General features: G+C 63.5%; 425 protein-coding genes, 8 tRNA genes and 8 pseudogenes (2 of these 441 running past the window's edge). 190 read left to right on the forward strand and 251 right to left on the reverse strand.

Features of this window, described 5'->3' with window-relative positions; genetic code table 11:
• Both U5L98_RS08805 and U5L98_RS08810 read left to right on the forward strand, forming a co-directional pair.
• On the forward strand, positions 1-530 hold the 3' portion of the coding sequence (locus U5L98_RS08805) for a tRNA-(ms[2]io[6]A)-hydroxylase (protein WP_322557950.1). It extends 106 nt beyond the left edge of the window; the window shows 530 of its 636 coding nt (coding positions 107-636); the start codon falls outside the window, past its left edge; its stop codon occupies positions 528-530.
• Positions 531-563: 33 nt separating this feature from the next.
• Positions 564-4,478: an AAA family ATPase gene (locus U5L98_RS08810; RefSeq protein ID WP_322557951.1), complete on the forward strand. Its 3,915-nt coding sequence runs from the start codon at positions 564-566 to the stop codon at positions 4,476-4,478.
• Positions 4,479-4,549: 71 nt separating this feature from the next.
• Here U5L98_RS08810 and U5L98_RS08815 read toward each other — a convergent pair whose 3' ends face one another.
• From U5L98_RS08815 to U5L98_RS08825, 3 genes are all read right to left on the reverse strand, one after another.
• Positions 4,550-4,804: a YkgJ family cysteine cluster protein gene (locus U5L98_RS08815; RefSeq protein ID WP_322558930.1), complete on the reverse strand. Its 255-nt coding sequence runs from the start codon at positions 4,802-4,804 to the stop codon at positions 4,550-4,552.
• 185 nt (positions 4,805-4,989) lie between these two features.
• A complete protein-coding gene (locus U5L98_RS08820; RefSeq protein WP_322557952.1) occupies positions 4,990-5,697 on the reverse strand; it encodes a hypothetical protein in 708 nt (235 codons plus the stop codon).
• 749 nt (positions 5,698-6,446) lie between these two features.
• A complete protein-coding gene (locus U5L98_RS08825) occupies positions 6,447-6,614 on the reverse strand; it encodes a hypothetical protein (RefSeq protein ID WP_322557953.1) in 168 nt (55 codons plus the stop codon).
• 581 nt (positions 6,615-7,195) lie between these two features.
• On the opposite strand from U5L98_RS08825, the gene yegQ reads away from it, so the two are divergent.
• From yegQ to U5L98_RS08840, 3 genes and pseudogenes are all read left to right on the forward strand, one after another.
• A complete protein-coding gene (gene yegQ / locus U5L98_RS08830; protein ID WP_416208230.1) occupies positions 7,196-8,587 on the forward strand; it encodes a tRNA 5-hydroxyuridine modification protein YegQ in 1,392 nt (463 codons plus the stop codon).
• Positions 8,588-8,661: 74 nt separating this feature from the next.
• Entirely contained in the window at positions 8,662-9,072 is a 411-nt protein-coding gene (locus tag U5L98_RS08835) for an SRPBCC family protein (protein ID WP_322557955.1), read from the forward strand.
• Positions 9,073-9,207: 135 nt separating this feature from the next.
• Positions 9,208-9,952, forward strand: a pseudogene (locus tag U5L98_RS08840) (IS5 family transposase); the annotation flags it as partial.
• A gap of 69 nt (positions 9,953-10,021) precedes the next feature.
• Here the strand turns inward: U5L98_RS08840 and U5L98_RS08845 are convergent.
• The 9 genes from U5L98_RS08845 to U5L98_RS08885 all read right to left on the reverse strand — a co-directional run bounded on the left by U5L98_RS08845 (position 10,022) and on the right by U5L98_RS08885 (position 18,931).
• Positions 10,022-10,258, reverse strand: a complete 237-nt coding sequence (locus U5L98_RS08845; RefSeq protein ID WP_322558931.1) for a DUF2789 domain-containing protein — start codon at positions 10,256-10,258, stop codon at positions 10,022-10,024.
• Between the two features lie 92 nt (positions 10,259-10,350).
• Positions 10,351-11,403: an asparaginase gene (locus U5L98_RS08850; RefSeq protein WP_322557956.1), complete on the reverse strand. Its 1,053-nt coding sequence runs from the start codon at positions 11,401-11,403 to the stop codon at positions 10,351-10,353.
• Between the two features lie 109 nt (positions 11,404-11,512).
• Entirely contained in the window at positions 11,513-12,736 is a 1,224-nt protein-coding gene (locus tag U5L98_RS08855; protein WP_322558932.1) for an MFS transporter, read from the reverse strand.
• Positions 12,723-13,274: a hypothetical protein gene (locus U5L98_RS08860; protein WP_322557957.1), complete on the reverse strand. Its 552-nt coding sequence runs from the start codon at positions 13,272-13,274 to the stop codon at positions 12,723-12,725. The genes U5L98_RS08855 and U5L98_RS08860 overlap by 14 nt, the downstream gene beginning before the upstream one ends.
• Before the next feature lie 10 nt (positions 13,275-13,284).
• Positions 13,285-13,785, reverse strand: a complete 501-nt coding sequence (locus U5L98_RS08865) for a hypothetical protein (RefSeq protein ID WP_322557958.1) — start codon at positions 13,783-13,785, stop codon at positions 13,285-13,287.
• Between the two features lie 88 nt (positions 13,786-13,873).
• Complete coding sequence (locus tag U5L98_RS08870) at positions 13,874-15,181, reverse strand: DEAD/DEAH box helicase (RefSeq protein WP_322557959.1); 1,308 nt, start codon at positions 15,179-15,181, stop codon at positions 13,874-13,876.
• 140 nt (positions 15,182-15,321) lie between these two features.
• Entirely contained in the window at positions 15,322-15,909 is a 588-nt protein-coding gene (locus tag U5L98_RS08875; protein WP_322557960.1) for a PqiC family protein, read from the reverse strand.
• 26 nt (positions 15,910-15,935) lie between these two features.
• Positions 15,936-17,621 (reverse strand): intermembrane transport protein PqiB, encoded by a 1,686-nt coding sequence (pqiB, locus tag U5L98_RS08880; RefSeq protein WP_322557961.1) that lies wholly within the window; start codon positions 17,619-17,621, stop codon positions 15,936-15,938.
• Complete coding sequence (locus U5L98_RS08885) at positions 17,618-18,931, reverse strand: paraquat-inducible protein A (RefSeq protein WP_322557962.1); 1,314 nt, start codon at positions 18,929-18,931, stop codon at positions 17,618-17,620. Before U5L98_RS08885 ends, pqiB begins: the two co-directional genes overlap by 4 nt.
• Before the next feature lie 162 nt (positions 18,932-19,093).
• Between U5L98_RS08885 and U5L98_RS08890 the strand changes: the two genes are divergently transcribed.
• From U5L98_RS08890 to U5L98_RS08915, 6 genes are all read left to right on the forward strand, one after another.
• Positions 19,094-20,080: a calcium/sodium antiporter gene (locus U5L98_RS08890; RefSeq protein WP_322557963.1), complete on the forward strand. Its 987-nt coding sequence runs from the start codon at positions 19,094-19,096 to the stop codon at positions 20,078-20,080.
• A 304-nt stretch (positions 20,081-20,384) separates the two neighbouring features.
• Positions 20,385-21,794: a cytochrome ubiquinol oxidase subunit I gene (locus tag U5L98_RS08895; protein ID WP_322557964.1), complete on the forward strand. Its 1,410-nt coding sequence runs from the start codon at positions 20,385-20,387 to the stop codon at positions 21,792-21,794.
• Between the two features lie 3 nt (positions 21,795-21,797).
• Positions 21,798-22,799 carry a cytochrome d ubiquinol oxidase subunit II gene (gene cydB, locus U5L98_RS08900; RefSeq protein ID WP_322557965.1) on the forward strand — a complete coding sequence of 334 codons (1,002 nt, stop codon included), beginning with the start codon at positions 21,798-21,800 and terminating at the stop codon, positions 22,797-22,799.
• Between the two features lie 4 nt (positions 22,800-22,803).
• Complete coding sequence (gene cydD, locus U5L98_RS08905) at positions 22,804-24,504, forward strand: thiol reductant ABC exporter subunit CydD (RefSeq protein WP_322557966.1); 1,701 nt, start codon at positions 22,804-22,806, stop codon at positions 24,502-24,504.
• Positions 24,491-26,224 carry a thiol reductant ABC exporter subunit CydC gene (gene cydC, locus U5L98_RS08910; RefSeq protein WP_322557967.1) on the forward strand — a complete coding sequence of 578 codons (1,734 nt, stop codon included), beginning with the start codon at positions 24,491-24,493 and terminating at the stop codon, positions 26,222-26,224. The genes cydD and cydC overlap by 14 nt, the downstream gene beginning before the upstream one ends.
• A 29-nt stretch (positions 26,225-26,253) precedes the next feature.
• Positions 26,254-27,249 carry an adenosine deaminase gene (locus U5L98_RS08915; RefSeq protein ID WP_322557968.1) on the forward strand — a complete coding sequence of 332 codons (996 nt, stop codon included), beginning with the start codon at positions 26,254-26,256 and terminating at the stop codon, positions 27,247-27,249.
• A gap of 72 nt (positions 27,250-27,321) precedes the next feature.
• On the opposite strand, the gene U5L98_RS08920 is transcribed toward U5L98_RS08915, so the two are convergent.
• The 5 genes from U5L98_RS08920 to xdhA form a co-directional block, all read right to left on the reverse strand.
• Positions 27,322-28,311: a cytochrome-c peroxidase gene (locus tag U5L98_RS08920; protein ID WP_322557969.1), complete on the reverse strand. Its 990-nt coding sequence runs from the start codon at positions 28,309-28,311 to the stop codon at positions 27,322-27,324.
• A gap of 575 nt (positions 28,312-28,886) precedes the next feature.
• A complete protein-coding gene (gene guaD / locus U5L98_RS08925) occupies positions 28,887-30,239 on the reverse strand; it encodes a guanine deaminase (RefSeq protein WP_416208231.1) in 1,353 nt (450 codons plus the stop codon).
• A gap of 83 nt (positions 30,240-30,322) precedes the next feature.
• Entirely contained in the window at positions 30,323-31,201 is an 879-nt protein-coding gene (gene xdhC, locus U5L98_RS08930) for a xanthine dehydrogenase accessory protein XdhC (protein WP_322557970.1), read from the reverse strand.
• Positions 31,198-33,774 carry a xanthine dehydrogenase molybdopterin binding subunit gene (xdhB, locus tag U5L98_RS08935; protein WP_322557971.1) on the reverse strand — a complete coding sequence of 859 codons (2,577 nt, stop codon included), beginning with the start codon at positions 33,772-33,774 and terminating at the stop codon, positions 31,198-31,200. Before xdhB ends, xdhC begins: the two co-directional genes overlap by 4 nt.
• Positions 33,758-35,218, reverse strand: coding sequence for a xanthine dehydrogenase small subunit (gene xdhA, locus U5L98_RS08940; protein ID WP_322557972.1), 1,461 nt, complete (start codon positions 35,216-35,218; stop codon positions 33,758-33,760). Before xdhA ends, xdhB begins: the two co-directional genes overlap by 17 nt.
• 194 nt (positions 35,219-35,412) lie before the next feature.
• Here xdhA and U5L98_RS08945 point away from each other — a divergent pair, with 194 nt between their 5' ends.
• Positions 35,413-36,096 carry a TetR/AcrR family transcriptional regulator gene (locus U5L98_RS08945; RefSeq protein ID WP_322557973.1) on the forward strand — a complete coding sequence of 228 codons (684 nt, stop codon included), beginning with the start codon at positions 35,413-35,415 and terminating at the stop codon, positions 36,094-36,096.
• A 7-nt stretch (positions 36,097-36,103) separates the two neighbouring features.
• Positions 36,104-38,533, forward strand: a complete 2,430-nt coding sequence (hrpB, locus tag U5L98_RS08950; protein WP_322557974.1) for an ATP-dependent helicase HrpB — start codon at positions 36,104-36,106, stop codon at positions 38,531-38,533.
• Between the two features lie 29 nt (positions 38,534-38,562).
• Here the strand turns inward: hrpB and U5L98_RS08955 are convergent, their stop codons facing one another.
• Both U5L98_RS08955 and U5L98_RS08960 read right to left on the reverse strand, forming a co-directional pair.
• Positions 38,563-41,289 (reverse strand): HAD-IC family P-type ATPase, encoded by a 2,727-nt coding sequence (locus U5L98_RS08955; protein WP_322557975.1) that lies wholly within the window; start codon positions 41,287-41,289, stop codon positions 38,563-38,565.
• Between the two features lie 105 nt (positions 41,290-41,394).
• Positions 41,395-44,187, reverse strand: coding sequence for an HAD-IC family P-type ATPase (locus tag U5L98_RS08960; protein ID WP_322557976.1), 2,793 nt, complete (start codon positions 44,185-44,187; stop codon positions 41,395-41,397).
• Between the two features lie 224 nt (positions 44,188-44,411).
• On the opposite strand from U5L98_RS08960, the gene rluF reads away from it, so the two are divergent.
• Both rluF and U5L98_RS08970 read left to right on the forward strand, forming a co-directional pair.
• On the forward strand, positions 44,412-45,434 hold the full coding sequence (gene rluF / locus U5L98_RS08965) for a 23S rRNA pseudouridine(2604) synthase RluF (protein WP_322557977.1): 1,023 nt from the start codon (positions 44,412-44,414) through the stop codon (positions 45,432-45,434).
• A 33-nt stretch (positions 45,435-45,467) separates the two neighbouring features.
• A complete protein-coding gene (locus U5L98_RS08970) occupies positions 45,468-46,073 on the forward strand; it encodes a DUF938 domain-containing protein (protein WP_322557978.1) in 606 nt (201 codons plus the stop codon).
• 21 nt (positions 46,074-46,094) lie between these two features.
• On the opposite strand, the gene U5L98_RS08975 is transcribed toward U5L98_RS08970, so the two are convergent.
• The 8 genes and pseudogenes from U5L98_RS08975 to U5L98_RS09010 form a co-directional block, all read right to left on the reverse strand.
• Positions 46,095-46,286: a hypothetical protein gene (locus U5L98_RS08975; RefSeq protein ID WP_322557979.1), complete on the reverse strand. Its 192-nt coding sequence runs from the start codon at positions 46,284-46,286 to the stop codon at positions 46,095-46,097.
• A gap of 31 nt (positions 46,287-46,317) precedes the next feature.
• Entirely contained in the window at positions 46,318-46,884 is a 567-nt protein-coding gene (locus U5L98_RS08980) for a TRAP transporter large permease subunit (RefSeq protein ID WP_322557980.1), read from the reverse strand.
• Positions 46,793-47,068 carry a TRAP transporter large permease subunit gene (locus tag U5L98_RS08985; protein ID WP_322558934.1) on the reverse strand — a complete coding sequence of 92 codons (276 nt, stop codon included), beginning with the start codon at positions 47,066-47,068 and terminating at the stop codon, positions 46,793-46,795. The genes U5L98_RS08980 and U5L98_RS08985 overlap by 92 nt, the downstream gene beginning before the upstream one ends.
• Positions 47,069-47,116: 48 nt before the next feature.
• Positions 47,117-47,395: pseudogene (locus U5L98_RS08990) on the reverse strand (C4-dicarboxylate ABC transporter substrate-binding protein); the annotation flags it as partial.
• A gap of 76 nt (positions 47,396-47,471) precedes the next feature.
• Positions 47,472-47,672 carry a DUF2188 domain-containing protein gene (locus U5L98_RS08995; RefSeq protein WP_322557981.1) on the reverse strand — a complete coding sequence of 67 codons (201 nt, stop codon included), beginning with the start codon at positions 47,670-47,672 and terminating at the stop codon, positions 47,472-47,474.
• A 159-nt stretch (positions 47,673-47,831) separates the two neighbouring features.
• A complete protein-coding gene (locus tag U5L98_RS09000; RefSeq protein ID WP_322557982.1) occupies positions 47,832-48,080 on the reverse strand; it encodes a hypothetical protein in 249 nt (82 codons plus the stop codon).
• Positions 48,081-48,290: 210 nt separating this feature from the next.
• On the reverse strand, positions 48,291-50,468 hold the full coding sequence (locus U5L98_RS09005; RefSeq protein WP_322557983.1) for a UvrD-helicase domain-containing protein: 2,178 nt from the start codon (positions 50,466-50,468) through the stop codon (positions 48,291-48,293).
• Positions 50,465-57,019 carry a DEAD/DEAH box helicase gene (locus U5L98_RS09010; protein ID WP_322557984.1) on the reverse strand — a complete coding sequence of 2,185 codons (6,555 nt, stop codon included), beginning with the start codon at positions 57,017-57,019 and terminating at the stop codon, positions 50,465-50,467. Before U5L98_RS09010 ends, U5L98_RS09005 begins: the two co-directional genes overlap by 4 nt.
• Before the next feature lie 68 nt (positions 57,020-57,087).
• Between U5L98_RS09010 and mntA (U5L98_RS09015) the strand changes: the two genes are divergently transcribed.
• Genes mntA (U5L98_RS09015) through U5L98_RS09035 form a run of 5 tightly spaced genes read left to right on the forward strand, consistent with a single transcriptional unit; the run spans position 57,088 to position 60,072 of the window.
• The gene (mntA, locus tag U5L98_RS09015) at positions 57,088-57,579 is read left to right on the forward strand and encodes a type VII toxin-antitoxin system MntA family adenylyltransferase antitoxin (RefSeq protein WP_322557985.1); all 492 of its coding nucleotides are present in this window, start codon (positions 57,088-57,090) and stop codon (positions 57,577-57,579) included.
• Positions 57,569-57,979, forward strand: coding sequence for a type VII toxin-antitoxin system HepT family RNase toxin (gene hepT / locus U5L98_RS09020; protein WP_322557986.1), 411 nt, complete (start codon positions 57,569-57,571; stop codon positions 57,977-57,979). Before mntA (U5L98_RS09015) ends, hepT (U5L98_RS09020) begins: the two co-directional genes overlap by 11 nt.
• 39 nt (positions 57,980-58,018) lie before the next feature.
• Positions 58,019-58,720: a plasmid pRiA4b ORF-3 family protein gene (locus tag U5L98_RS09025; RefSeq protein ID WP_322557987.1), complete on the forward strand. Its 702-nt coding sequence runs from the start codon at positions 58,019-58,021 to the stop codon at positions 58,718-58,720.
• 44 nt (positions 58,721-58,764) lie between these two features.
• Positions 58,765-59,025 (forward strand): hypothetical protein, encoded by a 261-nt coding sequence (locus tag U5L98_RS09030; RefSeq protein WP_322557988.1) that lies wholly within the window; start codon positions 58,765-58,767, stop codon positions 59,023-59,025.
• 36 nt (positions 59,026-59,061) lie between these two features.
• On the forward strand, positions 59,062-60,072 hold the full coding sequence (locus tag U5L98_RS09035; RefSeq protein ID WP_322557989.1) for a hypothetical protein: 1,011 nt from the start codon (positions 59,062-59,064) through the stop codon (positions 60,070-60,072).
• 239 nt (positions 60,073-60,311) lie between these two features.
• Here U5L98_RS09035 and U5L98_RS09040 read toward each other — a convergent pair whose 3' ends face one another.
• The 3 genes from U5L98_RS09040 to U5L98_RS09050 all read right to left on the reverse strand — a co-directional run bounded on the left by U5L98_RS09040 (position 60,312) and on the right by U5L98_RS09050 (position 62,917).
• Positions 60,312-60,860: a hypothetical protein gene (locus tag U5L98_RS09040; protein WP_322557990.1), complete on the reverse strand. Its 549-nt coding sequence runs from the start codon at positions 60,858-60,860 to the stop codon at positions 60,312-60,314.
• Complete coding sequence (locus U5L98_RS09045) at positions 60,857-61,168, reverse strand: DUF1778 domain-containing protein (RefSeq protein ID WP_322557991.1); 312 nt, start codon at positions 61,166-61,168, stop codon at positions 60,857-60,859. The genes U5L98_RS09040 and U5L98_RS09045 overlap by 4 nt, the downstream gene beginning before the upstream one ends.
• A 360-nt stretch (positions 61,169-61,528) precedes the next feature.
• Complete coding sequence (locus tag U5L98_RS09050) at positions 61,529-62,917, reverse strand: IS1380 family transposase (RefSeq protein WP_322557992.1); 1,389 nt, start codon at positions 62,915-62,917, stop codon at positions 61,529-61,531.
• A 276-nt stretch (positions 62,918-63,193) separates the two neighbouring features.
• Here U5L98_RS09050 and U5L98_RS09055 point away from each other — a divergent pair, with 276 nt between their 5' ends.
• The 5 genes from U5L98_RS09055 to U5L98_RS09075 all read left to right on the forward strand — a co-directional run bounded on the left by U5L98_RS09055 (position 63,194) and on the right by U5L98_RS09075 (position 68,727).
• On the forward strand, positions 63,194-63,673 hold the full coding sequence (locus tag U5L98_RS09055) for a hypothetical protein (protein ID WP_322557993.1): 480 nt from the start codon (positions 63,194-63,196) through the stop codon (positions 63,671-63,673).
• A gap of 482 nt (positions 63,674-64,155) precedes the next feature.
• Positions 64,156-65,625 carry a DEAD/DEAH box helicase gene (locus tag U5L98_RS09060; RefSeq protein WP_322557994.1) on the forward strand — a complete coding sequence of 490 codons (1,470 nt, stop codon included), beginning with the start codon at positions 64,156-64,158 and terminating at the stop codon, positions 65,623-65,625.
• Positions 65,626-66,754: 1,129 nt separating this feature from the next.
• Positions 66,755-67,102: a hypothetical protein gene (locus U5L98_RS09065; RefSeq protein ID WP_322557995.1), complete on the forward strand. Its 348-nt coding sequence runs from the start codon at positions 66,755-66,757 to the stop codon at positions 67,100-67,102.
• A 16-nt stretch (positions 67,103-67,118) separates the two neighbouring features.
• The gene (locus U5L98_RS09070) at positions 67,119-67,391 is read left to right on the forward strand and encodes a hypothetical protein (RefSeq protein WP_322557996.1); all 273 of its coding nucleotides are present in this window, start codon (positions 67,119-67,121) and stop codon (positions 67,389-67,391) included.
• 1,147 nt (positions 67,392-68,538) lie between these two features.
• On the forward strand, positions 68,539-68,727 hold the full coding sequence (locus U5L98_RS09075) for a hypothetical protein (RefSeq protein ID WP_322557997.1): 189 nt from the start codon (positions 68,539-68,541) through the stop codon (positions 68,725-68,727).
• A 453-nt stretch (positions 68,728-69,180) separates the two neighbouring features.
• Here the strand turns inward: U5L98_RS09075 and U5L98_RS09080 are convergent, their stop codons facing one another.
• Positions 69,181-69,363, reverse strand: coding sequence for an SIMPL domain-containing protein (locus U5L98_RS09080; RefSeq protein ID WP_322557998.1), 183 nt, complete (start codon positions 69,361-69,363; stop codon positions 69,181-69,183).
• 521 nt (positions 69,364-69,884) lie between these two features.
• Here U5L98_RS09080 and U5L98_RS09085 point away from each other — a divergent pair.
• The 4 genes from U5L98_RS09085 (at position 69,885) to U5L98_RS09095 (ending at position 71,172) form a co-directional block, all read left to right on the forward strand.
• Positions 69,885-70,289, forward strand: a complete 405-nt coding sequence (locus tag U5L98_RS09085; protein WP_322557999.1) for a hypothetical protein — start codon at positions 69,885-69,887, stop codon at positions 70,287-70,289.
• A gap of 104 nt (positions 70,290-70,393) precedes the next feature.
• Positions 70,394-70,624 carry an antitoxin Xre-like helix-turn-helix domain-containing protein gene (locus U5L98_RS18975; RefSeq protein WP_416208253.1) on the forward strand — a complete coding sequence of 77 codons (231 nt, stop codon included), beginning with the start codon at positions 70,394-70,396 and terminating at the stop codon, positions 70,622-70,624.
• A complete protein-coding gene (locus tag U5L98_RS18980; protein WP_416208254.1) occupies positions 70,599-70,766 on the forward strand; it encodes an antitoxin Xre/MbcA/ParS toxin-binding domain-containing protein in 168 nt (55 codons plus the stop codon). The genes U5L98_RS18975 and U5L98_RS18980 overlap by 26 nt, the downstream gene beginning before the upstream one ends.
• A 13-nt stretch (positions 70,767-70,779) precedes the next feature.
• Positions 70,780-71,172, forward strand: coding sequence for an RES family NAD+ phosphorylase (locus U5L98_RS09095; RefSeq protein WP_322558001.1), 393 nt, complete (start codon positions 70,780-70,782; stop codon positions 71,170-71,172).
• Between the two features lie 108 nt (positions 71,173-71,280).
• Here U5L98_RS09095 and U5L98_RS09100 read toward each other — a convergent pair.
• A pseudogene (locus U5L98_RS09100) lies at positions 71,281-71,475 on the reverse strand (helix-turn-helix domain-containing protein); the annotation flags it as partial.
• A gap of 105 nt (positions 71,476-71,580) precedes the next feature.
• Here U5L98_RS09100 and U5L98_RS09105 point away from each other — a divergent pair.
• A complete protein-coding gene (locus U5L98_RS09105) occupies positions 71,581-72,969 on the forward strand; it encodes an IS1380 family transposase (protein WP_322557992.1) in 1,389 nt (462 codons plus the stop codon).
• 234 nt (positions 72,970-73,203) lie between these two features.
• On the opposite strand, the gene U5L98_RS09110 is transcribed toward U5L98_RS09105, so the two are convergent.
• From U5L98_RS09110 to U5L98_RS09150, 11 genes and pseudogenes are all read right to left on the reverse strand, one after another.
• A complete protein-coding gene (locus tag U5L98_RS09110) occupies positions 73,204-73,797 on the reverse strand; it encodes a hypothetical protein (RefSeq protein WP_322558002.1) in 594 nt (197 codons plus the stop codon).
• A complete protein-coding gene (locus tag U5L98_RS09115) occupies positions 73,766-75,793 on the reverse strand; it encodes an Eco57I restriction-modification methylase domain-containing protein (protein ID WP_416208255.1) in 2,028 nt (675 codons plus the stop codon). The genes U5L98_RS09110 and U5L98_RS09115 overlap by 32 nt, the downstream gene beginning before the upstream one ends.
• Positions 75,676-77,400 (reverse strand): hypothetical protein, encoded by a 1,725-nt coding sequence (locus tag U5L98_RS18985; protein ID WP_416208232.1) that lies wholly within the window; start codon positions 77,398-77,400, stop codon positions 75,676-75,678. Before U5L98_RS18985 ends, U5L98_RS09115 begins: the two co-directional genes overlap by 118 nt.
• A 12-nt stretch (positions 77,401-77,412) precedes the next feature.
• Positions 77,413-78,096, reverse strand: coding sequence for an Abi family protein (locus U5L98_RS18990; RefSeq protein WP_416208233.1), 684 nt, complete (start codon positions 78,094-78,096; stop codon positions 77,413-77,415).
• Positions 78,056-78,466, reverse strand: a complete 411-nt coding sequence (locus U5L98_RS09120) for a hypothetical protein (RefSeq protein WP_322558004.1) — start codon at positions 78,464-78,466, stop codon at positions 78,056-78,058. The genes U5L98_RS18990 and U5L98_RS09120 overlap by 41 nt, the downstream gene beginning before the upstream one ends.
• Positions 78,467-78,859: 393 nt before the next feature.
• Positions 78,860-79,216, reverse strand: a complete 357-nt coding sequence (locus tag U5L98_RS09125) for a hypothetical protein (RefSeq protein WP_322558005.1) — start codon at positions 79,214-79,216, stop codon at positions 78,860-78,862.
• The gene (locus U5L98_RS09130; protein ID WP_322558006.1) at positions 79,180-80,169 is read right to left on the reverse strand and encodes a hypothetical protein; all 990 of its coding nucleotides are present in this window, start codon (positions 80,167-80,169) and stop codon (positions 79,180-79,182) included. Before U5L98_RS09130 ends, U5L98_RS09125 begins: the two co-directional genes overlap by 37 nt.
• An 85-nt stretch (positions 80,170-80,254) precedes the next feature.
• Positions 80,255-80,731 (reverse strand): annotated as a pseudogene (locus U5L98_RS09135) (C-terminal helicase domain-containing protein); the annotation flags it as partial.
• Positions 80,662-81,201 (reverse strand): hypothetical protein, encoded by a 540-nt coding sequence (locus U5L98_RS09140; RefSeq protein WP_322558007.1) that lies wholly within the window; start codon positions 81,199-81,201, stop codon positions 80,662-80,664. The gene U5L98_RS09140 and the pseudogene U5L98_RS09135, both read right to left, overlap by 70 nt.
• Positions 81,198-81,854 (reverse strand): hypothetical protein, encoded by a 657-nt coding sequence (locus U5L98_RS09145; RefSeq protein WP_322558008.1) that lies wholly within the window; start codon positions 81,852-81,854, stop codon positions 81,198-81,200. The genes U5L98_RS09140 and U5L98_RS09145 overlap by 4 nt, the downstream gene beginning before the upstream one ends.
• A gap of 290 nt (positions 81,855-82,144) precedes the next feature.
• A tRNA-Pro gene (locus tag U5L98_RS09150) sits at positions 82,145-82,221 on the reverse strand.
• Positions 82,222-82,431: 210 nt separating this feature from the next.
• Here U5L98_RS09150 and U5L98_RS09155 point away from each other — a divergent pair.
• Together U5L98_RS09155 and U5L98_RS09160 are read left to right on the forward strand one after the other, a co-directional pair.
• On the forward strand, positions 82,432-82,809 hold the full coding sequence (locus tag U5L98_RS09155) for a CidA/LrgA family protein (RefSeq protein WP_322558009.1): 378 nt from the start codon (positions 82,432-82,434) through the stop codon (positions 82,807-82,809).
• Entirely contained in the window at positions 82,806-83,537 is a 732-nt protein-coding gene (locus U5L98_RS09160) for an LrgB family protein (RefSeq protein ID WP_322558010.1), read from the forward strand. Before U5L98_RS09155 ends, U5L98_RS09160 begins: the two co-directional genes overlap by 4 nt.
• A gap of 136 nt (positions 83,538-83,673) precedes the next feature.
• On the opposite strand, the gene U5L98_RS09165 is transcribed toward U5L98_RS09160, so the two are convergent.
• Positions 83,674-84,030 (reverse strand): hypothetical protein, encoded by a 357-nt coding sequence (locus U5L98_RS09165; RefSeq protein WP_322558011.1) that lies wholly within the window; start codon positions 84,028-84,030, stop codon positions 83,674-83,676.
• A 230-nt stretch (positions 84,031-84,260) separates the two neighbouring features.
• On the opposite strand from U5L98_RS09165, the gene U5L98_RS09170 reads away from it, so the two are divergent.
• The 5 genes from U5L98_RS09170 to U5L98_RS09190 all read left to right on the forward strand — a co-directional run bounded on the left by U5L98_RS09170 (position 84,261) and on the right by U5L98_RS09190 (position 88,846).
• Positions 84,261-84,434, forward strand: a complete 174-nt coding sequence (locus U5L98_RS09170) for a DUF2970 domain-containing protein (RefSeq protein ID WP_322558012.1) — start codon at positions 84,261-84,263, stop codon at positions 84,432-84,434.
• A gap of 121 nt (positions 84,435-84,555) precedes the next feature.
• Entirely contained in the window at positions 84,556-85,680 is a 1,125-nt protein-coding gene (gene coxB / locus U5L98_RS09175; protein WP_322558013.1) for a cytochrome c oxidase subunit II, read from the forward strand.
• Between the two features lie 47 nt (positions 85,681-85,727).
• Positions 85,728-87,359, forward strand: a complete 1,632-nt coding sequence (gene ctaD, locus U5L98_RS09180; protein ID WP_322558014.1) for a cytochrome c oxidase subunit I — start codon at positions 85,728-85,730, stop codon at positions 87,357-87,359.
• A gap of 30 nt (positions 87,360-87,389) precedes the next feature.
• Positions 87,390-87,986, forward strand: a complete 597-nt coding sequence (locus U5L98_RS09185) for a cytochrome c oxidase assembly protein (RefSeq protein ID WP_322558015.1) — start codon at positions 87,390-87,392, stop codon at positions 87,984-87,986.
• A complete protein-coding gene (locus tag U5L98_RS09190; RefSeq protein ID WP_322558016.1) occupies positions 87,983-88,846 on the forward strand; it encodes a cytochrome c oxidase subunit 3 in 864 nt (287 codons plus the stop codon). Before U5L98_RS09185 ends, U5L98_RS09190 begins: the two co-directional genes overlap by 4 nt.
• A 25-nt stretch (positions 88,847-88,871) precedes the next feature.
• Here U5L98_RS09190 and U5L98_RS09195 read toward each other — a convergent pair whose 3' ends face one another.
• Positions 88,872-89,066, reverse strand: coding sequence for a DUF2909 family protein (locus U5L98_RS09195; RefSeq protein ID WP_322558017.1), 195 nt, complete (start codon positions 89,064-89,066; stop codon positions 88,872-88,874).
• Between the two features lie 49 nt (positions 89,067-89,115).
• Between U5L98_RS09195 and U5L98_RS09200 the strand changes: the two genes are divergently transcribed.
• The 13 genes from U5L98_RS09200 to ihfA all read left to right on the forward strand — a co-directional run bounded on the left by U5L98_RS09200 (position 89,116) and on the right by ihfA (position 101,528).
• The gene (locus U5L98_RS09200; protein WP_322558018.1) at positions 89,116-89,811 is read left to right on the forward strand and encodes an SURF1 family protein; all 696 of its coding nucleotides are present in this window, start codon (positions 89,116-89,118) and stop codon (positions 89,809-89,811) included.
• Positions 89,808-90,368, forward strand: a complete 561-nt coding sequence (locus U5L98_RS09205) for a hypothetical protein (RefSeq protein ID WP_322558019.1) — start codon at positions 89,808-89,810, stop codon at positions 90,366-90,368. The genes U5L98_RS09200 and U5L98_RS09205 overlap by 4 nt, the downstream gene beginning before the upstream one ends.
• Positions 90,358-91,440, forward strand: a complete 1,083-nt coding sequence (locus tag U5L98_RS09210; RefSeq protein WP_322558020.1) for a COX15/CtaA family protein — start codon at positions 90,358-90,360, stop codon at positions 91,438-91,440. Before U5L98_RS09205 ends, U5L98_RS09210 begins: the two co-directional genes overlap by 11 nt.
• Entirely contained in the window at positions 91,433-92,353 is a 921-nt protein-coding gene (cyoE, locus tag U5L98_RS09215) for a heme o synthase (RefSeq protein WP_322558021.1), read from the forward strand. Before U5L98_RS09210 ends, cyoE begins: the two co-directional genes overlap by 8 nt.
• A 279-nt stretch (positions 92,354-92,632) precedes the next feature.
• Positions 92,633-93,100 carry a DUF2489 domain-containing protein gene (locus U5L98_RS09220; RefSeq protein ID WP_322558022.1) on the forward strand — a complete coding sequence of 156 codons (468 nt, stop codon included), beginning with the start codon at positions 92,633-92,635 and terminating at the stop codon, positions 93,098-93,100.
• Between the two features lie 303 nt (positions 93,101-93,403).
• A complete protein-coding gene (locus U5L98_RS09225; RefSeq protein WP_322558023.1) occupies positions 93,404-94,210 on the forward strand; it encodes an OmpA family protein in 807 nt (268 codons plus the stop codon).
• 233 nt (positions 94,211-94,443) lie between these two features.
• The gene (gene thrS, locus U5L98_RS09230) at positions 94,444-96,342 is read left to right on the forward strand and encodes a threonine--tRNA ligase (protein ID WP_322558024.1); all 1,899 of its coding nucleotides are present in this window, start codon (positions 94,444-94,446) and stop codon (positions 96,340-96,342) included.
• A 34-nt stretch (positions 96,343-96,376) separates the two neighbouring features.
• On the forward strand, positions 96,377-96,919 hold the full coding sequence (gene infC, locus U5L98_RS09235; RefSeq protein ID WP_322558935.1) for a translation initiation factor IF-3: 543 nt from the start codon (positions 96,377-96,379) through the stop codon (positions 96,917-96,919).
• A 105-nt stretch (positions 96,920-97,024) separates the two neighbouring features.
• Positions 97,025-97,219: a 50S ribosomal protein L35 gene (gene rpmI / locus U5L98_RS09240; protein ID WP_322558025.1), complete on the forward strand. Its 195-nt coding sequence runs from the start codon at positions 97,025-97,027 to the stop codon at positions 97,217-97,219.
• Positions 97,220-97,256: 37 nt separating this feature from the next.
• Positions 97,257-97,610: a 50S ribosomal protein L20 gene (rplT, locus tag U5L98_RS09245; RefSeq protein WP_021817421.1), complete on the forward strand. Its 354-nt coding sequence runs from the start codon at positions 97,257-97,259 to the stop codon at positions 97,608-97,610.
• Between the two features lie 126 nt (positions 97,611-97,736).
• Positions 97,737-98,756, forward strand: coding sequence for a phenylalanine--tRNA ligase subunit alpha (gene pheS / locus U5L98_RS09250; protein WP_322558026.1), 1,020 nt, complete (start codon positions 97,737-97,739; stop codon positions 98,754-98,756).
• 40 nt (positions 98,757-98,796) lie between these two features.
• Complete coding sequence (gene pheT, locus U5L98_RS09255) at positions 98,797-101,175, forward strand: phenylalanine--tRNA ligase subunit beta (RefSeq protein WP_322558027.1); 2,379 nt, start codon at positions 98,797-98,799, stop codon at positions 101,173-101,175.
• A 50-nt stretch (positions 101,176-101,225) separates the two neighbouring features.
• Complete coding sequence (gene ihfA, locus U5L98_RS09260) at positions 101,226-101,528, forward strand: integration host factor subunit alpha (protein ID WP_322558028.1); 303 nt, start codon at positions 101,226-101,228, stop codon at positions 101,526-101,528.
• 89 nt (positions 101,529-101,617) lie between these two features.
• Here the strand turns inward: ihfA and U5L98_RS09265 are convergent, their stop codons facing one another.
• Positions 101,618-101,827, reverse strand: a complete 210-nt coding sequence (locus U5L98_RS09265) for a DUF2788 domain-containing protein (RefSeq protein WP_089709763.1) — start codon at positions 101,825-101,827, stop codon at positions 101,618-101,620.
• Between the two features lie 133 nt (positions 101,828-101,960).
• On the opposite strand from U5L98_RS09265, the gene U5L98_RS09270 reads away from it, so the two are divergent.
• Positions 101,961-102,425 (forward strand): flavodoxin domain-containing protein, encoded by a 465-nt coding sequence (locus U5L98_RS09270; protein ID WP_322558029.1) that lies wholly within the window; start codon positions 101,961-101,963, stop codon positions 102,423-102,425.
• A gap of 1 nt (position 102,426) precedes the next feature.
• Positions 102,427-102,792: a hypothetical protein gene (locus U5L98_RS09275; protein WP_322558030.1), complete on the forward strand. Its 366-nt coding sequence runs from the start codon at positions 102,427-102,429 to the stop codon at positions 102,790-102,792.
• A gap of 124 nt (positions 102,793-102,916) precedes the next feature.
• On the opposite strand, the gene ppnN is transcribed toward U5L98_RS09275, so the two are convergent.
• The 3 genes from ppnN to gcvH form a co-directional block, all read right to left on the reverse strand.
• Positions 102,917-104,278 (reverse strand): nucleotide 5'-monophosphate nucleosidase PpnN, encoded by a 1,362-nt coding sequence (gene ppnN / locus U5L98_RS09280; RefSeq protein ID WP_322558031.1) that lies wholly within the window; start codon positions 104,276-104,278, stop codon positions 102,917-102,919.
• A 153-nt stretch (positions 104,279-104,431) separates the two neighbouring features.
• Entirely contained in the window at positions 104,432-107,332 is a 2,901-nt protein-coding gene (gcvP, locus tag U5L98_RS09285) for an aminomethyl-transferring glycine dehydrogenase (RefSeq protein WP_322558032.1), read from the reverse strand.
• Positions 107,333-107,477: 145 nt separating this feature from the next.
• Positions 107,478-107,870: a glycine cleavage system protein GcvH gene (gene gcvH, locus U5L98_RS09290; RefSeq protein ID WP_322558033.1), complete on the reverse strand. Its 393-nt coding sequence runs from the start codon at positions 107,868-107,870 to the stop codon at positions 107,478-107,480.
• A gap of 436 nt (positions 107,871-108,306) precedes the next feature.
• Between gcvH and U5L98_RS09295 the strand changes: the two genes are divergently transcribed.
• Together U5L98_RS09295 and gcvT are read left to right on the forward strand one after the other, a co-directional pair.
• Complete coding sequence (locus tag U5L98_RS09295) at positions 108,307-109,701, forward strand: alanine/glycine:cation symporter family protein (RefSeq protein ID WP_416208234.1); 1,395 nt, start codon at positions 108,307-108,309, stop codon at positions 109,699-109,701.
• A gap of 75 nt (positions 109,702-109,776) precedes the next feature.
• Entirely contained in the window at positions 109,777-110,886 is a 1,110-nt protein-coding gene (gcvT, locus tag U5L98_RS09300) for a glycine cleavage system aminomethyltransferase GcvT (protein WP_322558035.1), read from the forward strand.
• Between the two features lie 73 nt (positions 110,887-110,959).
• On the opposite strand, the gene U5L98_RS09305 is transcribed toward gcvT, so the two are convergent.
• The 6 genes from U5L98_RS09305 to U5L98_RS09330 form a co-directional block, all read right to left on the reverse strand.
• Positions 110,960-111,580: an alpha-ketoglutarate-dependent dioxygenase AlkB gene (locus tag U5L98_RS09305; protein WP_322558036.1), complete on the reverse strand. Its 621-nt coding sequence runs from the start codon at positions 111,578-111,580 to the stop codon at positions 110,960-110,962.
• 46 nt (positions 111,581-111,626) lie between these two features.
• Positions 111,627-112,169: a phosphatase PAP2 family protein gene (locus tag U5L98_RS09310; RefSeq protein WP_322558037.1), complete on the reverse strand. Its 543-nt coding sequence runs from the start codon at positions 112,167-112,169 to the stop codon at positions 111,627-111,629.
• A complete protein-coding gene (locus U5L98_RS09315) occupies positions 112,141-113,301 on the reverse strand; it encodes a glycosyltransferase family 1 protein (protein WP_322558038.1) in 1,161 nt (386 codons plus the stop codon). Before U5L98_RS09315 ends, U5L98_RS09310 begins: the two co-directional genes overlap by 29 nt.
• A 136-nt stretch (positions 113,302-113,437) precedes the next feature.
• On the reverse strand, positions 113,438-114,388 hold the full coding sequence (locus U5L98_RS09320; protein WP_322558039.1) for a M23 family metallopeptidase: 951 nt from the start codon (positions 114,386-114,388) through the stop codon (positions 113,438-113,440).
• The gene (locus U5L98_RS09325; RefSeq protein ID WP_322558040.1) at positions 114,334-115,206 is read right to left on the reverse strand and encodes an acyltransferase; all 873 of its coding nucleotides are present in this window, start codon (positions 115,204-115,206) and stop codon (positions 114,334-114,336) included. Before U5L98_RS09325 ends, U5L98_RS09320 begins: the two co-directional genes overlap by 55 nt.
• A gap of 70 nt (positions 115,207-115,276) precedes the next feature.
• A complete protein-coding gene (locus U5L98_RS09330; RefSeq protein ID WP_322558041.1) occupies positions 115,277-116,182 on the reverse strand; it encodes a LysR substrate-binding domain-containing protein in 906 nt (301 codons plus the stop codon).
• A 165-nt stretch (positions 116,183-116,347) separates the two neighbouring features.
• Between U5L98_RS09330 and U5L98_RS09335 the strand changes: the two genes are divergently transcribed.
• Positions 116,348-117,049 carry a CoA transferase subunit A gene (locus U5L98_RS09335; RefSeq protein ID WP_322558042.1) on the forward strand — a complete coding sequence of 234 codons (702 nt, stop codon included), beginning with the start codon at positions 116,348-116,350 and terminating at the stop codon, positions 117,047-117,049.
• Positions 117,050-117,121: 72 nt separating this feature from the next.
• Entirely contained in the window at positions 117,122-117,784 is a 663-nt protein-coding gene (locus U5L98_RS09340; RefSeq protein ID WP_322558043.1) for a CoA transferase subunit B, read from the forward strand.
• A gap of 104 nt (positions 117,785-117,888) precedes the next feature.
• Here the strand turns inward: U5L98_RS09340 and U5L98_RS09345 are convergent, their stop codons facing one another.
• The 3 genes from U5L98_RS09345 to U5L98_RS09355 all read right to left on the reverse strand — a co-directional run bounded on the left by U5L98_RS09345 (position 117,889) and on the right by U5L98_RS09355 (position 120,051).
• Positions 117,889-118,656 carry a DUF1338 family protein gene (locus U5L98_RS09345; RefSeq protein ID WP_322558044.1) on the reverse strand — a complete coding sequence of 256 codons (768 nt, stop codon included), beginning with the start codon at positions 118,654-118,656 and terminating at the stop codon, positions 117,889-117,891.
• A 176-nt stretch (positions 118,657-118,832) separates the two neighbouring features.
• Positions 118,833-119,102: a GrxA family glutaredoxin gene (locus tag U5L98_RS09350; RefSeq protein WP_322558045.1), complete on the reverse strand. Its 270-nt coding sequence runs from the start codon at positions 119,100-119,102 to the stop codon at positions 118,833-118,835.
• A 130-nt stretch (positions 119,103-119,232) separates the two neighbouring features.
• Positions 119,233-120,051: an inositol monophosphatase family protein gene (locus tag U5L98_RS09355; protein ID WP_322558046.1), complete on the reverse strand. Its 819-nt coding sequence runs from the start codon at positions 120,049-120,051 to the stop codon at positions 119,233-119,235.
• Positions 120,052-120,163: 112 nt separating this feature from the next.
• On the opposite strand from U5L98_RS09355, the gene hybE reads away from it, so the two are divergent.
• Together hybE and U5L98_RS09365 are read left to right on the forward strand one after the other, a co-directional pair.
• On the forward strand, positions 120,164-120,598 hold the full coding sequence (gene hybE, locus U5L98_RS09360; RefSeq protein ID WP_322558047.1) for a [NiFe]-hydrogenase assembly chaperone HybE: 435 nt from the start codon (positions 120,164-120,166) through the stop codon (positions 120,596-120,598).
• Positions 120,599-120,716: 118 nt separating this feature from the next.
• Positions 120,717-121,487, forward strand: coding sequence for a 3-hydroxybutyrate dehydrogenase (locus tag U5L98_RS09365; RefSeq protein WP_322558048.1), 771 nt, complete (start codon positions 120,717-120,719; stop codon positions 121,485-121,487).
• 123 nt (positions 121,488-121,610) lie between these two features.
• Here the strand turns inward: U5L98_RS09365 and U5L98_RS09370 are convergent, their stop codons facing one another.
• Both U5L98_RS09370 and U5L98_RS09375 read right to left on the reverse strand, forming a co-directional pair.
• The gene (locus U5L98_RS09370) at positions 121,611-122,150 is read right to left on the reverse strand and encodes a response regulator transcription factor (RefSeq protein WP_322558049.1); all 540 of its coding nucleotides are present in this window, start codon (positions 122,148-122,150) and stop codon (positions 121,611-121,613) included.
• Positions 122,151-122,193: 43 nt separating this feature from the next.
• Positions 122,194-123,471, reverse strand: coding sequence for an ATP-binding protein (locus U5L98_RS09375; protein ID WP_322558050.1), 1,278 nt, complete (start codon positions 123,469-123,471; stop codon positions 122,194-122,196).
• Positions 123,472-123,636: 165 nt separating this feature from the next.
• On the opposite strand from U5L98_RS09375, the gene U5L98_RS09380 reads away from it, so the two are divergent.
• Together U5L98_RS09380 and U5L98_RS09385 are read left to right on the forward strand one after the other, a co-directional pair.
• Complete coding sequence (locus tag U5L98_RS09380; protein WP_322558051.1) at positions 123,637-124,875, forward strand: efflux RND transporter periplasmic adaptor subunit; 1,239 nt, start codon at positions 123,637-123,639, stop codon at positions 124,873-124,875.
• Positions 124,872-127,976, forward strand: a complete 3,105-nt coding sequence (locus U5L98_RS09385; RefSeq protein WP_322558052.1) for an efflux RND transporter permease subunit — start codon at positions 124,872-124,874, stop codon at positions 127,974-127,976. The genes U5L98_RS09380 and U5L98_RS09385 overlap by 4 nt, the downstream gene beginning before the upstream one ends.
• A 4-nt stretch (positions 127,977-127,980) precedes the next feature.
• Here the strand turns inward: U5L98_RS09385 and U5L98_RS09390 are convergent, their stop codons facing one another.
• Together U5L98_RS09390 and U5L98_RS09395 are read right to left on the reverse strand one after the other, a co-directional pair.
• On the reverse strand, positions 127,981-128,625 hold the full coding sequence (locus tag U5L98_RS09390; RefSeq protein WP_322558053.1) for a DUF1269 domain-containing protein: 645 nt from the start codon (positions 128,623-128,625) through the stop codon (positions 127,981-127,983).
• Positions 128,626-128,776: 151 nt separating this feature from the next.
• A complete protein-coding gene (locus U5L98_RS09395; RefSeq protein WP_322558054.1) occupies positions 128,777-130,645 on the reverse strand; it encodes a PHA/PHB synthase family protein in 1,869 nt (622 codons plus the stop codon).
• A gap of 203 nt (positions 130,646-130,848) precedes the next feature.
• Here U5L98_RS09395 and dkgB point away from each other — a divergent pair, with 203 nt between their 5' ends.
• From dkgB to U5L98_RS09410, 3 genes are all read left to right on the forward strand, one after another.
• Positions 130,849-131,658, forward strand: a complete 810-nt coding sequence (gene dkgB, locus U5L98_RS09400) for a 2,5-didehydrogluconate reductase DkgB (protein WP_322558055.1) — start codon at positions 130,849-130,851, stop codon at positions 131,656-131,658.
• 163 nt (positions 131,659-131,821) lie between these two features.
• Entirely contained in the window at positions 131,822-133,411 is a 1,590-nt protein-coding gene (locus U5L98_RS09405) for a peptide chain release factor 3 (protein WP_322558056.1), read from the forward strand.
• Between the two features lie 5 nt (positions 133,412-133,416).
• The gene (locus U5L98_RS09410; RefSeq protein WP_322558057.1) at positions 133,417-134,181 is read left to right on the forward strand and encodes a TatD family hydrolase; all 765 of its coding nucleotides are present in this window, start codon (positions 133,417-133,419) and stop codon (positions 134,179-134,181) included.
• Here the strand turns inward: U5L98_RS09410 and U5L98_RS09415 are convergent.
• From U5L98_RS09415 to U5L98_RS09425, 3 genes are read right to left on the reverse strand one after another with little or no spacing between them, the layout of a single operon-like run.
• Complete coding sequence (locus U5L98_RS09415; protein ID WP_322558058.1) at positions 134,170-136,218, reverse strand: WG repeat-containing protein; 2,049 nt, start codon at positions 136,216-136,218, stop codon at positions 134,170-134,172. The genes U5L98_RS09410 and U5L98_RS09415 overlap by 12 nt on opposite strands.
• Before the next feature lie 35 nt (positions 136,219-136,253).
• On the reverse strand, positions 136,254-137,897 hold the full coding sequence (locus U5L98_RS09420; protein ID WP_322558059.1) for a Calx-beta domain-containing protein: 1,644 nt from the start codon (positions 137,895-137,897) through the stop codon (positions 136,254-136,256).
• Positions 137,897-139,210 (reverse strand): vWA domain-containing protein, encoded by a 1,314-nt coding sequence (locus tag U5L98_RS09425; RefSeq protein WP_322558060.1) that lies wholly within the window; start codon positions 139,208-139,210, stop codon positions 137,897-137,899. Before U5L98_RS09425 ends, U5L98_RS09420 begins: the two co-directional genes overlap by 1 nt.
• Positions 139,211-139,315: 105 nt before the next feature.
• Between U5L98_RS09425 and U5L98_RS09430 the strand changes: the two genes are divergently transcribed.
• On the forward strand, positions 139,316-140,287 hold the full coding sequence (locus tag U5L98_RS09430; protein WP_322558061.1) for a helix-turn-helix transcriptional regulator: 972 nt from the start codon (positions 139,316-139,318) through the stop codon (positions 140,285-140,287).
• On the opposite strand, the gene U5L98_RS09435 is transcribed toward U5L98_RS09430, so the two are convergent.
• The gene (locus tag U5L98_RS09435) at positions 140,284-141,321 is read right to left on the reverse strand and encodes a folate-binding protein (protein WP_322558062.1); all 1,038 of its coding nucleotides are present in this window, start codon (positions 141,319-141,321) and stop codon (positions 140,284-140,286) included. The genes U5L98_RS09430 and U5L98_RS09435 overlap by 4 nt on opposite strands.
• Positions 141,322-141,467: 146 nt before the next feature.
• Here U5L98_RS09435 and U5L98_RS09440 point away from each other — a divergent pair, with 146 nt between their 5' ends.
• The 7 genes from U5L98_RS09440 to U5L98_RS09470 all read left to right on the forward strand — a co-directional run bounded on the left by U5L98_RS09440 (position 141,468) and on the right by U5L98_RS09470 (position 149,246).
• Positions 141,468-141,665: a hypothetical protein gene (locus U5L98_RS09440; RefSeq protein ID WP_322558063.1), complete on the forward strand. Its 198-nt coding sequence runs from the start codon at positions 141,468-141,470 to the stop codon at positions 141,663-141,665.
• The gene (locus U5L98_RS09445) at positions 141,665-142,090 is read left to right on the forward strand and encodes an OsmC family protein (protein WP_322558064.1); all 426 of its coding nucleotides are present in this window, start codon (positions 141,665-141,667) and stop codon (positions 142,088-142,090) included. The genes U5L98_RS09440 and U5L98_RS09445 overlap by 1 nt, the downstream gene beginning before the upstream one ends.
• Positions 142,091-142,157: 67 nt before the next feature.
• A complete protein-coding gene (uvrB, locus tag U5L98_RS09450; RefSeq protein ID WP_322558065.1) occupies positions 142,158-144,182 on the forward strand; it encodes an excinuclease ABC subunit UvrB in 2,025 nt (674 codons plus the stop codon).
• Positions 144,183-144,194: 12 nt separating this feature from the next.
• A complete protein-coding gene (gene nei / locus U5L98_RS09455; RefSeq protein ID WP_322558066.1) occupies positions 144,195-145,016 on the forward strand; it encodes an endonuclease VIII in 822 nt (273 codons plus the stop codon).
• Between the two features lie 178 nt (positions 145,017-145,194).
• A complete protein-coding gene (locus tag U5L98_RS09460) occupies positions 145,195-146,700 on the forward strand; it encodes a fumarate hydratase (protein WP_322558067.1) in 1,506 nt (501 codons plus the stop codon).
• Between the two features lie 115 nt (positions 146,701-146,815).
• Entirely contained in the window at positions 146,816-148,234 is a 1,419-nt protein-coding gene (cls, locus tag U5L98_RS09465; RefSeq protein WP_322558068.1) for a cardiolipin synthase, read from the forward strand.
• A gap of 94 nt (positions 148,235-148,328) precedes the next feature.
• Positions 148,329-149,246, forward strand: coding sequence for a LysR substrate-binding domain-containing protein (locus tag U5L98_RS09470; RefSeq protein WP_322558069.1), 918 nt, complete (start codon positions 148,329-148,331; stop codon positions 149,244-149,246).
• Between the two features lie 14 nt (positions 149,247-149,260).
• Here the strand turns inward: U5L98_RS09470 and U5L98_RS09475 are convergent, their stop codons facing one another.
• On the reverse strand, positions 149,261-150,352 hold the full coding sequence (locus U5L98_RS09475) for a bifunctional nicotinamide-nucleotide adenylyltransferase/Nudix hydroxylase (RefSeq protein ID WP_322558070.1): 1,092 nt from the start codon (positions 150,350-150,352) through the stop codon (positions 149,261-149,263).
• 155 nt (positions 150,353-150,507) lie between these two features.
• Between U5L98_RS09475 and U5L98_RS09480 the strand changes: the two genes are divergently transcribed.
• Positions 150,508-151,419, forward strand: coding sequence for a YihY/virulence factor BrkB family protein (locus tag U5L98_RS09480; RefSeq protein WP_322558071.1), 912 nt, complete (start codon positions 150,508-150,510; stop codon positions 151,417-151,419).
• A gap of 72 nt (positions 151,420-151,491) precedes the next feature.
• On the opposite strand, the gene U5L98_RS09485 is transcribed toward U5L98_RS09480, so the two are convergent.
• The gene (locus U5L98_RS09485) at positions 151,492-152,538 is read right to left on the reverse strand and encodes a Glu/Leu/Phe/Val family dehydrogenase (RefSeq protein ID WP_322558072.1); all 1,047 of its coding nucleotides are present in this window, start codon (positions 152,536-152,538) and stop codon (positions 151,492-151,494) included.
• Positions 152,539-152,751: 213 nt separating this feature from the next.
• Here U5L98_RS09485 and U5L98_RS09490 point away from each other — a divergent pair, with 213 nt between their 5' ends.
• On the forward strand, positions 152,752-153,024 hold the full coding sequence (locus tag U5L98_RS09490) for an acylphosphatase (RefSeq protein ID WP_322558073.1): 273 nt from the start codon (positions 152,752-152,754) through the stop codon (positions 153,022-153,024).
• A 60-nt stretch (positions 153,025-153,084) separates the two neighbouring features.
• Here the strand turns inward: U5L98_RS09490 and U5L98_RS09495 are convergent, their stop codons facing one another.
• Genes U5L98_RS09495 through U5L98_RS09505 form a run of 3 tightly spaced genes read right to left on the reverse strand, consistent with a single transcriptional unit; the run spans position 153,085 to position 155,905 of the window.
• Complete coding sequence (locus tag U5L98_RS09495; RefSeq protein ID WP_322558074.1) at positions 153,085-154,026, reverse strand: nucleoside hydrolase; 942 nt, start codon at positions 154,024-154,026, stop codon at positions 153,085-153,087.
• Positions 154,023-154,955, reverse strand: a complete 933-nt coding sequence (locus U5L98_RS09500; protein WP_322558075.1) for a ribokinase — start codon at positions 154,953-154,955, stop codon at positions 154,023-154,025. The genes U5L98_RS09495 and U5L98_RS09500 overlap by 4 nt, the downstream gene beginning before the upstream one ends.
• A 14-nt stretch (positions 154,956-154,969) precedes the next feature.
• A complete protein-coding gene (locus tag U5L98_RS09505) occupies positions 154,970-155,905 on the reverse strand; it encodes a D-2-hydroxyacid dehydrogenase (protein ID WP_322558076.1) in 936 nt (311 codons plus the stop codon).
• A gap of 218 nt (positions 155,906-156,123) precedes the next feature.
• Between U5L98_RS09505 and U5L98_RS09510 the strand changes: the two genes are divergently transcribed.
• The 12 genes from U5L98_RS09510 (at position 156,124) to U5L98_RS09565 (ending at position 166,543) form a co-directional block, all read left to right on the forward strand.
• Positions 156,124-156,381 carry a zinc ribbon domain-containing protein gene (locus U5L98_RS09510; RefSeq protein ID WP_322558077.1) on the forward strand — a complete coding sequence of 86 codons (258 nt, stop codon included), beginning with the start codon at positions 156,124-156,126 and terminating at the stop codon, positions 156,379-156,381.
• A 50-nt stretch (positions 156,382-156,431) separates the two neighbouring features.
• Complete coding sequence (gene aspS, locus U5L98_RS09515; protein WP_322558078.1) at positions 156,432-158,213, forward strand: aspartate--tRNA ligase; 1,782 nt, start codon at positions 156,432-156,434, stop codon at positions 158,211-158,213.
• Between the two features lie 125 nt (positions 158,214-158,338).
• On the forward strand, positions 158,339-158,878 hold the full coding sequence (gene ruvC / locus U5L98_RS09520; protein WP_322558079.1) for a crossover junction endodeoxyribonuclease RuvC: 540 nt from the start codon (positions 158,339-158,341) through the stop codon (positions 158,876-158,878).
• A gap of 154 nt (positions 158,879-159,032) precedes the next feature.
• The gene (gene ruvA, locus U5L98_RS09525; RefSeq protein ID WP_322558080.1) at positions 159,033-159,647 is read left to right on the forward strand and encodes a Holliday junction branch migration protein RuvA; all 615 of its coding nucleotides are present in this window, start codon (positions 159,033-159,035) and stop codon (positions 159,645-159,647) included.
• A gap of 44 nt (positions 159,648-159,691) precedes the next feature.
• Entirely contained in the window at positions 159,692-160,708 is a 1,017-nt protein-coding gene (gene ruvB, locus U5L98_RS09530; protein WP_322558081.1) for a Holliday junction branch migration DNA helicase RuvB, read from the forward strand.
• A gap of 46 nt (positions 160,709-160,754) precedes the next feature.
• A complete protein-coding gene (gene tolQ, locus U5L98_RS09535) occupies positions 160,755-161,444 on the forward strand; it encodes a protein TolQ (protein ID WP_322558082.1) in 690 nt (229 codons plus the stop codon).
• 13 nt (positions 161,445-161,457) lie between these two features.
• Positions 161,458-161,901 (forward strand): protein TolR, encoded by a 444-nt coding sequence (gene tolR / locus U5L98_RS09540; RefSeq protein WP_322558083.1) that lies wholly within the window; start codon positions 161,458-161,460, stop codon positions 161,899-161,901.
• Between the two features lie 9 nt (positions 161,902-161,910).
• Positions 161,911-163,083, forward strand: a complete 1,173-nt coding sequence (gene tolA / locus U5L98_RS09545) for a cell envelope integrity protein TolA (RefSeq protein WP_322558084.1) — start codon at positions 161,911-161,913, stop codon at positions 163,081-163,083.
• Complete coding sequence (gene tolB / locus U5L98_RS09550; protein ID WP_322558085.1) at positions 163,083-164,369, forward strand: Tol-Pal system beta propeller repeat protein TolB; 1,287 nt, start codon at positions 163,083-163,085, stop codon at positions 164,367-164,369. Before tolA ends, tolB begins: the two co-directional genes overlap by 1 nt.
• Positions 164,370-164,406: 37 nt before the next feature.
• Positions 164,407-164,952: a peptidoglycan-associated lipoprotein Pal gene (gene pal, locus U5L98_RS09555; RefSeq protein WP_322558086.1), complete on the forward strand. Its 546-nt coding sequence runs from the start codon at positions 164,407-164,409 to the stop codon at positions 164,950-164,952.
• A gap of 29 nt (positions 164,953-164,981) precedes the next feature.
• The gene (ybgF, locus tag U5L98_RS09560) at positions 164,982-165,761 is read left to right on the forward strand and encodes a tol-pal system protein YbgF (RefSeq protein WP_322558087.1); all 780 of its coding nucleotides are present in this window, start codon (positions 164,982-164,984) and stop codon (positions 165,759-165,761) included.
• A 17-nt stretch (positions 165,762-165,778) separates the two neighbouring features.
• Positions 165,779-166,543, forward strand: coding sequence for a YciK family oxidoreductase (locus U5L98_RS09565; protein WP_322558936.1), 765 nt, complete (start codon positions 165,779-165,781; stop codon positions 166,541-166,543).
• 32 nt (positions 166,544-166,575) lie between these two features.
• Here the strand turns inward: U5L98_RS09565 and U5L98_RS09570 are convergent, their stop codons facing one another.
• Positions 166,576-167,250: an HAD-IA family hydrolase gene (locus U5L98_RS09570; protein WP_322558088.1), complete on the reverse strand. Its 675-nt coding sequence runs from the start codon at positions 167,248-167,250 to the stop codon at positions 166,576-166,578.
• Positions 167,250-167,975, reverse strand: coding sequence for a bifunctional 2-polyprenyl-6-hydroxyphenol methylase/3-demethylubiquinol 3-O-methyltransferase UbiG (gene ubiG, locus U5L98_RS09575; RefSeq protein ID WP_322558089.1), 726 nt, complete (start codon positions 167,973-167,975; stop codon positions 167,250-167,252). The genes U5L98_RS09570 and ubiG overlap by 1 nt, the downstream gene beginning before the upstream one ends.
• Positions 167,976-168,117: 142 nt before the next feature.
• On the opposite strand from ubiG, the gene galU reads away from it, so the two are divergent.
• Positions 168,118-169,008, forward strand: a complete 891-nt coding sequence (gene galU, locus U5L98_RS09580; RefSeq protein WP_322558090.1) for a UTP--glucose-1-phosphate uridylyltransferase GalU — start codon at positions 168,118-168,120, stop codon at positions 169,006-169,008.
• A 5-nt stretch (positions 169,009-169,013) separates the two neighbouring features.
• Positions 169,014-170,312, forward strand: a complete 1,299-nt coding sequence (locus tag U5L98_RS09585) for a UDP binding domain-containing protein (RefSeq protein ID WP_322558091.1) — start codon at positions 169,014-169,016, stop codon at positions 170,310-170,312.
• 127 nt (positions 170,313-170,439) lie between these two features.
• Here U5L98_RS09585 and U5L98_RS09590 read toward each other — a convergent pair whose 3' ends face one another.
• Complete coding sequence (locus U5L98_RS09590; protein WP_322558092.1) at positions 170,440-171,018, reverse strand: superoxide dismutase; 579 nt, start codon at positions 171,016-171,018, stop codon at positions 170,440-170,442.
• 245 nt (positions 171,019-171,263) lie between these two features.
• Between U5L98_RS09590 and U5L98_RS09595 the strand changes: the two genes are divergently transcribed.
• From U5L98_RS09595 to msrA, 4 genes are read left to right on the forward strand one after another with little or no spacing between them, the layout of a single operon-like run.
• Positions 171,264-172,127: a hypothetical protein gene (locus tag U5L98_RS09595; RefSeq protein ID WP_322558093.1), complete on the forward strand. Its 864-nt coding sequence runs from the start codon at positions 171,264-171,266 to the stop codon at positions 172,125-172,127.
• Between the two features lie 28 nt (positions 172,128-172,155).
• Entirely contained in the window at positions 172,156-174,009 is a 1,854-nt protein-coding gene (locus U5L98_RS09600) for an autotransporter assembly complex family protein (RefSeq protein ID WP_322558094.1), read from the forward strand.
• A gap of 11 nt (positions 174,010-174,020) precedes the next feature.
• The gene (locus U5L98_RS09605) at positions 174,021-178,091 is read left to right on the forward strand and encodes a translocation/assembly module TamB domain-containing protein (protein ID WP_322558095.1); all 4,071 of its coding nucleotides are present in this window, start codon (positions 174,021-174,023) and stop codon (positions 178,089-178,091) included.
• Positions 178,092-178,134: 43 nt separating this feature from the next.
• Complete coding sequence (gene msrA, locus U5L98_RS09610) at positions 178,135-178,749, forward strand: peptide-methionine (S)-S-oxide reductase MsrA (protein ID WP_322558096.1); 615 nt, start codon at positions 178,135-178,137, stop codon at positions 178,747-178,749.
• Here msrA and U5L98_RS09615 read toward each other — a convergent pair.
• The 9 genes from U5L98_RS09615 to can all read right to left on the reverse strand — a co-directional run bounded on the left by U5L98_RS09615 (position 178,730) and on the right by can (position 188,658).
• Positions 178,730-179,770: a hydrolase gene (locus U5L98_RS09615; protein WP_322558097.1), complete on the reverse strand. Its 1,041-nt coding sequence runs from the start codon at positions 179,768-179,770 to the stop codon at positions 178,730-178,732. The genes msrA and U5L98_RS09615 overlap by 20 nt on opposite strands.
• Positions 179,771-179,775: 5 nt before the next feature.
• Positions 179,776-181,095, reverse strand: a complete 1,320-nt coding sequence (pepQ, locus tag U5L98_RS09620; protein ID WP_322558098.1) for a Xaa-Pro dipeptidase — start codon at positions 181,093-181,095, stop codon at positions 179,776-179,778.
• Positions 181,092-182,042 carry a LysR family transcriptional regulator gene (locus U5L98_RS09625; RefSeq protein WP_322558099.1) on the reverse strand — a complete coding sequence of 317 codons (951 nt, stop codon included), beginning with the start codon at positions 182,040-182,042 and terminating at the stop codon, positions 181,092-181,094. The genes pepQ and U5L98_RS09625 overlap by 4 nt, the downstream gene beginning before the upstream one ends.
• A 64-nt stretch (positions 182,043-182,106) precedes the next feature.
• Positions 182,107-183,171 (reverse strand): oligopeptide/dipeptide ABC transporter ATP-binding protein, encoded by a 1,065-nt coding sequence (locus tag U5L98_RS09630; protein ID WP_322558100.1) that lies wholly within the window; start codon positions 183,169-183,171, stop codon positions 182,107-182,109.
• Positions 183,171-184,190: an ABC transporter ATP-binding protein gene (locus tag U5L98_RS09635; protein ID WP_322558101.1), complete on the reverse strand. Its 1,020-nt coding sequence runs from the start codon at positions 184,188-184,190 to the stop codon at positions 183,171-183,173. Before U5L98_RS09635 ends, U5L98_RS09630 begins: the two co-directional genes overlap by 1 nt.
• A gap of 3 nt (positions 184,191-184,193) precedes the next feature.
• A complete protein-coding gene (locus U5L98_RS09640; protein ID WP_322558102.1) occupies positions 184,194-185,135 on the reverse strand; it encodes an ABC transporter permease in 942 nt (313 codons plus the stop codon).
• Entirely contained in the window at positions 185,132-186,178 is a 1,047-nt protein-coding gene (locus tag U5L98_RS09645; protein ID WP_322558103.1) for an ABC transporter permease, read from the reverse strand. The genes U5L98_RS09640 and U5L98_RS09645 overlap by 4 nt, the downstream gene beginning before the upstream one ends.
• Before the next feature lie 107 nt (positions 186,179-186,285).
• On the reverse strand, positions 186,286-187,860 hold the full coding sequence (locus tag U5L98_RS09650) for an ABC transporter substrate-binding protein (RefSeq protein WP_322558104.1): 1,575 nt from the start codon (positions 187,858-187,860) through the stop codon (positions 186,286-186,288).
• Between the two features lie 147 nt (positions 187,861-188,007).
• On the reverse strand, positions 188,008-188,658 hold the full coding sequence (gene can, locus U5L98_RS09655; protein ID WP_322558105.1) for a carbonate dehydratase: 651 nt from the start codon (positions 188,656-188,658) through the stop codon (positions 188,008-188,010).
• Between the two features lie 165 nt (positions 188,659-188,823).
• Between can and gorA the strand changes: the two genes are divergently transcribed.
• The 4 genes from gorA (at position 188,824) to U5L98_RS09675 (ending at position 192,891) form a co-directional block, all read left to right on the forward strand.
• On the forward strand, positions 188,824-190,185 hold the full coding sequence (gorA, locus tag U5L98_RS09660; protein ID WP_322558106.1) for a glutathione-disulfide reductase: 1,362 nt from the start codon (positions 188,824-188,826) through the stop codon (positions 190,183-190,185).
• Between the two features lie 236 nt (positions 190,186-190,421).
• A complete protein-coding gene (gene ectA / locus U5L98_RS09665) occupies positions 190,422-191,000 on the forward strand; it encodes a diaminobutyrate acetyltransferase (RefSeq protein WP_322558107.1) in 579 nt (192 codons plus the stop codon).
• Between the two features lie 122 nt (positions 191,001-191,122).
• On the forward strand, positions 191,123-192,388 hold the full coding sequence (ectB, locus tag U5L98_RS09670; protein WP_322558108.1) for a diaminobutyrate--2-oxoglutarate transaminase: 1,266 nt from the start codon (positions 191,123-191,125) through the stop codon (positions 192,386-192,388).
• Between the two features lie 92 nt (positions 192,389-192,480).
• On the forward strand, positions 192,481-192,891 hold the full coding sequence (locus tag U5L98_RS09675; protein ID WP_322558109.1) for an ectoine synthase: 411 nt from the start codon (positions 192,481-192,483) through the stop codon (positions 192,889-192,891).
• A gap of 63 nt (positions 192,892-192,954) precedes the next feature.
• On the opposite strand, the gene U5L98_RS09680 is transcribed toward U5L98_RS09675, so the two are convergent.
• On the reverse strand, positions 192,955-193,518 hold the full coding sequence (locus U5L98_RS09680) for a DUF3833 domain-containing protein (RefSeq protein ID WP_322558110.1): 564 nt from the start codon (positions 193,516-193,518) through the stop codon (positions 192,955-192,957).
• Between the two features lie 295 nt (positions 193,519-193,813).
• Here U5L98_RS09680 and U5L98_RS09685 point away from each other — a divergent pair, with 295 nt between their 5' ends.
• The 6 genes from U5L98_RS09685 to yidD all read left to right on the forward strand — a co-directional run bounded on the left by U5L98_RS09685 (position 193,814) and on the right by yidD (position 198,525).
• The gene (locus U5L98_RS09685) at positions 193,814-194,668 is read left to right on the forward strand and encodes an ATP-dependent zinc protease (RefSeq protein WP_322558111.1); all 855 of its coding nucleotides are present in this window, start codon (positions 193,814-193,816) and stop codon (positions 194,666-194,668) included.
• Positions 194,669-194,710: 42 nt separating this feature from the next.
• Positions 194,711-196,216: a UUP1 family membrane protein gene (locus U5L98_RS09690; RefSeq protein WP_322558112.1), complete on the forward strand. Its 1,506-nt coding sequence runs from the start codon at positions 194,711-194,713 to the stop codon at positions 196,214-196,216.
• Positions 196,217-196,220: 4 nt separating this feature from the next.
• Positions 196,221-197,183 carry an alpha-L-glutamate ligase-like protein gene (locus U5L98_RS09695; RefSeq protein ID WP_322558113.1) on the forward strand — a complete coding sequence of 321 codons (963 nt, stop codon included), beginning with the start codon at positions 196,221-196,223 and terminating at the stop codon, positions 197,181-197,183.
• 74 nt (positions 197,184-197,257) lie between these two features.
• Positions 197,258-197,731: a Fur family transcriptional regulator gene (locus U5L98_RS09700; protein ID WP_322558114.1), complete on the forward strand. Its 474-nt coding sequence runs from the start codon at positions 197,258-197,260 to the stop codon at positions 197,729-197,731.
• Positions 197,728-198,168, forward strand: a complete 441-nt coding sequence (hisI, locus tag U5L98_RS09705) for a phosphoribosyl-AMP cyclohydrolase (protein ID WP_322558115.1) — start codon at positions 197,728-197,730, stop codon at positions 198,166-198,168. The genes U5L98_RS09700 and hisI overlap by 4 nt, the downstream gene beginning before the upstream one ends.
• Positions 198,169-198,180: 12 nt before the next feature.
• Positions 198,181-198,525, forward strand: coding sequence for a membrane protein insertion efficiency factor YidD (yidD, locus tag U5L98_RS09710; RefSeq protein ID WP_322558937.1), 345 nt, complete (start codon positions 198,181-198,183; stop codon positions 198,523-198,525).
• Here the strand turns inward: yidD and U5L98_RS09715 are convergent, their stop codons facing one another.
• A complete protein-coding gene (locus U5L98_RS09715; protein WP_322558116.1) occupies positions 198,526-198,954 on the reverse strand; it encodes a SufE family protein in 429 nt (142 codons plus the stop codon).
• Between the two features lie 27 nt (positions 198,955-198,981).
• Positions 198,982-200,208: a site-specific integrase gene (locus U5L98_RS09720; protein ID WP_322558117.1), complete on the reverse strand. Its 1,227-nt coding sequence runs from the start codon at positions 200,206-200,208 to the stop codon at positions 198,982-198,984.
• A gap of 243 nt (positions 200,209-200,451) precedes the next feature.
• Between U5L98_RS09720 and U5L98_RS09725 the strand changes: the two genes are divergently transcribed.
• Positions 200,452-201,492: a DNA-binding protein gene (locus U5L98_RS09725; protein ID WP_322558118.1), complete on the forward strand. Its 1,041-nt coding sequence runs from the start codon at positions 200,452-200,454 to the stop codon at positions 201,490-201,492.
• Between the two features lie 15 nt (positions 201,493-201,507).
• Here the strand turns inward: U5L98_RS09725 and nfuA are convergent, their stop codons facing one another.
• Positions 201,508-202,098: a Fe-S biogenesis protein NfuA gene (gene nfuA / locus U5L98_RS09730; protein ID WP_322558119.1), complete on the reverse strand. Its 591-nt coding sequence runs from the start codon at positions 202,096-202,098 to the stop codon at positions 201,508-201,510.
• Positions 202,099-202,404: 306 nt separating this feature from the next.
• On the opposite strand from nfuA, the gene metH reads away from it, so the two are divergent.
• From metH to U5L98_RS09745, 3 genes are all read left to right on the forward strand, one after another.
• Positions 202,405-206,124, forward strand: coding sequence for a methionine synthase (gene metH / locus U5L98_RS09735; protein ID WP_322558120.1), 3,720 nt, complete (start codon positions 202,405-202,407; stop codon positions 206,122-206,124).
• Between the two features lie 222 nt (positions 206,125-206,346).
• Complete coding sequence (locus U5L98_RS09740; RefSeq protein ID WP_322558121.1) at positions 206,347-208,002, forward strand: nitrite/sulfite reductase; 1,656 nt, start codon at positions 206,347-206,349, stop codon at positions 208,000-208,002.
• Positions 207,992-208,525: a DUF934 domain-containing protein gene (locus U5L98_RS09745; protein ID WP_322558122.1), complete on the forward strand. Its 534-nt coding sequence runs from the start codon at positions 207,992-207,994 to the stop codon at positions 208,523-208,525. The genes U5L98_RS09740 and U5L98_RS09745 overlap by 11 nt, the downstream gene beginning before the upstream one ends.
• Before the next feature lie 73 nt (positions 208,526-208,598).
• On the opposite strand, the gene smrA is transcribed toward U5L98_RS09745, so the two are convergent.
• Positions 208,599-209,192, reverse strand: coding sequence for a DNA endonuclease SmrA (gene smrA, locus U5L98_RS09750; RefSeq protein ID WP_322558123.1), 594 nt, complete (start codon positions 209,190-209,192; stop codon positions 208,599-208,601).
• Between the two features lie 116 nt (positions 209,193-209,308).
• Between smrA and U5L98_RS09755 the strand changes: the two genes are divergently transcribed.
• The 5 genes from U5L98_RS09755 to pdxH all read left to right on the forward strand — a co-directional run bounded on the left by U5L98_RS09755 (position 209,309) and on the right by pdxH (position 212,207).
• Complete coding sequence (locus tag U5L98_RS09755) at positions 209,309-209,725, forward strand: gamma-glutamylcyclotransferase family protein (protein ID WP_322558124.1); 417 nt, start codon at positions 209,309-209,311, stop codon at positions 209,723-209,725.
• 31 nt (positions 209,726-209,756) lie between these two features.
• On the forward strand, positions 209,757-210,218 hold the full coding sequence (locus U5L98_RS09760) for an MgtC/SapB family protein (protein ID WP_322558125.1): 462 nt from the start codon (positions 209,757-209,759) through the stop codon (positions 210,216-210,218).
• Between the two features lie 185 nt (positions 210,219-210,403).
• Positions 210,404-211,027 carry an NAD(P)H:quinone oxidoreductase gene (gene wrbA / locus U5L98_RS09765; protein WP_322558126.1) on the forward strand — a complete coding sequence of 208 codons (624 nt, stop codon included), beginning with the start codon at positions 210,404-210,406 and terminating at the stop codon, positions 211,025-211,027.
• Positions 211,024-211,416, forward strand: coding sequence for a DUF2069 domain-containing protein (locus tag U5L98_RS09770; RefSeq protein ID WP_322558127.1), 393 nt, complete (start codon positions 211,024-211,026; stop codon positions 211,414-211,416). The genes wrbA and U5L98_RS09770 overlap by 4 nt, the downstream gene beginning before the upstream one ends.
• Before the next feature lie 149 nt (positions 211,417-211,565).
• The gene (gene pdxH / locus U5L98_RS09775) at positions 211,566-212,207 is read left to right on the forward strand and encodes a pyridoxamine 5'-phosphate oxidase (protein ID WP_322558128.1); all 642 of its coding nucleotides are present in this window, start codon (positions 211,566-211,568) and stop codon (positions 212,205-212,207) included.
• A gap of 73 nt (positions 212,208-212,280) precedes the next feature.
• Here pdxH and U5L98_RS09780 read toward each other — a convergent pair whose 3' ends face one another.
• Positions 212,281-215,028 (reverse strand): bifunctional acetate--CoA ligase family protein/GNAT family N-acetyltransferase, encoded by a 2,748-nt coding sequence (locus U5L98_RS09780; RefSeq protein WP_322558129.1) that lies wholly within the window; start codon positions 215,026-215,028, stop codon positions 212,281-212,283.
• A gap of 110 nt (positions 215,029-215,138) precedes the next feature.
• Between U5L98_RS09780 and U5L98_RS09785 the strand changes: the two genes are divergently transcribed.
• Entirely contained in the window at positions 215,139-216,074 is a 936-nt protein-coding gene (locus U5L98_RS09785) for a histone deacetylase family protein (RefSeq protein WP_322558130.1), read from the forward strand.
• Positions 216,075-216,227: 153 nt separating this feature from the next.
• Positions 216,228-216,863 (forward strand): XRE family transcriptional regulator, encoded by a 636-nt coding sequence (locus tag U5L98_RS09790; RefSeq protein ID WP_322558131.1) that lies wholly within the window; start codon positions 216,228-216,230, stop codon positions 216,861-216,863.
• Between the two features lie 3 nt (positions 216,864-216,866).
• Here U5L98_RS09790 and U5L98_RS09795 read toward each other — a convergent pair whose 3' ends face one another.
• The gene (locus tag U5L98_RS09795; protein WP_322558132.1) at positions 216,867-217,712 is read right to left on the reverse strand and encodes a formate dehydrogenase accessory sulfurtransferase FdhD; all 846 of its coding nucleotides are present in this window, start codon (positions 217,710-217,712) and stop codon (positions 216,867-216,869) included.
• Positions 217,713-217,807: 95 nt separating this feature from the next.
• Between U5L98_RS09795 and U5L98_RS09800 the strand changes: the two genes are divergently transcribed.
• The 11 genes from U5L98_RS09800 to glp (U5L98_RS09850) all read left to right on the forward strand — a co-directional run bounded on the left by U5L98_RS09800 (position 217,808) and on the right by glp (U5L98_RS09850) (position 228,299).
• Positions 217,808-218,239: a DUF3305 domain-containing protein gene (locus U5L98_RS09800; protein WP_322558133.1), complete on the forward strand. Its 432-nt coding sequence runs from the start codon at positions 217,808-217,810 to the stop codon at positions 218,237-218,239.
• Positions 218,236-218,838, forward strand: a complete 603-nt coding sequence (locus tag U5L98_RS09805; protein WP_322558134.1) for a DUF3306 domain-containing protein — start codon at positions 218,236-218,238, stop codon at positions 218,836-218,838. Before U5L98_RS09800 ends, U5L98_RS09805 begins: the two co-directional genes overlap by 4 nt.
• A complete protein-coding gene (locus U5L98_RS09810) occupies positions 218,835-220,562 on the forward strand; it encodes a 4Fe-4S dicluster domain-containing protein (protein ID WP_322558135.1) in 1,728 nt (575 codons plus the stop codon). The genes U5L98_RS09805 and U5L98_RS09810 overlap by 4 nt, the downstream gene beginning before the upstream one ends.
• Before the next feature lie 4 nt (positions 220,563-220,566).
• Positions 220,567-221,169 (forward strand): TorD/DmsD family molecular chaperone, encoded by a 603-nt coding sequence (locus U5L98_RS09815; protein WP_322558136.1) that lies wholly within the window; start codon positions 220,567-220,569, stop codon positions 221,167-221,169.
• Between the two features lie 81 nt (positions 221,170-221,250).
• Positions 221,251-221,454: a twin-arginine translocation signal domain-containing protein gene (locus U5L98_RS09820; RefSeq protein ID WP_322558137.1), complete on the forward strand. Its 204-nt coding sequence runs from the start codon at positions 221,251-221,253 to the stop codon at positions 221,452-221,454.
• A gap of 26 nt (positions 221,455-221,480) precedes the next feature.
• The gene (locus tag U5L98_RS09825; protein ID WP_322558138.1) at positions 221,481-224,336 is read left to right on the forward strand and encodes a molybdopterin-dependent oxidoreductase; all 2,856 of its coding nucleotides are present in this window, start codon (positions 221,481-221,483) and stop codon (positions 224,334-224,336) included.
• 10 nt (positions 224,337-224,346) lie between these two features.
• Positions 224,347-225,000 (forward strand): formate dehydrogenase FDH3 subunit beta, encoded by a 654-nt coding sequence (fdh3B, locus tag U5L98_RS09830; protein WP_322558139.1) that lies wholly within the window; start codon positions 224,347-224,349, stop codon positions 224,998-225,000.
• A 12-nt stretch (positions 225,001-225,012) separates the two neighbouring features.
• Positions 225,013-226,074 (forward strand): formate dehydrogenase subunit gamma, encoded by a 1,062-nt coding sequence (locus U5L98_RS09835; RefSeq protein WP_322558140.1) that lies wholly within the window; start codon positions 225,013-225,015, stop codon positions 226,072-226,074.
• 94 nt (positions 226,075-226,168) lie between these two features.
• Positions 226,169-226,492 (forward strand): DUF1244 domain-containing protein, encoded by a 324-nt coding sequence (locus U5L98_RS09840; protein WP_322558141.1) that lies wholly within the window; start codon positions 226,169-226,171, stop codon positions 226,490-226,492.
• Positions 226,489-227,010, forward strand: a complete 522-nt coding sequence (moaB, locus tag U5L98_RS09845; RefSeq protein ID WP_322558142.1) for a molybdenum cofactor biosynthesis protein B — start codon at positions 226,489-226,491, stop codon at positions 227,008-227,010. The genes U5L98_RS09840 and moaB overlap by 4 nt, the downstream gene beginning before the upstream one ends.
• An 80-nt stretch (positions 227,011-227,090) precedes the next feature.
• Positions 227,091-228,299, forward strand: a complete 1,209-nt coding sequence (gene glp, locus U5L98_RS09850) for a gephyrin-like molybdotransferase Glp (RefSeq protein ID WP_322558143.1) — start codon at positions 227,091-227,093, stop codon at positions 228,297-228,299.
• Here glp (U5L98_RS09850) and U5L98_RS09855 read toward each other — a convergent pair.
• The 7 genes from U5L98_RS09855 to U5L98_RS09885 all read right to left on the reverse strand — a co-directional run bounded on the left by U5L98_RS09855 (position 228,286) and on the right by U5L98_RS09885 (position 231,625).
• The gene (locus tag U5L98_RS09855) at positions 228,286-228,873 is read right to left on the reverse strand and encodes an ACP phosphodiesterase (RefSeq protein WP_322558144.1); all 588 of its coding nucleotides are present in this window, start codon (positions 228,871-228,873) and stop codon (positions 228,286-228,288) included. The genes glp (U5L98_RS09850) and U5L98_RS09855 overlap by 14 nt on opposite strands.
• A 10-nt stretch (positions 228,874-228,883) precedes the next feature.
• A complete protein-coding gene (locus tag U5L98_RS09860) occupies positions 228,884-229,237 on the reverse strand; it encodes a TusE/DsrC/DsvC family sulfur relay protein (protein WP_322558145.1) in 354 nt (117 codons plus the stop codon).
• Positions 229,237-229,527, reverse strand: coding sequence for a sulfurtransferase complex subunit TusB (tusB, locus tag U5L98_RS09865; RefSeq protein ID WP_322558146.1), 291 nt, complete (start codon positions 229,525-229,527; stop codon positions 229,237-229,239). Before tusB ends, U5L98_RS09860 begins: the two co-directional genes overlap by 1 nt.
• A 22-nt stretch (positions 229,528-229,549) precedes the next feature.
• Positions 229,550-229,924: a sulfurtransferase complex subunit TusC gene (gene tusC / locus U5L98_RS09870; RefSeq protein ID WP_322558147.1), complete on the reverse strand. Its 375-nt coding sequence runs from the start codon at positions 229,922-229,924 to the stop codon at positions 229,550-229,552.
• A gap of 20 nt (positions 229,925-229,944) precedes the next feature.
• A complete protein-coding gene (tusD, locus tag U5L98_RS09875) occupies positions 229,945-230,337 on the reverse strand; it encodes a sulfurtransferase complex subunit TusD (RefSeq protein WP_322558148.1) in 393 nt (130 codons plus the stop codon).
• A 69-nt stretch (positions 230,338-230,406) separates the two neighbouring features.
• Positions 230,407-231,075, reverse strand: a complete 669-nt coding sequence (locus tag U5L98_RS09880) for a Bax inhibitor-1/YccA family protein (RefSeq protein WP_322558149.1) — start codon at positions 231,073-231,075, stop codon at positions 230,407-230,409.
• A gap of 79 nt (positions 231,076-231,154) precedes the next feature.
• Positions 231,155-231,625 carry an NUDIX hydrolase gene (locus U5L98_RS09885; protein ID WP_322558150.1) on the reverse strand — a complete coding sequence of 157 codons (471 nt, stop codon included), beginning with the start codon at positions 231,623-231,625 and terminating at the stop codon, positions 231,155-231,157.
• Between the two features lie 123 nt (positions 231,626-231,748).
• Here U5L98_RS09885 and U5L98_RS09890 point away from each other — a divergent pair.
• Positions 231,749-231,839: transfer RNA gene (locus U5L98_RS09890), tRNA-Ser, on the forward strand.
• A 382-nt stretch (positions 231,840-232,221) separates the two neighbouring features.
• Here the strand turns inward: U5L98_RS09890 and U5L98_RS09895 are convergent.
• The 11 genes from U5L98_RS09895 to U5L98_RS09945 all read right to left on the reverse strand — a co-directional run bounded on the left by U5L98_RS09895 (position 232,222) and on the right by U5L98_RS09945 (position 241,395).
• Entirely contained in the window at positions 232,222-232,608 is a 387-nt protein-coding gene (locus U5L98_RS09895; protein ID WP_322558151.1) for a hypothetical protein, read from the reverse strand.
• Positions 232,609-232,611: 3 nt separating this feature from the next.
• Positions 232,612-233,166 carry a hypothetical protein gene (locus tag U5L98_RS09900; protein WP_322558152.1) on the reverse strand — a complete coding sequence of 185 codons (555 nt, stop codon included), beginning with the start codon at positions 233,164-233,166 and terminating at the stop codon, positions 232,612-232,614.
• A 10-nt stretch (positions 233,167-233,176) separates the two neighbouring features.
• The gene (locus U5L98_RS09905) at positions 233,177-233,320 is read right to left on the reverse strand and encodes a hypothetical protein (RefSeq protein WP_322558153.1); all 144 of its coding nucleotides are present in this window, start codon (positions 233,318-233,320) and stop codon (positions 233,177-233,179) included.
• Between the two features lie 121 nt (positions 233,321-233,441).
• Positions 233,442-233,735, reverse strand: coding sequence for a hypothetical protein (locus tag U5L98_RS09910; protein ID WP_322558154.1), 294 nt, complete (start codon positions 233,733-233,735; stop codon positions 233,442-233,444).
• A complete protein-coding gene (locus U5L98_RS09915; RefSeq protein ID WP_322558155.1) occupies positions 233,732-234,187 on the reverse strand; it encodes a hypothetical protein in 456 nt (151 codons plus the stop codon). Before U5L98_RS09915 ends, U5L98_RS09910 begins: the two co-directional genes overlap by 4 nt.
• A gap of 467 nt (positions 234,188-234,654) precedes the next feature.
• Positions 234,655-234,990 carry a hypothetical protein gene (locus tag U5L98_RS09920; protein WP_322558156.1) on the reverse strand — a complete coding sequence of 112 codons (336 nt, stop codon included), beginning with the start codon at positions 234,988-234,990 and terminating at the stop codon, positions 234,655-234,657.
• A 112-nt stretch (positions 234,991-235,102) separates the two neighbouring features.
• On the reverse strand, positions 235,103-237,571 hold the full coding sequence (locus U5L98_RS09925; RefSeq protein ID WP_322558157.1) for a phage/plasmid primase, P4 family: 2,469 nt from the start codon (positions 237,569-237,571) through the stop codon (positions 235,103-235,105).
• Positions 237,568-238,455: a hypothetical protein gene (locus tag U5L98_RS09930; protein WP_322558158.1), complete on the reverse strand. Its 888-nt coding sequence runs from the start codon at positions 238,453-238,455 to the stop codon at positions 237,568-237,570. Before U5L98_RS09930 ends, U5L98_RS09925 begins: the two co-directional genes overlap by 4 nt.
• Before the next feature lie 281 nt (positions 238,456-238,736).
• Complete coding sequence (locus tag U5L98_RS09935) at positions 238,737-239,186, reverse strand: hypothetical protein (protein ID WP_322558159.1); 450 nt, start codon at positions 239,184-239,186, stop codon at positions 238,737-238,739.
• Complete coding sequence (locus tag U5L98_RS09940) at positions 239,186-240,472, reverse strand: tyrosine-type recombinase/integrase (RefSeq protein ID WP_322558160.1); 1,287 nt, start codon at positions 240,470-240,472, stop codon at positions 239,186-239,188. Before U5L98_RS09940 ends, U5L98_RS09935 begins: the two co-directional genes overlap by 1 nt.
• A gap of 272 nt (positions 240,473-240,744) precedes the next feature.
• A complete protein-coding gene (locus U5L98_RS09945; RefSeq protein ID WP_322558161.1) occupies positions 240,745-241,395 on the reverse strand; it encodes a metallophosphoesterase in 651 nt (216 codons plus the stop codon).
• An 89-nt stretch (positions 241,396-241,484) separates the two neighbouring features.
• Between U5L98_RS09945 and U5L98_RS09950 the strand changes: the two genes are divergently transcribed.
• Positions 241,485-242,042 carry a YaeQ family protein gene (locus U5L98_RS09950; protein ID WP_322558162.1) on the forward strand — a complete coding sequence of 186 codons (558 nt, stop codon included), beginning with the start codon at positions 241,485-241,487 and terminating at the stop codon, positions 242,040-242,042.
• A 30-nt stretch (positions 242,043-242,072) separates the two neighbouring features.
• Here the strand turns inward: U5L98_RS09950 and U5L98_RS09955 are convergent, their stop codons facing one another.
• Positions 242,073-243,779 (reverse strand): potassium/proton antiporter, encoded by a 1,707-nt coding sequence (locus tag U5L98_RS09955; protein WP_322558163.1) that lies wholly within the window; start codon positions 243,777-243,779, stop codon positions 242,073-242,075.
• 162 nt (positions 243,780-243,941) lie between these two features.
• On the opposite strand from U5L98_RS09955, the gene U5L98_RS09960 reads away from it, so the two are divergent.
• Positions 243,942-245,141, forward strand: a complete 1,200-nt coding sequence (locus U5L98_RS09960) for an ABC transporter substrate-binding protein (RefSeq protein ID WP_322558164.1) — start codon at positions 243,942-243,944, stop codon at positions 245,139-245,141.
• Here the strand turns inward: U5L98_RS09960 and U5L98_RS09965 are convergent.
• The 3 genes from U5L98_RS09965 to U5L98_RS09975 all read right to left on the reverse strand — a co-directional run bounded on the left by U5L98_RS09965 (position 245,138) and on the right by U5L98_RS09975 (position 248,730).
• The gene (locus tag U5L98_RS09965; protein WP_322558165.1) at positions 245,138-245,917 is read right to left on the reverse strand and encodes an alpha/beta fold hydrolase; all 780 of its coding nucleotides are present in this window, start codon (positions 245,915-245,917) and stop codon (positions 245,138-245,140) included. The two genes, U5L98_RS09960 and U5L98_RS09965, sit on opposite strands and share 4 nt — an antisense overlap.
• Before the next feature lie 36 nt (positions 245,918-245,953).
• Entirely contained in the window at positions 245,954-246,637 is a 684-nt protein-coding gene (locus tag U5L98_RS09970) for a 7-cyano-7-deazaguanine/7-aminomethyl-7-deazaguanine transporter (protein WP_322558166.1), read from the reverse strand.
• A 182-nt stretch (positions 246,638-246,819) separates the two neighbouring features.
• On the reverse strand, positions 246,820-248,730 hold the full coding sequence (locus U5L98_RS09975; protein ID WP_322558167.1) for a propionyl-CoA synthetase: 1,911 nt from the start codon (positions 248,728-248,730) through the stop codon (positions 246,820-246,822).
• Positions 248,731-249,060: 330 nt separating this feature from the next.
• Here U5L98_RS09975 and U5L98_RS09980 point away from each other — a divergent pair, with 330 nt between their 5' ends.
• A complete protein-coding gene (locus tag U5L98_RS09980) occupies positions 249,061-249,390 on the forward strand; it encodes a metalloregulator ArsR/SmtB family transcription factor (protein WP_322558168.1) in 330 nt (109 codons plus the stop codon).
• A gap of 12 nt (positions 249,391-249,402) precedes the next feature.
• Here U5L98_RS09980 and sohB read toward each other — a convergent pair whose 3' ends face one another.
• Entirely contained in the window at positions 249,403-250,449 is a 1,047-nt protein-coding gene (gene sohB / locus U5L98_RS09985; RefSeq protein WP_322558169.1) for a protease SohB, read from the reverse strand.
• Positions 250,450-250,581: 132 nt separating this feature from the next.
• Here sohB and U5L98_RS09990 point away from each other — a divergent pair, with 132 nt between their 5' ends.
• Positions 250,582-250,893 carry an SCP2 sterol-binding domain-containing protein gene (locus U5L98_RS09990; RefSeq protein WP_322558170.1) on the forward strand — a complete coding sequence of 104 codons (312 nt, stop codon included), beginning with the start codon at positions 250,582-250,584 and terminating at the stop codon, positions 250,891-250,893.
• A gap of 111 nt (positions 250,894-251,004) precedes the next feature.
• Here the strand turns inward: U5L98_RS09990 and nudC are convergent, their stop codons facing one another.
• Genes nudC through U5L98_RS10010 form a run of 4 tightly spaced genes read right to left on the reverse strand, consistent with a single transcriptional unit; the run spans position 251,005 to position 253,830 of the window.
• Positions 251,005-251,778 carry an NAD(+) diphosphatase gene (gene nudC / locus U5L98_RS09995; protein ID WP_322558171.1) on the reverse strand — a complete coding sequence of 258 codons (774 nt, stop codon included), beginning with the start codon at positions 251,776-251,778 and terminating at the stop codon, positions 251,005-251,007.
• Positions 251,778-252,539: a DNA polymerase III subunit epsilon gene (gene dnaQ / locus U5L98_RS10000; protein ID WP_322558172.1), complete on the reverse strand. Its 762-nt coding sequence runs from the start codon at positions 252,537-252,539 to the stop codon at positions 251,778-251,780. The genes nudC and dnaQ overlap by 1 nt, the downstream gene beginning before the upstream one ends.
• A 36-nt stretch (positions 252,540-252,575) precedes the next feature.
• The gene (gene rnhA, locus U5L98_RS10005; protein ID WP_322558173.1) at positions 252,576-253,064 is read right to left on the reverse strand and encodes a ribonuclease HI; all 489 of its coding nucleotides are present in this window, start codon (positions 253,062-253,064) and stop codon (positions 252,576-252,578) included.
• Positions 253,057-253,830 (reverse strand): class I SAM-dependent methyltransferase, encoded by a 774-nt coding sequence (locus tag U5L98_RS10010; protein ID WP_322558174.1) that lies wholly within the window; start codon positions 253,828-253,830, stop codon positions 253,057-253,059. The genes rnhA and U5L98_RS10010 overlap by 8 nt, the downstream gene beginning before the upstream one ends.
• A 96-nt stretch (positions 253,831-253,926) precedes the next feature.
• On the opposite strand from U5L98_RS10010, the gene gloB reads away from it, so the two are divergent.
• From gloB to U5L98_RS10045, 7 genes are all read left to right on the forward strand, one after another.
• On the forward strand, positions 253,927-254,694 hold the full coding sequence (gloB, locus tag U5L98_RS10015) for a hydroxyacylglutathione hydrolase (RefSeq protein ID WP_322558175.1): 768 nt from the start codon (positions 253,927-253,929) through the stop codon (positions 254,692-254,694).
• Between the two features lie 73 nt (positions 254,695-254,767).
• On the forward strand, positions 254,768-255,955 hold the full coding sequence (locus U5L98_RS10020; protein ID WP_322558176.1) for a transglycosylase SLT domain-containing protein: 1,188 nt from the start codon (positions 254,768-254,770) through the stop codon (positions 255,953-255,955).
• A gap of 42 nt (positions 255,956-255,997) precedes the next feature.
• A complete protein-coding gene (locus U5L98_RS10025; RefSeq protein ID WP_322558177.1) occupies positions 255,998-257,827 on the forward strand; it encodes an extracellular solute-binding protein in 1,830 nt (609 codons plus the stop codon).
• Between the two features lie 59 nt (positions 257,828-257,886).
• Positions 257,887-258,960 carry a microcin C ABC transporter permease YejB gene (locus U5L98_RS10030; RefSeq protein ID WP_322558178.1) on the forward strand — a complete coding sequence of 358 codons (1,074 nt, stop codon included), beginning with the start codon at positions 257,887-257,889 and terminating at the stop codon, positions 258,958-258,960.
• 4 nt (positions 258,961-258,964) lie between these two features.
• The gene (locus U5L98_RS10035) at positions 258,965-260,059 is read left to right on the forward strand and encodes an ABC transporter permease (RefSeq protein WP_322558179.1); all 1,095 of its coding nucleotides are present in this window, start codon (positions 258,965-258,967) and stop codon (positions 260,057-260,059) included.
• Positions 260,052-261,650: a dipeptide ABC transporter ATP-binding protein gene (locus U5L98_RS10040; RefSeq protein ID WP_322558180.1), complete on the forward strand. Its 1,599-nt coding sequence runs from the start codon at positions 260,052-260,054 to the stop codon at positions 261,648-261,650. The genes U5L98_RS10035 and U5L98_RS10040 overlap by 8 nt, the downstream gene beginning before the upstream one ends.
• 212 nt (positions 261,651-261,862) lie before the next feature.
• A complete protein-coding gene (locus U5L98_RS10045; RefSeq protein ID WP_322558181.1) occupies positions 261,863-263,605 on the forward strand; it encodes a diguanylate cyclase in 1,743 nt (580 codons plus the stop codon).
• A gap of 68 nt (positions 263,606-263,673) precedes the next feature.
• On the opposite strand, the gene U5L98_RS10050 is transcribed toward U5L98_RS10045, so the two are convergent.
• On the reverse strand, positions 263,674-264,372 hold the full coding sequence (locus tag U5L98_RS10050) for a pseudouridine synthase (RefSeq protein WP_322558182.1): 699 nt from the start codon (positions 264,370-264,372) through the stop codon (positions 263,674-263,676).
• Positions 264,372-265,187 carry an amidohydrolase gene (locus tag U5L98_RS10055; RefSeq protein WP_322558183.1) on the reverse strand — a complete coding sequence of 272 codons (816 nt, stop codon included), beginning with the start codon at positions 265,185-265,187 and terminating at the stop codon, positions 264,372-264,374. The genes U5L98_RS10050 and U5L98_RS10055 overlap by 1 nt, the downstream gene beginning before the upstream one ends.
• A 221-nt stretch (positions 265,188-265,408) precedes the next feature.
• Here U5L98_RS10055 and rarD point away from each other — a divergent pair, with 221 nt between their 5' ends.
• Entirely contained in the window at positions 265,409-266,338 is a 930-nt protein-coding gene (rarD, locus tag U5L98_RS10060) for an EamA family transporter RarD (RefSeq protein WP_322558184.1), read from the forward strand.
• 36 nt (positions 266,339-266,374) lie between these two features.
• Here the strand turns inward: rarD and U5L98_RS10065 are convergent, their stop codons facing one another.
• Positions 266,375-267,649, reverse strand: a complete 1,275-nt coding sequence (locus tag U5L98_RS10065; RefSeq protein ID WP_322558185.1) for an O-acetylhomoserine aminocarboxypropyltransferase/cysteine synthase family protein — start codon at positions 267,647-267,649, stop codon at positions 266,375-266,377.
• Between the two features lie 146 nt (positions 267,650-267,795).
• Here U5L98_RS10065 and U5L98_RS10070 point away from each other — a divergent pair, with 146 nt between their 5' ends.
• On the forward strand, positions 267,796-269,505 hold the full coding sequence (locus U5L98_RS10070) for a SulP family inorganic anion transporter (protein WP_322558186.1): 1,710 nt from the start codon (positions 267,796-267,798) through the stop codon (positions 269,503-269,505).
• A gap of 22 nt (positions 269,506-269,527) precedes the next feature.
• Here the strand turns inward: U5L98_RS10070 and lhgO are convergent, their stop codons facing one another.
• A complete protein-coding gene (gene lhgO / locus U5L98_RS10075) occupies positions 269,528-270,727 on the reverse strand; it encodes an L-2-hydroxyglutarate oxidase (protein ID WP_322558187.1) in 1,200 nt (399 codons plus the stop codon).
• 143 nt (positions 270,728-270,870) lie between these two features.
• Here lhgO and csiR point away from each other — a divergent pair, with 143 nt between their 5' ends.
• Positions 270,871-271,557 carry a DNA-binding transcriptional regulator CsiR gene (gene csiR / locus U5L98_RS10080; RefSeq protein ID WP_322558188.1) on the forward strand — a complete coding sequence of 229 codons (687 nt, stop codon included), beginning with the start codon at positions 270,871-270,873 and terminating at the stop codon, positions 271,555-271,557.
• A 210-nt stretch (positions 271,558-271,767) separates the two neighbouring features.
• The gene (locus tag U5L98_RS10085) at positions 271,768-271,980 is read left to right on the forward strand and encodes a hypothetical protein (protein ID WP_322558189.1); all 213 of its coding nucleotides are present in this window, start codon (positions 271,768-271,770) and stop codon (positions 271,978-271,980) included.
• A 16-nt stretch (positions 271,981-271,996) separates the two neighbouring features.
• On the opposite strand, the gene U5L98_RS10090 is transcribed toward U5L98_RS10085, so the two are convergent.
• The 3 genes from U5L98_RS10090 to U5L98_RS10100 are packed head-to-tail and all read right to left on the reverse strand — an operon-like array spanning position 271,997 to position 274,406.
• Complete coding sequence (locus U5L98_RS10090) at positions 271,997-272,929, reverse strand: biotin-dependent carboxyltransferase family protein (protein WP_322558190.1); 933 nt, start codon at positions 272,927-272,929, stop codon at positions 271,997-271,999.
• A complete protein-coding gene (gene pxpB, locus U5L98_RS10095) occupies positions 272,926-273,654 on the reverse strand; it encodes a 5-oxoprolinase subunit PxpB (protein WP_322558191.1) in 729 nt (242 codons plus the stop codon). The genes U5L98_RS10090 and pxpB overlap by 4 nt, the downstream gene beginning before the upstream one ends.
• Entirely contained in the window at positions 273,651-274,406 is a 756-nt protein-coding gene (locus U5L98_RS10100) for a 5-oxoprolinase subunit PxpA (RefSeq protein ID WP_322558192.1), read from the reverse strand. Before U5L98_RS10100 ends, pxpB begins: the two co-directional genes overlap by 4 nt.
• A 201-nt stretch (positions 274,407-274,607) precedes the next feature.
• Here U5L98_RS10100 and U5L98_RS10105 point away from each other — a divergent pair, with 201 nt between their 5' ends.
• The 3 genes from U5L98_RS10105 (at position 274,608) to U5L98_RS10115 (ending at position 277,584) form a co-directional block, all read left to right on the forward strand.
• Positions 274,608-275,609, forward strand: coding sequence for a TRAP transporter substrate-binding protein (locus U5L98_RS10105; RefSeq protein ID WP_322558193.1), 1,002 nt, complete (start codon positions 274,608-274,610; stop codon positions 275,607-275,609).
• Between the two features lie 111 nt (positions 275,610-275,720).
• Positions 275,721-276,272, forward strand: coding sequence for a TRAP transporter small permease (locus tag U5L98_RS10110; RefSeq protein WP_322558194.1), 552 nt, complete (start codon positions 275,721-275,723; stop codon positions 276,270-276,272).
• A 16-nt stretch (positions 276,273-276,288) separates the two neighbouring features.
• Complete coding sequence (locus U5L98_RS10115) at positions 276,289-277,584, forward strand: TRAP transporter large permease subunit (protein WP_322558195.1); 1,296 nt, start codon at positions 276,289-276,291, stop codon at positions 277,582-277,584.
• A 25-nt stretch (positions 277,585-277,609) separates the two neighbouring features.
• Here U5L98_RS10115 and U5L98_RS10120 read toward each other — a convergent pair whose 3' ends face one another.
• From U5L98_RS10120 to U5L98_RS10160, 9 genes are all read right to left on the reverse strand, one after another.
• Positions 277,610-279,433 (reverse strand): protein kinase domain-containing protein, encoded by a 1,824-nt coding sequence (locus U5L98_RS10120; protein WP_322558196.1) that lies wholly within the window; start codon positions 279,431-279,433, stop codon positions 277,610-277,612.
• A gap of 1 nt (position 279,434) precedes the next feature.
• Positions 279,435-281,012 carry an AAA family ATPase gene (locus U5L98_RS10125; protein ID WP_322558197.1) on the reverse strand — a complete coding sequence of 526 codons (1,578 nt, stop codon included), beginning with the start codon at positions 281,010-281,012 and terminating at the stop codon, positions 279,435-279,437.
• A 125-nt stretch (positions 281,013-281,137) separates the two neighbouring features.
• A complete protein-coding gene (locus tag U5L98_RS10130) occupies positions 281,138-282,739 on the reverse strand; it encodes a dihydrolipoyllysine-residue acetyltransferase (protein ID WP_322558198.1) in 1,602 nt (533 codons plus the stop codon).
• A 28-nt stretch (positions 282,740-282,767) separates the two neighbouring features.
• On the reverse strand, positions 282,768-283,745 hold the full coding sequence (locus tag U5L98_RS10135; protein ID WP_322558199.1) for an alpha-ketoacid dehydrogenase subunit beta: 978 nt from the start codon (positions 283,743-283,745) through the stop codon (positions 282,768-282,770).
• A gap of 1 nt (position 283,746) precedes the next feature.
• Positions 283,747-284,961 (reverse strand): thiamine pyrophosphate-dependent dehydrogenase E1 component subunit alpha, encoded by a 1,215-nt coding sequence (locus tag U5L98_RS10140; RefSeq protein ID WP_322558200.1) that lies wholly within the window; start codon positions 284,959-284,961, stop codon positions 283,747-283,749.
• Positions 284,962-285,128: 167 nt separating this feature from the next.
• On the reverse strand, positions 285,129-285,857 hold the full coding sequence (locus U5L98_RS10145) for an ABC transporter permease (RefSeq protein WP_322558201.1): 729 nt from the start codon (positions 285,855-285,857) through the stop codon (positions 285,129-285,131).
• Entirely contained in the window at positions 285,850-286,794 is a 945-nt protein-coding gene (locus U5L98_RS10150; RefSeq protein WP_322558202.1) for an ABC transporter ATP-binding protein, read from the reverse strand. Before U5L98_RS10150 ends, U5L98_RS10145 begins: the two co-directional genes overlap by 8 nt.
• Positions 286,791-287,951: an ABC transporter permease gene (locus U5L98_RS10155; protein WP_322558203.1), complete on the reverse strand. Its 1,161-nt coding sequence runs from the start codon at positions 287,949-287,951 to the stop codon at positions 286,791-286,793. The genes U5L98_RS10150 and U5L98_RS10155 overlap by 4 nt, the downstream gene beginning before the upstream one ends.
• 7 nt (positions 287,952-287,958) lie before the next feature.
• Positions 287,959-288,873 carry an ABC transporter substrate-binding protein gene (locus tag U5L98_RS10160; RefSeq protein WP_416208235.1) on the reverse strand — a complete coding sequence of 305 codons (915 nt, stop codon included), beginning with the start codon at positions 288,871-288,873 and terminating at the stop codon, positions 287,959-287,961.
• Between the two features lie 94 nt (positions 288,874-288,967).
• Between U5L98_RS10160 and U5L98_RS10165 the strand changes: the two genes are divergently transcribed.
• The gene (locus U5L98_RS10165; protein ID WP_322558204.1) at positions 288,968-289,945 is read left to right on the forward strand and encodes a DUF1853 family protein; all 978 of its coding nucleotides are present in this window, start codon (positions 288,968-288,970) and stop codon (positions 289,943-289,945) included.
• 39 nt (positions 289,946-289,984) lie between these two features.
• Here U5L98_RS10165 and U5L98_RS10170 read toward each other — a convergent pair whose 3' ends face one another.
• The 6 genes from U5L98_RS10170 to U5L98_RS10195 form a co-directional block, all read right to left on the reverse strand.
• Positions 289,985-291,214, reverse strand: a complete 1,230-nt coding sequence (locus U5L98_RS10170) for a TIGR02679 family protein (RefSeq protein ID WP_322558205.1) — start codon at positions 291,212-291,214, stop codon at positions 289,985-289,987.
• On the reverse strand, positions 291,214-295,338 hold the full coding sequence (locus U5L98_RS10175; protein WP_322558206.1) for a TIGR02680 family protein: 4,125 nt from the start codon (positions 295,336-295,338) through the stop codon (positions 291,214-291,216). The genes U5L98_RS10170 and U5L98_RS10175 overlap by 1 nt, the downstream gene beginning before the upstream one ends.
• Positions 295,331-296,632, reverse strand: coding sequence for a TIGR02678 family protein (locus U5L98_RS10180; protein ID WP_322558207.1), 1,302 nt, complete (start codon positions 296,630-296,632; stop codon positions 295,331-295,333). Before U5L98_RS10180 ends, U5L98_RS10175 begins: the two co-directional genes overlap by 8 nt.
• Positions 296,629-298,215 carry a TIGR02677 family protein gene (locus U5L98_RS10185; RefSeq protein ID WP_322558208.1) on the reverse strand — a complete coding sequence of 529 codons (1,587 nt, stop codon included), beginning with the start codon at positions 298,213-298,215 and terminating at the stop codon, positions 296,629-296,631. The genes U5L98_RS10180 and U5L98_RS10185 overlap by 4 nt, the downstream gene beginning before the upstream one ends.
• A gap of 146 nt (positions 298,216-298,361) precedes the next feature.
• Positions 298,362-299,783, reverse strand: coding sequence for a cysteine--tRNA ligase (gene cysS / locus U5L98_RS10190; protein ID WP_322558209.1), 1,422 nt, complete (start codon positions 299,781-299,783; stop codon positions 298,362-298,364).
• A gap of 1 nt (position 299,784) precedes the next feature.
• Positions 299,785-301,497, reverse strand: a complete 1,713-nt coding sequence (locus tag U5L98_RS10195) for a glutamine--tRNA ligase/YqeY domain fusion protein (protein ID WP_322558210.1) — start codon at positions 301,495-301,497, stop codon at positions 299,785-299,787.
• Between the two features lie 309 nt (positions 301,498-301,806).
• Here U5L98_RS10195 and U5L98_RS10200 point away from each other — a divergent pair, with 309 nt between their 5' ends.
• A complete protein-coding gene (locus tag U5L98_RS10200; protein WP_322558211.1) occupies positions 301,807-302,313 on the forward strand; it encodes a peptidylprolyl isomerase in 507 nt (168 codons plus the stop codon).
• Between the two features lie 85 nt (positions 302,314-302,398).
• Positions 302,399-303,172 carry a UDP-2,3-diacylglucosamine diphosphatase gene (locus U5L98_RS10205; protein WP_322558212.1) on the forward strand — a complete coding sequence of 258 codons (774 nt, stop codon included), beginning with the start codon at positions 302,399-302,401 and terminating at the stop codon, positions 303,170-303,172.
• A gap of 65 nt (positions 303,173-303,237) precedes the next feature.
• Here U5L98_RS10205 and U5L98_RS10210 read toward each other — a convergent pair whose 3' ends face one another.
• The 11 genes from U5L98_RS10210 to U5L98_RS10260 form a co-directional block, all read right to left on the reverse strand.
• Entirely contained in the window at positions 303,238-304,257 is a 1,020-nt protein-coding gene (locus U5L98_RS10210; RefSeq protein WP_322558213.1) for a GTP-binding protein, read from the reverse strand.
• A gap of 151 nt (positions 304,258-304,408) precedes the next feature.
• Positions 304,409-306,226, reverse strand: a complete 1,818-nt coding sequence (locus tag U5L98_RS10215; protein ID WP_322558214.1) for a SurA N-terminal domain-containing protein — start codon at positions 306,224-306,226, stop codon at positions 304,409-304,411.
• Positions 306,227-306,410: 184 nt separating this feature from the next.
• Positions 306,411-306,683: an HU family DNA-binding protein gene (locus U5L98_RS10220; protein ID WP_322558215.1), complete on the reverse strand. Its 273-nt coding sequence runs from the start codon at positions 306,681-306,683 to the stop codon at positions 306,411-306,413.
• A gap of 178 nt (positions 306,684-306,861) precedes the next feature.
• The gene (gene lon / locus U5L98_RS10225) at positions 306,862-309,270 is read right to left on the reverse strand and encodes an endopeptidase La (protein ID WP_322558216.1); all 2,409 of its coding nucleotides are present in this window, start codon (positions 309,268-309,270) and stop codon (positions 306,862-306,864) included.
• A 180-nt stretch (positions 309,271-309,450) separates the two neighbouring features.
• Positions 309,451-310,728 carry an ATP-dependent Clp protease ATP-binding subunit ClpX gene (gene clpX, locus U5L98_RS10230; RefSeq protein WP_322558217.1) on the reverse strand — a complete coding sequence of 426 codons (1,278 nt, stop codon included), beginning with the start codon at positions 310,726-310,728 and terminating at the stop codon, positions 309,451-309,453.
• A gap of 121 nt (positions 310,729-310,849) precedes the next feature.
• The gene (clpP, locus tag U5L98_RS10235; protein WP_322558218.1) at positions 310,850-311,470 is read right to left on the reverse strand and encodes an ATP-dependent Clp endopeptidase proteolytic subunit ClpP; all 621 of its coding nucleotides are present in this window, start codon (positions 311,468-311,470) and stop codon (positions 310,850-310,852) included.
• An 88-nt stretch (positions 311,471-311,558) separates the two neighbouring features.
• Positions 311,559-312,926 carry a trigger factor gene (tig, locus tag U5L98_RS10240; protein WP_322558219.1) on the reverse strand — a complete coding sequence of 456 codons (1,368 nt, stop codon included), beginning with the start codon at positions 312,924-312,926 and terminating at the stop codon, positions 311,559-311,561.
• A 253-nt stretch (positions 312,927-313,179) separates the two neighbouring features.
• Positions 313,180-313,254, reverse strand: a tRNA-His gene (locus U5L98_RS10245).
• A gap of 24 nt (positions 313,255-313,278) precedes the next feature.
• A tRNA-His gene (locus U5L98_RS10250) sits at positions 313,279-313,353 on the reverse strand.
• 72 nt (positions 313,354-313,425) lie between these two features.
• Positions 313,426-313,502, reverse strand: a tRNA-Arg gene (locus U5L98_RS10255).
• Positions 313,503-313,569: 67 nt separating this feature from the next.
• Positions 313,570-313,646: transfer RNA gene (locus U5L98_RS10260), tRNA-Pro, on the reverse strand.
• A gap of 199 nt (positions 313,647-313,845) precedes the next feature.
• On the opposite strand from U5L98_RS10260, the gene folD reads away from it, so the two are divergent.
• Entirely contained in the window at positions 313,846-314,706 is an 861-nt protein-coding gene (folD, locus tag U5L98_RS10265) for a bifunctional methylenetetrahydrofolate dehydrogenase/methenyltetrahydrofolate cyclohydrolase FolD (RefSeq protein ID WP_322558220.1), read from the forward strand.
• A 268-nt stretch (positions 314,707-314,974) separates the two neighbouring features.
• A complete protein-coding gene (locus tag U5L98_RS10270; protein ID WP_322558221.1) occupies positions 314,975-315,265 on the forward strand; it encodes a nucleotidyltransferase family protein in 291 nt (96 codons plus the stop codon).
• 44 nt (positions 315,266-315,309) lie between these two features.
• On the opposite strand, the gene pyrC is transcribed toward U5L98_RS10270, so the two are convergent.
• Positions 315,310-316,347 carry a dihydroorotase gene (gene pyrC, locus U5L98_RS10275; RefSeq protein ID WP_322558222.1) on the reverse strand — a complete coding sequence of 346 codons (1,038 nt, stop codon included), beginning with the start codon at positions 316,345-316,347 and terminating at the stop codon, positions 315,310-315,312.
• A 202-nt stretch (positions 316,348-316,549) separates the two neighbouring features.
• Here pyrC and U5L98_RS10280 point away from each other — a divergent pair, with 202 nt between their 5' ends.
• On the forward strand, positions 316,550-316,975 hold the full coding sequence (locus tag U5L98_RS10280; RefSeq protein WP_322558223.1) for a hypothetical protein: 426 nt from the start codon (positions 316,550-316,552) through the stop codon (positions 316,973-316,975).
• Between the two features lie 58 nt (positions 316,976-317,033).
• Here U5L98_RS10280 and U5L98_RS10285 read toward each other — a convergent pair whose 3' ends face one another.
• The 3 genes from U5L98_RS10285 to cysQ all read right to left on the reverse strand — a co-directional run bounded on the left by U5L98_RS10285 (position 317,034) and on the right by cysQ (position 319,774).
• Complete coding sequence (locus U5L98_RS10285; protein WP_322558224.1) at positions 317,034-318,275, reverse strand: FAD-dependent oxidoreductase; 1,242 nt, start codon at positions 318,273-318,275, stop codon at positions 317,034-317,036.
• Positions 318,276-318,355: 80 nt separating this feature from the next.
• Positions 318,356-318,817 (reverse strand): TerB family tellurite resistance protein, encoded by a 462-nt coding sequence (locus tag U5L98_RS10290; protein WP_322558225.1) that lies wholly within the window; start codon positions 318,815-318,817, stop codon positions 318,356-318,358.
• 93 nt (positions 318,818-318,910) lie between these two features.
• Positions 318,911-319,774 (reverse strand): 3'(2'),5'-bisphosphate nucleotidase CysQ, encoded by an 864-nt coding sequence (cysQ, locus tag U5L98_RS10295; RefSeq protein ID WP_322558226.1) that lies wholly within the window; start codon positions 319,772-319,774, stop codon positions 318,911-318,913.
• Between the two features lie 168 nt (positions 319,775-319,942).
• Here cysQ and U5L98_RS10300 point away from each other — a divergent pair, with 168 nt between their 5' ends.
• A complete protein-coding gene (locus U5L98_RS10300; RefSeq protein ID WP_322558227.1) occupies positions 319,943-320,086 on the forward strand; it encodes a hypothetical protein in 144 nt (47 codons plus the stop codon).
• Between the two features lie 223 nt (positions 320,087-320,309).
• Here U5L98_RS10300 and U5L98_RS10305 read toward each other — a convergent pair whose 3' ends face one another.
• The 3 genes from U5L98_RS10305 to U5L98_RS10315 form a co-directional block, all read right to left on the reverse strand.
• Positions 320,310-320,744 (reverse strand): phasin family protein, encoded by a 435-nt coding sequence (locus U5L98_RS10305; protein ID WP_322558228.1) that lies wholly within the window; start codon positions 320,742-320,744, stop codon positions 320,310-320,312.
• Between the two features lie 244 nt (positions 320,745-320,988).
• Positions 320,989-321,243: a Txe/YoeB family addiction module toxin gene (locus tag U5L98_RS10310; protein WP_322558229.1), complete on the reverse strand. Its 255-nt coding sequence runs from the start codon at positions 321,241-321,243 to the stop codon at positions 320,989-320,991.
• Positions 321,240-321,494 (reverse strand): type II toxin-antitoxin system prevent-host-death family antitoxin, encoded by a 255-nt coding sequence (locus tag U5L98_RS10315; RefSeq protein ID WP_322558230.1) that lies wholly within the window; start codon positions 321,492-321,494, stop codon positions 321,240-321,242. Before U5L98_RS10315 ends, U5L98_RS10310 begins: the two co-directional genes overlap by 4 nt.
• 256 nt (positions 321,495-321,750) lie before the next feature.
• On the opposite strand from U5L98_RS10315, the gene mntA (U5L98_RS10320) reads away from it, so the two are divergent.
• The gene (gene mntA, locus U5L98_RS10320; RefSeq protein ID WP_322558231.1) at positions 321,751-322,152 is read left to right on the forward strand and encodes a type VII toxin-antitoxin system MntA family adenylyltransferase antitoxin; all 402 of its coding nucleotides are present in this window, start codon (positions 321,751-321,753) and stop codon (positions 322,150-322,152) included.
• A gap of 19 nt (positions 322,153-322,171) precedes the next feature.
• Positions 322,172-322,582 (forward strand): type VII toxin-antitoxin system HepT family RNase toxin, encoded by a 411-nt coding sequence (hepT, locus tag U5L98_RS10325; RefSeq protein WP_322558232.1) that lies wholly within the window; start codon positions 322,172-322,174, stop codon positions 322,580-322,582.
• A gap of 265 nt (positions 322,583-322,847) precedes the next feature.
• On the opposite strand, the gene U5L98_RS10330 is transcribed toward hepT (U5L98_RS10325), so the two are convergent.
• Positions 322,848-324,005 carry an RNA-guided endonuclease TnpB family protein gene (locus tag U5L98_RS10330; protein ID WP_322558233.1) on the reverse strand — a complete coding sequence of 386 codons (1,158 nt, stop codon included), beginning with the start codon at positions 324,003-324,005 and terminating at the stop codon, positions 322,848-322,850.
• A gap of 153 nt (positions 324,006-324,158) precedes the next feature.
• Between U5L98_RS10330 and mntA (U5L98_RS10335) the strand changes: the two genes are divergently transcribed.
• Together mntA (U5L98_RS10335) and hepT (U5L98_RS10340) are read left to right on the forward strand one after the other, a co-directional pair.
• Positions 324,159-324,569 carry a type VII toxin-antitoxin system MntA family adenylyltransferase antitoxin gene (gene mntA / locus U5L98_RS10335; protein WP_322558234.1) on the forward strand — a complete coding sequence of 137 codons (411 nt, stop codon included), beginning with the start codon at positions 324,159-324,161 and terminating at the stop codon, positions 324,567-324,569.
• Positions 324,559-324,969 carry a type VII toxin-antitoxin system HepT family RNase toxin gene (gene hepT, locus U5L98_RS10340; protein ID WP_322558235.1) on the forward strand — a complete coding sequence of 137 codons (411 nt, stop codon included), beginning with the start codon at positions 324,559-324,561 and terminating at the stop codon, positions 324,967-324,969. The genes mntA (U5L98_RS10335) and hepT (U5L98_RS10340) overlap by 11 nt, the downstream gene beginning before the upstream one ends.
• Positions 324,970-325,025: 56 nt before the next feature.
• On the opposite strand, the gene U5L98_RS10345 is transcribed toward hepT (U5L98_RS10340), so the two are convergent.
• The 5 genes from U5L98_RS10345 to U5L98_RS10365 form a co-directional block, all read right to left on the reverse strand.
• Positions 325,026-325,289 carry a Txe/YoeB family addiction module toxin gene (locus U5L98_RS10345; RefSeq protein WP_322558236.1) on the reverse strand — a complete coding sequence of 88 codons (264 nt, stop codon included), beginning with the start codon at positions 325,287-325,289 and terminating at the stop codon, positions 325,026-325,028.
• Positions 325,286-325,528: a type II toxin-antitoxin system Phd/YefM family antitoxin gene (locus U5L98_RS10350; protein ID WP_322558237.1), complete on the reverse strand. Its 243-nt coding sequence runs from the start codon at positions 325,526-325,528 to the stop codon at positions 325,286-325,288. The genes U5L98_RS10345 and U5L98_RS10350 overlap by 4 nt, the downstream gene beginning before the upstream one ends.
• A 231-nt stretch (positions 325,529-325,759) precedes the next feature.
• Entirely contained in the window at positions 325,760-326,038 is a 279-nt protein-coding gene (locus tag U5L98_RS10355) for a DUF2442 domain-containing protein (protein ID WP_322558238.1), read from the reverse strand.
• Between the two features lie 375 nt (positions 326,039-326,413).
• The gene (locus tag U5L98_RS10360; RefSeq protein WP_322558980.1) at positions 326,414-326,557 is read right to left on the reverse strand and encodes a hypothetical protein; all 144 of its coding nucleotides are present in this window, start codon (positions 326,555-326,557) and stop codon (positions 326,414-326,416) included.
• Entirely contained in the window at positions 326,541-326,762 is a 222-nt protein-coding gene (locus U5L98_RS10365) for a TraY domain-containing protein (protein ID WP_250059275.1), read from the reverse strand. The genes U5L98_RS10360 and U5L98_RS10365 overlap by 17 nt, the downstream gene beginning before the upstream one ends.
• A gap of 262 nt (positions 326,763-327,024) precedes the next feature.
• On the opposite strand from U5L98_RS10365, the gene U5L98_RS10370 reads away from it, so the two are divergent.
• The gene (locus U5L98_RS10370) at positions 327,025-327,390 is read left to right on the forward strand and encodes a type II toxin-antitoxin system RelE/ParE family toxin (protein ID WP_322558239.1); all 366 of its coding nucleotides are present in this window, start codon (positions 327,025-327,027) and stop codon (positions 327,388-327,390) included.
• The gene (locus U5L98_RS10375) at positions 327,387-327,704 is read left to right on the forward strand and encodes a helix-turn-helix transcriptional regulator (protein WP_322558240.1); all 318 of its coding nucleotides are present in this window, start codon (positions 327,387-327,389) and stop codon (positions 327,702-327,704) included. The genes U5L98_RS10370 and U5L98_RS10375 overlap by 4 nt, the downstream gene beginning before the upstream one ends.
• Before the next feature lie 137 nt (positions 327,705-327,841).
• Here the strand turns inward: U5L98_RS10375 and U5L98_RS10380 are convergent, their stop codons facing one another.
• Positions 327,842-328,285 (reverse strand): phasin family protein, encoded by a 444-nt coding sequence (locus U5L98_RS10380; protein ID WP_322558241.1) that lies wholly within the window; start codon positions 328,283-328,285, stop codon positions 327,842-327,844.
• 690 nt (positions 328,286-328,975) lie between these two features.
• A complete protein-coding gene (locus U5L98_RS10385; RefSeq protein ID WP_416208236.1) occupies positions 328,976-329,182 on the reverse strand; it encodes a prepilin-type N-terminal cleavage/methylation domain-containing protein in 207 nt (68 codons plus the stop codon).
• 418 nt (positions 329,183-329,600) lie between these two features.
• Here U5L98_RS10385 and pilB point away from each other — a divergent pair, with 418 nt between their 5' ends.
• From pilB to U5L98_RS10405, 4 genes are all read left to right on the forward strand, one after another.
• Complete coding sequence (pilB, locus tag U5L98_RS10390; RefSeq protein ID WP_322558242.1) at positions 329,601-331,397, forward strand: type IV-A pilus assembly ATPase PilB; 1,797 nt, start codon at positions 329,601-329,603, stop codon at positions 331,395-331,397.
• Positions 331,398-331,446: 49 nt separating this feature from the next.
• Complete coding sequence (locus tag U5L98_RS10395; RefSeq protein WP_322558939.1) at positions 331,447-332,679, forward strand: type II secretion system F family protein; 1,233 nt, start codon at positions 331,447-331,449, stop codon at positions 332,677-332,679.
• Positions 332,680-332,745: 66 nt separating this feature from the next.
• Positions 332,746-333,000, forward strand: a complete 255-nt coding sequence (locus U5L98_RS10400) for a DUF4258 domain-containing protein (protein ID WP_322558243.1) — start codon at positions 332,746-332,748, stop codon at positions 332,998-333,000.
• Between the two features lie 2 nt (positions 333,001-333,002).
• The gene (locus U5L98_RS10405; protein ID WP_138182481.1) at positions 333,003-333,194 is read left to right on the forward strand and encodes a DUF2283 domain-containing protein; all 192 of its coding nucleotides are present in this window, start codon (positions 333,003-333,005) and stop codon (positions 333,192-333,194) included.
• Positions 333,195-333,209: 15 nt separating this feature from the next.
• Here the strand turns inward: U5L98_RS10405 and U5L98_RS10410 are convergent, their stop codons facing one another.
• Entirely contained in the window at positions 333,210-333,728 is a 519-nt protein-coding gene (locus tag U5L98_RS10410) for a L,D-transpeptidase (protein ID WP_322558244.1), read from the reverse strand.
• Positions 333,728-334,396 (reverse strand): TetR/AcrR family transcriptional regulator, encoded by a 669-nt coding sequence (locus U5L98_RS10415; RefSeq protein ID WP_322558245.1) that lies wholly within the window; start codon positions 334,394-334,396, stop codon positions 333,728-333,730. The genes U5L98_RS10410 and U5L98_RS10415 overlap by 1 nt, the downstream gene beginning before the upstream one ends.
• Positions 334,397-334,742: 346 nt before the next feature.
• On the opposite strand from U5L98_RS10415, the gene lexA reads away from it, so the two are divergent.
• Both lexA and dinB read left to right on the forward strand, forming a co-directional pair.
• Positions 334,743-335,399, forward strand: coding sequence for a transcriptional repressor LexA (gene lexA, locus U5L98_RS10420; protein WP_322558246.1), 657 nt, complete (start codon positions 334,743-334,745; stop codon positions 335,397-335,399).
• 95 nt (positions 335,400-335,494) lie between these two features.
• The gene (dinB, locus tag U5L98_RS10425; protein ID WP_322558940.1) at positions 335,495-336,541 is read left to right on the forward strand and encodes a DNA polymerase IV; all 1,047 of its coding nucleotides are present in this window, start codon (positions 335,495-335,497) and stop codon (positions 336,539-336,541) included.
• 22 nt (positions 336,542-336,563) lie between these two features.
• Here the strand turns inward: dinB and U5L98_RS10430 are convergent, their stop codons facing one another.
• Both U5L98_RS10430 and purU read right to left on the reverse strand, forming a co-directional pair.
• Complete coding sequence (locus U5L98_RS10430; RefSeq protein WP_322558247.1) at positions 336,564-337,235, reverse strand: energy-coupling factor ABC transporter permease; 672 nt, start codon at positions 337,233-337,235, stop codon at positions 336,564-336,566.
• A 1-nt stretch (position 337,236) separates the two neighbouring features.
• A complete protein-coding gene (purU, locus tag U5L98_RS10435) occupies positions 337,237-338,091 on the reverse strand; it encodes a formyltetrahydrofolate deformylase (RefSeq protein WP_322558248.1) in 855 nt (284 codons plus the stop codon).
• A 139-nt stretch (positions 338,092-338,230) separates the two neighbouring features.
• Between purU and U5L98_RS10440 the strand changes: the two genes are divergently transcribed.
• Positions 338,231-338,989, forward strand: coding sequence for a M15 family metallopeptidase (locus U5L98_RS10440; RefSeq protein ID WP_322558249.1), 759 nt, complete (start codon positions 338,231-338,233; stop codon positions 338,987-338,989).
• 53 nt (positions 338,990-339,042) lie between these two features.
• Here the strand turns inward: U5L98_RS10440 and U5L98_RS10445 are convergent, their stop codons facing one another.
• The 3 genes from U5L98_RS10445 to U5L98_RS10455 form a co-directional block, all read right to left on the reverse strand.
• The gene (locus tag U5L98_RS10445) at positions 339,043-343,005 is read right to left on the reverse strand and encodes an EAL domain-containing protein (protein ID WP_322558250.1); all 3,963 of its coding nucleotides are present in this window, start codon (positions 343,003-343,005) and stop codon (positions 339,043-339,045) included.
• A gap of 270 nt (positions 343,006-343,275) precedes the next feature.
• Positions 343,276-344,433 carry an RNA-guided endonuclease TnpB family protein gene (locus tag U5L98_RS10450; RefSeq protein ID WP_322558251.1) on the reverse strand — a complete coding sequence of 386 codons (1,158 nt, stop codon included), beginning with the start codon at positions 344,431-344,433 and terminating at the stop codon, positions 343,276-343,278.
• Between the two features lie 104 nt (positions 344,434-344,537).
• A complete protein-coding gene (locus tag U5L98_RS10455; RefSeq protein WP_322558252.1) occupies positions 344,538-345,209 on the reverse strand; it encodes a lysozyme-like domain containing protein in 672 nt (223 codons plus the stop codon).
• A gap of 274 nt (positions 345,210-345,483) precedes the next feature.
• Between U5L98_RS10455 and U5L98_RS10460 the strand changes: the two genes are divergently transcribed.
• From U5L98_RS10460 to U5L98_RS10470, 3 genes and pseudogenes are all read left to right on the forward strand, one after another.
• Positions 345,484-347,466 carry a diguanylate cyclase gene (locus tag U5L98_RS10460; RefSeq protein WP_322558253.1) on the forward strand — a complete coding sequence of 661 codons (1,983 nt, stop codon included), beginning with the start codon at positions 345,484-345,486 and terminating at the stop codon, positions 347,464-347,466.
• Positions 347,467-347,512: 46 nt separating this feature from the next.
• Positions 347,513-347,608, forward strand: a pseudogene (locus tag U5L98_RS10465) (amino acid ABC transporter permease); the annotation flags it as partial.
• Positions 347,609-347,898: 290 nt separating this feature from the next.
• The gene (locus tag U5L98_RS10470) at positions 347,899-349,506 is read left to right on the forward strand and encodes a ribonuclease J (protein WP_322558941.1); all 1,608 of its coding nucleotides are present in this window, start codon (positions 347,899-347,901) and stop codon (positions 349,504-349,506) included.
• A 223-nt stretch (positions 349,507-349,729) separates the two neighbouring features.
• Here the strand turns inward: U5L98_RS10470 and U5L98_RS10475 are convergent, their stop codons facing one another.
• From U5L98_RS10475 to mobA, 7 genes and pseudogenes are all read right to left on the reverse strand, one after another.
• Complete coding sequence (locus U5L98_RS10475; protein ID WP_322558254.1) at positions 349,730-350,020, reverse strand: hypothetical protein; 291 nt, start codon at positions 350,018-350,020, stop codon at positions 349,730-349,732.
• Positions 350,021-350,279: 259 nt separating this feature from the next.
• Positions 350,280-351,272: a GTP 3',8-cyclase MoaA gene (moaA, locus tag U5L98_RS10480; RefSeq protein ID WP_322558255.1), complete on the reverse strand. Its 993-nt coding sequence runs from the start codon at positions 351,270-351,272 to the stop codon at positions 350,280-350,282.
• Positions 351,269-351,724 carry a molybdopterin synthase catalytic subunit MoaE gene (gene moaE, locus U5L98_RS10485; RefSeq protein WP_322558256.1) on the reverse strand — a complete coding sequence of 152 codons (456 nt, stop codon included), beginning with the start codon at positions 351,722-351,724 and terminating at the stop codon, positions 351,269-351,271. Before moaE ends, moaA begins: the two co-directional genes overlap by 4 nt.
• A gap of 3 nt (positions 351,725-351,727) precedes the next feature.
• A complete protein-coding gene (gene moaC / locus U5L98_RS10490; protein ID WP_322558257.1) occupies positions 351,728-352,573 on the reverse strand; it encodes a cyclic pyranopterin monophosphate synthase MoaC in 846 nt (281 codons plus the stop codon).
• Between the two features lie 13 nt (positions 352,574-352,586).
• Complete coding sequence (gene glp, locus U5L98_RS10495; protein ID WP_322558258.1) at positions 352,587-353,840, reverse strand: gephyrin-like molybdotransferase Glp; 1,254 nt, start codon at positions 353,838-353,840, stop codon at positions 352,587-352,589.
• Positions 353,837-354,424 (reverse strand): molybdopterin-guanine dinucleotide biosynthesis protein B, encoded by a 588-nt coding sequence (gene mobB / locus U5L98_RS10500; protein ID WP_416208256.1) that lies wholly within the window; start codon positions 354,422-354,424, stop codon positions 353,837-353,839. The genes glp (U5L98_RS10495) and mobB overlap by 4 nt, the downstream gene beginning before the upstream one ends.
• A gap of 9 nt (positions 354,425-354,433) precedes the next feature.
• Positions 354,434-355,039: pseudogene (gene mobA, locus U5L98_RS10505) on the reverse strand (molybdenum cofactor guanylyltransferase MobA); the annotation flags it as partial.
• A gap of 203 nt (positions 355,040-355,242) precedes the next feature.
• On the opposite strand from mobA, the gene U5L98_RS10510 reads away from it, so the two are divergent.
• Positions 355,243-355,827, forward strand: a complete 585-nt coding sequence (locus U5L98_RS10510; protein WP_322558943.1) for a cupin domain-containing protein — start codon at positions 355,243-355,245, stop codon at positions 355,825-355,827.
• Here the strand turns inward: U5L98_RS10510 and U5L98_RS10515 are convergent.
• The 14 genes from U5L98_RS10515 to U5L98_RS10580 form a co-directional block, all read right to left on the reverse strand.
• On the reverse strand, positions 355,818-357,074 hold the full coding sequence (locus tag U5L98_RS10515; RefSeq protein ID WP_322558259.1) for a uracil-xanthine permease family protein: 1,257 nt from the start codon (positions 357,072-357,074) through the stop codon (positions 355,818-355,820). The two genes, U5L98_RS10510 and U5L98_RS10515, sit on opposite strands and share 10 nt — an antisense overlap.
• A gap of 103 nt (positions 357,075-357,177) precedes the next feature.
• The gene (locus U5L98_RS10520) at positions 357,178-358,788 is read right to left on the reverse strand and encodes a glycerol-3-phosphate dehydrogenase/oxidase (protein WP_322558260.1); all 1,611 of its coding nucleotides are present in this window, start codon (positions 358,786-358,788) and stop codon (positions 357,178-357,180) included.
• Positions 358,789-358,936: 148 nt separating this feature from the next.
• Positions 358,937-360,679 carry an ABC transporter substrate-binding protein gene (locus U5L98_RS10525; protein ID WP_322558261.1) on the reverse strand — a complete coding sequence of 581 codons (1,743 nt, stop codon included), beginning with the start codon at positions 360,677-360,679 and terminating at the stop codon, positions 358,937-358,939.
• Positions 360,680-360,736: 57 nt separating this feature from the next.
• Positions 360,737-361,009, reverse strand: coding sequence for a DUF2160 domain-containing protein (locus U5L98_RS10530; protein WP_322558262.1), 273 nt, complete (start codon positions 361,007-361,009; stop codon positions 360,737-360,739).
• Between the two features lie 11 nt (positions 361,010-361,020).
• Positions 361,021-361,914 carry a carbohydrate ABC transporter permease gene (locus U5L98_RS10535; RefSeq protein ID WP_322558263.1) on the reverse strand — a complete coding sequence of 298 codons (894 nt, stop codon included), beginning with the start codon at positions 361,912-361,914 and terminating at the stop codon, positions 361,021-361,023.
• Between the two features lies 1 nt (position 361,915).
• Positions 361,916-362,797, reverse strand: a complete 882-nt coding sequence (locus U5L98_RS10540) for a sugar ABC transporter permease (protein WP_322558264.1) — start codon at positions 362,795-362,797, stop codon at positions 361,916-361,918.
• Entirely contained in the window at positions 362,790-363,890 is a 1,101-nt protein-coding gene (locus tag U5L98_RS10545) for an ABC transporter ATP-binding protein (protein WP_322558265.1), read from the reverse strand. Before U5L98_RS10545 ends, U5L98_RS10540 begins: the two co-directional genes overlap by 8 nt.
• A 1-nt stretch (position 363,891) precedes the next feature.
• On the reverse strand, positions 363,892-364,980 hold the full coding sequence (locus tag U5L98_RS10550) for an ABC transporter ATP-binding protein (protein WP_322558266.1): 1,089 nt from the start codon (positions 364,978-364,980) through the stop codon (positions 363,892-363,894).
• 403 nt (positions 364,981-365,383) lie between these two features.
• Entirely contained in the window at positions 365,384-366,013 is a 630-nt protein-coding gene (gene upp, locus U5L98_RS10555) for a uracil phosphoribosyltransferase (RefSeq protein WP_322558267.1), read from the reverse strand.
• Between the two features lie 97 nt (positions 366,014-366,110).
• The gene (gene ung, locus U5L98_RS10560) at positions 366,111-366,794 is read right to left on the reverse strand and encodes a uracil-DNA glycosylase (protein ID WP_322558268.1); all 684 of its coding nucleotides are present in this window, start codon (positions 366,792-366,794) and stop codon (positions 366,111-366,113) included.
• A 3-nt stretch (positions 366,795-366,797) separates the two neighbouring features.
• Positions 366,798-367,277, reverse strand: coding sequence for a xanthine phosphoribosyltransferase (gpt, locus tag U5L98_RS10565; RefSeq protein ID WP_322558269.1), 480 nt, complete (start codon positions 367,275-367,277; stop codon positions 366,798-366,800).
• Positions 367,278-367,282: 5 nt separating this feature from the next.
• Positions 367,283-367,828 (reverse strand): adenine phosphoribosyltransferase, encoded by a 546-nt coding sequence (locus U5L98_RS10570; RefSeq protein ID WP_322558270.1) that lies wholly within the window; start codon positions 367,826-367,828, stop codon positions 367,283-367,285.
• A gap of 42 nt (positions 367,829-367,870) precedes the next feature.
• A complete protein-coding gene (locus tag U5L98_RS10575; protein WP_322558271.1) occupies positions 367,871-369,175 on the reverse strand; it encodes an NCS2 family permease in 1,305 nt (434 codons plus the stop codon).
• A 201-nt stretch (positions 369,176-369,376) separates the two neighbouring features.
• Positions 369,377-370,006, reverse strand: coding sequence for a riboflavin synthase subunit alpha (locus tag U5L98_RS10580; RefSeq protein WP_322558272.1), 630 nt, complete (start codon positions 370,004-370,006; stop codon positions 369,377-369,379).
• A gap of 531 nt (positions 370,007-370,537) precedes the next feature.
• On the opposite strand from U5L98_RS10580, the gene U5L98_RS10585 reads away from it, so the two are divergent.
• The 4 genes from U5L98_RS10585 (at position 370,538) to U5L98_RS10600 (ending at position 373,666) form a co-directional block, all read left to right on the forward strand.
• Positions 370,538-371,596: a methionine ABC transporter ATP-binding protein gene (locus U5L98_RS10585; RefSeq protein WP_322558273.1), complete on the forward strand. Its 1,059-nt coding sequence runs from the start codon at positions 370,538-370,540 to the stop codon at positions 371,594-371,596.
• On the forward strand, positions 371,577-372,230 hold the full coding sequence (locus U5L98_RS10590; RefSeq protein ID WP_322558274.1) for a methionine ABC transporter permease: 654 nt from the start codon (positions 371,577-371,579) through the stop codon (positions 372,228-372,230). Before U5L98_RS10585 ends, U5L98_RS10590 begins: the two co-directional genes overlap by 20 nt.
• Positions 372,231-372,328: 98 nt before the next feature.
• Entirely contained in the window at positions 372,329-373,123 is a 795-nt protein-coding gene (locus U5L98_RS10595) for a MetQ/NlpA family ABC transporter substrate-binding protein (RefSeq protein WP_322558275.1), read from the forward strand.
• Between the two features lie 84 nt (positions 373,124-373,207).
• Positions 373,208-373,666, forward strand: coding sequence for a GAF domain-containing protein (locus tag U5L98_RS10600; RefSeq protein WP_322558276.1), 459 nt, complete (start codon positions 373,208-373,210; stop codon positions 373,664-373,666).
• A gap of 44 nt (positions 373,667-373,710) precedes the next feature.
• Here U5L98_RS10600 and U5L98_RS10605 read toward each other — a convergent pair.
• The 6 genes from U5L98_RS10605 to U5L98_RS10630 all read right to left on the reverse strand — a co-directional run bounded on the left by U5L98_RS10605 (position 373,711) and on the right by U5L98_RS10630 (position 379,364).
• Positions 373,711-373,787: transfer RNA gene (locus U5L98_RS10605), tRNA-Val, on the reverse strand.
• Positions 373,788-373,823: 36 nt separating this feature from the next.
• Positions 373,824-373,900 (reverse strand) — tRNA-Val (locus U5L98_RS10610).
• Positions 373,901-374,104: 204 nt separating this feature from the next.
• On the reverse strand, positions 374,105-375,784 hold the full coding sequence (locus tag U5L98_RS10615; RefSeq protein ID WP_322558277.1) for a glycerol-3-phosphate dehydrogenase/oxidase: 1,680 nt from the start codon (positions 375,782-375,784) through the stop codon (positions 374,105-374,107).
• Positions 375,785-375,900: 116 nt separating this feature from the next.
• Positions 375,901-377,406 (reverse strand): glycerol kinase GlpK, encoded by a 1,506-nt coding sequence (glpK, locus tag U5L98_RS10620; RefSeq protein WP_322558278.1) that lies wholly within the window; start codon positions 377,404-377,406, stop codon positions 375,901-375,903.
• A gap of 73 nt (positions 377,407-377,479) precedes the next feature.
• Entirely contained in the window at positions 377,480-378,355 is an 876-nt protein-coding gene (locus U5L98_RS10625) for an MIP/aquaporin family protein (RefSeq protein ID WP_322558279.1), read from the reverse strand.
• Between the two features lie 427 nt (positions 378,356-378,782).
• Positions 378,783-379,364: a DJ-1/PfpI family protein gene (locus U5L98_RS10630; protein WP_322558280.1), complete on the reverse strand. Its 582-nt coding sequence runs from the start codon at positions 379,362-379,364 to the stop codon at positions 378,783-378,785.
• Positions 379,365-379,693: 329 nt separating this feature from the next.
• Between U5L98_RS10630 and U5L98_RS10635 the strand changes: the two genes are divergently transcribed.
• Together U5L98_RS10635 and U5L98_RS10640 are read left to right on the forward strand one after the other, a co-directional pair.
• Entirely contained in the window at positions 379,694-380,452 is a 759-nt protein-coding gene (locus tag U5L98_RS10635; RefSeq protein ID WP_322558281.1) for a DeoR/GlpR family transcriptional regulator, read from the forward strand.
• An 84-nt stretch (positions 380,453-380,536) separates the two neighbouring features.
• Positions 380,537-380,683 carry a hypothetical protein gene (locus tag U5L98_RS10640; RefSeq protein WP_322558282.1) on the forward strand — a complete coding sequence of 49 codons (147 nt, stop codon included), beginning with the start codon at positions 380,537-380,539 and terminating at the stop codon, positions 380,681-380,683.
• A gap of 48 nt (positions 380,684-380,731) precedes the next feature.
• Here the strand turns inward: U5L98_RS10640 and U5L98_RS10645 are convergent, their stop codons facing one another.
• Positions 380,732-381,319 carry a histidine phosphatase family protein gene (locus tag U5L98_RS10645; protein WP_322558283.1) on the reverse strand — a complete coding sequence of 196 codons (588 nt, stop codon included), beginning with the start codon at positions 381,317-381,319 and terminating at the stop codon, positions 380,732-380,734.
• A 102-nt stretch (positions 381,320-381,421) separates the two neighbouring features.
• Between U5L98_RS10645 and phnD the strand changes: the two genes are divergently transcribed.
• The 4 genes from phnD to phnE (U5L98_RS10665) all read left to right on the forward strand — a co-directional run bounded on the left by phnD (position 381,422) and on the right by phnE (U5L98_RS10665) (position 384,927).
• Positions 381,422-382,429 (forward strand): phosphate/phosphite/phosphonate ABC transporter substrate-binding protein, encoded by a 1,008-nt coding sequence (gene phnD / locus U5L98_RS10650; protein ID WP_322558284.1) that lies wholly within the window; start codon positions 381,422-381,424, stop codon positions 382,427-382,429.
• Positions 382,430-382,512: 83 nt separating this feature from the next.
• Complete coding sequence (gene phnC / locus U5L98_RS10655; protein ID WP_322558285.1) at positions 382,513-383,325, forward strand: phosphonate ABC transporter ATP-binding protein; 813 nt, start codon at positions 382,513-382,515, stop codon at positions 383,323-383,325.
• Positions 383,312-384,124 (forward strand): phosphonate ABC transporter, permease protein PhnE, encoded by an 813-nt coding sequence (phnE, locus tag U5L98_RS10660; protein ID WP_322558286.1) that lies wholly within the window; start codon positions 383,312-383,314, stop codon positions 384,122-384,124. The genes phnC and phnE (U5L98_RS10660) overlap by 14 nt, the downstream gene beginning before the upstream one ends.
• Positions 384,118-384,927 carry a phosphonate ABC transporter, permease protein PhnE gene (gene phnE, locus U5L98_RS10665; protein WP_322558287.1) on the forward strand — a complete coding sequence of 270 codons (810 nt, stop codon included), beginning with the start codon at positions 384,118-384,120 and terminating at the stop codon, positions 384,925-384,927. The genes phnE (U5L98_RS10660) and phnE (U5L98_RS10665) overlap by 7 nt, the downstream gene beginning before the upstream one ends.
• An 83-nt stretch (positions 384,928-385,010) precedes the next feature.
• On the opposite strand, the gene U5L98_RS10670 is transcribed toward phnE (U5L98_RS10665), so the two are convergent.
• On the reverse strand, positions 385,011-386,390 hold the full coding sequence (locus U5L98_RS10670) for a class II fumarate hydratase (protein WP_322558288.1): 1,380 nt from the start codon (positions 386,388-386,390) through the stop codon (positions 385,011-385,013).
• Positions 386,391-386,602: 212 nt separating this feature from the next.
• On the opposite strand from U5L98_RS10670, the gene U5L98_RS10675 reads away from it, so the two are divergent.
• The 3 genes from U5L98_RS10675 to ehuB all read left to right on the forward strand — a co-directional run bounded on the left by U5L98_RS10675 (position 386,603) and on the right by ehuB (position 388,859).
• The gene (locus U5L98_RS10675) at positions 386,603-386,971 is read left to right on the forward strand and encodes a phasin family protein (RefSeq protein WP_322558289.1); all 369 of its coding nucleotides are present in this window, start codon (positions 386,603-386,605) and stop codon (positions 386,969-386,971) included.
• Positions 386,972-387,096: 125 nt separating this feature from the next.
• Positions 387,097-387,669 carry a carboxypeptidase-like regulatory domain-containing protein gene (locus tag U5L98_RS10680; protein ID WP_322558290.1) on the forward strand — a complete coding sequence of 191 codons (573 nt, stop codon included), beginning with the start codon at positions 387,097-387,099 and terminating at the stop codon, positions 387,667-387,669.
• A 311-nt stretch (positions 387,670-387,980) separates the two neighbouring features.
• Entirely contained in the window at positions 387,981-388,859 is an 879-nt protein-coding gene (gene ehuB / locus U5L98_RS10685) for an ectoine/hydroxyectoine ABC transporter substrate-binding protein EhuB (protein WP_322558291.1), read from the forward strand.
• A 21-nt stretch (positions 388,860-388,880) separates the two neighbouring features.
• Here the strand turns inward: ehuB and hda are convergent, their stop codons facing one another.
• Complete coding sequence (gene hda, locus U5L98_RS10690; protein WP_322558292.1) at positions 388,881-389,582, reverse strand: DnaA regulatory inactivator Hda; 702 nt, start codon at positions 389,580-389,582, stop codon at positions 388,881-388,883.
• Positions 389,579-390,658 carry an AI-2E family transporter gene (locus U5L98_RS10695; RefSeq protein ID WP_322558293.1) on the reverse strand — a complete coding sequence of 360 codons (1,080 nt, stop codon included), beginning with the start codon at positions 390,656-390,658 and terminating at the stop codon, positions 389,579-389,581. Before U5L98_RS10695 ends, hda begins: the two co-directional genes overlap by 4 nt.
• Before the next feature lie 122 nt (positions 390,659-390,780).
• On the opposite strand from U5L98_RS10695, the gene purM reads away from it, so the two are divergent.
• Both purM and purN read left to right on the forward strand, forming a co-directional pair.
• On the forward strand, positions 390,781-391,854 hold the full coding sequence (gene purM / locus U5L98_RS10700) for a phosphoribosylformylglycinamidine cyclo-ligase (RefSeq protein WP_322558294.1): 1,074 nt from the start codon (positions 390,781-390,783) through the stop codon (positions 391,852-391,854).
• Positions 391,851-392,582 (forward strand): phosphoribosylglycinamide formyltransferase, encoded by a 732-nt coding sequence (gene purN / locus U5L98_RS10705; RefSeq protein WP_322558295.1) that lies wholly within the window; start codon positions 391,851-391,853, stop codon positions 392,580-392,582. Before purM ends, purN begins: the two co-directional genes overlap by 4 nt.
• 108 nt (positions 392,583-392,690) lie before the next feature.
• On the opposite strand, the gene dcd is transcribed toward purN, so the two are convergent.
• The 6 genes from dcd to U5L98_RS10735 all read right to left on the reverse strand — a co-directional run bounded on the left by dcd (position 392,691) and on the right by U5L98_RS10735 (position 397,620).
• A complete protein-coding gene (gene dcd, locus U5L98_RS10710) occupies positions 392,691-393,260 on the reverse strand; it encodes a dCTP deaminase (RefSeq protein WP_322558296.1) in 570 nt (189 codons plus the stop codon).
• Positions 393,261-393,357: 97 nt separating this feature from the next.
• Positions 393,358-394,158: an iron-sulfur cluster carrier protein ApbC gene (gene apbC / locus U5L98_RS10715; RefSeq protein ID WP_416208257.1), complete on the reverse strand. Its 801-nt coding sequence runs from the start codon at positions 394,156-394,158 to the stop codon at positions 393,358-393,360.
• A 150-nt stretch (positions 394,159-394,308) separates the two neighbouring features.
• Positions 394,309-395,586, reverse strand: coding sequence for a hypothetical protein (locus U5L98_RS10720; RefSeq protein ID WP_322558298.1), 1,278 nt, complete (start codon positions 395,584-395,586; stop codon positions 394,309-394,311).
• 137 nt (positions 395,587-395,723) lie between these two features.
• Complete coding sequence (arfB, locus tag U5L98_RS10725) at positions 395,724-396,137, reverse strand: alternative ribosome rescue aminoacyl-tRNA hydrolase ArfB (RefSeq protein ID WP_322558299.1); 414 nt, start codon at positions 396,135-396,137, stop codon at positions 395,724-395,726.
• A gap of 48 nt (positions 396,138-396,185) precedes the next feature.
• Positions 396,186-396,860 carry a hypothetical protein gene (locus U5L98_RS10730; protein ID WP_322558300.1) on the reverse strand — a complete coding sequence of 225 codons (675 nt, stop codon included), beginning with the start codon at positions 396,858-396,860 and terminating at the stop codon, positions 396,186-396,188.
• Between the two features lie 211 nt (positions 396,861-397,071).
• On the reverse strand, positions 397,072-397,620 hold the full coding sequence (locus U5L98_RS10735; protein ID WP_322558301.1) for a YqhA family protein: 549 nt from the start codon (positions 397,618-397,620) through the stop codon (positions 397,072-397,074).
• A gap of 116 nt (positions 397,621-397,736) precedes the next feature.
• Between U5L98_RS10735 and U5L98_RS10740 the strand changes: the two genes are divergently transcribed.
• Complete coding sequence (locus U5L98_RS10740) at positions 397,737-398,666, forward strand: YihY/virulence factor BrkB family protein (RefSeq protein ID WP_322558302.1); 930 nt, start codon at positions 397,737-397,739, stop codon at positions 398,664-398,666.
• A 20-nt stretch (positions 398,667-398,686) separates the two neighbouring features.
• On the opposite strand, the gene U5L98_RS10745 is transcribed toward U5L98_RS10740, so the two are convergent.
• The 14 genes and pseudogenes from U5L98_RS10745 to U5L98_RS10810 form a co-directional block, all read right to left on the reverse strand.
• Positions 398,687-400,117, reverse strand: coding sequence for a phospholipase D family protein (locus U5L98_RS10745; protein WP_322558303.1), 1,431 nt, complete (start codon positions 400,115-400,117; stop codon positions 398,687-398,689).
• A gap of 428 nt (positions 400,118-400,545) precedes the next feature.
• Entirely contained in the window at positions 400,546-401,193 is a 648-nt protein-coding gene (gene ureG / locus U5L98_RS10750) for an urease accessory protein UreG (protein ID WP_322558304.1), read from the reverse strand.
• Between the two features lie 10 nt (positions 401,194-401,203).
• On the reverse strand, positions 401,204-401,929 hold the full coding sequence (locus U5L98_RS10755; protein ID WP_322558944.1) for an urease accessory protein UreF: 726 nt from the start codon (positions 401,927-401,929) through the stop codon (positions 401,204-401,206).
• Positions 401,919-402,437 (reverse strand): urease accessory protein UreE, encoded by a 519-nt coding sequence (gene ureE / locus U5L98_RS10760; protein ID WP_322558305.1) that lies wholly within the window; start codon positions 402,435-402,437, stop codon positions 401,919-401,921. The genes U5L98_RS10755 and ureE overlap by 11 nt, the downstream gene beginning before the upstream one ends.
• Positions 402,438-402,684: 247 nt before the next feature.
• A complete protein-coding gene (ureC, locus tag U5L98_RS10765) occupies positions 402,685-404,388 on the reverse strand; it encodes an urease subunit alpha (protein ID WP_322558306.1) in 1,704 nt (567 codons plus the stop codon).
• Positions 404,385-404,705 (reverse strand): urease subunit beta, encoded by a 321-nt coding sequence (locus U5L98_RS10770; RefSeq protein WP_322558307.1) that lies wholly within the window; start codon positions 404,703-404,705, stop codon positions 404,385-404,387. Before U5L98_RS10770 ends, ureC begins: the two co-directional genes overlap by 4 nt.
• Before the next feature lie 6 nt (positions 404,706-404,711).
• The gene (gene ureA / locus U5L98_RS10775) at positions 404,712-405,008 is read right to left on the reverse strand and encodes an urease subunit gamma (RefSeq protein ID WP_322558945.1); all 297 of its coding nucleotides are present in this window, start codon (positions 405,006-405,008) and stop codon (positions 404,712-404,714) included.
• 137 nt (positions 405,009-405,145) lie between these two features.
• Positions 405,146-406,021 (reverse strand): annotated as a pseudogene (locus tag U5L98_RS10780) (urease accessory protein UreD); the annotation flags it as partial.
• Complete coding sequence (gene urtE / locus U5L98_RS10785; protein WP_322558308.1) at positions 406,018-406,716, reverse strand: urea ABC transporter ATP-binding subunit UrtE; 699 nt, start codon at positions 406,714-406,716, stop codon at positions 406,018-406,020. The pseudogene U5L98_RS10780 and the gene urtE, both read right to left, overlap by 4 nt.
• Positions 406,716-407,561: an urea ABC transporter ATP-binding protein UrtD gene (gene urtD / locus U5L98_RS10790; protein ID WP_322558309.1), complete on the reverse strand. Its 846-nt coding sequence runs from the start codon at positions 407,559-407,561 to the stop codon at positions 406,716-406,718. The genes urtE and urtD overlap by 1 nt, the downstream gene beginning before the upstream one ends.
• Positions 407,558-408,688 (reverse strand): urea ABC transporter permease subunit UrtC, encoded by a 1,131-nt coding sequence (gene urtC, locus U5L98_RS10795; RefSeq protein ID WP_322558310.1) that lies wholly within the window; start codon positions 408,686-408,688, stop codon positions 407,558-407,560. The genes urtD and urtC overlap by 4 nt, the downstream gene beginning before the upstream one ends.
• A 6-nt stretch (positions 408,689-408,694) precedes the next feature.
• Positions 408,695-410,311, reverse strand: a complete 1,617-nt coding sequence (gene urtB / locus U5L98_RS10800) for an urea ABC transporter permease subunit UrtB (protein WP_322558311.1) — start codon at positions 410,309-410,311, stop codon at positions 408,695-408,697.
• A 90-nt stretch (positions 410,312-410,401) separates the two neighbouring features.
• The gene (gene urtA / locus U5L98_RS10805) at positions 410,402-411,709 is read right to left on the reverse strand and encodes an urea ABC transporter substrate-binding protein (RefSeq protein WP_322558312.1); all 1,308 of its coding nucleotides are present in this window, start codon (positions 411,707-411,709) and stop codon (positions 410,402-410,404) included.
• A 320-nt stretch (positions 411,710-412,029) separates the two neighbouring features.
• Positions 412,030-412,419 (reverse strand): annotated as a pseudogene (locus tag U5L98_RS10810) (tripartite tricarboxylate transporter permease); the annotation flags it as partial.
• Here U5L98_RS10810 and U5L98_RS10815 point away from each other — a divergent pair.
• Positions 412,409-412,633, forward strand: a complete 225-nt coding sequence (locus U5L98_RS10815) for a hypothetical protein (protein WP_322558981.1) — start codon at positions 412,409-412,411, stop codon at positions 412,631-412,633. The pseudogene U5L98_RS10810 and the gene U5L98_RS10815 overlap by 11 nt on opposite strands.
• A gap of 142 nt (positions 412,634-412,775) precedes the next feature.
• Here U5L98_RS10815 and U5L98_RS10820 read toward each other — a convergent pair whose 3' ends face one another.
• The 4 genes from U5L98_RS10820 to U5L98_RS10835 all read right to left on the reverse strand — a co-directional run bounded on the left by U5L98_RS10820 (position 412,776) and on the right by U5L98_RS10835 (position 417,019).
• Complete coding sequence (locus U5L98_RS10820; RefSeq protein ID WP_322558313.1) at positions 412,776-413,162, reverse strand: septal ring lytic transglycosylase RlpA family protein; 387 nt, start codon at positions 413,160-413,162, stop codon at positions 412,776-412,778.
• A 521-nt stretch (positions 413,163-413,683) separates the two neighbouring features.
• Entirely contained in the window at positions 413,684-415,144 is a 1,461-nt protein-coding gene (locus U5L98_RS10825) for a sodium-dependent transporter (protein ID WP_322558314.1), read from the reverse strand.
• Positions 415,145-415,303: 159 nt separating this feature from the next.
• Positions 415,304-416,410: a 4-hydroxyphenylpyruvate dioxygenase gene (gene hppD, locus U5L98_RS10830; RefSeq protein WP_322558315.1), complete on the reverse strand. Its 1,107-nt coding sequence runs from the start codon at positions 416,408-416,410 to the stop codon at positions 415,304-415,306.
• A gap of 303 nt (positions 416,411-416,713) precedes the next feature.
• Positions 416,714-417,019, reverse strand: a complete 306-nt coding sequence (locus U5L98_RS10835; protein ID WP_322558316.1) for an MTH1187 family thiamine-binding protein — start codon at positions 417,017-417,019, stop codon at positions 416,714-416,716.
• Positions 417,020-417,165: 146 nt separating this feature from the next.
• Here U5L98_RS10835 and cfa point away from each other — a divergent pair, with 146 nt between their 5' ends.
• Positions 417,166-418,317 carry a cyclopropane fatty acyl phospholipid synthase gene (cfa, locus tag U5L98_RS10840; RefSeq protein WP_322558317.1) on the forward strand — a complete coding sequence of 384 codons (1,152 nt, stop codon included), beginning with the start codon at positions 417,166-417,168 and terminating at the stop codon, positions 418,315-418,317.
• 43 nt (positions 418,318-418,360) lie between these two features.
• Here the strand turns inward: cfa and U5L98_RS10845 are convergent, their stop codons facing one another.
• A complete protein-coding gene (locus U5L98_RS10845; RefSeq protein ID WP_322558318.1) occupies positions 418,361-419,017 on the reverse strand; it encodes a dienelactone hydrolase family protein in 657 nt (218 codons plus the stop codon).
• 147 nt (positions 419,018-419,164) lie between these two features.
• Here U5L98_RS10845 and U5L98_RS10850 point away from each other — a divergent pair, with 147 nt between their 5' ends.
• Positions 419,165-421,126 (forward strand): RecQ family ATP-dependent DNA helicase, encoded by a 1,962-nt coding sequence (locus U5L98_RS10850; RefSeq protein WP_322558319.1) that lies wholly within the window; start codon positions 419,165-419,167, stop codon positions 421,124-421,126.
• Positions 421,127-421,152: 26 nt separating this feature from the next.
• Here U5L98_RS10850 and U5L98_RS10855 read toward each other — a convergent pair whose 3' ends face one another.
• A complete protein-coding gene (locus U5L98_RS10855) occupies positions 421,153-421,785 on the reverse strand; it encodes a hypothetical protein (RefSeq protein ID WP_322558320.1) in 633 nt (210 codons plus the stop codon).
• Entirely contained in the window at positions 421,785-423,344 is a 1,560-nt protein-coding gene (locus U5L98_RS10860; protein ID WP_322558321.1) for a sigma-54-dependent transcriptional regulator, read from the reverse strand. Before U5L98_RS10860 ends, U5L98_RS10855 begins: the two co-directional genes overlap by 1 nt.
• 224 nt (positions 423,345-423,568) lie before the next feature.
• Here U5L98_RS10860 and U5L98_RS10865 point away from each other — a divergent pair, with 224 nt between their 5' ends.
• A complete protein-coding gene (locus U5L98_RS10865; protein WP_322558322.1) occupies positions 423,569-423,907 on the forward strand; it encodes a 4a-hydroxytetrahydrobiopterin dehydratase in 339 nt (112 codons plus the stop codon).
• Positions 423,908-425,095 (forward strand): amino acid aminotransferase, encoded by a 1,188-nt coding sequence (locus tag U5L98_RS10870; RefSeq protein WP_322558323.1) that lies wholly within the window; start codon positions 423,908-423,910, stop codon positions 425,093-425,095.
• Positions 425,096-425,210: 115 nt separating this feature from the next.
• Here U5L98_RS10870 and U5L98_RS10875 read toward each other — a convergent pair whose 3' ends face one another.
• From U5L98_RS10875 to leuC, 20 genes are all read right to left on the reverse strand, one after another.
• Positions 425,211-426,509: an MATE family efflux transporter gene (locus U5L98_RS10875; protein WP_322558946.1), complete on the reverse strand. Its 1,299-nt coding sequence runs from the start codon at positions 426,507-426,509 to the stop codon at positions 425,211-425,213.
• A gap of 118 nt (positions 426,510-426,627) precedes the next feature.
• The gene (locus tag U5L98_RS10880) at positions 426,628-428,454 is read right to left on the reverse strand and encodes a putative bifunctional diguanylate cyclase/phosphodiesterase (RefSeq protein WP_322558324.1); all 1,827 of its coding nucleotides are present in this window, start codon (positions 428,452-428,454) and stop codon (positions 426,628-426,630) included.
• A gap of 283 nt (positions 428,455-428,737) precedes the next feature.
• Positions 428,738-429,322: a YceI family protein gene (locus U5L98_RS10885; protein ID WP_322558947.1), complete on the reverse strand. Its 585-nt coding sequence runs from the start codon at positions 429,320-429,322 to the stop codon at positions 428,738-428,740.
• Positions 429,323-429,366: 44 nt separating this feature from the next.
• On the reverse strand, positions 429,367-429,921 hold the full coding sequence (locus tag U5L98_RS10890) for a cytochrome b (RefSeq protein WP_322558325.1): 555 nt from the start codon (positions 429,919-429,921) through the stop codon (positions 429,367-429,369).
• Positions 429,922-430,095: 174 nt separating this feature from the next.
• Positions 430,096-430,785: a type 1 glutamine amidotransferase domain-containing protein gene (locus U5L98_RS10895; protein WP_322558326.1), complete on the reverse strand. Its 690-nt coding sequence runs from the start codon at positions 430,783-430,785 to the stop codon at positions 430,096-430,098.
• Positions 430,786-430,909: 124 nt separating this feature from the next.
• A complete protein-coding gene (locus tag U5L98_RS10900) occupies positions 430,910-432,133 on the reverse strand; it encodes an O-succinylhomoserine sulfhydrylase (protein ID WP_322558327.1) in 1,224 nt (407 codons plus the stop codon).
• Entirely contained in the window at positions 432,117-433,640 is a 1,524-nt protein-coding gene (gene purF, locus U5L98_RS10905; RefSeq protein ID WP_322558328.1) for an amidophosphoribosyltransferase, read from the reverse strand. Before purF ends, U5L98_RS10900 begins: the two co-directional genes overlap by 17 nt.
• Before the next feature lie 79 nt (positions 433,641-433,719).
• Positions 433,720-434,313: a CvpA family protein gene (locus tag U5L98_RS10910; protein ID WP_322558329.1), complete on the reverse strand. Its 594-nt coding sequence runs from the start codon at positions 434,311-434,313 to the stop codon at positions 433,720-433,722.
• A 2-nt stretch (positions 434,314-434,315) separates the two neighbouring features.
• Positions 434,316-434,966: an SPOR domain-containing protein gene (locus U5L98_RS10915; RefSeq protein WP_322558330.1), complete on the reverse strand. Its 651-nt coding sequence runs from the start codon at positions 434,964-434,966 to the stop codon at positions 434,316-434,318.
• Positions 434,967-434,974: 8 nt separating this feature from the next.
• Positions 434,975-436,303, reverse strand: coding sequence for a bifunctional tetrahydrofolate synthase/dihydrofolate synthase (folC, locus tag U5L98_RS10920; protein WP_322558331.1), 1,329 nt, complete (start codon positions 436,301-436,303; stop codon positions 434,975-434,977).
• Positions 436,304-436,312: 9 nt separating this feature from the next.
• Positions 436,313-437,332, reverse strand: coding sequence for an acetyl-CoA carboxylase, carboxyltransferase subunit beta (accD, locus tag U5L98_RS10925; protein ID WP_322558332.1), 1,020 nt, complete (start codon positions 437,330-437,332; stop codon positions 436,313-436,315).
• A gap of 78 nt (positions 437,333-437,410) precedes the next feature.
• Entirely contained in the window at positions 437,411-438,214 is an 804-nt protein-coding gene (gene trpA / locus U5L98_RS10930) for a tryptophan synthase subunit alpha (protein WP_322558948.1), read from the reverse strand.
• A gap of 15 nt (positions 438,215-438,229) precedes the next feature.
• Complete coding sequence (gene trpB, locus U5L98_RS10935) at positions 438,230-439,444, reverse strand: tryptophan synthase subunit beta (protein ID WP_322558333.1); 1,215 nt, start codon at positions 439,442-439,444, stop codon at positions 438,230-438,232.
• Between the two features lie 58 nt (positions 439,445-439,502).
• A complete protein-coding gene (locus U5L98_RS10940) occupies positions 439,503-440,141 on the reverse strand; it encodes a phosphoribosylanthranilate isomerase (RefSeq protein WP_322558334.1) in 639 nt (212 codons plus the stop codon).
• A complete protein-coding gene (gene truA / locus U5L98_RS10945; RefSeq protein WP_322558335.1) occupies positions 440,138-441,058 on the reverse strand; it encodes a tRNA pseudouridine(38-40) synthase TruA in 921 nt (306 codons plus the stop codon). Before truA ends, U5L98_RS10940 begins: the two co-directional genes overlap by 4 nt.
• Positions 441,059-441,064: 6 nt before the next feature.
• Complete coding sequence (locus U5L98_RS10950; RefSeq protein WP_322558336.1) at positions 441,065-443,884, reverse strand: FimV/HubP family polar landmark protein; 2,820 nt, start codon at positions 443,882-443,884, stop codon at positions 441,065-441,067.
• A gap of 273 nt (positions 443,885-444,157) precedes the next feature.
• Positions 444,158-445,270 carry an aspartate-semialdehyde dehydrogenase gene (asd, locus tag U5L98_RS10955; RefSeq protein ID WP_322558337.1) on the reverse strand — a complete coding sequence of 371 codons (1,113 nt, stop codon included), beginning with the start codon at positions 445,268-445,270 and terminating at the stop codon, positions 444,158-444,160.
• Positions 445,271-445,360: 90 nt separating this feature from the next.
• On the reverse strand, positions 445,361-446,440 hold the full coding sequence (leuB, locus tag U5L98_RS10960) for a 3-isopropylmalate dehydrogenase (protein WP_322558338.1): 1,080 nt from the start codon (positions 446,438-446,440) through the stop codon (positions 445,361-445,363).
• Positions 446,441-446,616: 176 nt separating this feature from the next.
• Positions 446,617-447,270 (reverse strand): 3-isopropylmalate dehydratase small subunit, encoded by a 654-nt coding sequence (gene leuD, locus U5L98_RS10965; RefSeq protein ID WP_322558339.1) that lies wholly within the window; start codon positions 447,268-447,270, stop codon positions 446,617-446,619.
• A gap of 3 nt (positions 447,271-447,273) precedes the next feature.
• Positions 447,274-448,737: a 3-isopropylmalate dehydratase large subunit gene (gene leuC, locus U5L98_RS10970; RefSeq protein WP_322558340.1), complete on the reverse strand. Its 1,464-nt coding sequence runs from the start codon at positions 448,735-448,737 to the stop codon at positions 447,274-447,276.
• 333 nt (positions 448,738-449,070) lie between these two features.
• Between leuC and U5L98_RS10975 the strand changes: the two genes are divergently transcribed.
• Positions 449,071-449,964: a LysR family transcriptional regulator gene (locus tag U5L98_RS10975; protein WP_322558341.1), complete on the forward strand. Its 894-nt coding sequence runs from the start codon at positions 449,071-449,073 to the stop codon at positions 449,962-449,964.
• Between the two features lie 237 nt (positions 449,965-450,201).
• Positions 450,202-451,437 carry a hypothetical protein gene (locus tag U5L98_RS10980; RefSeq protein WP_322558949.1) on the forward strand — a complete coding sequence of 412 codons (1,236 nt, stop codon included), beginning with the start codon at positions 450,202-450,204 and terminating at the stop codon, positions 451,435-451,437.
• A 104-nt stretch (positions 451,438-451,541) separates the two neighbouring features.
• On the opposite strand, the gene U5L98_RS10985 is transcribed toward U5L98_RS10980, so the two are convergent.
• Entirely contained in the window at positions 451,542-452,060 is a 519-nt protein-coding gene (locus U5L98_RS10985) for a zinc ribbon-containing protein (RefSeq protein WP_322558342.1), read from the reverse strand.
• A gap of 236 nt (positions 452,061-452,296) precedes the next feature.
• On the opposite strand from U5L98_RS10985, the gene leuS reads away from it, so the two are divergent.
• Positions 452,297-454,662, forward strand: partial view of a leucine--tRNA ligase gene (gene leuS, locus U5L98_RS10990; protein WP_322558343.1) — the 5' portion only. It continues 217 nt past the right edge of the window; 2,366 of the gene's 2,583 nt are visible here — the first part of the coding sequence; it begins with the start codon at positions 452,297-452,299; its stop codon lies beyond the right edge, outside the window.

A 454,662-nucleotide genomic window follows, 5' to 3' on the forward strand; every position in this document is an offset into this window, starting at 1 on the left:
CCAACCCCGAGCTGTTGCTGATCGACCATGCCCAGTGCGAGAAGAAGGCAGCCTCCACCGCCATGAGCCTGCTTTATCGCTATGTGGACCAGCCTCTGCTGCTGACCAAGATGTCGCAGCTGGCGCGGGAGGAGCTGCTGCATTTCGAGCAGGTGATCAAGCTGATGGAGGCGCGGGGCATCGTCTATCGCCACATCAGCGCCTCGCGCTACGCCGAGGGGTTGCGTTGCCACGTGCGGGGTCAGGAACCGGAGCGTCTGGTGGATATCCTGATCATCGGGGCGCTGATCGAGGCGCGCAGCTGCGAGCGCTTTGCTCGCCTGATTCCGCATCTGGATGATGAGCTTGCCAAGTTCTATCGCAGTCTGGTTAAGTCGGAAGGTCGCCATTTCGAGGATTACCTGATGCTGGCGCGCCGCCTGGCTCCGGCCCCCATCGATGCGCGTATCGCCTTCTTTTCCGATCGCGAGGCCGAACTGGTCACCATGCCGGATACGGTCTTTCGTTTTCACAGCGGCGTGCCGGCCTGAGGCCATCACTTCCGCCACGCAGGAATGATCACCATGCGGGATGCTGCCGACGACGTACACGACAACGACCGGGACCACCTGGCACTCTTCGGCCACTTTTCATTGAGTCTGGGCGATGATGTCCTGACCCAGTTCAGTTACGACAAGGTCAAGGCGCTGCTGGTCTACTTGCTGCTCCACGACCAGCCCGTCAGCCGCGCTACCTTGGCCGAGTTGCTGTGGCCCGATCAGGGTCTGTCGTCGGGGCGTACCAACCTGCGCCATGCCCTGCACTGCCTGCGTCAGTCCCTGGGTGATGAAGCCGAACGGGTGCTGGCGGTGTCCCGCCAGACCATTGCCTTCCGGTTACCGGAGCGTTGGCACTTCGATATGCATCGTCTACAGGGCCTGCTCGAGAGCCCCGCCGACGTGGCCACGCTCGAGGCAGTGCTGGCCTGCTACCGAGGCGATCTCGCCGAGGAGCTGCATCTTGCCAGCTGTGCCGAGTACCAGCGCTGGCTGGTTCAGGTCCGTAATGAGTGGCGTCAGCGGGTGATCCGCTTCGCCGAGAGTGTGCTAGAGCGTGAGGAGCCGCTGCCCGGGGGAGTGCTGGAGTCACTGGTCAGCCGTTTCTCCGGCTACGGGCCTTTCCATGAGCGTCTAGTGCGCCAGCTGGCCGAACAGGGGCAACTGGCCGCCGCCCACGAGCAGTACAACGCCTACCTGCAGCTGCTGGCACTCTCCGGCCAACAGCCCGAGCCCTCCTTCCTGCAACTGGCCCGCTACTGGTCCGATACCCAGGCCGAGGGCGCGCACCTCGGCCCCAGCGGTGCCTTCTCGCGCACCCTGGCCATGGACAGCGCCCCCCTGCGCGAGGACGAGATCGAGCAGCGCCAGCTTTCGGTGATGGCCATCCGCCTGCGTCTCAAGGCCGATCTGTCGGCCCGCGCCGATGCTCGTGCCTGCCTGGCATTGCAGGTCGAACTGATGCGCTGGCTCGAGCAGCAGTGCCACCACCTCGGGGGCTTCTGGCTTCCCGGGGCGACCGGCGGCCTGGGCCTGGCCTGCTTCGGTACCCATGGCCCAGCACATCAGCTGGCTGAACTGGTGGCGCTCTACGAGCACTGTCGTCGCGTGCTGCCCGATGAGTCCCAGCGTCACTGGAGCGGCGAGGGCGAACCGCCACGCATCGAGCTGGCCGCCGGCCTCGACAGCGGCAGGGTGGTCTATCTCCCCGAGCGCCACCTGGTCGACCCGCTCGGCCAAGTGACCCAGGGCTCCCTCGACCTGATGAGCGCCGCCGAGGGCAGCGAGCTGGTCATCTCCCAGGATGCCAGCCAGCACATGCCGCCGGCGCTGGACCTCCAGCCACGGCTCTCCACGCGACTGGTGGCCAGCGACGGCCGGGTGCGCCTGCGCGCGCTCGTGCTCGGCACCAACGAGGGGGGGCGCGAGGCGCCACCGCCCAGCCTGGTGGGTCGCGAAGGCTCTCTGCGCACCCTGCGCGATGCCCTGGCCCGGGCCGGCATCGGCCTGCGCCAGAGCGTGCTGGTGCGGGGCCCCTCGGGGCTCGGCAAGTCGGCGCTGCTGGTGGGTTTCCGCCAACTCGAGCAGAGCCGCGAGGCGGCGATCTGCTGGCAGCCCACCACGCGGCTCTCCGTCCAGGAGCCCTATGGGGTGGCGCGCCAGCTGCTGCGCTGGCATCTGGGAGGGCGCATCGATGTCGAGACACTCTCGCAGCTGCTGGCCGACGATGACGCTCTGGCCCCCGGTTCCGACCACCGCCTGCTGCTGGAGGAGGCGCTGGGTGTGCGCGAGCCCCGCGAGATGGCGGTGCTGACGCAGAGTGGAGAGGCCGTCGAGCTGGTCGTGGGTCTGGTTCATCGCCTGATCCGCGAACTCTCTAGCGAGCGCACCCTGGTGCTGATGATCGACGACCTGCAGTGGCTCGACGAACCCTCGTTTAAGGTGCTGGCGGGCCTTCAGGCGCGGCTGCCGATCAACAGCCCCTTCCTTTTGGTGGCCAGCCACCACGGTCGCGAGGCGCTGCCGGCCAAGCTTCACTGGGATCAGCAGATATCCCTGGGTCGGCTGGATGCCATGCAGTCCTCGCGCCTCCTCTCCCAGCTGGCGCGTCGTTACCGTATCCACCTCAGCCCGCGGCTGCGCGGTCAGATCATCGAGCGCTGCGATGGCGTTCCTCTTTACCTACAGGAGATCTGTCGCCGAGTGGACATGGACCGGCGTGAAGGGCGCAGCGTGCAGCTCGACGAGCTGCCGCGTGGCCTGCTGGGTCTGTTGGCCAGCCGCATCGACCAGCTCGACGGCGATCGCGAAGTGGCCCATCTGGCGGCGGTGCTTGGTCGCCGCTTCCGTCTCGACTTCCTGGCAGAATGCAGCGGCTGGGAGATGAATCGTCTGGGATCGGCGCTGGAGCAGATGCGTCGACTGGAGATCATCGAGCCGACCGAGGGCGAGGAGGGAGAGCGTGAATACCAGTTTACTCACCAGCTATTGCAGGAAGCTGCCTATCTCTCCTGCCCCCGGGACGTGCGGGTGAGCATCCATCGTCAGGTGGTCAGCCTGATCGAGGAGCACTTCCCGATGTGGATCAGCCGCCACCCCGGTGACTTCGCCACTCATCTGCGGCGCAGCGGGCACTATGCCCGCGGTGCCCGCTACTTCGAGCTGGCCGCCCGGGAGGCCCTCAAGGTCAGTGCCAACCGCACGGCGCTGAAGATGGCCGACTTCGGGCTGGCCAGCCTGCGCCATGTAGAGGGCCAGGCCGAGCGCGAGATCAGCCTATTGACCGTGCGTGGGCAGGCCGCCTTTGCCCTGGAGGGGCATGGCTCGCCCACCGCCCACGAGAGCTTCGTGCGCGCCCGGGAACTCCTCGCCCAGGAAGAGCCAGGGCTGGAGGACGGCGGGGATCTGGAGCAGGCTTTCCTGGTCCAGTGGGGGCTTTGGGTGGGCTGCAGCCAGCGTCACGCCCATGCCGATGCGTTCTCGCTGGCCTCGCGCCTGGCCAGTCTCGCCGACTGCCTCGAGGATCCTCGCTACCGGCGTCTGGCTGACTTCGCCCGGGCCAGCTGCGAGTACTGGGCGGGTCGGATCTCCCAGGCCTATGATCACCTGGAGGAGATCGATCCGCTCAATGCCCCGATGATGATCGAGTGGCTGCCGTTCTCCGACCATCCCCAGGTGGCGGCTGCCTGCTTCCAGGGTTGGGCCCTCTGCCTGCGCGGCGACTACCAGCGAGCCGAGCGTCAGGTGGAGTCGGCCATTCGCTTGGCAGAGCGCATTGGCCATCCCGGCAGCCTGGCCATGGCGCTGATGTATGCCTCGGCCCTCTATCGGCAGCTGGGGCATGTGCATCTGGCCACTACACGGGCCGAGCGGGCCTTCGAGTTGACCGGTACTCCCGATCTGCACCTCTGGCAGGTGGCTTCACGCAGCGTGCTGGGTTGGCAGCGGGCCCTGGCCGGCGACCGCGATGGATTGGCCCAGATCGAGTCGGCCCAGGAAGAACTGGCCGAGGTCACCGGTCGAGATCCTCATCAGCGGCCGGCCCTCTGGTACGTGGATGCCTGTGTGGCCCTGGGGGAGCTCTCTCGAGCAGAGGATTATCTCGACCAGTGTCTGATGATCGCCCGCGAGCGTACCACCCTGTTCGTGCCAGAACTTGCCGTGCATCTGGCGCGCGTTCGGCACTGCCTGGGGCACTCCCACGAGGAAGTCAGAGCCCTGGTGGAGCAGGCCCTCATTCAGTCGCGGGAGGATGGCAATCTCCATCAGCAGCTTGCTGCTCTGGAGCTCTGGCTGACGCTGATCGATCCTGGCGACGAGACGCGTCGGTCCGCGTTCCGCGCCTTGCTGGGCGAGGTGAGCCACAGCGATGCGCCGGCCCTGATGCGCTGGCGCACTCTGCTCGACCGGCGCCTGCCCCACGCCGCGGATCTCTCTTCCTGAGGTGTGACTACGCGGCTCGCAGACGAGAACGGCACCCTCAAGGGTGCCGTTCTCGTTTCGAGGCGAGGACGTCAGGTGGCCAGTTCCAGGGCCTCGATGCGCCTGAGCGCCTCGTCGCGATCCTTGCCGCAAAGCTCCGGGTCGTAGTCGAAGCGCGCGCACACCGTGGGGCGTCGCGGGTCTCCGAATAGCCGGCAGAGGTTGGCCTCATCGAGCTGCGCGCAGCGAACGCCTGCCGGCTTGCCGTCGGGCATGCCGGGGATCGGCGAGCTGATCGACGGCGCGATGCAGCAGGCACCGCATCCGGGGCGGCAGTCGTCGGTGATGGCAGCCCTTGCGGATGCCGGTACTTCCGAGCCTGGACCCGCGATGGCGCTGGCCGCTTCCGCCGGGCGACTGGATCCCGGCCACCGCCAGGTGGCGCAATGCGCTCCTCCGTGGTTGGTGTGGGGCAGCATGCGCAGCGGCTGCGCGGGTGCCGGAGGCAGGAGCGGCCCTGCTCGGCGCTGGATCAGCGGCAGGCCAGCAGGTCGCGAGCGGCGTGTCGCCGGCGACGGCGTCCGCCTCGTCCGGCCTGGTAGCGGTCGAAGCCAGCCGGTCGTGCGCAGCGCCAAGCTGCCGAGGTGCGCACCGGCGTTGTCGCCAGCCGGCAGACCATCCAGGCGCGAACGATGACCATGGGCGATGCGCCGACAGTCTGCCGACATGCTGCTTCAGGCCATGGCTGTAGGTGCAGGCGGCCATCGATGGCCGCCTCGCGCAGCCGGAGGCGGATGGCGGTGACGCCGCGGCGGCCGCGCCGGCGCACCAGCTCGGGCGGCCAGGTGGTCGGCCAGTTGTTCTGGGCGATCCTCGCGCCAGGAGCAGGCTCAGTGCCTGGCGCGGGGCACGCACCTCCAGCGGATAGGGCCGCTGCTGCACGCAGAAGCCCTTCCTCCGCGCAGTCGTGGAGCGTCGCCCCGGTGCTGGATGGGCACCAGCAGGGCGCGGTCCAGGCCGCCATCGAGCCGCGACTCGATCCTGGGCTGCACCTCGCCGAACGCATGCCGTCCTCGCCGAGCTCGCCGTCGAGGTCCACGTCGTCCTGCGAGCTGGCACGGACCAGCGCCCCGCGGGTGGGCACGAGAGCGAGACGTCGAGGTGGGCGCAGGCGGTTGACGCCGAGCTGGCGTCTGTCGATCCCCGTACGAGCCGGTGGGTCGGCAGCGACAGCCGCCACCGGGGCCGGGCCAGGCAGCTAGTCGCATGGTCTCCGGCCGAGGCGTTCGGCGAACGGCGCTCAGCCGGGTGGCCGGGCCTGCCCGGTGGCCATCGGCTGCAGGAAGAAATGGTCGAACGCCAGCTGCGCGATGCGCTCGGGCGGCGCGTCGGCTTGCGGATGGGCCAGCTTCAGCTCGTCGCCTCCGAGCGACGGCGAGGCGATTCTCGCCCTCGGGCTGACGCAGAGCCAGTCGATGACTCGGTCTGGGGCGGGCAGTGGTGCCGTCGGTCTCCACGGCGACCCCGATGCTCGCAGGCGTGCATTCGGCGGATCACCCCTTCGTCGAGCCGCAGCAGCGGCCTCGCCCCCGGTGAAGATCCACATAGGGGCGGCGGTCTTCCCGTCGGGCTGTCCTGGTCGGGCCAGAGCGCGGTCAGATGCTCGGCCAGCGCCTCGGCCGCCAAGCGCACGGCCCGCTCCCGCCATCGCCGATGAAGTCGGTGTCGCAGAAGCGTCAGGCCGCCGTCAGCGCGGTCCTGCTCGCGGCCAGGACCATGACGGTATCGACGCGGTGCTGAAGGCCGGGCGCCAGCCAGCCTTCGGGCCGCGGTCATTCGAAGCGCGGCGCTCGGTAGCGCAGGGTCGAACGGCGGCGACGCCGGAAGGCCGGCGCGCTGTGCCGACGCCTCGCGCGCAACTCCTGCAAGCCCCATGCATCAGCCTCGAACAGGCACAGTACGTGTCGCTGGTCAGCGCCTTTCCGCGCATCAGCGCCAGCACCGCGGCCTTGCTGCGGGGGTCGATAGCGCAGCCGCACCGGTTCGGGTGTCGCCACCCACCCGATCCTTGAGCCGGATAGCGAACGGGTAGCGCGGTGACCACGGCGCGACCGCGCTCCAGAGCAGCCGCCGCGCCGCTTCTCCGCTGCACGGCATCAACGGCTGCTTGTGTCTGTCCAGATCGGCACCGCCATGGCGATTTCCTCCGCGTCAGCGCCCTCACTGGCCTGGTGTCGCGGGGCTTGCGCCGGTTCCTTGGGAATGTCGGCAACCGGCTCCTGCGTTTCCGCAGCGATCAGGACCTTCGGATGCGTGGCTACCTCGCGCTCGCGAGCGCGGCGACTGGCCGCAGTCGAAGGAGCGGGCGTGGACCTCGTTCCCGCGCGGCAGGGCGCGAGTGCAGCAGGTGCCGGTGGGTCCATGGCGCCGGCTGTTGACCAACGGCGCCGGGGTTGGTCGCCGCTGGCCCGGGTCACCCGGGCTGGCGTTCACGAAGCCTCGCCCTTGGGTCGGAGCGTCGTCGGCGGCCTCGCGCGGCCTGGCCGGAAGGTTCGAAGGGGGCAAGCCTACTTGATGCCGCCTGTCGCGAAAACGTTGACAGCTCGGCGCAGCAGCGGCTCGGCGCTGTCTATACTCCTGCCCCTCTACACCCTGCGCCGTCGCGCGCCATCGTCCTGACAACGGTGACCTCAGATGCAAGCTCCGAACTGCTCTCCCCGGCGGGGACGTTCAAGAGCATGCGCTACGCCTTCGCCTACGGTGCGGATGCCGTCTATGCCGGCCAGCCGCGTTATTCGCTGCGCGTGCGCAATAACGACTTCAAGCTCGATAACCTGCACCGTGGCATCGCCTATGCCCACGAGCGGGGCAAGCAGTTCTATGTGGCCTCGAACATCGCGCCGCATAACAGCAAGTTGAAGACCTACCTTCGCGACATGGAGCCGGTGATCGAGGCGGGCCCGGATGCGCTGATCATGTCCGACCCGGGCCTTATCATGATGATCCGCGAGCGCTGGCCGGATCAGGTCATCCATCTCTCGGTGCAGTCCAACGTGGTCAACTGGGCCGCGGCGAAGTTCTGGCAGCAGCAGGGTATCAGCCGCATCATCCTGTCGCGTGAGCTGTCGCTGGCGGAGATCGCCGAGATTCGCGCCGAATGCCCGGACCTGGAGATCGAGACCTTCGTTCACGGCGCACTGTGCATCGCCTACTCCGGGCGCTGCCTGCTCTCAGGCTACTTCAATCACCGCGACCCCAATCAGGGCACCTGCACCAACGCCTGCCGCTGGAAGTACAACACCGTGGCCGCTGCCCAGGACGAAACCGGCGACATCGTCCCCGCTAATTCGGCACGTGCCCATGCGGGGAGCGGGATCTGGACACCAGGTAGCGGGCATCAGCAGGGCGGGCTGATTGCTTCCGGAGGCGGCAGTGCCGAGGTGGCAAGCTCTTCACAAGACACCGCCACCGCGGGCGGCGTGGAGGGCCAGGACGAGCTCTCGGCGCTGATCGAAGACCGCACTCGCCCCGGCGAACTGATGCCGGTGTTCGAGGACGAGCACGGGACCTACATCATGAACTCCAAGGACCTGCGCGCCGTCCAGCACGTGCCTCGGCTCACCGAGATGGGCGTCACTTCGCTGAAGATCGAGGGGCGCACCAAGTCCCACTACTATGTGGCGCGCACCGCGCAGGTCTACCGCCAGGCCATCGACGATGCCGTGGCCGGCCGGCCCTTCGACATGCGCCTCATGGATGAGCTCGACAATCTGGCCAACCGTGGCTACACGGAGGGCTTCTATCGTCGTCACGTCCACGACGAGTACCAGAACTACGAACAGGGCAACTCGGTGGGTGTGCACCAGCAGTTCGTTGGCGAGGTCACCGGCTATGATCCCGATCGAGGCGTGCTCGAGATCGACGTCAAGAACCGCTTCGAGGTGGGCGACGGTATGGAATTGATGCTGCCAGGCGGCAACCGTCGCTTCGTGCTCGAGCATATCGAGAACCGGCGCGGCGAATCCGTGGGCGCGGCCCCGGGCTCGGGCCATGTGGTGCGCATTCCGGTGCCGGGCGAGGCCATCGCGCCGGAGCGGATCGAGTTCGCACTGCTGATGCGTGATCTCTGACCCGGACAGCGGCTGGACATCCGCGGGCGCCGGCGACATTGTGGATACCGATTGATCATCGAACAGGGAGCGGCATGGCCACCATCGAACACAGCGCGATTCTCAAGGCATCCCCCGAGCGGGTCTTCGCCCTGCTAGAGCGGGTCGAGGACTTTGCCGATTACTCGGATCTGATCCAGGCCATCGAGCCATTGGGAAGTGACCGTTATCGCTGGCATGTCCACGCGGTCGGCATGGACTGGACCTTCGATGTGGAGATCACCGAGGCACGAGCCCCGGAAGTGCTGGCCTGGGAATCGCTGAGCGGTGTTCATAACCAGGGCTGCTATCGCCTCAGGAGCGTCCCGGAGGGCACCGAGGTGGCCTTGACGCTGACCTATGTCATCCGCAACAGGCTGCTGGAGAAGGCGGTAAACCGAGCCGCCAAACCCCTGGTCAGCAAGGTCAGCCGGCAGATTCTGGAAAGAGTCGAAGCGCGGTTATGAGACCGCGCTACGTGGCGAAGCGTTTACCATCTCCGAGCTACGAGGGCCTGTTGACGTTTGGGCGAAGAAGATTTGGCAGGATAGGGGCAAGCTCGCAGAATAGAGGTTCCGACACCAACAAACTGCGAGCCTGCCATGCCCCGACAAATGCTCACGGATGAACACTGGTCGAAGCTAAAACCTATCCTGCTTCAACAAGGTATCTATGACAAGGCCGGTCTGCGAAACACTGTGGAAGGCATTCTTTACCGGATGCGCACCGGCTGCCAGTGGAGGGACCTGCCCGAGGCGTTTGGGTTTTGGAATACGGTCTACAAGCGCTTCAACGCCTGGTCAGCGGCTGGAAAACTGATGAGCGGTTTTCAGCACGCTGGTGGAAGATCCTGATGTCGAGTGGCTGTTCATTGATGGCTCTTACGTTAAAGCACACCAGGACAGTACAGGGGCTGCCACAGAGGAGTCAGAAGCCATTGGCAAAAGTCGTGCAGGCAACACCAGCAAAATTCATCTGGCCGTTGACGCTTACGGGCTTCCCAATTCCTTCAGGATAACGGGCGGAGAGGTACACGACAGCACAGAAGCCCAGGCATTGATTAATGACTTGCCGACGGGGGGTGCGCTGGTGGCTGACAAGGGCTATGACAGCGAGCGTATCCGTGAGCAAATTGAGGCGAAAGGCATGGAGGCCGTGATTCCACGCAGGCGTAACTCGAAAAAGGGAAATGCCAGTCTGGACAGAGGGTTATATCGCTATCGGCATCTCGTCGAGAATGCCTTTGCTCGATTGAAGCCGTATCGCGCCATAGCGACGCGATACGATAAACTGAAGCGAAACTACGAAAGCATGGTGGCCTTGGCCTGCGGCTTTTTATGGCTCCCGACGCGCAAACGCTACGACAGGCCGCAGCGGTCTGCCGACTTGGACCGCATGACGCACACCGCCGACGAGTCAGCCCTTGCGCAGCGAGGTGTTGAGGTGGTCGACGACTTCGGCCCAGTCGGCGTCTTCCTCGAGGGCCTCGCGCAGGAACTCCGACTGGCCCTCGTTCCAGCAGGGTGCATCGGGCAGGGCGATGTCCTCGGGAATGGGGGCATGGCGATCGATGAAGCGCTTGATCGCTTCGGGGTCCGAGGCAAGGCCGAGCTGCTCGAAGAGTTCGGTGAAGGGGTGGTCGGGGTGTTCCATGACGTGGCTCCTGCTGTCCTATCGAGATACTCCCCACCATAGCGACTTCCGAGACGATATGCTCGAGACACGTCAACGCTGCAGGCAACGCCTCAACGCTCACCGACGAGTGGCGTGAGAAACCGCCCCCGCCGCTCGCTTTCAGAGATCGACAGGGCCAGCAGGTGTACCAGCTTGGTGAAGGTGGCCTCCGGCGTCATGTCATCGGCCGAGAGGACGCCTGCATCGGTCAGCCCCTGCCCCGCAGCATAGTTGCCGAAGGCCGCCGGGCCGAAGGGGCACTGGCTGAGAGCCGCGAGCAGCTTGCCCTCGCCGCTGGCTCGGGCGAGCGCCCCGACCAGCGCCGGGTCATCCGGCAGGTTACCGCCTCCCCACACCTCCAGCACGGCGCCATTGACCCGGTCATCCCGCAACCAGGTCTCGAGTTGCCAGGCCTGGATGCCCGGCCAGAGTGCTAGGCGAACGACACTTCCGGGCGGCATTGCCGAATAGTCGGGGAGCTCGAAGCGCGGGGCTCCCCGCTGGTGATCCGCCAGCCCCCGTCCCGGGTAAAGGACCACCTCGTTATCGACCCGCTCCCCGAGCAGTGCTTGGTTGGGGCTGGTGAAGGCGTCGGCCGCCTGGGTCTGCCACTTGCGGGAACGGCACCCTCGCAGCAGACGACCGGCGAAGCAGATCGCCACTTCCTGCAGGCGCGGGGTGACCGCGAAGCGCAGGGCATCCTCGACATTGGCTGCGGCATCGCTGCCTTCTGCTTCCAGTGGGCGCATGGCGCCGGTAAGGATCACCGGACGGTCCAGCCCCAGCAGCTGAAAGGCCAGGCTGGATGCCGTCCAGGCCAGGGTGTCGGTGCCATGGAGGATGACGATACCGGCATGCTGCCGATGATGGTGCGCCACCAGGGCGGCGAGTCGCTGCCAGTCCCGGGGTGTGGCACTACTGGAATCAATGGGGCGATCGGTCTCGAGCACCTCGAAGGCCGGTAGACTCGCCCGGCGTGCTGGAGGCAGGTCGGCCATGGCGTGTCGCAGTCGAGTCTCGATGTCACCGCCCGGGATCAGGCCGCGTGGAGAGTCGACCATACCCAGGGTTCCGCCGGTGTAGATCACCAGCACGGAACGTTCTGCGAAAACTGGGACGGGCATTGGGGCTCCAGTCGGTGAAGGATCGGAAACGGGATGGCGCCATGATACTGGCTTGCCAAGAGGCGGCAAGATTGACCGGGTTCGTTGGTGGCCGTAAGACGGTGACTCGCTAACGGGTGACCAGGCGTCCCGTGTCATCGATTTCCAGACGCCGGTTGCGGCCGGCGAACAGGGCGAAGCTCATGCTGACGGCGATGATACCCAGCAGCACCAGGGTCAGGGTGGTCAGCCCTACCTCGAACTGCAGCATCACACCGATTGCCAGTGGTCCCATTGCGGCCAGGGTGTAACCACCTCCCTGAACCAGCCCCGAGAGCTTGCCCGCGAGGCGTGAGGTGGCGGTTCGCAGCACGATCAGGGTGAGGGCGAGGCTGAAGCCGCCGCCTTGACCAAGGCCCAGCAGCACGACGCCGGGCCAGCGCCATACCGCCGGTGCCTGCAGCAGCAGCCAGAACCCGGCGGCAACCAGGCCCAGCACGATAAGCAGGGCAGGCCGCTGGTCGCGACCCAGCCGTGCCAGCCAAGGCGCCGTCAGGGCCGAGATAAGCTGCACCATCACCGAGGCGCCCATCATCCAGCCGGCCTCTGCCTCGCTGAAGCCACGTGCCACCAGCAGGGTAGGCAGCCAGCCGAAGACGATGTAGGCCAGTGACGACTGGCTGCCCATGAACAGCATCACCTGCCAGGCCAGTGGCTGGCTCAGAAGCTCCCGAGTGGATCCGCCACCTCCCGGCAGGCTAGTGGCGGCATCATGGCGGGGCATCAGTAACTGCCAGGCCACCAGGGCTATAAGTGCCAGCAGGGCCCAGCTGGCCAGCCCGGCCGGCCAGCCGCCACCCAGGGCATCGGCCAAGGGAATGCTCAGGCCCGCGCCCAGGGCGCCGCCGAGGCAGAGTGCCATGGTATAGACGCCGGTCATCAGGTCGGCCCCCGCAGGCAGCTCGCGCTTGACCAGCGCCGGCAGCAGGGTGCCGGCCACGCCGATGGCGGCGCCGACCATCAGGGTGCCGGCAAACAGCGTGATCACGGCTGGCACGCCACGCAGCAGCAGGCCTGCCGCTAACAGCAACAGGGCGGCAGCCAGGGTATTCTCGGGGCCGAAGCGCTTGGCCAGCCAGGGCGCCAAGGGGGCAAAGATCCCCAGGCATAGCACCGGCAGGGTAGTCAGACCGCCGATGGCCAGCGGTGAAAGCCCGGTATCCTGCTGGATGCGAGTGAGTACCGGGGCCAGGCTGGAGAGGGCAGGGCGCAGATTGAGCCCTACCAGCACCATCAGACCGATGAACAGTGCCAATTGGCGGGCGGCGGGCCGAGACGCCTCAGTGACGTTCATCATCATCGCGCCGCTCGCGTCGGGGCGTCGGGCGGATGAAGCGACGCTCGTCCCGCTGCTTGCTGATCGAGGGGGGCTCGAGTTCGTCGTCCGCGTAAAAGGTGACCTCGCCAGGCGGCTTCGGGATGTCGCGGTTGACGTGCCCGCGAATGCCGGAGACATCCTCGGTGCTGACCAGGCCCGGCCCGTGGATATTGCCTGCCTGCTGGGCGACCAGTTTGCCCTCGAAGCTCCAGCAGCGCTGGGGCACCTGAGAGACGCGCCAGAGACGGCCCTGCCAATGAGCCTGGCCGTCATCGGTCAGCGTCAGGTCATCCAGCGGCACCAGGGTGGCGAACAGCCTTGCGTTCAGCACCAGGCCGCCGCCGGCCAGGCGTACGCCGCCCTGGAACTGACCCTTCGCCAAGGCCGCGAGCACGTCCTTGCGCTTGTCCCGGCTCTCGAGCGTGCCCTGGCCGCAGAGGTGCAGCAGGCCATCATCGATCTGCTTGATGACCCAGACCTTCACGGGAGACTTGCCGAACAGCTTCTTGAACATGATGGCGTGCTTACTGCATATGGCGACGCAGGTCGCCTCGTACCGTGTCGAGCAGGGTGATGAAGCGGGTGTCATGGTTGCCGTCGATACGATCGACGCGCACCACGCTGCTCATGCCGCGGTCGATGTTCAACTGGTCGAAGATCTCCAGGGTGACTTTCTCCGCCGGTTGGCTGCCGGGCTCAATGCGGCCTTCCTCGAGGGTAAAGGTGGTCAGCAGGGTAGCACGCACGCGTGTCGAACCGCCCTTCGCGAGCACCCGGCGCACGAACAGCCAGCCCTCGCAGGCCAGCGCCGTGTCATCGTGGTCGCGCAGGAAAAGGGTGCGATAGCTGGCTCCCTCGCTGGCGGCCTTGGCGGCCATGCTGCGGTAGGCCTCGGTCATGCGTGTTGACGATACCTTCGATTCCTCGAGCCGCTGGCGAGCGCCGTGATGTTCACGGTCCAGCCGGGCCTGCTGCTGGAAGGTCAGCCAGCGTCGGTAAGAGGTGACAAGATTCTTGTCATCCATGGAAGTGTCCTGCCTTGGATGGTGGAAGGGGTGCGGGAATCAACGGGCGACATTCACATAGTGCGATGCAGCCCGCCAATCGCGCGTATCAGGCCTGACGTGAGCCGGAGCGGCCGTCGCGCCGACGACGCGGTGCACGCGCTTCGTCGCCACCGTTGCGTTGGCCCGCGGCCTGACCCTGACCTCGCTTGCCCTGGCCGCCGCTGCGTCCACCGCCCGAGCGTTTGCCACGGCCGTTCTCGATGGGCTCGGGCTTGGCATTGGGGTCGGGTTCGAAGCCCGGCTCGATGCGCTTCTCCAGGTCGCGCTTGATCAGCCGCTCGATGCCCTTGAGCAGGCCGTGCTCGTCGACGCACACCAGAGAGACCGCCTTGCCCTCGCTGCCGGCCCGGCCGGTGCGGCCGATGCGGTGGACATAGTCCTCGGCAACGTTGGGCAGCTCGAAGTTGACCACATGGGGCAGCTCCTCGATGTCCAGGCCCCTGGCGGCGATATCGGTGGCCACCAGGACCTGCAGGTTGCCATCCTTGAAGGCGGCCAGCGCCTTGGTGCGGGCCGACTGGCTCTTGTTGCCATGGATCGCCATGGAGGGAATGTCCTGCTTGGACAACTGTTCGGCCAGGCGGTTGGCGCCGTGCTTGGTGCGGGTGAAGACCAGCACCTGCTGCCAGTCGTGCTGGGTAATCAGGTGGGCCAGCAGGTCGCGCTTCTTCTCGCGGTCGACGCGGTAGATCGCCTGGTCGACGAGTTCGGCGGTGGTATTGCGGCGGGCGACTTCGATCATCTCCGGCTTGTCGAGCAGCTTGCCGGCGAGTGCCTGGATCTCGTTGGAGAAGGTGGCGGAGAACAGCAGATTCTGGCGCTTCTCGGGTAGCACGCGCAGGATCTTCTTGATGTCATGGATGAAGCCCATGTCGAGCATGCGATCGGCTTCGTCGAGCACCAGGATCTCGACCTTCGAAAGATCCACGTGTTTCTGCTGGTGAAGATCCAGCAGGCGGCCGGGGGTGGCGATCAGTACGTCCAGGCCGGCGCGGATGGCGTCCACCTGAGGCTGCTGGCCGACGCCGCCGAAGATCACGTGGGAGCGCAGGGTCAGATGGCGGCCATAGTCGGCCACGCTTTCGCCGACCTGGGCGGCGAGCTCGCGGGTCGGCGTCAGCACCAGGGCACGAATCTGGCGCTTGGCCGGGCGCGGGCCGTCGGCCAGTCGCTGCAGCATTGGCAGAGTGAAGCCGGCAGTCTTGCCGGTACCGGTCTGGGCGCTGGCCAACAGGTCGCCGCCCTTGAGCACGGCGGGAATCGCCTTGAGCTGGATCGGGGTTGGAGTGGTGTAGCCCTGTGCCTCGACGGCACGCAGCAGTTCGGCACGCAGGCCGAGATCGGAAAAGGTCATGCGGTCTCCGCAGAGACGCCTCGGTCGCGCCGCGTCGAGGTACGACGTGGTCAGTCCCTGGCCAAGGCGTGTAAAAGGATTCTGGCGCGGCAGGAGGGACCAGCGATCGCCGCGTGCGGTATTATGCCATAGTGCGCGGCTCAACGCAGCCGTTTGATTTCCGCGGCGATCTCGCTGGCCACTCGGTCCCAACTCCGGCCCAGAGCGCGTATCAGGGCAGGATAGCCATCGGCCTCGAGTTCGTGCGCCACGGAGAAGTCTTCCAGTGCCAATAGCTCGCCATCACCATCACGCAGCTGCCAGCGACCGGCGGCTAGGGCCAGTCCGTCGGCGCGACCCTGGAAACGGTCGATCTCCACATGTAGCCGATAGGCCGCGGGATCGCGTCGGTCGCTTCCGGCGAGGTCCACCCGGGTATCCGCCAGACGCGCGGCCAGTCGGTCCCGCAGGCCACGCCCGAGCTGGTCACCCAAGGGGTCTGCCCAGCGGTGTTCGCGGGCCTCGATCAGAGTGATGTCGTCGAGCTGATAGACGATGCCCTCCACGTCCAAGAAGCGCGCTAGCTGGGGTGGGCGAATCAGCAGCAGATGCTCGGCATCGATACCTGCGGTGCCGCTCGCCAGGTCTCCTGCCGGCAGTGTGTAGCGGTCGGCGGGAGGGCTGGAGCTGGCGCAGCCGGTCAGCCAAAGGATCGCGGTCAGGGCGGCGATCCAGGATGTCATCCTCATGGCGTCTCCTGTTGGGGTGGTGGCGCTCATCGAGAGGCGCCTGAGTTCTTGCTAGGCGCCTGTGGGATCGGATCTGGGGTGTCAAGGCTGTCGAAGAGCAGCGCCCGGGGATTCTCGTCCAGGGTTCGCGCCACCGGCTGAAGGTCGCGCAACAGTCGTTCCAGCTGCGAGAGGGTGGCGGTCAGATCGCGGTAGGCGCTCGACTCGGGGGACACTCCTTCCAGTGTACCCTGCAGTGATTCAAGGGTCCTGTTCAGGTTGCCGGGGACGGCGCGGGTATCGGGGTCGTCGATCAGGGTGCGCACGCTGGCGGTGAGCTCGCGCACCTCGGCGAGCATAGCCTCGGACGTCGCCAGATTGCGTTCGAGCCCCTCCAGCAGCGGTTCGACTTCCAGACCATTGAGCTTGTCGAGCAGCGCAGTCACCTGGGCCTCGATTTGGGCGAAGCCGCTGGAGGTAGTGGGGAAGACGCGGCGTTCGGCGAAGGTCTCCGCGACATGCTCTCCGGCCAGATCGCGATTGAAATTGAGATCGACGAACATCATGCCGGTGAGCAGGTTGCCGGTCTTGAGGGAGGCACGCAGGCCCAGATTGAATAGGCGATCGAAGCGATCCCGCCATTCGTCGATATTCAGGTCCTGATTGTTGATACCCAGGCGTTGTGGCTCGATGCGCATCAGCACCGGAATGGCGAAACTCGAGCGCGAACCTGGTTGGGGAGCGGTGAAGTTCCAGGGTACCGCCGCCACGGTGCCGATGCGTACGCCGCGGAATTCCACCGGGGCACCGCGGTTCAAGTCGCGCACGGAGTCTTCCACCAGCAACACGTACTCCAGATAGCGGTTGAAGGTACCCTGCTGCGCGCTGTCCTCGTCCGGGTAGAGATCGAAGCTGGTGTCCGGCCCCACCGGCTGACCCCGCATCAGGTCTTCGGGGACACCGAAGGTCGCCCCGCCACCGAGCAGTACCTCCAGGGATTCCAGATTGGCGCGGAAGCCCCCTGAGTCCACCCGCAGATCGAAACCACTTGCGGTCCAGAACCGAGTGTTCTCGGTCACCAGCGTATGGTAGGGGCTCTCGATGAAGATGAGGTGGTCCATTCGGCGCGTCTCCACATCGAAGTTGGCTTCCTCGACACGACCCACGATGAGACCCTGGTATGTGATCGGATCCCCTACGTTCAGGGAGTTTCCCAGCTGGCTGACCAAGTTGATACGCAGCCCCTCGGCCCCTGCCGGGGAGACCGGCGGCTGGTCGCTGACCTTGAATTGGCGGGAGTCGACCTCGCTCTGGCCCGGCTCGAGCTGGATGTAGGCGCCAGAAAGCACCGTGCCAAGCCCGCTGATGCCCTCACGGCCGATGCGTGGCTTGACCACCCAGAAACGGCTGTCCTCGACCAGCATGTCGTCGCTGTCGGGACTCATGCGCGCGGTGATCACCGCGCGAGAAAGATCCTCCGAGAGCTGGACCTGTTCGACCCGTCCAACCTCGACGTTGCGCGTCTTGATCAGTGTGCTGCCGGCCTCGATGCCCTCGGCGTTGTTCATGATCAGGGTGATCTGCGGGCCGCGACTGCGGTAGTTGTCATAGACCAGCCAAGCGCCTATAAGGACTGCCACGAGAGGCACGATCCAGATCGGCGACAGCCGTGCCTGGGGGGTGGTACGGGCGCGGTGGCTGTCCCGTTCGGGGGTCTCGGGTGCATCGGTCATCGCGGGCTTCCTTGTCCTTTTGCGGCGCTAGCGGAGCGGGACTCGCGGGGCAGGGAAGGGTCCCAGAGCAGTCTCGGATCGAAGCTCATGGCGGCGAGCATGGTGCTGATCACCACGGCACCGAAGGCGAGAGCGGCAGGCCCTGGAGTGATTGACATCAGTGCGCCTGCCCGTATCAGGGCCACCAGTATCGCCACCACGAAGACATCGACCATCGACCAGCGGCCGATGAACTCGGTGAGACGGTAGAGGCGGGTGCGGGTCGCGGCGTTGAGTTCATCGCTGTGCTTGACCACCAGGCAGAGCCAGGCCAGCGCCACCAGTTTGCCTACCGGCACGATTACGCTGGCCACGAAGATCACTGCGGCCACCGGCCAGGAGCCCATCTGGGCCAGTTGCACCACACCGCCGATGATGGTAGAGGGGCTGGCATGGCCCAGGCTGGTGGTGGTCATGATCGGGTAGAGGTTGGCCGGCACGTACATGACCGCGGCGGCGGCCAGCAGCGCCCAGGTGCGCTGCAGGCTGTGAGGCAGACGAGCATGCAGGCTTTCGCCGCAGCGTCGGCAGCGACCGTAGCCGCGATGATCCAGGCGGTTGACCAGCCCGCAGGTGGCGCAACCGGCCAGACCCTGCGGGGAAGCGGGCTCGCCGGTGCGGGCCCCCTCCGGCGCGAGAGGTTCCCCGGCCAGTGAGAACCACATCCAGTCGGCGTCCAGTGACTGGGTGGTAAACAGCAGCAGCAGAGCAAAGGCACAGAAGGCCCAGAAGGCAATGCCCAGCTCGATCTCGGCCATGCCGGCGACCTTGATCAGGCTCACCAGGGCGCCGATGATGAAGACATCGGCCATCATCCAGGGGTGTAGGTGGGCCAGCGAGCGGGCGATGCTCCGGCTGGCTGGCAGCGGCGCCTGGCGCATCAGGCCGAACTGTAGCCAGATCACGCCGGAGAGATAGACGGCGGGCAGTACGGCAATGGTCAGCAGCACGGCGATGGCCACCAGTGGCTGGTCGAAACCGATCAGCGTGGTGGCAGTCTGGGAGAGCTCGATGCGATTGCCGACCCCGCTTACGCTGAAGCTGACGAAAGGGAACGAGATCGCCAGCGACAGCGCGACAAGAGCAGCCAGGGCCAGTGCCATGCTTCGCTGCGCCGGACGGAAATGGCGGCTGGCCAGGGTGTGACCGCAACGCGGACAGTCGGCCTTCTCGCCGGGGTGGAGCGGCGGCAGGGCAACTAGCCAGTCGCACTCATGACAGGCCCGCAGTCGCCGCCGTGAGGTGCGCGTCTCCGGTGGTGAGCGATCCACCAGCGGTTCTCTCCGGGGCAGAAGAGCAGGGGCGCGAAAGACAGGCCTGGGCACCGCGATGGGGTCTCCTCGAGAGAAAAATGTTGAATGTTCAGTTTGGCATGTTGACGCAAGCGACACCATAAACAAACATGCGGTCCTGAATGTTCCCGAGGAGACGACATGTTACTTCCCGCCGTGGCGGTCTTGGCAGGCCTGGTCCTGCTGGTGTGGAGCGCCGAGCGCTTCGTCGATGGGGCGGCGGCGACCTCTGCCCGCCTGGGGCTGTCACCGCTGCTGATTGGCATGCTGGTGATCGGCTTCGGTACCTCGGCTCCTGAGCTGGTGGTTTCCGCCCTGGCAGCCAGTCAGGGCAACCCCGGTCTGGCGCTGGGCAACGCCTACGGCTCCAATATCGCCAACATCGGCTTGATCCTGGGCCTGGTGGCGCTGATATCGCCGCTGGCAGTGCATTCCGGCGTAGTGCGTCGGGAACTGCCGGTGCTGGGCGGTGTGACCCTGCTCTCCGCCCTGCTGTTGTGGGGCGGCGTGATCGGTCGCCTCGAGGCGCTCCTGTTGCTTCTGCTGTTGGCAGCCTTCATCGGTGTTTCCATCTACCTGGGGCTCCGCGACAACCGTGATCCGCTCGCCAGCGACACTCAGGAGAGCCTGGCGGTCCACCCTATGTCGCTGAAGGTTGGACTCGTCTGGACCGGAGTCGGCCTGGTGTTGCTGGTGGTCAGCTCGCGCATCCTGGTATGGGGTGCGGTGGCCATCGCCCAAGGGTTCGGCGTCAGCGATCTGGTGATCGGACTGACCGTGGTGGCGGTGGGGACCTCTCTGCCGGAGCTCGCCTCCTCGATCAGTGCCCTGCGTCGTGGCGAGCATGACCTGGTGCTGGGCAACGTGGTGGGCTCCAACCTTTTCAATACCCTGGGCGTGGTGGGTCTAGCCGCGATGATCGCGCCAATCGAGGTCGGTCGCGAGGTGCTGCTGCGTGATTGGAGCCTGATGATGGCCATGACGGTGATGATGGCGGTCTTCGCCATGGGCTGGCGTGGCCGCGAGGGTCGCATCAACCGCACGGAAGGGGCCGCGCTGCTCGCCATGTTCCTCGGCTACACTGCCTACATGATCAGCATGGTCATTCGCGGGGGGGCGGTGGCCTGAGCCCGCTGTAGCGCCTCCTGCCGCGCTGCGACACTGCGACACATCACTCAAGGTGGCAAGGGCGGCACCGTGAGAGCATCATGGGGATGTGCCCAGTAATAAGGTTATTCTCATCGGTGAAATTGCATGCCGCCGGCGCCTGATCACCTGACCGGTGCAGGCTGGGCACGGGTAAGGATGAATGCGACAAGGCACCATGATCGTGGCCGCCTCATGTACAAAAGCACCGACGAGTGCCGGGCGCATCCCTTGATGAGACTCTCCCCGCGGAGCACTGTTCTCCGTAGTGAATCAGGAGTGCGTGATGGAACTGGATCCCCTGCTGCTGTCGCGACTGCAATTTGCCTTCGTGGTCGCCTTTCACGCCATCTTCCCGGTGTTCACCATCGGGCTGGCGTCCTATATTGCGCTGCTCAACGGCCTCTTCTTCAAGTCCGAAAACCCGGCCTGGGACCGCCTGGCCCTGTTCTGGACCAAGGTCTTCGCCGTGGTGTTCGGTATGGGAGTGGTGTCGGGCATCGTCATGTCCTTTCAGTTCGGCACCAACTGGAGCAACTTCTCCCTGGCGTCGTCGAACTTTCTCGGTCCGGTACTCAGCTACGAGGTCGTCACGGCCTTTTTCCTCGAGGCGGCCTTCCTCGGCGTGCTGCTGTTCGGGCGTGGCAAGGTGCCCCAGGGCGTGCACCTGTTCGCTGCCATCATGGTGGCGACGGGTACCTTCATCTCCTCGTTCTGGATCCTCTCGGCCAACAGCTGGATGCAGACCCCGGCCGGCGTCGAGCTGATCGATGGTCGCTTCCATGTGATCTCCTGGAGTGAGGCGATCTTCAACCCCTCCTTCTGGTACCGCTTCTGGCACATGGTGCTGGCGTCCTTCCTGACCGGCGGCTTCGTGGTGGCGGGCGTCAGCGCCTGGTACCTGCTCATCCGGCGCGACGTCGAGGCCAATCGCAAGGCGCTCTCCATGTGCCTGTGGCTGCTGCTGGTGCTGACGCCCGCACAGGCCGTGCTGGGCGACTTCCACGGCCTCAACACCCTGGAGCACCAGCCCACCAAGGTCGCCGCCATGGAGGGCAACTGGGAGCGCAGTGGCAATGTGCCGCTGCTGCTCTTCGCCTGGCCTGATCAGGAGGCCCAGCAGAACCGCTTCGAGATCGGCATTCCGAGCCTCGCCAGCCTTATCCTGACCCACGAGGCAGAGGGCATCGTGCCGGGAATCAGCGAGGTCCCACCCGAAGAGCAGCCGCCGGTATGGCTGGTGTTCTGGTCCTTCCGCATCATGGTCGGCATTGGCCTTGCCATGATTGCCGTTGCCCTGGCGGGACTCTGGCTGCGCCGCGGCGGACGAGTGTACGAGCACCGCGGCTTTCTGCAGCTGTTGCGGGTGATGACGGTGACGCCCTTCATCGCGGTGGTGGCCGGCTGGTTCGTTACCGAGTCGGGCCGGGCGCCATGGCTGGTCTATGGCCTGATGACCCATGCCGAGGGGCTGACGCCCTCGCTCACCGGCGGCATGGCCCTGTTCACGCTGATCGGCTACATGGCGGTCTACGCGGTGGTGTTCTGGGCGGGTATCTACTACCTGACCCGGGTGGTGCGCCAGGGCATGCTGCCCGAAGCGCCCCATGATCATGAGGTGGAGCGGCCCAAGCGTCCGCTGTCGGCCGCCCACGCGACCTTCGACGATGCCTCTCGCCAACCGGGAAGGAGCTGAGCCATGGAAGCCTTCGACCTGACAATGATCTGGGCCCTGATCATCGGCTTCGGGGTGATCATGTACGTGCTGATGGACGGCTTCGACCTGGGCGTGGGGATACTCTTTCCCTTCGCCCCGGACGAGGAGTCCCGCGATGTGATGATGAACTCGGTGGCCCCGGTCTGGGATGGTAACGAAACCTGGCTGGTGCTGGGCGGGGCCGGCCTGCTGGCGGCCTTCCCGCTGGTCTACTCGGTATTCCTGCCGGCGCTCTATATCGGGGTCTTCCTGATGCTGGCCGGCCTGATCTTCCGCGGCATCGCCTTCGAATTTCGCTTCAAGTCGCATCGTAACCGTCGCTGGTGGAACCGCGCCTTCTGCTGGGGCTCTGCCCTGGCCTCCTTTGCCCAGGGCGTGGTCGTGGGTGCCTACATCCAGGGGTTCGCCGTGGAGGACTTCGTCTATGTGGGTGGTGCTCTCGATTGGCTGACGCCCTTCACCGTGCTGACCGGCCTGGGCCTGATGGCGGGGTATGCGCTGCTGGGGGCGACCTGGGTGATCATGAAGACCGAAGGCGCCGTTCAGGCCTGGGCCTACCGCATCACGCCACGCTTGCTGCTGGCGGTGCTGGCCGTGTTCGCGATTATCAGTGTGTGGACGCCGTTCGTCGACCTCAGCGTTCGTGATCGCTGGTTCGGCCATCTGCACCTCATGTGGGTCTTCCCGGTGCTGGCGCTGGCCTGTGCGGCACTGCTCTGGCGTGCGGTCCGGCAGCGTCGCGAGGGACAGCCCTTCATCGCCACCCTGGGCGTGTTTCTCTTCACCTACCTGGGGCTGCTGGCCAGCAAGTGGCCGGTCATTGTGCCGCCCGATTACACTATCTGGGATGCCGCCTCGGACCCGGGATCGCAGCTCTTCCTGCTGATAGGCGTAGTCTTCGTGATTCCCGTCGTACTGGCCTACACCACCTGGACCTACTGGGTATTCCGCGGCAAGGTCCGACCCGGTGAGGGATATCACTGAGCCGATGGACGCGCCCGACGCAGCGACAGGTGAGCTGACCGCGCGCCGCTACCTCAAGGACCTGGCCGCCGGCGAACGCCGGCGGCTGCGTCTCGCCGTCCTGGCAGGGACCTCGGTCGGCCTGCTGACTATCGTGCAGCTGGTGCTGCTCGCCCGTTTCATCAGTCACCTGCTCGTCGAAGAGGCATCGCTGTCTACGCTTACCCCTTTGTTCGTGGGGTTGCTGGTCGTGTTGCCACTGCGCGCCCTGGCGCTCTATCTGCAGGAAACCCTGGCGCAGTCGGCGAGCCTGCGGATTCGTCAGCGCGCTCGGCGGGCACTGCTTGATCACATGGCGCGATTGGGACCGGTGAAGCTGACCTCTCGGCACAGCGCGTCGCTTGCCAGTCAACTGGTGGAGCAGGTTGAAGCACTTGACGGCTACTTCGCTCGGTTCCAGCCGCAGCTCTACCTGGCGGTGCTGGTTCCGCTGCCGATCGTGATGGTGGTGCTGTGGCTGGATTGGCTGGCAGCCATTTTCCTGTTGATCTCGGCACCGTTGATCCCGATGTTCATGGCGCTGGTCGGCATGGGCGCCGAGCGGCTCAATCGAGAGCAGTTTGCGGCCGTTGCGCGGCTTTCCGGGCACTTCATCGATCGCGTGCGTGGCATCACCACGCTGCAGCTGTTCGGACGCACGACCCAGGCCACCCACGAGGTGTATGTTGCCGCCGATGATTATCGGCAGCGCAGCATGCGTACCCTGCGTCTGGCATTTCTTTCCTCGGCGGTGCTTGAGTTCTTCGCCTCGGTAGCGATTGCCGTGGTGGCGATCTATGTGGGCTTCGGGCTGCTCGGCTACATCGAATATGGCCCCGCAGATGAACTCACTCTATTCAGTGGTCTGCTGATACTGCTGCTGGCTCCGGAATTCTTCCAGCCGCTGCGCAGCTTGTCCCAGCACTATCATGACAGGGCGGCGGCGCTGGGGGCCGGCGAGGGGCTGGTGGCCCTGCTCAACGAGCCCCCCGATGCCCGGCGCAGATCGGGCGGAGCGGTCCCGGCTTCCGCGCGCAATGTGCTGGTCGAACTCGAGGCCGCCAGCGTCGAGCATCCCGGGCGGGGCCGGGTGCTGGAGTCCGTCGACCTGACCCTGGCCGCGGGAGACGTGGTAGCCGTCACCGGCCCCTCGGGCGTCGGCAAGTCCACGCTACTCCAGTTGCTGGCCGGGTTCGTCGCGCCGGCCAGCGGCAGCGTGCGTATGGCCGAGGGGCTGGGCCTTGCCTGGATGGACCAGCGTCCGCTGCTGATCCAGGGCAGCCTGGCGGACAACCTGCGGCTGGCGGCGCCCGATACCGGCGAGGGCGAGATGCGCGAGGCACTGGCTCGAGCCGGCCTCGGCGAGCTGCTGGCGGCGCTACCTCACGGGCTAGCGTCACAACTCGGCGAGCGCGGTGTCGGCCTCTCCGGCGGTCAGGCTCAGCGGCTCGCCCTGGCCAGGGTCTTTCTCTCCCGGGCCCAACTGGTGCTGCTCGACGAGCCCACGGCCAGTCTGGACGCCGAGACGGAAGGCGCCTTGGTCGAGGCACTACAGGCGCTGGCCGATGAGGGAAGGGCCCTGGTTATCGCGACCCACCATCCTGCCCTGATGGCAATGGCGAAGTGGCGCCTGTCGCTCGAGAACGAGGCAACGGCGCGGGAGGTGAGCCACGATGCCACCCCATGAAACCTCGCTCTGGAGCAGCCTGCGCCCCTGGCTTGCCCTGCTCGGTCAGCGTCGCGGCCGGCTGATCCTCGGCGCCCTGTTGATGGGGTTGACCCTGGTCTCGGCCATCGGCCTGCTGGCCCTCTCCGGGTGGTTCATCACCGCGACTGGGCTTACGGGCCTTCTACTGGCGGCAGGTATGGCGGCTAGCCTGGACGTCTACGTGCCAGGTGGCGGAATACGCTTCTTTGCGGTGACCCGCACGGTGTCGCGCTATGTAGAGCGCCTGTACAACCACGACACAGTGTTGAGACTGCTCGCCGACCTGCGTTCACGCCTGTTCGCGGTGCTCTCGGGCCTCGATGCCCACGCCCTGTCGCGACGGCGCGCCAGCGACTGGCTCAACCGACTGACGGCAGATATCGACACCCTGGACAGTCTCTATCTGCGTCTTCTGGCGCCGGCGCTTGTGGCCTTGCTGGTGATCCTGGGTCTGGCCGGGTTCCTCGCTCTCTGGGCGCCACGAGTCGGGGTGGCGACCGGAGCCCTGCTGCTGCTGGGCTGGCTCTGGCTGACATTGGGACAAGCTCGTATGGGCTTGGCCGCCAGTCGTCGTCAGGTTGGCGATCTCGAGCAGCTCAGGGGGCGGTTGATCGAGCAGATCCAGGGCCTGGCGGAGCTGGAGGCGTATGGCAGCCTGGCGGATCACCGTGTCCGGTTGGCTGCCATCGAGGCGCGGCTCTATCGGGATCAGCGTCGTCTGGGACAGCGGGTGGCGCTGGGTAATGCGCTGGCATCGCTGGTCGTGGGGCTGGCGATGCTCCTGGCCCTGTGGCTCGCGGCCGAGGCCTGGAGCGCCGGGCTGCTGTCCGGGCCGTTGACGGTAATGATGCCGCTTGCGGTGCTGGCCATCAGCGAAGCGCTGGCCCCCCTGCCGGCGGCCTTCACCTGGCTGGGAGCCACCTGGGGCGCCGCCGAGCGCCTCAATGCGTTGGAAGCGCAGCACGAGGGGGTGGCCACAGCGCACCCCTCTGTGCAGCTGCCAGCAGGAGCGCTCTCGGTGACCCTCGAGAACGTCACCTTGATCCACGAGGATGCCCTGGTGCCGGCCCTGGCCGAGGTCAGTTTTGATGTGGCACCCGGCCAGCGGCTGGCGCTTTGCGGGGCATCCGGAGCGGGCAAGACCAACGTGGCCGGGCTGCTGACGCGACAACTCAGGGCCGGGACAGGTGAGGTGAGGCTTGCTGGTGTGGCGCTGAGTGCCTGGCCCGAATCGGCACTGACCTCTCGTGTGGCCTTGCTGACCCAGCAGACGGACCTGTTCGACGATACCCTGGCCGCCAACCTCCGTCTGGCCGCCCCCGAGGCGAACGAGGCTCGGCTGTGGCGGGTGCTGGCAATGGTGGAACTCGCCGACTGGGCCAGGGCCCTGCCACAGGGGCTCGATACCCGGGTAGGAGAGGGCGGGCGGCGGCTCTCCGGCGGCCAGGCTCGGCGCCTCGCCCTGGGCCGGCTGCTGCTGCGTGAGCCGGATCTGGTGGTGCTGGACGAACCCTTCGCCGGACTCGATGCCGAGACCGCGACCCGACTCTCTGCCCGCCTCGATGAGTGGCTGGCAGGGCGCACTGTCATCTACCTGATACATCAGCTCGGCGATACCGTCGACCCGCCCGGCATCGACCGCTGCCTGACCCTGCTCAACGGTCGGCTTTGCACGAATGGTCAGGATGTTTCAGGATGACACCAACGATTTCCCCGACGAGGTATGCCATGCGTGATTTCCTTAAGCGCCTGCCCAAGGCCGAACTCCATCTGCACATCGAGGGCTCGTTGGAGCCCGAGCTGATGTTTTCCCTGGCCGAGCGCAACGGCGTCAGCCTGCCCTATGCCTCCGTGGAGGAGGTACGCGCGGCTTATGATTTCAACGACCTGCAGTCCTTTCTCGACCTCTACTACCAAGGGATGAGCGTGCTTCGCACCGCCGAGGACTTCCACGATCTGGCGATGGACTACTTCCGCCGCGCCAGTGCCGAGGGGGTGGTGCATGTGGAGATGCATTTCGATCCCCAGGCCCACCTGGTGCGTGGCATCGAGCTGCCGGTGGTGATGGAGGGGCTTTCCCTGGCACGACGCCGGGCGCAGCGCGAGCTGGGCATGTCCACGGCACTGATCATGGCGTTTCTGCGAGACCGATCGGCCGAGGAGGCGATGGCGTTGATGGAGAGCGCGGCGCCCTACTGGGAGATGCTCGATGCCGTGGGGCTGGACAGTGCCGAGAAGGGCAACCCTCCGGCGAAATTCGTCGAGGTGTTCGAGCGGGCGCGACAACTCGGCATCCCCCGGGTGGCCCATGCCGGTGAGGAGGGGCCACCCGCGTACATCCGCGAGGCCCTGGACCTGCTGGATGTCTGTCGCATCGACCATGGCGTGCGCTGCCTGGAAGACTCGGAGCTGATGGACCGGCTGCGGGACGAGGGCGTGGTACTCACCGTCTGTCCGCTTTCCAATGTGCGACTGCGTGTCGTCGAGAGGATGGCGGATCATCCCTTGCCACAGCTGCTCGATGCTGGCCTGCGCCTGACCCTAAATTCCGACGACCCGGCCTACTTCGGTGGCGGCATGCTGGCCAACTTCGAAGCCTGCGCCGATGCCTTCGGCTGGTCGAAGGAGGTCTTCATCCAGCTGGCCGGCACGGCCATCGAAGCGGCCTTCATCAGCGAGACGCGTCGCCTCGAGCTGCATCGCCAACTGGCGGACTGCCTGTAGGGAACAAGTCGCCTGCCAACGACAGAACCCCGGTAGAGACCGGGGTTCGTGTTGTCCAAGCGGTGGCCTGAATCAGGGCAGGGCGGGAACCTCGAACTCCGGCATCTCGCCGGTCAGGGTGTGCAGGAAGGCGGTGATGTTGGCAATTTCCTGCTCTTCGAATTCCTGCCCGAGCATCTCCTGGCCCATGATGGCCACGGACTCCTCGAGGGTCTCGGTAGCGCCGTTGTTCATGTAGGGGTAGGTCACGGCCACGTTGCGCAGGGTCGGGGTGCGGAACTTGTGACGGTCGCTCTCCTCGCCGGTGACCTCGAAGCGGCCCACGTCGGTGGAGCCCGGGACCTGGATGCGGTGGAACTGGCTGTCGGTCAGTGCCGGGCCGCGGTGGCAGGCGATGCAGCCGTTGTCGACGAAGGCCACCATGCCGTCCTTCTCCTGCTGGTCCAGGGCGTTCATGTCACCCCTAAGGTAGCGGTCGAAGGGCGAGTTGGGAGTGTTCAGTGTGCGCTCGAAGCTGGCGATGGCCATGGCCAGATTGTTGGCGTTGATCGGATTCTCTTCATCCGGATAGGCCTCGGCGAACTTGTTCTGGTAGACCTCGAAGCCTTCCAGGCGCTCCAGCGCCTGCTCGAGATCCATGGCCATCTCGACGTCGGCTTCGATGGGGCCGAGCGCCTGGCCTTCCAGGTCCGGTTCGCGGCCGTCCCAGAATTGTGAGCCCAGAAAACCCGAGTTCAGCACGGTGGGCGTGTTGCGCTCGCCGATCTGACCGTCGTGGCCCGTCGCCCGCGGAATGCGATCGCTCCATCCCAGTGCCGGATTGTGGCAGGTAGCACAGCTGATCACGCCGCTGGACGAGATGCGTGGCTCGAAGAACATCATGTTACCCAGCTCAACCTTAGCCGGTGTCAGGGAGTTGTCTGCCGGGATGGGGGGAAGGTGGGGCAGTGGTTCGAAGCGGTCGCGGTAGTCGCCGAGGCCGTCGTCGGCCATGGCGGGTGCGGCGATGGCCATGGCGGAGCCAAGGGCGATGGCCGAAACCAGAAGGCGCTTGTGATGCATGAGAGTTCCCCTCGTTGTACTGGTCCGGGTCAGTGGCGGCCGTAAACCGCACGTAACCTTCTTATGGAAGAGTGTGCTATCGCTTGACGCTTATCAACCTAGTAAAAGAGTCGGAAAACGACCACTCTTGAGCCACGTCAATTTTTATCAATTACATGACGCCCCCTCCGCTGGACGGTGTTCCGCGTGATAGATGCGTTTTTGGGAGGTAAGAGAAATGCGAAATGTCAAGATGCGCTGTATGGCCGCGAGCCTGCTGGTCGTGGGCCTTTCCGGGCCCGTGCTGGCCGAGGACGAGAGAGATGACGAGGCCATGATCGACCTGGCCTGGGATAGTGGCTGCTTTAACTGCCATGACCTGGATAAATCCCTGCGCGGACCCGCATGGCGGGATGTGGCCGAGCGTTATCGCGACGATGACCAAGCTCTGGAGCGCCTTGTGGTCAAGGTGCGCGAAGGTGGTAGCGGCAACTGGGGCGAGGAGCCCATGACGCCCAACCGTCGGGTTCCTGAGGGATTGGAGGCTGGTGAGCTGGCTGCTCACCCTGCCTGCAGCCGAGGAGGATGGCTGACGGTCAACCTGCCTCGGGGGATTGATCGTCGCGCCGGTGCTGCAGACGTCCGCCGGCCCAGGTCTCGGCCACGCAGCGATCATCTCCCAGCATCATCAGCGCGAAGAGGGTCTCGGAAAGCGAACGGCTGCGGGCCGTGCGTCTTGCCAATAGCGGAGTAGCGGCCGGATCGAGGATCACGAAGTCGGCTTCCATCCCCGTGGCAAGCCGACCGATATGGCCCTCCAGCGACAGCGCCGTGGCGTTGCCCAGCGTCAGCCCAAAGAACCCTTGCCAGGCAGTGAGCGGCTGGCCCTTGAGCTGGCCCACCTGGTAGGCGGCCTTCAGCGTGGCCAGACCGGAGAGGTCGGTGCCGCCGCCCACGTCGCTGGCATAGGTGATGCTGAGGTTCATCTCCCGCGCCGCCAGTCGGTCGAACAGCCCGCTGCCGAGGAAGAGGTTGGAGCTTGGGCAGAAGGCGAGGTTCGCCCCCCGTTCGGCCAGCCGGCCGCGCATTGCCTGGTCCAGGTGGATGCCGTGGGCGAAGGTGCTGCGCGGCCCGACCAGGCCCGACTGCTCGTAGACCTCGAGGTAGTCGCGGCTGCCGGGGAAGAGCTCTGCCACCCAGTCCAGTTCTCCGGTGTTCTCGGCCAGATGGGTCTGCAGCCAGAGGCTCGGGTCGTTGCGCATCAGCCCCCCGGTGGCGTCCAGCTGCGTTCGGCTGGAAGTGGGGGCGAAACGTGGCGTCAGGCTGTAGCCCAGACGCCCCTTGCCGTGCCAGTCGCCGACCAGCCGCTCGGTGTCGCGGATGCCACCCAGCGGGTCATCGCAGAGGGCGTCCGGGGCATGGCGATCCATCAGCACCTTGCCTGCTAGCATGCGCAGATCGCGACGTTGACTTGCGGAAAAGAAGGCATCGACCGAGGTCGGATGGCTCGAGCAGAACACCTGGGCGGTGGTGGTGCCGACCCTGAGCATCTCATCGAGGAAGGCTTCCGACAGCGCCTCGGCATGTTCTCGTGCCGCGAAACGACACTCCTCGGGGAAGGTGTAGTCATTGAGCCAGTCGAGCAACTGACGGCCGTAGGAGGCCATGATCTCCAGCTGCACGTAGTGCACATGGCTGTCGATGAAGCCGGGCGTTATCAGCTTGCCGCGATGGTCGATGATCTCGATCCCCTCGGGCAGCTCGGGGGATAGGCGGGAAAAGTCGTCCACGGCGCGGATGCGACCGTTCTCGATCCATAGTGCACCATCTGCGATATGTCGCACGCTGCCCGCGACGGGGGTGTCCTCTTCGCCGGGGTCGGCATCGAAGCTCAGCAGTTCGGCGCGCAGCACGCGTGAGTCGTTGTTGGTCATCTCGTCAGGGCTCATCGAATTATCGTGGGAGTGCACGTTCCGGCGTTCCGGCTTGCAGCGCGATCGGCGCCAGATCTATCGCTTTGCAAGCAAAGCTCCTACCTGGAGTCGTCGGTAAGGAGGTGTCTCAACTCGGCCGGGTCGAGGCCGCGCTGGTCGCCTCGCTCGGGCGACTCGACCAGCGAGAGAAGCTCGGCGATGGCGGATATGGCGATGGCATAGGGGGTCTTGTCGCCTCCCGAGTGGCCGATGGGACAGCGTACCGTCGCCAGGGCCTCGTCCGTATGGCCGGTATCCGTCAGGCGCGTGCGGAAACTGGCCCACTTGCTCTGCGAGCCGATCAGGCCCAGCGAGGCCGTGTCACCGCGGGCGAGCAGGGCATCCACCAGGGCGCGATCCTCGGCGTGGTCGTGAGTCAGCACCAGGGCGTGGACGCCAGGCGGCAGGGCGGCCACGGCGGCGGCCGGGTCGGGCGCATGATGGCATTCGAGTCGCGGCTGGCGACTCGCCCAGTCGGGGAAGGCATCTGTCCGGCTGTCGTGCCACAGCACTCGCCAGGGCAGCGGTGCGGCCAGCCGCACGATCTCGCGGCCCACGTGGCCGGCGCCGAAGATCGCCAGCGTGGTGGTGCTGCCGGGGAAGACCTCGAGCAGCACGTTGACGAAGCCGCCACAGCACTGGCCGCTGCGCCCGCCGAGGCTGAAGGCCTCCAGGCTCATGCCGGCCTCGGCCTTTCCATCGGGGCCCGCCAGGCGCTTGCGGGCCGCCGCGATGGTCTGCCACTCGAAGGTGCCGCCACCCAGGGTGTCATAGACCGCATCGGCGGTGATCACCATCCGCGCCCCGGGTTCCCGGGGCGTGGAGCCGGCGCTGGTGACCTGGGTGGCCAACGCATGGGGCAACCCCTCGCGCTGCAGGCGGTGCAGGGCGGCATGCCAGCTCTCCGGTCGCGTGTTCCGATAATCCGCGGCCGTCATCCGGACTCACCCGCAGAAGGCGGCCAGGGATCGTGACGCGAGCGCAGCGCCTCTGCGGCCATCAGCACCCGTTCCGGGGTGGCCGGGGTATCGAGTCGCGGTGCCTCGCGGTAGTCGGCCAGGCTCGAGAGGGCATCGCGCAGCGCCGCCCACACCGAGATGCCGAGCATGAAGGGCGGCTCACCCACCGCCTTGGAGCGGTAGATGCTGGCCATGGAGTTGGGGTGGCCCTGGAGCAGTTCGACGTTGAAGCGAGGGGGCAGGTCACCGTAGGTGGGAATCTTGTAGGTGGCCGGGCCATCGGAGATCAGTCGCCCGGCGTCGTTCCACTTGAGTTCCTCGCCGGTCAGCCAGCCCATGCCCTGGATGAAGCCGCCCTCCACCTGGCCGATGTCGATGGCCGGGTTCAGGGAGTCGCCCACGTCATGCAGGATGTCGACTCGGTCTACCTGGTACTCACCGGTCAGGGTGTCGACGCTGACCTCGCTGACCGCCGCGCCATGGGCGAAGTAGTAGAAGGGGCGGCCCTGGCCGGTAGTGCGGTCGTAGTGGATCAGCGGAGTGGCGTAGAAGCCCTTCTCGGAGAGTGATACCCGGCCCAGGTAGGCCGTCTGCACCAGCTCGCCCCAGGGAATATGCCGCTCGCTCTCGCCATGGCCGGCCACCAGCTCGCCGGCCTCAAGGCGCATGCCTTCGCGATCGAGGGCGTAGTGCTCGCTGGCGAAGTCGAACAGCCGTGTCTTGAGGCTCAGGCAGGCGTCGCGGGCGGCCATGCCGTTGAGGTCGGCGCCGCTGGAGGCCGCCGTGGGCGAGGTGTTGGGCACCTTGTCGGTGCGGGTGGCGGTGATGCGCACCGTGTCGACGTCGAGGGCGAGCTCGCGGGCCACCACCTGGCAGATCTTGGTGTGCAGGCCCTGGCCCATCTCGGTGCCGCCGTGGTTGATCATCACGCTGCCGTCGGTATAGACCTGCAGCAGGGCACCGGCCTGGTTGAGGTGCTTGGCGGTGAAGGAGATGCCGAACTTCACCGGGGTCAGGGCCAGCCCCTTGCGAATCACGGGGCTCGTGGCATTGAAGGCGCTGATTTCCTGGCGGCGTACCCAGTAATCGCTATCGGCCTCGAGCCGCTCGACGACATGGTGCAGCAGGGCGACCTGTTCCACGGTCTGGCCGTAATGGGTGATATCCCGGCGAATGACGTCCTGCTCCGTCCGGTAGAGGTTGCGCTTGCGGATCGTCAGCGGGTCCTCGCCGAGGCGTCTGGCGATGTCGTCCATCGCCGCCTCGATCACCATCATCCCCTGGGGGCCACCGAAGCCGCGGAAGGCGGTGTTGGAGGCGGTGTGGGTGCGCGCCCGGTGGCCGGTGACCCGCGCCTCGCCCAGGGAGTAGGCGTTGTCGGCGTGGAACATCGCGCGGTCGACGATGGCGTCGGACAGATCCGGGGAGTAGCCGCAGTCGCCGATCAGGGTCAGCTCGCCGCCCTGGATCACGCCTGCCTGGTCCACGCCGAGCCGGTAGCGGTTGTGGAAGGGGTGGCGTTTGCCCGTGACCCGCATGTCCTCGGCGCGTGGCAGGCGCAGGCGTACGGTACGTCCGGTGCGCCGGGCAATCAGCGCCGCGATGCAGGCCCAGGGCGAGGCCTGGGTCTCCTTGCCGCCGAAGCCGCCGCCCATGCGGCGCACCTCGACCGTCACCGCGTGGAAGGGGATGCCCAGCACCTCCGCCACCAGCTTCTGGGTCTCGCTGGGGTGCTGGTTGGAGGTGTGTACGATCACCCCCTCGTCCTCGGTGGGCTGGACCAGGCAGGCCTGTCCCTCCAGGTAGAAATGCTCCTGACCGCCGACGAACTGCTCGCCCTCTATGACATGAGCCGCGCTCGCCAGCGAGCGCTGCCAGTCGCCGCTCTGCTGGACATGGGTCGGGCGCACGAACTCGCTGCGTTCGGCGGCGGCCACCGGATCCAGGCTCGCGGGTTGCTCGTCGATCTCGGCTATCCCTTCAGCCCAGGCGGCGTTCACGGCCTCCCGGGCTGCGCGATGAGTCTCGGCGGCTACGGCAAATAGCACCTGGCCGGCATAGCTGATCTCGTTCTCGATGAAGATCGGGTCGCCGGGGAAGACCGGACCGATATCGGTATGCCCTGGCACGTCATTGAAACCGACCGCGTCGACCACGCCGGGCATGGCCCGCACCTTGTCGAGGTCGAGGCGGGAAAGGCGGCCGTGGGCTACCGGCGAAAGCGCCAGTGCCAGGTGGAGACAGTCCGCCGGCGCCTTGAGATCGTCGATATAGGCGGCGCGGCCGGTGACGTGCTTGACTGCACTCTCGTGGGCGCTGGCGCTACCGGCACTGCCGCGCGTCGTGGTGGCCTCGCTATCGCGAGCCAAGGGGCCATCGCCCTTGATGCGGCCCTGCTGGTCCTGGCGCGCCCTGGCGGACTCGGCGGAGACATCCGGCTCGGAGCCCGGTGGCGTGTCTCGCGCAGCGTCGGGCGCGGTAGATTGCGCAGCGTCGGGCGCGGCAGATTGCGCATCGTCGGGCGCGGTGGAAAGCCTAGTGAGCGTACGCATGGAGCATCACCTCCCGGTCAGTGTGGTCGCCCGGCTGCGCCTGGTTTTCACCAAGCAGGACCAGACGCAGCCGCTCGAGCAGGTTGGCGGCGGAGAGCTGGCGATAATGGGCGCTGCCGCGCACATCGCTCATCGGCTGGAAGTCCTCTGCCAGCGCCAGCCTCGCGGCCTGGAAGGCGGCGGGGGACGGTGCCTTTCCCTCGAGGGCGGCCTCGGCCGCGGCGGCCCGCTTGGGGGTTGCCGCCATGCCCCCGAAGGCCAGACGCACATCGCGCAGCACGCCATCCTCCAAGCGCCAGACGAAGGCGCCGAGGACGGCGGAAATATCGTCTTCGCGACGCTTGGACAGCTTCCAGACCTTGAGGTGTCGGCCGGTCTCGGCACGGGGCAGGAAGATCGCCCGGATCACCTCGCCCTCGCGCAGGGCGGTCTGCTTGTAGTCGAGGAAGAAGTCGTCGAGGGGCAGTTCCCGCTCGCCCTCTGGCCCGGCCAGCCACAGGCGCGAGCCCAGTGCCAGCAGCACCGGCGGGGTATCGCCGATGGGCGAGGCGTTGGCGATGTTGCCGCCCAGGGTGCCGCGGTTGCGGATCTGGGCCGAGCCCAGGCGGTGCAGCAGATGAGCGAAGGCCTCATGGTGCTCATCGAGCAGCGGCTCCAGCCGCGCGTAGGTGACCGCGCCGCCTATCCACCAACCCGCGCGGCCGTCATCCAGGGTCGTTTCCTCGATGGCATTGAGCTCGGAGACCCGCGTGACATCGACCAGCCGCGGAAAGCGCGTCAGGCGCTGGGTCACCTCGAGCCAGAGGTCGGTGGCGCCGGCGACGATGGGAGCCTCGGAGTGAAGGGAACGCTCCTCTACCAGCTCGGCGAGAGTCGTCGGCTGGATGAACGATGTCCGGGTGGCGGCCTGCTCCTCGGGGGCGGTGGCATCCAGCCACTGCGGGCGCTGTGCTGGATGATCGTCCATGGAGAGAGCGGCGTCCCGGATCGGCCGATAGCCGGTGCAGCGGCAGAGGTTGCCGCCCAGCGCCGCTTCGAGGCGCTGTTGTGTCAGCGGCGCCGGCGCTCGTTGCTGCTCCTCGTGGAGAGTGAAGAGCGACATGACGATACCCGGGGTACAGAAGCCGCACTGGCTGCCGTGGCACTCGACCATGGCGGCCTGGGCGGGGTGCAGGGCGTCGCCCTGGGCCAGGCCTTCCACGGTGACCAGCGCTCGCCCCTGGAGCTGATGGGCCGGGGTGATGCAGGCGTTGGCGCTATGGTAGTGAATGCTGCCGTCGGGGTTGGCCTCACCGATGGCTACCGTGCAGGCGCCGCAGTCACCGGAGGCGCAGCCCTCCTTGGTGCCGGTCTGGCCGAGCGACTCGCGCAGCAGCTCGAGCACGCTGGTGTCGGGCGAGACCGCGCAATGGCGGGGTTGCCCGTTGAGCAGGAAGTCGATCATCGCCTTGTCTCTGTTGTTGGCGTGGAAAGGTTGGTGTTTAAGCGCAGGGGGTCCAGGGGGTTAAATGCTGACCGTTCGGTCAGGATGTTTTCAGCTTGGTTCAGTTTCATGCACTTTGCAAGCCCGTTTGCACCTCGCACGGGGGTGGGGCACTATCCTTGGCTTTTGATCCGCCATGGGCAGTGAGGTGGCCGATGACACAGGGGAGCGCGCCCACCGAGCGCGGGGCGAGAGAGCAAGGCGAAGCCAACGGGGTGACCCGCCGGCGCAACGAGCGCGAGATCCTGGCCGCGGCCGAACGGGTCTTCGCCCGGCACGGCTATCGGGGGGCGAGTCTCCAGGCGATTGCCGAGCAGGCCGGCCTGCCCAAGTCCAACGTTCTCTACTACATGGGCAGCAAGCGTGGCCTCTACGTGCGCCTGCTGGAGCGGATGATGGAGCGCTGGAACGCGCTGCTCGATGATATCTCGGTGGAGGATGACCCCGCCGAGGTGCTGGAGGCCTTCATCCGCAGCAAGATGCAGCTGTCGCGGCGTCACCCGGAGGGCTCGCGCCTGTTCGCCGCCGAGATCCTCGGCGGTGCTCCCTTCCTGCAGGAGTACCTGCGCGGCGAACTGCGCGACTGGGTCGAGGCCCGGGCGCGGATCCTCGAGCAGTGGGCCGAACGAGGGCTGATGGATCCCGTCGATCCGGTGTGGCTGATCTTCCTTATCTGGTCGGCCACCCAGCACTACGCCGACTTCGAGGCCCAGGTGCTGGGTATCACCGGCCGTAACGAGTTGAGCGATAAAGATGTCGAGGAGATCACCACCTTCCTCACCCGGGTGATCCTCAAGGGGTGTGGCGTGCGCTCTCGGGCCGACACGCCGGCCGGTTGAGTCTTCCATGACGCTGCCCATCGAATCCCGCCTCGACGCCATCCGGTCGGCCCTGGCCGATCACTCTCGCGCCTTGCTGGTCGCCGAACCCGGAGCGGGCAAGACCACTCGAGTGCCACTGGCGCTGCTTGAGGCTCCATGGACTCGGGGCGGCAAACTGTTGCTGCTTGAACCGCGTCGGGTGGCGGCCCGCCTGGCCGCCGGCTTCATGGCCGAGCGCCTGAATGAGACGGTGGGCGAGACCGTCGGCTACCGGATGCGCGGCGAGAGCCGTGTCGGGCCTTCGACCCGGCTCGAGGTGGTCACCCAGGGCGTGCTGACCCGCATGCTCCAGGATGACCCCATGCTCGAGGGCGTGGCCGGGGTGATCTTCGACGAGTTCCACGAGCGCAGCCTGGAGGCCGACCTGGGCCTGGCACTGGCGCTCGATGCCCAGCAGGGCCTGCGTGAGGACCTGCGCCTGCTGGTGATGTCGGCGACCCTGGATATCGACGCCCTGCTCGGCGTGCTGGGCGACGAGACCCCGGTCATCGATTGCCCGGGTCGCGCCTATCCCGTCGAGACCCGCTATCTGGCGCTCAATAGCCGTGAAGAGGTTGCGGCTCAACAGGCCAAGGCGTTGCTCGAGGCGTTGCAACAGCAGGCCGGCGATGCCCTGGTGATCCTGCCCGGCGTGGCGGAGATCCGCCGGCTGGCCCGGGAGCTTGACGGGCGAGCGCCGGACCTGGTCGTCATGGAGCTGCACGGTCGCCTGCCGCTCGAGGCCCAGCGGCGCGCCCTGCGCCCCGATCCCGCCGGGCACTCTCGGGTAGTGCTGGCCACCGCCATCGCCGAGTCCAGCGTGACAGTGGACGGCGTGCGGCTGGTGGTGGATGCCGGTCAGGAGCGGGTGCCGGTGTTCCAGCCGCGCACCGGGCTGACTCGCCTGGAGACGCGCCGGGTCAACCGCGCCAGCGCCGACCAGCGTCGCGGCCGCGCCGGTCGCCAGGGGCCTGGCCTGTGCGTGCGGCTCTGGGCGGAGGAGCAGCCGCTCATTCCCCATGGCGAGCCCGAGATTCGACAGGCTGACCTGGCTCCACTGGCCTTCGAGCTGGCGCGCTGGGGCATCGCCGATGCCGATCAGCTGCCTTGGGTGACTCCGCCGCCATCGGCGGCGCTTTCTGCTGGGCGCGATCTGCTGTTTCGCCTCGGCCTGCTGGACGAGGCGTTTCTACTGACGGGGCTGGGCCGTGCCGCCGTGCGTTGGCCGACGCACCCGCGTCTGGCGGTGATGCTGGAGCGGTCCGTCGAGCTGGAAGCCTGTCCCCTGGCCTGTGCCTTGGTGGCGCTGCTTGAGGGGCGTGCCTTGGACGAGGAGCGCGATCTGGAGCGGACGCTCGATGTGCGGCTTAAGGCTCCCCGGGCGCACCGCCAGTGGCAGCGCGATGCCGAGCGCCTCGCACGACTCGCCGGCGCGGCACTCAAGGTGGCGAGCCTGGCCCCGCTGGGCGAGCTGCTGGCGCTGGCCTATCCGGAGCGCATTGCGCAGCAGCTGGCGCCGGGGCGCTTCCGCCTGGCCAGCGGAGGCCTGGCGATCCTGCCCGAGAGCCACCCTCTGGCCCATGCCGAACTGCTGGTGGCCGCCGAGCTCGACGGCCAGGCCAGCGGTGCGCGCATCTTCCGCGCCGTGGCGCTCGAGCGTGAACGCCTGGAGTCCCTGTATCCCGAGTGCACCGAGTGGCGAGCGAGCCTGGAATGGTCCGACGACCAGGGCCGGCTGGTGGGCGAGCAGGTGCGTGGTTTGGGCTCCGTGGTATTGGCGAGAAAGCCCCTCGCCAAGCTGCCACCGGAGGCGGTCAGGGTAGCGCTGCTCGAGGCACTGCGCCGTCGCGGCCTGCCGCCGGATGACGATCTGCTGCAGCTGCGCGGTCGGGTGGCGTTGCTGCGCCGCGAGCTCGGTCGCGAATGGCCCGATTGGTCCGAGGCAACGCTGCTCGACACCCTGGATGACTGGCTGGGCCCCCATCTCGGTGATATCTCCCGGCTGGAGGCGGTCGAGCGCCTGCCGTTTTCACGCATCCTGCTGGCTACCTTGGACTGGTCGCTGCGCTCGCGCCTCGATGTCCTGGCGCCGTTGCGCCTGGCGGTACCCAGCGGCTCGACCCACCGGCTGGATTACACGCCCTGTCTCGACGACAAGCCGCCGGTGCTGGCGGTGAAGCTGCAGGAGTGCTTCGGCTGGCAGGCCTCACCGCGCGTCGTCGACGGACGGGTGACGGTGTTGTTGCATCTGCTCTCGCCGGCGCGCCGCCCCCTCCAGGTCACCACCGACCTGGCGAGCTTCTGGGACAATGGTTACCCAGAGGTGCGCCGCGAGATGCGTGGCCGCTACCCGAAGCATCCCTGGCCGGAGGATCCGGTGATTGCCGAGGCCACCGCCCGCACCAAACGCAGGTAGCGCTTCAGGACGTCTTCAGTCCCTCGCGGTCATGGTCGTCGTGGCTGCCCTCGGAAACCACGGGCGCGCAGCACGCGCTTCTCGATCTCGACGATCAGATAGATGGCCAGACTGCCGGCCAGTATCACCCCCCAGTGGCCGAGTCCCAGTCCCTCGCTGCCGAAGATCACCTGCATGAAGGGCAGGTAGGTCCAGCCCAACTGCAGCATCACGATGATGCCGATGGAGGCCCATACCGGGCGGCTGCCGAAGATGCCTGCCATGGAGAGGGTGCTGCGCAGCAGGTAGCGGCTGTTGATCAGGTAGGCGGCGCTGCCCATGACCAGCATGTTGACTGCGCCGGTGCGGGCCAGCATCTCGCTGCCGCCATGCTCGAGGATCCAGCTGAACATGCCGAAGACACCGACCAGCAGCAGCAGGGAGACGAACACCACCCGCCACAGCAGGAAGAGATCCAGCAGTGAGGCGTCGGGGTTCCGAGGCTGGCGGGTCATGATGTCCTGCTCGGCGTCCTCGAAGGCCAATGCCAGGCCGAGGGTGACCGCCACCACCATGTTGACCCACAGTGCCTGCAGCGGTGTCACCGGCAGGGTGGTGCCGGCCAATACCGCCAGCATGATCGCCAAGCCCTGGCCGCCGTTAGTCGGCAGCAGGAAGGTGATGGTCTTGCGGATGTTGTCGTAGACCTTCCGGCCTTCGCGGATGGCGCCGACGATGGTGGCGAAGTTGTCGTCGGCGAGCACCATCTCGGCGGCCTCCTTGGCGGCCTCGGTGCCCTGGATGCCCATGGCGACGCCGACGTCGGCGCGCTTGAGCGCCGGGCCGTCGTTGACCCCGTCGCCGGTCATGGCGCAGATGCCGCCCTTGGCCTGCATGGCTTGAACCAGGCGCAGCTTGTGCTCCGGCGCGGCGCGGGCAAAAACGTCCACCTCCAGGATGATGGCCTCGAGGTCCGCATCGCTCATCGCTTCGATCTCGCGGCCGCTGATGGCACGTTCGGTGTGGGCGAAACCCAGCTGCCTGGCGATGGCCAGGGCCGTGACCGCATGATCGCCGGTGATCATCACCGGGCGGATACCGGCGGCCAGGCAGTCCTTCACCGCCTCGATCGCTTCGTCCCGGGGCGGGTCGAGCAGCCCGACCAGCCCCAGCAGCACCAGTTCCTCCTCGGCGTGTTCGTCGGCCAGCTCATGGACGTCGCTCACCCGCTTCTCGGCCAGCGCCAGCACCCGCAAACCACGCTCAGAGAGCGCATGCATGCGCGCCTCCCACTCCTCTGGATCGAGTTCGACCTCGCCGGACTCGGTATGCACCCGATGGCACATCTCCAGCAGCCGATCCGGGGCTCCCTTGACCATCAGCAGCTGCTCGCCGTCCACCTCGTGGAGGGTGGCCATGTACTTGCGCTCGGATTCGAAGGGGATGGCGTCACTGCGAGAGTGGTCGCCGCGCAGCTTCACGGTAGTCAGTCCTGCCTTGGCCGCGGCCACCACCAGGGCGCCCTCCGTGGGATCGCCGTGAATCTTCCAGCGGCCGTCATCTTCCGCGAGCTCGGCGTCGTTGCACAGCACCCCCACCTTGAGAAAGTGGCGCAGGGCGTGGTCCTCGTCCAGGTCGAGTGCCGCCTCCTCTGGCTCGCCCTCGCTGACGCGGTGAAAACTGCCCTCCGGGGCGAAGCCGATGCCCTCGATATGCACCTCGCCTTGCGGCAGCCAGATTGCCTGGGCGGTCATCTCGTTGCGGGTCAGGGTGCCGGTCTTGTCGGAGAAGATGGTGGAAATGGAGCCCAGGGTCTCCACCGCAGGCAGGCGGCGGATGATGGCATTGCGCCTGGCCATGGCCTGCACGCCCAGCGCCAGGCCGATGGTGACGATGGCCGGCAGGCCCTCGGGGATGGCGGCCACCGCCAGGCCGACTGCGGCCATGAACATCTCGACCAGCGGCTGGCCGTGAACCAGTACCCCGAAGGCGCCGGTGAGGGCGGCGGCCACCAAAATGAAGAAAGCCAGCACCTGGCCGGCGCGGTCGATCTGGCGCAGCAGCGGCGTCTTGAGCTGCTCGACGCCGCGCAGCATCTCCGAGATGCGTCCGATCTGGGTATGGGCGCCGGTCTCCACCACCAGGCCTCGGGCATTGCCTTGAACCACGATGGTGCTGGCGTAGGCCATACCGCTGCGGTCGCCAAGGTCGGACTCCGCCTCCACGGCTGCCGTGTCCTTGTCCACCGGGGTCGATTCGCCGGTCAGCGAGGCCTCCTCGGTGCGAAAGCGTCGGGCTTCCAGGAGTCGCAGATCGGCCGGTACGCGGTCACCGCTTTCCACCAGCACGATATCGCCCGGCACCAGCTCCTCGGCGGGGATGGTTTCGCGTCGACCGTCGCGCAGCACATTGGCCCGGGGCGAGAGCATCTGGCGAATACTCTCCAGCGCCTGCTCGGCCTTGCCCTCCTGGATGAAGCCGATCAGCGCGATGATGAGTACCACGCCGAAGATTGCCGCGGCGTCCAGGGTATGGCCGAGTCCCAGGCTGGCGATGGCCGCCACGATCAGCACCAGCATCAGGATGTTGTTGAACTGTTCCAGCAGGCGTTTCCACCAGGGCCGGGACTCTGCCTGCTTGAGCTGGTTGGGGCCATGCTCGGCAAGACGGCGCTCGGCCTCCGGCCTCTCCAGACCTTCAGTGCGGCTCTCGAGGCGGGCCAGGGCTTCTTCGGTGGAAAGGGCGTGCCAGTCGGTGGGCTGAGCGGGGTCGGGCATGATGTTTCTCCGGCGGGGAGCCATACGACAAGCTCTATCACATGGCATGTTGCGCTGCAATATTAAAGCGCGAGGTCATCCTATCAAGCCGCCTGGAGGCAGGCGTCACGACTCCTGGCGTGATGCACGATCGCGGCCTGGAGCCTGTTCCCCTGAAATCAGGTTGAAGTGACGCAGCACCCACTTTTCCAGCTCCACCACCAGAAAGAGAGCAAGGCCGGTAGCCAGGATGAGACCCCAGTGAAGAAGGCTCAGGCCTTCGCCTTCGAACAGCAGCTGCATGAAGGGCAGGTAGGTCCAGCCAAGCTGGATCAGGATGACAAGACCGATGGCAATCAAAACGGGACGGCTACCGAAGATTCCTTGGAGGCTCAGGGAGCGGCCCACCAGAAAGCGGCTATTGAGCAGGTAGACGATTTCGCCCATCACCAACATGTTTACTGCGCCGGAGCGGGCCAGCTCGAGACTGCCGCCCTGGTCGAGGATCCAGAAGAAGAGACCGGTTACCGACGCCACCAGCAGTACCGAAACGAATACTACCCGCCAGAGCATGAAGAGAGACAGAAGAGGAGCGTCGGGATCCCGCGGCTGGCGGCGCATTATATCGGCCTCGGGCGACTCGAACACCAGCGCCATCCCCAGAGTTACGGCCGTGACCATGTTGACCCAGAGAATCTGCAGCCCGGTGATGGGCAGTGTCATGCCGCCGAGCATGGCGAGGAGCACGGCCAGGCTCTCCGCGCCGTTGGTTGGCAGAAGGAAGGTAATGGTCTTGCGTATGTTGTCGTAGACCTTGCGCCCTTCCTCGATGGCCTTCTCGATGGTGGCGAAGTTGTCGTCGGCAAGCACCATTTCCGAGGCCTCCTTGGCAGCCTCGGTGCCCTGAAGACCCATGGCGACGCCTACGTCGGCGCGCTTGAGGGCAGGGCCATCGTTGACCCCGTCACCGGTCATGGCGCAGATGCCGCCCTGGGCCTGCATGGCCTTGACCAGACGCAGTTTGTGCTCGGGGGCAGCCCGGGCAAAGACATCCACTTTTCGAACGCAGTCCTGAAGCTCTTCGTCCGACATCTCTTCGATGTCGCGGCCGGCAACGGCTCTTTCGGTTTGGGAGAAACCCAGCTTTTCGGCGATGGCCCGGGCCGTCTGGGGATGGTCGCCGGTGATCATCACCGGGCGGATGCCGGCTTCCAGGCACTGCGCGACGGCTTCGATAGCCGCTTCCCGGGGCGGGTCGAGAAGCCCTGTCATGCCCAGCAATACAAGGCCCTGCACGACGTCGTCGCGCTCCAGCTCCTCGCAGTCGTCGGCGCGCTTCTCGGCAATGGCCAGCACTCGCAGACCCCGTGACGAGAGCTCCTCGATGTGGTCTTCCCACGCATCGGTATCGAGTTCCACCTCCTCACCGTCGCAACGCACCCGGTCACACATTTCCAGCAGCTGGTCCGGGGCGCCCTTGACCAGAATACGCTTCTCGCCATCGATCTCGTTGAGGGTGGCCATGTAGCGGTATTCCGATTCGAAGGGCAGGGTGTCAAGGCGGGGATGCTCCTCGCGCAGTTTCGAGGCATCGAGATCGGCCTTGGCTGCCGCCACCACCAAAGCACCTTCTGTGGGGTCGCCCTCTATGAGCCAGCGGTCGTCCTCGTGCTTGAGCTCTGCCTCGTTGCACAGCACCCCGGCAAGCAGCAGGTGCTCGAGGTCGGGATGGTCTGAAAGCGCGAGAGTCTCGCCTTTCTCTTCTCCGGCGTCGTCTTCCGGCTCGCCCTCGGCCTGTTCTGATACTTCGTGGAGACTGCCTTCCGGAGAGAAGCCCACTCCGGAGAGGCGCACTTCCTTGCCCTCGAGGCGGATGGCCCGGGCGGTCATCTCGTTGCGGGTCAGGGTGCCGGTCTTGTCGGTGAAAATGGTGGAAATCGAGCCCAGGGTTTCGACGGCCGGCAGACGACGTATGATGGCGTTGCGCCGGGCCATGGCCTGAACACCGATGGCCAAACCGATGGTGACGATGGCCGGCAGGCCTTGCGGAATGGCGGCCACCGCCAAGGCGACGGCCGCCATGAACATCTCGGTGGCGGCCTTGCCATGCACGAAGATACCGATGGCCGCGGAGAAGGCAGCGCCACCGACGATGAAGATGGCGAGCATGTTGCCGGCGCGGTCCAATTGGGCGAGAAGCGGGGTCTTCAACTTCTCCACGCCCTGCAGCATCTCGGAGATGCGGCCGATCTGAGTATGACTGCCGGTCTCCACCACCAGGCCTCGGGCGTTGCCCTGTACTACCAGCGTGCCGGCATGGGCCATGGGATTGCGCTCAGCCAGCGGGGCGTTTTCGTCGACGGCTTCGTTTGATTTATCGACGGGCTCGGATTCGCCGGTGAGAGGCGCTTCCTGAGTGCGCAGGCGCTGGCTCTTGATCAGGCGCAGGTCGGCGGGTACCCGATCACCGCTTTCGATCAGCACGATGTCGCCGGGAACCAGCTCCGTGGCATCCAAGGTGGATCGCCTGCCGTCGCGCAGGACCTTGGCCTGTGGCGAGAGCATGTTGCGGATGCTGTCCAGCGCCCGCTCGGCCTTGCCCTCCTGGAAGAAGCCGATCAACGCGATGATCACCACCACCGCGATAATGACGGCAGCATCCAGACTGTGACCAAGAAGCTGGCTCGCTACCGCGGCAACGATGAGGATCAACATCAGGATGTTGTTGAACTGATCAATCAGGCGTTTCCACCAGGGCCGCGATTCTGCCTGCTTGAGCTTGTTGGGGCCATGCTCGGCCAGCCGATCTTCGGCCTCCGCGCTGTCCAGTCCTTCGGCGCTGCTGTCGAGACGCTCGAGAGCCTCCTCGGTCGAAAGGGCGTGCCATTCGGCATGCCCGTTCTGGGGGCGATCCGTCATGCTGTTTCTCCGGCCGGGAGCAAGAATCAAAGGTTACTGCACAGCATGTTGCACCGCAGTGATCCAGCGCAAGGATTGTCCGACAAACCCCTATTGGTCGGTAAAAGCGGTTGGTGGAAATGCCGTAACGGGACCGCTGGTCGTCGGGCGGATCACACCTTACACTGCCCGGCACAGTGCCTTGCTAACACGGCTTTCTCTCTTTTTCGTTCCGGACGCGTTCCATGGCCCAGACCCTCTCGAAACGGATCAACAAGTACATCAGCGAGAGCGGCATGTGCTCGCGGCGAGAAGCTGACCGCTACATCGAGCAGGGCAATGTCCATATCGATGGAAGGCGCGCCACCCCCGGTGACCAGGTCTTCCCGGGCAGCGTGGTCAAGGTCAACGGCCAGGTTGTCGAGCCGCTGGAACTGGAAGACGAGGATCTGGTGTTCATCGCCCTCAACAAGCCGGTGGGCATCGTCAGCACCACGGATCCCGGCGAGAAGGCCAATATCGTCGATTTCGTCAAGCATGGCGCCCGCATCTTTCCCATCGGCCGGCTGGACAAGGATTCCCAGGGGCTGATCTTCCTGACCAACAAGGGCGACCTGGTCAATCGCATCCTGCGGGCAAGCAACCAGCACGAGAAGGAGTACCGGGTCACCGTCGACAAGCCGATCACCGATGACTTCATCGCCGGCATGGGCGGTGGCGTGCCGATCCTCGGTGAGGTCACCCGCAAGTGCCGAGTGGTCAAGGAGTCGCGCTTCGTCTTCAATATCACCCTGGTCCAGGGACTCAACCGCCAGATCCGCCGCATGTGCGAGGTATTCGGCTTTGAGGTGGTGAAGCTCGAGCGAATCCGCATCATGAACGTATCCCTCAAGGGTCTGGCCCCCGGGGAGTGGCGGGACCTGACGTCCTCCGAGGTAGCGACGATTCTCTCCCTGACCGAGCACTCTTCCTCTGAGGCTCAGGGCCTCCAGTCGACCAAGAACAAGGGCCGTCAGTCGAACCGGAACAAGGGCCGCAAGGTCGCTACCGGCAAGCGAGGTGGGCAGAAGCGCGATACCTCTCGGCAGGGTGATGGCGGCAAGCCGGCGACACGCAAGACGGCCAGCAAGTCTCATGCCGCCAAGTCTCAAGCTGGAAAGCCACCGCCGGGAAAAACGTCTGGCTCTCGAAAGCCTGGGAGCAAGCCGGCAAAACGTACGCACCCCAAGGGCGGTGTCCCGTCACGCAAGTCCAGGGGCAGGAAGTAGCCGTCTCCCGAGGAATCGGCCATAAGGAGCACCATGAAGGACCCACGCCTGAAGAGTCCCGCCGTGGCGCGCAATCGCCAGCCGATCCTCGAGGTGTTGCAGGATCTGCTGCCCGAGAGGGCGCGTGTGCTGGAGGTGGCCAGCGGTAGCGGTGAGCATGCCGTGTACCTTGCCGGGGCAAGGCCTGGCTGGCGGTGGCAGCCCAGCGATCCCAACCCCCATGCACTTGCCTCCATCGACGCATGGTGCGAAGGGGCTGGGTTACGCAACCTGGCCGCCCCGATTCGGCTCGACGTATCCGATCCCGATGACTGGCCCGACGGCCCCTTCGAGGCGATCGTGGTCATCAACCTGTTGCATATCTCGCCCTGGACGGTCACCGAGGCGCTGATGGCGGGCGCTGGCACTTCTCTGGCGCGTGCTGGGGTGCTCTACCTCTATGGGCCGTTCAGGCGGGAGGGACGCCATACGGCCCCATCCAATGCGGCCTTCGATACGGACCTCCAGGCCCGCGACCCGTGTTGGGGCATCCGTGACCTGGACGCAGTGACGTCCGAAGCCGAGCGATGTGGCCTCGACCTCGAGCGCGTGGTGGCCATGCCGGCCAATAACCTCAGCGTGGTGTTTCGCAGGCCATAGGACCGCAACAGGGCGCTGTCGTCACTCGGGGAACTCGCCGGGTTGGCGGTACTCGACGCCCTCGGCTTGGCGCTCCTCACGGGTCTTGGTCTCGTCCTCGGCGGGCACGCCCCACACGGTTTCCCGGCGGCCATCCTCCCAGGTGTAGGTGGTGCAACCGGCGAGCAAGGCCAGGGCGAGCAGGCCGGCGGCAGGCGTTATCGATCGATGCATCGGGCATTCTCCTTCTTCAATGACCGGGCTCCTAGCCGGAAAGGCCAAGCAGTATCGGGACATAGACCACCAGCAGCAGCACGCTGATCAGTCCTAGCAGGTAAGGGATGATAGCGCGGGTGATACGCTCCAGCGGCAGTTGGGTGACCGAGGAGGCCACATAGAGGTTGATCGCCACTGGCGGTGTGATCATGCCGATGGCCAGCCCCACCACGATGATCAGGCCGAAGTGGATCGGGTCGATACCCAGCTGAGTCACCAGCGGCAGCAGCACCGGGGTCAGGATGATCAAGGCACTGGCCGTCTCGATGAATACTCCGGTGAGCAGTATCACCGCCACCACCAGCAGCATGATCACGAACGGGTTGGTGGACAGCGTCCAGCTGAGTACCGCCGAGGTGGCGATCACCAGCATGATCACCGCATAGATGATCATGGGCACTGAGGGTGGAATCACCACGCCGATGGTGCCGCTGGCAGCGATAAGACTGGCTGCTGAGGCCGGCTCATAGCCCTTCTTGCGTAGTTCCGGCACCAGGCTCGAGCCTACCGCGGCGGTGGTCGCGGCCCCGGAGCCGGAGATGGCGGCGAAGAACATGCCGGCCCCCCACCGAGACGATGGAGAGCCCGCCCTTGAGGAAACCGAAAAGCGAATCGGCGAAATCCACCAGTTTCTCGCTCACCTTGCCCTGGGCCATCAGGTCGCCCGCCAGGATGAACATGGGCACCGCCACTAGGGCAAAGGAGTTGATGCCCTGAAACATCTGCTGGGTGACCACCATCAACGGGACACCCTGAGCATGGAGAGCCACCAGGACGGCCAGAAACCCCAGCGCCTCCTGGATGCGCGGCAGGTAGTCGCCGAATTGCTCACCATATTTCTCGTAGACCGGGGCCACGGCGTCCTGGAAGGCGGCAATATCGGGTTCTTCGACGATCTGCATTCCGGCCTCGCGCAGCTCCGCCAGCTGCTCTGCTTGCATGTCGGCGTTGACCTGACTCTCATGCTCGGCGGCTTCCTGAGCGGCCGCCTTCATTACCTGTTGAGCGGCTTCGGGCAGATCATTCCAGACCGGCATGCCCATCACGAAGATCTCCGGTGCAGTTGTACTGCATGGCGATGAAACCCAGCTCCCGGGCCAATCTCAGGGAATGCTGGCACATAGCGGTAGTAGGTAACCGCGGCTAGTCCTGGACGTTGCTGGGAGGAGAACTCCCGTCCTCACGGTGAATCACGAGCACGGTCTTCTGGGTGAAGCTGACCTGCCGGCCATAGGCCTCGGCGGCCTTCTTGGTGGCAAAATGCCGGCAGTTTCGGGAGTCGCCTCTGCGTACGTTCCAGCCTCCCTTGGCATTCGGCACTACGTGATGCGTCGTCCGGTTCATGGTGTCGTCCCTCCTCTGCGGTGGGCGCTGCCGAGATGGCATTCATTGAATTATAGCGTTCTCGCCGAGGGGGGCAGATGATTTCACCGCCATTGCATGACTCAGGTCATGCAATGGCGGCGACCAGGAAAACCGGGTCAAGCGGGGTACGGAAATTTCTCACACGAAGTCAGGATCTTCCGTCCTGACGGTAATCGGCTCTTCCTCTCCGGGTACCATCACGGCGAATTCACCACCCCCGAGGTGGGTGACCGAGTGGCCCTCCCGGGTCCGAAAGGAGGAGGGGCCGTCGCTGATGGCCCCGGTATGTTGCAGGTCGCTGAGATCCCTGACACTGACAAACATGTCGATAAAGTACTCGTTGCCGGCCGGGTCGAAGGCCATGATGGTTCTTTCGTTGCGGGACATGGGGGACACCTTGGATAGGGAAGCCTGCTCATCATTCTAGCCGTCGCCGTCGCGAGTCTTCCAACGCATCCGGCCATAGCACGGTGAAATGCCGGGCCGCGGTGGTTCTACGAATCTCGGCCTCCAGGTCGTGCGAAGGCTTCATTGTCTTTCGTGAATTGCTTGGCCATTGCGTCAAATCGACGCATACAGCGAGAGCGTTAAGCCATCTCACTCTCCCAGGAAGGCACTGGGCTGGCCGTGGCTTGAGACATACAACCGCTCGATGGCACGAGTGGCCGCCACATGCAGCAGGGCGCGTTCGTTGATTTCACGGTTGCGCTTTTCCACCGGGTCGTCGGTGTGTGAGGCGGACTTGGCCGGTATCACGCCATCGTTAACGCAGACGATGTGCATCTCGCGGAACTCCAACCCCTTGACGCGATGCAGGGTCGCCAGCCTGATGCCGGGTTGTTGCGTATCGTCGGCGGCGTCTCGGGAGACCCGAAGCGTCATTACGCCGCGATCTTTCAGCGCCCCTTCGATCTGGTTCAGCAGGTGCTGAGTGCGGGCGGCCACGCAGCAATCGGCGCCGATGCTTTCCAGGGTTTCCTCGTCGTGGTCGGCCAGGTGGGTCTTGAGTCGCTGGGCCAGGGCATCCATCTCGGCGTCGAAATCCGGATAATGCGTGACCTCCGGTGCCTGGCCCTGAAGCAAGGAGCTGTAATCGTCCTGACTATCGCTTCCCTCGTCGAGATCGTCGATATCCTGGCCCTCGAGCAGTGCCACGGCGAAGCGTCGAGTCTGCTCGGTGGTGCGGTAGTTGATGCGCAGCTTCTTGCCGCGTCCGCGGATGTTGATGCCACAGCGTGACAGCGCCGCCCGCCTGCCGTAGATACGCTGATGGCCATCGCCGACGATGAACAGATCGTTCTCGCCTTCGGGGACCAGCTGTCGCAATAGCGTCAGGGTCTCGGCGCCGAAGTCCTGGGCTTCATCGACGATGATATGGGCGAAGCGTGATGCCAGCTCGCCGCGTTCGGCCATGGCGATCGCCTCGAATACCCCGTCCTCGAAGGGCCGCAGTCGGGCGTGGCTCAGCTGGCTGCGCATCTCCTCGAACACCGGCCACAGGGCGGCACGCTGACGGCGGTTGAGTGCCACGCCGCGGCCGGTACGCGAAGCCCGGAAATAGTCCTGTCGCGTCAACACATGCTGAGGCAGAACCACCTGTTTCCACTCTTCCCAGTAGAAGGACTCCGGCAGATCGGGGTCGCTGGGGCGCACCTGGAGGGCCAGGTTCCAGGTGTCGCGATAGTCCTTCTGGCTGTCATAAACCAGGCGCGGTGCCCCGGGCTGGCGGATCAGTCGCGATACCAGCCGGTCGATATTGATTACCTCGATGCGGGCCAGTTCATCGGGCTCACATAGCTGTTGCAGATGCTTTTCAATGTCCGTGGCCAGGTTGCGTGTGAAGGTGGTGAGCAGTACCCGGCTGCCGTCCTGGCGATCCAGCCGTTCGATCAGCCGCCGAGCCAGCCAGCGGGCACGATGCATGGCCACCACCGTCTTGCCGGTGCCGGCACCGCCGAGCACGCGCACGGCACCGTTCCAGTTCCGCTCCACCAGCCTACGCTGGGAAGGGTGCAGGAAGACGCGCCAGTGGGCCAAGGGCGCCTGGAGCATGCGTTCGAGCTCGCGTTCCTCTTCGACGACCCGAAAGCGACGCTGGCTGTCGGGCCGCTTGAGGGCGGCGGCGAAGTCCTCGCGATCGATCGGCTGTGGCTGGTCGGGCACCCCGTAGATTTCCAGCACCTCGTCCATCGGCTCGCCCTGGGCCAGGAAGGTGAGAGCTTCCAATGCTTCCTCTGGCAAGCGCGAGGCCAGGTCGCCGAGTTCGGTTTCGCGGGTCAGTGCCTTGACCGGCGCTAGCATCGATTCAGGCACGCCCAGGCGCAGCAGCTCCCTGTCGCGTATCGCGAACAGCGGTTCGCCTTCTGCCGCGGTGAGGTCTTCCGAGGCCGGTGGCGATTCGTTTGCCGCTTTGGCGGTGGCGTCCGGTGACGGCTGGGTGCTGGAGGCGAGGATCTGCAGGCTGCCGGTCTGGGGATGGATGTCGATGCGATGACGACTGGCCCAGGCGTAGGCATCGTCGTGCTTGTCGACCCACATCAGCACGTAGACGTTGCCAGACTCGGGTTTGAGCACGATGGCGCGGTATTCATCATCCACACGGATCGAGCGCAGGTTCGGGTCGGGCGTGGCCAGGGTTTCGTAGTTGAGCCCCGGCGAGCGAGGGTTTTCCCGGAACTTGGTGACCATGGCCATGACCTTGCCCTGCTTGCGCCGCGGAATGCGCGCATAGGCCTCCAGAAACTCCTGTGACAGCGCGACGGTGATCTCGCTCATGGGTCACTCCTCTTGTCGATGCTCAGCCAGTCCGCCAGGCGCTCGATGGCGTTGTCATCTTCCGGTGTCACGACGCGCCAGTCGGAGAGTGCCTGCTGCCAGCCGGCAGGCTGGTCGTTTGCGATAACCACGGCGACGCGCTCCTTCTCCCAGGCTAGTTCCAGAGTAATGCTGGCTTCCCCGTTAGCGTCCAGGATGTCCAGTCCCGGCGTGGGCACTGGCAGGCCACGCTCGCCAATCGCCAGGACCCACTCGGGTGGCAGCAGGGTGAGCTCGTCGTCGACCAAGGCCTGCCAGCCTCGTGCGATGGTGTCTTCTGTTGCCGGAGAAGGCTCGCCACGGGAAAGTTGGAGCGGGCATTCGGCCACGACATCCGTCACCAGTTGATTGGCCACCCCGCGCATGGAACACAGCGAGAAGCGCGGCAGGAACTGTAGCAGGTTGGCGGCATGCCAGAAGGTGCGCCAGCGTGCCTCGCCCTCGGGGCTCTGTGGCAGATGACGATCATCCAGGCTCAGGTGAAGGTGCAATTCGTGCCCCAGCCGACGGGCATCCTTCAGCGCCTCTGCCGCGATGCCGACCGCCACCTCGGCGCCAGGCAGGTCTCCTTCGTCGGTGCCGTTGCCCAGCGCCTCCAGGGCGCCGCCGAGCAGTTGGCGGGTGCTTTTCTCGCCGGTTGGGTCGGTGAGCAGGGCATGACGAATGCTTGGCGGTGCCCGTTCCGCCAGCTCCTGCTCCATGGCCTGGCGCAACGCCGGTTCTTTCAGGGTGCGCTGATCCAGCCAGTGGAAGGCCTGGCCCATGCCCGCCTCGGCGAGTCGCCGAGCGGTCTCCCGGGGTGCGCGCAGGTATTCGAGCAGCCAGGCTAGCGAGCTCTCATGGAGATCCTTCAGGCCATCGTGGCGACTGGCCAGGCTCAGCTTGTCGGCCAGGCCGGCGTAGGACTGCCCCAGGTGGCCCGGGGCATGACGGGACCAGAGAGCCCCCGTAACCGGCTCATCGTTGAGGTCGCGCCAGCCCAGGGTCCAGACATGAAAGCGGTTTGATGCCAGCACGGCCTGGCGCTTGGCGGTGTCATCATCGAGTCGATCATGATGGTACTGGAAGCCGTCCAGGTAGAGAGCGACGGGGCGTGCGCAGCGGTTGTCCTCGGCGGCGGGCCACAGCACGAAATCCGGCCGGGTGGCTCTTTCGACGTTGTCCGTGGGGCCCAGGTTGCGTTGCGGCTCGATGCGCCAGCTGGTCAGCCGGTTTTCGCCGATCCGCAGGGTCAATCTCCACCCCGGGTTGTTGTCGATCAGCTCGGGTACCAGGCGAATGCCAGGTGCCAGGGTCGGCAGGCGGTCGATGAATCGTTGCTCCAGCTCGCTTTCCACCAGGGCATTGAGGTCGACCTGCTCGAGCCCTTCAACCGCTATCAAGGAATCGCGGCGCTCGAGGATGCGCCCCAGCAGGTCGCGAGCCAGGCGCCGCGAGATCTTGGCCATGTGCCGGCTCTCGCGATAGGCCAGCAGGCAGCGATAGCAGCCGTCCAGCTCGGGGATCTCCTGGCAGCCGCAGGCATCCAGGGTGCGGAAGGCCTTCTCCAGCATGCCGAGCAGGGTCTCGGGCGACTGCATCAGCTCCTTCAGGTAGCCGGTGCCACCGGGCACGCTGTCGTAGATCACCAGGTAGTGGCGCGAGGGGCCGCTCATGTCGCCGGGAGTCTGCTGTTCGGTGATACGCAGATGATCGACGCTACCGCGGAAGTGCGCCTTGAGGCCCAGGTGCAGCGCGGCAATCAGGGAATGGCGCGCTGTGTCGGAAATCGCCACATCCGAGAGCGGTAGCAACAGGCGCAGGGCTTCGGAAGCCAGCTCGCGATAGAGGAAGAGACTATCGAAGAAGTCGCTTTCTTGTTCCACCGCATCACGACCGGCCAGCTTGCAGTAGCGCTGATGGCGCTCGAAGGCCTTCATCTGGGCGCGCTGTACCTTGCCGCAATGCTTGCAGACCCGGAAGCCGCTGCGAGGGCGCTCGTCGCCGGCCACGGCCAGCGACGGTGCCTGGTCGTCATGGCGGCCAAAATTGATCTCCAGGAAGTGCGCCCGGGGTACATACTCGAAGCCGAACGGACATTCCGGGTCATCGATGCGGTAAGCGAAACGTGCGCTACCCGGGGCGATGTCGGTCAGCATCTGGCGGGTATAGAAGGACGGCTCGCGCTGTTCGCTGTCATCGCCGATGCGGCTGTCACGGTCACGCACATTCGCGGTGACCTCGCGCAGGCGCAGCAGCGAGCGCTTCTGGGCACCGTCGGCCCACTGGGGGCTGCCGCAGCGTGGGCAGGCGCCATGGATATCGCCCTTGGCGAGGTTCTCGCTGAAATGACAGTGGTTGCATAGCCGCCACTGTTCGACATCGCTCAGCCGCAGGTTGACCTGGTCGATCTTCAGGGCGCGGCCCACTGCATAGAAGGTATTCTCCGGTGCCAGCTCGACCAGCGCGCTCTGTGCCGGGCGCTGGAAGTCGTAGCTGACGATCTCATAGGGCTTGCCGGCGGTTTTCTCGTTGTCCGCTGCGCCGGTTTTTGCACGTTGTGCCTTGCTTACCGAGCGCACCACCACGCCGTTCAGGGTTACGCCTTCCTCCGGGAATGCGTAGTTGGGCAAAAGTCCCTCATCGGTGAAGAAGTTCAGGGTGTGCTGTTGCCCCAGGCGCTTGGACAGTTGCATCAATGCCTGGCGTTCGGTGGTGATGGCGGCGATGGCCTCGCGGTTGGCCTCGTCGTCGGGCGCCTTGCGGCGACGCTCCAGCTGGTTCTTGTAATCGCGGATGGTGGCTTGCCAGCTCTCGCGCTGCTTGGCCTTGTGCAACAGACGGTCGGTGATGCGGTATTCGAGGCTGCGGCTGTCCTCGGCGTTGCCTTGCAGATAGACCCTGAGATGCTCGATGGCGTCCTCGCCGAGCGCGGGAAACAGCGCGCAGAAGCCCTCGAACAGGGGCCGTTGTCGCTCACGAATGAAGGCCAGCAAGGGATAAGGGAAGCCGTTTCGGGCATCGCGCAGGACATTGTCGAGGACCTGTGAAAGGCGGCTCGGCAGCATGGTGTCGTCCAGGGTGCCGGCAGCCGCCGCCTCGCTGACCCAGTGGTCGAAGGCGTAGGCCAGCAGCTGGCGCTCGAGCACGGCGGTGGCCTGCAGGAAGACACCGGGTGTCTGCACGCTGCCCGCCATCATTTCTGAGGGCTCGGCATAGAAATAGAGATCGTGGGGCGCCGCGTTGGCGATGGTCACATTGAGGGCGTTGCCGTCACGGCGCCCAGCGCGGCCGATGCGCTGCAGGTAATTGGCCTGGGCTGGCGGGGTGGAGCAGAGCAGCACCGAGGAGAGATCGCCGATATCGATGCCCATCTCCAGGGTCGGGGTGGCCGAGAGCAGGTTGATGTCCCAGGGGCGGTCGCCGTTGATGAAGGAGTGCTCGACCCGTGCCCGGGTATCGGCATCGAGTAGCCCGGTATGCTCGTGACTGACCACCCGGGTGGGGGTGCTGCGCGAGGGCGCGATCTCCCAGCGCGGGGATTCGGCCACCGCCAGCCGGCCCCGGCAATAGGGTTGCAAACAAGGCAACTGCTGCCAGAGCATCACCTGAGCGGCGGGCACCTGGTGGCGCTGGCCGCAGCCCGAGCAGCGCAGGGCCAGCAACTGGGTCTCGGCCCGCCAGTGTGCGCGAGTCAGGCCCCACACCCTGTGCTGGCGGAACTGGGCGATCGGGCGAACCAGTCCTTCTCGTTCCAGCGCCCGCAACGCCAGCTGATAGGCCTGGGCGATATCTCCGGCCAGGGCCTGGTCGGCCTCCAGCAGCTTGAGGAACCAGGCGGCGTACCAGTTCTGCTTCGAGCCCGTCACGCTGTCGAAGGTCCTCGTGGCCGGCTCCAGGGTCAGGAAGGCCGGCGGTGCCGAGCGCGGACCATAGTTGGGCAGGAAGGGCCGGCTGCGGAAGAACCAGGTCTGACCGCCTTCCTTGACGTAGTCCGTGATCGCCGGGTGATCGAAGGCACCGCGAATGCGCATTCGGTGGAGCATGCCCAGCAGGAAGCGTCTTGCCTGGAGGCTGTCGACCGTGCCCATTCCCGGCAGCTCTTCCGACCAGTCTCCGGCCAGGCGCTCGGCGGCGGCCTCGAGCAGCGCCGGATCGAGCGCCAGGCTGGCCCGGCCCTGGCGTTCCAGGGTGCGACCGATCTGGCTGCGCAGGCCAAGCTCGGTATGCACCTCCCAGTCCAGCCGCTTGCCGACCAGCTCGGGCAGATCGCTACCCGCCGGCAGGCTTCCCTCGGCTTGGAGGGTATCGGCATCCTGCAGCCAGGCCATGTTGGGGGCCAGCCAGCGGCCGACGAAATCCGCATCGCTGCCGGCCTGGCGGTGCATGGCCGCGGCGAATGCATCGCCCAGTTGATCCAGCGACAGCCCCTGGCCATCTGCGGACAGCCAGCCATCCAGCGCCTGGCGCAGGGCCTGGCGCCAGGTGCGCGCCTCGAAAAAACCCGCCCGGTGGGCGGCATCCTGCACGCTGTCCGAAAAGGCGATGGCCTTGCGGTCATCATTGTAGGGGGACTGATAGAGCCGGCCCAGAAGCGTGCTGGAGAGCGACGCCGCGCGAAAACCGAGGATCGAGAGCCCGCCCCGAGAGCGGCACCAGGGGCAGTGATCGGTGCTGGCGACCAGTCTTTCCTTGCGGCGCTCCTGCAGGCCGGGCTGCCAGACCCTCAACAAGTCCGTCGATTCGCAGCCGGCACATCGGCGGCGAGCCTCGCCGTTGTGCAGCGACCCGCAGCGGCTGCATAGCTGCTTGATCTGCCCCACGCGATCCTCGGGCGGCTGGATGTCATCCGCCAGCGGGTAGAGCAGGCAGAGATCCGGTCCCTGCTGGAAGTAGACCCGATAGAAGGCCGCCAGATCACGCGAGACATGGCGGTCATCCTCCTGTTTCAGGGTGCCCCAGGCCGCCGCATGGCAGTCGCGGCAATGCACCAGCGGCAGGCGCAGGGGAGCGTCATCGGTTGTTTGGCCTGCGGGGAACCCGACGGCCGGCTTGCCCTGAGGATCGTCGTCGGCATGGGTGAGTTCGGGTGTCTCCGCTACACTGGCCACCATCCGGCTCAGCTCGCGAAGCCAGAGCTGCAGGCGCACCGTCAGCAGCGGCACCCGTATTGGCGAGCCATCCTCGCCTTCCATCGCCTCGCGAGCGGCCGAGACCAACGCCAGCAGGCTGTGAAGCAGCACTTCGGGCTCCTCGGTCAGGCGTCGTTCGCGTTTCCATCTGGCCAGCAAGCCGCGCAGGTCGGTGACGCCCTGGCTGTCGCGCAACAGGCGATGAAAGGCATCGTGGCGCTTGAGATCGATACCCAGGGCCACGCGCGCCTCGTCATGGCGGGGGTGAGAGGCATTGCCTAGCGCCGCCGGATCGGTGCAGGGTTCGGCATCACCGGCGGGGAACCACTGCCGGAAGGCGGATGCCAGGTAGGCTTCGGGCCGATCATAGCGTTGAGGGTCGAGCTGGCGTCGCTCGGCCAGGCTCTCGGGCCAGGTGTGAAAGACCGGCTCGCCGACCTTGCCTGCCGCCTCGGCCAGGTATTCCTCCGCCGAGAGGCGATCCTCCAGGATCAGGCTGTCGGTGTCGAAGAGGGTGGCGAAGATCTCGCCGGCGTAGTCACGCAACTGCTGGGAGGCGTCGGTATCGCCGATGGTGGCCGAGGTGCCCACGCAGGCCAGCTCGTCTTCGGCCTGTAGGCGTTCGCGCAGGCGACGGATCAGGCAGGCCAGGTCGGTGCCCTGGGCGCCATCGAAGGTGTGCAGCTCGTCCACCACCAGGTAGCGCAGGGTACCGGGCGCATTGTAGCGCCACAGCGGCTGGTCCTTCGGCCGCATTAGCAGGAAGTCCAGCATCTTGTAGTTGGTCAGCAGGATGTCCGGTGGGTGCTCGCGCAGGGTCTCCTTATCGGTGATCACGCCTTCCGGGCTCATGGTCTTCGCCGGCTGCGCCTGGTCGTCGCCAGTGAACAGCCCCACGGTCAGCTTGCCGTCCAGCTTGTGGATCTCCCGGGCGAAGCGCCGCGCCTGGTCACTGGCCAGGGCATTCATGGGGTAGATGATCAGCGCCTTGATGCCACGTTTCTCGGTGACGGCCGGGTCATGGCGCAGCGCCGCACAGTGGTCGAGAATCGGCAACAGGAAGCATTCCGTCTTGCCCGAACCGGTCCCGGTGGCCACCAGGGTCGAGAGCTTCTCGGTGCCGCACAGGCGCTGGAAGGCGCGCTGCTGGTGGCAGTAGGGCGGGAAGCCTGGATTCACATGGCGAAAAGGAGGTGGCCGATCATCACGGCGGAACGGCAGGCCCAGCGACAGATAGGGTCCCTTGAGCAGCTTGCCCGGTGTGGTCAAGAAACGCTCGATCAGCGCCGTCTCGCCCTGCTCCCCGGTACCACGGAAGAGTGCCGTGGAAATCGGAAAAGCCGCCCGAAGGTAATCATGCAGGCTCAGTTGCAGTTCATGGGCGACGACACTCGGCAGCATGCAGGCTCCTTGGGCATTCCCTTGCGTAGGCGCAAGCCTGAAGCAAAGTTAACAAAAACGGAAAGGTCGTGCCCGCCTTGCAAAAGCAATCACGTGGTACGCTTGCGACACTACTCGCCGAACCGGTCATTCGTATGCTGGAGTCCACCACGAGCCTGGCAACATCTGAACGGGAACACTGCGTCACTTTACTAACCGATGCCTTGCCGGGCTTGCAGGCTGTCTATCTGTTTGGCAGCCAGGTGACAGGCGATGCTTCTCCTCAAAGCGATGTCGACCTGGCCGTCCTGCTGCCGAGTCCCCTCTCGGCAGAGCAGCGTTGGGATCTGATGGCGACGCTGGCCAATCGGCTGGATCGCGATGTCGACCTGGTGGACCTGCGTCGAGCCACGACGGTCATGCAGTACCAGGTGATCAGCGAGGGGTTGCGGTTGTGGAGCCAGGGAAGCGGCGCCGACGAATTCGAGCTTGCCGTGTTGAGCGAATACTGGGATCTGCAGATCCAGCGGCGTGGACTGATTGACGATATCAAGCAGCGAGGCACCGTTCATGGCCGATGAGGTCCTGCTCAACAAGGCGGCCACCATAGAACGCTGCGTGGCGCGCGTACGCGAAGAGTACGATAAGGACCCCGCCACCTTCGAGATCGACCAGACGCGCCAGGATGCCGCCATCCTGAACCTGCAGCGTGCCTGTGAAGCCGCCATCGATGCTGGCAACCGCCTGATCCGGCTCCGGCAACTGGGGTTGCCGCAAAGCTCACGGAATGTCTTCGAGATGCTCGCCCAGGCGCAACTGATCACCCCTGAGCTGGCCAGGGTCATGCAGCAGATGACGGGATTTCGCAACATCGCCGTGCATGACTATCAGGCGGTACAGATACCCATCGTTATCGCCATCATCCAGAAACATACCGATGACCTGCTCGACTTCGCTCGCCAGGTGATTAAGCTGGCGTGATCCTTTTCGTCACCACTGTCAGCCGAAGCCGAAAATGCCATGCCCGACATTCGCCTGCGTATCGAATTGCTCGACACCGATCCCCTGGTCTGGCGCTCCTTGTTGGTGCCGGAGCAGATCAACCTTCACCGCCTGCACGAGGTCATCCAGGTTGTTATGGGCTGGGAAGATTCCCACCTCTTCGAGTTTGAGTGCGGCGGCCGCTACTATGGCGAGCCGGACGACTGGAGCGACCGGCCCATCGCGTTGGCGCGTAACGCCAAACTCAAAGCCATCGCCTCGCGACTGCAGGACAACACCTTCCACTACCTCTACGATTTCGGCGACGACTGGCTGCATCGCATCGTGGTGGAGGAAACCGGCCTCGCCGAGACCAACCCCTGCCCACGGCTGATCGATGGCGCCATGGCCTGCCCGCCTGAGGATATTGGCGGCACCATAGGGTTCGCCGCGCTCAAGGACGCCGCCGCCGGGCGCGGCGACGAGAACGGCGAGATGCTACTGGACGCCATGGGCGGCCACTTCGATCCGGAAAGGCTGGACGAGGAGGAGATCGAGTTCATGCTCGAGCCGATCCAGGCCGGGTTTCGCCGGGGCGGCCGTAAGGCCTCCGAACGGGGTATGCCACCGGGTATTGCTGCCAAGCGGGATATGGAATCCTCGCACTACGAGGAGAACCTTCGCAGCATCGAGCAACTGATGCAGGCGCTGCAGGCCGAGAGAGACAGGAATCGGAAATAATGGCGGACCGTCAACACTCTTGCAGGTACATGCCGGCAGAAGGCGTGTACATCCACCTGGCCGAGAATTTTCTCGAAGAGGATAAGTACTGGCGCTGGTGTCTGTACTTCGAGCGCAATGCGAGGGAAGAAGATCTGGAGTTGTACCATATGCTGGAGCAGGAGGGTGATGCTCTCTGGTGTGCGGCCATCGGTATCAGCCATTGCCCTTTCTGCGGTGAGGCTCTGCCTGGCGATCCGCTCAAGGAAGGTCGTACCGCCGAGATGGTCATGACCGACTACCGCTTCGACTGGTTGGGTAGATAATTCCAAGTTCGTTGTCAGGAGCCGTAATAACGAACCATGAGTGAATACCAGTACTACGAATTCCTAGCTGTGGACCGGCCCTTGAGCGTGGAGGACCAGCGGGCGCTGCGCACAATTTCCAGCCGGGCACGCATTACGGCAACCAGCTTCACCAACCACTATGAGTGGGGCAACCTGAAGGCCGACCCCACCCGGCTGCTGCTGCGCTTCTTCGACCTGCATGTCTATGTGGCGATGTGGGGAACGAAGCGCCTGCTGATTCGGCTTCCCGGGACGGCCCTTTCTCTGGCGGATCTGGACGTCTTCCAGCTGGATGAGTGTGATCTGCTGGAGGTCCGTCAGACCCCCGATGGTTGGCTGATCGACATAGATGTAGAAGGTGATGAAGAGGCCGCCTGGGACGAATTCGACGATGGTAGCGGCTGGATGGGGACGCTGGCGGGGTTGCGCCAAGAGCTGCTCTCCGGTGACCTGCGGCTGTTCTATCTGTGTTGGCTGTGGTCCGTGCAGGCCGGCCATATCCGCGAAGAAGTCCTGGAGCCACTGCCAGGTATTGGCCCCCTGACCTCCAGTCAGCATGCGCTGGCCGAGTTCATGGCGCTCGATCCCATGCTGGTGGAGGCGGCTGCTGAGTCCGGCGAGAGGGCACCTACCGGCAGTGAGGTCGAGGGCTTTGTCGTAACCCTCCCTCTGCATGAAAAGAATGCGCTGTTACGGCGCCTGCTGGAAGGTGACGGCAGCGTGACAGCCGAACTGCAGCGACGCCTTCGCCAGTATGGTCAGGCGGATCAGCCGCCTCGGCGCAGCGTGGCCGAGCTGAAGATACAGGCCGGACGCCTCTCACGAGCGACATCGCCAGGCCTATTTGAAGGAAAAGGCACGCCGGCAAGCGGAGCAGGCGGCGGCAGAAGAGAAGCAGCGCCGGGAGCGAATGGCCCAGGTGGCCAGGTTGGGCGAGCAAGCTTGGGAGGAAGTGCTGAGCCAGATTGGCCGTCGGCAGCCCAAGGGCTACGAGTCGGCCGCCAGTCTGCTGGCAGACCTGCGTGAGCTGGCCACTGAGCGCGGTAGTCAGGCCGCCTTCGAGGAGCGCCTGGCCAGAATCGTGGCCGAGCATCGGCGCAAGGGGCGCTTCCTCGAACAGTTGCAACGACTTGGGCTCTTGCCATGATGTCTGAGAAGCCTCGCACTTTTCTGGCAGATGCCGGGACGCCACATTCACAACCACTGCGCTGAAGCTGACCACCGATCCAGAGGCTGTCGTCATACCGGGCTTTGGTATCCAGTCTTCAGCCCCCAACCAGTTGGCGAATCGTTGCCAAGGGCATGAACATCCTGAGTGGGTTGGAAGGCAGCGGTTGGAAGCCGTAGCTTTGATAGAGCATCTGACGGCGCTGGACCTGTCGGGGGTCGCCACAGTCGAGGACATCCAGCATCGCAACAGCGATGCCCAGATCTTCAGCCACATGAGCGATCCTCGCCAGGCAATCGGCCAGCAGGACCCCCCCATGGCCGCTCCCCTGGCACTTCCGATCCACGCCGATCATCGAAATGTAGGCAGCCGGGATACTGCCGTGCCCGGGGCGATGTCGTGCAAATCGGTTAGGCAGATCCGTATAGTCGACGGCATGAGCATTCAATGAATAGAACCCCATGACGTCGCCGCCAGAGCTTACCAGCACGAAGGTGCGCAAGTTGTTGGCTTTGGCGAGCCGGTTGGCCGTCTGGCGGAAGAAATTATCGACTTTCGAAACACCACATGAAAAAGCCGTTCGATCATGTTTCTCAGGATCAAGCGGCTCGATGATATTGCGCCCTTCCGGGTTGACCTCTTTCACCGCGACTCCGAGGTCCTGTCGCGTTGCAAAAAGGCCTCGCGGAGTTTCTCGGTCGGCGCGGGAGCATTGTCCAGTGCGGAGAAGAAGGCCTCATGGTCCACTGCCTCAAGCGTGGTGCGCTGGTGGGCGGCGAGGGTTTGCATAGCCGAGTGGTAGGCGGCGCTCATGGCGAAAGTGGACGCATCGACCCCCGACAACGCCGCTGCCTGCTGGATCGTGGCCTTGATGCTCGGCTTGGCCCGAAAGTACATCCGCGTGGTGGCCTTCTCATTCACGGTGTCGGGCATATCCTCTTGGACAGTTGACATGGCAGCCTCCTGATTCATGGAACCCTGTACTCATACTGTACGCCTGAAGGGCGTACAGTATCAAGAAGCGTCTGACGCTGGTCGAGGCCTATGAGGCCAGACACTTCCCCGTCGATCTGCCGGAGCCCATTCGACCCGCCTATTTCATCACGGCCTTCGGCGAGCGGCATTTCAGGGCTTCCCGACGGGGCTGACTGAGCGACCGCCGGATCCCGCCTCTGAGCGGCGCGGCATTGATAGCTTTATGTTCTCATTTTTGTCGATTTTATTGCTATCAGCTATTGATAGCTGTCGATTGGCCACGGGGAATCCTCGGCGAGATGCCGATCTCGGTGGCTATCCGTGCTGTCTTGGGGAGGGCTACGACAAGGCGCCCAATCGCGGTAGCGCCTTCAGCGCCGAGGGCCACCATCGGTCCGCGGCGGCGCCTAGCCGCAGCGTGATCTGCCGGGCGTGCACCGTGATCGTTGCCGCGACCTTGAGCAGCTGCTCCCGCAGCCGTATCAGGCTCCAGCCCTGCTGTGTCTGCCCCTCGACCAGGCAGCGCAGCCCATGCAGCACCTGATAGGCGCAGAGACTCAACAACAGGTTGGCCTGGTTGCGTGCCATCACGTCCTGCACCGTGGAGGCGCCACGGTCCGTCGACGAGAGATGAACGTTGAGCGCCGACTTCAGCTCGCCCATGTGGGCCTCGGCCTTGCCGCGCTTGCGGTAGAGTGCCAGCACCTTCTCCGGTGGGTAGTCGAGCTTGTTGAGGTTGGTGACCAGGAAGAACGCATGAAACAGCAGGTCGTCGGGATTCTCCTGAACCACCAGCACCACGCGCCGCGGGGACTCCCAACTTTCCGCCTGGTATTCCAGGTCATGGCACCACTCGCGGGGTGTCTCGGGCGGTCTGCCGGGCGGCCGGGTGAGGTAAGGCTCAGCCTTGGCCTGCAATATCGAGTTGCTCTTCAATCTCCCCAGATAGGCGATGTCCCGGGTATCCATGGCCGTTAGCGTCTCGCCATCGGTGAAGCCGGCATCCAGGCGCACCTGTATCTGGGCCACGTCCAGGTTCAGGCCTTCCGCCATGCGCTGGACCAGATGCGGAATCCAGGTATCGGCATCCTCGGCCGGCCCGACATTGCCCGCACGCAACAGGCCGCCGACCATATCACCGGTCTCGGCAATGGAGGCGATCAGCGGCGAATAGATGCGGGCACCGGCGTAGCCGTTGAAGGCGGAGCCGCCCTGGTGGCCGAAGACCTCGATCGGCAGGCCGTCGATATCCAGGGTCAAGTGCTTGGTGCGGTGGCCCCCGTGTAGCGAGCGCAGCCGCCAGATGGCCAGGCGCAGCAAGCCCTCGTGAAGCGTATCGATGTTGTCATCCATCCCCAGACAGCCGAGTAGCCGCGACAGAGTCGCTTGGGAAGGACGTGCCTGGCCCAAGGGAGTCAGCCCGCGGGCATCGCTACATGCCAAGTGCCAGAGCGGGTCCTGCTGGAGGGTGCCGGTATCGCTCAGGTCATACCAGCCCATGGCGCGTTGGAGCACCACGGTGCGGATCTGACTGGCCAGCGAATGACGGACTCGCAACGGGTCCCGCGGGTCGACGAGGTGGTCTTCCATGGCCTCGACGGCACCGCTGCGATCGAGGGCTTCACGGAGCAACAAGGTGCCGGCATCACTGGTGGTCGCGTCGCCGCTGAGCTGGACGTTGAGGGAGCCGTTGCAGGAGGGCGACCAGGTCGTTAGGGTTTCACCCATGGCGGTTGGTCCTCTGGAATCAGGTTCTTGGTCGAACTTTCTGATTTATCAAGAGGATACCAGCCGCCATCTTCATTTTCAGGCCTGCCCGGTGAATATCCCAGGATGAAGAATTAATAAACTTTACAGCACTGACAACATCAATCCCCATTGACGTCTATATAAAGTCAACTGGAAAAGCGAATTTTCTTTCAGACACTGCCAGAGATACTTCCTGTTATTAAAGATCTGGATTCTCGGTCTCATGCTAGATTATTAGCTCTTACTTCTCTAACGATGTTATATTCTGAATTATGGCAATCCTGCTGGCAGGACGACTTCAAGCAAACCCGCTGGGCCAGCCAGAGCCCGCTGCTCGATCACGACTTCTTCGCCAAGCTCACCCCGGAGTGGCAACGCCACTGCGCCCTGCGCAATGACTACGCCCGCCGCCAGGCCTTGGTCGAGATCGATGTGCTGGTCGCCCAGGCGCTGGGCATGACCCTGGAAGAGCTCAAGACCATCTACCGCGTGCAGTTTTCGGTGATGCGCCAGTACGAGGCCGACACCTGGTACGACGCCTCCGGCCGCATCGTCTTCACCCCCAGCAAGGGCCTCGTCGGCGTCGGCCTGCCCCGCCGAGCCAACAGCCAAGGACCTGGACAACGACATCCACTACTCCATCGAAACCGCCGAGCGCACCGAGTACGGAATAGCCCTCGGCTGGGAAGATATCCAGAACATGACCCAGGGCATCGTCCGCAAGACCTATCTTGACGACACCCTCCCCGACGGGCCCCTACAAAAGACCGTCAAATCCCGCGCCCCCTTCACCCGCCCTGATCGGGAGAAGGATTATGAAGAAGCCTGGGCGTTTTTTGCGGAGTACCCGGGGCGTGAAGATGGATCACTATTCCGTAACAATCATCAATGTTGCGTGGTTTTAATGGGCAATGGCCTCTTCACAAAACAGCATAGCCGATAAATTTTTATAGGTGATTTATGGAATGGCCGTCACCAGAATTGTTAAGCCAGGTGGTAAAGTCAGGCTAAAGGCAAATCCTTCCAGAGTAGGCGTTGTCGGGAGAGATCTGGATGGTCAGGGTGGAGGGCGACAGGGTCTTAGTCACCTTTATGGATGGCGCTGAAGACTTTATCATTTTTTCAGCTCTTGAACCCGTTGACTCTAAACCTTTAAAGCCCTATGACTTATTTAGACAGGGGAGACTTGGAACTCAGCGACCAATATAAGGCGCTCAATGACCTACCACCGGACTAAGTGGAAGGCTAAGCAAACCAACCTCATCTGCCTAGCACCTGACTTTACGACTAATACTCAGTTTCTGGCATATCAGTTTAAACCAGTTGTCAATTTCCTCGACTCGCCTAGCAATGGCATCCTTATCGCAGATGAAGTGGGTTTGGGAAAAACGATCGAGGCTGGGTTGATATGGACTGAACTGAAGGCAAGAGTTGATGCCAAACGACTTTTAGTGTTGCTGCCCAGCAGTCTCCGACTGAGAAAATGGAAGTTTGAACTTATTGAAAGATTTGGGGTTAAAGCTGACATCGTCAACGCTGACTCATTGCTAAAAAATTTACAATCATCTGTTAGAAACCCTTATGACGAATTTGCTGTTATAGGCAGCATTCAGGGCTTACGCCCTCCGAAGGACTATGAAAGCTCCGGCAACATCTCAGCCTCAGGAAAATTAGCACGTTTTATAGAAAACTCGGCTAGCGACACTCCTCTCCTAGACCTCGTGATAATCGATGAAGCTCACTACCTGAGGAACGAAGGGACGCAGACTCATAAGCTAGGCCGACTAATCAGGCCAATTACCGAAAGCCTTGTCATGTTATCTGCAACACCCATTCAGCTGCATAGCCGTGATTTATTCAACCTGTTAAACTTACTAGACGAAGGTTCATTTCCATATGAAACATCATTTGATGAAGTTATTGAAGCCAACAAGCCACTTATAAAACTTCGAAGTCTTGTGCTTTCTGGAAAAGCTACACCTGAAAGCTATCATGAATTAATTCGAGAGGCGATAGACTCTCCTATATTTAGAAACAGCAAACAATTAGAGCACCTTTCATCCCGATCTCTTGGCGAAAAAGACTTTCAATCACCAGCCTTCAAATCTCAAATTGCTTATGATCTTGAAAAGGTAAACCCCCTCAGCAGAATCCTGACCCGCACACTAAAAAGAGATGTACAGACAGACAGAACGCGTCGCCATCCAACTGCTATAAAAGTTAACATGACGCCAACAGAAGAACAGTTCTACAATATTGTTACGGAAGAAGTTAGAGATTACTGCATCGACCATGGGCTTTCAACAGGTTTTATTCTAACTACACCACAACGGCAAATGTCCAGTTGCATGGCAGCCGCATGTCAGAGATGGTATGAAGTAGGACATGGTGTGGAAAGTCTGGTTGAAAACGTAGATGATACAACTTCAGACACTACCAGCGAAGTCCACAAGGATGGAAGCAGCAGTGAAGTCGCCGCTGTTGGAAATCTTGTAAAACGACTGGTAGAGATATCTAAAGACGTGGGTGACTATCACTCACTAAAGCAACAAGACTCAAAATTCCTATCGCTCCATGATAACTTGGAACAGTACTGGAAGACAATCCAGACAACAAAGTATTACTATTTGCTTTTTTCAGAGGCACTCTCGCCTATCTCCACGACAGGCTTAAAGAAAAAGGTATAAGGTCACTTGTCCTCCACGGCGGTATGAATAAATACGAAGCGATAACAAGATTCAAAGAAGATCATGAAATCGAGGATTCTTCTTTCTTCAGAGGCAGCCTCAGAGGACGTACCGATCCGCAGTCTCCGTACAAGCCCTACTTATTGATACTGTACTGACGCCTTCCTTGGAATCCAATGCGAATTGAGCAAAGGATTGGCCGGATCGATCGTATTGGTCAGACCAAGGAAAGAATCTTGATATGGAATTTTGTATACTGCAGACACGATTGATGAACGCATATATGACAGGCTTCTAGCTAGGCTGAACGTCTTCGAAGGGTCTCTGGGGGAGCTTGAAGCTGACTCTAGGCGAAGCAACCAACAAAATCACAAAGGAGATTTTTACGCATAAATTAAGCAAATTAGAGGAAGAAAAGAGAAGATCGAGCTTGCACGAGTGGCTATCGAAAGGAATCAAAAAGATCAAGAGCTTCTCGAAAAGAGGCCAACCACCTTATTGCACATGGAGACTTCATACAGAGCAGACGTGCAAATCTGCCAAGGATGCAGGCAGATTCATAAGCGGAGATGACCTTTTTTCTTTATGTTAAAGATTATCTTACGTCACACTGATGAAGGTTCACGGCTTGTGGCTCTCAGAACTCTCAACGAAACACTCAGACAAAATGCTACTGCGATCTATCAGTAGATGCCAAAGCTAGTTTCGAGGAATTATGTTAAGCAAAATCACCTCCCTAGGAAAAACTTCGAGTACTAGCAAATTTACCCCCTCCCTTAATATTTGATAATCAACATAGGGATAACTCGCCTCGTTTCGAACGCATCACTCAGGAGCACCCCCTCGTCAGATTTATCACATTTAATCTTTCTAAGCTTGATGCTAAACAAAGGCCCTATACAGTAAACTCAATAAAAGTAAGTTCAAACAAATCTCCTGATATCAACAAAGGCATTTACGTATTTTCAATACATATGTGCTCAGTATCTGGTGCCTTGGATATAGAAAAGATGGAGTATGCAGTGGCTGAAATTGGTGCCGACCATGTATTGAGCTCTGATGAATCAGAATTGATAATTAATAAAGCGGCAATGAATGGTAATGACTGGCTATCGGCACGAAACGGGGATTGACCCTGTCGACTGCTGCTTCTACTTTCGAGCTTTGCAGGGAAGCCGCAGAAGACAGGCTTAACGCTTATCAATATAGCATGCAGAGACAAAATGAGGACAGGATAAACCTTATGGCGAGCTCTATTGAAAGAAGAAAATCGATTGAAAGAGAGAGAATAGTGAAAGCCATAGAAACCCTGTCGGCTTCATCTGACAGTAAAAAGCACCGAATGATACCGGCCAACAAGGCCAGGCTTGAAAAACTCAATAATTCTTTTGACAAGAAGATTGCAGAGGTGAATCTGAAATCCAAGATTGAGCCAAGAACGCTTTTTGTTTCTAGTGGTGTGATCAAGGTCTCTTGATATCAGAGGGCTAGGCATGAAAAACAAGGCAATGGAATTAGCGCTGTTAAAGGCGGGAAGCAAAAAAGCCCTGAAAATCACAATAAACCAATGGAAAGAACTGAAAATACTTCTAGCAACAAGAGAACAAAACAGAAAAAAAATGCGGGCCTATTTGGCCGTGGTAATAAAAAAGATAAGCGAAGGGAGGCCAATGCTGGCAAACAGCACGGTACGTGCTATTCGTGGCTCACAAAAAAGTGAAAATAAAAAATTTGGTTACAGAGCCAGTGGGGCACCCCAGTTCTAAAAATGTAGACTACGGGATAAAAAGAGTTGATATTAGCATTTATGATGGGGTGGCGGCGAAAATAAAAAAAGCCCACAAAAAACTCACAAATAGAAAACCACCCTAAATTAACACCCACAGGCGATATTTCTTCCATTGCCACTCAAGACGAATTTGCACAACTATGAACTGATCAATCTACCTCAGCAACGGTAAGTAATTCCGGCCTGAAGGCTCAATCAATAGTGATAGTGATCATGAATTAATTATTGGACTGGACTTTGGTACTTCATATGTGAAAGCCGTTGTTGGTGACAGGATATTAGACAAGGCATTTGCAGTCCCGTTTCTATCTTCAACGGATATAAATGCATATCTTCTTCCGAGCAATTTATATAAGACTCCAAGTGGAGAATACTCTCTATCTCCGGACGTCTCTTCGAACGTGGTCAAAATAAACGACATAAAATTAAAAATTATTGAAAGTAAATCTTTCGATGATAATGAAGTAATCGAACATGCTGTGGCCTTCATTTCACTTGTTCTTACGAAGGATTCGTGCATGGTTCCTGGAACATAACAACGACATCTATTCTGGAGTACTCTTCTTATTATGGCGCCTTGCTGCTAGGAATTCCTTCTGCGCATAAAGATGAAGGAAGCGTGGCTATCTATGGGTTATTATCAACTGCTGCTTGGCTTCTCTTCAACCTCAGATGAGGAAACAATTGCGCTTCACAGAAACGTTTCATCCAGACTATTTCTGTACGAAGCTCAGACAAATTAAAGAATAAATGGAGCGGGCAGAGAGGGAACATGAAGAATATTTGAAGTTCTAGCTATTCCAGAAATTGCTGCTCAGATACATGGCTACGTGGTTTCAGATAGCTTTGATCCAAAAGCAGATAATATCTACTTAATGGCAGACATAGGTGCAGGAACAGTAGATTCTTCTCTATTCAGAGTAGAAGTAAAGAATGGAAGAGATAACTTTTCTTTTTTCACAACATCGGTTGAAGATAATGGCGTCTATAACCTTCACTTTGAGCGCCTTTCTTAGTGGCTGCATTCGCTGAGTCAAGTTTTGCCGAAAAATAGCCACATCCTTAGTTCTTTACAAGAACACCTAGACCAAAGGTTAGTTTTAGAAAAGACGCCAGAATCATTCATGGATTATGTCAGCGGTGTTAAAATTTCTTTTCTTTCAAAGGTAGATGATCCAGATATTGCTTTTTATAAAAAACGTCTTCTTTCTCAAATTCGTGGTCGGACATTCTATGATGCTAAACAACGTTACAATATTCCTGAGCATCAATTGGCAGGTGTTCCATTCTTTCTATGCGGGGGAGGAAGTTAAATGCGATATTACAGAAAACTTAAAAATGATTTGAAAATCTTTCCTGGATTTACATGGCTAAAAGCATCGCCAAGAAGACTTAATATTCCCAATAATCTGGTTGCGCCAGGAGTCTCAAAGAATAACTACGACCGTCTCTCTGTCGCTTATGGACTTAGCTTGATTGAACCAGGAAGGGTCTCATGTTATCCCGGAGCCAACTGCAAATGTTTCAGCAATATCAACGATAGCTGGAAAGACAGGTATATCGAAGAATGAATTTTGGATTCCATTCAATAATTTGAATAATCAATTATTGGTTATTTTTTATCAAAATTAATACAGTATTCGACTCTGATTTTCCAAACAACATCAACACTAGCGCTTACATTTACTCGATTTATCCGGATTTATGGGGACCCTCCTCAGGCTCTTCGGAAACACTTCTATGCATCGCCATGGACGACAAGGGCCTCATCTTTGGATCTGGATTCGATTGAAATCAGGTTGGAGATTGACACGGGCAACATCCTCAACGACCTCCACCAAGCTTACCAACGATACATCAAGCGCCTCTGCCATACCTTGAGCCTTTGTTTTAGCATTACTAGTCGCTTTTTTCACTGCTTCAGCCTGGAGTTCCTCGGGGGTTTTCAAGCTTATAGTGAACACCTTTGAATGATATTCACACCTTGGGCTGTCAAGGCATTTAATGCCGATGAAAACAATTGTCAACATCATGAATTACCGAACTCACGGTTCGGGACTCTCGGGTTAAGTAGAAATCATTATCTTTTTTTTGACTAATACCTGAATCTGCTTTCACTCGTTCAATTTTAAAGGCTCCCGTCTTCAACACTCCTTTTCCTATCCCGACTTCTTCTAGATATCCGGCTAGATTCGAGATCCTGTCCTCTAGAGTCTTTTTCGAACTCTGAAGATCTTTTGGCTTCGGACTTTCGTTAAATTTACCTTTTCCACTTGAAACTGACTCCCAGAATGCTGCACTCCTATTCTGCGGCCCTATCTGGCTTTGGATCAAGACGTGCGGTTCCAGTAACCCGAATAACGCCTGCTTCATTTTCGCCCGCCATGAGACAGCTCCTCAGAAATCATTTCAAAGCCTGAATAGACAGCCTAGTATAAGGACCATGAAATTTCTTGGATGATTTCTTCTGATGCGTATCGCTGAGCCTTCGCTTCTCATTCGTATATCTCGCAGCTGGCATGAGGGCATCTCCACACAAGCGCTCTTCGAGGCCACCCGTGGCGTCTGGAAAATCGGCGAGCGCCGTGAACAGGTCGAACTGGTCTTTGCTGTGGCGTCTGGCATCGTTCGTGAGGTCTATCGCGTGCATGCCTGGCATCCAGCCGGCACCACGCTCTATCACACACGAGTGCCGGTGGAGGTCGCTATCCAGGGCCGGTGGGAATTTACCGGTGAACTGGCTGATGAGCTGCTGCGCTCACGCTACCTGGGCACCGATGTGTCCGATTTCTTTTCGCCTGGCAGCAGCAACCCGATCACAGTATGTCAATGTCCCGATCAACCATTGATCGAACCCCTATCCTGCGGCCTGTGAAGGAATGGCAATATGCCTTACATTACACGGCATCTTGCCTAAATCTGGAGAATGAGGCCGTGGAAGCGCTCGATATCGATGTGGAAAACGCCGTCACCCGGCTCATGGGTGGGCATCATGGCGCCGGGGCCGATGAGTTGATCCGCCAGGGCGTGCCATTGGCGGCGCTCGATAGGCTGGCGGAGCATGGGGTTGATGTCTCTCGCCTGGGCATCATCAAGCCCCGGACCTTGAGCCATCGCCGCTCGCGAGGCGAGCCGCTCTCGGCTGAAGAAGGCGATCGCCGGCACTCGCGCCAGCAAGCTCATCCTGCTCGCCGAGGAGGTCTTCGGTAGCCGTGAGAAGGCCAACCAATGGCTACAGAAGCCAAGGAAGGCGCTGGGCGGCATCAGCGCCTTGGAGGCCAGCGCCACGACCCCCGGTTTCGTGGCGGCCGAGGAGCTTCTGGAACAGCTTCGCTTCGGGTTCACTGCGTGACGGGGCGAGTCCTGTGGCGCATCTCGAACTTCAAGGATCTCTCGGGTATCGGTGGCACCCGAGTGTCCGGGCGCTGGCACCAGCCGGGCGCCCGGTGGTTTATCTGGCCGACTGCCCGGCCACCGCGCTGCTGGAGGTGCTGGTGCATTTCGAACTGGGCCTGGATGAGTTGCCGGAGGCGTTCACCCTGCTGCGCGTCGAGCTACCCGACGATGTCGACGTGCGCGATACCTGCGACGACCTGCCGCCAGAGTGGAGCGATGACCTCACGACCACGCGACGTATCGGGGATACCTGGCTGAATGAAACCGAGACGCTGTTGCTGCGGGTACCGACCGTGATCGTGCCCCATAACTGCAACTACCTCTTCAACCCCTTCACCCCGATGCCGCCCGAGCCAAGCTGACCCACTTCGCGTTTCCGCTCGATCCCCGGCTGTTTCCGGTAGAGGAGTGAATCCCCATTGGCGGCGACTATTCCTTGCGTTTTTTTTCCTCTCAGCCTGCAGTGTCTATCAGGCATGACGAGGGGGCTTGATCAGGCTTTCGGCCGGAATACCGAACATCTCGTGAAGTTTCCAGACCATGGCGAGGGTCAGGTTCCGTTTGCCGTTCAGGATTTCATAGACGCGATTGCGCCGGCCAATGTCAGGTTCGAGATCCTTGGGGGTGAGGCCCTGCTGCTCCATACGAAACTTGATGGCCTCAATCCTGGGATATTCACCGGGCAGGCCTGAAAATGAAGATGGCGGCTGGTATCCTCTTGATAAATCAGAAAGTTCGACCAAGAACCTGATTCCAGAGGACCAACCGCCATGGGTGAAACCCTAACGACCTGGTCGCCCTCCTGCAACGGCTCCCTCAACGTCCAGCTCAGCGGCGACGCGACCACCAGTGATGCCGGCACCTTGTTGCTCCGTGAAGCCCTCGATCGCAGCGGTGCCGTCGAGGCCATGGAAGACCACCTCGTCGACCCGCGGGACCCGTTGCGAGTCCGTCATTCGCTGGCCAGTCAGATCCGCACCGTGGTGCTCCAACGCGCCATGGGCTGGTATGACCTGAGCGATACCGGCACCCTCCAGCAGGACCCGCTCTGGCACTTGGCATGTAGCGATGCCCGCGGGCTGACTCCCTTGGGCCAGGCACGTCCTTCCCAAGCGACTCTGTCGCGGCTACTCGGCTGTCTGGGGATGGATGACAACATCGATACGCTTCACGAGGGCTTGCTGCGCCTGGCCATCTGGCGGCTGCGCTCGCTACACGGGGGCCACCGCACCAAGCACTTGACCCTGGATATCGACGGCCTGCCGATCGAGGTCTTCGGCCACCAGGGCGGCTCCGCCTTCAACGGCTACGCCGGTGCCCGCATCTATTCGCCGCTGATCGCCTCCATTGCCGAGACCGGTGATATGGTCGGCGGCCTGTTGCGTGCGGGCAATGTCGGGCCGGCCGAGGATGCCGATACCTGGATTCCGCATCTGGTCCAGCGCATGGCGGAAGGCCTGAACCTGGACGTGGCCCAGATACAGGTGCGCCTGGATGCCGGCTTCACCGATGGCGAGACGCTAACGGCCATGGATACCCGGGACATCGCCTATCTGGGGAGATTGAAGAGCAACTCGATATTGCAGGCCAAGGCTGAGCCTTACCTCACCCGGCCGCCCGGCAGACCGCCCGAGACACCCCGCGAGTGGTGCCATGACCTGGAATACCAGGCGGAAAGTTGGGAGTCCCCGCGGCGCGTGGTGCTGGTGGTTCAGGAGAATCCCGACGACCTGCTGTTTCATGCGTTCTTCCTGGTCACCAACCTCAACAAGCTCGACTATCCACCGGAGAAGGTGCTGGCACTCTACCGCAAGCGCGGCAAGGCCGAGGCCCACATGGGCGAGCTGAAGTCGGCGCTCAACGTTCATCTCTCGTCGACGGACCGTGGCGCCTCCACGGTGCAGGACGTGATGGCACGCAACCAGGCCAACCTGTTGTTGAGTCTCTGCGCCTATCAGGTGCTGCATGGGCTGCGCTGCCTGGTCGAGGGGCAGACACAGCAGGGCTGGAGCCTGATACGGCTGCGGGAGCAGCTGCTCAAGGTCGCGGCAACGATCACGGTGCACGCCCGGCAGATCACGCTGCGGCTAGGCGCCGCCGCGGACCGATGGTGGCCCTCGGCGCTGAAGGCGCTACCGCGATTGGGCGCCTTGTCGTAGCCCTCCCCAAGACAGCACGGATAGCCACCGAGATCGGCATCTCGCCGAGGATTCCCCGTGGCCAATCGACAGCTATCAATAGCTGATAGCAATAAAATCGACAAAAATGAGAACATAAAGCTATCAATGCCGCGCCGCTCAGAGGCGGGATCCGGCGGTCGCTCAGTCAGCCCCGTCGGGAAGCCCTGAAATGCCGCTCGCCGAAGGCCGTATTTAAGACGAAGTCAGGCGGGTCTATGTTTTAAATGCGACTGCGAAGCAGCCGTGCATATGTGCTGCATTCTTACATAAAATGCTCGCTGTTAATGTCCTCTCAGCTCGAGGGTCAATCATCTTTCTATATATCGACCGATAATAATCGGTTACTTTTTTAGAGTTTTGAGCATCTTCTGCTGCCCAGTCTACTCGGGGCGTACGAGCAGTATATGTGTCGGGATCGCAAGCAGGTGCGTAGTTGGTGCGCGGCAGGTAATCGTCGGGTAGGGTTTGCAGGTCTAGAACGTCATAATGACTATTGCCGGTACAGACGGCACGTGGTGTCTTGTAAAAGGTCGATCCGACGAAGAAATGCGGGCCGCTGAGAATCCATTCGCTGGCGTCACTGGGAAATTGGGTCTCGCGCTTGATGATACCGTCGCGCTGGGCATAGGTCTCGTCAAACATGACTGTAGATGTATATTCGCCTTGCAGGTCGCCCAAGCGCGTGGGTTGGGCAGAGAAACGCTCCAGAACAGCAAGTAATTGACGAGCATGCAGGGCTGGCAGGCGCGCCTGTAAAGGCGGCGTACCAGGTTCGTCATAGAGCGAAGCGAAAAGTCCCCAGAACACTTGTGTCGACTTGTATCAGTCGATCATGGTCGCCTTCTGTGTTCCAAGTGATACTGGTACGTCCGTTCTCCTCGATTTCGTCCTTGATACCGGGTACCTGACCTTCGCCGTTACTGATAAAGCAGGCATCAATGGTACTTGGGGCGAAAAGATTGGCTATATTTTGAAATCGAATAGGCTGCTGAGGACCATAGATATTTATACTGTATTTAGGATTGTGATGTACCTCAGCAAAGAGAAGCAGCTGGTTTTCAAACTGAAAATGCGCTCGTAGCCGGGGATAGACCGCCTCGCGGAATGCCCCTCCCTTGGGATCGTCGTAGATGCCCTCCGGGTGCAGGAAGCCGGCCACGCCCTGTTCGCTGCCCAGCCTCCAGGCGGTGGGGAGGAAGCACTTGTAGAGGTTGGTCTGCACGCCCTTGAGCAGCGGGTAGTTGCCGGCGGCATTGAGAAACGCCTGGGTGGCTTCGCTCTCTTCGTACTCCTCGCGCCAGGCGGTGAGCAGGGCGGGGTGGTCGTGAAAGGCCTGCTCGCGCAATTCGGCGAGCTTGCTGGCGGAGATGTTGCGCAGGGCGAAGAGCGGCTGGTGGTCGCCCATGATGCCGCCTTCCTGCCATTCCACCTTGAGCCAGGGCGGGTTACCCAGCACCAGGTCGAAACCGCGGCGGCCACTGACGTTGCCGGCGAAGATATCGGCGAACTCCAGCTCCCAATGGAAGAAGCGGCGCTGCTCGGCCAGCTGGTCGGCGAGCTGGAGGCGCGGGCAGGCGCGGAACAGGGTCTCCAGCTTGACCACGCCGAAGCGGTCAACGAAGCGCTGGCCCTCCTCGACACGATCCGGTTCGAGCTGGAAGAGATCCGGGGTGTCGTTGCTGGGGCCGGCGCCGATGGTGTCACCGAGCAGCAGGGTCTCCAGGTCCCACAGCCACTCCTCGCGGCTGGGCAGCTCCTCGGCCCGGTCGATGGGCCAAAACCAGAGCGCGCACCAGTAGTCCATGGCCAGCTTGAGGCGGCGGTAGGCCGGGGCGCTCTGCTGGTAGCGCTCGGTGAGCGAGGCCTCCAGGGCATCCTTGAAGGCCAGGCTGGTGGCCTCGCCGCGGGCCTCGTGGCCGTAGATGGGATAGGGGTCGCTGGTGCGATCGCGGATGCGCGAGAGTTCCCGGGCGTGCTCGGTCCACAGCGCCTCGACCTGGATACTGAGCTTCTGGAGCCGCTTGAGCTCGCCCGCGTCGAAGGGCTTGGTGAAGGGCTTCTTCCAGGCCTTGATGGCGGCCAGCTCGTCCTTGAAGAGCTGCTTGGCGACCTTGTCGGAATAGTCCGCCATTCCTGGGTAGGGCAGCAGGAAATGCCAGATTCGCTCGCCCAGCGGTGTGTCTTCGTTCTCGTCGTCGGTGGCAAGCGGCACGGCATCGCCGGCGCGGTTGAGCCAGGCCGCCGGGTCCCTGGGTTTGAGCTCTAGGGCGCTGGCCGGGTAGGCCTCACGGCGGGCGCCGATCAGCGAGTTGCCGGTGCGCAGCTGGAAGCCGAACCAGGGCACGAAGCGGTCGGCGGAGAGCGCGCCGAGCCACAGCGAGACCTCGGCCAGTTCTACGGCCACGGGGTTCAGGTCGACGCCGAAGACGCAGTGGTCGGCCAGGTACATCTTCACCCGCTGCTTCTCGAAGGCGTAGTCGGCCTGGGGAATCCGGTCGGCGGCGGGATCTTCCTGCTGGCGGGCGCTCTGGGCCAGGGCCAGGTACTTGTCGGCGAGCTGGTCGATGGCCTCGTTGAGGAAGGCCGCGCTGCCCATGGCCGGCTCGCAGAGGGTCAGGCCGAGCAGGCGCTCGGCGCGGGCGGCATCATCGGGCAGCGGGTCGAGCTGTTCGGCGTAGAGCTCCTTCAAGGCGTACTTGACCAGCGAGCGGGTGAGCACCTCCGGCGTGTAGTAGGAGGCGGACTTCTCGCGGTCGCGCCCGGCCAGGCGGTAGAGGAAGCTGCCGCGCGGGTGGCGGCGCAGCACCCGGTGGCCGGCGTCGTCGCGGTCGAAGACCTTCTCGTCCTCGCGGAAGTGTTCCAGCTGCTCGGCGGTGACGAAGTAGCCGGTATCCAGCGGGTCTGGGTTGGCCTCGCCGGCCTTCTTGACCTCGAAGAGTTCCTGCTCGGCGAAGAAGCCGCGGTAGCTGAGCAGCGCCTCATAGACGGCGCCGAGCTGGTTGATGCCCAGCTGGGCGCATAGCTGATGCGCCCGCGGCGGCGGTTGCCCCGGCCCCCGCTGGGGCGCGAGAGCGACATCTTGTGGATCACCTGCTGCCAGACGGCGTTGGGGAAGACCACGTCGTTGAGCAGGCGGGTGCGCTCGGGGTCGAAGAGATGGCTCTTCAGCGCCGGCAGGGTGAAGGCGCTGCGGCCGGCCTGGCGAGCGGCGGCTCCCTCGGCCTTCAGGCCGTCGAAGTCGAGGCTGTCGGTCTGCGGCGCCTCCACGCCTTCGTGCACCAGGCGGAAGAGCCGGGTGATGGAGTGGTGGAGGAAGCTGCCCTGGCGCTCGCGCTCGCTGGTCAGGGGCGTCATCTCCAGCTGGCGCAGGCCTTCCAGGGAGTAGCCGCTGAGGTAGACGGGGCTGTCCACCGGGGCGTAGCCGAGCTCCGGGCGGGCCTCGATGTAGAACAGGAACAGCAGCCGGTACATGGTACGCAGGCATTCGCGGGAGAGGCGGTCCGGGTCGAGCTGGCCGGAGTAGATGCCCTCCTTGCGGGCGCGGGCGCGCTCGATCAACTGGCGGGCGGCCTCGTTGCCGAGCAGCTCGATGCACTCGCGCAAGGCATACTTGAGATCCTCGCTGACCGCGTAGGCGTGCTTGTGGGCGTTCTCGTCGAGGCTGTCGAGCAGGCTCTGGCCGTTGGCCTCGAGCAGCGATTCGCGCCCCAGCAAGACGCTGGCCGCCTTCAGCGCCTCCGTCTCGCGGCGGGCGAGCAGCTCCACCCAGTCGAAGCGCAGCAGCTGGCCGCGGGCGAAGCGGGTGCGGTCGACCAGTACCCACTGGTGCGGCGCCACCAGCAGCACCCAACGCGGCGGACGCTCGCGGGCGAAGACCTCGCGGGAGAGCAGGCTCTGCCAGCTGGGCGGATTATCCGAAGCGAGTTCGCGCTGCAGGGTCGTGGGCAGCGGGGTCTCGTCAAGCGACAGGTACTGTTCCTTCAGCGGGCTGGCGGCCAGGGGGTCGCCCTCGGGCTCCTCGAAGGGCAGCGCCTCGATCACCCACAGCAGGGGTGCGCCGTCGGTGGCGGAAAGCTCCGCCAGCAGCGGAATCTCGCAATCGTCACTCAGCTGGCGGCGCTCGGGCTTGGCGGTATACCCCAGCGCCTCGAGCAGCGGGCGGGCCAGCGCCCGGGCATCCGCCACCGCCTCGCGGGCGTGGCCGCGACGACACAGGGCATGCACCGCCTCGATCTCGCGCAGCCGCTCGAAGGCACCGCGGCGCAGCAGCGCCCAGGGCGTCTCGTCGCCGGTATCGGTGGCGCGCTGCTGCCAGGCCTCGAGCACGCCACGGATATCGCCTTCGAAGATATCGGCGAGGTAGTGCTCGCTGTAAAACTCGTTGTCGTTGACGATGCCTGCGTATGCCATGGGTGCTTTGCCTTAACGCGTCTGCGTGCCGTCGACCGCGGCCGATGGTTGCGGGTGTAGCGATGCGAGTCGTTGCTGCCAGTCGTCCGGGAAGCCCATGGGCTGGCGCGGGATATTGCGCATCCTCGAGCAGGACCTGGAGGCGACCGGGCCAGCGGGTGTCCGGGCTGTCCGGGTGGTGAGATAGGTCAGCATGGCCAGAACGGTGAAGAGGCGGCGGGGAACGGCCTTTCCCGTGGGTGCCCGGGAGAGGAGGTGCTTTGGCCAACTGGGCGGAATCGAGAGCTCACGGTTCCAGAGACGGAAGTGATGCGCACAGACATTCCGAATGAATGTCAGCGTATGCAGCCAACTTGCGAGCACATGGTGCGGCACGGCGAAGCGGCGAGCGATGGTCTTGCGGTCACGGTCTTGGTCGAGCCCATCGAATCGATGCGATAGCGACCCCAGGCTCCAGCTCCTCGCACCATGGCCCACGAGGGCAAGTGCGATGGCTGATCGACCAGGTGAGCGCGTTGGTGGCGCGGGCGAGTCGTACCCGCTTGCGGCTCTCTTTGTCGTGCCTGCTTGATGTGGTCGGGTACTTTCGCCCTCTGGATGCCGTTCCACTTCTTTATGAGACTGGCGGGTTTCCTTGGCGAGTCTTTCGCTCAGCTCATTGGGCCGACAACCTTCGAATGCGATGGAAGTGCGCATCTGGATCGGGCAGGCCAGCCAAGTACCAATGTGTGCCGTATTGGCAGGACATATGGTTGCTGATATGCCCGCTTGGTCTGACGGCGATCTGGGCCCGTTCGATCGGCACCAGCCAGTGCGCCGGGCTGACGAAGGTCCTGTCGAAGCTGCGCATACTGTGCATGATCTCCGACAACTGAGCGCCCGGCTTGAAGCGGTGCTGCGGGTCATCGGGATATTGGAAAGGGCGCATGTAGGGGCTGAGTCTGAAGGATGTTGTGACTTCAAGCAGCCGAAGAGCGCGTTCACGGTCGTTGACGCACAAGCGGCGTTCGATGAGCAGATCGAGCTGCTCTTGTGCCGTCAGAGCGGGCTTGTCGAAGCGTTTCATCGCACCACCTCCGGAGCGAGATGGTGTTGGTCTGGCGTAGGGGCAATAAAAAACCCGCGCAATTTGAGCGTGAGGACCGAAGTCCACATAGGCGTGGCGGGCGTACCGGACGGCGACGTGAGTCGCGGCGTGGGTATGACGCAAGGGGCCAGGACGTGTGTGTGCAAAAGAAAACCCGCGCGATTTAAGCGTAACTGCCGGAGCAGCCAGCAGGCTTGGCGGTGCTATGCTGCCAAGGACTATAGGCACTCCGATATCGGGATGCAAGGCATCGGCATAAGCATGTGTGGGGTGGCTGGCAGCCGAGCTCTGCGGAGCCTTTGGGGTCTGACCCTCTACATATAACATTCTGAAATACCGGGGTGATTTTCGGTGGCCTCGTGAGGTTTAGGGTCAGACCCCAAAGGCGCTGCCTCGGGGCTCTCTGCGGCGATCTTGCTTGCCAACGTCTTGCACATCGTGCTGGCAGGTCATTGGAATCGGGCGCTTGGGCGGATGCGCGGCCGGTGATCGCGCCTCCTGGAGCACGACCGGTCGCCGGAGATCGCCGGTGAAGACGGCGGCGACCTGGAGCCAGGGCTGGCGTTCGATCTGCTGGGTGGCTTCGAGCCAGTCCAGGTAGTCGTCGAAGACGCGCTCGAGCTGGGCCGTGCGCTCTTCGCGGCGGCGCTGCTTGCGGCCTTCCTGTTCGCGGCTGGCGGCGAGATCGAGCTCTATCTGCTGGCGGTGGCGGGCCTTGAGGGCGTCCATGGCCTGCATCTGCACGGGCGTTCGTTGAGCTCGGCCTCGCGAACCTGGCGGGTGGCATCCAGGTAGTGCTCGGCGGCGGCCACGGCGCCGGGCAGGGCGGCCTGCAGAGCGCTGGTGTCGCCGGGGATGCCGGGGTTGGGCAGCGCCGTGGGATCGAGAGCCAGCTCGGCCAGGACGTCCTCCAGGGCCATGGGGTCACCCACCTGGCCGATGTGGGTGTTCACCGGCACGGCGCACCAGGCTTGGATCAGCGACTGGCCGCGGCGGTTGGGATAACCGCCCTGGAGCAGGAAGCGGGCCTGGCCGGCGGGCAGGTGGCCGGGCACACGTATCACCGGGGCGGTGTGGCGGCCGAAGGCGTTGAGGATGCGGTCGCGCAGCCACTCCAGTACCGGATGCAGCGGCCAGAGGTATTGCACGGCGGGCCAGGGGTCGTCCTCCTGGCGGGCCTGATCGAGGGCCTGCTGCATGCGCTCAACATCTGCCGTCAGGATGAAGCGGTCGTGCTCGGGGCGGATCTCGCGAGGCAGGTAGGCGAGCCGCTGGCGCAGGTCCGCCGGTGCGACGAGTTCCAGGCGCTGGGCGTTCTCGTCGACGCTGGCCTGCAGTTCCTGGCCCTGCTCGCGCATGGCCTGGCGCAGCCAGTCGATGGCGGCGCGGCTCCAGGCCAGGGTGCTGGGATAGAGCCGGGGCGGCTGTGCGGTCAGCTCGGCCAGATCCCTTGCCGGTGGCCCCTCGGGGATGAAGGCATCGAGTGGCGACTCGCTCTGTTCGAGCTGGTCGTCGAGCAGGCCGGCGAAGATATCGGAGAGGTCGTTAGGGTCGTCATCGCGTTCCAGCACCTCGGCTACCTGGGCTTCCTGCTCCTCCTGGGTGCGGCCGGCGCTGAACTCGGAGGGGTCGCCGATGTTGCGGCTGGCCTGGTCGTCCTTGTCGATCAATACCTCGAGCACGCGCTGGTCGCCGCGCACCTTGGGATGCTGCGACTCGGTGAGCAGGTAGCGGATCTGCGGGGCCTGGTGTCTGGCCGTAGCGGTCGATGCGGCCGTTGCGCTGCTGGAAGACCATCAGCGACCAGGGGATGTCGAAGTGCACCAGCCGGTGGGCGCGGTGGTGCAGGTTGATGCCCTCGGCGGCCACGTCGGAGCAGAGCAGCAGGCGCAGCGGGCTGTCGCCACGGTTGAAGGCCTCCACCGTGGCCATGAGATCCCGGTCGCGGTCGGTACCCCGCAGCACCGCCACCTGGTTGGCCTTGAGGCCAGCGTCGGCCGGCAGGTGAGCTTCGAGGAAGGCCAGCGTGACCAGGCTCTCGGTAAACACCACCAGGCGGTCGTCGGCGTCGCGGCTCCAGTCCAGTTCGCCCTGGCCGGCCCGGCGGCCCAGCAGCTCGAGCAGCGCCTGATACTTGCCGAAGCGTTCGGGCGTTACGGCACGAATCGCCAGGGCTAGGCCTTCGAGGCTCGAGATATCGGCATCGCGCTCGGGGCTTCGCTCCTGCTTCTGCAGCCTGGCCAGGCGGTTCTCGACGGTGGAGAGGCAGGCGCGGGGCTGGAGAACGGCGTCTTCTCCAGGCGGGTGCGGAATAGGCCGCTGCCTGCGGTGCGCTTGCCATCCAGGGTGTGGAAGGTGACGTTCCATCGGGCTCGCCGAAGGCGTGCTCTTCGCTCGCGGCTGGCCGGGGCGTGGTGGCGGGCGATCTCGCGGTCCGGGAAGTCGCCGAGCTGGTCGCGCACGTCCTTCTTGAAGCGGCGAATCACCAGGCCCTTGTCGCGGAAGTCCTCGTGGGCATAGTCGCTGGGGTTGGCGATGGCCGTGGGGTCCAGCATGTTCATCAGGCTGGCGAAGCTCTCCGGCTTGCCGTCGTGGGGCGTGGCCGAGAGCATGATCAGAGGTGTCGCGAGCGGCGTGGCCAGCAGGCGGGCCAGCGCGGGCGCGCTGGGAAGCGCCGTGAGCGCCGGCGCGCTCGGCCACGTTGTGGGCCTCATCGATGATGATGATGTCCCAGTGGGCCTGCTCCAGGTAATGGCGATACTCGATATCCTGCTTGAGGGTATCGATGGAGATGATCGCCCGGTCGAAGTAGTGGAAGGGGTTGTGGTTGGCCGGGATGCGGCCGCGTACCCTCGCCAGCCCCTGGGAGTCGAGCCGCGTGAGCGGAATGGTGAAGCGGTTCCAGAACTCCTGCTGGAACTGGCCGAGCATGGACTTCACCGCCAGTACACAGAATGCGCTTGCCGCGGCCGCGGTGGACCAGCTCGCTGGTCATGATGCCGGCTTCCAGGGTCTTGCCCAGGCCCACGGCGTCGGCAACGAGGATGCGTGCCCGCGGCTGGCTCAGCGCCTGGCGAGTGGGCTCGAGCTGGAAGGGCAGGGCGTCCATGGCGGCGTGGTGGCCGAGATGGATGCGCTCATCGGTGGGGGCGGTGTCGCGCAGCTGGGTGGCCAGGTTGAGCAGCCCGGCCCGGTAGCCCTGGGAGAGGTCGTCGACCAGTTCGGTGGTGGCCGGGTCGAGGATGCGGATGTCGTCCTCGAGTTTGCTCAGGAACTGGGCCTCGCGGCCGCGCACCAGCTCGGAGAGCCCGGAGCAACCGAGTCGGTAGCCGCCGTCGCCCAATGATCTAGACGCGTGAGGCGCCATTCGGCGTCGCGGATCTCCAGGCGCATACCTGGTGCGAATTGCTGGTGCTGACCCATTCTTCCCCCTGCTTCCTGCATCGGGGACGCGGTTCCCTGGCATCCTATCGGCGCGCGTCCCTGCGGCTCTGTGGCACTTTCCTACTAAGTGCTCTAATGAACCTTAGCGTAACAAAGTGTGCAGGGGCTGTCTGTTCGCAGTTTGGGTGAGCTGCTTTATGTCACCTAGAACGGGATGCAACGAAAAACGGCCACCTGCTCCGTGAGCTAAGTGGCCGTTTTTACTGTATTTTCTGGTCGGAGCGACAGGATTCGAACCTGCGACCTTTGCAACCCCATTGCAACGCGCTACCAAGCTGCGCCACGCTCCGATTCGGCTTTCGGGATGCCTGGCCTGTGGGCCCTGGCTCCCGAGAACGAGGCGTATACTAGCGCGTCGCGGGGAAAATGAAAAGTCTCTTTTGCGCTTCCGTTTCATATGCTTGAGGGGCCGTCTCGGCGAGGCACCGGATCTGCCGCTTCTGTCATACTGATGGCGTCGAGAACCTGCTTGCCGAGGAGCTGCCGAGGGGAGGGCGGATATGCCATTGATCATGGGAATGAGCGTGCTGCTGGCCTGCCAGTTTGCCGGAGAGCTGGTGGCAAGGGGGCTTACGCTACCGATTCCGGGTCCGGTGATCGGTATGGTGATTCTTTTGGCGGCGTTGATGATCCGCGGCAGGGTGCCTTCGAGCCTGCGCCTGACGGGGGAGGGGCTGTTGCGCTACCTGACGCTGCTGTTCGTGCCAGCCGGCGTTGGACTGATGGTCCATTTCGAGTTGATCGGTGCCGATCTCTGGCCAATCGCGGTGACTCTGGTGGCGTCCACGGCGTTGACTCTGGGGGTGACGGCCTGGGTGCTGCAACGCCTGCAACATGGCCGTGCCCGAGGTAATGATCGGACGGGGGACAAGGCATGAATGTCGCCTCCCTCGATCAACTGTGGGTCTATCTCTCGGGCAATCCCCTGCTCTGGCTGTTGGTGACCCTGCTGGTCTTTACGTTGGCTGTGCGGATCAATCGCCTCGTGGGTGGCACCCCCTTGCTGCACCCGGTAACGCTCTCCATCACCATTTTGATAATTCTGCTGCTGCTGGCGGATGTGAAGTATCGCACCTACTTCGAAGGGGCCCAGTTTATTCACTTTCTGCTGGGACCGGCCACGGTGGCTCTGGCGATACCCCTGTATGATCATCGCGAGCGAGTACGTCGGCTGTGGTGGCCGCTGCTGCTGGCATGCGGCGTGGGGATTGTGACGGCGGTAGCTTCCACCCTGGGATTGGCCATGCTGCTTGGTGCGCGCACCGAAACACTGCTTTCCCTGGCGCCGAGATCGGTTACCTCGCCGATCGCAATGGGCATCGCCGAGCAGATAGGTGGCATACCTTCGCTGGCCGCCGGCTTGGTGTTGCTGACTGGCTCGATCGGCTGCGCTCTGAGCCCCTGGATCTTCCGTCTGCTGCGGATCAAGGATCTGGAGGTACAGGGTTTCACCCTGGGGTTGGCGGCCCACGGCTTCGGCACTGCTCACGCCTTTGCTCGCTTGGGGGTCGTGGCCGGTGCCTTTTCCGGCCTGGCCATGGGGCTCACGGGCTTGCTGACCGCCTTCTTGTTGCCGCTTATAACCCGGCTCTTCGGGTTCGGCTGAGCTTTACCGCCAAGATTTCTGCGGGATGGCTCGGGACATGCGCTACACGGCCTGACTGAACGGGACGGCAGGTGCGAACCTGCCGTCCCGTGCTTATTCCGGATTCACTTGGGGTTCTGTTTTCCCCGAGGCCGTATCAGACCTCTTCCCAGACGCGGCGCCGGAAATCATTGGAGAGCTCAGTGGCTTTCTTCATGCGCTCCATCTGGGCTTCCGTGAGATCGGAGATAAGCTGCTGGTAACGTTCCTGCATCTCGGCCGGTGTCTGCGGTGTGTCGCCACTCATGGACTCGGCCATCTTTTGGCCGCTCTCCGCCAGGGCCCGAAGGAACTGTGCCTCGAACTGCATGGTGTCTGCCATGCTTTGCATCCAGGCCAGTTGCATGCGGGTCATCGGGGTGGTCCCCTGAGTGAACTGACTCTGCCACCATTCCATCATCGGTTCGGCCGCAGTCAGGGCGGGGTTGGCCGTAGTGTCTTTTTGCTTGGTCATGGTCGGTCTCCTTCGAGGTCTCATCCGGGGTTCCAGGCGGGATGCTGGAACCTCTTCGGCTGTCACTTTGAGTATAGAAGATTAATGCGGTGTAATGCGTTGCAGCGGAAGTGGTATGCACTTATGTGGTAAGCGTGGAATGCCTCTACGTGCTGACCCAGGTGGCATGGTTTAGAGTCAACGGTCCAGGATCGAAAGTAGCCCACGGCAATGGAAGGAGGTGAGCAGGGATGTGGCAAGCAATAAAATCGGTGCTGGCGGCCTTTCTGGGCGTGCAGAAGGATTCGCGGCGTCGCGAGGACTTTGCCTCAAATCGCCCCGGTACCTTCATCGCGGCGGGACTGCTCGTGGGGCTGGTATTCGTGGTGTTGGTCGCCCTCGTGGCGGTGCTTGCCGCTCGTTGAGCGAAGAACGTTGATTTCCCCGTTTACCTGCCAGTAGGTTACGGGGGTGACGAACCGTCGCTCTTCTCTATAATTTTCCGCTAAGAACTCGCTAATACAACAATGACCCGAGGAGGCGCCGATGCGCACGTTGCTCGTGTGGATGGCGGGGGGGCTGGCCAGCGCCGCCTTGACCCCGGTTGCGCTGGCTAATGGCTGGAACATGCCCGTCGGTGTCACGGAGATCAGTCGTGACATCTACTCTCTGCACATGATCATCTTCTGGATCTGCGTGATCATCGGGGTCATTGTCTTCGGGGCGATGTTCTATTCGCTCTTTCGCTATCGTCATTCCCGTGGTGCCAAGGCCGCCACTTTCCACGAACATACCAGCGTGGAGGTGATCTGGACGGCTATCCCGTTGCTGATCCTGGTAGGGATGGCGGTTCCTGCCACCGCCACCCTCAAGAACATGTACGACACCTCAGAGGCCGATCTCGACGTCATGGTCACCGGCCAGCAGTGGCGCTGGCGCTACGAATATCTCGGGGAGGATGTTGCCTTCACCTCCAACCTTGGCACACCTCGGGAGCAGATCAATGGCACTGGCGAAAAAGGGGAGTTCTACCTGCTTGAGGTGGACGAGCCGCTGGTGCTGCCGGTGGGGCAAAAGGTCCGTTTGCTACTGACCTCCGATGATGTCATCCATTCCTGGTGGGTTCCCGATCTGGCCGTCAAGCAGGACGCCATCCCTGGCTTCGTCAACGAGAACTGGGTACGCATCGAGGAGCCCGGTATCTACCGCGGTCAGTGCGCCGAGCTTTGCGGCAAGGACCACGCCTTCATGCCGGTGGTGGTTGAGGCCGTGGAGCAGGAACGTTTCGACGAGTGGCTGGCCCAGCGCAAGGAGGCCGCCGCTCAGGAGGCGTCCAGTGCCAACCGGGAGTGGGCAATGGACGAGCTGATGGAACGAGGTGAGCAGGTCTATGGGGCCGTTTGCGCTGCCTGCCACCAGCCAAGTGGCGAAGGCGTTGGCGGTTTCCCGGCTCTGGCCGGCAACGAGGCCATGCTCGAGGATATCGACTGGCATATTGACCGAGTCGTCAACGGCGTCTCGGGAACTGCCATGGCATCCTTCCGCAACACCCTCAGCGCGGTGGAGATCGCCGCCGTGGTCACCTACGAACGCAATGCCTGGGGCAACGATTCCGGCGATAGCGTGCAACCGTCGGAAATCGCCGAGCAACTCGCCGAGCAGGGTGAGTGACCGGTCTTTCCGTTTCTCTTTCGTGATGCCCAACAGGGAGATTTCCGATGGCTTCCCACCTGCCACCCAAGCCGACACCGCAGCACAGCACGGCCACAGCTGGCGGCATGGCCGAGGCCGGACATGCTCGGCCCCGCGGGCTGATGCGCTGGCTGCTGACCACCAACCACAAGGAGATCGGTAGCCTCTACCTGATCTTCTCGCTGACCATGTTCTTTATCGGGGGAATCTTCGCCCTGGTGGTGCGCGCCGAGTTGTTCCAGCCCGGCTTGCAACTGGTGCGACCCGAGTTCTTCAACCAGATGACCACCATGCATGGCCTGATCATGGTGTTCGGGGCGATCATGCCCGCCTTCGTGGGGTTGGCCAACTGGATGGTGCCGCTGCAGATCGGTGCTCCGGACATGGCCTTGCCGCGCTTGAATAACTTCAGTTTCTGGCTGTTGCCGGTGGCCTTTGGCTTGCTGCTCAGTACACTGCTGATGCCGGGTGGTGGGCCGAACTTTGGTTGGACCTTCTATGCGCCGCTCTCGACCACCTATGCACCGCCGTCGACCACCTTCTTTATCCTGTCGCTGCACATCGCGGGTATCAGCTCGATTCTCGGCGCCATCAACATCATTGCCACCATCCTCAACTTGCGGGCACCGGGCATGCGCATGATGGACATGCCGCTGTTCGTTTGGACCTGGTTGATCACCGCCTTCCTGCTGATCGCGGTGATGCCGGTACTGGCCGGTGTGATCACCATGATGCTGATGGATATCAATTTCGGCACCAGTTTCTTCAATGCGGCCGGTGGCGGCGATCCGGTGCTTTTCCAGCACCTGTTCTGGTTCTTCGGGCATCCCGAGGTCTACATCATGATCCTGCCGGCCTTCGGCATCGTTTCCGCGATCATCCCGACCTTCTCCCGCAAGCGCCTGTTCGGTTACGCCTCCATGGTCTATGCCACGGCAGCCATTGCCCTCCTGTCGTTCCTGGTCTGGGCGCACCACATGTTCGTTGTGGGTATGCCGCTGGTGGCCGAGCTGTTCTTCATGTACACCACCATGCTGATCGCGGTGCCCACCGGGGTGAAGATCTTCAACTGGGTGGCGACGATGTTCCGCGGCTCGATCAGCTTCGAACCGCCGATGCTGTTCGCATTGGCCTTTGTGGTGCAGTTCACGGTCGGTGGTTTCTCGGGGCTGATGCTGGCCATCTCGCCGGCCGACTTCCAGTATCACGACACCTACTTCGTGGTGGCGCACTTCCATTATGTGCTGGTGCCTGGTGCGCTCTTCGCGATCCTCGCAGGGGCCTACTACTGGCTGCCCAAGTGGACCGGCCACTACCCGCATCTTCGGCTTTCCCAGTGGCACTTCTGGCTGTCGGTGATCGGCGTGAACCTGACTTTCTTCCCGATGCATTTCTCGGGGCTCGCCGGCATGCCGCGACGCATTCCCGACTATGCCTTGCAGTTCGCCGACTTCAACATGGCCGCGAGCATGGGCGCCTTCCTGTTTGGCGCCTCCCAGCTGCTCTTCGTGCTGGTGATCATCAAGTGTGTTCGCGGTGGCGAGAAGGCACCGGCCAAGGCGTGGGAAGGGGCCGAGGATCTGGAGTGGAGCGTGCCCAGCCCGGCACCACTACACACCTTCGAGACGCCTCCTGAGTTTCATTCCGATCGGCATTGAATCGCGTCGGCAGTGACGCGGGAGGGCGACATGTCCAGCCAAGATGAGCAGACAACGAACAGGGAAGGGGTACGACGGACCGTGACCCGAACCCTGGTGGTGCTGGCCGGCATGTTCGTTTTCGCCTTTGCACTGGTGCCGCTCTATGACGTCTTCTGCGAGGTCACCGGCCTCAATGGCAAGACCAGCAACCGTGCCCAGGCGCTGGTTCACGAGGAAGTCGACACCTCGCGGATGGTGACGGTGCAGTTCATTACCCGAGCCAGCGCCGGCCTGCCCTGGGAACTCGATGTGGAGACACGCCAGGTCCGGGTACATCCGGGGCAGAGCAACGAGGTGTTCTTCACCTTCCGTAACCGGGGTGGAGATGCCAGTCGGGCCAAGGCGGTGCCCAGCGTCTCACCCTCGGAAGCCTCGGTGCACCTCCGCAAGCTCAGTTGCTTTTGCTTCCAGGAGCAGCGTCTAGCGGGCGGCGAGCGCCTGGAGGCACCGCTGGTCTTTCAATTGACCCGGGATCTGCCGACCCACATCAAGACGGTTACCCTGGTCTACACCCTTTACCCCGTGCAGCCGGCGCAGGCAGCAGTGTCGCCCAGCGGGCCGACCGAAGAAGGAGACAGCGCATGAGCGGTGGCAGCTACTATGTTCCCGAATCCAGCAAGTGGCCCATCCTGGCGTCGTTGGCGCTGGGAGCGATGATGATCGGCACCGGCACGGTGCTGGTGCACGGCATGGCCGGCATGCCGGTCATGGCGCTTGGCCTGGTCGGCGTGCTGGCGGTGATGGCGCTATGGTTCCGTGATGTGGTGCTCGAGTCACGGGGTGGTCTCTACGATACCCAGATGGATCGCTCCTTCCGCTGGGGGATGGCCTGGTTCATCTTCTCGGAAGTAATGTTCTTCGCTGCGTTCTTCGGGGCGCTCTTCTACGTGCGGACCTTTGCGCTGCCCTGGCTAGACGGGGAGGGCGCCAAGGGGGTGGCGGCCCTGCTGTGGCCGGACTTTACCGCCAGCTGGCCGCTGCTCAACCCCCCGGATCCCTCCATCGAGGGGCCGAAGGAGACCTTCAGCCCCTGGCATCTGCCGCTGGTCAATACCCTGATCCTTGTCTCCTCCAGCATCACGCTGACTATTGCCCACGAGGGCCTCAAGGAAGGCTTCCGCGACAGTGCTCGCTTCTGGCTCACGGTGACCGTGCTGCTGGGGCTCTGCTTCATCACCATTCAGGGGGTGGAGTACTATGAGGCCTACGCCCATTACGGTATCACCCTGCAGGCGGGTATCTATGGTGCCACCTTCTTCCTGCTGACCGGTTTCCATGGGCTGCACGTGGTCATCGGCACCATTATCTTGGCGGTCATGCTGTGGCGGGTATTCCGCGGGCACTTCACGGCCGACGATCACTTCGGCTTCGAAGCAGCGGCTTGGTACTGGCACTTCGTCGACGTGGTATGGATCGGGCTGTTCATCTTCGTCTATGTATTCTGATCGAAGGAACAGGAGCAACTCCCGATCAGCCGCCGAGATTGCCAAGGGTGAAACCGTAACCAAGCAGGAGCAGCAGCAGGACGGCCAGGGCCACGCGGACCTTGAGGGAGACAAGTACTCGCCGTGAGCGGCTGCCGTCCCGCACCAGGAAGCCGGCACCCAGGGCCAGGCTCGTGACCATGGCCAGAAAGACAAGGGCAATTAATATCTTGAGTAACATTCACGGCTCCAAGAAAGGGTCGGTTTCCGGCGAGCATCCTGGCCCTTCAGTGACACGTCGCATCGGCTGGTGGGGGTTCTGGTCCTGCCTGGTAGTGCTGGGCCTCGCATTGGGACTATGGCAGTGGGAACGGGCCGCAGACAAGCGCGAGTATCTTGCTCGCCTGGCGGCCGCTCCGCGGATCGAAGCGCCGGTGACGGCGCCGCCGGTGGGCTCGCGGCTGGTTCTGCAGGGCGAGTACCTTGCCGATCAGACCCTGTTCCTCGACAACCGCACTCATGAGGGTCGCCTGGGGGTGGCGCCCCTGACCCCGTTTCGTGACGTCAATGGACGTATCTGGCTGGTCCAGCGCGGCTTCTTGCCGACCGGCCCCAGTCGAGCAACCCCAACGGTCGAGACGCCCCTGGATATGGTGACCCTTGAAGGTCGCTGGCAGCTGGCTGGCGAGTCAGCGCCATTGTTCGGCCCCAACCAGGAGGGCAAGCGCCTGCAGCGTATCGACCTTTCGGCCTGGGAACTGGAACAGGCATTTGCACATCCTGGCTGGTTGCATCTCGAGCAGGGGCCTGGCCATCTCGAGTCCTGGTGGCAGCCAAGCGTGGTGCCGCCGGAGCGCCATCTGGGCTATGCCTTCCAATGGTGGGGGTTGGCTCTGGCCGCCTTGGTGATCATGCTGGTGGGCGCGCGGCGCCAGTCGCAACGCTCCAATCCGATATCCGTTCCGAGCAAGGAGACTCCTCGATGACTCATGCCGCACGCCAGCGCCTCAAGTTGTTGGCCTTCTTCGCGATCTTCGCGCTGCCGGTGGCTGTTGCCTGGGGCATGGTGGAGTGGCGCATCGGGATTCCCGAGGGACGTACCGCCCATGGCGAGCTCGAGCCCTCGCTTCCCGTTCTCTCGCAGTGGCCGTTGACAGCCGCGGAGAAGCAAGGCGAGAGCGATTGGTGGCTGGTCTTCGACTGCCCAGAGGCATGTGACGCCAATGCCGATCGCTGGTGGCGCCTGCATCGCGCCCTGGGCCGTGAGGCCGACCGGGTCAGTCGTCTACGCATTGGTGGTGGCGGCGAACCGCTTCCCGGTGCGTCTCTGGCGGAGTGGACGGGTGAGGCCGATTGGCGCTCGCCTCATCGTCTCTGGATCCTCGATCCTGAGGGTCGCCCGGTGCTCGGCTATTCCCCGGAGGTCGCGACGTCAGACGTGCTCGATGATCTGCGCCGCCTTCTGCGCATGAATCCCGAGCCCCCTACGTCACGCTACGACCAGGCCTCGACCGTAGTGGGGGGCGGTGCCGATGGCGATTAGCGCATCGACAGCAGGAGACGACAGCCGCCGTAGATGGCTGGTGACGCTGAGTCTGGCAGGAGTCGTCTTCACTGCCTTGGTGGTGTTGGTGGGGGCCTGGACACGCCTGGTGGATGCGGGCCTGGGATGTCCCGACTGGCCGGGGTGTTACGGCGCTCTGGTGGTACCGGATGCCGAGCGCGCTCTGGCCCATTCCCCCGGTGTGCCGCTGGAGTCCGCCAAGGCCTGGGTAGAGATGGTGCACCGCTATCTGGCTTCGGCCCTGGGTTTGCTGGTTATCGCCCTGGTGGTACTGGGCGCGCGTTGGCGCCGTGAAGCAGGGTATCCTTGGGCCACAAGCCTGGCACTGCTGGTGGTGATCCTGCTGCAGGGCGCGTTCGGGGCCTTCACGGTGACCCTCAAGCTTTGGCCCCAGGTGGTGACCCTGCACCTGCTGGGTGGCCTGACGGTGTTGGTGCTGTTTCTGTGGCTGCATCTGCGCCTGCGCCGGTTTTCGTCCGATGAGAGCGGGGCAGCCCCGCGCCGGCGACTGACCCCGCTATGGGGATTGGCCATGCTGTTGCTGGTTGGGCAGCTCGCACTGGGTGGCTGGGCCTCGAGCAACTATGCAGGTATCGCTTGCCAGGGATTTCCTACCTGCAATGGCCAGTGGTGGCCGGTGATGGACTGGAGTGAGGGTTTTCACCTGACCCAGACGGTGGGTCCCAACTACCTACACGGCCAGCTGCATGCCGAGGCGCGCACTGCCATCCAGGTCGGCCATCGGCTCGGCGCCCTGGTCCTGGGCCTGAGTTTGCTGGTGCTCGGCATGCGTCATTGGCAGATGGCTGGCATGCGTCCCTGGCTGGCACTGCTGGTCGGTGCTTACGCCGTTCAGGTGGTGATCGGCATCGCCAACGTACTGGCCTGGCTGCCGCTGTGGCTGGCCCTGCTGCATACTGCGGGTGCGGTGCTGCTGGTCGTGTCCATGACGCTGGCTCTGTGGCACTGGCGCTGGTCGAAGGCCTCGGCAGCTGATGAGCTGTCGGGCCCGGGTAAAACTGCAACGAAGGAGGAGTTGGCGCATGTCTGAGGTCGTGATGGAGCGTGGGGCGGTTGGCCATCTCGCCGGCTGGGGCTGGCGAGACCTCTATACGCTGTGCAAGCCCCGGGTTGTGGTAGTGATGCTGGTCTGCACCCTGGTCGGCATGCTGCTGGCGGCGCCTTTGCCGGACCCCGGTGCCGTGGTGTTCGGCCTGATCGGCATCGGCCTGGCTGCGGGAGGCGCCGCTGCCTTCAATCATGTGGTTGACCGTCGCCTGGATGCCTTGATGCTCCGCACTGCCCGTCGGCCGCTGGCCACTCAGCGCATGCCCACGCCGCTGGCGCTGGCCTGGGCGACACTGCTGTCGGCCTGCGGTATCGGAGTGTTGGCCTGGCAGGTCAATCTGCTGACGGCCTGGCTGACTTTAGGGTCGTTGATCGGTTATGCGCTGATTTATACCGCCTTCCTCAAGCATGCCACGCCGCAGAACATCGTTATCGGTGGGGTGGCGGGAGCTGCGCCACCGCTGCTGGGCTGGACGGCGGTCACCGGCCAGCTGGGCCCCGAACCCTTGTTGCTGATGCTGATCATCTTTGCCTGGACGCCGCCGCACTTCTGGGCGCTGGCGATTCACAAGCGGGACGAATATGCTCGTGCCGGGGTACCGATGCTGCCGGTTACCCATGGCGAAGCCTTCACGCGACTGCAGGTCTGGCTATATGGCTGGCTGACGGTGGCGGTGACGCTATTGCCTTTCACCATCGGCATGAGCGGCGAGCTTTACCTGGTGGGAGTGACGGCGCTCAACCTGCGCTTCATGGTGTGGAACTGGCGGGTCTGGCGCGGCCATGATCCAAATGCCCCCCTGGCGGCCTTCTGGTTCTCCATCCGCTACATTCTAGGTGTCTTCGGCGTATTGCTGCTGGACCATTACGGCACCGCCTGGATGTTGGCCGCCTGATGCATTGCTGAAGGCGCTTTACCGTTTTTCTTTCCAGGCAAGGAGCCCGGCCAGGTGGCCGGGCTCCTTGCTTTCTAGCCGTTGTCGACTGATCACCAGCCAGTGTCTTCAGCACTACCATGCCGACCATCGTCAGACGATCACCAGCATCATGATGGTTTCAGCTGTATTGGCACCCCACATGCTGAGCAAGCCCGTGCCGGTTGTTCCGTTATTTTGTAAAGGCACCTTTTCCGTGTATAATGTTTGTACATGTAAATAATCGACTGGAACATGCCAATGAGCACTACGCTGGCACTATCACTACTCGGCCTGGCGCTGGTCATCATCGCCGGCCTCGGGGCCTATGCTTATACCCTCTGGAAGGAGGTGCAGCGGCGCAAGGCCTTCCGCAAGGAGGAATTGCAGCGCGCTCATCGCAACTGTCTGGAAAATCTTGAGATGGTCGCTTCGGCACTGGTGCAGGAGCAGGTCGATATCACTGAAGGAAGTTGGCGCTGCAAGGTACTGCTGGAGATTCTCGACGAGACATTGACCGAGCGACCCGACTTTCAGGCCTTCGACGATGTGCATCGTCGCACTCGCCACCTGCATACCCATTCCGCCCGTCAGGCGCTCAGCCCACGCGATCGCATACGCGAGGATCGTGAGCGCCTGGCAGTGGAGGAGGAGTTCCGCGAGCCGGTACTCAAAGCAGCAGCGGCGGTGGTGGAATTTCGCCGTGGTTGGCCGAACAACCTGCACTGAGAGATACGTTGCCATGTCCTTTGATGCGTTTCATCGCGATGTTTATTGCGGTCATGCATCACTCTTTGATTGCAACCTCTCGTTCTGTGCGGCAAGCTTGTACAATCTTGTAGATGGCTTATATTCCGTCGGAGTCCTTGGCCATCGAAGGACGGCACTGGCCGAGAGAGCTTTTTCGTGCTTTCTTGGTAGGGGCAGGAAGTGGATTGGGGATCCGCTTCCCTCGGGTCATTCCTCGGAACCCCGGATGGTGAAGGCGTTGAACTGTCACACCGGGATGTAGTCAATAAGAAGGAGTTTTACATGAAAAAATCCACGACTGGCTTGTTGCTCGGTTCTGCACTGGTGGTCGGCCTCTCAGGCTGCGCCAGTTCTGCTTCTCAATCTAGTAATGGTTCCATGTCCGGTGCGACGTCCGGCAGTTCCATGCATCCGTTTGTTTGCGGTCTGGCCGGCGGGCTAATCGGTGGCGGCCTCGGCTATGCTGCTGGCAGCGATTCCGATGAGGACACTGGTGCTGCCCTCGGCACCACGGCGGGTGCTACCATCGGCGCGATGCTGTGTGCCGACACTTCGCCGGCTCCTGCTCCGCTCGATACCGATGGTGATGGTGTCATCGATGCCAATGACCAGTGCCCGGGAACCCCGGCCGGTGTGGCCGTGGATGCCGTGGGCTGCCCGCTGGATTCCGATAACGACGGTGTTCCGGACTTCCAGGACCAGTGCCCGGGTACTCCGGCCGGTGCCGAGGTCAACGCTCTGGGTTGCGTTGACGACCTGGTGCTGCGTGACGTCAACTTCGAATTCGACTCCGCGACCTTGACCATGGGTGCCGAGCAGATCCTTACCGGCGTGGCCCAGAAGCTGCGTTCCAACCCGAACGTCCGTGTCCGCATCGAAGGTCACACCGACTCCATGGGTAGCGATTCCTACAACCAGGATCTGTCCCAGGCACGTGCGGATTCCGTGGCGGATTACCTGATGCGTCAGGGTGTCGACGCCGAGCGTATGCGTACCATCGGTTACGGTGAGTCGCAGCCGGTGGCCAGCAACGATACCGATGCGGGTCGTGCTATGAACCGTCGCGTGGAACTGGGCGAGTGGCAATAATCCCGACTTGATCCGACCCACGGCCTCGGGAGGGTTCCGGGGCTGACGCAAGATCGAGCATCGCAAGATGAGAAAAGGCGCCTTCGGGCGCCTTTTCTCTTGCCGGATGCCATGGCCCACCGTGGCGCCACAGGGTGCCTTTCTGCTAGGCTAAGCCTCGTTTTTTCCTCGACCATTCTTCTGGCGACACGTGATCCCTGGTATGGATCACCACTGCGCACAAGGAACCCTTCATGCCCATCGTGACCCTGCCCGACGGCAGTCAGAGATCCTTCGAGGCCTCCCTCACCGTGATGCAACTGGCCGAGAGCATCGGCCCCGGTCTTGCCAAGGCTTGCGTGGCCGGCAAGATCGACGGCCTTCAGGTGGACGCCGCCGATGTCATTGACCGTGACGCCGACGTGGCGATTCTCACCGCCCGCGACCCGGAAGGCCTCGAGGTTATTCGCCACTCCTGTGCCCACCTCATCGGCCATGCGGTCAAGCAGCTCTATCCCGAAGCCAAGATGGCCATCGGGCCGGTGATCGAGGACGGGTTCTATTACGACATCGACTTCGGACGTTCGGTCACCCCCGAGGACCTCGAAGTGATCGAGGCGCGCATGAAGGCGCTCATCGACCATGAGTACGACGTGGTGCGGGAGTACGTCGATCGGGATCAGGCCATGCTGACCTTCCTGCATCGCGAAGAACCCTACAAGCAGGAGATCGTGCGCGATATTCCCGAGGGAGAGACGATTCGTCTCTATCATCACGAGGAGTACGTGGACATGTGCCGCGGGCCGCACGTGCCCAATACTCGGCACCTCAAGGCGTTCAAGCTGACCAAGCTGTCCGGTGCCTATTGGCGCGGCAATGCCGAGAACCCGATGCTGACACGCATCTACGGCACGGCCTGGCCCGACAAGAAGCAGCTCAAGGCTTACCTGAAGCGGCTCGAGGAAGCCGAGAAGCGTGACCATCGCAAGCTGGCCAAGAAGATGGATCTCTTCCATCTGCAGGAGGAGGCGCCGGGCATGGTCTTCTGGCACCCTAATGGCTGGACGATTTACCAGGCCCTGGAGCAGTACATGCGCCGCGTGCAGGTCGAGAGCGGCTATCAGGAGATCAAGACGCCCCAGGTGGTCGATCTCTCGCTGTGGAAGGCGTCCGGCCACTGGGGTCACTACAGCGACCTGATGTTCACCACCGAGTCGGAGAAGCGCGAGTACGCCATCAAGCCGATGAACTGCCCCTGCCACGTGCAGGTGTTCAACCAAGGCCTGAAGAGCTATCGGGACCTGCCGTTGCGCCTGGCCGAGTTCGGCAGCTGCCATCGCAACGAGCCCTCCGGCTCCCTGCATGGCCTGATGCGGGTGCGCGGGTTCACTCAGGACGATGCCCATATCTTCTGCACCGAAGGGCAGATCCAGTCCGAGGCCGAGGCCTTCATTGAACTGACCCTTCAGGTCTACCGGGAGCTCGGCTTCGACGACGTCGAGCTCAAGCTCTCCACGCGCCCCGAGGGATTCATGGGCGAGCCGGAACTCTGGGACCGTGCCGAGGCAGGCCTTGAGGCCGCGCTCAACGCTACCGGCCTCGATTGGGAACTGCAGCCCGGCGAGGGGGCCTTCTACGGTCCCAAGATCGAGTTTTCGCTGCGCGACTGCCTCAATCGGGTCTGGCAGTGCGGTACCCTGCAACTCGACTTCAATCTGCCGGGGCGGTTGGGGGCCCAGTTCGTCGACGAGGACGGTGTCCGCAAGACCCCGGTGATGCTGCACCGGGCGATCCTCGGCTCCTTCGAGCGCTTCCTCGGCATCCTCATCGAGCACTATGCGGGGGCCATGCCGCTCTGGCTGGCACCCCAGCAGGCAGTGGTCATGACCATCACCGATGCGCAGCGCGATCATGCGTCATCGGTGGTGGCGCGTTTGCAGAAAATCGGTCTGCGCGTCAAGTCGGACTTGAGGAACGAGAAGATCGGCTTTAAAATCCGCGAGCATACGTTGCAGAAGGTCCCCTATCTCCTGGTGGTGGGAGATAAGGAAGTCGAGTCCGACTCGGTGGCCGTGCGTACGCGTAGCGGCGAGAATCTTGGTACAATGACGGCGGATGCCTTCATCGATCGTGTTCGGGCCGAGCGGCAATAGCGACATCTTCCCAAGCTGAAGTGGAGACTGAACCATCAAGCGAAGCAACCCAAGAGGACGTGTTCAAGACAAGCGTCCCCCCATGAACGAGCGGATTACCGAAGATCAGGTTCGCCTGATCGACAGCGACGGCGAGCAGATGGGCATCGTGCCCACCAGCGAAGCGCTGGAGCGAGCCGAAGCGGCCGGTATGGACCTCGTGCAGATTTCCAATGCCGATCCGATAGTCTGCAAGATCATGGATTACGGTAAATTCGTCTTTGAGCAGAAGAAGCAGAAGGCTGCTCAGAAGAAGAAGACGAAGCAGATTCAGGTCAAGGAAGTGAAATTCCGGCCTGGTACCGACGAGGGCGACTATCAGGTCAAGATGAAGAACCTGATCCGTTTTCTCGAAGGTGGCGACAAGGGCAAGGTCACGTTGCGTTTCCGCGGTCGTGAAATGGCACACCAGGACATCGGGCGCAAGCTGATGGAACGGATTGCCGCCGATCTCGAGGAGATCGGGACCGTGGAGTCCTTCCCCAAGATGGAAGGGCGTCAGATGACCATGATCATTGCCCCCAAGAAGAAGCAGTAGCAGTAATAGAAGAAGTCATCCGATGGCCAGTCCAACGGGCGGAAGACTGCAAGACCTTCCGTCGGCCACGGGTTTTCTGAAAAAACCTCGAGCGGAGTTGATCTCATGCCGAAAATCAAGAGCAACAGTGGCGCCGCCAAGCGCTTCAAGAAGACGGCCAACGGCTTCAAGCACAAGCAGTCGTTTCGCAGTCACATCCTGACCAAGAAGTCCACCAAGCGGAAGCGTCATCTGCGCGGTATGAAGCAGATCCATGACGCCGACAAGCCGCTCATCCAGCGGATGTTGCCGAACCTGTAACCCCTTGGGTGAACATATTTTTCGTCAGGAGTAAGTCATGACTCGTGTCAAGCGTGGTGTTGTCGCCCGTCGTCGTCACAAGAAGATTCTCAAGCAGGCCAAGGGCTACTACGGTGCCCGCAGTCGCGTTTTCCGCGTAGCCAAGCAGGCCGTCATCAAGGCCGGTCAGTACGCCTATCGCGACCGTCGCCAGCGCAAGCGCCAGTTCCGCGCTCTGTGGATTCAGCGCATCAATGCCGGTGCCCGTCAGCACGGCCTGTCCTACAGCCGTTTCGTGGGCGGTCTGAAGAAGGCCGGAATCGAGATCGACCGCAAGGTGCTGGCCGATCTGGCCGTTCACGAGAAGGCTGCGTTTGCCGCCATCGTCGAGAAGGCCAAGGCTGCCCAGTAAGGGACGTCGACCCTTGTTCGGCCGCGGTATACGTCGCCGGACCATGATCGTCGCAGGGGAAGAGCAGCCGCTCTTCCCCTGTTTTTTTGAACGAGTGCTTTTTTGAAAGACTTCGGAGTTCAACGGATGGACCACCTTCCCACTCTGGTTGCCGAGGCCCGCAACGCCATCCACGCCGCCGACAGCCTGGCCGCACTGGACGACCTGCGCGTCCGCTATCTCGGCAAGAAGGGCGAGATCACCGCACTGCTCAAGGGGCTCGGCAAGTTGCCTGCCGAGGAGCGCCCGGCTGCGGGCGAGCAGATCAACCAGGCTAAACAAGCTCTGGGCCAGGAACTGGACGAGCGGCGTCAAGCGCTGGAAAAGGCGGCCCTCGAGTCGCGCCTGGCGGCCGAGCGCCTCGACGTGACCCTGCCGGGACGCGGCCAGCCCAGCGGTGGCCTGCACCCGGTGACGCTGACGCTGGAGCGCATCGAGGGACTCTTCACCCGCATTGGCTATGATGTGGCGGTCGGTCCCGAGATCGAGGACGACTACCACAACTTCGAGGCCCTCAATATTCCTGCCCACCATCCGGCGCGGGGCATGGCCGATACCTTCTACTTCGATGCCACCCGGCTGCTGAGGACCCATACCTCGCCGGTGCAAGTGCGGACCATGAAGGAGGCCGAGCCACCGATCCGTATCGTCTGTCCTGGGCGCGTCTATCGCAGCGATTCCGACCTGACCCATACCCCCATGTTCCACCAGGTGGAAGGATTGCTGGTCGACGAGGACGTCAGCTTCGCCGACCTCAAGGGCACTATCCAGGATTTCCTTCACGCCTTCTTCGAGCGTGATGACCTCTCGGTGCGCTTCCGGCCTTCCTACTTCCCCTTCACCGAGCCCTCGGCCGAGGTCGACATCCAGTGCGTGATGTGTAGTGGCGAAGGTTGCCGGGTCTGCTCCCACAGCGGCTGGCTGGAAGTCATGGGCTGCGGGATGGTGCATCCCGAGGTGTTCCGGCACTCCGGGATCGATGCCGAGCGCTACACGGGCTTCGCCTTCGGCATGGGCGCCGAGCGCCTTGCCATGTTGCGTTATGGCGTCAACGACCTGCGGTTGTTCTTCGACAACGACCTGCGCTTTCTCAGGCAGTTCGCCTGATCGACCCCCGGATGAGCAGAACACACCGATAGGATCTGACATGAAATTTTCCGAACAGTGGCTGCGTGACTGGGTCTCGCCGGCGCTCTCCACCCAAGCGCTGGCCGACCAGATCACCATGGCCGGCCTGGAAGTCGATGCCGTTGACCCGGTGGCCGCCGCCTTCAGCGAGGTCGTGGTAGCGGAGGTGGTCGGTAAGGAGCCGCACCCCGATGCCGACAAGCTCAACGTCTGCCGGGTCGAAGACGGTAGTGGCGAGCCCGCCCAGGTGGTCTGCGGGGCGCCCAATGTGGCCGTGGGGCAGAAGGTTCCCTTTGCCCGGGTTGGTGCGGTGCTACCTGGTGATTTCACGATCAAGCAGGCTCGACTGCGTGGCGTCGAGTCCCGCGGCATGATCTGCTCGGCGTCCGAGCTGGGCCTAGAGGAGGAGACCTCCACGGGAATCCTGGTGCTGCCGGCCAGCGCACCGGTGGGCGAGGGGTTCCGTGACTTCATGGGCCTCGACGACCACACCATCGAGGTGGACCTGACGCCGAACCGCGGAGACTGCTTGAGCGTCAAGGGGCTGGCACGCGAGGTCGGCGTGCTCAACCGTCTGGCCGTCGAGGGACCCGATCTGGCTCCCGTGAGCCCCACTCACGACGAGGCCTTCCCGGTACGCGTCGAGGACGCGGAGCGCTGTCCGCGCTACATCGGTCGCTTGATCAAGGACGTCGATGTCACCGCCGAGACCCCGCTGTGGATGGTCGAACGGCTGCGGCGCAGTGGTATCCGCTCGATCGACCCGGTGGTGGATGTCACCAACTACGTGATGCTCGAGCTCGGCCAGCCACTGCATGCCTTCGATCGCGCCAACCTGCACGACAGCGTGGTCGTGCGGCTGGCACGGGAAGGTGAGCGCCTGGTGCTGCTGGACGGTCAGGAGATTACCCTGAACGGCACTACTCTGGTGATCGCCGACGAACGTGGTCCGCTGGCCATCGCCGGGGTCATGGGCGGTGAGCACTCGGGTGTAAGCCCCGAGACTCGCGATGTCTTCCTCGAGTCGGCCTTCTTCTCACCGCTGGCGGTCGCCGCTCAGGCGCGCTCCTATGGCCTGCATACCGATGCCTCGCACCGCTTCGAGCGCGGTGTCGACCCCTGCCTGGCCCGCGAGGCTGCCGAGCGGGCCACCGTTCTGCTGCTGGCGATCACCGGTGGCGAGCCCGGGCCGCTGGTCGAGGTCGCAAGTGAGCCACACCTGCCGGACGGCCGCCGGGCGAGTCTGCGGGCGTCGCGCCTGGAGCAGGCGCTGGGCAAGTCGCTGCCCCATGAAGAGGTCACCGAGATTCTCGAGCGCCTGGGTCTGGTGGTCGAGTCCACCGATCAGGCCTGGACCGTACAGGTCCCCAGCTGGCGCTTCGACATCGCCATCGAGGAGGATCTGATCGAGGAGGTGGCGCGCATTCACGGCTACAATCGTTTGCCAGTGCGCCGTCCCCTGGTTCGCCTGGCCTTGCGTCCGGCCCGAGAAGCACATACCTCCTTGGCACGGTTGCGCCGCCAGATGGTCGCGCGCGGCTACCAGGAGGCCGTGACCTATAGCTTCGTCGCCCCCGAGCTGCAGCAGGCGCTGCATCCCGAGGCGGTGTCGCCGACGCTGGCCAACCCCATCTCCAGCGATCTGTCGGTAATGCGCGCGAGCCTCTTTCCGGGACTGGTGCGGGCCCTGCAGCATAACCTCAATCGCCAGCAGAGCCGGGTGCGATTGTTCGAGACGGGCCTTACCTTCCGCGGTGAGCTCGACCACTTGCACCAGACCCCGATGCTCGGGGCGCTGGTCTGCGGGTCTCGCGAGCCGGAGGGTTGGAGCGGTGGCAGGGAGCCGGTCGACTTCTTCGACCTCAAGGGCGATCTGGAGAGCCTGCTGGCCCTCGGCGAGCCCGAGGCGTGGCGTTTCGAGCCCGGCGAGCATCCGGCCCTGCATCCCGGCCAGTGCGCCCGCATCCTGCATCGCGGCGAGGAGGCCGGCTGGATCGGCACCCTTCATCCGGCAGTGCGCGCGAAACTTGGCCTCAAGGTCGATGCGCTGCTCTTCGAGGTGCGGCTCGATGCTTTGACCCAGGGCCGGGTTCCGGCCTTCACGCCTCTTTCGCGCCATCCCGAGGTGCGTCGCGACCTGGCCTTCCTGATTGATGAGGGGCTGCCGGTGCAGTCGCTGCTTGATACCATCCGCGCCCAGGCCGGCGAGTGGCTCGTGGAGTCTCACCTGTTCGATGTCTATCAAGGCAAGGGAGTGCCGGAAGGCCTCAAGAGCGTGGCTCTGGGCTTGACCTGGCAGCATCCATCGCGCACGCTCAATGACGAGGAAATCAATCAGTTGGTTGATGTCATCGTCGTGGAATCGCGTCAGCATCTGGGAGCGGAGTTGCGTGCCTGAGCTTCGTGCATCTCGTCGATAGGCAGGACCAGCGCCATGAGGACGACAACATGGGTGCGTTGACCAAGGCGGAACTGGCCGAACATCTGCACGCCGAACTTGGCCTCTCCAAGCGTGAGGCCAAGTCCATGGTGGAGGCCTTCTTCGAGGAAATACGCGGCTGCCTCCGTGAGAACGAGCAGGTCAAGCTTTCGGGCTTCGGCAACTTCGACCTGCGCGACAAGCGCGAACGACCCGGTCGTAATCCAAAGACCGGCGAAGAGATCCCGATCTCGGCACGGCGTGTGGTCACTTTCCGCCCCGGCCAGAAGCTCAAGAGCCAGGTCGAGGAGTATCTTGGCGAGGCCCACTGATCTTCTTTTTGACCACGAATGACGCCACTCCTTGGAGTGGCGTCATCTATCGGTTCCTGGACGCTTGATGACCGGACGTCGCCGCATCTTCAGACGCCGTTGCCGCTCTCTAGTATCCAGGTAATGACCACCTTCAGGATATAGCCCAGCATCCCGGCGCCCAGCACCACGAACAGCATGATGGTGCCGAAGCGGCCGGCCTGGGATTTCTTCGCCAGGTCCCAGATGATGAAGCCCATGAAGAGGATCAGGCCACCGATCATGATCGGGGTGATCCAGGTCTCGAAGGTCTGTTGCATGATGCCTCCGTGCACGTCCGGGGAAAGCTGACCATTGTACTCGGGCTTTGACGACACTGCAGGCGCCAAGGCGTGGCCCCATGCCACACCCCCATGCTAGTATCCGATCGAAATTCTCAGGTAATTCCATGACATGCCCATGCTCAAGATCTTTGTAGGTACCATGTATGGCGGTGCCCTGGATGTCGCCGAGCAGGTCAAGCCGCTGTTCGAGGAGGCCGGCTACGAGGTGGCCATCTTCGATCAACCTGTCCTCGACGACCTTGTCGGCTCGCCCACCGATCTGGCGCTGTTCTGCGTCTCGACCACCGGCAGCGGCGACCTGCCCGGCAATATCGTGCCCTTCGCCCGCGACCTCGAGGAGCAGAGTCCCGGCCTCAATGGGCTGCGCTATGGTCTCATCGCCCTGGGTGACAGTTCCTACGGCGAGACCTTCTGTGGCGCCGGGCGGCACCTTGATGCGCTGCTCGAGGGGCAGGGCGCCCTGCGGCTCGGTGAACGCCTCGAGGTGGATGCCATGGAGACCTTCATGGCGGACGACGAGGCCTTGCCCTGGGTCGAGGAGTGGATCGACGCTCAGCAGCTGAAGGTGGCCTGACGTGGGGGCCACGCCGACCCCGGAGCGCCTCAGCCTGCTGCTGGGGCTCGGGATTCTGATGCTGGCGACTCTGCCACGCTACCTGGCGGGAGGCCACGAGACACGCCTTTCGGTGATGCTCATGGCGCTGGCGGTGGTGGCTTTGGTGATCCTTCTGCAGTGGCGGTTGCTCTCCGCCGAGGCGCGGTCGCGCCTTCCCGCGCTGCTGCGTCGTCTGGGGCTTAGCCTGGTCGCGGGAACGATCGTTATGGCGCTCTGGCACACCCTGACCAGCGACTTCTTCGGCTGGGAACTGCTGGTATCCCACGGCGCTACCCTGGGACTGCTGCTGCACGCCCTGTCGCTCTGGGTGAAGGCGCCGCGGTAAGCCAGCCACAAGCCACAAGGAGCAAGCCACAAGGACCCCCTTGGCTTGCTCTTTTCGTTTCTGGACACTGCTGACTTGCAGCTTGCAGCTTGCAGCTTGCAGCTTGCAGCTTGCAGCTTGCCCCTCAGCCCAGCGTATAGCAGGGCACGTAATCACCGGCGAGCTTCATGCGGCCCTGGACGACGAAGGAGGCCAGCAGCTCGTCGAGGCGGGCCATCAGCTCCGGCTCGGCGTGCAGGCGGAAGGGACCATGGGCCTCTATCGCGCGGATGCCCTGCTCCTTGACGTTGCCGGCAACGATGCCAGAGAAGGCCCGGCGCAGATTGGCGGCCAGTTCGTGTACCGGCTGGTCCCGGTGTAGCGCCAGGCCGGCCATGGCCTCGTGGGTGGGCTCGAAGGGCTCCTGGAAGTTCCTGGCCACGGTCAGGCGCCAGTTGTAGTAGAAGGCGTCCTGGCGGTTGCGGCGATACTCGGCCACCGTATCGATGTTCTTGCGCATGGTGCGGGCCACCTCGACGGCGTCGTCGACGATGATGCGGTAGAGCCGGCGCACTTCCTCGCCCAGGGTGTAGACAAGGAACTCGTCAATGCGCTTGAAGTAGTCGGCAGAGCCGGCAGGCCCAGTCAATATCAGCGGCAGCTCCATGTCGGCATTGTCGGGATGCAGCAGAATTCCCAGCAGGTACAGGATTTCCTCGGCGGTGCCCACGCCGCCCGGGAACACCAGGATGCCATGCCCTAGACGCACGAATGCTTCGAGGCGCTTTTCGATGTCGGGCATCACCACCAGCTCGTTGACGATGGGGTTGGGTGCCTCGGCCGCGATGATTCCGGGCTCCGAGACCCCCAGGTAGCGCCCCTGGGTGCGACGCTGCTTGGCATGAGCCACGTTGGCGCCTTTCATCGGCCCCTTCATGGCGCCGGGCCCGCAGCCGGTGCAGATGTCCAGCTCGCGAAGCCCCAGATGATAGCCGACGGACTTGGTGTAGTCGTACTCCTCACGGGAGATCGAATGGCCGCCCCAGCAGACGACCAGGCTGGGGTCGCGTCCCGGCTTGAGGGTTCCGGCCTTGCGCAGGATGTGAAAGACCGCGTTGGTGGTACCCTCGGCGGTCTCCAGGTCGAAACGATGGCGGGTCTGGATCTCGTTGTAGACATAGACGATGTCGCGCAGTACCGCTGAGAGGTGCTCGCGAATGCCGCGAATCATCTTGCCGTCGACGAAGGCCTCGGCGGGGGCATTGGTAATCTTGAGGCGTACGCCGCGGTCCTGTTGCAGCACCTCGATGTCGAAGTCCCGGTAGGTCTCGAGCAGGGCAAGGCCATCATCGGTCAGATTGCCGCAATTGAGTACCGCCAGCGAGCAGTTGCGCAGCAGATCGTGCAGGCCGCTCTTCGAGGTATCGTGGAGGCGTTCGACCTCCTGCTGCGAGAGGATCTCGAGGCTGCCTTCCGGCGAGATGGTGGTGGAAATGGTGTCGGGCATCCTTGGGGTTTTCCTTTCGTCATGGCGGCGTGGCGCTTTTTCTTTTTCGCGATGGTATCACGCCGCGCTGACGGCAACAGGCCCCGCCACAGCGGGGCCTGTTGCTCTCTCTCGACGAGCGCTCTCGACGCACGCTGCTGTTTTGGCGTGTCGTCAGTCACGATACTCGTCGATGCTGGGGCAGGAGCAGATCAGCTGCCGGTCGCCGAACACGTTGTCGACGCGGTTCACCGCCGGCCAGACCTTGGCTGCCTTGACCGCCTCGCTGGGGAAGGCGGCGAGCTCGCGGGAGTAGGGCCGAGCCCAGCCGTCGTCCATCAGGTCGGCCATGGTGTGCGGAGCATTGACCAGCGGATTGTCGTCCGCCGGCCAGTCGCCGGCCTCGACCCGACGGATCTCCTCGCGGATGGCGATCATGGCGTCGCAGAAGCGGTCGATCTCGTAGCGCGACTCTGACTCGGTAGGCTCGATCATTAGCGTGCCGGGCACCGGGAAGGACATGGTCGGGGCATGGAAGCCGAAGTCCATCAGGCGCTTGGCGATGTCCTCCTCGTTGATGCCGGACTCGGTCTTGAGCGGGCGGATGTCGATGATGCATTCGTGGGCCACGGTACCGTTTCTGCCCTTGTAGAGCACCGGGTAGTGCTCCTCGAGCCGCCGGGCGATGTAGTTGGCGTTGAGTATCGCCAGCTCGGTGGCCTCGCGCAGGCCGCGTGCCCCCATCATCTTGATGTAGGCCCAGGAGATCGGCAGGATGCTGGCGCAGCCCCAGGGCGCCGCGGAAACCGGCCCGCTGTTGCCTGCTCGCCGTCCAGCCGGTGTCACCAGCGGGTGGTTGGCGACGAAGGGTGCCAGGTGGGCCTTTACGCCGATCGGCCCCATGCCCGGACCGCCGCCGCCGTGGGGAATGCAGAAGGTCTTGTGCAGGTTGAGGTGAGATACATCGCCGCCGAAATCCCCGGGGCGCGTCAGACCTACCTGGGCATTCATGTTGGCGCCGTCGATGTACACCTGGCCACCGTGCTTGTGCACGATCTCGCAAACCTCGCTCACGCTCTCCTCGAATACGCCGTGGGTGGAGGGGTAGGTGATCATGATCGCAGAGAGGGCGTCGCGGTGCTTTTCGGCCTTGACGCGCAGGTCGTCGAGATCGATGTTGCCGTCGCTGTCGCACTCCACCACGACCACCTTCATCCGCGCCATGGCGGCGGAGGCCGGATTGGTGCCGTGGGCCGAACTGGGGATCAGGCATACATCGCGGTGGCCCTCGCCCTCGGCGGCCTGGTAGCGACGGATGGCTACCAGGCCGGCGTATTCGCCCTGGGCGCCTGAATTGGGCTGCATGGAGATGTGGTCGTAGCCAGTGATTTCCACCAGGAAGGCGGCCAGTTCATTGATCATCTGCCGGTAGCCAGCCACCTGGTTGCGGGGCGCGAAGGGGTGGATTCGCGCGAATTCCGGCCAGGTGATAGGGACCATCTCGCTGGTGGCATTGAGCTTCATCGTGCACGAGCCCAGCGGGATCATTGCGTGGGCCAGCGACAGGTCCTTGTTTTCCAGGCGCTTGAGGTAGCGCAGCATCTCCGTTTCGCTGTGGTAGCGGTGAAAGGTCGGGTGTGTCAGGAAGTCCTCACGCTCGCACGGCGCCGCCGGAATGCCGCGTGGTGCGTCGCCGCGACGCACGCGCGTCGAGCTCGCGCACGCAGAGGCCGTGTTCCTCGCCGAGCGAGCACGTTCAGACAGATGCGCGACATCGTGGGCGGTGGTGGTCTCATCAAGGCTCAGGCCCACGTCGCCATTGTCGAAGTAGCGCAGGTTGAGGTCGTGGGTCATGGACCGGCCATGGAGCTTGCCGGCATCCAGGCCGGTCAGGCGCAGGGTGTCGAACCAGCTGTCGTGGGCCAGAGTGACGCCCTTGGCCTTGATTCCCTCGGCGAGGATCGTCGTCAGGCGGTGGATACGCGAGGCGATGGTGCGCAACCCTTCGGCGCCATGGTAGACGGCGTAGAAGCCGGCGATGTTGGCCAGCAGCGCCTGGGCGGTGCAGATGTTTGAAGTGGCCTTCTCGCGGCGGATGTGCTGCTCGCGGGTTTGCATGGCCATGCGCAGCGCCGTGTTGCCGCGGCTGTCCTTCGAGACGCCGATAATGCGCCCCGGGATCGAGCGCTTCAGCTTGTCCGTGGTGGCGAAGAAAGCAGCATGCGGCCCGCCATAGCCCATCGGCACACCGAAGCGTTGCGAGGACCCCACCACCATGTCGGCGCCAAGGGCTCCCGGCTCCTTGAGCAGCACCAGACCCATGATGTCGGCAACCACACAGGTCATCACGTCGCGTTCGCGGGCCGAGGCGAGCAGTGGCGAAAGGTCGCTGACATGGCCGCTATCGCCCGGATACTGGAGCAGGGCACCGAAAACCTCATGCTCGGCGAGTTCCTCGGCGGGGGCCACCACCAGCTCGAAGCCGAACCAGGCGGCGCGAGTACGCACCACGTCGAGGGTCTGGGGGAAGACGTCTTCGGCGACGAAGAAGGTGTCGCTCCTGGCCTTCTTGTTGGCTCGTTTGCACAGCGCCATGGCCTCGGCGGCTGCGGTCGCCTCGTCGAGCAGCGACGCGTTGGCCAGTTCCATACCGGTGAGGTCCATGACCATCTGCTGGAAATTGAGCAGGCCCTCCAGGCGGCCCTGGGAGATCTCCGGCTGGTAGGGGGTGTAGGCGGTGTACCAGCCGGGATTCTCCAGCACGTTACGCTGAATCACGGTCGGCAGGTGAGTATCGTAATAGCCCTGGCCTATATAGCTCTTGACGACCCGATTCTGGTGGGCCAGGCGCTGCAGGTAGTCCAAGGCCTCGGCCTCGCTCTTGGGCGGGTCCAGGTCCAGCTCACGCTCCAGCCGGATGCCCGCGGGGACGGTGGCCTCGAGCAGCGCAGGCAGGCTCTCCATGCCCAGGGTGGCGAGCATGCCGTCGACGTCGGAGGCGGCGGGTCCGTTGTGGCGTTGAAGGAAGGCATCGTGAGCGGCCAGTTCGGCCAGGCGGCGGTTGTCGAAAGCCATGGAACACCCTGTGTGCATGACGGGGTCTTGCCCCGGGAGAACGTCGAAAGGAGCCGGCCCCGTCATGGGCGAGGCCGGGCTTGGCGCCTCGTCGCATCAGTGCTGGACACGACGCTAGGCCTGAGCAGGGCGCCGGGGGTGATGATCACTCCTCTGCGGCGGCCACTGCCTGATAGGCGTCGGCATCGAGCAGGTCATCGAGCATGCTGGCATCGTCCAGGCGAACCTTCATGAGCCAGCCATCCTCGTAGGGGGACTCGTTGACGGTTTCGGGTGCGTCTTCAAGCGCCTCGTTGATTTCGAGAATCTCGCCGGCTATCGGTGCGTAGAGGTCGGAAGCGGCCTTGACCGACTCGATGACGCCAAACTCGTCACCCACGGCCAGGGTACGACCCACATCGGGAAGCTCGACGAAGACCACGTCACCCAGCGCTTCCTGGGCGTGGTCGGTGATGCCGATGGTCACGGTGCCGTCGCCGTTGTCGAGGACCCATTCATGGCTTTCGGCATAGCGCAGGTTGGCGGGGATAGAGCTCATCGTGATTTCCTATACGAAAAAGGTTTTCGGATTCGCGAATGCTAACGCCATTGTCGGCGTTTGGCGAGTCCTCCAGAAAGGCCGACTCGGCGCACCACGCTCTTTCGACCCGTTCAAAGGGTGGTCCGCTGAGAACGGTCCGTCCAGTGCCGGTCCTGCCGAGTGTTTCCTCCTGTTGCTCCATCGCGTTGCCGACAGTAGGCTTCCACGTTTCCGATAGGAAACAGATGGCGTCACCGTCCACGTGCCGCTGCGGTGCTTCGGGCTGGTGCACTAGTGGTAGGATCCGCTATCGTGAAGGTGTCTGTCCTGTCGATCTTTCGTCGAAGCTTGGCTTGCCCATGCCATTTCCTCTTTTCCGTAGAAGGAAAGTTCGGGCGTGCGTGGCGGGTCACAACAACAAGCGTGAACAAGGGAGGCTCCCGTGGAAGCATTAATGGCATTCTTGAGTTCGGTGGAAGGCATCGTATGGGGCATTCCCATGCTGATCCTCCTGCTGGGTGTCGGCATTTACCTTCAGGCCGGTCTGAAGCTGATACCGATTCGCAAACTTGGCACCGGCTTCAAGCTGATGTGGCAGGGGCGTGATCGCAAGCTGGCGCCGGGCGAAAAGAAGACAAAGCAGGAAGAGGGTGAGATCTCGCCCTTCAATGCCCTGATGACGGCGCTGTCCGCTACCATCGGTACCGGTAACATCGCCGGTGTGGCGACCGCCATCTTTCTGGGTGGTCCGGGGGCGGTGTTCTGGATGTGGATCACGGCGCTGGTTGGCATGGCGACGAAGTTCGCAGAAGCCGTGCTGGCGGTGCGCTATCGTGAGACCGACAGCACCGGTTACCACGTCGGTGGACCGATGTTCTACATCAAGAACGGCCTGGGCAAGAAGTGGCTGTGGCTGGGCGGTGCTTTCGCCTTTTTCGGTGCCGTGGCCGCTTTCGGCATCGGCAACACAGTGCAGTCCAACTCGGTAGCCGAGGGGCTTAGCGAGTCGCTGGGTATGCCTCACTGGCTGACGGGCCTGATCCTGATGGTACTGGCGGGAGCCGTTATTCTTGGCGGCATCAAGCGTATCGCCAGAGTGGCGGGCAAGCTGGTGCCGATCATGGGGATCGCCTATGTGCTGGCAGGTATCCTGGTGCTGATTCTCAACGCCGGCCAGATCGGCGAGGCGTTCAGCATGATCTTCTACCATGCCTTCAATCCCATCGCCGCGGCAGGGGGCTTTGCCGGTGCCGGCGTGGCCATGGCGATTCAGTTTGGCGTGGCGCGAGGCATCTTTTCCAATGAGGCCGGCCTGGGCAGCGCGCCCATCGCCCATGCGGCGGCACAGACCAAGAACCCGATCAGACAGGGCCTGATCGCCATGCTGGGCACCTTCATCGATACCATCATTGTCTGCTCCATTACCGCCCTGGTCATTCTCACCAGCATTGAGTGGAGCGGAGGTGAGACTGGTGCACGCTTGACGGCGGTTTCCTTCGATCTGGCGCTGCCGGGTATCGGTGAGTACATAGTGACCTTCGCCCTTGCGGTCTTTGCCTTTACCACCATCCTGGGCTGGTCCTTCTATGGAGAGAAATGCTTCCAGTTCCTGTTCGGCACCCGTTCGATCATGCTCTACCGCGTGCTGTTCATCATTGCGATCCCGATCGGGGCAATGGCTAATCTGGATCTGGTGTGGGTGCTGGCGAGCGTTTTCAATGCCATGATGGCCATCCCCAACCTGATCGCCCTGGCGCTGCTGTCGCCGGTGGTCTTCAAGCTGGCCCGTGACTACTTCGACGGTAAGGAAATCCTGCCGGGCGAGGAGCTGGACCACGATAAATCCTGAAAGCGAGTCACGCTGGAGAGGTGTCCCGAGGGGCACCTCTCTTGCGTTGATTCCTAATTCACGAGTGATGACGCAATGAGTAATCTCAAGCACACCCCCCTGCACGCCTTGCACGTGGAACTGGGGGCCAAGATGGTGCCCTTCGCCGGCTATGACATGCCGGTGCAGTATCCGCTGGGGGTCAAGCGCGAGCACGAGCATACCCGTCGTGCCTGCGGCCTCTTCGATGTCTCCCATATGGGGCAGATCCTCGTGCGCGGCCCACGGCCGGCCGAGGCATTGGAGACCCTGGTGCCGGCGGACATCATCGGCCTTCCCGAGGGCATGCAGCGTTATGCGCTGTTCACCAGCGAGGAGGGTGGCATCCTGGACGACCTGATGGTGGTCAATGCTGGAGATCACCTCTATCTGGTGGTCAACGCCGCCTGTCGTGAACAGGATTTTGCCCACCTGCATCGTGGCCTGCTTGGCCATGAGATCGAGATGGTCGATCGCGGCCTGCTAGCGCTGCAGGGGCCGGCGGCGGCCGAGGTGATGCAGCGGCTCTGCCCCGAGGCCTGCGAAATGGTCTTCATGCAGCATGGCCACTTCACCATCGAGGGCATCGATGTCTGGGCCAGCCGCAGCGGCTATACCGGCGAGGACGGTTTCGAGCTCTCGGTGGCTGCCGACGACAGCGAAGCGTTGACGCGACGCCTGCTGGCGGAGGAAGAGGTCGAGGCGATCGGTCTGGGTGCCCGTGATTCGTTGCGCCTCGAGGCAGGGCTTTGCCTCTATGGTCACGATATCGATACAGAGACAACGCCGGTGGAAGCAGGGCTGATCTGGGCCATCGGCAAGCCACGACGTCGCGGCGGAGAACGTGCTGGTGGTTTCCCCGGCGCCGACCTGATCCTGCATCAGGTAGCCGAGAAGGACCATCGCCGCAAGCGGGTGGGACTGCTCGGCGAGGGCCGCGCCCCGGTGCGCGAGGGAGCCGACCTCTATGATGGCGAGGATTACCATGTGGGGCGCGTGACTTCGGGCGGTTTCGGCCCCAGCGTCGGTCAGCCGGTGGCGATGGGCTATGTGGCCATCGAGACCAGCGAGATCGGCACCACGGTGTATGCTGAGGTCCGCGGCAAGCGTCTGCCGATGACGGTGAGCAAGATGCCCTTCGTCACCCCCGGCTATCACCGAGGCTAGAGCTCGACGCCCTTTTTTATACCGTTATCTGTTTGCAAATTCATCTAACGGACATCCCGATCCAATTGCGAGGTCACGACCTCGGTTTGACCAGGCGGAAGGTCAGGCTGATGCGCAAGCCGGGAAGTTGGCGTGGGAGCAGGGCATGCTGCAGCCTGCTCTGCACGCCGGCTCCCATCACTAGCAGGCTGTCGTGGGGTAACCAGACATTGAAGGGTTCATGCGAACGATCCTTCCAGCGGAAGCGCAACGGGCGCTCGGCCCCCAGGCTCATCGCGGCGATCAGCGGGTCGGGGCCGAGTTCGGGTTCATCGTCGCTATGCCAGCCCATCCGCTCCTCGCCGCCGGCATAGCGATTTAGCAGCACGCTGTTGAAGCGGGCCGGGGTGTCGGCCTCTGCCAGGGCGCTGACCACTCGGTCTCGCAGCGCCGCCACCGCAGGATGCCAGGGCTCGGGCAGGAAGTCCCGCCCCGAGTAGCGGTAGCGGGTGTCGGGGTCGCCCATCCACAATTGTCGCCGCGGGATCGCATGCTCGCGTCCGTAAAGGTGCAGGGTCGGTCGTTGCCATGCCAGCGCCTGGTCGAGTTGTGCTAGAAGCCGGGTCGCGGGGAGGTCGCCGAGCAGCCCGGTGAACAGTGTCAGGGAAGGCGATTCGAGCAGGGGTTCGCCCTTCTGGGCGTATCCAGAGCGCATGAGGTCAGGATGCCAGCCCGACTGGGTAGCGGCCAGTGATATTCGTTCAGGCGGTCAGCTGCAGGCTGCCCAGGGCAAAGACCAGGCCGAGCAGTCCGCCGGCCGCAACATCGCTGATGTAGTGCAGCCCCAGCCCCACCCGCGATACGGCAATCAGCAACGCGACAGGAATTAGCCAGGGCAGCAACCAGGGGGCATGGGCGGCGGTCAGCACACAGAACAGCACGGCATGCATGGTATGGCCGCTGGGAAAGCTGTAGCGGTCCCGAGCGGGCTCGTTGCAGTGAATGATGCCGCGGAAGGTGATGAAGGGGCGCTCGCGACACAGGCGGGTCTTGAGGAGCCGGTAAATGCCTATAGCCACCAGAGCCGTGGCGCTGTACTGGGCCATCTTCTGACCGCTACCGGCAGGTTGAATCAGCGGCTGGGCGAGGATCAGTGCGACCCATAGAGGCCAGTCCCCCAGCCTGCTGGAAAGCCGCAGCAGGGCCAGCCAGGGCGGGTGGACGTTGAAGCCGGCCAGGCGCCGGCAGAGCTGCCACTCGATGAGGTCGAGACGTTCAAACACGGCAGACGGATGTGGCTTCATCGTGATGCTCCCGGGGTTGAGTCAGGGTGGCGAGGAAAGTATCGGCAATCGCCGACCAATGGTACGTCAAGGCACGTTCCCTGGCGGCGCGACCCAGACGGGCATAGCGGGCAGGCTGCTGGCACAGTGTGGCGGCGGCTTCCTGGAACTCGGCCTCGTCGCCCACCGGCAGGCTGACACCGTTGAGATCGTCGTCGATCAGCTCGGCGCCGGCGGCATGGCGGAAGGCCACCACGGCCAGGCCACTGGCCATGGCCTCGAGGACCACGTTGCCCCAGGTCTCGGAGATCGAAGGGAAGACGAAGAGGTCGGCACTGGCGTAGTGGCGTACCAGTTCCTCCCGGTCGACGAAACCGGCAATGTGGGCGTCGGGCAGAGCCCGCTCCAGTGCGGCTCGCCCCGGGCCGTCACCGACCACCACTAGGGTGATATCCGGACGGGCGGCGAGCATCGCCGTGAAGGTGTCGCGCAGTAGGTTGAGGTTCTTCTCGGCGGCGAGGCGTCCGACATGAAGCGCTACTGGACGATGGGCATCGCTGCCCCAGGCGGCGCGCAGGACCGGGTCACGATGGGCCGGCGAAAACCGCTCGCCATCGATGCCGCGGGCCATGATCCGCAGGTTGACGAAGCCGCAGCCGGCCAGCGCCCTTGCCTGGTCGCGGGTCGGCACCAGGGTCGCGGCCGTGCGATTGTGGAAGTGGCGCAGGCGGCGCAGCACCAGCGGCGCCAGCCAAGGCAGGCCATAGTCGCGGCAGTAGTGGTCGAAGTTGGTGTGCCAGCCGCTGACCACCGGGATGCTCAGCCGCTTGGCGGCATTCAAAGCCGACCAGCTCAGCGGTCCCTGGGTGGCCAGGTAGACGGCCGTCGGGCGCTGCTGGCGCCACAGGCGCTGGATGGCCGCCGTGGCCGGCAGACCGATTCGTACCTGGCGATAGCCCGGCAGGCCAAGCCCCGGCACCCGGAGCTCCGCTTCCATTCCCTCGGCCCGTGGCGTAGCCGCGTCCGCCGGTCGGGGGCGGATCAGCTGAAGGGCCACGCCTCGCTGGCGTGGCTCAGCACTGAGCTGGCCGAGGGTATGAGCGACCCCATTGATGTCGGGGGACCAGGTTTCACTGACCAGGCAGATGCGCATGTAACTCCTCTCGCGATGGCAGGCCCTGAAGGGCTGACACCGCCGAGGATGCCGGATGGCCATGACAACAGTGCGACACGGTGATGAAGGACGCGTGACGACGGGCCGGCGCGACAGCACGGGCACCGCCGGCCCGTCAGCGCAGCACTCGTGCAGGGTCGATGGGCTTGCCGCCATGGCGCATGTCGAAGAGCAGCCTTGGGCTGCCATCCTGCTGGCCGACTTCGCAGACCGGGGCTCCACGCTTGACCGAGTCGCCGCTGGCTACCAGGGGCTTCGCGCAGAGGGCATAGACGCTCTGCAGGTTGTCAGCATGGTGAACGATGACCACCTGGCCAAGTTGTCGCATGCTGTTGGCGAAACGCACCTCGCCGTCGGCCACGGCACGGGCCCGGCTTCCCCGGTTGGTGGCCAGCAGCATGGGCTGAAGCGTGCCGCGCGCGTCTGGGCCGAAGGGACGCTCGATGCGATAGTCCTCCAGCGGCCAGGGCCAGCGGCGGGCGGCAGAGGGCAGGTCTCCCGGGTCCGGCAGGCGTCTGCTTGCCGGTCGGGAAGCCTGGCGTGTACTGGAGGCCTCGCTTGTGGTATCGCCCCCGCTGGTGTCCCTGGAGGCCGCCTGCCGGCTGCCTAGTGGCACCTGGATCAGCTGGCCGACCCTCAGGCTGGTGGGGGCAATGCCGGGGTTCGCCGCCTGGATCCGATCGGCGCGGCCGCCGAAGCGCCGGCCGATGGCACTGTAGGTGTCTCCTGGCCGCACTCGGTAGCGGTAGGGCCCGCCGGAGGGGGCCCGCTCCTCGCGGCCAGGTACCAGAAGGCGCTGGCCCACGACCAGTCGCCGAGCATCGACGCCGGGGTTGAAGCGCTCCAGGCGCACCAGGGGGACGTCGGCGCGGCGGGCGATCTCGCCCAGGGTGTCGCCGCGCTGGATGGTGATCCACTGACCGGCGGTATCCCCATCCGAGCGGCCACCACCGTCATCACCGCGTCCGGCGCAGCCGGTCAGCAACAGCGCTAGGCTGACCAGCAACAGGGTCAGCGCGATGAATCGAGCCGGCGATCCTTGTCCTGCCACAGGGCATTGAGCCATGACTGGAAGCGTTCCTTGTAGTCCGTGTCGTCGTGATAGTCACCCTCGAGCATCCAGGTGGGGACTTCCAGTCGCCTGGCTTCCAGTCGCACCGGACCCTCACAGCCGCAAAGGAAGCCCCAGAAGCTGGGGTCAGGATTCTCGTAGTGCAGGGTGACATCCAGAATACCGCCCAGGTGATCGCCGAGCAGGCTCATGACCTGGGCGATGCCACCGGCGCGGGGCTTCAACAGATGGCGATAAGGGGCCCCCTGAGCGGCCTGCTTGGCGGGGGAGAAGCGAGTGCCTTCGACGAAGTTGTAGATGGCAATGGGGCGCTCACGAGCGTGGCGGCACATGCGCTCGGTGGCCTCGCGGTCGCGACGCGCCAACTGCGGATTGCGTTCGCGCTGCTCGCGGGTCAGGCGACGCAGCATGGGGAATTCCATGGCCCAGAAGGCCAGTCCGACGATGGGGATCCAGATCAGCTGGCGCTTGACGAAGAAGTGGGGCATGGGAATGCGCCGATGCAGGGCGAAGAACAGAAGGAAGATATCGGTCCAGCTGCGATGGTTCGAGAGCACCAGCCACCACTGCTCGCGTGAAAGTCCGTCCGGCAGTACTACCTCCAGCCGTGGCCTCAGCCAGCGACGCATCCACCAGAGGTTGCTGCCCACCCAGTTGAGGGCCACCCAGTTGAGCGCCGTCAGCACCCGGCGACGCAGCTGACGTCCAGGGGTCACCAGCTTGACCAGCGTGAGCAGGATCAGCGGGATGCCCCAGGCGAGGGTAGTGAGAGTCAGCATCAGGATGCTGACGAGCCCCCTGAGGGTCGGCATGCCTGTCTCCTCGGCCGGATTGACGAGCTCTCATGCTAATGGATCGATCGCGGGCTGCCCAGCTGCCGGGTCAATGTGCAGCTGCCAGACCCGGCGTGCGAATGGTTTCGGCGAGGACCTCCTGCAATGCCAGGGCGGCCACCGAGAGCTCATGGTTGTTCCAGGTCAAAACGCCGACGTCGCGTTCTATCACCGGATCATCGAGGGGCACGCAGATAGCGCCGAGCTGCTGCATCTGCGCGATGCATAGCGACGGGACCGCGCTGACCCCCAGGCCGCTGGCGACCATGCGCCCCACGGTAGCCAACTGGTGGCATTCGAAGGCAGCAGGCAGGATGAAACCACGACTTTCCAACTGCTGTTCCAGCAGCCGGCGCACCATTGAGGGGCGCTGCAGGGCAATGAAGTCACGGGTTATTAGCGTCTGCCAGCCGAGTCGTTGGCGCTGGGCCAGGCGTGAGTCGGCCGGCACCACGGCCACGAAGCGATCTCGAAACAGGGGGGTGAAAGAGAGGCTGCCGGTGGCCTCAGGCTCGAATACCAGCCCCAGCTCGACCTGGCGAGCACGAACCATCTCGATCACCTGCTCGTTGATCACGTCATGAACCGTGACATTGACCCGTGGATGTCGCTGGCGGAAGACGCGCAATGCGGGAGGCAGCAGGTTGCTGGCAAACGAGGGCATGGTGGCCACCGCCAGCCGGCCGAGCTGGAGAGTGAAGCGTTGACGCAGCAGCTCCTCGGTATTGTCCCACTCGGCGATCAGGCGCTTGGCCAGGGGCACGAGCGTCTCACCCTCCGGGGTAAGCCTTACGCTGCGGGTGCTGCGTATCAGCAGGCGACCGCCCAGGCTTTCCTCGAGGCCCTTGATCGCCAGGCTCAGTGCCGGCTGGGAGAGATGCAGGTGTTCACAGGCCTGGGTGAAGCTCAGGGTCCGGGCCACAGTGAGGAAGGCGCGCAGTTGCTTGACGGTCATGGCATGCTACCAAGGTCAAATTTATTGAGGAAATGAATTAATCAATAAATAAAACAAACTTAACAAATATATTGGCAACAGCAACACTGGGCTGACATTCTGCTCATTCGCTTCACCACTTTTCTCTGCACCACAATTCATTCGACAACAACGCGAGGCGCCACTATGGCCGGATTCGACAAGCGTGTGTATTCCTACGAAGAGGCAATGGACGGTATCGAGAGTGACATGACCGTCATTGCCGGCGGCTTCGGTCTCTGCGGCATCCCCGAGAACCTGATCGCCGAGATCAAGCGTCGCGGTGTCAAGGGCTTGACGGTATGGTCCAACAACTGCGGCGTGGACGGCTTCGGCTTGGGTCTGCTGCTCGAGGACAAGCAGATCAAGAAGTTCTATGCCTCCTACGTCGGCGAAAACGCGCTCTTCGAACAGCAGATGCTCAACGAGGAGATCGAGGTGGTCCTCACCCCTCAAGGCACGCTGGCAGAGAAGATGCGCGCCGGTGGCGCCGGTATCCCGGCCTTCTATACCGCCACCGGCTATGGCACGCCGATCGGCGAGGGCAAGGAGGTGCGAGTGTTCAATGACCGCCACTACATCCTCGAAGAGTCCGTGGTCGGCGACTTCGCCATCGTCAAGGGCTGGAAGGCGGATCGCTATGGCAACGTCATGTACCGCAGCACCGCCCAGAACTTCAACCCGATGGCCGCCACCGCCGGGAAGATCACCGTGGTCGAGGTCGAGGAGATCGTCGAGCCGGGCGAACTTGCGCCCGACCAGATCCACACGCCGGGTATCTATGTCGACCGCATCATCCAGGGCACCTTCGAGAAGCGTATCGAGAAGCGCACCATTCATCAGGGCTGAAGGCGGCACGCGACCCCGATAGCCGGCCCTCACGGGGCCGGGGCTTCTCCACCGAACACAAGAGGCAAGAAGATGGCACTGACTCGCGAACAGATGGCAATGCGCGTGGCGCGCGAACTAGAAGACGGTTTCTACGTGAACCTGGGCATCGGTATTCCGACGCTGGTGGCCAACTACATTCCCGACGGCATCGATGTCATGCTGCAGTCCGAGAACGGCCTGCTCGGAATGGGGCGCTTTCCCACCGAGGAGGAAGTCGACCCGGACATGATCAATGCCGGCAAGCAGACTGTCACGGCACGCCCGGGGGCGGCAATCTTCTCCTCGGCAGAATCCTTCGCCATGATCCGTGGCGGTCACGTGGATCTGACCGTGCTGGGCGCCTTCGAAGTCGACCAGAACGGCAACATTGCCTCCTGGATGGTGCCGGGCAAGCTGATCAAGGGCATGGGCGGTGCCATGGACCTGGTGGCCGGTGCCGAGAACATCATCTGCACCATGACCCACGCCTCCAAGCATGGCGAGTCCAAGCTGCTCGAGGCCTGCAACCTTCCGCTGACTGGCGCGGGCTGCATCAACCGGGTGCTGACCGATCTCGCCTACCTGGAGATCAAGGACGGTGCCTTCCACCTCAAGGAGCGGGCGCCGGGCGTCTCCGTGGAAGAGATCAAGGCGCTGACCGCCGGCAAGCTGGTGGTGCCTGACCACGTTCCGGAGATGACCTTCGAGGCCTGATCTCCATGACGGTGACAAGGCATGCGGCCCGGACTCGTGTCCGGGCCGCTCTTTCGCGCGGATGATGCACAGCGTTATCCACAGATTCTGTGGATGGTCAGAGATCAGGAGATCTCGCAGCGGGTATGGTGCGGCAACAGGAGCTCGGCCGCACGCTCCTGATTGGCGCTGACCTGTTTCTGAACGAGAGAGAGTCCGCCGAGGCTGACACGGTGCTCATCGCCCTCGGCGAAGGCCAGGCGCCGCGAGCTGGTGGCATAGAAGCGGTAGTCGAGCAGTGGCGAGACGGGAAAGAGACCGTGATAGTGGTCGCTGCTGCCGGTGAGGCCGGTTTGCTGCAGCTGAACGTTGAGCTCGGTTATGTCGTGTCCCAGGCGCTGGCAGTCGAATCCGGCGTGATGCATCCTTGGCCCCATCACCGCAAGCCAGCCGGCTAATGGGTGGGCCTGGTGGAGGGCCCGGTAAGTGCTCCAGTCGGGCATCGGCCAGGGACGGCCATGGCAGAGCAGGGCCTGACTGCGAGCTTCCCGGGGGTCGGCGCTGCCGACCAACTGCTGAAGGTGCTCACGGGGTCGTCGTGACAGGGTGCCTAGCTGGAGCTCTGCGAGCAGTACCCAGGCCCCATCGTCCGGTGCAGTGAGCAAGGTGACAAGCAGACCACGATCGGCCATGGCGTAGCGCTGGTGAGGGCGATACCCGAATCGAGCCAGGGTCGGTAGAAGGGCATTCATGGCCCAGGGGCCATGGTTCAGTGTCAGGATCGCCAGGTATTCTGCCGGCGCCTCTACGGGCCATAGTCGCAGACTGCCTACGTCCGGATGCTGGTGGATATAGTCCAGCCAAAGCTGCTGGACGAACTCTTCCCGTTGCATCGTGCCTTGTCCCTCTGTCGTGATGCCCTGTGCTCGCCTGCACGCCGCCAGTATAGGCAGCGGGTCGTGAGCGGCATTCAACGCGGGGAAGACGTTCGTCGTGACGGGTTTACCCGGAGAACAGGCAAGCTGATCAAGTTCCGTGGTCGGGGCAGGACGGACAACGGCCGGTCGGTTCAGCTGGCGATAGTCAGCAGTGCCTGATCATGCACATATCGGTCGAACTCGGTAAAGCCGCCGACATGGGTCTGGTCGACGAAGATCTGCGGTACGGTATGCACCGGTTTGCCGATGGTCTTCTCCAGGTCGGCCTTGGTGATGCCTTCGACATGGATATCGATGTAGCGGTAACCCTCGATGGCACCGGCACTCTCGAGCCGGGCGGCGAGCGCCTTGGCACGGTCGCAGAAGGGGCAGGCGGGGCGACCGAAGATAACGACGAACATTCAGCGACTCCTTGCACGGCGGGGTGCGTGAAGTGGGATTGTGGAAATAGCTTGGCATTGTGACGGAGCAGGTGGCGTTTCGCCAATAGCCGCCTCCTTGCAGGGTAATGACAACCCGCTATCTCGCCGTTCAGAGGTCGATTTCCCCGGCATCGGCCTGGCGCAGCAGGTCACCGAGCTCGGCATGCAGGTTGGGGCTGGTCACCAGCAGGTTTTCGCCGTAGAGGTCTTCGGGAATTCCCGCCGGACCGGGGTAGAGGTGCCCGGTACGGGCGCCTGCTTCACGGGCGATCAGCCAGCCGGCGGCACAATCCCAGGGAGAGACGCTCTCGTAGTAGGCATCCAGCCGACCACAGGCCACATCGCACAGATCCAGAGCCGCCGAGCCGTTGCGGCGCACGTCCTGACAGTGGGTCAGTACGGCAGTGAGGCGTCGCATCAGCGGCTTGCGACTGTCACGGCGATAGGGGAAGCCTGTGCCAACCAGGGCATGGATCAGGTTCCCGGTGCGGCTGGTATGGATCGTCTGGCCATTGCACCAGGCCCCTTGACCGTCAAGCGCAGTGAAGGTCTCGTCCAGGAAGGGGGCATGCACCACCCCCAGTCGGGTGCGGCCCTTGCTTGCCCAGCCAATGGAGACTGCCACATGGCGCAGGCCATGAGCGAAGTTGACCGTGCCGTCGATGGGGTCCACCACCCACAGGGCTTGCGGACTGTCCAGAACCTGGCGATCCGGGGCCAGCTCCTCGCTGAGGCGTGCCTCTCCTGGGAAGTGCTGTTCGAGTCGCTCGCTGATGTGCGTATCCACCTCGACGTCGGTGTCCGTAACCAGCTCCTGGCCATGCTTGTAGCGTTGGCCGAAGACCTGATGTTCACGGGCCTCGACGATCATCCGGCCGGCCTCGTGGGCGATTTCGACGGCGATCTCCAGTCGCTGGGTGGGTGTCATACAGACTCCTCGGCAGGGGGAAAGCGCTCCTTCATGCTAGCATTTCGCCTAGCCCCTGCCGAATGTTCGAAACGGCGGCTATAATGGCGCGGCTATCGCTCCGGAGGATTTCATGCAGGCACTGACTGGCGAACAGTATGCGCGGCTGCGCCAGCTGCCCGAGGCTTGGAGCCGCTGCCATCTGAAGGACGCCAAGCGTGATCCTCGCTTCAACCCTCGGCTAGGGGTGGATGCCATCTGCTTCCAGCTCCACAGGCTCGAGGATGGCCGCAGAGGGCTGCTTGGTGCCCTGGTCACGCCCGTCTCGCTCTCGCTGGCCTTGGTCATCGACGAACCAAGCGCGCCACGGCCGACGACAGGAGATCTATTGCTGGCACTACCCTCCGGGCATTACCCCTTCGTGTTCGAATCTCTGGGGGAAGCCGACGGGTGGTGGCGTTGCGAGCTTCTCGATGACCTTTCCGATGTCGGCTCGCTGCAGGAGGGCAGTCGTCTCGCCCAGCAGCTGATGGAACGTGTCATGGCATCGGCTGCGTCGATTCCCTGAGCGGATGACGCGCTGCGTCATCCGCCTTATGCTGGTGGCCGACATCGACAACACCAACCCTGGCCCTAGAGGGGCCCGCTCGGGCTTCGGCCCGATGCACAGGACAGAGGAGTCACGCATGACCGCCAACGCTTCCACCCCCCGCGTTGCACTGATTACCGGCACCAGCAGCGGCATCGGCGAGGCCGTGGTCCGCCATTTTTGCGAACAAGGTCACCAGGTCCTAGCCGTGGACTTCAATCCGGCTGGCAAGGAGATCGCCGAGCAGGCGGGTGCTGCCTTCTTCCAGGCAGACCTGACCGATGGTGAGGCCTGCAAGGCTGCGGTGGCCGATGCGATCAAGCGCTTCGGACGCGTCGACATCCTGGTCAACAACGCCGGTATTCAACACGTGTCGCCTATCGAGGAGTTCCCGGAAACGAAGTGGCGCCAGATCATCGACTTGATGCTTACCGCTCCTTTCCTGCTCACCCAGGCCGCCTGGCCCTCCATGCGCGAGAATGGCTGGGGGCGCATCATCAACATTGCCTCGGTCCATGCTCAGGTGGCCTCGCCGGGCAAATCGGCCTACATAAGCGCCAAGCATGGCATGATCGGTCTGACCAAGACCGCGGCGCTGGAGGGCGGTAGCCAGGGCATTACGGCAAACGCCATCTGTCCTGCCTATGTCAAGACACCGCTGGTCGACAACCAGATCGCCGACCAGGCGAAGATGCATGGTATGGAGGAGCAGGAGGTTATCGAGAACATCATGCTCAAGAATGCGGCGGTGAAGCGCCTCATCGAGCCCGTCGAGGTGGCCGAGCTGGTCGGCTACCTGGCCTCTGACCTTGCCGGTGCCGTCACTGGGTCCAGCTGGAACATCGACCTGGGCTGGACGGCGCAATAAGCGCCGAGCTACAAGCGCCGAGCTACAAGCGCCGAGCTACAAGCAAACCCCGAGGCCGTGGCCTCGGGGTTTGCGTCTGCTCGTCAGCATCACATCCTGGCAGCTGCTTGGCCGCTTGCAGTGTTAGCGCCTCACCGGCCGCTTCTGCAGCTTGCGCTGCAGGGTGCGGCGATGCATGCCCAGCGCCCGGGCAGTCGCCGAAATGTTGCCGTCGTGTTCCTGCAGCACCTTCTGGATATGCTCCCAGGTGATGCGGTTGATCGACGGTGGGTTGTCGGCGACCTCGGCCTCGGGGTCGCCCTCCGCCCGCGACAGGGCCAACAGGACGTCGTCGGCATCCGCGGGCTTGCACAGGTAGTTTACTGCGCCCAGCTTGATCGCCTCGACCGCAGTAGCGATGCTCGAGTAGCCGGTGAGCACCACCACCCGGCAGTTCGGCACGATCTCGATCAATTCCGGTAGTAGTTTCAGCCCCGATTCCTGCTCGAGTTTGAGATCCAGCGTGGCCAGTTGGGGCTGGTGGCGGCGTGCCAGGAAGAGGGCCTGGGTAGCGTCATGGGCGACCAGCACCTCAAAGCCGCGGCGACTTAGGGCGCGGTCGAGCACGTGGCAGAACATCTCGTCGTCATCGATGATCAGCAGGCGTTCGGCGGTCTCTTGCATCTTGTCCTCGCAGACGGGCACGGGATCGCGCAGTCGTCGGATGTCAGGGTCGGGGCTGGCTGCGGGGCAGTGTCACCTCGGTCAGGGTGCCGCCCTCGGGGTGATTGTACAGGCTTACGCCGCCCTCGAAGCGGTTGATGGTGGCGTGGGTCAGGAAGAGGCCGATGCCAAGCCCCTTGCTCTTGGTGGAGATAAAGGTCTCACCCAGCTGGTCGGCGATGGACATCGCCACGCCGGGGCCATGATCGCGGATGTCGATGATCACCTCGTCGTCGTTCCAGTCGAGCCGGATGGAAATGTCGTCCGGATTGGCATCGGCAGCGTTGTTGAGCAGGTTGGTCAATGCCTGGTCGAGGGTGGCATCCACCGCCAACCAGGGGTGTCCACGTCGCTCGGTGACTTTTAGATGGTGGCTGACATCGGGACGCAGCACCAGCCAGCGCTGTATTACCCCGGCCAACCATATCCGGGCATCGTGGACCTCGGGCTCGGCCATGCGACGACGGTCGGCGCTCTCCACCAGGTGGCGCAACCGTGACTTGCAGGTGTCGACCTGTTGGCGTAGTAGCTCGATGTCCCGGGTCAGTGCCGGCTGGTCCCTGGCCTCCTCGCGCATCTCGCCGAGCAGTACCGCCATGGTGGAGAGCGGGGTACCCAGTTCGTGGGCGGTACCTGCCGCCTGGGTGGCCACGGCCAGAACCTGCTCGTTGCGTAGGGCGGCCTCACGGGTGCGCGAGAGCGCCTGATCGCGACTGCGCAGGGCGCGGGCCATCTTATAGATAAAGTAGGTGACCAGGCCCGCCGAAAGACCGAAGTTGAGCCACATGCCCAGCACGTGAAGGCTGAGAGTCGCCCCGTCTTGGCCCTGGGCGAATTGAGGTACCGGTTGATAGGCCATCATCAGGAAGCTGTAGGCGGCCATGGAGGCGGCGGCCACCACCCAGGCATGTCGCCAGGGAAGCGTCGCCGCGGCGATGGTGACCGGCACCAGGTAATAGTTGATAAAGGGGTTGTGGGAGCCGCCGGTGAAGTAGAACAGCAGCGTCAGGCCCGAGACGTCGAGCAGCAGGTGGAGCAGGTACTCGCCATGGGTCACCGCCCGCGGGCGCCCCATGCGCCACCAGGTGGCGATGTTGATCGCCCCCATTGCGATGATTACCGCAATCACCGCGGGCACCTCCAGGGAAAAGCCCAACAATTCGATGCCGATGATGGTCGCGGCCAGGAAACCGGTCCAGGTGATGCCACGTACGATAGTCAGTCGCACCAGGTTGCGGTTCGGCGTGGAGAGCGGCAGTGGAAGGGGCAGGGTGGCTGGCATGGCGACTCCATGAGATGGTCAGGCCGAATGATACCCGATCCGGGTGACACTGTGCCGTTGCGAGCCCCTGAGGCACAGTGTCGCCCGGTGGACACAGGCGCCGACAATCCTCTGCCGAAGGGGTATATTTGAGGCCTATCGATATTACCAGTGGAACTTAGCCCGATGCTCAGACGCCTGCTCCCCCTGCTGATTCTGGCCCTTGGCGTGGCGGTCTTCCTGTGGCTGCGGGCCACCCGGCCTGAAAGCGCCAGCGTCACCCCGGAAGAGCGGGCTTGGCGGGTCGAGACCCTGAAGGCCGTTCCCGAACGTCATGCTCCGGCTCTGCCGCTCTATGGCGAGGTAACGGCCCCCGAGACGCTCAGGGTCACTGCCCCACTGGCCGGTCGTATCGCCGAGCGACCGGTTCGTGAAGGCCAGCGAGTCGCCCGTGGCGAGTTGCTGGTGGCCCTGGACGAGGCCGATATCCGCCCGCCTGTGGATCAAGCCGAGGCCGAGGTGGCCGATCGTGAGGCACAGTTGGAGAACGAGCGGGTGCGCCATGAAAGTGATCGCGACACCCTGGTACGCGAACGTGAACTTATGGAGAACGCCAGCCGCCAGCTGGAACGTACCCGCTCTCTGGTGGAGCGCAACCTGGCCTCCCAGTCCGACCTGGATACGGCACGCAACGAGTTGGCACGGGCCCGGGTGACGGTGGCGGCTCGGGAGCGGGCCATCGCCGAGCATCCCGCTCGTCTCCAGTCCCTCCAGGCGGGTCTGGCTCGTGCTCGGGCCGTCCTGGCCGCCGCGCGTCGTGATGCAGCGCGCAGCCGCGTCGACGCTCCCTTCGATGGCATCGTCACGCGCATCCGAGTGGCCCCGGGCGATCAGGTGGCTGCCCGCAGTGAGCTGCTCAGCGTCTATCCTGAAGAGGGCCTCGAGCTGCGGGCGCGCATCCCTAGGCGTTACCAGACCGAGTTGCGCCACGCCCTGGCCGAGGACATGCGGATCGAGGCCACCGGTGATGAGGGTGCCCGCTTCGTGCTGGTCGGGCTGGCCGGTGAGAGCGACCCCGCCGGCACCGAGGCAATCTTTCGCCTCGAGGCAGGTGGGTCAGGGCTCCGTCCCGGCAGCCTGCTGGCCCTGTCACTGGCGCGTCCAGCGATCCCTGATAGCTTCCCGGTTCCCGATAGCGCCCTCTATGGCAACGATATCCTCTACCTGATGAACGACGAAGGCCGGATGCAGCGTCTGGTGGTGACCCGTCATGGCGAGGTGATCCGCAACGACGGCGAGCGCTGGGCCCTGGTCAGCGGCGAGTCGCTCGACGAGGGCGATCGGGTGATCACCACCCATCTACCCAACGCCATCCAGGGGTTGAAAGTCGAGACGACTGAACCCGGTGAGGAGACGCAGCCATGAGCCGACGGCGCGGTGTGATCGGCTTCTTCGTTCACCACCGGGTCGCTGCCAACCTGATCATGCTGATGATGTTGCTCGGCGGCGCTCTGGGTCTGTCACGCATGAACATTCAGTTCTTCCCCTCCTTCGCTCTGGATGTGGTCAGCGTGCGTACGGTCTGGAGTGGCGCCTCGGCGGAGGACGTCGAGCAGGGCATCACCGTGCCTCTCGAACAGCGCCTGCGCAGCATCGATGGCCTGTCCCGGATGACATCCACCTCGGCCCTGGGGGTTTCTAACATCACCCTGGAGTTCAACGAGGGTAGCGACCCGATTCTGACCCTGGATGACGCTCGTCAGCGGGTCGATGAGTTCACCAGTCTGCCCGCCGACGCCGAGGAGCCAAGGGTCACCCGGACCGCCCGCTATGAGCCGGTGGCCCGGCTACTGGTGCATGGCGAGGTGACCCACGAGGAGCTGCGTCACTTGGCTAATCGCTACGAGGATGAACTGCTGCAGCGGGGCATCGATCGGGTGGAAATCAGCGGTCTGCCCGAACAGCAGATCAGCATCGAAGTGCCCGCGGAGCGTCTGCACGGACTGCAATTGACTCTCGCGGAGATCGCCGAGCGAGTCGAGGGCATGTCCCGGGACCTGCCGGCAGGATTGCTCGGCCAGCAGGACAGCACTCGCGAACTGCGCGCTGTGGAGCAGCGCCGGGACGAGCAAGCCTTCGCCGACCTGCCGGTGCTCAGTGGCGAGCGGGTGCAATTGCGACTGGGCGATATTGCCACCATCCGACAGGAGTCCCGCGAGCAGCAGGTGACCTTGAGCCGTGGGGATCATCCCGCGGTGGAACTGATGCTGCAGCGAAGCGAGGACGGCAACTCCCTGGCCGCCGCCGATGTGCTGGAGAGCTGGCTGGCAGAGACTCGTCCCCAGCTGCCACCCAGCGTAGCGCTCGAGGTTCACGACCAGACCTGGCAGCTGATTGCCGAGCGTATCTGGCTGCTGATCAGCAACGGTCTGGGTGGCCTGGTGCTGGTCCTGTTGCTGCTCTATTTCTTCCTGCCTGCGAGGGTCGCGATGTGGGTGGCCATCGGCATTCCCACGGCCTTCATGGCGGCCATGGCGGTATTCTGGGGCATCGGCGGATCGATCAACATGATATCCCTCTTTGCGCTGATCATGGCCTTGGGCGTGATCGTCGATGACGCCATCGTGGTGGGCGAGGACGCCGACGCCCACTTCCGCATGGGCGAGCCTGCCCGTCATGCCTCAGAGGGGGCGGCCCGGCGCATGATCTGGCCGGTGCTGGCCTCGTCGCTGACCACGGTGGCCGCCTTCATGCCGCTACTGCTGGTGGGCGGCGTGATCGGCAACATCCTCGGCGATATCCCGGTGATCATGATCTGCGTGCTGGTCGCCTCCCTGCTGGAGTGCTTCGTGGTGCTGCCGGCCCATCTGCGCAATGCTTTCCTGCCGAGCCGCACAACCCGGCGCCACCCGCTGTCGCGACCGCGCGAGCGCTTCGAGGCGGCTTTCGATCGCTTCCGCGAGGGTCCCTTCCGGCGCTTCTCGGCGCTGACCCTGCGCCATCGCGCCGCCACCCTGGCCTCGGCCGTCGCAGTGGTGCTCTTCACTCTGGGCCTGCTGGTTGGCGGACGCCTGGAATTCAACTTCTTCCCCACGCCCGAGCCCAACGTCCTCTATGCCAACGCCAGCTTCGTGGCAGGCACCGACAGCGAGCGCGTCGATGATTTATTGGCGCACATGCAGGCGGCGCTGAACGATACCGAGCAGGCTTTGGGTGGGAACCTGGTCCAGCACGCCGTGACGCGTCACGGGGCGACGCTCGCCAGCGGCATGCAGGCACGCAGCGGCGACAACGTCGGCTCGATCATGGTGGAGCTCACTCCCTCGGACGACCGCGACGTTCGCAATGCAGCGTTCATCCGCGCCTGGCGATCACGTCTGATCGAGCCGGCGGGACTGGAGAACCTGACCATCAACGAGCGCAGCGCGGGCCCGCCGGGCAAGGACGTCAACATTCGCCTGACCGGTGAGGAGGCCGGCGCTCTCAAGGCCGCCGCCGAATCGCTCTCCCGTTCGTTGCGCGAACTGCCCGGCGTACTCGACACCGAGGACGATATGCCCTGGGGACGTGAGCAGCTGATCTACCGGGTCAACGCCCAGGGTGAGGCCCTGGGGCTGACCACCGCCGATCTCGGCCGCCAGCTCAGGGATGCCTTCGACGGCCGCTTGGTACAGATCTACCAGGATGGCGCCGACGAAATCGAGGTGCGTGTCATGCTGCCACGGGCACAGCGCGAGCGGCTCTCCACCCTGTCGCGTCTCTCCGTACGCGTCCCCGACGGGCGCTTCGTGCCCCTCGACCAGGTCATGGCCCTGGACCATCGCCAGGGCTTCGAGGCCTTGCGCCATGCCGATGGCCGACTGGCGGTGGAGGTTACCGCCGAGCTCGATACCGAGACGACCTCCGCAGAACGCGTCCTCGATGCCGTCTCCGCGGAAGTCTTGCCGACCCTTGCCAGCACGCATCGCCTGCGCTACAGCTTCGAGGGCCGGGCCGCCGACCAGCGCGAGACCTTCTCCGACATGCGTACCGGGCTGATGATCGGCCTGGGGTTGATGTACGTGGTGCTGGCCTGGGTGTTCGCCTCTTGGAGCTTGCCATTGATCGTCATGGCGATTATTCCGCTGGCGCTGGTCGGGGCCCTGCTGGGGCACTGGATGCTGGGTCTCAATTTGACCATGCTCTCGCTGTTCGGGCTCTTCGGCCTCTCGGGTATCGTGGTCAACAACGCCATCATCCTGGTGGCTTTCTACCGCCACCAGCGGCATCAGGGGCTGCTCATCGAGGCGGCGCTCAACGAGGCGGTGGTGCAGCGCGTGCGTGCGGTGCTGTTGACCTCGCTGACCACCATCGGCGGGCTCATGCCGCTGCTCTTCGAGACCTCGTTGCAGGCGCAGTTCCTGATCCCCATGGCGGTTTCCATCGCTTTCGGCCTGGCCTTCTCGACCCTGCTGGTGCTCGCGGTGATTCCTGTACTGCTCAGCTACCTGGAACGGTTGCATGAGCGCTGGGCCTTGCCTGGTTGACCCATCAATGTCCCACGCCGGCGTGGTGCTTCTTTTCCTCCTGGGTGATCTTGTCGATGATCACGTCGGGGTGATGCCGGTGGATTGCCGAATTTATTTCCGTCTCCCGGCCGTTGGGGACATCCACCATCATCAAAAAGGCGCCCTTCTCGAGGTCATCCTTGTACTTCTCTACCTTCACGTCGGGCACCGAGACGCCGATCATGGTGCTGCTCCAGATACCGAAGAGGCCACCGAATATCGTCATTCCGATGGCCATCATCATAAAGCTCATGTCGCCGATCATGTTCTCGAGCACATAGTAGGTGACAACCCCCAGGACCAGGCCCAGCGGCAGACCGAAGATCAGGCCCCTTTTCGCCGCGTTGACGACATCGCTGGTCTCGCGCAGCGTGGCGCTGTGAAGTCCCTTCTCTTCCAGTTGTTTCCAGTTCTTGGCTGTCACGTGGACCTGATCTTTGCTCAATCCGAGTTCGTTGAGCTCACCGGCGATGTTAACGGTTACAGGCAGGTCAGGTGTCAAGAAATACAAGCGGCTCATGGAAGGCTCCAGTTTCGTTGCGGGAATTCCTACAGGGTTGTCCATCCTGTCTGGAACAGCAAAGAAGGCGTTTACTTGCCAGTCAACGCAGCCGGCACCTTCCCACACCACGGTCCTTTTTGACTCAGGAAAGCCAAGCCACGGCTATGTCAACTCGACGGTGGGGTTCCCCCTGCCCGTTATCGCCGGGTTCGCTTCGCCGCCACGCGCCAATCTAGCCGACAGCGAGCGCGCCGGCCGAAGGGGCGTACGGGATGGCCTACTGCTGGAGAACGTAGTGGCCGGGGGCGTCCTCCAGTGGAACATAGCCGTTGTCTGGAGCGCCCATCGTCGGCGGAGGCGTTTCGCCGCTGGATTGTTCGAGAAGCCAGCGATGCCATTCCGGCCACCAAGAACCCTGCCGTTCGGGCACATTCTCATGCCAGGTCTCGGGCGCCACATAGGAGGCGTCGGCAGGCTTGTCGGCGATCTGATAGACATGCTTGCTCTTGCCGGGCTCGCTGATGACGCCGGCATTGTGTCCGCCCGAGGTCAATGTGAAGGTGACATCCGTATCGGTCAGCAGCGTGATCTTGTAGACGGACTTCCAGGGGGCGATATGATCGCTGCGGGTGCCGACGGTGAAGATGGGGACCCGGATATCGCGCAGCGTCACTGCGTATTCGTCCACGCAGTAGTTCCCCTCGGCAAGGGAGTTCTCGAGGTAGAGGCGCTCGAGATACTCTGAATGCATGTGGAACGTCATGCGCGTGGCATCGGTGCTCCAGGCCATCAGATCGAACATCGGCAGGGTCTCACCCATCAGGTATGACTTGACGAAGGCCGACCAGACGAGATCGTTGGAGCGCAGGAAGACGAAGGTACCGCGCATCTGCCATTTGTCCAGATACCCCTGGTGCCACATCAGATCCTGGAGAAAGCTCACCTGGCTCTCGTCGATGAACAGCTCGAGCTCTCCGGCCTCTTCGAAATCCGTCTCCGAGGCGAGCAGAGTCAGCGAGGCCAGCCGTTCGTCGCCATCGCGGGCCATCGCCGCTGCCGCGATCGACAGCAGCGTGCCGCCCAGACAGTAGCCGACACCGTGGATCTTGCGGTCCGGCACCACGGCATTGACCACGTCGAGCGCTTCCATGATCCCGAGCTTGCGATAATCCTCCATGCCCAGGTCGCGGTCCTCTGCGTCGGGGTTCTTCCACGACACCATGAAGACGGTATAGCCCTGTTCCACCAACCAGCTCACCAGCGAGTTGTGCGGCGAGAGATCGAGGATGTAGTACTTCATGATCCAGGCCGGAATGATCAGCAGCGGCTCGTTCTTTACCTTGTCCGTGGTCGGTGAATACTGAATGAGCTCCATCAGCCGGTTGCGATAGATGACCTTGCCGGGCGTCACGGCGACGCTCTCCCCGGGGCGAAACTTTTCGGCCCCTACCGGCGGCTCATGCGTCATCATGCGCCGCGCGTCTTCGAGGAAATGCTGGTAGCCGTCGACGAAATTCTTGCCGCCGGTCTCGAGCGTGCGCTGCACGACAAAGGGATTGGTCAGCGGCGAATTGGTCGGTGCGACGGCATCGAGCATCTGTCGCACGGTGAAGGCCACCACGTCCTCGTGGTGCGGATCCACGCCGTCCACGTCCTCGGTAGCCTTGCTCCACCAGCGCTGGGTGAGCAGGAAGGACTGGGCGAAGACGTTGTAGGGCCATTTCTGCCATGCCTCTCCCTCGAAGCGGTCGTCGTCGGGAAGCGGTTCGATGCACGGCGGGCAGTTTGCGTCGTCCGTCGAGCGCGGCAGGAAGCCCCATAGATGGCCTATCTCGCGTCCCATCTCTTCGACGAGTTGCGCCTGCTTGCCCGGTGAGATGCCAAGGTGCAAGGCCCAGTCGCTGAAGGCCTGCATGATGGCGATCGGCGATACGCCACCGGTGAGCTTGCCAAGGCTGGCATGCGCCATGCGGTCGGTGGTGGCGAAGAGGTCGGCCATGCCTTCGGCCTCTTTCTCGCCGCCGCTCAAGGCGTGGCGATGCCGACACCGAGGAGTGCCCGACTTGTCGGGCTGGGGCGCCAGGGGACGCTCGGGGGGAGATGATTCTTTGCGTGGGGTGTCATCGCTTCGGTCGATGTCCTGCATGCTGTCTTTCCTCCTCGATCGAGTAGTATCGGCAAAGGTACTTTTGGCTGGATATCCCGTGATGGCTCTCAGTGTAGGTCACGCCCGACAGGCATGGCCCCTAGACATGCTGGCCCTTGAAGTCGGGGCTCGCCCGCCGCAACTAGGAAAGTGTCATCATAGAAGGGTGTCACACCGACCCCATGGCACGACAAGGAGACCTTATGAGCACTTCGACATTGCCCAATCCCGGCCTCGGTACCTTTCGCCTCAAGGGTGAAACCTTGAAGCGGGTGATCCACGATGCCCTGGAACTGGGATTTCGCCACATCGATACTGCCCAGATGTACGATAACGAGCTGGACGTCGGCACGGTCATTGGCGAGAGTGAGGTGCCGCGCGAGGAGATCTTTGTCACCACCAAGGTGTGGCATGATCGACTGGAGCCCGCATCCCTCAAGGCCAGCGTCGAGGAGAGCCTGAACAAGCTCGGCACCGATTACGTCGACCTGCTGTTGATCCACTGGCCCTCGCCGAACGATGCCGTGGCCATGGCCGATTATCTCACGGCCCTGCGCGAGGTGCAGCAAGCGGGTCAGGCACGCCATATCGGGGTCTCCAACTTCACCATTGCTCAGGTCGACCGGGCCCTGGAAATTCTCGGTCCGGATACGTTGCTGACCAATCAGGTGGAGGTACACCCCTTCCTGCAGAATCGTGCCGTGGTCGAGCACTGCCAGGCACGAGGCCTGATCGTGACCGGCTACATGCCATTGGCCGTGGGCAAGGTGCTGGAGGACGAGACGCTGAAGGCTATCGCCGAGGCCCATGATGTCACCCCCGCCCAGGTCGTTCTGGCCTGGACCCGGTCGCGTGGCGTGGTGACCATTCCGTCCTCCACCCGGCGAGAGCACCTGGCGGCCAACCTTGCGGCCAATGAACTCACCCTCAGCGATGACGAGCTCGAGGCGATCACCAGGCTGGATCGCGACGAGCGCATCGCCGATCCGGACTTTGCCCCCGATTGGGATTGAGCATTGCCAATTGCCGGAAGAAATCGGCCACGCTGCTACGGGAGGGCGTGTGGTGGTTTGCCGAGGTTGTGCGGGGTCTTGGACAGGGTGCAGAGCCACGGCCTGTCGCGGTATCATGCGCCCTTTCGAAATCCCATTCGCGTCCTGACCAGGCACTGCATTGATGTCAAATCCCAACCTGGCCCGTGAAGTCGGGCTGCGCAGAACCTTCGCGATCATTTCGCACCCTGACGCCGGCAAGACCACCATCACCGAGAAGATGCTGCTGTTCGGCAACGCCATTCAGATGGCTGGCTCCGTGAAGAGCAAGCGCAACGACCGCCATGCCACCTCCGACTGGATGAAGATGGAGCAGGAGCGCGGTATCTCGGTGACCACCTCGGTGATGCAGTTCCCCTATGGGGGGCGCATCGTCAACCTGCTCGACACGCCCGGTCACGAGGACTTCTCCGAGGATACCTACCGCACGCTGACTGCGGTGGATTCGGCGCTGATGGTGATCGACGGCGCCAAGGGCGTCGAGGCGCGCACCATCAAGCTGATGGAGGTGTGCCGGCTGCGCACCACCCCGATCCTTACCTTCATCAACAAGATGGATCGTGACGTGCGTGATCCCGTCGAGGTAATGGACGAGGTCGAGGAGGTGCTCAACATCCAGTGTGCCCCGATGACCTGGCCGATCGGCATGGGCCGTCACTTCAAGGGCGTTTATCACCTCTATAACGACGTGATCCATCTCTACACCCAGGGGCAGGGCAGTCGCATTCCCGAGGATCGTCGTATCGATGGGCTTGATAGCCCGGAGGTGGACGAGGTGCTCGGCGAGGAGCAGGCCGAGGAGCTCCGCATGGAGGTCGAGCTGGTGCGTGGCGCTTCCCACGAATTCGACCATGAGGCCTACCTGCGGGGTGAGCTGTCGCCGGTTTATTTCGGTACCGCCATGGGTAACTTCGGGGTGCGCGAGATGATGGACGGCTTCGTTGAGTACGCGCCGCCGCCCCAGCCGCGCGAGACCGATATCCGCACCGTCCAGCCGGATGACGAGCGCCTCACCGGTTTCGTATTCAAGATCCAGGCCAACATGGATCCCAACCACCGCGACCGCATCGCCTTCCTGCGCGTCTGCTCGGGCAAGTACGAGAAGAACATGAAGATGCGCCATGTGCGCATCGGCAAGGACGTCAAGATCGCCGATGCGCTGACCTTCATGGCGTCGGATCGCTCCCAGGTGGAGGAGGCCTGGCCCGGCGACATCATCGGCCTGCATAACCACGGTACCATCCAGATCGGCGACACCTTCACCCAGGGTGAGGATATGCGCTTCACCGGCATCCCGCACTTCGCTCCGGAGCTCTTCAAGCGTGTGCGCCTCAAGGATCCGTTGAAGATGAAGGCGCTGCAGAAGGGCCTGCAGCAGCTCTCCGAGGAGGGCGCCACCCAGGTGTTCATGCCGTTGGACAACAACGATCTGATCCTCGGTGCCGTGGGGACCCTGCAGTTCGACGTGGTGGCCCACCGTCTCAAGGAGGAGTACAAGGTGGAAGCCGTCTACGAGGGGGTGAACGTCAACACCGCACGCTGGATCTACTGCGAAGATGCCAGGAAGCTCGAGGAGTTCAAGCGCAAGGCGAGCACCAACCTGGCGATCGACGGCGGTGGCTATCTGACCTACATCGCCCCCACGCGGGTGAACCTGCAGATGACCCAGGAGCGCTGGCCGGAGATCCGCTTCCAGCATACGCGAGAGCACTGAGCCCCATGCTGATCGATGCCCACTGCCATCTGGACTTCCCCGATTTCGACGCCGACCGCGAGGCGGTGATCGAACGGTCGAGGGCAGCGGGTGTGTGTCATTTCGTGGTGCCGGGTACCTCGTACAAACGCTGGCCCAACGTGCTGGCGCTGGGTGAGCGCGACGACATCAGCGTCTGCCTCGGGCTGCACCCCTACTTCATTGATGAGCATTGCGACACGGATGTCGAGGCTCTGGAGGAAGGGCTAGACGCCAATCCAGGAGTCGTTGCGGTGGGTGAATGCGGTATCGATGCGCGTTTCGAGGAGAGCTGGGACGCCCAATGGCATTACTTCGACGCCCAGCTCAAGGTGGCCAAGTCGCGCGAGCTGCCGGTGGTGATTCACTGTGTCCATGCCAACGACAAGGTAGCCAAGCGACTTCGACAACTGGCACTGCCCGCCGGTGGGCTGATCCACGCCTTCGCCGGCTCCCCCGAGCAGGCTCGGAAGTTCCTCGATCTCGGCTTCGTCGTCGGCCTGGGTGGCGCCGTCACCCATGAACGGGCGAAACGCCTGCAGCGGGCGGTGAAGAGCCTACCCGATGACGGCTACGTGCTGGAGACCGACAGCCCCGACATGCCGCTGGCCGGCCACCGGGACGAGCGCAACGAGCCAGCCCGGGTCGCCGAGGTGTGCCGGGTGGTGGCTAGGCTTCGAGGTCAGGCCTCGGCAGAGGTCGCCGCGCGCAGCTATGCCACGTCACGGCGACTGTTCCAGTTAGCCATCTGACGATGCTTCGAATGGCACATGGGCGAAACGAAGTGTCATGCTCGAATTGCCGTCGAATCGCGGATGAGCCTGAATTTCGACGGAAATCTCGCCGGCGAGATCACCGTCAGCCCGCGAGAGGCTACCCTCTGCGCTGACCGGCACCTCCGAGAGGCTGGCCGAAACCGCCTCATCGGGCCCGGCCTTGAAAGAGCCCGAATGTCCGGCGGGGAAGACCAGTTCGAGGTTGGGGCCACGAGGGCCGAACACCACGGAAAGCCGCTCGTCCGCCTCTTTCACCTCGATGGGTTGGAAGAAGTTGACCAGGGGGTCATCCGGCATCTCTTCCTGCATCGTGGCCAGGGCGCCGGTGAGCTCGGTCATCTCGATTTCCGGGGCAAACGCATAGGGGATCTCGCGGAACCCGACGGAAACGGTGATTGTCCGCTCCGGTGCGTCTCGCGACGCCAGCTCGAGCTCCATGCGCCCGGTGGCAGATTCTCGATCGAATTTCTCGAGCGTAAGTGTCCCACCCTGAGTGCTGTAAGTATCGGGCCGCTCCAAATCCGGTGCGCGACGATCGCGAAGGAAGAGCCAGAGCAAACCGTTCACCGCCGCGTTGTCATCGAACTTACCCACTTCATGCGTGCCGGTGGCTAGCCCTTCAGGCAAGTTGAGACTAAGACTTGTGTTGACCGGATGGTCCTGCCAATCCGCCTCGCCCCTGAAACTGAGCCGCCACGGGCCACCTTGGTTCGTCCCTTGGCTGTCGTCTAGCGTGTATTGCGACTCGTTGCAGGGCGCATCGGCACGAGCCGGGCCGTAACTGCCTTGGGCCGTGCCAGATAGCTCCATCCGGTAGGCGCCCGCAGCGAGAACGCCTGCGGAGGATTCCACGGGCAGGGGTTCCATGCCCGCGGGGCGGCGGCAGTCGGTGGCGTCAATGGCTTCTCGTCCGTCGCGGTCTAGCCAGACCAGTTTGTCGCGCGCCCAGGGCAATGCCCAGAGCATTTGTTCCGGCCCGCTGCGAGAGTCCCCCGGCCCTTCATAGGCAATATCGGGCGGGTTGCCGCAAATGTTGGTGCCATCGCCCACCACAAGCGGCAGAAGGCCGCCGTGATAGCGTGGCATCCGGTTTTCATTGCAAATCGTGTGGCCCGTTACAGTCTTAGGGATGACCACGGCACGGCCCTGGGTATTGATCCAGACGGGGCCGGGCTTGACCCCGGCGCGCCCTTCATGAAATGGCGACCCGGCACGAATCGTTCTGCTGCTTCCGTCGGGGAAGGTGATCTCACGGATCGCCCAGTCTTCCTCGTCCATGTAGCCGCGCTCGCCATTGAGTGTTACCGGGTGCAACCCTTCCGCGTAAACATCCGCTTCGGCAAGGATGAATTTCCGCGGGAAGACCAACTCGCCGTCCGTGTCGATATAACCCCAGTTGGTGTCGGACCTGGCAGCAGGCGCACGTCCCTCGGAGAAGTCGCCGCCGGCGTGGAAACTCGGTTCGATAGCCCATTCGCCCTCCGTGTCGATCCAGCCCACGGTGCTGCCGTCCTGATCGGCGACCAGCACACGGGCCAGCCCTTCGGAAAAACTGCCAAGGTCGAGGACCTCGTGGTCGGTGAAGCCGGATGGGTCCCAACGAGTGCCGTCTCGGGTGATGTAATGGGCTTGGCCGTCTTCGGGCGTTACCGCACTGCAGCCTTCCGAGAAAGGCTTGTAGGGCGACAGGTGGTGGGCCTTTCCCTCGATGACTACGGCATCGGCGTCGCGCGCACCGAGGGCCACCACATAGTCGCCGCTGGAGTCGATAACGCCCCAGCCGTCCTCGGTCTCAACGGCGGCAAGCCCCTCCGAGAAGGGGCGAACCTGCCGCCATTCGGGAGCGAGTCCCCATTCACCATCCTTGCCGACATAACCCCAGGCATCGCCCACGGGAAGAGGGAAGAGATCAGACGCTTGAGAATCGGACAAGTTGCCACAGGGCCCGGCGTGGGCAGTGGCGGCAAAAAGACAGGTAGTGGCGACAATCAGGCTTGAACCTAAGCGGGACACGATGAACCTCCTCATCGATAACGGGTGTCGTTCGGTCATTCGTCCGGGGCGGAAATATCGGGGGAAAGCCCCTCTTGTGAGCGCCCCACCGCCTCATCGAGGGCGTTGGACGCGCTATCGAAGCCCTCCATGTAGGCACGCTCATAGCGACCGGTCTCCACGTCCTGGGTCTTGGCCTGGACGATGAAGCGGTCCTCGAAGGCATGAATGGTGTAGATCACCCGCGTGACTGCCGGTGGCATCTCGCCATACCCCGGATCACAGGGGTCCAGATCGGCTCGACCCGGCTGTACGGGCTGACCATCGGGGCCGAGCCATAGATGTACCTCGACGGGGCTGGAACCGGTACCCCGCGACAGCGAGGTCGACAGATAGGGGGCGATCGCTTCCGGCGAGACGCCCATATCGGCGGCGATGGCACGCGCAACGGAATCGCGGGCGGCACCCGGGTCGACGACCGGCTCGGTATCCGGGCCCAGCTGGGGAACCTCCGCTTTTTCCGGTTCTTCCGGCTCGCTCGGCGTGACGACATAAGCGATGAACTGCTCGTGGTAGGAGGTGGCGTCCACATGATACTTGGAGGTGACATAGCCAACGAGTTTCTCCGCCGGATCACCCGACACAACATAGGTGTTGGGTACGTCCTCCACCGTCAAGGAGGCGCGCCAGAGGTCTTCGCCCGCGGCGCGCATGTCGTCGCCCGACAGGCTCGGTATCGACCCCAGTGCTTGAGCAGCGTCGATATCATCGCGACAGACGCGCTCGAAGGTCAGTGACGACCGCTGTTGACGAAGGGTAAAGCGTGACCCACCCACATGTTCCTTCATCTCGATGCTGAAGGACTCCTGCGGAATCTCAACTTTCTGCATCAGGTTGCCTTCGTAGTAGAAGGCGCCAGTGCCGGGGCCGTACTCCAGGGTCGCGGGCACAAATTCGGGTTCGTCGTTGCGGATCGTCACCGAGATCGTCTTGGGCTCGGGATAGACGGTGCCGCTGGCGGTTCCACCCACCTCGAAGGTCACGGTGCGGTCCTCCTTCGCCATGCCCTCGAAGGTCTCGAACTGCACCGTCGTCGTTGTCTCACCAGGATGGATGAACTGAGTCCGGCGTGTCGGGGCGATGTCGACGCCCGGCCGTGCGGAGCCACCGGTGATATGTGCAAAGGGGCCCAGGACGTCGGACGAGTCGTAGCGCTGTTCGAACTGCACGGTGATCGGCGTGCCTGCGTCCACACTGGAAGCACTGGCAGAGAGAGTGTGATCGTTGTCTTCGATCGTGAAGCTCAGCAGCGGTGTCGCCACGATGACGTTGGTAATCGAGCTGCCGCCCAGCGCCAACGCATTGCCGATGTCCAGCTGGAACATCTCTTCACGCGGCTCGTCCTCCTCGTCGTCGCGGATGGAGACCTCCACCTGCTGGTACACGCTTCCGGGCATGAAGGTCACCGGCACAAACACGGGCTGGTAGTCGGTTGCCGCGGTTGCTGTCACGTCCCGGGTTTCGAGCATCACCATGAACGGATCTTTGGCCGGTGCGCTGAGAAAGAAATGGACAATGGTAGTGGTTGGACCCGTCTCGCTGAGACGAGTCAGGGGCGACATGGCGGTGAGGGTCTGGGCGATGGCCGTTGCGGGAGCAAAAACGAGGACGATCGCCGATATCACGGGGACGGGTCGCATCACTTCACCTCGCGGATTTCGACGCGGCTGAACTCTGCGATGGTCTGTTCCGACCCCAAGGTACCGGCAAAGATGGTGGGATCGCCCTTAGTTCTCAACACCTGAAGGGGATCGGTCTCGATGACGTCGGGACCGTCCTCCTGCATCGACCAGCCGTTCATCTCCAGACGGCCCACATAGTCGCGTCCACGCTTCGACAAGGTCAGCCGCGCGCCCTTTTGCTCGAAATCGCTGAGGATCTGCGCCAGGTCGTAGCCGCGGAGATCGCCGGCGATCTCCACATCGGAGACGGTCGCGTTACCGCCGGAAACGGCGCGGAGCCTGAGCCACATGTCGTCATTGGAATTGCCCTGGCGAACCACATGGGCAGATATATGATTATCCACATCCGCGTAGCGGCCGACTTGAATGATGGCGCGTCGCCCACCCAAGGATTTAACCTCGCCCATGCGTGCAGTGAAATCGGCGCTCAGGTCCCAGTCGTCTTCCGGAAATTCCGCGCCCGTCCAGCGAAAGAGGTTTGGCAAGTCTTCAGCATCACCCATAGCCCCTGGCTGAACCGTCATGGTGACTAGCTTGCCGTCGTCCATGATGAAACCAGAAGGCTCGGGATGATCGAGAGTCCAGTCATCACCCAAGTCGGAACGTTCAAACTCGTCAACAAAGAGGGGGCCGGCCGGCTCGGGCTCCGGCTCGCTCACCGTCCTAAGGGCGCCGGCCAGCTCCGCGGCATCTCCCGCGGCCAGGTAGCGTCCGCCTGTCGACTCCGCGAGGCAGGCGAGCTGCCCCTCGTCGTCGGCGATATCGAAGCCGATGACATGGGCGGTGAAGGCCATGCCCGAGGCTTCGAGGCGTGCCCCCAGTTCACAGAGATCGGCGCCGCAGTTCTCCAGCCCGTCGGTCACGACGATCACCGATGCCGCCTGATCGCCATGGGAGAGCGCCTCGGCGGCCTGCTCGACAGAGTGACCGATAGGCGTCTTGCCGCGCGGGGTGACGCCCTCCATGGCCTCGCGGAAGGCGCTACGATCCAGCGGCCCCGGCTCGATCAGGGTCTCGATATCGCCACATTCGCCTTCCTGGCGATGCCCATAGGCCATGAGGCCGATGGGCGTGTCCATCGGCCAGTCGCCCAACATGGTGTCGATCGCCTCCCGGGCGATGGTGATCTTGGCGGTGCCGTCGATCTGGCCCCACATGCTGCCCGAGCCGTCGAGCACGAGCATCGACGTCGCTCCTTGCTGCTGGGCCTGGATAGGAAAGGCGGTCGCCATCGCGGCGACGGCCAGAACTGACGAGATCGGCTGTTTCATGGTGAGCTCCCAAGGGCAACGAAGTTATTATTTAGCCTAGACAGCCGAGAGCGATCCTCGCATGGTGCAGTTGCACCATGCCTGTCGATCAGCAAGGCTGGGGTAATGGAACTATCGAACCATGAACTCGAGCAGGTCACGCGCCTTCAGGAGGCGCTTCTCAACATCCGTCTCGATCGGACGCGGATCCGAGAGCTTCTCGCGGAGATCGCCGAGCTAGTGGGCGCCAAGGCGGCGATGGGGGCCTGGCTGGACGGCGGCATGCCGATCCTGGTCACCCATCGAGCCGGCCCGGAAATCGAGCGCTATTTCGCCAGCGTCTTCGCGGGAGTCGACGCCGAGGGCAATATCAGGGCCAAGGATCCCTTGCTCGACGAGATCAACCTTACTCGGCGCCGGATGGGGTCCGGGGTCTACCACGAAAACGCCCTGGCCGACCGCGAAACGATCACCCGTGCCACTTTCTTCCAGGAGGCCTTCGCCCCGGCCGGCATGCATCATGTCATCGGCATGACCACACGGCTGGCAGTAGGCGAGGCGCTCTTCACCTTCGGCTTCGAGGGAGATGACGACCCTGGCTTCGTGAGTGGCCGGACGGAAAACCTGCTGAGGCTGTTGTTACCGACGTTCGGCTTCGGTTTCGGCGCCATCGATCGTGCCCATCGACATCAGGAGCGGTTGGACAAGGCGATCGCCGAGGCCAGGGTTGCTGCCACCGTGAAAAAGCTTGGGGTCGATGGTCATCAACCTCATCGAGACATGGCTGGCAAATCCCTGATTCGACTGCCATTACCCGAACTTTTAGGTGAGGAGGGTGGCCAGTTGCAGGTCTCGCTGAACGCCCTGCGGATTGAGGATCTGGCAGCCGCGTTGGCGATACGCTTTGCCTTGAGCCCCAGGCAACGAGAGACGGCAGAATTGATGCTGCGAGGCTTTACCTCTCGCGAAATCGCCGATGAGCTCGGCATCCGCATCAACACCGCGCGTCGACATTGTGAAGCGGTGCTGCAAAGGGTGGGCGTGGGGCGTCGTGATCAACTGGCCATATGCTCGCTGAGCGAGTTGGTGGATGGCTAATCGCGGGTCCCCATGGTTTCCGGGTCTACACGCTCGAGGAGGTAGGGGAGCTTGAGCAGTTTGAGGTGCTGGTCCTCGAGGCTCAGTGGCGCAGTCGGTTCTTTCGTGCTCATCACCGCGAGTATCTCGACCTGGCCGTAGGCATCGAGCTCGGCACTCATTACCTCGCCAAGGCGCTTGTTTTCGGCATCTACGATGGCACTGCCCTGCTCTGGCAGTTTGTCACCCTCGAGCTGGGCACGCATCAGCCGCTTCTTGACCTGGCCGCGGAAATGCGCGCGGGCGACCACTTCCTGGCCCGTATAGCAGCCCTTCTTGAAGCTTATACCGCCAAGCGCTTCCCAATTGATCATCTGCGGCAGGTAGGTATCTCGCTGGTCGGCATTGAGCCATGCTAGCCCGGCCTGGATGTCATGGAGCCGCCATACGCCGTTGTCGACCGGCGTGGCGTGCGCTTTCAGCCACTTCCAGGCCTCCTCGACCCGATCAGCCGGCAGGCAGACCAGCAGGCGGGGACGTGGACCGGGGTGGGCCAATACCTGGTGCGCTTCATTGCCGGCCTGGTGCCAGGGTCGAGGTGGCAGAACGTCGAAACGCACTTCGGTAAGAGCGGGGGCCTCGTGGCCGATAAGCCCTAAGAGTGCCAGATCGTCGCGCTCATGCAGTTCGACCTTGTAGAAGGGGGCGAATTTCTTCAGGTGCTCGGCCAGCGGAGTCACCAGGCTGTTGTGCATCAGCAGGCGGAAGTGCGCCGGGCCGATGCGCAGCAGCTGGGCGTTGGCCAGCATGCGCCCTTTGGGCGTGCAGAAGCAGGTCAGCGGGGCGAGCTCGCCGTCGGCCAGTGATACCTGGGCGCTGGTCTGGCCCTGCAGGAAGCTCTCGGCATCGGGGCCCTCTACGTCGAGCACCCCGAGATGGGCGAGGGGCGTCATTACGGTAGTATCCAGAGCCAGTCGCGGCGCATCGGGCGTGTCGAACGTCACCCGATAGCCGTCCTCCTGCCGTGCGCCTGTGGCAGTGATCCAATCCTTCATCTCAGGGCTCCTCGTGGTTCGGCTTCGAGCATGAACATACGCTATAGATGCGGGCGGAAGGGCGGTATTGCAAGCGCTGCCCGGTGCCTGGGCGCCGTGCTAGACTCGTGCCTTTCATCTTGTTCGTGCCGCATCAGGAGCCGCCCATGACCTATCAGTCACTGAGCTTTCAGGGTGTCGAGAACGCCGATCAGGTCAACCGTATCACGACCGCCCTGATGATGCTGGACGGCGTCGACAGCGTCGAGGTCGGCCGTCACGGGGCCGAAGTGGAAGGTCGCATCAGGCGTGAGTCGCTGATCAAGGCGGTGCAGTCTCTCAATCTGGGTATCGAGGTTAAGTGATGAAGAAGACCATTGAAGTCGTCAGTGAACGTAACCATATCTATCGGCAGCGGGTCGAGCTAGACGGCTTTGACGACCTATTCGTCGACGTGCCCGAGGCCTACGGCGGCGAGGGAACCGCTCCAGATCCCCATGACTACTTCGACCTCTCGCTGGGCGCCTGCAAGGCGATCACCTCCATGATGTACGCCCGGCGCAAGAAGTGGCCGCTGACGGGCATCAGCGTCACGGTCAACCGGGACGACAGCCAGGAGCGTCACGGGACCTATCGCCTGGACGTGGCGATGACCTTCCATGGCATCGAGGACCCCGAGCAGCGGGATCGCCTGGAGGAAATCAGCCACAAGTGCCCGATCCACCGACTGATGACCACGTCCACGGTGGAGGTGACTACCCGCACCGTCGACAGCAACGCAGAGGCCTGATTTCGGGCCGGGCAATGCGTTACCCCTGGGGCGCCGCACAGGCGCCCATGCCCTTATCGGAGCCGCCATGAGCAAGACCTTCCGTCTGCAGTCCAGATTTCAGCCTGCCGGTGACCAGCCTGCCGCCATCCGGGACCTGGTCAGCGGTCTGGAGTCAGGGCTGGCGCATCAGACGCTGCTCGGCGTCACCGGCTCCGGCAAGACCTTCACCATGGCCAACGTGGTCGAGACCCAGCAGCGTCCAACCATCGTCATGGCGCCCAACAAGACCCTGGCGGCGCAGCTCTACGGCGAGTTCAAGGCGTTCTTTCCCGACAATGCGGTGGAGTACTTCGTTTCCTACTACGACTACTACCAGCCCGAGGCCTATGTGCCTTCGTCGGACACCTTCATCGAGAAGGATGCCTCGATCAACGATCATATCGAGCAAATGCGGCTCTCGGCGACCAAGGCCCTGCTGGAGCGCCGCGACGCGATCATCGTGGTCTCAGTGTCGGCGATCTACGGCCTCGGCGATCCCGACCAGTACCTCAAGATGCGCCTGCACTTCACCCGCGGCGAGCTGATCGACCAGCGCAACTTCCTGCGCCGCCTGGCGGAGCTGCAGTACACGCGCAACGACATGGACTTCAAGCGCGGCACCTATCGGGTGCGCGGTGACGTCATCGACATCTTCCCGGCCGACGCCGAGGACGAGGCGGTACGCGTCGAGCTTTTCGACGAGGAGATCGACACCATCAGCCTCTTCGACCCGCTCACCGGCGAGGTGCGGGGCCGGGTGCCGCGCATGACCATCTACCCCAAGTCCCACTATGTCACGCCTCGCGAGACCATCCTCGGCGCCATCGACGACATCAAGGCGGAGCTGGTCGAGCGGCTGGACTGGCTGCGCAGGCACGACAGGCTGGTGGAGGCACAGCGACTGGAACAGCGCACCCTCTACGACATCGAGATGATGCTCGAGCTCGGCTACTGCAACGGCATCGAGAACTACTCGCGCTACCTTTCCGGGCGCAATCCGGGCGAGCCGCCGCCGACCTTCTTCGACTACCTGCCCAGTGATGCCCTGCTGTTCATCGACGAGAGCCACGTCAGCGTTCCCCAGGTGGGCGGCATGTACAAGGGCGACCGCTCGCGCAAGGAGACCCTGGTGGAGTACGGCTTCCGGCTGCCCTCGGCGCTGGATAATCGGCCGATGACCTTCCAGGAGTGGGAGCGCATCTGTCCGCAGACGATCTTCGTCTCGGCCACTCCGGGGCCCTACGAGGCCGAGCATGCCGGGCAGGTAGTCGAGCAGGTGGTGCGCCCCACCGGTTTGCTGGACCCCGAGATCGAGGTGCGTCCGGCCTCCACCCAGGTGGACGACCTGCTCTCGGAGATCCGCCTGCGCAGCGAGGTGGAGGAGCGGGTGCTGGTGACTACCCTGACCAAGCGCATGGCCGAGGACCTCACCGAGTACCTGGATGAGCACGACGTTCGGGTACGTTACCTGCATTCCGATATCGACACCGTGGAGCGGGTGGAGATCATCCGCGACCTGCGCCTGGGCAAGTTCGATGTGCTGGTGGGGATCAATTTGCTGCGGGAGGGGCTCGACATTCCCGAGGTGTCATTGGTGGCGATTCTCGATGCCGACAAGGAGGGCTTCCTGCGCAACGAGCGTTCCTTGATCCAGACCATGGGCCGTGCGGCGCGCAACGCCAACGGCAAGGCGATCCTCTACGGCGACCGGATCACCGATTCCATGCGCCGCGCCATGGATGAGACACAGCGCCGTCGCGACAAGCAAATTGCCCATAACGCGACCCAGGGCATCACGCCGACCACGGTGACGCGTTCGGTGGCCGACATCATGGAGGCCGCCCAGACGCCCGGTAAGAAGAAGGGGCGCAAGGGCGAGCGCAAGGTGGCCGAGCGTGAGGCGCTCTACGATCCCGCCGAGCTGTCACCGAGCGAGCTGCTGAAGGAGATCTCTCGGACCGAGGATGGTATGCACGAGGCGGCCCAGAACCTGGAGTTCGAGGAAGCCGCCCGACTGCGCGACCGCCTGCACGAGCTCAAGGAGCGTCAGCTGCTCCTGGGCTCCGCCTGACGGGCGCCCGACATGCCCGAGGGCCCCGAGATCCGTCGTGCCGCCGACCGGGTGCATCGTCAGCTTGCCGGTCGGCGTCTCGACGACGCCTGGTTTGCCTTTCCCGATCTGGCCGGACAGGCCGCCTCATTGATCGGTCGCGAAGTCACGGCCGTGGATAGCTGGGGCAAGGCATTGCTGACTCGTTTCGACGACGGCCGCGTGCTCTATTCGCATAACCAGCTCTACGGTGTGTGGAAGCTACACGAAGCCGACCGCGAGCCCGACACCGGGCGTTCGCTGCGCGTGCGGCTGGTGGCGCAGGGCAGGGCGGCCAGCCTTTACAGCGCGTCGGACGTCTCGCTGTGGGACACGAGTTCGCTCGACGAACACCCCTTCCTGTCGCGTCTCGGCCCCGATCTGCTGACCCACGGCATCACCATCGAGCAGGGGGTGGCGCGGCTTATCGAGCCGCGCTTCTGCCGGCGAGGCCTCGGCGGGCTGCTACTCGATCAAGCGCTGTTTGCCGGCATCGGCAACTACCTGCGTTCCGAAATCCTGTTCTTCGCAGGGCTGCACTACTCGGCCAGGCCGGGAAACATGGAGGAGGGCACCTTGGCACACCTGGCGACGTGTATCCTCTCGGTGACGCGTCAGGCCTATGACCAGGCGGGAGTGACCAACCGCAGCGACTGGATCGCCGTCGATCGTGCCCGGGGCGCCTCTCGGCGGCGCTGGCGCTTTGCCGTGTTTGAACGCGACGGCCTGCCATGCCCAGCATGTGGCACGACTATAAGGCGGGTGACCGTAACCTCTCGGCGGCTCTATTTCTGTCCTAGCTGCCAGCCTTCTTGACCGCCCCTGATTTTATACCGTTATCTATTAATGACAACTAAACGAAAAATTAGACCTTGGGCGACACGAATGTCGACAACCCCATAGCAAGGGTATAATGCCCCCGTTCGAGCTCACCGACGAGCCCTTTCAGCGCCTCGCTGCGAGTATGCCGACAATGCCAAGGAGTCCCTTGCCCATGACCGTGATTCGCCAGGATGACCTGATCCAGAGCGTCGCCGACGCCCTGCAGTACATCTCCTATTACCATCCCAAGGACTTTATCGACGCCATGGCGGAGGCTTACGAGCGCGAGGAGAATCCGGCAGCCAAGGACGCCATCGCCCAGATCTTGATCAACTCGCGGATGTGCGCCTTCGGCAAGCGTCCGATCTGCCAGGATACCGGCATCGTTACCGTCTTCGTGCATATCGGCATGAATGTCCGTTTTGAGGCCGATATGAGCCTCGATGACATGATCAACGAAGGTGTGCGCCGTGCTTACAAGCTGCCCGACAACGTACTGCGGGCCTCGGTGCTGGCCGACCCGGACGGTGCTCGCAAGAATACCGGCGACAACACACCGGCCGTTATCCACCATAAGCTGGTGCCCGGCGACACCGTCGAGGTGCATGTCGCTGCCAAGGGTGGCGGCAGTGAAGCGAAGTCGAAGTTCGCCATGCTCAACCCCTCCGACAACGTGGTCGATTGGGTGATGGAACAGCTGCCCAAGATGGGCGCCGGCTGGTGCCCGCCAGGGATGCTTGGCATCGGCATCGGTGGCACCGCGGAGAAGGCCATGGAAATTGCCAAGGAGGCGCTGCTCGATCCCATCGATATCCAGGAGCTCCAGGCTCGCGGTCCTGCCAACCGCGCCGAGGAGCTTCGCCTGGAACTGTTCGACAAGGTCAACAGTAGCGGGATCGGTGCCCAGGGTCTGGGCGGCCTGACTACGGTGCTCGATATCAAGGTCAAGGATTTTCCGACCCATGCCGCCAACAAGCCGGTGGCGATCATTCCCAACTGTGCGGCCACTCGTCATGCCCACTTCACTCTCGACGGTTCCGGTCCTGCATCGTTGCCGGCACCGAAGCTCGAGGACTGGCCTGAGATCACTCGAGAAGCCGGCGACAACGTCAAGCGCGTCGACCTCGATAGTGTTACGCCCGACGAAGTACGCACCTGGCAACCCGGCGATACCCTGCTGCTCAACGGCAAGCTGCTCACCGGCCGCGACGCTGCGCACAAACGCATGGTCGACATGATCGCCAAGGGCGAGCCGTTGCCCGTGGACATGAAGGGGCGCTTCATCTATTACGTGGGTCCGGTGGATCCGGTGCGTGATGAGGTGGTGGGACCCGCCGGCCCCACCACGGCGACCCGCATGGACAAGTTCACACGCACCATGCTCGAGGAGACCGGCCTGCTGGGCATGGTCGGCAAGGCAGAGAGGGGCGAGGCGGCCATCGAGGCGATCCGGGACAACCAGGCGGTCTACCTGATGGCCGTGGGTGGGTCGGCCTACCTGGTCGCCCAGGCGATCAAGAAAGCACGCGTGGTGGGCTTTGAGGACCTGGGCATGGAAGCCATCTACGAGTTCGAGGTCGAGGACATGCCGGTGACCGTGGCCGTGGACAGCCAGGGCACCTCGGTGCACCAGACTGGTCCCGCCAAGTGGAAGGAGATCATCGCCGAGCGCGTCTGATCGTCCTCTCCTGACGTCGGCCCCGCCATCTGGTGGGGCCGACGTCGTTGGGAGTATGCTGCAGGCAACTGTGTTCTGACGGCGGTGTCGTCCTCCTACGGAAGGGGAACCGACCATGACCTCCTGGCTGTTCGGCCTGGCGATCTTCCTGACCTACCTGCTGGGCTTTGTCTCGGCGGTGCTGGCTCTGATGTCCAGCCGTACTTCCCAGGGGGCCATCGCCTGGATCATCTCGCTGATTGCCATGCCCTACGTGGCGGTACCGGCCTACTGGATCTTCGGCCGACCACGCTTCTACGGCTATGTCTCGGCCCGGGGGGAGCGTGATACCGTCCTGCGTCGACTGCTGGCGCGTTATCGCGACCGCTTCGATCCCTACTTGCCCGACACTATCGACGCGGACATCCGCGCGGTGGAACAGCTGGCGATGATGCCGTTGACCTGCGGCAATCGAGCTGAGCTGCTGATCGATGGCGAGGCCACCTTTGACAGTCTTTTCGCCGGAATCGAGCAGGCAGAAGAATATGTGTTGATTCAGTTCTTTATTGTTCGTGACGATGCCCTGGGCATCGAGCTCAAGCATAGGCTGCAACGGGCCGCCGAACGTGATGTGCGCATCTACTTCCTGTATGACGAGATCGGTAGTCGCGGTCTCGGCGACCGCTTCCTCCGCGACCTCGCCGAGACCGGTGTGGAGGTCAGCGCCTTTCGCTCCTCCCGGGGGTTCAAGCATCGCTTCCAGCTCAACTTCCGTAACCATCGCAAGGTGCTGGTGGTCGACGGCAGGGAAGGGTGGCTGGGCGGGTTCAACGTCGGCACCGAATACCTAGGGCAGCACACCCGGCATGGCCACTGGCGGGATACCCATCTCAAGCTTAGCGGGCCTAGCGTGCTGGGCCTGCAGGAAGCTTTCTGGGAGGACTGGCACTGGGCTACCGGCGAGATGATCTCGCTGACCTGGACACCCCGACCGAGTGAGCTCGCCGACCAGAACGTAGTGATCGTGCCCTCCGGGCCGGCGGATCGACAGGAGACGGCGAGCCTACTGGTGCAGCTTGCGGTCCACAGTGCCAAGGAGCGTTTCTGGGTCACCAGCCCCTATTTCGTGCCCGACCAGGGGGTGCAGGATGCCTTGCGCCTGGCCGCGATGCGCGGGGTGGACGTGCGCATCATGATGCCCGAACGTCCCGATCACCTGCTGGTCTTTCTTTCGGCTTTTTCCTTCCTGCCGGATATGTTGCGCGCCGGGGTCCGGGTCTACCGTTACCAGCCGGGGTTCCTGCATCAGAAGGTGATGCTGGTCGACGATACCGCTGCCAGTGTCGGTACGGTCAATCTGGACAACCGCTCCTTCAGGCTCAACTTCGAGATCACCGCCGTCGTACCCGACCGTCAGTTCGCCGCCGAGGTGCGATTGATGCTCGAGCATGACTTCACCGACTGCCGTCGCGTGGCCCTGGAGGAGCTGACTCGTCGCCCCCTGTGGCGCAAGCTGCTGTCGCGGGCAGCCTACCTGCTTTCGCCGATCCAGTGAGGCGGCTTGGGTCCTGCCCGTCACTGGGGTACATTAGCGGGCTTCGAAGACTCCCCGGCAGGAGTCGTCTAGGCAGATATCCTGGGGAGAGCTGGTGAACCTCGAGACCAAGTGGCTGGAAGACTTCGTCGCCCTGGCCAGTACGCGCAGCTTTTCCGCCTCGGCCCGTCAGCGGCATGTCACCCAGCCGGCGTTCAGCCGTCGCATCCGCTCCCTCGAGCAGGCCGTCGGCGTGACCCTTGTCGACCGCTCGACCACGCCGGTGGATCTGACACCGGAAGGACAGTTGTTCCTGGTAACCGCCCGTAATATCGTCGAGCAGCTCAACGAGAGTCTCGGCCACCTGCGTGGCCTGGCCATGGCCAACGAGGCGCTGGATATCGTTGCCGCCCATTCCCTGGCGCTGAGCTTCTATCCCCCGTGGATTTCCCGGCTTCAGCAGGGCCTGGGCGAGCTACCTACGCGACTGGTAGCCATGAATGTGGGGGATGCGATCCATGTGTTGCGCGAGGGCAAATGTGACCTGATGCTCGCCTACTACGATCCCTATGCCAGCATGCAGCTCGATGCCGAGGTCTTTCCCTCCTTCTCCATCGGCCAGGTCAAGATGCTGCCGGTCAGCCTGCCCGACGAGCAGGGCAGACCACGCTTCCCGCTGGAGGGGCATGAGTCGATTCCCTACCTGGCCTATACCCAGGGGGCCTTCCTGGGACGCAGTGTGCGTATGCTGCTGAAGAACGACCCCTTGCGCATGCGCCTGAGAACCGTCTACGAGACGGCCATGGCCGAAGGGCTCAAAGGCATGGTGATGCAGGGCATGGGAACTGCCTGGATTCCCGACTTCTGCATTCGCCAGGAGCTCAGGGAGGGGCGTGTGGTGCGGGCCGGTGGCGAACAGTGGGACGTACCGCTGGATATCCGTCTATACCGCTGTTCGCTGGTGCACAAGCCGGGGGTCGAGAAGCTGTGGCGGCAGATGATGAAGTTGCCTCGCGACTTCCTGCAAGCTTAACCCTCGAGGCGGACTCACGAGCCGCCAAAGTCGGCAGGCAACCCCAGGAAGTCCTGGATGATGAAAAAGTGATCCTCGAACAGGCTTTCGGGATCGAGGTCGGCCAGGGCAACCCAGCGAGCATGATCGCCGCCCTTGACCGGCTTGAGCTGGGGCAACTGTTGTTCGGGGCGCAGGGCAAAGTAGAAGGCCTCGGCCAGGGTGCGCCCCCGCCAGCTGCGGTGGGGTTCGTCGAACAGCCGCTGGCCGCGTAGCGAGCCCTTGAGGACGGCCTCTGGCACCTTGAGGCGAACGCGCTCGCGCAGCTCCCTCAGGCAGGCGTCCATCAGCCGTTCATGGGGGCTGATGAAGCCGCCGGGCAGGGCATAGAGTCCCTTGCCGGGCGCGGCCGTGCGCCTGACCAGCAGCACATGCCCGGACTGCACCACCACGGCATTCACGGTGACAAAGATCGGCGGGTAGGGGGCCTGGGACCAGGCCTGGCGGTACTGGTCCAGAAGGTGCTGCTCCTCGACCAGCTGTTCGTAGGGCGCCTCCGCCAGAAAGTCGCATATCCGTGCCACCACCCCGGGGGGCAGGTCATGGGCGGCGTGGGTGCTCAGGTAGTCCTCCGCCGAAGAGGCGGAGCGGAACAGTCGATCGCGGATCCGGCTGGCCGAGATGCCCTCGACCAGTGGCACGCTGACTGATTCCCACTGCGGGAAGAGCGCCAGGTAGTAGCTGGACTGGCCGCGACTGGCACCGATCAGGCCGATGCGCGGCAGCCTGGCGTGCTCCGGACTGGCGATATCGCGTACCTTGCGTTGCACGTCACGCACCCAGACGTCGTTGTTGTAGAGAGCATCGAGCAGCGGCACTATCTCCAGCCGAGTGTTCTCCTCCTCCTCGAAGGCACTGCGCAGCATGCGCAGGCGTTCCTCATAGCGCCAGGGGTTGCGCAGCGAGCGGGCCTGCCAGGCGGAACCCACCAGAACGATGACCTGTCGTGCGTGGCGCAGCGCCTCGCGGATCACCGCCAGGTGTCCCAGATGGGGAGGCTGGAATCGACCGATGAACACCAGACAATCGAAGTCGGCAGGGCTCTCGGTGCCTGGTCGTGAGGTCATGGGTCCTCCTGGAAAGAGAGGGAGAAACGAGCGGAGCCCATTATGGTCAGGCCAGAGGTCCGCTGCAATTGGAGGCGGTCTCGGCTGATCGGCTACATTCGGGTATTCTGTAAGGAAATGACAGGGACGCGGGGAACGGGATGATCAAGGCGAGCATGACCAGCATCAGGAACACGGCGCTGTTCTGGGGGAAGGTCGTCCATGGGGCAGCCAAGCTCTGGCTGGAGCGCAATGCCTTCAGCTATGCCGGCTCGCTGGCCTTCTATACGCTCTTCTCCCTGGCGCCCACCATGATCATCGCCGTTACGGTGATCGGCGTAGTGCTCGGCGAGGAGGCCGCCCATGGACAGATCGTCGCCCAGCTACAGGGCACCATGGGCCACGACGCCGCCGCGGCCATCGAGCAGGCGGTCGCCCAGTCGCGCATCGAGGAGTCTGGTCTGCTGCCGACCATGCTCGGGGTGGGGGCCCTGCTGGTCGGTGCCACCACCGTCTTTGCCCAGATGCAGTTCTCGCTGAATACCCTCTGGGGCGTGACGGCCAGGCCCAGCAGCAACAGTGCCCTCAAGTTCCTCAAGAACCGATTGCTGTCGCTGACCGTGGTGCTATCCATCGGCTTTATCCTGCTGGTATCGCTGGTGCTCGGAGTGGTGATACGGGCCATGCTGCAGGCGGCCGACGATCTGCTGCCCTTCGTCGGTTTCCTGACGACGGGTGCCGAATTCCTGATCTCGCTGGCGGTGATCGCCGCGCTCTTCGCCACCATCTTCAAGGTGCTGCCGGACGTGGTGCTGCGCTGGCAGGACGTGCTGGTCGGCGCGGTGGTCACCGCCGTGCTGTTCGCGCTGGGCCGTTCCGGTATCGCCATCTATCTGGCCTACACGGCCACGGCCTCGACCTACGGCGCCGCCGGGTCGGTCGTGATGATCCTCCTCTGGGTCTATTATTCGTCTCTTATCCTGCTGTTCGGGGCGGCCTTCACCAAGTGCCACCTGCTGGCGGCGGGCAAGACGGTGGTACCGCGCAATTCTGCGGTGCTGGTCCGCCACGAGCTGCTGGGGGAGTAAGCGAAACACCCAGAGGCCATCACGCCCGAAGGCCGGGCCTTCGGGCGTGGTATCACGATTCGCTAGTGCGCCTCAGCCGACGGCGTGGAAACGCTCCCGGGCCAGGTCATCGGCCACGCTGGCAGGACTGACCCCTTCGCGCTCGGCGCGAGTGAATATCTCGTCCAGCGTAACCCCGATTCCCTCGATGTGCTCCATCACGGCATCGTGACCGTAGTCGTCACGACGTTGCCAGGCGATCTCGATGACCCCGCCGGCGTTGGCCACGTAGTCCGGGGTATAGAGGATGCCGCGGGCCATCAGCCGCTCGGCGATTGCCGGCTCCGCCAACTGGTTGTTGGCGGCGCCGCAGACCACCCTGGCTTTCAAGCGGTCGACCACCGTTTCCGAGAGGGCGGCACCCAGCGCACAGGGAGCGAAGACATCGACCTCGGCATCGGCGATCGCCGCCGGCGCCACCGCCTCGGCATCGAGCTCCTCGGTGAATCGGGCAAGGGCGGTGGCATCGACATCCGTCAATACCAGTCGGGCACCGGCGGCATGAAGGTGTCGTGCCAGGTGAGCGCCGACGTTGCCGACGCCTTGTATCGCCACCCGCACTCCCGTGAGGTCGTCGCGACCCAGGCCATGGCGAACGGCGCTCTTCAGTGCGCAGAACACTCCCCAGGCCGTGAAGGGCGATGGATCACCCGAGTTGCCGCCGTGGCGTGGCAGGCCGCCGACATGCTCGGTCGCCTCGGCGATGAGCCGCATGTCAGCCTCGCTGGTGCCGGAGTCCTCGGCGGTGATATAGGCGCCGCCCAGGCCATCGACCAGTCGGCCCATGGCGCGAAGCAGTTCGGGCGTCTTGTCGCGGCGCGGGTCGGCGATGATCACCGCCTTGCCGCCACCTAGTGGCAGGTCAGCGAGGGCCGACTTGTAGGTCATGCCGCGGGAGAGGCGCAGCACGTCGGTAAGCGCTTCGGTATCACTGGCATAAGGAAAGATGCGCAGGCCGCCCAGGGCCGGGCCGCGGGTGGTATCGTGGATGGCGATGATGGCGCGCAGGCCGCTCGCCTGGTCACTGCCGAATACGATCTGCTGATGATGGTCGAACTCGGGGTGGTCGAAGACTGACATGATAGAGCTCCCTCGTGAGGATGATCATTGTGGTTGTGTCGTCCCGGGTAGGGCGATCCTCGGCCGCGAAGGGCTTGTGGCCGTGTGGCGTCCGTGGATAGTGACAAGACTAGGGCATTGGTCCTCGAACGGGAAGGCCAGAAGGCTGGCTGAGCTCGGGCCCGGCTGGTAGAAAGGACCACGCCACCGATCGCAACGACAGAGGAGATGGCCATGGACAAGTGCTGCGCGAAAGCGCTGGTGACGGGCAAGGTGCAGGGTGTCTGGTACCGTGGGGCGACCCGGGAGAGGGCCCTCAAGGCCGGGATCACCGGCCATGCGATCAACCTGCCGGACGGGCGGGTCGAAGTGCTGATGTGCGGCGAGCGCGAGGCGGTCAAGCGACTCGCCGAGTGGCTGTGGGAGGGGCCAGAAAATGCCCGAGTCACCCATGTGGAGTTCGAGGTGATTGATACCCACGAGCCGGATGACTTCCGCACCGGCTAACGCCAGCAGGAACCGGTGCGGTGCTTATGGCGCGTGCCGCACCGGTTCGATTTCCGGCCATCAGGCCAGGGTATCGGCGATCCAGTCGCTGACGGCGTCGCCATCTACGCTCAGACAGACCTCCACCAGTGGGGTGTGTGTCCATCGGGTCTCGATGAACCCACGTCCCTCTGGGGCGAAGATCGTCTGGCCCTCGGCATCGCCGGACGTCGTCACGCTGAGATGACCGCAATCCGTGGTGAAGAGCTCGGGGCGCAGCAGCCAGGCCAGGGCACAGCTGTCGTGAGGGCAGCAACCGTCGATGCCCAGGAATTCGCGGTAGAAGTCCCGATAGAAGGCATAGCTGCCTGCCAGCACCTTGCCGAGCGCACCCTGGCCTGGCGCGATGCGTGCCATGTGGGCCTCGGTGAGTACGCAGCGATGGGTGACGTCCAGCCCCACCAGGGTCAGTGGCCAGCCGGCGGTGAGCACTCGCGCGGCGGCATCGGGGTCGTTGAACATGTTGGCTTCGGCCACCGGCGTGACGTTGCCGCCCTCGCGGATCGAGCCCCCCATGATGACCACGCGCTTGACCTTCCGGGTGATGGTCGGGTCGAGCTGAAGTGCGGCGGCCAGGTTGCCCACCGGGCCCACTGCCACCAGGGTGACCTCGCCGGGCCGGGCGTTCAGGGTGTCGATGATGAACTGCGCTGCGCTGCGGGGGTCTGCCTGGCCCTTGACCGACGGTAGTTCGATATCGCCCAGTCCGTTGATGCCGTGGATGTGAGCGGGCGGTGGGTGGCGCGCCTTGACCAGCGGTGCCGCCGCACCTTGGGCGACGGGAATCTGGCGCCCGGCGAGTTCGGAGAGCAGCAATGCATTGTGAGTGGCGGTTTCCACGTCCACGTTGCCGTAGGTAGTGGTCAGTCCCAGCAGCTCGAGCTCGTGATGGTGCAGGGCGATGGCAATGGCCTGGGCGTCGTCGATGCCTGGATCGGTGTCGAAGATGATCGGATGACTCACTGTGTCTCCTCGCCGCTGCGGTGGAGCGTAGGGATGCCGTCGCGCAGGGCGCGTTCGACTGCCGCCGCCTCGGGGATGCTTTCGGCGGCACCGGCAACCTGTACACCCAGGGCGGCAGCGGTGGCAGCCCATGTCAGGCAGTCGGTCACCGCTCGTCCCTGTTGCAGAGCGGCCAGGTAGTAACCGATGAAGGTGTCACCGGCCGCCGTGGTATCTCGCGGCGTGACCGGCAGAGCCGGCTGGAAGTGGCGTTCGTCGCCGAACTGGTACCAGGCGCCGTCGCCGCCCAGTGTCAGCACTGTACCGCAGCCGGGCAGGCGTCTGGCGAGGCCGTCCAGTAGTTCCTCGGGTAGGGATGACTCGTCCAGGCCGGCCAGCCAGGCGGCCTCGCCGCGATTGACGAACAGTAGCCGACACTGCTCAAGGGGTAGCTCCAGTACCGCATCGCTCATGGGGGCCGGGTTGAAGGCGATGTTCAGGCCGGCCTCGATGGCGCGTTCGAGCAAGCGAGGCAGGGCATTGCATTCGTTCTGGGCCAGCAACCACTCCCCGGGTGAGGCCGCGGCAAAATGCTCGTCGAGAGCCTGTTCCGTGGTGCCGTGGTTGGCGCCCGGAAAGAGGATGATGGCGTTCTCGCCACAATCGTCCACTTGGATGATGGCGTGACCGCTGGCCTCGTCGACCAGGGCAATCGCCTCTACCTCCACCCCGGCGTGTTCCAGGATGTCCCGGGCCCATGAGTCCTGGCGCCCCAGGCGCCCCCAGTGGCGGATCCGCCCGCCGGCGCGTGCCATGGCCAGCGACTGATTGGCCCCCTTTCCTCCCAGGCCCACGCGGTAATCGCGGCTGGCTAGAGTCTCCCCGGGACGCACCAGGTGGGGGACGCGATAGAAATGATCGAGATTGATGGAGCCGAAGTTGTGCAGCATGCGGGCCTCGGTGCTCAGCTTTCCTGCCAGTCGCGCAGGTTGTCGGCGGTGAGGGCCACGATACGCTGGCGGGCCTCGGGGGTGATCCAGGCGTTATGCGGCGTGACGATCAGGTTGAGTGGCTCGTTCAGGGCGTCGAGCAGCGGGTGCCCGTCGCGGGGCGGCTCCACCGGCAGCACATCGACGCCAAGCCCTCCCAGATGTCCCTGACGAAGCGCTTCGAGTGCTGCCTTCTCGTCGATGATCCCGCCCCGGGCGCAGTTGACCAGCAGGACGCCGGGCTTGAGGGTGGCCAGCAGGGCGGTGTCGACCAGATGGCGGGTTGCCTCGGTGAGGGGGCAGTGCAGGCTGATCACGTCTGCCTCGGGCGCCAGGTCACGTAGCCCCGGGCGGCTGTCATGGGCCTCATTGCCGGGGCGGGCGGCGAAATCGACATGCATGCCGAAGGCTTGCGCCAGACGCGCTACCTTCGAGCCCAGTTCGCCCTGGCCGACGATCACCAGTCGCTTGTCCTCCAGCTGCAGGGTCGTGTGATCCATCAAGCAAAAGAAAGGGCTTTCATTCCAGCGCTTCTCCGCTACATCGCGCTGGTAAAGGGGCAGCCGGGTGGCGAGGGCCAGCATCAGCATCAGCGTGTGCTGAGCCACGCTGGCCGTGCCGTAGGCCGTGACGTTCTTCACGGTGATGCCCAGGCGTTCGGCCGCGGCCATGTCGATATTGTTGGTGCCGGTGGCCAGCACGCAGATCAGCTTGAGTGAGGGCAGGGCGTCGAGGATGTCGGCATCGAGCACCACCTTGTTGACGATGGCCACCTCGGCACCGGCAAGCCGCTCGGCGGCCTGGCCGCGAGTACTCTGTTCATGCACGTCCAGAGTGTCGAGGTGCTGGCGGATCGGGGCCAGGTCGACATCGGGCCCCAGGCTGGCGGCGTCGAGAATGACGGCTTTCATGCGAAGTTCCTTGTCGATGCAGGTGAGTCGGGCAACAGGCCGCGGCAGGGGTGGGCCTTGCCCGGCGCGACAGGCTATAATAGCCCGCCTCGAGGCAGGCTTGGATTATCGGCGGGCCGGCCTTATATCATCATCGCACAACGCTAGCGCGAGGCGGTGAGAGCCCCTGCCCGTGCTTGACCCATGGGTAATGTCATTACATCGGGAGTGATCAAACCATGCCCATCTACGAATACGAGTGCAAGGCCTGCGGCCACCGCCTGGAGAAGCTTCAGAAGATCAGCGCCGAGCCGCTGAGAGACTGCCCGGTCTGCAAGGCGGCCGAGCTCAACCGCCTGATCTCCGCTGCCGGGTTCCGACTGGCCGGTGGCGGCTGGTACGAGACCGATTTCAAGACCGGCAGCAAGAAGAACCTGGCTGGCGACAAGGGCGGCCAGGCCGACAAGACGCCGAGCAAGGACGGGGCGGCGGCCTGAGCCGCCTGACGCCGCCTTACACTATTTCACGCAACAGAACAGGATTAGACATGCGCAGCCATTATTGCGGCCAGCTGAACGAGACCCTTGTGGATCAGACGGTCACCCTGTGCGGCTGGGTCCATCGCCGCCGTGACCACGGGGGCGTGATCTTCCTCGACATGCGCGACCGTGATGGCATCGCTCAGGTCGTGGTCGACCCCGATACCGCCGAGGCCTTTGCCAACGCGGACAGTGCCCGCAACGAGTACGTGCTGCGCATCGTCGGCCTCGTCAGGCTGCGTCCGGAAGGCACCCAGAATGCCAAGATGCCCACCGGCCTGATCGAGGTGCTGGCCAGCCAAGTCGAGGTACTCAACACCGCCGCCACACCGCCCTTCCAGCTCGACGAGCACGGCAAGGTGGGTGAAGAGGTGCGCCTCAAGCATCGCTACATCGACCTGCGTCGCCCCGAGATGGTCGAGAAGCTGCGGCTGCGTTCGCGCATCACCCACAGCGTGCGCGCCTTTCTCGAAGGGCAGGGCTTTCTCGATATCGAGACCCCAGTGCTTACGCGAGCCACGCCGGAAGGGGCGCGTGACTACCTCGTGCCCAGTCGTACCCACCCCGGGAGCTTCTTCGCGCTTCCCCAGTCGCCGCAGCTGTTCAAGCAGCTGCTGATGGTGTCGGGCTTCGACCGCTATTATCAGATTGCCAAGTGCTTCCGAGACGAGGACCTGCGCGCCGACCGCCAGCCCGAATTCACCCAGATCGACCTCGAGGCATCCTTCGTCACCGAGGACGACATCATGGCGATCACCGAGGCGATGGTCCGTCAGCTGTTTCAGGAGGTGCTCGACGTCGAGCTGCCGGTCTTCCCGCGCATGGGCTGGGACGAGGCGATGAACCGCTACGGTTCCGACAAGCCGGACCTGCGCATTCCGCTGATGCTGACCGATGTCGATGATCTGATGAAGCAGGTCGACTTCAAGGTGTTCTCCGGTCCCGCCAATGCCGCCGATGGCCGTGTGGCCGCGCTCAAGGTGCCGAATGGCGCCGGTCTGTCGCGCAAGGAGATCGACGAGTACACCAAGTTCGTCGGTATCTACGGCGCCAAGGGCCTGGCCTGGATCAAGGTCAACGACCGCAGCAAGGGCCTCGAGGGACTGCAGTCGCCCATCGTCAAGTTCATGGAGAATGTGGTCGAGGAGCTGCTCGACCGTGTTGGCGCCGAGGATGGTGACCTCGTCTTCTTCGGTGCCGACAAGACACGCATCGTCAACGAGTCACTCGGTGCCTTGCGCGTCAAGCTCGGCGAGGACCTCGACCTTTACACGCGGGACTGGGCGCCGCTGTGGGTGGTCGACTTCCCGATGTTCGAGGACGACGGCAGCACCCGCATGCAGGCGCTGCATCATCCCTTCACCGCCCCCGCCTGCGACGTGGAAACACTGAAGGCCGATCCTGCGGCGGCGCTGTCCCGAGCCTATGATATGGTCCTCAACGGGACCGAGTTGGGCGGCGGCTCGATCCGTATCCATGATCGCGCCATGCAGAGTACGGTGCTCGAGGTGCTCGGCATCGGCGAGGAAGAGGCGCGTGACAAGTTCGGCTTCCTGCTCGACGCACTGCAATACGGCGCACCGCCCCACGGCGGGCTCGCCTTCGGCCTTGACCGCCTGGTGATGCTGATGACCGGGGCGCGCAGCATCCGCGAGGTGATCGCCTTCCCGAAGACCCAGAGTGCCGCCTGCCTGATGACCGACGCGCCCAGCGAAGTCGATGCCGAGCAGCTCAAGGATCTCAATATTCGGTTGCGGCAGAAGGCCAAGGCGGAGACCTCCAGCGAGTGACGGCGACTCCGCCGAAACGATGTCATTTCACCGGCGCCTCAGGGCGCCGGTATCATGTCCAGAACCTCACCACCAACGCGGAGTTCGCCGACGATGTCCTCGACCAGCTCGACTGAGCCCTGCGGATGCTGATCCTCGGCATCGACCCCGGTTCGCGGATCACCGGCTACGGGGTGCTGGACGTCACCATGCCCACGCCACGCTACGTCGCCAGCGGTTGCATCCGCATCCAGGCCGACGACTTGGCACAGCGCCTGGCCCAGGTCTATGCCGGCGTCGGCGAGCTTATCGCGGTGCACGGCCCGGGGGAATTCGCCATCGAGCATGTGTTCATGTCGAAGAATGCCGATTCCGCCCTCAAGCTCGGCCAGGCCCGCGGCACGGCCATCGTCTGCGCGGCCAACCATGGTCTGCCGGTCAGCGAATACGGCCCTCGACAGATCAAGCAGGCCGTGACGGGCAGCGGTAGCGCCGACAAGAGCAAGGTGCAGCACATGGTGACGGCCATCCTCGGCCTCTCGTCCACTCCACAGGCGGATGCCGCCGATGCCCTGGCCGTCGCGCTCACCCATGCCCATGCGCGCATGGGACTGGTTCGCGAGGGGAGCTTCGGAGGACATCCCAGCCGACGTAAAGGCGTATCATGGCGCGACTTCCGGCCATGAGGCCCATCCTCGTGTGATGTCGCTGCCAGATTGTCGAACGCTGTTCCCATGGGCTGGCATGCGCCACTGGCGAACAGTATAGTGGCCCGATGACGGCCCCCAGGCCGCGAAAGATTCAACTCCCTAACCCACCCCCTAAGGGACAGCGAATTTCATGATAGGACGCCTGCGCGGCACCCTGCTCGAGAAACAGCCCCCTTGGATAGTCGTGGACGTGGCCGGTGTCGGCTATGAACTGGAAGCCTCCATGACCACCCTGGTGGCCATGCCCGGCACCGGTGAGCCGGTATCTCTCTATACCCATCTGACCATCCGGGATGATGCCCATCTGCTCTACGGCTTCGCCCGGGAGCAGGAGCGAGCGCTTTTCCGTGCACTGATCAAGGTCAATGGCATCGGGCCCAAGCTGGCCTTGGGCATCCTCTCCGGCATGGATGAGGACGCCTTCGTGCGTTGCGTGATGGACGACGATATCAAGTCACTGACACGACTGCCCGGGGTGGGCAAGAAGACCGCCGAACGACTGCTCATCGAGATGCGTGATCGCTTTCCCCACTGGGAGCAGCCGGGTGAACTGGCCGTCGGCACCAACGTTGCCGCGGGTAGCGTATCATCCGATACGGCGGATCCCGTCGCCGATGCCGAGGCGGCCCTGGTCAGCCTGGGTTACAAGCCCGCCGAGGCGGCGCGAATGCTGGTCGGCCTCGAGGCCTCCGGCTCCACCGAGGCGATGATCAAGGCGGCGTTGACCCGTCGTCTGGCGGGGTGAATCAATGTCACATCCATGCTTGCACCTGATGCGGTACGGCCACCATGCTCGAGTCTGATCGCCTGATCGCCGCCGACCCCCGCGACGGGGAGGGTGGAGTCGACCATGCCATTCGTCCCAAGCGGCTGGTGGACTACATCGGCCAGCCCCGGGTGCGCGAGCAGCTTGATATCTTCATCAGTGCCGCCCGTGGCCGTGAGGAGAGCCTCGATCACACCCTGGTGTTCGGCCCGCCGGGACTCGGCAAGACGACGCTCGCCAACATCGTTGCCGCCGAGATGGGAGTGGGGCTCAAGTCCACCTCTGGGCCGGTGCTCGAGCGGGCCGGTGACCTTGCCGCCATGCTCACCAATCTGCAGCCCGGGGACGTCCTCTTCATCGATGAGATCCATCGCCTGTCGGCGGTGGTGGAGGAGATCCTCTATCCCGCCATGGAAGATTTCCAGCTCGACATCGTCATCGGCGAGGGGCCGGCGGCGCGTTCGATCAAGCTTGATCTTCCCCCCTTCACGCTGGTCGGCGCCACCACACGGGCGGGTCTCTTGACCTCGCCGCTGCGCGACCGCTTCGGCATCGTCCAGCGACTGGAGTTCTACAGCGTCGACGAGCTCACCGAGATCGTCGTGCGATCTGCACGGCTGCTGGGGGTGGTGAGCGACCGGGAGGGCGCCCGTGAAGTCGCGCGCCGCTCCCGGGGTACCCCGCGGATTGCCAACCGGCTGCTGCGCCGGGTGCGCGACTTCGCGGAGGTGCGCGCCCAGGGTCGCGTGGATGCCGAGATCGCCGACCTGGCCTTGAACATGCTCCATGTGGACCACCACGGTCTCGATCATATGGATCGACGCCTGTTGCTGGCGATGATCGAGAAGTTCGACGGCGGCCCGGTGGGCATCGATTCCCTGGCCGCGGCGATCGGCGAGGAGCGCGACACCATCGAGGACGTCATCGAACCCTACCTGATTCAGCAGGGTCTGATGATGCGCACCGCTCGTGGCCGGGTGGTGACCCGTCAAGCCTGGGAACACTTCGACCTGGCGCCTCATGAGCGCGCCTCAGACTAGTGGCCCCCATTTCCGTGACGACTTACAAAGACCGACGAGGATGCCCGTGAACGACTCGATGTCCATACCCCACCTGATCATGAACGCCAGTGGCGTGGTGCAGATAGTGATGCTGATCCTCGTGATTGGCTCAATTCTCTCCTGGGTGGTGATCTTCCAGCGCACCTTCGTGTTGCGCCGGGCGCGCAAGGCACACCGTGCCTTCGAGGACCGCTTCTGGTCCGGCGTCGACCTCAACGACCTCTATCGCGATACCCCCGCCGAGCAGGACACCCAGGGTGCCGAGCACGTCTTCCGTGCCGGCTTCCGCGAATTCAATCGCCTGCTGGCCAAGACCCGCAGCCCTCAGGCGATCCTCGAGGGCGTCCAGCGCAGCATGCGCGTGGCCTGGTCCCGCGAGGAAGAGCGCCTCAGCCTGCATCTTGTATTCCTGGCCACGGTCGCCTCGGCCAGCCCCTACATCGGTCTGTTCGGGACCGTCTGGGGCATCATGGGTTCCTTCCAGTCTCTCTCCATGGCCCAGCAGGCCACCCTGTCCACCGTGGCTCCCTGGATCGCCGAGGCGCTGATTGCCACCGCCATGGGCTTGTTCGCAGCGATTCCCGCGGTGATCTTCTACAACCGTCTTTCCGCCGAATCTGGGCGCCTGCTGGGCAAGTACGAGGACTTCGCCGAGGAGTTCCATTCCATCCTGCACCGCAACCTGCAGGGTCGAACCGACCCCGGCAGCGAGTGAGGGAGAGGCCTTCATGCTAGGACCCTTCAATCGTGGCGGGCGTCACAAGCCCATGGGCGAAATCAACGTCGTGCCCTTCATCGACGTCATGCTGGTGCTGCTGGTGATCTTCATGATCACCGCACCCATGCTCACTCAGGGCGTTCAAGTCGACCTGCCCCAGGTGGCCTCGGAACCCATCGATCCATCCGAGGACAGCGACCCGATCAACGTTGCGGTTGAGAGCGACGGTCGGTATTCAATCTGGGTGGGCGGCGACGAACCACGTGAGGTTGGCATTGATGAAATAGCCGAGCGGGTGATCATCCTGCTGGAGCGTCAGCCCGGTACACCGGTGATGGTGCACGGCGATCGCAATGTTCCCTATGGCCTAGTGGTGACGCTGATGAGTACGCTGCAGACCGCCGGGGTGAGCAATGTCGGGCTGATCTCGGAACCGCCTCCCGGCGACAGTTGAGGAGCCCAGATGGCCAGACATGACCGACGCGTAGGCTATGGTCTGCCCTTGGTGCTCGCCGTCGCCCTGCATCTGGCGATCCTGATGGCCAGCGTGCTGCGCTTCCCGGAGCGTGACATCGAGCCACCGAGCTCCAGCATCGTTCAGGCGACGCTCGTCAGCACCGAGACCACCACCGATCAGGCCCAACGTTCCGAGCAGGCGCGTGCCCAGGCGGCTGCCCGGCAGGAAGAGGAGGCCGAGGCGCTCGCCGCGGAAGAAGACGCTCGCCAGGCGCAAGCCGAGGTGAGCGAGGCCGCCGAGGAAGCCGCGCGCCAGGCCGAGGTGGAGGCAGAACGCCAGCGCCAGGAAGAGGCCCAGGCCCGCGAGGAAGCTCGTCGTGCCGCTGAGGAGGAAGCCGCCCGTCGCGCCGAACAGGCCGAGCAGCAGGCCCGTGAACGTGAGGAACAAGCCGAGCGGCGTCGCCAGGAAGAAGTCGAACGCCAGCGTCAAGCCGAGGCGGAAGCCGAACGCCAGCGCCAGGCCGAGGCAGAGGCAGAGGCAGAGGCAGAGGCAGAGGCAGAGGCAGAGGCAGAGGCAGAGGCAGAGGCCGAACGTCAGCGCCAGGCCGAGGCAGAGGCCGAGCGTCAGCGTCAAGCCGAGGCAGAAGCCGAACGCCAGCGCCAGGCCGAGGCAGAAGCCGAGCGTCAGCGTCAAGCCGAGGCGGAAGCCAAGCGTCAGCGTCAAGCCGAGGCGGAAGCCAAGCGTCAGCGTCAAGCCGAGGCAGAAGCCGAACGCCAGCGCCAGGCGGAGGAGGCAGCACGTCGTGAGCGAGAACAGCAAGAAGCCGAAATGCAGCGGGTTATACGGGAATCCGAAGAGCGTGCGGCCAATGCGCAACAAGCGCAGCAGGCGGCGAATCAATTCGTGAATCTTGTAAGGACGGCCATCGAGCAGGCCTGGAGAATTCCTCCCAATACGCCCGCTAACCCCGTGGCTATAATAGAGATCCGACTCGGGCCCTCAGGGGAGCTGTTTACCGCTACAGTGGCACGTAGCAGTGGCGACAGTGCCTACGACCGTTCCGCCATTCAGGCCGTGGAGGCCGCTGCTCCGTTCGTCGAACTGCGACAGTTGCCAGCCGGCGTGCAACGGCAATACCGTCAGTTCAATCTGCAGTTCTCACCGGGAGACGTACGCTGATGAAACATCTGATGACCGCCTGGCTGCTCGGCTGCCTGCTGCTGGCAAGCCAGCTCGCCCAGGCCAACCTGACCATCGAGATCACCCGCGGCAGCGACCGTGCCACCCCCATCGCCATCGTGCCCTTTGCCGACGGCGACGACCTGCCCCAGGACATCGCCCAGATCGTCTCCGATGACCTGCAGCGCAGTGGCTACTTCGAGCCGCTGGAGCGTCGCGCCATGTTCGAGCGCCCCTCTTCGAGCGAGGAGGTCCGCTACGGCGACTGGAGTGCCCTGGACGTTCGCTACCTGGTGGCGGGACGAATCAGCCGTGAGGGGGATAACTACAACATCCGTTACGAGCTGATGAATATCAGCGGCGAGCGTCGTATGCTCGGCGAGACCGTGACATCCGGTGGCCAGGGGCTGCGTGATGCCGCGCACTACATCAGCGATCAGGTCTTCGAGGCGATCACCGACATCCGGGGGGCTTTTTCGACCCGCATCGCCTACGTGACTTCCAGTGGTATCGGTCCTGATACCCAGTACGCTCTTCATGTCTCCGATGCCGACGGTCGCAACAGCCAGCAGATCCTCTCGTCCGACGAGCCGATCATGTCGCCGGCCTGGTCGCCGGATGGCGGCAAGCTGGCCTACGTCTCCTTCGAGACCGAGCGCCCGGCGATCTATATCCAGGATCTTTCCTCCGGCCGGCGCGTGCGTGCTACCTCCTTCGAAGGGCTCAACAGTGCTCCGGCCTGGTCCCCGGATGGTCGCCGTCTGGCGATGGCGCTCTCCAAGGATGGCCAGCCCGAGATCTACGTGATGGACATCGCCGCGCGTGACGTCCGCCGCGTTACCAACGATGCCAGCATCGACACCGAACCCGCCTGGTCGCCGGATGGCCGCAGCCTGCTGTTTACCTCGGATCGTAGCGGCGGCCCGCAGATCTACCGTCTCGAGCTTGGCAGCGGCGAGGAAGAGCGCCTGACCTTCACCGGCAACTACAATGCCCGGGCGCGCTTCGCGCCGGACGGTGAGGGGATCTTTCTGATCCATCGTGGCAATAGCGGCTATCAGGTCGCCCACCAGGACCTGGATAGTGGCCGCCTGGTAGCTCTGACCGATATCGGGCATGCCGAATCTCCCAGTGTCGCGCCCAATGGCACCATGGTAATCTTCGCCACCCAGCAGGGCGGCAACGGTGTGCTGGGTGGCATCTCCGCCGATGGACGCGCTTCCTTCCGGCTGCCGGCGGCACGGGGCGATGTCCGCGAACCTGCGTGGTCTCCGTTTCTGAACTGATGTAGCCAGCACGATATATCCAACGAGGAGTTTCACGATGCAGCTCAAGCCCTATGCCAGAACCTTGGCCATCGCCCTCTCCCTGGCCTTCGTGGCCGGCTGTTCCAGCACGGGAGGCGGTCAGGACGGCGATCTGACCCGAGGCGCCGGCGGCACCGATCGCGGTGGAGTCTCTACCGGCACTGCCGACGGCCGTGGCATCGACGGTGTCCGTGATGGACGCGACGGACAGCGAGCCGCTGCCGACGATCGCATTCCGCAGACCCGTACCATCTACTTCGAGTACGACAGCGATGCGATTCGCAACGAGTTCGAGCCGGTACTGACCGCTCATGCCCGTTTCCTGCGCGCCAACCCCAGTGCCAGTGTTGTCCTGCAGGGTCATACCGATGAGCGCGGTACGCGTGAGTACAACCTGGCCCTTGGCGAACGTCGCGCCGACGCCGTCGAGAGTTATCTCAATGTCCAGGGTGTCTCGCCCTCCCAGGTCGAGGTGGTGAGCTATGGCGAGGAGCGTCCTGCGGCACGCGGTCAGAACGAGCAAGCCTACGCCCAGAACCGTCGAGTGGTCTTCGCCTACTGAGCCGGGCCTATACCACGAGGGAGAGAGCGATGAGACACGGTCTGAAGAGACTGTGCGGTGCGGGAGTTCTGTTACTCCCGCTGACCGTGGCGGCGCCGCTTCTGGCGCAGCAGCCGGTGGTGGAAGACCTCACCGGACGATCCGGATCCGGTAGTTTCTATGACCAGGCGGCTACCCGTGAGGAGGCCGGTGGCAGTCTGGTGCTCTTCAATCAGGTGCAGAAGCATCAGGAAGAGCTCCGCCAGCTGCGCGGGCAGGTGGAGGAACTGCGCCACCAGTTGGAGCAGCTGCGCCGTGAAACCCGCCAGCAATATCTGGACATCGAGGATCGCCTGATGGCGGCGAGCGGTGGGGTTGACCAGGCCGTTCCGCCCGTGGACGAGGAAAGCGCCCGTCAGGTCGCCGAGACCCCCTCGCCGAGCGCTGACGATCCCGGCGCACAGGCGGCCTACCAGTCGGCCTTCTCGCACGTTCAGGCGCGCGAGTTTGCCCAGGCCATCAGTGCCTTCGAATCCTTCGTCAGCGAGCATCCCGACAATCGCCTGACCGCCAACGCCCACTACTGGCTCGGCGAGCTTCATTCTGCCGAGGGCGAACTGGATGCCGCCGATGCCGCGTTCCGGCGGGTCCTTCAGGACTTCCCCGAAAGCAGCAAGGTGCCCGATGCCCTCTACAAACTAGGGCTGCTCGAGGCTCGCCAGGGACGCCCGGAAGAGAGCCGGGCGCTGCTCGACCGCGTACGCGAAGAGCATCCCGACAGCAGTGCTGCCGGCCTGGCCGACGACTTCCTGCGCCAGGCAGGCAACTGAGGGGTAGAGGAATCATGATGACCTGCAAGATCGACTACCAGCCAGCATCCGACTTGCTCGATGGTCGCATCATCCTGGTGACCGGTGCCGGGGATGGTATCGGTCGGGCGGCGGCGCTGGCCTTCGCCGGCCATGGGGCCACCGTGATCCTGCTCGGTCGCACCATCACCAAGCTTGAGAAGGTCTACGACGAGATCGAGGCCGCCGGTGGGCCCCAGCCGGCGATCTTCCCGCTGAATTTCGAGGGAGCTACGCTCAAGGATTACCATGACATGGCCGAGACCCTCGACAAGGAGTTCGGCCGCCTCGACGGTATCCTGCACAACGCCGGCATTCTGGGTCGCATCACGCCCTTCGAGCAGTACAATCCCGAACTCTGGGAGCAGGTGATGCAGGTCAACATCAATGGGCCGATCTGGATGACTCAGGCCCTGCTGCCCTTGCTCAAGAACTCGACGGCTGCCTCGGTGATATTTACCTCCTCAAGCGTGGGGCGCCGTGGTCGGGCCTATTGGGGGGCCTATGCGGTGTCCAAGTTCGCTACCGAAGGCTTCGTCGAGGTGCTGGCCGACGAAGTCGAGCACCTGGGCTCGGTGCGTGTCAACAGCCTGAATCCAGGAGGGACACGAACCGCCATGCGCAAGGCCGCCTATCCCGGGGAGAACGAGATGACGCTGCGCGCCCCCGAGGAGATCATGCCCACCTACCTGTGGCTGATGGGCCCTGACAGCCGCGGCCACAACGGCGAGACGTTCGACGCCCAGCCACCGAAACGTGATTGAAAACGGCGCCATGGGGTCAACCGGGGCGCCATTTATGCGTTCCGCCTGGCGCCTCGCAGTGCCGCCACAAGCGCCTCGGCCGTATCGAACCAGAGGTCGGCCGGCCATCCTCGGTAATCGTCCCCCTCCTCGATATAGCCATAGCCCACCGCCACTGCGGCCATGCCAGCCGCGCGTGCCGCCTGCATGTCGCGGCGGTGATCACCGATATACCAGCAGTCGCCAGGTGCCGCCTGAAGGTGACGCGCGGCCTCTCTCAGGGGCTCGGGATCGGGCTTCTTGACCGGCAGGTCGTCGGCGCAGAGCAGGGCGCCAGGGTTAAGTCTCAGCGCCTCGAGTAGTGGCGCGGCATAAGCCCGGGGCTTGTTGGTAACGATCCCCCAGGGGCGGGAGCTTGCCTCCCATTCGGTGAGCAGTCGTTCCAGCGGGGGAAAGACGCGGCTCTCCTCGGCTATTGCTCGACCATAGGCCTCGAGCAAGAAGGTACGCGCCTCGCCATGGCCTTCGGCGTCCTTGTCGAGACCCAGTGCCAGGGTCACCAGGGCACTGCCGCCGTTGGAAACCTGGGCGCGGATTACCGCATAGGGCAGAGCGGGCAGCCCATGATGGCGACGCAGGACGTTGGTGGCCCGCGCCAGATCCGGTGCGGTGTCCACCAAAGTACCATCCAGGTCGAATAGCAGGGCCTCAGGAAGGTGCCCGGTCATCAGCTCGCTTCCCGGCGACAGTGCATCAGGTAGTTGACCGAGACATCGCGCGCCGAAAGGGCATAGCGACGGGTCAGCGGATTGAAGACCATGCCGTTCTGTTCGCGTACATCCAGGCCTGCCTCGCGGCACCAGCCGGCCAGTTCGGAGGGGCGGATGAAGCGCCGGTAGTCATGGGTACCACGAGGCAACATGCGCAACACGTACTCGGCGCCGAGTACCGCCAGCACATAGGCCTTGGGATTACGGTTCAGCGTCGAGAAGAACACCTGGCCACCAGGCTTGACGAGGGTAGCGCAGGCGTTAACCACCGAGCCGGGATTCGGCACGTGTTCGAGCATTTCAAGGCAGGTCACTACGTCGAACTCGCCGGGCTGAGTGGCAGCCATCTCCTCGACGCTGACATGGCGATAGCCGATGGTTACTCCGCTCTCCTTGGCGTGTTGCCTGGCCACGGCCAACGGTGCCTCGCCAAGATCGATGCCGGTGACCTCGGCGCCTCGATGCGCCATGGCCTCGGCAAGGATGCCACCACCACAGCCCACGTCGAGCACTCGTCGCCCGGCCAACCCCGCCCGGGCATCGATGAAGTCGAGCCGCAGCGGGTTGATGTCGTGGAGCGGCTTGAAATCGCCTTGCGGATCCCACCAGCGATCAGCCAGGGCCTCGAACTTGGCGATCTCCGCCTGGTCGACGTTATCCGCTTCCGGGTGGCTTGCACTCATCTGCTGTCTCCATGAAGTCGCTGACCTGACACGCTGGCAGGCCAGGCTCGGTCCGGTATCATGAGGTATTGTACCTGCTCCCGGGAGGGCATTCCCACGCTTTCCCGATGGCCATATCTTCAACAGTGACAGGGACCGCACCATGATCAACAAGGCCGTTCTTCCCGTTGCCGGGTTTGGCACGCGCTGCCTCCCCGCTTCCAAGGCCATTCCCAAGGAGATGATTACCATCGTCGACCGGCCGGTGATCCAGTACGTGGTCCAGGAGGCCGTTGCCGCCGGTATTCGCGACATCGTGCTGGTGACCCATGGCACCAAGAGCGCCATCGAGAATCACTTCGACAAGCACTTCGAGCTCGAGGCGAGCCTCGAGGCCAAGGGCAAGACGGAGCTGCTGCAGGAACTGCGCTCAATCGTACCCGCCGACGTCAACATCATCAGCGTACGCCAGCCCGAACCATTGGGCCTGGGCCATGCCGTGCTCTGCGCCCGACCGGTGGTGGGTGACGATGAGCCTTTCGCAGTGCTGCTGCCGGATGTGCTGGTCGATGATGAGGGCATCGCGCCCAACGATCTGGCCGGCATGATCGCCTCCTTCGACGCCAGCCACCACAGCCAGTTGATGGTCGAGGAGGTTCCCCGTGACATGGTCCACAAGTACGGCATCGTCGACACCGGTGGCGAGTTCCCCGGCCCCGGCGAATCGCGGCCCATCGCCGGTGTGGTGGAGAAGCCACCCGTGGAAGAGGCGCCCTCGAACCTGGCGGTGATCGGCCGCTATGTGCTGCCGGGGCGTATCTTCTCGCTGCTTGCCGACACTCCGCCAGGCGCCGGCAACGAGATCCAGCTCACCGATGCCATCGAGACCCTGCGCCGCGAGGAGGGGGTGGACGCCTGGCGGATGCGCGGCAAGACCTACGACTGTGGGCACCAGCTGGGCTACCTGGAAGCCATTCTCGCCTACGGACGTCGTCACGCCCGCTACGGTCAAGGATTCCGAGAGTTGCTCACGCGCTACGCCGGAGAGGAGTGATCTCCATGCGGGTACTCATCCACGGCAGCGAACTGGCCGCCGCCACCGCCGCGGCAGCGCTCTCCTGGGTCGGCCACCGGGTCACCTGGCTGCCCCACGCTTCGACAGACTGGCCGGCACTCTCCACCAGCGGCTGGCTGACCAGCGAACCTGAGCTGATGCGCCGGCTCGAGGAGGGGATTAATCAGGGTAGCCTGCACCTGGTCGTCAGCGAACAGGAGGCCGTCGGCCGCGCGCCCTTCGACGTCTTCTGGCTCGCTGTCTCCGCGGACCAGCGCCAGGAGGCGAATGACAGCGTCGCGCGCCTGATGACCGGCCTCTGCCCGGGGGCGGTGCTGGTCAACAATTCCACCTTCCCGGTGGGGGAGACTGAGCTCTTGGAATCGCGCCTCGACGGCTGTCGGGCGGTGGCCCTCGCCGACCTCCTCGAGGAGGGGCGCGCCTGGGAAACCTTCACGCGGCCTTCCCGTTGGTTGCTGGGTTGTGACGATGACCGGGCTGAGCATCAGGTGCGCGAACTGCTGCGCGCCTTCAACCGACGACGCGAGGTGTTTCAGCGCATGCCCCGGCGCGCCGCGGAGCTCACCAAGCTGGCTATCAACGGCATGCTCGCCACGCGCATCAGCTACATGAACGATATCGCCGGGCTGGCCGACAGCCTGGGGGTGGACGTTGAATACGTCCGCCAGGGCATGGGCGCCGATTCCCGTATCGGCTACGAGTACCTCTATCCCGGCTGCGGCTTCGGCGGCCCTAACTTCTCCCGCGACCTGATGCGCCTGGCCGACGTCCAGTCGGCGAGCGGACGCCACTCGGCGCTGCTCGACCAGGTGCTCGATATCAATGAGCACAAGAAAGAAACGCTGTTCCGCAAGCTCTGGGCGCACTTCCACGGCCGCCTGGAGGCCCGCTGCGTGGCGATCTGGGGCGCGGCCTTCAAGCCCGGCACGGCCCGCATCGACCAGGCGCCGGTACTCACCTTGCTGCGCGCGCTATGGGCCCAGGGCGTCAGGGTTCGCCTGCATGATCCGGCGGCGATTCCCGCGGTGCTGGCCGAGGTCGGCGAGCACCCATTGCTCGAGGTATTCCGGGGAGATCCCCTGGAGGCCTGCGAGGGGGCCGATGCGCTGATGCTGGTCACCGAGTGGAAGACCTACTGGAATCCCGATTGGCCGCGGCTGGCCGAGCGGCTTGGCGAAAAGTTGCTGCTCGATGGGCGAAACATCTACGACCCTGCCCATGTGGCCGCCTGTGGCATGCACTATCGAGGCATCGGTCGCCGCGCCGATCCCACAAGGGAGTGATTGGCCCAGCCTCGACATCCGGGCTAGCGTAGTTCGATGGGTCGCTGCCAACTCGCGCAATGCAAGCGGCCCCGCCAACTGGCGGGGCCGCTTGCATCAATCGCCTCGGCGCCGGAGCGCCAGGCGATCAGCTGAAGTTCTGGGCGACGAAGTCCCAGTTCAGAACGTTCCAGACGTTCTCGAGGTACTTGGGACGCGCATTGCGGTAATCGATATAGTAGGCGTGCTCCCAGACATCGATGGTCAGCAGCGGTGTCTGGCCATGGGCGATGGGCGTGTCGGCATTGCTGGTGTTGACGATGTCGACACCGCCGTCGTCGGTCTTGATCAGCCAGGTCCAGCCGGAGCCGAAGTTGCCTGCGGCCTGGACGTTGAAGGTTTCCTTGAACTTGTCGAAGGATCCGAACTTGGCCTCGATGGCCTCGGCCAGTGCGCCGCTCGGCTCACCACCACCGTTGGGCGCCAGACAGTGCCAATAGAAGGTGTGGTTCCAGACCTGGGCCGCCTGGTTGAACAGGCCGCCGGAAGAGGACTTGATGATCTCCTCCAGTGACTTGTTGGCGTCGTCAGTACCGTCGGTCAGCTCGTTGAGCTTGTTGACGTAGGTCTGGTGGTGCTTGCCGTAGTGATACTCGAGGGTCTCAGCGGAGATGTGCGGTTCCAGCGCATTCTTCTCGTAAGGCAGTGCGGGCAGTTCGAATGCCATCGAATCTCTCCTTGTCAGCAGCGGTCTTGGTACAGCACACCATGTCGCGCCATCGAATATTGAAGTTCAAGGCCCGGCAAGCTGGCGTTGATGTACTCCGTGCGTTCCGATGGCGAAAAACCTTACACTATCAAGTCGATGTGTCAGTGCTGTCGCGGCATCATAGCACCCGGCTCCGGAGGCGCCAATCAAACGGCGTCCGCCGGCGACCCCGGCCACCCTGTTTCCCAGAGAAGGAGTTCGCCATGGCAGAGCGCCCGGATGCCTCCCGGTACAGCCGGCCGATCGTGCCGGACCCGGATGCCAGTCTGTCGGCGCCACGTTGGCGTCAGCCCCCGCCTCCGCGAGTATGGCCCTTGTGGCTGCTGGTGGTGTTGCTTATCGCCGCCGGTGCCGCCCTTTCCTGGGTCGGCTGGCAGGAGCGCACTCGCCTGCAGGCCGAGCTCGCCCGGGTCAGCGGCGAGCTCTCCAACGTGCATGCTCGCTTCGATGCGGAAGAAGGGCGCGGAGCGGCCTTCGCCACGTTGCAGGATCGCATGGACGAGCTGGCCAACCTGGAAGCCGAACTCGATGCCGTCATCGACGAACGCCTGGCCACGCTCGAGACACAGCAGGAACAGCGTCTGACGCCTCTCGAGGAAGCGGTGACGTCGCTGCAAGAGTCTACGATGTCTCTCGATGGCCGACTCGTCGCACTGAGCGACGAGAACGATACGCTGGCCGCCATCCTGGCAGCGACCCGTACCTCCCTGGATGCCCTGGAACGGGCGGGAGAGGAGGGGCGAGCCGCGCTGCAGGAGCGGCTCGCCGCCCTCGACGATGCCCGGGAGGCGGAGGCCGCGCGTCGCGAGACACTGGCCGCCGCGCTGGATGAGCTGGAAGGGCGCCTCAGCAATCAGCGTGATGCTCAACAGTCGCGTCTGGCTTCCCTGGAAGAGGCGTTGTCAAGCCTCGAGGCCGACGTTGAAGCAATGGCGGTATCACGCGATGATGCGCAGGACCAAATTGAAATGCTGGGCAACCAGCTTCGAGACTTCGAGTCCGAGCTGCGTGAGCTGCGCCAGGCGCAGCTCGTCATGAGCGCCCAGCTCGAGGCCTTGCGCCAGTGACTTGTCGCCAGTTCAGGAAGCGGTAGCAATGGATAATTGCGTTTACACACGGCTGGGAATGGCGGCATTTTGCCTGGGCCTCGCGCCTGGCGTCCTGGCCCTCGAGGCAACCATCGAGGGCATCGAGGATCCATTGGCGGAGAATGTCCGCCTCTACCTCGATGGGCTGGAAGCTGAGCTGTACAGTCCCGCTCGCCTGGAAAGCGAAGTATTGCGGCGCAGCAGCGAGGCGCTGCGGGTATACGGTTACTACTCGCCCCGGATCGAGCCGCGTTTCGACGATCCCGAGTCACCGACTCGGGTGACCCTGGCCATCAGTCCGGGAGAACCGGTGCTGATCGAGGTCCTCGAGCTTTCCGTGACCGGCGATGCCGCCGAGGATTCCCCCTTCACCGAGGCCATCGACGCCTTTCCCCTGGAGGAAGGGGATCGCCTGCGCCATGCGCCCTTCGACAGCCTGCGCAACCGGCTGGCCAACCTCGCCCTCGAACGCGGATACTTCGACTGGCGCTTTGCCGATCGCCGGATGGAGGTCAGGCCCTACGCCAACAGTGCCCGGCTCTATCTGGCGCTGGATAGCGGCCAACGCCATCGCTTCGGCGATGTGACCTTCCAGGGCCATCACATCGAGACCGCCCGGCTGGAAAACCTGGCCCCCTTCGCCAGCGGGGAGCCCTATCTGGCGAGCAGGGTTGCCAGGTTCAACCAGCGCCTGGGCCAGACCGAATGGTTTGCCTCGGTTAATGTGCGTCCGCGCCTCCAACGTGAGCTGGGTCGCCTGGCGCTGGCGGAGGCAGAACCGACCTGGTGGCACTCGCTGGATGTCGCAGGAGTGGAGCCCGTCGCTCCGGAGCCACGCATCACCGCCGAGTCGTTGTTGGCGGCCGCCAGCCTACAGCGCCCGGCCGTTCCCGAAGTACCGATCGACGTGGTGGTAACCCCCGCGGACCGCCACCAGTTCGAGGTGGGGGTGGGCTATGCCACCGACATCGGCCCCCGCTTGCGATTTGCCTGGGACCAGCCCTGGATCAACCGCTATGGCCACGGTCTGGACCACGACCTCTACATTTCGATGCCGGATCAGCGCTTCACCGGCGTCTACACTCTGCCGCTGGCGGACCCGTTGCGTGACAGCTATCGCTTCCAGTACGGCCTGCGCCACAAGGACAACGAGGATACCCGGACCCTGGAGGGTACCCTGGAGGCGGCCCGTCGCTGGAAATTCGACAACGACTGGGAGCAGTCCCTCTATCTGCGCGGTACCTTCGAGGATTTCACCCAGGCCGGCGTTTCCAACCAGGTGTTGCTGCTCTATCCCGGCATCAGCTGGTCGCGCACCCGCACACGCAATCCCACCTTTCCCACCTGGGGAGATCGCCAGCGCCTGGCCGTGGAGTATTCCAGCGACTGGTGGGGCTCGGCCGCCGAGTTCCTGCGACTGACGGGCAACAGCGAATGGATCCGCACGGTCGGTGACGACAACCGTTTCGTGGGCCGAGTCGGCCTCGGCAGCATCACCACCGATGACTTCGCGGACATACCCCCCTCGCTGCGCTTCTTCACCGGTGGCGATCGCAGCGTGCGTGGCTACGCCTACGAGAGCCTCGCTCCCGAGAACGACGAGGGCCGCCTGACGGGTGGCGAGCAACTGTTGACTGCCAGCCTCGAGGCCCAGCGTCGCATCACCGGCAAGTGGTGGGCCGCGACCTTCATCGATACTGGCGATGCCTTCAGTGACTGGGGCCCAAATGACCTGAAGACCGGCGCCGGCCTTGGGGTGCGCTGGATCTCGCCGGTGGGCCCGATTCGCCTCGATGTTGCCCATCCCTTCGATGCCGATGATGCCTTCCGTATCCACTTCGCCATCGGTCCGGAATTCTGAGAGCCCGCATCTTGAGAACCCGTGCATTGACTTGGGCCCTGGCCCGACTGCTGATCGTTCTGCCCGTCTGGTTGCTTGGCCTTGTGCTGCTGCTGCTTGGCCTGGCGCTCTCGCCATGGGGCACCGGTGTACTGCTCGAGCAGGGTGCCAAGCGCGGACTATATGAGTTGGGGGCCGTGGAGGGCGCCCCGCTGGATCGCCTGGTGCTGCATGACTTTCGCATGAAGGCTGGGCCGGCCAACATCGCCCTGGAACGCTTCGAACTGTCCTGGTCTGAGGAGTGCGTCCTGCAGGGTCGGCTTTGTCTCGACCGCTTGGCCGTGGAAGGCACCAATATTCGGCTGGCTGAAGCGGACACAGAGACGGATGTTGCACCAGAGGAAGCCTCTGGCGCGCCTCTGGAGGAGATCCGCCTGCCATTCCCGATGGAGCTGCGCGAGCTGACACTGGTTGATGTCGACGTGCAGCTCGCTGACGGTACGCAATTGACCTGGGACTCCTTCACCACCGGTATCCGGGCCGAGCAGAGCACCCTGACCCTGCTGCCCACCCGGCTGGTTGGCACGCGCCTGAAGCTGCCGCTCTCCGCGGGCACGCGTCTGGCCCTGAGTGAGGCCGAGTACGAGGGCACCCGGCCTTCGGCGGTAGCCATCGATGCGGCCATCGCCGTGCGCTCTCCACTACCCGCCCAGGCCGCCGCCGAACTGGAAGGCCTCGCCGATCTGCCCCTCGACGAGCAGCCGCGCCGCGTTCTCCCCGAGGTGACCCTGCCCATGGCGGTGGAGGTGCCCGAGCTCAGCATCGAGGACTTCGCCATCGCCGGGTCGGTCGAGTATGGCGTGGAGGAACTCCTGCTGCGCCTCACTGCTCGCGGCCAGGACGTCGAGATCGACACCCTGGCCGTCGCCACGGCCGATGCGGATGCCGAGCTGATGGCCCGCCTGGCACTGCGTGGCGACTATCCCCTTGAGGCCCGCCTGGCCGCCGATCTCTACCTGCCGGAACGTATGCCGGCGCTGGAGGGCGAGCGCATCGAGCTCGCACTCGCCGGTAGCCTGGCTGACTTGGAGGTCGACCTGGTCACCCAGGGGCCAGTCGAGGCCCACCTGGTGGCCCGCCTGGACGTCCTTGATCCGACTCTGCCGTTCACTGCCTCACTGGAGAGCGACGCCCTCCAGTGGCCATTGCCGGGGGCCGATGTCACGACGGCCAGCGAAGCGGAAGAAGTGTCGGTACAGTCGGAAGAGGAACCCGTCGAGAAGTCGGAAGCGTCGGGCGAAGCGACCGTCGAACCCTGGCGGGTCGAGGATCTTGCGGTGCAGCTGGAGGGCAGTCTGGTCGACTATCGTACCCGGGTATCGCTCAATGTCCGGGGGCCGAAACTGCCACCTACCGACCTGCTGGTCAGTGGCAGCGGTGACCTCGGCCACTTCCGCTGGACACCTCTGACGGTCAATCATCAGGGGGCCGTGCTGGTCAGTCGCGGTCAGGCCACCTGGCGCGACGGCCTCGATGTCGAGGCCAGTCTGTCACTGGACAATCTGGACCCTGGCCACTTCGTCGAGGGACTCGATGGACGTCTGGGCGGCGGTGCCGAGCTGGCGTTCGTCCAGGACGACGCGGGCTGGCGACTCGAGGTGCCGGGGCTGGATCTCCAGGGGGTGCTGGATGAGCGGCCATTGAGCCTCGAGGCAGCCCTCTCCGGCGACAGTGAAATGCGCTGGGATATCCAGGCCCTTGACTTCCGCCAGGGTGCCAACCGGGTCAGCGTCGCCGGCAGGGTGACCCCGCAAGCGCTGGATCTGGCCGGGGAGCTGGACATGCCCGCACTGGAGAGCCTCTATCCCGGCCTCGGCGGCACCCTGGCCGGGCGCTTCACCACGGCGGGCAGCCTGGAAGCACCAGAGCTCGACCTCGCGCTGACCGGCCGATCTCTGGCCTTTACTGATAACACTGTGGCGTCGCTCGACCTGACGGCGCGAGTTGCCGGCCTGGAAGACCCCGACCTGGCGCTGGCCCTTGAGGTCAACCGCGTCGAGGCCGGCGGGCAGCGTCTCGACAGCCTCACGCTGGATCTCGACGGTCGCCTCTCGGAGCACAGACTGCGGCTGGCCGCCCATGGCGGTGACGACTTGCGGTTATCGCGGCTGGTCCTGGCCCTGGAGGGCGGGCTCGACGGCGCCCGCGAACGCTATCGCGGGGTTCTGTCACCGCTGGAGCTCGACAGCGAATTCGGCGACATCCGCCTCGCCGAGGCGCTGGCCTTCGAGGCCAACCTGCCGGCGGGGTCGGCGCGTGTATCACCGTTCTGCCTGACTCGCCGCCAGGGGGGCGAGGTATGCCTCGGCCAGCCGCTGGAGGCTTCGGCCCAGGCCGGCCGGGCGTCGCTCGTCATCCGCGACTTGCCGATGGACCTGGCCGATGCCGCCATGCCGCCAGGGTGGCGTATCAGCGGTGAGAACAACGGATCCATAGAGGCTGGATGGTCGGCCGGTGGAGCGCGCTGGCAACTCGCCGCCGACCTTGAGAGCCGTGCCGAAGTCACCGGCGAGGACGCCTATGGCCGACCCTGGTCGGTTCCCGGCACCACGCTGGGACTGCAGCTGGAGGCCAGCGAGGCGCAAGCAGATCTCGATCTGGTGCTGGGGCTGGCCGAAAGCGGCGAGGTACGTTTGGCCCTGGCCATCGACGAGCCGTTGACCGTGGGCGCCCTCGACGGTCAGTTGCGCATCGATGATTTGCGCCTGGGCCCGTATCGTCCTCTGGCCGCCGGCCTGGAGGTGCTGCAGGGGGGGCTGGATGGCGATATTCGCATCACCGGCAACCGCGAGACGCCTCGGCTGGAAGGCCGGCTCGTCCTGTCGGGGCTGAGGGCCGGTGGACTTGACTTGCCCCTGGAGGTACACGATGGAGAACTCGTCGTGGAACTGGCCGGTGATCGGGCTGATATCGACGGCTTCCTGGCCGCCGACGAGGGGCGCATGCAGATTGCCGGCAATGCCCGCTGGTCCAACGGCGGCAGTTGGCAGGCCGCCGTCGACCTGCAGGCCGTCGATGACCCCCTGCTGGCAATCCTGCCCGAATTCGGGCGTCTGCGTCTGGCCCCGGATCTGAGGATTCGCGCCACCCCTGAACGGCTCAGGGTCCGCGGCACGGTCGAGATTCCCTGGGCGCGCCTCGAGGTGGGAGACGTGCCCGAATCGGCCATGGCTCCGAGCTCGGACGAGGTGATCATCACCGAGGAACAGGACCGCAGGGCCGCACAAGCCGCGGCAGAAGAAGCCAAGGCCGAGGCCAAGAGCGGAAGCCAGCCCGGCGAGTCCACCGCCGAGGCCATGGCCCAAGCCGGCATGGCCATCGATATCCTGATCACCCTGAGCCTGGGGCCGGACATGCTGCTGGAGGCCTATGGCCTGGAGTCGGGACTATCCGGCAACCTGGAGATTCGCCAGCAGGACGGACCGGTCCAGCTGTTCGGCGACGTCAGCCTGGTCGATGGCCGCTTCAAGGCCTTCGGCCAGGATTTGCTGATTCGCGAGGGGATCATCTTCTTCAGTGGTCCTCCCGGGCAGCCGCTACTCGACTTCGAGGCGATCCGTAACCCCGCAGCCACCCAGGACGACGTGATTGCCGGTCTACGCGTCAGTGGCTCGGCAGGCTCCCCGTCCCTGGATATCTTCTCCGAGCCTGCCATGGACGAGGCCAGTGCGCTTTCCTACCTGCTGCGCGGGCGTGCCCCGGACAGCAGCGGTAGCGCCGATGGGGCTCTGACCTCTGCGTTGATAGGCCTCACACTGGGGCAGTCCGGCGGCGCCGTGGGTGCCCTCGGCGAGGCCTTCGGCATTGACGATCTTAGCCTCGACACCGCCGGGGCAGGGGAGGAGAGCCAGGTAGTGGTCACTGGCAATCTCACTGACCGCCTGAGCATCGGCTACGGGGTGGGCGTCTTTTCGCCGATCGCCGAGATCACCTTGCGCTACCAACTGTGGCGCAACCTCTATCTCGAGGCTGTCTCTGGGGCTTCCCAGGCGGTCGACCTGGTCTACAGTTTCAGCCTGCCGGGCGATCCGCCGACCCCGTGAGGCTTGCCAGACGGACATTTCACCAGACGATGGAGCCATCGCTATGCCACTGCACCCCGACCATGCTCTCGAAGGGCGCGATACGCCGATCCCGATCAGCGGGACCCACCTGGTCAACGGCCACGCCATGCAGCCCCCCTGGCCGGAGGGCATGCAAGAGATCGTACTCGGGCTGGGGTGTTTCTGGGGAGCCGAGCGGCTCTTCTGGGAGCTGCCGGGCGTGCATGTCACCGCCGTGGGCTATGCCGGCGGGGTGACGCCCAATCCCACCTACGAGGAGACCTGCAGCGGCCGCACCGGCCACGCCGAGGTGGTGAGGGTGGTATTCGACCCCCGTGAGATCGACCTGGAGACTCTGCTTCGCGTGTTCTGGGAGGCCCATGATCCGACTCAGGGCTACCGCCAGGGCAATGACATCGGCAGCCAGTATCGCTCGATCATCCTCACCACCACGCCAGCACAGCGCGAGACAGCCGAGCACAGCCGCGAGGCCTACGGCGAGGCCCTGTCGCGTAGTGGAAAAGGTGAGGTCACCACCGAGATCGAGCCCCTCGAGGCCTTCTACTACGCCGAGGAGTACCACCAGCAATACCTGGCGAAGAATCCGCGTGGCTATTGTGGCCTGAAAGGAACCGGCGTCAGTTGCCCGATCGGTTGACCGTCCTCCTGGCAGACCAGTCTGCCAGACCTCCGGGACATCCCCATGCCTCGAGCTGCTCGCCCACTCGTCGGGCAAGCCAGGACTGCAGACACCCCTCGCGCCACTCCACGAAGCCCACATGCCCGCCATGGCGGGCGATCTCCACCCGCACGGAAGGGGAAGGAGCCGGGAAGCACGTGAAGAGGGCGGGTGGCATGAAGGGGTCATCGTCGGCATGCAGAATCAGCATCGGCAGCGCGATGTCGCCCAGCAGGGGGCCGGCTGAGGCGCGGCGGTAATAGTCCTCGGCCCCGTCGAAGCCGTGCAGGGGCGCGGTCACGGCTTCGTCGTAATCGCGCAGGCTGTCCAGGGCCTGGAGCTCTCGCGGGGTCAGCGACAGTGGCAGCTCGCCACGTGCCAGGCGAGGGACCATCTTGCGCTTCAGGGAGCCGAGCAGGTGGCGCTCGTAGACCCGGGCGAAGCCTCGGTGCAGGGTATCGGCGCAGGCAGCAAGATCCAGCGGTGCGCTGACCACGATAGCGCCGGCCAGGTCCAGCCCGTCGCCGCCCTGTTCTGCAACCAGCTTGACCAGCATGTTGCCGCCCAGGGAGATGCCGGCGGCGACCTTGAGGGCGTGCGGATAGCGATGGGCCAGCTCGCCAATCAGCCAATAGGCATCCCCGGTATCGCCGCTGTGGTAGGCCCGGGGCAGGCGATTGGGCGAGGCCCCGCAGCCACGAAAGTGCATGAGCAGCGCGCGCCAGCCGAGACTGGCGGCGGTGTGCAGCAGCTGTCTGGCATAGGGCGAGTACAGCGACCCCTCGAGCCCGTGGAAGAGCACCAGGATGGGGGCGTCGGCCCGGTCGGGTAGCGGTCGCGCCCAGGCCAGCTCGACGAAGTCACCGTCCGGCAGTTCGAGGATCTCGGTGTCTGCCTCTACCGCCGGCGTCGGCAGGCAGCGGGGCAGCAGCGTCTGGACGTGCCGGTTGCCGAGGCCGGGCGGCGGGCGGAACTCGGCAGCGTGCCAGGTCGCGTCCATCGTTGTCACACCGGCGGGGTGAGGGTGTCGTGGCCGCTGGGCGTGATCACCAGGTTGTCCTCGATGCGGATGCCACCGTGGTCGGCCAGGCCCTCGACGAGCCGCCAGTCGATGTCGCCACCTGCCGCGCCCTCCTTCAGCGGTGCCAGCAGCATGAAGATCACATAGAGCCCGGGTTCCATGGTGACCACCATGCCGGCCTCCAGTTTTCGGGTCAGGCGCAAGGCAGGATCCCGGTCGGGCGGTGGCAGCGGCCGACCCGCGCCGTCGACACGGCCGGCCACGTCGTGAACCTGCAGGCCCAACGAGTGGCCCAGGCCATGGGGGCAAAAGGCTCGGGTAATGCCCTGGTCGACGGCCGCCTCGGGCGTACAGTGGACCAGGCCCTGATCAGCCAGCAGCGCCCCCAGGGCCTGGTGCATCCGCTGGTGCAGGTCGACATAGTCGACACCCGGTGCCAGGGCGTCGATCAGCCGTTGCTGCAGCGCCGTGACGCCCTCGATCAACGGGGCGAAGGCGGGGTCGGCATCGGGCCCGGCCCAGGTGCGGGTGATGTCGGCGCAATAGCCTCGCTGGCGGTGGCCGGCGTCGAGCAGCAGGCTGCGCCGCCTGGCGGGGGCAACGTTGTCGTAATGCTGGTAGTGAAGCACACCGGCGTGGGCATTGAGCCCGACGATGCTGGCATAGGGCAGTGCCGTCTCGCGCTGGCGGGAGGCGCTCAGGTAGGCGAACTGAACATCGAGTTCGGCACCGCCCTCAAGAAAGGCGCGTCGAGCAGCACGGTGGCCGGCCATCGCCTGCTGGTTGGCGTCACGCAGGCAGGCGATCTCATAGTCACTCTTGCGCACCCGGCCCTCGTCCAGTGCGCCCAATAGATCTGTCGGATTGCAGGCGGCGCCGAGCGAATCGGCGAGCGCCGCGGACACGTCACCGAGCACCGCGAAACGTCCGGTAGGCAGGGCAGGCGGGGCATCGTCGCGGCTCATCTCGATCTCGAAGGTCGCCACCCAAGGCTCGTCGGGCAGGCGGGCAGGCAGGTGCCAGAAGTCGTCCGGGGCATGGACCTTTAACCTCGGTCGCTGCCCCGGGCAGATCAGAAGCCAACTACGTGCCAGATCGGCCTGGCCGATCCAGTGCATGAAATGGCCAAAGGCGGCGAAGCTCGCCTCCTGATCGTCGGCGAAGTGGCGGCGGGGGTGGCCGCTGTAGAGCAGCACTCCATCCAGCCCCAGGCGCGTCAGAATTTCGTTGTAGGTCTGTTGCAGGGCCGCCAGGTGATCACGTTGGAGGGTGGCGATGGACGAGGACGTGTCAACTCCGGTCATGAGGGCTCCGTTGAAGAGATTGACGTGGGGTAACGGTGGGTCGCGCCGCTGGATAGTGCCTCCCAGAGGGCCTCGAGGGCGGGCTGAGCGTGACCGCGACGGCGGTAGAGGCGGATATCCAACGGGACTTCCCAGCGCGCATCGCCGGCCCTCACTAGACGACCGACGGCCAGGTCGTCGCGCACGGTGCGTTCGGGTAGCCAGCCCAGGCCGTAGTCCAGGCTGGCCAGCTCGCGGATGTTGCCGCTCTGGATACTTTCGTGGAGCACCTGGAAGTGGGGTGCCGCGGGCAGGTGTTCCAGGTGGCTGCGCAGGGCCAGATCGATCAGCCCGCGAGGGTGGTAGGCAATCAGCGGTAAAGTGTCGCTTACCCCGGCTTCCAGACTGAAGCGTGGGCGGCCATCTGCCTCTGGTAGCGAGATCGGGATCATCCGCTCGGTGCCCAGGCAGCGGTGTTCTAGCCCCTCGGTCTCGGGCATGAGGGAACAGGCTCCCTGCGGCCAGTAACAGAGCACCAGATCGCATTCATCGCGGGCCAGGGCCTCGAAGAAGTCGCTGGCCAGCCAGTTGGTGGCGCGCAGGCAGGGCGTCAACGGAGGGGGTGGGGCCCTGTCGGCCAGCCACTCGGGGAGGAAGTGCGCCAGCAGGCTCTGCGGAGCCGCCAGCCGCAACTGCCCGGCCTGATCCTCGGCCAGGTTGGCCAGCCGCTGCCGAGTGGCAGCGACCCGGCGTGTCACCTCCTGGCAGAGGCAGAGGAACTCCTCCCCCGCCAGGGTCAGCGACAACGGCAGGGTCTGGCGGTTGATCAGGGTAGTGCCCATCTCTTCCTCGAGCAGCTTGATGCGCCGCGAGAAGGTCGGCTGGGTGACGTTCTGCTCATCCGCCGCTCGGGAGAAATGCTGGGTCCGAGCCAGGGCAATGAAGTCTTCCAGCCAGCGCAGTTCCATGTCGCTCCTCGTGGATACCGGAGCCGTGTTTCGGCCCCGGCATTGTGCCATACCGCGATGGGCATCAGTCGATGCGCCCCTCTTCCACTGCGTGACAGGCCACCTGGCCCCCATCGTCGGTGACGATCAGCTGCGGGATCTCCTGACGGCAGCGATCAAAGGCATGCGGGCAGCGGCCATGGAAGACACACCCTGATGGCAGGTTGACCGGGGTGGGCACCTCGCCTTCCAGACGAATGTGCTGAGGCCGGTCATCCTCGAGACGCGGGATCGCCGACATCAGGGCCTGAGTATAGGGGTGTCGCGGCCGGGCGAAGAGCGTCGCCGTTGGTGCCACTTCGCAGACCCGCCCGAGATACATCACTGCTACCCGGGTGCCGAAGTGCTCGACCACCGCCAGATCGTGGGTGATGAACAGGTAGGTCAGGTTGCGCTGCTGCTGGGCCTCCATCAGCAGGTTCAGCACCTGGGCCTGGATCGACACATCCAGCGCCGAGATCGGCTCATCGGCGACGATGAACTCCGGATCCACCGCAAGGGCGCGGGCGATGGCGATTCGCTGACGCTGTCCGCCGGAGAACTCGTGACCATAGCGCCCGCCCCAGTCGGCCGCGATGCCCACCGAGGCCATCACTTCGGCGACCTGCTGCTTGATGCGCTTAGGTGACCAGTCCGGATGGTGCAGGCGGATCGGCTCCTCCAGGGTCTGCTGGATGGTCATCCGCGGATTGAGTGAGGCATAGGGGTTCTGGAAGATCATCTGCATGCGACGGCGGTAGGGCATCAGCGCCTTGTGGGAAAGGTCGTCGATGCGCTGGCCGTCATAGCGGACCTCACCGGCACTGGGGTGGATCAGGCCCATCACGGTACGCGCCACCGTGGACTTGCCGCAGCCGGATTCACCGACCACGCAGAGCGCTTCGCCGCGCTGGATATCCAGATCGACACCGTTGATGGCATGCACGAACTGCTGTTCGCGAACGATCCTGCCACGCTTGAACTTTAGCTGCTCGAGGAAATCCCCGGAGAGCGAAAAACGCTTCTCCACACCGCGGATCTCCAGCAGAGGCTTGGCCGCACCGGGCGCCTGATCAGGGGTCTGGGCCTTGGCTTGGGCGGTCGCATTCATCAGCGAATCTCCTCGGCCGAGATGCGTTCACGTTCGAGCATCTCGGCGACCATGTGGCAGGCAACGCGGCAGTTGCCGGAGGTAACGAAGCCGGGAACCTCGTCGATGCAAGCGCGGCGGGTGGTGCCGTCGGCGCGATCGATGAAGCCGCAGCGCGGATGGAAGGCGCAGCCAGTCGGCAGGTTGTCAAGCGAAGGCATGCTGCCGGGGATCTGATTCAGTCGACTGCCCGGCGTAGCCATCTGGGGCAGGGCGTTGATCAACCCCTGGGTATAGGGATGCTGGGGGTCGTTGATGATCTCCCGGGTCGGCCCCTGTTCGATCACCCGGCCGGCGTACATCACCAGCATGCGCTGGGTGACCTGGCTGACCACGCCCAGGTCGTGGGTGATCAGGATCAGGCCGACGTTGTGCTGCTCGCAGAGCTCCAGCAGCAACGCCATGATCTCGGCCTGGATGGTCACATCCAGCGCGGTGGTGGGCTCGTCGGCGATGATGATGTCGGGATCGAGCAGCAGCGCGATAGCGATGATCACCCGCTGACGCATCCCGCCGGAGAGCTCATGGGGGTACTGGTCGAGGCGTGCCGAAGGCGAGGGTATCTGCACCTGCTCGAGCTTGCGCAGGGCGATGGCCCGGGCCTCACGGGTAGAGATGCGACGGTGGGCCTTGAGGCATTCGACCATCTGCTCGCCGATGGAGAGCACCGGGTTCAGGGTCATCATCGGATCCTGGAAGATCATCGACATGCGGTGGCCGCGAACATGACGCAGCGCCCGGTCACTCATGTCGGTCAGTTCGCGGCCGTCAAACTGGATGCTGCCACCGGCGATATAGCCCGGTTTGGCGATCAGGTTGAGCAGGCTGAAGGCCGCCACCGACTTGCCGGCGCCGGACTCGCCCACGATCCCCAGGCGCTCGCCGCGCTCCAGGCTGAAGCTGATATCGCGCAGCGCCTGAACATCGCCGCGGCGAAGGGCGAAGCGCACATCGAGATGATTAACGTCGAGGAGTGCCATGGATCAGCCCTTGTAGAGTCGCGGATTGAGGACGTCACGTAGCCAGTCACCCAGCAGGTTGATCACCAGTACCAGGACCACCAGCACCAGGCCGGGGATCAAGGTGATCCACCAGGAGCCCGACTGCAGGTAGTCGAAGCCGGACTTGATCAGCGAGCCCAGCGACGGCTGCGTCTCGGGCATGCCCAGGCCCAGGAAGGAGAGGGCGGCTTCGGAAATGATGGCATTGGCCACCTGGACCGTGGAGATGACGAAGATCGGCGAGAGGGTATTGGGCAGAATGTGGCGGAACATGATCCGCCGGCTGGTGAAGCCCATCACCCGAGCCGCATCGACGTACTCCTTGTGGCGCTCGGCCAGCACCGACGCCCGCACCGTGCGCGCATACTGGGGCCATTCGGCAAGGCCGATGATCAACACCAGCAGCGGTACGGCGTAGGCGCTGAAGGTGGCGCCACCGAAGATCGCCTTGACCAGGGCACCCACCACGATGGCCACCATCAGGGTGGAGAATGACAGCTGGATATCGGCCAGGCGCATCAGGAAGGCATCCACGCGTCCCCCCAGATAGCCGGCGAGCAGCCCGAAACTGACGCCCAGCATGGCCTGGAGGGCCACCGCGCCGAAGCCGATGATCAGCGACACCCGGGCGCCATAGAGGATCGTGGATAGCATGTCTCGGCCTTGGGCGTCGGTGCCTACCGGGTAGGCCGGATCGCTGCCTTCGATCCAGAAGGGCGGCAGCTCCGAGGACATGATGTCGATTTGCGCCAGGTCATAAGGATTCATCGGGGCCAGCCACGGGGCCAGAACGGCCACGGCGACCAGGGCGATGAAGACCAGAAGACTCAGCTGGGCGACGAGGTCACGCTTGAAACTGTAGAGCAGGTAGGAGCCACGAAAGCGCGACCAGCGGCTTGCTACCTGGGGTGTCGTGGTTGTCATGCGGGTTTCCCTGTCAGCTTGACGGTGGGATTGACCAGGCCATAGATGAGGTCGACCAGCGTATTGGTGATCACGAAGATCAGCCCCACGATCATCAGGTAGGTGATGATCAGTGGCACATCGGAGCGCTGGATGGCGTTGAGGAACATCAGCCCCATGCCCGGCCACTGGAAGACCGTCTCGGTGAGGATGGTGTAGGCCACCAGGGTGCCGATCTGCACCCCGCCCATGGTGATCACCGGCAGCATGGTGTTCTTCAGGGCGTGCAGGAAGTAGATGCGGCGCAGCGAGATACCCTTGGCGCGGGCGAACTTCACATACTCCGACTGCAGGACTTCGAGCATTTCGGCGCGGATCAGGCGGATGAACAGCGGCAGCATGATCGAGGCCAACGAAACCGTCGGCAGCACCAGATAGGTGAGGCCCTCGAGGGAGGCGAAGTTGGTGGCCCAGGTACCAAAGACGGGTACTGGATCACCACGCCCGTAGGCCGGCATGCCGCCATCGGTGCTGATCAGGTCGTTGAGCCACGCCCCCCAGCCAGTATCAGCGGGAAAGGGGGACCAGCTCACCCCGATGGCGAACAGCTGAATCAGCATGATGGCGGTGAGGAAGACCGGTATGGAAATGCCGATGATCGACACGCCCATGAAGAAGCGCGATAGCCAGGCGCGGGGCCTGATCGCGCTGTAGACGCCGATTGGCACCGAGAGCAGCACGATCAGCAGGGTCGTGGCGAACACCAGTTCCAGGGTCGCCGGCAGGTGGCGCAGGATTACCTCGGTGGTCGGCTGATTGAAGATATAGGAGTAGCCGAAATCCAGCTGCAGGGCATTGCCCGCAAAGCGCAGATATTGGACCAGGAAGGGGTCGTTGAGGCCCAGCTGCTCGCGCAGGACCTCGCGTTCGCTCTCCGGCACCGACTGGCCGACCATCTGCTGGATGGGGTCACCCAGGTTGTCCTGGATAGCGAAGGCAATGACGCTGATGACGAACATCACCAGCAGGGCATGAAAGAGGCGCTTGATCAGAAAGGCGATCATGGCTTGCGTCCGGTGTGCAACACGCGACGACGCACTCGTTGGACGAGCGCGTCGCAGGGGTCAGGGTTTGGGATGGCCGGCCCACGTGGGGCCGGCGCGGGGCAGCCTTACTCTTCCTCGATGACCAGGTCCCCGAGATAGGGGAAGTTCATCACGTTGAGGATTGGCTCGATATTGACGTTGTCTGCCGAGGCCCAGGCCAGGTCCTGCCAATGTAGGGGTACGATGGCCGCCTCTTCATGCAGGGTCTGCTCGACCTGCTGCAGCATCTCGGCTCGCTTCTCGAGGTCGACTTCCAGGTTGGCCTCGGCCACCAGCTTGTCGAGTTCCGGATTGCAGTAGTTGCCGGCGTTGTACTGGCCGGCGCCGGTATCGGCATCCGGGCAGGCCGTCAGATACTCGTGGAAGTTGGCGCTGTCCTCGGTGTCCGAGTGCCAGCCGATCATCATCATGTCCGCAGCACGGTCGTCGTACTCGCCCCAGTACTGAGCCTTGGGCAGGGTCTTGAGGTCTACCGTGACGTTGATGCGCGCCAGCATGGCGGCCACCGCTTGAGCGATCTTGGCATCGTTCACGTAGCGGTTGTTGGGCGCCATCATGGAGATCTCGAAGCCGTCTCCATAGCCGGCATCGGCCATCAGCTGCTGGGCCTTTTCGAGGTCGTAGCGCAGCTCGAGGTCTGCTACATGGCCGGCGTAGCCTTGCGGGGAGAACTGCGACGCCGGGGTGGCAAAGCCCTTCATCAGGCGGTCAGCGATGGCCTCCTGATTGACGGCATAGGCGAAGGCCTTACGCACGCGCGGATCCTGGAAGGCGTCGACGCGTTCCTGGTTCATGTGGAAGAAGATGATTCGCGTGCCGGACATGGTGACCAGTTGGACATCCTCGTCCTCGCGGACCCGGTCCAGGTCGTTGGGTGGCACCGGGGCGATGAAGTCCACATCGCCGGAGAGCAGAGCGGCCACGCGGGTGGCGTTCTCGCTGATCGGCGTGTGCACGATGCGCTCCACGTTGCCGGGCGATTGCTCGTCCCAGTAGCCATCGAAGCGCTCGAACTCCATGCGGTTACCCTTCTGGTGCTCGACCACCGTGAAGGGGCCGGTACCGGAGAGGTTGGCCGAGGCGAAGGAGTTACCGTTCTTGACGATCTCGTCCTTGGGGTCGCCATCCTCGGCGGTGCCGCTGTAGAACTCGCTATCCATGGGGAAGATGTAGGTGGCGAGATTGAGCAGCAGCGGGTAGGGATCGGCGGTCTTGAATTCCACAGTGGTATCGTCGATCGCCGTGATGCTCACTATGGGCTCGAAGATCGCCTTGAAGTCCGGGCTACGCTTGAGGCGCTCGACGGTCCACACGACGTCGTCGGCAGTGAAGGTATTGCCTGTGTGAAATTCGACGTCGTCACGCAGGCTCATGCGCATGGTGGTGTCGTCGACCTGCTCCCAGGCGGTGGCCAGGCGCGGCTCGAAGTCGAGTTCACTGGTCCAGCGCACCAAGGGGTCATGCGTCATGTGGGAGAGCTGCAGGATGCCGCCGGAAAGCTGCTCGTGAATGTCCAGCGATACCGGGTCGGCATCATAGGCCATGCGCAGGGTGGTCTCGGCGCTGGCTATGGTGGGCATTACGGCGGTGGTCATGGCGGCGCCGATCACGCTCGCCAGCAGGGTCTTCTTGAGAGTCATGTGTCATTCCATGCCGGTTGACTTGTTATTGGTGTGAGACCGCGAAGGTCCAATCAATAACATAGTGAGTCCGGCCACGCTGGCACAATCGAAATTGTGACAGCGGTCATGCGCACGGTGAATGAGCTCCGTGGTCAGGGGCCTGACTCAATTCCCTGTGGGCGCGACACGATCGATGCGATACAGGGTGGCGACCTGGTCGAGGCCATGGATACTGCAATCGAGATCGGAAATCCGGCCGTCGCTCAGCCCATAGACCCAGCCGTGCACGGAGAGCGCCTGGCCGCGCTGCCAGGCACGCTGGACGATCTTGGTCCGGCAGAGATTGTTGACCTGGGCCTCGACGTTGAGCTCGCACATGCGGTCAACCTGCTCATCGAGCGGAAGCGATTCCAGAACATCACGGTGAAGACTGTACAGCTCGCGGACAGAATGAAGCCAGTAGTCGACCATGCCGCACTCGCCGCCGACGACGGCCGCCCGCACGCCGCCGCAGCCATAGTGGCCGACCACCATGATGTGACGCACCTTGAGCACGTCCACGGCGAACTGAACCACCGAAAGGGCATTCATGTCGTTGTGGTGGAGCAGGTTGGCGACGTTGCGATGCACGAAGACCTCGCCCGGTGGCAGGTCGATGATCTGGTTGGCCGGTACCCGAGAGTCGGAGCAGCCGATCCACAGGTACTCGGGGCTCTGCTGGCGGGCCAGACGCGCGAAGTAGTCAGGATCGTCGCGGCGCATCTTCTCGGCCCAGCTGCGGTTGTTGGCCAGCAGTGTCTCGATTTCGCGCTTCATGGGAATCCTCCGGACGATTCGACTGGGAACGTAGCTGTGGCCCCTTTTAACCTCGCCTGCCGGGGCGGTCAACTGCTCTCCCGGGGCGTCGCCTCGGCTGGTATGATCCATCTCGAGATTCACAGGCGGGCCGAGCGAGGCTCGATTCTTCGACAGGAGACTTGCGTGTCAGACTTCGACTATGACCTGTTCGTGATCGGGGCGGGCTCCGGCGGCGTACGCGCCGCCCGCACCGCGGCCAGCACCGGCGCGCGGGTCGCCGTGGCGGAGGAGCGCTACCTGGGTGGCACCTGCGTCAATGTGGGCTGCGTACCCAAGAAGCTTTACTCCTATGCCGCCCACTTCCATGAGGCCTTCGAGGATAGCGCCGGTTTTGGCTGGCATCTGCCCGAAGCCCCGCGGTTCGAGTGGACCACGCTGCGCGACAACAAGATAAGCGAGATCAAGCGGCTGAATGACATCTACGGGCGCCTGCTCGATACGTCCGGAGTGCGTCTGATCAACGGCCGCGCCCGAGTGCAGGATGCACACCATGTCACGGTCAACGGCGAGACGATCAGCGCCGAGAAGATCCTGGTTGCGGTGGGGGGATGGCCCTGGGTGCCGGACTTCCCCGGCAAGCAGCATGTGGTCGATTCCAATCGCGTTTTTGACCTCGAGCGCTTTCCCGAGCGTTTCCTGGTGCTTGGCGGTGGCTATATCGCCGTGGAGTTTGCCAGCATCTTCAATGGCCTGGGCAGCGATGCCCACCTGGTCTACCGGGGCGAGCTGTTCCTGCGCGGCTTCGATCAGCAGGTGCGCGAGTTCACCCGCGACGAGATGGCCAAGAAGGGCGTCCAGCTGCACTTCGACGCCAACATCACCTCGATCGAGAAGGTCGAAGGGGGCCTGCGGGTCAGACTCACCAATGGCGAGCAGCTCGAGGTGGATGCCGTACTAACGGCGACCGGTCGTCGTCCCCACCTCGAGGCCCTGGGCCTGGACCGACTCGACATCGCGTTGACCGACAGCGGCCATCTGAAGGTCAACGAGCGTTTCGAGACCTCCATGCCCTCGATTCTCGCCCTGGGCGACGTGACGGGTGGCCCCGAACTGACCCCGGTGGCACTCGCCGAAGCCATGCAGATGGTCAGGCACCATTTCGAGGATACCGAGCCGGCGCCTCTGGACTACCGCAACATCCCCACGGCGGTGTTCTGTCATCCCAACATCGGCACCGTGGGGCTTTCCGAGGAACAGGCCCGCGAAGCGTGTGGCGAAATCCGCGTCTATGTCGCCGACTTCCGACCCATGAAGCACACCCTGTCCGGCAGCAGCGAGCGTTGTTTGATGAAGCTGATCGTCGATGATGCGAGTGATGTGGTAGTGGGGGCACACATGGTGGGTGAAGAAGCCGGCGAAGTGATCCAGGGCATCGCCGTGGCAGTGCGCGCAGGACTCACCAAGGCCGACTTCGACGCCACCGTAGGCATCCATCCCACCGGTGCCGAGGAGTTCGTCACCATGCGCGCGCCAACGCGTTCCTGACGTTATCGCCGGGGCAACGCCAGAGCGGGCCAGCCACCGGGATGGTCCGCTGCACTTTAATAACCTGACATCATCCCAGTGGGCTATTATTGAAAGGAGGCGGCACGACTGGCGGAAGCGGATTGCACAGCATAATTTTCCATTATGGATCCGCGACGTCAGGATAATCATGTTTTTGAATTGCCGGTATGCCGCTGGTATAATCTTTTCTAAATTCGCAACAGCGAACCATGATAATGAACACGACTACCGAGCCCTTCACGCCCTCCGCCGATCTTGCCCGTCCTACCGTGGCTGATGCCGTCGTCGGTCATGAAACGTATCCGCTGTTCATCCGCAAGCCCAATCCCGATGACGGCTGGGGAATCTACGAACTGGTCAAGTCCTGCCCCCCATTGGACGTCAATTCCGCCTATGCCTACCTGCTGCTAGCGACCCAGTTCCGCGACAGCTGTGCCGTGGCCACCAACGAGGAAGGCGAGATCGTCGGCTTCGTCTCCGGCTATGTGAAGAGCAATGCCCCCGATACCTATTTTCTGTGGCAGGTGGCGGTTGGTGAGAAGGCGCGCGGCACGGGCCTGGCGCGTCGCCTGGCGGAAGCCGTGATGACACGTCCGGAAATGGCGGGAGTCCACCACCTCGAGACCACCATTACTCCTGACAACCAGGCGTCGTGGGGTCTGTTCCGCCGGCTTGCCGAGCGCTGGCAGGCACCGCTCAACAGCCGCGAGTATTTTTCCACCGACCAGCTCGGTGGTGAGCACGATCCGGAAAATCTCGTGCGCATCGGCCCCTTCCAGACCGATCGCATCTGAACGCTGCGCTTCTTTTTTTTGGACCCACCTATCTTACTCAAGTGGCAGCTATCCCTTCACCCCTTAAGTCGCGTGTTCGCCGCGTCTTGATTCCTTTCTATTGCTGAAACAGGAGGTCGCACATGCAGACCCAGATTCTCGAACGCATGGAATCCGAAGTCCGTACCTATTCCCGCTCTTTTCCTGTGGTTTTCACCAAGGCCCGGAATGCCCGTCTGACCGATGAGGACGGCCGTGAGTATATCGACTTCCTGGCCGGTGCCGGCACCCTGAACTATGGCCATAACAATCCGAAGATCAAGCAGGCGCTGCTTGACTACCTGGCCGAGGACAACATCATTCATGGCCTGGATTTCTGGACGGCCGCCAAGCGCCGCTACCTGGAAGCCCTCGATGAGATGATCCTGAAACCGCGTGGCCTGGACTACAAGGTGCAGTTTCCGGGACCGACCGGCACCAACGCCGTCGAGGCAGCCATTCGCCTGGCCCGCAACGCCAAGGGCCGTCACAATATCGTGACCTTCACCAACGGTTTCCACGGCGTGACAATGGGAGCCCTGGCCACTACCGGTAACCGCAAGTTCCGCGAGGCTACCGGCGGGGTGCCGACGGTCGGCGGCAGCTTCCTGCCCTTTGACGGCTACCTCGGCGACGGTACCGACACCCTGGACTACTTCGAGAAGCTGCTTGGTGACAAGTCCGGCGGCCTGGACATCCCGGCTGGTGTCATCGTCGAGACCGTGCAGGGCGAGGGCGGCATCAACGTCGCCGGTCTCGAATGGCTAAAGCGCCTCGAGGGCATCTGTCGTGCCCATGACATCCTGCTGATCGTCGACGACATCCAGGCCGGTTGCGGCCGCACTGGAAAGTTCTTTAGCTTCGAGCACGCCGACGTGGTGCCTGATATCGTCACCAATTCCAAGTCGCTTTCCGGCCTGGGGCTGCCGTTCTCTCAAGTGCTGATGCGCCCCGAGCTCGATATCTGGAAACCGGGCCAGTATAACGGCACCTTCCGCGGTTTCGCGTTGGCCTTCACTACTGCTGCCGCTGCTATGGAAAATTACTGGCACGACGACAGCTTCGCCCAGGACGTCCAGCGCAAGGGTGAGATCGTTTCCCGGCGCTTCGCCAAGATTGCCGGCATGATCAGCGAGTTAGGTATCGAGGCCTCGGAGCGGGGCCGTGGCTTGATGCGCGGCATCGATGTGGGCAGCGGCGACATCGCCGACAAGATCACCCACAAGGCCTTCGAGAATGGCCTGGTCATCGAGACCAGCGGTCAGGACGGGGAGGTGGTCAAGTGCCTATGCCCGCTCACCATCACCGATGAAGACCTCAACGAGGGCCTAGATATCCTCGAGACCAGTACCAAGCAGGCGCTAAGCTGATAGTCTAAGGGTGTCGCCACTTGGGCGGCCCGGTCACCGACCGGTCGGCAGGGGCCGACTCGGTCCGATACTGACAACACTGGAGAAGATTCATGATCGTTCGCAACCTCGAAGTCGCCCGTCAGACCGAACGCCTGGTCAAGGCCGAGAACGGCAACTGGGACAGCACCCGCCTGTCACTGGCCGATGATGGTGGCAAGTGCTCCTTTCATATCACGCGCATCTACGAGGGCACAGAGACCCATATCCATTACAAGAACCATTTCGAGGCCGTGTTCTGCATGGAGGGGGAAGGTGAGGTCGAGACACTGGCCGACGGCAAGATCTGGCCGATCAAGCCGGGCGACATCTACATCCTCGACCAGCATGACGAGCACCTCCTGCGTGCCCACAAGACCATGCACTTGGCCTGCGTGTTCACCCCGGGGTTGAGCGGCCGGGAAGTGCACCGCGAGGATGGCTCCTATGCCGCCGCCGAAGCCGATGACAAGAAGCCGCTGTAAGATCGGCCTCATCCGCCGGCACGACGCCCCCGATCCGGGGGCGTCGTCGTTGAGCCCTGGGTTTTAGCCCTGGGTTTCCCGTTCCTGGATCTGCCTATCGAAAACGATGGTGATCTCGGCCAGGGTGACACCGAATTTCTTCATGGCCGTGCGATTGATCAGCCGCCCGTCCGGTTGCAGGTACATCCAGTCGTCCAGGGTGAAGGTAATCTCGCGGCCCGAGACCTCAACAGGCAGCCGGTAACGCATGTTGAAGACATGACCAGCCTGACGCGCCTCCACGGGGTCCTCGACGTCGTTGGCACTTGCCATCCAAAGCCCTTCATCTTGACGCTCGAAGGTCCAGACCCGGCGGTCGGTCTCGCCGTCGTCATAGACGAAGCGCTCGTCTAGCACCAGGGTATCGCCGTCCAGGCGACCCTCGATGTCCACGGTGAAGCGTCGCTGCACTTCACCGCTGTAGTCCTGCACCATTCCCCAGGCGCGCGTTTGTCCGTCGAAGTAGTCGCCGATGTCGAGGCGCGGTGTGGTGCCCGCATAGCGTTCGATATCGACGCTGCTGCAGCCGGCCAGGAGCCCCAGGGGGAGCAGTAGCACGATCAGGCGGAGGAGCCATTTCCTGTACATTCATATTTCCTTTATAGGGTCTGTATAGGAAATGTTAATCGATTCACCATCTCGGCGCTATCCCGGCCTGAGTCGAGCTTTGATGACAAGGCGCCTTGAGCGGTATCAAAAGAGCTGAAATGGCTCACCAGCAAAATGGCTTACCCCCTTAAGTTCGTATAATGTATATTATGTTAAATTGCGCATGATATTTTCATGGGTAGCACTGGCCATGCGCATGCCGTCGCGATTCACCGACGTTGGACAAGGTTGGCGGCGACTCCTTATGATCACGAACCGTTTCGATGCCTGAGCGATGTCTATGCGCCACTGCCTGCCGTCCGTCGGCACTCCGATCGTTGCCACCCTGCTGTTGAGCGGCTGCACTATGCTGCCCGATCGTGAGGCAATGCCGCCGGTCGTTACCAGCGCAGAGTTTCAGGCGCGCATCGACCGACTGGAAGGCGCTGTCACCTCCCGCTGCATGACCGATCATCAGGCCAGTCTCGATCAGCAACTGCATCAGCAGCAGGTGCTGACTGCTGACCTGCGTGAGGTCGGCAGCCAGCTGCGACAACTGCGTGGTGAATTGGCAGGTCGCGACAGCGAGGACGACACCCCTGAAGCGACACGCCAGTGCCGCGACAGCCAGGCGCGCCTGGACAACAAGGAGATCCTCGGGCGCAGCGAATGGATCGGGCTACCCGGTGTCGGCACCTACCTCAAGGCGCGCATCGTCTCCGGTGCTACGACTTCATCGCTGTCGGCTACCGAGCTCATCCGTTTTGAGCGTGACGGCGAGAACTGGGTTCGCTTCAAGCTGGGCCTCAACGAGAACGATAGCGTGGTCGACAGCGTGCGCGATGAGTGGATCGAGGCGTCGGTGGAGCGCCGGGTGCGCATCATCCAGGCTTCAGGCGAGGACTCCCGGCCGGTCATCAGTCTCTTGATGACGCTCGGGCCGTTGCGCGAGACGGTGCAGTTCACCCTCAATGATCGCACCCACCTGGATCATCCGGTGTTGCTGGGTCGCCGTTTCCTGATGGATATCGCCGTCATCGACGTGGCCGAGCAGTACCTTCACGAACGCCCCGAATTTTCCGGTGGGCGTCCGGCAGAGGAAGCCGGCGCCGACGAAGCGGCAGATCGCGCTGAAAAAGCCGAAGAGTGACGTTGTCATTTCGCCTGACTAAAGCCCCATCAAGGAAGACCCATGTCACGACTGCCCTTCTACCTGATCGTCGCCTTCCTGCTGGTGTCCGGTGTCGTTATGAGTATCCACCGCCACGTGCAGTTCGAGGTGCCCTGGACACCGGGTGAACAACGCCAGGTCTGGGAGATCGAGGCCCAGGTCAACTTCATGGCCGATGGTGGACCGGCAAAGGTCAACATGGCGCTGCCCTCGAGCCAGCAAGGCTTTCGCATTCTCACGGAGCATACAGCCTCGCCCGGCTACGGCCTGGCCTTCCTCGAGGAGGACGGGGGCCGCCGCGCCGAATGGACCACCCGCCAGGCCACCGGCGACCAGCAGCTCTATTACAGCGTCCAGGCGTTAGTGGCTCCGGCATCGCGCAACCCACAGATCGAATCCCCTCCCCTGCGCCGTGACATCGTCTGGGAAACGCCTTATAACACCGCGGCCAGCCAGGTGATCGAACGGGCTTGGGCGCGCAGCGCCGACCCCTTCACCTTCGCCCGTGAGTTGATCACTGACCTGACAGAAGACCGACAGGGGGAGAATGCTCGCCTCCTGCTGACCCAGTTCGACCGCACTCCGCTGCTGGTGCGCCTGCTCAACCAGGCCCGCGTACCGGCCCGAGAGGTCAACGGCCTGCTGCTTGAGCACGGCCGCCGGCGACAGAGCCTGACTTCCTGGATCCAGGTCTTCGACGACAAAGAGTGGGCACTGTTCGACCCCCGTACCGGTGCCAGAGGGCGCCCGGACAACCTGCTCCTCTGGGAGTCCGCCGGAGAGGCGGTGCTAGAGGTCCAGGGCGGCAGCAACTCGCGGATCGGCTTCTCGATGCTCTCCCGCAACCAGCCGGCGGCGGCAGCAGTGCGCAGCCAGCTGGCCGATGACACCCTGTTGAATTTCTCGATCCATAGCCTGCCCCTGGAGGACCAGGCGCTGTTCCAGACCATCCTGCTGATCCCCATCGGCGCGCTGATGGTGGTGATCCTTCGGGTGCTGGTGGGTATCAAGACTTCGGGCACCTTCATGCCCGTCCTGATCGCGCTGGCCTTCATCCAGACCACACTGATCACCGGGCTGGTTGGCTTTCTGCTGGTGGTGGCCGTGGGGCTGGTGATACGCAACTATCTTTCCTACCTGAATCTGCTACTGGTGGCGCGAGTGACGGCGGTGATCATCACGGTCATCGCCATCATCTCGGTATTCTCTGTGCTCTCCTACCGCTTCGGGCTCAACGCCGGCCTGACCATCACGTTCTTCCCGATGATCATTCTGTCCTGGACCATCGAGCGAATGTCGATCCTGTGGGAAGAGGAAGGCCCCAAGCAGGTGCTGATCCAGGGAGGCGGTAGTCTGGTCACCGCGGTACTGGCCTATCTGGCGATGAACAATCCCTGGATTCGCCACATCACCTTCAACTTCCTTGGCGTCCAACTGATCCTGATGGCGTTGATCCTGCTGCTCGGCAACTACACCGGCTATCGCCTGCTCGAGCTGCGCCGCTTCCAGCCGGTCACGGAGGACTGATCCCATGTGGACGACCCCTGCCCGCCTGCGTGCCAAGGGAATTGTCGGCATGAACCGGCGCAACATCCGCTATATCGGCCGTTACAACAAGCGCCGGCTCTATCCGCTGGTGGACGACAAACTCAAGACAAAGCTGCTGGCCCAGGAACACGGGATCACCACGCCGGCACTGATCGGTACCGTGACTACCCAGTTCGGTATCAAGCAACTGCGTGCCATGCTGACCGGCCAAAGTGGGTTCGTGATCAAGCCTGCCAAAGGGAGTGGCGGCAAGGGTATCCTGGTTATCGAGCGGATCGAGGGCGGTCTTTACATCAAGCCCAGCGGCACCCAGCTAACCCTCGCCGACGTGGAGCGACATGTTTCCAATATCCTCTCCGGGCTCTACTCTCTGGGTGGCTCTCCAGACGTGGCCTTGATCGAGGCGCTGATCAACTTCGACGAATCCTTTTCCGAGTACACCTATGAGGGGGTGCCGGACATCCGGGTCATCATCTTCCAAGGCTATCCGGTCATGGCCATGATGCGCCTGTCCACTGCCGCCTCGGACGGCAAGGCCAACCTGCACCAGGGGGCCGTGGGTATGGGTATCGACATTGCCAGTGGTACCGCGGTCCGCGGGGTGCAATTCGATCGCACGCGCCATGACCATCCCGATACCGGACATGAGCTTGCCAGCCTCCGCATCAGCGATTGGGGCACGCTGCTGCGGCTGGCCGCCGGCTGTTTTGAGATGACCGGCCTGGGCTACCTGGGAACCGACATGGTGCTCGATCGGGACCATGGTCCCATGCTGCTGGAGCTCAACGCCCGTCCGGGGCTGGCCATCCAGATGGCCAACGGTGAGGGATTGCGTTCCCGGCTCGATCTGATCGAACGCCAGCCCGAGGGGGTCGCTGTCGAGGACAGGGTTGCCTTCTCGCAGCATCACTTCGCCCGCTCCAGCGAGCTGTCCGAAACGGCCTGAGGGCGGCCACGGCTGGCCCCTCGCCGGCCCGGCGCGTAGAATGATGCTTCTTCCCAGCCATCGCCCCGGGTGCCATGACCGATCCCCGCGACATGATTCGACAGGCCGAACGGCAGTGCCAGCAGCGCGGTGCGCGCTTCACGCCGATCCGTCGACGAGTGCTGGAGATGATCGCCGACGCCCCCGGCAGTCTGAAGGCCTACGACCTGCTGGACCGCCTAGCGGCGGAGCACGCCGCGGCACGTCCTCCTACCGTCTATCGCGCACTGGATTTTCTCATCGACCAGGGGCTGGTGCATCGTATCGAGTCGCTCAATGCCTATGTGGCCTGTCCCTGTCCCGAGCATGCCCACGGCTTCCAGCTGCTGATCTGTCGTCTCTGTGGCCGGGTCGAGGAGCTGCATCTGGACGAGATCAATGACCACCTGGCACGACACGCCAGGGAGCTGGGCTTCGAGGTCCAGCGGCAGACCATCGAGTTGCTGGGCCAGTGTGACACCTGCCGACAGAATCCCGAGCCCCCTGCCGCTCCCGCGGAGTTTCCATGAGCGACACCTTCAAGAGCCTAGAACGAGCCCCCGGCGACAGCCGCTTCTCCCTGACAGGGATCCTCGACGCCATCCGCGTCAACGCCGACGGCCTGATTCCGGCCATCGCCCAGCAGCATGACAGCGGCGAGGTGCTGATGATGGCCTGGATGAACCGCGAGGCCCTGGAAGAGACCCTGAAGACCGGTCGCGTCTGCTACTGGTCACGCTCGCGGGGCAAGCTGTGGCGCAAGGGAGAAAGCTCCGGACAGCAGCAGCACCTCAAGGGCGCAGCGCTCGATTGTGACGGTGACACCCTGCTGCTGAAGGTGGACCAGACAGGGCCCGCCTGCCACAGCGGCAGGCGTAGCTGTTTCTACGTGGCCCTGGAGGGCGACGAGGCACGCATCGTCAGCGACCCGCTGATCGACCCCGATACGCTCTACGGCAAGGGCTGAAGCGTGTCCTGCCTGACCGCGGGGGTCTACAGGTTGTTGCGCCTGCTAGGTGTGGTCTTCGGCTGGCTGTTGATCGCTTTGGTGAGGCTGTACCAGATAACGTTGAGTCCGCTGCTGGGGCCGCGCTGCCGCTACTGGCCAAGCTGCTCGAGTTATACCCTGGAGGCGCTGCAAGTACATGGCCCGCTCAAGGGCGGCATTCTGGCATTGCGGCGGATTTCCCGTTGCCACCCAGGCTGCGAAGGGGGCATCGACCCGGTCCCCGACGGACCCAGCGAGCGGCTTTGCCGGGAAGATCCGGAACTGGATGAGCAGTTCCGCTGCCGGACAGACGAGCAGCAGCCGGGCAACCGCTGATCAGGCGGCTACCTCTGCCTCGGCCACGCGGTAGATCCGCTCCAGCATGGCGTTGAGGCCGTTGCTGCGGGTCGGGGAAAGGTGCTTGTCGAGCCCCAGGTCCTTCATGAAGTGCGGGCTAGTGGCGCGAATGTCCGCCGGGTGGCGGTCGTTGTAGATGCGCATCAGCACGGCGATCAGCCCGGAGACGATGGCGGCATCGGAGACCGCATCGAAGTGCAGGTTTTCGCCCTCGCGGCGATGGTGCATCCAGACATTGGACTGGCAGCCCTGAATCTTCAGCTCATCGACTTTCCAATCCTCGGGAAAGGCCGGCAGCTGCTTTCCCATGTCGATGATGTACTGGTAACGATCCATCCAGTTGTCGAACATCTCGAACTCGTCGAGAAGCTCCTGCTGGGCCTGTTCGGCGGTAGTTTCGGCAGTCATGGTCTCTCCTGGAAGTGGTTGATGCCATTATAACGGCTCACTTTCGTCATCTCGATCATCGACATACTCCTCCTTCGCCCCACCGATGCCCAGGCCATGGCGCGCCTGCTGGCGATGCCACTCCTCGTCCTCGGCATGCAGGTAGCGCGCCGTGGTGTCGAGACGCGAATGGCGGGCCGTGGCGGCCAGATAGCGCAGTTCCACTCCGGCCTGTGCCTGATGGGTCAAGGCGGTATGACGCAGCCAGTGCGGTGTCGCCTGACGCAGGCGCAGTACCTCGCCCTGGGCGTCGTTGCCTGCCTCTCGCTCGAGCGCCTCAGCTGCTTCACGGAAGCCATCGCAGACCAGCCGATAGAGGCGATTGTCGCCCAGCCCCCGGCGGCCATCCAGGGCACGCAGCAAGGGTGAGGCATCATCCGGCTGCGGATCCGTCGACAGGTCCAGTGTTCTGCGCCATTCGCCCACAAGGTCCATCATGTCCGGCGGCACCGGGATGCGCGCCACCTTGTCGCCCTTCCCTACCACGTTCCACCACCAGCGCCCTTCACGACGCTGGAAGTCGTTCATGCGCGCCGCGCTCATCTCGCTTATCCGTGGGGCCAGCAGGTAGGCGAAACCGAACAACAGGCGCCGTCGAGTCAGTTCGTAACGGCGTCGGGGCGAGTCGTCCTGCTTCGCAGGTCGATTCAGCCACCCCCACAGCCAGTCCCAGAGAGGACGTTCAAGGTAGCGCTCGATGCTCCCCTGGCGATTGTCCAGGCGTCGGCGCTTGTCGCGCATCAGCCGGAAGGGATTGTGGCCGATCCAGCCCGCCTCCACCAGCCAGGCGAACATGCCCTGCAGGATGACCAGGCTCTGCCGTCGGCTGGCGGGCGAAAGTGGCCCGCGGAAGGGGCGCCATCGTGGGTCTCGACGCGAGCGCACCGGCCCGATCCAGCGCTCGGCGGGGCGCGGATCGGCCAGGAAGGACTCGAAGAGGTCCAGATCTTCCCGGCGCAGCGCATCGAGCCCCCTGCCCTGCTCCGCCAGCCACAGCAACAGGCGCTGCGCTTCGCGGCGATAGGCGCGCTGGGTCCGGGGGCTTGACCGGTATTCGTCCAGCCACTGCGCCACCGCCTCGACATCGCTGCCAGCGGTGATGTGCAAACCTGTTCGATGGCCCGCCTCGACAGTTGGCTGCACTGGCCTCTCGAGTGCCTTCGATATTTCGCTCAACGCCTCACCGGCCGCTGCCTGACTCGTACTGTTGTCCATATCCGCTCCTTGCTCCTTGCTCCTTGCTCCTTGCTCCTTGCTCCTTGCTCCTTGACCTTCAGTATCCGGCCTTCCCTGCAAGAAAATCAAGATAAGCCGCGTAATCTTGCTTTTATTCTTCATATCGTAAATATATTTACGTTATACGTATTATGTAATTATCTTCAATGTCGGGTTGCCGCCGGGTATAATCCGCTCGACCTTCGAGAGTTTGACCCGACAGACCATCACGAGGACAAGGCCATGGCGCGCAGCGGCGTGCGTTACGAGGATGTTCAGCGGGCCATTGATGCCTTGCTGGAGAAGGGCGAGGCGCCCAGCGTGCACAAGGTGCGCGAGGTGCTCGGGACCGGCAGTTTCACGACCATCAGTGAACACCTCAGGGAGTGGCGGACACGGCGGGAGGAGAACCGCGACCTGCCTCCACCGCGTGGCATGCCCGTGGCCTTGCAGGAGCTCGCCGAGTCGCTTTGGGAGAAGGCCCAGGCATCCGCCAATGAGGCCCTCGCCCACTATCGACAGGAGGCAGAGGGCCGCGTGGAGACAGCGCGAGAGGAAGCCGGCGAGGCATCGCGTCGGGCCGAGGACGCCGAGCAGCGTGAGTCGGCGCTGGCGGCTCACCTGGCGCGTACAGAGCAGCGCCTGGAGGAGCAGAGCGGCGACCTGGCGCGTCGAGAGGCCGAGCGCGACGCGCTGGCGGAGCGGGAGACGAAGCTCGCTACCCGACAGACAAGGCTCGAGACTCAGTTGGCGAGCCTGCAGCAGGAACACGAGCGCCAGGCACGCGAACAGCAGCAGGCTCTGACCGAGCAGGCCACTCGCCATCAGGAACGTCTGGCCCGGGAGGAAAAACGTCACGAGAGCAGCGAGGCGCGCCTGATGGGGCTGCTTGACGAGGCGCGCCAGGAACGACAGGCCGCCGAGAAGCGCCACACCCAGAAGCTTCAGCAGCTCGAGACGAGACTGGAGCGGGCTCAGCAGCTGGTGCAGGAGGCGCGCGGTGCCCTGGCCGAAGAGGAGAAGCGTCATCGCGAGACCGAGTGGTCGCGGCACCAGGCCGAGGAGCGAAGCCGGACGCTGCAGCATGAGCAGGTGCTGATGCAGGCGCGCATTGACGAGCAGAAGCAGCTGCTGGAGGAGCAAGTACGCCGCTTGCGTGACCTGGAGAACCAGCTTCATCGCTGCCTCTGGCAGGCACCGGTAGCTGACCGGACTCACGAGGAGGTGCTCGAAGACGATGAAGGCTCCGCCGTGGCGGAGCCTTCTTCAGATCACCGAGAGTGAGTTAACCAATCACGACTATCTGTAGTAGGCGTTGGTGGTGTCCGTATGGTCGGTCACGTCGCGTATCCCGGCAAGCTCGGGGATGCGCTCCAGCAGGGTCCTCTCCACGCCGTCCTTGAGGGTGAGGTCCACCGCGGCACAGCCCTGGCAGCCGCCGCCGAACGCCAGGACCGCCACCTGGTCGTCGGTCAGCTCGACCAGCTTGATCTCGCCGCCGTGGGAGGCCAGGCCCGGGTTGATCTCGCTGTAGAGGATATAGTTGACGCGATCCTCTAGCGGGCTGTCGGCATTGACCTTGGGCATCTTGGCGTTGGGCGCCTTGATGGTCAGCTGTCCGCCCATGCGGTCGGCGTTGAAGTCGACCACGGCCTCCTCGAGAAAGGGCAAGCTGTTCTTATCCAGGTAGACACGAATCTTCTCGAGTTCCAGCAGCTCGTCGCTGGGCTCTTCTTCGCCGGGCCGGCAGTAGGCCAGGCAGGTCTCGGCGTAGGGAGTGCCTGGCTGGGTAATGAAGATGCGGACCGCTATTCCCTCGACGTTCTGCTTCTCGAGCAGTTCGGCAAGATAGTCCTGGGCGCTGTCGGTGATCTGGATGCTGTCGCTCATGGTGCTCTCGCTATCGCGACATGCCGCGGCGGGGTGGGGCCGCGACATGTACAGAAAGTGTGATGACCTCAATGGTAAGCGACCTATGCGGCCGACACAATCCCGACTGAATTGCTGGGTTTTATTCGGCCCCCTGCCGCGGCGCCGTGGCTTTTGCTAAGATGAGAGCCTTTCCCGACGGCTTGCCGATGTAGTGAACCCCGGCAGGACCGCCCCTCGCCCGCAGCGTATAGCCTCGACAAGACACCCCGGGTGCCCCGCTGCAGGCACGATTCTGATGCCTCACGCTGGAGATTGATTCGACCCATGGCCGCCGCTCCCACCGCCCTGACCGCCACGCTGATCAACCGCCTCAACGAACACATCCTGATGCTGGACGGCGGGATGGGCACCATGCTGCAGAATGCCGGACTTTCCGAGCAGGAGTTTCGCGGCGAGCGCTTCAGTGACTGGCCTAGTGATCTCAAGGGCAACAATGACCTGCTGGCCCTGACCTGCGCGGACCTGGTGACGCGCATTCATCGCCAGTACCTGGAGGCCGGGGCCGATATCGTCGAGACCAACACCTTCAACAGCACGCGCCTCTCCCAGTCCGACTACGGCATGGAGGCGCTGGTGCCCGAGCTCAACCGGGAGTCGGCGCGCCTGGCTCGAGCAGTCTGTGACGCCGTGGCCGAAGAGACCGGCGTGCCGCGCTATGTGGCCGGCGTGCTGGGCCCCACTTCGCGCACCGCGTCGCTGTCGCCGGACGTGAATGATCCGTCCATACGCAATGTCACCTTCGACGCCCTGCGCGAGAACTATTACGAAGCCGCCGAGGCGCTGATCGAAGGCGGCGCCGATCTCATCTTGATCGAGACCATCTTCGACACCCTCAACGCCAAGGCGGCGATCTATGCCCTTGAAGAGGTCTTCGCGGCACAGGGCGAACGGTTGCCGGTGATGATCTCCGGCACCATCACCGACGCCTCGGGACGCACACTGTCGGGCCAGACCACCGAAGCGTTCTGGAACTCGGTGCGCCATGCTCGGCCGCTCTCCATCGGACTCAACTGCGCCCTGGGCGCCGAGGAGCTGCGGCCCTATGTCGAGGAGCTTGCCACCAAGGCCGACACTTTCGTCTCGGCCCACCCCAACGCCGGCCTGCCCAACGAGTTCGGCGAGTACGACCAGACACCGGAGGAGATGGCGGCGATCGTCGCCGAGTTCGCCGAGAGCGGCCTTGTCAACATCATCGGCGGCTGTTGTGGCTCCACTCCCGAGCACATCGCGGCGATCCACGCCGCCATCCAGGGGCTGGCGCCGCGTCGGGTGCCCGAGCGTTCGCGAGCATGCCGCCTTTCCGGACTCGAGCCCTTCAACATCGATGCTGATTCTCTGTTCGTCAACGTTGGCGAGCGTACCAATGTCACCGGCTCGGCGCGCTTCAAGCGGTTGATCGTCGAGGAGGATTACACCACCGCGCTGGAAGTGGCCCTGGAGCAGGTCGAGAACGGCGCCCAGATCATCGATATCAACATGGATGAGGGCATGCTCGAGTCCGAGGAAGCCATGGTGCACTTCCTCAACCTGATCGCCGGCGAACCCGATATCGCCCGGGTGCCGATCATGATCGACTCCTCGAAGTGGGAGATCATCGAGGCAGGGCTCAAGTGCGTGCAGGGCAAGGCGGTGGTCAACTCCATCTCCATGAAGGAGGGTGAGGACGCCTTCCGCGAGCAGGCGACCCGCTGCCGGCGCTACGGCGCTGCCATCATCATCATGGCCTTCGACGAGCAGGGCCAGGCAGACACCTTCGCGCGCAAGACCGAGATCTCCCGGCGGGCTTACCGGATCCTGGTCGACGAGCTCGACTTTCCGCCGGAAGACATCATCTTCGACCCCAATATCTTCGCCATCGCCACCGGCATCGAGGAGCACGACAATTACGCCGTGGACTTCATCGAGGCCACCCGCTGGATCCGCGAGCACCTGCCACACGCCCTGGTCTCGGGCGGTGTTTCCAACGTCTCTTTCTCCTTCCGAGGCAACAACCCGGTTCGCGAGGCGATCCACTCGGTATTCCTCTACCACGCCATCCGCGCCGGGCTGACCATGGGCATCGTCAATGCCGGCCAGCTGGCCGTCTACGACGACCTGCCAAGCGAGCTGCGCGAAGCGGTCGAGGATGTGGTGCTCAACCGGCGCAGTGACAGCACCGAGCGACTGCTGGACCTGGCCGACAAGTACAAGGGTGACGGCAGCGGCCCGGCCAAGAAGGAAGACCTGGAGTGGCGTAGCTGGGCGGTCGAGAAACGCATCGAGCACGCGTTGATCAAGGGCGTCACCGCCTACATCGAGGAAGATACCGAACTCGCCCGTCAGCGGGCCGAGCGGCCCATCGAAGTGATCGAGGGCCCACTGATGGACGGCATGAACGTGGTCGGCGACCTCTTCGGCGCCGGCAAGATGTTCCTGCCCCAGGTGGTCAAGTCGGCCCGGGTCATGAAGCAGGCGGTGGCCTACTTGATCCCCTACATCGAGGCCGAGAAGAGCGCCGATAGCCAGGCCAAGGGCAAGATTGTCATGGCCACGGTCAAGGGGGATGTCCACGACATCGGCAAGAACATCGTCGGCGTTGTGCTCCAGTGCAACAACTATGAAGTCATCGACCTCGGGGTAATGGTGTCCGCCGAGAAGATCCTGCAGACCGCCTGCGCCGAGAATGCCGATATCATCGGCCTCTCCGGCCTGATCACCCCGTCGCTGGACGAGATGGTTCACGTGGCCAAGGAGATGCAGCGCCAGGGTTTCGCCCTGCCGCTGCTGATCGGCGGCGCTACCACCTCCAAGGCCCATACCGCGGTGAAGATCGAGCCCGGTTACGAGCATCCGGTGATCTACGTCACCGATGCCTCGCGGGCCGTGGGGGTGGCCGGAAAGCTGCTCTCCCCGACCCTGAAGCCGGCCTACATCGACGAGATTCGCGCCGAGTACGAAACGGTGCGCGAACGCAACGCCAAGCGTCGCCCCAAGGCAGCCGACCTCTCCTACGCCGAGGCCCGCCAGCGCAAGCCGGCCATGGACTGGGACGGCTACACGCCGCCGCGGCCAGCCATCACCGGCCTCGAGGTGTTCGACGACTATGACATCGAGGAACTGGTCCAACGCCTCGACTGGACGCCCTTCTTCATGAGCTGGCAGCTGGCCGGCAAGTACCCGAAGATCCTCGACGACGCCAAGGTCGGCGAGGCGGCTCGCAGCCTCTTCGACGATGCCCAGGCGATGCTGCGCAAGCTGATCGACGAGAAGCGCATTCAGGCCCGGGGCGTGATCGGCCTGTGGCCGGCCAACACCGTCGACGACGACGTCATCGAGGTCTATGCCGATGAGTCGCGCGGCGAGGTGGTCGAGCGGCTGCATCACATCCGGCAGCAGACCACCAAGAACCGCGACGGCGTCTGCCACAGCCTGGCCGATTTTATCGCCCCCCGTTACGACGTGAGCGGAGAGCCGAGCGGCAAGCCCGACTGGATCGGCGGCTTCGCCGTCACTACCGGGCATGGCGTGGAGGCACTGGCCGAGCAGTACAAGGCCGCCGGCGACGACTACAACGCCATCCTGATCCAGTCGCTCACCGACCGCCTGGCCGAGGCCTTCGCCGAGCGCCTGCACGAGCGGGTGCGCAAGGAGTTCTGGGGCTATGTGCCGAATGAGACCCTGGACAATGATGCGATTATCGCCGAGAAGTATCAGGGCATCCGCCCGGCACCCGGCTACCCGGCCTGCCCCGATCACACCGAGAAAGCGACCCTGTTCCGCCTGCTGCAGGCCACCGAGAACGCCGGCCTCGAACTCACCGAGAACTTCGCCATGTGGCCCGCGGCCGCAGTGGCGGGCTGGTACTTCTCCCACCCGCGGTCGAAGTATTTCTCCACCGGCAAGATCACCCGGGACCAGGTCGAGGCGCTGGCCGAACGCAAGGGCATGACCGTGGAGGAACTCGAGCGCTGGCTCGCGCCGGTGCTCTCCTACGACCCCGCCTGACCCTCGCGGCCCGCCGCAGCGGGCCGCTCGCCCTCACCCGCCCGGAGGACGGAGGCTGCTCAAGCCCATCCGCTGCGGAAGATGCCATGCCTTTTCCTGCCGATTGATAACCTTTTAATTAAATTCTATGATCATTTATTCTTTCATAGAATAAAGGAAGAGGAGTATGTTGCCCTTCTCGGCATTCTCCTTCACCCGCTTCGACCTGCAGGAAACGCCTGAATGTATCGGTACGACACCTACGACCAGACTCTCGTGGATGAGCGCGTCGCTCAATTCCGCGACCAGATGGATCGCCACCTGGCCGGCCGCCTCGGGGAAGACGAGTTCCGTCCGCTGCGACTGCAGAACGGCCTCTATATCCAGAAGCATGCGCCCATGCTGCGCATTGCCGTCCCCTACGGCATGCTCGGCAGCCATCAGCTCAGGCGCCTGGCGAAGATCACGCGTCGCTATGACCGCGGTTACGGGCACTTTTCCACGCGCCAGAACCTGCAGCTGAACTGGCCGGCCCTGGAAGACGTGCCGGCTATTCTCGCCGAACTGGCCGAGGTCCAGATGCATGCCATCCAGACCAGTGGCAACTGCATCCGCAACACCACCAGTGACCAGTTCGCGGGTATTGCCGCCGACGAGGTGGAGGACCCGCGCCCCTGGTGCGAGCTGATACGCCAATGGTCGACCCTGCATCCGGAGTTCGCCTTCCTGCCGCGCAAGTTCAAGATCGCGGTCACCGGTGCCGCGGAGGACCGTGCCGCCATCCAGGTCCACGACATCGGCCTGCGCCTGTGGCGCGATGAGCAGGACGAACTCAAGATCAGGGTTCTGGCCGGCGGAGGCCTGGGGCGCACGCCGATGATCGGCGATGTGGTTCGTGATGATCTGCCCTGGCAGCACCTGCTCACCTACCTCGAGGCGTGCGTGCGGGTCTACAACCAGTTCGGTCGCCGCGACAACAAGTTCAAGGCGCGCATCAAGATCCTGGTCAAGGCATTGGGCATTGAAGAGTTCCGGCGCCGTGTCGAGGCCGAGTGGGCCCACCTCAAGGATGGCCCCCAGACGCTGACGCCCGCCGCCGTGGAGGCCGCTCTTGGCCACTTTCCCGAGCCCGAGCGGCGCCCGGTCGACGACAGTGCGATCGCCGACTTCGAGCGGCTGCGCGCCGAAAATCGTGCCTTTGCACGCTTCGTCACCAACAATGTCACTGACCACAGGGTGTCAGGCTACAAGGCCGTCACCCTGTCGCTCAAACGCCGAGAGCACGCGCCTGGTGACGTCACCGCCGACCAGATGGAGGCGGTGGCCGATCTCGCTGATCGCTTCAGTTTCGGTGAGATTCGCGTCACCCATGAACAGAACCTGGTGCTCTCGGACGTGCCGGTAGACGACCTCGAGACGCTGTGGAAGGAACTGGACGCCCTGGGCATGGCCAATCCCACCGTGGGCACCCTCAACGACATCATCTGCTGCCCGGGCGGTGATTTCTGCAGCCTGGCCAACGCGGTGTCGATCCCCATTGCTCAGGCACTCCAGGAGCGCTTCGAGAACCTCGACTTCCTCTACGACCTCGGGCCGCTCGACCTGAATATCTCCGGCTGCATGAACGCCTGTGGTCACCACCACGTCGGCCACATCGGCATCCTGGGCGTCGACAAGAAGGGCGAGGAGTACTACCAGGTCTCGCTTGGCGGCAACTCGACCGATGACGCCTCGCTTGGCAAGATCCTCGGCCCCTCCTTCTTTCGTGAGGATGTTCCCGGCGTGATCGACAAGGTGCTGGAAGTCTATGTGGAGCAGCGACACGAGGAAGAGCGCTTCCTCGACACCTATCGCCGCATCGGTCTCAAGCCGTTCAAGGAGCGGGTCTATGCCAAATGACAATGCGCCAGATCAACAGCTCGAACACGTCCGCACCCTGATCAAGATGGGGCAACCGGAACAGGACGAATGGGCGCTGTCACGCGATGGACAGGCAATGCCCTCTCGCCGCCCGGTGATCGTGCCACTCGCCCTCTGGCAAGAGTTCGCGGGTGAGGAGGGGCTAGCCCCCTGGCTATCCAGTGATACCGAGCTGGACGATACCCTGGCCGCAAAGCTAGGCGCCGCGCCACTGGTTGCCATCGACTTTCCTGCCTTCACCGACGGCCGGGGCTACACCCTGGCCCGCCTGCTCCGGGAGCGCTACGGCTATGGGGGCGAGGTGCGCGCCATCGGTGACGTCCTGGTCGACCAACTGTTCTACATGACCCGCTGCGGCTTCGATGCCCTGGCCCTGCGCGAGGATCAGCATCTCGAAGACGCCCTGCGCGCTTTGGGAGCCTTCAGCGTCAGCTACCAGCCGGCAGTGGACGTGGGCGAGGCGATCTTCGAGCGCCGCCTGCGCGAGAATGGTCACGCCTGAAGTCCGGCACGCGACGTTGAGGACGAACGGCCCGGCATCCTCTGCTGGGCCGTTCGTCTTTATCGGGATCGCATCAACCGCGACGCTTCTGCTGACGCTCTCGATTGGCCGATCTCGCCCGCTCGCTCTTGCGTAGCATCACCCAGGTGGCCCCCAGGCCACCATCTGCTTGACCCGCCGAGACGAAGGCCTGGACCTCGTCGAACGCCCCGAGCCACTTCGCCAGGTAGGATCGCAACACATTGGGTGGACTATCGATCTCGCGCCCTCGTCCATGGACGATCAGCACCGAGCGCAAGTCGTGGGCATAGGCCTCGCGAATGAAAGGAGGCAGCAGGCGGCGACACTCCTCCAGCGGCCGTCGCAACAGGTGCAGACTGGCCTGCACCGGGTAACCGCCGTGGCGCAGGCGGTCCACCACCGCCTGCTGGATACCGTCACGGTGGAAGGTCAAGGGGTCGAAGGGCGGCACCAGGTCGACAAAGTCGTCGGAGAGGAAGTCGCGACCCGACCCCTCTGCCGCGGCACTCTCGCGCCTGGCCAGCTGGGCCTCGTTGGGTTCGCCGCGTGTCCGCCCGGGGTCGGCCCGGTTGCTCGCGCGGCTCAAGGGGCGCACATCCTCCATCAGTGCCCGGAAATCCACGTCGTTTCGATTTGCCTGACTCATGGGGGCACCTCCTGGACGTGATGGGGAAAGCATATCCTAGCAGAGCCACCTCGGCGGCTTAAGCCGCCGGCTCGATCATGGCAAGATGACAACCCTTCCCACGAAAAGGATGCCTCATGCGAACATTCAAGTGGCTGGGCGCCCTCACCTTTGGCGCCCTGCTGGTTCTGACCGGCTGGCTGTGGCTGTCCATGCTCAGTCCCTGGACCTATGATCGCCCCGACCACCTGAACCCCGTCCAGGAAGGCCCCCACCGGGTCTTCGTCTATGGCACTCTCACGCATGCGCCGATCCGCTGGCTGGTCTATGGCCGCGCAGGCGAGCCCGAGCCCGCCGCGCTGGAGGACTTCGAGCGCACAGGCCTCGATTTGTCGCCGGCACCTGGGGCCCGAGTCGAAGGACTATTGCTGCGTGTGAAGGCCGAAGAGCTCGAGCGACTGGATCGCTACGAGAGGCTAGGCATTCGCTATGAACGCGTTCGCATGACGCTGTCGGATGGACGGCGTGTGTGGGTATATCAACGACTTGATTAAGCAAGGCAAACGTTCGAATCAAGGAGATGCCATGGAATCCGAGATCTCGCTGTTCGATATGTTTTCACGCCTGGGCATGGCCGCGGGCCTTGCGCTGGTGCTGGGCCTAGAGCGCGAGTTACGCGGCAAGTCCGCGGGGTTACGCTCGCACATGCTCGTTGCCTTGGGGGCCGCGGCCTTTCTGATCGTGGGCCTGGAGATCCTGTTCGCCACCGCCGAGGGTGACCCCTCCGCACGCATCGACCCCACTCGTATTGTCGAAGGGGTGATCGGAGGCATCGGCTTCCTCGGTGCCGGTAGCATCATCCGCAGCGGTGCCAGCGTCCACGGCATCACCACTGGGGCCTCGATCTGGTTAGCTGGTGCAATCGGCGTCGCGGCCGGGGTCGACAATTTCGCTCTGGCTTCCATGTTGACCATCATGGCGCTGGTGATCATGTCGGTACTGGGAGCCATCGAGCGCACTTTCCCCAATCACCGGAGCGGAGACTGACCTGCTCGGTTGTGGCGGGATTCGGCCGCGGCCTACAATGCCTCTCTTTGATCAAGTGAGAAGGACGGGTAAGGGCTCCCTCTTTCTTCTTCATGCCACGCCAGGCTTATCCCGATCACGACGGGCATAACCCTTCTCGGTTGATTTCCCGTGCGCCCCTCTTTCTCAGTCCATCAGGAACCCTCATGACCGAACACCGCCCTTACGTGCTGATCCTCTTCTACTCGCGCCATGGCGCCACCCGCGCCATGGCTGAACGCCTCGTCGCCGGCGTCGAGTCCTGCCCGGGCATCGAGGCGCGCCTGCGCACCGTACCGCCGGTCTCGGCCACCTGCGAAGCCGTCGACCCCGAGATTCCCGACGAGGGGGCCGTCTATGCCAACCTGGACGACCTGCGCCACTGCGCGGGAATGGCCATCGGTAGCCCGACCCGCTTCGGCAACATGGCCGCTCCCCTCAAGTACTTCATCGATGGCACTAGCGAGCTATGGCTCGGGGGCGCGCTGGTCGACAAGCCTGCTACCGCCTTCACCTCGACCTCCAGCCTGCATGGTGGCCAGGAGACCACGCTGATCTCGATGCTGTTGCCACTGTTGCACCACGGCATGGTCTATGCCGGTCTGCCCTACAGCGAGATCGAATTGATGGAGACGAATGCGGGTGGCACGCCCTACGGCGCGAGCCACCTCGCCGGCAAGCGTAGCGACCGGCCGCTGGATGAGCACGAACGTCATCTGGCTTTCGCCCAGGGCAAGCGGCTGGCCAGGCTGGCCCTGGCTCTCGAGGCCTCACGCCGGGAGGCCTCATGAGAAAGTGGCTGGAGGGACTGGAAGCCCGCAAGGGGCTCGACCGGCTGACCGAAGGGTCGCGCCGGCTGGTACTGGGCAGTTACGGCCTGCTGCTGGTACTGATGGTCTATCGTGGGATGATCGTCACCACCGATGGCAATGCCCTGGTGCCGCTACTGATCTTCGTGATGCCACTGGTGCTCTTCCTGCCCTCGATCCTCACGAGGCGCCCCAGGGGCCATGCCTGGCTAGCCTTCGTCAGCCTGCTCTACTTCACTCAGGGGGTCATGGTCGCCACCCTACCTGGCCAGGGACTGCGCGGCAGTGCCGAGGCCTTGGTCGCCCTGGCGCTGTTCGTCGGCTGCACCGCGTATGCCCGCTTCCGCAGCCGACAGCTGCGAGCTGGCTAGCTGGCTAGCTGGCTAGCTGGCTAGCTGGCGATGGTGCGACTGGAGAGAGACCCTAAGCTTAGTGGAAAATATCTACTACCTGGCCGCGTGTGGGTATTGAGCTCGACCCGGCAAGCGGCGAACATGGCACATATTTCGAGGAGATGGTCATGACACGCAAGATTGCCGACATCCGGCGCGACTACGAAGGCGGCCAGCTCGAAGAGTCTTCCACCCCCGACTCACCCATGACGATGTTCGAGGAGTGGCTGACCCTGGCGCTGGATGCCGAAGGTGACGACGGAAATGCCATGACCCTGGCCACTGCCGACAGTCAGGGACGGCCCCACGCCCGTCTGGTGCTGCTCAAAGGAGTCGATGATCAGGGGCTGACCTTCTACACCAATTACCACAGTCACAAGGGCAGTGAGCTGACCAATGTGCCTCATGCGGCCCTGGTCTTCTGGTGGCCGTCTCTCTCCCGCCAGGTGCGCGTCGAAGGGCGTGTGGAACAGGTGCCCCCAAAAGAGTCGGATGACTATTTTGCTACCCGCCCGCGTGGTAGCCAGCTGGGCGCCTGGGTGGCCACCCAGAGCGTGGTGATCCCGAATCGCACCTGGCTCGAAGAGCGCGAACAGCGCTTCGAGCGCGCCTACGAAGGGCAGACAATTCCCCGACCCATCCACTGGGGTGGGTACCGAGTGATTCCTGACATGATCGAGTTCTGGCAGGGTCAGCCGAGCCGCCTTCACGATCGCCTCCGCTTCGAGCGACGTGACGGCAGCTGGCACCGCTTCCGCCTGGCGCCCTAAGCGCAAGGTCTTGTTGGCTTCAACGAACGGCCCCACCACTCGGTACGGGCCGTTCTCCTTACCGGCAGCCGTCTCAGTCCGGCAGACTCTCCAGGCGGTGTCTCTGCCATTCGCTCTCTGGCTCGTTGAGCCGCAATACCGCATCCACCACCTGCTCTTCCATGTTGTAGCGCTGCTTGAAGCCCAGATGCTTCATCAGCGCACGCATCGGGTGGTTGTCGATCATGATCTTGCCGATCATCTCCAGGGTGCCCACGCTCTTGCAGTAGCTGATCATCTTCTTCATCAGCAGACTACCGATGCCCAGCCCCTGAAGGTCATCACGAATGATGACCGAAAATTCGGTACGGATATTATCCGGATCGTTCCACACGCGGACCACCCCGAGCATCTCCTTTCTGCCGTCGTCAAGGAGGTGCTCGGCGATGAAGGCCATCTGCCGGTCGTAGTTGATGTGTGACAGAGCTGACAGGTCCCGCTTGGTCAGGTCGGCCTTGTTGTGGAAGTAACGGAAGCGGATGCTCTCCTCGGAGAGCTGTTCGTGGAAACGGTTGATCAGCGGTGCGTCCTCGGCGCGGATCGGGCGAACCTCGACCTGCCAGCCGTTCTTGAGCGTCACCCACTCCCGAAGCTCCTCGGGATAGGGCATGATCGCAAAACGTGCGGAAGGGCCGAGGTCCATGGCGAAATCTACCGCCACCACCCCATCACGGTTGAGTATCAGCGGATTGAGCTCGAGGCCGCGCAGCTGCGTCAGGTCGCTGGCCATCTGTGACAACTTGACCAGCAGCTCGCAGAGCCGCTCCAGGTCGCGTTCAGGATGGCTGGAGTGTTCGCGGATCAGCAGGGCGGCGTGGGTGCGCCCCACCACGTCTGCCGCCAGGCTCATGTTAAGCGGCGGCAATGCCACCTGACGGTCGGCCAGGATGTTGACCTTGTAGCCGCCTATACCGAACACGATCACCGGCCCGAAGATCGGGTCGCGGGTGATGCCGGCACACAGCTGCATGGAGTGCTTGCCGCGCTGCATGACCTGTAGACAGTACTCGCGGACCGCGAAGTCCGGAAACTTTTCTTCCATCTTGTTACCCAGACGATCCACGGCCTCGGCGACTTGCGCCGGGTTCGCCAGGTCCTGAATCAGCCCGGCGGAGATCTTGTGGGGATGCTGGCGATATCGGAAGGGGTGGCAGTTACCCTCGTGGACGACCTTGAGGGCCATGGGGCCGTCGAAGGCGGCGGCCGCCTCGGCGGCTTCCTCGGCGGTCTGCGGATAGCGACTGGATGCTACCGGGAGCCCGTAGGCTTCCAGCACCTGGGCCGTCTCGGAGTGCGACAGGCACTCGCGCCCCGCCTCGCGGGCCTCCTCGATCAGCGACCAGCAGCGCCGGCGGATCTCCGGTGTGGTGGTGAAAGGCAAGCTCGGCGGAATCTCCTGGAGCAGTGCCTGTACCCGCTGATAGTTGACCATGTGCATGAAGGCCTTCACCGCCTTCTCCGGGGAGATGTAGGTGGGAATGCCAGCCAGGTTGCACTCGTGGCGCGCCGACACCGCCTCCTCCAGTCCCATCCAACTGGTCAGCAGGTTGCGCCGGAAGCGCTTGCGGGCCGCAATGATTGCCTGGGCCGTGGTCTTGGATGGGGCCAGACGGGTCGGGGCATGGACGACCAACACCGCATCCACGCCCGAGTCCGCCGCCACGATCTCCAGGGCCTCCACGAGTCGCTCCGGGGTGGCATTGCCGCCGAGGTCCACCGGGTTCTCGCCGGGCTTGCTCATGTCGAAGTCGTCGCGACGCAAGGCGTCTCGAGTCGTCTCACTGAATTGTGCCAGCTTGCCCCCGGCGTTGATCAGCTTGTCGATAGCCAGCATCGCCGGTCCCAGGCCATTGGACACCACGGCCAGGCGGTCCCCTTTCAGGGGTTTCATCCGCGACAGCGTCTCCAGGGCATCGAACAGCTCGTCGGAGTCGTCGACCCTCACGACCCCAGCTCGCGCGAAGGCCGCATCGAAGATCTGGTCACGATTGGCGATACCGGGCGTCGGCGGCAGGCCGGAAATGTCGGACTCTGCGGTGCGTCCGCTCTTGATGGCCAGCACCAGGCGGTTGCGCGAGGCATCACGCAGCGCAGTCATGAAGTGCTGAGCATCCATGATGCGCTCCAGATGGAGCAGAATCGCCTGGGCCGGAGAAAACTGACTGATGTAGTCCATCAGGTCGGGTAGCAGGACGTCGACGCTGTCCCCCACCGTGAGCAGATGAGAGAAGCCGATGCCGCGGCCGGCGGCCCAGTCGATCATGGCATTGCCGAGCATTCCCGACTGGCCGAGATATGCCACGCGACCGGACTTCACCGGCTTGCTCGCATAGGAAGCGTTGAGCTTGCGACCCGGGACGATCAGCCCCATGCATTCGGGCCCGAGAACGCGGATGCCCGATGACCGAGCGGCGCTGAGCATTCGGCTACGCAGCGACTCCTTGTTGTCATGCTCATCGTCGAGATGGGCACCACCGGACAGCACCAGTGCCGCCTTGACGCCGAAGCGCCCCAGCCTTTCGATCAGGTCAGGAACCGCCTCCACCGGTGAGCAGATCACCGCCAGGTCCGGCACCTCCGGCAGTTGCGACACGCGGCTGAAACAAGGCATTGCGAAGACGTCGTCATAGCCCTTGGGATTGACCGCCCAGATACTGCCGGCGAAGCCACCCTCCTGAAGGTTGCGAATCACCAGGCCGCCCATGGAATAGGGTTTTTCGGATGCTCCGATCACCGCGATGGTGCTGGGCTCAAAAAAGTGGCGCAGAAAGCGGGTGCTCATGCAAGATCCTCCCTGAAGAGACGTTGCCCTTCATTGTCTAAGACTTATTGACACTGTCCTGCAAGCGGGCGTCACGATTAAAGTGACATCAGTCATTTCGGAGCCAGTGCATGATTACCGCATACATTACTCACCCCAACTGCCACTTGCATCACATGGGCCCCGAACATCCTGAAAGTCCATTGCGGCTGGATGCCATCCGGGCAAGGCTGATGCTTTCTGGCGTGCTGCAGCAGACCATGCAGTCAGATGCCGTGGAGGCGACCGAGGAGCAGCTGGCACGGGTCCACCCTCTTCGCCATCTGCGCGCACTGGACAAGTGCGTGCCGGAATACGGCATTGTCACACTCGACAGTGACACCATGATGAATCCGGACAGCCTGAAGGCGGCAAAAGTGGCGGCGGGCGCCGTGGTTCGAGGGGTCGACCAGGTGTTTCGGCACCAGGCCGACAACGTCTTCTGTGCGGTGCGCCCCCCGGGGCATCATGCCGAAGCCACCGACGCCATGGGTTTCTGCTTCTACAATAACGTGGCGGTGGGCGCGGCCCATGCCAAGGCCAAGTACGGGGTTCGCAAGGTTGCCATCCTGGACTTCGACGTGCACCAGTGCAACGGGACCATCGACATCTTCAAGGATGACCCCGAGGTGCTAGTCTGCACCAGCTTCCAGTACCCTTTCTATCCCTGGCGCTACCTGCGCAGCGAATGGAACAACGTGGTCAACACGCCCTTGCACGCCGGCACCGACAGTGCCGCCTTCCGCAAGGCGATCGAGGACGACTGGCTACCTGCACTGCATGCCTTCAAGCCGGAGATCGTGCTGGTTTCGTCGGGCTTCGATGCCCACCGCGAAGACCCCATGGCGGAGCTCAGTCTGGAAGACGAGGACTACCACTGGATAACCCATATGGCACTGGAGATCGCCGCACTCTATGCCGACGGTCGGCTCGTGTCGGTGCTGGAAGGCGGCTACGACCTCGATTCCCTGGGGCGTAGTGCCGAGGCACATCTCAAGGCACTGCTCGGGCTGCCCTTCGGCGAGTGATCCGGATGTTTCCCGGCACCGGGAAATATGCCTCTTGCCCGCCTCTGACTGAAAAGCATGTCGCCACCAGGCATGGCGAGGTCGCCGACGTGGAGCAATGATCGGCGATTGTGGTAGTCTTGCGGAAACCTTGTTTCCGATAGTGAACAGCGCATGACCGCCACCACTGATCAGGACGCCGCCCTGCGCATCGCCGCAGGCCGCAAACCTTTCGTCGAACCTCTGCGCCTAGGCGAGCGCCTCAAGGAGATTCGTCTAGCCCACCAGTGGACGCTGGAGGACGTCAGCCAGCGCACCGGCCTGGCACGCTCCACCCTCTCCAAGATCGAGAACAGTCAGATTTCCCCGACTTTCACGGCGGTGCAGAAGCTGATCAATGGCCTGGGTATCGATCTGCCCCAGCTGCTTTCGCCACCCAGGGTCCAGCCTCACACCATGGGGCGGCGCGATCTCACTCGCCGAGGCGAGGGGCAGCGCCACCCCACTCCCACCTACGAGCATGAGCTGCTCAGTTGCGAGCTCGCCCAGAAGCGCATGATTCCCTTCAAGACCATCGTTCGGGCACGTGCCTTTGAGGAGTTCAGCGAATGGGTGCGTCACGACGGCGAAGAATTCCTGATGGTGCTCGACGGCGAGATACGGCTCTACACCCAGTATTACGAACCCTTGGCCCTGGCCAGCGGCGACAGCATCTATTTCGACAGCGCCATGGGCCATGCCCTTGTCTCCGTCAGTGAGGCCGATGCCATGGTGCTGTCGGTCTGCACGCGAGGCGATAGCAGCGCCTGAGGCTCACATCCTTGCTCGATCACCCGGCCGACGCGGCGGCATGGCATCGAGTTCCAGCCGACCATCGCCATGAATCACCTGGAAACGGCGTCCCTTGGCCCGGGCAATCAGCAGCACGCCGAAGCGCTCGGCCAGTTCCACCCCCTTCTGGGTCACTCCCGAACGTGATACCAGCACGCCGATCCCCATCTGCGCCACCTTGAGCACCATCTCCGAGGTCAACCGTCCAGTGGTGTAGAAGATGTCGGCATCGGTGCTTTCCGCCGCCGCCAGCCACTGGCGACCGGCCAGGGTGTCCACGGCATTGTGCCGCCCCACGTCCTCGACGAAGTCCAGCACCTCTTCCTGGCGGCACAGCGCGCAGCCATGCACGGCACCGGCACTGCGGTAGGTTTCGTTGTAGGCGCCCAGGTTGTCGAGCAGCCGGTAGAGCACCGACTGGCGCATCACGGTGGCTGGCAACGGATGCAGCGAGGTCGCGTCAAGCAATCGACCGAAGACCGTTCCCTGTCCGCAGCCGGTGGTTACCGTGCGTTGCCCCAGGCGCTCCTCCAGATCCTCCGGCAGATGGCGGGTGACCACAGCGGCGGCCTCCACCTCCCAATCCACATGCACCGCCTGGAGATCTTGCTGGTCGGCGAGCAGTCCCTGGTTGCGCAGGTAGCCGACCACCAGGGCCTCGGGATCGGCCCCGAGGGTCATCAGGGTGACGATTTCCCGCTTGTTGAGGTAGAGGGTCAGGGCCCGTTCCGCGGCGATGGCCTGTTGTTTGACCGCCCCGAATTCGTCGAGTACTTCGATCTCCAGGGTGGCGGGAAGGCGCGCCCGACTCAGGCTGATGTCACGCATTCACGGCTCCTCGACAGAACGTTGATTGGCGATGATGGCATTGTCTTCCTCTAGTGTCTTTACTATCAGGTACACAAGGTCGGAGACCTACTCCCATGGCATCGATCACCAGCATGCGTTCTCTCAGCTTCGATGTCGTCGGCGAACCGCTCTCCATCAAGGGCTTCACCACGACCCGCTGGGGGATCATCGAGCTCGTACCCGGGCAGGCCGGCCCCTGGACACTGGACCTGCAACTCTACATGACCGAGCGCGCTGCTTACCGCTTCAATCTGACCAGTGGCACCCCCCGCCTGTTCGTGCAGGCCGGGGAAGCGGGTGCCAAGCCAGTGCCTGCGGCCATTACCGCCAGCCAGGACGTGGCCGCGAGTTGGCTCGATGGCGAGCATCGCGTCCTCGAGGTCGACATGCCGCTGGCGATACAGGCCTGGATGGAGGCCTACCTCGCCCATCATGGCGAGGCCCCGGAGGAGGGGCGCAAGAAGAAGCGCAAGGGTGCCGGGCGTGCCCGGGAGGCCGAAGCATGAGCCGGTTCGAGAGATGGTCCCGCCTCAAGCGGGGCGAGATCCCGGGCTCCCCGCAGACCACCGAGCCGCCGCGCGAGGGCGATGAGTCTGACCGGAAGACGCAGGAAATCGATCTCGACCATGGAACGGAGCCCCCCGGTCCGCCAGCACCCGGCAGCCTCGATCATACCCTGCCCGACCCGGACACCCTGCCCGCAGGCGGCGATATCAAGGCCTACCTGGCCTCCGGGGTCAGCGCCGGATTGCGCAAGCGTGCCCTGCGACGCCTCTTCGCCGCAGACCATTACGGTATTCGCGACGGTCTCGATGACTACGACGATGATTATCGGCAGAAGCTTCAGCCCCTGGCCAACGAGGTGGCCGAACGTCTACGCAACTGGACGCGCCGTCAGCTGGAAGAAGACGAGGCCCCGGCCGAACAGGACGCCGAAGCTAGCGAGGCCTCAGCCCCCGGGGGAGAGCCGGCGACTACCAAACAGGGAGCATCCGATGGCGATGCGGCCACTGTACGCGGCGCTGATTCGGCTAACACTAATAAAAATCAGCACTCAACTATAAAAACAACTCAATCGACCCCACTCGACCGTGAGACGTCATGAACCAGCCAATCAATATCACGCCGGTGGATGATGACCGTAACCGGCAGGCCCTAGAGGCGGCACACCGCCGTGTCTCCTGGCCGGTCAATCTCACCCCGGCAACTGTCGGCTACCACAGCCAGGGTCATGCCCTGGTGCTCGGCAACGAGCGCGACGTGCGGCGTGCCGCCCGAGCCCTGCACGACCTTGGCCTTCCACCGCCGACCCTTCTCTTCACCGACCCAATGACCGCCGATTCCGCCGACGACGAAGACGAAGACGAAGACGATGAGACCTTGCTGGCCGACACCGCCAGCCTGACGTCTCAGCAACTCTCCCGCTCCCAGGCCCGTTCATTCAGCATCGAAGGTTACCTGGGGCACTTCTCGGCCAGCGTGGCGGGCGAGGACGGCGCCATCGACCTGGCACGGGCGCTGACCGACCGCGAGCACTTCGATCTGGTTCTCGACCTTGGTGAGGCGCCGGCGCTCACCCTCGAACTGCCCCCGCCCGGCTATGTGGCCCTCTCCTGGTATGACCCGCAGCGCGACGAGCAGCTTGAAGCCCTCGCCAGCCTGGTGGGCGAGTTCGACAAACCGCGCTACTTCCAGATCGACAATGACCTCTGCGCCCACTCCGCCAGCGGCTATACGGGCTGCACCCGCTGCCTGGACGTCTGCCCGGCCGATGCCGTCCGCAGCCACCAGGGCCGCATCGAGGCATGGATCGAGATCGATCCCTTTCGCTGTCACGGCGTCGGCAGCTGCAGCAGTGCCTGCCCCACCGGAGCGATTCAGTTCCGTCTTCCCGAGAGCGCACGTCAGCAGGAGACCTTACTGGCTTGGCTCGACGCCTATCGCGACGCCGGTGGCACGGCGCCGGTGGTGCGCTTTGCCGAGGCCGGTGATCTAGCCGGCGAAGAGGCTGCCGCAGGCCATATTCTCGATATTCCCCTCGAAGAGCTGGGGGCCGCCGGTCACGATCAGTGGCTGACCGCATTGGCCGGAGGTGCCGCAGAAGTCCGCATCCAATGCCGTACGGTCATGCCGGAGCGACTCACGGCCTTCATCAACGACCAGCTTGCACAGGCTCACGCCCTGCTCAATGCCCTTGGCCACTCGCCGTCGCGTATCACCCGAGTGATGGCCGGCGATCAAGCCGCTCGTGACGCCCTGCCGCAGGAAGCGCCGCTGGACGGTGACCCCCTGGTGTTCACCGATAGTGACAAGCGCACGCGACTCGATAGCGTGCTGGCCCACCTTGAGCTTCTTGGTGACACCGATGGACAGCGTCATGCCATGCCGGCCGGTGCCGCCTACGGTGGCCTGTCCGTCGATGGTGAGGCCTGCACGCTATGCTTCTCCTGCGTATCCAACTGCCCTACCCCGGCACTGGCTACCGGCAACGATCAGCCGATGCTGAGCTTCCGTGAGGCGGATTGCGTCCAGTGTGGGCTATGTGCCGAAGCCTGTCCGGAGGATGCCATCACCCTGGCACCCGGCTTTCTGGCCGACGCGACCCGACGCGAGCGGCAGATTCAGCACCAGGAGGAAGCCTTTCCCTGCATTCACTGCGGCAAGCCCTTCGCCACCGCAAGCACCGTGGCGACCCTCAAGGCCAAGCTTGCCGATCATCCCTACTTTGCCGGCGATGCCCTGGCTCGGCTGGAGATGTGCGAGGACTGCCGGGTCAAGGATGTCTGGCAGGCCATGGCCCGCGACCCTGAAGCGCAGCTGAAGGTATGAGCCCATGAGCGAGTTGAATGAACATGATGCCCTACGAGCCGATGTCTATCGGCTGCTGGCCAGGCTGCTGCGCGAGGCGCCCGACGCCTCGTTGCTCGACTGGCTGGCCGGACTGGAGATCGAGCGGGACGGCACCCTGCTCGCCGAGCGCTGGGCGTCACTTGTCGCCGCCGCAGGCTCGGCCCGGGCCGATGTCCTCGAGCGAGCCCACTTTCGCCACCTGGTCGGGGTGGTGCAGGGAGACATCACTCCCTACGCCTCCTGGTACTGCAACGGCGAGCTGATGGATGCGGCGCTTATCGCCCTGCGCCGCGATCTCAAGGCGCTTGGCTTCCAGCGTGCCGAGCACAGTCGGGACCCGGAAGATCACCTTGCCGCCCTGTGTGAGGTGATGGCGATGCTTATCGAAGCACGCTCCACGGATGAAGCGCGCTTCTTCATGACACATCTGGCCCCATGGGCTTCCCAATGCCTGGCGGATCTTGGCCAGGTCGACACCCCCTTCCATGCGCACCTGGGCCGTCTCGGCCAGACCTTCATGGAAGTGGAGTCCCGGCGACTCGAGGCCGAGTCGCTCGAAGATCCCGTAAGGATCGTCGAACCCTGACCCCTCACATCGGACCGTGATGCCACAACCATAACAGGGCCCGGCAAGGGCCTCAGACAGCATGAGTAGAGGAGACACCCCATGCCCAATACACGTAACCCGGAGCGCCGGCGCTTTCTCAAGACGCTCGGTGTCGGTACCGCCGCCGCCGGTGCTGCAGCAGCGGTCGGCCATGTGACTCTGGCCCAGGCCGACGCCAAACCGACAGCGAAGGAGACCAGTCCCTCCCGCGAGTACCGGGAAACCCCTCACATTCGTGCCTTCTACGCCACCCTGCGTGACTGACGGCCCCGAGCCAGGAGAGAGATGCCATGCGTCTGACACCTAGATCCGATACCCCGAGGGTTGGTGGACTGGGGATTTCCCGCCGCCAGTTCCTCAAGCGCAGCGGGGCCACCACCGGGGGGCTAGCCGCCGCTGGCTTCATGGGAGCGCCCATGATGCAGCGCGCGGAGGCTGCGAAGGAGACTGCCTTGTCCGAAGCCCCCGTCGAGACCAAGCGAACCGTCTGTTCGCACTGCTCCGTGGGCTGCGGCGTCTATGCCGAAGTCCAGGAGGGAGTGTGGACCAAGCAGGAACCCGCCTTCGATCACCCCATCAACCGTGGTGCCCACTGTGCCAAGGGCGCCTCATTGCGTGCGCACGGCAATGGTAATCGCCGTCTGAAGTACCCCATGAAGCTGGTGGGCGGCGAATGGCAGCGGCTGAGCTGGGACGAGGCCATCGAACAAATCGGCAACAAGGTTCTGGAACTCACCGAAGCACACGGTCCGGACAGCATCTACTGGCTGGGCTCGGCCAAGTTCAGCAACGAACAGGCCTACCTGATGCGCAAGTTCGCGGCCCTGGCGGGGACCAACAACACCGACCACCAGGCGCGTATCTGCCACTCAACCACCGTAGCCGGGGTGGCCAACACCTGGGGCTATGGAGCGATGACCAACTCGCTCAACGACATCCAGCACAGCAAGTCGATCATATTCATCGGCTCCAATCCCTCCGAGGCGCACCCGGTGGCCATGCAGCATATCCTGCTGGCCAAGGAAAAGAGCCAGGCGCAGATCATCGTCGTCGATCCGCGCTTCACCCGCACGGCGGCCAAGGCCGACAGCTTCGTGCGGATTCGTCCCGGGTCCGACGTTGCCTTCATCTGGGGCCTGCTGTGGCACATCTTCGAGAACGGTTGGGAAGATCGGGCCTACATTGACCAGCGCGTCTACGCCATGGACGAGGTGCGCAGCGAAGTGGCCCAATTCCCACCCAGCGAGGTGGAACGTATCACCGGCGTTCCCGAAGAAGCGATGCGTGACACCGCTCGGCGTATTTCCGAGAATCGCCCGGGCTGCGTGGTGTGGTGCATGGGCGGTACTCAGCACACCACCGGCAACAACAATACCCGAGCCTACTGCATCCTCGAGCTGGCGCTGGGCAATATCGGCAAGTCTGGTGGCGGGGCAAACATCTTCCGCGGCCACGACAACGTTCAGGGCGCCACCGACCTGGGCCTGATGTCCCACTCCCTGCCAGGTTACTATGGCCTGTCCGAGGGCGCCTGGAAGCACTGGGGCCGTGTCTGGGATCTGGACTACGAGTGGTTGAAGAGCCGCTTCGACCAGGCCGAGTACACCGACGGCAAACCGATGTACTCCAGTGGTATCACCGTCTCACGCTGGATCGATGGCGTACTCGAGCAGGAAGAGGACATCTCCCAGCGTACCCGGCTCAAGGCGATGTTCTACTGGGGGCACGCGGTCAACTCTCAGACCCGCGGTCCCGAGATGCAGCAGGCCATGAAGCAGCTGGAGATGATGGTCATCGTCGATCCCTACCCCACCGTGGCGGGGGTCATGCACGACCGTCAGGACGGTGTCTTCCTGCTGCCGGCCTGCACTCAGTTCGAGACCACCGGCAGCGTCACGGCTACCAACCGTTCCATTCAGTGGCGCGACAAGGTGATCGAGCCGCTGTTCGAGGCCAAACCGGATCACGAGATCATGTACCTGCTGGCCAAGAAGCTGGGCTTCGGTGATGAGCTGGTCAAGAACTACCAGATGAACGGCGACGAGCCGCTGATCGAGGACATCACCCGGGAGTTCAACGCGGGCATGTGGACGGTGGGCTATACCGGCCAGAGCCCGGAGCGCCTCAAGGCCCACCAGCAGAACTGGCACACCTTCAGCTTCAGCGACCTGCGCGCCCAAGGCGGCCCGGCCGACGGTGACTACTATGGCCTGCCCTGGCCCTGCTGGGGCACCGCCGAGATGGGCCATCCCGGCACGCCGATCCTCTATGACACCAGCAAGAAGGTGTCCGAGGGCGGCTTGACCTTCCGCGCGCGCTTCGGCATAGAGCGTGACGGCGAGAACATCCTCGCCGATGGTTCGTTCAGCAAAGACTCCGATCTGGAAGATGGCTACCCCGAGTTCACCGATACCATGCTCAAGGACCTCGGTTGGTGGGACGATCTGACCGACGAGGAGAAGGCCGAGGCGGAGGGCAAGAACTGGAAGACCGACCTCTCAGGCGGTATCCAGCGCGTGGCGATCGCCCACGAATGCTCTCCCTTTGGTAACGCCAAGGCGCGCTGCAATGTCTGGACCTTCCCCGACCCCATTCCCAAGCACCGCGAGCCGCTCTATACCAGTCGCCGCGACCTGGTGGCCGACTATCCGACCTGGGACGACGTGGCCTCCCACTACCGCCTGCCGACGCTCTACAAGACGATCCAGGACAAGGATGTTACCGGGAAATACCCGATCATCCTGACCTCTGGGCGTCTTGTCGAGTACGAGGGCGGCGGCGAAGAGAGCCGTTCCGTGTCCTGGCTCGCCGAACTGCAGCAGGAAATGTTCGTCGAGATCAATCCCGCTCTGGCCAATGATCTAGCCATCGCCGAAGGCGACATGGTGTGGGTCGAGGGTGCCGAAGGAGGCCGCGTGAAGGTCAAGGCTATGGTCACTCCGCGCGTTGCCCGCGAGGTAGTGTTCATGCCCTTCCACTTCGGCGGGATGTTCCAGGGCGAGAGCCTGCATGATCGTTATCCGGAAGGCACGGCACCCTATGTGCTCGGCGAGGCGGCCAACACCGCCACCACCTACGGCTACGACTCGGTGACCCAGATGCAGGAAACCAAGTGCACCCTGTGTCGCATCGAGAAGGCAAGCTGAGGAGAATACCATGGCCACTATGAAGTTCATGTGCGACGCGGAACGCTGCATCGAGTGCAATGGCTGCGTCACTGCCTGCAAGAATGCCAACGAGGTGGAATGGGGGATCCAGCGCCGTCGCGTAGTCACCCTCAACGATGGCGAACCCAGCGAGGTTTCGATCTCGGTTGCCTGCATGCACTGCGATGATGCGCCTTGCATCGCCGTCTGCCCCACCGAAACCCTGTTCCAGCGCGATGACGGCATCGTGCTGCATGACAAGGACCTGTGCATCGGCTGTGGCTACTGCCTCTACGCCTGTCCCTTCGGGGCTCCGCAGTTTCCGAAGGAAAATGCCTTTGGTGAGCGCGGCAAGATGGACAAGTGCACATTCTGCGCCGGCGGACCGGCGGAGACTGCTGAGGAGGAGTACCAGAAGTACGGCGCCAACCGTATCGCTGAGGGCAAGCTGCCGCTGTGCGCCGAGATGTGCTCGACCAAGGCCCTGCTGGCCGGAGATGCCCAGGAGGTTGCCGACATCTTCCGTCAGCGCGTGGTCCAGCGGGGACACAAGGATGGCGGCTGGTCCGGTAATCAGCGCCGCGAACAGAATCGCGCTCGCACCGGTCGGTCGGATCTCTCGGCGGCGGATACGCTCGCCTATGATGCTACCCAGCAGGGGTAAGGAGGTCATGTCATGAACATAACTACACCCTGGCGGGCGCTGTGGCGACTACCCCTGCTGGTGCTGGCCCTGGTGGCCAGCCTGGGGCTTGCCCATTTTGCCCTGGCCCAGGCTGACCCAGAAAGGGAGGCGGCTACGGCCGTCCCCGCCGTTGATGCCGATGTCTGGCGGCAGATCAAGAGCGGCGAGACCGGTCCCAATTATCGGGACAGTCGCTTTGCCTCCGACTACAATCTGATCAACACCGGTGGCGAAACCTGGCGGCAGATCCGAGAGCGGTGGGTTTCACCCTTCGGTGTGATCGCCGTGGTGGGCATCATCGTGGTGATCGCCCTCTTCTACCTTGTGATTGGTCGCAAGAAGCTCGATGAGCCGCGAACGGGCCGTAAGCTACTGCGCTGGCCTCTGATGGTCAGATCCCTGCACTGGACGGTGGCAACCCTGTTCATCCTGCTTGCCCTCACCGGTCTCAACCTCGCCTATGGCAAGGCCGTGTTCCGGCCGATTTTCGGCGATGGATTCTGGGCGGCAATGATGTCCGGTACCAAGCTGATCCACAACTACCTGGGCCCCCTATTCGGCATCCTGCTTGTGATCTTGCTGCTGCGCCTGTTGGCCGACAACATCCCGAAGAAGCACGACCTGGCGTGGTTCGCCAAGGGTGGCGGTCTGGTCGGAAAGGGTGTCCACCCGGATGCCGGTTTCGCCAACGGCGGCGAGAAGCTGTGGTACTGGCTGCTGGCCACCGCCGGCATCGCGGTGATCATCAGTGGCCTGGTGATGGATTTCCCCAACTTCGGCCAGGACCGCGATACCATGATGTGGGCGAACATCATCCACGCCGTGGGGGCCTTCGGCCTGACGGCCGTGGCAATAGGCCATATCTACATCGGCACGCTCGGCACCGAGGGTTCCTTCGAGGGCATGGCCAGCGGCTATGTCGACGAGACCTGGGCCAAGGAGCATCACAACCTCTGGTACGAGGAGGTCAAGGATCAGGCGGTTCCCGAGGAGCAGCTGGAAGCTACCAGGAGACCCCCACAAGGCGATGAGCCGGCGCCTCACTCCAGCTGAACGTTGGCAGGGAGCCGTGCATTGACACCGCCTTCGGGCGGTGTCTTTTGTTAAGCTGGTGGCTTGTTGCAAACGCCACCCCGAGGAGCCCTTCATGCAGCATCTCGACGACGCCACACGCACCGAGCTCGAGGCGGCCGCCTTTCGCCGCCTACTCCGCCATCTGGACGAGCACAAGGAGGTGCAGAACATCGACCTCATGATCCTTGCCGATTTCTGCCGAAACTGCCTCTCCAAGTGGCTGGTGGCTGCCGCCGACGAACACGGCGCGGACCTCGACTACGAAGCCGCCCGTGACTACGTCTACGGCATGCCGTATTCAGAGTGGAAAGCAAGGTATCAGCAGGAGGCCACTCCCCAGCAGATAGCCGCCTTCGAAGCTCGCCAGGCCGCCAAGCAGGAGCAGAAAAAAGAATGAGCGAGCCGATGATTCCCCTCTCCATCGCGGTGCTGACCATCTCCGATACCCGTGACGAGCAGACCGACCGCAGCGGCCAGGCCCTGGTCGAACGCCTCACGTCGGCCGGCCATGCGCTACATGACAAGCGTATCGTGCCCGATGACGTCTACCGTATCCGGGCCGTGGTGGCCGGCTGGATCGCCGATCCCGACGTCCAGATAATACTGACCACGGGTGGCACCGGCTTCACCGGCCGCGATTCCACGCCCGAGGCGGTCTCGGTGTTACTGGACAAGCAGATCGAGGGATTCGGCGAGCTTTTCCGGCACCTCTCCTGGCAGGAGATCGGCAGCTCTACCGTGCAGAGCCGCTGCCTTGGTGGTCTGGCCAACGCCACCGTAGTGTTCTGCCTGCCCGGTTCCACTGGCGCCTGCCGCACCGCCTGGGACGGCATTCTGGCCGCGCAGCTCGACAGTCGGCACAAGCCATGTAACTTCGCTAATCTTGTCATCCCCGAACGAGGCCAGCATGTCTGACAGGAGCACCCATCGTCGACACAAGCCATGTAACTCTCTACACGTTCAGGCTAATCTCGTGATACCCGAGCGAGGCCAGCATGGCTGAGCTGCAAACGGTCGAGGCGGCACTGGCGGCCCTGCTTGATGGCGTGACCCCAACGCCTCCGGAATCCCGTCCCTGTGAGCAGGCTGCAGGCCGCGTACTCGCCGAGGCCATCGAGGCCCGGCTCGACGTGCCGGCCTTCGATAATAGCGCCATGGACGGCTATGCTCTCCATCATCGGGATGCTGGCAAGCGACTGACCATTTCGCAGCGCATCGCCGCGGGCTCTCCGGCTACGCCCCTGACCCCCGGCACCTGCGCGCGCATTTTCACCGGGGGCGAGATTCCCCCGGGTGCCGACTGCGTGGTGATGCAGGAACGCGTCGAGGTGGCGGCCGACCTGGCTGCGATACCACCCGAAATCCCAGCCGGCGATAATGTCCGCCTGCGCGGTCGTGACGTCGCTTCGGGCGATTCCCTGTTGCCTGCCGGCGAGCGGCTGGAGGCCGCAGCGCTGGGCCACCTGGCCGGCCAGGGCATCACAGAGGTAATGGTCCGCCGTCGGCCCAGGGTGGCACTCCTGTCCACCGGCGACGAGATAATCGATCCAGGGAGGCCCCTTGCCCCGGGTCAGATCTACAACTCCAATCGCCCCATGCTCAGGCGTCTGCTCGAATGCTTCGGCGCGGAGCTGACGCTGGTAACCTCGATTCCCGATGATCCCGCGGGAACCCGCGAGACATTGAGCGCCGCCGCCCTGGAGGCCGACCTGGTGATCAGCACTGGCGGCGTCAGCGTCGGCGAGGAGGACCACGTCAAGGATGCCCTGGCATCACTGGGCCAGCTGGACCTCTGGCGACTCGCGATCCGCCCCGGTAAGCCACTCGCCCTGGGGCGTCTGCCGGGACGGAAGGGACGCGAAATTCGTTTTGTCGGCCTGCCCGGCAATCCGGTCTCCAGCTTCGTCGGCGCCTGGCTGTTTCTGCGTCCGCTGCTCGGCGCCCTGCAGGGGTGCCCCGCGCTCGCGAGCCTGCCCTGCATCCCGGCTCGGGCGGATTTCACCACCCATACCGGCCCTCGCCGCCACTACATGCGGGTGTTACTCGAGTTCGGCAGGGAGGGGATCATCGCTCGGGCCTTTCGGGACCAGAATTCCGGCGTGCTCTCTTCCTGCATCAGTGCCGATGCGCTGGCGGTGATTCCCGCCGAGAGCCGGATCGATCCGGGCGATCCTGTCGACTGTCTGTGGCTCAGGGTCCAGTGACTGGCCCTTTGGGCGGGGCAACCTCCAGGGCATCATTGACCGCCGGCCAGAGCCATTCGAACTCACGGGCGAGTCGTTCGTAGTCTTCCTCCAGCCAAGGCACCAGTTCGGCCAGGCGGTTGGGACCCGATAGCCGACGCCCGATACCCGCGATGGCCCGGCAAGTGAACCCGAAGTCGGCATAGCGATTGAGCCAGTCCTGCTCAACCAGGATCGGCATCATCGTTGCCAGTCGAGCCGGGGCGGGTCGTCCCGCCAGTATCCGGTAACAACGATCGGTCAATCTGCACCGCTCGTCACTCGCCAGCGTCCGAGCCGTGAAATGGTCCCATACCAGATCGAGGGCGATGCCCGCATAGCGGCGCTGCCTGCGAGGTGCCCGGGCGAGCACCCCCGTGACCACGGGATGACTATCGACAAAGGCGTCCACCCGCCGATGATGCCGAATGCCGGCGGTTTGCTCGGCATTCCAGGCCGACAGGTCAGCGCCTTTGACACCGTCGGCGATCAGGTTGCCGTAAAGGAAATCATCACTGCCGCCCCGGGCGAGCCAGCCGTGGGCAAGGAAATTCACGAGAGGCGGCTCACAGGCAGTGGGTGGGTTTGGGTAGTCCGGCCAGGCGAGCCGCCACCTTGGCGGGGCTGCCCGGGAAGAGGCGCATCAGATGGATGGAACGCCCCTTCTCAGGACCCAGGGTTTGCCTCACCGACTTGACCAGAGGGCGCATGGCAGGTGCCATTTCGTAGCGGGCATAAAAATTGCGTAGCACCTCGAGGATTTCCCAGTGCTCTGATGTCAGCGTGATGCCTTCTTCATTAGCCAGAGCTTCAGCCACCTCGGGTGACCAGTCTTTCATGTTGACTAGGTATCCTTCTGGATCTAGTTCGTATGAATGATGATTAACATGAAGATAACGGTATATTTCTGTAGTTGCCATCAATACCAGCTCACCGTGCGCTCGGCTTCCTCGGTCAGGCCAACAAAGCCATCCACGTCGACCACCTGCACACTGGCGTCACAGTGGCCTAACAATCCGCGGGACGCCAAGTCCTCCTTGAGGGCGAAGAGACGCCCCTCCAGCCCAGTGTAATAACGCACCAGTTGAGGGAGCGCCCCCTGAACCCCATCTTCGATCAACAGCAGGCGATCTTCCGGCGACATGCCGTCCAGGGCCTGCTGATAGACTCGGCTCGTCGCCGGTGATCGGTTCACGACATGCAGCAGCATTGGCGCACTCCTTGCGACAGGGCTAGAAGGTCAACACCAGACGATGTCCGGACAGGACACGCGCCAGTGCCGCGGACGACAAACACTTCACCTCGAGCATCAACTCTTCACTCGACAGGCCAAGACGCGACAACCCCTGCGCGTCCACCAGCAGGGTCTCGATATCATACATCTCCAGCATCTCCAGCGTCGCGGCGGTGCCCTTCTGCCCCAGGGGACCCACCTGCTGATTCGGGATCAGTGCCGTCACACCCTCCCCCATGAACAGCACGGAGACACGGCGTCCGAAAGCCGCGGCAACCAGAGCGGCATCCAGGCCTTCCTTCAGCCAGCTGCTGCCGTGGGGACCATGGCGCAGGATAACCAGCAGGTCGCTGTCGTCGTTTTGTTCTTGCATTGCGACTCCGTCGAACCGATTCAGGGGCCGAAGGTGACCAGTCGATCGCAGCGCGTGCCCAGGTCAATCAATTGGCCGAGCCCGGTCAGCTCGAAGGGGGCCTGCACGCTGACGCCATCCTTGCCATGCCGAGCCGCTTCCCGCTCGTCCAGCAGCCCACGGCGCAGCGCAGCGGCAATGCAGACCTGCAACGCTACGCAGTGCTCATTGGCGAGCGAGACCCAGGCTTCACCGAGATGCGGTTCATCCTGGGGAGGCGCGGCTAACCGTGCGGCATTGTGCACACCATCATGGTAGAAGAATACTGCCTCCAGGCGGTGACCACGTTCCAGCACGGCATGGGCGAAGCGCAGCGCGGAGTGGCTCGCCTGGTCACTGTAGGGAGCGCCCATCAACAGAATGGCATAGCGCATGGGATCCTCCTGAAACAGCCTGGCCCCGCCGCAAGGCGAGGCCAGGCTTGCGAGACGTGACGCTCGCCGTCAGTCCGAACTCATGATCCCCAGGATAGAGAGGAGGCTGACGAACAGGTTGTAGATCGAGACATAGAGAGTAATCGTGGCGAGAATATAGTTGGTTTCGCCGGCCCGATGCACAATCTCGCTGGTCTGGTAGAGGATGGCGGCCGAAGCAAACAGAACGAAGCCGGCTGACACCATCAGCGACAGCGCCGGGATCTGCAGGAAGATGGCCGCCACCATGGCAAGGATCAGCACGATGGCACCGGCCATCAGAAAGTTCGCCAGGAAGCTGAAGTCCTTGCGAGTGATCAACGCCACGGCCGAGAGGCCGACGAAGGTCGCGCCGGTCATGCCAAGTGCGGTCATGATCAGCTGGGCACCATTAGGCATCGTGAGGTAGGCGCTGAGGATCGGCCCCAGGGTAAAGCCCATGAAGCCGGTGAAGGCAAAAGTAGAAAGCAGGCCAAGCGCCGAATTGGCGGTCTTGTGTACCAGGAACATCAGGCCATAAGCACCGATGAAGAACACCAGGATGTTCATCCGCTCGATGCCCATCGCCATGGCGGCACCGGCCGTCGCAGCAGAGAACAACAGGGTCAATGCCAATAGGCCATAGGTATTGCGCAGGACCTTGCTGGTACCAACGGCTTGGGTCTGCTGCCGTGTCATCTGCATGTCTTGGTAAGCCATGGATCTGAAGCTCCCTATGTGGTTGATCTAGGCACTAGACCTAGGATGCCGCCAGAAGGTTCCCGACGCAAGAGATTGGCTAGTCCGGCTTCAACGCGTTTTCTGCGGTCATTGCCTCGGCCAGTACCCTGCGCGCCACATGAAGAGCCGAGTCACAGACCTCCCCATCACCCTGCTCGAGAGCCTCGAGGTCCATCCAGCGCAACTCGGTGGCATCATCGGCTGCCGCCTCCACTCCACCCTGCCACTCCATTTGAACCACCACGATGACGAAATGCATCCTCAACAGGCCCGCTTCATCGTGGTCGAACAGGTCGATGGCTGTGAGGATACGCCGGGGCGCAGCGATCACACCGGTCTCTTCCGGCAGCTCTCTTGTCGCCGCCTGTTGAAGGCTCTCACCCGCCTCCACCTTGCCACCAGGCAAGGCCAGCATGCCTTTATTTGGCGGATTGCGTCGTCGCACCATGAGGATTCGGTCTCCCCTGATCACCGCGGCCGACACCGCGGGGACCGGAAGCACCCCGCTGCGCACTATGGGGTCAAGCATGATGCTCTCCTGGCGTCACCGACCACTCCATTGTGCCTCACCTGACACGAGAGGCCTAACATCTTGATCCCTAGGCGCTCTTGACCCGACAAGGAAAACTGGTAGGATACCAACCCGTGAGCCGGAGGGATGGCAGAGCGGTTGAATGCACCGGTCTTGAAAACCGGCAAGGGTTAATAGCCCTTCCAGGGTTCGAATCCCTGTCCCTCCGCCAGTTTTACTTATAAAGCCCTGTTTTTACAGGGCTTTTTTATTGCCAGGGTAGCGGAACCAACCAAAATACCAACTACAGAAAAATGATACCGCCGGCCTCTCTCCTGCTCTGTGCATTGCCCAGCCCTTCGCCACTCAATCCCAGCCATGACGAGGCGGCCAAGTGACAAGGCTAGGTGATGGCGAGCCCCACGGCGGCGCCCTCCTCCTTGATTGGCCTACCCTCTCGGCACTCATCGCCAGCAGCGACGCGGCTTCCAGGCGACCAGGCAGCAAAATACGCTCCAGCGCGGGGCGGAAATCATAACGACTAGGTGTAATTACGTATTACGTAACGATACGTTACGCCGGCGCGGAAGCGTGTTTGCCATGGCGACGCCGGTTCAGCCCCGTATAGACCACGCCTCCGGCTTCCCTCGACGCTTGGCGGGCGGTTTGCATCCGGTAAAAGACTCGCGGATCTCCTCGACGGGCCTATTCATGCCGGATTGCCGAAACTTCAGCCCGGTATTCAAGGCGCGGATCATCGCGCTGCGGACACGCTCAAAATCAGCGTCACACTGTGCGCACAAATGGCGGAGTAGCGGTGCACCGGGCGAAGTCAGATCTTCCAGGCTCTCGGAATCGGCGCCTTTGATACCGCGCAGGACGGCATCGGCATCATTCAAGTAAAGCCCTAGGGCAGATGCCCATAAATCGCTACAGGCGCGGGCTACCTCGTGGATCTCTGCTCTACCGTCTGGAACCTCGAGCACCTCCACAGCGCCCATGGTTCACTCCTCGTCGAGTTGCGCAGTCCTGCGAAGGCCCGCCTCGGCAGCATGGCCTGTCGGCATACCACCACCGTCGATTGCACCAAGCGCCACGATTCGATCCACCAGGGGCTTGGGTGCGCCGACCTTGCTGTGATGCCCAGCGGCCTTCTTCATCGCTTTAATTTCAGACGTGCGGGCGTGAACCTGAGCCATGGCCTCCCGTTCGCGTCGCTGGGCTTCCTCCAGGGTATCTAGCGCCTTGTCGAGCGCAGAAACGGCAGCCGGGCTATTGGTGACAGCCTCTCGTGCCTCGGCCTGCTCAATCGCCGGAATCAGCGCCCTGAAAAGCGATTCGTGGATATCGAAGGCGGCGGCTCTGTCCCGTTCTTGCTGCTCCAGTTGCTCACGTTCAGCGAAGGATTTAGCAGCGCGGATGCCGACCGGATGTTGCAGTTGGCGCATTGCATCGGAGACAGCCTGCTTCACCTCGATCAAGTCGGCGGAACTTGCACCAGGATCGGCCAATAATTCATTGGCGCGTTCGATAGCGGCTGTGTCTTGGCGAGTAGTCATGGGTAGAACCTCAATGCAGGCGTTGGTGTTGCTGGCGAGTGGTGTTGCTGGCGAGTAGCTGGGCTACCTGGGCGCGGAACTGCTCCGTTGCCTCGGCAAGCTGGGCATCGAATACCGCTTGAAGCTGTTTGTGATGCGTATCCAGCAGCGCCATGATTTCCGTGTCAGTCGCACAGCCGCACGACTTCACCTTGGGCGGTTCCGGTGGCGTTGCGTCTGGATCTTCCCAAGGTGCAGGAAGGCGCTCGTCAGCGGGTAGGACGCCAGGGAATCCGTCACGCATAATCGTCACCAGTCGGCAGCTCAGAGCCACCACCAGCGGGCTCGCCGGCGGCATTAAGGTCGTAACCTTCCCACACGTCCTTGACGGGCATCTTCCTGCCATTCGAGCCGTTGGTCGCCGGTTGGGCCTTGGCCAGCTCTTCCTTAACCAGCTCGGAAACGGCCGGTAAAATTACTTCGAGCAGCGCCTCGGCAAGCTCCTCGGGCGTCGTGTCGAGCTGATTGCCGGTGAGGCGAGTGTTAAGCGCACCTTTCACGGCCGTGGTGATTTGACGTTGGTTAGTCATTGCGTAGTGCCCTCCAGGGCGAGTCGGGTGATTTTTCGAAGTTGCTTGTCGGTCAGGTTCAGGCTGTTGAGCCATTCGCCGGCCGATTGATCGGGTGAAACGGGATATGGTGCATCGAATCCCGCTTTCCAAAGCTCTAGCCAGACATCGCGGGCTTTCCTATCCAGCCCCAAGGTCTTGAACAGGCCGATCATGGTATTGATCTTTTGAACCATGCCGCCGGCATCCACCTCCTCGCCTCGAGCCAGTGCCGCCTCCTGCATCTCGATTTGCGCCTCGAGCCAGACAGCTCGCTTGCACAGACTTTTGCGCTGGTAACTGAGGTCGCCACCTAGGTCGGCCGTTAAGGCGTCATACCGTGAACGAACGGCACGGGCAAGCGTAGTACGGCCGTCCAGCTTCTCGAGCCAATCGTGTGAATACTGCGGTGGCAATTCAGTATGTCCGGCCATGAAGGCGCCCTATTGGGTGTGTATATACTTTCCATTATGTTGGTATTTTGGTTGGTATGCAAGCATCAGTGCCACGTGTAGCCCATGCGCCATGCGGGTTAGGCGGAATATACATCCGCCATCATCGGTTTGCAGGGTACTGGTATTCGTTAGGGCGCTATTTGATGCCGTTTATGGAAAGCATTTCCACTATTTTATCGGGCCAGCCTTTTAAGCCGTTGGGTACGGGATATCAGCAGCCGTCGCTGACGCATGTGACGGTAGTGACGCTTGATCCGACATTACCTCTACTCCACAAAAACAATATTCACTTCTCTGTGACGGTTATTCTGTGTCACTTATCCCTTTTTTTGCATTGTGGAATGTCGAAACGTCCGTCACTTGCGTCACTGTCCGTCACTCTCCAGGGCCAGAAACGAGAAGCCCCGCTCGATGACGGGGCTCGGTGATCGGTTTGTTTCAGGCGGTCAGAGGGATGAGTCCAGCGTTACCCACTCGGAATCATCCATAATATACTGCACATCAACGCGGTAAGTGCTGCGGATCATCGCGCCAAAGCCATTTTCAGAATCAACATGGGCTGTAATCGTGTAGGTGCAGTCATCTTCGGAGAAGATAAGGGCGTCCTTGCGATCCTGCCACTCGGCAGTAGCGGGTGACTTGAGGTGTAATTCGACGTATTCGGTTGCATGCTCATACGCCTGAGCCTCGCTGCGGCAAGCCCTTTCCTGTGGGCTCTCCATTCCCTGCGCAACCACTGCTACCGCTGCAATCCCGCCCATCAGCCAAAGAAACCCCTTCATGTCTGCCTCCTGTGTCCGTTGGAGACAGTCTAGCCCTTACCGTCCTTGACGGCCTCATCTGAAAAAAACCCCGCTCGATGACGGGGCTTCGGGTTGGTGGAAGATCCGTAGGTCATACCCTCTCGAACGCGCTGTAGATACGCTCGCACTTGAGCCCACAGATATAGCGTGATGCGCCTGTCCGTTGACGTTCGTATCCCAGCGCCACCAGACGGTCGAGAAACGAACGCTGCGTCAGTTTCTTTTGGATGCCGTTCTCGTCTGCCCAATCACGGTAGGCGTTGAACAGGCGAAGCGGCGGTATCCGTTCGCCCTGGGTTGCCTCGCACTCGGCTTCAACGAACTGCGCCACTTGATCCGCCTCCAGACGCCAACGCTCGCGGGCCTCTTGGCAGCTTGCCGGCATGGTAAAGCCAGACAGTAGTGCTTCAGCGTAGGTCTTCAACGCCAGGTTCAAGATGCCGGGCAGCTCGTCGAGCAACTTGTCCTTCAACTGCGGGTCACAGTTGCCCATCTCCGGCTTGAACTTGTTGTTGAACTCCACCACCAGGGCGCGTCGAAACAAGGCATCGGAGAAGTCCCGCGTGTGTGGCATGTGATTCGTACCGAACCAGCAAGTCGAGAACGGGCGCATATCGAACGGATTTTTGAACTTGTGTTCTACCGTTGTTGGCTCGCCTGAGACAATGCCCTTTAGACTCGCATCGTCGATCATCTCGCCTTGTTTGATCTCCGTCACGATATTGGCCAACTTGCCGTGTAGATGCGCTCGCTGAAACGAACGGTCGAACTGTGACGGTTGAACGCCGGCCACGTTACCCGAGCCTAGCAGTCCTTCCAGAACTGACAGCAGAACGCTTTTCCCGTTGGCACCACTGCCCACCAGAATGATGAACTTCTCATGCCGGCAATGCGCCATTAGCGAATAGCCGATCATCTCGAGAAGCGCCTGTTTCTTCTCTTTGGTATCTGCATCGCCATTAAAGACATCAGCCAGGAACTTCTCGAACTTTGGCGCGGTAGCATCTGGGTCATACTCGACGGGAACCTGAGTTGTCCGGTAATGCTCTCGGTCATGCGGGTGAAGCTGCCAGTTACCCTCGACTAGCGCCAGCTCGCCGTTTAGTGTGTTGACGCATTCCGGAGGGCCAATGTCGAATTGTTGATCCGGTTTGAAGACTTCCGTCTTGAACAAGTCCGTCACGCTCTCGACATTGCTTTTCTTGACGCTCTCGACTTTTGCGCTCATATACCGCTGCGCCCATTGCTTGACACTCCGATCTTCCTGCTTCTGCCAGACGCCGGTATCAATCCAGCGCCAGACGAACGCTTGGGCGGCTATCACGTTGTCTCGGCCTATCTCATTGGCCAGTCCCTGAGCAAGCGCCAGGTCATCGTCGTCATCTTCGTCAACTTTCGATCTCTCTGCCGCTTCCATCGCGCTGAATGGAAGTCCGGTCTGCTTCTTGATGACTTCATGGACGCGGCGCTTCTGGATCGGCTTCAACTCGACGACTTTCTCGACAAGCGCCTCGATGATTGCCGGGTCTGAGTCTCGGGTTAGCGCCTGGGCTTCGGCCATGACGTCAGCATAGGATGCCGGAGCGAATCCCTTTTGGCGGGCGCTCTTAATAGCCTCGTCCAGCTCTTTGCCCAGCATCAGGTCTGCCCTCTCCGGGCCTCGCTTGGCGCTCACACGATCCGCCAGGCCCAAGAACAGCATCCTGATATGCTTGTCATCGAAGTCCTTGGCAACGCAATGCGCGACGATGCGAACCAGCGCCGGGTGAATCGCCTCGCAACTTACAACGTCCTCCACCCAATCCTCGAACTCGGATTCATCGAACAGGTTGTCGCGCCCTGGGCCTGTTGAGTCCTTCGCCTTCGCGCCCTTGCCCTTCACTGGCATCCGCAAATGGTCGATGCCGTCCATCATCTCGAGTCCGTCCAGGGTGGCGCCCTGCTCAGGATCTCCGAACGTGTTTATGACGGTATACACGGCGCCGGCCGGAACGCCGATGTAATAGCTCTGGGATAGCGTGGCGCTCTCTTTCGCCAGGACACCGCCGAGAATCCCGTTCAGCGCCTCCAGGTACTTGAGACGCTCACTAGGTGACACTGCGCCAACCAACGGCGTCAGCACGCGCCAGCGTGGCTTCTCGGGCGTGCTAGTGAAGGTAGGCGCAACGGCGGCGCGTAGTCCGGCCTTCTCCATCAGCGCAATGGCCTGCTCTGGCGCCATCTCCTCGTCATCGTAATCGCCTTCGATGCCGGTGATCTCGATGACGTTGGCGTCATGCCGGAGAGCGCCATTCTCTGTTCGCTCGTCTCCGAAACGCGCGAACTTGATAAGTTGGCAGTCATCTTTGACGGCTACCGGCGGCAAGTCGGATAGCCAGTTGCAGATCTCAGGCCAGGTCTTGTTAAGCTCGCTGCGCTGCGTGCCTGACTTGTTGCGCCAAACGGTCAAGGCGATAGTGTGGCTCTGGGCGGCTGTGCTATGCTGATATTCGCTAAATTGATTATCTTGACCCTCGACGCCGGCGCCCACCGGAGCGAGGGTTTTCTTGTGCTCGCTCATGCGCCATCTCCGTATTTTGAGGCTTGCCCTGAAATAATCTCCTGAATCCTCGAGGTGATGGCCTGCATCGACTCGACTTCAGCCGCTTCGACTTTAACGGCTCGGTTCCATAGATCAAGATCCAGGTGTCCGACGATGAACTCCTCGACTCGCTGCCGGAGAATGTTAGGGGACATGGCATCCAACTCCCAGCACTTCGAGCCGTATTTCTCGACAAACCACTTATGCCGACTGTCGCCCTTTTTAGTGTTGGCATCGAAGTAGGGCAAGCCGGTTCGGGTGTCGCTCTCAACAATAGCGATGCGCTCGAAATGTGCTCTGCCGCCATAACGTTCCAGCCGCGTCGGGATGTCGATCTCTGACATGGCCATGCCACTCGGATCCCAGTCACCCACATAGCAGATGTGAATGGGCTTCTCGCTGTTCGCCGAACTCGAGGCAAAGCTCTGGATGGTCGTAGCGCTTGTGTAGCCGTGCATGACGCGGAAGGTCACGCCATACTTTCGAAGCACTGGCCACAATGTGCCTCGAACGGTTCCCTTTTCGCTCCAGACTTCTAACTCGACTGCCTGATCCTGCCAATAGTCTCGGCGGTACTGAGAGACAGCGGCCTCGATAAGCTCTTGTGGATTGTTCCAGCTTGCTTGCCGCTCTCCTTCGCGGGACTCGTCTACAATCCAGCTCCAGGGAATGATGCCTTCCTCTCGAGCCCAGACTAGGTGACGCGACACCTTGTTGGTTTCATTGCGGCCCATGTTCTTGATATAGCCGTTGATGAAAAGCTGGTAGCAGCAGGACCGCACCGTTGCCGGAGCGTTAATCTCAAGGAAGTCGCGTGCTGCCTCGACAAGCTCCATCGTTGCCTTCGCTTTACCGCGTCCCATGAGTCACCTCCTGACCAGCGGTGGCTTCCCACTGTTCAACATCGGATGACTTCCAGCGAGTGCAGCCGGGTGACAGTTTAACGGGTTTGGGGAGTCGGCCGGCCTGTACCCAACGCCAAAATGGTGGCGCGGGATACGCCATAGCGGTCAGCTATACGCTTGTCTGATAGATAGAGTTCGTTCGTCATTCTGTGCACCTGCGCTTAATTGATTGCGACAAGTGCAGATTGACGGACTAGCGAAAGGGTGGCACCGAGCGGTTTTTCGGAAACCCTGCGGCGTCACTTCTTACTGATATACTCCTCTACTCTGCGATGGCTTATACCGTAGTAGACTGCCGCTAAATCTTTGGCGTAGTCTCTGCCCGAACGTTTATCAGACCGTATGGAGTGAACCTCTGTTTCTATCTCTTCAATAATCTCGGCATCCCAGCCGTGGTCATGTAAATCATAATCAGGGTCTTCGAAGATTGCTTGATAGTTATCGACCATCTGCCTGAGTAACTCGCGGGCAACGGGTGATTCGCTCAAATGCTTTTCCATTCCCTGACGACCAGGGCCTGTCTTGAACTTAGTGTTCCCTTCGATGATGTCGGCAATAACACTATTGCACTCCGGCGGGACTGGTTCGCCAGCCCTTAGCAAGTCGATGATCTCTTGCTTGCGGACAAGCCCTCTCCGGTGGCGCTGAATGAGGCTATACCATTGGTTTGATAGGTTGCTTAGATCCATTACTTCGCCTCCTTGCGAATCGGAGTCACAGCGCCGGCCTGGGGCTCTGCATCATTCAGGAAGTCTGCCCAATCGCTCATCAGCCGGTGGCGCTTGTCGAGCATATCGCCGCGACGATAGGCGGCCTCGGCTTGATTCTTGATCGTATGCGCCAGGGCCATCTCCACCACTTCGTTTGCGTATCCGGTATGCTCGGCAGCCCAATCGCGGAACGTCGAGCGGAAGCCATGCTGCGTGATAGCGCGGTGATCTTGTTTCGGATCGACGTATGCCTCGCCTTCCGGTTTGCCGGAGTTGATGCGCTTGATGACGGCGGCCAGGGTGGCATCTGACATTTGACCACCACGCGGCGCCGGGAAGATCAATTCGCTGTCGTCGATGCGCGGCAGCGATTGCAGCAGATCGACGGCGGCGTCGGACAGCGGGACGCGGTGCTCGCGCTTGGCCTTCATCCGACCAGCCGGGACAATCCACACCTTCTCCGCCAGGTCTATCTCGTCCCAGCGAGCGCCCCTGATTTCCCCCGAACGCGCGGCGGTCAGGACAGCGAACTCGAGCGCCTTGGCGGCCATGCCATCGCGTGTGCGCAGATCGGACATGAACTCCCCGACGCGGGTATAGGGCAATGCCGCGTGATTTTGTTTTTTGCCGACCTTGGCCGGAGCGGGTAGCACCGCATCGAGGTTGCCCTTCCACCTTGCCGGATTGTCGCCGGAGCGATGACCGTTCACGGTGGCCCATGCCAGTACCGCCTCCACACGCTGGCGAACGCGCGTCATCGTTTCGGTCTTCTTCTCCCATTCCGGCTCGAGCATTTTGATAACGTGGCTGATCTCAATATCCTTGACGGCCATCTTCCCGAGCACCGGATAGGCATACGTCTTCAAGGTGCTTGCCCACTGGGCAGCGTGTTTCGGGTTGCTCGCCTCTGCCTGTTTTTTGGCGATGACCTTGGCGGCGGCCTGCTCGAAGGTGATCTCTTTCACCTGTTGCGCCAGTAGCTCGGATCTCATGGCCTTGCGCTCGGCTACTGGATCGACGCCGGCCTTGATCCTAGCCTTCGCCTCTCTGGCATATTCGCGGGCCATCGCCAGGGAGACATCGGGATAGCCTCCGAGACCAATGTCACGGCGCAGCGACCCGACGCGGGCGCGTAAAATCCACGACCTCGCCTCGGGCGTCTTGACCGTGAGGTGAAGACCAGCGACACCACCAACGGCGTGGAAACCCGGTTCGGTCAGGCGCTTGACCTCGATGGCGGTAAGCTCTTTTGCTCTCTTTGGCATGGCTCTGTACTCCCAACAACTATCCCAACCAAAAGAATACCATTGATTGCCATGGATTGCGACAAGTTAGGACATGAGAAAAGCCAGCATCGAGGTAAGGTGCTGATATTGAAAGGCTATGTTATGCGGATTGCGTCTGGATGCGACACGACTGAGGCGGTCTGTCCCTCCGCCACTTCTTATTTAGAATCAAGCGCCTACGGGCGCTTTTTTCATGAGCTCGACATACTACCGCCTTTTCCGGGCAACACGTGCCAATATCGACGTCCGCCTCACGTCAGCAATTCACGTGCATCAAACAACGTCAGCCGTCCGGTGCTGAAGGCACCGGTATCGATATAGTGAACGTTACCCAGGCTCAGCGGCCGTTCCACGATGGTGTGGCCAACGACGACGGCGTCGATCCCGACCACCGGCGTCTCGTCGCCCTGCTGGATACGGGAGCGCCCCCAGATCAGGGCATCTCGGTCGGCCTTCTCGATACTTGACCAGTCAGCCGGCGGGTCGGCATGCACCATGCCGACACGCTTGCCATCTATCGCCACCTCGCGCGCCAGGGGCAGGTCTCGAAGCGCCGCTTGCAGCACCCTGCGCGTCTCGCTCACGCCGGTCTCGATGATCCAACCCCCCCCATTGATCATCCACAGCTCCCAGGCGTGGCTGTCCTCTCCGTCGCGCAACGCGTTCCAGGCCAGATCCTCGTGATTGCCACACACGGCGTGAAACCAAGGCATGACGGCAAGCCTGAGACAGTCGAGTGAATCGGCACCTCGATCGATGAGATCGCCGACGCAGAACAGGCGATCCTCCGACGTGCTGAAGGCGACACCCTTCAAGGCTTCCTGCAACAAGCGGTACTGGCCGTGAATGTCACCCACGAAGAAATCGCGGCCCCTGGTATTTGCTTGGTGCTGAGTCAGCATGATGCGATCTCCTCATATACACTCCCTGCCCCGTCGACTATGTCATGATGGCAGACACTTTTTCCAAGATGGGCGAGTGACCTATCCAGATGGCACTAAAGTCGATGATCCACAAGGTCCAGTTCCAGATCGCCGACATGGACCGGCATTATTATGCAGAGCACTCGCTGACCGTGGCACGTCATCCGTCAGAAACCGATGCTCGCATGATGGTCAGGTTGCTGGCCTTCGCCCTGAACGCCGATGAATCGCTCGCTTTCGGGCGTGGCGTGAGCACCGAGAACGAACCCGACCTTTGGCACAAGAACCTGACCGGCGACATCGAGGTATGGATCCAACTGGGCCAACCCGATGAGAAGACCATTCGCCGTGCCTGTGCTCGAGCCGACTATGTAGTCCTCTACACCTACAGCGGCCAGGGCGCCGCGATCTGGTGGGAGCAGATCGCCGGCAAGCTCGCCACCCTCGACAATCTCCGGGTGGTCGACATCTCTCCGGCATCGGTCGCGGCGCTGGGCGACCTGGTGGCCAAGAGCATGACGCTGAACTGCATGATCGAGGATGGCGGGGTCTGGGTGACCGATCCAGACCGGGGAGCTGTCGAGGTGGAAACCAAGGTACTGAAGGATACGCGTGCCGCCGGTTGACCCCCGGCGATGTGCCACTGTTACGAAGTCTCAATAAAGCCTGAGCCCCACTCGGGTGACCTTGTTGCCGTCCATCTCGCTGACCACCCAGTGGATGCCGTGCCAGTCGACATCGTCGCCCACCACCGGATGCCCACCGACCCGCAACGAGATGAATTCGGCGAGCGTCATGTCCTTCTCGCCCGCGCTCAAGGTCAGACCATAGGCATCGGCGATGTCACCCATGCGCGCCTCCCCGTCGAAGGTGAAGGTTCCGAAGAAGGCACGTTCGCGCTTGAGCTTGGCATCCCCGTTGAAGAGACGGTTGAGCGCCGGCAGATCTTCCGTACGACCGATAACGCAGATCACATCGCCCAGTAGCAGCCGGGTGCTGCCCTTGGGGTGCAGCATGGCATGCTCGCGAAACAGCGCCGAGATCAGGGCCCCGGAGGGAAAGCGCAGCAGTCGGATCGGCACGTCCTCGAGATCGGTATTCTCGACCTCGTAGACGAACATCTCGTAGTCGTTCTCGGGCAGGATGCCCAGTGGCCCACGCCGGTTCGGGGTGACGGTGGGGGGCAGCTCGACCTTCATGCGACGCGCCACCCACGGCAGGCTGCCACCCTGGATCAGCAGCGACAGCAGCACCACCGCGAAGGCGACGTTGAAGTAGAGCGAGGCATTCTCCACCCCACCGATGACCGGGAAGATCGCCAGCACGATGGGCACCGCCCCGCGCAGCCCCACCCAGGCGATGAAGCCGATCTCCCGCCAGCGGAACTTGAAGAAAGGCTTGACGGCGACCAGCACCGCCAGCGGCCTGGCGATGAAGATCAGCGCCAGGGCCACCAGCAGCGCCGGCAGCGCGTAATCCAGCATCTCGCTGGGAGTGACCAGCAGGCCCAGCACCAGGAAGAGGCCGATCTGGGAGAGCCAGGCCAGCCCGTCATGTACCGGCAGGATGAAGTTGAGGTGCCGCCCCGGCTGGTTGCCGATCATAAGGCCGGCCAGATAGATGGCCAGGAAGCCGCTTCCGCCCAGGGCGCTGGTCAGGCCGAAAATCAGGAAGCCCAGGCCGAGGGCCAGCAGCGAATAGAGCCCCGGTGCCAGATCCAGCCAGCTCAGCAAGCGCGCGCTCAGCCAGCCGATGCCCACGCCGATGACGATGCCCAGGCCGAACTGCTGAACCAGGAAAAACAGGGTCTCCCCCACGCCACCGATCTCGCCGACCAGCACCTCTACCAGCATCAGCGTAAGGAAGATCGCCATGGGATCGTTGGTCCCTGACTCGATCTCCAGCGTCGCCCCGACCCGCTCGTTGAGGTTGACCCCTCGGCCACTGAGCATGGAGAACACCGCCGCGGCATCCGTGGAGCCCACGATCGCGCCGACCAGCAGCCCTTGCACCAGGCTCAGGTCGAACAGCCACATGGCAAACACGCCCACCAGCGAGCTGGTGATGAAAACCCCAAGGGTGGCCAGGGAAAGTGCCGGACGGAAGCCGACACGAAAGGTCTTGAGGCGGGTTCTCAGGCCGCCGTCGAGCAGAATCATGGCGAGCGCCAGGTGGCCGATCAAAAACGCCAGTGAATAGTCGTCGAACTGAATACCGAGCAGCCCCTCCTCGCCGGCCAGCATGCCCAGTCCCAGGAAGATCAGCAGCAGGGGCACCCCGGCCATCGAGGAGAGACGGCTGGCGAGAATGCTCAAGGCCAGCAGGAAACCACTGAGCAGAAAGAGGGTGTTGATCGAATCCATGAACGTCCTGTCCCGTCTGCGAGAGGATGAATTATCGCATGCCGGGCCAGGCGCGGCGATTTTCGTTTGTCGTCACGGCTGGCCGCTGCCCATGGGCAGCGGTTAAGCTTGCTCGACGCCAACCAAAGCCCGTACAGCACGCATGGCAGGAGCCTGGATTCGATGATCTCATCCGTTTTTCGGCGGCTTCTCCGCTATAGCCTGCTACTGCCGGCCACCGTCGTGCTGTCGACGAATCTCGCCGCACAAGACTCGACGGACGCCACCGCGCCATCTCAGGAGGACTACCCGCCGCTGGGCACCGAAGTCATGGTGCCGGACATCGAGGGCCTTGCCGAGGAGGCGGCAAGGGCACAGAGCCGTCGACGCTACCGACAGGCAGCGAGCGGCCCCAGCGTCGATACGCCCTCGCGACCCAGCATTCCGGCCATCGCCCTGCGCCCGGCGGAACCGATCGAGCCACCGCCAGTCATTTCGCTGCGGATCATGCTGGACGGCTATCCCAGCCCTCGCCACGCTGCTCTTTTCGTCGCCAGGGAGAGAGGACTGTTCGCCAGCCGCGGCATGGAGGTGATCCTCGCGACACCGGCCGACCCGGATGTGCCCAGCAAGCTGCTGGCGGCGTCACGGGTCGACCTGGCGGTCTCCCGCCAGCCACTGCTGCATCTCCAGGTCGATCACGGCCTGCCGCTGGTCCGCGTCGCCAGCCTGATCGCCACGCCCTTGAGCGCCCTGGTGGTGCGAAAGGACGGCGCGATCGAGACACCCGCCCGACTGGCCGGCTCGCGCATCGGCCATGCCGACATCGACAGCCGTGACGTGCTGCTGGCCGCCTTGCTACGCGGCGCATCGATCCGCGACGATGAGATCGAGACGGAGGCGCTCCATTTCCGGCTCGACGATGCAATGCTTGAGGGACGCGTGGATGGCGTGATTGGCGCCATGCGCCACCTGCTGCCCCGACAGCTCGCCGACGAGGGGCTAGCCACCCGGGTACTGCATATAGAGGAGCTGGGCATCCCGCTCCATGATGGTCTGATACTGCTCGCCAATCGCGATCACCTGGGAGCGAAGCGTGATGCCATCCGCCGCCTGGTGACCGCCATCGAGGAGGCCACGGCCTGGATCGCCAACCACCCGGAGGATGCCTGGCGCCTGCTAGCGAATGCAGAGCCGGCCCTGGATACCCCGGTCAACCGCGAGGCCTGGGAAATGGTCCGCATGCGCCTGAACCTCAGCCCGGCGGCCTTGGATCAGGGCCGCTACCGTCGCTTCGAGGACTACATGTTCGAGGCCGGCCTGAGTCAGGAACGCCATCCGGTATCACGCCTGGCCATCGACCCCGGAGCGCTATCCCGCTAGCCCGCTACGCGCTCGAGGAAGGCGTTGACCGACTCCTGGAAGGCCTTGGGCTGTTCGGCGTGGAGCCAGTGCCCTGCCTGCAGCGTCTCGATCTCGGCTTGTGGCAGTACGTCGCGCAGCGCCGGCAACATGTCGTCGGTCACATAGTGAGAATGCGCACCGCGCAACACCAGCGTCGGTCCGTCAAAGACTCCCGTTCCCGCCGGCTCCCTCATGAGCGTCTCGTAATCATCCTGGATCGCATCGAGGCCGATACGCAGCCGCAGGATGCCTTGGTCGTCACGCTCGAGGTTGGTCGCCAGGAAAAGGCGCACGGCAGACTCATCGACATGTTCGGCGAGCAGCGCGTCGGCCTCGCGACGATTGGTGGGTTCTCCGGCCTCTACGCGGCGCAACGCGGCGAAGACACTATCGTGATCATGACCATAGGCGATCGGTGCGATATCGGCGACGATCAACGAAGCCACGCGGGACGGGGCCAGCCGGGCCAGACTCATCGCTACCTTGCCGCCCATGGAGTGCCCCAGCAGGTGAGCCCTCTCTACCCCGAGCCGATCCATCAAGGCGAGAAGGTCCTCGGCCATGGCCTCGTAGCCCATCCCCGCAACATGCGGTGAACGACCATGGTTGCGCAAATCAACGGCAATCACCCGATGCCGGCGCTGCCACTGCTTGAGATGGGAGCGCCAGTTGTCGGCACTGCCGAGCAGGCCATGCACGACCACCAGCGGCGTCTCGTCGCCTCCGGTGTCGATATGGTGGAGTTCGATGGGCATGTCATTCTCCTCGGCTGGAATTCGGCTGAAATAACATCAGGTTCGGGCCTGTGCCTCGCCGGGCGTCAGGTCCGTGCTACCCGTCACGGCCACCAGGTGGCGGCTGAGCCAGGCCAGCAACACGCCATAGAGGGGCAGGAAGAACGCCAGGCTAATGCCAAGCTTGATCACATAGTCGACCCAGGCAATCTCCGGCCAGTTGGCGGCCATGAAGGGGTCGGGGCTCTCGTGGAAGGCGATGGAGAAAAAGGCAAATGTATCGGCCAGGTTGCCGAGCACCGTGGAAACCGCCGGCGCCACCCACCAAGCCTTCAGGGTACGCAGTCGGTCAAAGACCTGCACGTCCAGTAACTGGCCCAGCACGTAGGCCATGAAGCTGGCCAGCGCGATCCGCGCAACGAAGAGATTCCACTCGCCCAGACCTTCGAGACCGGCAAAGCCACCCCGCGGGAAGACGACCGAGACGACATAGGAGATCACCAGCGCCGGCAACATGACCCTGAGCACGATGGCCCGCGCCGGCTCCTTGCCGAACAGACGCACGGTGAGGTCGGTGGCAAGGAAAATGAAGGGGAAACTGAAGGCGCCCCAGGTGGTATGAAACCCGAACAGGGTGAAAGGCAGCTGGACCAGGTAGTTACTGGCGGCGATGACCAGGATATGGAAGGCGACCAGCAGCGTCAGGCAGCGTCGGTACTGGGCATCGGAAAGCACGAACATCATGGCATCCTTTTTTGGGGAGGGGTGAGGGAACCCTCGTGACACGGGAACCGCCCGGGGCGGACGAGGCGCGCATTATACGGCCTGACCCGGCGCCTGGCCATGGCCCGACCTGCCCCACAAACGACACCGCCGCCCTCGCGGGGCGGCGGTGTCGTGGTCAGGCTCGAATTCCGTCGAGGTCAGACCTGGCGGGCATCGTGGGCAGTACCCACCGAGCGATCCTTCATGGCCTCGTGCACGTCCTGCAGGCTCGCCGGATCGTCGATGGTCGAGGGAACGCCGAACTCCTTGCCGTCGGCGATGTTGCGCAGCAGCTTGCGCAGGATCTTGCCGGAACGAGTCTTGGGCAGACGGTCAACCACCAGAACCTGCTTGAAGCAGGCTATGGGCCCGATCTTGTCGCGCACCAGGGCGATCAGTTCCTGCTCGAGGTCTGCCTCGCGGCCCTCGAAGCCGTCCTTGGGGATCACCAGACCCACCGGCAGTTGTCCCTTCATGGCGTCGTGAATGCCGATGACTGCACATTCGGCCACGGCGGGGTGGGCGCCGACGACCTCCTCCATCTCGCCGGTGGATAGGCGATGGCCGGCGATATTGATGACATCGTCCGTGCGCCCCATGATGAACAGGTAGCCATCATCGTCGAAGTAGCCGCCATCACCGGTCAGATAGTAGCCAGGGAAGGCCGCCATGTAGGCACTGTGAAAACGCTTCGGATCTCCCCATATGCCGGTCAGGCACCCAGGCGGCATCGGCTGCTTGATCACCACGCTGCCCTGCTCCATAGGGCCGACCTGCTCACCCTCTCGATCCAGGATCTGGACGTTGAAACCGGGCACCGGCACCGTCGCGCTGCCCGCCTTGGTGGGCAGCGGCTCCAGGCCTTGAAGATTGGCGGCAATCGGCCAGCCGGTCTCGGTCTGCCACCAATGGTCGATTACCGGCACGTCCATCAGATCATCCAGCCAATGGAAGGTCGGGGGATCCAGGCGTTCACCGGCCAGGAACAACGCCTTGAGACAGGAAATGTCGTACTGGGCCATAAGCTTGGCGTCGGGGTCTTCCTTCTTCATGGCGCGGAAGGCCGTGGGAGCAGTGAAGAAGCTCTTGACCCGGTACTCGCTGATCAGTCGCCAGAAGGCGCCGGCATCCGGCGTCTTCACCGGCTTGCCCTCATAGACCACAGTGGTGCAGCCGCGTAGCAAGGGGGCATAGACGATGTAGGAGTGGCCGACCACCCAGCCCACGTCGGATGCCGAGAAGAAGACATCGCCGGGATCCACGTCGTAGATGGTGTCCATGGAATAGGCCAGCGCCACGGCGTAGCCACCAGTATCCCGCACGACCCCCTTGGGCTTGCCGGTGGTCCCGGAGGTGTAGAGGACATAGAGCGGGTCGCTACCCTTGACCGCAACGCAGTCGGCCGGCTCGGCCTTATCGACCAGAGTCGCCCAATCGTGGTCCCGCGGGCCCAATTCCGCGTGATGCTGGTCGCGCTGGAACAGCACGCAGGCGTCGGGCTTGTGGGTGCTCTGCTGGATGGCCTCGTCGATGATCGGCTTGTAGGGCAATACCTTGCTGCCCTCGATCCCGCAGGAGGCGGCGATGACGACCTTCGGCGCAGCATCCTCGATGCGCACGGCAAGCTCGTGGGGGGCAAAGCCGCCGAACACCACCGAGTGCACGGCGCCCAGGCGCGCGCAGGCATACATCGCCATCAGCGCCTCGGGCACCATGGGCATGTAGATCACGACCCGGTCGCCCTTCTCGACCCCCAGCGACTTCAGGGCCCCGGCGAAACGGGCCACCTGGTCGCGCATCTCGTTGAAGGTAAGGGTCCGCTTGCTGTCGGTGACCGGGGAGTCCCAGAAGATGGCCGGCTGATCGCCACGCCCCTGCTCGACGTGATGGTCGAGAGCGGCATGGCAGATGTTGAGCTCGCCATCCACGAACCAGCGCGCATGGCCCGCCTCGTCATACTCGAGAATGGTCGTGGGCGGCGTGAACCAGGGAATGCGTCTGGCCTGCTCGGCCCAGAAGGCCTCCGGGTGATCAATCGAACGGCGGAACTCGTCTTGGTACATGCTCATCTGCATCCTGTCAGCAATCGAAGGGGCGTTGATTGTTGACACTCTAGAGCAACTTCACGCCCATAACCTCATACCATCGGCTAACCTTCGACAAAAGTGCAAGACAACTCGGTTCCTATTGTCGACAACAAGCCGCGCAATGCCCCGGATTCGGCATTGATCCGGCGTTGACTCGGCGACAGGCGCCAAGCTGAACTATTATTGAGGATAAGCTGAATCAGGATGTGGATGATCAAGAGACGCCAGCCGCAAACAGCGGGATCGGAAGGCAATCATCAGTGCAGGTAATCGGCCATCGGGATGCCGGACCTGCCCGAAAGGGGACAGATCATGGGTAATACCAACGGTGCTGCAGCACGTCTCCTAGAAGGCGGCTCAGCGGTCATCGACGAGGCCAGCGCCCTGCTCAAGGCGATGGCCAACGACAATCGGTTGCGGATTCTATGCCTGCTCGACGGCAACGAGCTTTCGGTGACGGAACTCAACCAGCGACTCTCCCTGAGCCAGTCGGCGCTCTCTCAACACCTGGCGATCCTGCGTCGCGAGAACCTGGTCAGCACCCGTCGCGAGTCCCAGACCATCTACTACTCCCTGCATGGCAAGCGGGCGAGGACTCTTATCGAGGCACTGGGCAGCCTGGAACTGCAGGGAAGAGCATAGAGACCGGCTCGATCAACGCTTCTGCCAGCGTCCGGCATCGAGCATCTCCAGCCCCCGCTCGACGCCATGCTCCACGCTCCGCGAGACCGCCATGCCAAGGCGGTCGCCGAGCTTTTGCTTGTGCTCCAGCTTCAGGCTGATGACCCGGGCCTGTTGCATGCGCTCGACCAGGTAGGCCTCGCTGGTTCCCAGGGCATCCACCAGGCCTCGCCCCAGGGCATCACTGCCGTACCAGATCTCGCCGGTGGCCACCGACTCGATGTCGAGAGCCGGGCGCCGCTCGGCCACATGGCGCTTGAAGAGCTCATGAGTGGTTTCGAGGTCTTCGCGGAACTTCTCTCGCCCCTCCTCGGTGTTCTCGCCGAAGACCGTGAGAGTGCGCTTGTAGCGCCCCGCAGTAAGCATCTCCATGTCGATGTCGTGACGCTTGAGCAGGCGATGCAGGTTGGGCAGCTGAGCGATCACCCCGATGGAGCCGATCACCGCAAAGGGTGCCGCCCGCAGCTGATCCGCCGCGCAGGCCATCAGGTAGCCACCGCTGGCAGCCACCTTGTCGACACATATCGTGGTGGAGAGGCCTGCATGGCGCAGACGATCCAGCTCGGCCGCCGCCAGGCCATAGCCATGCACGAGACCGCCGGCCGATTCCAGACGGATCACCACCTCGTCACCCTCGCCGGCTACGGCTAGTACTGCCGAGACTTCTTCGGCGAGTTGCCCGGTACCACTGGCCTTGATGTCACCATGGAAATCGAGCACCCAGACCGTCGAGTAGGCCTCACCCTCCCCCTTCCCCTTGCGGCCGCGACGATCATGTTCCTTGTCATCGCGGCGGAAGGCCTTGGCCAGGCGCTTGCGTGCTCCCGGCTGGCTGGCCGCCAGCTGCATCCGCCGGCGGCGGTTCCGACGTGTGCCGTTGAGCTCATCGAGCCTTAGTCGGGTGCGTTCTCCCGTTTCCCCTCTGGCGCGCAGGATCACCGCCACCGCAAGACCGACGATCACCACCAGGGTCACCAACTGCGCCACGAACATCCCGAATTCCGTCAGCCATTCGCTCACTATCCTATCCTCTCATCTCGCTGTCCTGACATCCTGCCCGGGCCCTTCCAGCCGGCACAAGGGCGCTTGATTCAAACGAACGTTTCAAATACGTTCTATAACGGACACTTCACAAAGCGACCCAAGATACCCATGTCAGACGCCACCATCGACAAGCTGCAGCGTCGCTTCGACGCCGAAGCTGCCAGCGGCATGCACGAAATCTTCCAGTTCCACTTCACTGATACCGGTGACCATTATCTGGTCGTGGATGACGGCACACTGGAAGTCCACGAGGGCGAGCATGACGATCCCTCGGTCAGCCTGAGCATGAGCAGCGAGACCCTCAAGGGGATAATGAAAGGCGAGATCAACGGCATGACCGGCTTCATGACCGGCAAGCTTAAGGCTACCGGCAATGTCATGCTGGCCACGCAGCTCACCCGCTTGTTTCCTGGCCACTGAGTCCACCTTGAGGTTACCTCACTCTGGAGCACCTGGGGTCAGACCCTTAAGCGCCCTTAGGATTGAAAATCCTAAGGGCGCTTAAGGGTCTGACCCCGTATATCGTATACGCTACCCCCGCACCCCGACTTCCCGAAGGTGGGTCTCGATCAGCGCCCGCGAAATCGAGTAGAGCGGCGGCAGCTGGGGCAGGCGCCGCGGGCTGAACCAGGCGGCATCGGCGATCTCGATACCGTCGATGCGAATGCGTCGACTGGCCGCCTCGGCAAAGAAACCCAGCATCAGCGAATGGGGAAAGGGCCAGGCCTGGCTCTTGTAATAACTGACGCGTCCCACGCTGAGCCCCACTTCCTCGAAGATTTCACGACGTACCGCCTCCTCGGCCGATTCACCGGGCTCGATGAACCCTGCCAGGGTCGAGTAACGCCCCGGTGGAAAGCGCGGGCTGCGGGCCAGCAGCAGCGACTCGCCATGGGTCACCAGAGTGATGATGCAGGGCGAGATGCGCGGGTAATTGCGATGGCCACACTGGCCGCAATGCATGGCGAACTCGGCATCGAGACGCGTCGTCAGCGCACCGCAGCGACCGCAGAAACGGTGGTTGTCGAGCCAGGCCGCCACCTGGAGAGACGTGGAAACCAGCGGGTACCAGGATTCCGGCAGGCGGGCCAGCCAGGTTCGGGCATCGAGCCAGTCATCCCCCGGCTGCGACTCAACCGACAGCGCCACCGGCTCCTCCTGCCACCAGCACAGCGGCTGCATCTGTTCATCCCAGGGCTGGAAGGGCTGCAGGAGGCCTTCATCGACCCCGGGCGCGATGCGCCCCGCAGCCAGGCGAATTACGCGACCGGCCGTCTCTTCGCTGGGAAGCTCCCGCCGCAGCATCAGCGTAATGCCTCCTCGCCCGACAGGACAGGATGGGCATCCCAACGGCACTCGCCGGACGCGTCGCGGATTCGCTCCAGCTTGGCCCGATGAGCCGCCAGCTCTGCCTCGTCGGGCGGCACGACACGAAGCTGACCCGGGGAGAGTGACAACCGGCGGATGGCCAGCCCTGTCTGCTGACCGTCGCGGCCTTCCGAGGACGCTGAAGCATCCAGAGAGAGCCTGGTCTGCCCGCCGGTCATGGCCAGATAGACGTCGGCGAGGATTTCGGCATCGAGCAGCGCGCCGTGCAGAACACGACGTCCGTTGTCGATCTCGTAACGCTTGCAGAGCGCGTCCAGGCTATTCCGCTGGCCGGGGTGCTTGTCGCGCGCCAGGGTCAGGGTGTCGAGAACTCGACAGTGCTCCGCCACCGGACCAAGACGTGGCTCACTGCGCCTTGCATTGAGCATGCCGAGTTCGTGGTCAATGAAGCCCACATCGAAGGGGGCATTGTGGATCACCAGCTCGGCCCCTTCGATAAAGGCCCAGAAGGCATCGGCGATCTCGGCGAAGACCGGCTCCTCAGCCACCCGTTCGTTAGTGATACCGTGCACGCTTACGGCTTCGGCCTCGATATCGCGCTCGGGATTGATGTACTGGTGATAGCGGTTGCCGGTGAGGCGGCGATTGACCATCTCGACGGCCCCGATCTCGATCAGGCGGTGGCCGTCACGGGGATCGATGCCGGTGGTCTCGGTGTCCAGGATGATCTGACGCATGGCTGTCTCTACTCGGCTCGCAGGGGAAGGGAGTGCTCAGGCGCGGGCTCGGTGCTCGTCGATGGACTGATTAGCCAGCTCATCGGCTCGCTCGTTACCGGGATGACCACTGTGCCCCTTGACCCAGTGCCACTCGATCGCGTGGCGATGAGTCTCCTCGTGGAGTTCGCGCCACAGCTCGGCATTCTTGACCGGCTGGCGGGAGGCGGTCTTCCAGCCACGCTTGATCCAGTTGTGAATCCACTCAGTGATACCCTTGCGCAGGTACTCGGAGTCGGTCCACAGCGCCACCCGGCAGGGGCGCTTGAGCTCGCGCAGTGCCATGATCGCCGCCATCAGTTCCATGCGGTTGTTGGTGGTCACCGCCTCGAAGCCCTTGAGCGATTTCTCGTGATCGCCGCTGACCAGCAGCGCTCCCCATCCACCGGGGCCAGGATTGCCGCGGCAGGCCCCGTCGGTGTAGATCGTCACTGCCTGCTGTAAAGGCTCGGTCTGCGGGGGCTCGGCGTGGCGTATGTCAGTCACCCTTGCGGTTCCTTTGCGGTTGTGGCCCTGCCCGCGAAGCGCTGCCCAAAGCTGGTCCAGCCAGGGGGCGCGACAGTTCGAAACGCGACGGCTGCGACTGGGCGAGCTGCGCCCGGCGCCGGGCATGAATCATATAGCTATCACCCAGCGGCAGGTTGTGGCGCCGCCCGAGGGTCTCCAGCATGGTATTGCACGGCAGGCTGCCGGGCAGGTGGAAGCCACAATAGTCTACCCGCTCGATCTCGAAGTCGACAAACGCCAGCCAGTCGCCGAGTCGACCGGGGGTCCGCCAGTGACCTCGCCAGGGCATGCGACGTCGCCTGCCCGGCCAGACACGCGATATTCCCCCTGCACTCAGCGGGCACCAGCCGAAGATGATCAGTCGCCCACTGTCGGCGGTCACCCGCGCCGCCTCCTGCAGCATGCGATGCGGCTCGCCCACCACCTCCAGCAGGTGATGAATCAACACCAGGCTCAGACTGTCATCGGGGAGGGGCAAGGCATCCGGCGAGCACACCAGAGTCGACTCATGATCGACCATCTCAACGTTAGGTGCCCAGCTCATGGCATGGCGGATCGGGCAGATATCGCTGAGCACAGGGGCCATGCCCAGCTCCAGACTGTGCTGCCCGACGAGGTCTTCGCAGACCGGCCCCAGGCAGGCGCGCTCGGCACGCCATAGCGCCTGACCCGCCGGCGACGCCCAGTAACGCCGCCCCTCCCGGACCAGTCGCGCCAGGGCGTGAGGATCCCGCGAATTTGACATAGTGCCGTTTTCCCTCCACAGTACCTGGTTTTGTAAACCATATCGCAACGAATCGCGGCAGCGTCTGGCAACGCATCCGTCAAGGACTCCGAGCCCATGTTGAGCGTGACACCGATACCCGCCTTTAGCGACAACTATATCTGGCTGCTTCGCCAGGACACGAACCAGGCAGTCTGCGTGGTGGACCCCGGCGATGCAACGCCTGTAATAGAGTGGCTGGAGCGAGAGGGGCTGGAGCTTGGCACCGTGCTGATTACCCACCACCATCACGATCACACAGGCGGCCTGGCGGAACTGATCAAACGCTATACGCCGCGAGTGATCGGCCCGGACAATCCCGAGATAGAAGGCGTCGACGAGCGGGTCGGCGACGGCGACGAGGTACGCGTAATGGGCAGGCTATTTGAAGTGCTCGCCCTGCCAGGCCACACCCTGGACCATATCGCCTTCTTCACGCCTGGCATACCGCCCCTGCTGTTCAGCGGCGACGTGCTGTTCAGCGGCGGCTGCGGAAGGCTCTTCGAGGGTACCCCGGCACAGATGCACGAGTCGCTGTCGCGCCTCGACTCCCTGCCGGAGGACACTCTGGTGTTCGCCGCCCACGAGTACACCCTGGCCAATCTGACGTTCGCCAAGTCCGCCGACCCCGACAACCCTGATGTCGAGACCGCCGAAGCGGAGTGCCAGCGAGCCCGGGAGCTCGACCGCCCCACCTTGCCCACCACGCTAGGCCGCGAGCGAAGCATCAATCCCTTCCTGCGTTGCGAATCGGCCGGCGTACGCCAGGCCGCGTCGGCGCATGGCAACACCGACGGCAGTCTGGCTACCTTCACCACGCTGCGTGCGTGGAAGGATGACTTCTGAACGCGCCGCTGCCGAACGACACCCAGCCTGCCCGAAGCGGCAGGTCTTTGTATGACCAGGAGAAAACCTCTCGATGACCTACCACACGACACGTCGACGGATCCTGGGCTTCACCAGCTGTCTCGCGCTGATGGGTTCGCTGTTAGCCGCCACCGGCAACAGCCAGGCTTCACAGATGCCCCAGCGCGCCTTCAAGGACGATTCGGCCAGCCACAATGCCCACACAACACAGCTTTCCTCGAACCGGACCTTCTGGGATGCCCTGGCCCTCGAGCCCAGGGACGCCTGGTCGCGCCTCGCCGAGGCCTTCGAGTGGCAGGAGGATGTCGATCAGGCGCGGGTCCAGCATTGGATCGACCACTACCGCCAGAGCCCCCACAACATCACCGAGATCACCGAGCGCGCTCGGCCCTGGCTCTCCTGGATTACCGAGCGAGTAGAGGAACGCGGCCTGCCCGGCGAGATCGCCCTGATCCCCTTCATCGAGAGCTCCTTCGACCCCACCGCCCGCAGCCACCGCGGTGCGGCTGGCCTCTGGCAATTCATGCCCGGCACCGGCCACGCCCTGGGGCTGCGCCGCGGCGGCGGCTACGATGGCCGCCTGGATGTGGCACGCTCTACCCATGCCGCTCTTGACTATATCGAAATGCAGGCCGAGCAGTGGTACGAGGGTGACATCGAGCTCTCCCTGGCGGCCTACAATGCCGGCGCCGGCACCGTGAACAATGCCCGAAGCGCCGCACTCTCCCGAGGACAGACCGGCAGCTACTGGGACCTCAAGCTACCGAGTGAGACCATGGCCTATGTCCCCAAGCTGATTGCCATCTCGGCGATCGTCGCCGAACCGGAACGCTACGACGTCGACCTCCCCAAAATCGAGGCAGCGCCGGCTGTCGCCGAAGTTCCAGTGACCCGACCACTGGACCTTGGCGAAGCGGCCCGCCTGGCGGGTGTCTCGCGCACCGCGCTGGCCAACCTCAATCCGGGCCTGCTCGGCAACCGCGCCGACCCGCGCCACGTCAAGCGGCTACTGGTACCCGCCGACAGTGCCGAACGGCTTGTTGCCCGGCTCACTGACGGCGCAAGCCAGCGAAGGGTCGTCGCCGACGGCGATGACGTCTACGTGGTGCGCCGCGGGGACAGCCTCTCTGCCATCGCCTCCCGCCATGCCGTGACGCTGGCCGACCTGGCCCGCTGGAACGGCATCGAGCGGCCCGACGCTTTACAACCGGGGCAACAGCTGACACTTTCCGGTAGTTGATGTCCGGGGCCCTGGCCCCGCCTGCTACAAGGAATCTGATCGATGCGACACGCTCCCCCTGGCCTGGGCCTGCTGCTAGGCGCGCTGCTCGGTGGACCGGCCCTGGCGGCCGACCCCGCCGACGTGGCCACCGTCCATGGCCTGGCCCTCTATGGCGACCCGGCGTTGCCGGAGGACTTCACGCGCTTCCCCCATGCCAACCCCGAGGCCCCCAGGGGAGGCAGCCTAGTGCGCTCGGCCATCGGCAGCTTCAACTCCACCAACCCCTTCATCATCCGGGGCACCCCAGCCACCGGCCTGACCGAGATCTACGATACGCTGCTGACCCAGAACCCCGACGAGCCCTTCTCGATGTATGGCTTGCTCGCCGAGGGCGTGCGGCTGGATCCCGAGCGGCAGTGGATCGAATTCGACCTGCACCCCGAGGCGCGCTTCCATGACGGCGAGCCCGTCACCGCCGAGGACGTAGTGTTCAGCTTCGAGACCCTGACGGAGAAGGGCCAGCCCTTCTACAGGGCCTATTATGCCGACGTCATCGACGTGACGGCGCTCGACGAGAGCACCGTCCACTTCGACCTCGCCAACAGCGAGTCGCGGGAGCTGCCGTTGATCATCGGCCAGCTGCCGATCCTGCCGGCCCACTACTGGCAGGACCGGGACTTCGAGGCCACCACCCGCGACGCCCTGCTCGGCTCCGGCCCCTACCGCATCGGCGTGGTGGAACCGGCACGGCGCATCGTCTACGAGCGCGTCGACGACTACTGGGGGCAGGAATTGCCGGTGAATCGGGGCCGCCACAACGTCGATCGACTGATCTACGACTACTACCGCGACCAGACGGTAGCCCTCGAGGCCTTCAAGGCCGGCAATCTCGACATGCGCATCGAGACCAGCGCCCGCAACTGGGCCACTGCCTACGACTTCCCGGCCCTGGAAGAGGGGTTCGTCGAACGACTCGAGGTGCCAGACGGCCAGCCCGCCGGCATGCAGGCCTACGTGATGAACCTGCGGCGCGACAAATTCCAGGACGTGCGCGTCCGCGAGGCCCTCAACCTGGCCTTCGACTTCGAGTGGCTCAATCGCAACCTCTTCTATGGCGCCTACCAGCGCACCGAGAGCTACTTCGCCAACTCCGAGATGGCCGCCGAGGGGCTGCCGAGCGAAGCCGAGCTGGCCCTGCTCGAGCCGCATCGCGAGAGTCTGCCCGAGCGCGTCTTCGAGGAGCCCCTGCCCATCGAGCACCCCGAGGAGATGCGCCCCCGGCTGGCAAGGGCCCTGGAGCTGCTCAACGAGGCCGGCTATGTCGTGCGCAATGGCGTCATGACCCACCCTGATTCCGGCGAACCGCTGAGCCTGGAGGTCCTGCTCTTCGACACCCAGTTTGAGCGGGTCGTGCAGCCGCTGCTTCAGAACCTGGCGAAAATCGGCATCAAGGGTGATATTCGCATCGTCGACGTCAACCAGTACCTCAATCGGCTGCGCCAATTCGACTTCGATATCATCGTCGGCAGCTTCCCCCAGTCGGCGAACCCCGGCAACGAGCAGCGTGACTTCTGGACCAGCGAGTACGCCGACGTTCCCCAGAGCCGTAACCTGATCGGGCTCAGCGACCCGGTGGTCGACGACCTGGTCGACACCCTGATCGCCGCCGACTCTCGGGAAGCGCTGGACACGGCCGCCAGGGCACTGGACCGGGTGCTGCGCTGGGGCTTCTACGTCATTCCCCAGTGGCATCTCGGGAAGACGCGTATTGCCCTGTGGGACAAGTTCGGCTGGCAGGAACCCTTCCCCGAGTACAACCTGGACCTGGCCGCCTGGTGGGTGGACCCCGAACGCGGCGCCGAGATCGAAGCCCGCCAGCGCAACCGCTGAAGGTGCATGACCGGCGACCGGTCCGCCGGCCGCCATCATCCGTGGAGTAAGGATACGCCGTGGCCCGTTATGTACTGCGCCGCCTGCTGCTGATGATCCCCACCCTGCTGGGGATCATGCTGCTCAACTTCATCATCGTCCAGGCCGCGCCGGGCGGCCCCATCGACCAGATGCTGGCCCGCTTCGAGGGCCTCTCCAGCCAGGCCAGCACCCGCATGGAAGGGGGTGGCGGGGACGTAGCGGGAAGCAGCGAGTCGCGAGGCGCCCGGGGCATTCCTCCCGCCTTCATCGAGAAGCTCGAGGCACAGTTCGGATTCGACCAGCCCGCCCACGAGCGTTTCCTCGGCATGATCGTCGACTACGCCACCTTCGACTTCGGAGAGAGTTTCTTCCGCGACGAGCAGGTCACCACCCTGATGCTCGAGCGGCTGCCTGTCTCCATCTCGCTGGGGCTCTGGACCACGCTCGTGGTCTATCTGGTCTCGATCCCGCTGGGTATCCGCAAGGCCCTGCACCACGGCTCACGCTTCGATGTCTGGAGCTCGGGACTGGTGATCGTGGGCTACGCCATTCCCGGTTTCCTGTTTGCCATCCTGCTGATCGTGCTGTTCGCCGGCGGCAGCTACTGGGACCTGTTCCCGCTGCGCGGCCTGACCTCGCCGGACTTCGACGAACTCTCCGCCTGGGGCAAGGTCAAGGACTATCTCTGGCATATCACCTTGCCGGTGATCGCCTCGGCGATCGGCAGTTTCGCCACCCTGACCATGCTGACCAAGAACAGCTTCCTCGACGAGGTGCACAAGCAGTATGTGCTCACCGCCCGTGCCAAGGGGGCCAGCGACCGACGGGTGCTCTACGGCCACGTCTTCCGCAACGCCATGCTGATCATCATCGCCGGGCTGCCGGCCGCCCTGATCGGCATCTTCTTCACCGGCTCGCTACTGATCGAGGTGATCTTCTCGCTCAACGGTCTGGGCCTGCTGGGCTTCGAGGCGGTAATGCAGCGCGACTACCCGGTGATCTTCGGCACCCTCTACCTCTACACCCTGATCGGACTGGTCCTGAAGCTGATTTCGGACCTGACCTATGTGTGGGTGGACCCTCGTATCGACTTCGAGACACGGGAGTCCTGAACCGATGTCATTGCTCTCGCGCGACCTCTCCCCCATCACGCGTCGCCGCCTGGCGGTCTTTCGCGACAATCGCCGCGCCCGGCTCTCGCTGTGGATCTTCGCGATCCTCTTCGTGGTGAGCCTGGTGGCCGAGGTGATCGCCAATGATCGGCCCATCGTCTTGCAGTACCAGGGAGAGTGGTACGTACCGGTACTGGTGGACTACCCGGACACCGAATTCGGGGGCTTCCTGCCCAGCCCCGCCGACTACCGCGACCCCTTCGTGCGCGACGAGATCATGGCCAACGGCTGGATGCTCTGGCCACCGATCCCCTTCTCCTACGAGACGCTGGATATGGCACTCGACCACCCGGCTCCGTCGCCGCCTACCGCTCGCCACTGGCTGGGTACCGATGACCAGGGCCGCGACGTCCTGGCCAGGGTGATCTACGGTTTTCGGCTCTCGGTCATCTTCGCCCTGGTGCTCACCGCGGGGTCGCTGGTACTGGGGGTCCTGGCCGGCGGTATCCAGGGCTACTTCGGCGGCAAGGTGGATCTTATCGGCCAGCGCATCACCGAGATCTGGTCGGGCCTGCCGATGCTATTCCTGCTGATCATCCTGGCGAGCCTGGTTGAACCCAACCTCTGGTGGCTGCTGGGCATCATGCTGCTGTTCTCCTGGCTGGGGCTGGTCGACGTGGTGCGCGCCGAATTCCTGCGCGCCCGGAACCTGGAATACGTACGTGCCGCCAAGGCCATGGGCCTGCCCTCACGGCTGATCATGTGGCGCCACGTGCTGCCCAATGCCATGGTCGCGACCCTGACCTTCATTCCCTTCCTCTTCACCGGGGCCATCACCACCCTCACCGCCCTGGACTTCCTGGGTTTCGGCCTGCCACCGGGCTCGCCGTCCCTGGGCGAACTGGTTGCCCAGGGCAAGAACAACCTGCAGGCCCCGTGGCTAGGCATCACTGCCTTCGTCACCCTCTCGGTGATGCTCTCGCTGCTGGTGTTCATCGGCGAAGGGCTGCGCGATGCCTTCGATCCACGCCATATCCAGCATGCCGCCGGCCCATCGCCGGCCGCGAGCAAATCCCCGAGGAGTGGGCCCGATGCGTGAGCCTGGCACTACCCCCCTGCTGCAGCTGCGTGACCTGACCATCGCCTTCGACGCAGTCACCGTGGTCGATCGGCTGTCGCTCACGGTCAATCGCGGCGAAACCCTCGCGCTGGTCGGCGAATCCGGCTCCGGGAAATCGGTCTCGGCACTCGGTGCCATGAATCTGCTGCCATCCAATGCCCGGGTGGAAGGCTGGCGGCGGCTGGGCGATACCGACCTCGCTACCCTCTCCGACCGGGGCTGGCGAGGCCTGCGCGGCGGCCGAGTCGGCTTCGTCTTCCAGGAACCCATGACCTCACTCAATCCGCTCCATCCCATCGGCAAGCAGATCGGCGAGACCCTGCGCCTGCATCAGGGGCTCACCGGCAAGGCAGCTCGGGCGCGCACCCGGGAGCTGCTGGAACAGGTCAGCCTGCCGAGAGCCGGCGAACTGCTGGATGCCTGGCCGCATCAGATCTCGGGCGGCCAGCGCCAGCGAGTCATGATCGCCATGGCCATCGCCAACGAACCGGAGCTGCTGATCGCCGACGAGCCCACCACCGCGCTGGACGTCACCGTTCAGCAGGAGATCCTCGCCCTGCTTGCCGAGCTGCGGGATGCCCACGGCATGGGCATGCTCTTCATCACCCACGACCTGAACCTGGTGCGCCGTCATGCCGACCGCATCTGCGTACTGCATGCCGGCCGAGAACAGGAAACCGGCCCGGTGGAGTCGGTCTTCACCCGCCCCCGCAGCGATTACACCCGGCTGCTGCTGGAAGCCGAGCCAGAGGGCCGCCCCACCCCCATCGGCCGGATTGCTCCCCTGCTTCGTGCCCGAGGAGTCGGGGTCCGCTTTCCACGCCCGACGCGGCTGTTCGCCCGACGTCCGCCACCGTTCGAGGCCGTCAAGCCGCTGGACCTCCATGTGGCGCCCGGCGAGACCCTGGGCATCGTCGGCGAATCCGGTTCGGGCAAGACCACCCTGGCCCTCGCGCTGCTGCGCCTGGGCCAGGGCAGCGGCGAGATCGACTTCGACGGCATCCGTCTCGACCAGTTGACCGGCAACGCCCTGCGTCGCCAGCGCCGCAGCCTGCAGGTGGTGTTCCAGGACCCCTACGGCTCGCTCTCGCCGCGCCTGCCAGTCTTCGATATCGTCAGCGAGGGGCTGCGCTTCCATCATCCGGAGCTCGCCACCGCCGAGGTCGACCGCCGCGTGCGTGACACCCTGCGTGAGGTGGGGCTACCCGAAGACTGCGCCTCCCGTTATCCCCATGAGTTCTCCGGTGGCCAGCGCCAGCGCATCGCGGTGGCCCGCGCCATCATTCTCGAGCCGCGACTGGTGGTCCTCGACGAGCCCACGTCGGCGCTGGACCGCAGCGTCCAGAAGCAGCTCGTCGAGCTGTTGCGCGACCTGCAGGCCCGGCGGCAGCTCAGCTATCTGTTCATCAGCCATGACCTGGCGGTAGTACGAGCGATGGCCCATCGGGTGCTGGTGCTCAAGGACGGTGAGGTAATGGAACAAGGCGAGTGTCTGCAGGTTCTCGAGAATCCCGCCAGTGACTATACTCGCGCCCTGGTAGCGGCCGCGGGGCTTGCCCCACGCGAGTGAGCCGATCATCGTCTGGCATTGTTCCCACCTTGATCAATTCAGTTTCTGAGGCCCGTCAGATAATTTGATGTTGTATGAGCAAGATAACGGTATAAATTTGCCCCCACGTCCGAAGCTGCCAGAAGATTCACGGAGGGGCGTTGACAAGGAAGGCATCCGCCGCAGGTTACGCTGGGTTACACTGTCGACCTGATTCGAGGCCTCGGGATGCCATGCGCACACTCCTCTCATCCCTGTTCGGGACCCTGCTCCTGGCATTGCTGCTGGCCGCCCCTGCCTGCGCCGGCCCCGCTTCGCTCGCACTCGACGAGGGCTGGGAGTATCGCTGGGGAGATTCTCCCTTCCGGGCCGACGGCACCCCGGCCTGGGTCGACGACCCGGCATCCTCGAGCGAGTGGCAGCCGATCGCCTTCCCCTCCAACCCGCCCGGACGAGAGGGCAGCAAGCACGCCTGGTTCCGCATCACCCTGCCCGAAGGTGAATGGCGAGACCCAGTGCTCTACATCTACAGCGTCGACCTGATCACCCAGGCCTGGCTGGAGGACGAGCTGATCTACCAGTACGGGCACTTCGATGCCCGCGGGGAGGGACGGTTCGCGGGCTGGCCCTGGCACATGATTAGCCTGCCTGAGAGCTTCGCGGGCAAGACACTCTACTTCCGCGTCTTCTCCGACTACACCGACATCGGCCTGTGGGGCGAGGTCAAGCTGATGGACCGTCTCGACCTGATGGAGTACATCTTCGAGCGTTCGGCCGGGGATCTGATCATCGGTGCCCTCCTGCTGCTGATGGCCTTGCTCGCCTTCATCTTCGCCTTCGTGCAGGGCAACCGACGCAGCTTCATCGGTATCGGGCTGTTCGCGCTGTCCGCGGGGATCATGCTGCTTGCCGAGACGCAGGCCAGCCAGCTGCTCCTGGACAACCCCCTACTGTGGGACTATCTGGCGGCAGTCGGCTATTACACCCTACCGGTGGCCATGGGATTGATGCTGGAACACTGGTTCGCCGCACAACGGCCAATGCTGCTGCGGCGCATCTGGCAGCTCCATCTGGGTTACCTGGTGATGGCGCCGGGACTAGCGCTGGCCGGCGTCATCGACCTCTCCAGCACCTTCCCACCCTTCGATGCTCTGTTGCTGGTCACGTTGCTGGTGATGTTCTCCACCATCATCGTGTACCTGGGCACCCTCAACATCGAGCAGAAGCTGATCATCACCAGCTATGGGCTCTTTGCCTTCCTGTTGGTGATTGACATGGCCGTGGCCCACGGGCTGCTGTCCTGGCGCCGCGTTCCCGTGAGTGGCGGCGCGCTGGCTTTCGTTCTGGCCATGGTGATGATCTCGCTATGGCACTACCGGTACACCCATCGCGAACTGCAGCGACTCAATCTCTCCCTCGAGAACCAGGTCGCAGAGCGAACAAAGGAACTAGAACAGATGGTCGAGACGTTACAGGCTTACTCCTACCAGGATGCCCTCACCGGGTTGCACAACCGCCGCTACTTCGACGACTTGCTCGGGCATCAGGCAGCGATCGCGCGTCGTCAGGGTACACCGTTGACCCTGGCGATGATCGATATCGACCACTTCAAGCAGTTCAACGACCGCGAGGGGCACGAGGCAGGCGATACGGTACTGGTCGGCGTGGGGCGTGTGCTCAGCCATCACTTTCGCGACGCCGACGTGGTCTGCCGGATGGGCGGTGAGGAGTTCGTCGTCATCATGCCGGGAGCGACGTCAACCAGCGCCGAAGCACGCCTCGCCGAATTGCTGGAGGTCCTGAGTCGTACGCATTTCCGTCACCGTGACCGGGTGCTCGGGCCTCTCTCGGTTTCCTGCGGCATCGCCACCTACCCAGAGCATGCCGGCGATCCGTTGACGCTGATCGGACTCGCCGACAAGGCGCTATACTCGGCCAAACACCGCGGACGGGCGAGAATCGAGATCTATGCATGACGGCCCCAGGCAGGACGCGCAGGGATCGCGAAGATTCATCACGAAGATCGATCGCGACGATCCCTGGCTCAGAACAGCGCCACCTCATTCTCGCTGAGTTCGCGCCATTCACCGGGCGCCAGATCACCGAGGAACAGCGGCCCGATCGACTCACGGTGCAGGGCTACCACATGGTGACCGATAGCCGCGAACATCCGCTTCACCTGGTGGTACTTGCCTTCAAAGAGCGTCAGCTCGGCCACACGCGGCGAGCGCATGGCCAATGCCGCGGGACGCGTCGGCTTCTCTTCGCCGTCAAGCAACAGGCCCTCGGCGAAACGAGTCACAGCATCTTCCCGCGCCGCCCCGTCCAGCGGTTCTTCCAGCGTGACCCGGTAAACCTTGCCACAGCGTCGTTTCGGTGAAGTGACCCGATGGGACCACTGGCCGTCGTCGGTCAACAGCACCAGGCCGGTGGTGTCGACGTCGAGCCGGCCCACCGTCTTCAGACGCTCCACATGGGGCAGGTCGACCAACTCACGGACCAGCGGGTATAGACCACGACGGGCACTGCATTCCACCCCCGCGGGCTTGTGAAGCATCACGTAGCGCAGGCCGACCAGGGCCAGGCGCTGGCCGTTCCAGGCGACACGGCTATGCTCGTCGACCTGGGTGGCGGGGTTCTTGACTACCTCACCATTCACCAGGACCTCCTCGCGGTGCAGGGCCTTCTTGGCGAGGCTGCGCGTCAGATCGGTGGTCTCGCAGAGGAAACGGTCCAGACGCATCAGTAGCCGACCCCGTCGGCGAGGCCGAAGTGGTCGGCATCACGCCAGGCCGGAAACTTCTCGCGGAAACCACGCAGTTCCTCGAGCGAGAGGCTGCCGGTCTTCAGGAAGGGTGTGTCCCGGGGCTCGTCGAGCAGCGCCTCCCCCTTGGCATCGACCAGCATCGAATCCCCGGCATAGGTCATGCCCTTGGCATCCTCGCCGACCCGATTGACGCCGATCACCGGGCAGAGGTTCTCGATGGCCCGCGCCTGCAGCAGCACTCGCCAGGGGTGGCGCCGGGGGGCCGGCCAGTTGGCCACGCACAGCAGGGCGTCGTACTCGAAATGCTCGTCGGGCCCCGGCTGCTGGCGCAGCCAGACCGGAAAGCGCAGGTCATAGCAGACGCTGAGCAGGATCCGGAACCCCTTGAGCTCGACGATCACTCGCTCGTGCCCCATGGCGTAGCGTTCGTGCTCCCCGGCCATGCGGAACAGGTGCCGCTTGTCGTAGGTGACAAGGCTGCCATCCGGACGCGCCCAGACCAGGCGGTTGAAGTAGTCGCCGTTATCCATCACAGCGACACTGCCGGTGACCACGCAGCCCCGACGGGCCGCTTGATCCTGGAGCCAGGCCACTGTGCGGCTCTCGGCCATGGGCTCGGCCATCTCCCGGGAGTTCATGGTGAAGCCGGTGGCGAACATCTCCGGCAGCACTATCAAGTCAGTATCCTCGGCGCCCAGATCGCCCAGGGTCTCCTCGAGCATCCGGCAGTTGGCATCGGGGTCTTCCCAGCGCAGGTCACACTGCACCAGGGTGGTTCTCAATTCGCTCATACTGGGACTCCCGTTCAGGTAATATGCCCGAACACAGCCTACCCCAGTAGCCCCGTCGCCGTCAGCCGATGCGCACAGGCCATCAGGGCCATTACGTTTACCCGAATCGAGAGGCGCCGGAGCAGCCTCGAGCATTACTTACATCTGCGACTGCTCTGCACAGGCCATGGCAAGCGAAACTATAGCCTGCTAAGTTAGCTCTTTTTCGCTGCGAGGCTCGCATGTCTGCCACCCCCGTATCCCTGCCCGACCGCGAAGCCGCCAAGGGCGTCGCCTTCGGCTTGACCGCCTATATCATATGGGGCTGCTTCCCGCTGTTCTTCGCCCTCTTCCAGGGCGTTCCCGCCTTCGAGATACTGCTTCACCGGGTGATCTGGTCCTGCCTCTTCCTGGTCGGGCTGGTCACCCTGCTCGGCCGCTGGTCACCCATCCGCCGAGCCCTTGCCGAGCCGAAGCGCCTCGGACGGGTGCTGGCTTGCGCCCTGCTCATCGCCCTCAACTGGGGGCTCTACATCTATTCTGTGGAGACCCATCATGTACTGCAGGCGAGCCTGGGCTACTTCATGACCCCGCTGGTCAACGTGGGGCTGGGCATGCTGGTACTGCGCGAACGCATGGCACGCCTGCAGGGCGTGGCCGTGGGGCTTGCCGGACTGGCCATCGCGATCCAGCTCATACTGTTGGGCGAATTGCCCTGGATCAGCCTGGTTCTGGCCTTCTCCTTCGGTACCTACGGACTGCTGCGCAAGCAGGTGCCGCTGGACGGCCTCTCGGGACTCTTCGTCGAGACTCTGCTGCTGCTGCCCCTGGCCCTGATGGCGCTGGGCTGGCTCAGCCAGGCCGACCTCTCCCACTTTCTCGACAATGGCCGCACCACTGCGCTGCTGGTGGCCAGCGGGGTGATCACCGCTCTGCCCCTGCTGGCGTTCGCCGGAGCCGCGCGCCGCCTGCGACTGGCGACGCTGGGCTTTCTCATGTACCTCAACCCGACCATCCAGTTCGTCATTGCCCTGCTGGTGTTCCGTGAACCCCTGGCACCGGTGCAACTCGCCACCTTCGTGCTGATCTGGATCGGGCTGGCCCTCTACTCATGGTCGGCCTGGCAGTCGCGCCCTAGAGAGGCGAGAACCTCGGCCACACCGTCGCGTTGACCCGCCCGAGATTCCCGCCGGTGACCCGCTGCCGAATCAGGCCTGACTGGCAGCCAGGGCCTGCTCAAGGTCGGCGAGGATGTCGTCGACATGCTCGATACCGATGGAGAGGCGCACCATGTCGGGTTTCACGCCGGCCGCCTTCAGCTCTTCATCATTGAGCTGGCGGTGGGTGGTGGACGCCGGGATCGATGAACAGGTCTTGGCATCCCCGATGTTGACCAGGCGCAGGATCAAGCCCAGCGCATCGTAGAAGCGCGCCCCGGCCTCGCGTCCGCCCTGGATGCCGAAACTGAGAATGCCCGAGGCGCGCCCGTTCATATACTTCTGTGCCAGGGCATAGTCCTTGTGGCTCTCCAGGCCCGCGTACTGTACCCAGGTCACCGACGGGTGCCCCTCGAGGTAGTGGGCCACCTTCAGGGCGTTGTCGCAGACACGCTCTATGCGCAGCGACAGGGTCTCGAGGCCCTGAAGCAAGTTCCAGGCCGCCTGAGCGGAGAGTGCCGCGCCCATGTTGCGCAGCGGCACCACGCGCGCGCGGCCGATGAAGGCGGCCTCGCCCAGGTCACGGGTGTAACAGACGCCATGGTAGGACACGTCCGGCTCATTGAGCAGCGGGAAGCGCTCGGCGTTCTCGGCCCAGGGGAAACGGCCGGAGTCGACGATCACGCCGCCCACGGTCGTACCATGGCCGCCGATATACTTGGTGGCTGACTGGATGACGATATCGGCACCGTGCTCGATGGGCCGCCACAGGAAAGGGGTCGGCACGGTGTTGTCGACGATCAGCGGTACGCCGTGGCGATGGGCGGCCTCGGCCAGAGCAGCCATGTCCACCACGCTGCCCGAGGGGTTGCCGACGCTCTCGCAGAACACCGCCTTGGTGCGGGCGTCGATCAGCGATTCTATGCCGGCGATGTCATCCTTGTCGGCGAAACGCACCTCGATGCCCTGGCGGGGCAGCGTATGCGCAAAGAGGTTGTAGGTGCCGCCGTAGAGCTCGCTGATGGAAACGATATTGTCGCCGGCCTCGGCGATGGTCTGGATGGCGTAGGTGATGGCCGCCATGCCAGACGCCACGGCCAGCCCGGCGATTCCCCCCTCGAGGGCCGCCACGCGCTGCTCGAGCACCGCACAGGTGGGATTCATGATCCGCGAATAGATATTACCCTCGACCTTCAGGTCGAAGAGGTCCGCCGCATGCTGGGCGCTATCGAACGAGAACGAGGTGGTCTGGTGGATGGGCACCGCCACCGCATGCTGGTCATCGGGGGCATAGCCGTGGTGCAGGGCAAGGGTCTCGGGCTTCATGGCGTGTCCTTCTGGGGTGTCATGGGAGTATCCACTGTTACACCCGATGCTAACCAACCCTGAACGCAGGGACCAATATCGTTTAGTCTGGTCACCATGCCTCGGGGTCGTTCCCGTCGACCCAGCCACCGACATGGCGAACACGGATGCTCAAGCGCTACCTGCCGATCATCACCTGGTTGCCCCACTACACCTACCGATTGGCGGGCGCCGACCTGCTGGCCGGGGTGATCGTCACCGTGCTGGTGATACCCCAGTCGCTGGCCTATGCCCTGCTCGCCGGCCTGCCGGCCGTGGTCGGGCTTTATGCCAGCATCTTGCCGGCCATCGCCTATGCCCTGCTCGGCACCAGCCGCACCCTGGCCGTGGGTCCAGTGGCTATCATCGCCCTGATGAGCGGTGCGGCCCTTACCGGAGTGGCTGCCCCCGGCACTGCGGCCTATCTGCAAGCCGCGCTGGTCCTCTCGCTGCTCTCCGGACTGATGCTCACGGCAATGGGCCTGCTGCGCCTGGGCTTCTTCGCCAACTTCCTGAGTCATCCGGTCATCGCGGGGTTTCTCTCCAGTTCGGCATTACTGATCGCCGCCAGTCAGGCTGCGCACCTGCTGGGCATCGAGGCGAGCGGCTTCACCGCGCTGGACCTGGTGGTCAGTATCGGCGGTGAACTGGGTCAGATCCATTGGCCGACTCTGCTGCTCGGCCTGGGCTGTCTGACATTCCTGGTCGGGATGCGACTTTACGGGGAACGGGCACTTCGGGCGGTGAAGCTGCCCAAGGAGCTCGCCTCTCTGCTGACTCGGGCCGGCGCGGTGATCGCGGTCATCGTGACGACGCTGCTGAGCTGGTGGCTGGGTCTTGCAGAGAGGGGCGTGGCGGTGGTCGGCGCCATCCCGGCGGGGTTGCCGCCCCTCAGTCTGCCGCCGCTGGATCTGCCACTCTGGCGCAGCTTGCTGATTCCTGCGCTACTGATCAGCGTGGTGGGCTTCGTCGAATCGATCTCCATGGCCCAGATGCTGGCGGCGAAGCGCCGCGAGCGAATCTCGCCCAACCAGGAGCTGGTGGGCCTGGGGGGTGCCAACCTGGCCGCGGCCTTCAGCGGGGGCATGCCGGTCACCGGGGGTCTGTCGCGAACAGTGATCAACTTCGAGTCCGGGGCTCGCACGCCCATGGCCGGCCTCTTCGCGGCGCTTGGCATCGGTGCAGTGACCCTCGCGCTGACCCCCTTGTTGCAGCATCTGCCCATCGCCACTCTGGCGGCCATCATCACCGTCTCCATCCTGACCCTGGTGGATATCCCTCTGGTACGCCAGACCTGGCGGTATTCGCGCAGCGACTTCTCGGCCATGGCAGTGACCATCGTGCTAACCCTGGTAGAGGGCGTCGAGACCGGCATCATCTCGGGCGTACTGCTCTCCATCGCCCTCTTCCTCTATCGCACCAGTCGCCCACACAGCGTGCTGGTGGGACGCATCGAAGGCACCGAACACTTCCGCAGTACCAAGCGCCACGAGACCGAGACCGTCAGCCACCTGGCCATGCTGCGCATCGACGAGAGCCTCTACTTCGCCAATGCCCGCTATCTCGAGGACACCGTTTACGCGCTGGTGGCAAGCCGCCCCGAACTCGAACACGTAGTGCTGATCTGCTCGGCGGTCAACCTGATCGACGCCTCGGCATTGGAGAGCCTGGATGCCATCAACGCCCGGCTCGAGGATTCCGGGGTCACCATGCATCTGGCCGAGGTCAAGGGGCCGGTGATGGACCGCCTCAAGCACAGTGACTTCCTCGACGACCTCACCGGCCGGGTCTTCCTGAGCACCTATGCAGCCTGGATCGAGCTCAAGCGCTCGCCCTAAACGGCCTGATAGCCGGGCCATGTCAGCCGACCTCCACCTGTTCCTTCACCTTGTCGACGATGTAGCGCCCGATGGGCAGCGCCGAGGTCGCCGCCGGCGACGGCGCGTTGCAGACGTTAACGGTGCGCCGGGTATTGACGAACAGGAAGTCGTCGATGAGCCTGCCGTCACGGGAGACAGCCTGGGCACGCACCCCGGAAGGGCAGGGCTGAAGATCGTCTAGCGTCAGTTCCGGACAGTATCGGCGCACCAGGGCCAGGTAACGGCGGCGGGAAAAAGAGTTGCGTAGTTCCGCCAGCCCCGGCTGCACATTACTGGACAGCATTCGCCACACCCCGGGATGGGTAAACAGCCGCGCCAGGTCCGGCAACGAGACATCCGACTTGCGATACCCCTCACGCGCCAGCGCCAGCACGGCATTGGGACCCAGGGTAACGCCGCCGTCGATCATCGGCGTCATATGCAGACCGAGGAAGGGCATGGCCGGATCGGGGATGGGGTAGATCAGGTGATCGACGATGCCGTTTCGCGCCTCGGGGAGGCGGAAATATTCGCCGCGGAAGGGGCAGATGATGAAGCCGGGATCACGTCCCAGCATTCTCACGATACGGTCGGCCATCAGCCCCGCGCAGGAGATCAGGTAGCGGGACGAGAACTCGTCGCCTCGCGTCCTGACCACCACCTCGCCGGGCCGCTCGTCGATACCGGTGACTTCCTGGTCGAAACGGAGCTGTCCACCACGTTGCTCGAATGCCTCGGCCATGGCCAGGGTGACCCGGGAGTAGTCGACGATACCGCTGGAGGGCACGAAGAGGGCCCCGACACCGGTGATCGACGGCTCACGTTCGCGCAGTGCCTCAGGGGATAGCCACTCCCGCTCGAGACCGTTGGCACCGGTACGCTCCCAGAGCCCCTGCATCCGCTCAAGTTCGAGGTCGTTGGTGGCCACCAGTAACTTGCCGCAGATGCGGGTCTCGATGCCATGGGCCTCACAGAACGCCAGGGTGGCCCGATTGCCCTCGCGGCAGAAGCGCGCCTTGAGGCTGCCAGGAGGATAATAGACACCGGCATGAATGACCCCGCTGTTGCGGCTACTCTGGTGGTGGGCCGGGCCTGACTCCTTCTCCAGCAGCAGGATGCGCCGATCGGGAAAGGTCTCGCTCAGCTGCATGGCGGTGGACATGCCGATGATACCCCCGCCGATGATGATGAAGTCGTACACGGCTCACCTCAGAATGACAGGCATACGACTGGAGAATATCCATGATCCAGGTCTGTTTCCATTTTTTGACGCTACACAACACGATTCACCACAGTGGCGATGATTCGGTATGATAACCAACACATTCGAAACGGCAGCGCGCCATGGACACCTCATCGAAACAGAACATGGGCGTCAGTGCCTACCACTGGCTGAAGCGCGACATCATACGCGGGGTCTTCACACCCGGCGAGAAGCTGCTGATGAGTGGACTCAAGGAGCGTTATGGGCTGGGCATCGGCCCCCTACGCGAGGCACTTTCACAGCTGGTGGCCGAGAGCCTGGTGGTGGCCATCAGTCAGCGTGGCTATCGGGTGGCGCCCATGTCGCTGTCGGAGCTCGCCGACCTCTATGACGCCCGGGCCCAGCTCGAGGGGCTGATCCTGGAGCTCGCCATCCAACGAGGGGGCGACGACTGGGAGGCCGAGATCCTGGCCAAGGCCCATACGCTGGCCAAGGTGACGGAGGTCAACAGTTCCGAGGAGCTGCTGGATGTCTGGGATACCCGCCACAAGGCCTTCCACACAGCCATCGCCGCCGGCTGCAACTCCCCCCATCTGCTTAAGGTCCGCCATAGCCTGTTCGACCAGGTGGAGCGCTATCGCCATCTATGGCTACGCGAGACGGTCTTCTCCGCCGAGGCCCTGGAGCGCAAGCGGCGCGAGCATGCCGCGCTGGTGGAGGTCATTCTCTCCCGCGACGCCCAGCGTGCCGCCGAAATGATGCGCGAGCACCTGATGACGCCAGTCCCCATCATCACCGAAGTCATGCGTCGGCAAGGACTGGCTTGAGCAGCGACCAGCGCTTGCCTGCCCAGCTTGAACCCGGCCCCGCCATCACCAGAGATGGCGACACTAACTTCCGCCATATCAGCGTCAAGACGATGTCACGATGCTGTCACCCTGGCGCGGCAGACTCTTGGGCGTGACAGGGCGGAACAAGCATTTTATCGTATAAGGACGATCAGGCCGCCCGGGACCGGTCCATATGGAGACGACAACATGCCTCACCTACTTAGATTCCCTCGCGACCTGGAAGCTCGGCTGGAACGTGCCAGCCACCACACCGGCATCACCAAGGCCGAGCTGATCGAGCGCCTGGTTCAGGACGGTTTGACCGACCTGGAGACCCAACTGCTCCTCGAGGATACCGCAACACCCCGGGGCGAGCGCAGCATCGACCAGCTCCTGCGCGAGAGCGGCCTGGGCGCCTGAAGCGGCGTCTCGGGTCTCAGGTAAAAGCGATGCGGAAGCGTCGATAGCCCGCCAGAGCCTGTTCGGTCGTTACCGCCTTAAGCCTTACCTCCTGTCCCGGCAGGCACTGCGCCAGCCGTGAGCTGGCAAGCGGCGTCAGTGCCCCGAGTCGAGGATAGCCGCCGATGGTCTGGCGATCATTGAGCAGGGCAATGGGCTGGCCGTCGGGCGGTACCTGCACTGCACCCAGGCCGATCCCCTCGGAAATCATGCTGGTCATCCGGCATTGAAGTCGCGGGCCGGTCAGGCGAACGCCCATGCGATCGGCACGATCGTCCACTCGCCAGGGCGCGTTGAACGCCTGAAAGAGACTCGCCCCGCTGAACTCGGCTATCTGGGCGCCGGGCAGCAGCGCCAGCTCGGCCGGCCGCCCATAGTCATATCGCTCTTCCCGGGGGGCTTCGCTTCCGGCGGAGGTCCGACGCGGCATGACCTTCAGACAATCTCCCTCGCCAAGCCGGTGCCCCTGGCCGTCATGGCCGCCCAGCCCCTCGCGCACCACACAGGCGACGCTACCAAGCACAGGCTGCGCCACGAAACCACCAGCCACCGCCAGGTAGGCCCTCAGGCCATTGATCGGTGAACCAAACGTGAGTCGCTGACCCGCTTTCACGGGAAGCGAGCGCCAGAGGGGCAGCGCCTCGCCATCCAGGGTCGCCGACAGGTCGGCCCCCGCCACCGCCACGACGAGGTCGCGTTCGGCCAGGAGCGCAAGGCCACCGAAGGTCACCTCCAGGGCCGGCGTTCCCCAGGGATTGCCCACAAGGTGGTTGGCCCAGGCCCAGCCATGCAGATCCGCCGGCCCGCCCTGGGTCACCCCCAGCCGGCGCACGCCGAAACGACCGGCATCCTGTAGCAGCGCCAGGGGGCCGGCACGCGTCACGCTCAGGGCGTCTACTGGATGCCTCATGTCTCCTCCTCCATGGGGCGGGTGTCGCCCCCCTGGCGCTCGAACTCCGCGCGGTCGATGGGCACGAAGCGCACCCGGTCACCCACCCGGAGCAGGCTGAACCCCTCCCGGTCGCGGTCGAAGAGCACTGCCGGGGTCCGGCCGATGAGGTTCCACCCGCCGGGCGTGACCGCGGGGTAGGCCGAGGTCTGCCGTCCAGCCACGGCCACGCTGCCCGCCGGCACACGACGCCGCGGGGTGTCCAGGCGAGGGGCCTCGATACGGGCGTCGACGCTGCCCATGAAGGCGAAACCGGGTGCAAAGCCCAGGGCGAAGACCCGGTAACTGCGCTCACTATGGCAGGCTACAACCTCCTCGAGGCTCATCCCGGCGAGTTCGGCAAGTCGCGACAGTTCAGGCCCCACCGAGGCGTCGTACCAGACCGGCAGTACCTTGACCGGGGCGTCTGCCGTCGCTTCGTCAGGCTGCAGCCGCTCAAGTATCTCGAGCAGCCAGCGTCTGGCCTCGCCGGGCGAGAGTCGCAGCGGGTCGAAGATCACCAGCAGGGTGGTATAGGACGGCACCAGATCGACCAGGCGGTCGCCGAACGTCACCTCGCACTCCCTCACCAGGGCGGTGAGCCAGGGCATGTTGCCCTCGTCGATGGCATCGAACAGCCGCACTACCCAGCCGTCCAGTCCGGCGGACTCGAGGCGCGGCAGCCCCTGCGGAAACGCGCCGCTCATGAGGCGCTCGCCAGGCCGTTGAGGGCCTCACGAATCGCCTTGATGGCGGCGATCGATTCAGGATTGTCTCCATGCACGCAGAGCGTATCGGCGGCCAGCACGAGATCGCTGCCGTCGCTGGCCGTGAGCGGCTCGCCGCGGGCGATGCGCTGCGCCTGGTCGACGATCACCTCGGGGTCGTGGTGCACGGCGCCCAGCTCTCGCCGGGAGACCAGCCGTCCCTCGCCGTCGTAGGCGCGATCGGCGAAGGCCTCGAACCACAGCGTCACGCCATGCCGCTCGGCCAGCTCCCGGGCCGCGGCGGGATCCCGTGTGGCCATCACCATCAACGGCAGGCGGGCGTCGAAGGCCACCAGTGCACGCATCACCGCGTCGAGAATCTCGGGGTCACGCATCATGTCGTTGTAGAGCGCGCCGTGGGGCTTGACGTAACAGACTTCCAGGCCCTCTGCCCGGCAGACTCCGGCCAGGGCACCGAGCTGGTAAAGCACCAGATTCTCGACCTCCTCGGCCGAGCAGGCCATCGAACGCCGCCCGAAGCCGACCATGTCCGGATAGGCGGGATGGGCGCCCACGGTGACGCTATAGCGCTTGGCCAGCCGCACGGTCATGCGGATCACGTCGGGATCTGAGGCGTGGAAACCGCAGGCCACATTGGCCAGGTCCACATGCGGCATCACCTCGTGGTCCAAGCCCATGACCCAGGGACCGAAACTCTCGCCCATATCGGCATTGAGCAGCAGGGTCTTCATGATGATCCATCTCCTCTGCGATGATTAGCGAGAATCTATCAAGGTTTAATCAACAAGACATCGCGGTTTAACCTGCATATCGTTGATTCGACATGCCGGGCCGGCCCGACCCTCTTCGCGAACAGTCGCTAGACTCCTTCTGGAAGGCCCGCTGTTCGATATCCTGCAGCGACCACCATAACCCGACACGAGGTACCGCCCATGACTGCCCGCTTCCGTATATTGCCTCTGACCTCGGCTGCCGCCATAGGTATCAGCCTAGCCACACTGGGCAACACCGCCCAGGCCGCGACCGAGTGGGACATGCCGACCCCTTACGGCGACATGACCTTCCACACGGTCAATATCCGCGAGTTCGCCGACGACGTGCGTGAGGCGACCGATGGCGAACTGGACATCACCGTCCACTCCAACGGCTCGCTGATCGGCCATGCCGAGATCAAGAACTCGGTGCGTCGCGGCATCGTGCCCATCGGCGAGCTGATCATGTCTCGCCTGGCCAACGAGAATGCGATCTTCGAGGTCGACTCAGTGCCCTACCTGGCGACCGGCTACGAGGATGCTCAAAGCCTCTGGGAGGCCTCACAGGAGGTCATTTCCGAGGAGCTCGCCGAACAGCAGCTGCGCCTGCTGTTCGCCGTTCCCTGGCCACCCCAGGGCATCTATACCCAGCAGGCTCTGGAGCAACCTGACGACCTGAAGAACCTGAGCATGCGGGCCTACAACACCGCCAGCGAACGGATCGCCCAACTGGTCGGCGCCGTGCCGACTCAAGTTGAAGTGCCTGACATCCCCACCGCCTTCAGCACCGGCCGCGTCGACGCCATGATCACCTCGCCGGCCACCGGTGCCGATACCAAGGCCTGGGATTACCTGAGCCACTTCAACCATGCCCAGCTGTGGCTGCCGAAGAACATGGTGATCGTCAGCGAGAAGGCCTTCTCGCGCCTCGATGAGGCCACCCGGGAAGCCGTGCTTCAGGCCGCCGCCGAGGCCGAGACACGCGGCTGGGAAATGAGCCGCCAGGAAACCGACGATGCCCTCGCGGTGCTCAAGGAAAACGGTATCGAGGTCAGCAAGCCGACACCCGAGTTGGCCGCCCTGCTCAAGGAGGTCGGCGAAACCATGACCGAGGAATGGGCCGGCCGCGCCGGTGATCAGGGGGCCGCTATCCTCGAGGCCTACGAGGCTGCCCGCGACTGATTTGCCACCCGCCGGGACAATAGGCGCCTGTCGGACTTGCCCGATCTCGCAGTAGATCAGCGTCAAGTCCGCCAGGCTTCTAGGCCCCAGCCCCTGCTCACGGTTTCCGCCATGACCTTCCGCCTACGACCGCTCTACAACCTGGGGGGCTACCTGGCCGCCCTATGTCTGTGCCTGATCTGCGCCCTAATCACCGCCCAGATCCTCGGGCGAATCGTCGATCGCATCGCCACCGGGATCGGCGGCGACCGCATCGGCCTGGCGATTCCCGGCCTCTCGGAGATTTCCGGCTTCCTGCTGGTCGGCGCCAGCTTCCTGGGGCTCGCCTACACCTTCGTGAATGGCGGCCATATTCGCGTGACGCTGCTGGTCGGGCGACTCCCCCCCGCACCACGCGCCTTCGTCGAGGTCTTCTGCCTGAGTATCGCCCTGGTGCTGTGCCTGTATCTTGGTTGGTACCTCTACTGGCTGCTCGACGACAGCATCGCCTTCGGCGAGACCTCGTACGGCCTGGTTAATATTCCGCTGTGGATCCCCCAGTCGGCCATGCTCGGCGGCATCGTACTGTTCTGCCTGGCGCTGGCCGAGGCCTGGCTTTCCACTCTGCTGACCGCCGTGACCCGGCCGTCCACCTTCACCATCGACGACAGCGGCCAGGAATGAGCCCGGGAGAACTCGCATGCTTGTGATGATGGCCGTGCTCTTCGGGGTCCTCCTGCTGCTGCTAGGCAGCGGCGTCTGGGTCGCCTTCTCGCTGCTCGCGCTAGGATGGCTTGGACTCTCGCAGTTCACCTCGGTGCCCACCGGCGATGTGCTCGCCTCCAACGTCTGGGGCGAGAGCTACAGCTGGGAGCTGACCGCCCTGCCGATGTTCATCTGGATGGGCGAAATACTCTTCCGCTCGCGGCTCGCCGACGACATGTTCACCGGTCTCTCGCCCTGGATGCAGCGCATCCCCGGGCGCCTGCTCCACACCAACGTGATCGGCTGCGGCCTGTTCGCCGCCGTCTCGGGCTCCTCGGCGGCCACCTGCGCCACCATGGGCAAGATGACCATTCCTGAACTCACCCGCCGCGGCTACGACGAGCAGCTGATCATCGGCACCCTGGCCGGCTCGGCGACCCTCGGCCTGCTGATTCCGCCCTCGATCATCCTGATCGTCTACGGCGTGGCCACCGACCAGTCCATCGCCCGACTCTTCATGGCCGGCATCTTCCCCGGGCTGCTGCTGATCTCGCTGTTCGCCGGCTACCTGATGCTCTGGTCCTGGCGCTTTCCGGACAAGATCCCCCCCGCCGAGACCGGCCTGCCGCTGGGCGAGAAGCTGCGCAGGGCACGCCGCCTGATTCCCTTGCTGGGCCTGATCGTCGGAGTCATCGGTTCGATCTATGCCGGCCTGGCCTCCCCCACCGAGGCCGCCGCCGTGGGGGTGGTGCTCTCGCTGCTGCTGGCCAGTACCCAGGGCAGCATGGACCGCACGGTGTTCCGCGATGCCCTGCTCGGGGCGGTACGCACCTCGACCATGATCGCCTTCATCCTGGCGGGTGCTGCCTTCCTCACCGCCGCCATGGGCTTCACCGGCCTACCCCGGGAGCTCGCCGCCTGGATCGGCACCATGGACCTCTCCCCGTTTATGCTGCTTGCGGCGTTGACTCTGCTGTTCATCCTGCTGGGCTGTTTCCTGGATGGCATCTCGGTGGTGGTCCTGACCACCTCCATCATGCTGCCCATGGTCGAAGCCGCCGACATCGACCTGATCTGGTTCGGCATCTACCTGGTGATTGTGGTGGAGATGTCGCAGATCACCCCGCCGGTCGGCTTCAACCTCTTCGTGCTGCAGGGCATGACGGGGCGCAATATCCTGTCGATCGCCTGGGCGGCCATGCCGTTCTTCTTCCTGATGATGCTCGGCGTGGTGCTGATCAGCCTTTTCCCTGGCATCGCCACCTGGCTGCCACAGGCGATGGGCAATTGAGCGGCCAGGGGCAACGTGGCTCGATCTACTCGACGGCCCGGCGCGGATCGCGAGGATAGAAGCGCTCGGGCTGGCGCTCGATATGGGTGAAGAAGCGTGTGTCCTTGTAGGGCATTTTCATGAAGCCCGAGACGCCTAGCCCCTCGATCAGCCCCACTGCATCGAGAATGTCATCCAGGCGACGCCGAAACTCTTCCTCCCGGGAGGGGTCGAGCAGCCGGTAGTGGCTGTGGATCTTGAGGTGCTGGGGCAGCGCCTCGAAGATGATCATGCCCGTGTGATGGATGTCGTTGAGCGCCTCGAGCGAGGCAATGATCGCCTGGGGGAGCACCAGGAACTCCTCCGGGTCCGGACCATCCTCGAAGTAGCTGTGCAGGCGCGAGCGGTCCTCGAATTCAGGCACAGCGCTGACCTCATAGTGCAGCCGCATCCCGGGCAGGACCTCGAAGGACGCCTCGACGCTCTCCCGATCCAGGTGCAGGGTGTCGCGGGCATTGAACAGGCAGCTCTTGAAGATGCCACGACGGTGGATCGCCCGGGCCAGGGTCACCATGTTGTTGACCGCGGCGATGAAGGCTCCGCGGCGCTCCGGATCATGCAGGTTGAGTGAGGTGTCGATATAGACCCCATCGGCCTCCCATCGCACCGCCAGCCCGCCGACCACCGGGTACTTGCCCAGCCGGCTCACCGCTGCCAGAAAGGCCTTCTCGGTCTCGCCCATGTTCTGCATGAAGTTCTTGTAATAGCGATCGAGCTGAACGTCGTTGATGTCGTTGAGGGTCTCATGCCCCCCCTCCTCGCGCAGGAAGGATTTGCGCGAGCTGTAGACCACGGTGTCGATCTCATGATTCGCCGGGTGACTCCAGACCGGCACCAGGGGCGTCTCCTGGGGAGTGGGCAGGTCAAGCATCACCAGTCGGGCGAGCCGCGGCATCTCGCGAATGAAGTGGTCGCCGGCCAGCATGCGCGTTCGCAGGTCGGGATCGAGCATGCCGTCGAGCATGCGCGCAAATTCCATGGGCAGCCCCAGTGACGTCGCGGGGATGGCCCGGTGGCCGAAGCGACAGGACTGCGCCGAGGCCAGGGCATAAAGCGTGGCCGCCGCGCCCTGCTCGTCGAAGCGCGGCGACGACAGCGCCCCGTTGAGCTGTTCATCGCCGATGAAGTAGACGTCCCCCAGGCGGGCATTGGTCTGCTGCAAGTTGTCCGACATCAGCTCCATGACGTTGGTCGTCACGAACTGCAGGCTGGCATCGAGCTGAGCGAACACCGAGGACCCCCAGTCGATCAGGGCGATGGTCTCGTGGGCATCATCGAAGACCAGGTTGGAAGGCTTGATGTCACCATGCACCACCGGCTTGCCGGCCGGACCGCTCTCGCGGCGCAGGGTGCGCAGGACATCGGCCAGCTGATCGGCGATGCGCACCACCAGGCGTGGCGACAGGCGCCCTTCGTAGAGTGAGACTTCCTCCATGTTGAAGCCCGGAGCACGCTGCATCACCAGCACCGACTGGCTGCGCACCCGCTGGAAGACGATCAGCTTGGGCACACGGGGATGGTCGACCTGCTCCAGCATGAAGGCCTCCTCCTCGAGGCGATCCTGGAGGTGCTGAGGCAGGTTGACGCGCGTGAACTTGAAGACGTACTGCTCACCCAGATCGGTAAGCCCGGCGAAGACGAAACCGTAGGCGCCCTTGCCGATCAGCTCGATATCCCGGTAGCCCAGCTGTTCCAGTTGGGCCTGGCATAGCGCCACCCACTCCTTGAGCTTGCGGGCGTCGTCATGACTGAGCAGGTAGATCGACTGCTCTTCCGGAATGTAGAACTGCTGGAGGGACGCCTGGGTCATGTCAGAAGATCGCTTGTGTGTCGAGCAGACGCTCGCGAATCTGTCGAACCACGGGTTGGGCATCGCTCAAGTCTGCCGTCTCCACGCGCAGGCAGTAGGCTTGCTCAGCCTCGGCCAGGGGACGCGCATCGACCTGTTGACGCTCCATGATCGCCTCGTTCGCCTCGGAGGGGTCGCCCCCCGCCGCTGCTCGGTCACGCAGCCGCTGGCGACGCTGTTGTTCGGCCGCGCAGCACTCGAGCAGCAGGTAGGGCACGCCCTGTGCGCTGGCGACCTCGATCATCTGATCGCGCTGCGCCCGATCCAGGGCCGCCGAGTCGACGATGACGGGATAGCCGGCCGCCAGGGCGCCGGCGGCAAGATCGCCCAGACGCCGGTAGGTCTCGCGGGTGGCTTGCGGGGAGTAGAGGTTCAGATCGGGCCGGGCATGGCTGTCGGCCAGCGGCGTCAGTCCGAACTGTCGCTTGCGCTCGACGTCGGAGCGCAGCCACAAGAGCCCCAACGACGCCGACAGGCGCTGGCTCAGCCAGCTCTTGCCACTGCCGGAGACGCCGGTGGTCACCAGCAAGTAGGGCTGGCGAGGCTGGGCGTAGCGTTCCGCCAGGTCGATGTAGGACTGGTAGGTATCGAGCAGGCGAGCCCGCTCGACGGCATCCAGGTTCGAACTGCCGAGGGTGAGCAACGCGATCTTGGCGCGCACCGTGGCCCGATAGGCCTTGTAGAAGTCGAGCAGCGGCAGGCAATCGAAATCGCCGTAACCCTGCAGGTAGCGGTTAAGCACCCGGTTGGCCAGCTCGTTCGCCCCGCGATGCTCCAGGTCCATGAGCAGGAAGGCCAGGTCGTTACTGGTGTCGATCCAGCGCAAACCGTCGCTGAACTCGATGCAGTCGAACACCGTGACCTCGCCGTGATAGAGCACGATGTTGGCCAGGTGCAGATCACCGTGACACTCGCGGACATGCCCTTCCCGATGGCGACTCCTCAGCTGAAGGTCGAGGCGCTCGAGGGTCTCGCGGGTCCAGGCGGCCAGACGCTCCAGCTGTTCGCGCTGCTGCGGGTCATCGAGCAGCGGTCGGATCTGTTCGAAATTCTCTTCGGCATCCGCCCTCACGCGCGCCGGAGAGCCCAGTGCTTCGTCACGAGTCGCCGGCAAGCCCTGGTGAAAATCGGCCAACTGGTCGGCCAGGGCGTCAAGATGCCCTTCCTCCAGGCGTCCCTCCTCCTGAAGTCGGTCCAGCATCTGCGCCGTGTCGAACTGGCGCATGCGGATGGCGTACTCGAACGGCTCACCCTCGCCGCCCAGCCGCGGCGCCTCCGTGCTGCCGGTGATCGGCACGACGTCCAGATAGAGATCCGGCGCCAGGCGACGATTGAGGCGAACCTCCTCGGCACAGAAGTGGCGGCGCTGTGCCAGAGTGGAGAAGTCGAGAAAGCCGAAGTCCAGGGGCTTCTTGATCTTGTAGGCATAGTCACCGGTGAGCAGCACCCAGGAGATATGGGTCTCGTGCAGTTCGAAATCGTTGACCGGGTGACCGTAGCACTCGGGATCCTGCAGCGCCTGGATCAGTTCACGACTCATGGGCAGTCTCCTGTTTAAGGGGGAGGGGCATAGCGCCACGAGTGTAGAGAATGGGCGGCGATGAACCAAGCGGAAGTGGACCGCGACCATGGCGGCGTAACGCCCGCCATGGCCGTGGCTGTGACTCAGCCCAGATGCAGAAGCATCGTCTCCGGGGCTTCCAGATACCCCTTCCAGGCATTGCAGAAGCGGGCGATGGTACCGCCGTCGATCAGGCGGTGATCCCCTGCCCAGGTGATGGTCATGATCGCCCGCTTCACGACCTCATCGTTGCTGTCGAAGCGCGGCAGCCACTGGGTCTTGCCGATGGCGACGATCGCCACCTCCGGCGCATTGATGATCGGCGCCGCATAGGTCCCACCCAGTGCCCCGATGTTGGAGATGGTGATGGTCCCTCCCTTGAGGTCGGCTGACACCACCCTGCCCTCACGTGCCTCGGCGGTCAGCCGCTGGATCTCGCCGGCGATCTCCAGCAGGGTCAGCCGTTCAACCCCCTTGACATTGGGCACCATCAGCCCCGCCTTGCCATCCACGGCCATACCGATGTTGCAGGACGGCAGATAGTGGATCTCGTTGCCTGCCTCGTTGAGGCGGCTGTTGAGAATCGGGAAGTCGCGGATCGCCAATGCCATGGCCTTCATGAAGAAGGGCATCAGCGTCAGCCGTGCCTCACGAGCCTGGGCCTCGGGCTTGAGGCGCTCACGCATCGCCAGCAGATCGGTGACGTCGAGCTCCTCGCCGTACTGGAAATGCGGGATCGTCGAGGCCGAAGCGACCATCTGGCGGGCCATGGCGGCACGCATGCCGCGTAGTGGCTCGACGCGCACCTCCGCCTCACCGGCTGATGGCCGAGCCGAAGGTGCCGCCTCTCCGGCGGACGCCGACGCCGCCGCGCTCGTATCGCCGCGCTCCAGGAAGGCCTGAACGTCCTCCTTCAGCACCCGGCCCTGCTTGCCGGACCCCGGCACCTGCTCGAGGCGCAACCCCTGCTCGCGCAGCAGGCGGCGCACCGCTGGGCTTGCCGGAATCCGCCCATGGGGGCCGCGTCCACCGGCATGGGCCGCCGCCGAAGAGGTCGCAGGTGCCGCAGGTCGCGGCGCCGGCTCGGATGCTGCAGACGTGGTCGCAGCGGCCTCGCTCGTCTCCTCGGCATGCTCTGGGGCATAGGCGAACAGCGGCGCATGAACCTTGGCAATCTCGCCCTTGGCCACGTGCAACCGGGTGACTCGCCCCGCCTCGGGGGCGGTGATCTCGACCATCGCCTTGTCGGTCATCACATCCACGACCGGCTGGTCTTCCTCGATGTCGTCACCCTCGGCGATGCGCCACTCCACCACCTCGCACTCGACGATCCCCTCGCCGATATCCGGCAGGATAAAGTCCTTGCTGGCACCGCCCGGTGACGATGCCGCCGACGGAGCCGGCTCTGGCTGGGTGCTTTCATCCTTGTCGGCGCCTGGCTGCTGGGCATTTGACTCCGCAGCCGACTCCCCCTCGGCCTCGTAGGCAAACAGCGGCGCATGCACCTTGGCGATTTCGCCCTTGGGCACGTATAGCCGAGTGACTCGCCCCGCCTCCGGCGCGGTGATCTCGACCAGCGCCTTGTCGGTCATCACCTCGACCACCGGCTGGTCCTCCTCGATCACGTCACCCTCGGCGACGCGCCACTCCACTACCTCGCACTCCACGATACCTTCGCCGATATCGGGCAGCTTGAAATCTGTCATCTTGTTTCTCCTGTCCTGAGCCCGGTCGTCAGAAATTCACGGTGGCGCGGATGGCCTCGACGATCTTCAGGTGATCCGCCAGGTACTCCTTCTCCAGCGTCAGCGGGAAGGGCGTATCCATGCCGGTCACCCGAGCAATGGGTGATTCCAGGTACAGGAAGCAGCGCTCCTGAACGACCGCGGCGATCTCGCCGGCGAAGCCCCCGGTGCGCGGCGCCTCGTGGGTGACCACCAGCCGGCCCGTCTTGAACACCGACTCGGCCACGCTGTCCTGGTCCCAGGGCAGCAGGCTGCGCAGGTCGATCACCTCGCAGGAGATGCCGTCCTTCTCGGCCAGTTCCACGGCACGGTCGATCACCTCCATCTGGGCGCCCCAGCCGACCAGGGTCACGTCGGTGCCCTCCTTGGTCACCTCGGCCTCACCGAGGGGCAGCTGATAGTCCTCCTCCGGCACTTCGCCGACGGCCGCCCGGTAGAGACGCTTGGGCTCGAAGAAGATCACCGGATCCGGGTCACGGATAGACGCCAGCAGCAAGCCCTTGGCCTGGTAGGGGTCGCGGGGTATCACGACCTTGAGACCGGGCGTGTGCGCGAAGTAGGCCTCCGGCGACTGGGAGTGATAGAGGCCACCGGCGATACCGCCGCCGTAGGGCGCGCGAATGGTCAGGCCGCCGACGTTGAAGAGGTCACCCGAGCGGTAGCGAAACTTGGCCGTCTCGTTGACGATCTGGTCGAAGGCGGGAAAGATGTAATCGGCGAACTGGATCTCCGCGACCGGCACCGAGCCCTGGGCGGCCAGACCGTTGGCGAAGCCGATGATACCCTGCTCTACCAGCGGCGTATTGAAGCAGCGCGCGCGGCCGTACTTCTCCTGCAAATGGCTGGTGGCGCGGAAGACGCCCCCGAAGCTGCCCACATCCTCGCCGAAGCAGAGCACCTTGTCGTCCTCGCCCATGGCGATGTCCAGGGCGTTGTTGATGGCCTGCAGCATGTTCTTGGTCGGCATCTCACTCCCCTCCCTTGGCCGCGGTGTCGTCAGCGGCGCGCACGTCCGGATCCAGGGAGCGCGCGCCCTTCGGGTAGGCATCCGGGTACTGACGGATATGAGCCTTCAGCGCATCGAGCTGGCGCTGCAGTTCCGGGGTGACGTCGGCATAGACATCACTCACCATGCTGTCCAGGGGCGGCGGGGGACGCTTCTCGGCACGCTTCATGGTTTCCAGCACCTCCTTGCGCAGGCTCTCCTGAAGGGCCTTCTCCTCCTCTTCGTTCCACCACCCCAGGTCGTTCAGCCAACGCTGCATGCGCAGGATGGGATCCTTCTCCCGCCAGGCTTCCTCCTCCTTCTTCGAACGGTAGCCGGAGGGGTCGTCCGAAGAAGAGTGGGCGGCCAGGCGATAGCTCATGGCCTCGATGAGTACCGGCTTGTTGTTCTCCACGGCGATCCGGCGAGCCTCCTGGGTGGCCGAGTAAACCGCCAGGATGTCGTTGCCATCGACGCGGATCACGTGCATGCGATAGCCGAAGGCTCGTGGCGCCACGCCATCGGCAGCGAACTGCTCGATGGACGGCGTGGAGATCGCATAGCCGTTGTTGCGGCAGAAGAAGATCACCGGCACCTCGTGCACCGCTGCCATGTTCAAGGCGGCGTGAAAATCACCCTCGGAGGCAGCACCTTCGCCGAAGAACACCGTGGTGCACTTGCCGTCGCCGGCGAGCTTCTGGCCATAGGCATAACCGGTGGCCTGGGGGATCTGAGTGCCCAGCGGCGACGAGATGGTCATGTAATGGAGCTTGCGCGACCCGTAGTGGATCGGCATCTGGCGACCCTTGCCGTAGTCCAGCTCGTTGCCGAACAACTGGTTCATGAACTCATCGAAGGTAAAGCCGCGATAGACCAAGGCACCCTGCTCGCGATACTGGGCCATGATCATGTCGGCATCATCGAGTGCCGCCGTGGCACCAACCACCGCGGCCTCTTCGCCGGTGCACTGCATGTAGAAGGAGAGGCGCCCCTGGCGCTGGGCGGCGAGCATCCGCTCGTCGAGCACACGGGTGGCTACCATGGCGTGATAGATAGCAAGCGCCTTGTCTTGCTCGAGGTCGGGTGCCTTGGCGCCCTCGTGCAGGGTGCCGTCCTGCTTGAGCAGCCGGAAGGTGGGAATGCTGAACTCGTCACCGGCCAGGAAGGTCGGCTCGTGAATATCCGCTGTTGTTGTCATCGTCGTGATCCTGTGCCCCTTTTGGGGGCAGTGTTGTCTTTAATGTTCCGATTCGCCAGGGGGTCGCCCCGGTGTCGGTCAACGCAACAGGATTGACGTTAACGTAAACTGGAGAGATTGGGTAGTCCCCGAAAGGCAAGAGATAAACGCGCGCCGTCATCGATCTCTCAGCGAGAGCCAGCCAGCGGCAAGCGGCTGAACAGGCTATCCACGCTGATGGCCAGCAAGCCGATCAGCAACGCCCCCTGGACCACATAGGCGGTGTTGCCGTTGACGATCCCCGAGATGATCGGATCGCCCAGGTTGCTTGCCCCCACGGTGGCGCCGATGGCCGCCGTGGCGATGTTGATGGTCACCGACGTGCGGATCCCGGCCAGTATCACCGGCGCGGCCAGCGGCAGTTCCACCTGGCGCAGTATCTGGCCGCCGCTCATGCCCATGCCGCGGGCCGCCTCCATCACACCGGGCTCGATGCCCTCTAGGCCGGCCAGGGTGTTGCGCACGATAGGCAGCAGGCCATAAAGCAGCAGCGCCACGATGATCGGCAGGGTGCCGAAACCCAGCACCGGCACCGCCAGCGCCAGCACGGCCACCGGAGGAAAGGTCTGGCCGATGGAGGCCAGCTGACTGACCAGCGGCAGAAAGTCCCGCCCCCAGTCGCGGGTCGCGGCGATGGCGGCCACCACCCCCACCAGGATAGCCAGCCCCGCGGCCACGCTGACCACCAGCAGATGGCGCCCCAGCAGCGTCACGAAATCGGCCCGGCCATAGATCACCTGGCGGCTGTCGGACTCGATCCAGCGAAACAGCCCCTCCAGTTGCCCCATGCCGAGCGAAGCCGTCAGCAGCAGCGTCAGCCAGCATAGCGGCACGACCCAGCGGCGACCCTTACTCATCGCTGCGCACTCCCACCAGGCGGCGCAGGGAAAGCTCGCCCACCGGCAGATCGTCGTCATCCACAACGGTGAGCCGTTCGGCATGCCGCCACAGCATCACCGAGAGCGCTTCGCGCAGGCTGGCGTGCTGGCCGATCCGCTCGCGTGCCAGCAGGCGCGGCCCCAGGGGCAGCATCCGCTGACTGACCGGCATCAGCGCCGCCTCCTTCAGGCCGCGATCCTCGCCCCCGAACAGCGACTCGACAAAGCCGTCCGCCGGTTCGCGAAGCAGCTCGAGGGGCCGTCCCTGCTGCACGATACGCCCCTGATGCATCACCACCAGGTGGTCCGCCAGCCGCAGCGCCTCGTCCATGTCATGGGTGACGAAGACGATGGTCTTGTGCAGCCGGGACTGCAGCTCACGCAACTCGTCCTGCAGGTTCTCCCGGGTAATCGGATCCAGGGCACCGAAGGGTTCGTCCATCAACAGGATATCCGGGTCGGCGGCCAGCGCCCGGGCGACCCCCACCCGCTGCGCCTGGCCGCCGGAGAGCTGATGGGGATACTTGCCGGCGAACTCCTCCATGGCGAGCCCCAGCAACGCCATCAGCTCCTCGACCCGGGTCTGGATTTTCGCCTTCGGCCATTTGAGCAGGCGCGGCACCAGGCCAATGTTGCGAGCCACCGTCCAGTGGGGAAAGAGCCCCGTGCTCTGGATCGCATAGCCCATACGCCGACGCAGGGTCTCCTCGCGAAAGGCGCGGATCTGCTGGTCGTCGATATGGATCTCGCCCTCGCTGTGCTCGATCAGCCGATTGATCATGCGCAGCGTGGTCGACTTGCCGCAGCCGGAGGTCCCCACCAGCACGCAGAGCTCTCCCCGGGCCACGCTCAGCGAGATATCGTCCACCGCGACGGCGTCACCGAAACGCTTGGTGACATGAATCAGATCGATCATTCGGCCCCTCCCGGGCGCAGGATATCGGTCAAGGCACCGAGCAGGGCATCCACCAGCAGCGCCAGCAGCAGGATGGGCAGTGCCCCCAGCAGGACCAGGTCCATGGCGGCCTGGCCCAGCCCCTGGAAGATGAAGGTACCCAGGCCACCGGCGCCTATCAGCGCGGCCACGGCGGTCAGCCCGATGGCCTGTACCGTAGTGATACGGATACCCTCGAGAATTACCGGCAGCGCCAGCGGCAGACGCACCTGACGAAACACCTGGCCCCGGCTCATGCCCATGCCACGCGCGGCATCGATCACCCCGGGGTTCACCGCCTCCAGGGCGACGAAAGTGTTGCGCACCATGGGCAGCAAGCTATAGCCCACCAGGGCCAGCAGGGCCGGCGCCCAGCCGATGCCGCTGACGCCCAGTGCCGACAACCAGTCGACGTTGGCCGACAGCCAGGCCAGCGGTGCCAGCAACAGGCCGAAGAGCGCAATACTGGGAATCGTCTGCAGGAAGTTGAGCACGCCGAAGCCAGCCTTCTGTACCCCGGGCCAGCGGCGCATGGCCAGCGCCAGTACCACACCGAGCACCAGGCTCGTGCCAACGGCCACTCCGACCAGCAGCAGGTGCTCGCCGACCGCCCCAAGAAACTGGCCGCTGCGCCCGCGATATTCCTGCCACAGCGCCAGGGGCACGAGCCAGCGGGAGAGGCAGAACCCCGCGCTAGCCAGAGGGGGGAGCAGCAATGCCCAACCCAGTAGCCGCGGCAAGACCAGGCGAGTGCGCAGCTCGATTATCGCCAGCAGCAGCAGGAACAGCACCACCCAGATGCCGGCGCCGATACCCAGCCGGGCCTGGCCGCCATCGACCAGGGTGGTGGCCGACAGCGACAGCCACGCCGGCAACGCCGACAGCATCAGGACCACCAGCACCAGGGCCAGCCAAAGATGGCGCCGGGCGGGTCGCCAGGCAAACCCTGCCAGCGCCAGCCAGGGCAGAGTCGTAGCCAGGGCACCACTCGCCCCGATGACCTCGTCCACCCGATAGCCGGTGCCTGTCACGATGCGATTGGCGGCCACGCTGACCGTGTCCAGGCCCAGCCAGGCCGCCAGGGCGACCAGCGTCAGGCTCAGCAGGACGACGTTGGGGCCGGGTCCCTCCGGGCGCAAGACGGCCTCAGTCGTCCAGGGTATCGAGGAAATCGGCGGCGACTTCGGCGGGCGCGCGGCCATTTACCGCCACGTCGCCATTGAGGCGCTGCAGGGTCTCGAGATCCAGGGCCTGGAAGACCGGCTCGAGCAGCGATTCGATCTCGGGGTAGGTCTCGAGCACCTCCTCTCGTACCACGGGGGCAGGCTGGTAGATCGGCTGGACCCCCAGGGTGTCGTCCATGACCACCAGATCCAGGGCCTGCAGGCCACCGTCGGTGCCATAGGTCATAGCCGCATTGACGTTGCTGGTCTGCTGGGCCGCAGCGCGCATGGTGGCCGCAGTGTTGCCGCCGGAGAGCACCAGCAGCTGCTCCTCGGCGAGTTCGAAGTCGTAGGCCTCCTGGAAGGCCGGCAACGCCTGGGGCGACTCGACGAACTCGGCGCTTGCGGCCAGCTTGAAGGCCCCTCCGTCGTCGAGATAGGCCGCCAGGTCCTCGAGACTTGCCAGGTCATGCTCGCGGGCGAGTTCGCCGCGTACGCTGATCGCCCAGGTGTTGTTGGCCTCGGCCGGCGTCAGCCAGACCAGGCCATTGGCCTCACGATCCTTCTCGCGCACCGTCTCGAGTGCCTTGTCGGCATCGTTCCACACCGGGCTGTCGGTCATGTCGAAGAAGAAGGCGCCGTTGCCGGTGTACTCGGGGTAGAGGTCGATCTCGCCGGTGATCAGTGCCTCGCGCACGATACTGGTTCCGCCCAGCTGGAGGCGATCCTCCACCGCGATACCGCCCTGGTCTAGGCGCTGCAGGATCAGTTCGCCGAGTACCGAACCTTCGGTATCGATCTTGGAGGAGACCACCACGGGATCCTGTGCCTGGGTCGAGAAGGCGATGAGGGTACCGGCGGCAAGGGCCGCGCAACGAGACAGGGGACGAATCATCATGTTTCAGCCTGTTCCTTGTGAATGTATTCTGAGTATAAGGCCTGTACAGCTTCCATGTCAGACCCCCGTCAACGGTCAATGTCTGGACATCGCCATGCTCCTACCCGGAAGCGGACTCCTCGAGCATTGCCATCACCCGCTGGTTCGAGACCTCGCGTGGATCCTGCTGGCGCCTGACCTGATCGCGATGCCCTGGCCGGGGCGCCCGTCGCGTAGCGATCTGGGCCTGGAGGATGACGACCGGCTGGTGGCCTGGCTGAATGAGCTTGAAGCAGCGCCCGGCGCACTCGAGGCGCACCTGGCACCGGCCCTCAAAGGGCGCATGGGGCTCTATCATGAGCGGCTCTGGCAATTCCTGCTGGCCGAAGCCCCCGGGACCCGACTGCTGGGCCATAACCTGCGCATCCTCCAGGACAAGCGCACCCTGGGGGAGCTCGACCTGCTCTACTGTCAACGCGACGATCCCCGCCCGGTGCACCTGGAGGTTGCCATCAAGTTCTACCTGGGCCTGCCGCAGGGCCCGGAATCGCCGGACAGCCAGGCCCGCTGGATCGGCCCGGGCGGGGCCGACAGCCTGGCCGCCAAGCGTGAGCACCTGCATCGCCACCAGCTCACCCTTGCCAGCTCCCCCGAGGCCCGAGAGACCCTGACGCAGTTGCTATCGCTGCGTTGGCCCACCGGGCCGGATGGACCAGCTCCTGGGATGTCAGCACGTCTGGCGATGCCCGGCGCACTCTTTTACCCCTGGCACGCCCCCATGCCGGCCCCCCGGGAGGCCACTTCCGATCACCTGCAGGGTCACTGGCTGTACATACGGGACTGGTACCGGCTGCGCGACAGCCTGCCTCAGAGCACAAGCGGCGCCTGGCTGTACAAGCCCCACTGGCTCGCTCTGCCCCGTAGCGAGGCGCTGCAGCCGCTACGCGACCTCGAGGCCCGGCTGGCGCAACACTTCACCGCACCGACTTCCCCCGTCCAGCTGGCCTTGTGGCACCACGACATGGGCTGGCGACGCGTCTTTGTCGTCGCCGACGACTGGCCACGGCAGATCCCATTGCCGCCGCGCCCGTAAGGCTCACCCTCTTCGACCCAAGCGACGATGGGACCGGGATTAACCGCCGCGCAGGTCGTCGAGCAGGAAATCCATCAACTGCTCCTCATGAACCGCCCTGCCCCGCGCTTCCAGGATGCAGCGCAATCGAGGATCCCAGCGCGCCTCGATCGGCCGTCCCGCCAGGGGCTTGCCGTCGAGATTCGCGTACTCCATGAGATCACCGGCTCCCATCCGCCAGGGCCGCATGGCGAAGCGCTCCAGCAGGGCATTGGCGATACTGATACCTGCCCAGTCGAAGTCGCCGTGATAGTGAAGCACGGCACCGGCGGCCTCCAGTTGCTCCAGGAGAGTGAGCACGGCAGCACCGGGTCGGCCCCAGGTAGCGATCAACGGCGCAGCGTCGACCCCCAGCCGCTCGGCGGCCTCGGCCAGCACGGCAGGATTCTCGCAGACAAAGACATCCCGTCCCGCACAGTCCCACGCAGGCGGATGTCGCAGCAGCTGGCGCAGGGTCAGCCAGGTCGGCTCCGCCTGATGGCAGTAACGTGACAGGGCCTCATCCAGCGGTCGACCGGGGTGCACCGAAAGCCGCAAGGTCAGCACCGCACTGGTAACGTCACCGCCCATCAGCACGCCGGCATGGGCCCAGATGCTTCGCTCGTCAGGATCCACTCGGGCAACGCCACCCTGCCAGTGACGCGCCAGGGCTCGACGCACCAGAGCGGCCACTGGCCTGCCGGCATCCAGGCCATGGGCATCGCCCAGGCACTCGGCCGCCAGGGCGCTCAAGCTCAGTCCCTGAACCGGCAGGCGCTCCAGCACGCCGAGGGCCTGTTCGAGAAGCGCCCTCCCCTGAAGTTCGCTGCGTGCGGCCAACCGCTTGAGCAACCCGCCGGCCTGCAGCGCCTCGAGCCATTCCTCCAGCCCGAGGGCATCGGCCCGCCGACGATAGGCGACAATCAGCTCCGCCCAGCGCCGTCGTTCCTCCTCGCTGCGGGCACGTTCATCGACCAAGGGCCCGTCCAGCGCCTCCAGGGCGGCACGCAGGTTCTCGGCCACGCCGGCGCGTAACAGGGCATGGGAGAGGGCCTCCAGATCCACGCTCAACGACTTGCCCTGGCGGGGAGACCGCCCGATCAGGCGCTCCACGGCGGCCCGCTCAGCATCGCTGACTCGGCTCAGGGAAAGCCGCCCACCGCCGTCTCGCAGCAGCTTGCGAGCCAGCTTCTGACGCAGGCGGACAAGCTCGGGGCCACCCAGCAGCCGTTGTAGACGTCGGGGGTCCATCAGAACAGGCTGTCCATGCCACCATCTTCTTCCTCATTCACCGCCAGGGGAGCGGACACCCGTGCCTGGGATACCGGCACCTCGTCGCGCACGCGGCGACGCCCGTCCCACTGCCAACGGGTGACATGTACCGCATCGACCCCCTCGCGGCGCACCAGCTGGGCGATGGCCAGGCCCGGCACGTCCGGATAGCAGCCCCACTCGCGCTCCGAGGTCATGATGGCGTCCAGGTCGAACTGGGCCAGCAGGCCCATGCTCTTGGCCCGGGCGTCGTCGTCGATGCCGGCAAATACCTCGTCGAGCATCACCAGGCGCGGCGCCAGGTGATGGGCGCTGCTGTAGTGGCTGGCCGCGGCGGCAAACAGCGGCAGGGTGATCACCAGCGCCCGCTCGCCGCCGGAGGCGGGCCCATAGGCCGGGCGCCACTGGTTGTTCTGATGGCGGTCTACCACGAAGCGGTGCCAGAAGCGGTAGTCCAGGGCACGCTCCAGGATCTCCTGCAGGGCGCCCCCCTCGTCGCTGGCGCGGGCCTCCTCGATGCGCCGACGCAGGAAGTCGCCCACCACCTCGCGATCCTCGGGGGACCAGGCATCCAGGGCCTGGCGGCGCAGTCGCTGGCAGACATCGGCCAGCCCCGCAGGAGCCGTCAGGCCGCCGGCGGTCTGTCCTTCGCTCAGCGGCTCCCAGCGGATACGCAGGCGCATGCCGGTACTGGTCGGACGGCTCTCCAGCTCGCCGTTCATGCGCGTGACGTCGCGCTCGGTGGCGGTGATGCGCTCCTGGATATGGCTGGCCACCTCGTCGATCAGGTAGTTCTCCAGCAGCTCGCGCTCCCGGGCATTGAGCAGTGCCTGTCGCTGGGCGATCTCGTCGCTCAGCTGACGTGCCAGCGCATCGGGGTCCTGGCGCCGCCCCTGGAAGACGATACGCACCAGCAGCAGGTCGTCACGCGCCTCGGCCAGGCAGTCGTGGCCGCCCCGGGAGAGCACATCAGTGAGCAGCTTGATATGCTCATGCAGCCTGCCCTGGTGGGCATGCCAGCTGTCATCGTCGGCGTTCAGGCGGGAGGTGGCCTGGGCGGCGGCCCGCGCCAGTCGCACGGCGGGATCCGGCGCCCAGGAGGTGGGCGGCTCGCGTTCGGCGAAGGCCTCGGGGGCGGCGACGCGCAGCAGTCCCTCTTCCACCAGGGCGCGGAACGCCTCGATGGCCTCGGCGCGGCGTCCGTCCAGCTCGACAAGGCGCAGCTGACTGTTGTTCACCTTCTCCTCGAAGCGCGCCACCTTGCCGAGAAGCTCGCTATGGCGCTGCTCGAGCTCACGCTGCTCCCGAGTCAACCGCTCGCGTTCCAGGCGAATCGCCTCCAACTGGCGCTCCAGGGCCTGCACCTCCGCCCCCATGGAATCACGCAGGGTATCCCGGCGCACCTCGGCTTCCCTGGCCTGCTCGACGGTCTCGGCGTGCTCCCGCTGCGTCTGCTGCAGTGCTTCTCGGCTGGCCTCGGCCTCCTCGCTTCGCTCGATATGGCGCCGCCGCGCCTCATCGCTCGTACGAAGCGCCTGGCACAACTCGCCGATGGCCAGCCGGTAGTCACCCAGAGCAGTTTCGATCTTTGCCAGCGCCTCACGCTCGGCGGGCAGGCGCAGGTCCTCGGCGGCCTGGTAAAGCTCGCCGCGCTGTGCTTCCAGCGCCTCTCGGGCCATATCCAGGGCCTCGCGGGCACGATCGAGGCGTTCGGCTTGCAGGTCCCGGGCACGCCGCGCCGCCGCTTCACCGGCATGGGCATCGCGCAGCGCCCGGGCGGTGGGCCGCTGCCGCCACTCCTGCTCGGCCGCCTCCAGGCGCTCTGCCAGGGCCTCGAGGGCGGCATCGATCTCGGTCCGCTGGCGGTCCAGGGCGGACAGCTCATCCTCGATAGCTCCCAGGCGGCGCAGTCGGGCGGCCTCACGTGCCGCATGGCCAATATGCACCGCCGCCGGCTTGCCCCATTGGCCGCGCAGCGGCCCAAGCCGCCAGTGACCCGCCTCGCTGACCCAGGCGAAGGCCTCGGACTCACCCGTCCCGATGCTCGCCAGCACGCTCTCGACCACCTCGCGTGCCACCGGCGGCTCGCCGTGAAGATCGGGGCACAGCGCGTGCGCCAGGCTGGTACCCGGCGCCTCGGCCTCGGTCACCAGCAGGGTGTCCCAGGTATCGGCCGCGAGCAGTTGGCCATCGGGCATCAACCAGGCGTCCAGCAGCCCGGAGGCCTCCAGGGCCGCCTCCAACCCCGCGCGCTGCGCGTCGGAAGGCTCACCCTTGAAGTCCACCAGCTGCCACAGCGGCGCGCCCGGTCGCTCCTCGCGCACCGCCTCGCCACGGGTGTAGGGCGCGGGCGGGGCAGACTCACCGCCGGCTTCCAGGCGAGCGCGTTCCTCCTCGAGCTCATGCCGCGCGGTCGCGATCTCGTCCCCCGACTGCTGCAGGGTGAGGCGCTGCCGGCCCAGGTGTTCGCGCAGCGTGTCCCGCGCTCTGGAAAGTCCCACCTCGGCAGGATCATCGTCGCCCAGGTGATCGCACCAGCCCTCGAGCTCGGCGAGCAGCGCTTCGGTGTCCTCGGGTGTCAGCTCGCTGAGCTGTTGCAGATGGCGACGCCATGCCGCCTGCAGCGACTCGGCCGCCTCGGCGCGGGCCTCGATGGACTCCTGCAGATCGTCCTCGCGGTTGGCCAGGGTCTCCTCTTCGCGACGCGCCTCGTGTTCGGCCTGGTGGAAACGCCGCTCGGCCTGCTCCACCTCCGCGAGACGCCCCTGCAGGTGCTGGACGCCCGACAGGCGACGCCGCTGCATGTCCCGAAGCGCCTGTTGCAGCGCCTCACTATCGATCTGCGCCGGCTCTTGCGCGTCCAACTCGCCGACGTGGCGATGATGCTCGGCGGCAAGCCCCGCGGCCTCGGCCACCTCGGCACTCTCCTCACAGTGCTGGCGCAGCGCCTCGCCGGCTTGCTGTTGGGCCAGTTCGGCCTCCTGCCGTCGGGTATCGGCCCGCTCGCTGTCGTGCCGGGCCCTTCCCAGGAGCGACGCCTGCTTCTCGGCATGCTGGCCGCGCTGACGCGCCTGCTCGTCGGCATTGGCAAGCGCCTCGGCGGAGCGCATGGCCTCGCTGCCCTCTAGGGTGCGCTGCCGCGCGGCGAGGTCGAGCAGTTGGCCCTCCTGCGCCTGGCGTGACTCGGCCAGGGTATCGCGTTCGGCCTCGGCGGCCTCCAGCTCCTGGCGATCCTTGCCCAGCTGCACGCGGTTGCGCTCATGCTCGGCATGCGCGCCGGTCAGGATGTCGGCGCGGCGGCGCACGGCGATGCCGGCATAGTGGCGATAGTGCCTCAGGAAGCCCTCCACGGCGTGGGCGGTCTCCTCCAGGCCCTGAATCTCCTCGCGGTAGGCATCCAGGCTGCGATAGGCCTCGGCAACCTCGCCGATCAGGCCGCGGCCCAAGGGCGGCAGGGCATCGCTCAGTGCCAGAGATAGGCGGTTGGGATCGGGCTTCTTGGCCAACTGCGGCTGGCGCAGCTGCAGCAGCAGGTCGAGCAGCGCGCCGTAACGCTGCTCGCCCAGGTGGAACAGTGCCTCATCGATGGCGCGGCGATAATCGGCGGCACGATCGAAGAGTTGCCCCTGGCTGCCCAGCGCCTGGATCAACCGCTCGCGGCTGAGGCTACGGCCATTCTCGATCAGGAAGAGGTCGCGCCCGACGCGCTGCGGCGTGGTGAAGAACCAGGAGCGAACCGGCCGCCCCGCTACCGCCTTGAGGCCGCACCCCACCGTGAAAGTCTCGGGCCCCGCCTCACCCTGGCGGCCGAACTCCAGCCAGGTATAGCCCAGCCGCTCCTGGTACTCGCCCACCAGCAGGTTCCACTCCATGCGCTTGGCGCTGTCACCGTCCGGCTCCACCCGCGAGGGAATCAGCTGGCCATCGAGCAGGAACGGCAGGGTCAGTGCCATCACCTTGGACTTGCCGGTGCCGTTGTTACCGCGTAGCAGCAGGCGGCCATCGTGGAAATGGAAGGTCTCCTCGTCGTAGTAGAAGATCTCCACCAGGCCACAGCGCAGGGGCTGCCAGCGCTGGCTGCGCGGTTCGGGAAGCTCACTCATCGCTCAAGGGGTCCACCAGGTCAGGGGGGTTGCCAGGTTGTCGGCCAGATTGTCGCGTCGGTTGCCCGGAAAGGCGCTCGCCATCGGCGTCCGGGGTGGACGCCGGCTGCACGCGAAAGCGTCCCAGGGCCGGCAGGGGCACGACACGCTCGCCGCGGCGTGCCACCAGGCGCAGCGCCGCCAGTCGCGCCAGGGTCTGGCGGCACAGGCCGTGCGCGGCGCCCGGCTCGCAGGCCGCCTTGCGCCAGTAGCGGCGGTACTCGCCTTGCCAGCCCTGGATCCAGGCTTCCGCCTCGTCCAGGCTCACCCCGTCGGGGCCCACCGTGGCCAGCCGCTCGGCCATCAACAGCGACAGGTGCCCCTCGGTGCCTTCCGCCGGGATCTTCTCGTCGGTCAGCTCGCCGTCGGGGTCCACCAGGGCCACCCCTTCGGCCCGCGCCTCGGGCACCAGGCCGCTGGCCTGCTGAAGGCGGCGCAGCATGACCCCGCGCTGATTGGTTAGATAGGCGGCCTCGTCCTCGTCGAGCTCATGCCAGTAGACCACGGGGTCATCCAGCAGCCGTCGCGCCAGGCGATGCCGCAGTTCGCGGTTACGACCGTCCAGGGTGTCGGGGACGAAGGTCTCGGCCAGGGCATGCAGCCGTGCCTCCAGATCGAGCTCGCTGTCGGCGCCGTTCAGGGCCACCAGCGAAGGCCCCCGGGCGGTGACCAGCAGTGCCGACAGCACCCGCCGGTCGACATCATAGAGCACGTCGCCCTCCGGGCCACGACGCAGGAACTGCTCCTCATCGCCGGCCACCCGGTCCAGCACGCCCAGTTCCATCAGCAGGCGCACGACGACCACCAGGTCGCGACGCGCCTCCTGATGATCCAGGGTGAAGGCCAGGCCGCGCTCGGCGAGCGCCGGATCGTTCACCGCCTGACCCAGCCCCTCGCCCAGCCGTCCCAAGGTAATCTGGGTATCGCCGCGTTCGAGATCCGCCAACAGCAGGCAGAAAAGCGCATAGCGCCGGCGGTTGAAGGTCTTGCGCTGGGTGCCGCGGCCGACCCGAGCGGGTCGGGTCGCATCGCGGCTGTCGGCGGGACGCTTGTGCAGACGCACGAAGTCGCGCTCGCTCTGCAGGTGCCAGCCGGTCTCGCGGGCCAGCCAGTCGCGAAGGGGTGCCGCATGGCGGCGCACCAGGGGGAAGGCCGAGTCGTCGGCACGAATCAGCGGCCTGGCCAGCAAGGCTCTCAGGGCGCGACGCTGCTCCTCCAGGCGCTGGCGCTCCAGGGCATCGCTCAGCTCGATCATGGGCCCTCCTCCAGTGCGCTCTCCTCCAGGTCCAGGATCTCGAGCCGATAGTCGCGCCCTGTCAGGTCGCCGGCGGCGGTGCTTATGGTGGCCGAGCTCTCCGGCCCCAGCGGGCTGAGGGTGATACGCAGGCCGCCATCCGCCGTGGTGGTAGTAACGGGGGCATCATCGCCCTGGCTGGCCGCCAGGGCATCTCCCAGCAGGTTGAGCAGCAGACGAAAGGCGCCATCATCCAATTCACCCAGCTCGGAGAGCCGCTCGGCACCTCGCGTCACCAACTGGCGACGCGCGGCCCGCGCGGCATGAGCCTCCTCGGCCAACTGACGGGCGAGCAGCTCGCGCTCCCGCGCCCGGCTTTGCAGCTTGGGCGGGGGGCCAGCCTTCTGATAACTGCCGGTGGCGCGCAAGCGAGGCTGTACCTGCATCCCCGGCGCCTCGGCCCAGGGCGTGCTGGCCGGCACCGGCTCCTCCTGCCAGCGTTCGCTTGTCTCGGCATCGATGACCAGGTGGCGTGCCGGGGTCAGGCCGAAGGCGGTGCGCCAAAGGCGGTGGGCCTCGCCGTCGTCCTGGCATTCCAGAAACCAGCGCGCCAGGGTGCGAAAGTCGGCAGAGCGGTCGCTGCGCGCCATGCGACGCTCGTTGAGCCGAGCAACCATCTCCAGCAGTTGGGTCACCGCACGTCGCGCACTACTGCGCAGCAACCTGGCCTGGGCCTGGCGCCCGGGTCGATCGAGAAACCAGGCACGCAGCCCGTCCCAGTGGCCATGCCAGCGCCGCCAGGCCTCGGCAAAGGCGCGAGCACGCTCTTCGCCATCGTCCGGCGACTCGCCGGGTGCCAGATCGGCCAGTTCCCGCTCGGCCGCCTGACGCAGCAGCCGATCCACCGGTGCCTCGTCGCCCTTTCTGTCCTTACTGTCCTTACTGTCCTTATTTCCGTCGCCTTCCAGCGCGCGGATCAGTTCGGCGATCTCGCCGGACGCGGTGGTCAGGTCACCGAGAAAGCGCTCGATGTAGCCAATCACCCGCTCCTTGTAGAGCAGGAAGGCATCGGCGTCGCTGTCCTGGCTCTCCAGGGAGCGATTCAGGCCCGTCATGAAGGCGCGGGCGTTCTCGGCCAGGTCGCTGAAGACACCGGCCAGGTCGCGCAGCAGCAGCTGGCTCTGCGTGGCGTCCGGCGCCTCGCTGCGTGCCAGCAACAGCAGCGCCCTCAGGCGGGCACGGATATCCTCCAGTGCCACGCTCTGCAGGGCGCCGCGCCGGCCTAGTTCCTGGTCATAGGTGGTCAGCGCCGCCTCCACCGCCTCACCCTGGCGGGTGATCTGATAGACATAGAGGGCGCGGTAGTAGTCCTCGACACTGGTGACCCGAGCATTGTCTCGCTCGGCATCCAGGTTGCCCCAGGTGACCAGCTGCGTCAGCGCTGCCTGCACCGTCGCCAGCTCCGTCGCGCCCAGCTGCTGCTGAACATCCTCCGGGCGCAGGTGTACCAGGAAGTGCGACTTGGCTTCGACGAAAGCGCGCATCACCTGGCGATAGAGGTCGGCCTTCTCGGCGGTGACATAGCTGAAGGGGGTGTAGTCCAAGAGGTCTCCCGAAGACACGAGTGGATAATCCTGCGCCCGGTCATCCTCATGGGTAGACCGAGCGTATCAAGACTCTCTTCCAGCAGGGTTCTTTTCCAGCGGGGCTCTCTTCCAGCAAGGATTTCTTCCAGCTTAAAGCTTAAGGCTTACAGCTCACGCTCTGGCCTCTCGAACACCCAGCTGGTGCCCTCGCGAGAATCCTTGAGGATGATGCCTAGCGCCGCCAGCTCGTCGCGGATGGCGTCGGCGGTGGCGAAGTCCCTGGCCTTCTTGGCCGCCGCGCGCTCGTCGATCTTCGCCGCGATCTCCGCCTCGGAGATGGGCAGCGCCGCGCCGCTCCCCTGCAGGAAGCTCGCGGGATCCTGGCCGAGCAGCCCCAGCACGCGGCCGAGTCGGCGAAGTTCCCGGGCCAGGGCCGTCGCCTTCTCGGGCGTCTCCTGCTTCGTCCGATTGAGCTCGCGCGCCAGATCGAACAGCACCGACAGGGCCTCGGGGGTATTGAAGTCGTCGTCCATGGCGGCCGTGAAGCGCGCATCGAAACTCGAGTCGACCCCGGTGATAGAGGCCTCGGCGTCGACGGTCTCGTCGAGCACCAGGCCTTCCAGCGCCGTGTAGAAGCGCTCCAGCGACTTGCGGGCCTCGGCGAGAGACTCCGGTGCATAGTTGATCGGGCTGCGGTAATGGCTGGCCACCAGCAGGTAGCGCACCACCTCCGGATCGTGGTGCTCGAGCACCTCACGGATGGTAAAGAAGTTGCCCAGTGACTTGGACATCTTCTCGTGGTTAACCCGCACCGCGCCGGCATGCATCCAGGTATTGACGAAGGGCTTGCTGTTGGCCGCCTCGGACTGGGCGATCTCGTTCTCGTGGTGGGGGAAGGTCAGATCCGGCCCGCCGCCGTGGATATCGAAGGTCTCGCCGAGGCAGCACTTGGACATGGCCGAGCATTCGATGTGCCAGCCGGGCCGCCCCTCGCCCCAGGGCGAGGGCCAGCTCGCTTCGCCGGGCTTGGCGGCTTTCCAGAGCACGAAATCGAGCGGGTCTTCCTTGTTCTCGTCCACCTCGATACGCGCGCCGGCGCGCATCTCGTCAGGATCGCGATTGTTGAGCTTGCCGTACCCCTCGAACTTGCGAACCCGATAGTAGACGTCGCCGTTGTCCGCCGCATAGGCGTACCCCTTGTCGATCAGCGTCTCGATCATGACGAGGATATCGTCGATATGGCGGGTGGCGCGGGGCTCGTGATCCGGCGGCAGCACACCGAGGCGTGCCTCGTCCTCGTGCATCGCCTCTATCATGCGCTCGGTCAGCGAGGAGATGCTCTCGCCGTTTTCGTCGGCGCGTCGGAGGATCTTGTCGTCGATGTCGGTAACGTTGCGCACATAGGTGACGTCGTAGTCACGGGCACGCAGGTAGCGGGTGATGACGTCGAAGGCCACCATCACCCGCGCGTGGCCCAGGTGGCAGTAGTCGTACACCGTCATGCCGCAGACATACATGCGCACCTTGCCCGGCTCGATGGGCGTAAATGCTTCCTTGCGACGTGTCAGCGTGTTGTAGATCTGCATGTCAGCCCTTCTGCTTGTCCTGGACCTTCTTCTGGGCTTCTTGCTTCTGAACCTTGGCCCAAGTGTCTTTCAGTCCCACCGTGCGGTTGAATACCCGCTTGCCGTCGCGGCTGGCGTGGCGGTCGGCGCAGAAGTAGCCCACCCGCTCGAACTGGAAGCGACTCTCCGGCTCGGCGGAAGCCAGGCTCGGCTCGCCAATGGCCTGGACGGTGATCAGCGACTCGGGATTGAGGTGCTCGAGGAAGTCGGCGTCCTTGTCCTTGTCGGGCTGCTCCTCAAGGAAGAGGTTGTCATAGAGCCGCACCTCCATGGGCACGCCATGCTCGGCGCTGACCCAGTGGATCACGCCCTTCACCTTGCGCCCCTCGGGATTCTTGCCGAGCGTGTCGAAGTCCACCGAACAGTGCAGCTCACTGATCTCGCCGGCGGCATCCTTGATGACCTCGTCACAGCGGATCACATAGCTGTTGCGCAGGCGCACTTCCTTGCCCGGTGCCAGGCGGAAGAACTTCTTGGGCGGCTCTTCCATGAAATCGTCGTGATCGATGTAGATTTCACGCGTGAAGGGCACCTTGCGAATTGCCATGTCCTCGCGGGCCGGATGACCGAGCACCTCGTAGACCTCCTCGAAGTCTTCCGGCACGTTGGTCAGCAACACCTTCAGCGGCTTGAGCACGGCCATGGCTCGGGGGGCGTTGTCCTCGAGGTCGGAGCGGATGGCATGGTAGAGCATGGCGATATCCACCAGGCCGCCATCGGCACGAGTGACGCCGATCATCTCGCAGAACTTGCGGATCGAGGCCGGCGTGTAGCCGCGACGGCGCATGCCGGAGATGGTCGGCAGGCGCGGATCGTCCCAGCCGTCGACGATGCTCTCGTCCACCAGCAGCTTGAGCTTGCGCTTTGAGGTCAGGGTGTAGTTGACGTTGAGCCGCGCGAACTCGATCTGGCGGGGCCTCGCCGGTACCGGCAAGTTGTCCAGGAACCACTCGTAGAGCGGGCGGTGATCCTCGAACTCCAGGGTACAGATCGAATGGGTCACCCCCTCGATGGCATCCGACTGGCCATGGGTGAAGTCGTAGGAGGGATAGATATTCCACTTGTCGCCGGTCTGGTGGTGGCTGGCGTGGCGGATACGGTAGAGAATCGGATCACGCAGGTTTATGTTCGGTGCGGCCATGTCGATCTTCGCCCGCAGCACCTTCTCGCCCTCGGCGAACTCACCGGTGCGCATGCGCTCGAGCAGATCGAGGTTCTCGTCTGCGCTGCGCTCGCGGTAAGGGCTCGGCGTGCCCGCTTCGGTCAGGGTGCCGCGGTACTCGCGAATTTCGTCCGGCGAGAGATCGTCGACGTAGGCCTTGCCCTCGCGCACCAGATCTTGCGCCCAGGCATAGAGCTGGTCGAAATAGTCCGAGGCAAAGCGCACCGGGCCCGCCCATTGAAAGCCCAGCCAGCTCACGTCCGCCTTGATGGCGTCGATGTAGGCCTGCTCCTCCTTGGCCGGGTTGGTGTCGTCGAAGCGCAGATGACAGTCGCCACCGAAGTGCTCGGCGAGCCCGAAATTCAGACAGATCGACTTGGCATGGCCGATATGCAGAAAGCCGTTGGGCTCCGGCGGAAAGCGGGTCACGATCTTCCCGCTACGGCCGGACTCGATCTCCTCGCGGATCTGGTTGCGGATGAAATTCGGCGCGCTGTTGGTGTCGGTGGACATGTCGGAAAAAACGACCTCTGAGTTGAAAGTGCGAGCCTGGCGGCAAGAGCACAGAGCTTGAAAAAGTCTCTGAGCGAGGGGCGCCGGGGGCAATCCGAAGAGGAGGTCCTACGCCAGGGATGGCGTCGGTAGCGCCCAGGGAGGGGTTCACAGCGCCTCCTCGCAGGACTGCCGCCGGAACAGCCCCGAGCGGTGGCCTCGTTTCAGCTGAACCCACAAGTTTCGCCCAGCGAAGCAAAACACGTATTATAGCGCCACAGCCATGGGCAACGCCAAGGCAGCCACCATTTACCGCACAGGAACGCATCGATGATCGTACTGCAGACCAATTTCGGCGACATCACCGTCGAGCTCTACCACGAGAAGGCACCAAAGACCGCCGCCAACTTCGAGCAATATGTCCGCGACGGCTTCTATGACGGCACCCTCTTCCACCGCGTGATCCCGGGCTTCATGGTCCAGGGCGGCGGCTTCGACACCGACTTCAACCAGAAGCCGACGCGCGACCCCATCGAGAACGAGGCCGACAACGGCCTGAAGAATACCACCGGGACCCTGGCCATGGCCCGCACCCAGGATCCGCACTCCGCTACCGCCCAATTCTTCATCAATGTCGCCGACAACGATTTCCTCAATCACAGCGGCAAGAATATCCAGGGCTGGGGCTACTGCGTGTTCGGCGAGGTGGTCGACGGCATGGACGTGGTCGAGAAGATCAAGGCAGTCCCCACCACCCGTCGCGGCATGCACGCCGACGTGCCCGCCGAGGACGTGGTCATCCAGAAGGCCTACGTGAAGGACGAGCCGGAGGCCTGATTCTCGCCCGCCTTTTCACTTGCCCGTCGGGACTCTCCAGAGCCAGGCGGGCGTGATTCGTTTCACCGCCTTAACAGGGCCTGCCATGACCACCCTGCTGATTTCCGACCTCCACCTGCACCCCGGCGCCCCCCGGGTCACCGAGGGATTCCTGCACTGGCTGGAGGAGCGCGCCCGGGGCTGTGATGCCCTCTATATCCTCGGCGACTTCTTCGAGGCCTGGATCGGCGATGACTTGCTCGACCTGGGCGACCATGACCCCACCGGCAATGCCCTCCTGGCGGCCCACATTGCCGCGTCCCTCAAGCAGCTTGCCAATAGCGGTACGGCCATCTACCTGATGCACGGCAATCGCGACTTCCTGCTGGGCGAGCGCTTCGCCAATGAGGCCGGGGCCACCCTGCTGCCGGACCCCAGCGTGGTAGAGCTTGGCGGCGAGCGGGTCCTGCTGATGCACGGCGACAGCCTCTGCACTCGCGACGAAGCCTACCAGGCCTTTCGCACCCAGGCGCGCAACCCCCTGTGGCAGGAGCAGGTACTGTCGATGCCCCTCCAGGAGCGTATAGCCCTGGCCAGGCAAATGCGCGAACGGTCCGGAGAGGCCAACTCCAACAAGGCCGAGGACATCATGGACGTGACGCCAGAGCAGGTGGTGAAGGTGATGGCCGAACACGGCGTAACGACACTGATCCACGGCCACACTCACCGCCCCGCGGAGCATTCGCTGGAGGTGGAAGGCCAACCCGCAAAGCGCTATGTGCTGGGCGACTGGCAGCCCGGCCAGGGCTGGGAGATCGTCGTCGAGGATGGCGAGGAGCCACGCCTGCGGGATGTTCCCCTTTTCGGAGAGAGCGAATAGATCCGGTAGGCCCGGTAAGCGACAGCGTACCGGGCAGATTTCGCCGAAATCGACGCTAAACAACACTACAGCAGGCAATCCGCCAACTTGCCTTCCAGCCTCTCAGCCGCTGTCAGGCTGCCCGTCTCGCCGATCAGCTCCAGCCGTGAATCCCTGCGCCAGGCCGTGTCGGTCAGGCTGACGGTGCCATCGGCGCGGTTGTAGAGTTTCCAGCCATCAGCCGTATGCAACACCCCCTTCACCCGCAAGCCCGCGGGCAGCTCGCCCAGTAGCGCGGTGAGGCGGTCCAGATCAAAGACCTCGGAGGCGTGCCAACGCCACCCCAGGGTGGCATGCCCCAAGGAGGCGCCCTCCTCTCGCAGCGGCTTGCCGGGCGTCGGTTCTCGAAGCTCGACATCTTCCAGCACCAGGGAGGCCACCGCCGGACGGGCCGCCTGATGTGCGGCAGGTGCCGCGGCAGTCGTCTTTCCATGTTCACGTCCCTCCAGCAGGTGGAAGAGCGGCAATTCGCCATGGGGCGCCTCGGCAATCCAGCGTTTGGCTGGCCAGAATTCACCCAGCCAGGTTCGGGCCGCCTCGCACTGCGCGGGCGTGGTGAGATCCGTCATGGTCAAGGCCACCCCGTCGGCCATGGACAGCTGGTCACGGAAGGTCTCGTGCTCACGGGATCGCGGATCATCCAGGCGACGAGGGTCGAGCAGCGCGATGATGTCCCGGACCTCCAGCACCCCATCGAAGCCCTCGCCGCGCAGCACATCCAGCAGCCCTGCCGGATGACCCAGCCCCGAGGGCTCGATGATCAGCCGATCCGGCCGGTAGCGATGCAGCAGGTTGACCAGCGAGGCCTGGAGCACGAAGGCCAGCTGACAGCAGAGGCAGCCGCCCGGCAACCCCTTGACCACCAGATCGTCGCGCTCGGCGAACATCGCCTGATCGATGCCTACTCGACCGAACTCGTTGATTACCACCGCCCAGCGTTCCCCCTCGGGCTTCTGCTCGATCAGTCGCCGGATCAGGGTGCTCTTGCCACTGCCCAAAAAACCCGTGACCAGATGAACAGGCACATTAGCCAGGGGAGCGGGCATGGGAGACCTCCAGAAGCAGCAAGATGTTATAGTGTAACATTATGCACCAAGCTGCCATCAGGTTGTAATGCTCTAGAACAAAAGCAAACCCCGAAAGTCTCGGCCTTCGGGGCTTGCTTGTAGCTCGGCGCTCGGCGCTTGTGGCTCGGCGCTATCGACGAATCTCGGCTTCCTCGCGCAAGTCATCGAGCAGGCCCTGAATGGCGGCCTGGGCGCGCAGTCGCTCGGCCATGTTGGCCACGAAGGACTCGACCTGCTCGTTGGGCTCGCCGGGTTGCACCTCGTCCAGGGCGATCAGCACCACCCGCTCGCCGTCCACGGCATGACCGTAGACCGATGAGTCACCCTCGGGATGCGGAAGGCGGAAGGCCGCCTGGATCAGCGCATCGGAAAGGTTGCTACCGCTTTGGCGGCTGATGGCCTCGGCCTGCTGCCACGCGATATCCAGGGATTCACCTGCGCGCAGACGCTCTACCCGCTCAGCGGCCAGCTCGACCAGCGCTTCGCGGGTCTTCTCGCGGCGCACCGCTGACTCGATCTCGTCGCGCACCTCGTCCAACGGCAGCGTGGTCGCCTCGCGATGCTCGTCCACCCGCAGCACCAGGCGGCGATCTTCGTCGAGCTCGATCACCTCACTGTTGTAACCCTCCTCCAGCACATCGTCGCTGAAGGCCTGCTCCATCACGCCCGGCTCGGAGAGCACCCCATCGGCGCCATCGCGCCCGACCCAGTCGCTCTGCTGCAGTTCCAGCCCCAGGTCCTCGGCCACACCGACCAGATCATCCGCGGCAAAGCTGTCGTCGATCAGGCGCTGGGCTCGCTCGTTGAAATCATCAGTGACCCGATCGCTGGCCAACTGGCGCCGCAGCTGCTCGCGGCTCTCCTCGAAGGCGGGCCGGTCCAGCTCGGTAACCTTGATCAGATGCAGGCCATTGTCGGTCTCGACGATATCCGACACTTCGCCCTCATCCAGCGAAAAGGCCGCCGACTCGAATTCTTCGCCGAAGAAGCCGCGAGAGATCACGCCTAGATCACCACCGGCATCACTCGTGGAGGTGTCGTCGGACACGTCGGCGGCAATCTCGGCGAACGCCTCCCCCTCGGCAAGACGCGCTTCAGCCTGCTCGAGGATGGCCGCCGCCTCTTCACGGCTGCGCGCGTCGCCGAACGTGACCATGATGTGGGATACGCGGCGATCCGCCTCGGCGGCGCCCTCTTCCCAGGCCTCGCGCAGTGCCTCCTCACTGACCTCGGCCTCCTCGGCCATCTGCTGGCGGTCGAGCACCACATAGTTCAGCCTGACCTGTTCGGGGCGACGGTAATCCGCCTTATGGGCGTCATAATAGGCTCTCAGGTCCTGCTCATCGACCTCAGGCGGAGATGCCAGGTCCCCCGGCACCAGGGCATGATAGCGGAAGCTGCGAGACTGGCGCTGCAGCGCGGCGAGACGCTCGCGCTCCTCTTCCAGGGTGAAGTCGCTCACGGCTAGCCCCTGCTGGAGCTGCTGGCGCTTCACATCGACGCTGAGCTGCTGGCGAAACGTCAGCGGCGTGAAGCCAGCACTGGCGAGCCGGTTGCGAAAGAGGTCACGGTCGAAGCGACCGTTGGCATCCTGAAATTCCGGCAGGTTGACGATCAGCTGGTCCAGCTGTGCCTCGGAGACATACAGGCCGCCCTCATCGGCATATTGGATCAGCAGGCGATCGGTGATCAGCATGTCGAGCATCTCGGCCCGCAGGGCACGCTCCTGCTCGGGCGGTACCTGGCCGCTACGGATCGCTCGCTGCACTTCCATTTCCAGCTGCTGACGGCTAATCGCCTCGCCGTTGACCTCGGCCACCTCGTCGGGGCTGTTGCCCAGCAACCCAACCAGCGATTCCACGCCGAAGAGGGCCATGGTCACGACCACGGCACCGATGATGATCTTCGCGCCCCAGCTCCTGGAGCGGTCACGAATACTTTGCAGCATGCAGGCCTCTGCGAATCAAGTGAGTCGGGTCGCGGACATTATACGCATCAGCAGGCATCTCGCGACGCCCGCAGCAGTGAAGGTGGCCGAAAAGTGAAGGTGGCCGAAAAAAGAACAGGCGCACCGCCGGGGCGATGCGCCTGTTATGAAATCGGCCGTCAGTGATGCGGCAGGCGCCGTCTACTCAGTTGACGGAGTCCTTGAGCGCCTTGCCGGCCTTGAAGCTCGGCACCTTGGCAGCGCTGATCTCGATCGGCTGACCCGTCTGCGGATTACGGCCGGTGCGAGCGGCACGCTCCTTCACCTGGAAGGTACCGAAACCCACCAGGGAGACGCTATCGCCCTTCTTCAGGCTGTCGGTCACGGTCTCGACCATGGCATCCAGTGCACGGGACGCAGCCGCCTTGGGTATGTCGGCAGATGCGGCAATGGCTTCGACCAGCTCGGATTTGTTCACACTTCACCCCTTGACTTTTTTCGTAAATTGGCTCTAATCGGCGAGACATTGGCCTGACTGACGCGATCACAGCATAGAAGCAATTTATAGCAATGCGGCGAAAGATCTGTCAAGCGAACTTCCTCGCCAAACCCCGTCATACCGGGGTTTATACTTCGGTATGACGAGATAATTATCGTTAGTGCGTACTGACTATCGATGCCGAGGAGATGGGATCTTCCGTTCTTGAATCCTCCTTTTTCGGGGCCGGCTTGTCGGCCAGAGCCACCTCGAGGACATCATCAATCCAGGAAACAGGACGAATATCGAGAGCTTCCTTGATATTGTCCGGAACCTCCTTGAGGTCGCGGCGGTTCTCCTCGGGTATTAGCACGATCTTTATACCACCGCGCCTGGCGGCCAGCAATTTCTCCTTCAGCCCGCCGATCGGCATCACCTCGCCGCGCAGGTTGACCTCACCGGTCATGGCGACATCACAGCGTACCGGACGCTCCGTATAAGCCGACACCATGGCCGTGACCATGGCGACGCCCGCACTGGGACCGTCCTTGGGCGTGGCGCCCTCGGGCACGTGGATGTGCAGGTCCTCCTTCTCGAAGCGCTCCGGATCGATACCCATCGCAATAGCCCGGGCACGCACGACCGTCTGGGCCGCGCTCACCGACTCCTTCATTACGTCGCCGAGCGAGCCGGTCTTGTCCAGACGCCCCTTGCCGGGGGTGATGACCGACTCGATATTGAGCAGTTCGCCGCCTACCGAGGTCCAGGCCAGGCCAGTCACCCGGCCTACCTGGTCTTCCTGATCGGCAAGGCCGTAGCTGTAGCGGCGCACGCCGGCATAGGGCTCGACATCGGCGGCGGACAGCAGCATCGGCGCCTGAGCGCCCTCCTGACTCTCCTTCTCGAGCCGCTCGCGCAGCACCTTGCGACACACCTTGGCGATCTGACGCTCGAGCTCACGCACACCAGCCTCACGGCTGTAGTAGCGAATCAGCTCGAGCAACGCATCATCGGAGAACGACAGCTCATCGTCCTTGAAACCGTTCGCCTTGAGCTGCTTGGGCACCAGGTAGCGACGGGCGATGGCCAGCTTCTCGTCTTCTGTATAGCCCGGCAGGCGAATCACTTCCATGCGGTCGAGCAGGGGGCCGGGGATGTTCATCGAGTTGGCGGTGCAGATGAAAAGCGTCTCGGATAAATCGTAGTCCAGTTCCAGGTAGTGGTCACTGAAGGTGTCGTTCTGCTCCGGATCCAGCACCTCGAGCAGTGCCGAAGAGGGATCGCCGCGGTGATCCATGCCTACCTTGTCGACCTCGTCGAGCAGGAACAGCGGGTTCTTGACCCCGGCCTTGGCCATGCGCTGGACCATCTTGCCCGGCAGCGAGCCGATGTAGGTGCGGCGATGACCACGGATCTCGGACTCGTCACGCACGCCGCCTAGCGCCAGGCGCACGTACTTGCGGTTGGTGGCCCGGGCGATGGATTGCCCCAGCGACGTCTTGCCCACGCCGGGTGGCCCCACCAGGCAGAGCACCGGCCCCTTGAGCTTCTTGACCCGCTTGTGCACCGCGAGATACTCGAGGATGCGCGCCTTGACCTCATCGAGCCCGTAATGGTCCTCGTCGAGCACCTTCTGGGCATGTACCAGGTCATGCTTGATGCGGGTACGCTTCTTCCACGGCACCGCCACCAGCCAGTCCAGGTAGGAGCGCACCACCGTGGCCTCGGCGGAGTGTGGCGACATCATCTTCAGCTTGCCCAGCTCCTGAAGGGCCTTGTCGCGAGCCTCCTTGGGCATGCCGGCTTCCTCGATGGCCTGCTCGTACTTCTCGGCCTCGTTGGGCACATTCTCGAGCTCGCCCATCTCCTTCTGGATGGCCTTCATCTGCTCGTTGAGATAGTACTCGCGCTGCGACTTCTCCATCTGCTCCTTGACCCGCGAGCGGATACGCTTCTCCACCTGCAGCAGGTCGATCTCGGATTCGATCAACGCCATCAGGTGCTCGATTCGGTCGCGTACCCGGTCCATCTCCAGCAGTTGCTGCTTGTCGTCGATCTTCAACGACAGATGGGCACAGATGGTATCCACCAGGCGGCTGGGGTCTTCGATGCCGGAGAGCGAGTTGAGCACCTCGTTGGGCACCTTCTTCGACATCTTCACGTACTGCTCGAACTGGTTGAGCAGCACCCGCACCAGGGCCTCCTGCTCGCGCTCACTGAGCGGTTCGCTCTCGCGCAGGCTCACTTCGGCGCGACAGTAACCGTCGTCGACGGCGACGATCTCGCGGATATCAGCCCGGGACTCGCCCTCGATCAGCACCTTGACGGTGCCGTCGGGCAGCTTGAGCAGCTGCATGATCTCGGCCACGGTGCCGATGGCAAACATGTCCTCGTTATCGGGGTCGTCCTTGCTAGCCTCGCGCTGTGCCACCAGCAGGACACGCTTGTCGGCCGCCATGGCCGCCTCGAGCGCCTGGATCGACTTCTCGCGACCAACGAATAACGGAATGACCATCTGCGGATAGACGACCACGTCCCGCAGCGGCAAAAGGGGCAGACTCAGGGTCTGTTCAGCGTTCTGCTGCATCGCAGACGTTCCTCACACGAAATCGGATGGATACCCAGGGAGTGGGGGCGAATCGGCGGCTTTGCAAGGCAACCTCCGCCGGTTCGAAAAAAAGAGGGGAGCGAATTCATCGCCCGAGGCGCCCAGCAGGCACCTCGGGAATGAAACCGCTCCCCCTCAGGGCGCCTTGCGCCCGGCATGTCAGCCGTCGGTACCGTCGACCCGCTGCGCCTCCTGCTGGGAGTAGATCAACAGCGGTTCGCTCTCGCCACCAATGACGGAGGCATCGATCACCACTTTCGACACTCCCTCAAGGGAGGGAATCTCGTACATGGTATCGAGCAGCACCGATTCGAGGATCGAGCGCAGGCCGCGGGCGCCGGTCTTGCGCGCCATGGCCTTGCGGGCCACCGCACGCAGGGCATCCTCACGGAAATCCAGCTCCACGCTTTCCATATCGAACAGGCGAGCATACTGCTTGATCAGCGAGTTTTTCGGCTCGGTGAGGATCTGGATCAACGCGTCCTCGTTGAGCTCGGTGAGGGTGGCGATCACCGGCAGGCGGCCCACGAACTCAGGGATAAGGCCGAACTTGACCAGATCCTCGGGCTCCACGTCGAGCAGCAGATCGCCCACGCCCTTGGTCTCGTCCTTGCTCTTCACCTCGGCGTTGAAGCCGATGCCGCCCTTTTCGGCGCGATCCCGGATAACCTTTTCCAGGCCGGCAAAAGCGCCACCCACGATGAACAGCATGTTAGTGGTGTCGACCTGAACGAACTCCTGCTGCGGATGCTTGCGACCGCCCTGGGGCGGCACCGAGGCCGTCGTGCCCTCGATCAGCTTCAGCAGCGCCTGCTGCACGCCCTCCCCGGAAACATCCCGGGTGATGGAGGGGTTGTCCGACTTGCGCGAGATCTTGTCGATCTCGTCGATGTAGACGATGCCACGCTGGGCCTTCTCCACATCGTAGTCGCACTTCTGCAACAGCTTCTGAATGATGTTCTCGACGTCCTCGCCGACATAACCCGCCTCGGTGAGGGTGGTAGCGTCGGCGATGGTGAAGGGCACATTGAGCAGCCGCGCCAGCGTTTCGGCCAGCAGCGTCTTGCCGCTGCCGGTCGGACCGATCAGCAGAATGTTCGACTTGCCGAGCTCGACCTCTTCCTTGCCGCCATAACGCAGGCGCTTGTAGTGATTGTAGACCGCCACGGACAGCACCATCTTGGCGCGATCCTGGCCGATCACATAATCATCGAGGGTGTGACGAATCTCGCGGGGAGCGGGCAGGCGCTCCTCGTCGGTCTCGGCATCGGCATCGAGCACCTCCTCGCGAATGATGTCATTGCAGAGGTCGACACACTCATCGCAGATATAGACGGACGGACCGGCAATCAGCTTGCGTACCTCGTTCTGGTTCTTGCCGCAGAACGAGCAGTAGAGCAACTTGCCACCTTCGTCCTTGCCTTTGCCGTCGGCCATTCGCGTACCTCTTTCATAATGACGCCCCAGCATGGCTCACGGGGCGTCGGGTCCACCACGACGGCCTCGACCGTCGGGAAACGTCTCAGTGCGTGAAAGTCACTTGGTGAAGTTCACGCTATCAGGATGTCGGTCGCTGTTCCAGCACCGCATCAATCAGGCCATACTCGGCGGCCTGAGGGCCGTTCATGAAGTTGTCTCGATCGGTATCCCGAGCGACTGTCTCGAAGTCCTGACCGGTGTGATGGGCCAGGATCTTGTTGAGATTGTCGCGGATACCGAGAATCTCGCGGGTGTGGATCTCGATGTCGGAGGCTTGCCCCTGGTAGCCGCCCAGCGGCTGGTGAATCATCATCCGCGAATTGGGCAGGCAATAGCGCTTGCCCGGGGCACCGCCGGCCAGCAGCAGGGCACCCATGCTCGCCGCCTGACCGATGCACACCGTGGAGACGTCGGGCTTGATGAACTGCATGGTGTCATAGACCGACATGCCGGCCGTCACGCCGCCACCCGGCGAGTTGATGTACAGGTGAATGTCCTTGTCCGGGTTTTCGGACTCCAGGAACAGCAGCTGTGCCACCAGCAGATTGGACATGTAGTCCTCCACCGGCCCCACCAGGAAGATGACGCGCTCCTTGAGCAGGCGGGAATAGATGTCATAAGCCCGCTCGCCTCGCGCGCTCTGCTCGACCACCATGGGCACGAGGCCACCGGCGGCTTGAATATCGAACGGGTTGCTCATCAGGGTGATGTCCTTGGATGCGATGAATGGAAGCGTCGGGTGAAGTGCCGCCCGGCGGCGAGGCCGGGCAAGCAATGCCGGGCCATGATCAGGCCTGCTTCTCTTCGCCCTGTTCTTCGGCCTCGGCTTCGTCTTCCTCGCCGGCATCGCCCTGTTGCTGAGCCGCGGCGAGGGCCTGCTGGTAACTCATTTCCACGTCCTTGACGCTAGCTTGCTCGAGCAGGGCATCGACGGCCTTCTCCTCGAGGACAGCCGACTGGACCTGAGTCTTGAGCTGGTCGTTACCCATGTAGTACTCGACCACCTGCTCGGGGTCCTGGTACTGCTGGGCCAGCTCCTCGACCTTGGCCTTGATCTCGTCATCGGTGGCCTCGAGCCCGTGGCGCTTGATCACTTCGGCCAGCAGCAGGCCGACCTGGACACGGCTCTTGGCCTGCTCGGCGAACAATTCGTCGGGCAGTTGGCTGACATCGAAGTCCTCACCGAGGCCGAACTGCTGGGCCGCCTGGCGCTTGAGGCCCTCGGTCTCCTGCTGCACCAGCGCCTGTGGCACGGGGATATCGTTGGCCTTCTTGAGGGCTTCGAGCACCTGCTGCTTGACGCGATTATCGATGGCCTGGGTCGCCTCACGGGTCATGTTCTTCTTGACCTCGGTGCGAAACTTGTCCAGATCGCCATCCTCGACGCCGAACTTCTCGACGAACTCGGCATCCACTTCGGGCAGGGCCTGGCCCTTCACCGCGTGAACCTTGACCTTGAAGGTCGCTTCCTGACCGGCCAACTGCTCGGCCTGGTAGTCCACAGGGAAGATGACCTTGATCTCCTTCTCCTCGCCAGCCCTGGCACCGATCAGCTGCTCCTCGAACCCGGGGATGAAGCTGTTGGATCCGATCACCAGCTCGTGGCCCTCGGCACTGCCGCCCTCGAAGGGCTCGTCGCCCAGGAAGCCCTGGAAGTCGATGGTGATCTGGTCGCCTTCCTCGGCGGCGCGGTCGACCTCTTCCCAGCCGGCATTCTGCTTGCGCAGGGTGTCGATCATCTCGTCGACATCGGCCTCGGTCACCTCGACCACCGGACGCTCGATCTCGGTACCCTCGATGGATGCCAGCTCGATCTCAGGGTAGATCTCGAGGGTGGCGGTGAACTCGAGGTCCTTGCCCGCCTCGTTGACGTTAGCCTCGATCTGCGGATACCCGGCCGGATTGAGATCATTCTCGGAGATGGCGCGCACATAGCGCTCGCGCATCACTTCGCCCACCACTTCGTCGCGCACGCCGGCACCATAGCGCTGGCGAATCACCGACATCGGGACCTTGCCCTTGCGGAAGCCGTCCAGTCTTACGGTCTTGGCGGCGTCCTTGAGACGAGCGGCAACGGCCTCGTCGACCTCAGCGGCCGGCACCTGAACCTTGATGCGGCGTTCAATGTTGGAGGTCGTATCGACGGAAACTTGCATGAAATGTCCTCTACCGACTGGGGCGTTCTGTGAAAGCGTGAAATGTTCAAAGGGCTGATTCTAAGAATCTCGCCCGATACTGGCAAGCGCCGTCCCTCTACAGATGGGGGCCGGACGGTATAATACAAGGGCACGACAGGGATTTTCCGCACGCCAGGTCGGCATCGAAAAGCCAGAAAGACGTAGGCCATGACGCAGATGAAGCGTCGGGAAAGGGATGAACCGAGGAAGCGAAACCTGCTGAGGGAGGCAATGGGGTGGATGATGGGGATCGAACCCACGACCACCGGAGCCACAATCCGGGGCTCTACCACTGAGCTACATCCACCACTGCCTGGAGATCATGTCGAGATGGGGTGGATGATGGGGATCGAACCCACGACCACCGGAGCCACAATCCGGGGCTCTACCACTGAGCTACATCCACCATTACGACAAGGGTCTTGCTGAAAGCTCTGACGGCATGGCCAACTCGCTACCGGCTGCTCCATGCAACGCATGGCGCGCCCAGCAGGAATCGAACCTGCAACCTACGGCTTAGAAGGCCGTTGCTCTATCCGGTTGAGCTATGGGCGCATTCTACGTATTAGAGCGCCTGACCGCAACCCGAAGAGAGAGAAACAACTTCCCATTCAACAAGTTGTGGTCGGGGTGGAGGGATTCGAACCCCCGACATCCTGCTCCCAAAGCAGGCGCGCTACCAGACTGCGCTACACCCCGCCGGCTCTTGCACGGCCCTGACGCCGCCGCGGAGGACTCGTCAAGCGCTGCGTATTCTACGGAACTTTCCCCGTGCGTCAAGCGAGAAGCGCATCGTTGCCGCCCGTCGCTTTGCCTTCGCGCCCCGGCATGCGAAAATCCACCGTCCCTTCCACCCACCCCGACCACCCACCCCAACCACCAACCAGAGGGATGCCCGATGACCGCCCAACTGATCGATGGCAAGTCCATTGCCGCCCGAGTCCGCCAGCAGGTCGCTCGCCAGGTACAGGCACGACGCGAGGCCGGAGGGCGAATTCCCGGACTGGCTGTGGTCCTGGTGGGCGAGGATGCCGCCTCTGCCGTCTACGTCCGCAACAAGCACCACGCCTGCGAGGAAGCCGGTATCCTGTCGTTCAAGCATCGGCTGCCGACGGATACCCGCCAAGAGGAACTCGAGACCCTGGTCGACCAGCTCAACGACGACCCGCGCATCGACGGCATCCTTGTGCAACTTCCGCTTCCCGAGCATCTGGATTCCCGTCCGATTCTCGAACGCATCCTGCCCCACAAGGATGTCGACGGCTTCCACCCCTACAACCTCGGCCGTCTGGCCCAGCGCATGCCGCTGCTTCGACCCTGCACGCCCAAGGGCGTGATAACGCTGCTGGAAGAAAATGGTCTCGAGATCCGTGGCCTGGACGCCACCGTGGTCGGCGCCTCAAACATCGTCGGCCGCCCCATGTCGTTGGAGCTGATGCTCGCCGGCTGCACCACCACCGTCTGTCATCGCTTCACGCGAAACCTCGAGGAGCATGTCCGGCGTGCCGAACTGCTGGTGGTCGCGGTCGGCAAGCCCGGCGTGGTCAAGGGGGAATGGATCAAGCCCGGCGCTATCGTCATCGATGTGGGCATCAATCGCCAGGAGGACGGCCGCCTGATCGGCGACATCGACTTCGCCGCCGCCGCCGAGCTCGCCAGCTGGATCACTCCCGTTCCCGGCGGCGTCGGCCCCATGACCGTGGCCACGTTGCTCCAGAACACCCTGCAGGCGGCCGATATGCACGACGCCACGGCTTAATCATCCTTCAGGGTCAGACCCTTCAGCGGACTTAACATGGCCAGGTACCGAACATGCCCGCCGCCTACTTTCCGGATGCCCGGCTGGTCGCCCTGGCAAAGGAGTGCGTCGAGCAGCTGCGACCACTCGACGCGCAGGGTTATCGCCATGGTCGACCGGCTGGCATGCATGGAATCTGCGACTTATCCTCGGCTGGCATGCATGGAATCTGCGACTTATCCTGAAGTCGAACGAGAAACCTGACGTCAGCCAGTCCGCAGGAGGAGCCATGCTGCTCGATGAGCTACATGAGAAGCGTCACGCCATCATAAATGCTGCTAAAGCTCATGGCGCCCATGGTATCCGTGTATTCGGCTCCGTTGCTCGAGGACAGGAAAAAAAGGATAGTGATATCGACTTCCTGGTAGATTTCGACAAGGGTTATGACCTCTTCGCTCAACGCTTGGCGCTTGCGGAAAGGCTCGCTGATATTACGGGTCATGACGTTGACCTGATTCCCCTTCACGAACTCAATCGTCATATCAGAGACGCCGTACTCGCAGAAGCCCGAGAGTTATGAGCAAGGAGTGGAAACTTCCAGCGCTCGGTGCTTGTAGCTCGACGCTAGTCGCTCAGCTTCCACTCCAGCGTCTCGCCGGCGGCCAGGGGCACGATGGTCTGGCCGTCGGCATAGGGAAGCGTCTCGGGCAGCTGCCAGGGCTCGCGCACCAGGGTCACTGAGCCGGCATTGCGAGCCATGCCATAGAAGTCGGGGCCGAAATGGCTGGAGAAGCCCTCCAGGCGCTCCAGGGCTCCGGCCTGCTCGAAGGCGGTGGCGTAGAGCTCAAGCGCCGCGGGAGCGGTGAAGGCACCCGCGCAGCCGCAGGCACTCTCCTTGTCACCGCGAGCATGGGGCGCGCTGTCGGTTCCCAGGAAGAACTTGGGGCTTCCGGAGGTAGCCGCGGCCAGCAGCGCCTGGCGGTGGCGCTCACGCTTGAGGATCGGCAGGCAGTAGTAGTGAGGGCGAATGCCGCCCACCAGCATGTAGTTGCGGTTGAACAGCAGGTGGTGGACGGTAATGGTCGCGGCGACATTGACCGGCGCCGCGGCCACGAAGTCGGCGGCATCGGCCGTGGTGATGTGCTCGAAGACCACCTTCAGATCCGGGTGGCGCTCTAGCAGCGGCTTCATGACCCGCTCGATGAACACCGCCTCGCGGTCGAAGATGTCGATATCGGCATCGGTGACCTCGCCATGCACCAGCAGCGGAATACCCAGCCGCGCCATGGCGGCAACAGCGGCATCGCAATGGGCCAGGTCGGTGACGCCTGAAGCCGAGTTGGTGGTCGCCCCGGCGGGATAGAGCTTCACCGCCTGCACCAGGCCGCTGGCATGTGCGCGCTCGATTTCCTCAGCCGGCGTATTGTCGGTCAGGTAGAGCGTCATCAGCGGTTGGAAATCGGCCCCTGCAGGTAGCGCCGCCAGGATCCGCTCTCGGTAGGCCAGCGCCATCTCGGTGGTGGTCACCGGTGGCTTGAGGTTGGGCATGATGATGGCGCGGCCCATCTGACGGGCGCTAGCCGCGACCACGGCGGCCATGGCCTCACCGTCGCGCAGGTGAAGGTGCCAGTCGTCCGGGCGGGTCAGGGTGATCGAGTTCACGGCAGGTCCTGTATCGAAAGCGTTGGTATCGTCATGAGCAAAGTCAGGGGCAGCCAGTATATCTCAACCACACCCGCTTCCCGAGGCGAGCGGACTGATCGACCGCGGGTAATGGATGCGCCGACTCTTCAAGCGGCGCTGAATCCCGTATCATGTCGCCTGCATTCGCGTCGACACCGACGCCCGGCCCCGTGAGGACTCGATGCCCAAGGTAAGACACTACGCCGATACCGTTGCCATCCTGGCCGGCCTGATGTGGCTGGTAATCTTCTGGTCGGTGAGCATCTCTGCACACCTCGGCAGCATCGAACCCAGCCTCGCCGCCCTGCTGATGCTCGGCAGCCTGATCCTGATCAGCTTCGTGCACCGGCCCATCCGCGTGCTGCTCGGCCGCTACCACGTCCGCAAGCGGCGCACCGAGATGTGGATGCATATCCTCGCCCTGCCCCTGATCCTCGCCTTCCTGCTGGCCATCGTCATCGAATACCTGATCACTCCGATGAACGGCGAGCAGAAGATGCTGCTTTTCAATACCCTCGCCACCGCCGGCTGGCTGGTCTTCGTCTTCACCCTGCTGATCAAGCTGATATGCCACCAGGTTCAGTGTAAGCGAAAGGCGAAGCGCTAAGCTCTTGCAGCACGATCAGGGATAACCCCATTCGCAGCGCGATCAGGGGCAATCCCCTTCAAAACCGATCGGCCCGGAACGGTACCATATCGATATCGGGAGTCTCTCCTTCCATCATCTGGGCCAGCAAGCGCCCGGTGGCCGGCCCCAGGGTGAAACCCTGATGCCCGTGGCCGAGCGCCAGCCAGAGTCCTTGCTGGCCCGGCGCCGGGCCGATCACCGGTTTCATGTCTGGCGTGCAGGGTCGCGCACCCTTCCAGGGTTCGTCATCCAACCGCTTGCCAAGCGGGAACAATTTTTTCCCCGCCCGTTCGGCGGCGGCCAGCTGCTCGGGATGCGGCGGCGCCTCGAGCCGCTCCAGCTCCGCGCCGGTGGTGAGACGGATCCCCGCCTGCATCGGCGCCAGCAGGTAACCGACCTCGGCATCCATCACCCAGTGGTTGAGCTTGGCCGAGCCGGTCGTCCCGTAATGCATGTGGTAACCGCGCTTGACGAACAGCGGGAGCTCCAGCCCCATGTTCGAGAGCCAATCCCGCGACCAGGGCCCCATGGCCATCACCACCTGCTCGGCCTCCAGCACACCCGCGTTGGTAGTCACCTGCCAGCCGCCGTCGTGGCGAGTGACATCCTTGATCTCGCTGCACTGCACACGGCCGCCCTCCGCCTCGAAGCTGCGGGCATAGGCCTGCACCAGGGCACCGGGGTCGGCCACCGTCCAGGGTTGCTCCCAATGTATCGCCCCGGCCAGATCACCGGCGAGATCGGGCTCCATGGCCGCGAGTTCTCCCGCATCCAGCGCCCGATAGCGGACCCCGAAGCGCTTGGCGTTGTCCTCGGCATCGCTCAGCCGCTCAGACAGGGCCTCATGAGTACGATAGAGCTCCAGCCAACCGTCGCGACGCACCAGCGAATCGGCACCGGCCGCCTCGATCATCGGCGCATGGGCATCCAGCGAGAGGCAGATCAGCGAGGCGTACTCGGGGACGATCTTCGCATAACGCTTAGGGGCAGAGTTGCGCCAGTATTGCAGCAACGGCATGGCAGCCTTCAACATGCCCTTGGGCCGATAACGAATATCCACCGCGCGATTGGGCAGCACCCGCAGCATGGTGCCCAGGTCACGCGGAAAGGGATAAGGCCGCACCGCCTCGCGCTGGATGATGCCGGCATTGCCGAAGGAGGTCTCGCGGCCCGGCTCCCTGCGGTCGACAAGGGTCACCGAATGCCCACGCCGAGCCAGATGCCAGGCCACCGATACGCCGACCATTCCGGCTCCCAACACCACGATTTCACGCGCCATCACTGACTCCTTGTCTGCTATTCGAGAACCAATACCGAGCATGCACTTTCTCTACGCGAAGGAAAAGCCACTGCGCGACGTCAATCGGCCGTGCCCTCCTGCACCTGCAGCTTGGTGCGGATGAAGTCCGAGTGGCTGACATGCAGCAGCTCGGCCAGGCGCCGGATGCGATGCTCCTCGAGATGGTGTTGTTCGCCATCGGCCAAGGAGAGCGACCACATCATGCGCACCAGTTCACAACGCTGCGCATAGTCGAAGTGTTCCTTGATCAGGCTGACGAACTGATAGTGGTCCACCGCCGATTCGGCCTCTTCCCGGGCCAGCTGGAGCAATTCGTCGAGGTCGGTTTCCTCCAGGGTGAAGCGCCGCCGTAACTGGTCGCGCAGCAGGGCGACTTCGCTTTCATCGAGGTGGTAGTCGGCACGCGCCACCTCGAACAGCAGTGCCGCCGTGGCCAGCTCCAGGGTGGGGGTCGGGGCATCCTTGCCTTTATCTTCCGTGACTATGAAGTCGTTGAAGAAGCGCTGTATCGAATCGATCATCAAGGTTCCCCGCAAACTATTTTACCGTTAGTCCACCATGGACCAGTAAAACCTACCATTCGTGACAAGCCTAGCCATGGGCGCCACCTCCCGTCAGGAAGTGTTGCCGTAGGGGTCAACCTCCAGGGCCTTGGCCAAGGCCCTCTCCCAGCGCGCGTCGCGCTGCCCGCAGGCAATGAAGCTGGGATTGAGCAGGCTTTGCTGTTGATTGCAGCGCAGCGGGAGCAGAGTCTCGGCTTCGAGCACCTGGCCGCCGGCGGCGGTAACGATGGCCTGGGCGGCGGCGGTATCCCATTCGCAGGTGGGCGCCAGACGCGGGTAGAGATCAGCCTTGCCTTCGGCGATCTGGCAGAACTTCAGCGAGCTGCCGACCGACTGCGTGGTGTGGGCCGGCAGCGCCTGGCAGAAGATCTCGAACGCCTGCATACCGTTGCGGCGGCTGCCCACTACCTGCCAGGGCTCGCTGTCGGGATCGGGAAGTTCCCGCACGCTGATAGGCCATTCGTGGTGATTCTTTCCTGCCCCCTCACGGCGGAAGGCACCCTCCCCGACCTGGCCCCGCCAGGTCACCACACCCTCGGTCTGCGCCGGCGCATGCACGATGCCAAACACCGGAACGCCGGCCTCGACCAGCGCCAGGTTGAGGGTGAACTCGCCGTTACCGGCGATGAACTCGCGAGTGCCGTCCAGAGGGTCGACCAGCCAGTAGCGCGACCAGCCGCGACGAGTAGCGAAGGGAATCTCGCTCGACTCCTCCGAGAGCACCGGGATATCCGGCGTTTCGCGCTCGAGGAGCTCCAGCAGGGCATGATGGGCAGCCATGTCGGCCTCGGTGAGCGGGCTGTCGTCGGCCTTTTGCTCGACGGCGAATTCTCGGCGGTAGATCGTCATTATCTCGCGCCCGGCGGCCTCTACACCGGCGATCAGCCGCTCGATGCTGTCGTGGTCCAGCCTCATACACTCTCTCCTCTTTCTCTTTATCAGCACTTTCTACCAGCACTCTCTACCAGCACTCTGGCCAGCCAAGCATATTCGACCTTAGTCGTAGACAAACGACTGACCTCGAGTATAATGGAAAACATGTTCACATCTACCAACGGGCCACTAAAGCCTCGGAGACTCACCATGAACGTCAAGCAGATCGCCATCCTGTGGGACCAGCCCTTCCCCGCGCGTCCGCTCCGCTCGGAGCGTCGCCGGCGCAGCAGCGAACGGTTCCTGAACACCGGGCGCCGTACCGTGGCACGCCTGCCGCGCTTCTATATTTAAGCGCCGTATCGGTTGGCCTGGCCTCTCGCAGGGTCAGGCTCCTCGGTAGGTTCGCGGACAATATCTCGACGTTGCATCGACAGCACCGGCGGGTGTCACCATTGGGAAACCGGGATCCGCACACAAACGCAAACAGGCCGCCGATCGATGATCGGCGGCCTGTTCGTTGGCGCCATCGGGCCCGCGGCGCGGGCCCGATGCTTATACGCGCGCTTCCTTCGGCTTACTTGGCCTTGGGAGTAGCTTCCTTGACGGCCTTGGTGGCAGTCTCGGTAGTTTCCTTGGCGGCTTCCTGAACGCTTTCCTGAGCCTGCTTGACGCTGCTCTCGGTCAGCTTCTGGCTCTCTTCGACGAACTCCTGCTGCAGGGCCACGGCCTTCTCGGCATCGCCCTTCATGCGCTCGGTCAGCTCGTTGGCGACCTTCTGCTGGCCTTCCATGTAGCTCTTGAGGCCTTCCGCGTCCTTGACTTCCATCAGGCTGCGCAGCTGCGCCAGGCCGGTATCGGTATAGGCCTTGGTGGCCTCGAGCTGGGTATTGACCAGCTTCTCGCTCATGTCGACGGAGAGCGCGGCAAAGGCGCGTGCCGGAGCGAAGAATATGGACTCGAGCTGAGCGGTGTCAAATTGCTTGGTGTCGAAAGCGAATGCGTTGGTCATGATGGGAACCTCCTGGGTTCTGGTGCCATGGAACGGGCGATCCCCGTCCTGATGCCCTGCACGATAGCAGCCATTATTGTGCAGTGCAACATGAAAGCTATGAAAAGCTGTGACACGTTGTGATCAAGCGCCGGGCACGGTGCCGCGCCGAGCTCTCGGACATCCACCGGGGATATACAGCCTGTTGATTTGTAAAAATATTCTTCAGGAATTCTCAGGGTCTGCCCCTGATTAGCCGCTCCGATCAGTAATGATACCGACACTGAACAATCACGATGGCGCCGTCGGTGATCTTGTAGACGAGGCGGTGTTCACGGTCGATTCGACGCGACCAGTACCTCGACCACTGATGGCGAAGAGGCTCTGGGTCTCCAAGACCATCAAAGGGCTGGCGCTGAATGTCCTTGATCAGCGTATTAATACGCTTGAGCGTCTTCTTGTCACGAGACTGCCAATAGAGATAGTCCTGCCAGGCCTGGCTGGCCCACGTCAGCATCATGGCTCGATCAGATCATGCTCTGACGCATCTCCGCGCTCCACCTCGGCGATTGCCTCATTGAGCCGTTGCGCATTACGCGGGCTCGCCATCAGGTAGGCGGTCTCTTCGTAGGACTTGAAATCCTCCACCGACATGACGATGGCAGGCTTGCCGTTCTGACGCGTGATCAGCACCGGCATGTGATCGTCGTTGACCCGATCCAGCACCTTGGCCAGATGGCTACGAAAATGGCTGTAGGTCACAGTGTCCATGAGGATCTCCTTAGTCAATACTCACATTGTACGTATTTTTGTACGCCACAGCCAGATGGCAAGAAGGCAAGAAGGCAGCTCCCTACACGCCAACGGCCGGCATCCTTGCCGGCCGCTAGGGCAGTTCAGGCTAGATCGAAATGAAGGTCGGAAATGAGCGGCTGTCCCGATTAGCGGTGGTGCGATTTCATGTATCCGCTTTCCATGTAGACTGAACGGTAATCGCGATAATCGCCACGTCACGACAGGTGCCAAGATGCCTACCCCATCGCCCTTGCTGAGAGACCTCGACGCGCTGGCAGCCCAGGACGATGAGATCGCCGTCCTGTGGCTCTACGGTTCTCGCGCCAAGGAAACCGCCTCATCAGACAGCGACTATGACCTGGCCGTGGCCTTCCAAACCTTCGAGGAGGATCCGTTGGAACGGCGCCTCCGGCCCGAACTGCTGGCACAGGAATGGCAAGATGCCTTGCACGTGGCCGAAGGCCAGCTTTCCGTAATCGACATCAACCTCGCTCCCATCCCCCTGGCCCATGCAGTCATCCGCACCGGCCGGGTGTTACACACCAATGATCGGTTGCGCCTTATCCGCGAGGAACAGCGGATCACATCGATGTGGGAGATCGATCACCTATATCACCAGAGCCACTACGCCTGAAGAGACGAGCCGAGCTCATATGGAACCTGAATACATCGATGCCATGCGCGAACACCTGGCCACCCTCGCCGAAGAGTTGGATCTACTGCATCAGGCATCGGCCGAACCTGGCGGCCTCAACGCCCTGCTCTACCGAGCCGCCGAGCGTAACCTGCAACTCTTGACCGAAGCCTGTATCGGAATTGCCAAGCAACGGCTGAAATCACTGGGCATGGTCGTCCCGAGCGACGCCCGCCAGGTTTTCAACAAGCTCCATGGCCTGGGCCATGACAGCAGTGGCACGCCATGGAACAAGGTCATCGGCCTGCGCAATGCCTTGGTACACGACTACCTGAACCTGGATGCCGAGATCGTCAAGTCGGTCATTCGCCAACGCGATTACCACACCCTCATTGCCTTTGCCGACGAGCAGCTTCAAGCCGAGACCTGACTCCCCAGGGAGAGAACGCCAAGGCCTCGGATAGCTTTGCCGATGACCCGGCGCGACAGGATGCCGCGATCACAAACGCCAGCGGCCGGCATCGCTGCCGGCCGCTGTAACTTCAGTCTCGGTGGGAAATGGGGGTCTGTCCATTGTTGACAATCCTCATCTCCCTGACGGAAGAGGATTCCCGGGTTGTTGCCTTCCCGGTTCCTGCTTCTCAGCCCGTTGCCTTCGGTGAATGCACCGCCGGTCTTACACAAGCTCCACAGGCTTAACCTCCCGTGTGCCCCACGGTAGTGTGCTCGCGATGGCGGAGCTTGTCGGCTCCCGCCAGAATCGCCTTACCCGCCTGCAGAATGTTGCGGGCGGCATTGATATCGCGGTCGATACCCTGGGTGCCGCAGGCTGAACAGTCCCAGGTGCGGACATTCAGCGGCATGGCGTCGGCGATATGGCCACAGTGGAAGCAGCGCTTTGAGCTGGGATACCACTTGTCGATCTGCACGAAATCGCGCCCGTACCGCTCGGCTTTGTACGCCAGTTGTTGCGTGATCTCGTGCCAGCCTACGTCGCTGATCGCCTTGGCTAATGACCGGTTCTGGAGCAGGTTCTTGACCTGCAAGCTCTCCGCCGCAACGACTTGGTTTTCGTGAATGAGCTGCGTGGTGAGCTTGTGGGTGGCGTCGAGACGCTGATCGGCCCGCTTGGCGTGCAATCGTGCCACCTTCAGCCGGGCCTTGGCCTGGTTGGCTGAGCCGCGCTGCTTGCGTGACAGCGCCCGCTGGGCGCGGGCCAGCTTGCGCTCGGTCTGCCGGATGACGCGCGGATTGGGGATCTTGGCGCCGTCGCTGGTGATGACGCGGTGCGTCAGCCCCAGGTCGATGCCGACCATCTTGGGTGTCACCGGCAGGGCTGCCTGCTCCTCTTCCACCAGGAAGCTGACGTGATAGCGCCCGGCGGTATCCAGGCTGACGGTGATGCTGGTGGGCTCGCCACTGAAATGCCGGCTCCAGCGGATGTTGAGAGGGTCTTTCTGCTTGGCCAGCCACAGCTGACCATCGCGCCAGCGGAAACCGTTGGCCATATAGGTGGCCGACTGCTTGCGCCGCTTCTTCTTGAAGCTGGGGTATTGGGCCTGCCCTTTGAAAAAGTTGGCAAAGGCGCGATCCAAGTGGCGCAACGACTGCTGGAGGCAGACGTTGGAGACCTCGGCCAGAAACGCCGTCTCCGGTTGCTTCTTGAGGGTGGTCAGCGCCTTGGCGGTGGTGTTGTAGCCCATGCGCTCCTGGCGCTCGAACCAGGCATCCGTGCGTTCGCGCAGGAAGTGATTGTAGACGTACCGCGCACAGCCGAACGTCCGGGCAAGCTGCTCGGCCTGCTCGGGCGTGGGATAGAAGCGATAGCGGTAAGCGCGATGCACGGTAGCCATGAAGAAAACCTAGCGTGCTATATTTAGCCTGTCAATAGAGGCGCTGACGCGCCTCGCGCTTTCCTTCCTCGCACTAGAAGTACGAGGTTTGACGCGCACTTTGATCAGCCGCCCCTGTTAAAGTAAATACTCCATCCACGTGCGGAAGGTGCCATGCCCTGCTCAAATAGTGACCTGGCGGCCGTTACGAAATACCTGGCGGCAACACTGCCCTCGTTGCAAGCGATATACCTGTTCGGTAGCCAGGCCACGGGAGAGGCAACGGCTGCAAGCGATATTGACCTCGCTGTGTTGCTTGCCTCCCCTCTCCCGCTCGAGCAGCGCTGGCAGTTAAGTGGCGAACTGGCCGACAGGCTCGGCGCCGATGTTGACCTGATCGACCTGCGCCAGGCCTCGACCGTGCTTCAACACCAGGTCGTGACGACGGGGCAGCGGCTCTGGCACCGTGGACTCGATAGCGACGAGTTCGAGCTCATAGTACAGAGTGAATATTGGGATCTGGCCATACAACGCCGGCCATTGATCGCCGATATCAAGCAGCGAGGTAGGGTGCATGGCCGATGACCTCTTGCTCAACAAGGCCGCGAGTATCGAGCGGTGCGTGGCAAGGGCCCGTGAAGAGTATGCCAAGGATCCAACCACCTTCGCGGAAGATCTGACGCGACAGGACGCAGCTATCCTCAACCTGCAACGTGCCTGTGAAGCCAGCATCGATGCGGGCAACCGCCTGATCCGCTTGCAACGTTTAGGCCTGCCACAAAGCGCACGCGAGGTTTTCGATATCCTCGCGCGAGCAGGGCTGATCGAGGTCTCACTCGCCACATCGATGAAACAGATGACAGGCTTTCGAAATGTTGCCGTTCACGATTATCAGGCCGTGCAGATTCCCATTGTTATCGCCATCATCGAGAAGCACACCGGCGAGCTGCTGGCCTACGCCACTCGCCTGATCGAGTTGGCATAGTGAATGGGTTCGAAACAGGGAATGTCCGGAAATGAGGACTGTCCCCGATTAGTCCTTTATTCGTAGTGACTCCATAGACGGAGCACTTTAACCACACGCTCGTCATCAATCACCTGGTACACCAGTCGGTGTTGAATGTTGATGCGGCGGGAGTAGGCGCCAGAAAGATCACCCACCAGCTTTTCAAAAGGAGGTGGCTTACGGTAGGGGTCTTCCGATAGCAGAGCCAGCAGTTCCTGCGCGTTTGGCTTCAGGCCACTCGACGCCAGTTTCCCGGCATCTTTCTGGGCCTGCTTGGTGTAAACCAGCTTCCAAGTCACCAATCCAGCGCCTCGTCGCACTCATCGACAGGAGTATCCATTCCTTCTCGAATGGTTTCGCGCATGCCGGGCACGGAAAGCAAGTAGAGCGTTTCCTGAATGGCAGACCAATCATCCACGGACACCAGAACCGCCTTGTTGCGCTTCCCCATGATGACGATGGGCTGATGGGACTCGGCGGCCTGATCGATCAAGCGATAAAGGTTGCTGCGTGCCTCGGTTGCTGTGATACCGGTCATGATGCACCTCGTACATGATCCAACCTCACAAGATTGTAAGCCTTTCTATACGTACGTCAAGACGAACGTAGCTGATCAGTCGCGACACCCCCATAGATAGACAGAAAAGTTGGCAATGAAGGACACCCATAACGCCAGCGGCCGGCATCGCTGCCGGCTGCTGGGTGGTTCAGGCCAGGTGGGAAATGGAGGCCTGCGGAGCCTGTCCCCGATTAGCCCGATTATCCTACTTCAGGCCACGTCACTCTTATCGCTTTCAATGTTCCGATTTTCATACAAATCGGCCACCGGGAAACAGAGATCATAATCATTCCACTGCAAGTCACCATCCATGAGTGAATATTCCTGAAACTTGGTGATATCGAGATATTTCCTGATATGCGGATTCGACGTGGCTTTGAGAAAGCCCTCGAAATCAATCACTGTTTCTTTTCCATCAGAGAACGTCAGACTCAGTTGGTATGTACCCACTTGTTTTACATCTTCAATAAAAATTTCATCAGGCATCATTTTATCTTTCCCTCAATTTTCACACAGCGCACAGCCTTATGGTAAACAAAATAATCTACCCATTTTCTCACGATATCGTCAGCAAAAGCATTCACCAGAGTATTAAAATCTTTTAGCTGAGCAGGTGGCAATGGCCTTCTACCTTTAACATCCTTTATCTGTATATCGCTGATAGTTCCATCCAATATAATAAACTCAGCTTTGGATTCAAAACCTTGATATTTCCTATATACGTGAACAGGCCCATGCTCGTTACTTTAGAACAAGATAACAATACCGAGGTATTCGAAAATCTTGGGCATAAGGCGATCCTTAAAGATCAATACTTATAAAATCATCCTAGCAGCAAGCAACATCCATTACCAAAGGCATTGTCTAAAATGTACCCTCCCCCCGATTCGCCAAGAATCCTCGCCCGCGCTGGCTGATCCAGATAGGCACGAATGCGCCGGCGTTGTTGAGGTCGATCTTCTTGAAACTCTTTGCCGCCGAGGCCAGATATTCAACCTTCCAGGTCACGCCAGAACTCCTCGGCGGTCATGACGCGATCCCGGCCCTGGCGAAGCTGCTCAAGCGCATGCTCTGCCAGATAGGCGTCCTCCAACTCGTCAAGATGCTCCTCGATCAGCTTACGCAGGTAAAACGTCTTGGAGCGCCCCGTCGCGCGGGACAGATGGGCCAGGCGTTCTTCGATATCCGGATCCAGGCGGAGACTGATAGGCATGCTGCTCGTCTCTTGTGATACATGCGATCCATATATCGCAGCTGAGCCTAAAACGCCAGCGGCAAGCATCTCTGCCGGCCGCCGGGTAGTTCAGGAAATGGGCAGGGAAACGGGGGTCTGTCCTGGGGGCTTTCCCACGAATGATGTCACGACATCGACATATTCGAAGGTGTTGGTGCCTCATGCGGGCACGGTGCCGCGCCCTTGGGTCTGTTCCCGATCAGCCCTTGCCGCTATACCCATGTAGGTATAAGCTGCCGACATGGATTCGAACCGCCTCAAGCCCGTCCACTGGGTGGCCAGCAGTAAGGAGGACCTATTGGCCATGCCCGAAGACGTAAAGGACGTCTTCGGCTTCGCCCTTCACCTGGCACAGGCTGGCACCAAGCATCCACAGGCAAAGCCGCTGAAAGGGTTCGGCTCCGCTGGCGTCCTCGAGGTCGTCGAAGACCACCAGGGAGATACCTATCGCGCCGTCTACACCGTCAAGCTGGGTGATGCGATCTACGTCCTTCACTGCTTCCAGAAGAAGTCATCCAGGGGCATCGCCACCCCCCAGCCAGATATCGACAAGATCCGCGACCGACTCAAGCTCGCCGAGCAGCATGCCAAGAGAGGAACGTCATGACCATCGACACCGGCTCCACCAATATCTATGCCGACCTGGGCATGCCCGATGCCGAGGAAATGCTCATCAAGGCCCAGCTCGCCGCCAAGATCGGCGAGGTTATCAAGCATCGCCGCCTGACCCAATCCCGCGCCGCCGAGATCATGGGAATTCCCCAACCCAAGGTATCCGCCCTGCTGCGTGGCCAGTTCCGTGGCATCAGCGAAGCCAAGATGCTCGAGGCCATCGCTCGCCTGGGCCGAGAAGTGAAGATCGTGATCGGTCCATCACGCCGTCGGTCTTCGCCTGGGCATGTTGAGCTTGAGATTGTCTGATGTGAGGTGTGAGGCGAGTTACCTCGCCATTGGACCTGTCCCCGATTAGCCCACACGACAGCAGGCCGCCGAGCAATGATCGGCGGCCTGCTGGGGTAGTGCGTCACTCCGGCTCAGGGGCCGGGGCTAACACCAGCTCAGGCTTGCTTGGAGCCCTTGGGCGCGGCTTCCTTGACGGCCTTGGTGGCAGTCTCGGTGGTTTCCTTGGCGGCTTCCTGAACGCTTTCCTGGGCATGCTTGACGCTGCTCTCGGTCAGCTTCTGGCTCTCTTCGACGAACTCCTGCTGCAGGGCCACGGCCTTCTCGGCATCGCCCTTCATGCGCTCGGTCAGCTCGTTGGCGACCTTCTGCTGGCCTTCCATGTAGCTCTTGAGGCCTTCCGCGTCCTTGACTTCCATCAGGCTGCGCAGCTGCGCCAGGCCGGTATCGGTATAGGCCTTGGTGGCCTCGAGCTGGGTATTGACCAGCTTCTCGGTCATGTCGACGGAGAGCGCGGCGAAGGCGCGTGCCGGAGCGAAGAACATGGACTCGAGCTGAGCGGTGTCAAACTGCTTGGTGTCGAAAGCGAATGCGTTGGTCATGATGGGAACCTCCTGGGTTCTGGTGCCATGGAACGGGCGATCCCCGTCCTGATGCCCTGCACGATAGCAGCCATTTTTGTGCAGTGCAACATGGATGCTATGAAAAGCTGTGACTCCTTGTGATCAAGCGCCCGGCACGTCATGCGCGGCGCGCCATACGGCCTAGCGCGAGCCGTTTCGCCAGCACCTGGCGTAAGGCCTTGGTCGAGGAGATTCGCCAGGCCACCACCGGTGGAAGTCGAATGAAGGAAAAGGGAAACAACAACGCCAGCGGCCGGCATCTCTGCCGGCCGCTGGGTGGTTCAGGCTAGGTGGGTAATGGGGAAGGAAATGGGGCCTGCCCCCGATTAGTCCTTTACAGGCCTGAATTATCGCAATTGGTAACTACCGCAGCACTGTCTACGTTAGTAGTGCAGGCCCAAGTACCATCACCCATAGTATAGGTATCTCTAACCAGTACCGGCAGTGCCAGCTGTAGCTGTGTCAAGGCGCGGGCTGTCAGTCTAGCGCAGTTCCATCATTAGCCGCACCAAAATCATAATCCATCGCGAATGTTGTCACACCAGCTGCGTCAGTAGTCGAAAATCTGCACCTGCTGTATCATTGTAATAGTTCCATACTCACGCATGCATCTTTGCAAACCTAAATCCGGCATAGTCAGCATCTATTCCCTTCCGGCATAAATCAGCTTCACGACAGCGACTTTCGCACTTCCGAATAGAGACTGAGCTTCGCAGAAACAGCACTGGCACCGTTCGCTCTATCTACGTAATTTGCATATTGCGGAATCGCGATCGCCGCCAAAATGCCGATAATCGCCACGACGATCAGCAGTTCGATCAGGGTAAAACCGCCCTGCGACTTGTTGAGTTGTGTCTTCTTCATCATTTCGTTCATGTGTCTTGAACCCCTACTTGGTTGCCGCCTGCCGTTTGCTCTGGGTTGCGTGTGGCTCTGGCGGTGTTACGTTGATGGTGGGTTTGTGGAGGTCATCGTCGCGCTGCAAGTCGAAGCGAGCGCTCCTACAATAGCCCTAGCCCTACCACAGGTTTGGTACGTCCTCCATGCCGTGCTAACCCGTCCTTGTAGGCCACGCATCTCCAGTCGCCGCCTTTACGATTACATTACTTTACGTTTCGCAACTCTGCAAGCAGTTTTGTAGCCGATAGGTGAGCGAGTGCTAGAGCCATCAGACCAACGAATGAGCCAGGAGGCAAGCAAAAGGTTGAATTGGCATGGTGCCAGGCTGGGCGGGAGGTGGCCCCAGGGGCTAGAATCGGGCTGTTGCCCTTAGCCTGCCCCCCCATGAGGCGCCATGAACGACTACCGTCCCCCCTCTTCCGAGAAGCCGCCGGCGCCAACGGAGCCCGCGCCCTCGGCGCTGCATGGTGCCACCCATCGCAGCGGGCTGCGTGGCCTGGCGCGTCGCATGGTCAGAGATGGCCGGCTGAGCGAAGCCGCTGCAGCGAGGGCCGAGTCGGAGGCCCGCGAGTCGGAGATGTCGCTGCTGCAGCACCTGATCGAGGCGGGCATGGTACCGGCCCGCCAGGCCACGCTGACTGCGGCCTGGGAGTATGGCCTGCCGATGATCGATCTGGATGCCATCCGCCTGGAAAGCCTGCCGCCGGCCAAGGAGTACCCGGACAAGATCCTGCGCCGGCTGGGGGTGCTACCGCTGGTGCGCCACAGCCATCAGCTCACCGTGGCGGTGCCCTACCCCTCCACGCTGGCCCTGCTCGACGAGTTGCAGTTCGCCACCGGCCTGACGCCGGAGGGCATCCTCGCCCCGGTGGACCAGCTCGGCCCGGTGCTGGAGAGCTACCTCGCCAGCACCGAGAAGAGCATGCTCGATGCGCTGGGCGACGTCGACGAGGCCGTGGGCCAGCTCGCCTTTGATGAGGGCGTGGTGGACGCCAGCGACGAACAGGCGGCGGTGGCCGCCGCCGGCGACGACGCGCCCATCGTCAAGTTCGTTAACAAGATCCTGCTCGACGCCATCCATCGCGGCGCCTCGGACATTCACTTCGAGCCGTACGAGACCAGCTACCGGGTGCGCTTTCGCATCGACGGCATCCTCCACGACGTGGCCCATCCGCCCTTCGCCATGCGTACGCGCATCTCGGCACGCCTCAAGGTGATGTCGCGGCTGGATATCTCGGAGCGGCGCCTGCCCCAGGACGGCGCCATCAAGCTCAAGCTCTCCACCACCCGCTCCATCGACTTCCGCGTCAACTCGCTGCCCACGGTCTACGGCGAAAAGGTGGTGCTGCGGATCCTCGACCCCGGCTCGGCGCAGATGGGCATCGAACAGCTGGGCTTCACCCTCGAGCAGCGCGAAATGTACGAGGCGGTGCTCGACGACCCCCAGGGCATGATCCTCGTCACCGGCCCCACCGGCAGCGGCAAGACGGTGACCCTCTACACCGGCATCAATATCCTCAACGAGGTGGAGCGCAACATCTGCACCGCCGAGGACCCGGTGGAGATCAAGGTGCCCGGCGTCAACCAGGTGAACGTGCTGCCCAAGATCGGCCTGGATTTCGCCAGCGCCCTGCGCGCCTTCCTGCGCCAGGACCCCGACGTGGTGATGGTGGGCGAGATCCGCGACCTGGAGACCGCCGAGATCGCCGTGAAGGCCTCCCAGACCGGCCACCTGGTGCTCTCCACGGTGCACACCAACTCGGCCGCGGAAACGCTGACGCGCCTGGCCAACATGGGCGTGGCACCCTTCAATATCGCCAGCTCCGTGAGCCTGATCATCGCCCAGCGCCTGGCGCGGCGGCTGTGCAAGCACTGCAAGCAGCCGGCCGACATCCCCCGCGAGGTGCTGCGCCAGCAGGGGTTTACCGAGGAAGAAGTCGAGAGCGCCACCATCTACGAGCCGGTGGGGTGCAAGCACTGCACCCAGGGCTTCAAGGGGCGGGTGGGCATCTATGAGGTGGTACCGATCAGCGACGCCATGAGCCACCTGATCATGACCGAGGGCAACTCCCGCGACTTCGACACCCAGGCGCGCAAGGAGGGCCACCCGGACCTGCGCCGCAGCGGGATCTTGAAGGTGATGCAGGGGCTGACCAGCCTGGCCGAGGTCAATCGGATAACGAAGGATTAGCGCCGAGCAAGACGTCAACACCACATAACGCAGGGACGGGGACATGAATATGGCAACGAAGCCCATGCGCAAGGCACAGAAGACCAAGCTCTACCGCTGGCGCTGGACGGGCAAGGGCCCCAGTGGCCGCAAGGTGGGCGGCGAGATCATCGCGCCCAAGAAGGCCGAGGTGGAGAAGGTGCTTTCCGGCCAGAACGTGGTGGTCAAGAATATCCGCCGCAAGGGCGGGTTCGGCGGCGGCATGGGCAAGATCAAGCCCAAGGACATCATGCTCTTTGCCCGCCAGATGGCGACCATGATCCGCGCCGGCGTGCCGGTGCTGCAGGCCTTCCAGGTGGTGGCGGAGAGCCTCAAGAAGCCGGCGATGAGTGCCATGGTGCAAGAGCTGATGAACGACGTGGCGGCCGGCGCCAGCTTCTCCGAGGCGCTCAGGGGTCATCCCGAGCACTTCGACCGGCTGTTCGCCAACCTGGTACACGCCGGCGAGCAGTCGGGCTCGCTGGATACCATGCTCGAGCGCGTGGCCACCTACAAGGAGAAGATCGAGGCCCTCAAGGGCCGGGTCAAGAAGGCGCTCTGGTACCCGGCGGCGGTTATCGCCGTGGGCATCGGCGTTACCGCCCTGCTGCTGATCAAGGTGGTGCCGCAGTTCGAGAGCCTGTTCCAGGGGTTCGGCGCCGAGCTGCCCGCCATGACCCGCATGACCATCGCGATGTCAGAGTTCGCCCAGCAGTACTGGTGGTGGGGCGTGCTCGGCCTGATGACCTTCATCTTTCTGCTGCGCAACGCCATGAAGCGCTCGGATGCCTTCCGTTACCGCATGCATGCTTTCTCGCTGCGTATCCCGGTGATCGGCAGCATCCTCAACAAGTCCTCGGTGGCGCGCTATTCGCGCACGCTGGCCACCACCTTCGGCGCCGGCGTGCCGCTGATCGAGGCGCTGGAAACCGCCGAGGGGGCCGCGGGCAACATGGTCTACGAGCGCGCCATCGCCCAGATCCGCGAGGACGTGGCCAGCGGCCAGCAGCTAAACTTCGCCATGCGCCTCACCGAGCAGTTCCCGGCGCTGGCGGTGCAGATGGTGGGCATCGGCGAGGAAGCCGGCTCGCTGGATGCCATGCTCAACCGGGTGGCGGACTACTACGAAGATGAGGTCGACAACATGGTGGATACCCTCACCTCGCTGCTCGAGCCCTTTATCATCGTAATACTCGGCGTGCTGGTGGGCGGCCTGGTGGTCTCGATGTACCTGCCGATCTTCCAGCTGGGTAGTGTGATCTGACAGGGCCGAGCGCCGAGCCGAGAATATGAGGGTCCAGAAGTCAGGCCCAGGGATCTGAGAGAAGTCATGTACTGCCATAGATTTGAGCTGGACGTTCACATCACCCGCCATGCGCGAGAGCGAATGGCAGAAAGGCGCATCGACGAGAGTGAGTTGCTCGACCTGCTCGAAAACGGCTTGACGCGCTACAAGGATGATGTCCGGCTATGGATCGCTAAGGAAGTACCCAGCCGCAAGGACAATCTGGTCTGTGCGGCCGTGATCCTCGAAGATAAGCTGGTCGTCAAGACCGTAATGCATCATTTCCAATGGGAGGATTGATCATGCGCACCACATATGACGAGGCGGATGACATCCTGGTCCTGCACCTTGCCGACAAGCCGATCGTTCGTGAACGCTCTCAGGACTGGAATACCCATATCAGCTATGCAGAGGATGGCACCATCGTCGAGGTGGTGATTCTGGAAGCCTCGAAGCAGGGCGCCTGGCCGTTGCTCAAGAGCGAGGCGGCGTGATGCCTACACAAACCCTCAATCATGCAGCCAGACCGGCGTACCCGGTACGGCGATCTCGAACAGCGCCAGCAGGTCATCATCGCGCACACGGATGCAACCATGGGAGCGGGCCACGCCCATGGGCTCGCTCGGCGGGGTGCCGTGCAGGTAGATATAGCGGCGCTGTGAGTCAACGTTTCCGCCACGGTTGCGGCCGGGCTCCAGGCCACTCAGCCAGAGGAGGCGGGTGAGGATCCAGTCTCGCCCCGGGTGGTCGGCGGCCAGGGCCTCGCTGTAGACCTCGCCGGTAGGCCGGCGGCCGCGGTAGACGGTGCCTGGCGGGTTGCCCGCGCCGATGGCGGCGCGTACCTGATGCCAACCCAGCGGCGTGGCGCCGCTGCCCTGCTCTTCCCCGGTACCCTTGGCGGCCGTGGAAACTGCACACTGCCAGTCGATCTCGCGCCCTCGCCATACCGTCAGCCGCTGGGCGGCGGTGTCGATCTCCAGCCAAACACCTTCCGCCGGCGGCAGCTCGGTGAGCAAGGGAGTGCGCATCAGCCCGCCTCGCGCTGAACCGGAAGGGGCTCGGGCAAGGGCGCGCTCATGGCCGCCACGACCACCGGGCGCAGACGACGCACCAGGTCGCGCACGCTGACGTGCTCGCCGTAGTCCTTCTCGGCGATATCGCGCAGGGCATCCAGGCCGGAGAGCGTGAAGATCACCGTGCCCAGCATGAAGTGCAGCCGCCAGAAGCGCTCGGCGTCGGGAAGCTCCGGCGTGGCCCTGCGAACCAGCTCGGTGAAACGGGTGAACACGCTACCGTACTCCTCCTGGATGTAGCGCCGCAGATGCCCCTGGGCCTGGCTGTAGGCGAGCCCCAGCAGACGCATGAACACCTTCAGGCTGTGGCGCTCCGCCGGCACCTCGAGCACGCTGCACGCCATGGTTTCCAGCAGCTCTTCCAGAGGGATGTCGCCGCCCTCATGGCGCGCCTCGAGCTCATCGAGCGCGGCATGGAAGCGCACGGTGAAGGGGTCGAGATAGCGTGCGAAAACCGCCTGTATCAGCGACTTCTTGGAACCAAAGTGGTAGTTGACCGCCGCCAGGTTGACCCTGGCCTTGCTGGTGATGTTGCGCAGGGAGGTCTCGGCGAAGCCGCGTTCGGCAAACAGCACCTCGGCGGTATCGAGGATACGAGTGACGGTGTCGGGTTGCTGGGCCATGGGGAAACGGCTCCATGTGATTAGAAACGACAGTTTGAAAATACTTAAAGTGTATGACAACTATGATGCTTGCTCAATATCGAGGAGTGCCGGGTGTTTGAAACAGCATAGATAGCCGAATACCCTCTTGGCTGCCTGACCGCCCTCTGGGTCAGACCCCGGCCATGCCGCCAAGCCCAGCGTGGTGCTCCGTCTGAACGGCGTTACTCTCCGCCGGGGTCTGACCCTCGGGGTTTCTTGCCTCTTCAAGGTTATCGCTTTTACTGGATGGAAAGACATGCTGTATACTTGACCAGACAGGTGGCGAGGCGATCGCCACTCCCTGGTTACCGACCCTGGAGGTCCCATGAGTCGCCCACTCACGGCCCGGCAGCAGAACGTATACGATTTCATCGTCAAGACCATGAACGAGCTGGGCTACCCACCGACCCGGGCGGAGATTTCCCGGGCGCTGGGGTTCAAGTCACCCAATGCCGCCGAGGAGCACCTGCGCGCCCTGGAGCGCAAGGGGGCGATCAAGGTGATCCGCGGCACGTCTCGGGGCATCCGCCTGCCGGCCCAGGAGCCGGAGGCCGCCAACGAGGAGGGGCTGGAAGAGCCGGCCCAGGGCCTGCCGATCATCGGCGAGGTGGCCGCCGGCAGCCCGGTACTGGCCGCCGAGCACATCGATCGCTATTGCCCGCTGCCGCCCGAATACTTCACTCCCCGGGCCGACTACCTGCTGCGGGTGCGCGGTCTCTCCATGAAGGATGCCGGCATCCTCGAGGGCGACCTGCTGGCGGTACACCGCACCGAGCGCATCCGCGACGGCCAGATCGTGGTGGCGCGCCTGGAGGACGAGGTCACCGTCAAGCGCTTCCACCGCCGGGGCCATGTGGTCACCCTGGAAGCCGAGAACCCCGATTTCGCGCCCATCGAAGTGGACCTGCGCCATGACCCGCTGGAGATCGAAGGCATCGGGGTGGGCGTCATCCGCGGAGGCAACGGCCAGGCGCTGGGCTGACCCTGACGTTAAATCGTAGGCCAGCGCATCGGGCCTGCCCGTGCGCTGTCACTTACCGGGCCTCACTGCGGGGCCTTGTTGATCGCATGAGCCAAATCCGCAAGATTCTTCATGCCGACTGCGACTGCTTCTTCGCTGCGGTGGAGATGCGCGACAACCCTGCCCTGCGCGATATCCCGCTGGCCATCGGTGGATCGCGGGAACAGCGCGGCGTGATCGCCACCTGCAACTACCCCGCGCGCACCTTCGGCATCCACTCCGCCATGCCTACCGCGCGGGCGTTGCGCCTCTGCCCCCAGCTGACGCTGATGCGCGGCCAGTTCGAGAAGTATCGCGAGGTATCGCGCCAGATCCAGGCGGTGTTCCACGAGCTCACCCCGCTGGTGGAGCCGCTGTCGCTGGACGAGGCCTTCCTGGACGTGACCGAGGTCGAGGGCTTTCGCGGCAGTGCCACCTGGATGGCCGAATGGATAAAGGAGGAGTGCTATCGGCGCACCGGCATCACCGTCTCGGTGGGCGCGGCGCCGTCGAAGTTCCTGGCCAAGATCGCCAGCGACTGGGAGAAACCCGACGGCCTGACGGTGATCCCGCCGGAGCGAGTCGATGCCTTCGTGCGTGAACTACCGGTCAAGAAACTCCACGGCGTGGGGCCGGCCACCGGCGCCAAGCTCGATGCCATGGGCATCGCCACCTGCGCCGGACTGCGCGAGTTGCCCATCGAACGCCTGCTGGACGAGTTCGGCAAGTTCGGTCGCCGGCTCTATGAGCTCTCCCACGGCATCGACGACCGCCCGGTGCGCATCGAGCGCGAGCGCAAGTCGGTAAGCGTGGAGACCACCTTCGATCACGACCTGCCCGATCTCGCGACCGCCAGCGCCGCCCTCGCCCCGCTCTGCGAGAAGCTGCAGGGCCGCCTGGAACGCCACGGCCACCCGCCGATGGCGGGGCTCTTCGTCAAGGTCCGCTTCGACGACTTCAGCCTCACCACCCTGGAAAGCCGCGGCCTAACCCCCGACGCAGACAGCTACACCCGGCTGCTGGAACAGGCCTGGGCCCGCGCCCGCCGCCCGGTACGCCTGCTCGGCGTCGGCGTGCGATTGGTACCCGAAGAAGCACGGCAGCAGCTGACGCTGCCGTTGTGAGCACCGAGCGCCGCTTGGCCGCTCACTTGGTATCGATATAGCGGTGGTCGTTGAAGGTGGCGACCCAGCCGGGGTGATAGACCAGCAGGATGCTCATCAGCATGCCGGTGATGAAGGCCTCGGAGGGCATCAGCAGCGGCAGGAAGCGGGCGTATTCCAGCGCCTGGCGCAGGGCTTCGGCGTCAGTGGCGCCGAGGGCCATCAGCCCTACGGCGGCAAGCCCCGCCGCCAGGGTGGCGATCGCCGAGCCGAAGAAGGCGCAGACGAACATGAAGACCATCAGGTTGTCGGGCAGGCGCCGGTCGACCAGCCGCCAGATGATGCCCATCACCAGGGCCGGCACCACCCCGGTGACCAGCACGTTCACTCCCAGCAGCGGCCACTCGATGCGTCCCAGCAGCACCATGGCGATGTTGATCGCGGTGATCGAGAGCAGCGCCAGCGGCGCCTTGAAGACGAGGGTCAACAGGGCGGTGAACATCAGGTGCAGGGTCAGCCAGTCCACCGCCTGGGCCCGCAGCTGCCAGAAGAGCATCACGATGACGGTAGCGGCCAGCCAGCGATGCTGCAGGGCGTGATCATCGAGTAGCACGATCCAGGGCCGGCGGCTTAAGGCCAGCCCGACGAAGGCCAGCGAGATCAGGCCGCACAGCCACAGCAGCCAGGGGGCGAGAACCGGCTCGGCAATCGTCATCTCAGGCGAAGACCACGGTCTTGTTGCCGTGAATGAGCACGCGATCCTCCAGGTGCCAACGCAGGCCGCGCGCCAGCACCGCCTTCTCCACATCGCGCCCGAAACGCACCAGGTCGTCGGGCGTGTGGCAATGACTGACCCGGTGGATGTCCTGCTCGATGATCGGCCCGGCGTCGAGCTCCTCGGTGACATAGTGGCAAGTAGCACCGATGAGCTTCACGCCACGCTGATGCGCCTGGTGATAGGGCCTGGCGCCGGCGAAGGATGGCAGGAAACTGTGGTGGATGTTGATCATCCGCCCCTGGAAGCGCTGGCAGAGCTCGGGCGGCATGATCTGCATGTAACGCGCCAGCACCACGCAATCGGCGCGGGCGTCGTCGACCAGCCGCTGCACCTCGGCGAAGGCGGCCTGCTTGTCGTCTGCCTTGACCGGTACATGGTGGTAGGTGATGCCATGCCACTCCACCAGGCCGCGCATGTCTTCATGATTGGAGATCACGCCGGCGATGTCGCAGTCGAGCTCCCCCGCCGTCCAGCGATAGAGCAGGTCCACCAGGCAATGAGTCTCCCGCGAAACCATCAGCACCACCCGACGCCGCTGGCGGGTGTCGGTGAGCGCCCAGGTCATCTCGAATTCCTCGGCGATGGGCGCGAAGGCCTCGCGCAGCGTCTCCGGCGGCATGCCCACCGAGTCGGCGAGAATCTCGTAGCGCATGAAGAAGCGCCCGGCCTCCAGGTCGGAGTGCTGGCTGGCCTCGGTGATCGAGCCGCCATGCCCGGCGATGAAGTTGGAGACCCTGGCAACGATGCCCAGGCGGTCGGGACAGGAAACCACCAGGCGATAGTAGTGTGACATCGGATGATCCCGGGTTGCGGCTGTAGCTCGGAGTGGCATTGTACCAAAAAGAGCAGCCGCGCCTGTATGGTGCTGTATGGTGAACCCTTCCGGGTAACCATTGCAGCCGGTGTTGATCCTGTTCACCCAGGTTGACCCCATGGAGACTTCCTTGAACCGCTCCTTGTCATCGCCCATCGATCGTCACCCCGAGCCTGACTGGCCGGTGGTGAGCCGCATTCCCATCACCGGAAGTGATGAGCCGTTGGTTCCCCTGAGCCTGGCGCCGTCACCGATCAAGATCTTTCCGGTCTATGCCAGGCAGGCTATTCCCGGGGCGATCGACGAGTGCTATGTCCGTGAAGGGGTATATCGCCAGCTGCTGAAGGTGGCTCGCTCCCTGCCCACGGGCTACGGGCTGATTGTTCTCGACGGCTGGCGGCCCTGGCGCGTGCAACAGTACCTCTTCGATACGCTGCAGGAGGCCATCAGGTCGCACCACCCCGAGCTCGGCGAAGAGGCACTTCTGGCGCGGACGCGGGAATTCGTCTCCGTGCCCAGCCGAGAGGCGACCTCGCCGAGCCCCCACCTCACCGGCGGCGCCGTGGATCTGACCCTGAGTGATGCCGATGGCCTGCCGCTGGACATGGGCACCCTGTTCGACGAGGCGGTGCCGGCGTCGCACACCGCCGCGCTGGAAGCCATCCCTCACCCCGATGCCCGGCAGCAGCAGGCGCGCGACAACCGCCGCCGCCTCTACAGCGCCATGCGCGAACAGGGCTTCACCAACCTGCCAAGCGAGTGGTGGCACTACGATTCGGGTGACCAGCTATGGGCCCATTACGGCGGCCACACACAGGCTCTCTATGGGCCGGCGGAGCTGGAGACCATTGAAAGTCGCTGGAGGAGACAGTTGTAACCTGCGCCCCCTGGCGGCAAAAGGTCATCCTGGCGGCCACTGCTGAGGCGTCTTCAGGACTCGCCGAGAAAATCGATGAGGCGCTCCAGCGGCATGGGCCGCGCAAAATGGAAGCCCTGAAAGAGATCGCAGCCATGGGTCATCAGCAAGCGATGCTGCTCCTCATGCTCGATGCCTTCGGCGACCACCCGCAGCCCGAGGTGATGCGCCATGGAGATGATGCCCTGGATGATGGCGTCATCCTCCGCATTGCGTGTCACTTCGCTGACGAAGCTGCGGTCGATCTTCACCGTGTCGACGGGCAGATTCTTGAGGTAGCTGAGGCTGGAAAAACCGGTACCGAAGTCGTCGATGGCGACACCCACGCCCATGCCCCTGAGAGCATGCAGGATGTCGATGGCACTCTCGGTATCATTCATCAGCACGCCCTCGGTCAGTTCCAGCGACAGTTTCGGCGCCGGTAGCCCGGTGACCGCCAGGGTCTGGCGCAGGTTGCCGAGAAAGCTCGCACGGTGAAACTGCAGCGGTGAAAGGTTGACCGCGACATTCAGGATGCCGTATCCCGCCTGATCGAGCATACGCAGATCCTGGCAGGCTCTGGAGAGCACCCACTCGCTGATGGGAATGATCAGGCCTGTCTCCTCGGCCAGGGGAATGAACTGTTCGGGAGAGATGTACCCGCGCACGGGGTTGGGCCAGCGCAACAGCGCCTCCACGCCCGCGACCCGACCCTGGCGATCGATCAACGGCTGATAGTGCAGCTCGAAGGCCTCTGTATCGATGGCCTCCTGGAGCTCGTTGCGCAACGCGACGCGATCACCCAGCCGGTGGGTGATCTCGGGCGTGAACCACTGGTAAGCATTGCGCCCTTGCTGCTTGGCCCGGTACATGGCCATGTCGGCCTGCTGGATGAGCTCGATGGCCTGGGACACCGAGGGGTTGCTGACGGCGATACCGATGCTGCAAGACAGCGAAAGCTCATGCCCGCCTATCCGATAGGGCCGGGCAATGATCGGCAGTAACCGCTCGGCCACCTGCAGCGCCTGCTCTTCATTGTGCAGATCAGGCAGCAGGACCACGAACTCGTCGCCGCCCAGGCGTGCCAGGGTATCGCCCGGGCGCATCGCCCCGGAGAGGCGCTGCGCAACACCCTGCAGCAGCTGGTCCCCTACGGCATGGCCCAGGCTGTCGTTGATCGGCTTGAACTCGTCGAGGTCGACGAAGAGCACCGCCAGCAAGTGCCCCTGTCGCCTGGCCAGCTCGAAATCATGGACAAGCCGATCCTCCAGCAACGAGCGGTTCGGCAGCCCGGTCAGGGCATCATGGCTGGCGTGGTAGGCCAGGCGGGCCTCGTAGGCCTTGTGTTCGGAGATATCGTGCTGGATGCCCACATAGTGGGAGACTCGACCCTGTTCGTCACGCACCGGCGAGATGTAAAGGTCGTTCCAGAAGGGGGTGCCGTCCTTGCGATAATTGCACAGGGTGACGTGCACCTCGCGGTAGTGGGTCAGGTGGTGGCGAATCTGCTGCACCGTCGCCTCGTCGGTCTCGGGGCCCTGCAAGAAGCGACAATTGCGGCCGATGACGTCCTCGCGAGAATAGCCGGTCATGCGCTGGAAGGCGTCGTTGGCATAGATGATCGGCAGATCGGGTTCCCTCGCGTCAGCGATCGTCACGCCGTTGATGCTGGCTTCCACACTGCGCTCGAGAGTCCGCAGCCGGATCTCGTTCTCGCGCCGCTGGGTCACGTCCTTGGCGATGCCATAGACGCCCTTGATATGCTGACCGACCACGATCGGCAAGTTGGTGAGATCCAGGCAGCGCATCTTGCCATCCCGATGCGGAACCTGCTGCTCATAGCGGATGGGTTCCCCGGCCGCGGTGGTCTCGAACTTTTCCTGCACATAGGGCAGATCGCCCGGGGTCAGGAACAGGGAATAATGCGCGCCGATCATCTGCTCGACGGAGTAACCGGTCAGCTCCGCACAGTGCTCATTGGCCGAGACGAAGTGTCCCTCTAGATCCAGTGAAAACACCGCATCGGGGTTGTAGGCGAACAGCGAGCGATAGCGCTGTTCGCTCTCCCACAAGGAACGCCGATCCTGCTCGCGCTCCACAGCCAGCGCCACCAGATCCACGGCCTGTCGCATCATTTCCAGTTCGCTATTCCCCGGCTTGGCCGGGCGTCGATAGTAGGTCGCAAAGGTCCCCAACAAGCGTCCCTCACTGGCGATCACCGGATAGGACCAGCAGGCCAGGAGCCCCGCGTTGACGGCCAGCGACTTGAACCCCTCCCAGCGCGGGTCGTGCTCGATGTCCTCACAGATCACCACTTCACGGCCATGGGCCGAGCTGCCGCAGGTACCGATGCCGGCCCCGATGGGTATCGAGCCGAGCGCCTCACGGAAGCTCATCGGCAGACTGTTACCCGCCACCAGACGCAACGTATGGCCTTCGTCGTCGGCCAGCATGATCGAGCATGATGCTCCCGGAAGCTGCCCCTCGAGCATGGTGCAGATGGCCTCGAGGGTCTGATCGATCGGCACCTCCGAGGCGATCATCGCCTGGATGGATTGTTGCTGCTCGAGATGCTCCCGGGCTGCCATCAGGTCCCTGGAACGCCCCAGGGCCAGGCGCGCCATCCCCAGGCTGAAGACCAGCAGATAGCTCAGCGTCAGCCCGCCCAGGCCAACGGCTGACGGCACCAGACCGGCCTGCAGCCAGCTCGCCTCGGAACCGGGATGCACCGAGGGGCTGATCATGGTGCCACCCGGCAGACCGATGTGGCGTACTGCAAAGGTGGGGGCATCACTCACATCACGCGCTCTCATGCCCTGCGCCGCCAGTGCGGTGATCAGCTCGGTGTCACGAGAGAGGTTGACCTGGAAGCCAACCAGTTGAAGGCGCAGACCACGCTCGAGAAGAGTAGCCATGTCCAGCACGGCCACCAGCTGCTGATCGCGACTGGGTATCGCGATCACCATGATCGCCATACCCGGCATGCTGTCATCGGGCACCATCATGCGTGGCTGTGGAAACGGCATGTTCAGCCAGTCTCGCACGCGGTCGGTTTCCGTCCATTGCGTTAACCAGCGCTGAGACTCGACACTTCGCGCCTGGCGCCAGCGCCACTCCTGGTCGCTGCCCAGCAAGCCGATGACCTCGAGACTCGGGGTGTCGCGCAGATTGTTGGCCACATCGCGGTTCAGTACGGCGGGTTCCAGTCCAGTAGCGGAAGCGTCAAGGCGCTCGGCCATGCGCTGCATCAGCATCAGGTGAGTCGCCATCACCTGCTCGGCATTGAAGCGAACGTTGTCGAGCAGGTATTCAGCCTGCTGGTAGATCCGTTGCTGCTGCTGCCAGCCAAGCAGGTACCACGCCAGGCTGCTGGCCACCAGCCCTGCCAGGCCGACCATGACGGCCGCTCTTCCCAACTGGAGCTTCCTCTGGCTCGTCCTGGCACTCGCCGCGACCATGGCACTGCCAAACATCAGCGTGAAGAGCGCCACCACCAGCGGGGAAGAGGTCATGTCCGCCAAACCAGGAGCATCCGCTGTGAAAAAGTGCATCACCACCAGCAGTGAGCCCCCGAACAACAGCAGCAGGCAGCCGGTAAAGAGCCACCATCGACGCAGTCCACGTCGGGCTAGCCCCGATAACAGACAAGTGGCCACCACCACCAGCAAGACGGCTAACAGTGAAGAAACCCGCGGCCCCCCGGACAGCCAGGAGATGCCCGACTGACTACCATCGGCGATGACGTTGTGCAGCAGGGCATAGCCCATCAAGGCGAGCAGGCCGCCACCCGCCAGAAGACGTACCCGCTGCCAGTGCTGCACCACGGCCAGCAGGCCAGCACCCGACAACAGGGCGGCCAACGAGGCGTCCGGGACCAGCAGCGTCGGTAGGGTGTCGTGAAACCACTGCATCATGCCGGTCAGGCCCATCAGCAAAGAGGCCACCGATACCATCAGCAGCCAGCTGTCCAGGGCGATATCGCGGGTCTTGAACGGCATGAACATTGCTCCCTGCGCTTGATCGACACTATGCCAGGCTCCGCCCGGCGCAGTCGTTCCCTTGCCATGATACCCAAGATGGTGAGGCGCTTCGCTCACTGTTACCAGCCTATCCAATAGGCACAGAACAAGAGGCGTCTGGCCGAGGGGAATTGACATCCTCCTCTCCCTGAAGGAAGAGGATTCCCGGGTTGTTGCCTCCCCGGTTCCTGCTTCATCGCCCGCTGCCCTTGGTGATGACACCGCCGGTCTTACACAGGCTCCACAGGCTTAACCTCCCGTGTGCCCCACGGTAGTGTGCTCGTGATGGCGGAGCTTGTCGGCCCCCGCCAGGATCGCCTTCCCCGCCTGCAAGATGTTGCGGGCGGCATTGATGTCGCGGTCGATGCCCTGGGTGCCACAGGCCGGGCAGTCCCAGGTGCGAACATTCAGCGGCATCTGGTCGGCGATGTGGCCGCAGTGGAAACAGCGCTTCGAGCTGGGATACCACTTGTCGATCTGCACGAAATCGCGTCCGCACCGCTCGGCCTTGTAGGCGAGCTGGAGCGTGATCTGATGCCAGCCCACGTCGCTGATCGCCTTGGCCAGTGACCGGTTCTGGAGCAGGTTCTTGACCTGCAGGCTCTCCGCCGCAACGACTTGGTTCTCGTGAATGAGCTGCGTGGTGAGCTTGTGGGTGGCATCGAGACGCTGATCAGCCAGCTTGGCATGCAGCCGGGCCACCCTGTGGCGGCCCTTGGCCCGGTTGGCTGAGCCGCGCTGCTTGCGTGACAGCGCCCGCTGGGCGCGGGCCAGCTTGCGCTCGGTCTGGCGCAGGAAGCGCGGGTTGGGGATCTTGGCACCGTCGCTGGTGATAACGCGGTGCGTCAGCCCCAGGTCGATGCCGACCATCTTGGGCGTGACCGGCAGCACGGACTGCTCCTCTTCCACCAGGAAGCTGACATGATAGCGCCCAGCAGTGTCGAGGCTAACGGTGATGCTGGTGGGCTCGCCACTGAAATACCGGCTCCAGCGGATATTCAGCGGGTCTTTCTGCTTAGCCAGCCACAGTTGCCCGTCGCGCCAGCGAAAGCCGTTGGCCATGTAGGTGGCCGACTGCTTGCGGCGCTTCTTCTTGAAGGTCGGATAGCGCGCCTGGCCTTTGAAGAAATTGGCAAAGGCGCGATCCAGATGCCGTAGTGACTGCTGGAGGCAGACGTTGGAGACCTCGGCCAGAAACGCCGTCTCCGGCTGCTTCTTGAGGCTGGTAAGGGCCTTGGCGGTGGTGTTGTAGCCCATGCGCTCCTGGCGCTCGAACCAGGCATCCGTGCGTTCGCGCAGGAAGTGATTGTAGACGTACCGCGCACAGCCGAACGTCCGGGCAAGCTGCTCGGTCTGCTCAGACGTCGGATAGAAGCGATAGCGGTAGGCACGATGCACGGTAGTCATGACGTAAATCTAGAGCGCTATATTTAACCTATCAATAGAGGCGCTGACGCGCCTCACGCTTTCCTTCCTCGCACCAGAAGTACGAGGTTTGACGCGCACTTTGATCAGCGGCAGAAGGGCCATACCTCGAGCAGGCCGTCGCAGCGAAACTCCGCCTCGCAGGCAGCGAGCTGATTCCGATAGCGTGAGGCGTTAGCGGCAACCTGGCGGGCGGCACGCTGCACGCCGGGCTTGCCGCGCCAGGAGCCGCGTCGATAACCCCCCTGCCCTTCGTGGTAGGCCAGGTAAAGGTGCTCGGGGTTGTGCAGGGAAACGCCGGTCATGCGTTGGGTACGGGCGTTGTACCATCCGATGAAGTCGGTGGCGTGCTTCATGTGAGACCGCCGCGCAAACAGCCGCCCTGCCTCGTCCTCGTACTCTTCCCATACCGGGTCCTGGGCCTGGGCATAGCCATAGGCAGAGGAGGGTCGCTTCCAGGGAATGAAGCCGAGCAGCTTGCCGCGAGGCGGCTTCACATGGCTACGGAAGCTGGATTCGCGCTCGATGAAGGCCATCTGAGTAGCAACGGGTGTACCCCACTTTTCCTCTGAGGCACGAGCGTAATCGTACCAGTCGGGCTGCTCGCGGAAGATCTCGCAGATATTCGACTGGTTCTCGGGGGGTGCCGGAGCCAGCATCGCACAGTCTGAGAGCAATACGAGAAACGCCAGAGTGGACAGAAGGCGCAGGGCCGACCGGCACGGCAGGGTCGGGTTGGCAGTGTCAGTCGAGGTCATGGTTCAGCCGCCTTGATGGCCAGGGTGGCGCCCTCCTTTCAGCGGCGCCATGCGCGTAAACTGTAGCGAAGACAGGATAGCACCGCGATCTCTGAAATTGCCCGGTCAACGACCAATAGGCACTGCAGCAGCACACCACGTTTTCGACTCGCGAAGGAACCGCGCCAGCCCACGCCCTTTCGATCCGGCTAGCGGGGTGGCATCCTTTTTCGTCGGATGTCTACGACCCACACCCGCAACGCGAGTCCAGCGTGACGACAACACAAGGAGAGCCGTGGCCATTAAACAGAGATTCGCCCAGCCCTTGAGACATGCCCTGCATCGCCACCTCTTCTCCCTGCGGGGCCGTCTACTGCTGGGGGTCGTGGTGATCTGGACGCTGTTGAGTCTGATACTGCTGGCCCTGGGCTGGCAGTCCGGCACACTGCTTGTCGAAGAATCCAACCGCGTGCACCTCCGCTATGAAGCAGATCTGATACGCAACGACATCACGAATGAGATCGAGCAGCGCCTGGAGGTGCTGGAACGCTTGGCCGGTCAACTCCGTGACCCCTCCCCGGGATCACTGTCGCGGGGAAACCACGATCCCGTGCTCGCCATGTTCGAGGGCCTGGTCGTGGTCGATGCCGAGAATACCGTCGTCGATGACTGGCCGATGATTGCGGGTCGTATCGGCCGGGACGTCAGCCACCGGAGCTACGCACGCTTCATGCGCAACATCCAGCGCCCCCATGTCAGCGAACCCTTCGTCGGTGATGTCTCCGGCAGGCTGCTGGTCATGATGCTCGTTCCACGCCATGATGAGCAGGGCCGCTATGCCGGTTTCCTGGGCGGACTGGTCGAACTCGACCGCAGCGAGTTGTTCACGGGGTTCAATCGTCTTCGGCTGGGCGATGAGGGCCACGTGGTGATCGCCACGGCCTCGGGACAGCTGATCTATCATCCTGAGCAGAGACAAGGCCTGCCGACCCTGGATGACGTCGTGCAGGACCCCTGGATGGATCTGGCGCTTGATGGCTGGGAGGGCGAAGCCAGTGGCAAGCTGCACGGGGGCAGCGCGGCTCTGACGGCCTATCGACAGATCTGGCCCGCCGACTGGATCCTGGGCCTCTACCTGCCCCTGAATCAGGTCTATAGCCCCCTGGCAGACGTCATGGAGCGCATTGCCTTGCGAGCCTGGTGGGTACTGGGGCTGTTGCTACCGGTGATGGCGGCCTTGATCTGGCTGGCCCTGCGGCCACTGACGCGCCTGGCTCATCAGATCAAGGATCTGGGTCACGGCCGCCGGCGCTCCCTTCAGATAGCAACCCGAATGCACGAATTGCGCCGCGTCATCGACGTCTTCAATGAGGTGGAACAAGATCGTGCAAGGACGATGGAAGACCTGCAAAAGCGCAAGGCCTTTCTAAAGGGCATTCTGGCCGCCTCGCCCCAGGGCATGTTCGTCACCGATACCCAGGGACGCCTGACCTTCGTCAATCGGACACTGAAACAGCTGCTGGGGATCAGGCCGCCGGTCCATCTGCCAACCTGGGCCAAGCGTATCCACGAGGAGGATCGCGAACCCCTGGTGGCCGCTTGGCAGGCATGCCTTCTCCGACAGAAGGACCTTGTTCGTCAGTTCCGCTACCACGGCAAGGATGGGGAACTTTACTGGTTGGACGTCCACGCCAATGCAATCCGCGTGGATGGCGAGATCATCGGCCTGGTGGGAATCGTGCGCGACATCACCCAACGCCAACACGAGGATATCCTGCTCCGTTGGGAAGCAGAGCATGATCCACTGACCGGCCTGCTCAACCGTCGCGGCTTCCAGCGCAGGCTGGAGGAGGCCTTCGCTGCCTGGGAAAAAGCCGGCACTCCATCGGCCCTGCTGATATTCGATCTGGACCACTTCAAGACCGTCAACGATACGGGCGGCCACGCCCTGGGCGACAGCATGCTGCAGCAGGTGGCAGCGGCGATGGGCGCGGAAACGCGCAACAGCGATCATGCTGCTCGTCAAGGAGGTGACGAATTCGCCATTCTGCTGCCGGGCTGCGAGTTCCCTCAGGCCATGCGTATCGCCGAATCGCTACGGGCACGGATTGCAGCAAAAGGCCTGGAACAGAACGGCCAGACTTGGCGGGTGACGGTCAGTATCGGGGTGGCTAGCTTCCAGCAGGCAGACCAGAGCATCAATGATGTGACAGGGCGTGCCGACGCGGCGAGCTATGCGGCCAAGTCACAGGGTCGTAACAGTGTGGTCGGCGGATGACCAGACCTTTAAGGATAGCCGCTGCGGAACCTATATACGGCTTGACATCATGGGCCTGACCCTGAACTTCTCGGCCTATATGGCGGAATCCATCCGTGCCGCCATTGTCGGGGTCGACCGAAGTCAGACGGAGGCTGCGCTACTGGATCATCGTGGAGCAGGGACCACCCGGCCAGCTCTTCGGTTCACCGCAGGATCCCCGCACGCGGGACTTCCTACGCAAGGTACTGGCGACACAGGTAGCGCTGGACACTCCGACCTGAGCCGAATGGCTCACGGCCGCGTTGTGGGGCTCGGCGGGCTTCCCGTATAGTAATGTGACACTTTTCAAGGCCCGCGCCCTCCTCGATGCCACAACCACGCGTCCAGATTCGTCCTCGCCGCCGCCCTCCTCTGCATTTCTTGCCGTTGGGCGGCTGCGGCGAGATCGGCATGAACCTCAGCCTCTATGGTGTTGGGGAAAAGGGCCATGAAGATGACTGGATCGCCGTGGACTGCGGCATGATGATCCGCCAGGATCTGCCGGACAATCCCCTCCAGGTGCCGGATCTCTCCACCCTGGAGACGCTGTCGATCCGACCCCGGGCGCTGATCATCACCCACGGCCACGAGGATCATATCGGTGCCGCCGCCTGGCTTTGGCCCAGGTGGGGCTGCCCGATCCACGCCACGCCGCTGGCCGCCGGCCTGCTGAGAGCCAAGTTCGCCGAGCGCGGCCTGGCCACCGACGCCATCCAGGTCATCGAGCCCGGCGAGGCGCTGGAGACCGGGCCCTTTACCCTGCGTTACCTGCCGTTGACCCACTCGATTCCCGAGAGCTGCGCGCTGTTGATCGCCGCCGGCGCCTATCGAGTGCTGCATACCGGTGACTGGAAGCTCGATCCCGAGCCGCTGATCGGGCCACCGATCTCGGCCGCGACCTTTCGCGCCATCGCGCCCGTGGATCTGGTAGTGGGAGATTCCACCAACGCGCCGATTCCCGGCCACTCGCGCAGCGAGGGTGAGGTTGCGGACGCGCTGGCACATACCATCGCCCGCTGCGAGGGGCGGGTGGTGGTGAGCTGCTTCGCCAGCAACCTGGCAAGGGTGCTGGCCATCGGCCGTGCGGCGGCGCGCTGCGGCCGCCGAGTCAGCCTGATGGGGCGCTCCATGGAGCGCATGGTGGCCGTGGCCCGGGGGCTTGGCTACCTGGACGACCTGCCACCCCTGGTGCCGGTGACCGACCTTGGCTATCTGCCTCCTGAGGAAGTCCTGGTGATCGCCACCGGCAGCCAGGGCGAACCGCGCGCCGCGCTATCACGCCTCTCCCGGGGGCGCCACCCCCACTTCGAGCTGATGGCCGGCGACACGGTGATCTTCTCTGCCAAGGCCATCCCGGGGAACGAGCGGTTGATAGATCGCCTCAAGCGTGGACTCAAGCACTTCAGCGTGGCCATCCTCGACGACGAGAACCACCCCGAACTGCACGCCTCGGGCCATCCGGCCCAGGACGAATTGCGCACCTTCTACGGCTGGGTAAAACCACGCCACCTGCTGCCGGTGCATGGCGAGCCTCGCCACCAGCAGGCCCACCAGGAACTGGCCGAGGAACTCGGCATTCAGGCCCCGGTGACGCCGGTCAACGGGGATCTGATCCGCCTGGATGCCGAGGGGCTTTCCCTGGAGGCGCGCCACCCCCAGCAGCCGCACATCGTCAGCCAGGATGCGGTCTCCGCCCTGCCCGGCCTGGGGAGTGGCGACAGGGATAACCGCTCACGCCATGGCAGCCTGTACCTCGCCATATCGGTGGCCGCTACGGACACCGGCTGGACCCGCATCGGCCGGCTGATGCTCGACACTAGCCAGGCGAGCCCGATGGACGAGACCGCCTTTGCCGACTGGTTGGATGACTGTCTCGAAAGGATCGAGGTGGATTCCCTGGCGGAATTACGCCTGGCGCTGCAACCCAGGCTGCTAGGCTGGCTTGCCGATCACCTGCACCGGGTGCCCGAGGTCCACTTGCAAATCCTCGCGGTGGAAGCGGAGATGCTGGAGAAGTAGAGCGTATTCTTCACACAGACTGGCGTAATGGTTCACCGCACGACACCAACTGGCCACCCAGTCTCCGTAGGCCCGGTAAGCGCCAGCGCACCGGGCGTGGAGAGGGCACAATCTTCACGCCGGATGCGCCTTCGGCTTATCCGGCCTACATGTTCCCGATCGCTTTCACGCCAGTTTGCGAAGAACCTTTTTTCGCGCCCACTGCGGTGAAACAAAAGGCACCTCAACCCTTGTTGGCATTCTTCGGCGGACGACCACGCTTGCGCTTGGGCTGTTCGGTCACCAGATCATCCAGGGATAGGCCGGCTTCGTTGATCTGCTCACGGATTTCGGCGAGTTTCCTGGCCTTGTCGGCTTCCTCTTCCTGGCGCTGAACTTCCTCGTCCTTCTTCTGATCGATCACCTCACCGATGACCTCGGCCAGCTTGCGAAGCTGTTCCATGCTCAGCTGGCGTGCCGCGGCACGAGCCACGTTCTTGTTGCGGGCGATGCGCTCCAGGGATTCGCTGGACATTAGCGGTCTCCATGCCGAATGTTGGACGGTTGTGTTGCGTAATGACACGTCAAAAGTATATGCACTTGCGCCATATTGGCAAGAAAAGCCGCGGGAAAAAGTGGGGCAAAGACAGGAGAAATTGACGCCATCAAACGTAGGCAGCCGTGCGGAACTCGCGATGTATCGGCAGGATTTTCCCTGCCACAAGACAGCGGGCGACATCGTGATGTCGCCCGCTTCGCCTCTTTGCCGATTTTCATCCGGCTTTGATGACATCTCAGCCGCCGGTCATGTTCATGAAGCGTACCACCTGGACGTCGCCGTCCGTGGTGAAGTAATGCCGCTCTGGCTTGAGCGGCATGGCGCGTACGATGGCGTGCTTGAGCGCCTCCATATCGCCGGGGTGACGACGCAGGACAGCGCGCAGGTCAACGGAGTGCTCGTTGCCGAGGCACAGCAACAGGCGCCCTTCCACGGTGACGCGGACCCGGTTGCAGGTGTCGCAGAAGTTGTGGCTGTGGGGCGAGATGAAGCCGACCCGAGACTCGCTGTCGGGCATCTTGAAATAGCGCGACGGGCCGAGGGTCGATTCGGTGGTGGGAATCAGGGTGTGGCGGGTCTCGATATGTGCCTGGACCTCGTCACTGGAACAGAAGGTCTCGGCACGCGAGTGATCGGACACATCGCCGAGGGGCATCTCCTCGATGAAGCTGATGTCGAGCCCCTCTTCACGTGCGAAATCGACGAGATCGACCACCTCGTCATCATTGCGACCCTTGAGGATGACGGCGTTGAGCTTGATACGTTCGAAGCCGGCGTCGCGAGCGGCACGAATACCGTCGATGACCTTGTGCAGGTCACCGGTGCGGGTGAGCCGGCGAAAGCGTCCGGGGTCCAGGGAATCGAGGCTGATATTGAGTCGCTGCAGGCCACCCTCGCGCAGACGCCGGGCGAATTTGGGCAGGCTCGCACCATTGGTGGTCATGGCAAAGTCCTTGAGCCCCGGCAGCGCTCCGATATCATCGACCAGGTGATCGATATCACGCCTGACCAGGGGTTCGCCCCCGGTCAGGCGGATCTTCTCCACCCCCATCTCGGTAAAGGCCCGGGCGACCATCGCCAACTCTTCCAGGGTCAGCACCTGGGCACGCGGCAGGAAGGTCATCTCCTCGCTCATGCAGTAGACACAGCGAAAATCGCAGCGATCGGTGACCGAAATGCGCACGTAGCGCACTCGCCTGCCGAAATCGTCGATCAGCTCATCGGTCATGTAGACATCTCCCAGCGACGAGCATCCTGATGATCTCCGTCGCGTTCCGAAACCCAGTAGTCCCCGCTGGCGGTGTGCTCCTTCTTCCAGAAAGGCGCGCGGGTCTTGAGGTAATCCATGATGAAATCGCAGGCATCGAAGGCGGCGCGTCGATGGGCGCTGGCGACCACTACCAACACGATAGGGTCTGCGGGCTCGAGGCGTCCAATCCGGTGGATCACGGTCACGCCCTGAAGCACCCAGCGAGACCTCGCCTGCTCGACGATCTCGTCGAGGGCCACCTCGGTCATCCCCGGATAATGCTCCAGGGTCAGCGCCTGAACCTCGGGTCGCTCGTTGAAGTCACGCACCAGGCCGGTGAAACTCACCACCGCGCCAATATCGCTGCGCCCCTCGAGCAAGGCTCGCAGCTCTATGCCAGCATCGAAGACGCTCTCCTGCACGCGAATCATCGTTCAGCCTCCGGTCACCGGGGGGAAGAAGGCCACTTCGTCGTTATCGGTCAGCGGGGTGGCATCGCTGGCCATCACCTGGTTGACGGCACACAGGACGCGCCCCTGGTCGAGGCCTTCGAAGCGGGCGTCAAGAGCCTTGAGGGCCGTCTTGAGACCCGCCACATCGGAACTCGGGAGACGCTCGAGGGGAACCGAGACATCGCCGACCCCGAGTCGCTCACGCAGTTCGGCCAGGCATTTGACGCGGAGACAGGGAGTGGCAATGTCACAACGATGCCCCACCGATACCTCGCCGGATACCCCCTCACCGGTGACGATAGGTGACGGGGAAGACTCGATAATGGAAGGTGCCACCGCTCGCGCTCCCCAGGCTTCATCACGGCGATAGTCGCCGGACTTGCCGCCGGTCTTGGTATCGAGATGGATAGCGCCGATCTCCATACCCTTGTCCACGGCCTTGCACATGTCGTAGAGGGTCAGACAGGCTACCGAAACGGCGGTCAACGCCTCCATTTCTACACCGGTTCGTCCGGTGAGGCGACAGGTGGCGGTGACATGTACACAGCACTCGGGCTCGTCGAGCTCGAAGTCGATGGCGACCTTGGACAGCGCCAGGGCATGGCAGAGCGGGATCAGTTCATGGGTGCGCTTGGCGGCCTGAATACCGGCGATGCGCGCCGTAGCCAGTACGTCGCCCTTGGGCAGACCACCCTCGGCGAGCAGCGCCAGGGTCTCGGGCTGCATGCGGATGAGGCCTGAGGCACTGGCTTCGCGGGTGCTTTCAGGCTTGTCGGCGACGTCGACCATGTGGGCTTCGCCGCGGGCATTGATATGGGTCAGGGACATGGAGGTCAGCGTCTCATGGCAGTCGATGAAGGGGTTGAATGCTCACCGTCTCGCCCGGGTCTGCCCCGTCGCGATCGTCGGTGAGCTCGATAAGGCAGTTGGCCGCCACCATCGAGGACAGGATCCCGGAGCCCTGGGCGCCGGTGCTGCATACGTGCAGACGGCCATCGGTGTCAGCGTAATAGCGACCGCGCAGGAAGTCGGTGCGCCCGAGCCGGCTCTTCAGTGCCTCGTCGGCGATAGCCGTCAGCCGCAGCGGCTCGCGCTCCGACCTTCCCTGTAACTTGGACAACAGCGGCACCACAAATTGCAGAAAGGTCACCATCACCGCCACCGGGTTACCGGGCAGCCCCAGGAAAGGCACGCCCCTTTCACCCAACAGACCGCACGCCAGGGGGCGCCCGGGGCGAATGGCGATACGCCAGAAGGCCAGGCGGCCAACCGTTTCCAGCGCCGCACGGGTGAAGTCGGCGTGACCCACCGACACGCCGCCGCTGGTGATCACCATGTCGGCATGCCCGGCGGCATCGCTCAGGGCAGCGACCATGGCTTCGCGGTTGTCAGGCAGGATGCCAAGATCGATCAGCTCGGCGCCCTGCTCGGCCAGCAGGCCGGCCAGAGTATAACGATTGGCGTCATGGATGCCGGCCAGTGGCAACGGCTCGCCGGGAGCCGTGACCTCGTCACCGGTGGAGAAGATCGCCACCCGCGGGCGACAGTGCACGCTCGCCTCGGCCAAGCCCAGGGAGGCCAGTAGCCCCAGTTCGGCAGCGCCCAGCCGAGTACCGGCGTGCAGCGCCGTGTGGCCCCGAGGGATGTCCTCGCCGGCCTGACGCACGTGCTGGCAACGCCTGACGGCTTCGGGTTGTTGCACCGCCAGTGTCGCGCCGTACTCCTCGAGCTGTTCGAGCATGATCACGGTATCAGCCCCCGTCGGCAAAGGCGCTCCGGTGGTGATGCGCACGCACTCGCCAGCACGAAGCGTCTCATCAAAGCACCGGCCGGCGAGCACCTCGCCCACAACACGCCACTCGCCAGGCAATTCGTCAGCCAAAGGCCAGGCCAGGGCGATGCCATCCATGGCGGCATTGGTGTTCTGTGGCACGTCGATGGGCGAGACGGCGTCCTCGGCCAGTACCCGGCCGTAGAGCTCGGCCAGGGCCACGTGCTCGGCGGGCAGCGGCGCTTCGATGAGGCTGGCCAGGCGCACCCGTGCCTCCCCCACCGAGAGCATGCGCTCGCCGAGATCGAAGCAGGAGAGCGTCATGGCGTGGTCTCCTGGTCACAGGTGCGCTCGCGGGGTCTCTGCCGACTTGGCCAGAGGACGGGCCAGGCGGCGATCCAGTCGCTGAGCGCCTCGAGATCGTTGAGGTCCAGCGCTTCGACGCCCTCGGGCAGCGTGAGGTCAGCGTCACTGGCCACCGCGTGTACCCAGGGGTCCTCGGCGACGCGCAGCGACTTGCCCACCTCGGGGCGATAGAGTTCGAGCTTGGGCAGCGGCCAGGCCTTGAAGCCTTCCACCAGCACCAGGTCGGGATGCTGGGGACGCACCATGTCGATGAGCTCGGCCAGATCGGCCTCCTCGCGCCCGGGGGTTTCCATCATCAGCGCCACCCGGGCACGAGACGCCACCAGCATAGGCGAGGCGCCGGCCTCGCGCAGGCGGTGGCTGTCCTTGCCGGGCTGATCGACATCGAAGGCATGATGAGCGTGCTTGATCACCGCCACGCGCAAGCCCCGTGCGCCGAGGCGAGGCAGCAGTTGCTCCAGCAGGGTGGTCTTGCCGGTCCCGCTCCAGGCGGCAATGCCGAGCAGTGGCAGCTGATCGTCGAACGCCAGGCACTGCGGTATGGCATCACCTAGGGTGCGCTCCAGGCGCTGCTTGTCATCTTCGGTATTCAAGTTGGCCAAGGCGTCGGGGCAATCGCTCACATCCACCCGACACCAGGCGTGGCGAGCGTACCAGCGATCGATCTTGCGCTCACCGTCGGCCAGGGCCTCCGCCAGGTCATCAACCAGGGAGGTACGGATCAGCGCCACCACCGGATGGAGGCGCTCGCCGTCGAAGGCCACGGCGATATCGCACTCGCCCTCGCCATTGCCAACAGAGGCCACCAATCGATCCACCATCCGATCCACTAAATCCCTGGGCAAGGCCGGACTGTCGCAGGGCGCCACCAGCAACCAGGGCGTGGTTGCAGCACGAAGGCCGCTGTAGATGCCCATCAGCGGGCCCTGGAAGCCGCCCTCGGCATCCGCGATCACGCGGTCGGCCAGCGGCGCATAGGCCTCGGCATTGCGATTGGCGTTGATCAGCACTTCGTACACCCTTCCCGCCAGACGCTCGCGAACATGGGCCACCAGCGGGCGACCGGCGAAGGATTCGAGCCCCTTGTCGCGACCGCCCATCCGGCGCCCCTGGCCGCCGGCCAGGATCAGGCCGGTGAGGTCGTCTCGGGTGATCATCGGCTCTCCTGACTAATAGTCATATATGACTCTAAATTTGACTCATGATGCCTCAGCCCGGCGGCGGGTGCCATGCCGGCCGTCCACGCTGGAGCCCTGCCCTGACGCCAGTCAAACTCTAGCTTATCTACGTGCCTCCAAGGAGGTACACTATGTTGAAAATATTCCACGAATACGGCGACAACCGCGCCAAGGACCGACTCATGGACGAGGCATTCGATGTAGGTGCCCGGCTCAAGCAACTGAGGCTGTCGCGCGGACTTTCCCAGCGTGAACTGGCCAAGCGGGCCGGGGTTACCAACAGCACCATCTCACTGATCGAGCAGAACAACGTCAGCCCCTCGGTGAGTTCGTTGAAGAAGATACTCGACGCCCTGCCGGTGTCGATCAGTGCTTTCTTTGCCGGTGATGAGCCCAGTCAGCCACAGTCCTTCTATCGTCAGGGCGAACTGACCGAGATCGGCGATGGCCAGCTCTCCTGGCAACTGGTGGCCGCGCGGCGACCCGACCGGCGCATGTCGATCATCCACGAGCGTTACCCACCCGGGGCCGACAGCGGCGAGGAGATGCTGGAGCATGACGGTGAGGAAGGCGGCGTGGTGGTCGCGGGGCAGATCGAGATCACCGTGAACGGCGAGGTCGGAGTGCTAAGCGCAGGCGACGCCTACTACTTCGACTCCCGCCTGCCCCACCGCTTTCGCAACCCCGGCGACGAAGAGTGCGTGATCGTCAGCGCCAATACCCCGCCGACCTTCTCCGACGCTGGCCAGGACGTACATCACGCCTGAGGCGTATCTTCCTCCTCGGCACCGGGCAGCACCCAGTTGAGGACGATGCCGACCAGGGCGGCGAGGCTGACGCCCTGCAGGGTGAACTGGCCATTGCCGAACTGCATGCCGCCGATGCCAAAGACCAGCACCAGGGACACCACTACCAGGTTGCGAGGTGCGGTTAACGGCTTGCCGGCACGCACCAGCGTGTTCATGCCGATCACGGCGATCGAACCGAAGAGCAGCGTCATGATGCCGCCCATCACCGGACCGGGAATGGTCTGCAACAGCGCGCCGAGCTTGCCGACGAAAGCCAGGAGAATGGCGATGCAGGCGGCCACCACCATGATCCGGGGATTGAACGCTCGGGTCAGGGTCACGGCGCCGGTGACTTCCGAGTACGTCGTATTGGGGGGACCGCCGAAGATCGCCGCGGCGGTGGTAGCCAGGCCATCGCCCAACAGGGTGCGGTGCAGGCCGGGCTTCTCCAGGTAGTTTCTGCGGGTCACCGAGCCGATGGCGACCATGTCACCGATGTGCTCCACCGCGGGGGCAATGGCCACCGGGATCATGAAGAGGATGGCCGCCCAGTGAAAGCTCGGCGCGGTGAACGACGGCAGCGAGAGCCAGGCCGACGCCTGTACCGGCGTGAAGTCCACCACTCCCATGACCAGCGCCAGCGCGTAGCCCGTCACGATACCGCCCATGATCGGGATCAGACGGATCAGGCCGCGTCCGAATACCGCCAGCACCAGCGTCACCAGCAGGCTGACCATGGAGAGAAAGATCGCCGCACCGTAGCCGATATTATCGCTGGTCTCGCCGGTGGCCATGTCCACCGCTACCGGCGCCAGTGCCAGGCCGATCACCATGATCACCGGCCCCACCACTACCGGCGGCAGCAGCCGATGCAGCCAGGCAGTGCCCTTGAGGCGCACGAACTGCGAGATCACCACATACACCAGGCCGGCGGCCATCAGCCCCCCGAGGGTGGCGGGGATGCCGAAGTTGGCCACCGACCCCTGGATGGGCGCGATGAAGGCAAACGACGAGGCCAGGAAGACCGGGACGCTGACCCGGGTCACGCCATGAAAGATCAAGGTGCCGACCCCGGCCGTGAACAGCGCCACATTGGGATCCAGCCCGGTGAGCAGCGGCACCAGCACCAAGGCGCCGAATGCCACGAAAAGCATCTGTGCGCCGGTGAGCAAGGTGCGCAACGGCGAGTCGGTGGGCATGGCGGCCGGCGCGGTACTGTCGGTCATGATAAAGGGCTCCAGGAAGATCAAGGGGAACGAATCGCGCGGCATTCTATCAGCAAGGCGCTTGCATGGGTGTCCCGGAAATCCGCGCGGTGTCTGCCCTCTTTCAACCCTCCTCTGACTCGAGGTACTCCTGCAGGCGTGCTTCGGCCTGGTCGTCGAAGAGGATATCGCAGGCTTCGCGCAGCCCCGGCGAGTCGCGAATACTCTCCTCGGGGACCACCAGCGAGACCTTGGAACGACGCCGCAGGAAATCTTCCAGCTTGGTCACCATCTCGCGGCGCCTGGCCAGCTTGAGTTCGCAGCGCAGATATTCTGTTCCCTCGATGAGCACCTCACCCTGGGTCGGATCCTGGCGGATGTCCTCGAGCATCTCCAGCGCCTGGGCGCCATAGCGTCGCCATAGACGTGTGCTCAATGGCTCGGAGGCCTCGGCGCTGGTCATGGCGTCCAGGTCCATCAGCCTCGCCTGGTGCATGAAGGCCTCGCGGACCGAAGCATCGGGCTCACCGTACCAGCGGACATCCGGATAGGGGATCTCGACGCCGAGCCGGCGCACCTCTTCCACCAACTCCTCGCCGACGTTGAGGCAATCGGTCAACTTGCCACCGAAGATGCTCAGGTGACGCTTTTCGCTGTCGACGTCTATCGCATGCTTGCGCGACAGGTTGAGGAAGTCACGATCGTCACCAGCGCTGGGCTTGACCGCCAGAGGGCGCACGCCACAACGCGTTGCGATGATATCCTCCTTGCCCAGGGGGGTCTGGAGTTCGAGCCGCGTATTGATATTGTTGAGCACGAACCGGATGTCTTCCTCCGTTGCGCCGACCTCGGGATTCTCGACCCGGGTATCCGTGGTGCCGATGCAGGTACGCGGCCCCATGGGAATGACGAAGAAGAGCCGGCCGTCGTCGGCAAAGAAGGCCAGCACGCGCTTGCTGTCGGTCAACCGCGGCACGATCAGGTGAATGCCCTTGGAGAAAACGTGACGATGGTCGGTCTGTTGACCCGATAGACTATTGTGCTGATCGACCCAGGGACCGGCGGCATTGATGAGCACCCTGGAGCGAATCTCGAAGGTACTGTCATCGGTGCGATCCCGAACCTGGGTAATCCAGAGATCCCCCTCTCGGCGCGAGCCCAGCGATTCGACGTAGTTCGCCGCCACGGTCCCAAAATCCAAGGCACCGCGAACGAAGTTGAAGACGAAGCGCGCGTCGTTGTCGTGCAGGTAGGCATCGGAATACTCGAAGCCCCCCCGGGCGTTGCGAGTATCGATGATCGGCTCACGCGCCTTGATGCCCGAAGGGCGCAAGAAGTTGGGCCTCCGTGTGAAGGCGCTGCCCATCAGCCAGTAGAGCCAGGTACCGGCCCAGGGATAGAGGGGATGGTATCGAAAGCCTTTGTTGATGGTGGTCAGGAAGCGTATCTCCTGGACCGTAGACGGGTAACTCTTGATCAGGTGGTTGCGACTCTTGCACAGCTTGCGCACCAGCTTGAAGTCACCGCTTTCCATGTACTTGATGCCTCCCCAGACCAGGTTGGAGGAGTGCATGCTGGTACTGCCAGCGAAGTCGCCGCGATCGATCAGGGCAACCTTGGCCCCCTTCCCACTCAGCGCTGCAGCCGCCGACGCCCCATTGATGCCACCGCCGATGACCAGAACATCAAAGGTCTGACAGGGAAGCTTGCGGATATTGTTCTCTCTGAGTTGCATGTCTGGCCCTTTTTTCAAAGCAACAGGCCCCGCTCGGCATGCACCGAGCGGGGCCCTGGGTCCCGTTCAGGCAACCGGTTACACGATCTTGAACTGCCCCGGGAACACCCGGGGCAAGAGCGGGCGGGTCAGGCGACCCGCCCGTTCATCATTCGCGAGAACCGGCGGCCATCCACGCCTCCATCATGTCGTCGTAGGGGACGGTCGTGCCCTGCGGCATCTCGTCGTCCAGTTTCGCCTTCGGCGAACCGGGCTGATCGAGCCAGTACTGCGGGTCACGCTCGTCGTTCAGGTTTGGCGAGTAGGTCTCGAACACCTTCGCCCGTGCCAGGCGCGCCATGATGCTGTCCATGTCGCCGGCCAGGTTATCCAGCGCTTCTTTGGGAGAAATATCACCACTGACGGCCGGCGCCAGATTCTGCCACCACAGCGGCGCCATGCGCGGATAGTCCGGCACGTTGGTGGAGGACGGCGTCCAGTTGGACTCCTTGGGGCTGCGATAGAACTCCACCAGACCACCCAGTTGCGGTGCCATCTCGGTCATCTGCTCGGAGAAGATATCGGACTCGCGAATCGGCGTGAGGCCGGCCATCAGCTTCTCCAGAGAGACGGTCTTGGCGACGGTGAACTGGGCGAACAGCCAGGCGGCGGTGCGACGATCCTCCGGAGTGGAATCGAAGAAGGTCCAGGAACCCACGTCCTGATAGCCGACCTTCATGCCTTCTTCCCAGTACGGGCCGGTAGGTGACGGCGCCATCCGCCACTTGGGGTTACCTTCCTCGTCGGTGACCGGCAGACCGGGGTCGGTCATGTCGGCGGTGAAGGCGGTGTACCAGAACATCTGCTGGGCAATCTGCCCCTGAGCCGGAACAGGACCCGCCTCACCGAAGGTCATGCCGGTGGCTTGGGGTGGCGCATACTTTTCGAGCCAATCGACCATCTTGGTGACGGCAAAGATCGAGGCTGGCGAGTTGGTGGCCCCGCCACGGCTGACGCTGGCACCCACCGGCTGGCTCTCTTCATTGACGCGGATGCCCCAGTCGTCCACCGGGTTACCGAAGGGCACACCGGGGCTACCCATGCCGGCCATGGAGAGCCAGGAGTCGTGGAAACGCCAGCCCAGCGACGGATCGCGACGGCCGTAGTCCATATGGCCGTAGACCTTGGTGCCGTCGATCTCGCCGACGTGCTCGGTGAAGAACTCGGCGATGTCTTCGTAGGCCGTCCAGTTGGTCGGCACACCGAGGTCGTAGCCGTAGATCTCGCGGAACTGTTCCTGGAGATCCTCGCGCTGGAACCAGTCATAGCGGAACCAGTAGAGGTTGGCGAACTGCTGATCAGGAAGCTGGTAGATATTGCCATCCGGCCCCGTGCCGTACTGCAGGCCGATGAAGTCATCGAGATCCAGGGTCGGCAGGGTGTAGTCGGCCCATTCATTCTCCATGGCGTTGGAGATATTGATGGTGGTGCCGTAGCGGATGTGCGTACCGATGGCGTCGGAGTCGTTGACGTAGCCGTCGTAGATGTTGCGGCTCGACTGCATCTGGGTCTGCATGTTGTTGACCACATCACCCTCACCGATGATGTTGTGGGTCACGTCGATGCCGGTCAGCTCGCCAAAGGCTTCGGCCAGCACGTCTCGCTCATAGATGTGCGTGGTCAGGCCCTCGGCTACGGTATTGATCTCCATGCCGCGGAACGGCTCGGCGGCCTCGGCAAACCACAGCAGTTCCTCGATCTGCTCCTCACGGGACAGCGTCGAGTTCTGGAAGTGTTCATCGACCAGACGTTCGGCGATGGCACGTGCGTCGTGATTGTCGGCGTGCAGCGCACCGCTTGCCAGCATCACACCGGCGGCGAGTAGAGAGAGTCGCATTGTTGTCGCTTTCATAATGACCTCTTTGGTTGTAGTAGTCCGTCCGTGGACATTCGGCTCCATGCGTTTCTGTCAGCCCCAGCGCATCAGGACAAGTAGCCAGAGACCCGATGCTCCCAGAGCCAGCCAGATGCTGAACGGGGTAAAGCCAACCACTGCCAGGTGGATGTAGGCAGCGGAGAGAAGCCCGATGAAGAGCCTGTCACCGCGGGTGGTCGAGATCGGCAGGAAGCCCTTGCGCTCGACCGTTGGCGAGATGACTTCCCAGGCCGTCATGCCGGCCAACATCGCGGCAATGACCGCGAAAAAGATCGTGGTGGGAGTGGTCCATACCATCCATTCCATGTCGCGTCTCCTCAGGTACGGCCCAGGGCAAAGCCCTTGGCGATGTGATTGCGAACGAAATAGACCACCACGATGCCCGGCAGGATGGTCAGCGTGCCGGCAGCCGCCAGCGTACCCCAGTCGATCCCCGAGGCGCCTTTGGTCTGGGTCATCACTGAGGCGATCGGCTGAGCGCCAGTGGAAGTCAGGGTGCTGGCCAGCAGCAGTTCGACCCAGGAGAACATGAACAGGAAGAACAGGGTCACGCCGATCCCCGAGCTGATCATCGGAATGAAGATCTTCACGAAGAACTTCGGGAAACTATAGCCATCGATGAAGGCGGTCTCGTCAATCTCCTTGGGAACCCCGCTCATGAAGCCCTCGAGAATCCACACGGCCAGCGGAATGTTGAACAGGCAGTGGGCAAGGGCAACCGCGACGTGCGTGTCGAACAGGCCGACGGTGTAGTAGAGCTGAAAATAGGGCAGCAGGAAGACGGCCGGCGGCGCCATCAGGTTGGTCAGCAGCCAGAAGAACAGGTGCTTGTCACCGATGAACTTGTAGCGGCTGAAGGCATAGGCTGCCGGCAGAGCCACCGCGATGCTGATCACCATGTTCATCAGCACATAGGTGATCGAATTGACGTACCCCATGTACCAGCTGGGTTCGGTCAATATCTTGGCATAGTGCTCGAACGTGAAGTCTTCCGGCCAGAGGGTCAGCCCGCCGAGAATCTCGGTGTTGGACTGGAACGACATATTCAGCAGCCAGTAGATCGGCAGCAGCACGAACACGATATAGACCGTCATCAGTCCCCGGCGGCGCCACTGATTGGTCGCGGAGCGGGCCTTGCGACGACGCCGGTTATTGACGGCCGCGGCGCGCTGGCGTACGGCATCGGGTGTAGTGGGCAATGAATCACTCATGTCATGCCTCCTTGTTGTTGTCGTCTTTCTGCATGTTCATGATCGCGGTATAGAACACCCAGGTGACCAGCAGAATGATCAGGAAATAGATCAGCGAGAATGCCGCCGATGGCCCAAGGTCCTGCTGGCCTATGGCCATGGTCGTCAATGACTGGCTGAGGAACGTCGTGGAACTGCCGGGGCCCCCGCCCGTGAGCACGAAGGGCTCAGCATAGATCATGAAGGAGTGCATGAAGCGAAGCAGCACGCCGATGACCAGTACGTTAGTGAGCTTGGGTAGCTGGATGTAGCGGAACACGGCCCACTTCGAGGCACGGTCGATACGCGCCGCCTGGTAATAGGCATCGGGGATCGAACGCAGGCCGCTATAGCAGAGCAGTGCAATCAACGGGGTCCAGTGCCAGACGTCCATCAGGATGATGGTTGCCCAGGCATCCACCGGGCTCGAGGTGATGTTGTAGCCATAGCCGAGCTCGCGCAGACTCCATCCCATCAGGCCGATATCACCCCGGGTGAAGATCTGCCAGATACTGCCTACCACGTTCCAGGGAATCAGCAGGGGCATGGTGACGAGTATCAGCACAGCCGAGGCCTGCCAGCCCTTCTTGGGCATGATCAAGGCAATGCCGATGCCTAGAGGCACCTCGATGGCCAGCACCGTCAGTGAGAAGGCGAACTGACGCACTACTGCCGACTGCAAGGCCGGGTCGTTGAGCATCTCCTTGAACCACTCGGTGCCAGTAAAGAAGCGTGTATTGGCATCGAAGACATCCTGAACCGAGTAGTTCACCACGGTCATCAGCGGAATGACGGCCGAGAAGGCCACCAGCAGCAGCATGGGCAGGATCAGCCACCATGCACGATTGTTGTAGACTTTATTCATGGTCGATCTCCACGCGGAATTCGTCGACATAAAGGCCGAGTCGCTCGTCGGGGAAGCGCAACCAGGCCTTACCCGAGGGCGTATTCTGGTCTTCCTCGATGCGTGCCTTAAGTGCAATGTTACCCAGCTTCAGGTAGACGATGGAGTAGGTTCCCAGATCCTGAGCGTGCTCCACTCGGGCTTCCATGCCGTCCTCGACCGGATCGGCATGCACCTCGATGAATTCGGGACGGATACCGAGTTTTATGTTGGTGGAGCGGGCGTTTCCAACGGCATCGCGCACGTTATTGCCTACCGTCAGCTGGGTATCTCCGGCCATTACCTTACCGTCACGAGTTGTGACAGCCAGGAAGTTCATCCCGGGACTACCGATGAAATACCCGACGAAGGTGTGGTTGGGCTTTTCGAAGAGTTCTCTGGGCGTGCCGAACTGCACCACCTGCCCTTCGTACATGACGGCAATCTTGTCAGCGAAGGTGGAGGCCTCGAGCTGGTCGTGGGTCACATAGACCATGGTGATCTCGAAGCGCTGATGGATCTCCTTCAGCTTGCGGCGCAGCTTCCACTTCAGCTGAGGGTCGATAACGGTAAGCGGCTCGTCGAAGAGAATTGCCGAGACGTCCTCGCGAACCAGCCCCCTGCCCATGGAGACCTTCTGCTTCTCATCGGCGGTGAGGTTCTTTGCCTTGCGCTTAAGTTGGCCAGTGAGTTCCAGAACGTCGGCGACTTCCTTTACGCGCTCACGCACACGGACCTCGGGCGTGCGCACATTGCGCAGCGGAAAGGCCAGGTTGTCGTAGACCGTCATGGTGTCGTAGATGACGGGAAACTGGAAAACCTGCGCAATATTGCGTGCCTCGGGCGGCAGAGCATTGACCACTTCGCCATCGAAAAGCACTTCACCGCTGGAGGGCTCCAACAGGCCGGAGATGATATTGAGCAAGGTCGACTTGCCACAGCCGGAAGGTCCGAGCAGCGCATAAGCGCCGCCCTGGTGCCAGACGTGATTCATCTCGCGAATGGCGTAGTCTTCCGGCGACTGTGGATCGGGCAGATAGGTGTGAGCCAGGGATTTCAGGGTGATCTCGGCCATATCAGATGCCCCCCAAGTGAGTCGGTATATGCACCACCGCCCCTTGGCGGTCGAAGGCGTAGACCTTGTGGGTCGGGAAATAGAGGGTCACTGGCGCGTCAACGCGAAACTCATGAACACCCTCAAGATGTACCGTCATGTGGAAGAGGTCGTTGTGCACGTGCAGAAAGGTTTCGGAACCACTGATTTCAGCCAGATCGACGGTCATCTTCACTTCGATGTCATCCTTGGCACGAGGCGCGAGCGAGATGTGCGAGGCACGCACACCAAAGCGATACTCCCCCGGTGCCAGGGTGCGCAGATCATCGTTGATGGGAAAATGCAGCGACTTGTCAAAGGTCACCTCGGAGCCGGAGATGATGCCCCTGACGATATTGATCGGCGGCTCCGAAAACATTTCCGCGGTCAGAATATCGCACGGCCGGTGATAGACGTCTTCGGTACGTCCGTACTGCAGGAGGCGACCCTCATGAAGCACTGCAGTATTTCCGCCCAGGGCGAGTGCCTCGGCCGGTTCGGTGGTGGCATAAACGGCAATGCAGTTACGCTCGCTGAACACCGCGCGCAACTCGTCGCGAAATTCCTCCCGCAACTTGTAGTCCAGATTGACCAGCGGCTCGTCGAAGAGGACGACGTCGGCATCCTTCACCAGCGCACGCCCCATGGCGGTACGCTGCTGCTGGCCACCGGAAAGCTCGAGAGGCAGGCGATCGAGCATCTGCTCGATATGCAACATCTCGGCGACCTCTCGCACTCGGCGATCGATCTCGGCACGATCGACCTTGGCCAGTTTGAGGGGTGAAGCGATATTGTCGTAGACGGAGAGCGCCGGATAGTTGATGAACTGCTGATAGACCATGGAGACGTTGCGCTTGCGCACGGAGCGACCGGTCACGTCTTCCCCATCCATCAGGATTCGCCCTCGAGTCGGCGTATCCAGCCCCGCCATCAGTCGCATCAAGGTGGTCTTGCCGGCCAGGGTTCGCCCCAGCAAGACGTTGAAGGAGCCGGGCTGGAGCTCCAGGTTCACGCCCGCGATATAGGTGTCGCCACCTACCACGTGATCGATGTTTTCTAGGATCAAGGACATACGGATCTCGACGGTTCGTTGTTATGTGTTGATTCAGGGACAGCTGAATACAACGTAGCCGAGATTCGCTTTCAAACACAAATGTCGTCAACCGAAAATAGCGTTCATCGCCATGGCCTTCCTCTTAAAATCTCTCTAAGCCTCTGTTATTAGATAACTTTAACAAGACATTGAACTTTTGTCTTAGAGTGGAAAAGGACGCAACCAGAACGACGGCCCTTAGATTCCATGTTGTCAAGTGATCGAAAACGAACATTGCACGGCACCAGGATACCCGTGCGACGAAAACCGGGGACCGGAGACGGGAGAGAAATGAGACGAAGGGAGGGAAGCACAGTGAGGCGACGACCCCAAGGACTTCAGTCCTCGGGGCGGGAGGGTATCGAGAGTCGTGCCAAATCGTTCAGCGGGTGCCGAAGATCTTGTCGCCGGCGTCCCCCAGGCCGGGGACGATATAGCCATTATCATCGAGGTGGTCATCCACCGCGGCGGTGTACAGCTCGATATCCGGATAGGCGTCCTGGACACGCTTGATGCCCTCGGGAGCAGCGACCAGCACGATGACCTTCATGTGCTTGCAACCCCTCTCACGCAGCATGTCCAGGGTGGCAACCATGGTGCCGCCGGTGGCCAACATGGGATCAATGACGATGGCCATGCGCTCATCCAGGTCATTGGCGAACTTGGCGAAGTAAGGCACCGGCTCGAGTGTCTCCTCGTCACGGTATAGCCCCACCACGCTGACCCTGGCACTGGGGATCAGGTCGGTGACGCCGTCGAGCATGCCCAGTCCCGCCCGCAGGATCGGCACGATGGTGACCTTCTTGCCCTTGAGCAGCTGCACCGGAATCTTCTCGCCGTTCCAGCCGTCGATTTCCTGCTCCTGGAGTTCCAGGTCGCTGGTCGCCTCATAGGTGAGCAGCTTGGCCAGCTCGCCGGACAGTTCACGAAAACTCTTGGTGCTGATGCCGGCTTCGCGCATCAGACCGAGCTTGTGCTGGACCAGGGGATGCTGGATGGCGTGGACGCTCATGTATGACCTCGTTGCTGCAGAGAGAAGGGGGACGACCTTGGTCGGTTAGACGGCTCCCATAAATTGCGCACTATTTTAACCACATCCCGCTTAGAGGTTAAGGCTGAGCAGGCAGCTGCCAGTCGATGGGCTCGCGGCCTTGCTCCATGAGAAAGGCGTTGGCCCGGGAGAAGTGGTGGTTGCCGAAGAAGCCCCGGTGGGCAGAGAGCGGCGAGGGATGCGGGGATTCCAGTACCAGATGGCGCGACGTGTCGACCAGCGCTTTCTTCTGGCGGGCGTGACTGCCCCACAGCAGAAAGACCGAAGGCTCGGCATGCTCGCTAACCGTGGCGATGGCGCGGTCGGTGAATGTCTCCCAGCCCTTGCCGCGATGAGAGCCGGCATTGCCCGCCTCCACCGTCAACGACGTATTGAGCAGCAACACCCCCTGGCGCGCCCAGTGCTCGAGGTTGCCGTGGTCCACCGGTTGAAAGGCCACGTCCGCCTGCAGTTCCTTATAGATATTGACCAGTGAGGGTGGCACACGCACACCGGGGCGCACCGAGAAACAGAGCCCGTGTGCCTGATTCGGCCCGTGATAAGGGTCCTGGCCGAGGATCACCACCTTCACGCGGTCCAACGGCGTCAGCTCAAAGGCGCGAAACCAGTCTGACGAGTGCGGATACACCACCCTCCTGGCCGCCTTCTCGGCCGCCAGGAAGTCACGCAGCGACTGCATGTAGGGCGCCTCGAACTCGTCGCCCAGCCACTGTTGCCAGCTTTCAGGGAGCGGCGTGCTCATGGCTCAGCGCTTCGCCTGGTCGACCAGCGGCTCGACATAGGCCACGCCCATGTCCCAGGGAAACTGGATCCAGCAATCCTGAGCCACCTCGGTGAGGTACTGATCCACCAGCGGCTTGCCCTCGGGCTTGGCATAGATGGTCACGAAGTGGGCCTTCGGCAGCATCTCACTCACGGCCTTGGCGGTACGGCCGGTATCGACAAGATCGTCGACCAGCAACCAGCCCTCCCCGTCATGGTCGACGCCCTTCAGCACGTCCAGGCCACCCTGATCCATATGGTCGTAGCTCTTGATGCAGACGGTGTCGATCAGGCGCACGTTGAGTTCACGGGCGATCAGCGCCGCCGGAATCAGGCCGCCGCGGGTGATGGCGATGATACCCTTGAAGTCACGCTCGATCAGCCGGTGGCAGAGCTCGCGCACGTCGCGGTGCAGCTGGTCCCAAGATACGGTGAAGTGCTGGTGGTAGCGATGGGTGCTCATGAAGCTCACTCGTCCTCGGTGAAGGAACAGACGGCGAAGACACCATACCCGGCCTCGCGGATGCGCTGCGAGCCGCCAAGGTCGGGCAGGTCGACGATGGTGGAGGTCTCGACCACCTGCCCGCCGCTGCGGCTGATCAGCTTGGCGGCAGCCAGCATGGTACCGCCGGTGGCGATCAGATCGTCGACGATCAGGATGCGGTCACTTTGCTTGAAGGCATCGGAGTGTAGCTCCACCTCGGCCTCACCGTACTCCAGGGTGTAGGTTTCGCTGATGGTGCGGAAGGGCAGCTTGCCCTTCTTGCGCACCGGCACGAAGCTGCAACCCAGCTCATAGGCCAGCGGTGCGCCGACGATGAAACCCCGGGCGTCGATGGCGGCGACGGCATCGATGCCCATCTCCTGGTAACGGTGCACGAAGCTGTCGATCAGCTTGCGGAAAGCAGCCCTGTTCTGCAGCAGCGGCGTAATGTCGCGGAAATTGACCCCCGACTGCGGCCAGTCGGGGACGGTGCGGATCACGGACTTAATGTAGTCGCCGTAGATGCTCATCGGATCGAGTCTCGGTGAGTGAATGCAATCGATATACAGGAATCAACCAAGGAACAGGAACTTGCCGGCAAACAGCAGCGCCAGCACGATAACCGCGGGATTCAAGTCCTTGAAACGCCCGGAGAGCGCCTTGATTGCGGCGTAGCTGATGAAGCCCAGCGCGATACCTTCTGCAATCGAGAACGTCAGCGGCATGGCCAGGGCGGCAATCAGCACCGGGGCGGCGTCCGTGGGGTCATCCCAGTTGGCATGGGCCAGGCTGCCGGCCATCAATACCGCCACATAGAGCAGGGCCCCGGCGGTGGCATAGGCCGGAATGGAGCCCGCCAGCGGCGCGAAGAACAGGCTGACAAGGAAAAGCACCGCCACCACCACGGCGGTCAGACCAGTACGCCCACCGGAGGCAATGCCGGCGGTGGACTCGATGTAGCTGGTGGTGGTGGAAGTTCCCAATACCGCGCCGGCCATGGAGGCACTACTATCGGCCATCATCGCACGCCCGATGCGCGGCAGCTTGCCGTCCTCGTCCAGCAACTTGCCCTTTTGGGCCACGCCAACCAGCGTACCGGACGTATCGAAGAGATCGACGAACAGGAAGGCAAAGATCACGCTGATCATTGCCACGTCGAAGGCGCCGGCCAGGTCGAGGGCCATGAAGGTCGGCGCGATGGAGGGCGGCATGGACATGAAGCCACCGAACTCGTTGTGACCGAAGAGCATCGCCAGCACGGTGACCCCGAGGATACCGATCATCACCGCGCCGGTGACCTTCAGATAGGCAAGGGCCGTAATCACGAAAAAGCCCAGCAGCGCATAGAGCGCCGGCGGCTGGGACAGGTCGCCCAGGGCCACGAAGGTGGCGGGATTCGCCACCACGATACCGGCATTCTTCAGGGCGATCATCGCCAGGAAGAGCCCGATACCCGCGGCGATACCCAGCCGCAGGGAGAGCGGAATCGAGTTGATGATCCATTCCCGCACCTTGAAGATGCTGAGCAGGAAGAAGATGAAACCCGAGAAGAAGACCGCGCCCAGCGCCGCCTCCCAGGTATACCCCATGCCCAGCACCACGCCATAGGTGAAGAAGGCGTTAAGGCCCATGCCAGGTGCCTGGGCAATCGGATAGTTGGCCCACAGGCCCATGATCAAACAGCCCACCGCGGCGGCCAGACAGGTCGCGACGAACACCGCACCATAGTCCATGCCTGCCTCGGAGAGGATGCTCGGGTTGACGAAGATGATGTAGGCCATGGTCAGGAAGGTGGTGATCCCGGCGATGACCTCGGTCTTCACATCGGTGTTGTGCTCGACCAGCTTGAACTGGTTGTCGATCAGGCGTTTCAGCATGGTTATTGTTCCTGCGCGCATTGACGTCGTGGCGTCCGGGGTGCGAGAAAAGCCGCCTATGGTACCCAAAGCCCCAAGATGTTGCGAGGTGCCCAAGGGCTCATAGGCAGCACGACTGACCTAGTTAAGCAACTTGCGGGCCATACGCCACCCGGCCGACCAACGAAGACTTGACGGAACGGTCAAGTTTTCCGAGGTACATCAGGCGCCACGCGCTTGAAGCACTCGCTCCACGGTCTCGACGATGGCCTGAGTCTGGGGGTCGATCTCGATATTGACGGCGTCGCCCGGAACCCGGTCCACCAGGACGGTACGGGCCAATGTCTCGGGAATCAGGTCGACGCAGAAACGTGGCCCGTGGTTGCCGGTAGCCGGCTGCACCTGTCCGATGGTCAGGCTGATGCCGTCCACCCCGATATAGCCCTTGTCGAACAGGAAGCGGCCCAAGGTGTGAGGCACCTCGAACCAGAGCCGGCGATTGTTGGGGGCCTCGTCGAGTTCGACCAGTTCGGCCAGCGCCATCACATGGCCGGACATGGCATGGCCGCCGATTTCGTCCCCGAATCGCGCCGCGCGCTCGATATTGACGCGATCTCCCTCCTTGACTGCACCGAGATTGGTCACCCGCAGAGTCTCGCGCATCAAATCGAAGCTGACCCGCTCGCCGTGGATGGCGGTGACCGTAAGACAGACCCCGTTGTGGGCCACCGAGGCGCCCAGCGCCAACCCCTCGCGCAGCGCAGCCGGCAGTTCCAGCACATGGGTGCGAAAAGCCTCCGCCTCCTGGATGGCCACCACCTCGGCGGCGCCCTGTACGATGCCAGTGAACATGAATGCTCCTTGTGCTGACCGGCCGTGATGGGCCGCTTGAGAGGGGGCCAGTCTAGGAAACCCCGGGGACAACGTCCATGGCGGCAGGGGGCAAGAGGCAAGAGGCAAGAGGCAAGAGGCAAGAGGCAAGAGGCAAGAGGCAAGAGGCAAGACAAGGAGAAAGGAGCAAGATGCGAGGTGCAAGGAGCCAGCCTCCAACAACGGCCCTGCCACCACGAATATTTTCCAGCGCTAGGCTGCTGAGCAGGAAATCCTACCAGGTAAAAGCTTTCTTAACGGCATCATCTTCCATTAAAATTGACATACGTGCGTTCGAAACCTACTATAGCCGACCACATTTTGAAGGCGCCGATTTGACCCCGGATTGCGGGCGCCGACGACGTGGACTGCCTCGAAGGCACCCCACGACGTGAAGTGCAGCTAAAAGGGTGTGTCCAGCGTTGATGGCCACCCACAAGGGTGGCCTTTTTTGCGTGCCTACCCACTGCCCTGCCCGCCCGACTCTCGACCGGCGCCCTACCGGCGGCTGTAATGATTCGACTCCACGACGTTTCCAAGACCTACTACCCCAGGGGGCGGCACAGCGCCAGCTCGGCCGTGACGGCGCTCAAGCATGCCGACCTCCACGTGCCCCAGGGCCAGATCCACGGGGTGATCGGTCTCTCCGGTGCCGGCAAGTCCACCCTGATCCGCTGTGTCAATCTGCTCGAGCGCCCCACGACGGGCACCGTCACCGTGGACGGTCAGGAGCTTACCGCCCTCTCCGGATCGGCACTCAACCAAGCCCGCCATCGGATCGGCATGATCTTCCAGCACTTCAACCTGCTGACCTCGCGCACCGTCTTCGCCAACGTAGCCCTGCCGCTGGAGCTAATGGGCATGAAGCGCGGCGAAATCCGTGAACGGGTCACGCCGCTGCTGGAACTGGTGGGCCTGGCCGACAAGGCGCGCCAGTACCCGGCACAGCTCTCGGGCGGCCAGAAGCAGCGCGTAGCCATCGCCCGGGCACTGGCCAGCCGCCCCAAGGTGCTGCTCTGCGACGAGGCCACCTCGGCACTTGACCCCCATACCACCGGGGCGATCCTGGATCTGCTGCGCGACATCAACCACAAGCTCGGCCTGACCATCCTGCTGATTACCCACGAGATGGAGGTGGTCAAGTCGATCTGCCACCGGGTCAGCCTGATCTCCGATGGCGAACTGGTCGAGGAAGCCGATGTCGGCGACTTCTTCACAGCCCCGAGTACCCGCCTGGGGCGCGACTTCCTCAACGACTTCCTGGAACTCGACCCGCCCCGCGCCCTGATTGAGCGTCTCGAGGAGGCCCCCGGACCCAACAGCCACCCAGTGGTGCGCCTGGCCTTCTCGGGCGATGCCGTCTCGACGCCGCTTATCTCGAGGCTGGCCAGGGAATGCAGCGTGGACGTCAGCATCCTCCAGGCGAAGGTGGAGTCGATCCAGGAACGCACCCTGGGGCTGATGATCGCCGAACTGATGGGCCCGGCGGAAAAGACCCGCGAAGCCCTCGACTATCTCGAATCCCACGACCTGCAGGTGGAGGTGCTCGGCCATGTCCAGCGCGATGATTGAACTGATTCTCGAGGCCACCCTGGATACCCTCTATATGGTGGCCGTGTCGGGGGTGATCTCGGCCCTGGTGGGCATTCCGCTGGGCGTGTTGCTCTACGTCACCCGGCCACGACAGATCTTGGCCGAACCGACACTCAACCGGGTGCTGGGAGCGATCACCAATATCGGCCGTTCGATTCCTTTCATCATCCTGATGGTGGCGATCATCCCTTTCACGCGGATGTTGGTCGGCTCCTCGATCGGTACCAATGCGGCCGCAGTTCCCCTGACCATCGCCGCCATCCCCTTCGTGGCGCGCCTGGTGGAGGGCGCACTCAACGAGATCCCGCCGGGGCTGGTAGAAGCCGCGCAATCCATGGGCGCAACCCCCTGGCAGATCATCACCAAGGTGCTTGTTCCCGAGGCACGCGGCGGTATCTTCACGGCGCTGACCGTGACGGCGGTCACCCTGGTCAGCTACTCGGCCATGGCCGGTGCCGTGGGTGGCGGCGGTTTGGGTGATCTGGGCATCCGCTATGGCTACAACCGCTTCAATCCCACCATCATGCTGATCACCGTGGTGATTCTGGTGGTAATGGTCCAGGGCTTCCAGAGCCTGGGGGATTATCTGGTCCGTAAGAGCGACCACAAATGACGCGCTCTTTTGATAATCAAATTGCATTACAGATTTATTCTTTATGCGATTAATATCGTAACCGAATCTGCGACATCATCAACGAGGAGAACCACGATATGCGCAAGAGCCTGATCGGCACCCTGGCAGCCTCCGCCCTGACCCTCGGCGCCGGCAACGCCGTGGCCGACGAGGACTTCCTCAAGGTCGGCACCGTTGCCGGCCCCGAGACCGACGTCATGCAGGTGGCCGCCGAGATTGCCCAGCGCGAATACGGCCTCGAGGTAGAGATCATCGAGTTCACCGACTACGTGACGCCCAACGCCGCCCTGGCCGACGGCAGCCTCGATGCCAATGCCTACCAGCACGAGCCCTACATGCGCTCCATGGTCGAGGACAGGGGCTACGACTTCGCCATCGCCGGCTACACCTTTGTCTACCCGATCGGTGCCTACTCCGAGAAATACGACAGCATCGAGGATCTCCCGGACGGGGCCACCATCGCCCTGCCCAATGACCCTTCCAACGAGGGCCGGGCACTGATCCTCATGCACAACGAAGGGCTGATCGAGCTCAACGACCCGGAGTTCCTGGAAGCCACCCCGCTGGATATCGCCGAGAACCCGCACGACTTCGACTTTCGCGAGATCGAGGCCGCCCAGCTACCCCGCGTGCTGCCCGACGTGGACATGGCCTTCATCAACAACACCTTCGCCCAACCGGCCGGCCTGAGCCTGGATGACGCCCTAATCAAGGAGGGGCCGGAGTCTCCCTACGTCAACCTGATCGTGGTTCGCGGCGGTGACGAGGAGCGCCAGGCCATCCAGCAGCTGGTCGAGGCCTACCAGACCGAGGAGGTCGAGGCCAAGGCGGAGGAGCTGTTTGGGCCGCAGGCGGTGCCCGGCTGGAAGTGAATGCATTTCCCTCTTCAGCTATCTAGAAAATCATGAGTTCGGGAGCCGGCCGCTATGCCGGCCCCTTTCGTTAAAGGAACCGCCATGACACCTGACTACTCCCTGCTGGCCCGCCAACTCGAGGCCCTGCTCGATACCCGCGACTGGCTGACCAATAGCGCCCAGACCTGCGCCTTCCTGATGCAGGAACTTCCCGACCTCAACTGGGCCGGCTTCTATCTGCAACGTCAGCCAAAAATGCTCTCGCTGGGCCCCTTCCAGGGAAAACCGGCCTGCCATCCCATCCCCTTCACGAAGGGCGTCTGTGGCGCCGCCGCCCGCACATGCGAGACCCAGCGCGTGGCAGATGTGCATGCGGTGGCCGACCATATCGCCTGCGATGCGGACTCCCGAGCCGAACTGGTAGTGCCCATCGTGGCCAATGACCGATTGTGGGGGGTATTGGACCTGGACAGCCCAATAAAGGAGCGCTTCAGCGATGCCGACCAGGCCGGTATCGAGCAGCTGGTCGCGGTGTTCATCGCGCAGACCGACCTGCCATAAAAAAACGCCCCCGCAGCGGAAGGCTGAGGGGGCGTTTCGGGATCTGGTAGGACCAGGCGGATTTGAACCGCCGACCTCCACGATGTCAACGTGGCGCTCTAACCAACTGAGCTATGGTCCTGAAGCTGTCCTGAAACTACGGTTGCCGGGCGAAATCTGGTAGGACCAGGCGGATTTGAACCGCCGACCTCCACGATGTCAACGTGGCGCTCTAACCAACTGAGCTATGGTCCTGCTTCACCGCTGCGGCATGACTTCGCCGTGACAACGGAAGCGTATTCTACCCATCAGCCCCGGAAATGCAAGACAAGAAACGACTCCCAATTGGAATCCTGCAACGCCGAGGGATCAATGAGTTGGCGCAACCAACCGAGGCTCTGGGCCGCTGCACGACCCCGCCGTATCGACGGGGTCTCAAGTGTGCGATGAGCTGCTGTCCTACCAGTTCAGAGACTCGGAGTGCGCCGGATTGTCGGCCTCGGCTTCGGAACTGAGCTTCTCGGGGGTCCATTCCGGTGTTTCGGCGAAGTACTCGTCGAAGCGTTCCCTGGCCTGATCGCCGAAAAGGATCTCGCAGGCCTCCATGAGCCCCGGAGACTGACGGATCCTTTCATTGCTGACCACCAGGGAAATCTTCGAACGACGACGCAGGAAATCCTCGAGCCGGGTGATCATCTCGCGCCGCTGGGCCTGGCCGAGTTCGCAGCGCAGATACTCGGTCCCCTCGATCAGCAACTCGCCCTGCCGCGGGTCTTCGCGGATCTCCTCGAGCATGTCGAGGGCGTGAATGCCGTAGCGCCGCCACAGGCGGTCCGTCAGGGGCTCGGAGGCCTCCGACGAGGTCATGGCGTCGAGATCCATCAACTCGGCCTGATGGAGAAACTCCTTCCTGACCGATTCGGAGGGTTCGCCGTACCAACGATAGTCCGGATACGGCACCGAGACCCCGAGCCGCTTCACCTCGCCGACGATCTCTTCCCCGACGTTCAGGCAGTCGGTGAGCTTGCCGCCGAAGATGCTGATATGCGCTTCGGCATCGTCGGTATCGATGGCATGCTTGCGCGAGAGCTGCAGAAAGTCGCGACCTCCCCCCGCGCTGGCCTTGACCGCGAGAGGCCGGACTCCGCAGCGGGTAGCGATGATGTCTTCCCTGCCCAGCGGCTTGTCCAGTTCCAGGCGCTTGTTGATGTTGTCCAGCACGAACTGGGTATCCTCATCGGTGACATGCACCTCGGGGTTCTCCACCCGGGTATCGGTGGTACCGATGCAGGTGCGCTGACCCATGGGGATCACGAAGAAAAGCCGTCCGTCGTCGGCGAAGAACGCCAGCACGCGCTTGCTGTCGGTCAGGCGTGGCACGATCAGATGGATGCCCTTGGAATAGACGTGCTGGTGCCCGGGCTTCTGCCCGGTCGTTTCGTTGTGCTGGTCGACCCAGGGGCCCGCGGCATTGATCAGCACCCTTGAGCGTATCTCGAAGGTGTCGTCATTCATGACGTTGCGGGCACGCGTGACCCAGACACCGTTCTCCCGCCTAGCGCCCTGCGACTCGACATAGTTGGCCGCCATGGCCCCATAGTTCAGCGCGGTACGCACGAAATTGAAGACGAAGCGGGCGTCATTGTCGTGCAGATAGGCATCGGAATACTCGAAGCCGCCTATGGAGTCCCGGGTATCGATGATCGCCTCCCGCTCCTTGATGGCAGAGGGTTTCAGGAAGCGCGGAATCCGCGTGAAGGCATTGCCCATGAGCCAGTAAAGCCAGCTGCCGGCCCAGAGATAGCGCGGATGGTAGCGAAAGCCCCTGGCGATGGTGGTCAGGAACCGAATCTCCTGAACCGTGGAAGGAAAGCTCTTGATAAGGTGATTGCGGCTCTTGCAGAGCTTGCGCACCAGAGGAAAGTCGTAGCTCTCCATGTACTTGATGCCACCCCATACCAGATTGGAGGAGTGCATGCTGGTCTCGCCGGCGAAGTCGCCGCGATCGATCAAGCCCACCTTGACGCCTTGGCCGGACAGAGCGGCGGCGGCTGAGGCGCCGTTGATGCCGCCTCCGATGATCAGGACATCGAAGGTCTCGCGGGAAAGTTTCTCGATATTGCTGTCGCGCAATTGCATGAAGGGGTCCCTTCACAGATGGATAAGATCCTGCCCGGCAGACACCGACAGGCTTGTGGAGGGCGCCCCTCATACTCAATGGGGCGCTCCGGGAAAACACACGCTGACGAAAAGCATCACTCCTCGTCTTCCCGCTCCCAGTCCATGGTGCGGCGGACGGCCTTCTTCCATCCCTTGTAGGCGCGCTCGCGGCACTCGCTATCCATCTGCGGTTCGAAAGTGCGCTCCACGATGCCCTTGTTGACGACCTCGTCCTGCGTCCAAAGACCTACGGCGATACCCGCCAGATAGGCCGCCCCCAGGGCGGTGGTTTCGGTAATCTTGGGGCGATCCACGTTGACCCCCAGCATGTCTGCCTGAAACTGCATCATGACGTTGTTAGCCACGGCACCACCGTCCACGCGCAGGGACTTGAGTGTGATCCCGGAATCGGCCTGCATGGCATCGATGACATCCTTGGTCTGGTACGCCAGGGAATCCAGCGTGGCCCGGATGATGTGTTCCTTACGGGTTCCGCGTGTGATCCCGAAGATCGCACCGCGTGCATACATGTCCCAGTAGGGTGCTCCCAGCCCCGCGAAGGCTGGCACCACGTAGACCCCGCCGGAATCTGCCACCTTGCCGGCGTAGTATTCCGAATCCTCGGCCGAGTCGATGAGCTTGAATTCATCACGCAGCCACTGTATGGCCGCCCCGGCAATGAAGATGGAGCCCTCCAGGGCGTAGTAGACCTTGCCTCCCGCTCCCCAGGCGATGGTGGTCAGCAGGCCGGACTTGGAGGCCACGGGCGTTTCACCTGTGTTCATCAGCAGGAAACAGCCAGTGCCGTAGGTGTTCTTGACCATCCCCTTCTCGAAGCAGGCCTGCCCGAACAGCGCCGCCTGCTGATCGCCGGCAATGCCGGCGATGGGTACCCGGGCGCCCCCGAACATCTCGGCCCCGGTGGTTCCGTAGACATCGCTAGAGGGACGAACCTCGGGCAGCATGGCTTCGGGAATATCAAGTTCCTCGAGCATTCGCTTGTCCCACTCCAGGGTGCGGATGTTGTAGAGCATCGTCCGCGAAGCGTTGCTGTAGTCGGTCACATGACGCTCTCCGCGGGTCAGGTTCCAGACCAGCCAGGTATCCATGGTCCCGAACAGCAGCTCGCCGTTTTCCGCCCGCTCGCGAACACCCGGGACATTGTCTAGGATCCAGCGAATCTTGGTGCCCGAGAAGTAGGCATCCGCTACCAGACCGGTGGTCTCGCGAATGTAGTCCTCCAGACCGCGTGCCTTGAGCTCGTCACACAGGGCCGCGGTGCGGCGATCCTGCCAGACGATGGCCTGGTGAACGGGCTTTCCGGTGTGACGATCCCAGACCACGGTAGTCTCACGCTGGTTGGTGATGCCGATCGCCGCCACCTCGGAGGGCTTGATCCCCTGGGTCTCCAACACTTCGCGGGCCACCCCCATCTGGCTGCCCCAGATCTCCATGGCATCGTGTTCCACCCAGCCCGGAGTCGGGTAGTGCTGTTTGAACTCCTTCTGGGCGATACCCACGATCTGGGCGTCGCGGTTGAAAAGGATGGCGCGGCAACTGGTGGTGCCCTGATCGAACGACAGGATGTATTGTTTTTTCATGAGTTCTCTCCTCGGAATTGTCGGATCGGATAGTTATTTGGTTGTTGCTTTCTTGTTGTTTGCTGATGCCCCATCAATCCTTTCCTGAGGTATCAGAGGTACCGGGGGTACCGGGGGTACCGGTCCCGGAGACCCTGGGAGAAGAAGGATGCAGCCTTGCCCAGCGCTTCGCGAAGACGAACTCGATGGCCAGGCATGCCAGCACCACCACCAGGGCGATCGCCAGGGCCAGCGGGCTTCCCTCGACAAAGACATAGCGATAGAAGAGGCCGCCGGCAACGCCGCCGACCAAGGGTCCCACGATGGGCACCCAGGCATATTTCCAGTTCGAACCGCCCTTGCCGGCAACGGGCAGAAGATGATGCGCCAGGCGCGGCCCCAGATCGCGGGCCGGGTTGATGGCGTAGCCGGTCGTACCACCGAGAGAAAGGCCGATGGCAAGAATCAGCAACCCGATGACCAATGGATTGAGGCCCTGGGTGAACTCATTGGCTCCGATGGCCAGAACCCCCAGCACCAGCACGAAGGTGCCGATGACCTCGCTCATCAGGTTGGAGGGCGTGTGAAGGATGGCGGGATCAGTAGAGAACACGGCCAGCTTGGCGGCTTGGCTCTCGGTCTTTTCCCAATGAGGGTAGTAATGCAACCAGACGACCACCGCACCGATGAAGGCGCCGATTATCTGGGCCAGCACATAACCGGGCACCCTCGACCAGGGGAATTCACCGATAACGGCGAGACTGATGGTGACCGCGGGATTGATATGGGCACCGCTGAACTGACCGACGGCATAGATCGCCATGGCAACGCCCATGGCCCAGCCGAAGGTGATGACGATCCAGCCGCTCGCCTCGGCCTTTGAATGCTTGAGAACTACGCCAGCGACGACACCACCGCCAAATATGATGAGTATCATGGTGCCGAAGACTTCGCCCAGGAACGGGGTCATGGTGTTTCCTTCTTGCCTGCACGGGTTGATGGCTTACGAAACAGCAGTACCTGAGCAGCATCTGATGAAAACCGCATCCTGCCGAGGTTCTGTGTGCCGCAGGCCCCTACGACGTGAAAGCCAGGCGGTACAAGGTTCGTTTTCGAACAGTAGTGTTTATTTTCGAACACCACAAGAGAGCTATGCCAAAAACATCAAGCGTATATTTAATATATTGTTTTTTATCTATTTTATTAACATGATACTTTTGTCTACCCCGCCTGCTAGCGGGACGGATTTCATGATCTTGCCGCGCCAGATGACCAGAAATGATGCATATAGCGCATCATAATGTTCGTTATTGAATATCTCGACGGCAATTCAGTAACCGCCCCAACGAAAAGAGCGCCGACTGGCGGCGCTCTTGCTACAGCTGACCCTGAGAGGGTTAAAGGGTGATGCGTGTTCCCAGGACCTCGAGGAACTGCGCCAGCCAGGCCGGATGGGCCGGCCAGGCCGGTCCCGTAACGAGATTGCCATCGGTTTCGGCACCATCGATGGCAATGTCGGCGTAGGTACCGCCGGCTAGCCGTACTTCCGGTGCACAGGCGGGGTAAGCCGAAACTCGACGCCCCTCTATGACCTCTGCCCCAGCCAGCACCTGAGCCCCATGGCAGACCGCCGCCAAGGGCTTATTCTCCTCGGCGAAGTGGCGCACCATCGCGATCACTTCGGGGTCGAGTCGCAGGTACTCCGGGGCTCGCCCGCCGGCGATCACCAAGGCATCGTAGTCCGCCGCCTTGACGTCCTTGAAGGTGGCGTTGAGGGAGAAGTTGTGGCCCGGCTTCTCGGTATAGGTCTGGTCACCCTCGAAGTCATGGATGGCGGTCTTGATCTGCTCGCCCTTCTCCTTGCCGGGACAGACGGCGTCCACCTGGTGGCCCACCATCTGCAGTGCCTGAAAGGGAACCATCACCTCATAGTCTTCGGCGAAATCGCCGACCAGCAGCAGGATACGTTTCGCAGCCATGGAGCTATCTCCTCGTTAATCATTGTAGGATAGAGAACGCTCAAGATGATCGATATCGAACATTCTCACCCAGATCGTGGCGCTTATGTATCGTATTTGCAACTTTATCTTTCCATATTTTTTCGTATTCGAGCATTACCGCCTGAATAAACAGCCTCAAAGGACCGTAAAATCAAGGAGCCCTAATAAAGAGAGCAATCACACGGTCTCGGGTCAAGGTCTCGGGTGAAAGGGAAGGAAGCGCTGCTGCAGTTACCGACTTCGTACTTCCACGATCATCCCGCAAGCGACGAAAATGCAGTAGAATCATGCTTAACCAAGGAGATGCCATGAACCAGCAGCAACGCCAGGACGCCATCATCGAGTTGGTGCGCCGCCAGGGGTATGCCAGCATTGAGCAGCTCACCGAGCACTTTACGGTCACCCCCCAGACCATTCGTCGCGACCTCAACACTCTCTCCGCCGAAGGGCGCATTCGCCGGGTACACGGTGGCGCAGGCCTGGAGTCGAGCACCGTCAATACCGCCTACTCGACACGCAAGACCCTCAACCTCGAGGCCAAGCAGCGTATCGCCGAGCTACTCGCTCGGCACATTCCCGACCACTCATCGCTGTTCATCAACATCGGAACCAGCAACGAGGTCATCGCCGAGGCGCTGCTCGATCACCAAGGCCTGGAAGTGATCACCAACAATCTCAACGTGGCGGCGATCCTCCAGCATAAGGATGACTTCAATGTCATCATCGCCGGCGGCGAGGTGCGCTCACGGGATGGAGGCATCATCGGCGAGGCGACTATCGACTTCATCAATCAGTTCAAGGTCGACTACGGCATCATCGGCATCAGCGGTATCGACGAGGATGGCTCCCTGCTGGAGTTCGACTACCAGGAAGTGCGTGTCGCCCAGGCCATTATCCGCAATTCCCGCAAGATATTCCTGGCCACCGATCATTCCAAGTTCCAGCGCAACCCGGTGGTTCGCCAGGGCAACCTGGCACAGCTCGACGCCCTGTTCACCGACCGCGAGCCGCCCGAGGCTATCTTGCGCCTGCTGAAGCAGTACGATGTGACGCTATATATCGCCTGACGCCGCGCCCGGCAGCGCTACTATCCCCTGCCCTCCACTCTGGAAGCACACCTCTGGCAGCACACCAGATCACCATGACGCGCCTTGATCGAGGAAGAGATCGACTACCTTCTCTCGGTCGTCAACGCCCACTTCCGCACCCAACTCTCACGAGACGCCGTGATCCGCACCTTCTCTGCGCTGCATCCGCTGTGCGATGACGCCTCCCTGGGCGTTTACTGCCAGGGATAGTGCCACGCCGCGGCGTACCGCCTGATGTGACGCGTCACGAGCACGCAATCACAGGAGCGTGATGCTGGCCGGCGCAAGCGGCTCCCGCTCACGATGCCGGTTCAGCTCGCCGCCTTCCAGAGCGGTCAGCAGGATCTGCAACGGATCCCCGTGACTGACCAGCAAAATCGTTTCCCCTGCATGATGCTGCTCAAGCTCAACGATCAACCCCGTCATTCGCGCAGCCACTTCGGCGACGGCCTCGACGCCGGCATGGCGATGCGCCGGGTCACGGGCATCTCGCGCCCAGATTTCATGATAACGCTCATCTCCGTCTCCCTCGAATGCCCCGAAGTGGCGCTCCCTGAGTCGCGGTTCAGCTTCGAGCGAGAGACCGAAGTGCTGCGCGACACGTTCGGCCGTCTCGGTGGTGCGCCGAAAGTCCGAGTGCAGGATTCGGCTGGGCGTCGCCCAGCACCAGTCGGCCAGCAGCCCATCAATTTGTTCGCGACCAATGGCCGAGAGACCGAAGCCAGCCAGCCCGCGTTGCGGCGAACTGATGATCAACCCCTGCTGGTTGGCCTGGCTATGACCGTGGCGCATCAGCAGGTAACGGTTGCGCCGATGGCCTGACGCGGCCGGGAAAGTGTTTGACATGGTTTTGTCACAAACTCTAGATTAGAAGGAGCTATTCGGATTCGATCACCGACATGTCGAAAACCGAACGCACTCTACAACAATAACCTCAGGAGTCATGCCATGATCCATCATCCCATCCGATCTAAAAAGCCGTCGCTCGCCAAGCTGGCTCTCTCATCTTCTCTACTGCCCCTTGCCCTGTTGGCCGCCAACCAGGTCCAGGCTCAGGATGACTGTGAACGCGGCGCCCTGGCCGACATCTACTGTGACAGGAACGGCGACATGGTTGCCGACCTCCCGCAGGACGAATCGGAGTGGGCCAACCCCGATACCTTGATCTTTGCCTATACGCCGGTAGAGGATCCTGCCATCTACTCGGACATCTGGCAGCCCTTCATCGATCACCTGGAGGCAGTGACGGAACGTGACGTGCGTTTCTTCGCCGTGCAGTCCAACTCGGCCCAGGTCGAGGCCATGCGCAGCGGCCGCCTGCATATCGCCGGTTTCTCCACCGGTCCGACGCCCTTCGCCGTCAACCTGGCTGGCGCCGTGCCCTTCGCCCTGATGGGCTCGGATGACGGACGCTTCGGTTACACCCTGCAGCTCTATACCCACGTCGATTCCGGCATCGACGAAATAACGGACCTCAAGGGTAAGCGAGTCGCCCATACCTCGCCGACCTCCAACTCGGGCAACCAGGCGCCGCGCGCAATCTTCCCGGAGATGGGCATCGTACCCGGCGAGGACTACGAAGTGGTTTACTCCGGCAGCCATGACCAATCCATGCTCGGCGTGGTGGCCCAGGACTACGACGCCGCCCCGGTGGCCTCGGAGGTAGTGGAGCGCATGGCGGCGAGGGGGCTTTATGATGAGGAGGACGTCAAGATCATCTACGAGTCCGACCGCTTCCCGACGACATCCTACAACTACGCCCATAACCTGCATCCCGATCTGGTCGACAAGATCGAGGAGGCCTTCTTTAGTTTCGAGTTCGCCGGTACCGAACTCGGCGAGGAGTTCGAGGGAGTCGAGAAGTTCATCCCCATCAATTACCAGGAAGACTGGAAGGTCATTCGCACCATCCAGAATGCCAACGGGGTCGAATACACTCCCGACAATCTCCAGTAACGTTCACTGACGGCACGACGCCGGCCTTAACACTGAGGTCGGCGTCGCTGTCTAGTTGACCCTTTGCCTGCCCGGACCCGCCGATGTTAGAGATTTCCAACCTGATCAAGCGTTACGGCCGTGACGAGCCCGTCCTGCAGGGACTGGATCTGGCCGTGAAAGACAACAGCGTGGTGGCCATCGTCGGTGCCTCTGGCGCCGGCAAGAGCACCATGCTCCGTTGTATCAACCGCCTGGTGGAGCCGACCTCGGGCTCGATCCGGCTCAATGGCATGGAACTCGTCAACCTGCGCGGCGGTGCCCTGCGTAAGGCGCGCCGCAAGATCGGCATGGTCTTTCAGGGATTCAACCTGATCGACCGCTTGACGGTGATGGAGAATGTTCTGGCCGGCCGGCTCGGCTATGTCAGTCTCTTCCAGGCCGTCACACGGCGTTATCCCCCCGAGGATATCGAGCGTGCCTTCACCCTGATGGAACGGGTGGGGATCGCCCACTACGCCAACAAGCGGGCCGATGAACTCTCCGGCGGCGAACGCCAGAGGGTAGGCGTGGTGCGCGCCCTGATGCAGGAACCGGAGGTGCTGCTCGCCGACGAACCCACGGCCTCGCTGGACCCGCGGACGTCCGAGCAGATCATGATGCTGCTGCAGAGCCTGGCGAGCGAGCTGTCGTTGCCGGTGCTGATCAATATCCACAACGTGGCACAGGCCAAGACCTATACCGAGCGCATCGTCGGTCTGCGCCATGGCAAGATGATCTTCGACGGTGCCCCCGCCGACTTCAACAAGGAGGCACTGGATGCCATCTATGGCGGCATCGAGGCGCCTGACGATGAGATCACCGCCGAACCCGCCCAGGCCGCCAAGAAGAAAGAGGTGACCGATGACCCCCTCTGACGGCGCCGGTACGACCCCCAGAACCTGGCGCAAGCCGCCCTTCATCGCCAATCCTCTGCTGCGTTATGGCCTGCTGGCGGTGTTGATCGTCTATCTGGTCTGGGCCTTCGGCAGCCTGCCGTTCAACTGGGAGCGTATTAGCCAGGGCCTGCCGCGGGCGGCGCGCATCTTCGGCGGGGGCTTCCCGCCGAGCTTCGAGCGCTTCGATCTGTTGCTCACCGGCTTCAAGGAGAGCCTGCAGATCGCCGTGCTGGCCACCCTGCTGGGCGTGCTGTTATCGATTCCCTTTGCGGTGATGGCGGCACGCAACGTCGCGCCGCTGCCGGTCTATCTGCTGGGACGGGCGGTGATCATCATCTCGCGCAGCTTTCACCCGGTGATCGTCGCCATCCTCTTCGTCGCCGCGGTGGGTTTCGGTCCCCTGGCGGGCATCCTGACCCTGACCCTCTACTCCATCGGCTTCGTTGGCAAGTTGCTCGCCGAGGAGATCGAGGAGATAGACTGGGGCCAGGTGGAGGCGATGAAAGCCGCGGGCGCGGGCTATTTCGCCGTGCTCGTCTATGCGGTCTTCCCGCAGATCCTGCCGCGGCAGGTGGGGCTCTCGATGTACCAGCTCGACAGCAACCTGCGGGCCTCGGCGGTGGTGGGCATCGTCGGTGCCGGCGGCATCGGCGGCACCTTGATGAACGCCTTCGGGCGCTATGACTACGCCTTCGCTTTCGCCATTCTGCTGGTCATCATCGCGGTGATTCTGGTCAGCGAGGGCGTCAGTGGCTGGGTAAGGAAGAAGATATGGTAGAGGACGCTGACCTGCTCGCCGAGCGCATCTGGCGACGCCACAATCCCAAGGAACAGCTCATCCGCTACGGGGTGATATTGCTTACCCTGATGCTGGTGGTCTGGGCGGTGAGGGACATCGACATCTTCTGGCCTTGGGTATGGGACGCCCCCAATCAGATATCGTCGCTGGGGGCACGCATGTGGCCGCCGGACCCGAGCCGCCTGGGCGAGATCATCAATGCGATGATCGAGACGGTGCACATCGCGACCCTGTCGACGATGCTGACCATCTTCATTGCCCTGCCGGTCTCCTACATCGCCGCCCAGAACACCACGCCCAATCGTGTCTGCCTGTGGCTGGGCCGCTTCATTCTGGTCTCCAGCCGCTCGGTGAACACCATCATCTGGGCCCTGCTGTTCGTGGCGATTTTCGGCCCCGGTGTGCTGGCGGGGATACTGGCCATCATGTTCCGTTCGGTGGGCTTCATCGGCAAGCTGATGGGTGAGGCCATCGAGGAGATCGACCGTCGCCCGGTGGAGGCCATGGAGGCCACCGGGGCCTCAAAACTTAAGGTCATCGCCTATGCGGTGGTGCCCCAGGTGATGCCGGCCTTCTTCGCCATCGTGATCCTGCGCTGGGACATCAATATCCGCGAGTCGACAGTGCTGGGGCTTGTCGGTGCCGGCGGCATCGGCGTGATCCTGCAAGGCTCCATCGACACCTTCGCCTGGACCACAGTAGCCACCATCCTGATCGCCATCATCGCGCTGGTGCTGATCGGCGAGGCGATCACCTGGCTGTTGCGTCGCAAGGCGCTTTAAGAGGCATTCACGACCAGACATGTACGCCCGATGGCATCCGGCACCCGGCATGGGCCGGAACCGTGATGCCATCGAGTCCAGTGCTATTCGGGCATCCCGCCTCGCGTCAATGCGGCAGGATCGAGCAGCCGCTCGAGCTCCTGCCGCGACAAATCAGTCTGCTCCTCGGCCACTTCGATGATCGGGCGACCCGCCTGATAGGCCTGCTTGGCGATGGAAGCCGCAGCGTCATAGCCGATCACCGAGTTCAGCGCCGTGACCAGGATAGGGTTGCGCGCCAGCGGCTCCTGGAGGTTGTCATGACGCACCTTGAAGGTGGCGATGGCGCGGTCGGCCAGCAGCCGCGAGGTATTGGTCATCAAGGTGATCGAGGTCAGCAGGTTGTTGGCGATCAACGGCAGCATGACGTTGAGCTGGAAATTGCCGCTCTGCCCGGCCACCGTCACCGCCGTGTCGAGCCCGATCACCTGGGCGGCGGCCTGAGCGGCCGATTCGGGGATTACCGGGTTGACCTTGCCGGGCATGATCGAGCTGCCAGGCTGCAGGGCCTCCAACTCGATCTCACCCAGCCCTGCCAGAGGCCCGGAGTTCATCCAGCGCAGGTCGTTGGCGATCTTCATCACCACACAGGCCAGGCTCCTGAGCTGCCCGGAGAGCTCCACCGCGGCGTCCTGAGCGCCGAGGCTGGCGAAGAAACTGTCGTTGGGCGAGAACGATAGCCCCGTCTGCTCGCTAAGATCGCGCGCCATGCGTTCGGCGAACTCAGGATGGGCGTTGATGCCGGTGCCCACCGCCGTGCCGCCCTGGGCCAGGCGACACAGCCGCACCAGGGCGCTGTCCAAACGCTCGATGGCCTGCCCCACCTGGCTCGACCAGCCACCCAGTTCCTGGCTCATGCGCAGCGGCATGGCGTCCATCAGATGGGTGCGCCCGGTCTTGACCACGTCGTCGAGCTCCGCGGCCCGCGTGTCGAGAGTCTCGCGCAGATGCTCAAGCGCTGGCTGCAGCTGGCTGGTCACCGCCAGTGCAGCAGACACATGGATCGCCGAAGGAATCACATCATTGCTCGACTGCCCCATGTTGACGTGGTCGTTGGGTCCCACATCGAGACCATCGCGGCTGGCCAGATGGGCCAACACCTCGTTGACGTTCATGTTGCTGGAGGTTCCCGAACCTGTCTGGAAGACATCTACCGGGAACTGATCCTCGTGCTCGCCGCGGATGACCGACTCGGCAGCGGCAATGACCTCTCTGGATCGCGCATCGTCGAGAAGGCCCAGCTCGCGATTCACCCGGGCTGCTGCCAGCTTGATACGGGCGATGGCATGGATAAACGCCGGCGGCATCGGCTGGCCAGAGACCGGGAAGTTGTTCACGGCGCGCTGGGTCTGGGCACCGTAGAGCGCCTTTCTCGGCACTTCCAGTTCGCCCATGCTGTCGCGCTCTATGCGATGGTCGCTCATGTCCAGCTCCTCATATTCTGGGTGAATGACGCTCTTCTCAACATGGCGTCAGGCGGTCGACCTTGCAAGAGGCCTCCCGGCGCAAAAAAGAAAGAAAGAATGTTGCACTGCACCAATCGCTTTGCTATTGTGCGCTGCAACAGAGACGCAGAAGGCATCGGCAGACCGCCACGGCCTTCGAATTGATCCGAAATCCCTGGGAGGGACTCACGATGCAAAACTTCGACACCAAGCAGTTCACAGAGCAGTTCGAATCCATGTTCTTCGGCCCGGCCCGCGCCTATGCCGCACTGTCCGTGGATTACACCGAGAAGCTGGTCAACGCCCAGCTGGACGCCAGCAAAGCCTACACCGACACCGGTATGGCGCAGCTGCGCAGCCTGCTGAATGTCAAGGATGCCGAGGGCCTGCGCAACTACATGGAAGGCCAGCAGAAGGTTGCCAAGGACCTGACCGAGCGCCTTAAGGGCGACACCGAGAAGGTCGTTTCCCTGCAGCAGGACTTCGTGCAGCAGAGCCAGAAGCTCACCGAAGACAACGTCAAGCAGGCGACCGAGACTGCCACCAAGGCAGCCAAGTAAGCCTGAAGGCGCCGGCATTGCCGACGCCTGCTTGATCGCAAAAGGGCCGCCGATCGATGATCGGCGGCCCTTTTGCGTTATGCTCACCGGGCACGGGGCATCATCCACCCTCGGGGAGACTGAAGATGAAACCTTGGATTGTACCCGCCCTGCTGGGGCTCTCGCTGACCGGCTGCCAGATCATCGAACCGCGCTATCCCGCCGGTGAACGTGAGCGCGTCGAGGTAATCGAGCGCGGTACGGAGGTGCCACAGGAGGTACGCGAGACCGAGCCACCCGAGAGGGCCGAGCGCCCCTCCACCACCGGCCGGGTCTCCCGACAGGTAGGCTTCTCCGCCGAGGAGTATGCTGCCCTGGAGAAGAGCGGTAACGCCACGATCAGCGGGAAGCTGACGATCGGCGGTCGCCCCGTGTCCAACGCGGGCGTGTCGGTAGCGCCGGTCACCACCTACTCGGCGGAAGCCGCGTCACAGGCCCTGGCAGGTCGCGCCGTGGAACCCGCGGATCCCCGCGCTCGCGCGTACACCCACACCACCCGCACCGACGGCAATGGCAACTTCCGCCTCAGCGGACTGCCCGCCGGGGAATTCTATGTTTCGGGCAGCGGCCGGGATCCGTCCACTGGAGAGACCCGCGTGGTCATCCGCCAGATCAGCCTAAGCAATGGCCAGGCGCTCAGCATCGATCTCAGTCGCTAACGTTCTGGTACTAGCTCCCTGGTACTGGCAGCCCGAGACCTCCCCCGGCTTGTAAGATATCGCCGACAGTCGTTGTACGTTATTCACGACAGACACAGTTGCTCCTAACATCTTTTCAACGACACTTCTACGCTGAATGGACCACCACCGAGAGATGGCGGACAAGACGCCATGATGACTCCCATGCAATGACGCCATGGATCATGGCCCATCACACACTGTTCTGGCCCCAATCGGCACTACAACCAATAACCGGATGACCCGCCGAGACGCGAAAAGGGTCGGAACGACGCTATGCGGGGCAGACAACAATGACACCCAAGACACTTTCTATTGGCAGATCGTCCCTACTGGCCGGTGCTTTGACTACTCTGCTGGCCACCCCCGGCCTGCAGGCCGATACGCTCGAGGAAATCCAGGAACGCGGCATGATCCGTATCGCCGTTGCCAATGAGAAACCCTATGGCTACCTGAACGAGAAGGGTGAGGCACTCGGCGTCGGCCCTGAGGTCGCTCAGCGTATCCTCAAAGGGCTCGGCATCGAGGAAATCGAATGGATCGAAACAGAATTCAGTAACCTCATCCCGGGGCTGGAAGGCGACCGCTTCGACATGGCCGCAGCGGAAATGGCCATCATGCCGGAACGCTGTGCGCGCGTGCTCTTCTCGGATCCCAATACCTCCTATGGCGAAGGGCTATTGGTGTTGGCCTCCAACCCCAACGGCATTCGGGCCTACGAGGACTTCGTCGAACGCTCTGATACCATCCGCGTCGCCGTCCAGGAAGGCACGGTCACCCAGGACATGTTCACTGCCCTGGGCGTCGATCCGGACCGGATCGTCACCGTGGAGCGCCTTCCTGACGCTGTCGAGGCCATCGTCCGCGGTCGGGCCGATGCCTTTGCCGCTACCGGGATGACGGTAGCGGAGATGGAGCAGATGAGCCCAAGAGTGGAGGCGGAATTCAACTTTAAAGATCCGGTGATCAATGGTCGAGAAGTCCGCTACTTCGGAGGCTTTGCCTTCCCTCGGGATGCCGAGGACCTGCGTGACGCGGTGAACGAAGCCTTGGAGGAAGAGAAGCGTTACGGAGACTGGCAACAGACGCTGGCTCGCTACGGGTTCCTGACAAAGGACATCATCTACTCCTACCGCTTCAACGCCGAGCAGCTATGCAGCGGGGCTGGCTAGCGCCACATGCGCCACGCCCTCCTACCAGCCCAGCGCCTGCTTGATGAAGGGAATGGTCAACTTGCGCTGGGCCGAGAGCGAGGCCTGATCGAGGACCTCCAGGGTATCGAAGAGCGCATTCAGGCGTCTCGGCCCACGATGCAGGATGTAACGTGCCACTTCGTCGGGCAGTTGCATGCCACGCCCTCGTGCTCTCAGCTGAAGCGCTTTCAGGCGCCCAGTGTCATCGAGCCCCGCTAGATGGAAGGTCATTCCCCAGGTAAATCGCGAGGCCAGATCGGGCAGTTTCACTGGCAGTTGGCGCGGCGGCCCCTCGGCGGCGATCACCAGGCGCTTGCCGGCATCCCGCAGGCGATTGAAGGCGTGGAACAGCGCCTCTTCCCAGCGCTTACGCCCCACCACGCGGTCGAGGTCATCGATCGCCACCAGGTCGAGGCGTTCGATCTCCTCGAGCATCAGCGGCGGGAAGTGGCCGAGTTCCGCCAGTGGCAGGTAGAGCGACCGACAGTCGCGGTCCGAGGCCGCATGGCAGGCCGCCTGCAGCAAGTGGCTACGCCCGGTGCCGGAAGCGCCCCATAGATAGAGGAACGGTTCGCCGTCGGCGTCGAGCTGATGCATCAGTCGATCAACCAGGGTCGCATTGGGCCCGGGGTGGAAATTGGCGAAGGTGGCGTCGTCGCGTAACCCCACGCCCAGCGGCAATTGCGTGGGTGCTCGACTCATGGCGACTCCTCGTCGTGGCTACGTTGACGTCCGTCGTCATACAAGGTGCTGTTTTTATAGTGCTCGTGTAGATAACGCAACACCACCATCACCACGGCTGCCACGGGCAGTGCCAGCAACACGCCGGTGAATCCGAACAGCTGTCCCCCGGCCAGCACGGCGAAGATCACGGCCACCGGATGCAGGCCGATCTTGTTACCGAGCAGCTTGGGCTGCAGCACCACGCTTTCGACCAACTGACCAAGACCGAACACCCCCGCGACGCCAAGCAGGATCAGCCAATCGCCGAACTGGAAGAACGCCACCACGCCGGCCACCGAGATGCCCACGATCACCCCGAGGTAAGGCACGATGCTGGCCAGCCCCGCCAGCATGCCGATCAGCAGACCGAAGCGCACGCCTAGCAGGGTCAGTCCTACCGCATAGATCACCCCCAGGCAAAGCATGACGATCAGTTGGCCGCGCAGGAAAGCGGACAGCACCTCGTCGCACTCACCGGCGAGGCGCACCGTGGCAGGCTCCCAGCTGCGCGGCAGTGAGCCGCGTATCTTGGCAATCAGGATGTCCCAATCCAGCAAAAGGTAGAACGTGACCACGGGAATAAGCGCCAGATTGCCGATCCACGCCACGAGCGCCAGGCCGGACCGTGAAGCCTGCGCCAGCACAGTAGCGGCGAACGTCCCGGTCTCTTTCCAGTTATCGACGATTGCCCGACGCATCTGATCGATGTCGGTGGAGAGATCCATGCCGGTCAGTGACTGGATATGCGGCACCACCGTCTGCTGGACCCAATTGAGCACTGCCGGCAGCGATTCGATCAGCTGGCCAAGCTGTCGGCCCAGTATCGGCACCACGAGTAGCAGGGTGAGCACGATGACCAGCGTCAGCAGCAGGAAGACCAGCGACACCGCCAGGCGCCGCGAAAGGCCGCAAGCCTCGAGACGGTCGGCCAGGGGGTCACCCAGGTAGGCGAGGACCATGCTGACGAAGAAAGGCATCAGTACCGGCTCGATACTCACCACGAACCACAGCCCCAGCGCCGCTATCGCCGCCACCACCCACCACTGCCTGTGCATCGTCTCCTCCCTGTGTCGGCGCGGCCGGCGGGCTGCCAGCCGCACTCCGTGATGCTACAATTCTATCCTCTGGCGCGTCTTGCAACAGGCAACGCGACCGCCATTTTCATACAGGAAACGTCATGACCGATCCCACCAATCGCCCAAGCGGAGTATCGCTCAGTTACAAGGATGCCGGTGTCGACATCGATGCCGGCAATGCCCTGGTCGATCGCATCAAGGGCGTTGCCAAACGCACGACCCGTCCGGAGGTGATGGGCGGCCTGGGCGGTTTCGGCGCCCTTTGCGAACTGCCGACCGGCTACCGTGAGCCGGTGCTGGTGTCAGGCACCGATGGCGTCGGCACCAAGCTGCGCCTGGCCATGGAACTGGGCCGCCATGACACCATCGGCATCGACCTGGTGGCCATGTGTGTCAACGACCTGGTAGTGGCCGGGGCGGAACCGCTGTTCTTCCTCGACTACTATGCCACGGGCAAGCTGGACGTGGATATCGCCGCCGACGTAGTGACCGGTATCGGTGAAGGCTGCGAGCGGGCCGGATGTGCCCTGGTGGGCGGCGAGACCGCGGAGATGCCCGGCATGTACGAGGGCAACGACTATGACCTCGCCGGCTTCTGCGTGGGCGTGGTGGAAAAGTCCGAGATCCTCGATGGCAAGAAGGTCGGTGAGGGTGACGTACTGCTGGGTATGGCTTCCTCCGGCCCCCACTCCAACGGCTACTCGCTGATCCGTAAGATCCTCGAGGTCAACGATTCGGCGCTGGATACCGCCATCGACGGCCAGTCGCTGGGCGAGGCATTACTCGCTCCCACCCGCATCTACGTCAAGCCCCTGCTGTCCTTGATCAAGGAGACGGACATTCCGGTGCATGCCCTGTCGCACATCACCGGTGGCGGCCTGCTCGAAAACCTCCCCCGTGTACTGCCCGAGACCCTGGCGGCGCGCGTTGATGCGTCCAGCTGGACGCGTCCGGCTATCTTCGACTGGCTCAAGGCGCAGGGCAACGTCGCGGAAGAAGAGATGCACCGCGTGCTCAATTGCGGCATCGGCATGGTGATCGTTGTGCCGGCGGAAAAAGCCGATCAGGCCCGTGCCCATCTGCAGGCCCTGGGCGAGACGGTTCACCGCATCGGCGAGGTCACCGCGCGGGGCGATGCCGAAGAACAGGTCCAATTGGAGAATCTCAAGGCATGAGCGGCACCGGCTACCAGAGCGACACCCTGAACACCTTCACCCCCGAGCCCAGTGAGACCCGGCGGGTGGTGGTGCTGATCTCCGGCAGCGGTAGCAACCTCCAGGCACTGATCGACGCCCAGAGCCATGACACCCTGGGCGGCGAGATCGTCGCGGTGATCTCCAATCAGCCGAATGCCTACGGACTGAAGCGTGCCCGGGATGCCGGCATCGACGCCGTGGCCCTGCCTCATCGCGAGTACGATAGCCGCGATGCCTACGACGGCGCCCTGATCAAGGTCATCGAGCGCCATGAACCCGATCTGCTCGTGCTGGCCGGCTTCATGCGCATTCTCACACCGCGCTTCGTCAACCGCTTCCTAGGTCGGATGCTCAACATCCACCCCTCGCTGCTGCCTGACTACACCGGACTGCATACCCATGCGCGCGCCCTGGCCGATGGCGTGACCATGCACGGCTGCAGCGTGCACTTCGTCACCGAGGAGCTGGATGGCGGGCCGGTCGCTCTGCAGGCCGAGGTAGCCGTCGCCGAGAGTGACACGGAAGAAAGTCTCCAAGCCAGGGTCCAGGCCCGTGAACACCTGATCTACCCGATCGCCGTACGCTGGTTCCTAGAGGGCCGCCTGCAGCTCAAGGGCGACAGTGCCACTATGGACGGTGTTGCCCTGCCACCCACCGGCATGCGGCTCTCCCATGCCGATGCCGCCGAGGAGTTGGACGAGGACTGACACAAGCCAAGCAGCCAAGCAGAGTCTGATGATCTCGTGCAAAAGCAAGCCCCGAAGGTCTCGGCCTTCGGGGCTTGCTTGTAGCTCGGCGCTTGTAGCTCGGCGCTATCAGGTCCTCGGCAGGGTCACGCCGCGCTGCCCCATGTACTTCCCGCCGCGGTCCTTGTAAGAAGTCTCGCAGACCTCATCGGATTCCAGGAAGAGCATCTGCGCCACCCCCTCGTTGGCATAGATGCGTGCCGGGAGGTTGGTGGTGTTGGAGAACTCCAGGGTCACATGCCCTTCCCACTCGGGTTCCAGCGGAGTGACGTTGACGATGATGCCGCAACGCGCATAAGTGGACTTGCCCAGGCAGATGGTCAGCACGCTGCGCGGGATGCGAAAGTATTCCACAGTGCGCGCCAGAGCAAAGGAGTTCGGCGGTATGACGCACATGTCACCCTTGATGTCGACGAAACTCTTGTCGTCGAACTTCTTGGGGTCCACCACTGCAGAATGAATATTGGTGAAGACCTTGAACTCGTCGGAGCAGCGAACATCGTAGCCGTAACTTGACGTCCCGTAGGAGATCACCCGCCGCTGGGCGTCGTCGTAGCGCACCTGACCCGGCTCGAAGGGTTCGATCATGCCCTCCCGCTCGGCCATGCGGCGGATCCATTTGTCGGATTTGATGCTCATCGAAGCGTCCTGAACTAGGTAAACAGGCGAAAAAACCGGGGCCATAGCATAGCGGCCTCGGCGGTGAAGGTCACGGCGCGCATCATCGCGGCCGGGATCAGTCGCTGAAGGATATCTCCGGCCCCTCGGCGCCCTGGCCACGGATCTGCTCGGCGACCTGGCGCGCCATGTCGCGGAACGTGGCAGTCACCTCGCCTTCCGGCTCGGCCACCACGGTGGGCCGCCCGCCATCTACCTGCTCGCGGATCGACAGGGTCAGCGGCAGACGACCGAGCACCTGGGTCTCGTACTCCTTGGCGATGCGCTCACCTCCACCCTCGCCGAAGATTGGCTCGCTGTGGCCACAGTTGGAACAGATGTGCAGGCTCATGTTCTCCACGACCCCAAGCACCGGCACATTGACCTTACGGAACATCTCGATGCCCTTGCGCGCATCCAACAGGGCGATGTCCTGGGGCGTAGTGACGATCACCGCGCCATCCACCGGTACCTTCTGGGCCAGGGTCAGCTGGATGTCACCGGTGCCCGGCGGCATGTCGATGAACAGATAGTCCAGATCGTCCCAGACGGTCTGGGTGAGCATCTGCTGGAAGGCGCCGGCAACCATGGGCCCGCGCCAGACCATGGGCTCGCGGATGTCGACCAGAAAGGCCATGGACATGGCCTGGATGCCGTGAGCCTCGAGTGGCTTGAAAAGATTCTCGCCCGCAGACTGGGGACGCACGCCCTCGCCCACTCCCAGCATCTGGGCCTGGCTGGGACCATAGATGTCGGCATCCAGGATGCCCACTCGATAGCCTTCAACAGCCATTGCCAGTGCCAGGTTGACGGTCACGGTGGACTTTCCCACCCCGCCCTTGCCGGATGCCACGGCGACGATATGCTTGACCCCTTCGATCACGTCTCGCTCCTTATGCAGTTGGGGTTGCCACGCAAGCGGCATGAACGACCAGTATACCCGGCGGGTCGCCCTGCCATGCAATGCCTGCCAACGCACGACGGCGAGCCAATGGCTCGCCGTCGTGGCTGATGGACCGCCCCGTGAGGGTCAGTCGGTATTGCCGTCTTCCAGGACATCGGCCTGTTGCTGCAAGGCACCATTACCCTCTTGCTGGGCATCGGCCTCCTGCTGTGCAGCTCCGCCATCATCCTCTTGCTGGGCATCGGCTTTCTGCTGGCCGGCAGCGCCATTGCCATCTTGCTGAGCACTGGCTTCCTGCTGTGCAGCTCCGCCATTATCTTCTTGCTGAGCACTGGCTTCCTGCTGTGCAGCTCCGCCATTATCCTCTTGCTGGGCATCGGCTTCCTGCTGGCCAGCAGCGTTGTTACCCTGATCGGCCTGCACGCTGCCCTCAAGACGGGATAGCTCATTGCGCCAGGTCTCGAGCTGACTTTCCAGGCGCTCGAGCTGAGACTGGCGGGACTCGATCTGAGACTCGATCTCGGCAACTTCGTCACGGCCTAACTGGATGGCCAGTTCGAGGTCCTTGAACGTCTCGCGAGCCTTAACGAGTTCTGATCTGGCGTCTTCCAGTTCCCCCCGAGTCGCCTCCAGCGCCTCGCTTGCCTCGTTACGGCTGGCCTCGAGTTCGCTGATCTCCTGCTGGAGGGCATCACGCTCCTCCTGCATGGCGGCGATCTCGTCGTTGACCCCGGCCAGGTTCTCCTCGGCCGCGGCGATTTCTTCCTGCAGCCCCTCGAGCTCGGCACGGGCTTCGTCGCGGGCAGCGATCGCCTCGCTACGCTTCTGCTCGGCCTCTTGGCGAGCCGCCTCGGCTTGCTGGCGTTCCTCCTCGGCGGCCTGGCGAGCCTCCTCGGCTTCTTGTCGCGAAGCTTGAGCCGCGTCACGAGCCTCGGCAGCCTGCTGACGCTCCTCTTGAGTCGTCGCGAGGGCCTCCTCGGCGGCTTCGAGTTGATTCTGGCGAGCTTCCAAGTCAGCCTGAGTTGCCTCTACGGAGGCCTGGGCCTCCTCGAGCTCGGTGCGGGCCGTGGCAGTCTCGTCCTGAACGCGCTGCAGCTCGGCCTCGGCGGACTGCAGTTGCGACTCGAGTTCGCTGCGCTGCTCTGCGAGCTCATCGACATTGCCGGCCGTGTTGCGCAATTCCTGGACGCGCTCGGTCAAGGATGCATTCTCGGCCTGGACACTCTCATTCTCGGCCTGGACATTCTCGAGTTCAGCCTGCGTGTTCTCGAATTGCGCCTGCAACGAATCGCGGGCCTCGTTGCTGGAACTGACGCTCGACTGGGCAACCAGGGCCCAGATGATGGCAACAACCGCCACGGCCGCCAGGCCCTTGACGCGGTTATCCTTGAACAGCTCACTCATCGACGTATCCGCCATCGATGTATCCCCCTGCGTGGTTGGATGTCACCGGCCAACTATGGCCAGCCTTCGTCGTCACGACTTTCAGCATACACGTCCGGTGAGACGTCGCCACCCGAACATCGACCTCTCAGTCAACGTCAGGTCTCGACCTTGCCACGCAACGCCTTGTGCCGACCGCGCTTCTTCTTACTGTCCAGCCGACGCTGCTTGGCGCCTTTGCTGGGACGAGTAGCTACGCGCTTCTTCGGAGCATACATCACACTCTTGATCAACGCCTTGAGCCGCGCAAGGGCCTCGGCGCGATTACGCTCCTGAGTACGATGACTCTGGGCCTTGATGATCACCACCCCATCGCGGGTAATGCGCTGGTCACCCAGCGCCAGAAGCTTCTCCTTGAAGCCTTCGGGCAGGCTGGAAGCCTGAATATCGAAACGCAGGTGAATGGCGCTGGCAACCTTGTTGACGTTCTGACCACCAGCCCCCTGAGAGCGCACAGCCTGCATCTCGATCTCATGATCGGGAATGCTCACCTGGCGAGAAAGTTCCAGCATGCATGGGCCTATCGAGATAAAGGGTGAATGGTGAGTGGTGAACGAGCCTTAGTATGCCAGCCAGATTCGATGTTTGGCGCCCTTGCCGGGGCGATGGGCACGCACCGTGACCTCCTCGACGAGCAAACCGATGCGCCGCAACCTCTCGGTAAATGCCGGGTCCTGACCTGCTGACCAGACCGCCAGCACACCCTCGGTTCGCAGCGCCTGCTGAGCCGCGGCGAGCCCCCGGGGCGAATACAGCCAGTCGTTCTCACGGCGCGTAAGCCCCTCAGGGCCATTGTCCACGTCGAGCATGATGGCGTCGAAGCCGCCGGGCTCGCGGCGCAACAACTCGCCGACGTCACCCAGGCTGACGTGGGTTCGGGGGTCGTCGAGGGGACGACCGGCGGCATCACCGAGCGGACCCTGATTCCATTCGACTACCCCTGGAACCAGCTCGGCGACGACGACCTCGGCGTCCTCGCCGAGCGCCTTCAACGCCGCGGCAAGCGTAAAACCCATCCCCAGTCCGCCGATCAGCACACGCGCTCCGGAACGATCAGCGATTCGCTCACAGGCAAGTTCTGCCAAGGCATCCTCGGAACCGTGCAGGCGGGTATTCATCAGCTCACCGGACTTGCCGGTGATACGGATCGAAAACTCGTCGTTACGCTGCAGCAACCTCAGCTCACCACCCTGCCCGGGAATGCTCGCTGTGCCGATCTCTTCGAATTTTGCCATGGTGTCTCTATGAGGGAGGATAAGAAGTACATCGAGAGTGCCTGCCGGGAAACCGGTCCTCGCCCTCGCGAGAGAACTGGACAGGCTACACGCGCGGGAAATGGCCGAAAGGGGAATATTCGTCGGCACGCCATCTTACGTCCAGGCAGCGGAATATCTATCAATCTCTCCATTTGCCTGGCAAGGCAGGCACTTTGGCTCGAGCCCGCCATCACTCCTGCTTGTGCGCCAGCGCCATCAGGTAGAGGGCGAGGGCCAGGGCCAGCACCGACAGCGCCAGGTAGATGGCATCCAGCGGCGTGTCGAAGCTGATCCCCACCACGGCCCGGAAGAACTCGATGATCACAGCCAGGATGACTACCCGGGCGATCTTGTCCTTGAGCTGGTCGAGGGAGCTAACGTTAAAGGGGTGCTGGGGATTGCGTCCCTCGACCGGTTCGATACGCGAGACGAAAAGCTTGTAGACCCCCAGGCCGAAAATCATCAGCACCAGGGCGATCAGATAGATATCCACAGCGACGATGATATCGGTGACCACGCTCTTGTGGATGTCGGGGCCTCCCACCGCGTAGTGGCGCCAGGTATCGGCCAGTACCGAGAGAATATCCAGGCTGGCGATGATGAACAGCACGAGAGCCCCCAGCAGGGCCGGTACGACGGCCAGGAGAACCATCAAACGAGAACTCCAGAGGAAGGCCTCGAAACGGCGCTCGAGTTGGCTTCTTTGCGTCTTGCGCTCTGGCTGGGAATCCCGATCCATGACGTTCTCCTTGTGTATTCAAGTCCATCGATTAGGGCATCGCGGAAAAGGGAGTTTGACGATATGACGCTCGAAGCGCCTATGATGGCGCAAGTCCTTTCGCACGGCAGCCTCTGATGAAATTACCGCCTATTCCCTCACGACATATGATCTTCACCCTGCTGCCACGCATCATGCTCTTCCTGTGGCGCGTGCTGTGTGCCTTCCTGCGCAACCGCGGCATCCTACTGGCCGGTGGCGTAGGCTACAATATCCTGCTCTCCATCGTGCCGATGTTCGCCCTGCTGGTGGTGCTGCTGGCCGGCGTGGCCGACGAAGCTCACCTGCTCGAGGTGCTCAGCATCCAGGCTCGCCATCTGGCGCCCGCTCACGCCGAGGTCTTGCTCGATGCGGTACGTACCCTGCTCGATTCGCGGGACGTGATCGGCATCCTGGGCTTTCCCGTTCTGCTGCTGTTCAGCTCTTTTGCCTTTCGCATGCTCGAGGACGCCCTGGCAATCATCTTCCATGCTCCGGACACGAACCCCCACGGCCGCAGCGCCTGGGTTTCGGTGCTGCTGCCCTATGCCTTCATGCTGGTCCTGGGGGCGGGGCTGCTGGCACTGACTCTGCTGGTGACCCTGGTCAGCTCGATGAATGCCTTGTGGATGGCTATCTTTGAACGCGAACTGCCGCTGGCCGGCCTTTCCGAGCCGATGCTCAACCTGACCAGCTTCCTCGGTGTCTTCCTGCTGTTCAGCGCCATCTACAAGGTCCTGCCCGTAGTTACGATTGCCCTGCGTCGCGCTCTGGTGGGCGGCTTCATCGCCGCCCTGCTTTGGGAGGGCGTACGCCTGATTCTGGTCTTCTACTTTGCTAACATCTCACTGGTGAACGCGGTATACGGCTCCCTGGCCACCCTAGTGGTCGTGCTGCTGAGCCTGGAGGTCGGCGCCATCATATTGCTGCTCGGTGCGCAGGTCATTGCAGAACTGGAGCGCAATGCCCGCCTGGGTCTAGCCTGGCACGTCGATCCCCGACACCAGGCGGTGACGCATGTCGACTAGCCAGAAAATGGCAGAGGCCATCAGAACGTAGAAAGCCCCGTCGCCTCCATGGCCCGATAGCGCAGGCGTTGCCAGGCTGTGGTGTCGTCGTGGGCCTCAAAGGGCTCGCTGGTGATACGTTGCGGCGTACTTTTCCAGCGACGTTCGAAGAAGGCCGCGGCGTCGAGCAGAGCCGGCGTATCCGCGGGACCGGACAGGCACACGCTGGTCTCCAGGTTCAGGTCATCCAGATTGCGCCGTGTAAAATTGGCGGAGCCGAGAATCATTTCGGCCTCGACCCCGGGCTCGGCGGGCCGGCGAAGCAGCAGCTTGCTATGGCACTGCTCGCCACGGCTGACACACCAACGCACCCTGATGCCGGCCTCATGGAGTTCGCGCGCCACGGGGCGGTTGGGAATCCCACCCTTCTCCAGCCCGAAAGCATTCCGATTGGGATCGAGCAATAGGCGGATGGCTACACCGCGGGTATGGGCCGCCACCAGGGCGGCGATCACTTCCCGATGGGCGAGATAGAAGACGGCGATGTCCAGGTGGTCGCCCTCCGCGCTAGCCTGAATGGCGTCCAGCAAGGCATCACGGACCGCGCCTTCGGTCAGCACCTGCAGCCGGACCGGTTCTGGTGACGTCTCCTCGCTTACGGGCGGAGCCGGGCCGGCCAGCTTGACTCCCGACCAGCCCGCCACCGAACGCTCGGAGGCAAGCAGGTCCAGCGCCGCCGCTCCCTCGAAACGCAGCGCCACATTGCCATGCAAGCTGCTAGCATCATGAGGGTTGGCGGAGGTGACCAGGCCTGCCCAGCCATCACCGTGATCCACCACCAGAGTCTTGCGGTGATTGGCATTGAAGTTGAGCAAGGCCAGGTAGCTGCGCAGTGGCACCCGCCCCGGACCGAGGGCATTGGGCAGCCAGCCGCCGTCGCTATCGTTGCCCAGCCAGCGAGGCCCCAGATGCCAGATCCCCGACCAGAGCGGATTGGAGGCCCGCAGCCGATTCAAGTTCGTTATCACCACTTCAACGCCGGCATCGCGCAGGGCCTGAAAATGGTCGACCTCTATTCCACCGTAAAGGGTATTGAGCGGGTCGGTGATCACCACCGCCTCAAGCTCAGGGTATTGCCGCTTCTGAGCGATCAGAGCATCACTGACCTCCGCCGACAGCGGGCGAAACGTCTGGCCATCGGCGGCACCGGCGAAGTCGTTGAAGAGGAACATGTCCAGCACCACCAGGCGCTGAGCCTGACCGATCATCGCGAGCACTTCATCGAAGATCTGACAGCGGGTGTGCCGCTCTCCCGAGGGGGTATACCAGGTCTCGTCGGCGAGAAAGCGAATCTCGTGGGCGTCGCGCTCCGGAAAGGCAACGGAAACGCCGTCGGGCAACGGCTTGTAGCGCTGCCAGGCACCCATCGCGAAACAGGCCACCAGCAGCGCCGTCATGATCCATGTCCACATTCGTCGCTTCTCCCGTCCCAGCTTTTGCATATCGTCCATGATGTCCTATGCCGAGAGCGCCACAACATTGAGGCGACGACAACGGCCAGCATAGCGACCGGCTCTGCAAAAAGCAGTGCACCCGGCCAGAGCCGGATGCACATTGTCTCGATTCGGGAGAGTTCAGCTTTGGCGGCGCAACCGGCGGTAACGTGTGATCAGGCGAACCAGGCCCGCCAGGGCGGCCGTTCCCAGGGCGACGAGCCCGACCGCAACCAGCATTGACGGACTGCCGGTATGGGCATGCACCGAAGGAGCACCGTGTCCCGAGTGAGCCAGGACCATCGTGGTGGGCAACAAGGCAGCGGCCGGAAGTCCGATACAGGCAAGTGACGAAAAACGAGCTTTCATGGGGAGATTCTCCGTATTGTTGGCGATGATGAGTGCGCTCAGGCGGTGGCAGACTTGATTCGCTGCTCTGAAGGCCGGCGATCCGATAACATGCCTCGATCGAGGATGAAACGGATGATCTCCTCGAGGCCGACACCGTCGTAGAGGTTGGTGAAAACGAAGGGACGCTCACCGCGCATCTTCTTAGAGTCGCGTTCCATCACATCGAGCGAGGCATGCACCTGCTCGGCGATGTCGATCTTGTTGATGATCAACAGGTCCGACTTGGTGATGCCGGGTCCACCCTTGCGAGGGATCTTGTCACCGGCGGAGACATCGATCACATAAAGCGTCAGGTCCGAAAGCTCGGGGCTGAAGGTGGCCGAGAGGTTGTCTCCTCCTGACTCGACCAGAACCAGCTCCAGGCCCGGATGGCGTGCCTGTAGATCATCGATGGCGGCGAGGTTCATCGAGGCGTCCTCGCGGATGGCGGTATGCGGGCAGCCGCCGGTCTCCACGCCGAGGATGCGATCGGCCTGGAGGGCCTCGTGCTTGAGCAGGAAGTCGGCATCCTCACGGGTGTAGATATCGTTGGTGACCACGGCGATGTCGTAGTGCTCTCGCAATGCCAAGCACAGTTGCTTGAGCAGGGCCGTCTTGCCGGAGCCCACCGGGCCGCCGACGCCGATACGTAGACAATGGGTCATCTCATTTCTCCTAACTTCTGAACAGCCGCGAATATTGTGTCTCGTGCAAGGCACTGGCGAGAGCCAGACCAGGCAACACAGGTCCCAGTTCGTCATCCTCCAGCATCAGGGCCTCATCCACGGCGGCCACCAATGCCGGGCGCAGCCGTTCCACCAGCCGCTGGGCGGAGGTATGCCCCAACGGCAGTGCCTTGCAGGCGACGGCCAGTTGGTTCTCCAGCCAGGCCCAGGCAAAGCCCAGCAGTGTCTGGCGCCAGGTGACACCACGGGCATGAGCCGTCCAGGCGAAGACCGTCACATAGCCGGCGCCTCGAGGCAGGCTCGGTGCCTCGCTCGAAGCGCTATCGGGCAACAGCTCGAGGCTGCCCAGCAGACGCATCAGCGCGGCACCCAGCCTGGCATCCTCGGCGGCCAGCTCGGCGGTCTCGCGGCAGGCGGCGAGCCAGGCATCCCAGTCGGCGATCGACTCACTGTCGCTCTCGTCCCAGGCCGTCATCAAACGCGCCAGGAGGGGCAGTTCGCAGCGGGTCAGGCCGTCTTCCAGCACGCCTTCCAGCCAGTCGCCGAGACTCGCCTCGTCCGAGACCCAGCCCAGCTCGAAGGCGCTTTCCAGGCCTTGGGAAAAGGCGAAGGCGCCGATGGGCAGCGCCGGGCTGACCAGCTGCATCAGACCCAGCAGGGCCAGGTCATCGCCCTGCTCGTCGCCCTGACCCAGGTTTGCCGGTTCAGTGTGCATGGGAATGTTCATGGTGATGATGGCCGTGACTGTGGTCATGATCGTGCGCGTGGGAATGGCCATGGCCGGGCTGGTGATAGGCGCCGGACTCGGGATCGAAGGGGGCCTCGTGATGCACCAGAGCTGCCCCGAGCAGAGTCGCCAGTTCCTCGAGCACGTGGTCCGGCGGGAAGCGCACATAGCTCCCCTCCTCATCCTCGCCCAGCGCCAGCTGCACATGGCGGTTGCCCAGGTGATAGGCGAGCCGCGCCAGGGGCAAGCCCGCCGCCACGCGGGCGGTGACCACGGGCTCGACAGCGGCCTGTAGCCGCACCACCTCACCGGTCTCGGCTCGTAGCCCCTCGCCGTCGCGCAGAACCGGGCCGCGGTCGAGGAAGAGCCCCAGCTCGCGGCCGCTGTCGCTCTCGGCCTTGAGCCGGCCGCGAATGCGCAGCTCATAGGGTAGAGTGAGGGTGTCATCCGCCTGGCTTGCCTCGATGGGCCCCAAGCGTTCAGTTAGTTTCAACATTGAAAAACCGCTCCTCCAGTATCCCGAGACGAGCCAGCCTTGACGTTGCTCAACGCCACGTGGCCGAAACCCTGGCGCCCCGGACGGACTCCCGCGGTCGGAAAGACGCCACATCCCTGTGCCGGCTTTCCTCGATCTTCATCCCTGAAGATCGACCGCATCGCTTCGTCCGGGTCACCAGCGGCCACGCGAGGTTTCGCACCGACAAGCTGGCTCTCAAGCATGAGATCTCTCCTCGCCATTGCCATCAGAAAAGATGGTAACGCTGGGCGAGCGGCAGCTCGGTGGCCGGCTCGCAGGTGAGCAGTTCGCCGTCGCAGTGCACCTCGTAGGTCTGTGGGTCCACCTTGAGCTCCGGGCAGGCATCGTTGAGCTTCATGTCGGCCTTGCGCACGCCGCGCACGTTGCGGCAGGCGGAGAGTTCGCTGTGAAGTCCCAGCTTCTCCTTGATCCCCGCATCCAGCGCCGCCTGGCTGACGAAGGTCAAACGGGTCTGGCTCGCCGCCCGACCCAGGGCGCCGAACATATAACGATAGTGCACCGGCTGGGGTGTAGGGATCGAAGCGTTGGGATCGCCCATGGGTGCGGCGGCGATCATGCCGCCCTTGATGATCATCGCCGGCTTGGTGCCGAAGAAGGCGGGCTTCCAGAGCACCAGATCGGCCATCTTGCCGACTTCCACCGAGCCCACCTCATGGCCGATGCCGTGGGTGATGGCCTGGTTGATGGAGATCTTGGCGATGTAGCGCTTTGCGCGGAAGTTATCGGCGCCCAAGGCCTCGTCCTCGGGCAGCAGGCCACGCTGGACCTTCATCTTGTGTGCCGTCTGCCAGGTCCTGCAGATCGACTCGCCGACCCGGCCCATGGCCTGGGAATCCGAGGCGATCATCGAGATCACCCCCATGTCGTGGAGGATATCCTCGGCGGCGATGGTCTCGCGGCGAATGCGCGAATCGGCGAAGGCCACGTCCTCGGGAATCTTGGGATCGAGGTGGTGGCACACCATCAACATGTCGAGGTGTTCGTCGATGGTGTTAACGGTATAAGGTCGCGTCGGATTGGTCGAGGACGGCAGCACATAAGGCTTGGAGCAAGCCACCATGATATCCGGTGCGTGGCCGCCCCCGGCGCCCTCGGTGTGATAGGTATGGATGCCGCGCTCCTTGAAGGCGGCGAGCGTATCCTCGACGAAGCCCGATTCGTTGAGCGTATCGGTATGGATCGCTACCTGGACGTCGTACTCGTCGGCCACCGACAGGCAGGTATCGATGGCCGCCGGCGTGGTTCCCCAATCCTCGTGGAGCTTGAGGCCGATGGCGCCGGCCTCGATCTGGAGCCGCCCGGCATCCGGAAGACTCGAATTGCCCTTGCCGTAAAAGCCCATGTTCATGGGCATGTCGTCCACGGCCTGGAGCATCTTGCCGATATGCCACTCACCGGGTGTACAGGTAGTTGCATTGGTGCCGGTGGCCGGCCCGGTTCCACCACCCAGCATAGTGGTGATGCCACTCATCAACGCCTCTTCTACCAGCTGAGGACAGACGAAGTGAATGTGCACATCCAAAGCGCCTGCGGTGAGGATCTTGCCTTCGCCGGCGATGATCTCGGTCCCCGGGCCGATGACGATCTCCACATCCGGCTGGGTATCCGGGTTGCCCGCCTTGCCGATGGCGGCGATGCGCCCGTCCTTGATGCCCACGTCGGCCTTTACGATGCCCCACCAGTCGAGGATCAGGGCATTGGTGATCACGGTATCCATGACGGCGGCATCGACACGCTGGCTCTGACCCATGCCATCGCGGATCACCTTGCCGCCGCCGAATTTCACCTCGTCGCCGTAGTGGGTGTAATCCTTCTCGACCTCGATCCACAGTTCGGTGTCGCCAAGACGCACCCGGTCGCCCACCGTAGGGCCATACATATCGGCATAGGCTTGTCGTGAAATCTTCATTGCGATGCCTCCTCCAGGCTGCCCATCACCTCGCCATGGAAACCATAGATGTGTCGCCTACCGGCATAGGGAATCAGCGTCACCTCCCGCGACTGACCGGGCTCGAAGCGGATCGCCGTGCCGGCGGCCACGTCAAGACGATGGCCACGAGCCTTGTCGCGATCGAAGGTCAGCGCCGGGTTGGTCTCGGCGAAGTGGTAGTGAGAACCGACCTGGATCGGCCGATCGCCGGTATTGGCGACCTCAATGGTGATCCGCTCGCGCCCCGCGCAGAGTTCGATATCACCATCCTTGAGTTTGTATTCACCGGGAATCATTGGCGATCAGTCACTCGCCTGACGACAGTTACGCTGGCATGAACCGAGTTCGACAATCGGGTCGTGGACGGTGACGAGTTTCGTGCCGTCCGGGAAGGTCGCCTCGACCTGGACGTCCTCGACCATCTCGGCCACGCCCTCCATGACGTCGTCGCGGGTCAGGATCTCGCGGCCATAGCTCATCAGGTCGGCCACGGATCGCCCATCGCGGGCTCCCTCGAGGATCTCGAAGCTGATCAGGGCCACTGCCTCGGGATCAGTCCGAGCTTGAGGCCACGCGGCGCGCAGCTGGCGCTCGGCCAGCTAGCGCCGCACGGAGAAGAGCAGCAGCTTGTCTTTCGTCTGCTTGGGGTCTCAGTTCCAGGTGGCACGGCGAGTCTGCCTCGCCAGGAGGAGTGCTTCACAGCGATACTGGCATGCTGCGCATTGGATTCAGGTCTGAGCCAGATGCGCGGCGTATGGCCCGGCAGGCCGATCAGCCAGGGCCTCAACACTCGCCAGGCCGCCTCGCAGAGATCCCAGGCCTCGTTGCGGGAATCCCCGAGGTAACGCAGCAGCAGGACGCCATGGCGATGCGTTACTGCCCAGCGGGTACTGGCGGTAAGGGTATCGCGCAGCGCCTCGATGGCGGCCGGCTCATCCTCGAAGCCCACAGCCCAGAGGGTGGCCTGGACGGTTGCACCGCCCTGCCCCCAGCGACCTTGGAAGCGGGGATGCGCCGGGTCGAGTGCCTGGCGTTCCAGCCACAGCGGCCGGCCGTCGAGGGTCAGGCGGAAGCGCTGCTCGATGCGGCCGCTGGCATAGGGCAGCGAGCTGGCGGGTCGTCCCAGCGCCATCACCTCCCAGCCCAGGCAACGCGCCCTGCCAGCGAGCTGAATGTGAGTACCCTGCCCCCCTCTCGAGCCATCGAAGGCGATCGTTTCCTGGGGCAACCACTCGAGCACACCGCCATCGGCAACCTGCAGCTCGGTCTGCTGTTGCCAAGCCACCCCGTGACTATCCGCCTTGTAGAGCTTGTTGGCCGCCGGCGTGGTCAGCAGGGCATGGGCGCCAGCCTTGACACGGGCCGAGATAGACAAGGCATCGCCGCTGACCAGACCGCCGGGGGGGTGCAGGAGATAGGCATGACAGGCACCCTCCGGCCCTTCTGGATGAAAGGTCCGCTGGACGCGAAGCGGACCTCGATGCCGTGAGTGGACCATTCGGGTCACGCCATCACGCGCCTCGAAACCCAGCGAAAGGGTCGCCGCCCAATGCCGCTGGGCATCGAAACGATGTCCTGAGAGCTCGGGTAGCGTCGTCTCGAAGGCCGTCATACCGTCAGGTGCTCCTTGATCAGGGAATCGCTCAAGGCGTCGATCTTTCCACCGGCCACCGGCGAACCCCGGTCCATGATCACGAAGCGGTCGGCGAACTTGCGGGCGAAAGGCAGTTTTTGCTCCACCAGCAGCACCGTCAGGCCGTCCTCGCGAATCAAGCGGCGAATCACCTCGCCAATCTGGGTGACGATATTGGGCTGGATGCCCTCACCCGGCTCATCGAGAATCAGCAGCCGCGGTTCGATCACCAGGGCTCGACCGATGGCCAGTTGCTGCTGCTGGCCGCCGGACAGATCCCCGCCGCGACGGTGCTTCATCTCCTGGAGGACCGGAAAGAGCTCATGGATGCGTTCGGGAATCCGCTTCACACCGTCTCCCCTGGCGGCGAGCCCCGTTCTGAGGTTTTCCTCCACGGTCAGCAGCGGAAAGATCTGCCGCCCCTGGGGCACATAACCGATGCCCAGCCGCGGGCGATCCTCGATGGGCCGGCGGGTGAGTTCGATATCGCTGCGATAGCGGATACTCCCCGAGGAAACCGCCACCTCGCCCATAATGGCCTTCATCAAAGTGGTCTTGCCCACCCCGTTGCGACCCATTACGCAGGTGCACTCGCCTTCCGGCACCTCGAGTTCCAGATCCCAGAGGGTATGGCTCTGGCCGTATGACTGGTTGAGCGTGTCGATGCTCAGCATCAGGCGGCCTCCTCGTCCGGGTCGGCGCCCAGGTAGACCTCGATGACTCTGGGGTCGTTGGATACCTGGTCCATGCTGCCCTCGGCCAGCACACTGCCCTGATGCAGCACCGTCACGGTTCGCGCGATGGAGCGCACGAAACCCATGTCATGTTCTACCACCACCACCGACTGCTTGCCCTTGCCGGCAAGGCCGGTGAGCAACTCCGCCGTACGCTCCATCTCCTGCTCGGTCATGCCGGCCACCGGCTCGTCCACCAATAGCAGACGTGGCCGTTGCATCAGCAGCATGCCGATCTCCAGCCACTGTTTCTGGCCATGGGAAAGAATGCCCGCGGGTCCGTCACGCAATTCGATAAGGCCGATGGTATCGAGCACCTCCTCGATGCGATCGCGGATCTCGCCGCTCATGCGTGCCGTGAGCGTCGGCAGGATGCGCTTGTCGGCGGCCATGGCCAGCTCGAGGTTCTCGAAGACGCTCAACGCCTCGAAGACGGTGGGTTTCTGGAACTTGCGACCGATACCCAGGCTGGCGATCTCCGGCTCGTTCATGGTCAGCAGGTTGTGGCGGCTGCCGAACCACACCGAACCGGTATCCGGGCGTGTCTTGCCGGTGATGATATCCATCATGGTGGTCTTGCCGGCGCCGTTGGGCCCGATGATGCAACGCAGTTCGCCATCGTCGATGGTCAGGTTGAGATCATCGATGGCCTTGAAGCCATCGAAGGTCACGGTCACGTCCTGCAGATAGAGGATCGGGCCGTGGCGCACATCCACCGGCGAGGTGGCGGGCACCAGGAAATCGAAGACGCGATCACGATCGGCCAGGGAGCTGATAAAACTCATGACGTTGCCTCCTGGGGTGTCGAGGAATCATCCGACTGCTGCGCTTTACGCTTGAGACGATAGGACAAGAGGCCGGCGACACCCTTGGGCAGGAAGACCGTGACCAGCACGAACATGCCGCCCAGGGCGAACAGCCAGGCATCCGGCATCGCGCCGGTGAAGACCGTCTTGGCGTAGTTGACCAGCAAGGCCCCGATCACCGCCCCGTAGAGGGTGCCTCGTCCGCCCAGGGCGACCCAGAGCACGATCTCGATGGAGAAGATCGGCGAGAACTCGCTGGGATTGATGATGCCCACCTGGGGCACATAGAGGGCGCCGGCCACCCCGGCGAGCATCGCCGAGACCACGAAGACGAACAGCTGGAAGCGTTCGACGCGATAGCCGAGGAAGCGCGTCCTGGCCTCGGCATCGCGACAGGCGACGCTGACCCGGCCGAGCTTGCTGGTGACGATGGCGCGACACAGCACATAGCCGAGCGCCAGCGCCAGGCCGGTGGCCACGAAGAGCCCCAGGCGAGTGGCATCGGTGCGCAGATCGAAACCCAGCAGTTCGCGGAAGTCGGTCAGGCCATTGTTGCCACCGAAGCCCATCTCGTTGCGGAAGAAGGCCAGCATCAGGGCGAAGGTCATGGCCTGGGTGATGATCGAGAGATAGACCCCGGTGACACGCGAACGGAATGCCAGGAAACCGAACACCAGCGCCAGGGCGCCCGGGGCCAGCATCACCATGAGGAAGGCGAACCAGGGCATGTCGAAGCCGAGCCAGTACCAGGGCAGGCTGTCCCAGTTCAGGAAGACCATGAAGTCGGGCAGGATCGGATCGCCGTAGGTGCCGCGATCGCCGATCTGGCGCATCAGATACATGCCCATGGCATAGCCGCCCAGGGCGAAGAAGGCCCCGTGACCCAGACTGAGGATGCCCAGATAGCCCCAAACCAGATCAACCGCTACAGCCAGCAAGGCATAGCTAAGGTACTTGCCGAGCAGGGTCACGGTGTAGGCCGAGACATGCAGTGGATGCCCCGCAGGAACGGCCAGATGGAGCACCGTCACCAGCGCCAGACAGGCCAGCAACACACCTAGGAAGAGCCGCGTTGCGTTTTCGTTGAAGGGTTGCATTAACCACATAGCGGTCTAGCCCTCCGCCGCACGGCCCTTCTGCGGAAAGAGTCCGCGGGGGCGTTTCTGGATGAAAAGGATGATGAAGACGAGCACGATGATCTTGGCAAGGACCGCCCCGGCCCAGGGCTCGAGCACCTGATTGATAACACCCAGCGACAGACCGGCCACCAGGGTGCCCCAGAGGTTACCCACGCCGCCGAACACCACCACCATGAAGGAGTCGATGATGTAGTTCTGGCCAAGGTTAGGCCCTACGTTGGTGAGCTGGGAGAGTGCCACACCGGCGAGGCCCGCCACCCCCGAGCCCAGGGCGAAGGTCATGATGTCCACCCGAGTCGCGCGGATGCCCATGGAGCGTGCCATGGACCGGTTCTGAGTCACCGCCCGCACCTCAAGGCCGAGGCGGGTGCGACGCATCACCAGCATCAGGCAGGCGAATACCACCAGGGCGAAGCCGAGCACGAAGAGCCGATTCAGGGTCAGCGAAAGCCCCTCATTGATCATCAGCGAACCGCTCATCCAGTCGGGGCTGACCACGGTCCGGTTCTGTGGGGAGATGACCGTGCGCACCAGCTGCTGCAGGATCAGGCTGACGCCGAAGGTCGCCAGCAATGTCTCCAGGGGACGTCCCTTGAGGAACTGAATGACGCTGCGCTCGATGGCAATACCGGCCAGGGCCGCCACCAGGAAGCCCGCCGGGATCGACAACACCAGTGCCAGGCCAGGCTGGCCGGGCAACAGCTGCTGCATGGCCCAGGTAGTGTAGGCACCTAGCATGATCAATTCGCCGTGGGCCATGTTGATCACGCCCATCACGCCGAAGGTGATGGCCAGGCCGATGGCCGCCAGCACCAACACCGAACCCAGCGACAAGCCGAAATAGAGCGTCTCGAGACCACGGTTGATTTTCATCTTCTGCTCGATATCGGCGAGCGCCACCGAGGCGGCATCGGCAACCAGCGGATCATTGCTGCGCGCGGCCGAATTGAGCGCGGCACGTACACGACTGTTCAGACTACCTTCGAGATCGGCGATGGCCTCGATGTCGCCCTGGTTAAGGCGGTGAATCGCCAGGCCCTGCTCGAGCAGGCGGCGCACCTCGGCATCGTCTTCGCCCGCGATCACCTCGCGGAGAGGTTCGACCATGGAAGCATCCACGCTGCCCAGCAGATCGCGGGCCGCCTCGCGCCGGTCGTCGACATCGTCGGTGTAGAGATCGAGCACGGCCAGGGCACTCTGCAGCTGACCACGCAGAGCATTGTTGATCCCGATACCGTTCAACTCGCGGCGCGACATCTCGCCGGCGTCCTCGAAGCTCAGGGCATCGATCACTGGCCAGTTGCGCCCGCGGTTCTCGACCACGATGACGAAGCGCCCGCTGTCCTTGTGGCGCTGTAACTTGCCGCCTAATAGTTCCTCGAGCCAACGACGACTGCGCTCGTCGCCGCTGACTATGATGGCCTCGATGGCCTCGCTCTTGGCGTCATAGGACGCAACGTCCAGGGCCTCCAGTAGTTCCTGACCCGGGTCGGAGTCCTGCTGAGCCTGGGCCGTCGAGACCAGCCCGATCGACAACATCAGCACACAGAGGAGCCACCAACCAGGCAGCAATGAGCGGATCATCCTCATGGGAGAGTCCTGTGAAAGAGTCCTGTGAATTAACCGTTAACTGTTGAGTGGCGTGTCAGGAAGGGCCGGCCTTGCGGCCGGCCCGGGATATTACTGGGCCTCGGCCTCGCTGCCACCGCAGCTGCCCTGGACCACGTTGTAGTTGCCGCATTCCATCGGCTTGCGCCAGTCGCTGATCAGATCCTTGGAACCCTCCAGGTAGTCGGACCAGGCATCGCCGGCCACGGTGGAAGGTGTCTGCCAGACGATGGAAAACTGGCCGTTGTCCTGGATCTCGCCGATCAACACCGGCTTGGTGATGTGGTGGTTGGGCATCATCGCCGCATAGCCGCCGGTCAGGTTGGGCACGGCCACCCCGATGATGGCATCCTTGACCGCGTCAACCTCGGTGGTACCGGCCTTGCGCACCGCCTCAGCCCACATGTTGAAACCGATGTAGTGGGCCTCCATGGGATCGTTGGTCACCGCCATATCGTCGCCGGTGTACTCGATCCAGGCATCGATGAAGTCGTAATTGACATCGGTATCGACACTCATGAAGTAGTTCCAGGCCGCCAGATGGCCGACCAGCGGCGCGGTATCGATGCCGGTCAGCTCCTGCTCACCCACCGAGAAGGCGACGACCGGAATATCGGCGGCGTTGATGCCCTGGTTACCCAGTTCCCGATAGAAGGGCACATTGGCATCGCCGTTGATCGTCGAGACCACCGCTGTCTTCTTGCCCTGGCTGCCAAAGGCCTTGATCTCGGAGACGATGTTCTGCCAGTCCGAATGACCGAAGGGGGTGTAGTTGATCATGATGTCTTCGTCGGTCACGCCATGTGACTTGAGATAGGCATCGAGGATCTTGTTGGTGGTACGCGGATACACATAATCCGTGCCGGCCAGTACCCAACGCTCCACACCGACGTTGTTCATCAGGTAGTTGACGGCGGGAATTGCCTGCTGGTTGGGTGCCGCCCCGGTATAGAAGACGTTCTCGGAGGACTCTTCGCCCTCGTACTGCACCGGGTAGAAGAGCAGGCCGTTGAGCTCTTCGACCACCGGCAGTACCGACTTGCGCGATACCGAGGTCCAGTTGCCGAAGATGACATCGACCTCTTCCTGGGCCAGCAGCTCGCGGGCCTTCTCCGCGAACAGCGGCCAGTCGGAGGCCGGATCCACCACCACCGCTTCCAATTGACGGCCGAGCAGACCACCCTCGGCGTTCTGCTGTTCGATCAGCATCTCGACGGTGTCTTTCAGTACCGTCTCGCTGATCGCCATGGTGCCGGAGAGGGAATGCAGGATGCCCACCTTGATGGGGTCTTCCTGGGCCAGGACAGGCGTGGCAAAGGCCGCGCTCAACAGCGGGACGGCCAGCCAACGGGGAGTACGATAAACGTTTGACGGGAGCATGGGATCTCCTTGCGATCGATGTCGTTGTCGATGAATCCAGCGGGGGAGAACATCGCAAGATGCCTCTCGCTGTTATCGCAAGGGATGTGCCATATCGCAGCGATTTCAGTCTTTTATTCTTTTATTCAGACAATTAGATCATGACCTCCGAGAGAGCGAATCCACCGGAAGGCAATATCCTGGTGCAAGAAGCTCGATGCTCTGCCCCAGAATGGTCTCCGCCTCTGATACAGCGCACCGTCGTGAAGCAGGACAGCCCATACACAAAGCGGGGCGCCGGCTCCACCGGCGCCCCCGCTTTGCCGAAATGGCCGCAAGGCTCAGTCGCTCTCGGGCCCCCCCGTACCAACGGTGCTCTGCATCCGACGGCGCAGGATCGGGCCGACGATATAAGGCAGAATCAGCCCCAGTCCGGCGAACGCCCAGAGGCCGATGGCCAGACCGCTGTCCCACAGGATGGTCCAGTCACCGTCGGAGATGTCCATGGCATGACGCAGGTTCTTCTCCATCTCCGGCCCCAGCAACAACCCGAGAATCACCGGCACCAGGGGGATCTCCAGTTTTCGCAGCACATAGCCCCCTACGCCGAAGGCCACCATGAAGTACAGATCGAAGGTGGTGTTGCTGATCGAATAGATCCCTACGAAGGCAATCATTGTGACGATCGGCAGCAGGTACATCGGCGGCACCGAGAGCAGCTTGACGAAGATCATTAGTGAGAGAAGGCAGAGGGTGCTCGCCCGCGAAACCACCTTGGGTGCTATCCACCCAGCGCTGAATGGACCGGGCACGGCGACGACGCTGCGTCAGGAAAGAGGCGAGGCACTGAGACCGATCATCCTGGGACCCAGCCTGCTGGCTACCCTGGACGATCTCAAGCGTGAGGCACTATTGACCCGCTGGCAGCGGGAATTTACCCGCTGATGGCGCTCCAACCGCCAGGAGCGCCACTTGCTTGTAGGAGATAAGCTTGATTCACGATGGACCTAACGCCATCCAATCGCTTTCTGAGCTTGTTCTCGAAGTCGAGTGAACACCTCGAGACTGCCAGTGGCACCAGAAACGCTTACTGCACGAAGGAAATTTCAACCGGGACGGTACCGCGTTGCAGCATGCCTAGCGCCTTGGCAGCACGCTTCGAGAGATCGATGATACGCCCCTTGGCATAAGGGCCCCGATCATTGATCAGCACCTCGACCTCGCGGCCGTTATCCTCGCGAGTCACCACGACCTTGGTCCCGAAAGGCAGAGTGGGATGGGCGGCCGTGAGGGCCTGCTGGTCGAAGGGCTCGCCACTTGCCGTGGTCCGGCCCTGGAAGCGGTCGCTGTAGTAGGACGCGACACCCTGCTGGGTCTCTGACGACTTCCCGTGGGCCAGCCCCTTGCCGGCAAAGCCGGTCGTGAGAAGAGCTGCCACGCAGCAGTTCAGAATCAAGCGGGATCGAATCCCCATAATGTCACCTCATGACTTACCGTAATGCGCCGACTTCGCATCCAGCGATCAGGCGCCATGATCGGTTATTGACGGCGCAAATTGCTTGCCCCGTAGCTAACCCTAACGAGTGACCAGACCGTGATAAAATTAGGCCAGCCATTACTACAATGATACGACACTTCCAACGATATTCAACGTTGGCGAGCGGATAGTAACCACTTCGCCTCTAGGCGGCAACACTTTTAGAGTTCCGATATACGATCGTTGCCGTGCCGGGGTGCCCTGCTCGATCGAGGCCAGACTGCCCAACCGCATTTACCAGCATCTGGCCGGTCCAGGTCGCTGTTACCGTTGCCATTGCGCAGGTGCTCGGTGATGTAAACGCCCCGATTGGGCATGATCGTGTGCGTCAGCTAGATGCCGGTAACGGTGGAGTGGCACAAGCCTTGTAGCAAGGTGTCACCAAAACCACGCGTCATAAACGACGTCGCCCCCGCAGAGCGGGGGCGACGAAGCATCTTCTGGCGCTTGCTACACCCTCAGTGTGAGAGCACCCGGCGCAGCCGAGGGCTAATCAGCTCACCGATCAAGGTGATGATCACCAGCACCGCCAGCAGCCAGGGCCAGTGCTGCGCGAACACCACCTGAGTGATACCCAGTGCATCGACGAAGATCATCAGGATACCCAGCGGGCTGACGTAACGGACCATGAACAGCCAGAGCGCATGCCAGGCCGGCGAGAGACCGAGTTCCTCCCGGAAGGTCTCGTGCTTCAGCACGAAACCAGCCAGCAGCACCATGCCCAATCCGCCCACCGGCATCATCCAGCGCGAGGTCAGGTAGTCCAGCCAGTCGAAGAAAGTCTTGCCGGCCAGGGTCCAGTCGGCACCCAGATTGAATGACAGCATCGCCAGGGTGCTGACCAGCCACAACACGATGCCGGTGCCCCAGGAGGCCGTACGCCGCGAGATGCCCTTGTTGTCACTCAGCCAGGAGATGGTGGCCTCTACCATGGAGATCGAGGAGGTCAGTGCCGCCATAGAGAGCATAACGAAGAACAGGACGCCAAACAGGGTACCCAGCGGCATCGCCTGGAAGGCCAGCGGCAGGCTCATGAAGATCAGCCCCGGTCCGCTGTCCGGGCTCATGCCGTTGGCGAAGATCACCGGGAAAATCGCCAGGCCCGCCATCAGTGCGACCACCGTATCGGCCAGTGCCACGGACAAGGTGGTACGGGCGATCGACGTCTGCTTGGGAAGGTAGCTGCCATAGGTGAGAATCGCACCGGAGGCCAGCGAAAGGGTGAAGAAGGCATGGCCCAGGGCGGTCAGCATGCCTTCGCTGGAGAGGCTGCCGGCATCGAAGGAGAACAGAAAGCGTACCGCGTCGCCGAAACCGCCGGAGAAGATGCCAAAGCCGATGAGCACCAGCAACATGATCACCAGGCCCGGCATCATCCAGTTGACGCTCTTCTCGATACCGGCCTGCACGCCCTTGCCGACGATCACCATGGTAACGACCGTGACCAGAGTACTCCACAAACCCAGATTCAAGGGGTTCTCGTTGTTGGCCACAAAAATCGCCGCCATGTCATCGACGCTGGAACCTGCCAGACCACCGCTGAGCATCTTCCAGAGATAGGAGAAGGACCAGCCGGCCACCACGACATAGAAGGACAGGATCATGAAGCCGCAAAGCATGGCCATCCAGCCGAGCAGAGACCAGGCCGAACCACGGCCAGACTCGCTGGTCACTCGACGGATGGCATCGATGGGGCTGCCGCGACCACGGCGCCCCAGCGCGATCTCGGTCATCATCACCGGCACACCCACGGCCAGGATGCAGGCCAGATAGACCAGCACGAAGGCGCCGCCACCGTACTCGCCGGTGATATAGGGAAATTTCCAGATGTTGCCTAGGCCCACCGCGGAACCGGTCGCCGCCAGCAGAAAGCCCCAACGGCCGCGCCACTGAGTACGGGATTGATCGTTCGTTGTCATATCACACCAGGGGTCATGAACATTGTTGTTCCGTCACGACGAAGAGTCGCTACAGGAGCGTTATCGTGACGGATCTTATCGTGAATTGGCAGGCAGGCGATCGATCTCACTGGGATTGACCGTTAATACCTGCCGGCTGACCAGAAGATCAGAAGAGGATCAATCGTCCTTGAGGACGCCGCGACGGATCTGGTCTTCCTCGATGGACTCGAACAAGGCCTTGAAATTGCCCTCGCCGAAGCCGTCGTTGCCCTTGCGCTGGATAATCTCGAAGAAGATCGGCCCGATCACCGTCTCCGTGAAGATCTGCAGTAGCACACCCTCATTGGGACCACCATCGATCAGCAGGCTCAGCTCACGCAGATCTTCGACGTTCTCCTGATGGTTGGGCACGCGTTGGTCAATCTTCTCGTAATAGGTATCCGGCGTGGAGAGAAAGGTAACGCCCTTGGCCCGCAATTCACGCACCGTGGTATAGATATCGTCGGTGGCCATGGCCAGGTGCTGAATGCCCTCGCCGTTGTACTCGCGCAGGAATTCGGCAATCTGCGAAGTGTCATCGGCAGACTCGTTGATCGGGATATGCATCTTGCCGCAGGGGGCGGTCATGGCACGGGAGTGCAGCCCGGTCTTCTTGCCCTTGATGTCGAAATAGCGATTCTCGCGGAAATTGGCGATGCGCGAGTAGAAGTCGGCCCAGGGATCCATCTGGCCACGGTCGACGTTGTGGGTCAGGTGGTCGAGGACCTGCAGGCCCACGCTGTTGTCCTGTGGTGTACGCCCCGGAATCGCCTCGAAGTCGATGTCATAAATAGTACGCCCTTCGCTGTCGACCTTGTTGTCGACGAAATACAGCAGCGAACCACCGATACCCTTCACCGCGGGAATCCCCACTTCACCGGGACCGACCGGATTCTCCATCGGCTCGGCACCGTTGGCCACGGCATAATCGAATGCCTGGCGGGCATCTTTCACCTTCCAGGCCATGGCACAGGCACTGGGGCCATGCACGTCGGCGAAGGTTGCCGCGTGGCTGCCCGGCTCGGCATTGAGCACGAAGTTGACGTTTTCCTGCTGAAAGAGGAATACCTGCTTGGAGCGGTGCTTGCGGGTTTCGGTGAAGCCCATGCGGTGGAAGAGTGCACGCAATTCCTCGATACCTTCGGCAGTCGGTGCAGTGTATTCGACGAACTCGAAGCCGTCGGTGCCGATGGGATTGTCGTGCGTGACGGGCTGTACGGTCTGATGCTCGGTGGTTGCGGTCATGGCTGCTCTCTCCTGGGGACTATTGTTGTGAATTCGCATTGGATCGGTCATCGACCCGTCACCGATGATGTTCTTCGCCGACGGGCTCTCGATAACGCTCAGCCTAGTGCCTCGTCCCTCTCGCCGGAATGTGTAAAAGATGCCCTCGGCACTCCTGCAACAGGGGCCACACTCGCTTTTTCGTAATGAATTCCTTACACGCACTGCAACCCCATCTATCCCAGCCTCGGCATGGCGCAAATCTCTGACAAGCTGTAACGATATATTTACGAACAGAGTGACGCAGCACGACATTCGCCGGTGTTACTGCTCGTCCAGCAAGTTCTCGACACTCGCCACCTTGTCATCCATTCGCTGGTCGCGGTCGGTGCGTGTGCCGAGCTTGAGCGTCGTGGTGATGCGCGGCGCTCCCATCTCGTGCACGACCTCGTGACAGCGCTTGACCACCGCCATCACCTCGTCCCAGGGCCCCTCGATGTTGGTGCCATAGGCGTGCATGCGATGCTCGAGTCCAGAGGCCTGAATAACCCTCTGGCAGGCCGCGATATGCGGCGAGACCGACACCCCTACGCCCAGTGGCACCACACAGAGATCGATGATCACGTTCATGGCTCTTTCCCTCTTGGTTCGTGAACCCGTTGAAATACACGACATATGCATACTGGTCTATGCTGAATTACGAAAATCACACGGCAATAGTCATGCGCCCAATGCATTCGCCAGCCTGACATCCATCACCGGCCACGGAGGACCCCATGACCAGCGAACCACGTATCGGCCCGATTGCCCTACCCGATACCCGGGCCCGCCGGGTCTTCGAGCAGCTACTCGAGGGGTCGGGTGTCACACTCAACGGGGAGGCGCCCCAGGATATCCGGGTCTTGCATCCCGATTTCTTTTCGCGGGTACTGCGTCAGGGGACCTTAGGACTTGGCGAGTCCTATATGGACGGCTGGTGGGAGTGTGACAGCATCGACGAGCTGGCCTACCGGCTGCTGATGAACGGGCTCAGCGAGCACGCCCGCTCGACCACGGAACGCCTCAAGTACCGCTTGCAGGCCGGCTTCCTCAACCTGCAGAGCAAGGCTCGCGCCTACATGGTGGGAGAAGCCCACTATGACCTGGGCAACGACCTCTTCGAACGTATGCTCGATCCCACCATGTGCTACTCCTGTGGCTACTGGAAATCGGCCGAGGACCTGCACCAGGCCCAGCAGGCCAAGCTGGAGTTGGCCTGCCGCAAGCTGAAACTCCAGCCAGGCATGAAAGTGCTGGATATCGGCTGTGGCTGGGGCAGCTTCGCCGAACATGCCGCCCGCCACCACAATGTCGAGGTGACCGGCATCACCATCTCCCGCGAACAGGCCGCCCTGGCCAAGGAGCGATGCGCGGGGCTGCCGGTGGAGATCCTGCTGCAGGACTACCGCGACCTGGACGGGCACTATGACCGCATCGTCTCCATCGGCATGTTCGAGCACGTGGGACACCGCAACTACGCCACCTACTTCGAGACGGTACGGCGCCTGATGCCGACCGATGGCCTCTTCGTGCTTCATACCATAGGCTCCAACCGATCCGAGATCACGGCGGACCCCTGGATCAACCGCTACATCTTCCCGAATGGCGTCCTTCCCTCGGCCAAGGACATCGCACGGAACAGCGAGGGTCAGCTGCTGATGGAGGATTGGCAGAATTTTGGGCCAGACTACGACAAGACGCTGATGGCCTGGCAGACGAATTTCGACGCCCACTGGCACGAGATCGCCCATCGCTACAACGAGCGCACCCGCCGGATGTTCCGCTACTATCTGGCGATCTGTGCCGGCGCCTTCCGCGCTCGCCATCTGCAGCTGTGGCAGGTCGTGTTCTCCCGTGGACGCCCTGGGCGCTACGACGCCCCGCGGTAACCCCTCGGGCCAAAATCTCGCCCTACCAAGTAATAACAAGCGACTAGAAGTGACCGAGATGGTCGAGGAACCAACGCGCGGCATGGGCCTCAACCTTCTCCAGAGTGCCGGGCTCTTCGAAGAGATGGGTGGCGCCCGGCACGATCAGCAGCTCGCGAGGGCAGGCCATGCGCGCCATGGCCTGTTCGTTCAGTTCGATCACCTGGGTATCCCAGCCGCCGACCAGCATCAGGGTCGGCGCCTTCACCCGCGGCAGGGCCTCCCCGGCGAGGTCGGGGCGCCCACCCCGCGAGACCACGGCATGCACCAGCGCCGGCTGCTCGGCGGCGGCGATCAGTGCCGCCGCCGCCCCCGTGCTGGCCCCGAACAGGCCGATCTCCCATTCCCGGGTCTGGGACGTCTCGGCCACCCAAGCCACGGCCCCGCTCATGCGTGCGCCGATCAGGGGAATATCGAAACGCAGCGCACGGGTGCGTTCGTCGATCAGGCTCTCCTCCGGCGTCAGCAGGTCGAACAGCAGGGTCGCCAGCCCTTGCTCGGCCAGGTGGCGCGCCACCCGGCGGTTGCGCACGCTGAAACGGCTGCTGCCGCTGCCGTGGGCGAACACCACGATACCCGACGGTTGCTCGGGCTGTAGTAGGTCGCCTTCGAGCGTGACGCCGCACGTCTCGAGTTCAAGATGACGCTCGGTGATGGACATGGTGCCCTCCCTGCCCCGGCATGTAGTGGTGACGCAATCAATGAAAGTGTAGTGATAGCGGGCGCCATTGGCGCGGACGAGGGCGTACCAGCACATTATACTGGACAGATTCCCAGTAACCCTCCGACGACACAGCAGGCGGTGCCCATGATCCAGCAGACGCTCCAAGAGGTCTTCGGCTATGACGACTTTCGCCCAGGGCAGCGCCCGGTCATCGAGGCCATCGTGGCCGGTCGCTCCGCCGCGGCGATCTTTCCCACCGGCTCCGGCAAGTCGCTTTGCTACCAGCTGCCGGCCCTGCACCTCCCTCACCTGACCCTGGTGATCTCACCGCTGCTGGCGCTGATGCAGGATCAACTGGCCTTCCTTAGCCGTCACGGCATCCCCGCCGCCAGCCTCGACTCGGGTCAAAGCCGTGAACAAGCGGCGGCAGTCATGGAGGGCGTCAAGCGTGGCGATATTCGTATCCTGATGGTCTCGGTGGAACGCCTCAAGAACGAGCGGTTCCGCGCCTTCATCCAGCGAGTGCCGATCTCGTTGATGGTGGTGGACGAGGCCCACTGCATCTCGGAATGGGGCCACAACTTTCGCCCGGACTACCTCAAATTGCCGGACTACCGCCGCCACTTCGCCATCCCGCAGGTACTGTTGCTCACCGCCACGGCCACCCCGCGAGTCATCGACGATATGCGCATGCGCTTCGATATCGACGCGGACGACGTCACCGGCACCGGCTTCTACCGCCCCAATCTCGACCTTCAGGTGACACCCGTGCCCGCCGCCGAGCGACCCCGCCGGCTGGTCGAGTGGCTACGTCCCCGCTTCGAGAGTGAGACAGCCCAGCCGACCATCGTCTATGTCACCCTGCAACAGACGGCGGAACGGTTGGCCGTCTATATGGCAAAGGCGGGCCTGCCGGCCATCGCCTACCACGCCGGTCTCGACGGCGAGCGTCGCGAAGCGATCCAGCGTGACTTCATGGCCGGCCGCACGCCCTGCATCGTCGCCACCATTGCCTTCGGCATGGGCATCGACAAGGCCAACATCCGTAACGTGGTGCACTTCGATCTACCCAAGTCCATCGAAAACTACAGCCAGGAGATCGGTCGGGCCGGCCGCGACGGCTTGCCCTCCCACTGCCTGATGCTGGCCGGGCGCGATCATCTCGAGGTACTCGAGAACTTCGTCTACGGCGATACCCCTGAGCATCATGGCATTCGCCGGGTGATCGACGACCTGCGCGCCGCCGGAAGCCAGTGGGAGCTGATGCTCAATACCCTGTCGCGGCACAGCAACATCCGCCCACTGCCGCTCAAGACATTGCTCGTACAGCTCGAGTTGCGTCGCCTCATTGCCCCCCGCTACAGCTACTTCGCCGACTACCGCTTCAGGTTGGAGGCTGACCCCGAGGTCCTGATCGACCGCTTCCAGGGAGAACGGCGTGCCTTCGTTCAGGCGATCCTGGACGCTTCCTCCCGTGCCCGGACCTGGTACAGCCTGGACTTCGCCGCCCTGGAGGCCCTGGGTGGCGAGCGGGGTCTCGACACAAGTCGTAGCCGAGTGATCACCGCTCTGGAGTACTTCGTAGAGAAAGGCTGGATGGTACTGGAGAGCAAGCAGATGACCGAAGTCTATGAGGTTCTCTCGGCCGAGATAGAACCCGAATCGCTGACCGACGAACTCTTCGCCTACTTTCGCGACAAGGAACGAGCCGAGATCAAACGCCTGCATGCCATGCTCTCGCTGTTCGAAAGCGACCGCTGTCTCAGCCGGCGGCTGGCCGAGTGGTTCGGCGATGCTCGAGCCCCCGAGCATTGTGGCCACTGTTCCGCCTGCCGAGGCCAGGTGGCGCACCTGCCACCCGCCGAACCGGCAACGCCCTTGGCGACCCAGGATATCGACACCCTGTGTGGCCCCTTCCTGCAACGGCTGAGCGAGGCCGGCGAGGGCCACCCGGCCACGCCGGACATGGTGACGCGCTTCCTGTGCGGGATCACCACGCCGCTGTTCACCCCCTTGAAGGCTCGCCAGTTGGCCGGCTTTGCCGCTCTGGAGGGTTACCCCTACGGCGAGGTGCGCGGCAAGGTCGCCGAGCGGCTTGGTCAATGAACCCTGCAGGGGGATCGAAAGCCGGTTCATCCCTGGTGGCGCCAGCGCGACAGGGCGAGTGTCAGAAGGTGGACCGGCAGGTAGACCACCAGCGGCCATAGCAGCATCAAGCCGATCAGATACACCAGGGCCGGGAGAGTGTCCTGAGGCTGCCCGAAGGGCCCATGCACCCAGTTGATGTTGCGCTCGGCCTCGGTGAAGAGGTAACTGGCGGGAATCACTACCCAGGTGAGCACGCACTGCCAGAGTAGGGCACGGCGGTCATAGCCGATCCGCCAGGTCGCGAAGCCCGCCACCAGCGGCAGGAACAGGTGGTAGAGCGACAAGATCCGAGTCAGCAAGGGATGTTGGGGATCGAACATGTATTCTGTGCCGCCGATGGGGTGCCAGCCGGTCATCCAGGCGGTGCCCACATCCACCGCCCATAAGGTGCCCACCAGGGCCACGGCCAGCCACTGCATGGAGATCAGCCGCCGGCTCTCGCTCCAGAGCCCCGCCAGGATCAGGAAATTGGCCAGGTTGCACAGCCAGAAGAAGTTCTGGGGGCCGATCAGAACCCAATAGGATAACGCCCAGGTCATCACCCAGAGGCTGAAAATCCGCTTGAGCCACAAAGGCAGCCCTTCAGGCGGCAGAGAGCTTCCGGTAGGACGGCGCATCACCCCTCCCCGCCGATTCCGTGACGTCTGAGCTTGTTGGCGATAGTGGTATGGGAAACCCCGAGTCGCTTGGCCAGCTGGCGGCTGGACGGATGCTGGGGATAAAGCTCCTCAAGCACCCGGCGCTCCACCTTGCCGAGGATGCCGGCGAGGGACCCCTCCAGCTCGATACCCGCAAGACCTGCCGCCCCCCCGACGTCAGGCAGGCGCAGGTGAGCAGGTTCGATAGTCTCGCCTTCGCACAGCGACACCGCCTGGAAGAGCACGTTCTCGAGCTGGCGGACATTGCCGGGCCAATGGTAGGCGACGAGCCTCGCCAGGGCCGGCGCCGAGAGCTCCGGCAGGCGGCAGCCGATCTGGCGGGCGGCTCGGTCGATGAAGTGCATTGCCAACGCCTCGATGCCATCCCGGCACTCACGCAGCGGAGGCACCTGCAGCGACAGCACATTGAGGCGATGGTAGAGATCATGTCGAAACAGCCCCTCGGCACAGAGTGCGGGAAGATCCTGCTGTGTGGCACAGATGACCCGCACGTCGAGCCAGGTCTCCTCGTCGCTCCCCACTCGGCGAAAGCCGCCATCCTGCAGGAAACGCAGCAGCTTGACCTGCAGCCGCGGGCTCATCTCGCCCACCTCATCGAGGAAGATGGTGCCGTCGGCCGTCAGCTCCAGCAGGCCCAGCTTGCCTTCGGCTCGCGCGCCCTCGAAGGCACCGGGGGCATAGCCAAACAGCTCGGTCTCTGCCATCGACTCGGGCAGGCCGGCGCAGTTGAGGGCCATGAAGGGAGCCTTTCCCCGCGCACTGGCCAGGTGGCAGGCCCGGGCCAGCAGTTCCTTGCCGGTGCCGGTCTCACCCTGGATCAGCAAGGGGGCATCCAGCGGCGCCATCCGCCGGGCCTCGCGAATCACCGTCTGCAGTCGTGGGCTTGCCTGAAAGATCGCCTCGAAGCCGCGGTGCTCCTGACGCTGCACCTGATAGATACGCTCCCCGATGCGGTCGGCTCGGTGCAGGGTCACCACGGCACCGGCCAATGAGGCCACGTCATCCTGGTGCTCCCGGTGTAGCGGCGCGATATCGGCAAGGAAGGTGGTGTCACGCAGCTTGATACGCAAGCCATTGACCCTGGCATTGTTGCGTCGGATCAGGGCCGGCAGGTCCAGCTCCGGGAGATGACGATCCAGTGACAACCCGGGCACCTCGTCGACGCGCACGCCAAGCAATTGTCCGGCAGCCCGGTTGGCGGCCACGATATGCCCTTCCATATCGATGGACATCACCGGGTCGGAGAGCGAGGAGAGCAGCGCATCCAGCTCCAGATGCCGTCGCTCGCTGGGCATCAGGCTGACCTGGCGCACTGCAAAGACCCCCGGTACCGACTCCAGCTCCGGCCTGAGGGTGGCCAATTGCGCATGGAGCAGGTTGGGCACATGCAGGTAGATGGCATTGCCGTGCTCGCCCCCTACCTCTCCGCGGGCCACGTTGAGGCCGTAATCGGAGAAATTGGCGACGATGTCGCGCAGGATGCCGATCCGGTTCTGGCAGTGAAACCTCAGTCGCATCGGGCCAGGTTCTCTCATGGGTGTCTGTAAAGTTGTCACGTCAACGTGACTGGGGTGTCAAGATAACGTGACACCCGCTATGCCTCAAGGCGCGCCAACTCCCATCGACTGCCCCCACCCGCTCTGCCAAGCACTTGACGATCTTGGCACTCTGCACGACATTTCCGGACAGAAGATCATGAACAAGGTTGACCGTAGACCCATCGAAACGACAAGGAGATACCATGAGCCAGCTTTCCAAACAGCAGTGCGAGGCCTGCAGCATCGACGCTCCCAGGGTGACCGAAGACGAGATCGAGCAGTACAAGGCCGATATCCCCGAGTGGCAGATCGTCGATCGCGATGGCATCATGCAGCTGGAGCGGAGCTTCAAGTTCCGCGACTTCCAGCAGGCCCTCGACTTTACCCAGCGAGTCGGCGAGATCGCCGAGCAAGCCGATCACCATCCCGCGATCCTCACCGAATATGGCAAGGTGACCGTTACGTGGTGGTCACACAAGATCAAGGGCCTGCACAGGAACGATTTCATTCTTGCCGCCAGAACCGACGAGGTAGCGAAATAAATGTTCGAGAAAATTGAGCGGGTTCCCGGGGACGCCATCCTCGGTCTGATCGAAGCCTTCAAGAAAGACACCAATCCTCAGAAGGTCGATCTCGGCGTCGGCGTCTACAAGGACGACCAGGGCAACACTCCGGTGATGCGCGCCGTCAAGGAAGCCGAGGCCCTGCTGCTCAAGAACGAAACCACCAAGACCTACATCGGCTCGCATGGCGCGCCGGCATATGGCGAAGTGATCCTGCCCATGGTGCTGGGCGAAGGGTCGCCGGTACTGGAGGCCAAGCGTGCCAGTGCCACCCAGTCACCCGGCGGAACCGGCGCCCTGCGTCTGGCGGCCGACTTCATCGCCACCCAGCTGCCCGGCAAGGACATCTGGGTCTCCGATCCGACCTGGCCGAACCATCTGGGCATCTTCCCGGCCGCCGGACTGACCCTGAACAAGTATCCCTATGTGGATGCAGAGAATCGTCTCGACTTCGACGGCATGCTGGGGGCTCTCAAACAGATCCCGGAGGGTGATGTGGTGCTGCTCCACGCCTGTTGCCACAACCCCACCGGCTTCGACCTTTCCCGCGACCAGTGGCATCAGGTACTGGAGGTGGTCCGCGAGCGCAGCCTGCTGCCGCTGATCGACTTCGCCTATCAAGGCTTCGGCGAGGGCCTGGATGAAGACGCCTACGGGGTTCGGCTGATGGCCGAGAACCTCGACGAGGTCATCGTCACCAGTTCCTGTTCCAAGAACTTCGGTATCTATTGCGAGCGCACCGGCTGCCTGATCATGGTGGCGAAGAATAACGAGCAGATGGAAAATGTTCGCTCACAGATCGCCATCGTGGCGCGCGAGAACTATTCCAACCCGCCGGCCCACGGCGGTGCCATCGTCAGCGAGATCCTGCACTCCGCTGAGCTCGCGGCCGTCTGGCGCGAGGAGCTCACCGAGATGCGCGACCGCATCAACACCCTGCGTCGCGACTTCGTCGAGGCCCTGAAGCCCTACGAGCTGAACCAGAAATACGCCTGTGTGGCCGAGCAGCGCGGCATGTTCTCCTACACCGGCCTGACACCCGAGCAGGTCGACCGCCTGCGCGATGACTTCGGCATCTATATGGTGCGTTCGGGTCGCGCCAATGTGGCCGGCTTCTCCCATGACAACCTGAACTACCTGGCCCAGGCGATCGCCGCGGTCAACTGATCACGGCATCCTTGCAACGACAACGCCCGGGCCGATGGCCCGGGCGTTGTCGTTGCGGCGAGACAGAATGCGAGACTTCAGTTAGCCGATCATCACTCTGCCTTGCCTGTCACACCTAGTTGATCGGACGCTCCATTGTCACTGGCTGCCTGCGAGGGGCCGCGAGGATACGTCGCAGGACCTGCCAGGCGGCCAGGCCCGCCAGCAGGTTTCCGAGCGCTGCGCCCATGGCGAGGCCGCGCAGGTCACCCAGCCAGGACCCGACCCAAAGGCAGGGCAAGTAGAAGATGAACAACCGGGCAGCCGACATCAACATGGCTCGCAGCGGCCAGCCCAGGGCGTTGCCCGCCGAGACCACGATCATGCAGACCCCCAGTGCCGCATAGCTCGGCAGCAGGAAGCGAATCAGGGTTGCCAGGTCACCGCGCACCTCGGGATTGCCGGAAAGGACAAGCGCCACCCAGGGCGAGGCCAGGGCCATCAGGATGCCCAGCGACAGCTGCCAGACCACCACCACCTTGAGCGCCAGGCGCATCAGTCGGTGTATCTGGTCCCAGTCCCCGCTACCGTAACAGCGTCCGAGCCACGGCGGCAGCGACATCGTCATGGCCAGCACCACCATCAACGAGAGGGTTTCCAGGCGGCTCGCCAGTCCCCAGGCCGCCACCTGGGCCTCGCCCAGGGAGGCCACTACCGAGATGGCGAGCATGGCCGCCAGGGGCGGCATCAGCTGGCTGATCATGGCCGGGCCGGCAATGCCGGCGAAGGGCACCAGCGAACGGCGCAGCTCCGCGAGGAGTCCCTCGGCCGCCAGCCAGTCCATGCCACCCAGACGACGGCTCAGCACCAACAGGCCGGTTGCGAAGGCGATCGACGTTGCCCAGGCCGCCCCGGGCAGACCCAAACCCGCCCAGGGCCCGATGCCGAAGATCAGCACCGGATCGAGGACCATGTTGACCAGACTGGTGATCACCATCATCTTGCCTGGCAGCCAGGTGTCTCCATGGGCCCGGAACAGGCTATAGCCGAAATAGAGCACGGCCCCCAGCCAGGCCGCCAGCAGTTGGGGCGCCCAGTATGGCCGGATCAACTCACGGGTGGACGCTTCGGCCCCCAGCAGGGTAAAGATCGGCGTCTGGAGGGCCCACAGCAGCAATACCAGCAGGGCAATGGTCACGGTGCCCACCAGCAGCACCAGACTGCCCAATCGCCGTGCCCGAGCAGACTCCCCTGCCCCCAGGGCCCGTGAGATCAGGGCCGCAATGGCGATTCCCATGCCAACCTGGATGCCGATGACCAGGAAGGACAACGGAAAGGTGAAGGACTGGGCGGCCAGCGGCGCCGTGCCGAGCCGAGCGATGAAGGCACTGTCCACCAGCTGGAAACCAAGCAGTGCCAGCACGCCGATGGCCATGGGCCAGGTCTGGCGCCAGAGGACGAGGCCAAGCGAGGAACGGGGTTCGTCGAGAGAATTCACAGGGACTCCGTGGTCGTTCGCAAGCCTGGCATTCTACGCCAAGGTGGCGTCGGCCTCAGCACGAACCGCCCTGATACCCCGTCGACAGTCCGCCAAGCACTCGCTCCAACTCCGGAGCGGGCATGGGACGGAAGAAATAGAACCCCTGGACCAGGTCGCAGCGCATCTCCCGGATCAGGGTGAGCTGCTCACGATTCTCGACACCCTCGGCCACGACCTCGAGTCCCAGGCGATGGCCGATGAAGATCGCGGCCTCCATGATGGCCCGATCCTTGGGCTGTTCTGGAGCATCACGCACGAAAGTCCGATCGATCTTAAGCGCCGTGACCGGGAAGTGCTTGAGATAGCTGAGTGACGAGTAGCCGGTGCCGAAATCATCGATAGCGATGCGAAAGCCCAGGTGATGGAGCCGATGCAGACCCTCCAGGACCCTGTTGTCGGCTTCGATCAGCACATTCTCGGTGAGCTCGAGACCTATATGCCGAGGCCCAAGGCCATAGCGCGCCAGGCAATCCTCGAAACGCTGGAAGACATCGCGCCGGCTCATCTGCCGACCGGAGAAGTTGATATCGATGCGTGCGATGTCCAGACTGGCATCTTGCCACAACGACCGCTGACGACACGCAGCCTCCATGACCCAGTCACCGAGACGATGGATCAGGTCGGAGCGCTCTGCGAGAGGAATGAACTCGGCCGGAGAGATCGACGGACCTTCCGCCGGCTGCCAGCGAAGGAGTGCCTCCAGGTTCTCGATGCGACCGCTGACGGCGGATACCTGCGGCTGGTAATGCAGCGAGAGCTCTTCGCTGTCCATGGCCTGCTCCAGGCGGTCGACGAGGCGATGCTGGTGGAGCAGTTCGTCGTGAAGCTGCTGGTCGAAGAACCACACGCTGCCGCGACCATCCAGCTTGGCCCGGTTCTTAGCGACATCAGCATTGCGTATCAGCTCACGTGCCGTATTGCCATTATCCGGATAGAGACTTACGCCCAGGCAGGCAGTCACCTGACGCCGCGAACCATTCACCAGGAAGGGCGCCCTCAGGACCTGCTGGACCTTGTAAACCAGCTGCGAAAGCACATCCTCGCGCTTGAACCCCGGGAAGGCGATTGCGAACTCGTCGCTGGAGAGTCGCGACATCAAGTCGGAGGACCTCGTCGCAAGGTAAAGCCGCCGGGTCAACTCGACCAGCAATCGATCACCCTGCTCGTACCCGAGGGTGTCATTGATATCCACGAAGTGGTCGATATCCAGGTAGACCAAGACCACTCCGGTGTCCTGCCGTCGACAATCGGCGATGACCTCGTCAAGCTGCGCTTCGAAGGTCCGGCGATTGGGCAGGTGGGTCAACGAATCGAAGCGCGTGGCGAAATCCAGCTGGCGATCTGCTCGCTTCTGGCCCGAGAGGTCCACGTCGACACAGAACATCAGGGGGTCATCGGTGTGCTCACCGAGCATGACGTGGTGAGAAAAGACCGGGACCAGCTCCCCGCTCTTGTGCTGGAGCTCGAGCTCCTCGGCGGAAATCTCGACCCCCTCCCTCAACCAGGCCCTGTGCGCCTGGATCACCGCTTCGCGCATCGGCGCCGGGATGATCAGCTCTTCCAGCAGCTGGCCCCGGGCCTCTTCGGCGGCGTAGCCATAAAGCCGGGTGCTGGCCTCGTTCCAGTAGATCACGCGGCGGTCGCGGTCATAACCCTGGACCGCCACCTTGGGCAGACTCTCCAGCAAGACCCGGAAACGCTGTTCGCTCTCCAGGTACTGGCGGCGCACGACCCCTATGTCATCGGTGACGCTATCGTCCCGGACATCGGACCTCCCTGCTCTGATCTCTTGCCACCGACGCGCCAACCAGTGCCGGAAGCCGGTATCGCGACCGCCCATTGAATCAATTAATCCCTGTCGTCATCGAAAGACGATGCCGCCACTCATCATGAGGTGGGAATAACATGGCGTGCGACATCCAGAACCCTCATCCTACCGACATATGTCATCCATGCCGACGGCTGCAGTGCACTTTCTGGTGCTGAAGCGCCACGATGCCGCAGCGGTACTCAACGAGATCCGCTAATCGTTCCATCACCGACCCGCTAAAACGCTACACTCCCCGGAGATTCCTCCGGGGGGTGTCATGCTGAACTAAGGGCCGAAGCCGAGTGGATATGCCTTACTGACGGATACCTTCGAAGGTCACATAGAGCTCGAGTTCGTGCATCACCTCGGGGAAGTCGCTCATGTCGATGCCGTAATCGGCCAGCGTCAGAGTGGTAGAGCCCTCGAAGCCGGCACGATAGCCCCCCCAGGGGTCCTTGCCCTCACCTACCAGAGTAACGGGCATCTCGAACTCGTTGGTCTCACCGTGCAGGGTGAGCTCGCCGGTCAGCACGCCTTCGTTGTCGCCGGTCGGTTCGAAACCGGTGGATGTGAAGGTAGCGGTGGGATACTCGCCCACATCAAGGAAGTCATCGCTCTTGATGTGCTTGTCACGCTCGGCATGGTTGCTGTTGAGACTTGCCACGTCGACTTCCAGGCTAGCGGTCGAGTCTTCCAGGTTCTCGGGGTCGTAGCTGAAACTGCCAGAGAACTCCTCGAAGCTGCCGAGAATGTAGGAATAGCCCAGGTGACTGATCTTGAACTGCACAAAGGCGTGCTGGCCGTCGGCATCGATAACGTAGTCGGCGGCCTGTGCCTGGCTGACGCCCATCAGGGCGGCGGCACTCAGGGCGGTGGCAATGGCGGTCTTCTTGAGCATCATGTGTTTCTCCTAGTTGCGGGTCGTCTCGGGGAAATATCGCCTCAGCGACGACGGGAACGGCGCGGGTCGACCATACGCATCAAGACGTCGTTGCGATCGACCCAATGATGTTTCAGGGCGGCCAGTGTGTGCCCCGCCGCCAGCAGGACGAGTGCCAGAGCGCTGTACCAGTGGACCTGGCCAGCCACGGTGGCTTGCTGGGGCAGGTCGCTGATAAGGGCGGGCACAACGAAAGCATCGAACACGCTAATCCCCTTACCGTCGGCAGTGGAAATCAGGTAGCCACTGACCAGTACCACCAGCATCAGCACATAAAGGCCGATGTGGCCAAGATGGGCGGCCAGACGTTCAAGGCGATGCCCTCTCTCCACCGGCACAGGATTGGCAAAGCGCCACACTACTCGGAGCAGGGTGGCGAAAAGCAGCAGCATGCCAACGGAGCGATGCCACCAGGGCCCCAGGTTGTACCAGCTGTCATAATAACCGAGCCCGGTCATCCACCAGCCCAGGGCAAAAAGACCGATGATGGCCAGGGCACTGATCCAGTGCAGCAGGATACTGACCAACCCCCAGCCGCTAAGGGTGTTCTTCCACATGATCAGGTGCCTCGGTCCGCGTCATGTCTATGGGAAAAGCTATAAGAAGCAGCATACCGCAGCGTAATATCGGCATCCGCTGAAAAAAGCCGAACGCAGCATTCGGAAAAACCATATGCCGCCCGCCGCGGCAGGCATGGCGAGCGACAAAGAGCTTCTCGGCAGCTGGGGCCGTCAGCCCCGACCGTCGAGCACCTCGAGCAACAGGCGAGCGGTAGAGGCGCTGGATGCCGGGTTCTGGCCCGTCACCAGCAGACCATCGCGCACCTGGAAGGGCCTGAAGTCATCGATGCTGCGCTCGTAGCGAGCGCCTTGCGCCTTGAGCGCATCCTCCAGCAGGTGCGGCACCACCTGGGTCAAGCCTACCGTCTCCTCTTCACTGTTGGCGAAGCCGGTGACCTTGCGACCCTTGACCAGCGGCTCACCTTCCGGCGTGCGGGCCTCGAGCAGCACCGTGGGTGCATGGCAGACCGCCGCCACCGGCCGCTCGGCCGCCAGGAAACCCTCGACCAGGCGGCGGGCATCGGGGTCGCCGGTGAGGTCCCACAGCGGGCCATGTCCGCCGGGAAAAAAGACGGCGTCAAAGTCGCTCACATCGAGTTCGCAAAGCTTCAACGTGCTGGCCAGTTGCGACCTGGCCTGGGAATCCGCTTCGAAACGCCGGGTCTTCTCGGTGAGGGCCTCTTCGGCCTGGGAGTTGGGGTCGACCGGCGGCAGGCCACCCTTGGGCGAGGCCAGGGTGACCTGGGCGCCGGCATCCTTAAAGACGTAGTAGGGCGCGGCGAATTCCTCGAGCCAGAAACCGGTCTCATGGCCGGTGTCACCCATGCGGTCGTGCGACGTCAGTACCATCAGGATCTTCATCACGGCCCTCCTCGGGCGACAGTGAATGCGTGCCCATTTGAGATGGCGACGTGAGACAGGAGTTCAAGGTGGAGGGGCTATCAACCGCGACTAGCCCTCATCGGGCGGAGGACCGGAAGAACGATCACACCAGGGCGTCGAGCCCCCGGGCCAGGTCGGCGCGGATGTCTTCCATGGCCTCCAGGCCGACCGCCACACGAATCAGCCCCTCGGTAATCCCCGCGGCGTCCTTCTGCTCCTCCGAGAGGCGCCCATGGGTGGTGGTGCCGGGATGGGTGATGGTGGTCTTGACGTCACCCAGGTTGCCGGTGATGGAAAGCAACCGTGTAGCGTCGATCACTGACCAGGCTGCCTCGCGACCGCCTTTCACCTCGAAGCCCAGCACCGCCCCGTAGCCCTGCTGCTGGCGGCTGGCGAGCTCATGCTGCGGATGCGTGGTCAGGCCACTGTAGTGGACCTTTGCCACCGCAGGATGTCCCTCCAGCCACTCCGCCAGGATTCGAGCGTTCTCGCAGTGAGCCCGCATGCGCAGGTTGAGCGTCTCCAGGCCCTTGGTGAAGATCCAGGCATTGAAGGGGCTCAGGCAAGGGCCGCAGGTGCGCACCACACCGAATACTTCTTCGAGCTCCTTGTCACGCCCCACCACGGCACCCCCGATCGCCCTGCCCTGGCCATCCAGGTACTTGGTGGCGGAGTGGATCACCAGGTCGGCGCCCAGGGCAATCGGCTTCTGCAGCGCCGGGGTGAGAAAGCAGTTGTCGATGGCCAGCCAGGCATCGTGGCGCCGGGCAATACTGGCCAACTGCGCAATGTCCACCACCTCGGAAAGTGGGTTGGACGGTGTCTCGGCAAACAGCAAGCGGGTGGCCGGCGTCACCGCCGCCTCCCAGGCCTCGAGGTCGGACAGCTCCACGTAGCGCGTGGTGATGCCCAGCTTGCCCAGATACTTGTCGAACAGGCTGACCGTAGAACCGAACAGAGAACGTGAGGCCACGATCTCGTCGCCCGACTTTAGCAAGGCCAGGACGGTGGCCAGGATCGCCGACATGCCGGAACTGGTGGCCACGCAACGCTCACCGCCCTCCATGGCCGCCAGACGCTGCTCGAATGTGCGCACCGTGGGGTTGGTGAAGCGCGAGTAGACGTTGCCCGGTTCCTCGCCACTGAACTTGGCCGCCGCCTCGGCAGCGCTGCCATAGACGAAGCTCGAGGTCGGAAAGATCGGCTCGCCATGCTCCTGTTCATGGGTACGCTGGTGACCGGCACGGATCGCCAGGGTTTCAAGTGCCCATTCCTGCTGTGTTGTCTCATCCTGCTGCATGACCTGCCCCTCAGTCGTCGATGTCATCTTCCTGGTTGTGCATCCCCACCAGGGCATGGTCACCGGCGCTGCGCTGCTGCTTTGCATCGTCGCTGCGCGAGGCCTCGAGATCCGACAGGTAACGCTCGTCGATATCACCGGTAACGTACTTGCCATCGAACACCGAACAATCGAAGGCCTCGAGCTCGGGGTTCACCTCGCGACACGCGGTCTGCAGATCGTCGAGGTCCTGATAGAAGATCCGGTCCGCGCCGATCAGCTCGCCCACCTCGGCCTCGCTGCGCCCGTGGGCGATCAGCTCGCTGGCCGCCGGCATGTCGATGCCATAGACGTTGGGATAGCGCACCGGGGGCGCGGCCGAGGCGAAATAGACCTTGCTTGCGCCGGCCTCGCGGGCCATCAGGATGATCTGCTTGCAGGTGGTACCGCGCACGATGGAGTCATCCACCAGCAGCACGTTCTTGTCCTTGAATTCGATGCCGATGGCATTGAGCTTCTGGCGCACCGACTTCTTGCGCTGGGTCTGGCCTGGCATGATGAAGGTCCGCCCGATATAGCGGTTCTTCATGAAGCCCTCGCGATAGGTCACCCCCAGATGCTGGGCCAGTTCCAGTGCCGAGGTGCGCGAGGTGTCGGGGATCGGGATCACCACGTCGATATCGTGCTCCGGCCACTCGTTCTGGATGCGGTCGCCAAGCTTGCGGCCCATCTGCATGCGGGTGCCGTAGACGTAGGCGCCGTCGAGGATCGAGTCGGGGCGGGCCAGGTAGACGTGCTCGAAGATGCAGGAGACGAGGCGCGGATGATCGGCACACTGCTGGGTATGGATGGTGCCGGTCATGTCGACGAAGATCGCCTCACCCGGGGCCAGGTCACGGTGCAGATCGAAGCCACCTACGTCGAGGGCCACCGACTCGGAGGCGATCATCACCTCCTGCCCCTGGCCTTCGTCGCGGGTGCCGAATACCACCGGACGAATGCCATTGGGATCACGGAAGGCCACCAGCCCCACGCCGTTGATGATAGCCACCGCAGCGTAGCCACCCCGGCAGCGACGGTACACGCGTCGCACCGCATCGAAGATATCGCCAGGCTCCAGGTGCAGGCCCTGCTTGCCGAGTTCGTGGGCAAAGACGTTGAGCAGCACCTCCGAGTCGGAACTGGTATTGATATGGCGTAGGTCGGAGGAGAACAACTCCTGCTTGAGCTGGTCGGAATTGGTCAGGTTGCCGTTGTGGGCGAGGGTGATGCCGTAGGGGGAGTTCACATAGAAAGGTTGAGATTCCGCCTCGCTGGAGGAGCCCGCCGTGGGATAGCGCACATGGCCAATGCCCAGGTTCCCCTTCAGGCGCGTCATGTGGCGAGTGTGGAAGACGTCCCGCACCAGGCCGTTGCTCTTGCGCAACAGGAAGCGGCCCTCGTGCCAGGTCATCATGCCGGCGGCATCCTGCCCGCGGTGCTGAAGCACCGTCAGGGCGTCGTAGATACCCTGGTTCACCGCCTGCTTGGCCATCAGGCCCACGATACCGCACATTCCACCTTACCTCGCTTGCCCGAAACTTGGTCTAAAGAGTCAGGACGGACCGCGACCCGACCCGTCTGAAATTGGTCTATCAGGGATCCGTCGCCTCTCCGGCGTCGTCCGAGTGTGATTCGCTATCGCTTGCCGGTGCCTGTTCCGGGCGCGGCAGCGAGAACTCGCGCAGCGATTCCGGCGCCTCGGGAAGGCGTCCTTCCCAGGCCTCGAGATGACTCACCGCCCGGTCGCGCAGCTGCTCGAAGGTTGGTCGCAGCTCAGCGTCCTGCCAGGCCTGGAGCTTGGCCAGCGGCGTCAGGCTGATCAGGATGGTCGCCAGCACCAGGATCGCGGCTCCCTTGGCCAAGCCGAAGGCAGCACCGGTCACCCGGTTCAGCAGCCCCATTCCGACCCACTCCACGGCCGCATGGACCACACGGATGATGATGCCGCAGAGCAGGATCACTGCGAAGATCACCAGCACGAAGGCCAGCACCAGGCGTCCATCCGGATTGTCGATCACACCGGAGAGCAGATCCGCCACCGGCTCGGCGAGTAGCCGCGCGGCCAGCAGGGCAATGACCCAGGCGGCCAGCCCCAGGGCCTCGCGAATCAACCCGCGCAAGAAACCGATCAGCCCGGTCACCGTCAGCAACGCCACGAAGAGCCAGTCGATCCAGGTCAGCGCCATGCTCAGTTGCCCGCCCGAACCAGCAGGCCCTGAAGGTTGGATTCAGCCTTGAGCTCGGCCATCACCTCTTCGCCCTCACGGGAGGTGGCGTAGGGACCCACATAGACGGTGGTCAGGCCGTTGTCTCGGACGCGACTGTAGACGGGCAGGCCCTGTGCGGCCAAGTTCGACTCGAGACGCTCGGCATTGGACGGCTCCCCGAAGCTGCCCACCTGGACGGCCCACTCTCCTTCGGGGGTGGTCTCCGCGGCTTCGCGGCTCGCCTGCTCCGCCTGGCTCGACAGGCGCTGGTCAGCGGCACGAGCAAGCTCGGCAATGGGATCATCGGCGGGTGCCCCGGCAGATTCCGTGCCCGGGGCCTCGGCAGAGGACGTTTCGGCCACGGCCTCGTCCGCCTGCTCGGTCTCCGGTGCGACTCGATCATCCGAGCTCTCCTGGTCAGGCGACGATACCCCGCTGGGCGACTGGATCTGACCGAGGCTCGACGGCGGTTCCGGGTCGGGCAAGTCACGACGCTCTACCTCCACCGGCTGCTCGATGGTCATCACCGGCTTAGGCCGCTCGCTGCGCGGCGCCGGCTCATCGAACAGCATGGGAACGAAGATTACCGCCAGGGCAATCAGGATCACTGCTCCACTGAGACGTTCTCGCATTCCGTATTTCATCTCGTTCCCTCGATGACCTTGTCTTCCCCTGCAGTCTGATCCGTCGCCTTGCTCACCGCCAGCCGCCATTCCAGCACGTCGGCCACGGTGAAGAAGGAACCACAGACCAGCACCCGATCCTCGGGCAGAAGCCGAGCCGCCAGCCATTCAGCCGCCTCGACCGGCGAACTGCCGAGGTGCCACACCTCGCCGCCGTGGAGGGCCAGGCGTTCGGCCAGGTCATCCGCCATGCGGGCACGCTCCCCCGCAAGACTGGCAGGAACCCAGGCATCCACCACCAACGCCAGGGCGCTGATCACACCATCGGCATCCTTGTCGGCGAGCATACCCAGCAGGCCGAAGGTGCGCCCCGTGCAGGGGCGGGCCGCCAGGCGCTGAGCAACATAGCCGGCGGCATGGGGATTGTGGCCGACATCCAGGCACCACTGCCCCAGCCACTGCATGCGCCCAGGCAGCTCGACGCTGGCCAGCGCGCGGCGACAGGCGTCGGCTTGCAGATCGACTCCGGCCAGGGTCAGGGCCTGCAGGGCCGTTGCGGCATTGTCCAGGGGCAGGCCCGGGTCGGGAAGATCGGGAATTGCCCTTAGAGCGCTTTCGGGGGCCTGCCAGGTCCATCCCTCACTGTCACCCTCTCGACAGAAGGCCTCACCTAGAACATAGACCTGGGCCCCAAGCTCGCCGGCCGTCTGCCTTACGCTGTCCGGTAGCATCGTGCTGCCCAGCACAGCAGGCCGACCGCCACGAAGGATACCGGCCTTCTCGCGGCCAATGCCCTGCAGATCGGTCCCGAGAAAGGCGGCGTGGTCTTGAGCCACGGTAGTGATCACCGCCACATCCGGGTCGATGACGTTGACCGCATCCAGTCGACCGCCGAGACCGACCTCGAGAATCGCGAGGTCGGTTGGCCGTCGGGCGATGGCCCACAGCGCCCCCAGGGTGCCCACCTCGAAATAGGTCAGGCTGACCGGCTCGCCCGCCAGGCGCGAGGCCTCCACCGCCTTAAAGCCGGCGATCAACGTCGCGTCATCGGCTTCCTGGCCGTCCAGCCGCAGGCGTTCGTTGTAGCGCAGTAGGTGGGGCGAGGTGTAGGCCGCCGTAGAGTGCCCATGAGCCAGGGCCAGCGCCTCGAGCATGGCAACGGTAGACCCCTTGCCGTTGGTCCCGGCCACGGTGATGACTCGGTCGGCAAGCGGAGCCGCCAGCAGCCCCATACGACGAGCGACCTCGGCAACACGCTCGAGACCGAGGTCGATACCGATCGGGTGCGCCGCCTCCAGCCGGGCCAGCCAGGCCGGAAGCGTATCGGGAAGAGTGTGATCGCTCATGCCGATCGATCAGCGCGCGGGATCGGGACGCTCGCCGTACTGCTCGGCATCACGGTCGACCTCCGGCTCGGCGGCCAGCAGGCTGTTTGTCACCTGGGCTTCTTCCTGCTCGGCTTGCTCTGCTGCCTGCACCAGGTCGGGCTCGTCAGTGACGGGAGCATCATCCCCGGCCACCGGCCAGTGGGTAAGCTTGCGCAACACACCGCCCAACCGATCACGCATCTCCCCGCGCGACACGATCATGTCCACGGTGCCGTGCTCGAGCAAAAACTCGCTACGCTGGAAACCTTCCGGCAGTTGCTCGCGCACCGTCTGCTCGATGACCCTCGGGCCAGCAAAGCCGATCAGCGCATTGGGCTCGGCCACATTGAGGTCGCCGAGCATCGCCAGGGATGCCGAGACGCCACCGAAAACCGGATCGGTGAGCACTGAGATGTAGGGCACGCCAGCCTGCTTGAGTTTCTCCAGAGCCGCGGAGGTCTTGGCCATCTGCATCAGCGAAAAGAGCGCCTCCTGCATCCGTGCACCGCCAGAAGCGGAAAAGCAGATCAGCGGGATGCCCTCCTCGAGCGCGACGGTGGCGGCTCGCACGAATTTCTCGCCCACCACGGCGCCCATGGAACCCCCCATGAAGGTGAACTCGAAGGCCACCACCACCACCGGCAGTCCCTCCAGGGAACCACGCATGGCGATCAACGCGTCCTTCTCAGCGGTCTCCTTCTGGGCCGCTGCCAGGCGGTCCTTGTACTTCTTGGAGTCGCGGAACTTGAGCCGATCCACCGGCTCGAGATTGGCGGCAATCTCCTCGCGCCCCTCCTTGTCCAGAAACCAGTCAAGTCGCTTGCGGGCAGTAAGTCGCAGGTGATGGTCACACTTGGGGCAAACGTTGTGATGCTTCTCAAGCTCGGGGAGATAGAGCACCGCCTCGCATTTGGGGCATTTGCGCCACAGACCGTCAGGCACGCTCGCCCGGCGATCCTTGCGCTGGATGCGGCCCACCGAGGGCACGATCTTGTCTAGCCAGCTCATGTCAGAAACACTTCCGTATAGGCTGATGCCCCCGGCGGCGCCGGGGGCGGGGTCGATTCGATTGGCGACGAGCCCGGATCAGGCGTCCAGCGCCTGGCGCATCTCCCCCAGCACCGCCTTCAGGGCGGCCGGGATCGCTTCGGGCCGTTCGGCGTTCTCGGCGATGCGATTGACCAGCGCCGAGCCGACGATCACGCCGTCGGCCACCTTGCCTACCTCGGCCGCCGAGGTCCCATCGCGGATGCCGAAACCTACGCACAGCGGCAAATCGGTCATCTCGCGCAGGGGCGCCAGATGCTCCGCCACATCCTCTGCGTTGAGGATTACCGAGCCGGTCACACCCTTCAGCGAAACATAGTAGATATAACCCTCGCCATGGGCACATATTGTAGCGGCCCGAGCGCGGGAAGTGGTAGGTGCGACGAGGAAGATCGAGGCCAGGCCACGGGCCTTGAGCAGCGGACCGACCTCGTCGGCCTCCTCGGGCGGCATGTCGACGATCAGCACGCCATCGACGCCGACCTCCGCGGCCTGATCGGCGAAGGCCGTCAGACCGATGCGCTCCACGGGATTGAGGTAACCCATCAGCACCACCGGGGTCTCGCTGTCGGTCTGGCGAAACTCGCGCACCATCTCGAAAAGGTGAGAGAGCCGCACGCCATGCTTGAGCGCACGCTCACAGGCCTTCTGGATGACCGGCCCATCAGCCATGGGATCCGAGAACGGCACCCCTAGCTCAATGACATCGGCGCCCGCCTCGACGAGGGCGTGCATGAAGCCGACGGTGTGCTCAGGCGCCGGGTCACCAGCGGTGATATAGGGAATCAGCGCGCGACGACCCTGGGCCTTGAGCGCGGCGAAGCGTTGGTCGATACGATTCATGGTCTTGGCCGTCATCTAGATTTCGATCCCGTCAATCTTTGCCACCGTCATGATGTCCTTGTCACCACGACCGGAGAGGTTGATCACGATGTTCTGGTCGGGACGCATGGTGGGCGCCAGCACCTTGGCATAGGCCAGGGCATGGGCGGTCTCCAGCGCTGGCATGATGCCCTCGACGTGGGTCAATTCACGGAAAGCCTCGAGCACTTCCGTGTCATTGGCGGCCACATAGTTGACCCTTCCCACGTCCTTCCAGAGCGCGTGCTCGGGACCGACGCCGGGGTAGTCCAGGCCCGCGGAAATCGAATGCGTGTCGGAGACCTGACCGCCCTCGTCAGACATCAGGTAAGTGCGGTTGCCGTGCAGTACGCCGCGCGGGGCACCCGAGGCGAGAGGCGCAGCATGACGGCCCGTCTCGACACCATCGCCGCCCGCCTCGACGCCGTACATCGCCACTTCGTCATCCTCAACGAAGGGATAGAACAGCCCCATGGCATTGGAGCCACCACCCACGCAGGCAATCAGCGCGTCGGGAAGCTTGCCGAACTCCTCGAAGGACTGTCGCCGCGCCTCTCGCCCGGCGACGGCGTTGAAGTCCCGTACCAGCATCGGATAGGGGTGAGGACCGGCCACGGTGCCAATGATGTAATAGGTCGTGTCGACATTGGTCACCCAGTCGCGCAGCGCCTCGTTCATGGCATCCTTGAGCGTGCGGGTACCGGACTCCACCGGAATGACGTTGGCACCCAGCAGGCGCATGCGATAGACGTTGAGCTTCTGGCGCTCCACATCCGCGGCACCCATGTAGACATCGCACTCAAGCCCCAGACGGGCCGCCACCGTGGCGGAGGCCACGCCGTGCTGCCCTGCCCCGGTCTCGGCGATCACGCGCGGCTTGCCGGTCTTCTTGGCGAGCAGTGCCTGACCGACCGTGTTGTTCACCTTGTGCGCCCCGGTATGGTTGAGGTCCTCACGCTTGAGCCAGATCCGCGCGCCCCCGATCTGCTTCGACCATCGCTCGGCAAGGTACAGCGGCGAAGGACGGCCCACGAAATGGGCCAGGTCGTAGTCGAATTCCGCCAGGAAGTCCGGATCGTTGCGAAGACTCATATAGGTCTTGGCCAGATCGTCCAGGGCGAAGCTCAGAGTCTCGGAAACGAACCGGCCACCGAAGGCACCGAAATGGCCACGAGCATCCGGCAGACGGGTCAGGTCACTGAACTTGCTCACGAAAGACACCTCACAGGGTCGCCAGAAGGGGGATGAAAAACAGGGTGAATCGAGCGATTCACGCGCAATGACGCTCGTCGTCAGCCTGACGCACGGCTCTCAGGAAAGCCGTCATACGCGCTGCATTCTTGATGCCGGGACGGGCCTCGATACCGCCGGAGACATCCACGGCGAAGGGGGCAACGGCTGAGATCGCCTCGGCCACGTTGTCCGGCGTCAGGCCTCCGGCGAGGATAACAGGTTTTGTCAGATTTGCGGGGATTCGCGACCAGTCGAACGTCTCGCCGGTACCCCCCGGCACGCCCGGTCGATAGGCGTCGAGCAGCAGAGCTTGTGCCCCGCCGTAAGCCTCGGCGGCGGCGTGCAGATCGAGCTCATCGCGCATGCGCAACGCCTTGATCCAGGGACGGCCCGCGGCCACGCAGGTCTCAGGGGCCTCATTACCGTGAAACTGCAGCAGGTCCAGATGCGGAGCACAGCGAGCGATCCACGCCGGTTCTGCATCCACGAATAGCCCTACCCGGGTCACGAAGGCCGGCACTCGGTTGGCAAGCTCGGCGAGACGGGGCTCGTCGATGGCGCGCTTGCTGCCCGGCCACAGCACGAAGCCCAGGGCGTCGGCGCCCTGGGCTACGGCGGCATCAACATCCTCGGGGCACGTCAGGCCGCAGAACTTCACGCGGGTACGCTGGGTCATATCGCCTCCTGGCCGGCAGCCACCGGGCGACCGCGGCGAAACTCGACCATCGGGCAGTCCGGCAACGGCCGTTCACCGGCCCACTCGCCGAGGAAAGCCAGCAGGTTGGGGCCCAGCGGTTCGCGAGGCAGCCCCCAGCACTCGTCGTAGAGCGAGTCCACGAAGTGCAGGCCGCACGCCGGCGCGGTGACGTCGGCAAGCCGGCGATTCTTCAGCGCCATGAGCTCGCCCAGGTAGTCATCGCCGCGCTCGCCGCGCCCAACGGTGACCAGGGCACCGACGATGTTACGGATCATATGGTGTAGGAAGGCATTGCCCTGGACGTCGATGACCACCAGCGGGCCGTGGCGGTGCACCTCGATGAAGTGCAGGTGACGCCAGGGAGTCTTCGACTGGCAACCGGCGGCACGAAAGCTCGAGAAATCATGCTCCCCCACCAGCGCCTGAGCGGCGCGGTGCATGGCCTCGGCATCCAGCGGGTCGCGGCACCAGGTGACGTTGGCGCGCTCCAGTACCGGACGGCTAGGCTGGTTGAGCAGAATATAGCGGTAGCGGCGAGCCAGCGCCTTGAAGCGAGAGTGGAAGGTCTCGGGCACCTCCTTGACCCAGCGCACGGCGACGTCGCGCGGCAGATTGGCGTTCACGCCAAACACCCAGGCCTTCTCGGAGCGCGCCACCGGCGGATCGAAGTGGATGATCTGGCGAGTGGCATGGACACCGGAATCGGTGCGTCCACTGGAGTGGACGCGCACCGCCTGACTGGCGACCCTACCCAGAGCCTTCTCAAGCGCACCCTGCACCGAGGGCGCCTGCTTGAGAAACTGAAAGCCACAGTAAGCACTGCCATCGTATTCCACCCCCATGGCCAGGCGACCGGTCAAGGGGTGGTGTTCATCGAGGGATCGGAAAAGGGTCATTCGGCCTCATGGCTGAGATTGTTCCAGCAATTCGCGGGCCTCCTGCCTGACATCCTGATCATCAGACTCGTCGATCAGGCTCTCGAGCAAGGCACGCGCCTGGTCGGCCGCGTCGGCATCCAGCAGGCGCCGTGCCTCGGCCAAGGTTGACGAGGCGGAAGCCCTCGCGGAAAAGTGGGCATTATCCTGCGACAACGGAGGGAAGGCCACCTCCTCGATGTCCCACTCCTCATTCGCGTCGCTATCCGGTTTGTTGCCGGGCACAGTATCCGCGGTGGCGCCGTCCCCAGTTCCGGACGGGGTGAACTCCACGCTGGGCTGCATGGGCGTCTCTTCGCGAGGCGCTGTGCGCTCTTCCAGCGTCGGCGGACTATAGTCGATAACGTTGCGTCCGTCGTCCGTTTCGCGAGTGGTCAGTGGCACTGTCGGAAATTCCTCGCTCTCTTCCGGCTCTTCGGATGACGCTACCTCGGGTCGCTCGTCCACTTGGGACGGCTTGCCATCTTGATCGGACAATGCCACGGCCTCCGGCCGTGAGGCGTCGCCCTCCTCCGATTCTGGCTCTGGCTCCAGCTCGGGCGGACGATAGCGTACCAGCGGATCGGCCTGATCACCGGCTGGAGGGGCCTTTTCGGGCTCTGGCGGTGAGGTGGATGGTGTCTCTTCGGGCTCTAGCGGTGTAGTGGATGGTGTCTCTTCGGGCTCCGACGAGGTGACCGAAGTTTCCTCCGGTGCCTCGTCAGACCCAGGTTCTTCATCGACGTGCGTCTCGTCAGAAGCATCGGAGTCATCGAAGCGACGCGGGGGAAGCTCGTCGGCCTCGGGGAAGACCGCCCGCTCGGCAGGCGTATCCGCCGTGGTGTCCGTGACCGAGGCAGACGGAGCAGCGTGAGAATGACGCTCCATCAGGTGAGCTACCTGGGCTTGAACATCCGGATCTCCGCCGGCGCGCAGCAGCTCGGCCTGCCGGGCTGCCGCCGCATTATCGCCCTGCGACAGCTGCACCCCCAATAGCTTGAGCCTCAGGTCATCACGGTCTGGCTCATGTGCCAGGTTGGATTCCAGCAGTTCGCGAGCCTGGTCGTGACGCCCGTAGGCGATGAAGATATCGGCTTCGCTGATCGCCTCGGCCTCGGGCATCGACGTGCGCACCGACGTCTCCCTCTCTTCGCGGCGAACATCTGCTCTCTGCGCCTCGGCGCTGCCCGGTACAACAACGCCGCCAGCCGTCGAATCCCACGGCCGAACTTCGTTGAACACCGCCGCCGGCTCGCTCTCCTCGCGACGACGACGACGACGTACCAGGGCCCACAGCGCCAACAGTGCCGCAAGGCCGGCACCACCCAGCAACAGGTTGCGGCTGGTGTCACCTTGATAGAGCGCACCCCACCAAGGCGCTTGCTGGGAAGATTCCGGCTCGCTACCGGGCGCCACCACACCACCGCTGCCTGCCGCATCAGCGCCTTGTCCTCCGGCACTCAGGGCGGCCAGTTGGTCACGCATGGCGTCGAGCTCCTCGCGCAGTTCACCGAGCTCAGATTGCAGCACATCACGCTCACTGCGAACTGCCTCCAGGGCCTGGCGATTCTCGCGCCAACGAGACTCCAGGCGCAGCAGGCGCTGATCCTCGGTGAGTCCGCCGCTGCCCTGGATCATCGCCAGCACCTCGGGGGCAATGAGCGGCCCTTCCCAGTCGGCCGCCGAGGAGAGGGCCAGGGTGGGCGCCGCCGCTTCCGCTTCCTCCTCCTCTTCCTCCTCTAGCGGCGCACCGGTGGATTCGCCTTCCTGCTGGGCCGCGATGCCCTCAACCGGCACCACGCCCTCGGCGGCCACCTCGGCATCGCTGAGCAGTGTCAGTCGCTGTGCCTCCTCGCCCCTCCCATCCTCATCAGTGTCGGAGGCAACACTGGACGCTGCCTCGGCCGTCTCTGGCTGCGCCTCGGCGGCAGGTTCTCTGGAGGCACCTTCCTGTCCGGGGGCGCTGGCCACTGCTGATGTCGCAGTATCACTGGAACCGCCCAAGGCAACCCGTGCCGGTGCGCCACTGCCGCGGTTAGCCCAGGCCTGGTTCATGGCCTGGACGATACGTTCAGCCTCGGCAGAGGGACGTGCCTCGATAGCCTCACGAGGCGGCACTACCAGCGTGAAGCCGGCCCGCATGGCGTTGATATTGCCGGACGGAAAGACGTCCGGGTTGGCCTCCACCAGGGCGACCATCATCTGATTTCTGCTGATGCCGCTGTCCGGTCGCAGCCGGCCAGCCACGGCCCACAAGGTATCGCCGTTGCGCACCCGAGCGGGATCTCCCGAGCCGTCGCTGGAGGTTCTCGCCACCGGCCGCGACTCAGGTTCCGACGCAGAGGAAGAGGAACTGCGAGAAGATGCAACATCCTGCGATGGAGCCGAAGAGGCCACCAGGGCAGGAAGCTGATCATAGTCGGGCGGGTCTAGCAGCAGGGTCACTTCCTGCAGTTGCTGGCCACCCGGCCAGTCGAAGCGCAGCATAAGGTCGATCCAAGGCTCACGCACCGCGCGCTCGGTGGTCAGGTCGAGCACCAGACGCCCCTGGCGTCGGGTCACGTCCATCCTCACGCTGGCGGCAAGCGGGGTACGCGGCAGCCCAGCCGCCGAGAAGGCGCTCTCATCGGCCACCGAGACATTGAGCAGTTCAGCCTGCATGCCGCTGCTGTCAGTCAAGGGGATACTCGCCCGCAACGGCGCATTGAGCGTCGAGTTCACCTCGGTCTCCCCCAGGCCCAGAGCCAGCGCCATCGGGCTGGCGGCGGAGAGCGAAAGCAGCATGGCAAAAGTCAGCTTGCGTTTCATCGGGATCCCTTGCGTCGTTCCACTGCGCCCCGCCGGGCCCGGCGGAGGCCTGATGATATATTCTTAGTTGTTATGCTGAATATGTATCACATTCACTCTATCGGCGCCCTCACGGATCATCACGGTTCATCGTACTTTAAACATAAGCCATTGATCGCATGACATGCGACCCTCACTCATGAAAAGCCAACAACCAATGGCCAACGTAAAGCGGGACGCCCTGGTCGGCGTCCCGCTTTACGTTCATGCCATCATGCGCCATTGCGCCACGGCTTATTGCTCACGGAGGATCTTCAGCATCCGCTTGAGCGGCTCGGCGGCTCCCCACAGCAGCTGGTCACCGACGCTGAAGGCGGAGAGATACTCGCCGCCCATGGCAAGCTTGCGCAGACGCCCCACCGGCACGGTAAGAGTGCCGGTCGCGGCAGCCGGCGTGAGGCCATCGATGGTGGCGTCCTTATCGTTGGAGATCACCTTCACCCAGTCGTTATGACGGGCGAGACGGTCCTCGATCTCATCGATCGGAACGTCCTTCTTGAGCTTGATGGTGAAGGCCTGGCTGTGTGAACGCATGGCACCAATGCGCACGCAGAGGCCATCGATGGGGATGGGATTATCCTGAAGGCCGAGGATCTTGTTGGTCTCAACTGAGCCCTTCCACTCCTCCTTGCTCTGGCCGTTATCCATGAGCTTGTCGATCCAGGGCAGCAGGCTGCCGGCCAGCGGCGCACCGAAATTGTCGGTGGGGAAATCGCCACTGCGCATGGCCGCCGTGACCTTGCGATCGATGTCGAGAATGGCACTGCCAGGATCAGCAAGCTCGTCGGCCACGCTGTCACGCAGGCTGCCCATCTGGCTGAGCAGTTCGCGCATGTGCTTGGCACCGGACCCCGAAGCGGCCTGATAGGTCATGGAGGTCATCCACTCGATCAGGTCTGCCTCGAAGAGGCCACCGAGGCCCATGAGCATCAGGCTCACGGTGCAGTTGCCGCCGACGAAGGTCCTGGCTCCCTTGGCCAACTGGGCATCGATGACATTGCGATTGACCGGATCGAGAACGATGGTCGCCTCGTCTGCCATGCGCAGGGTACTGGCGGCATCGATCCAGTAGCCCTTCCAGCCCTCCTGGCGCAGGTCGGCATAGACTTTCTCGGTGTACTCGCCGCCCTGGCAGGTGACGACCACGTCCAGCGCCTTGAGCGATTCCAGGTCGAAAGCATCCTTCAACGGGGGGACGTCGACGCCGACATCGGGACCGTCCTGCCCGACCTGGGAGGTAGTGAAAAAGACTGGCTCTATGCCCTTGAAGTCACCGTCCTCGATCATCCGCTGCATCAGCACGGAACCGACCATGCCACGCCAACCGACAAAACCGACTTTCAACATGTGAAGTCCTCCAGAAATCGAATGTGGGGAACATTATACACGAGCCGCCGCGCCCAGGCAGCTGAGCGCCTGGGCCAACCCCACCGCCGCTTATTCCGCTTCGAAGGCGGCCAGCACTGCATCACCCATCTCGGCAGTGGACACGGTGCGCGTGCCCTCGGAGGCGATATCGGCAGTTCTCAGGCCGTCGTCCAGCACCTTGCCCACGGCATCCTCGACACGCTGAGCCATGGCCGGTGCATCGAGGGAGTAGCGCAGCATCATGGCCACCGAGAGGATGGTCGCCAACGGGTTGGCGATGCCCTGGCCAGCGATGTCCGGGGCGCTGCCGTGACAGGGCTCGTACATGCCCTGGCCGCTCTCGTTGAGCGAGGCGGAGGGCAGCATGCCGATAGAGCCGGTGAGCATGGCTGCGGCGTCGGAGAGGATGTCGCCGAACATGTTGCCGGTGACCATGACGTCGAACTGCTTGGGCGCGCGCACCAGCTGCATGGCGGCGTTGTCGACGTACATGTGGGAGAGCTCGACCTCCGGATACTCCGGCGCCAGGCGCTCCATGACCTCGCGCCAGAGGATGGTGACCTCGAGCACGTTGGCCTTGTCCACGCTGCAGAGCTTCTTGCCACGCTTCTGCGCCATCTCGAAGGCGACCCGGCCGATCCGCTCGATCTCGCTTTCGGCGTAGACATAGGTGTTGAAGCCCACCCGCTCGCCGTTGCGCTCCTCGATGCCGCGGGGCTGACCGAAATAGATGCCCCCGGTAAGCTCGCGCACGATCATGATATCGAGCCCGGCCACCAGCTCCGGCTTGAGGCTGGATGCGGACGCCAGCTGGGGATAGGTGATGGCCGGGCGGAGGTTGCCGAACAGCCCCAGCTGCTTGCGCACGCCAAGCAGGCCCTTCTCCGGACGCTTGCTGAGATCTTCAATCTTGTCCCACTTGGGGCCGCCCACGGCGCCCAGCAGGATGCCACGCGCCGCCTTGGCCTTCTCCAGGGTCTCGGCGGGCAACGGCTCGCCATGCACGTCATAGGCAGCACCGCCCAGCAACCCATCTTCTACCTCGATATCGAGGCCACGGGCCTGGCAGGCGGCCAGGATGCGGCTGGCCTGGGTGGTGATCTCGGGGCCGATGCCATCACCCGGCAGTACTAGAATTTTCTGTGTCATTGCGTCGTCCTTGTGTCTTCACACCACCGGGACGGGGCTTTTCCGGCGGCAAGCCTACGAGGAGGCGCTGTGAACCCATCCTTGGGCGCTACCGATGCCATCCCTGGCATAGGACCTCCTCTTCGGCTTGCCACCGGCGCCCCTCGACCCCGGCAGCAATAGAACAACCTGAGCCGTCAGGCCTGAGCGCGATCGCGGAACAGCCACGGCCGCGCGGCGCGATGCTTGACCTCGAAGTCGCGGATGGCGTCCTCGTCCTTCAAGGTGATGCCGATATCGTCCAGGCCTTCCAGCAGGCACTGCTTGCGGAACTCGTCGACCTCGAAATCGAGGATCTCACCGGACGGCGTGATCACCCGCTGGTTCTCCAGATCGACGTCGAGCCGGTAACCCTCGTTCGCCTCCACCTCGGCGAACAGGCGATCCACGCTCTCCTCCGGCAGAGTTACCAGCAGCAGCCCATTCTTGAAGGCGTTGTTGTAGAAGATGTCGGCAAAGCTCGGGGCAATCACCACGCGAAAGCCGAAGTCCTCCAGCGCCCAGGGCGCATGCTCTCGGGAGCTGCCGCAGCCGAAGTTGCGACGCGCCAGCAGCACGCTGGCGCCCTGGTAGCGCGGCTGATTCAGCACGAAGTCGGGATTCTTGGGGCGCTGTGAGACATCCTGGCCGGGCTGCCCCTCGTCGAGATAGCGCAGCTCATCGAAGAGATTGACGCCGAAGCCAGTGCGCTTGATCGACTTTAAAAACTGCTTGGGAATGATCAGGTCGGTGTCGACGTTGGCGCGGTCGAGCGGTGCGACGAGGCCTTCGGTACGTACGAACTTCTTCATGATTCAGGCCTCCTTACCCAGGGTATCGTCATTGGCGGCATTGCTGTTTCCAAGCCCTCGTACATCCACGAAGTGGCCAGCGATGGCGGCGGCCGCGGCCATGGCCGGGCTGACCAGATGGGTGCGCCCGCCGAAGCCCTGCCGCCCCTCGAAATTGCGATTGGAGGTGGAGGCGCAGTGTTCGCCGGCGCCCAGCTTGTCGGCGTTCATGGCCAGGCACATGGAGCAGCCCGGCTCGCGCCACTCGAAGCCCGCCTCGATGAACACCTTGTCGAGGCCCTCCGCTTCGGCCTGGCGCTTCACCAGGCCGGAACCCGGCACCACCATGGCCAACGCGATGGAGTCGGCCACCTTCTTGCCGCGCGCCACCTTGGCCGCCTCGCGCAGATCCTCGATGCGCGAGTTGGTGCAGGAACCAATGAACACCTTGTCGAGGCGGATATCGGTGATCTTCTGCTTCGGTGCCAGCCCCATGTACTCCAGCGCCCGGGTGTAGCCGCGCTGCATGGTCTCGTCGCCGGCATCAAGCGGGTCCGGGACCTCGCCGGAGATCCCGGTGACCATCTCAGGGCTGGTGCCCCAGCTGACCTGCGGCTCGATCTCGGCGGCATCCAGGGTCACCACCTTGTCGAAGGCGGCGTCGGCATCGGAAACCAGGTGGCGCCAGTCGGCCACCGCGGCGTCCCACTGCTCGCCCGTCGGGGCATAGTGGCGGTCGCGCAGGTAGTCGATGGTGGTGTCGTCCACGGCGATCAGGCCGACCCGGGCGCCGGCCTCGATGGCCATGTTGCAGACGGTCATTCGACCCTCCATCGAGAGAGCCTGGATGGCGCTGCCGGCGAACTCGATGGCATAGCCGGTGCCGCCAGCGGTGCCGATGCGGCCAATGATGGCCAGCACGATGTCCTTGGCGGTGACGCCGGTGCCGAGCTCGCCCTCGACCCGCACCTGCATGTTCTTCATCTTCTGCGCCAGCAGGCACTGGGTGGCCAGCACGTGCTCCACCTCGGAGGTGCCGATGCCGTGGGCCAGGGCCGCGAAGGCGCCGTGAGTGGCGGTATGGGAGTCGCCGCAGACCACGGTCATGCCCGGCAGCGTGGCACCCTGCTCGGGGCCCACCACGTGGACGATCCCCTGGCGGGGGTCGTTGATCTTGAACTCCTCGATGCCGAACTCGCCGCAGTTGTCGTCGAGGGTCTGCACCTGGATCAAGGACACCGGATCCTTGATGCCGGCGTTCCCCTCGGCGCGCTCCTTGAGCGTGGTGGGCACGTTGTGATCCGGAGTGGCCAGGTTGGCATCGATGCGCCACGGCTTGCGTCCCGCCAGGCGCAGCCCCTCGAAGGCCTGGGGCGAGGTCACTTCGTGGAGCAGCTGACGGTCGATGTAGATCAGTGCGGTGCCGTCACCGCGCTCCTTGACGAGGTGCTGCGACCACAGCTTGTCGTAGAGTGTCTGGCCTGCCATATCGTTCTCCCGGGCTCATGGGCCCTTCATATCATGTCCGGTCTCGGAATCGCGCCATCAACGCAGCTTTACGGGGGCAGACCTCCAAGCAGGCGCTGTGAATACTTCCCTGTACGCTACCGATGCCATCCATGGCAAAGGACCTCCTTTACGGTCTGCTCCCGACGCCGCTCGACCATGCAGCGACTATTGCTCGTGGCGTTTGGCTGCTTGGCTGCTTGGCTGCTTGGCGCTATGCAAACAGTCTCCCGCCCCTCGCCCATAAAAGCAATTCATGTTATTTATGGAATAGATTCCTGAATGGAATCCGAAATTGCTGCCAGGGAGCCGCCCATGGATACGCAGAGCCTTCAGGCCTTTCTTGCCGTGGCCGATAGCGGCAGCTTCTCCCGCGCCGCCGAGCAGCTGCACCTGACCCAGCCGGCGGTCAGCAAGCGTATCGCGGTGCTCGAGGGCCAGATCGACGCCCGACTGTTCGATCGCATCGGCCGTCGTGTGAGCCTCACCGAGGCCGGCCGGGTACTGCTGCCTAGGGCGAGGCAAATCCTGGTGATGGTCGACGACAGCCGCCGGGCACTGGGCAACCTCGAGGGTAGCGTGGCCGGCAGCCTGACCCTGGCCACCAGCCACCATATCGGACTGCACCGTCTGCCGCCGCTGCTCAAGGCCTATACCCGCGAGCACCCCGACGTGCGGCTCGACCTGCACTTCCTGGACTCCGAGGAGGCCTACCAAGGCGTACTGGACGGCTCGCTGGAGATCGCCGTGGTGACCCTTGCTCCTCACCCCGATGAACAGCTGCAGGTCGTTCCGGTATGGATAGACCGGCTGCACTTCGTCTGTGCCCCGGAGCATCCGCTTACCGAACTCGAGCACCCCAGCCTGCAGACGCTGTGCGATTTCGACGCCGTGCTGCCAGGCCCTCTCACTTTCACTCGCGGCCTGATCGAGTCACGCTTTGCGGCCGCCGGCCTGCGCCTACCGGTGGCGCTCTCCACTAACTACCTGGAGACGCTGAAGATGATGACCGCCATCGGCCTGGGCTGGAGCCTGCTGCCGGAGCGACTGGTGGCCGGCGAGTTGCACGAGTTGAACGTCGACCATCCACCCATCCATCGCCCCCTGGGCTATCTCGTGCATCGTAGCCGCACCCTATCCAATCCGGCACGAGCCATGCTCGCCCAGCTCGAGGCTGCCCGCGAGCCTGCCGCCAGGAAGTGGCAATGACGTTACATTGGGCTGGCACTCTAAGAGCTTTGTAGGAGCAACGCTTGCGCCGCGATCCGGCGCTCTCCTAAACCACCCCATACCCAGGACAGACGCACCAGGAATTGTTTAGACTGCTCATCATTTGCGCAGGAATTCGGTTCAGTGCCCGAAACCACCAAACCAAAGATCGTTCCACGCCACGCCCTAGCCGGCGGGCTGATCCTGGCCGGGCTGGTCCTGCAGGTGGTGCAGTTCATGAACCTGTTACCGCTGGCGCATGCGGTGGGTTACTGCCTGTGGCTAGCCACAGGCCTGCTGTGGGTCGACATTCCCCGGCGCACCCGGCGCCAGGCAGGAGTCCTCGCTGCCCTGGGCCTGGGGCTGCTGGTGCTGGCTCGCGCCTGGCACGGGGCCAATATCGACTGGCCAGGGATCCTCGACGGCAACACCTACGTGGTCGCCATGCTGGTAGGGGTCAGCTTCATCGGCCTGATCGGCAACCTGCGCGGCCGGTCACGTCCAGCGGGCAAGGCCCTGACCGGGGCCCGCGGCATGCTGGGCACCTGGTTGGGGGTCCACCTGCTCGGCTCCATCCTCAACCTCTCCACGGTCTTCATGGTCGGTGATCGGCTGGAGCGTCGCGGCCCCCTCACCACGCCCCAGTTGCTGGGTCTCAATCGCGGCCTCTCCAGCGCCGCGCTCTGGTCGCCCTTCTTCGCCTCCATGGGCGTGGTCATGACCCTGGCACCGGCGATGCACTACGCCACGATCCTCGCCTTCGGTCTGCCCCTGGCCATGGTATCGGGCGCGCTTACGGTCGGCGAGGTCTCGCGTCGTTTCGAACTGACCGACACCGCCGGCTTCTCGCTCTCGCCACGCAGCCTGCTGATGCCGGTAAGCATGGCGGGCCTGGTGATGCTGTTCCATTACCACCTAACGCCGACCCTCTCCATCGTCAGCATCATCACCTTCCTGCTGCCAAGCGTGGCGCTGCTCTCCAATCTGCCCCGGGGGCCGCGCTGGACCCTGCGGCGAATCCATCAGCACACCCTCATCCGCCTGCCGGCCATGCGCGGCGAGATCTCGCTGTTCCTTTGCGCGGGACTGCTGACCCAAGGGCTGTCGAGCTTCATCACCGCCGCCACGGACAGCGCCTGGACGCTCTTTGCCCACTTCGGGCCACTGGAGGCCGTCGCCAGCTTCCTGGCCATCGTCCTCAGTGCCGTGGCCGGGCTGCACCCCATCATCGGCATCTCCGTGCTTGCCTCGATGCTCGACCTGGACGCCAACCAGCAGACCCTGTTCGCCTTCGTCGCCCTGGCCTCCTGGGCAGTCGGCACCAGCGTCGGTCCGCTCTCCGGTATCAACCTCTCGTTGCAGGGACGATACGGCGTCAGCGGGACGACGATGATGCGCAACAACCTCGGCTATGCGGCGATCATGACGCTGCTGGTCGTAACCGCCATTCTGGTGATGGAGGCAGGGCTTTAAGGCATTGATGAGGCCGCCCTGTGGGAGCGAACGGTTCGACGCCTCGACGCTTGCGTCGCGATCCGCCGCGCAGCGGCGGCGGGGTTATCAAGGCAGGAGGAAACTTACTCCTTCGGCGCGCGAACGAAATAGCGGTGGCCACACTGGTGACAGGGTTCTATCCGCGCCACCCCTTCGAGCTCGACGATGGCATCGCAGTGCGTGCAGGCCATGCGCCCAGGGGCGGCCATCTCGCCGGCGACATAGTCGGCGCGTGACGCCTCAAGATCATCCTCGAGCTGCTCCCGCTCGATCACGCTGCGGTCGGCGATGGAAAACAGCGACTCCACTACCTTGCGCGATAGCACGGAGAGGTCGATGCCCAACCAACTGGCCACACTCTCGCCGCCGGCGCTCAAATAGCGGCGCATCTCCTTGAGGTCGCGCTCGACCCAGGCACGCAGCAACGACAGCTCGTCCTTGGTAAACTCTTCCAGCTCGTCCTCGAACTCGACCGCCTCGTCCAGCTCTTTCTGCAGGTTCTCCCAAGTGAGCTCATGCGCCCCGTCGCGCAGTCGATCGAGCATGCGCTCGTAACCCCCGCGGAGGCGGTGTTCCTGGTGCGTATCCTTGTGCTCGCTCATGGTGCTCTCCTCGTGACGCGTCAGGGCTTGCCGGCCCGGCAGCGATACCCCGTAGCCGCCGGACGCCGTGCTGGGGTATGCTAACAGGTAATCAAGACCACCATTTAGACGACATCCCGCCGGGAAATCAATGGTTTCGCGCAGGCCCCGCGCACGACCTTGACGCCGGACAAGGGCCGCTGACATGCGCAGCACTGCACCGCTGCGCTCGACTTTCAAGGTACCCGAAGAGAGCGATGGACGCACAGTACAACCCCCACGATACCGAACGCGATGCCCAGCAGTTCTGGGACAACAACCAGTGCTTCAAGGCGGTGGAAGACGCCAGTCGCGAGAAGTTCTACTGCCTGTCGATGTTTCCCTACCCCAGCGGCAAGCTACACATGGGACACGTGCGCAACTACACCATCGGCGACGTCGTCTCGCGCTATCAGCGCATGCAGGGTAAGAACGTCATGCAGCCCATGGGCTGGGACGCCTTCGGCATGCCCGCCGAGAACGCCGCGATCCAGAACCGGGTACCGCCGGCCAAGTGGACCTACGACAACATCGATTACATGCGCACCCAGCTCAAGGCGCTGGGCTTCGCCTACGACTGGAGCCGCGAGTTCGCGACATGCGATGTTGAGTATTACCGCTGGGAGCAGTGGTTCTTCACCAAGCTGGTGGAGAAGGGGCTGGTCTACAAGAAAATGTCCACCGTCAATTGGGACCCCGTCGACCAGACGGTGCTGGCCAACGAGCAGGTGATCGAGGGCCGCGGCTGGCGCTCCGGCGCGCTGGTGGAGCGCAAGGAAATCCCGCTGTGGTTCCTCAAGATCACCGACTACGCCGAGGAACTGCTGGCCGACCTGGAGCGCATCGACTGGCCCGAACAGGTCAAGACCATGCAGCGCAACTGGATCGGCAAGTCGCGCGGCGTGGAGATGACGTTCGATATAAAGGACGCCGACGGCGCCCCTTCCGAGCCGCTATCGGTCTATACCACCCGCCCCGACACCCTGATGGGTGTTACCTACATGGCCGTGGCCGCAGACCACCCACTGGCGAAACAGGCCGCCGAGGGTAACGATGCGCTGGCCGACTTCTGCGCAGAGTGCGCCCGCGGCGGCACTTCGGAAGCCGAATTGGCCACCCGCGAGAAGAAGGGGATGCCCACTGGCCATTTCGCGGTGCACCCCCTCACCGACCGCGAAGTGCCCGTCTACGTGGCCAACTTCGTACTGATGGAGTTCGGCACCGGGGCCGTGATGGCGGTACCCGCCCACGACCAGCGCGACTGGGAGTTTGCCACCAAATACGACATCCCCATCGAGCCGGTGATTGCCGACGAGAACGGCCAGGTGCCGGATCTCTCCCAGGGTGCCTATGCCGAATACGGTCCCTTGATCCACTCCGGTGATTTCGACGGCCTGGGCTTCGAGGCGGCATTTGACGCCATCGCCGCCAGGCTTGCCGAGCTAGGCCGTGGCGAGGTGAAGATCAACTTCCGCCTGCGCGACTGGGGCGTGGCGCGCCAGCGCTACTGGGGCGCGCCGATTCCGATCAAGTACGGCCCAGAGGGTCAGACCGTGCCGCTCACCGACGAGGAGCTGCCGGTGGCCCTGCCTATGGACGTCACCGTCGACGCCACCGGCTCGCCACTCAAGCGCATGCCGGAATTCTCCGACCTGGGCGACGGCTGGAGCCGCGAGACCGACACCTTCGACACCTTCATGGAGTCTTCCTGGTACTTCGCGCGCTTCTGCTGCGCCGACAACATGGAAGCAATGCTCGACGAGCGGGTCGACTACTGGCTGCCGGTGGATCTGTACATCGGTGGCATCGAGCATGCCATTCTGCACCTGCTCTACGCCCGCTTCTTCACCAAGCTGATGCGCGACCTGGGTCTGGTGAAGACCGACGAACCCTTCCAGCGCCTGCTCACTCAGGGCATGGTGATTGCCGAGACCTACTACCGCCCAACCGAGAACGGCGGCAAGGAATGGTTCAACCCTGCCGATGTCGAGGTCAAGCGCGACGAGAAGGGCCGCCCCATCAGCGCCGTGCTGATCAGCGACGGCCAGCCGGTGGAGATGGGCGGCATCGAGAAGATGTCCAAGTCCAAGAACAACGGGGTCGACCCGCAATCCATGATCGACCGCTTCGGCGCCGACACGGTACGCCTGTTCATGATGTTCGCTGCGCCGCCGGAACAGTCCCTGGAGTGGTCCGACGCCGGTGTCGAGGGTGCCCACCGCTTCCTCAAGCGCCTGTGGCGCCTGGTCAGTGATCACCTTGCGGCCGGTGAACCCGGCACGCTCGACCTCGCCGCCCTCACCGAGCCCCAGCGCGAGCTGCGCCGCAAGACCCACGAGACCATCAAGAAGGCCGGCGACGATATCGGCCGGCGCACCACCTTCAATACCGCCATCGCCGCGGTGATGGAGCTGACCAACGCCCTCTCGAAGTTCGACGACACCTCGCCCCTGGGCCTGGCCGTGGCCCGCGAAGCGGTAGAAGCCTGCGTGCTGCTGCTCGCCCCGATCACGCCTCACGCCTGTCACACACTTTGGCAGGCACTCGGCCACAGTGAGCCGGCGATCGACGCCCGCTGGCCGGC

This window comes from Halomonas sp., assembly GCF_034520545.1.
Classification (GTDB): domain Bacteria; phylum Pseudomonadota; class Gammaproteobacteria; order Pseudomonadales; family Halomonadaceae; genus Halomonas.

Bases quoted from the DNA above. Each gene is read 5' to 3' on its own strand.
- U5L98_RS09480 (WP_322558071.1), top strand. From the start codon at position 150,508: ATGACCAGCATCAGGAACACGGCGCTGTTCTGGGGGAAGGTCGTCCAT.
- U5L98_RS09410 (WP_322558057.1), top strand. From the start codon at position 133,417: ATGCTGATCGATGCCCACTGCCATCTGGACTTCCCCGATTTCGACGCC.
- U5L98_RS10280 (WP_322558223.1), top strand. From the start codon at position 316,550: ATGCCCAAGGTAAGACACTACGCCGATACCGTTGCCATCCTGGCCGGC.
- urtE (WP_322558308.1), bottom strand. From the start codon at position 406,716: ATGCTGAGCATCGACACGCTCAACCAGTCATACGGCCAGAGCCATACC.
- U5L98_RS10370 (WP_322558239.1), top strand. From the start codon at position 327,025: ATGGATTCGAACCGCCTCAAGCCCGTCCACTGGGTGGCCAGCAGTAAG.
- U5L98_RS10510 (WP_322558943.1), top strand. From the start codon at position 355,243: ATGGACGAGGCATTCGATGTAGGTGCCCGGCTCAAGCAACTGAGGCTG.
- U5L98_RS09650 (WP_322558104.1), bottom strand. From the start codon at position 187,860: ATGACTCTCAAGAAGACCCTGCTGGCGAGCGTGATCGGCGCCGCCATG.
- U5L98_RS09935 (WP_322558159.1), bottom strand. From the start codon at position 239,186: ATGGATCTAAGCAACCTATCAAACCAATGGTATAGCCTCATTCAGCGC.
- lexA (WP_322558246.1), top strand. From the start codon at position 334,743: ATGAGTCGCCCACTCACGGCCCGGCAGCAGAACGTATACGATTTCATC.
- rluF (WP_322557977.1), top strand. From the start codon at position 44,412: ATGGCCCAGACCCTCTCGAAACGGATCAACAAGTACATCAGCGAGAGC.
- U5L98_RS09205 (WP_322558019.1), top strand. From the start codon at position 89,808: ATGACTCATGCCGCACGCCAGCGCCTCAAGTTGTTGGCCTTCTTCGCG.
- U5L98_RS09690 (WP_322558112.1), top strand. From the start codon at position 194,711: ATGTCACGACTGCCCTTCTACCTGATCGTCGCCTTCCTGCTGGTGTCC.
- U5L98_RS10645 (WP_322558283.1), bottom strand. From the start codon at position 381,319: ATGTCAAACACTTTCCCGGCCGCGTCAGGCCATCGGCGCAACCGTTAC.
- U5L98_RS09680 (WP_322558110.1), bottom strand. From the start codon at position 193,518: ATGTACAGGAAATGGCTCCTCCGCCTGATCGTGCTACTGCTCCCCCTG.
- U5L98_RS09565 (WP_322558936.1), top strand. From the start codon at position 165,779: ATGACCTGCAAGATCGACTACCAGCCAGCATCCGACTTGCTCGATGGT.
- U5L98_RS10200 (WP_322558211.1), top strand. From the start codon at position 301,807: ATGATCGTACTGCAGACCAATTTCGGCGACATCACCGTCGAGCTCTAC.
- U5L98_RS09835 (WP_322558140.1), top strand. From the start codon at position 225,013: ATGAACATAACTACACCCTGGCGGGCGCTGTGGCGACTACCCCTGCTG.
- U5L98_RS09375 (WP_322558050.1), bottom strand. From the start codon at position 123,471: ATGCCAGCCACCCTGCCCCTTCCACTGCCGCTCTCCACGCCGAACCGC.
- U5L98_RS09780 (WP_322558129.1), bottom strand. From the start codon at position 215,028: ATGAGCACCCGCTTTCTGCGCCACTTTTTTGAGCCCAGCACCATCGCG.
- U5L98_RS10065 (WP_322558185.1), bottom strand. From the start codon at position 267,649: ATGAAGCCCGAGACCCTTGCCCTGCACCACGGCTATGCCCCCGATGAC.
- U5L98_RS10585 (WP_322558273.1), top strand. From the start codon at position 370,538: ATGATTCGACTCCACGACGTTTCCAAGACCTACTACCCCAGGGGGCGG.
- U5L98_RS09165 (WP_322558011.1), bottom strand. From the start codon at position 84,030: ATGACCAAGCAAAAAGACACTACGGCCAACCCCGCCCTGACTGCGGCC.
- U5L98_RS09055 (WP_322557993.1), top strand. From the start codon at position 63,194: ATGTTATATTCTGAATTATGGCAATCCTGCTGGCAGGACGACTTCAAG.
- U5L98_RS10180 (WP_322558207.1), bottom strand. From the start codon at position 296,632: ATGATCGAGCTGAGCGATGCCCTGGAGCGCCAGCGCCTGGAGGAGCAG.
- dnaQ (WP_322558172.1), bottom strand. From the start codon at position 252,539: ATGCGTCAGATCATCCTGGACACCGAGACCACCGGCATCGATCCCCGT.
- U5L98_RS09790 (WP_322558131.1), top strand. From the start codon at position 216,228: ATGACCGCCACCACTGATCAGGACGCCGCCCTGCGCATCGCCGCAGGC.
- ubiG (WP_322558089.1), bottom strand. From the start codon at position 167,975: ATGAGTGCAAGCCACCCGGAAGCGGATAACGTCGACCAGGCGGAGATC.
- U5L98_RS09640 (WP_322558102.1), bottom strand. From the start codon at position 185,135: ATGACAACCACGACACCCCAGGTAGCAAGCCGCTGGTCGCGCTTTCGT.
- U5L98_RS09945 (WP_322558161.1), bottom strand. From the start codon at position 241,395: ATGCTGACTCAGCACCAAGCAAATACCAGGGGCCGCGATTTCTTCGTG.
- U5L98_RS10170 (WP_322558205.1), bottom strand. From the start codon at position 291,214: ATGGACCCCCGACGTCTACAACGGCTGCTGGGTGGCCCCGAGCTTGTC.
- ruvC (WP_322558079.1), top strand. From the start codon at position 158,339: ATGCTGATCCTCGGCATCGACCCCGGTTCGCGGATCACCGGCTACGGG.
- U5L98_RS09895 (WP_322558151.1), bottom strand. From the start codon at position 232,608: ATGGGCGCTGTGGAGGTGCTCGAGGTTCCAGACGGTAGAGCAGAGATC.
- U5L98_RS09960 (WP_322558164.1), top strand. From the start codon at position 243,942: ATGATCTCATCCGTTTTTCGGCGGCTTCTCCGCTATAGCCTGCTACTG.
- U5L98_RS10860 (WP_322558321.1), bottom strand. From the start codon at position 423,344: ATGCGACTGAGGTTTCACTGCCAGAACCGGATCGGCATCCTGCGCGAC.
- U5L98_RS10050 (WP_322558182.1), bottom strand. From the start codon at position 264,372: ATGCGTCTGGACCGTTTCCTCTGCGAGACCACCGATCTGACGCGCAGC.
- U5L98_RS09715 (WP_322558116.1), bottom strand. From the start codon at position 198,954: ATGACTGCCGAAACTACCGCCGAACAGGCCCAGCAGGAGCTTCTCGAC.
- U5L98_RS10580 (WP_322558272.1), bottom strand. From the start codon at position 370,006: ATGTTCACTGGCATCGTACAGGGCGCCGCCGAGGTGGTGGCCATCCAG.
- U5L98_RS09420 (WP_322558059.1), bottom strand. From the start codon at position 137,897: ATGCGACCCGTCCCCGTGATATCGGCGATCGTCCTCGTTTTTGCTCCC.
- uvrB (WP_322558065.1), top strand. From the start codon at position 142,158: ATGAGCAAGACCTTCCGTCTGCAGTCCAGATTTCAGCCTGCCGGTGAC.
- ruvA (WP_322558080.1), top strand. From the start codon at position 159,033: ATGATAGGACGCCTGCGCGGCACCCTGCTCGAGAAACAGCCCCCTTGG.
- U5L98_RS10145 (WP_322558201.1), bottom strand. From the start codon at position 285,857: ATGAGTAAGGGTCGCCGCTGGGTCGTGCCGCTATGCTGGCTGACGCTG.
- ectB (WP_322558108.1), top strand. From the start codon at position 191,123: ATGCAGACCCAGATTCTCGAACGCATGGAATCCGAAGTCCGTACCTAT.
- U5L98_RS10330 (WP_322558233.1), bottom strand. From the start codon at position 324,005: ATGGCTACCGTGCATCGCGCTTACCGCTATCGCTTCTATCCCACGCCC.
- U5L98_RS10825 (WP_322558314.1), bottom strand. From the start codon at position 415,144: ATGACAACGAACGATCAATCCCGTACTCAGTGGCGCGGCCGTTGGGGC.
- upp (WP_322558267.1), bottom strand. From the start codon at position 366,013: ATGAGCGTCCACGCCATCCAGCATCCCCTGGTCCAGCACAAGCTCGGT.
- dkgB (WP_322558055.1), top strand. From the start codon at position 130,849: ATGAGCACTTCGACATTGCCCAATCCCGGCCTCGGTACCTTTCGCCTC.
- U5L98_RS10770 (WP_322558307.1), bottom strand. From the start codon at position 404,705: ATGATTCCCGGTGAATACAAACTCAAGGATGGTGATATCGAACTCTGC.
- U5L98_RS10575 (WP_322558271.1), bottom strand. From the start codon at position 369,175: ATGCTGAAACGCCTGATCGACAACCAGTTCAAGCTGGTCGAGCACAAC.
- U5L98_RS10105 (WP_322558193.1), top strand. From the start codon at position 274,608: ATGACTGCCCGCTTCCGTATATTGCCTCTGACCTCGGCTGCCGCCATA.
- U5L98_RS10020 (WP_322558176.1), top strand. From the start codon at position 254,768: ATGACCTACCACACGACACGTCGACGGATCCTGGGCTTCACCAGCTGT.
- U5L98_RS10070 (WP_322558186.1), top strand. From the start codon at position 267,796: ATGCTCAAGCGCTACCTGCCGATCATCACCTGGTTGCCCCACTACACC.
- phnE (WP_322558287.1), top strand. From the start codon at position 384,118: ATGGTAGAGGACGCTGACCTGCTCGCCGAGCGCATCTGGCGACGCCAC.
- U5L98_RS09745 (WP_322558122.1), top strand. From the start codon at position 207,992: ATGCCAAATGACAATGCGCCAGATCAACAGCTCGAACACGTCCGCACC.
- U5L98_RS09085 (WP_322557999.1), top strand. From the start codon at position 69,885: ATGCGTATCGCTGAGCCTTCGCTTCTCATTCGTATATCTCGCAGCTGG.
- U5L98_RS10975 (WP_322558341.1), top strand. From the start codon at position 449,071: ATGGATACGCAGAGCCTTCAGGCCTTTCTTGCCGTGGCCGATAGCGGC.
- U5L98_RS10010 (WP_322558174.1), bottom strand. From the start codon at position 253,830: ATGTCAAATTCGCGGGATCCTCACGCCCTGGCGCGACTGGTCCGGGAG.
- U5L98_RS09355 (WP_322558046.1), bottom strand. From the start codon at position 120,051: ATGACACCCACCCAGCGACTGGAGATCGCCGTCGAAATCGCCCACGAG.
- U5L98_RS09785 (WP_322558130.1), top strand. From the start codon at position 215,139: ATGATTACCGCATACATTACTCACCCCAACTGCCACTTGCATCACATG.
- thrS (WP_322558024.1), top strand. From the start codon at position 94,444: ATGCCCATCGTGACCCTGCCCGACGGCAGTCAGAGATCCTTCGAGGCC.
- U5L98_RS09460 (WP_322558067.1), top strand. From the start codon at position 145,195: ATGACCGTGATTCGCCAGGATGACCTGATCCAGAGCGTCGCCGACGCC.
- arfB (WP_322558299.1), bottom strand. From the start codon at position 396,137: ATGCTGGAACTTTCTCGCCAGGTGAGCATTCCCGATCATGAGATCGAG.
- hisI (WP_322558115.1), top strand. From the start codon at position 197,728: ATGAGCGACACCTTCAAGAGCCTAGAACGAGCCCCCGGCGACAGCCGC.
- U5L98_RS09900 (WP_322558152.1), bottom strand. From the start codon at position 233,166: ATGACTACTCGCCAAGACACAGCCGCTATCGAACGCGCCAATGAATTA.
- U5L98_RS09970 (WP_322558166.1), bottom strand. From the start codon at position 246,637: ATGTTCGTGCTTTCCGATGCCCAGTACCGACGCTGCCTGACGCTGCTG.
- U5L98_RS09975 (WP_322558167.1), bottom strand. From the start codon at position 248,730: ATGAGCATGTACCAAGACGAGTTCCGCCGTTCGATTGATCACCCGGAG.
- folC (WP_322558331.1), bottom strand. From the start codon at position 436,303: ATGAGCGATCACACTCTTCCCGATACGCTTCCGGCCTGGCTGGCCCGG.
- hrpB (WP_322557974.1), top strand. From the start codon at position 36,104: ATGACGCTGCCCATCGAATCCCGCCTCGACGCCATCCGGTCGGCCCTG.
- trpA (WP_322558948.1), bottom strand. From the start codon at position 438,214: ATGAATCGTATCGACCAACGCTTCGCCGCGCTCAAGGCCCAGGGTCGT.
- U5L98_RS18975 (WP_416208253.1), top strand. From the start codon at position 70,394: ATGGGTGGGCATCATGGCGCCGGGGCCGATGAGTTGATCCGCCAGGGC.
- U5L98_RS10365 (WP_250059275.1), bottom strand. From the start codon at position 326,762: ATGCCTATCAGTCTCCGCCTGGATCCGGATATCGAAGAACGCCTGGCC.
- cydD (WP_322557966.1), top strand. From the start codon at position 22,804: ATGGACGCGCCCGACGCAGCGACAGGTGAGCTGACCGCGCGCCGCTAC.
- U5L98_RS10590 (WP_322558274.1), top strand. From the start codon at position 371,577: ATGTCCAGCGCGATGATTGAACTGATTCTCGAGGCCACCCTGGATACC.
- U5L98_RS09805 (WP_322558134.1), top strand. From the start codon at position 218,236: ATGAGCCGGTTCGAGAGATGGTCCCGCCTCAAGCGGGGCGAGATCCCG.
- U5L98_RS09500 (WP_322558075.1), bottom strand. From the start codon at position 154,955: ATGCTGCACAACTTCGGCTCCATCAATCTCGATCATTTCTATCGCGTC.
- U5L98_RS10675 (WP_322558289.1), top strand. From the start codon at position 386,603: ATGCAAAACTTCGACACCAAGCAGTTCACAGAGCAGTTCGAATCCATG.
- U5L98_RS08945 (WP_322557973.1), top strand. From the start codon at position 35,413: ATGACACAGGGGAGCGCGCCCACCGAGCGCGGGGCGAGAGAGCAAGGC.
- U5L98_RS10515 (WP_322558259.1), bottom strand. From the start codon at position 357,074: ATGACCGACAGTACCGCGCCGGCCGCCATGCCCACCGACTCGCCGTTG.
- U5L98_RS09145 (WP_322558008.1), bottom strand. From the start codon at position 81,854: ATGGCGCCTCACGCGTCTAGATCATTGGGCGACGGCGGCTACCGACTC.
- U5L98_RS10440 (WP_322558249.1), top strand. From the start codon at position 338,231: ATGGAGACTTCCTTGAACCGCTCCTTGTCATCGCCCATCGATCGTCAC.
- U5L98_RS09210 (WP_322558020.1), top strand. From the start codon at position 90,358: ATGGCGATTAGCGCATCGACAGCAGGAGACGACAGCCGCCGTAGATGG.
- U5L98_RS09795 (WP_322558132.1), bottom strand. From the start codon at position 217,712: ATGCGTGACATCAGCCTGAGTCGGGCGCGCCTTCCCGCCACCCTGGAG.
- pdxH (WP_322558128.1), top strand. From the start codon at position 211,566: ATGACACGCAAGATTGCCGACATCCGGCGCGACTACGAAGGCGGCCAG.
- U5L98_RS10915 (WP_322558330.1), bottom strand. From the start codon at position 434,966: ATGCGAGAACGTCTCAGTGGAGCAGTGATCCTGATTGCCCTGGCGGTA.
- U5L98_RS10110 (WP_322558194.1), top strand. From the start codon at position 275,721: ATGACCTTCCGCCTACGACCGCTCTACAACCTGGGGGGCTACCTGGCC.
- ihfA (WP_322558028.1), top strand. From the start codon at position 101,226: ATGGGTGCGTTGACCAAGGCGGAACTGGCCGAACATCTGCACGCCGAA.
- U5L98_RS10745 (WP_322558303.1), bottom strand. From the start codon at position 400,117: ATGTGGACATGGATCATGACGGCGCTGCTGGTGGCCTGTTTCGCGATG.
- csiR (WP_322558188.1), top strand. From the start codon at position 270,871: ATGGACACCTCATCGAAACAGAACATGGGCGTCAGTGCCTACCACTGG.
- U5L98_RS09825 (WP_322558138.1), top strand. From the start codon at position 221,481: ATGCGTCTGACACCTAGATCCGATACCCCGAGGGTTGGTGGACTGGGG.
- wrbA (WP_322558126.1), top strand. From the start codon at position 210,404: ATGACCGAACACCGCCCTTACGTGCTGATCCTCTTCTACTCGCGCCAT.
- pal (WP_322558086.1), top strand. From the start codon at position 164,407: ATGCAGCTCAAGCCCTATGCCAGAACCTTGGCCATCGCCCTCTCCCTG.
- U5L98_RS09930 (WP_322558158.1), bottom strand. From the start codon at position 238,455: ATGGGACGCGGTAAAGCGAAGGCAACGATGGAGCTTGTCGAGGCAGCA.
- pilB (WP_322558242.1), top strand. From the start codon at position 329,601: ATGAACGACTACCGTCCCCCCTCTTCCGAGAAGCCGCCGGCGCCAACG.
- ruvB (WP_322558081.1), top strand. From the start codon at position 159,692: ATGCTCGAGTCTGATCGCCTGATCGCCGCCGACCCCCGCGACGGGGAG.
- U5L98_RS18985 (WP_416208232.1), bottom strand. From the start codon at position 77,400: ATGGCATACGCAGGCATCGTCAACGACAACGAGTTTTACAGCGAGCAC.
- U5L98_RS10635 (WP_322558281.1), top strand. From the start codon at position 379,694: ATGAACCAGCAGCAACGCCAGGACGCCATCATCGAGTTGGTGCGCCGC.
- U5L98_RS10865 (WP_322558322.1), top strand. From the start codon at position 423,569: ATGAGCCAGCTTTCCAAACAGCAGTGCGAGGCCTGCAGCATCGACGCT.
- U5L98_RS10100 (WP_322558192.1), bottom strand. From the start codon at position 274,406: ATGAAGACCCTGCTGCTCAATGCCGATATGGGCGAGAGTTTCGGTCCC.
- U5L98_RS09955 (WP_322558163.1), bottom strand. From the start codon at position 243,779: ATGGATTCGATCAACACCCTCTTTCTGCTCAGTGGTTTCCTGCTGGCC.
- U5L98_RS10140 (WP_322558200.1), bottom strand. From the start codon at position 284,961: ATGACAACAACAGCGGATATTCACGAGCCGACCTTCCTGGCCGGTGAC.
- gcvT (WP_322558035.1), top strand. From the start codon at position 109,777: ATGAGTAATCTCAAGCACACCCCCCTGCACGCCTTGCACGTGGAACTG.
- ureC (WP_322558306.1), bottom strand. From the start codon at position 404,388: ATGAAGATTTCACGACAAGCCTATGCCGATATGTATGGCCCTACGGTG.
- U5L98_RS09595 (WP_322558093.1), top strand. From the start codon at position 171,264: ATGGCAGAGCGCCCGGATGCCTCCCGGTACAGCCGGCCGATCGTGCCG.
- ppnN (WP_322558031.1), bottom strand. From the start codon at position 104,278: ATGCCCGACACCATTTCCACCACCATCTCGCCGGAAGGCAGCCTCGAG.
- accD (WP_322558332.1), bottom strand. From the start codon at position 437,332: ATGAGCTGGCTAGACAAGATCGTGCCCTCGGTGGGCCGCATCCAGCGC.
- cyoE (WP_322558021.1), top strand. From the start codon at position 91,433: ATGTCTGAGGTCGTGATGGAGCGTGGGGCGGTTGGCCATCTCGCCGGC.
- yegQ (WP_416208230.1), top strand. From the start codon at position 7,196: ATGCGCTACGCCTTCGCCTACGGTGCGGATGCCGTCTATGCCGGCCAG.
- U5L98_RS09335 (WP_322558042.1), top strand. From the start codon at position 116,348: ATGGCCGGATTCGACAAGCGTGTGTATTCCTACGAAGAGGCAATGGAC.
- U5L98_RS10025 (WP_322558177.1), top strand. From the start codon at position 255,998: ATGCGACACGCTCCCCCTGGCCTGGGCCTGCTGCTAGGCGCGCTGCTC.
- U5L98_RS09060 (WP_322557994.1), top strand. From the start codon at position 64,156: ATGACCTACCACCGGACTAAGTGGAAGGCTAAGCAAACCAACCTCATC.
- moaC (WP_322558257.1), bottom strand. From the start codon at position 352,573: ATGTCCCTGACCCATATCAATGCCCGCGGCGAAGCCCACATGGTCGAC.
- U5L98_RS10615 (WP_322558277.1), bottom strand. From the start codon at position 375,784: ATGCAATTGCGCGACAGCAATATCGAGAAACTTTCCCGCGAGACCTTC.
- U5L98_RS10165 (WP_322558204.1), top strand. From the start codon at position 288,968: ATGCTCCTACCCGGAAGCGGACTCCTCGAGCATTGCCATCACCCGCTG.
- hppD (WP_322558315.1), bottom strand. From the start codon at position 416,410: ATGACCGCAACCACCGAGCATCAGACCGTACAGCCCGTCACGCACGAC.
- U5L98_RS09310 (WP_322558037.1), bottom strand. From the start codon at position 112,169: ATGAAGCCACATCCGTCTGCCGTGTTTGAACGTCTCGACCTCATCGAG.
- urtD (WP_322558309.1), bottom strand. From the start codon at position 407,561: ATGAGTTTTATCAGCTCCCTGGCCGATCGTGATCGCGTCTTCGATTTC.
- cfa (WP_322558317.1), top strand. From the start codon at position 417,166: ATGACCAGCGAACCACGTATCGGCCCGATTGCCCTACCCGATACCCGG.
- dcd (WP_322558296.1), bottom strand. From the start codon at position 393,260: ATGAGCATCAAATCCGACAAATGGATCCGCCGCATGGCCGAGCGGGAG.
- U5L98_RS10890 (WP_322558325.1), bottom strand. From the start codon at position 429,921: ATGTGGAAGAACACCCTTAGCGGCTGGGGGTTGGTCAGTATCCTGCTG.
- U5L98_RS10910 (WP_322558329.1), bottom strand. From the start codon at position 434,313: ATGGCGCTGACCTGGATCGACTGGCTCTTCGTGGCGTTGCTGACGGTG.
- fdh3B (WP_322558139.1), top strand. From the start codon at position 224,347: ATGGCCACTATGAAGTTCATGTGCGACGCGGAACGCTGCATCGAGTGC.
- U5L98_RS08850 (WP_322557956.1), bottom strand. From the start codon at position 11,403: ATGCCCGTCCCAGTTTTCGCAGAACGTTCCGTGCTGGTGATCTACACC.
- U5L98_RS08855 (WP_322558932.1), bottom strand. From the start codon at position 12,736: ATGAACGTCACTGAGGCGTCTCGGCCCGCCGCCCGCCAATTGGCACTG.
- U5L98_RS09810 (WP_322558135.1), top strand. From the start codon at position 218,835: ATGAACCAGCCAATCAATATCACGCCGGTGGATGATGACCGTAACCGG.
- rarD (WP_322558184.1), top strand. From the start codon at position 265,409: ATGTCTGCCACCCCCGTATCCCTGCCCGACCGCGAAGCCGCCAAGGGC.
- moaB (WP_322558142.1), top strand. From the start codon at position 226,489: ATGAGCGAGCCGATGATTCCCCTCTCCATCGCGGTGCTGACCATCTCC.
- U5L98_RS09190 (WP_322558016.1), top strand. From the start codon at position 87,983: ATGAGCGGTGGCAGCTACTATGTTCCCGAATCCAGCAAGTGGCCCATC.
- U5L98_RS09885 (WP_322558150.1), bottom strand. From the start codon at position 231,625: ATGCTTGACCCCATAGTGCGCAGCGGGGTGCTTCCGGTCCCCGCGGTG.
- U5L98_RS10940 (WP_322558334.1), bottom strand. From the start codon at position 440,141: ATGACCCAGCGTACCCGCGTGAAGTTCTGCGGCCTGACGTGCCCCGAG.
- U5L98_RS08915 (WP_322557968.1), top strand. From the start codon at position 26,254: ATGCGTGATTTCCTTAAGCGCCTGCCCAAGGCCGAACTCCATCTGCAC.
- U5L98_RS10600 (WP_322558276.1), top strand. From the start codon at position 373,208: ATGACACCTGACTACTCCCTGCTGGCCCGCCAACTCGAGGCCCTGCTC.
- U5L98_RS10670 (WP_322558288.1), bottom strand. From the start codon at position 386,390: ATGAGCGACCATCGCATAGAGCGCGACAGCATGGGCGAACTGGAAGTG.
- U5L98_RS09635 (WP_322558101.1), bottom strand. From the start codon at position 184,190: ATGGCACTCCTCGACGTTAATCATCTCGATGTGCGCTTCGCCCTTCGC.
- cysQ (WP_322558226.1), bottom strand. From the start codon at position 319,774: ATGAGGCTGGACCACGACAGCATCGAGCGGCTGATCGCCGGTGTAGAG.
- U5L98_RS08920 (WP_322557969.1), bottom strand. From the start codon at position 28,311: ATGCATCACAAGCGCCTTCTGGTTTCGGCCATCGCCCTTGGCTCCGCC.
- U5L98_RS09185 (WP_322558015.1), top strand. From the start codon at position 87,390: ATGTCCAGCCAAGATGAGCAGACAACGAACAGGGAAGGGGTACGACGG.
- coxB (WP_322558013.1), top strand. From the start codon at position 84,556: ATGCGCACGTTGCTCGTGTGGATGGCGGGGGGGCTGGCCAGCGCCGCC.
- U5L98_RS10385 (WP_416208236.1), bottom strand. From the start codon at position 329,182: ATGAACGAAATGATGAAGAAGACACAACTCAACAAGTCGCAGGGCGGT.
- lon (WP_322558216.1), bottom strand. From the start codon at position 309,270: ATGCAGCAGAACGCTGAACAGACCCTGAGTCTGCCCCTTTTGCCGCTG.
- U5L98_RS10885 (WP_322558947.1), bottom strand. From the start codon at position 429,322: ATGCTCAAGAAGACCGCCATTGCCACCGCCCTGAGTGCCGCCGCCCTG.
- U5L98_RS10405 (WP_138182481.1), top strand. From the start codon at position 333,003: ATGCGCACCACATATGACGAGGCGGATGACATCCTGGTCCTGCACCTT.
- U5L98_RS10125 (WP_322558197.1), bottom strand. From the start codon at position 281,012: ATGAGTCGTGAACTGATCCAGGCGCTGCAGGATCCCGAGTGCTACGGT.
- U5L98_RS10115 (WP_322558195.1), top strand. From the start codon at position 276,289: ATGCTTGTGATGATGGCCGTGCTCTTCGGGGTCCTCCTGCTGCTGCTA.
- asd (WP_322558337.1), bottom strand. From the start codon at position 445,270: ATGTTGAAAGTCGGTTTTGTCGGTTGGCGTGGCATGGTCGGTTCCGTG.
- U5L98_RS09370 (WP_322558049.1), bottom strand. From the start codon at position 122,150: ATGCAAGAGACCGCCGAACGCCTGCTGATCATCGATGACGACGAGATG.
- U5L98_RS10085 (WP_322558189.1), top strand. From the start codon at position 271,768: ATGCCTCACCTACTTAGATTCCCTCGCGACCTGGAAGCTCGGCTGGAA.
- gpt (WP_322558269.1), bottom strand. From the start codon at position 367,277: ATGAGCACCCATCGCTACCACCAGCACTTCACCGTATCTTGGGACCAG.
- leuD (WP_322558339.1), bottom strand. From the start codon at position 447,270: ATGAAGAAGTTCGTACGTACCGAAGGCCTCGTCGCACCGCTCGACCGC.
- U5L98_RS09510 (WP_322558077.1), top strand. From the start codon at position 156,124: ATGCCCATCTACGAATACGAGTGCAAGGCCTGCGGCCACCGCCTGGAG.
- purF (WP_322558328.1), bottom strand. From the start codon at position 433,640: ATGTGCGGTATCGTGGGCCTGATGGCCAAGCAGGCGGTGAACCAGGGT.
- xdhC (WP_322557970.1), bottom strand. From the start codon at position 31,201: ATGACGGCCGCGGATTATCGGAACACGCGACCGGAGAGCTGGCATGCC.
- U5L98_RS10720 (WP_322558298.1), bottom strand. From the start codon at position 395,586: ATGAGTGAGCTGTTCAAGGATAACCGCGTCAAGGGCCTGGCGGCCGTG.
- U5L98_RS09045 (WP_322557991.1), bottom strand. From the start codon at position 61,168: ATGTCAACTGTCCAAGAGGATATGCCCGACACCGTGAATGAGAAGGCC.
- U5L98_RS10160 (WP_416208235.1), bottom strand. From the start codon at position 288,873: ATGATGATTCGTCCCCTGTCTCGTTGCGCGGCCCTTGCCGCCGGTACC.
- U5L98_RS10950 (WP_322558336.1), bottom strand. From the start codon at position 443,884: ATGAAACGCAAGCTGACTTTTGCCATGCTGCTTTCGCTCTCCGCCGCC.
- U5L98_RS10130 (WP_322558198.1), bottom strand. From the start codon at position 282,739: ATGACAGATTTCAAGCTGCCCGATATCGGCGAAGGTATCGTGGAGTGC.
- pepQ (WP_322558098.1), bottom strand. From the start codon at position 181,095: ATGACCGGAGTTGACACGTCCTCGTCCATCGCCACCCTCCAACGTGAT.
- ectA (WP_322558107.1), top strand. From the start codon at position 190,422: ATGAACACGACTACCGAGCCCTTCACGCCCTCCGCCGATCTTGCCCGT.
- U5L98_RS09590 (WP_322558092.1), bottom strand. From the start codon at position 171,018: ATGGCATTCGAACTGCCCGCACTGCCTTACGAGAAGAATGCGCTGGAA.
- U5L98_RS10415 (WP_322558245.1), bottom strand. From the start codon at position 334,396: ATGGCCCAGCAACCCGACACCGTCACTCGTATCCTCGATACCGCCGAG.
- U5L98_RS10445 (WP_322558250.1), bottom strand. From the start codon at position 343,005: ATGCCGTTCAAGACCCGCGATATCGCCCTGGACAGCTGGCTGCTGATG.
- U5L98_RS10215 (WP_322558214.1), bottom strand. From the start codon at position 306,226: ATGCTGCAAAGTATTCGTGACCGCTCCAGGAGCTGGGGCGCGAAGATC.
- U5L98_RS09305 (WP_322558036.1), bottom strand. From the start codon at position 111,580: ATGCGCTCTGGATACGCCCAGAAGGGCGAACCCCTGCTCGAATCGCCT.
- U5L98_RS09025 (WP_322557987.1), top strand. From the start codon at position 58,019: ATGCCCGACATTCGCCTGCGTATCGAATTGCTCGACACCGATCCCCTG.
- moaE (WP_322558256.1), bottom strand. From the start codon at position 351,724: ATGATTCGCGTGCAGGAGAGCGTCTTCGATGCTGGCATAGAGCTGCGA.
- U5L98_RS10735 (WP_322558301.1), bottom strand. From the start codon at position 397,620: ATGGATCGGGATTCCCAGCCAGAGCGCAAGACGCAAAGAAGCCAACTC.
- U5L98_RS09050 (WP_322557992.1), bottom strand. From the start codon at position 62,917: ATGGGTGAAACCCTAACGACCTGGTCGCCCTCCTGCAACGGCTCCCTC.
- U5L98_RS09435 (WP_322558062.1), bottom strand. From the start codon at position 141,321: ATGAAGGATTGGATCACTGCCACAGGCGCACGGCAGGAGGACGGCTAT.
- U5L98_RS10900 (WP_322558327.1), bottom strand. From the start codon at position 432,133: ATGACATCGACGACTGAGGGGCAGGTCATGCAGCAGGATGAGACAACA.
- U5L98_RS09625 (WP_322558099.1), bottom strand. From the start codon at position 182,042: ATGGAACTGCGCTGGCTGGAAGACTTCATTGCCCTGGCTCGGACCCAG.
- U5L98_RS09010 (WP_322557984.1), bottom strand. From the start codon at position 57,019: ATGCTGCCGAGTGTCGTCGCCCATGAACTGCAACTGAGCCTGCATGAT.
- U5L98_RS10740 (WP_322558302.1), top strand. From the start codon at position 397,737: ATGAAATTACCGCCTATTCCCTCACGACATATGATCTTCACCCTGCTG.
- U5L98_RS09920 (WP_322558156.1), bottom strand. From the start codon at position 234,990: ATGAAGGGGTTTCTTTGGCTGATGGGCGGGATTGCAGCGGTAGCAGTG.
- U5L98_RS18990 (WP_416208233.1), bottom strand. From the start codon at position 78,096: ATGCGCACTTCCATCGCATTCGAAGGTTGTCGGCCCAATGAGCTGAGC.
- truA (WP_322558335.1), bottom strand. From the start codon at position 441,058: ATGACCCTTTTCCGATCCCTCGATGAACACCACCCCTTGACCGGTCGC.
- U5L98_RS09485 (WP_322558072.1), bottom strand. From the start codon at position 152,538: ATGTCAGTCTTCGACCACCCCGAGTTCGACCATCATCAGCAGATCGTA.
- U5L98_RS08955 (WP_322557975.1), bottom strand. From the start codon at position 41,289: ATGCCCGACCCCGCTCAGCCCACCGACTGGCACGCCCTTTCCACCGAA.
- mntA (WP_322558231.1), top strand. From the start codon at position 321,751: ATGCCTACCCCATCGCCCTTGCTGAGAGACCTCGACGCGCTGGCAGCC.
- U5L98_RS10175 (WP_322558206.1), bottom strand. From the start codon at position 295,338: ATGAGTGAGCTTCCCGAACCGCGCAGCCAGCGCTGGCAGCCCCTGCGC.
- tusD (WP_322558148.1), bottom strand. From the start codon at position 230,337: ATGCGCTATGCCATTCTGTTGATGGGCGCTCCCTACAGTGACCAGGCG.
- ehuB (WP_322558291.1), top strand. From the start codon at position 387,981: ATGACACCCAAGACACTTTCTATTGGCAGATCGTCCCTACTGGCCGGT.
- U5L98_RS10985 (WP_322558342.1), bottom strand. From the start codon at position 452,060: ATGAGCGAGCACAAGGATACGCACCAGGAACACCGCCTCCGCGGGGGT.
- U5L98_RS10315 (WP_322558230.1), bottom strand. From the start codon at position 321,494: ATGGACACTGTGACCTACAGCCATTTTCGTAGCCATCTGGCCAAGGTG.
- tolB (WP_322558085.1), top strand. From the start codon at position 163,083: ATGAAACATCTGATGACCGCCTGGCTGCTCGGCTGCCTGCTGCTGGCA.
- U5L98_RS08870 (WP_322557959.1), bottom strand. From the start codon at position 15,181: ATGACCTTTTCCGATCTCGGCCTGCGTGCCGAACTGCTGCGTGCCGTC.
- U5L98_RS09980 (WP_322558168.1), top strand. From the start codon at position 249,061: ATGGGTAATACCAACGGTGCTGCAGCACGTCTCCTAGAAGGCGGCTCA.
- U5L98_RS09990 (WP_322558170.1), top strand. From the start codon at position 250,582: ATGTCAGACGCCACCATCGACAAGCTGCAGCGTCGCTTCGACGCCGAA.
- U5L98_RS08890 (WP_322557963.1), top strand. From the start codon at position 19,094: ATGTTACTTCCCGCCGTGGCGGTCTTGGCAGGCCTGGTCCTGCTGGTG.
- U5L98_RS09760 (WP_322558125.1), top strand. From the start codon at position 209,757: ATGGAATCCGAGATCTCGCTGTTCGATATGTTTTCACGCCTGGGCATG.
- rpmI (WP_322558025.1), top strand. From the start codon at position 97,025: ATGCCGAAAATCAAGAGCAACAGTGGCGCCGCCAAGCGCTTCAAGAAG.
- U5L98_RS10475 (WP_322558254.1), bottom strand. From the start codon at position 350,020: ATGTCCAGCGAATCCCTGGAGCGCATCGCCCGCAACAAGAACGTGGCT.
- U5L98_RS09225 (WP_322558023.1), top strand. From the start codon at position 93,404: ATGAAAAAATCCACGACTGGCTTGTTGCTCGGTTCTGCACTGGTGGTC.
- U5L98_RS09770 (WP_322558127.1), top strand. From the start codon at position 211,024: ATGAGAAAGTGGCTGGAGGGACTGGAAGCCCGCAAGGGGCTCGACCGG.
- hepT (WP_322558235.1), top strand. From the start codon at position 324,559: ATGGCCGATGACCTCTTGCTCAACAAGGCCGCGAGTATCGAGCGGTGC.
- U5L98_RS10845 (WP_322558318.1), bottom strand. From the start codon at position 419,017: ATGTCCATCACCGAGCGTCATCTTGAACTCGAGACGTGCGGCGTCACG.
- U5L98_RS10540 (WP_322558264.1), bottom strand. From the start codon at position 362,797: ATGAATAAAGTCTACAACAATCGTGCATGGTGGCTGATCCTGCCCATG.
- leuB (WP_322558338.1), bottom strand. From the start codon at position 446,440: ATGACACAGAAAATTCTAGTACTGCCGGGTGATGGCATCGGCCCCGAG.
- U5L98_RS08875 (WP_322557960.1), bottom strand. From the start codon at position 15,909: ATGAGGATGACATCCTGGATCGCCGCCCTGACCGCGATCCTTTGGCTG.
- phnE (WP_322558286.1), top strand. From the start codon at position 383,312: ATGACCCCCTCTGACGGCGCCGGTACGACCCCCAGAACCTGGCGCAAG.
- U5L98_RS09195 (WP_322558017.1), bottom strand. From the start codon at position 89,066: ATGTTACTCAAGATATTAATTGCCCTTGTCTTTCTGGCCATGGTCACG.
- tusC (WP_322558147.1), bottom strand. From the start codon at position 229,924: ATGCAAGAACAAAACGACGACAGCGACCTGCTGGTTATCCTGCGCCAT.
- U5L98_RS10290 (WP_322558225.1), bottom strand. From the start codon at position 318,817: ATGATCGATTCGATACAGCGCTTCTTCAACGACTTCATAGTCACGGAA.
- U5L98_RS10270 (WP_322558221.1), top strand. From the start codon at position 314,975: ATGCTGCTCGATGAGCTACATGAGAAGCGTCACGCCATCATAAATGCT.
- purU (WP_322558248.1), bottom strand. From the start codon at position 338,091: ATGTCACACTACTATCGCCTGGTGGTTTCCTGTCCCGACCGCCTGGGC.
- U5L98_RS09430 (WP_322558061.1), top strand. From the start codon at position 139,316: ATGGAACTATCGAACCATGAACTCGAGCAGGTCACGCGCCTTCAGGAG.
- U5L98_RS09075 (WP_322557997.1), top strand. From the start codon at position 68,539: ATGGATTATGTCAGCGGTGTTAAAATTTCTTTTCTTTCAAAGGTAGAT.
- U5L98_RS09880 (WP_322558149.1), bottom strand. From the start codon at position 231,075: ATGGCTTACCAAGACATGCAGATGACACGGCAGCAGACCCAAGCCGTT.
- U5L98_RS10400 (WP_322558243.1), top strand. From the start codon at position 332,746: ATGTACTGCCATAGATTTGAGCTGGACGTTCACATCACCCGCCATGCG.
- U5L98_RS10045 (WP_322558181.1), top strand. From the start codon at position 261,863: ATGCGCACACTCCTCTCATCCCTGTTCGGGACCCTGCTCCTGGCATTG.
- U5L98_RS10350 (WP_322558237.1), bottom strand. From the start codon at position 325,528: ATGACCGGTATCACAGCAACCGAGGCACGCAGCAACCTTTATCGCTTG.
- U5L98_RS10835 (WP_322558316.1), bottom strand. From the start codon at position 417,019: ATGAACGTGATCATCGATCTCTGTGTGGTGCCACTGGGCGTAGGGGTG.
- U5L98_RS09615 (WP_322558097.1), bottom strand. From the start codon at position 179,770: ATGGACGCGACCTGGCACGCTGCCGAGTTCCGCCCGCCGCCCGGCCTC.
- purM (WP_322558294.1), top strand. From the start codon at position 390,781: ATGACCGATCCCACCAATCGCCCAAGCGGAGTATCGCTCAGTTACAAG.
- U5L98_RS09725 (WP_322558118.1), top strand. From the start codon at position 200,452: ATGGCGCGCAGCGGCGTGCGTTACGAGGATGTTCAGCGGGCCATTGAT.
- U5L98_RS10535 (WP_322558263.1), bottom strand. From the start codon at position 361,914: ATGAGTGATTCATTGCCCACTACACCCGATGCCGTACGCCAGCGCGCC.
- U5L98_RS09320 (WP_322558039.1), bottom strand. From the start codon at position 114,388: ATGGCTCAATGCCCTGTGGCAGGACAAGGATCGCCGGCTCGATTCATC.
- U5L98_RS09000 (WP_322557982.1), bottom strand. From the start codon at position 48,080: ATGTCCCGCAACGAAAGAACCATCATGGCCTTCGACCCGGCCGGCAAC.
- U5L98_RS08860 (WP_322557957.1), bottom strand. From the start codon at position 13,274: ATGTTCAAGAAGCTGTTCGGCAAGTCTCCCGTGAAGGTCTGGGTCATC.
- can (WP_322558105.1), bottom strand. From the start codon at position 188,658: ATGAAGCGCGAAATCGAGACACTGCTGGCCAACAACCGCAGCTGGGCC.
- U5L98_RS10680 (WP_322558290.1), top strand. From the start codon at position 387,097: ATGAAACCTTGGATTGTACCCGCCCTGCTGGGGCTCTCGCTGACCGGC.
- U5L98_RS09425 (WP_322558060.1), bottom strand. From the start codon at position 139,210: ATGAAACAGCCGATCTCGTCAGTTCTGGCCGTCGCCGCGATGGCGACC.
- U5L98_RS10755 (WP_322558944.1), bottom strand. From the start codon at position 401,929: ATGCACACTGAACCGGCAAACCTGGGTCAGGGCGACGAGCAGGGCGAT.
- msrA (WP_322558096.1), top strand. From the start codon at position 178,135: ATGCCACTGCACCCCGACCATGCTCTCGAAGGGCGCGATACGCCGATC.
- U5L98_RS10820 (WP_322558313.1), bottom strand. From the start codon at position 413,162: ATGGGGATTCGATCCCGCTTGATTCTGAACTGCTGCGTGGCAGCTCTT.
- U5L98_RS10550 (WP_322558266.1), bottom strand. From the start codon at position 364,980: ATGTCCTTGATCCTAGAAAACATCGATCACGTGGTAGGTGGCGACACC.
- U5L98_RS09685 (WP_322558111.1), top strand. From the start codon at position 193,814: ATGTCTATGCGCCACTGCCTGCCGTCCGTCGGCACTCCGATCGTTGCC.
- U5L98_RS10410 (WP_322558244.1), bottom strand. From the start codon at position 333,728: ATGCGCACTCCCTTGCTCACCGAGCTGCCGCCGGCGGAAGGTGTTTGG.
- U5L98_RS09170 (WP_322558012.1), top strand. From the start codon at position 84,261: ATGTGGCAAGCAATAAAATCGGTGCTGGCGGCCTTTCTGGGCGTGCAG.
- tig (WP_322558219.1), bottom strand. From the start codon at position 312,926: ATGCAAGTTTCCGTCGATACGACCTCCAACATTGAACGCCGCATCAAG.
- U5L98_RS10525 (WP_322558261.1), bottom strand. From the start codon at position 360,679: ATGAAAGCGACAACAATGCGACTCTCTCTACTCGCCGCCGGTGTGATG.
- purN (WP_322558295.1), top strand. From the start codon at position 391,851: ATGAGCGGCACCGGCTACCAGAGCGACACCCTGAACACCTTCACCCCC.
- U5L98_RS09295 (WP_416208234.1), top strand. From the start codon at position 108,307: ATGGCATTCTTGAGTTCGGTGGAAGGCATCGTATGGGGCATTCCCATG.
- U5L98_RS08970 (WP_322557978.1), top strand. From the start codon at position 45,468: ATGAAGGACCCACGCCTGAAGAGTCCCGCCGTGGCGCGCAATCGCCAG.
- gcvP (WP_322558032.1), bottom strand. From the start codon at position 107,332: ATGGCTTTCGACAACCGCCGCCTGGCCGAACTGGCCGCTCACGATGCC.
- U5L98_RS09395 (WP_322558054.1), bottom strand. From the start codon at position 130,645: ATGCAGGACATCGACCGAAGCGATGACACCCCACGCAAAGAATCATCT.
- urtA (WP_322558312.1), bottom strand. From the start codon at position 411,709: ATGCTCCCGTCAAACGTTTATCGTACTCCCCGTTGGCTGGCCGTCCCG.
- U5L98_RS09160 (WP_322558010.1), top strand. From the start codon at position 82,806: ATGAATGTCGCCTCCCTCGATCAACTGTGGGTCTATCTCTCGGGCAAT.
- glp (WP_322558143.1), top strand. From the start codon at position 227,091: ATGGCTGAGCTGCAAACGGTCGAGGCGGCACTGGCGGCCCTGCTTGAT.
- U5L98_RS08985 (WP_322558934.1), bottom strand. From the start codon at position 47,068: ATGGTGGTCACCCAGCAGATGTTTCAGGGCATCAACTCCTTTGCCCTA.
- U5L98_RS10850 (WP_322558319.1), top strand. From the start codon at position 419,165: ATGATCCAGCAGACGCTCCAAGAGGTCTTCGGCTATGACGACTTTCGC.
- U5L98_RS09860 (WP_322558145.1), bottom strand. From the start codon at position 229,237: ATGGCAACTACAGAAATATACCGTTATCTTCATGTTAATCATCATTCA.
- U5L98_RS09585 (WP_322558091.1), top strand. From the start codon at position 169,014: ATGCGGGTACTCATCCACGGCAGCGAACTGGCCGCCGCCACCGCCGCG.
- U5L98_RS09340 (WP_322558043.1), top strand. From the start codon at position 117,122: ATGGCACTGACTCGCGAACAGATGGCAATGCGCGTGGCGCGCGAACTA.
- U5L98_RS10300 (WP_322558227.1), top strand. From the start codon at position 319,943: ATGAACGTCAAGCAGATCGCCATCCTGTGGGACCAGCCCTTCCCCGCG.
- U5L98_RS10310 (WP_322558229.1), bottom strand. From the start codon at position 321,243: ATGATGCTGACGTGGGCCAGCCAGGCCTGGCAGGACTATCTCTATTGG.
- U5L98_RS10875 (WP_322558946.1), bottom strand. From the start codon at position 426,509: ATGGCCATCGGCGTGCTGGCACTGCTTGGTTTCCAGCTGGTGGACAGT.
- phnD (WP_322558284.1), top strand. From the start codon at position 381,422: ATGATCCATCATCCCATCCGATCTAAAAAGCCGTCGCTCGCCAAGCTG.
- U5L98_RS09910 (WP_322558154.1), bottom strand. From the start codon at position 233,735: ATGACTAACCAACGTCAAATCACCACGGCCGTGAAAGGTGCGCTTAAC.
- aspS (WP_322558078.1), top strand. From the start codon at position 156,432: ATGCGCAGCCATTATTGCGGCCAGCTGAACGAGACCCTTGTGGATCAG.
- U5L98_RS08865 (WP_322557958.1), bottom strand. From the start codon at position 13,785: ATGGATGACAAGAATCTTGTCACCTCTTACCGACGCTGGCTGACCTTC.
- U5L98_RS08960 (WP_322557976.1), bottom strand. From the start codon at position 44,187: ATGACGGATCGCCCCCAGAACGGGCATGCCGAATGGCACGCCCTTTCG.
- U5L98_RS09800 (WP_322558133.1), top strand. From the start codon at position 217,808: ATGGCATCGATCACCAGCATGCGTTCTCTCAGCTTCGATGTCGTCGGC.
- U5L98_RS10595 (WP_322558275.1), top strand. From the start codon at position 372,329: ATGCGCAAGAGCCTGATCGGCACCCTGGCAGCCTCCGCCCTGACCCTC.
- U5L98_RS10530 (WP_322558262.1), bottom strand. From the start codon at position 361,009: ATGGAATGGATGGTATGGACCACTCCCACCACGATCTTTTTCGCGGTC.
- U5L98_RS08825 (WP_322557953.1), bottom strand. From the start codon at position 6,614: ATGCCGTGCAGCGGAGAAGCGGCGCGGCGGCTGCTCTGGAGCGCGGTC.
- U5L98_RS09695 (WP_322558113.1), top strand. From the start codon at position 196,221: ATGTGGACGACCCCTGCCCGCCTGCGTGCCAAGGGAATTGTCGGCATG.
- U5L98_RS08895 (WP_322557964.1), top strand. From the start codon at position 20,385: ATGGAACTGGATCCCCTGCTGCTGTCGCGACTGCAATTTGCCTTCGTG.
- U5L98_RS09120 (WP_322558004.1), bottom strand. From the start codon at position 78,466: ATGAAACGCTTCGACAAGCCCGCTCTGACGGCACAAGAGCAGCTCGAT.
- clpP (WP_322558218.1), bottom strand. From the start codon at position 311,470: ATGAGCAACCCGTTCGATATTCAAGCCGCCGGTGGCCTCGTGCCCATG.
- U5L98_RS10470 (WP_322558941.1), top strand. From the start codon at position 347,899: ATGAACCTCAGCCTCTATGGTGTTGGGGAAAAGGGCCATGAAGATGAC.
- U5L98_RS09345 (WP_322558044.1), bottom strand. From the start codon at position 118,656: ATGCAACGGGAAGAGTTCGTCCAGCAGCTTTGGCTGGACTATATCCAC.
- U5L98_RS09820 (WP_322558137.1), top strand. From the start codon at position 221,251: ATGCCCAATACACGTAACCCGGAGCGCCGGCGCTTTCTCAAGACGCTC.
- pheS (WP_322558026.1), top strand. From the start codon at position 97,737: ATGGACCACCTTCCCACTCTGGTTGCCGAGGCCCGCAACGCCATCCAC.
- U5L98_RS09155 (WP_322558009.1), top strand. From the start codon at position 82,432: ATGCCATTGATCATGGGAATGAGCGTGCTGCTGGCCTGCCAGTTTGCC.
- U5L98_RS10630 (WP_322558280.1), bottom strand. From the start codon at position 379,364: ATGGCTGCGAAACGTATCCTGCTGCTGGTCGGCGATTTCGCCGAAGAC.
- rplT (WP_021817421.1), top strand. From the start codon at position 97,257: ATGACTCGTGTCAAGCGTGGTGTTGTCGCCCGTCGTCGTCACAAGAAG.
- U5L98_RS09385 (WP_322558052.1), top strand. From the start codon at position 124,872: ATGAGCCGACGGCGCGGTGTGATCGGCTTCTTCGTTCACCACCGGGTC.
- cls (WP_322558068.1), top strand. From the start codon at position 146,816: ATGACCTCCTGGCTGTTCGGCCTGGCGATCTTCCTGACCTACCTGCTG.
- U5L98_RS09350 (WP_322558045.1), bottom strand. From the start codon at position 119,102: ATGTTCGTCGTTATCTTCGGTCGCCCCGCCTGCCCCTTCTGCGACCGT.
- smrA (WP_322558123.1), bottom strand. From the start codon at position 209,192: ATGAGTCAGGCAAATCGAAACGACGTGGATTTCCGGGCACTGATGGAG.
- glp (WP_322558258.1), bottom strand. From the start codon at position 353,840: ATGACGCTCTCCTGCTTCGATCTCGGCGAGCGCATGCTCTCGGTGGGG.
- tusB (WP_322558146.1), bottom strand. From the start codon at position 229,527: ATGCTGCTGCATGTCGTGAACCGATCACCGGCGACGAGCCGAGTCTAT.
- U5L98_RS10450 (WP_322558251.1), bottom strand. From the start codon at position 344,433: ATGACTACCGTGCATCGTGCCTACCGCTATCGCTTCTATCCGACGTCT.
- U5L98_RS09445 (WP_322558064.1), top strand. From the start codon at position 141,665: ATGAAGAAGACCATTGAAGTCGTCAGTGAACGTAACCATATCTATCGG.
- U5L98_RS09330 (WP_322558041.1), bottom strand. From the start codon at position 116,182: ATGACCGTCAAGCAACTGCGCGCCTTCCTCACTGTGGCCCGGACCCTG.
- gloB (WP_322558175.1), top strand. From the start codon at position 253,927: ATGTTGAGCGTGACACCGATACCCGCCTTTAGCGACAACTATATCTGG.
- moaA (WP_322558255.1), bottom strand. From the start codon at position 351,272: ATGACCGATGAGCTGATCGACGATTTCGGCAGGCGAGTGCGCTACGTG.
- U5L98_RS10285 (WP_322558224.1), bottom strand. From the start codon at position 318,275: ATGGCGCGTGAAATCGTGGTGTTGGGAGCCGGAATGGTCGGCGTATCG.
- U5L98_RS09035 (WP_322557989.1), top strand. From the start codon at position 59,062: ATGAGTGAATACCAGTACTACGAATTCCTAGCTGTGGACCGGCCCTTG.
- U5L98_RS10375 (WP_322558240.1), top strand. From the start codon at position 327,387: ATGACCATCGACACCGGCTCCACCAATATCTATGCCGACCTGGGCATG.
- mntA (WP_322558234.1), top strand. From the start codon at position 324,159: ATGCCCTGCTCAAATAGTGACCTGGCGGCCGTTACGAAATACCTGGCG.
- U5L98_RS09675 (WP_322558109.1), top strand. From the start codon at position 192,481: ATGATCGTTCGCAACCTCGAAGTCGCCCGTCAGACCGAACGCCTGGTC.
- U5L98_RS09940 (WP_322558160.1), bottom strand. From the start codon at position 240,472: ATGCCAAAGAGAGCAAAAGAGCTTACCGCCATCGAGGTCAAGCGCCTG.
- pheT (WP_322558027.1), top strand. From the start codon at position 98,797: ATGAAATTTTCCGAACAGTGGCTGCGTGACTGGGTCTCGCCGGCGCTC.
- pxpB (WP_322558191.1), bottom strand. From the start codon at position 273,654: ATGAGCGGCGCGTTTCCGCAGGGGCTGCCGCGCCTCGAGTCCGCCGGA.
- U5L98_RS10055 (WP_322558183.1), bottom strand. From the start codon at position 265,187: ATGAGCGAATTGAGAACCACCCTGGTGCAGTGTGACCTGCGCTGGGAA.
- U5L98_RS09965 (WP_322558165.1), bottom strand. From the start codon at position 245,917: ATGCCCATCGAACTCCACCATATCGACACCGGAGGCGACGAGACGCCG.
- U5L98_RS10695 (WP_322558293.1), bottom strand. From the start codon at position 390,658: ATGCACAGGCAGTGGTGGGTGGTGGCGGCGATAGCGGCGCTGGGGCTG.
- xdhB (WP_322557971.1), bottom strand. From the start codon at position 33,774: ATGCGTACGCTCACTAGGCTTTCCACCGCGCCCGACGATGCGCAATCT.
- U5L98_RS09070 (WP_322557996.1), top strand. From the start codon at position 67,119: ATGAAAAACAAGGCAATGGAATTAGCGCTGTTAAAGGCGGGAAGCAAA.
- U5L98_RS08980 (WP_322557980.1), bottom strand. From the start codon at position 46,884: ATGTTCTTCGCCGCCATCTCCGGCTCCGGGGCCGCGACCACCGCCGCG.
- U5L98_RS09600 (WP_322558094.1), top strand. From the start codon at position 172,156: ATGGATAATTGCGTTTACACACGGCTGGGAATGGCGGCATTTTGCCTG.
- U5L98_RS10870 (WP_322558323.1), top strand. From the start codon at position 423,908: ATGTTCGAGAAAATTGAGCGGGTTCCCGGGGACGCCATCCTCGGTCTG.
- galU (WP_322558090.1), top strand. From the start codon at position 168,118: ATGATCAACAAGGCCGTTCTTCCCGTTGCCGGGTTTGGCACGCGCTGC.
- folD (WP_322558220.1), top strand. From the start codon at position 313,846: ATGACCGCCCAACTGATCGATGGCAAGTCCATTGCCGCCCGAGTCCGC.
- hepT (WP_322557986.1), top strand. From the start codon at position 57,569: ATGGCCGATGAGGTCCTGCTCAACAAGGCGGCCACCATAGAACGCTGC.
- U5L98_RS09140 (WP_322558007.1), bottom strand. From the start codon at position 81,201: ATGAGGCCCACAACGTGGCCGAGCGCGCCGGCGCTCACGGCGCTTCCC.
- U5L98_RS09740 (WP_322558121.1), top strand. From the start codon at position 206,347: ATGTATCGGTACGACACCTACGACCAGACTCTCGTGGATGAGCGCGTC.
- nei (WP_322558066.1), top strand. From the start codon at position 144,195: ATGCCCGAGGGCCCCGAGATCCGTCGTGCCGCCGACCGGGTGCATCGT.
- U5L98_RS09490 (WP_322558073.1), top strand. From the start codon at position 152,752: ATGGACAAGTGCTGCGCGAAAGCGCTGGTGACGGGCAAGGTGCAGGGT.
- U5L98_RS10040 (WP_322558180.1), top strand. From the start codon at position 260,052: ATGCGTGAGCCTGGCACTACCCCCCTGCTGCAGCTGCGTGACCTGACC.
- cysS (WP_322558209.1), bottom strand. From the start codon at position 299,783: ATGCAGATCTACAACACGCTGACACGTCGCAAGGAAGCATTTACGCCC.
- cydB (WP_322557965.1), top strand. From the start codon at position 21,798: ATGGAAGCCTTCGACCTGACAATGATCTGGGCCCTGATCATCGGCTTC.
- U5L98_RS09630 (WP_322558100.1), bottom strand. From the start codon at position 183,171: ATGAATGCGACCGCCCAAGCCAAGGCCCAGACCCCTGATCAGGCGCCC.
- U5L98_RS09315 (WP_322558038.1), bottom strand. From the start codon at position 113,301: ATGCGCATCTGCCTGGTCAGTGAAACCTGGTCCCCCGACATCAATGGG.
- U5L98_RS09815 (WP_322558136.1), top strand. From the start codon at position 220,567: ATGAGCGAGTTGAATGAACATGATGCCCTACGAGCCGATGTCTATCGG.
- U5L98_RS10855 (WP_322558320.1), bottom strand. From the start codon at position 421,785: ATGCGCCGTCCTACCGGAAGCTCTCTGCCGCCTGAAGGGCTGCCTTTG.
- urtB (WP_322558311.1), bottom strand. From the start codon at position 410,311: ATGAGGATGATCCGCTCATTGCTGCCTGGTTGGTGGCTCCTCTGTGTG.
- U5L98_RS10880 (WP_322558324.1), bottom strand. From the start codon at position 428,454: ATGGGCGGTCGCGATACCGGCTTCCGGCACTGGTTGGCGCGTCGGTGG.
- U5L98_RS09570 (WP_322558088.1), bottom strand. From the start codon at position 167,250: ATGACCGGGCACCTTCCTGAGGCCCTGCTATTCGACCTGGATGGTACT.
- U5L98_RS09840 (WP_322558141.1), top strand. From the start codon at position 226,169: ATGCAGCATCTCGACGACGCCACACGCACCGAGCTCGAGGCGGCCGCC.
- metH (WP_322558120.1), top strand. From the start codon at position 202,405: ATGGCCGCCGCTCCCACCGCCCTGACCGCCACGCTGATCAACCGCCTC.
- ctaD (WP_322558014.1), top strand. From the start codon at position 85,728: ATGGCTTCCCACCTGCCACCCAAGCCGACACCGCAGCACAGCACGGCC.
- U5L98_RS10730 (WP_322558300.1), bottom strand. From the start codon at position 396,860: ATGGCAAAATTCGAAGAGATCGGCACAGCGAGCATTCCCGGGCAGGGT.
- U5L98_RS09925 (WP_322558157.1), bottom strand. From the start codon at position 237,571: ATGAGCGAGCACAAGAAAACCCTCGCTCCGGTGGGCGCCGGCGTCGAG.
- U5L98_RS08835 (WP_322557955.1), top strand. From the start codon at position 8,662: ATGGCCACCATCGAACACAGCGCGATTCTCAAGGCATCCCCCGAGCGG.
- U5L98_RS09005 (WP_322557983.1), bottom strand. From the start codon at position 50,468: ATGAGCGAGATCACCGTCGCGCTGTCACAGGAGTTTCTGGAGGCCTAT.
- U5L98_RS10380 (WP_322558241.1), bottom strand. From the start codon at position 328,285: ATGACCAACGCATTCGCTTTCGACACCAAGCAGTTTGACACCGCTCAG.
- tolR (WP_322558083.1), top strand. From the start codon at position 161,458: ATGCTAGGACCCTTCAATCGTGGCGGGCGTCACAAGCCCATGGGCGAA.
- urtC (WP_322558310.1), bottom strand. From the start codon at position 408,688: ATGTGGTTAATGCAACCCTTCAACGAAAACGCAACGCGGCTCTTCCTA.
- U5L98_RS10355 (WP_322558238.1), bottom strand. From the start codon at position 326,038: ATGATGCCTGATGAAATTTTTATTGAAGATGTAAAACAAGTGGGTACA.
- U5L98_RS09270 (WP_322558029.1), top strand. From the start codon at position 101,961: ATGCCCATGCTCAAGATCTTTGTAGGTACCATGTATGGCGGTGCCCTG.
- gcvH (WP_322558033.1), bottom strand. From the start codon at position 107,870: ATGAGCTCTATCCCCGCCAACCTGCGCTATGCCGAAAGCCATGAATGG.
- nudC (WP_322558171.1), bottom strand. From the start codon at position 251,778: ATGCTGCGGCGGGAGCTTCCCAGCGAAGAGACGGCCGGTCGCGTAATT.
- U5L98_RS10980 (WP_322558949.1), top strand. From the start codon at position 450,202: ATGAACCTGTTACCGCTGGCGCATGCGGTGGGTTACTGCCTGTGGCTA.
- U5L98_RS09720 (WP_322558117.1), bottom strand. From the start codon at position 200,208: ATGGACAACAGTACGAGTCAGGCAGCGGCCGGTGAGGCGTTGAGCGAA.
- U5L98_RS09380 (WP_322558051.1), top strand. From the start codon at position 123,637: ATGCTCAGACGCCTGCTCCCCCTGCTGATTCTGGCCCTTGGCGTGGCG.
- hybE (WP_322558047.1), top strand. From the start codon at position 120,164: ATGCAGGCACTGACTGGCGAACAGTATGCGCGGCTGCGCCAGCTGCCC.
- U5L98_RS09755 (WP_322558124.1), top strand. From the start codon at position 209,309: ATGCGAACATTCAAGTGGCTGGGCGCCCTCACCTTTGGCGCCCTGCTG.
- leuC (WP_322558340.1), bottom strand. From the start codon at position 448,737: ATGGCAGGCCAGACACTCTACGACAAGCTGTGGTCGCAGCACCTCGTC.
- U5L98_RS09365 (WP_322558048.1), top strand. From the start codon at position 120,717: ATGACCGCCAACGCTTCCACCCCCCGCGTTGCACTGATTACCGGCACC.
- ybgF (WP_322558087.1), top strand. From the start codon at position 164,982: ATGAGACACGGTCTGAAGAGACTGTGCGGTGCGGGAGTTCTGTTACTC.
- ureE (WP_322558305.1), bottom strand. From the start codon at position 402,437: ATGTTGAAACTAACTGAACGCTTGGGGCCCATCGAGGCAAGCCAGGCG.
- U5L98_RS10205 (WP_322558212.1), top strand. From the start codon at position 302,399: ATGACCACCCTGCTGATTTCCGACCTCCACCTGCACCCCGGCGCCCCC.
- xdhA (WP_322557972.1), bottom strand. From the start codon at position 35,218: ATGATCGACTTCCTGCTCAACGGGCAACCCCGCCATTGCGCGGTCTCG.
- guaD (WP_416208231.1), bottom strand. From the start codon at position 30,239: ATGAGCCCTGACGAGATGACCAACAACGACTCACGCGTGCTGCGCGCC.
- U5L98_RS10305 (WP_322558228.1), bottom strand. From the start codon at position 320,744: ATGACCAACGCATTCGCTTTCGACACCAAGCAATTTGACACCGCTCAG.
- nfuA (WP_322558119.1), bottom strand. From the start codon at position 202,098: ATGAGCGACAGCATCCAGATCACCGACAGCGCCCAGGACTATCTTGCC.
- U5L98_RS09125 (WP_322558005.1), bottom strand. From the start codon at position 79,216: ATGGACGCCCTCAAGGCCCGCCACCGCCAGCAGATAGAGCTCGATCTC.
- U5L98_RS09440 (WP_322558063.1), top strand. From the start codon at position 141,468: ATGACCTATCAGTCACTGAGCTTTCAGGGTGTCGAGAACGCCGATCAG.
- U5L98_RS09700 (WP_322558114.1), top strand. From the start codon at position 197,258: ATGACCGATCCCCGCGACATGATTCGACAGGCCGAACGGCAGTGCCAG.
- tolA (WP_322558084.1), top strand. From the start codon at position 161,911: ATGGCCAGACATGACCGACGCGTAGGCTATGGTCTGCCCTTGGTGCTC.
- U5L98_RS10035 (WP_322558179.1), top strand. From the start codon at position 258,965: ATGTCATTGCTCTCGCGCGACCTCTCCCCCATCACGCGTCGCCGCCTG.
- U5L98_RS09915 (WP_322558155.1), bottom strand. From the start codon at position 234,187: ATGGCCGGACATACTGAATTGCCACCGCAGTATTCACACGATTGGCTC.
- U5L98_RS10135 (WP_322558199.1), bottom strand. From the start codon at position 283,745: ATGCCGACCAAGAACATGCTGCAGGCCATCAACAACGCCCTGGACATC.
- U5L98_RS10090 (WP_322558190.1), bottom strand. From the start codon at position 272,929: ATGAGGCATCCAGTAGACGCCCTGAGCGTGACGCGTGCCGGCCCCCTG.
- hepT (WP_322558232.1), top strand. From the start codon at position 322,172: ATGGAACCTGAATACATCGATGCCATGCGCGAACACCTGGCCACCCTC.
- U5L98_RS09905 (WP_322558153.1), bottom strand. From the start codon at position 233,320: ATGGCGCTGCTGGATACGCATCACAAACAGCTTCAAGCGGTATTCGAT.
- U5L98_RS10895 (WP_322558326.1), bottom strand. From the start codon at position 430,785: ATGAAGATCCTGATGGTACTGACGTCGCACGACCGCATGGGTGACACC.
- U5L98_RS09325 (WP_322558040.1), bottom strand. From the start codon at position 115,206: ATGCCGACCCTCAGGGGGCTCGTCAGCATCCTGATGCTGACTCTCACT.
- cydC (WP_322557967.1), top strand. From the start codon at position 24,491: ATGCCACCCCATGAAACCTCGCTCTGGAGCAGCCTGCGCCCCTGGCTT.
- U5L98_RS10430 (WP_322558247.1), bottom strand. From the start codon at position 337,235: ATGACGATTGCCGAGCCGGTTCTCGCCCCCTGGCTGCTGTGGCTGTGC.
- ung (WP_322558268.1), bottom strand. From the start codon at position 366,794: ATGAGCACGCCGCTCCCTGAAAGCTGGCAACAGTGGCTGGGCGACGAG.
- U5L98_RS10545 (WP_322558265.1), bottom strand. From the start codon at position 363,890: ATGGCCGAGATCACCCTGAAATCCCTGGCTCACACCTATCTGCCCGAT.
- U5L98_RS09405 (WP_322558056.1), top strand. From the start codon at position 131,822: ATGTCAAATCCCAACCTGGCCCGTGAAGTCGGGCTGCGCAGAACCTTC.
- ureG (WP_322558304.1), bottom strand. From the start codon at position 401,193: ATGACCCATTGTCTACGTATCGGCGTCGGCGGCCCGGTGGGCTCCGGC.
- U5L98_RS10150 (WP_322558202.1), bottom strand. From the start codon at position 286,794: ATGATCGATCTGATTCATGTCACCAAGCGTTTCGGTGACGCCGTCGCG.
- U5L98_RS09265 (WP_089709763.1), bottom strand. From the start codon at position 101,827: ATGCAACAGACCTTCGAGACCTGGATCACCCCGATCATGATCGGTGGC.
- hda (WP_322558292.1), bottom strand. From the start codon at position 389,582: ATGAGTCGAGCACCCACGCAATTGCCGCTGGGCGTGGGGTTACGCGAC.
- U5L98_RS08845 (WP_322558931.1), bottom strand. From the start codon at position 10,258: ATGGAACACCCCGACCACCCCTTCACCGAACTCTTCGAGCAGCTCGGC.
- U5L98_RS10195 (WP_322558210.1), bottom strand. From the start codon at position 301,497: ATGTCCACCGACACCAACAGCGCGCCGAATTTCATCCGCAACCAGATC.
- U5L98_RS10395 (WP_322558939.1), top strand. From the start codon at position 331,447: ATGGCAACGAAGCCCATGCGCAAGGCACAGAAGACCAAGCTCTACCGC.
- glpK (WP_322558278.1), bottom strand. From the start codon at position 377,406: ATGAAAAAACAATACATCCTGTCGTTCGATCAGGGCACCACCAGTTGC.
- pqiB (WP_322557961.1), bottom strand. From the start codon at position 17,621: ATGACCGATGCACCCGAGACCCCCGAACGGGACAGCCACCGCGCCCGT.
- U5L98_RS08810 (WP_322557951.1), top strand. From the start codon at position 564: ATGCGGGATGCTGCCGACGACGTACACGACAACGACCGGGACCACCTG.
- U5L98_RS09105 (WP_322557992.1), top strand. From the start codon at position 71,581: ATGGGTGAAACCCTAACGACCTGGTCGCCCTCCTGCAACGGCTCCCTC.
- phnC (WP_322558285.1), top strand. From the start codon at position 382,513: ATGTTAGAGATTTCCAACCTGATCAAGCGTTACGGCCGTGACGAGCCC.
- U5L98_RS10520 (WP_322558260.1), bottom strand. From the start codon at position 358,788: ATGCAACTCAGAGAGAACAATATCCGCAAGCTTCCCTGTCAGACCTTT.
- U5L98_RS10570 (WP_322558270.1), bottom strand. From the start codon at position 367,828: ATGAGCATCTACGGCGACTACATTAAGTCCGTGATCCGCACCGTCCCC.
- U5L98_RS10210 (WP_322558213.1), bottom strand. From the start codon at position 304,257: ATGCCCGCTCCCCTGGCTAATGTGCCTGTTCATCTGGTCACGGGTTTT.
- U5L98_RS10120 (WP_322558196.1), bottom strand. From the start codon at position 279,433: ATGACCCAGGCGTCCCTCCAGCAGTTCTACATTCCGGAAGAGCAGTCG.
- U5L98_RS09950 (WP_322558162.1), top strand. From the start codon at position 241,485: ATGGCACTAAAGTCGATGATCCACAAGGTCCAGTTCCAGATCGCCGAC.
- U5L98_RS09505 (WP_322558076.1), bottom strand. From the start codon at position 155,905: ATGAAAGCCGTCATTCTCGACGCCGCCAGCCTGGGGCCCGATGTCGAC.
- U5L98_RS08975 (WP_322557979.1), bottom strand. From the start codon at position 46,286: ATGCATCGATCGATAACGCCTGCCGCCGGCCTGCTCGCCCTGGCCTTG.
- U5L98_RS10455 (WP_322558252.1), bottom strand. From the start codon at position 345,209: ATGACCTCGACTGACACTGCCAACCCGACCCTGCCGTGCCGGTCGGCC.
- U5L98_RS10625 (WP_322558279.1), bottom strand. From the start codon at position 378,355: ATGACCCCGTTCCTGGGCGAAGTCTTCGGCACCATGATACTCATCATA.
- clpX (WP_322558217.1), bottom strand. From the start codon at position 310,728: ATGGCCGACGGCAAAGGCAAGGACGAAGGTGGCAAGTTGCTCTACTGC.
- U5L98_RS09220 (WP_322558022.1), top strand. From the start codon at position 92,633: ATGAGCACTACGCTGGCACTATCACTACTCGGCCTGGCGCTGGTCATC.
- U5L98_RS09645 (WP_322558103.1), bottom strand. From the start codon at position 186,178: ATGATCGCCTTTCTGATCAAGCGCCTCTTTCATGCCCTGCTGGTGATG.
- U5L98_RS09475 (WP_322558070.1), bottom strand. From the start codon at position 150,352: ATGACCTCACGACCAGGCACCGAGAGCCCTGCCGACTTCGATTGTCTG.
- U5L98_RS08995 (WP_322557981.1), bottom strand. From the start codon at position 47,672: ATGAACCGGACGACGCATCACGTAGTGCCGAATGCCAAGGGAGGCTGG.